This window comes from Hymenobacter sp. APR13 (assembly GCF_000737515.1).
In the GTDB taxonomy this organism is placed as follows: Bacteria; Bacteroidota; Bacteroidia; order Cytophagales; family Hymenobacteraceae; genus Hymenobacter.
The window spans coordinates 2,566,152-3,027,524 of record NZ_CP006587.1; the positions used below are offsets into that span (position 1 = coordinate 2,566,152).

Sequence of the window (461,373 nt, forward strand, 5' to 3'; positions counted from 1 at the left end):
AGCTCCTTCAGCACCAGGTCGCCTTTGAGGTAGAGCTCCAGCAGACGGCCCGGCGTGGCAATCAGAATATCGACGCCGGCGGCAATGGTTTCAATCTGGGTTTTCGGGCCCAGGCCGCCGTAGATGGCGAAAATGCGCAGGTCGGTGTAGACGGCCAGCTTCTTGAGGTGGGTTTCCAGCTGCATGGCCAGCTCGCGCGTGGGGGCCAGCACCAGGGCCCGCGGGTGGGTGCCCTGGGCGTATTTCACCTTCATCAGCAGCGGCAAACCGAAGGCGGCGGTTTTGCCGGTGCCGGTCTGGGCAATGCCCAGGATATCGTGGCCGGCGAGCAGCAGCGGAATGGTTTGCGCCTGCACAGGCGTGGGCTCCGTGAAGCCCGCCTCGGCTACGGCCGTGAGTAGCTGCTTGTTGAGCTTGAAATCGGAAAAGGCGGGCACCTGCGGCGTATCGGACATGTCAAAAGGGTGTTGCAAGCCGCAAAGGTACGGGGAATATAGGCGGCGTTTTTCCGTGAACCGATAATCCACGGTCATCCTGAGCCTGCGAAGGACCTTATCACGCCCGAATAATAGGTCTGACAACCGCTTGCTCATTCGTAATAAGGTCCTTCGCTCTGCTCAGGATGACAGCAGGTTATCGTGCCATCCAGAAAAAAACTGCCATCAAAGTTTGCAAATGCACTTTCGTGCACTACTTTTGTTGCTCCAAAACAAACACGGTAGATATAGCTCAGCTGGTTAGAGCGTCGGATTGTGATTCCGAAGGTCGTGGGTTCGAGCCCCATTATTTACCCACTGCAAAAGCCTCTGACATTGCGTCAGAGGCTTTTTCTTTGTCTAATCAGGTAGTTACGCCGGGTGGGCAGGCGGCCGTAGGTGCAATAAATTCGGCGGTAGTGCGGAAGGATTTGGATATTTGCGGCGTTGCAAGGCAGAAGTCTCTTGTATGAATCACTTTTTTCCTCTCTGAATATGAGTCTGGTCGTAATCGGTACGGTGGCGTTCGACGCCCTGGAAACGCCTTTTGGCAAAACCGACAAAATCATTGGTGGCGCGGCTACCTACATTTCGCTGTCGGCGAGCTACTCCGTGAAGCCGGTGAAGCTGGTGGCCGTAGTTGGCGACGACTTCCCGCAATCCGACATCGACCTGCTCCAGCAGCACGGCGCCGACACCACCGGCCTGCAGATCAAGCAGGGTGAGAAATCGTTCTTCTGGTCGGGCAAGTATGCCAACGACCTGAACTCGCGCGAAACGCTGGTGACGGAACTGAACGTGCTGGCCGATTTCGACCCCATCCTGCCCGATTCCTATCAGGACTGCAAATACCTGATGCTGGGCAACCTCACGCCCCAGATTCAGCGCCTCGTGATTCAGCGCCTCGTCAACCGGCCCAAGCTCATCGTGATGGACACGATGAACTTCTGGATGGATATTGCGCTCGACGAGCTGAAAACGACCATCGAAATGGTGGACGTGCTCAGCATCAACGACGAGGAAGCCCGCCAGCTTTCGGGCCAGCACTCGCTGGTGAAGGCCGCCAAGATCATCCTGGAAATGGGCCCCAAGTACCTCATCATCAAGAAAGGCGAGCACGGCGCGCTGCTCTTCGATAAGAAGCAGATTTTCTTCGCCCCGGCCCTGCCGCTGGAGGAAGTATTCGACCCAACCGGCGCCGGCGACACCTTCGCGGGCGGCTTCATCGGCCACCTCGCCGCCACCGACGACATCAGCTTCGAGAACATGAAGCGCGCCGTGATTCACGGTTCGGCCATGGCCTCGTTCTGCGTGGAGAAGTTCGGCACCGAGCGGCTGCTGCACCTCACGCAGGAAGAAATTGAAGCCCGCGAGCAGCAGTTTGCCGATCTGGTAGCCGTAGCCCCGGCCGCCACGGTGGCTTCGTAGAGTAAAACGTCATTCCGAGCAGCGCGAGGAATCTCGTCAGAGTAGTAATTATACCATACTAGCGAGATTCCTCGCGCTGCTCGGAATGACGTTCTACTAGCTAAAAGCCTCAGCCCACACCGGCTGAGGCTTTTTCGTGCCCGAATTTTGCGCAACCCCACGGCCAGCGGCAGGGTAGAAGGAGTATTCATCCACCCGTAACCCCCCCACGGCCATGAGCATGAGCAAAAAAGAAACCGACCTGACCAACGATAAAACGTCCGTCAACCCGGCTGCCAATACCAAGAAAAAAAGCACGCAGGTGCAAAGCCCCAACACCACCGACGTATCGGCCCACGGTAACACCACCGATGGCAATTCGGCCGGCGAAGGCGTGAACAACATCCGCAGCAACCCACAGGGCAACAAGCCCATGTCGGTAGACGGCGGCGGCAAAGGCCCCGGCCGCCAGGGCGACTAGGCTGGTAGCACGCAGCAATAAAAAATGAGAGGTGAGATTTTCGTTCTGAAACCCAATCGGGCCGGCAGAACGAAAGTCTCACCTCTCACTTTTTATTGCTGATTTCCAGCCTACGGCACCACGGTCAGGCGCACCACGCGGGTGTCCACGTCGCCGTTGTCGAAGAAGTCCTGCTCGAACAGGATGGTTTTGTTGTCGAGCCAGCGCGGCTGGGTGCAGCCCCATTCAGTCTGGCGCTCCCACAGCAGGCGCAGCGTGCTGCCCTCCACCGACCACAGCTGCAGGCCGCTGGGCTCGTAGCGGGCCAGCACGTCGGAGTTGCCGCACACAAAGTGGCGGCCGTCTGGCGCTACGGCTGGGGCACTCCAGACGCGGGTGCGGCGGCCGGTGCGCTGGTCGACCAGCATGGAGTAGCCGCCCTCGTAGAGGTGCACGGCCACCAGCCACTGCCGGATGGCGGGCAGCGTGGCCAAGTACTCGTAGCTGATGTTGGTGTCGGGGTTGTCGGCGGGGTTGTTGCGAAGCTGAAGCGCCTTGGCTGCGGTGGGGTAGAGCCACAGCGCTTTGCCCAGGCGGCGCACACTCTTGCCGGCCGTGCGCAGGCGGTTGCGCTCCTCGGCCTCAAAATCGAAAGCTTCTTCTTCCTCCGCCGAAGCGGGCGGCACGGGCAGCCGGATGGGCTGGGGCAGCCGCTCATAAGTTCCCCGCGACGCCTGATGGATGGGCAGCACCCGGCCCGGCACCTGCACCAGCGTGTCGAGGTGGCCGAGGCGGTAGATGCGCGGCGGAATGGGGCGGGGCAGCCGCGCCACGGGCGCCGTCACGGGCACGCCGGGCTGGGCACGTTCGGCCGGGCCACGAAAAGAGCAACTCAATACAAGCACTGCCAGCGGCAAAACCACTACTAGTGCGCGAAGCCGGAACATGAGTCAGGAATTAGAGCTTAGTTGTGGGTGCATAGGGCGCTTCAGGGTTGGGTGCCCGGTACTTGGGAAATAGGTGCTGGCGCTACGTGATACGGCAAGCGGAAAAGGTGTCAGCAGGAAACCAACGCAGGCTGCCCGGCTGACCCGTGAGCCTGACGCGCTAGAAATCCTGTTTCAGCCAGCTGCGGAAGCTGGCCTGCTGCTCTGCCGTGGCGGCCGGCAGCTTTTCGATGGTAATCTTCTGCCAGAACCGCTCCCCGCTGCGGGCCGCCAGCGGCACCGTGAGCAGGCGGTTTTGGCGGAATACGCTAACCTCGTACGGATGTTCGCTGTCGGCGGAAAGCAGGCTCTGCAGGTTCATGTCCACGCGGCGCCCGTTCACGGCCACCAGCTCATCATCGACGGTGAAAGCCGCCGCTGCCGGCGAGCCGGGCAGGATATCCGTGACTTCGGTGCGCTCGTTGCGGGTCACGGTCCGGAAGCCAAACAAGCCCTCAGAGGCCGACATATTCTCGGTGATGCGCAGCGTGCAGCCCACAAAGGCCAGGGCCTTGTCGAGCGGCTCTTCCAGCGGGGCCGTGCCGTAGATGAACTTGTCGAAATAGGCCGTCATGTCGCGCCCGGCCACGTCCGTCACGATGCGCACGTAGTCGTCTTCGGTGTAGCCGATGCCGGTTTTGCCGAATTCCTCGTAGAGGCGGCGCATCACGTCGTCGAGGCTGCGCTGGTGCTGGGAGAGGCGGCGTAGCGTGAGGTCGAGCAGCAGCGCCACCAGCGCGCCCTTGTGGTACACCGATACCTTGCGGTCCGGAATGCCGGGCTTGTAGCCGTCCAGCCACAGGTCCATGCTGGCGTCGGCCAGGGAGAGGTGGTAGCGGCCGTAGTCGTCGTAGTGCTTGCGCAGCACCGTGTTCAGCTCCGCGAAATACTGCTCGGCGGAGCGCACCTGGGCCCGGGCCAGCAGGTACTCGCCGTAGTACGTCGTGACACCCTCGGCAATGAAGCAGGTGCGGAAGTAGTTTTCCTTGCTGTAGTCGTACGGCTGCATTTCAGCCGGCCGGATGCTCTTGATGTTCCAGGCGTGGAACAGCTCGTGGCAGCTCACGCCCAGCAGCTCCTTGTACAGCCCTTCGGTCATCAGCAGCTCGGCTGGGCCCAGCGTAATGACGGTGGAGTTAAGGTGCTCGACGCCGTGGTAGTGCTTGTAGGGCAGAATCTGGTTGAGGAAATGGTAGTCCTGGGCCGGAAAGGCGCCGAACAGGGCCAGCTGCTCCTGGCTGAAGGCCCGGAAATCGGCCACCAGCCGCTGCCAGTCCACGGGGCACTCGCCCTGAATCCAGATGTAGAAGGGGAGGCCCTGCACCTCGTAGTTGCGGTATTGCAGCGTGGGGCTGGCAATAAAGGGCGAGTCGGCGAGGTGGTCGAAGCTCTGGGCCTGCAGCACGTTGGGGCCGCTTTGCGGGAGGCCACAGGCCAGCTGCCAGCCCTCGGGCAGGTGCAGCTGCACCTGGCAGGGCTCGTGCTGGCGGCCTTCCACGTACATGAAGCCCTGCACGGGGTTCATGTACAGCTGGCTTTCGTCGAGCCAGGAGCCGCCGGCGTCCATCTGGTGGGCGTAGAAATTGTAGCTCACCCGCACGGTGCGGCCGGCGGCTTCGCGCACTTCCCACCGGTCTTTGGTGAGCTTGCGCGTGGGCAGCAGCTCGTGGCTGGCAGCATCCGAAACCTCTACCTGCTGAATTTTCTGGGCGAAATTCTGCAGCTCGTAGCGGCCCGGGCGCCACGCCGGCAGCTGCAGCTCCACCGTAGCGGGGCCGTCGGTGGGTACCTCAAACGTCATGTGCAGTTGCACGTAAAAGGTCAGCGGGTTCTCAAACGAGACGGAGTAGTGAATCATGGGTGCGCGGGGCGGAAAGGGCTGAAAACCCAGTACAAAGGTAGGGCTATCCGGCCGAAATAAGCGGATAAATAACAGGGTTTTCGGCCCTGAAAACCAGCCTTCAGGACACGCCAAGGCTCTGAACGGCGGGCAGATGCCGGCAACCGGCTGCGGAAAAAGGCGGCCGAGGCTTTGTTGTTTCCAACTCAACCGCTTACCTTTGCCGGCCCTACCTGTAATTGAGTCACCAGACATACCATGAAACGTACTTTTCAGCCCTCGCAGCGTAAGCGCCGCAACAAGCACGGGTTCCGCACCCGCATGGAATCCGCTAACGGCCGCAGCGTGCTGGCCCGCCGCCGTGCCAAAGGCCGCAAGCGCCTGACCGTATCCGACGAAGGCCGTCACAAGCGCTAGGCTGCTGCCAACTGCTGTGGCTGAGCTCCTTACCCCGCACCCGTTGCCGGAGGAGCGCTCCTATTCGTTTTCGAAAGAAGAACACCTGTGCCGAAAAAAACTCATTGATGAGCTTTTCGCACAGGGTTCTTCTTTTGGTTTATACCCCCTGCGGCTGGTGTGGCGGCCCGCCGAAACGCCTACCGCTACGCCCCCGCAGGTGCTGGTGAGCGTGAGCAAGCGCAATTTCAAGCGCGCCGTCGACCGCAACTACCTCAAGCGCCTCATGCGCGAGGCTTACCGCCTCAATAAGCACCGCCTCACGGAGGCTGCGGGCGGCCACGGCGTCGGGCTGCTGGCCATTATCTACACCGGGAAGGAAAAAAAGCCTTTCGCGCTGGTGGAAAAAAAATTAATTTCAGGGCTGGAGCGTTTGCTGACTGACGCAACCCCGCACGGCGCGCAGGCGTCTGCTGTGTAGGGTTGTTTTTCTGCTCCTTCCCCTGTCTATGCGCAACAAGTCTATTGTGGCCGGTGCCCTCCTGAGCGGGGCCGCGCTGTTGGTTTCCTTCCGCTCCGACAACGAACGGTACTTCGAAATCGCCAAGAACCTCGACATCTTCGCCACCCTGTTCAAGGAGGTGAATACCTATTATGTCGACGAGGTGCCGCCGGCCAAGCTGGTGAAGACGGGCATCGACGCCATGCTCAAGTCGCTGGACCCCTATACTAACTACATTCCCGAAGACGACATTGAGGACTTCCGGACCCTGACCACCGGCCAGTACGGCGGGATTGGGGCGGTAGTGGTGAAGCGCAACGGCAAAACCATCGTGCAGGCTGCCTACGAAGGCTATCCGGCCCAGAAGGCGGGTCTGCTGCCCGGCGACGAGATTCTGACCATCAACGGTGTCAATGTTGAGAAGAAGAACAACTCCGACATCAGCAAGCTGCTGAAGGGGCAGGCCAACTCGCTGGTGAAGCTGATGGTGACCCGCTATGGCCAGGACGCGCCGGTGGAAATCAACATCACGCGCGACAAGATTCAGGTGGACAACGTGCCGTACTACGGCATGCTCACCAACGATATCGGTTATTTCCAGTTGTCGGGCTTCACGGTGGATGCCGGCAAGGAAGTGCGCATGGCCCTCACCAAGCTCAAGGAGCAGGGGGCCAAGAAAATCGTGTTCGATATCCGCGACAACCCCGGCGGTTTGCTCAACGAGTCGGTGAACATCTCCAACCTGTTTGTGGACAAAGGGCTGGACATCGTGAGCACCAAGGGCAAGGTTTCCGATTGGAACAAGACCTATAAGGCGCTGGACATGCCGCTGGACACCCAGATTCCGGTGGTTATCATCACAAGCAGCCGGTCGGCGTCGGCGTCGGAAATCGTGTCGGGCGTGCTGCAGGACTACGACCGCGCCGTGGTGGTAGGGGAGCGGACGTTTGGCAAGGGCCTCGTGCAGGCAACCCGGCCGCTGAGCTACAACTCGCAGTTGAAGGTGACGACCGCCAAATACTACATCCCGAGCGGCCGCTGCATCCAGGAAATCGATTATGCTCATCGGGCGGATGATGGCACGCTGGGCAAAGTGCCCGACTCGTTGCGCACAGCCTTCAAAACGCAGGCCGGCCGCACCGTGTACGACGGCGGCGGTGTGGCGCCTGACGTGGAAGTGCAGGACCGCGAAATTGCCGACATCACGCGGGTGCTGCTGCAGAAAAGCTACCTCTTCGACTACGCCACCCGCTACCGCGCCGAGCACGCCACCATTGCGCCGGCCCGGCAGTTCAAGCTCTCGGATGCCGACTATGCCAAGTTCACGGACTACCTCAAGGGCAAGGATATCAGCTACAGCACCGACGCCGAGAAGGCCATCAACGACCTCACCAAAAAGGTGAAGGAAGAGAAGCACTACGACGACGTGAAAACCGAGCTGGAGGCCATGCGCCGCAAGGTGAGCACCAACAAAGGCAACGACCTGACCCGCTTCAAGCCGGAAATCAAGGACTTGCTGGAGCAGGAGATCGTGTCGCGCTACTACTTCCAGAAGGGCCAGATTGAAGCCACCTTCGACGACGACCCCAACATCCTGATGGCCATGAGCGTGCTCAACGACCCCAACCGCTACGCCGCCCTGCTCCGCCCCAACGGCCGCGCCGCCAGCGCCACCAAAGGAGCCGGCACTGCGAAGTAGTCAAGATTTGTAAAAGCAAAAGAGCAGATTCCACCAAGAATCTGCTCTTTTGCTTTTCTATGAAACTACACCGACTGTGCTTTGCTATGCTGCTCATGGCTGTTATAGCTTGTCAAAAAACTGAGCCGATTGCCGAGAACTTAGCAACACCTGCTAATGCGTGGATTGACACTGTTCGTTTCAACACTGAATTGACTGATGAGCAGCGTCGCCAAGTCTTTTATGTTCGGAATCATGAGGAGGATTATCTTACGATTCGGGACACTTCCCGGATAATGCTTCGCTTCTTCTGGAGCCGCTCATTTCATCCTTTTACAGTGGTCAGGCTTGAGAACCGGCCGGAATTCTACGATTCTGCAGGAGTCGTGAAGAAATATGAAGAATGGTTCGCCACGTACAAGCAGGATATCCGGCGTATAAACCACGACTGCCCTACCAGAAAGGATGACCGCTGCTATGGTAAAGTTTTGCCTTTCGTGCATCGGCAAGGGGTTGAAATTCTACCAGTGAACCAACGCCCTCCATTACTGGCTCTTTTAGACTCCATTGGCTTCTGGCAAATGCGCCCTGTCTACTCTGCTGGTGCTCACACCGACGGTTCCAATTGGACGTTGCAGGTGTACTACAAAGGGAAATACCATGAAGTATCGACAGATTTGCAGCGGCATCCAATTAAGCTAGTGTGTCTGCGGCTGCTGAAGCTCAGTAAATACCCTGCTAAACCCGACGAAATCTATTAATGCCTAGCCTCATCCTCTCTCTCGAAACGTCTTCCGCTGTTTGTTCTGTGGCTTTGCACCAGCTGGACGATGGCCGGCTGGTAGGGCAGTCGGAGCTGCGGCTGGAGAAGTCGCACTCCTCGCACCTGAGCGTACTCATCAGCCAGCTGCTGGAAAACACGCTGCACACCCTGGCTGACGTAGCGGCCGTGGCCGTAAGCGACGGGCCGGGCTCCTACACGGGGCTGCGGATTGGGGCTGCTGCCGCCAAGGGGCTGTGCTACGCGCTGGATATTCCGCTGCTGGCCGTGAGCACCCTGGCGGCGCTGGCCCGGCAGGTGGCCGCTGCCACCGTGCCCACCGAAGACCAGCTGCTGTGTCCCATGCTGGACGCGCGCCGTATGGAAGTCTACACCGCCCTCTACCGCCCCGATGGGGCCGAAGTGCTGGCCCCCACGCCGCTCATCCTCGATGAAACCGCGCTAACCGAACAAACCACCCACCACCGCGTGTTGTGCTTCGGAAACGGCGCGGTGAAATTCCGGCCGCTCGCGGAAGGCAACCCGAACGTGGCGTTTCTGACCGGCATCGAGCCTTCGGCAGTGGCTGTGGGTGCGCTGGCGGTGGAAGCCTACGCCCGGCAGGAGTCCCGCGACGTGGCGTATTACGAGCCGTTTTACCTGAAAGAGGTGTACACCACTACCCCGAAAAGCTGAGCTGCGCCGGCGCTAGTGCCGATAGCCCTGCCAGGTGCCGCCGTAGCGGTAGCCGGGCAGTGGTTTGGCCTTCAGGCAGCAGCTTTCGCAGACGAAAATCCAGCTTTTGCCTTCGGCCGGCGTTTGGATGCGGTATAGCGTGGTTGCCTCGGTCTGACAATGGGCGCAGATTTTTGTTTTCATGGTGAGGAGTCTGACCGGTCAACAACTTTTTGTGGTCGTTGCTTTGTTTGAAGTTTTGTTTCGCTTGTTTATCCTGCCTTTCTCATGGAACCGTTATTCGTCAACCGCGTCGCCAGCAGTGCCCTTACGGCGCTGAACCTGGAGGAACTGCTGCACCCCGGCGAGCGGGTCGTGTACGACATCAAGGACAACCTGTTTCACGGCCTGATGCTGCGCGAAAAGGATTTGCGCGAGTTCGTGAAAACCCACGACTGGAGCCAGTACGACGGCCAGAACGTGGCCATCATCTGCTCGGCCGATGCCATTGTGCCCACCTGGGCCTACATGCTGCTGGCCAGCAAGCTGCAGGGCCATGCCCACCGCTACGTGTTCGGGAGCCTGGAGGCGCTGGAGCAGGAGCTGTTTCAGGAAGCCATTGCCGGCATCAATGCCGAAGACTACCGCGACGCCAAAGTGGTGGTGAAGGGCTGCGGCGAGAAGCCCGTGCCGACTTACGCCTACGTGGCTATCATGCAGAAGCTGCTGCCCGTGGTGAGCAGCGTGATGTACGGCGAGCCGTGCAGCACCGTGCCGCTGTATAAAAAGCCGAAGGTTAGTGTAGCATAGGTTTTAGCCTGTGCTGGACCTCACCCCCCCGGCCCCCTCTTCAGAAGAGAGGAGGAGCCTGACGATTTGGTGTCCTATTTGAAGCCCGGTAGCGTTGCTGCCGGGCTTTTGCTTTTGGGCTGGTAGCTTACGCAGCGGCAGCAGGGGTTTGTGCATCTTTGGCCCACAACTTCTGCTCCGTATGCCCCAAGCCAGCCCCTACAAAATCAGCGTTCTGACCGGCATTTCCATTGTGGTGGCCAATATGGTGGGCACCGGCGTGTTTACCAGCCTGGGGTTTCAGGTGACGGATATCAAGAGCGGGTTTGCGCTGCTGATGCTGTGGGCTGTGGGCGGGCTGGTGGCCTTATGCGGGGCGCTGAGCTACGGCGAGCTGGCCACGGCCCTGCCCCGCTCGGGCGGCGAGTACCACTACCTGTCGCGCATCTACCACCCGGCAGTGGGCTTTCTGTCGGGCTGGGTATCGAGTACAGTGGGGTTTGCGGCGCCTACGGCGCTGGCGGCCATGGCGCTGGGTAAGTACGCCGGCAGCGTGTGGCCGGGGCTGCCGCCGCTGCTGCTGCCGGTGGGCGTGGTGCTGGCCCTCACGGCGGTACACGCCAGCAGCCGCCGTGCCGGCAGCCGTCTGCAGCTCGTCGTGACGGCCGTGAAGGTGCTGGTGCTGGTGGCGTTTGTGGGCGTGGGGCTGGTGGTGGCCGTGCCGCAGGGACTGTCGTTTGCGCCGTCGGCCGAGGCAGGACGCGAGCTGCTGAGTCCGGCGTTTGCGGTAGCGCTGGTGTACGTGTCGTATGCCTACTCGGGCTGGAACGCGGCCGTGTACGCCACCGGCGAGGTGCAGGAGCCGCAACGCACGCTGCCGCGCATCCTGCTCACGGGCACGGCGCTGGTGCTGGCCCTGTATGTGGCCCTGAACTTCGTTTTCCTGTACTCCACGCCCATCAGCAAGCTGGCCGGGCAGGCCGAAGTCGGCTTTATTGCGGGCACGGAGCTGTTTGGGCCGCTGGGCGGGCGGCTGATGGGCGGGCTGATTGCGGCCCTGCTGGTGTCCACCATCAGCGCCATGATTTTTGCCGGGCCGCGCATTGTGCAGGTGATGGGGGAAGATCTGCCGCCGCTGCGGCCGCTGGCGCAGCTGAGTGCGGCTGGCATTCCGGTGCGGGCCATGCTGCTGCAAACCGCCCTCACGCTGTTGTTCATCGTCACAGCCACCTTCGAGCAGGTGCTGCTGTACGCGGGCTTCGTGCTCAACCTGTTCACGTTCCTGACGGTGCTGGGGCTATTTGTGCTGCGCTGGCGCGAGCCGAATCTGCCGCGGCCCTACCGCGCCTGGGGCTACCCGGTCACGCCGCTGCTGTTCCTGGCCCTCAGCGCCTGGACGCTCTGGTTCATCATCCACGACAAGCCCACCGAGTCGCTCTACGGCCTGCTGACCGTGCTGGCGGGGCTGGTGCCCTACGCGCTGAGCCGGCGACGGTAAGCCGGCCCGCTGCCGGTCGGCCTCGTCACATCAGAAACGCCTATTCCCTGCCTTACCACATGGACATCACCCTCGCCACCCGCTGGCACCAGCTCACGGCCCCGCTACTGCCCGATGAAGCCGCCCGCACCGCCATGCTCACGCAGCTGACCAAGGCCTACGAGGCCCCGGGCCGTCACTACCACACGCTCACCCACATTCAGGCGCTGCTCGATGCCACTGACCAAGCCGCCGCCCAGCTGCAAGATTCGGTAGTAGTGCAACTGGCCGTGTGGTTTCACGATGCCGTGTACGAGGCGCTGCGCTCCGACAACGAAGCGAAGAGCGCCGAGCTGGCTCGCGAATTTCTGACAATAACCTCCCTTTCCGCCGAACGCCAGGCGCGGGTGGCCTTCCTGATTGAGCGCACGCACGACCACACCCAGCCCCAGCCGCCCGACGACCCGGACCTGCTGTTTTTCCTGGATGCCGATCTGGCCATCCTGGGTGCTTCCGAAGCCCGCTACCAGGAATATGCCCGGCAGGTGCGGCAGGAGTACCGCCTGGTGCCGGGCCTGCTCTACCGCCGTGGCCGCCGCAAGGTGCTGCAGAAGCTGCTGGAGGCGCCGGTGCTCTACCACACGCCCGGTTTTCGGGAGCAGCTCGATGCCGCCGCCCGCCGCAATCTGGCGCAGGAGCTGCGGACGTTGTAGGGGCTAGCAGTAGCGTTGTGGCACGCTCATCGGGCTATCGACTGCCGAGCAGGTAGCTTAGCTGCGCCTGAAACACTGAGTTGCGCGGGCCTTGCCGGGTAATGCGCACCAAATCATGGGTGTAGCGCACGCCCAGGCCCAATCCCATCGGCAGTTGATATCCCACGCCGGCTACCCCACCCGCCTGTAGGCGGTTAGCGCCTTCTGTATCGGTGAAGGTGCCGGTAGGACCTTCGTTGCGGACAGCCACCAGGTAGCTAATCTGTGGTCCTACCTCGAAGAACAAACCGCCTGCATTGATTCTGGCCAAAATGGGCAAATCCAGGTAGTGAAATCGGTCGGTATACGTGCCACTAGCATAGGTGATTTTTGAGCCTTTCTGTGAGTACAGGAGCTCGGGCTGTAGCATCAGAAACCCGTCGGAAGATAGCGGCACCTGGGCGAATACTCCCACAGCGGGTGCCCAACGGCGTTGTGGCCCCTCGTAGTTGGGCGACGTGACACCAGCATAGTTAACGCCTGCTTTTATACCCAACCGGACGTTTTGCGCACTGGCGGATATAAAAACAGTGCTTAGTAGGAAGGTAGCACCGGATAGGAATAGGTTTTTCATGGGCGGAAGATAGGATTCAGGGCTGTTTCCCTCCAATAATGAAGCGCCGGCCAACAGTGGTTCTCACTGCATGGGGCTGGCAACGCTGCGTCTGCAATTGTGTCTCTACGGCAATCTTTCAATTCGAATTGTAGCTTTGATGATGCACCAACTACGCTTTTTAGGGCTGCTGCTGGCCGTGTCGGCCCCGGCTCTGGCCCAAACGCCCGCCACGCCTTCCGCCGGACTGGCCCCGCTTACCGTCGAGAAAATCATGCGCGACCAGGCGCAGTGGTTGGGCACCGCGCCCTCCAACGTGTACTGGGGCGAGGACGGCCGCACCATCTACTTCAGCTGGAACCCCGAGAAAAACCGCCGTGACTCGCTGTACCAGGTGGCCGCCGGCAGCGCCGGAGCCCCGCGTAAGGTGAGTCCGCGCGAGCAGCGGGAGTTGCCCGCCAGCACCGGCGAGTACGACCAGGCCTACACCCGCAAGGTGTATGAGAAGGAAGGTGATATCTACCTGCTCGACCTGAAAACCCGCAAAGTGCGCCGCGTCACGAACACCGCCGAGCGCGAAACCGACCCTGCGTTTGCCATGCGCGGCCGCATGGTGAGCTACGTGCGCGCCCAGAACCTCTACACCTGGGACCCTGCCACCGGCGAAACCACCCAGCGCACCGACTTCCGCAAGGGCAGCAAGCCAGCCAACGGCCAGCCCACCGACAAGTCGGAGCGGTTCCTGCGGGCCCAGCAGCTGGCGCTGTTCGACGTAATCCGGCAGAAAGACCAGGACCGCCTGGCCCGCGAGCGGCAGCAGAAGGCCCTGGCCCGTCTGCGCCCCAAAGCCATCTGGATTGGCCAGCAGGCCATCGACAACCTGCAGCTCAGCCCCGATGGCCGCTACGTGACCTACACGCTGGTGCAGGAGCCGGCCGCCGAAAAGGTGGCGCTGGTGCCCAGCTTCGTCACGGCTTCCGGCTTTACCGAAGACATCAGCACCCGCACCAAGGTGGGCGCGCCCCAGACGGCCTACGAACTGGGCGTCTACGACCTGGCCCGCGATACCACCTTCGTGCTCGGCTACCGCGAGCTAAAAGGCCTCGACGAGCAGCCCGCCTACCGCAAAGAGTACCAGCTGCCCGCCAAGGCCCCCATGCCCGCCGACTCGGCCAAGGCGGCCGCTACCAAAGCCAGCCAGCCCAAGCCCGCCACCGAGCTGCGCCGCGTGCAGCCGTTCGGGCCCTTCTGGTCGGAGGACGGGCAGCGGGCGTTTCTGGTGGTGCGCTCCGCCGACAACAAGGACCGCTGGATTGTGGCCCTGGATCCGGTCAGCCAGAAAATCAAGCTCCTGGACCGGCAGCGCGACGAAGCCTGGATAAACGGCCCTGGCATCGGGTACGGAGCCGGCAACGTGGGCTGGATGCCCGACAACCGCCGCATCTGGTTCCAGAGCGAAGAAACCGGCTACTCGCACCTCTACACCGTGGATGTGACTTCGGGCCAGAAAAAGGCCCTGACCAGCGGCAAGTTTGAGGTGCAGAAAGCCGAACTCAGCCGCGACAAAAAGACGTGGTACCTCACGGCCAATGCCACGCACCCCGGCGTGCAGCACTTCTACCACCTGCCGCTGGAAGGCGGCGCGCTCCGCCAAATCACCACCCGCGACGGCGCCAACGAGGCCACTGTTTCGCCGGATGGCCGGCAGCTGGCCGTGCGCCACAGCTACACCAACAAGCCCTGGGAGCTGTATCTGATGGACAACAAGCCCGGCGCCAAAATGCGCCAGCTCACCCACAGCACCACGGCCGAGTTCGAGAGCTACGCCTGGCGCGACCCCGAAATCATCACCATCAAGGCCCGCGACGGCGCCGACGTGTACGCCCGCCTCTACCGCCCCGCCAACCCCACCGCCCAGGGCCCGGCCGTGATATTCGTGCACGGCGCCGGTTACCTGCAGAACGCCCACAAGTGGTGGAGCCAATACTCACGCGAGTACATGTTCCACAATCTGCTGGTGGATAAAGGCTACACGGTGCTCGACATCGACTACCGCGGCTCGGCCGGCTACGGCCGCGACGTGCGCACCGGCATCTACCGCTACATGGGCGGCAAAGACCTCACCGACCACGTCGACGGGGCCAAATTACTAGCCGAGAAATATGGCGTTAGTGCCCAGCGCATCGGTATCTACGGCGGCAGCTACGGTGGCTTCATCACGCTCATGGCCATGTTCACCCAGCCCGACGTGTTCCGGGCCGGCGCCGCCCTACGTTCCGTCACGGACTGGGCCCACTACAACCATGGCTACACCGACAACATCCTCAACGAACCCTACAACGACTCCGTCGCCTACGCCCGCTCGTCGCCGATTTACTACGCTAACGGCCTGAAAGGTGCCCTGCTTATGTGCCATGGCATGGTCGACACCAACGTGCACTTCCAGGACATCGTGCGCCTCTCGCAGCGCCTCATCGAGCTGAAAAAGGAGAACTGGGAGCTGGCCGTGTACCCCGTCGAAGACCACGGCTTCGTGGAGCCCTCTTCCTGGACCGACGAATACAAGCGCATCCTGAAGCTATTCGAAACCAACCTGAAGCCCGGCAGCCCGGCCACAGGCGGCGCCAGTAGCGGCGGCAACTAAGCTGCTCGCCTGACAGCAAAAGGCCCTTGCCGCACCATGCGGCAAGGGCCTTTTGCTGAAGTATCGTGGTGTTTTTTGAACCGTCTACAGCCGCTTGGTCAACGACAAACCCGAATAGGAGTAGCCATTCACGTTGAGGCCCTGCACCGGGCTGATGCTGTATGAGTTGCCGGTTTTCTTGTGCAGTTGCGGCACCAGAATGCCCGCCGTGGCACCTACTGCCAGCCCCACAATATTGTCGGAGAGGAAGTGCTTGCCGGCTTCCAGACGCGTGTAGGCCTCTGCCACCGACACTACGCCAGCCGCCGTCCAGATGAACGGTCTGGCTTTTGAATCGGGGTGGAAGTCGTGGTAGACTTTGGCGGCGAAGAATGTAGCGGCGGCCGTGTGGGCCGTGTGGCCGGCAAAAAACGAGTTGGTGGCAATCTTGCTGTTGCGGCTGCCACCGCCTTCGGTGCCGTACAGAAACGGCCGGTAGCGCGTCACGTTGCCGATGGTCATGGTGAACGTGGCATCGGCCGCCAGCATGCTCTGGAAATACAGCCCCAGCACCTGTCCGTAGCGGCCGCGCACATCCTGGTCCAGGGCCAGCAAGCCCGGCGCAATCAGCAACGACGGATACACAATCAGGTCACCGGCCGTCTGGGCGGTTTCGCTGTAATAGCCCGCCGAAAACCGGTCGAACTTCGGAATATCGTTCTTATTGAGGGCCGCCAGCTGCTCATTGGTCAGGCCGTCTTTCTTTTGCACCAGCAGCAGCCCGGCCACGCTGAGGGCTGCCAAGCCGCCCGTGATGGGCGCGTCGACGGCAAAGCGGGTCTGGTATGGAGAGCGGGCTTTTTGGGCTTGCGCGTGTTGTGGCACGTTTACGGCGAGCAGGCTGGTGGCCAGTGCCAGAGAGGAGAGTTTCTTCATTGTAAAAGTGAATAGAGGAGAGTAGCGCTACAACGGAAAACGTATTGCCGAGGTTAGCCGGGCGGCCAGCAGCATCTGTATGAGTCTTGCCAATCGGATAGTCCTCAACTCCCAACTAAATAGTAGCTTTGTAGCCCTGCTCCAACCGCAGGGCAGGGGCTGCCGGCCCCTCGCGTACTCTACCCTACAAGCTGATGCCGTACCTGTTCACCTCCGAATCTGTTTCGGAAGGCCACCCCGATAAAGTAGCCGACCAGATTTCTGACGCTATTCTCGACGAGTATCTTCGCCAGGACCCTGCTTCCAAAGTAGCCTGCGAAACTTTGGTCACCACGGACTTCGCGCTGGTAGCCGGCGAAATCAAGTCGAAGGCCCACGTAGAGGCCGAGCCGATTGTTCGTGAGGTAATCCGCCGCATCGGCTACAACAAGCCGGAGTACCTGTTCAACGCCGACACCTGCGAGGTGATGAACCGCCTGCACGAGCAGTCGGCCGACATCAACCAGGGCGTAGAGCGCGCCAGCGACGAAGAGCAGGGCGCCGGCGACCAGGGCATGATGTTCGGGTATGCCACCAAGGAGACGCCCAACTACATGCCGCTGGCCCTCGACCTCTCGCACCGCCTGCTGCAGGAGCTGTCGAAAATCCGCCGCGAAGGCACGGAAATGACCTACCTGCGCCCCGATGCCAAAAGCCAGGTAACCATCCGCTACGCCGACGACAACACGCCCGAGGGCATCGAAACCATCGTGGTGAGCACCCAGCACGATGAGTTCGACCAGGACGAGCAAACCATGCTACGGCAGATCGAGCAGGACATCAAAACCATTCTGGTGCCCCGCGTGAAGGCCCAGCTCAGCCCCGAGGTGCAGAGCCTGTTCACCGACGCCATCATCTACCACATCAACCCCACCGGCAAGTTCGTTATCGGCGGGCCCCACGGCGACTCCGGCCTCACCGGCCGCAAGATCATCGTGGACACCTACGGCGGCAAAGGCGCCCATGGTGGCGGTGCCTTCTCGGGCAAGGACTCCAGCAAAGTAGACCGCTCGGCGGCCTACGCAGCGCGCCACATCGCCAAAAACCTGGTGGCGGCCGGCGTAGCCGACCAGGTGCTGGTGCAGGTAGCCTACGCCATCGGCGTAGCACAGCCCGTGGGCGTATTCGTGACCACCTACGGCACCACGCAGGCCAGCAACGGCCACGGCGAGAAGCTCACCGACGGCCAGATTGCCGAGAAAGTGCAGCGCCTCTTCGACCTGCGCCCCTACGCCATCGTGCAGCGCCTGGGCTTGCGCAACCCCATTTTCAGCGAGTCGGCCGCTTACGGCCACATGGGCCGCCAGCCCGGCACCAAAGAGGTGAAGGACGCCGCCGGCAACACCCGCACCGTGGAAACCTTCACCTGGGAAAAGCTCGACTACGTCGACAAAATCAAGGCCGAGTTCGGCCTGTAGCACTGGCTTCAGCCTGTGCCGTAAAACGCAAAAAGCCCCGTCTGAGGAATCAGACGGGGCTTTTTATTTGTAAATACGATACGCTTAGTGGGCCAAGATTTTCTCTTTGTGCTTGGTGATCTGGCGTTTCAGGCTTTCGGAGGCAGCATCAGCGGCGGCTTCAAACGAAGGCGCGTCTTCCTGCGAAAACAGCGTGGCGCCCGGTACGAGCAGCTTTATTTCCACGGTCTTGTTGGCAATACCGTCTTTGTTGTTCAGCTTCAGAATCACTTCACCTTCCGTGACGCGGTCATAGAAGGTTTCGAGCTTGTCGAGGCGTTTCTGGATGAAATCGAGCAGTTTTTGGTCGGCGTCGAAGTGCACCGAATGCATCTGTACTTTCATCGGTCGTAGGGTTTGGGAGGTAAGAAAAAGGAACACAACTCAGGCCTTTGGATGGGCCTGTTCAAAAACAGATTTCAGCTTGTCAATGGATAAGTGCGTGTATACCTGGGTGGCCGCCAGGTTGGCGTGGCCCAGCAATTCCTTGATGGCGTTCAGGTCAGCCCCTTTGTTGAGCAAGTGCGTGGCAAACGAATGCCGCAACACGTGCGGATGCTGCTGCGACGACGCCGTAGTAATCTGGCTCAAATAGTGCTTCACAGTCCGATACACCAGCTTTTCATACAACGGTTCGCCCTTATCCGTAACGAGGAGCGCGGAGTGGGCGTTGCCTTCTGCCCCAAACTCGCGTTGCCGGAACGCTATATAGCTGGTCAGTACGGTCACCAGCGTAGGGTTCAGCGGCACGAGGCGCTGCTTGTTGCCCTTGCCCGTCACGCGCACCGTGCGCGCCGCCAGGCTTACATCATCGGGCCGGATGCCCAGCAGCTCCGACAGCCGGATGCCGGTGCCGTACAGCAGCTCTAGAATCAGCTGGTCGCGCCGGCCAGCCAGCGTATCCTCAAACGCAAACGAGTTCAGCAAGCCGTTCAGGCTCTCCTCGGGCACGAAGTCGGGCAGCTTCTTGGCCATTTTGGGGGCCTTGATGCGCAGCATGGGGTTGCGCCCGATGACGCCCGTGGTCAGCAGAAACTTGTAGTAGGAGCGCAGGCAGGCAATTTTGCGGTTTACGGTGCGCGGGTCCAGGTCTTGCTGCATCAGCGTTACCACCCACGAGCGGATGAGCGTGTGGTCGGCCTGGGCCGGTTCTTCCAGCTCGTACGTCGCCCGCAGATACTCCGAGAACTGGCGCAAATCGGTCTGGTACGACAGCAGCGTGTTGGGGCTGTAGCGTCGTTCCGACCGCAGGTAGGCAAAAAACAAATCCATACATTAGAGAGCCGGCCGCTAGGGCCGGATAACCAATGTATGGATTTCAGGGGAAGAAAAAAATCCGGATTGTCAGGACGCGAAAAAAACCGGCTGACGCGCCACAAGTGGGCATCAGCCGGTTTTTAACCCGGGAAGCAGCAGAGTGCTAGGCGTTAGCCTCGTTGCCGTAGGTCACCTGCTTGTAGATGGCCTTCTGCTTCTGCTTACGGTTGGTGATCGACGGCTTCTGGAAGAAGGTGCGACGACGCAGCTCTTTCAGAACGCCCGTGCGCTCAAACTTCTTCTTGAAACGCTTGAGGGCGCGGTCAACCGACTCGTTTTCCTTGATTTGTACGATGATCATATGTCAGTGGGGTTGAAAACTCTTCTATGAAGGGCCGCAAAGATAATCAGAGAGTTGGAAGATTAAAAACGGATTCCACAAAATCCTGGACGCCGCTTCTTTTTCACTGATTTCACCGCCGGAAAAAACACGTACCCAAAAAGCACCTCCAGCACGAAGATGCCTTTCAGGTAGCGTAGTTGCCGAAAACGCTACGGGCCCTGTGCTGCTTACTTGAGCAGCGTGCGGGCAATAACGAGCTTCTGAATTTCGCTGGTGCCCTCGCCGATAGTGCACAGCTTGGCGTCGCGGTAATATTTTTCGGCCGGGTAATCCTTGGTGTAACCGTAGCCCCCAAAGATCTGCACGCCCTCATTCGCCACCCGTACCGATACCTCGGAAGCGTACAGCTTAGCCATAGCCGATTCGCGGTTCACGTTCAGGCCGCGGTCCTTCATATCGGCTGCGCGGTACGTGAGCAAGGAGGCCGCCTCGATTTCGGTAGCCATATCAGCCAGCTTGAAGGCAATGCCCTGGAAGCTGCTGATGGGCTGGTTGAACTGGTGACGCTCTTTGGAGTACTGCAGCGCTGCTTCGTAAGCGCCCTGCGCAATGCCGAGGCTCAGCGCCGCAATGCTGATGCGGCCGCCATCGAGCACCTTCAGCGACTGCACAAACCCGTCACCCACTTTGCCAATGACATTCTCTTTTGGCACGCGGCAGTCCGTGAAGATCAGCTCCGTGGTTTCCGAGGCGCGCATGCCCAGTTTGTCTTCCTTACGCCCGGCGGCGAAGCCCGGCGTGTTGCGCTCCACGATGAAAGCCGTCATGCCGTGCGAATCGCCCACTTCGCCGGTACGGGCAATCACCACGGCTACGTGGCCGGATTTGCCGTGGGTGATGAAATTCTTGGCGCCGTTGAGCACGTAATGGTCACCGTCTTCGATGGCCACGGTGCGCATGTTGCCGGCATCGGAGCCCGTGTTGGGTTCCGTCAGGCCCCAGGCCCCAATCCACTCACCGGAGGCCAGTTTCGGCAGGTATTTCTGCTTCTGCTCCTCGGAGGCATGCTGCAGGATATGGCCGGTACACAGCGAGTTGTGCGCCGCCATGCTCAGGCCGATGCTGCCGTCAATCTTGGCCAACTCGGCAATAGCCGTCACGTACTCGGTGTAGCCAAAGCCAGCCCCGCCGTACTGCTGCGGCACGAGCACGCCCATCAGGCCCATTTCGCCGAGCTTATGAAACACGTCAATTGGAAATTCCTGGCTTTCGTCCCACTTCATCATGTGGGGTTTGATATGCTGGGCGCCGAAGTCGCGCACCATCTGGGCAATCATTGTCTGGTTTTCGGTAGCAACCAATTCCATGGGTGGGAAAATGAAAGGTGGTGAGAAGTAGAGCTATAACCGGTAAAGCCCGGCTTTGGGTCCGCGAAAGTACGATTTTGCCTGCCCCAATCCGCGTGCAGAATTACGGGAGGCAGGGGCGATTTTGAAAGAGGCCGCCAAATCGGTTAACTTTGAAGGTTTTTCAGAGAAACCACTTTCTCTGGATGTTGCCTCGCCACGGCCCATCCGTTCACTTTTTCGGCTCCCTTAGCCTGCATGCGTCCATCTGTTTCTCGCCATCTCACGCTGTTCTGGCTGCTGTGCCTGCCCTTTCTGACTTTGATGTCGTCGTGTAGTGACAGACTATACAAACAGCGGGTAATGTTTCAGTTAAATAACGGAGAGAAAGGCTTGGACACTACCCGCATACGCCGGGTAATAAACCGTGTGAACAGGAACTACACCATCCAGAACAACGACCAACTATCGGTGCGGGTCTACACCAATGAGGGAGAGCGAATTATCGATCCGAACGGTGAATTACGCTTCGGTGCGCCGGCTGGTATGCTGTCTACTGGGGCCAATGGCAGCCGTACGCTGGGCAATGGCGGCCAGAGCGGAGGCGGCGCTCAAAGTGGAGGCGCGGCACAAAGCTCAGCCGGTGAATCGGAGTTCCTAGTGCAGACTGATGGTTACGTTCGGTTACCACTCGTAAACCGGGTGCGGGTTTCGGGTCTGACTTTGCTGCAGGCCGACAGTGTTCTGCAGATTAAGTATAGCGAATTCTACAAAGGCGTTTTCGTGACTACCCGCGTGACCAACAATCGGGTTATCGTGCTGGGCTCGCCAGGCGGTAGAATCGTACCCCTCGTGAACGATAACATGAACCTGCTGGAAGTGCTAGCGGCAGCGGGCGGTATTGACGGGAGCGGCGGTGGCGGCGGTACTAGTGGTCTATACCGGTCAGGTGGGAAGGCCTCCAATATTCGCATTATCCGGGGCAACCTGAAGAATCCGCAAATCGAGCAGGTAGACCTGACAACCATTGACGGGATGCGTCGCGCTAACCTGCAGGTGGAGCCTAATGACATTATCTATATTGAGCCCATCCGCCGGCCTTTCTACGATGCGTTGAACGATGCTGCACCAGTATTGGGTTTGTCATCTATCTTAATAACTACAATAAGCCTAATCATTTCTTTAACACGTTAACGTGTGACTGAAAGAGTTTGCTTCATTCCAATTTGCTGAACTTCTCATTCTTGTAGATGGCCGTTAATGAAAACGCCGAGCTGGAAAGCTTAATCCGAAATGCCACGGGTGGAGTAAGCGCTGTACCTGTAGAATCGGAGCCAGCAGATGACGGTGGCGGCTTGGATTTCGACACGCTACTAATGGTAGTGCGGCGGAGCTTGCTGTGGCTGCTACTGCTAATTGGTCTTGGCCTGACCGGATCTTGGTTGTTTCTCCGCTATACTAAGCCTGTATACAAATCTTCGTCTCTTCTAAAGATTGACGAAAAGACTGAGGCTGGCACACTGGGTTTGGGCGGAGCAATGAAGGAAGCGGAAGGCCGACAGAGCTTGAACAAGCTTTCTGGGGAAGTGGAACTGATCAAGTCCAATATTATCTACCGGCGCCTACGCGACTCTCTGGACTTGGACGTAAACTATTACGCCGAAGGGACCGTGCTGGAAAGTGAATTATATGGTACTTCGCCGTTTCGAGTTCAGTACGATGGGGAAGTCCTCTACAATACCAAGTTCAACCTTCGTTTCAAAGACGCTCAGTTCTTTCACCTCTCTTATCAGAAAGATGGACAAGAGCAAGGTGGCGATTACGCTTTGAACCAACCAATAAGGTTGGGCGGTATGACATTACGAATTCTGCCTGAAGGAAAGATAGATGCCTCGGTGATCGAGCGCAATTACTTCTTCACCATCAACGACGAGGCTGCCATCAATGCTTACTTGGATAGGAATCTGCTAGTTGAAATTGTTAATCCAGATGCTAATACTATTCAAATATCCTTTCAGGATTTCAGCCCCTCGAAAGCCCGTGCCATTGTTAACAAAATAGATACAGTATATCTACAAGAGAAGATTGCACAGAAGCAGACTGCCACTGCCCAGACGCTCCAGTTTCTGGATCAGCAACTCACGGAAAACCGGCAGAGTCTAGCGCAGGCAGAAGAGAATCTGCAGGACTTTGCCCGACAGAATAAAACGTACGATGTGCGGGCTAGCATCGGCGAAATCACAGCACGCTTAGAAAAGCAAGAAGAGGAGCGGCTGAAACTATCAGAAAAAATCCGTTTACTTAATGAAGTAGCGGATCTGGCTGAGCGAGGCACCATTACCTCGCGCGAAGACCTGACGGTAGAGCAGAGCATTCCGGCCCTGGCTACCCTGGAAAATAGCCAGCTTTCTCAGCAGTTAGGCGAATTGAATGATCTGCAGTGGAACCTACGTCGTCTGCTTCGCTCCTACAAAGAGACCACCGAAGCCGTACAACAGCAGCGGGAGCAACTCAATTTCGTGAAAGGTAATGTGCGCCGTACCATGCGCCAGAACCAGGAGCTGCTTCGCAGCCAACTGGCAGCGCTAGACCGGCAGCGGAACCTATTTAATTCCGAATTGCAAACACTGCCGCAGAAAGCCACTGAATTGGCCCGCCTGAACCGACCATTGGAACTGTATGAGAAATCATATCTGATGCTCATGGACAAAAAGGTGGAGTTCAATATCGCCAAAGCTGGCACTACTCCGGACTTCCAGATTCTGTCGCCGGCCAGCCTGCCGAGTGCGCCTATTTCGCCTGTTAAACTGATGGTGTATGCCATTGGATTAGCAAGCGGCATCATACTGGGCTTGGCGCTAATGGCGGTCCGCTACTTGATGCACAACACCGTTACGAATGTGCGGGAACTGGAACGGGCTACCAGTTCATCGGTGCTGGGCGTTATCCCTACCTACGACAAGGAGAAGATGAGCGTGTCGAAGCTGGTAGTGGATAAGAACCCGAAGTCAGCCATTTCTGAATCTATCCGATCTATCCGCACCAACCTGGACTTTATCAGCTCGGCCAAGAAAAAGCGGCTGATTTCCGTGACTTCCACCATTTCCGGCGAAGGCAAAACATTCGTGTCGGTGAACCTGGCAGGCATCATTGCCCTGTCGGAGCAGCGGGTAGTGCTTCTGGACCTCGACATGCGCAAGCCCAAGGTGAATCTGGCCTTCGGGGCGGAAAACGTTAAGGGCATCAGCACCATCCTCATCGACAAGCATTCCATTGCAGAGTGTATTCAGCATACGTCCATTCCAACGCTGGATTTTATTTCGGCCGGCCCGACACCGCCTAATCCGTCGGAGCTGATTCTCAGCAGCCGGTTTGACGAGTTGTTGGCTGAGCTACACAAGCTGTACGATGTTATTCTAATTGACACGCCGCCGGTAGGGCTGGTGACGGACGGCATTTTGATCATGCGCAAGGCCGACATTCCGATTTATATCGTGCGGGCCAATTACTCGAAAAAAGCTTTCCTGAAGAATATCAATAAGCTGGTGCGGGCCAATAATTTCACACGCTTAAGCGTCATCCTCAATGATGCCACTGCCAGTGGCTTGTATGGCTACGGCTACGGCTATGGTTATGGTTATGGTTATGGGCAGGGCTATTACGAAGAAACCAAGCCAGCCGACGGCAAGCTTACGCGCCTGCGCAAGCGTTTTTCTTAACTCCGGACAACGGCTATGGCATCCTTCTTTCAGAAGCTCTTTGGCAGTGCGGCTACTTTGCCGGCTTTGGCTGCCGATGGGCTTGCAGAATTGGGTGCCGACATGCACTCGCACGTGCTGCCCGGCCTTGATGACGGCGCCGAAAACCTAGACCAGTCGCTAGAGTTGCTGCGGGAGTTGCGCGCTTTGGGATATCGTAAGCTGATCATGACGCCCCATATCATGGGCGACTTTTACAAGAATACGCCTGACGGTATCCGAGGGGCGCTACGGGCGCTGCGGCAGGCGGCCAGCGCTGCCGGCCTGGAGGATATGACGCTGGAATGTGCTGCTGAGTATTACCTCGACGAATGGTTCGGGCCGCGGCTTGAGCGCGGCGACGAAATGCTGACCTTTGGGGGCGAGAAGCGCTACATTCTGGTGGAAACCAGCTATATCAATGAGCCGCTAAACCTCGCTGAAACCATCTTCCAGCTGCAAAGTATGAACTACCAGCCCGTGCTGGCCCACCCCGAGCGGTACACCTATTTCTATGGGCGGTTTGAGGACCTAGTGAAGGTGCGCGAAACCGGGGCCATGCTGCAGGTTAATCTGAACTCGCTGGCTGGCTACTACTCGGCTGGTGCGAAACGGGTGACGGAGAAGCTCATTGATGCCGGTTTGGTGGATATGGTCGGCACGGACGCGCACAACCTCAAGCACACCGCTACGCTGCGCGACAAGGTGTTGCCGGCTGAATACATGCGCAAATTGCTGGCGCTGCCGCTGCTCAACAACACGCTGTAACGGATTGAAGAACTGCATGATTTTCGTGACCGGCGGCAGCGGCCTTGTAGGAAGTTTTCTGATTCCGGCGCTGGTAGCCCGCGGCCTGCGGGTGCGCGCCCTCTACCGGCAGCAAATACCGGCTTTGGCTGGTGCCGAAGGAGTAGAATGGGTGGAAGGAGATCTGCGGGATACGACCTTGCTGACCACTGCGCTGGAGGGCATCACCCACGTATTTCATTGCGCCGGGCTGGTGTCCTACGCTCCGCAAGACGAGGAAGCGCTGCTGCAGGTGAACGTAGAGGGCACAGCGGCCATTGTGGATGCCTGCCTGCGCCAGCCGGGCGTGCGGCTCTGCCAGGTATCGTCGGTGGCGGCGTTGGGTGGTGGCGCTGCCGAGACGAGCGTGGTGCCTAGCATCCAGCCCCAGCTGCTGGATGAAAACACTAAGTGGGACCTGGGCGCCGAGCACGGAGCTTACGCCACGTCCAAATACCTGGCGGAGCTGGAGGTGTGGCGCGGCGTGGCCGAAGGGCTGCAGGCCGTAATCGTGTGCCCGTCGGTGATACTGGGGCCGGCCGACTGGGAGCGGAGCAGCACCCGGCTGTTTCGGTATGCCTGGCAGCAGCACCGCTTCTACACGCCGGGTAGCGTCAATTTTGTGGATGTGCGCGATGTGGTGGATTGTATGCTCTATCTCACGCTCGATACCCAGCTGACGGCGGAGCGCTACGTGCTGAGTGCTGGTAGCCTGCCGCTGCAGGAGTTTCTGGCCCGCGCGGCAGCCTGTTTCGGGCGCCGGCCGCCTACCGTGGCCGTCCCCGACTGGGCGGCGGAAGGCATCTGGCGGCTGGAGCATCTGCGCTCGGTGCTGACCGGCGCCCGGCCGCTCATCACCAAAGACACGGCCCGGGCTGGCCGCCGCCCCGTTCTGTACCGCGCCGAAAAGGTGCAGCAGGCCACCGGACGGCCCTTCCGGCCGCTGCAGGAAACCATAGCGTGGTGCTGCGAGCAACTGCAGCGCCGCCAGCAGCCAGCCCACACGCAGGGTAGCGGCCAGTAAACCGGCAGCCGCTGGCGACTATTTTTCACGTGGTATGACGCCATGCGAACCTGCCCGGCTCCGGTGCGGTTGTTGTATATTAGGCCTTAACCCGTACTGAAGCGGGTTTGGCCGGAGGGAAGCCCGCTGGGGCTGCCGTTTTGACGGATAACCGGCACTTGATTGTAGCTGCATGAGAATGAATGAAAATTATGAGGACCGGGACGAAGTATTGGACACCGTGCGCCGTTTCGAGCGGATGGTGGCCCAGAACGAGCCCGTCTTTTTCGACCTGGCCGATTTTGAGAACATCATCGACCATTATACCACCAACACGCAGTACGACAAGGCCTTGCAGGCCTGTGAGGCTGCCATTGCCCAATACCCATTCAGCACTGAACTTCTGATTGACCGCTCGCAGGTGCTGGCCATGAAAGGCGAGTACTTGGAAGCCAGCAGCCAGATTGAAAACGTAGCCCACCTCGACCCCGACAACCCGGACGTGGCGGTAACGCGCGGCATCATTGCCACCCAGAAAGGCGAATTCGCGGAGGCAGTGGCCTTCTTCCTGCAGGCCGCTGAGCGCGCGCCCGACCGCGACGACATCTTCTTCAACCTGGGCCTGGCTTATCAGAGCTGGCAGAAGTTCAAGAGTGCGGCCAAGTATTACAAGAAAAGCCTGCGCATCAACGCCGACAACGATGTGGCGGTGCAGGAGCTGCTGTACTGCCTGGAGGTGAGCGAGCGGCTGGAAGAAAACCTGCCGTTTTTCCAGCGCTTCACCGACGACGACCCCTACTCGGCCATTGCCTGGTACAACCTGGGGCAGGCGTACTACCGCTTGGAGCAGCTGGACAAGGCCGTGGCGGCCTTCGAATACGCCATCTTGGTTGATAGCAAGTTTCTGGAGGCGCACGCCTATCTGGCCAGCGTGTACGTCAGCCAGGAGCGCTACCGGGAGGCCATTGGGGAGTTTGAGCTGAGCTACCCTGAAGGCCAGCCGACGCCGGAGGCGCTCTGCAACATTGGCGAGTGCCACGAGAAGCTGCGCGAGTGGGACGCCGCCCGCCGCTTCTACCAGAAGTCCATCGACCTGGAGCCGGAGATGGATGAGGCCTGGTTTGGCATCGGCATCATCATGAACGAGCAGGAGCGCTACCTCGAGGCCACGCATTTCTTCCGGAAGGCCGTGGGAATCTACGCCGAAAGCGTGGAATACTGGATGGCGCTGGCGGCGGCCGAGTACCAGGTCGGCAACGTGGTGAGTGCGCTGGATGCCTACGAGAAGGCAGCCGAAGTGGCCCCCGACAGCAAAGACGTGTGGCTGAACTGGAGCATCATCCTCTACGAGCAAGGCAATTTTCAGGGCGCCATTGACCTGATGCGCAACGCCGTGGAAGTGCAGCCGCTGGAAGCCGAGCTGCACTACCGGCTGTGCGCCTACCAACTGGCGGCCGGCCGCTTCCGTGAAGCTTATGAAACGCTGGAAAACGCGCTGGTGCTGGATTTCGACAAGCACAAGCTGCTGTTTGAGTACTTCCCGGAGCTGGAGTCGCAGCAGGCGCTGGCCCGCCTGATCGACCAGTATCGGAAATAAATAAGCCGCAAGCCGGGTGCCGAAGGCCTGGGAAGAGGATGGGTTTGCGCTGCCGCCCGACGTCTTCTCAGGCCTTCTGTTATAAAATTCGGGCTTACTTTTGCCGCATTGCCTTCATCGGGCCGGGAGTGTTGCCTGCTGGTCAGGCCCTCAAACCCAATCTAACTAAGACCCTTCAGCATGAACTACAACCTCTCACAACTTCCTGAACGCACTGCCAAGCCCCGCGAGCAAGGCTTTACCATGGTAATGGACAAAGGCCTGAGTGTGCGCGAAGTAGAAGACTTTCTGGAAGTGGGCGCGCCCTACACCGACATCGTGAAACTGGGCTGGGCCACGTCCTTCGTGACGCCCAACCTTAAGCGCAAGCTGGCCGCCTACAAGGAAGCCGGTATTCCGGTGTATTTCGGGGGCACGCTGTTCGAGGCGTTCATCATCCGCAACCAGTTCGATGACTACCGCCGCCTACTGGAAGAGTACGGCATGGAATACGCCGAAGTATCGGACGGCTCCATTGACCTGGTGCACGACAAAAAGCTGGAGTACATCCGCACCCTGGCCCAGGATGTGCAGGTGCTGAGCGAAGTAGGCTCCAAGGATGCCGAGAAGATTATTCCGCCCTACAAGTGGATTTCGCAGATGAAAACGGAGCTGGAAGCCGGCGCCGTGAAGGTGATTGGCGAAGCCCGCGAGGCCGGCAACGTGGGTTTGTTCCGCAGCACTGGCGAGGTGCGCTCGGGCCTGGTTGAGGAAATCCTGACCCAGATTCCGTTCGAGAAAATCCTGTGGGAAGCTCCGCAGAAAGCGCAGCAGGTGTGGTTTATCAAACTGCTGGGTTCCAACGTAAACCTAGGCAACATTGCGCCCAACGAAATCGTGAGCCTGGAAACCATCCGCCTGGGCTTGCGCGGCGACACGTTCACCGACTTCCTCGACATGGACAACGTGGACGATATGTTCAAGCCCGAGGTGAAGCCGGTCGGCCGCCCCGGCACGTCGATGCCACGCGGCTAGGCGTTTTCGGGCTGCCCAACGCAACTTACAGGTGGCTGTTTCCGGCAACGGAGGCAGCCACCTGGCGTTTGGTGGCAATCGGGGCGGGGCTTGTGGTTATACTTGCGGCATGAATCTGCGCCTGTTAGTGCTGCTGCCGCTGTTGCGGCTGGCTTTTTCCTCCTCGGCCCAGCCCGCCACCCCTTCGCCGGCCCGGCTGGAGCAGCTTGGCCTAGTGACTTCCCGGTTTGTGCAGCCCCGCCGCGTGAGCGTGTGGCTGCCGCCCGGCTACGAGCAGGGCCGCCGCTACCCCGTGCTGTACATGCACGACGGCCAGAATCTCTTTGAGCGCGCCACGTCCTACGGCGGCACCGCCTGGGAAGTCGACAGCGTGCTTACGCAGTTGATTGGGGCCGGGCAGGCGCGGGCTTGCATTGTGGTGGGCGTCTGGAACACCGACCGCCGCTTCCGCGAGTACGCCCCGGCCAAGCCCTACGCCGCCATGCCCGAAGTCCGCCGCGCCCGGCTGGCGCAGGAGCGCCCCGGCACCCCGCTTTCCGACGACTACCTGAAGTTTCTGGTGCAGGAGCTGAAGCCGCGCATCGACAGCCAGTACCGCACCAGCCCGCGGCGGCCCGATACGTTTGTGGCCGGCAGCAGCATGGGCGGGCTGATTTCGCTGTACGCGGCTATGGAGTACCCGCAGGTGTTTGGCGGCGCGGCCTGCCTCTCCACGCACTGGCCCCTGAGCCTCAAGGAAAGCACGCCCGATTTCACCACGGCCATGCTGGCCTACCTGCAGCCCCGCCTCACCGGCCGGTTGCGCCCGCGCCTCTACTTCGACTACGGCACCACCACCCTCGATGCCTGGTACGAGCCCCACCAGCAGCGCGTAGACAGCCTGTTGCGGGCCATGCGCTACCCGCCCCGGCGCTGGCTGACCCGCAAGTATGCCGGCGCCGCCCACAACGAAGCCGCCTGGCAGCAGCGCGTGGCCGTGCCGCTGCGGTTTCTGCTGGGCCAGTAGCCGGCCGGCCAGCTCCCTATCCTAACGCCTACATCCTCGCCGAATGCCCGTTGCACAGCCCGAGCCCAAACAATACTTTCCGGCCCTGACGGGCCTGCGGGCCGTGGCGGCGGGGCTGGTGTTTGTGCACCACTTCAACCCGTTTTCGGCGGAGAAATTCGGCTGGACGGTGCATACGCTGGCCGCCGAACTGCACATCGGCGTCACCATTTTCTTTGTGCTCAGCGGCTTTCTAATTGGCTACCGCTACCTCGGGCAGGAGCGGCTGCAGCTGCGCACGTACTTCGCCAATCGCTTTGCCCGCATCTACCCGCTGTACTTTCTGCTCACGACGGCCACGTTCATTCTGTTCTACTATCTGGGGCGCGACACGGCCGACAACCTGCTGGAGCAGTACGTGCTCAACATCACGTTTCTGCGGGGCCTGTTCCAGCAATACCTCTACACCGGCATTGCGCAGGGCTGGTCGTTGACGACCGAGGAAATGTTCTACGTGTCGGCGCCGCTGGCTTTCTGGCTGGTGCGGCGCAGTGGGCACTGGCTGTGGGCGCTGCCGCTGGTGCTGCTGGCGGTGGGCGGGGCGCTGGTGCTGGCCGGGCGGCCGCAGCCCTGGCACGGCTTCTTCGATTCCTTCGATTTCCTGCTGCAGTTCGTGTACCTGGGCCGGGCCGCCGAGTTTTTCACGGGCGTGGCATTGGCTTGGTGGCTGCGGCAGCGCAGCGGGCAGCTGCCGTTCCGGGGCCTCACCTACGTGGGCCTGGCTGGCATGCTGGCCTGCGTGGCGGCCCTCAGCCGGCTGCACGGCCCCGAGGAGTATGCCTTTGGGGTGATGACCTGGCCGGGCATGTTTATCAACAATATTGTGCTGCCGCTGGTGGGCATCGGGCCGCTGCTGTCGGGGCTGGTGCAGGAAGATACCTGGCTGCGCCGGCTGCTGGGCAGCGGGCCGCTGGTGCTGCTGGGCAAAAGCTCCTACGCCTTCTACCTGATCCATATGGGCGTGTTTCAGCAACTGCTGTATGAAGTTGTTGGCAATCAACTAGTGTGCGTGCTGCTGCTGTATGCTGGCTCCGTGCTGCTGTACTGGCTGTTAGAAGAGCCACTCAATCGGTGGCTGCGCCGGGTATTGGAGCGTCCTGCACGCCTGGCGAAGGCTGCCCAAAACACTGCCGACGTAACTATATCAGCCTAAAGCAGGTAGAAACGGTTTCCGTATTCTATCCTGACATGAAACACCTGACTTTTCCGGGGCCGGTAGCGGCTCTGCTGCTGCTGGCATCCTGCAACCAGGGCCAGCCCGCCACCGATACCCCCGCCAACACGCCCGCCCAGACGGTAGCCACGCCCGATTCTGCCACCCAACCCGCTGCCACCGCGCCGGCTTTGCCCGAGCCCTACGCCACCAAATCGGCTACCAAGCGCAGCAAGGTGATTGGCTGGCCGGCCGGCAAAACGCCGGTAGTGCCCGCCGGCTTCGTGATTACGGAGTATGCCGGCAGCTTCAACAGCCCGCGCTGGGCCTATATCACGCCCAACGGCGACGTGCTGGTAGCCGAGTCCAACACGGTGCCGACTTCCTTCAAGAAGAAGGTGGCCGCCAAGCTGGAGCTGGATACCTCGAAATCTCTGAAGGAAACCAGCGCCAACCGCATTACGCTGCTGCGCGACACCAACAAGGATGGTAAGCCAGACGTGCGCGAAACCTTCCTGGCCAACCTCAATCAGCCGCTGGGCATGCTGGTGCTCGGCGACTATTTCTACGTGGCCAACACCGACGGCGTAGTGCGCTACGCCTACAAAGCCGGCCAGACGAAAATCACGGGTCCGGGCCAGAAAATATTGGAACTGCCCGCCGGCGGCTACAATAACCACTGGACCCGCAACCTGCTGGCCAACGCTGACGGTTCGAAAATCTACGTGAGTGTGGGCTCAGGCTCCAATGTGGCCGAGCATGGCATGGAAAACGAGCAGCGCCGCGCCAATATCTTGGAGATAAACCCCGATGGCAGCGGCGAGAAAATCTACGCTGCCGGCCTGCGCAACCCCGTGGGCATGGACTGGGCGCCCGGAACCAAAACGCTTTGGACGGCCGTGAATGAGCGCGACGAACTCGGCGACGACCTCGTGCCCGACTACCTGACCAGCGTGCAGCCCGGCGCCTTCTACGGCTGGCCCTATGCCTATTTCGGCCCCAAGGAAGACCCGCGCCGCAAAGGCGAGCGGCCCGATCTGGTGAAGAAGACGCTGGTGCCCGAAGTGGCGCTGGGGCCGCACACGGCTTCGCTGGGGCTGGCGTTCTACAAGGGCCAGACGTTCCCGACCCGCTACCAGCAGGGCGCTTTTGTGGGCCAGCACGGCTCCTGGAACCGCTCGGAGTTTACGGGCTACAAAGTGGTATTCGTGCCGTTTGCGGGCGGTAAGCCAGCCGGCAAGATGGAAGACTTCGTGACCGGCTTCATTGCCAACGCCGGCGAAAAGGAAGTGTACGGCCGCCCGGTAGGCGTCACGACGATGCCCGACGGCTCGCTGCTGGTGCTCGACGATGCCGGCAACAAAGTGTGGCGCGTGGCGGCCAGCAAAAGCTAGCCGGCCTGCGGCCGAAATCCGCGCGCTGAAAAAAAGAGGGGAGATGCTGTAATGAATGGCCCGGTTAGGCGATTCAGCCAGTATCTTCCCTCTCTTATTTTTCTCCTCATGCGTCTGTTTCGCAAAACCGCCTTCGCCGCTGCCCTGCTGCTGACTTCGCTCACTGCTTCGGCCCAGAAAAAAAACACCAAAGCGCCCGCCAAGGCCCAGCCTGCGGCTACGGCTGCCACGGCCAACTCGCTGCTGTGGGAAGTATCAGGCAAGGGCCTGAGCGCGCCTTCCTATGTGTTCGGCACCATCCACATGATTTGCCCGGCCGACATGCAGATGCCCGAAACGGTGAAGCAAGCAGTGAGCAGCAGCAAGCAAGTGGTGCTGGAAATGGACATGGACGACCCCACGATGGCCCAGCAGGCCCAGGCCGGCATGCTGATGAGCGGCGGCCAGACCCTGCAGACCCTCATGTCGCCGGCCGACTACGCCGCCTTTGGCACCTACCTGCAGGCCAAAGCCGGCTTGCCCATCGACAAGGTGGGAGCTATCAAGCCGTTTTTCCTAGGTTCGATGCTGATGCCGGCCGTGATGGGCTGCCAGCCTGCCAGCTACGAGGCCGCGTTCATGAAAATGGCCCAGGAGCAGAAAAAGGAAGTGCTGGGCCTGGAAACCATGCAGGACCAACTCGGCGTCTTCGACAAAATCCCGTACGCCGCCCAAAGCAAGATGCTGACCGATATGGTAACCCAGGAGGCTGCCATGAAGCAGGAAATGCAGCAGATGGTGGGCCTCTACAAAACGCAGCAGGTGGAAGCCCTGCGCGAAATGAGCAGCAAAAGCCTGTTCGGCTTCACCGAGTATAACGGCTTGCTGCTCGATGACCGCAACCAGCGCTGGATTGCCAGCATCGAGAAAATGGCAGCCAGCCAGCCCACGTTTTTTGCGGTAGGCGCAGCTCACCTCGGTGGCCCCAAAGGCGTGCTGGCGCTGCTTCGCCAGCAGGGCTACCAAGTGAAGGCCGTTCAGTAGGCAGCGTAGCCCTGGCCTGATAAGTCCGAGCCCCGGCAGGCAGCACAGACCCGTGCTGCCTGTCGGGGCTCGGACTTTTGTGCTTCCAGAGGTGGCCGGCTTACCTTGCGCCACCATGCTGACCTTCCTTCGCCGCTACCTGAGCTACCTGATTCCCCTGACCCGCATTACCACGTCGGCCATCAACGGGCCGCTGGAAGTGACGTGGTACCGGGGCCGCAAGCTGCTGGACACGCGCCACGCCAACTACTCCTACGGCTCGCTGCAGCGGGTGCTGCGCTACGGGCTGCTGTTTGTGGCGCCCGAAACGGCCCAGCAACTGCTGCTGCTGGGGCTGGGCGGCGGCTCCGTAGTGGAAACCCTGCGCAAGGAGCACCCCGCCGCCGGCCACCTCACCGCCGTCGAGCTCGACCCCACCATCATCCAGCTGGCTGATACGGAATTCGGTATCCGCCCGAGCCCCGACCTGGCCATCGTGTGCGCCGATGCCTTTGCCTGGGTGCGCACGGCCCCGGCCACCGCCTTCGACCTGATTATTATTGACCTGTTCATTGACCTCGACCTGCCCGCCGGCCTCCGCACCGAGGAGTTCTGGCAGCAGATCTGGCGGCTGCTCACGCCTGGCGGCCGGGTGCTGGCCAATACGCTTACGGCTGCGCACCTGCAGGTGGCGGGGCAGGAATTAGCCGAGTTTCTGCCGCAGCTGGGCTTTGGGGTGAAGGAAGTGGAAGTGGAGCTGCTGAACCGCTTATTGATTCTGGAAAAGCCGCTGGCGTAGCGACCAGGAAGGCGTCGTTGCCGTATCAGGCGCGGCGCCGTGGCCCGGCGGCCGGCCCAAAACCCGGGGCGGCCGCCGGGCCACGGCGATACTCCGGTGGCTTTCCGCTTTCTTTGTAGTTCTATTCTACCACCTCGCCCCTCCGCATGGAAATTCTGAAGCATCTGCTCGACTTCATTCTGCACCTCGATAAGCACTTGGCTGAAATCATTCAGGACTACGGCGCCTGGACGTATGCCATCCTGTTCCTCATCATCTTCGTGGAAACCGGCGTGGTGGTGCTGCCCTTCCTGCCCGGCGACTCGCTGCTGTTCGCGGCCGGCTCGCTGGCCGCGCTGCCTGGCTCGCCCCTGAACGTATGGGCCATGATGGGCCTGCTCATCGTGGCCGCCGTGCTTGGCGACACGCTCAACTATCACATCGGCGACTATCTGGGGCCGCGTGTGTTCCGCGAAAACTCCCGCTTCCTGAAACGTGAGCACTTGGAGCGCACCCAGGCGTTTTATCAGAAGCACGGGGCTAAAACCATCATTCTGGCCCGTTTCATCCCCATCATCCGCACGTTTGCGCCGTTTGTGGCGGGCGTGGGCACCATGAGCTACACCAAGTTTCTGAGCTACAACGTAGTGGGCGCGGTGCTGTGGGTGTCGCTCCTCACGCTGGCCGGCTACTTCTTCGGGCAGATGGAAATTGTGCAGAAAAACTTCTCGCTGGTGGTGCTGGCCATTATTGCGCTGTCGGTGCTGCCGGCCGTTATTGAGTTCTTCAAGTCGCGCCGGGCTGCTGCCTAGCACGGTTTCTTCGGATTCTCTGCGCTTTGCAGGATGCGCGCACCCCAAATGTCATTGGGTTCGTGCTAGCAAAAAACAGCGGCTTGCCACGTGGCAAGCCGCTGTTTTTGTTTGGCTGCCGTTGTTGTCGGCGATGCGTGGCAGCCAGATAATCCGGAAAAAAGCCGTGCTAATTCGGGTGCTTTTTTGTTGCTTACCGCCCTCAACTTATTCTTGCTAGTATGCCTGCCTTCGGACTCATCGGCCTGACCCTGAAGCATTCTTTCTCTCAAACCTATTTCAGTCAGAAATTCGCAAACCTCGATTTATCCGACCACCGCTACGAGCTGTTTGAGCTGCCGGCCATTACGGCTCTGCCGGCCCTGCTGGCCCGCGAGCCGGAGCTACGGGGGCTCAACGTCACGATTCCATACAAAGAGCAGGTATGGCCGTTTCTCAACGAGGTGGCGCCTTCAGCGGCGCGAGTGGGGGCCGTCAACGTCATCGAATTTGCCGCCGAAGGCCGCCTGATTGGCCACAACACCGACTACATCGGCTTCCGGGACTCGCTGCGTGGGTTTCTGCCGCGGCCAGTGCCGCCGGGGCTGCGGGCGTTGGTGTTGGGCAGTGGTGGGGCATCCAAAGCCGTGGAGGTGGCTCTGCGCGAGTTGGGCATCAGCTACTGGGTGGTGTCCAGAAATCCTATGGGCAGCGGCCTCACGTATCAGGAGTTGACCCCCACCGTGCTGGCCGACCATCCGCTCATCATCAACACCACTCCGCTGGGCACCTACCCCGATACCGAACAGTGCCCCCCGCTCAACTACGCGGCCCTCACGCCCCGCCACTACCTCTACGACCTCATTTACAACCCCAGTGAAACCGAGTTCATGAAGCGCGGTCAGGCGGCAGGAGCACACACCAAAAACGGCTTCGAAATGCTGTGCATTCAGGCCGAGGAAGCCTGGAAAATCTGGAACCGGTAAGTGTTGGGTTGCTGGATTGGCGGGTTGGTGGACTAGCGAGTTGGTGGCGTGACTGTCATGCAGAGGCGCAGCCGAAGCATCTCGCGTGCTGATGGTGCTTCACTAGCCCAGGGTTTAAACCCTGGGCTACGGAGCGGTTGCCGTTCCACGATCTGGCAACGTCAGCACGCAAGATGCTTCGGCTGCGCCTCTGCATGACAGTCACGCCACCAGCCCGCCAACCCGCCAACCCAACAAGCCACCTACTGCTGGCCGCCGCCTTCGCCTTGTTTGGCGTCGTCGTTCTGGATGCCTTTGCGGCGCTTGGGGGCCTGGGTGGATACTTTGCCGAAGCGGTAGTTGAAGGCCAGGCGCACCCCGCGCAGGTAGATGTAGTTGTTGCTTTCCTGCGTGAACTGCGGCGTTTCCAGGATGGTGTTCAGGTTGCGGGTGGCCTGCAGGAAGTTGTCGGCGTTCAGGGTGAGGTCGGCTTTGTCCTGGAGCAGGCTTTTGCGCAGGCCCATCGAGTAGAACGCCCAGGCCCGCTGCTGGCCCTGCAGCTGAATGCGCGGTGAGTTCAGACCCGCGTTGAGCTGAATGCTCAGGCCGCGCCGCCACGGCGTGGCGGTGTCGTCGCCGGTCTTGGCGAATTTGTAGCTGGAGTTGATATTGATGCTGTACATCAGGCCGCTGTTGCGGAAGGCCGTGCTGGTTACGTCCAGGGCCGGACTGTTGAGCGAGACGTAGTAGAAGTTCAGGTTGCCGCTCAAATCCCAGAGCGGCACCGGCTTAAACGAGCCGAACAGGCTGGCCCCGTAGGTGGCATTGCGCCCGATGTTGCGGAACGTCTGGTTTTGCACGCCCTGCTCATCCACAAACCGCACCGTTTCAATGGCGTTGCCGGTGCGCCGCGTGTACACCGAGCCGTTGAGCACCACGCCCTTCACGAACGTCGTGTAGTTGAGCTCGTAGCTGTCCGTGAATTCGGGATTGAGGCGCGGGTTGCCGTAGCTGATATTGAGCGAGTCGGAGGCGTTGATGAATGGGTTGAGGTAGAAAATCTGGGGCCGCTGGATGCGCCGCGAATATGCCAGCCGCACCGTCTGGCCGGGCTTGCCGGGCTGGTAGCTTAGGCTCACGTTGGGCAGCAGATTGGTGTAGTTTTGTGTGAAGCGGCTGGCTTCGCCCTGCGTGAAGCGGCCCGTAATGTCGGTGCGCTCCAGGCGGGCGCCCAGCCGGGAGGTCAGCTTCTTGCTCAAGCTGAAGCCGTAGGTGGCGTAGGCGGCCAGCACGTCCTGGTCGTAGTCGAAGGTGTTGGAGCGGGCGGCGCTGCGCACCAGCGGGCTGTTGCCGGTGGGGTCAATCTGGACATCGTACTGGCTGCTCACGCGGCGCAGAATGCCCTTGGCCCCGGCTTCCAGGGTGGCGGTTTCCGAAAACGGGTGTGTGTAGTCGGTCTGGAGCGTGGTTTCGAGGTTGCGGCTCAGGTTGTCGCTGCCTTCCCGGTAAGTCCGCTCGCCCTCGGTGGCCCGGCCCGGAAACTGGTCGAGGTCGTAGCGCTGGGTGTTGCGGTTGCGGGTGTGCTGCCCCAGCACGCTCCACTCGCGCTTGGGCTGCCCCTCGAAGGTGCGGGTGTAGGAGCCGCTGGCGTCGTAGCTCTGGGTGCGGAAGGCGCGGTCGGTGGCGCGGGTGAAGTCGGGCAGCGCGGCCGGCTGGTTGAACTGGTCGTAGTCGCCCTGGTTGCGGAACAGGTTGCCCTGCACGCTCAGGTTGAAATTGTGCTCCTTGCTGGGGTCGTAGTCGAAGCCCAACCGCCCGAAGCCGCCGCCGCCTATCGTGAAACCGTCGCCTTCCTGCCGCAGCGAGGGCACCAGCGTGCCCTGCGCGTCGCGCACGCTGCGCGTCAGGTCGTTGCGGTTGGGGCTGTAGAAGGCGAAGCCGCTGGCCGAGCTGTTAAGCCCGATTTTGCCCCGCCGCACGTTCAGCGAGGCGTTGGCGTTGGAGCTGCGCGTGCCGGCCGCCACGCCCACGCTGCCGTTGGTGCCTTCGAGGTTGTTTTTCTTGAGCGTGATGTTGATGATGCCGCCCGTGCCTTCGGCGTCGTACTTGGCGCCGGGCGTGGTAATCACCTCCACCGTCTTAATCTGGTCGGCCGGAATCTGCTTCATGGCATCGGCCACCGAGCCGGCCACGATGCCCGAGGGCTTGTTGTTGATGAGCACCCGCACGTTGGAGGTGCCGCGCAGCTCCACGTTGCCGTCGGGGTCCACGCTAATCAGGGGCACTTTGCGCAGCACGTCGGCAGCGGTGCCGCCGGTGTTGGTCAGGTCGCGGTCGGCGTTGTACACGAGGCGGTCGGGCTTGGTTTCCACCACGTCCCGCTCGCCGGTCACGGTCACCTCGCCCAGCTTCTGGGCCGTGGACGTCAGCAACAGACTGCCCAAATCCACGGGGCCGTCGGCCACCGTCACGTTCTCCACCCGCACGCCGTAGCCCAGAAAGCTCACCTGCACCCGGTAGGCGCCGGCCGCCAGGCCCTTCAGCACAAACCGGCCCCGCTCGTCGGCGGCGGTGCCGTCCAGGGGCCGTTCGCCGGTGGCGGGCAGCAGGGCCACGGTGGCAAACTCCACGGGCTTTTTGGTGGCGGCATCCAGCACGGTGCCCGTAATGCGGCCCGCGCCTTTGGGCGTTTCGGGCAACGCCAGGCGCGGCGCGGCGACGGGTGGGGTAGCACCGGCCGGGCGGTTGCCGGTAGGAGGGGCGGCCGGCGTCTGGGCCAGGGCCGGCGCGGCAAGCAGCGTGCTCAGCAGCAGGGCTAGTGCGTGTTTCATAGTGTAGGAAGAATATACCGACGGGTGTGTATAAGCAACAATGCCGCAAAGTCTGGCCTGGCCGCAGAAGGTTGCATCTGGTAGCTGCCTTGAAGAAATAGTAATCTGCCCCGACAGCAGATCAGGGAATAAAAAAAGCCAGCCGCTCATTTCGGAGCGGCCGGCTAATGTTGCAGAGGTGTGCGGAACAATTTCTGTTACAAACGTAACAAGAAAAAGTCTATTATTTCACGCTCAGCTTTTTGGCAATTTCGGCGGTGTGGCGGCCCTGGTAGCGGGCACCTTCCAACTCGTTGCCGCTGGGCTGCCGCTCGCCCTGGCCACCGGCCACAGTGCTGGCGCCATACGGCGTGCCGCCCGTCACTTCATGGTGGCCCATCTGGCCCTGCCACGCGTAGGGCAGCCCTACCAGCACAAAGCCGTGGTGCAGCTGCATGGTATGCACCGCCCGGATGGTGGTTTCCTGGCCTCCGTGCTGGGTAGCGGTGCTCACGAAGGCGCCGCCCACTTTGCCTACCAGCGCTCCTTTGGCCCAAAGTCCGCCCGTAGAATCCCAGAAGGCCTGCATCTGGCCGCACATGTTGCCATAGCGCGTGGGTACGCCCACCAGAATGGCGTCATAGTCGGCCAGTTCCTCGGGAGTAGCTACTTCGATATGGGCAAAGGCCTTCTGCGCCTCGGTGGCCCCAATCTGGTCCAGCAGTTCTTTCGGCAGCGTTTCCGGCACCTGCTTGATGACTACTTCGTTACCTTCCACTTCGCGGGCACCTTCGGCTATGGCTTCGGCGAGCTTGAACACGTGGCCATACGTGGAGTAGAACAGAATTAGGGTTTTCATGGGCAGTAGGGTTAAGAGAATGAAGTAAATTACGGGGGTAGAAGCAAGTAGAATGCAGTACACATGTAGCTACATGCGAGCAAGCTAGCCAGTATACTCGCTTCCGGAAAGCAAGGTTATCAGGCAGCGGGCAGAGGGCCAGTAACTTTTTTTACAGATATCTGCCCCAGTATGCAACCGCGCGGTGGCCCCGGTAACTCTTGTGTGTGTTGCGGCCCTGTGTTGCTGCTGGCTATCTTTCGATTCTCTGTTCCCGACTTATGCTCTCCTTATTTACCCAGCGTACGCTACCTCAGGGCCTGCTCGCTATCCACGGCACCGGCGCCGCTGGCCGGCAAAGCAAGTGAGGGCGCTATCGTCGGCGCTGCAGCCCATGAGCGGGCTGCGGAGTTTGCTGGCCGGTGCGCCGGCTTCGTCCCCTGAAGCTCTCACGCCTCCCCCCGCTGCCGTGCGCCCACTTATCCCGCCTGCCCAACTCAGCGAGGCTGAGCTGCTCGACGGCTGCCTGGCTGGCAGCCGGCTGATGCAGAAGTACCTCTACGAGCGATTCGCGGGCCGCATGATGGCCGTGTGCCTGCGCTACGCCCAGACCACGTTCGAGGCCGAGGACGTGCTGCAGGAAGGATTCATTACGGTATTCAAGAACCTGAGCAGCTTCCGCCGCGAGTGCCCGCTAGAGTTCTGGATCCGCCGCATTATGGTGAATGCCGCGCTGCGCCAGCACCGCCGCAACGCCCCGCTGGTAGCCGTCAGCGACGGCGACTACCCCGAGGAGCTGGCCGGCGAGGAGTTCACCCTCTCCAACTACGGGTTCGAAGACCTGCTGGCCATGGTGCAAGAGCTGGCCCCCCGCTACCGGATGGTGTTCAACCTGTTTGCCATCGAGGGCTACGGCCACAAGGAAATCGGCGAGATGCTGGGTATTTCCGAAGGCACCAGCAAGTCGCAGTACTCCCGCGCCCGGGCAATTTTGAAGTCTAAAGTCGAGCGTCTTGACGCGCAATCCAAGAATGGCACTTTCCGATCCTAACCACACCCCCGACCCACGCCCCACCGGCGACCTGGAGCACCTGTTCCGGCAGAAGTTTGCCGAGGCGGAGGTGACTCCGCGGGCCAGCCTCTGGGAGCAGCTCGACCACGAGCTGCTGGTGCAGCAGAATGATACCTACCGCCGCCGGCTGCTGGGTTACCGCTGGGCCGCGGCGGCCTCGCTGCTGCTGCTGGCTGGCGGTGGCACCTGGCTGACGCTGCAACCGAATGCTCCCGGCGTGGCTTCTGCTCCCGCCTCGGCGGCTTCCGACCTCCGCAACAGCGGCACCCCGGCTGGCACAGCCGGTGCCAGCCGTTCGTACGAGGCCGGCAGCTATGGTTTGCAGCCCAGTCTGGCTGGCGTGGCCGCCAACAGCTTCCGTCAGCCCACCGCCGACCCGGGTGCCGCCCCGGCCACTGGCGCCGCGTCGGCCACCGATTATACGCTGGCCAGCGCGTCGGCCGCTCCGCAGGCTGCCCCGGCAGCCGACCGTGCCAGCACCTACCTGCCTGCCTCCTTCGGGCAGCGTTTCGGGCTGTATGAGGGTCGGCAGCCCGCTGCCACCCTTTCGGGCTCCTCGCTGATGCAGGAAGCGGGCTACACGGTGGTTGTGGGTACTGCGCCCTGGTCGGCGGGGCGCAACATCGAGTCGGTACTGAGCCGGGCGGCGGGCTTTGGCAACACTACCGCCACTGGCTTCGGCCGCCCCGATATGCTGACTTCCATGGCCGCGGCGCCGGCGGCTTCCAGCATACTGCTGGCTGCCGCTGCACCCCGAAAGCAGGTTTCGCCGGCCCAGCAGCTAGAAGAAGAGCAGCCCGCGCCGGCCCGGCGGCGGCGCTGGAAGCTGAGTGCCGGCTATGCCGCTTCGGCCTTCAACCCCAACATCGACTATTCGCGGGCTTCCGCCATCAGTGCGTCTAATTCTGTAAGCTTTAGCCCGGCTACCTTCCAGGTGCAGGCCTACGAAATGGCGGCTTCTGAGTACCGCTCCACGCTGCAGTCTGGCCTAGGGCAGCAGGTGGCCGTGCTGGCCAGCTACCCGCTCAACAACAATTGGACCGTGGAAACCGGCCTGGCGGCTGGGCAGCAGGAGGCAACGGCGGCCAGCTCGTGGGCATTTCTGGACGGCAAATCCACGCTGGCCTCTACGCTCACCGCCGACCGTAACCAGAGCGGCGCCGTGCGGCCCAACGCCGACTTGTCGTTGCGCAACGTGCGCTACCGCTACCAGACGGCCAGCGTGCCGGTGAATGTGCGCTACGCCACCAACTCGAAAAAAGGTTGGGCACTGTACGCCAAAGTAGGGGCCGCCGTGAACGTGCTGCTGAAGTCCCGCACCGAGCTGGAGGGCGTGCCCGAAGCTACCACCACCTACACGCTGGCGTCCACCAACTCGCCTTACCGCAAGGTCATGGGCTCGGTGCAGAGCGGTGCCGGTGTCCGGTATCAGCCCGCCAACGCCACCTGGCGGCTGGCCCTGGGCCCGAAAGTGGAAGCCGGCCTCAACAGCCTGAATGACCGCCCAACCGGCAGCTTCACGCGCCGCAGCCGCCCGTATTCAGTGGGTCTGGAAGCCAGCGTGGAGTTCGGCAACACTACCTCTACAGCAGTTGCCCGCCGCTAACCTCAGGAGTAAGAACCATTCAATTTATGCTTGCTATGCGCTACCTCTACTTGCTTTTGTTGGCCGGGGCCGTGGCCTCGTGCAACCGCCAGGAACCCGTGGAGCCGGAAATTCCGATCTGCCCACCCCTGGAGTGCTCCGACGGCACGTATGTGGCCGGTGAGCTGCTGGTAGGCATGCACGAAACCACCACGCTTCCGCAGACTTTCCAGCTCTTCAACAGCAATAGGTTCGTCATTAAATCGGTGATGGGGCCGGTGTACATCTCCGCCCTGCCCGCCGACAGCATCGACTATATGGTGCGGGAGCTGAACCGCAAGCCCTACATCAACACCGGGCCCTGGAAAGCGGTGAAGGACGGCAACGTATATCTGCACTACCAGACCCGCGCCCTTACCGTCATTCCGCGCCTGATGGATATGACCGAAGCCAACCAGCAGGACTGGCTGGCCACCGTGCAGCGGCTGGCGCTGCAGGAGCAGCCAACTATGGTGAAATCGTGCCACCTGGGCGTGTCGCTCTGCGCCGAGAAGTTCTGGGCGCAGCAGCTGCCTCAGAACAGCCTGGTGAAGTGGGCCGAAATCAACAAAATTGTGCGGGTGCAGCCCGGCGGCTAGCCGCTGGTGCCGTATCATGTGAAAACCTGTTCGCCCGTCGGACAGGTTTTTTCGTTTGCCGGGAAACCTACACTTTGCTAACGCAGTTATGCTAGGCTGGCTTTCTGGCCGGCGGCCGGGCGTTCCGGTGTCCTCTTTTCCTGTTGCATGAAGTATCAACTCACCTCGGAATTCCAGCCCACCGGCGACCAGCCCAAAGCCATTGCCCAACTGGTGCAGGGCGTGAACAACGGCGAGCCGGCGCAGGTGCTGCTGGGCGCCACCGGCACGGGCAAAACCTTCACCATGGCCAACGTCATTGCCGAGACCGGCAAGCCGGCCCTGGTGCTGTGCCACAACAAAACCCTGGCCGCCCAGCTCTACGGCGAGTTCAAGCAGTTCTTCCCCAACAACGCCGTCGAGTACTACATCAGCTACTACGACTACTACCAGCCCGAAGCCTACATTGCCAGCTCCGACGTCTTCATCGAGAAGGACCTGGCCATCAACCAGGAAATCGAGAAGCTGCGGCTGCACACCACGTCCACGCTGCTCTCGGGCCGCCGCGACGTGATTGTAATTGCCTCGGTGTCGTGCATCTACGGCATCGGCAACCCCGAGGAGTTCAGCAAAAACGTCATTTATCTGGCTCCCGGCCTGAAATACTCGCGCAACAACCTGCTCTACCAGTTTGTGCAGATCCTGTACTCGCGCACCGAAATGGAGTTCACGCGCGGCACGTTCCGGGTGAAAGGCGACACCGTGGACGTGTATCCGGCCTACGCCGACCACGCCTACCGGCTGTTCTTCTTCGGCGACGAAATCGAGGCCATCCACAAAATTGACCCGCAGAGCGGCAAGAAGCTGGCCGACGAGAAATCGGTGACCTTGTACCCGGCCCAATTGTTCGTGACCGGCAAAGACACGCTCAACCAGGCCATCAAGGAAATCCAGTTCGACCTCGTGCAGCAGCACGCCTACTTCGAGAAGGAGGGCCGCGACTCCGAAGCCAAGCGCATCATGGAGCGCACCGAGTTCGACCTGGAGATGATTCGGGAGCTGGGCTACTGCTCGGGCATTGAGAACTACTCGCGTTACTTCGACGGCCGCCAGCCCGGCACCCGGCCCTTCTGCCTGCTCGACTACTTCCCCGACGACTTCCTGCTGGTAGTAGACGAAAGCCACGCCACCATGCCCCAGATCCGGGCCATGTGGGGCGGCGACCGGAGCCGCAAAACGGCCCTCATCGAGTACGGCTTTCGCCTGCCATCGGCTTTCGACAACCGTCCGCTTACGTTCAACGAGTTTGAGAGCATGTACCGGCAGGCGGTGTACGTGAGTGCCACGCCCGCCGACTACGAGCTCACCCAGGCCAATGGCGTGGTGGTGGAGCAGATCATCCGGCCCACCGGCCTGCTCGACCCCGAAATCGACCTGCGGCCCAGCGTCAACCAGATCGACGACCTGCTGGACGAGGTGGACAACCGCGTGAAGATGGGCGACCGGGTGCTGGTGACGACCCTTACTAAGCGCATGGCCGAGGAACTGCAGAAGTACATGGAGCGCCTGGGTATTAAGTCCAGCTACGTGCACTCTGATGTGAAAACCCTGGACCGGGTGGAAATCCTGCGCCAGCTGCGCCTCGGCGAAATCGACGTGCTCATCGGCGTGAACCTGCTCCGTGAAGGCCTCGACCTGCCCGAAGTGAGCCTGGTAGCCATCTTGGATGCCGATAAGGAAGGCTTCCTGCGCGACCAGCGCAGCCTGATCCAGACCATGGGCCGCGCCGCCCGAAACGACCGGGGTAAGGTGATTATGTACGCCGACCGCATGACCGGCTCTATGCAGCGCGCCATCGACGAAACCAACCGCCGCCGCGCCACCCAGCTGGCCTACAACCAGGAACACGGCATCACGCCGCGCACCGTGCGCAAGAGCCGCGAGGCCATCATGGAGCAGACTTCGCTGTCGGACTACCGCATTCAGGAGGGCACGGCCTACGTGGGTCCCGAGGCCGACGGCGGACTGGCCATTGCCGCCGAGCCGGTAGTAGCCATGATGGGCCGCACCGACCTGGAAAAGCTCATCAAGCAAACCGAAAAGCAAATGGAAGCCGCCGCTAAGGACCTGGACTTCCTCACCGCCGCCAAGCTTCGCGACGAGTTGGCCGCCCTCAAGCAGGTGCTCAAAACAAAGCGCGAATAAGCGCCGCGCTTCAGAAGGTTATAAAACAAAGCAGCCCCGTAGCAGAGATGCTACGGGGCTGCTTTGTGAATGAGCGAGAAACGAGGCCCGAACGCGCGACTCTCAGCTTATGAGGCGATAATCTTGGTTCGAAGGAAAAACAGGTAAAGAGAGTACAGCTCTGCCAGCAGCGGCGGCGGCAGTTCTCGCGGCAGCCGGCTAAGCATAAGCGGTAGGTTTTGCCTTGGTAGGCTAGGGGCAGCGCATTTTGGTCGGTCACCGTCACTTGGCAAACGGGGTACCGGTCGGCTTTTGTTTGTTGGGCCAGAACGGGGCAGGCAAAACCACCATCAACTTGTTTCTGGAGTTTCTGCAGCCCACGGCTGGCCAAGCGCTGCTGGGCGGGTTAAGCGTGGCCGAGCAGCCGCTCGAAACCCGGCGGCTGCCGCGCCTCAAGCAGAAAAGCCCCCTCGTTCCAACCGGCGGAACAAGGGGGCTTTTCTGCTTGAGGCGCGGTTTGTCAGGCCGCCTGAGGCCTAGTGGCCGTCTTCGCTGTCCACGTCGGCCCCGATGAGCGCCAGGCGCAGCGGCTGGCCAGCCACGCTGAAAGTCTGCTTGTCGGCTAGGTCTACCTTGCGCAGCATATGCACCTTGCCCTGCGGCGCGTTGGACACATACACGTAGCGGCGGCTGGCAGCCAGATACGGGGTGGCCGTTTTAGCATCGAGCACGCTGCTGAGCGAGCGGCTGGCCTTGCGCGTGCCGGTGGCCGCGTCGTAGAGGCTCAGGGTGCCGTCCTCGTCCAGAATCATCACGTTTTCGCCTTCCTCATCCAGCGCTACCCGAATAAACTTGGCGGTGCTGCCAACCTGCGTCATGGTGTTGCTGGCGGGGTCGATGCGGAACACGCCGTAGTTGTTGCGCGAGCCCAGGAAAGTGCGCGCCTTTTTGGCGTAGTAGATGGTCGAGAGCCAGTTGGAACCCGCCCCGGCCGGGTACGGAATCAGCCGCTGCTCGCCGGTCTGCCGGATGACCAGCACCCCGTCCGGCGCCCCGAACAGCGCCTGCTGCCCGTCGCCGGCGTCACCATGGATGCCTTGTGTGGCGATGGTGGGGGCGTTGACCACGGCGCCCTGCACATTCACGATTTTCACCTGCTCGGGCAGCGAGCCGGCCACCGTGTTGTTTTTGTGCGTCACGGCGTAGTTGCCGTTATCGAACAGAATCATGGCGCCGTGGTGGGCGGCCCCGGTAGCGAAGTTGGCCGGAGCCGGTAGCGTGTGCAGCTGGCCTTCCTCCACGTAGCTGATGGAGGCGTTGCCGTCGTTGAAGAGGCTGAACTTGTTGTGCGAGGCCAGCACGTGGCTGGGCGTGGGTGCCGTGGATTTGGTCAGGCCCCATTTGGGCGTGCCTTTCACGTGCACGTGCTCGTCGTGGCGCTCAATGCCGGTGTCGAAGAACTCCACCAGGCTGTTGGCGGTGCTGACCACTGCCGCCCAGCGCCCCGAAGACGAGGCGTACACGGCGCTGCCCCCGAACGAGGACGTAAAAGCGCTCTGCTCGTTTTTGGCGGGGTCGAGCAGGGTCACGGCCGTGCTGGTTTTGTCGGTGACGAGCACCCGGGCAAAGGCACTCTCGGTTTCCGGCTTGGCCGGCTCATCGTCCGACTTGTCGCAGGAGGTAAATGCGCCGGCCGAGAGAACGGCCAGCAAAGGGTAGAGCAGTTTGTGCTTCATAGCGCCGCAGCTGAAAGGATGAATGATGCTGCAAAACTATTAAACGAAACATTGTTGCAAAATATAAAACATGAAAATTAGTGTCTTTTTAAATTCAAGAGATGTTTATGCTCCTATTTTACTGATAGGTAATCGTCAGTTAAGTTAATTATATTGAAGCAATGTTTCAATATAAGAGTCGAGCATAAAAGCACCGCGCCGACTGCGGGCCGGCACAGGGTTATCTGGCACATATTGAAATGTTTACCGCCGGCTATTCACCGCGCGGCATCTGCCGCCGGCGGCCAGGTGGTTTAGGAAGGCTGGCACTCGCGGCAGGTGCCGGACAGCAGATAGTCGCGGGTCTGGGCCTCGAACTTGGCTGGCAGCGTCACGGCCGGAATGGCCACTTGGTTGAGGCAGAAGATGTGCTGGCAGGCCGTGCACTTGAAGTGCACGTGGTTGTCGAAGTGGGCCTGGGCGCTGCACTCAATGGAGCAGGAAGCATACCGGATGATGTCGGAAGCGTCAATCACGCGGTGAATCAGGCCGCTTTCCTCGAACGACTTCAGCGTCCGGTAGAGCGTGATACGGTCGGTATCGGGGGGCAGCAGCTGCTCGATTTCCCCGCCGGACAGCGCGTACGTAGCCTCCGAGAGCACCTGTAGCACCGCTTTGCGCACGGGGGTCTGGCGAAGGCCGTGTTTGCTTAACGTCTGGGCAAGGCGGTCGGGGGAGGTCATGGGCAGGGGCAGCGGAGGCAAAGAGGCGCAACGGTGCGCCCCGGTTACAACAGCGTAACCGCCACAAAAGTAACGAAGTTGGAACGGGCCGTATGCCGATGCAGCACGATAGGGTAGAACGCAGGCTGCAGATTAGTAGCAACTCTTGGCTTACGATTGTACCAGCAAAGCTGATTCTATTACCAGAGCAGCATACGTCACGCTGGTTAGCCCGACATTCCCGCAACGCAGCTGCATCATCGGCTCATTACACCAGCCAGCAAAACACGCTGCCTCCCCGGGGCTGGAAGGCAAAGTAGCATGTAGGTGCATTAGGCAACGGCTGCCGTAACAGCAGCTTTTCATCCGAATAACAATCCATCTGAGGCCAGCAATGATGAGGAGGCGGAAGTACACCCCGCTTTTCTCGCGCACGTTGTTCCTCCAGGCAGGTTGGAAGAGGCTGCTGTCGATGCTCACCCCCAGCAGTGCGGTGATGAGGGCTTGGTAAAAGAGGCGGGACGTTGCCTGACTAGCGGCTGGCACTTCCTAAGAACCATAGACGGATGTTGGCCATAAACTCGACAATATCCTTCCCGTCCAATTTCCAGTATAGCGCCCAACTACGGTTTTGCTATGCTCCCATCCAATACCCTTACGGCTACTGCCAACCCCTCTGTTGCCACGCTCATTCCTTTGCTGCACACGCTACGGGGAGAGTTGCTGCAACTGCTTCCATTGCATCCGTACCGGCTTGCCCGCCTGAACCGGATAGCGGACTAGCTAACGTACATCGTGGAAATGTGGCCGCCGGCGCAGTGGCCTGCCCGCTCTACCCGAGGTGACGTGGTGCCATCGGCAACGGAGTTGCTCACGTACTTGACAAAACTACCGGCCGAAGCGGGTGTTCGGCAGCAGGAATTGCGCCGGATCCTGACCTTGCTGCTCTAACCTTGCCCATTCTCGTGCACCACAAAATGGCGGCAATGAGATGAGGAATGTGCCCTATCCGGGTTATTGCGCACGATATGCTGGCTGCATTGCCCGTCGTGGAGAAGGCGCCTTACTCCCTGGCTCGCGCCATCCGCTGTCAAACAGCCTTTGCTACTTGCCATACAGCTACTTTTGGTGAAATTCATACTGCCCGTTGAACTCTCTGCCTGCCCTGGGGCTTTTCGCCAAAAATTGGTTTGGCAAGCTCCCTGCGCGGGCTGCTTGTTTCTGTCCATTCACCATTCGCGCTGTTCTTGGTGACGTATTCTCTACCTGACACTGTTTCTTCGGTCGACCTGCTTCGCGACGTACTGGCCGTCTCGTTGACTGGCATGAACCTGCTGCGGCCGCTCTACGGCCCTACGGGCGAGCTAGACGACTTCGCCCTGGAATACCTTAACCCGGCCGCGCAGCGCATGACCGGCCTGCCTGAGCAGCCCGGCGGCACGACCCGCACCCGCTTCCCCGACCTCTTCGTTAACGGCACATTTGAGTTTTACCGGCAGGTATTCGAGACGGGTGAGGCAGGTGTCTACCACTTCAACTACCAGGCCGACGGCTTCGACAACTACTTCCACGTGGCGGCCCGGCGCAGCGGGGAGATGCTGGTCGTCAGCTTCACCGACACGGCCGACCAATCCCGCAGCCCGGTGGAGCAGGCCTTGCGCGAAAGCCAGGCCGAGGCGCTGGCGGCCCGTGCCGAAGCCGAGCAGCAGCGCCAGCGCTTTTACGAGGTGCTGCAACAACTGCCCGCTCAGGTAGCAACCTACCACGGCCCCGAGCACGTGTATCACTTCGTTAATGCGGCCTACCAGCGTTATTTTTCCCAGCCGCCGCGGCTGCTGGGGCATCCTATTCGCCAGGTGTTGCCCGAGGCCGAGCAGCAGGGCATCCTGGCCCTGATGGACCAGGTGTACCAGACGGGTGAGCCCCACTACGCGCCCGAGCAGGAACTGTGGCTGGATTTCGCAGGCCAAGGGACACCCCCGCAACAAGTGTTTATTAACCTGCTGTATCATCCGTTGCGAGATGCCCACGGCCACGTCACCGGCCTGCTGGATTTTTCTACCGACGTAACAGAGCAGGTGCTGGCCCGCCGGCAGGTGGAGCAACTCAACCAGGAACTGGAGGCCCGCGTGCAGGCGCGCACCCAGCAGCTGGAACAAGCCCGCCTGGCCGCGGAGCGCCAGCGCCGGCAGGAGGAGCAGCTGCTCTGGCAGGCCCCGGCCGCCATCTGTATCTTCGACGGGCCGGAGTGGGTCTACCAGTTCGTCAATCCGGGCTACCAGGCCATATTTCCCGGCCAGCCGCTGCTGGGCCGGCCCTTGCTGGCGGTCTTTCCTGAGCTTGCAGACCAACCATTGCTCGACATTCTGCGCCGGGTATACGACACGGGGGAGCCGTTTCAGGGCACCGAAGTGCTGGTGCCGTTGGCCCGCACGGCCGATGGCTCCCTCGAAGACATCTATTTCGACCTGACCTACCTGCCCCGCCGAAACGAGCAGGGCGAGATTGACGGTTTCATCACCTATGCCTACGACGTAACGGAGCGGGTGCGCGCCCGCCAGCAGGCCGAAGCCGATGCCCAGCGGCTGCGCCTGCTCACCGACGCGCTGCCCGTGCTCATCGGCTACCTCGACCGGGAAGAGCGTTATCGGTTCACCAACGAGGCGTACCGCGCCTGGTTCAACCAAGACCCTCAAGCCCTGCTGGGGCACGCCGTGCGCGATATTGTCGGCGAGGCCGCGTATGCCAACGTCAAGCCCTACATTGACCGCGCCCTGGCCGGTGAGCGGCTCGATTTCGAGTCGCGCATGCCCTACCGGGAGGGCTTCGTCAAGTACATCCGCACCAGCTACGTGCCCGATGTGCAGGGCGGCGAATTGCGGGGCTTTTACACGCTGGTCACCGACATTACCGAGCAGGTGCTGGCCCGTCAGCAGGTCGAGCAGATCAACCAGGAGCTGGAAACCCACGTGCAGGTGCGCACCCAGGAAGCCCAGGAGGCCCGGGCCGCGGCTGAGCGCCAGCGTGGGGAGCTGGAGCGGGTCTTCGAGCAAGCCCCGGTCGCCATTGCCGTGTACCGGGGGCCGCGCTACGTCATTGAGCTGGCCAACGCCACAGTGGCCCGGCTCTGGGGGCGCACCCAGGAGCAGCTCATCGGCAAAGGTCTGTTTGAGGCCTTGCCTGAAGTAGCCGGGCTGGGCTACGAGCAACTGCTTGACGGGGTGATGGCCACCGGCGTGCCCTACGTTGCCCACGCCATGGAAGCCCAGCACGAGCGGGATGGACACCTGGATACCGTTTACTGGGACTTTGTTTACGTGCCCCTGTATGCGGCCGATGGTCGAATTGACGGGGCTATGGTGGTGGCCACCGAAGTTACGGACCAGGTGCTGGCCCGCCGGCAGATGGAGCAGCTCAACCAGGAGCTAGAGGCCCGCGTGTTGGCCCGCACCCAGGAGCTGGCCGACAACCAGCGGCTGCTCAACCAGATTTTGGCGCAAGTGCCCGCCGCCATTACCACGCTACAAGGGCCAGAGCACCGTTTCACGTTCGCCAATAACCGCTATCAGCAGCTGGTGGATGGCCGCGCCACCGTGGGCCGGACGGTGGCGGAAGTACTGCCCGAGGTGGCCGAACAAGGCTTCACCGAGCTGCTAGACAACGTGTACCACACCGCCCAGACATTTGAGGGCAAGGAAATAGCCGTGCTGCTGGCTCAGTCCGGCCAGCCGCCCGTGCAGCACTACCTCGACTTCACCTACCAGCCCATGCCCGACGAGCACGGCCAGACCCGGGGCCTGCTGGTATTTGCCGTGGATGTGACCGAGCAGGTGCGTACCCGTCGGCAGGCCGAGGCCATGCAGGCGCAATTGCTGGCCGTCGCCCAGCACCAGGCGGCCGAGCGCCTAGCCTTTTACCAGATATTTGAGCAAACCCCGGCGCTCGTGGCGTTGCTGCGCAGTCCCGGCCACCGCTTCGAATACGTCAACCCTGCCTACCAAGCGCTGTTTCCGGGCCGCCAACTGCTGGGCCGCGACCTGGCCGAGGCCGCACCCGAAGCCCAAGCGCAAGGCTTAGTCACCCGGCTGGACCACGTTTATGAAACGGGTGAAACCTACGATGTGAAGGATGTACCCTTCACCACGGCATCCGCCGATGGCCAGTCGGCACACACGGTCTACTTCACCTTCACCTACCAGGCCTACCGCGAAAACGGCCAGGTAGCGGGCATTTCCATCTTCGCCTTTGATGTCACGGCCCAGGTGCTGGCCCGGCAGCAGGTGCAGGCGCTCAACGAAGCGCTGGCCGCCAGCAACCAGGAAATGCAGGTAACCAACGAGGAGTTGCATGACGCCAACACCCAGCTCACGCGCACCAACGCCGACCTCGATACGTTTGTATACGCTGCCTCGCACGACTTGAAAGCGCCCATTGCCAACATTGAAGGCCTGCTCGATGCCTTGCGGGACTACCTGCCCTCGCACGAGCAGGAGCCGATGGTGCCGCGCTTGGTGGGCATGATGGAAGGGGCCATCCGGCGCTTTCAGCAGACGGTGGCCCACCTCACCGATGTGGCGCGCCTGCAGCACAGCACGGGGCCGATAACCGAGGAGGTGGACGTGGCCGACATTCTGGAAGATGTGCGCCTGGACCTGTGGGCCCTGCTGGAAAGCACGCATACCGAGCTGCACCTGCACGTGCCCGCCTGCCCCGGTGTGCGCGTGCCCGCTAAGCACCTGCGCAGCATTCTCTTCAATCTGCTCAGCAATGCAGTCAAGTACCGCGCCCCTGACCGCGTGCCGCACGTGCAGGTGCGGGCGCAGTGCGCGGCGGGCCGTTTCGTGCTCGCTGTGCAGGACAACGGCTTGGGCTTGAGCGCGCAGCAGCAGGGGCAGCTGTTCACCATGTTTCGGCGGCTGCACACGCACGTTGAAGGCTCGGGCGTGGGCCTCTACCTGATTAAGCGCATGATTGAGCTGGCCGGGGGCACCATTACTGTCGAGAGTCAGCCCGGCGTCGGTTCTACTTTCACCGTGACTCTGCCCGCAGCCTAGCGCCGGGCATTTCCTCTTCCTACTACTCTGCAAATGGAAAAACTACCGCACATCCTACTGGTTGATGACGACGAAACCACCAATTTTGTCAACGAAATCCTGCTCACTAAGCTGCAGGTAAGCACCCAGGTCCAAATCGCGACGAGCGGCGAACAGGCGCTGGCTCTACTCACACAGCCCCCGCCCTACGTGCCTACGCTGCTGCTGCTTGATGTGGCCATGCCTGGCATGGGCGGTATTGCGTTTCTGGAAGCCTACAGCAAGCTCCCACAAGCCCAGCAGGACGCCACGGTCATTGTGGTGCTGACCACCTCCATGGATTCGCACGACCTGAGCCGCATCAACGAGCTGCCCATTGCCGGACTTGTCAGCAAGCCCCTGAATCGGGACAAAATTGACACGCTGCTTCAGCTGCATTTTCAGCGCCAACTGCCAGAGGCCTAGCAACTGGTGGGACGGCCGTAACCTTCACATCTGGAGAGGTCCGAAGAACACAGAGTGAAATGCGCGTTCCTGCACAATAGCCTCAGCTAGCCAATACAAAGCTAAGTAGTCGGCTGCCCGGTGAGCATGAGGGTGGAGCACACCACGAAGCCAGGGCCGCCAAGACCACGGTGCACGGAAGCGCAGGCAAAGTTGCCACTAGGTAGTTGCAGCGCAGGCGGTAATGGTGGCGCCGTTCTTAGAATTTGCTTTAAGCGCCCTACTGCTTAAACCGAAAACAAAACAGCCACTCAGACTTGTGTCTAAGTGGCTGTTTTGCAATGAGCGAGAAACGAGGTTCGAACTCGCGACCCTCAGCTTGGGAAGCTGATGCTCTACCAACTGAGCTACTCTCGCTTGATGCTTGGTGAGGCAAAAATACGCGGCAGAAATCAAATTGCAACCGCTGGCCGTGGCCGCTGCTACGGCTGGCAAAGTGACTCAGGCCGGAAACGGCACTGAATCGGCACAGGCGCTGTTATTGTTCGGAATGCCGGTGCGGAATTCTTGTTTATCCAGTTTGATTCCGGCTGTTTATCTTCACTTTACCGCCCTGTAAATTGCCTATGCCTCCGTTGCCTCCCGTTACGCGCCGCATTGTGGGTATGATGACGGTGCTGGCTGGTTTTATGCTGCTGGTTGCGTTTTTCCTGCGAATGGGTATCACCTACTATGCCTACAAACAGGCCGGTACCGCCGCCATCTACAACCGTGAATTGCTGATGAGTATGCTGTTGCTGGTGGGCAGCGGACTGCTGCTGCGGTATGGCTGGCACACCTGGCGTCCGGAAAACGACAGGCAGGGCTAGCCCGCGGGGCCGGCTGGTAGCGGCCCGCAATTCCGGCCGGCGTACCTTTGCCGTCTTCCTGAATCCAGCCCGAATCCAGCCGCCATGTCTTCGCCGCTTACCATCACCGTTGCCAAACGCACTGCCGAGGCTGCCGCCCAGCTCGCCAGCCTGGGCCGCCAGACCTTCCACGACACCTTCGCCGCCGCCAACGACCCCGCCGATATGGCGTCTTACCTGGATGCTACCTTCAGCCCCGAGCTGCAGTTGGCCGAGCTGAACGACCCCGATACCATCTTCCTGCTGGCCCGCATGCAGCAGCAGCTGGTAGGCTATGCCAAGCTGCGCCTGCACTCCACGCTGGGGCAGGTGGAAGGCAAAGTGCCGGAAGAGCGCCTGGAGATTGAGCGCCTCTACGTGCTGGAAGACTGGACCGGCACCGGCCTGGGCGCCGCCCTGATGCGCCGCGCCATCGAGGAAGCCCGCGAGCAGAAGTGCCGCGCCGTGGTGCTGGGCGTGTGGGAAAAGAACGACCGGGCGCTGGAGTTCTACCGCCGTTTCGGCTTCAAGGCCGCCGGCCAGCACGAATTCCGGCTCGGTAACGACGTGCAGAACGACCTGATTCTGCGCAAAGGCCTGTAAACTGCGCGCTGCGCATTTGGCTGCCTGCCGGCAGAAAACAGGCCGGCAGCGCCTGCCGAAAACCGAATGCCGACGCTGCTCTACCTTTGCCTATCTGCTACTTAGTTGTTCGCGTGAACCTTCCTCTGCCAGCCACCGCTTCTTTCTGGTCCCGACTCCTGCTGTGGGCTGCTCCCGTGGCCCTGCTGGCGGGCTGCTCGTCGGATGCGGGCAGCGGGGCCGCCGTGGCCCTGCCCACCGGGCATTACGAGGGCACCGTGGCGTACCAGGGTACCGAGCTGGCGGCCGTGCTGGAGCTGCGCGAAACCGGTGCCGGCCAGCTGGAAGCCGATATGCGCTTTCCGCAGGAGGAAGGGCTGAGCTTTCCGGTGGAAACGGCGCGCTACGCGGAGCCCCAGCTGCTGTTTGAGCAGGATGGTACGCCCGGCGGCATGCAGGTGTCGGCGGTGCGGGAAGGCGATTTTCTGCGGGGCGTGTTCACGCTCGACAGCATCCGGACGGACTTTGTATGGGTGCGCCGCGGCAAAGCCCAGCCGCGCCCCTACCAGATGGATACGCTGCAGGTGCCCGCCAGTCGGCTCGCCCTGCTGGTGCTGGTGCCCACCGATACGCTAAGCAACCACCCCGCCATAGCCCTGTTCGCCGACGACACCCACCAGGCCGCTGCCCGCCTCCGCGCCGACCAGCTGGCCCGCCAGGGCTTCGTGACGACAGTAGTGGCCGTAGCCGCCGGCTCGCCGGCCGACTCAGTGGCGCTGCAGGCCGCCGCCGCTACCGTGCAGGCCCTACGCCGGCACCCGGCCGTGGATACGCTGCGGGTGGGCATGTGGGCCCGGGGCGCTGCCGCTGCCATCGCCGTGCCGGCCGCCACGCTGGCCAAGCCGCGGGCCGCCTTTTTGGTGCTGGAAAACGTGTCGGTGACGTCTGCCGACGAGGCCCGGCCGCTGCAGCAGCTCGGCCAGCGTCGGGTGCCGGTGCTGGGTCTCTACGCCGCCGCTGATACCTCTCTGAACGTGAAAGACAGTGCCCGCCGTCTGCGGAACGCCGTGGGCGGGCGCCGCGGTACCCAAGTGCGCATCTTCCCGAAAGCCAACGCCCGCTTCGTGCTGCCCGGCCGCACCAGCCCCGACGGCAAATGGACCTGGCCCGCCGCCGCCCCCGGCTACCTCACCGCTATTGAAGACTGGCTGAAATAGCCGGCCACACAGTAGCGCGAACTTTGTAGTTCGCGCCCCCACGCCGCTGGAACGGCCCTATTGATACGAAGACGCAACACGCAAGCCTGCAAATGGCGCGAGGACGCGAACTACAAAGTTCGCGCTACTACAGCACTAGCAGCCCCTTCTCGCGCAACGTCAGCCACGCCGCCGACTCCAGAAACCGCTCGAACGAGTGGCCGGCCGGGAAGCTCTGGGTTACTTCCTTTAGCAGCACTTTGGTGTCGTAGTCGGTGGTGAGACGGGTGAGCAGGGCGTGCAGCCAGGGGCCGAGGGCGGGCGGTACGGACACCTCGAAGTCTTCGGCCTGCTCGTAGAAGGTGAGCACCGCGCGCGGGCCTTTCTTGATGTTTTCCTGCCGCAGCTCCGGCGCGTTGCCCAGCCAGAACAGCCGCTGATTCTGCTTGGCGAAATCCGGCTTGCCGGGCTCCTGCAGTGCCTTCTGAATCAGCTGGCGCGGCACCGTGGACTTAGGCACCCGGAAATCAAACCAGAAGCTAAGCGGCTCGTGCAGGGCCACGCCGTGCAGGTAGTTGTAGAGCGCCTTGGCCAGGCCGGGGCCGAACTGCTCGTGGTCGGTGCCGGTGGGGTCGTCGTGCCAGAGGTCGTTCCAGGCGAAGGGGCCGGGCTCGGGGCCGGTGGCGGCCACCTGGTATTTCGCGGGGTTCTTGCCTACGGGCGAGTGCGCCGTCATCGAAAACCGGTGCCAGTAGCCGCTCTGCACAATGCCGGCCTCGAACAGCTGCCGCACCACTTCCAGGCTGTCCACGGTTTCCTGGGCGGTTTCCGTTGGGAAGCCATACATCAGGTAGGCGTGCACCATGATGCCGGCCTGCGTGAAGCCGTCCGTGACGCGGGCCACCTGCGCAATGGTGACGCCCTTTTCCATAAGGGCCAGCAGGCGGTCGGAAGCCACTTCCAGGCCGCCGCTCACCGCAATGCAACCCGAGGCGGCCAGCAGGCGGCACAGATCGGGCGTGAAGGTTTTCTCGAAGCGGATGTTGCCCCACCACGTAATGTTCACGCGGCGCTTGAGCAGCTCGATGGCCAAATCGCGCAAAGCCAGCGGCGGCGCGGCCTCATCCACGAAGTGGAAGCCGGTCTGGCCGGTTTGGGCAATGATCTGCTCGATTCTGTCCACCAGCAAGGCGCTGGGCGCAGTTTCGTAGCGCGAAATGTAGTCCAGCGTCACGTCGCAGAACGAGCAGCGCTTCCAGTAGCAGCCGTGCGCCACCGTGAGCTTGTTCCAGCGCCCGTCGCTCCAGAGCCGGTGCATGGGGTTCAGCACCTCAATCACCGACAGATACTCGCTTAGAGGCAAATCCGAATAGTCCGGCGTGCCCACCTCGGGGTGCGGAATATCCGGAAACGGCTGGTTGATGTACTCCACCTCGCCAGCCGCATTGCGCAGGAAGGTACGCTGGAAGGGTAGGGGATGGAACTCCGGAACGTCCGTCTGCTCTCTCGGACTGTCATGCTGAGCTTGCCGAAGCATCTCTACCGCTTCGTTGCCAAACGATAGATTAGCCAGCGGTAGAGATGCTTCGGCAAGCTCAGCATGACGTTCTTCTTTTCTGTTCAAATACTCCAGCAGCCGCAGCCACGGGCCTTCGCCGTCGTCAAGCGTCAGGTAGTCGATGTAGTCGAAGAAGCGCGGCTCCCGGATCTGGCGCAGCTCGGTGTTGGGGTAGCCGCCGCCCATCAGGGTGCGGGTGTGGGGGCTGAACTGCTTGATGCGGCCGGCCAGCCGCAGGGCGCCGTAGAGGTTGCCGGGGAAGGGCACCGTGAAGCCGGCCACATCAGGCTGCACCCGCGCCACCAACTCATCTACTAACTCCTGCAGCATCTGGTCGAGCAGGTTGGGCGGGGCCTGTAGCGCCTCGTGCAGCGCATCAAACGTGGTGGCCGACATGGCCAGCTTCTCGGCGTAGCGCGAAAAGCCGAACTGCGGCCCTACGGTTTCCTTGATCAGGTCGCCGAGGTCTTCGAGGTAGAGCGTGGCCAGGTGCCGGGCCTGGTCGGTGAGGCCCATGGTGCCGAAGGCCGTTTCCAGGTCGGCGATGTTGTCGAAGCGGCTGGCTTCGGGCAGGAAGCGGCTGTGGCAGATGCGGGGCGCGAGGGTGTTATCCTTGTTCTGCAGAAAGCGCACCACCGGCTCGATGGTGCTCAGGTAGCTCTGGCGCAGACGCAGCATCCGGCGGGCGTTGTCGGAAAGCGAAAATGAGCCGGCTGCAATGGCGTCGAACACCCGCGTCAGGCCCGGCTTCGAAAACAGCTTTAGCACCAGCTCCAGGCCCAGGTCGGCCTGCGTGACGCTGTAGCCGCGCGCGCCCAGAAACCCCTTGATATAGGCCGTGGCCGGGTAGGGGGTGTTGAGCTGCGTGAGCGGCGGCGTAATGAGCAGGATGCGGAGCGAAGAAGTAGGCACGGGAACAACAACCGCCAACCGGCAGCAAAGGTGCCCGCAAAGGTACGGCCCAATGCGTTGTGTTATTTTGCTGACCGACCCGCACTTTATGGCTCCCATATCTTCTCCAGACTTACTGCCGAAGCTCCCGGCTGCCGCCGCGCTTGAGTGGCTGCAGGCCGGGCGCCCGGTGCGTGGCTACCACATTGTGGGCACGCTGGCGCTATGCGAATATCAATACATCGACTATCCGGTGGAAATAGCAAACTGCTGGGTGGACGAGCTGTCCGGCCCCGCCATGAGCTACCGGCAGCCGGTGCGGCTGCTAAACTCCCGATTCGGGCGCTGCGAATTCCTGTTCGCCTACTTCCTGCAGGGCCTGACCATGGCAGACTGCACGTTCGATCATTACCTAGATTTCCATGCCGGAGGCCACAATAAACCTGGTTTTCAGGTATTGCTGCAAAACAACATCTTCAACGGCTTCGTCAATTTCTTCGACTGCTGGTATGAAGCCGAAGTGCAGGTGGAAGGCAACGACTTCCGCCAGGGAAGCAACCTGCTGGGAAGCCCGCAGGGCTACCCCGTTGAATTCGACGTTTCGCCCATCATTCAGAATAATACCGGCGACCTGACACGCAACGATGAAGGGGAAGCCGCTGAACCTACGCTCCAATAAACCGGGTCTGCATCTTCGGGACCAAACGGGCTGCTGCTCCGCACAAGCCACAAAAAAACCGGGGTATCGAACAGAAGCCTGTTCGATACCCCGGCTATAAAAGTCATGTAGCTATAAAGCCGCACCGCAACGGGGCGGCACGAGGCGCTAGGCCAGCTGGTCGAGGGCGATGCGCTTGGGCAGCAGCTCGCGGCGGAATTCGCTCACGGAGTAGCCGGTCACTTGGCGGAACTGGTTGCTCAGGTGCTGGCCGGAGCTGTAGCGCATGTGGTCGGCAATTTCGCTGAGCGTCATTTCGCCATAGCTCAGCATTTCCTTCACGCGCTCAATTTTCAGACGGATCAGGTACTTTTCAATCGTGAGGTTGGCCGTGCGCGAAAACACCTTGCTCAGGTGCGAATACGTGGCGGCAAACCGGTCGGTGAGGAAGGCAGAGGTGGTGAGGGGCATGCGCGCTGTGCGCAGATGCTCCAGGTACTCGCCCAGCGCGGCCTTGATTTGCTCGGTCATTTGTTCAGCCCGGCCCATCAGCACGTCGAAGCCAGCTTCGCGCAGCAAGGGAGCCACGGCGGCGAGGTCGGCCGGGGTGTCTTCTTCCAGCAGCGCCTGGCCCAGCGTAACTTCAGTAGGGTGGTAGCCGGCTTTTTCGAGCACGGTACGAACGGCTTCCACGCAACGTGGGCAAACCATGTTCTTGATATGAAGCAGCGTTGTTTTCACGGGTTATAAAGTTTTTTCTGACCGCGTTACTGTACGCGTAGGTTTACGAACGGTTGTCGAAGCCGGGGCGTTTCGGGGCTTGCGGCTGGCTTCTGCGGGCGGGGTGCCTTCCGGCGGCGCCAGCCACTTGGCCACGGCCCAACTCACAAAGGGAACTACTGCCAGAAAGGTTACGGACAGTAGCCAGAAAAATACGAAAAAAGCACGGAACAGGCGGCTGAAATAATCATCGTCGGCAAACCCGAACAGGTAGCCGACCAACGCCAGCGCCAGCCCGAAGCTCACACCAGCCATGATGCCGGCACGGCGCAACAACTGCGCGGAAAGAAGAGTGGAAAGCGAAGGTTGGGGCATAGTAAAGCGGCAGGAAAGCAAATATACCGTTTCCGGCTCTCACGCGCCAGCTGCAACGCGGGCCCATTGACGCCGTACCAACATTCGCTTACCTTGCATCCGAACCGCTACACCTTCATCCCGTCCTCTATGAAACGCCCTTCGCTCCCCGGCATGCTGGCCGCCGCCCTCCTGCTGGCCACCTCGCTCACTGCCTGCAACACCGGTACTTCCACCGGCGATACCAACGTGGAAACCGGTGCCTACAAAAAGAAAGACCCGGACCCCGGCCAGACAACGACCTCCGACTCGGCTACGGCCGGCCTGCAGCGCGACACCACCGCCAACCCCACCGGCCGCCAGCAGTATGAAAAAGCAGCCGACGCCGTAGACCGCGACAAAGACGGCATTGCTGACTAGCCTGTGCAACGATACACAGCCAAACGGCCGGCCCTGTTCAGGGCCGGCCGTTTACGTGAAAAACAGGCGGTTTATGTGCCGCTTATTTGAACAGGAAGCCGTTGGGCGCAATGCCCACCGCGAATGAATCAACAGGCGCGCCGGTGGCCGAGAAGCGCACCACCCGCCCGTCGGCCGAGAAGCTGCCCGTGCCGGCGTAGATGGTGTTGTCCTGCGGGTCGATGCCGAGGCCGTAGAAGCTGCGCCGGATGAGCGGCGTGGCGGGCAGGCTGGTGGCCGTGATGGGCAGCTGGTACACGCCCGTGGCCAAACCCACGTAGATTTTGTCGCCGGCGCCGTTCACGCGCAGGTTGCCGTTGCGGTAGTCTTCCGGAAACGTGATGCGGATTTGCTGGGTAGGCGTGCCCGGGCTGAAGCGCACCAGCGAAGCCAGCGGCTCGGTGTAGTCGTCGGAGAGTACCCACACGTTGCCGCTGGCGTCGGTGGTTACGTTTTTGGGGCCGGCCGGCACGGTAACGGTGCCTTCCACGGCATCGGTGGTGGGGTTGATGACGGTGAGCGTGTTGCCGTCGGAGTTAGCCACGTACACTTTGCCACCCGCCACGGTCAGCTGTTCGGGGTTGACGCCCACCGGAATGGTTTTCGTGACGGTGTTGGTGGTCAGATCCAGCACCGACACGCGGCCGGCCGTGTAGCCGCTTGTGAAGTTGCCCTGCCACTCCGTGAGGTAGGCCTTATTCGGCGCCACCTGCACCAGGTAGCGCGGCTGCGAGAGGCCCGTAATCTTCTTCACCGACTTGAAATCAGCCAGCGTCACAACTTCCACCCAGTTGCTGTTGTTGGCCACCAGGTAGGCGTTGTCGCCCACAATGGTCATCGACTGCAGCACGTTGCCCACACCGCGGCCATTGGCGGCCAGGAACGGGTCTTTCTGCACCGCTTTGGTGGCTTTGCTGAACACGCTCACCGAGCCGCTGCCGGTCAGGAAAGGGCCCTCGTTCACCACGTACACCGTCTGGGTAGTAACGGGCGGCGTAAAGGGCGTTACCTCGTCGTCCGGGTCGCAGGACGTAACGGCCAGAGTTAGGAAAGAGGCGGCGCCGAGCAGCGCGTAGCGGCGCGTAGCCATAGGAAAATGGAACATGGATAAGGGAAAAATGGAAGATGAAAACAATCGCAATCAGCGCCATGCCACGCGCAGGCTGGCCACCCACGAGCGGCCGGGCATGGCGCGGCTCTGGTAGCTCTGGTAGCGGAGGTTGCCGAGGTTGAAGCCCTGCACCAGCGGCGTCAGCCGGGCCCGCCCCACCCGAAACTCGTGGCCCAGCTGGGCATTGAGCAGCAGGTAGGAGGGCAGGAAATCGGTGCCGGAGGCGGTGGTGTAGCGGAAGCCCGTGAAGGTGAGGGCGCTGGTCAGCAGCCAGCCGCGCCAGCTGTGGTCGGTGCTGAAGGCGGCGGTGTGCAGCGGCACGTAGGCCAGCTGCTGGCCCACCGGGTCTTCGTCGAGCGCATAGCCGCGCACTTTGCGGGAGCTGGTGTAGGCGTAGGCGGCGCGGGCGGCCAGGGTGTAGCGGCCGGGCTTCCAGCTCAGCTCACTGCTGGCTTCGAGGCCTTGGGCCAGTACCTGCCGCAGGTTGTTGGGCGCGTAGCCTAAGTCGGTGGGCAGCCATTGCACCCAGTCGTCTACGCGCTGCCGGAAGGCGGTTAGCTCGGTCTGGAGCAGCAGGGTGGGAGTGGGGCGCACCTCGTGGCGCAGGCCGGCCTCGTAGCCCAGGCTGGTTTCGGGGCGCAGGTCGGGCTTGCCGGTGGGGTACCAGAACCGCTCGTTGAGGGTGGGGGCGCGGTAGCTGCGCGAGGCGCTGGCTTTCACGCTGAGTTGCTGGGTACCGCGCTGCCAGGCCAGCCATTCGGCGCCGGCTGTGGGCGTGAGCGGGGGCCGCCGGCCGCTGATGAAGGCCTGCCGCACGTTCAAACTGAGCTGCAGGCGCGGCAGCGGGTCGTAGTGCAGCAGCCCGAAGCTGCTGAACCGGTTTTCGGTCACGGTAGGCGCCTCGTAGCCATCCACGTGGGCCACGAAATGCTGTGCTTCGCCTCCCAGCCGCAAACTGAGCGTGGGCGCAAAGCGGAACGTGTGCTCGGCCTGCGCCTGGCTGGTCTGCACCCGCGAATCACTGCGCACGCCGTCGTCCTGGTAGTTGATGATGTCCTCAAACCAGGCGGCGCGCACGCTCGTTTCGTGGCGGCTGCTCACGTGGCGGTAGCCAGCCAGCAGGCGGCGGCTCTGGTCCCGCTCCCGGGCGTGGCGGTTCACCGAGCCCAGCGCGGCCTGAATCTGGCGGTCGGCATCCGTGAGCCAGACGGCGGCCGTGAGTTCTCCCTGCTCGCCTACCCGCAGCGTGGCATCCTGGGCCACACTCCACTGCCGCAGCGCGGCGTTTTGCTGGCGCTGCGTCGGGCCGTACACCAGCCGGCCGTTTTCGCGGCCCACCGGCTCGCGGTACGGGAAGTCGTTCTGGGCGGTGCGGTAAGAGGCGGCCGTCCGGATGGAAAGTTTCTGGTTGCTGAACGTAGCCTCGCCCGAGCCGGCGGCCAGCCCGAAGCTGCCGCCATCCAGCTGCACGCGGCTCTGCAGCCCCTGCCCCCAGCGCACCGGCGAAGTCAGTAGCACTGTGCCGCCAATGGCGCCGGTGCCATAGGTGGCGCCGGCCGGCCCGTGCTGCACCGCCACCTGCGTGGCACCGCTCACCGGCAGCAGCGCAAAGTCGGCTTCGCCCAAGGAAGGCAGGTTGATGTTGAAGCCCTGCCACAGCACGGCCGTATGCCGCGCCGAAGTGCCGCGCAGCGTGATGCTGGCCAGTTGGCCCGGGCCGTAGTTTTTCAGGTAAAGCGGCGTGCGCAACGACAGCGCATCGGCCAAAGTGCCGGCTCCGGCCTGCCGGAGCGCCAGCGTGTCGAGGGTGGTGCGGCGGGTGCCGGTAGCAAAGCGCGTGGCCGGCAGGCCTTGCACGCGCACCGCCGGCAGCATCTGCACCGAGTCGAGGGCGTACGGTGTCTGCTGGGCCGTGGCGGGCGTGGCCCAGCAGGCTGCGCCAAGCAGCAGAAAGGGCACTGGCCGGAGCCGTGCCGCAAAAGGAAGGTTGATTAGCTGAACCAAATTTTCGGACAAGGAAAATTCAGTTCAGAACTCCGACGCCAGCTTTCGTTGCCGAAAACCGGGCCGCAGCCGAGGCCGAAAACAGGAAAATCCGGCGGCCCGAAAGCCACCACTGCTATCATTCTCCGCCCTTCCACCGAGGGCGCTGAACATGGGGAAATGCAAAGGCAGGTCTCCTGGCTTGCTTCTGGCGCGCCGCCTTCCCATTTCTCCGGCAACTCCGGCTGGAGTTACCTTCTCAGAAACAGTGGCAGCTGAGGCGCGCCGATTCGTGAAGCGTACAGTTGCGGGGACAGCTCCGGCTTTGAACCGGATTCCCTTTTCAGCCTCGCCCCGCAATCGGGGTCCGGCCACCTCTACGCCCCAAAGGTAGCAGATTGTAGCATAGGCTTCAGCCTGTGCCCCCAGCCGGCCGCCACAATTCCCGCAGAAAACGTATCAGCTCAACCGTAAACCGAAACCACTCCTGCGCCGCTGCCGCCGCCCGACGCAGGCTGAATCCTATGCTACATCGAAATATGCTACATCCCAAACTCCCGCCCGACTTCTACCGCCGCCCCGACCCCGTGCAGATTGCCCGCGACCTGCTGGGCAAGCATTTGTTCAGCTGCCTCGACGGCGAGCTGACCGGTGGCCGCATCGTGGAAACCGAGGCCTACTCGCACCACGGCGACCAGTCGATGCAGCTGCACCTGAAGCGCCGCGGCCCGCACGGCCGCGCCCTGCACGAGCCCGGCGGCCGCGCCTACCTGTACCAGGTGTATCAGCGGCACACCCTGTTCAACATCAGCACCAACGACGCCGACAAGCCCGATACCGTCCTGATCCGCGCCATCGAGCCGCTGGTGGGGCTGGATATTATGCTTCGGCGGCGCGGGCTGGAATCGGTGTCGGCCAAGCTCACAGCCGGGCCCGGCCTGCTCACCCAGGCGCTGGGCGTCACGCCGGCCCTCTCCGGCACCGATTTGCAAGGCGAGACGCTCTGGATTGAAGACCACGCCGAACAGGTGCCGGAAGCCGACGTGCTCAGTAGCCCCCGCGTGGGCCTCGCCTACGCCGGCCCCGAAGCCGCCGGCCTGCCCTGGCGCTTCCGCATCAGCGGCAGCCCCTGGACTAGCAAGGCCAAGTGAAGCACGGATTACAGCGGATTAGCCGGATTTCACGGATGTTGTGAACGACTTTTAGCGCGTATCTAAAAGCCGTTGTGCTTCTCTGTTACCAGTACCATCAGCTTGCCTTCCAGATTGGTGGTGGCGAACAGGTACAGGTCGCCGCCTTCGCGGATGCCGGTGCGGTGGCGGAATTCGGCCACGGTGTCGGGGAAGTTGCGGGTCGTGACATGGGCGCGGACCTCGGGGCCGAGGTGGGCGCGCAGGGCCTGGGCGTCGTACTTCTCGGTAGCCCGGATGCGGAAGATGCGGCCCGGGAAATCGGGGTGCAGCGTGTCGGAGGTGTAGAGGTGGCTGTGCTGGTGCAGCTTCAGCAGCTCAAACGCCGTACCGATGCTGCGGAAGCCGCCCGCCTTCAGGATGGCCACGTTGGGCTCGTAGAGATATTGCTGCGGCTCGGCGTAGCGCGGGATGGCGCGGGCCTCGCGGGCCCGGTTCAGGCGGAAGTCCTGCTGCTGGCCGGTGCGGAGCAGGTTCACAGTGTGGCGCTCGGGGTCGACGGCCGGCTCGGGGCCCAACTCGTACAGCACTTCCTTGCACTCATTGTCCACGGCCACCACCCACAGCTGCCGCACCTGCCGCAGCTCCAGAATGGCCTGCTCGATATCGAGCATGGGCGAAGTTTTGAGCAGCACGCGGCGGCCTTTGTGCAGCAACAGCGGCATCAGGCGCAGAATATCCGGCTCGCAGTCCTGCAGCCGGAAAATCTTGCGGGCGGCCGTGTCGCGCCGGGCCGGGTCGAGGTAGATCCAGTCGAACGTGTCGGGCGTGTTGCGCAGAAACTGCACCGCGTCAGCCGTATGAAACTGCACGTTTTCGATGCCCAGGTGCGTGAGGTTGAAGCGCACCACATCGGCCAGGGCCGCGTTGCGCTCCACGTAGTGCACTTCGGGAATCCGTTCAGCAAAATACGACACGTCTACGCCGAAGCCGCCGGTGAGGTCGGCCAGGCGCTGCCCGCTCACCAGCGCCGCCTTGAAAGCGGCCGTGCGGGCAGACGAAGCCTGTTCCACCGACAGCGTCGGCGGGAAAACCAGGTCAGGGTTGTCGGCCCAGGCGGGCACTTTCAGGCGGGCTTTCTGGCGGGCCTGAATCTGGCGCACCAGCTCCGGAACGGGCAGGCCAGGGTGTTTGCGGGCTTGCAGCGCCAGCTGGGCGGGGTCGTCGTGCAGGTGCTTAGCCACATACTGACGCGACGCCGCGGGAAGCGGAAATTCCATGTGGTACTCCTACGAAACTAGTAAACAGGGGTTGGCCCACCGGGCCGGCACCTAGCGCAGCTGCCAGCGCAACGCCAGCAGCGGCTGGCCCGTGGCCGATGCCGCCACGCCCACGCCGGCCGGCGCCAGCCGCTGCCACACGCCAGTATGCCCTGCCGTCGACAGGCCGGCGTTGTTGGCTTCCACGGCGCGCACGAAATGCTCGTTGGTGTGGCGCGTAATGAAGATGTTGGCCAGCAGGCTGCCCGCCACCACGCCCAAGGTCACTTTCTGGGCGTTGTCGAAGTAGTGCTGGTCGCCGCTGCCGCTGAAGGTCTGGGAGCCATACACTGCCACCCCGCCCACAAATGTGAGGCGTTCGGCCAGGAAAATCCACTTCTGGCGGCGGTAGCGGTTGAGGTTGTCCAACGCTTCCTGATTGCCGGCCAGATAGGGGCGCAGGCGCTGCCCGAAGTACCCGGCGTTCTGGTAATCGTCGTCGGTGGGCTGCTCTTTGGTGGTGAAATAGAAGTTCTTCTGCACCCCGTTGCGGCCCCGCCCTTGGTCTTCCGGGCTCAGGCGCACTACCGTGCCCGACTGCCCAAAAGCATTGCCTGCCCACAGGCCTAAAAATAACACTAGAGAAGGGCGGAATACTCCAGCCAACGAAAGTTCGGAACGGTGCATGAAAGCAAATATAACAGTCTGCATCATAGCTATATCAACTATGTGCCGGGTGGTATTTCAGAGCCAACTCAACAAAAGCACTTGCCGATACGTTCTGTCCGCAGTGCAATTAGCTTTCACTCAACCCGAAACCGACTATGAAAACCGCTGTTCCTTCCCTGCGCCAGCTATTTTTAGCTTCTATGCTGCCGGCCGCGCTGGCTTTTTCTGCCTGTGGCAACGATGACGAAGACAGCACGCCCGCGCCTGAGCAAGGCAAGGTGCTGGTAGTACACGCAGCGGCTGTATCCAACGTGCCCATTACCGCCTTCGTAGCCGATCAGCAGGTGGCCCAGCTCAACTACGGCACCAACAGCTCTTACTTTACCGTAAATGCCGGCTCGCCTACTCTGCGCATCAACAGCGGCACTCAAGTGCTGACTTCGGCCCCACTTGCCGTTTCCAAAGACCAAAACTACTCGTCATTCGTCTTCTCGCCTACTGCTACCATCGGCTCCACGCCCACGGTACTCACCGTGCCCGACGACCTGACGGCTCCGGCCGCCGGCCAGGCAAAAGTGCGCATCGTACATCTGGCCCTGAATGCCCAGACGCCGGTTCGCCTCACGGTGCCTTCGGCTCTGCCCGGCACTGCCGGCACCGATGTCACAACGGATGTGCCTTTTGGGGCCGCCTCGGGCTTCATTGCCATCAATGCTGCCTCCCTGAACCTATCGGTGACGGCTGGCACGCCTCGTACGCAGGTAATTGCTGTCGGTGATGGTAGCGGAACGGGAACGGGCGTCAAGAACTATGAGTCAGGCAAAATCTACACCGTATTGGTGCGTGGCATTGCCGGATCCGGGGTGCCAACGCCGCAGCAGCAGCAGGCAGTTATCATTCAGCACAACTAATTCTGGCTGCTAGCCGCCTGATCTGCAACGCCTGCCCCATCGGGGCAGGCGTTGTTGTTGTATAGCGCCACTAACATTTTGGTTACCTTTGTAGTTGTCTAGCAAAAAAAATCAGCATCATGGTGGAGACCAAGACTACGGCCTACGTTCCGTACAAAGTAAAAGACATGAGCCTCGCTGAGTGGGGCCGCAAGGAAATCCGTCTGGCCGAGGCTGAAATGCCGGGTCTGATGGCTCTGCGCGAAGAATACGGTACCAGCCGGCCGCTGAAAGGCGCGCGTATCGCCGGTTGCTTGCACATGACCATCCAGACTGCCGTGCTTATCGAGACGCTGCAGGCCTTGGGCGCTGACGTGACGTGGTCGTCGTGCAACATCTTCTCCACCCAAGACCACGCCGCTGCTGCCATTGCGGCTGCTGGTACGCCGGTGTACGCCTGGAAAGGCCTCAACGAGGAGGAGTTCAACTGGTGCATCGAGCAGACGCTGTTCTTCGGTGAAGACCGTCAGCCCCTGAACATGATCCTCGACGACGGCGGTGACCTGACCAACATGGTGCTGAACCAGTACCCTGAGCTGGCCGCTGGCATCAAAGGCATTTCGGAAGAAACCACCACGGGCGTGCTGCGCCTGCTGGAGCGCGTGAAAAACGGCACCTTGCCGTTGCCTGCCTTCAACGTCAACGACTCGGTAACGAAGTCGAAGTTCGACAACAAGTACGGCTGCAAAGAGTCGGCCGTGGATGCTATCCGCCGCGCCACCGACACGATGATGGCTGGTAAAGTAGCCGTAGTAGCCGGCTACGGCGACGTAGGAAAAGGCACGGCCGCCTCGCTGGCTGGCGCTGGTGCCCGCGTTATCGTAACCGAAATCGACCCAATCTGCGCGCTGCAGGCGGCGATGGACGGCTTCGAGGTGAAGAAGATGGAAAACGCCATTCCACGCGCCGACATCGTCATCACCACCACCGGCAACTGCGACATCATCCGCGAAGAGCATTTCCGTGCCCTGCGCGACAAAGCTATTGTCTGCAACATTGGCCACTTCGACGATGAAATCGACATGGCCTGGCTGAACAAAAACTACGGCCACACCAAAGACACGGTGAAGCCGCAGGTTGACATCTACACCATCGAAGGCAAAGAGGTGATTATCCTCGCCGAAGGTCGCCTCGTGAACCTGGGCTGCGCCACCGGCCACCCTTCGTTCGTAATGTCGAACTCGTTCACCAACCAGACTCTGGCGCAACTGGAGCTGTGGCAGAACGCCGATAAGTACGAAAACCAGGTGTACACCCTGCCTAAGCACCTCGATGAGAAGGTGGCCCGCCTGCACCTCGCCAAAATCGGCGTGGAGCTGGACGAGCTGACGCCTAAGCAGGCCGACTACATCAAGGTGCCCGTAGAAGGCCCATTCAAGTCGGATCTGTACCGCTACTAAGCGGCTCCGGCTTCCTGAATAGAAAAACCCCGCCCGGCATTGCGCCGGGCGGGGTTTTTGTTGTGCTCAAGAGCGGCGAGTTATTTTGCAAGGGGCGCCATACCGGTGTATTCTTCGCTGCTTACATACAAGCCAATGCCCAGTAGCTTCCATTCGTGGCTAAGAATACCTCGTAGGAAACGCCCTGCTTCCTGGTATGCGCCATACCGGCCAGCGGTTTCCATTCGTGGCCCAGCATCAGGCCCGAAACGCCGCTGTACATTTCATGAACCCGTAAGGTGGAATCGGTGCGGATGCCCTCAAACCGCAGGTGCAACTCGTTGTTGGGGTTGAGCGGAACACTGGCGCTACTGCCCCAGTTGCCTATCGGATGCTCCAGACGCCCGTTTTCCAGCAGATTTCTGGCTCTGGTGTCCGATGTGGAGCTACTGCCTCTGAGCGTCAGACTCAACATGAACAACACTGCCAGCCCTAAGCCGATTTGCCGGCGCAGCACCCTGAGCACCCGGAACTAGGCGTATGCAATCAGCAGTAACAGGAAAATATTCAGACCAGTCCAGAGTAGCGAAAGCATAGCGTAAAGCAGGATATAAGTTGGTGTCAAATTAGCAGGAAAAGGCTGCCCGACCACGCGCGGTGTTAGCTACCAGTTGCCGCACGCCACCACACTCAACAAAAACGGCCAGCTCCGTAGGAACTGGCCGTTTACATATCGTGAAATTCAAGCGCTATTCCGCAAAGAACGGCTGCCCTACCATCTGCTCCGACTGCTGCCAGAGCTGCTGCACGTTTGCCGCGGTATTGAAGTCCGATTTCACGGGCTCCGGCTTCTTCTTGGCGAAGTAGCCGCCGCTGATGCTGGCTACTTCGGGCGAGGTGGCGAGGTAGATGCTGGTCTGGGCGCCGTCTTCGGAAGTCGTCATGAACGGCGCGGCGGCCTTGTAGAAGGCCCGCGTAAGCCACGTAGAGTTGCTGCCAAAATTGCTGGCTACCACGCCCGGGTGCAGGCTGTTGGTTGTGATGTTGGAGATGCCGCGCTGGCGCAGCTGCCGGGCCAGCTCCTGCGTGAACAGGATGTTGAACAGCTTGGAATTGGCGTAGGCCCGCATGGGCGAGTAGCTGCGGGTGGCGTCGAGGTCGGCCAGATCGGGCTTGGCGAACTTGTGGGCCATGGAAGCCACATTCACGATGCGGGCTGCCGGGCTTTGGCGCAGCTTCGGCAGCAGCAGGCTGGTAAGCAGAAACGGGCCGAGGTGGTTGGTGGCCAGCGTCATTTCGTGGCCATTGACCGATTCATCCCGCTCGGCCCCGAATACCAGGCCGGCATTATTCACCAGCACATCCAGCCGGGCGTAGCGCTGGTTGAACTCCTCGGCTGCCCGCCGCACTTGGCCCAAGTCCGACAGGTCGCAGAGCAGCACGTCTACGCGGGTGCCAGGGCTGGCGGTTTGCTGCAGCTGCTGGCGGGTGCGGGCGGCTTTTTCGGCGTTGCGGGCCAGCAGCACCACGTGGTAGCCCTGCCGGACCAGCTCGCGGGCGGTTACTTCACCGATGCCCGACGTGGCACCCGTAACAAGGGCAATTAGCTGCGGTACTTCGCTCATAAGAAAAGGGCTGAATGGCTGAGCGGCTATACGCAGGCCTGAAGGCGAAGTTGAAGCCGTAGCAGCTAGCGCGCCACCAGCAGCCGAAGTGTGGTCGGCCGGGCCTGCCTGGAGTCCTGCACGCGCACCAGATAGGTGCCATTGGGCAGGTCGGCCACCGGTAGAGCCAGCTGCGAAGCCGCAACCGTGTACGACTGTAGCAGCCGACCTTGCTCGTTGCAGAGCTGCACCTGCCGGGCGGCGGCTTCCCCGAAATCCACAGTAGCAGCCGCGGCCAGGTAACCCACAGCGGCCACCACCACGGCAAAACCCCGATATTTGCCAGCCTATGCCTGCCGTTCCGCTCTCCATCGTCATCATCACCTTCAACGAAGAAGCCAACATCGGCCGCTGCCTGGAAGCCGTGCGCGGCCTCTCCGACGATGTAGTGGTCGTGGACAGTTTCTCCACCGACGGGACCGTGGCCATTTGCCAGCAGCTGGGGGCCCGCGTGGTGCAGCATGCCTTTGAGGGCTACGTGCAGCAAAAAAACTACGCCACCGCTCAGGCCCGCCACGACTATGTGCTGCAACTCGACGCCGACGAAGTGCTGACCGAAGAGCTCCGCCAGAGCATCCGGCAGGCCACCGCCAACTGGCAGGGTGGCGGCTATACGCTGGCCCGCCTCACCAACTACTGCGGCAGCTGGGTGCGCCACGGCGGCTGGTACCCCGACCGTAAACTGCGCCTCTACGACCGGCGCCTGGGCCGCTGGGAAGGTTTATTGCTGCATGAGCGGTATGAAATGCAACCCGGGCAGCCAATTTCGGCTCTGCAGGGCGACGCCCTGCACTACTCCTACACCTCCGTCGAGCAGCACGTGCAGCAGCTCAACCGCTTCACCAGCATTGCCGCCGACGAGTTGTGGCTGCGCGGCCGGCGCCGGGTCACGCTGTTTCACCTGCTGTTCAAGCCTTGGTGGAAGTTTGTGCACGGCTATTTTTTTCGATTGGGCTTCCTCGATGGGTTTGCCGGCCTGAGCATTGCCATTATTTCGGCCTGGGGCGTATTTCTGAAGTTTGCCAAGCTGAAAACCAAAGCCGCCGCATGAGTCGCACCTTCCTTGTTAGCCGTACCGATGCCATCGGCGACGTGGTGCTCACGCTGCCGGTAGCGGGCCGCCTGAAACAGCTGTATCCGGGCTGCCGGGTGCTGCTGCTGGGCCGCACCTACACCCAGGCCGTAGCCGATGCCTGCCCCTGGCTCGACGGCTTCCTCAACCTCGATGAGTTGCTACAGCTGCCCGCCGCCGGCCAGGTAGCTGCCCTACGCGCCACCGCTGCCGACACCATTCTGCACGTCTTTCCCCACAAAACTATAGCCCGGCTGGCCCGCCAGGCCGGCATCCGGCACCGCGTCGGCACGCGCAGCCGCTGGTTTCACTGGCTCACCTGCAACCACCTGGTGGCCCTCAGCCGCCGCCACTCGCCGCTACACGAGGCCCAGCTAAACCTGCAGCTGCTACAGGTCCTGAAGACATCTGCTGCGCTCAGCCTGCCGGAAGTCGCACAATTAGTGCGGCTGCGGCCCGCTGTAGCGTTGCGTCCGGCTCTGCAGGAGTTGCTGGCGGTCCGTCAACCGGGCCAGCTCAACATCATTTTGCACCCGCGGAGCCGCGGTAGTGCCCGCGAGTGGGGCTTGGCGCACTTCGGCCAGCTGGCCCGGCTGCTGCACCAGGCCGGGCACCGGGTCTTCATTACCGGCACGGCTGCCGAAGGAGAGGAGTTGCGCGAGTGGCTACAGGAGCACCAGCCCTACCTCACGGCCGACCTCACCGGCCAGCTCCCGCTGCCCGAGTTTCTGGCCTTCATTGGCGCTGCTGATGGGCTGGTGGCCGGCAGCACCGGGCCTCTGCACCTGGCGGCCGCGCTGGGCCGGCATGCGTTAGGCCTTTACCCGCCCATCCGGCCGATGCATCCGGGCCGCTGGGCGCCGCTGGGACCCTTGGCCGAATACGCCGTGTTCGACCGGCCCGACTGCCAGGACTGCCGCCAACAGCCCGCTGCCTGCACCTGCATCAAGGCACTGGCCGCCGCCGAAGTGGCCGGCCGGATTCTTGCCTGGCAGCCGCTTATCTTGTCAAGCTGAGGGAGTGCTCTGCACTTCACTCATTTCATTGCTTATGACTGCAACCTCCATTCCACCCTTTTCATTGCGCCAGCTCTACGCTGATGGTCGTTTGTCGCAATACCTGTTGCTGCTGGGTAGCCTGGCCGCTGTTACGGGGCTGTTTGCGTCGCGGGCCCTCGTAGCGCTGAGTTCGGTGGTGGGGGTGCTGGCCGTGCTGGCCCAACCGCAGCTGCGCCAGCAGCTTCGGGCCTGCACCCGCCTGCAAACCGTGCTGGGCATGGCCCTGATGTACCTGTTCTGGCTATTGAGCGTGGTCTACACCTCCGAAACCGACATCTGGCGCCATGAGGTGTACCGCAAGCTGCCCTTGGTAATCGTGCCGCTAGCCTTTGCCGTGGCCGTGCCCCTAAGTCTGCGGCAGCGGTTTGGGGTCGGGCTCCTGTTCGTGGGGCTGGGCACGCTACTGGCGCTGGGCACGCTCGGCCGCTACCTGCTCGACCCGGAAACGGCCAACTACGAAATCAGCATCGGCCACAATGTGCCGGCCATTACCGGCGTCTTTCACATCCATTTCAGCATCATGCTGGCGCTGGCCTTCTTTTTTGCGCTCCTGATGCGGCGCAGCGGGCTGGCGCTGCCCGTCGTGCGTAAGGCGCTGCTGGCGTGCTCAGCTATCCTGTTCGTGGTGATGCACGTGCTGGCGTATCGGACCGGGCTGATGGTGCTCTACGGCATGCTGCTGCTCGATGTGGGCCTACTGATTGCGCTGCAGCGCCGTTATGTGCTGGGTGCCTTATTGCTGCTGGCGCTGGTGGGCGTGCCCCTGGTCACCTACTACACGCTGGAGCCCATCCAGCAGCGCGTCAACGTCACCCTCGACGACCTTGACCAGTACCGCACCGGCCGCGACATCAACGACTACTCCCTGGCCAAGCGCTTTGCCGCCTGGAAAACGGCTACCGTCATTATCGGCCAGCACCCGGTTGCGGGCGTGGCCCCCGCCGATGTGGACGCCGCCATGCTGGACCAGTACAGCTACCAGGACTACGGCCTGCTGCCCAAAAACTGGGTGATGACCCACAACCAATACCTGGAAGCACTGGTTGGCGGCGGTATTATCGGCCTGGTACTGTGGCTTTTCGTGCTATTCGGTCCATTTTTGCAACCTGCCATCCGCCAAAACGCGTACGTTGTACATTTCCTGTTGATGATGGGCATCGCCAATTTGGTCGATTCCTTGTTACAGATGCAGATCGGCTTCAGTATGTTCGTGTTCCTCTACGGCTTTTTGGTTGTAGCCACCGAGCGGCAGGCCCGCAATACGCTCCTGGCACAAGCTGCTTGAGCGAGATAGGATAATCAGTACATTTGTTTACATGGCGGATTTTTTTCACCCCCGCCGTACTTTGCCGCGCCCCCCTTATGAGCGACTCTCCCGAACGGGTTCCGAAGCTTAGTAAAGAAGAAAAAGACCGCCGGTTTCAGGCCGAATTAATGCCTGTAATCGACTCTCTGTACAATTTCGCGTTCCGTCTGACCCTCGACGAGGACGACGCCAACGACCTTGTGCAGGAGACCTATCTGAAGGCGTACCGCTTCTTCGAGTACTTCGAGCAGGGAACCAACGCCAAGGCATGGCTGTTTCGCATCCTGAAAAACTCGTTCATCAACGACTTCCGGAAGAAGAGTAAACAACCCGCCAAGGTCGACTACAGCGAAATTGAGGGCTACTACAATTCGGAAGACGTCGAGTCCGACAGCGACGCGGGTGGTACCTCGTCTGATATGCGGCAGCAAGCCGTGCGCGACCTCATCGGCGACGAAGTGGCTAGCGCACTCAACTCGCTACCCGTGGATTTTCGCACCGTCATTATCCTCTGCGACCTGGAAGGGTTCACCTATGAGGAAATGGCCAAAGTGCTGGACATCCCTATCGGTACGGTACGGTCCCGTTTGCACCGGGCCCGCAATTTCCTGAAGGACAAGCTTGAAAAGTACGCCCAATCGATGGGCTACGGTGCCGACTCCGGCAACACGGAGGCAGAGCCGGAGGACGATACCGACAATTACTAACCGCTAACCGCAACGGGTTGCATCATGGAAAACACCTCTACCCAATCCCCATCCTCCACCCAGCAGGCGTCCGCGCCCGTTGCTGACTGTGACCGTGTGAATACGATACTTGACCAGCTAGTTGTGGGCCAGCAGCCCACCGAAGCCGACGAGCAGTACATCGTGCACCACGCCGATGATTGCTCGCCCTGCTTCGATAGCATCGAAAAACAACGGGTGTTTATTGGGTTTCTCATGACCCATGTTGGCCGCAAAGGCGCCCCAAATTCGCTGCCGCAAACCATAATGTCTCGTTTGCAAACAGAAATGGCCTAATTTTGCCCGATGCAGGGTAAAATCATTGCCTTTTCAGCTCCTTCCGGAGCCGGCAAAACCACCATCGTCCACCGCCTGATGGCGGCCATTCCAGACCTGAGCTTCTCCATTTCGGCCTGCACGCGCGACAAGCGCGGCCGCACCGAAGCCAATGGAAAAGACTACCACTTCATCTCCGTCCAGGAATTCCAGGAGAAAATCCGTCACGACGAGTTCGTGGAGTGGGAGGAAGTGTACGAAGGCGCGTTCTATGGCACGCTGAAGTCGGAGATTGAGCGCATCTGGGAAAGCGGCAAGCACGCCGTGCTCGATGTAGATGTGAAAGGCGGCTTGAGCATCAAGGAGTTTTACAAAGACCGCGCTTTGGCCGTCTTCGTCAAGCCACCTTCCATTGAAGTACTGGAAGAGCGGTTGCGCCACCGCGCCACCGATTCGGCCTCCAGCATCTCAGCTCGGCTCTACAAAGCCAACTTCGAGCTGACGTTTGAGGACCGTTTTGACGTCACCGTCGTCAACGACGACCTCAACGAAGCCACCGCCCAGGCCGAGAAGCTGGTGCGCGACTTCATCACGGCCGAATCGGCTATCCTGTGAGTCTGAACGCGGGTGCTTCCGGCAAGATCGGGCTGCTGTTCGGCTCGTTCAACCCCATTCACGTCGGCCACCTGATTCTGGCGCAGCACATGGCCACGCATACCGATTTGTCGGCGGTGTGGCTGGTGGTGTCGCCGCAGAGCCCCTACAAGGTGGGCCAGGATCTGCTGCCGGAGCAGGACCGGCTGGCGCTGGCCCAGGCCGCCGTGGCCGACAACGACCTGCTGTCCGTCACGGATATCGAGTTGCGCCTGCCCAAGCCTAGCTACACCATCACCACTCTCGACGAAATCCGGCGGCTGCACCCCGGCCAGGAGTTTGTGCTGCTCATGGGCAGCGACAACCTGCTGGGGCTGGATGGCTGGCGCGACGCCGACCGTATCCGGCAGGAATTTGCCATTTACGTCTACCCGCGCCCCGGCCACCCGGTAGAGGCCATTACCGTAGCTGGCTCAACCATCAAAGTGGTGGAAGCGCCGTTGCTGGACATTTCGGCCACGTTTATCCGGCAGAGTTTGCGCCAGGGGCAGTCCATCCGGTATATGGTGCCCGATGCCGTGCAGCAGCTGATTGCCGCGAAAGGCTACTGGCAGTAGCCGCTAATCATCAAAAAAGGAAGCCTCCCATTCTGTCGCCACATTGGGCCAGCAGAACGGGAGGCTTCCCTTTTGATAAGCTACAGTACCGGATCAGATGGTCATGATTTCCGATTCCTTCTTGCTGGTCAGGCTGTCAATCTGCACGATGTAGCTGTCGGTGGCTTTCTGCACCTTGGCTTCGGCATCCTTGATGGCATCCTCGGCGGCGCCATCCTTCTGCAGCTTCCGCAACGACTCGTTCACGTCTTTGCGGATACCGCGGATGCGCACCTTGCCGCTTTCCGATTCCTGCTTCACCTGCTTCACCAGGTCGCGGCGGCGCTCTTCCGTCATGGGCGGAATGTTGAGGCGCACGCCCTCAGCATCCGACTGCGGATTCAGGCCCAGGTCGCTGTTTTTGATGGCTTTCACCACCTCAGCAATGATATTTTTCTCCCAAGGCTTGATGAACAGCGTGCGCGCATCCGGCGTCGAGACGTTGGCCACCTGCGAAATGGGGGTAGGCGTGCCGTAATAATCTACGCGCAGCGAGTCGAGCATTGCCGGCGAGGCCTTGCCAGCCCGAATACGGCTGAGTTCCAGGCCGGTGTGCTGCAGCGACTTTGCCATCGATTCCTCGGCTTCGCTCAGGTAAAACTGAATTTCTTCGTCCATGTGTGTGAGGGAATTAAGAATTGAGAAGTAAAACGTAAAAACGGCACGCGTGGCCAACGCAAAAGAGTGAGTTGAACGCGGCGGGTGTACTTTTTACTCCCGTTAAGCTTGTTCAGAAGGAGTGTCCAGAGAAGGCTGCAGGCCGCTGGTTTTGGCGTCGGCTTCCGTCGGGCGAGGGTGGTCCATCGTCACCAGCGTACCTACCGTTTCGCCCTCAATGAGGCGCTGCAGGTTGCCTTCCTTGTTCATATCAAAAACGATGATGGGCAGGTTGTTTTCCTTGCAGAGCGTGAAGGCCGTCATGTCCATCACGTTCAGGTTTTTGGCCATCACCTCATCGAACGTGATGGTAGGGTAGCGGACAGCGTTAGGGTCCTTCTCCGGATCAGCCGTGTAAATGCCGTCCACGCGGGTGCCTTTCAGCACCACGTCTGCTTCAATTTCGATAGCCCGCAACGATGCGGCCGAGTCGGTGGTGAAGTACGGCGAGCCGATACCGGCTCCGAAAATCACGACGCGGCCTTTCTCCAGGTGGCGCAAAGCACGCCGCCGGATGTAGGGCTCGCACACCCGCTGAATGGTAACGCCCGAGAGCAGACGCGTATTCACGTCGAGCTTTTCGAGGGCGCTCTGCAGGGCCATGGAGTTGATGACCGTGGCCAGCATTCCCATGTAGTCGCCCTGCACCCGGTCGAGGCCGAATGCTTCGGCCTGCACCCCGCGGAAGATGTTGCCGCCGCCAATTACTACCGCTACCTGCGTGCCGGTGGCAGCTACTTTCTTGATTTCCTCGGCGTACTGCATCAGCCGGGTGGCATCGATGCCGTATTGCTGTTGGCCCATCAGGGCTTCGCCGCTTAGCTTAAGCAGAATTCGGGTGTACTTCAACGTCGGAGGAATTAAGTGTAAAAACGATGTGAGGTGCGCCCGGCCAGCGGGCGCAAAACCCGGAGCCCAGCGCCGGCTAGCTGAACTGAATCAGGACCTGTCCTTTGGTTACGTTGTCGCGCAGGCCAATCTTGATGGCCCCTACGGTGCCGTCGCCGGGGGCTTTCAGGATGTTCTCCATTTTCATGGCCTCCAGCACCAGCAGCGGGTCGCCTTTCTGCACCTGCTGCCCCGGCGCCACCCGGATATCAACAATCAGGCCCGGCATGGGCGCTTTCAGCTCGTTCACTTTGCTGGCAGCAGCATTGCTCATGCCCAGCTTGTCGAGGAGCAGATCGAACCGGTCTTTGGCGCTCACCTCCACCAGCTGCCCGTTGAGCTTAAGCTGGAACGACTTGGTAGCGTAATCGGCGCTAACTACTTCGGCTACGTACGAGCGGCCCTCGTGCAACACGTGGAAGCGGCCCGGTTCTAGCTCCACCAGATCCCAGGCAAACGGCTGGCCGTCTAGGGTGATGGCGCCGGTGGCACGATAGTCTACGGCCCAAGTCTGGGTGGGGCTGGTGCTAACCTGTAGCATAGGGAAGGGGGAGGAGGGGGGCGGAAATGGGCTTAAAGATAGGCCAAATCTCAAATAATTTCGGAACTTGAGGACCCATATACCTATCGCATCAACGCATGAAATATTCGGTTCTCAGCATTCTGGGACTGGTCCTTGCGTGTCAGTTTCAAGCTCCTGCACAGGTTGTTAAGGTCACGAAGCCCGCAGGCAGCAAAGCAGCCACGCACAAGAAATCCGAATCGACTCCGGCCCCTGAAGCGGCACCGTCTATTCTTGTAGTACCCTCGTGGCTGCCTCCTACCAACCCGGTGCAGCCGGCCGCCACTATCCTCCACGACCTGCTCGATACCAAGCTTGACGTCCGTTTCGACTGGGCCAAACAATGGTTGCTGGGTACGGCTACGCTTACCGTAAAGCCCCATTTCTACCCCCAAACCCAGCTCGTGCTGGATGCCAAAGGCTTCGACATAAAAAGCGTGAAGCTGGTGAATGGCGGGAAAGAGAAGAACCTGACCTACACCTACGACAAGAAGAAGCTCACCATTACGCTGGACCGGACGTACGCGCGCACCGAGCCCTGCCAGGTGCGGATTCAGTACGTGGCCAAGCCCAACGAGCTGGAAGTGGGCGGCAGCGCCGCCATCACCCAGGACAAGGGCCTGTACTTCATCAATCCTCTGGGCACCGACAAAACCAAGCCCCGTCAGCTCTGGACCCAGGGCGAGACGGAAGGCAACTCCTGCTGGTTTCCGACCATCGACCGGCCCAACCAGCGCATGACGCAGGAAATCAGCCTTACGGTGGATTCGGAGCTGAAAACCCTTTCCAACGGCCTGCTGACCTCCTCGCGCAAAAACAGCGACGGTACTCGCACCGACACCTGGAAGCAGAGCCTGGCGCACGCGCCCTATCTCACCATGGTGGCCGTGGGCGACTTTGCCGTTATCAGCGACACCTGGCGGGGCAAGCCGGTAGACTACTACGTCGATCCGAAGTTCAGCAACACGGCCCGGGCCGTGTTCGGCAACACGCCTCAGATGCTGGATTACTTCTCCAAAAAGCTGGGAGTCGACTTCCCGTGGGAGAAATACACCCAGGTGGCCGTGCACGATTTCGTGTCGGGCGCGATGGAAAACACCACGGCCGTCACGTTCGAGCAAAGCTTGGTGCAGTTTGCGCCCCGTGAGCTGGCCGATGTCGGCTACGATGCCGAGTCTACGGTAGCGCACGAGCTATTTCACCACTGGTTCGGCGACTACGTAACCACCGAGTCGTGGGCCAACCTGCCACTCAACGAGTCCTTCGCCGACTATTCGGAACTGCTTTGGGCCGAGCACAAGTATGGCGCCGATGCAGCCGGCTTGGTGCAGCAGGAAAAGCTAAACCGCTACCTCGAAGAAGCCCAGAGCAAGCGCGAGCCGCTGATCCGCTACCGCTACGCCAAGCAGGAGGACATGTTCGACCGGCATTCCTACGACAAGGGTGGCCGCGTTCTGCATATGCTGCGCAATTACGTTGGCGACGACGCCTTCTTCGCGTCGTTGAACCGCTACCTCACCCAGAACAAGTTTTCCACCTCCGAAATAGCCAAGTTGCGCATCGCCTTCGAGGAAACGACCGGCGAAGACCTGATGTGGTTCTTCGACCAGTGGTTTATGCAGCGTGGCCATCCCGAGCTGAAAGTGACGCACAGCTTTGCCAATGGGCAAGTGAGCATGCGCGTGCAGCAGCTGCAGGACTCCACCTTCACGCCCATCTACCGGCTGCCCGTCACGGTTACGGTGTGGGCCAACAACCAGCCCACTGACCACCGCATCACCGTCACCAAAGCCGACCAGACCTTCCGGCTGCCTTCCTCCCAACGCCCCGGCCTAGTAAAATTCGACAGCCAAGCGCAACTGTTGGCTGAAATTGAAGAGGAGCGCACCCAAGACGAGCTGATGTACCAGTACACGCACGCTAAAAACTACCTGCAGCGCTACGAGGCCGTAACGCAGCTGAAGGCTAAGAGCGCCGAACTTTCGGTAAGCACGCTATTGCGCAACGTCCTCAACGACCCTTTCTGGGCCGTGCGTCAGGCCGCCGTGCAGGCCCTGCGCCGCTACAAAGGCCCCGAAGGCAATGCCGTGCGCCAGGATCTGCAGCAGGTAGCCATGAAAGACAAAAGCAGCCAAGTCCGCGCTACTGCCCTTAATGCGCTAGCCTCTTTCTCCAACGAAAACTACTCCAGCGCCTTCCTGACGGCCCTCAACGACAGTTCGTACAAAGTAGTCAGTGCCGGCATCCAGGCCCTGGCCAAGACGCCAACTGCCGACTCGCAGGAGAAGGTGGCAGCCATGCAGGAAAGCCAGAATGCAGAAGTCCTGACGTCCATCGCTACGTATTATTCGCTCAACGGCAGCAGTACCGAGCAGTACCAGTGGTTCATGCGGCGCCTGCCCGACGTCAGCGACGCCGACCTCTACCGCAGCTACCTGCCCGACTTTGCCACCTTCATGCTCCGCATGCCTCCCATCGAGCGGGATAAGGGCATTCAGCGCCTCGAAAGCCTCGCCCGCACTGCGCCCAGCACCTTTGTGCGGTTAGGCGCCTACCGGGGGCTGAGCATTCTGGCCTCCAGTATGCCCACCCTCAAGGCCACACTGCAGGACATCCGGAGCAAAGAGAAAGACGAGCAGGTGAAGGCCTACTACGCCATGATGCAGTAGCCACCGAAAAAAACGTGAAAATTTCTTCAGCTAGCGTGGCTGCCTGTTTCACAAAAGCAATCAGCAGGTTAGAGCCGGATTTGTCCGGATTTTCAGCGGCGGGCAGAAAAAATATTAAACGATTTTTGGGGCAGCGCTTGACTTGCATCAGAAAGCCCCTAATTTTGCAACTCAATTCGACACAGTAGCCAGCCAAGGCAGAAAGGTTGAAGCGAAAATTTCTTCGTAAACGACGATGAAATAACAATCGGGGGGGTTCCAGAGCGGCCAAATGGGACAGACTGTAACTCTGTTAGCGTAAGCTTTCGAAGGTTCGAATCCTTCTCCCCCCACGATTGCTGAATAGAGAAACCCGGAAGACAACAAGCGTATCGGCCGCTTACGGGTTTCTTTATTTACACTACGCGGGAGTAGCTCAGCTGGTAGAGCGGCAGCCTTCCAAGCTGCAGGTCGCGGGTTCGAACCTCGTCTCCCGCTCAACATTCGCAGAGCTGCGGAAAACAGATACAGCCGCAACGGCGATTGTACTTCTCCCGTCGTATCTTTGTTTCGAATTACAGTATCAGCCGTTTTAGCTCAGTGGTAGAGCACTTCCTTGGTAAGGAAGAGGTCATGGGTTCAAATCCCATAAATGGCTCACATTATACCGGCGGTGCAGCGCGGCTGCTCTGTTTGGGCCAGTCTGAAAAGAAAAGCGACGTGCAGTCCCCACTAAGCGGAGCTGCGTTTCGCTTTCTTTCAGTATAAGCAAGTCGCGTTTTCCTCCTCACAACACAGTTCTTTAATCTCACTTACAATGGCCAAAGAAAATTTTGATCGTTCCAAGCCGCACGTGAACATCGGTACGATCGGGCACGTCGACCACGGCAAAACCACCCTGACCGCTGCTATCACCATGGTACTGGCGAACAAAGGTTTGGCCGCCAAGCGTGACTTCTCGTCGATCGACAACGCTCCCGAAGAAAAAGAGCGTGGTATCACGATCAACACCTCGCACGTAGAATACGCTACCGAAAACCGTCACTATGCTCACGTTGACTGCCCCGGTCACGCTGACTATGTGAAGAACATGGTAACGGGTGCTGCCCAGATGGACGGTGCTATCCTCGTGGTAGCTGCTACCGACGGCCCAATGCCTCAGACGCGTGAGCACATCCTGCTCGCTCGCCAGGTAGGTGTTCCTCAGTTGGTAGTGTTCATGAACAAAGTAGACATGGTGGATGACCCCGAGCTCCTCGAGCTGGTGGAAATGGAAATCCGCGAGCTGCTTTCGTTCTACGACTTCGACGGCGACAACATCCCAGTTATTCAGGGCTCGGCTCTGGGTGGCCTGAACGGCGACGCTACTTGGGTTCCCAAGATCGAAGAGCTGATGGCTGCTGTAGATAGCTACATTCCAATCCCAGCTCGTCTGACCGACCTGCCCTTCCTGATGCCAGTAGAGGACGTATTCTCTATCACGGGTCGTGGTACGGTAGCAACCGGCCGTATCGAGCGTGGTATCATCAACTCGGGTGAGCAAGTTGAAATCCTCGGTATGGGTGCTGAGAACCTCAAGTCGACCGTAACGGGCGTTGAGATGTTCCGCAAAATCCTTGACCGTGGTGAAGCTGGCGACAACGTAGGTCTGCTGCTCCGCGGTATTGAGAAAGAAGCCATCCGTCGTGGCATGGTTATCTGCAAGCCAGGCTCAGTTAAGCCTCACACCAAGTTCAAAGCTGAGGTGTACGTGCTGTCGAAAGAAGAAGGTGGCCGTCACACGCCGTTCTTCAACAACTACCGTCCTCAGTTCTATTTCCGCACCACCGACGTAACCGGCATCATCACGCTGGGCGAAGGCGTGGAAATGGTAATGCCCGGCGACAACGTAACTATCTCGGTTGAGCTCATCAACTCGGTAGCTATGGAAAAAGGCCTGCGTTTCGCTATCCGTGAGGGTGGTCGTACGGTAGGTGCCGGTCAGGTAACCGAAATCACCGAGTAGTTTTCCTTAGATTTTAGGAAATCAATGCAATCCGCCTCTGATTTTTTCAGAGGCGGATTTGTTTTGTAAAGAGAGTTCCATACATTTGCAGTCCCAATCCAGTAGCAAGCTGGTGACGGACGTATACACGGGCGTAGTTCAAGGGTAGAATAGAGGTCTCCAAAACCTTTGATGGGAGTTCGAATCTCTCCGCCCGTGCATTGGATACAGGTTGCTAGGTCCGCAGCCTGCGAGTAATCAGAAGCCACTAACCAGGCGACGAGCAATGGACAAGAAACCGAATTACTTCCGCGACACCGTCGAGGAGATGCGCTACAAGGTAACGTGGCCTTCCTTCGAGGAACTCCAGAAGAGCGCTGGCCTGGTGCTCATCGGTTCGCTGGTATTCGCTGCTGTTGTTGGGTTGATGGACGTGGCTTTCAAAACTGGTCTGGAAGCGTTTTACAACTCATTCCGTTAATCGGCAGCGAAGATGGGAGAGTTGAAATGGTATGTGGTCCGCTCGGTGAGCGGACAGGAGAAAAAGGCCAAGACCTATCTCGAAACGGAAATCGGCCGGCACGGTCTTTCTGATCTGGTACCCCAGGTACTGATTCCGGCCGAGAAGGTGTACGAGATGCGCAACGGCAAGAAGCGCGTACGGGAACGGAATTTGTATCCCGGATACATCATCATCCACGCCGATCTGTCGCACGGTGAAGTTGACCACATCATCACCAGCACGCCTGGTGTATTGGGTTTCCTGAGCGACAAAGAGGGCAAGGCTGCCAACCAGAACACCAAGCCAATTCCGCTGCGTCTGTCGGAGGTAAACAATATCCTCGGCATTGTAGACGAAGCAGAAGAGCAGACGGCCACGCTCGAAACGCCATTCGTGGTAAACGAGCTGGTGAAAATCGTCGACGGTGGTTTCGCCGGCATGCTGGGTACTGTTTCGGAAGTATTCGAAGAGCGTAAGAAGCTCAACGTAATTGTGAAAATATTTGGCCGTAGCACGCCCATGGAGCTGAGCTACACGCAGGTCGAAAAAGAGTCATAGTAGATAGAGCGAACTTGAGCTAGGGACAGTTGGATGCCACGCTTCTGACTGTCTCTAGCTCAAGTTTCACCTACTGTCAAGCAAACGTCATCGGTTATCCGCTCCGGACCGGTGGTGCTTCCACTTCGGAGCAATCAAAAAACTGAGGGCAATGCGTGTTACGATGCAGCGCCCGAAGCCTTACAAACCAAATGGCCAAGGAAATTAGAGGTTATCTGAAGCTTCAGATAAAGGGAGGCGCCGCAAACCCTGCGCCGCCGGTTGGACCTGCACTTGGTAGCAAAGGCCTTAACATCATGGAATTCTGCAAGCAGTTCAATGCTCGCACCCAGGATAAGGCCGGCCAAGTTTGTCCTGTACTCATCACCATGTACACCGACAAGTCGTTTGACTTCGTTGTGAAGACCCCTCCGGTGCCGGTTCTCCTGATGGAGGCTGCCAAGCTCCAGAGCGGTTCGAAAGAGCCTAACCGTAACAAGGTAGGTTCCGTGTCGTGGGACCAGGTGCGCACCATCGCTGAAACGAAGATGCCAGACCTGAATGCTTTCAAAGTGGAGTCGGCAATGCTGCAGGTAGCCGGTACGGCTCGCAGCATGGGCATCACTGTGTCGGGCACTTCTCCTTTCGCTGAATAATCTAACGACGGAGTAGACATGGCACAAGTAAGCAAAAAGCGCAAGGAAGCCCTTGCTAAGCATGACCTGACCGAAGTTCGGAATCTGGTAGAAGCGGCCAAAGTGGTAAAGGACATCACCTATACCAAATTTGACGCCTCGGTAGATATCGACGTTCGTCTGGGCGTGGATCCCCGCAAAGCCGACCAAATGGTACGTGGCGTAGCTACGCTGCCCCACGGTACCGGCAAAACCGTTCGTGTTCTGGCCCTCGTTACGCCCGACAAAGAAGCCGAAGCTACTGCAGCTGGTGCTGACTACGTTGGTCTGGACGACTATATCGCCAAGATCGAAAAAGGCTGGACTGACATCGACGTTATCATCACCATGCCGGCCGTAATGGCTAAAGTGGGTCGTCTGGGCCGCGTGCTCGGTCCCCGTGGTCTGATGCCTAACCCGAAGTCGGGTACGGTAACGACGGACGTAGCCAAAGCGGTGCAGGAAGTGAAAGCTGGTAAAATCGACTTCAAAGTTGACAAAACCGGTATCATCCACTGCTCGGTTGGTAAAGTGTCGTTCGATGACCAGAAGCTGGCTGAAAACGCCATCGAAGTAATTCAGACCCTGATTCGTCTGAAGCCTTCGTCGGCCAAAGGCACGTACATCAAGAGCATCACGCTCTCGAGCACGATGTCGCCTGCTGTTCCGGTTGACACGTCGGTAACTTCCGCATAATTTAAATCAACACGACGATATGATCCGGGAAGAAAAACAAGCCCTCGTCGACGAGTTGAGCGAGAAGTTCCAATCGCACAACGCGTTCTACATTGCCGATGCTTCGGGAATGTCGGTGGCGAAAATCAACGAATTCCGTCGCCTGTGCTTCAACCGCGGCCTGGAGTTCAAAGTCTACAAGAACACGTTCATCCGCAAGGCACTCGACACCCTCGGTGGCGACACTTCGGAGATGGACGCGGCACTGGTTGGCCAGTCGGGCATCCTGTTCTCGAAAGAGTCGGGTAACGCTCCTGCCAAACTGCTGCAAGACTTCTACAAGGCGCAGAACTACGGTAAGAACGTAGAGCCTAAGCCCGCCTTCAAAGGTGCCTACATTGATGCTGGTGTGTACGTTGGCGCTAGCCAGTTGAGCACGCTGAGCACGCTGAAAGGCAAAAACGAGCTTATCGGTGACGTTATCGGTCTGCTCCAGTCGCCTGCCAAGAATGTTATTTCTGCTCTGTCGAGCGGCGGCAACAAACTGGCTGGCATCCTCAAAACGCTTTCCGAAAAAGAAGAGGTTGCAGGCTAACCGCTGCTCATCTTTTTCAACTTCAATTTCCTCCAACAACCCCCTTTTTAACAATCTACAGAAATGGCAGATTTGAAAGCATTCGCCGAGCAGCTCGTTAGCCTGACGGTAAAAGAAGTAAACGAACTGGCTACCATCCTGAAGGACGAGTACGGCATCGAGCCCGCTGCTGCTGCTCCCGTAATGATGGCCGGTGGTGGCGCTGCCGCTGCTGACGCTCCTGAGGAGAAAACCACGTTCGACGTGATCCTGAAAGCTGCCGGTGGCCAGAAACTGGCTGTTGTGAAGCTGGTGAAAGACCTGACCGGTCTGGGCCTGAAAGAAGCCAAAGAACTGGTTGACGGTGCTCCTAAGCCCCTGAAAGAAGGTGTTGCTAAGGATGAAGCTGAGTCGCTGAAGAAGCAACTGGAAGAAGCCGGCGCTGAAGTAGAAGTTAAGTAATTTCTGCTGCCTGCTCTTAAAACCAGCAAATATGGAGAGGCCTGGCAACTAAGCCAGGTCTTTTCCTGTTTGTAGGCAACAAACTAGCCGGAAGTTCGTTTGCACGCCGCTTTGCGGCTTTTCGTGCCTACGGACGCCACAAGCGCAAGGTTCTGCTTTGCGCTTTCGTGCGCCCGCAACTTTTGAAATTTTTCAAGGCCACTGCCCTGTGGTGGCCCTGTACCGGATTCTCCCAGTGTCCATTTCCTAACCCCACATACATTGGCTACACCGAAAGCACAGTCAGGTCTGCAAAAGCTGCAAGCTGCTGACGAGCGGATCAACTTCGCCAAGATTAAAAAGGTTATTGAGTATCCGGATTTCCTGGACGTGCAGGTTCGCTCGTTCATGGATTTCTTCCAGTTGGAAACGGCTGCCGAGAACCGTACCGATGAGGGCCTGTTCAAAGTATTCGCCGAGAACTTTCCGATTTCGGACTCGCGCGAAAACTTCGTGCTGACCTTCCTCGATTACCACGTTGACCCGCCCAAGTACTCGGTTGACGAGTGCATCGACCGCGGCCTCACGTACTCGGTTCCACTGAAAGCCAAGTTGCGCCTGGTCTGCAATGACTCGGACAACGAGGATTTCGAAACGATTGAGCAGGAAGTGTTCCTCGGGAACATTCCTTACATGACCGAAAAGGGCTCGTTCGTTATCAACGGCGCCGAGCGCGTTATCGTATCGCAGCTGCACCGCTCGCCGGGCGTATTCTTCGCCCAGAGCAAGCACACGAACGGTACCAAGCTGTACTCGGCCCGGATCATCCCGTTCAAAGGCTCGTGGATTGAGTTTGCCACGGACGTGAACAACGTGATGTACGCCTACATCGACCGGAAGAAGAAATTCCCGGTTACCACGCTGCTGCGCGCCATCGGTTACGGCACCGACAAAGACATCCTCGACCTGTTCGGGCTGTCGGAGGAAGTGAAGGCCGATAAAAAGAACCTCAAGAAAGCCGTCGGCCGCAAGCTGGCCGCCCGGGTGCTGCGCACTTGGACGGAAGACTTCGTGGACGAGGACACCGGCGAAGTGGTTTCCATCGACCGGAACGAGGTACTGCTGGAGCGCGACTCTACCATCGAGGAAGAGGACATCGACACGATCCTGAACGCCGGGGCCAAGTCGGTGATTCTGCACCGCGAGAACGTAAACATTGCCGACTACGCAATCATTTACAACACGCTACAGAAGGACAACTCCAACTCGGAGAAAGAAGCCGTGGAGCAAATCTATCGTCAGCTCCGGAACACGGAGGCTCCCGACGAAGAGACGGCCCGCGACATCATCCAAAAGCTATTCTTCTCGGATAAGCGCTACGACCTCGGGGACGTAGGCCGCTACCGTATCAATAAGAAACTGGGTATTGACACCGGTTGGGACGCCCGCGTACTGACCAATGAGGACATCGTCCTCATCGTGAAATACCTGATCGGTCTGATCAACTCGAAGGCCATTGTCGATGACATTGACCACTTGAGCAACCGCCGCGTGCGCACCGTGGGCGAGCAGCTCTACGCCCAGTTCGGCGTGGGCCTGGCCCGGATGGCGCGTACCATCAAGGAGCGCATGAACGTGCGTGACAACGAAGACTTCAAGCCGGTTGACCTGATCAACGCCCGGACGCTGTCTTCGGTTATCAACTCGTTCTTCGGCACCAACCAGTTGTCGCAATTCATGGACCAGACCAACCCGCTGGCCGAGGTGACGCATAAGCGTCGCGTATCGGCACTGGGGCCGGGAGGTCTGTCGCGCGAGCGGGCTGGTTTCGAAGTACGTGACGTTCACTACACGCACTATGGCCGCCTCTGCACCATCGAAACGCCGGAAGGCCCGAACATCGGTCTGATTTCGTCGCTTTGCGTGCATGCCCGGGTTAACTCGATGGGCTTCATCGAGACGCCTTACCGCACGGTAGAGAACGGCAAGGTGGATACCACCGAGCACGTGAAGTACCTGACCGCTGAGGAAGAAGACACCCACCACATCGCGCAGGCCAACGCCCGGATTGACGACGAAGGCAACTTCATCAACGATTTGGTAAAAGGCCGTTTCGAGGGTGACTTCCCCGTGGTTGGTCCGGACGAGTACAGCTACATGGACGTAGCCCCGAACCAGATTGTATCGGTGGCTGCTTCGCTGATTCCGTTCCTGGAGCACGACGATGCTAACCGGGCACTGATGGGCTCGAACATGCAGCGCCAGGCAGTTCCGCTGCTGAAAGCCGAGGCTCCGATTGTGGGCACCGGTCTGGAAGGCCGCGTAGCTACCGACTCGCGCACGCTGGTAGTAGCGGAAGGCAACGGCGTAATCGACTACGTGGACGCTAACCGTATCGTCGTGAAATACGACCTGACGGAAGACGATATCCTCGTAAGCTTCGACGCTGAGAAGATTTCCTACGACCTGATCAAATTCCGTCGTACCAACCAGGATACCTGCATCAACCTGACGCCGCTCGTGAAGAACGGCGAGCGGGTGGTGAAAGGCCAGGTGCTGTGCGAAGGCTACGGCACCAACAAAGGTGAACTGGCCCTGGGCCGGAACATGCAGGTGGCGTTCATGCCGTGGCAGGGCTACAACTTCGAGGATGCCATTGTCATCTCGGAGAAAGTAGTGCGCGACGACATCTTCACCTCGATTCACATCGAGGAGTTTGAGTTGGAAGTGCGCGAAACCAAGCGTGGCGAAGAAGAGCTGACCTCGGAAATTCCGAACGTGAGCGAGGAAGCCGTGCGCAACCTCGACGACAACGGTATCATCCGTCTGGGCGCTGAGGTGCGGGAAGGCGACATCCTGATCGGTAAGATTACGCCGAAAGGCGAAACCGACCCGACTCCGGAAGAGAAGCTGCTCCGCGCCATCTTCGGCGACAAAGCCGGCGACGTGAAGGATGCCTCCCTTAAGGCGCCACCGTCCCTGCAAGGGGTAGTTATCGGTACTAAGCTGTTCTCGCGTCCGAAGAAAGACAAAAACCTGCGGGCCAAGTCGAAGAAGGAAGTGGAAGAGCTGAAAGACTCGTACGCCAAGGAGCTCCGCGGCATCAAGTCTATTATGATTGAGAAGCTGATTCAGCTCCTGGAAGGCAAAACCTCCCAGGGTATCAAGCATAAGTTCGGCGACGAAATCCTGACCAAGGGCGTGAAATTCGGGAAGAAGAACATCACGGAAGCACTGTTCCCCGAGAAGAACCCCTACAAGGACGAGAGCAACTACGCCGTGCCCGAGGAGGTGAACATGTTCAAAGACCTCGTGCTGGAAGGCTGGACTGCCGATGCCCGTGTGAACACCATGGTAGCGCAGCTGGTGAAAAACTACGCCAAGAAGCGCAACACCATCACGGCCCGCTTCAAGCGTGACCGGTTTACGCTGGAGGTTGGCGACGAGCTGCCCGCCGGTATCGTACAGCTGGCCAAAGTGTACATCGCCAAGAAGCGCAAGCTGAAGGTGGGTGATAAGATGGCTGGTCGCCACGGTAACAAAGGGGTAGTAGCCCGCATCGTGCGCGATGAGGACATGCCTTTCCTGCCCGATGGCACCCCGATGGACATCGTGCTCAACCCGCTGGGTGTACCGAGCCGGATGAACATCGGTCAGATTTACGAGACGGTACTGGGTTGGGCCGGCCTGAAGCTGGGCCGCACCTACGCTACCCCGATTTTCGACGGTGCTACCGAAGCGGAAGTATCAGCCGAGCTGACGGAAGCCGGGCTGCCGACCTTCGGCCGCGCGTACCTGCACGACGGCCTCACCGGCCAGCGTTTCGACCAGCCGGTAACGGTGGGTGTTATCTACATGCTGAAACTGGGTCACTTGGTAGATGACAAGATGCACGCCCGTTCTATCGGACCGTACTCGCTCATCACGCAGCAGCCGCTGGGTGGTAAGGCTCAGTTCGGTGGTCAGCGCTTCGGTGAAATGGAAGTGTGGGCACTGGAGGCCTTTGGTGCTTCCAACGTGCTGCAGGAAATCCTCACCGTGAAGTCGGATGACGTGGTAGGCCGCGCCAAAGCGTACGAAGCCATTGTAAAAGGCGACGTTCTGCCCAAGCCGAATATCCCCGAGTCGTTCAACGTACTCATCCATGAGCTACGTGGTCTGGCCCTGGAAATCACGCTTGACTAAGGTTTGAAAGAGGTGGCTGCTGATGCGCAAGTATCGGCAGCCACTTTTCAAGTCTTGTATATATAGAGTACCCGCGGTTCGGGCAACCGATAACAGCCGCTGCCGGCGTCGTTCCGAGATATGGTCAGAACGGCATCAACCTCCGGCGGCAACTGGCCGCATCCTGATTCAGCTTGCTGAGTCGCCCGATTACCAGACCTGGCGAAGAACTACTGCGCGGCGTACCTATCCGACCCGCAGAGCACTTTTCGCAGAGTCGAACTGTTACGTTCTTTCCGATCCCTCTTAAGATGGGCGGAACCAACGAACAGAAAAAAGCCACCAGCTAACAACAGCTACCCTACATGGCGTTTGCAAAAAACAAGAAACTGGTACAGGACTTCTCGAAAGTCACCATTTCGCTGGCCTCGCCCGAATCCATCCTGGAGCGGTCGAACGGTGAGGTTGTGAAACCCGAGACGATCAACTACCGGACGTACAAGCCCGAGATGGGCGGCCTGTTTTGCGAGCGGATTTTCGGTCCCGTGAAGGACTGGGAATGCCACTGCGGCAAATACAAGCGGATTCGCTACAAAGGCATCATCTGCGACCGGTGCGGCGTGGAGGTGACCGAGAAGAAAGTACGCCGGGAGCGGATGGGCCACATCGAACTGGTGGTGCCCGTTGCGCACATCTGGTACTTCAAGTCCCTGCCCAATAAAATCGGCTATCTGCTGGGCCTGCCCACCAAGAAGCTTGATCAGATTATCTATTACGAGCGGTACGTAGTCGTTCAGCCCGGCGTATTGGGCGACGAAGGCGTGCAGCAGCTCGACTTCCTCACCGAAGACGAATACCTCGACATCATCGACAAGCTCCCCCGGGAGAACCAGATGCTGCCGAACGAGGACCCCAACAAGTTCATCGCCCGCATGGGTGCTGATGCCCTGCAACTCCTGTTGGAGCGCATCAATCTGGACGAGCTGAGCTACTCGCTGCGTGACTCTGCCGCCCACGAAACCTCGCAGCAGCGTAAAGCTGAGGCGTTGAAGCGTCTGCGTGTAGTAGAAGCGTTCCGCGACGCCTCGACCCGCATTGAGAACAAGCCTGAGTGGATGGTAATCCGCATGGTGCCGGTGATTCCACCGGAGCTGCGCCCACTCGTTCCACTGGACGGTGGCCGTTTCGCTACCTCCGACCTGAACGACCTGTACCGTCGCGTCATCATCCGCAACAACCGCCTCAAGCGCCTGATCGAAATCAAGGCTCCGGAAGTGATTCTGCGGAACGAGAAGCGTATGCTGCAGGAAGCTGTGGATTCGCTGTTCGACAACTCGCGTAAGGTGAATGCCGTGCGCGCCGAAGGCAACCGCGCCCTGAAGTCGCTGTCCGATATGCTGAAAGGCAAGCAGGGCCGCTTCCGTCAGAACCTGCTCGGTAAGCGTGTCGACTACTCGGGTCGTTCGGTAATTGTGGTAGGTCCTGAGCTGAAACTGCACGAGTGCGGTCTGCCCAAGAACATGGCGGCCGAGCTGTTCAAGCCGTTCATCATCCGCAAGCTCATCGAGCGCGGCATCGTGAAAACGGTGAAGTCGGCCAAGAAAATCGTGGACCGCAAGGACGCTGTTGTTTGGGACATCTTGGAGAACGTGCTGAAAGGCCACCCAGTGCTTCTGAACCGGGCTCCTACGCTTCACCGTCTGGGTATCCAGGCCTTCCAGCCGCGCCTCATAGAGGGCAAGGCTATCCAGCTGCACCCGCTTGTTTGTACGGCCTTCAACGCTGACTTTGACGGTGACCAGATGGCTGTGCACGTTCCCCTGGGACCGGCCGCTATCCTGGAAGCCTCCATGCTCATGCTGGCGTCGCACAACATCCTGAACCCCGCCAACGGCGCGCCGATTGCGGTACCGTCGCAGGACATGGTTCTGGGTCTGTACTACGTGACCAAAGGCAAGCGCAGCACCGACGACGAGAAGATCCAGGGCGAAGGCCGCATCTTCTACTCCGACGAAGAGGTGGTGATTGCCATCAACGAAGGTCAGCTGTCGAAGCACGCCTACATCAAGGTGCGCACGCAGGTTCGCGACGAGGACGATAACCTCGTAACGAAGATCATCGAGACGGTAGCCGGCCGCGTGCTGTTCAACCAGCTCGTACCAACCGAAGTAGGTTTCGTGGATGAGCTGCTGACCAAGAAAAAGCTGCAGCAGATCATTTCGATGGTGTTCAAGCGGACCGGCATGGCCCGCACCGCACAGTTCCTCGACGACATCAAGACGCTGGGCTTCCAGTCGGCTTACAAAGGTGGTCTGTCGATGGGTCTGGGCGACATCCAGATTCCGAAAGAGAAGGATGCCCTGGTTCTGCAAGCGCAGAACGACGTGAAGGCCGTTACTCAGAACTACCAGATGGGTCTGATTACCGACAACGAGCGTTACAACCAGGTTATCGACATCTGGACCCGCATCAACAACCAAATCACCGAAACCCTCATGGGTCGTCTTGAAAAAGAAGACCAGGGCTTCAACTCGATTTACATGATGATGCACTCCGGTGCCCGTGGTTCGCGTGAGCAGATTCGTCAGCTCGGCGGTATGCGGGGTCTGATGGCCAAGCCACAGAAGTCGCTGCAGGGTTCGGTAGGTGAGATTATCGAAAACCCGATTCTGTCTAACTTCAAAGAAGGCCTCGATGTAATCGAGTACTTCATCTCGACCCACGGTGCCCGTAAGGGTCTGGCCGACACCGCGCTGAAGACGGCTGACGCCGGCTACCTGACGCGTCGTCTGGTAGACGTATCGCAGGACGTAATCGTAAACGAAAACGACTGCGGCACGCTGCGGGGCATCGAAACCTTCGCGTTGAAAGACAACGAGGACGTGGTAGAGCCGCTGGCAGAGCGTATCTTGGGCCGCGTAGCTGTTCACGACATCGTGGATCCGCTGACCGACGAAGTAATTCTGACGGCCGGTACGGAAATCACCGAGGACATCACCCGTCGCATTGATGCTACGGCTATCGAGTCGGTGGAAATCCGTTCGGTACTGACTTGCGAAAGCAAGCGCGGTATCTGCGCCAAGTGCTACGGCCGCAACCTGTCGTCAGGCCGCATGGTGCAGAAAGGTGAGGCTGTTGGCGTAATTGCTGCGCAGTCCATCGGCGAGCCTGGTACCCAGCTCACGCTGCGTACCTTCCACGTAGGTGGTACGGCTTCCAACATTGCCGTTGAAGCCAGCCTGAAAGCCAAGTTCGCCGGCGTAATCGAGTTCGAAGACATCCGTACCGTGGAAACCGCCAACGCCGACGGCGAGATGGTGAAAGTGGTAATGGGTCGTTCGGGCGAGATTCGCATCGTGGAGAAAGGCACTGGCAAGGTGTTCATCTCCAACCACGTTCCGTACGGCTCGTTCCTGCTCGTGGACGAAGGCCAGGAGGTGGAGAAAGGCGCCGAGCTGAACAACTGGGACCCCTACAACGCCGTTATTCTGGCCGAGTTTGATGGTACCATTCAGTACGATGCCATCACCGAGGGTATCACCTACCGCGAGGAGTCGGACGAACAGACCGGTCACCGCGAGAAAGTGATTATCGAATCGAAGGCTAAGGATCAGAACCCGGCCATCATCGTTCGTCCCGGCAAAAAAGGGGATGTGGAAGGCCAGAAAGCATACAGCATTCCGGTAGGCTCCCACCTCAACGTCGAGAACGGCGAGAAAATCAAGGCTGGTCAGATTCTGGCCAAGATTCCGCGTGCCGTGGGCAAAACCCGCGACATCACCGGTGGTCTGCCCCGCGTTACGGAGCTCTTCGAAGCCCGTAACCCTTCGAACCCGGCTGTAGTAGCTGAAATCGACGGCGTAGTAACCTATGGTACCGTGAAGCGTGGCAACCGCGAAATCTTCGTGGAGTCGAAAGACGGTGTTAAGAAGAAGTACATGGTGCCGCTGTCGAAGCACATTCTGGTGCAGGACAACGACTTCATCCGCGCTGGCTCGCCGCTGTCGGATGGCGCCATCACGCCTTCCGACATCCTGAGCATTCAGGGCCCCGGCGCCGTGCAGGAATACCTCGTGAACGAGATTCAGGAAGTATACCGCTTGCAGGGTGTGAAAATCAACGATAAGCACATCGAGGTGGTCGTTCGCCAGATGATGCAGAAAGTTGTGATTCTCGACGCCGGCGACACGACGTTCCTGGAGCACCAGGTAATCGACAAAATCGTGTTCATGGAGGAAAACGATACCATCATCGACATGAAGGTGGTAACGAACTCCGGCGACTCGACCAACCTGAAGCCCGGCCAGATTGTAACGGCTCGTCGCCTGCGCGACGAGAACAGCAGCCTGCGCCGCCGCGACCTAGCCCTAGTGGAAGTGCGCGACGCACAGCCTTCGGTATCCCGTCCAACGCTGCAGGGTATCACCCAGGCGTCGCTGGGCACCCAGTCGTTCATCTCGGCTGCCTCCTTCCAGGAGACGACCAAGGTGCTGTCGGAAGCCGCCATCCGTGGCAAGGCCGACGAACTGCTGGGCCTGAAGGAGAACGTAATCGTAGGTCACCTCATTCCGGCCGGTACCGGTCTGCGCGAATACACGCGTCAGATCGTGGGCTCGAAAGAGGAGTTGGAGGCCCAACAGGCCGCCAAAGCCGACGAGACGCCTGCGCCTACCAAGCGCCCCGCCCGTGCCTCGCGCCGCGAGTCCGTTTCGGAGTAAGTTCGTAGTTGCTTAAGTAAGAGAAGCCGGCCGGAGAAATCCGGCCGGCTTTTTCTTTTTCGGTAGTTTTAACCATTCGGCCCACTAACACGGCAGCCGTTCCCGTAAACTCTTCCAATGAACCAACCCAACCACCCCGACGCCGACGCGGCCCAGCCGCAAGACCCCAACGCCATCAACATCGAGCTGTCGGAAGACATTGCCGAGGGCGAGTACGCCAACCTGGCCATGATTGCGCACAGCAGCAGCGAATTCGTCATCGACTTCATCCGGCTGATGCCGGGCGTGCCGAAGGCCAGAGTGAAGGCGCGCATCATCCTCACGCCCGAGCACGCCAAGCGCCTGCAGGCCGCTTTGGCCGAAAACCTGGAGCGCTACGAGCAGGCCAACGGCCCCATCAAGCAGCAAAACGACTCGCCGATGTACCCGATGGGCTTCGGTGGGAAGATAGGGGAGGCGTAATAATTCGAATAGTACCACGTAGGTCAGGGCTTTTATCGGGAAGATAGAAGCCCTGGCTTTTTTAGGTGCAATTGGTACGCCGTGGAATCCGACGGACAACGGGAATCCACGACTGGCAGCGGCTGTTGGCGTAGGAAGGTGAATTTTGGGCTTGCAGGGCGCTTAAAACCGCACCGGACGATTACCTAAAACAAACTATTCCAACTCGTTTGCTATTTCACCCTGACTTTTCTACCTTTGCAAGCCTAATTTTTGGGAGAGAACCCTCCTTGACAAAACATTCCGTAGATGCCTACCATCAACCAGTTAGTACGAAAAGGCCGCGAGAAGCTGACGACGAAGTCGAAGTCGCCGGCTCTTGACTCGTGCCCGCAGCGCCGTGGCGTTTGCACCCGTGTGTACACCACCACGCCTAAGAAGCCGAACTCGGCTATGCGTAAAGTGGCCCGTGTGCGCCTCACCAACGGCAAAGAAGTTAACGCCTACATTCCCGGTGAAGGCCACAACCTGCAGGAGCACAGCATCGTGCTGATTCGTGGTGGTCGTGTGAAAGACCTTCCCGGTGTGCGTTACCACATCATCCGTGGTGCTCTTGACACCGCTGGTGTTAACGGCCGTACGCAGCGCCGCTCGAAGTACGGTGCCAAGCGTCCGAAGCCAGGCCAGGCTGCTCCAGCCGGCAAAGGCGCTCCTGCTAAGAAGAAAAAGTAATTGAAACCGAGTGAGGTAGCGCGCAGTGCTGGATAGCACATGGTTCTTATCCCACTTGCCCGCTGCCTCAGCTCATTTCTACACCCATGAGAAAGTCAAAACCAAAGAAGCGCATCCTCCTGCCCGACCCCAAGTTCAAGGAGACGCTGGTTACCCGTTTCGTCAACTACATGATGTACGACGGGAAGAAAAACCTTGCCTACACCATTTTCTACGATGCCTGCGAGCTTGTTGAGCAGCGCACCAAGGAAAGCGGCGTGGAGATGTGGCGCAAAGCCCTCAACAACGTAATGCCGACCGTAGAAGTGAAGAGCCGCCGCGTAGGTGGTGCTACCTTCCAGGTTCCGATCGAAGTACGTCCTGACCGTCGTATTGCTGTTGGCTCGAAGTGGCTGATTCAGTACGCTCGTCGTCGTGGCGAAAAGACCATGAAGGACAAGCTGGCTGGCGAAATCATCGCCGCTGCGAAAGGTGAAGGTGCTGCCGTGAAGAAAAAAGACGACACGCACCGGATGGCTGAAGCCAACAAGGCCTTCTCGCACTTCCGCTTCTAAATAAATGAGTGCCTAAGTGAATGGGCCGCCCCTTGATTTGGTTAACTCCACACCTCGGTAGCTGCCTGTTCACCAAACACACATTCACTCATTCAACTAGACATGGCTGTTAATAAAGATCTGCAATACCTCCGGAACATCGGGATTATGGCGCACATCGATGCTGGTAAAACCACCACGTCGGAGCGCATTCTCTACTATACCGGTAAGACCCATAAAATCGGGGAAGTGCACGAAGGTGCCGCCACGATGGACTGGATGGAGCAGGAGCAGGAGCGTGGTATCACCATCACGTCGGCTGCTACTACCACCTTCTGGAACTACCCCACCGATGCCCAGGGTGATCCGACTGCTGACACCAAGCAGTACAAGATCAACCTCATCGACACCCCCGGCCACGTTGACTTCACGGTAGAAGTAGAACGTTCGCTGCGTGTGCTCGACGGCGCTGTGGCCCTGTTCTGCGCCGTATCCGGCGTAGAGCCCCAGTCGGAAACCGTATGGCGTCAGGCTGACAAGTACAAGGTGCCCCGCATCTGCTTCGTCAACAAGATGGACCGTGCCGGTGCTGACTTCTTCAAAGCTGTAAACGAAATCAAAGAGAAGCTGGGCGCTAACCCCGTTCCTCTGCAGATTCCAATCGGCGCTGAAGACACGTTCAAAGGCGTAGTTGACCTGCTCACTGGCAAAGCCATTGTGTGGGACGACGCTACCCAGGGCAAATCGTACCACGAAATCCCGGTTCCCGAGGATCTGGTGGATACCGTAGCCGAGTGGCGCGAGAAGCTGGTTGAAAGCGTAGCTGAGTACGACGATACGTTGATGGAGAAATTCTTCGACGATCCGGACTCCATCACCCGCGAAGAAATGATGGTCGTAATCCGCAAAGCGGTTATCGACATGAAGTTCTCGCCCGTAATGTGCGGCTCGGCCTTCAAAAACAAAGGTGTACAGTCGATGCTGGACGGCGTAATGGCCTACCTGCCGTCGCCGCTGGACATGCCCCCCATCATCGGTACCGACCCCGACACGGGCGCAGAAATCGAGCGTCACCCCGACAACTCGGAGCCTTTCACGGCCCTGGCGTTCAAAATTGCTACCGACCCCTTCGTGGGCCGTCTGTGCTTCTTCCGCTGCTACAGCGGCGTGCTGGACGCTGGCTCGTACGTGCACAACAACCGCACGAACAAGAAAGAGCGTATCTCGCGTCTCATGCAGATGCACTCCAACAAGCAGAACCCGATTGACAAAATCCAGGCGGGTGACATTGCTGCGGGTGTAGGCTTCAAAGACATCAAAACCGGTGACACGCTGACCGACGAGAAGTCGCGCGTAGTACTGGAATCGATGAGCTTCCCTGAGCCGGTAATCGGTTACGCCATCGAGCCTAAGACCCAGGCCGACATGGACAAGATGGGTATGGCTATTGCCAAACTCGTTGAGGAAGACCCAACGCTGGTAGTACAGACCGACCCCGAGACGGGCCAGACCGTACTGAAAGGCATGGGCGAGCTTCACCTCGAAATCATCATCGACCGGATGCGTCGGGAGTTCAAGGTGGAAATCAACCAGGGTGCTCCTCAGGTAGCCTACAAAGAGATTCTGACCAAGTCGGTAGAGCACCGCGAAACCTACAAGAAGCAGACCGGTGGTCGCGGTAAGTTTGGCGACATCGTGTTCGAACTCGGTCCGAAACTGACCGACCCAGAGAAACCAGGTCTGGAGTTCGTAAACGATATCACCGGTGGTGTTATCCCACGCGAATTCATCGCACCAGTTCAGAAAGGCTTCGAAGAAGCTATGAAGAACGGTCCGTTGGCTGGCTTCCCCATCGAAGGCATGCGTGTGCGTCTGTTCTACGGTTCTTACCACGATGTTGACTCGGACGCCCTGTCGTTCGAACTCGCTGCCCGTGGTGGTTTCCGTGAGGCTGGCAAGCAAGCTGGTCCGAAACTGCTCGAGCCAATTATGGCAGTAGAAGTAGTTTCGCCCGACGAGTACACGGGTTCGGTAACCGGTGACCTGAACCGTCGCCGCGGCATCATGAAAGGCATGGACACCAAAGGTGGCGCCAACGTAATCAAGGCTGACGTTCCGCTGTCGGAGCTGTTCGGCTACGTAACTACGCTGCGTACCATCTCGTCGGGTCGGGCTTCGGCTTCGCTGACCTTCTCGCACTACGACCAGGTACCAACCAACCTTGCTGAAGGCATCATTGCCAAGCAGAAGGGCAACGCCATTCGCTAACACCGCTTTCATTCAATAGACATGAACCAGAAGATTCGCATCAAACTCAAATCCTACGACCACAATCTGGTGGACAAATCGTCGGAGAAGATTGTGAAGGCGGTGAAGGCTACGGGCGCTATCGTAAGCGGTCCGATTCCCTTGCCGACCATCAAGGAAAAATTCACCGTGCTCCGTTCGCCCCACGTGAACAAGAAGAGCCGGGAGCAATTCCAGCTCTGCACCTACAAGCGTCTCGTTGACATCTACTCGACTTCGTCGAAAACCGTAGATGCACTAATGAAGCTGGAGCTGCCAAGCGGCGTTGACGTTGAAATCAAAGTCTGAGGACTGATTTAGTCAGCTCATTACCGAAACACCCCACTGGTTCTGCGCAGCCGGTGGGGTGTTTCACTTTATGGCGGATGCCGGAAATGGTAAAAGCCAATTTCTGCCGCGCGGGTATCGGGTAGGAGAGGGGGTAACAAGGGCTAAAGCGGTGACACTGAAAATATTTCAGAAGGTAGCTATTATATAACATAACAATTTCCTAGCTTTGCACTCCCATTCCGAAAACGCCACTCGGGCGTTTTCGTGTGCGTCTTTTACTAAACCCAAACAGAATGCCTGGCATCATCGGTAAAAAAATCGGTATGACAAGCCTCTTCACTCCGGACGGGAAGAACATTCCCTGCACGCTCATCGAAGCAGGTCCGTGTGTGGTGACGCAGGTTAAGACCATCGAAACGGACGGCTACACGGCCATCCAGCTCGGTTACGGCGAGAAAAAAGCAAAGAACACCACCAAAGCACTGGCGGGTCATTTTGCCAAAGCCGGAACTACTCCCAAACGCAAACTCGTTGAGTTCCGCACGGATGAAGTAGCCAACTTCGCTGCTGGCAGCGAAGTAAACACTTCCCTCTTCGAGGAAGGTGAATTTGTTGACGTAGTTGGTACGTCGAAAGGCAAAGGTTTCCAGGGCGTTGTGAAGCGTTACAACTTCGCCGGTGTTGGTGGCCAGACTCACGGTCAGCACAACCGCGGCCGTCACCCCGGTTCTATCGGTGCCTGCTCGTGGCCTTCGCGCGTATTCAAAGGAATGCGCATGGGTGGCCGCATGGGCAACGACCGGGTGAAAGTGCAGAACCTGAAGGTGATGCGCATTGTAGCCGACAAAAACCTCATCGTGGTGAGCGGCTCGATTCCCGGTGCCAAGAACTCTTTCGTGGTCCTGGAAAAATAACCTTGAAGATGGAACTGTCAGTATATAACATCAAAGGCGAAGACACCGGCCGCAAGGTTACGCTGTCTGACGCCATCTTCGGTCTGGAGCCGAACGAGCACGTGATGTACCTCGACGTGAAGCAGTACCTGGCCAACCAGCGCCAGGGTACGCACAAGTCGAAGCAGCGCAACGAAGTGCACGGCACCACCAAGAAACTGAAGAAGCAGAAAGGCACGGGCGGCGCCCGCGCTGGCTCGATGAAATCGGGTGTGTTCGTAGGTGGTGGCCGGATTTTCGGTCCTGAGCCCCGCGACTACGGCTTCAAGCTCAACAAAAAGACCAAGCGTCTCGCTCGTCTGTCGGCTCTCTCGACGCTGGCGAAAGACGGCAAAGTAGCCCTGGTGGAGAATATCTCCCTGTCGGCTCCTAAGACCAAAGACTTCCTCTCCATCCTCGCAGGTCTGAAGCTGAACAACGGCAAGAAGACTCTGCTGGTGACCGGCGAAGTAGACAAGAACGTGGTTCTGTCGGCCCGCAACATCCAGAAGGTAAAAGTGTCGACGCCCGTAGCGCTCAACACCCACGACCTGCTGAACACCGACACGCTGCTGCTGTCGGAAGCTGGCCTGACGGCATTGGAACAACTCTATACCACTGCTGAATAATGAGCACGCTGAAAAAACCCATCGTGACCGAGAAGGCCACGGGCCTGAACGAGCAAGGCAAATACGTTTTCGAAGTAGAGCGTAGCGCCAACAAAGTTCAGATCAAAAAGGACATCGAGCAGTTCTATGGCGTGACGGTAACGGGCATCAGCACGATCCGCACCAATGGAAAAGTGAAGTCCAAGTTCACCAAAGGTGGTTCGGTATCGGGCCGCCGCGCACATGGCAAGAAAGCCATCGTGACGGTGAAGGAAGGCGAGGTTATCGACTTTTACAGCGGCATCTAAGCTGCGCCCTTTTCTGCATAAGAGCATTTCCTAAGCAAGAGTAATGGCACTCAAAAAACTAAGACCAACATCACCGGGTCAGCGCTTCCGCATTGCACCGGCCTTCGACGAGATTACGACGTCGACGCCGGAGAAGTCGCTGTTGGCACCCATGAAAAACTCCGGTGGCCGCAACAACTCGGGCAAAATGTCCAACCGCTACATCGGCGGTGGGCACAAAGCCAAGTATCGTATCATCGACTTCAAGCGTGACAAGGCCTCGGTGCCAGCCACGGTGAAGACGATTGAGTACGATCCGAACCGTACGGCCCGTATCGCCCTGCTTCAGTACGCCGATGGCGAGAAGCGTTACATCATCGCCCCAGCCGGCGTTGAGGTAGGTGCTACGGTCGTGTCGGGTTCGGGTGTAGCCCCCGAAGTAGGCAACGCCCTGCCGCTGCGCGAAATCCCGCTCGGTACCATCGTCCACAACATCGAGCTGATGCCCGGTAACGGTGCCGCTATGGCTCGTTCGGCTGGCACCTACGCTCAGCTGGTGGCCCGCGAAGACAAGTACGCCACGCTGAAATTGCCTTCCGGCGAGATGCGCATGGTGCTTGTTACGTGCATGGCCACGGTAGGCACGGTATCCAACGGCGACCACATGAACGTTCGTCTGGGTAAAGCCGGCCGCAACCGCTGGTTGGGTCGTCGCCCACGTGTTCGTGGTGTAGCCATGAACCCTGTCGATCACCCAATGGGTGGTGGCGAAGGCAAATCGTCGGGTGGTCACCCACGTAGCCGTAACGGTATCTTCGCGAAAGGTCAGAAGACCCGTAACAAGAACAAGTACTCCGAGCAGCTCATCGTTAACCGCAAAGGCAAGAAGTAAGCAATGGCACGTTCACTAAAAAAAGGGCCGTACATTGACTTCCGGCTCGAGAAGAAAGTAACGGCAATGGATGAGTCCGGCAAAAAGTCGGTGGTGAAGACCTGGTCGCGCCGCTCGATGATTTCGCCTGATTTCGTTGGCCACACCTTCGCCGTTCACAACGGCAATAAGTTCATCCCGGTATATGTTACGGAGAACATGGTAGGACACAAGCTCGGTGAGTTTGCTCCAACCCGCAACTTCCGTGGACACATTGCCAAGAAAGATAAAGGCAAGCGCTAATCATGGAAGCAACCGCTAAACTCCGCAACGTTCCCACCTCGCCGCGCAAGATGCGCCTGGTGGCCGACATGGTTCGTGGTCAGAAAGTGACCCGTGCGCTGGGCCTGCTGAAATTCGAAGCCAACTCGGGCGCTGCCCGTGTTGAAAAGCTCCTCCTCTCGGCTCTTGCCAACTGGCAGCAGCACAACGAGGATGAGCGCATCGAAGACGCTAACCTCTACATCAAAGAGATTTTCGTGGATGAAGGCCGTCAGCTGAAGCGTCTGCGCCCCGCCCCTCAGGGCCGTGGCCACCGCATCCGCAAGCGCAGCAACCACGTGACGCTGGTGATTGACACGAAAGTAGAGCGTCTGGGCAGCAAAGCTGCTACCCAGAAAGCTGCTGAAACGAAGACCACCGAAGCCAACGCTGAAGCCAAGCCAAAGACCACGCGTCGTAGCTCGGCTAAGAAATCCACTGAAACCAAGGCAGAAGCCACCGCATAAGCACTATGGGACAGAAAGTAAATCCGGTTGGCTTCCGTCTGGGCGTCATTAAAGGATGGGACTCGAACTGGTACGGCGGCAAGGACTTTGCCGACAAACTGGTGGAGGACGAAAAAATCCGCAAATACATCATGGCTCGTATCCCGAAAGGTGGCATTAGCCGCATCGTGATTGAGCGTACGCTGAAGCGCATCACCATTACCATCAACACGGCTCGTCCGGGTGTGGTAATCGGTAAGGGTGGCGCTGAAGTGGATAAGATCAAAGACGAACTGAAGCAGATCACCAGCAAGGACGTTCAGATCAACATCTTCGAAATTAAGCGTCCGGAACTCGACGCCAAGCTGGTAGGTGAGAGCATTGCTCAGCAGCTGCAGGCTCGTATCTCGTTCCGCCGTGCCATGAAGATGAGCATTCAGGCTGCTATCCGTGTTGGTGCCGAAGGCATCAAGATCCAGTGCGGTGGCCGTCTGGGCGGTGCTGAAATTGCCCGTTCCGAGCAGTACAAAGAGGGCCGTACGCCGCTGCACACGCTGCGCGCCGATATCGACTACGCTTTGTCGGAAGCTCAGACCGTGTATGGCAAAATCGGTATCAAGGTATGGATCATGCGTGGTGAAGTGTTCGGCAAGCCCGACCTGTCGCCTAACCAGGTTCCTGCCAACCAAGGCAACGACACCCGTGGTGGCGACCGTGGCCCACGCGGCGAGCGTGGCGACCGTGGTGGTGACCGTGGCCCGCGCCGCGACCGTAACGACCGTGGTGGTGACAACCGTGGCGGTGCAGGTGCCGCCGGTGGTGGCCAGCGCCGTGGCGGTGGTGCCCCAGGTGGTGCCAACCGTGGTGGTCAGGGCAGTGGCGCTCCGCGTCGCTAGTCGTTTCTTTTCTTCAGAAATTCAATTTCAATAAATCATGTTACAACCGAAAAGGACCAAGTATCGCAAGATGCAAAAGGGTCGCGTATCAGGCCTCGCCTACCGCGGCAGCTCCATTGACTTCGGTTCTTTCGCTATTAAGTCGTTGGAAGTGGCTTGGATTACGGCTCGCCAGATTGAGGCAGCCCGTATCGCCATGACCCGCGCCATGAAACGCGAAGGGCAAGTTTGGATCCGCATTTTCCCTGACAAGCCGATCACCAAGAAGCCGGCTGAAGTGCGGATGGGTAAAGGCAAAGGCTCGCCCGAGTATTGGGTAGCCTGCGTGAAGCCCGGCACTATCATGTTCGAGTCAGACGGCGTTTCGCTGGAAGTGGCGCAGGAGTCGCTGCGCCTGGCAGCCCAGAAGCTGCCGGTTCGGACTCAGTTTGTTGTTCGTCGCGACTACGTAGAAAGCAAGTAAGATGAAGAACGCCGATATCCGCGCCCTTTCGCTGGAAGAACTGAACCAGCAAGTAAAGACCGAAAAAGCCAATGGCCAGACGCTGCGCTTCGCGCACGCCATCTCGCCCCTGGAAAACCCGATTCGCCTGAAGCAAAGCCGCAAGAACGTCGCCCGTCTGTTGACCGAGCTGACCCGTCGCGAGAACGAGCAGGCTAATAACACTGCTAACTAACGATGGCAAGCAACGAAGAACAGCAGGCTACCTCCGCTACGGAAGAGCGGAACCTGCGGAAAGAAATCATCGGGCGCGTTTCCTCCTCCAAAATGGACAAGTCCATCACGGTGATTGTGGAAAGCAAAATGAAGCACCCGATCTACGGCAAGTTCGTTACCAAGTCGACCAAATTCATGGCCCACGACGAGAACAACGAATGCGGCGAAGGCGACACGGTACGCATCATGAGCACGCGTCCGCTGAGCAAGAACAAACGCTGGAGACTGGTAGAAATCGTAGAACGCGCCAAGTAAGATGATACAGCAAGAATCCCGTCTGACCGTCGCTGATAACAGCGGCGCCAAAGAAGTTCTTTGCATTCGTGTCCTCGGTGGCACGGGCAAGAAATACGCCAGCGTAGGCGACAAGATTGTAGTAGCCATCAAATCGGCTATTCCTTCCGGCAACGCTAAAAAAGGCACTGTATCGAAAGCAGTGGTTGTTCGCACGAAGAAAGAAGTACGTCGCAAGGACGGTTCTTACATTCGTTTCGACGACAATGCTGCCGTACTGCTCAACAATAACGACGAGCCCCGCGGTACCCGCATCTTCGGCCCCGTGGCCCGTGAACTGCGCGAGAAGCAGTTCATGAAGATCGTTTCGCTGGCTCCTGAAGTTCTCTAAGCAATGGCAACGAAAACGAAAGCAGCACCCGCGAAACTGCATGTGAAAACCGGCGACACCGTACAGGTGATTGCTGGCGACGAAAAAGGCAAAACCGGCGTTATCAAGTCGGTGAACCGCTCGACGCAGCGTGTTATCGTGGAAGGCCTGAACCTGGTGACCAAGCACAACAAACCCAGTGCGAAGAACCCCCAGGGCGGCATTACCAAAATCGAAGCGGGTATTCACGTGAGCAACGTGAAAGCTATTGCCTCGACAAACGCCTAACCCGGTACGACGACAATGGCTCGATTCAAAGAGAAATATCAGAAAGAAGTGGTGCCGCTGCTCCAGGAGAAATTCCAGTTCAAGAGCATCATGCAGGTTCCACGCATCACCAAGATCTGCATCAACCGCGGTATTGGTGCGGCTGTAGCCGACAAGAAGCTGGTGGATAACGGCGTAGACGAGCTGACGACCATCGCTGGTCAGAAAGCTGTGGCTACCATCGCCAAGCGTTCGGTTTCGAACTTCAAGCTGCGCGAGGGCATGCCAATCGGCGCCCGCGTAACGCTGCGTGGCGAGCGGATGTACGAGTTTATGGACCGTCTGCTGTCCATCGCTCTGCCCCGCGTTCGTGACTTCAAAGGCATCAACGACAAAGGCTTTGACGGCCGCGGTAACTATACCCTGGGCGTTAAGGAGCAAATCATCTTCCCCGAAATTTCGATCGACAAGATCAAGTCGATTTCGGGCATGGATATTACCTTCGTAACGACGGCCGAAAACGACGAGCAGAGCTATGAGCTTCTCAAGGCTTTCGGTATGCCGTTCGCTAACGCCAAGAAACAAAACGACTAATGGCTAAGGAATCCGCGAAAGCAAGAGCGCGCAAGCGCATCGCTACGGTTGCCCGCTATGCTGAGAAGCGCAAAGCGCTGAAAGCCGCCGGTGACTACGAAGGTCTGGACAAGCTGCCGAAAGATGCTTCGCCCGTGCGCCTGCACAACCGGGACATGATTGACGGCCGCCCCCGTGGTTACATGCGTAAGTTCGGCATCAGCCGGGTACGTTTCCGCGAAATGGCGCTGGCTGGCAAAATCCCCGGCGTAACCAAGTCGAGCTGGTAGTTCGACCCGTTGCCAGATAGCCTCGGCTGTTGACGCAACATTACTTGGCAGGTTGCCGAGAGAAACCATTGGCCGAATTCGAGTCAAGAAGTCTTAACCGAAAATTTCGCTGCCGCATTTCTGCGGCGGCGAAATTTTCATATCTTTGCGGCTCCCTAAAAAAGGGTGGCGCTTTTACTAAGTCACATGAACACAGATCCAATTGCTGACTACCTGACCCGGGTACGCAATGCCATCAAGGCAAATCACCGGGTAGTGGAAATCCCGGCCAGCAACATCAAAAAGGAAATCACGAAGGTGCTCTACAAAAAGGGCTACATTCAGAGCTACCGTTTTGATGATGCCGCAGTACAAGGCACGATTAAAATCGCGCTCAAGTACAACCCGGTAACCAAACAACCCGCCATCACCAAGCTGCAGCGTGTAAGCACGCCCGGTTTGCGTCAGTACGCCCACGTGGAGAACCTGCCGCGTGTACTGAGTGGTCTGGGTGTCGCCATCCTGTCGACTTCGAAAGGGGTGATGACGGAGAAAGAGGCGAAAGCTGAAAACGTGGGCGGCGAAGTGCTGTGCTACGTCTACTAATCTGAAAGGAAAACGAGACTATGTCACGCATTGGTAAACTGCCCATCAGCCTGCCCGCCAACGTGCAGATTGAAGTGAGCAACGAAAACACGGTAACCGTGAAGGGCCCAAAAGGCACTTTGGTGGTTCCGGTTGACCGCGACATTACCGTAGCGACCGAAGACGGCCAGCTGGTAGTGACCCGCCCAACCGAACAGAAGCGTCATAAAGCCATGCACGGCCTCTACCGCTCCCTGCTCAACAACGCTGTAAGCGGCGTGAGCAACGGTCTGGAAGAGAAGCTGGAGTTGGTAGGTGTAGGTTACAAAGCCGCTATGGCTGGTACCACGCTGGAACTGTCGCTGGGCTACTCGCACAACATCTTCCTGGCGCTGCCGAAGGAAGTAACTGCTACGGCTGTAACCGAGAAAGGTAAAAACCCTATCGTTACGCTGACCAGCATTGACAAGCAACTGCTGGGCCAGGTGGCCGCTAAAATTCGCTCGTTGCGCAAAGTTGAGCCATACAAAGGCAAAGGCGTGCGCTTCGTGGGTGAGCAGATTCGTCGTAAGGCTGGTAAAACAGCTTCGAAATAACATCACACCATGGCTTTCGATAAAGCAACTAGAAGAAAACGGATCCAGCGCATCATCCGCACTAAGGTGGCTGGCACGTCCGAGCGTCCACGTTTGTCGGTGTTCCGCAGCAATACGGGCATTTATGCTCAGATTATTGACGACACGACCGGTCACACGCTGGCGTCTGCTTCCTCGAAGCACGTATCGGTGGAAGGGGGCAACGGAGTCGCCCTCGCTGCCGCAGTCGGCAAAGAACTTGCTGCCCGTGCTACAGGAAAAGGAATTTCGAAAGTGGTATTTGACCGTTCCGGTTACCTCTACCACGGCCGCGTAAAATCATTGGCAGAAGGAGCCCGCGAAGGCGGCCTCAATTTCTAAATCATCATGGCAGAATTTAACAACGGCCCTCGTGGTGGTAGCGGCGATAACCGCGGCGGTGGCAATGACCGTCGTGGTGGTGGCAATGACCGTCGCGGCAATGACCGGAAAGAAGAGTCTCGCACCGGCGATTCCGATCTGAAAGAAAAAGTGGTTGCTATCAACCGCGTAGCCAAAGTAGTGAAAGGCGGTCGTCGCTTCAGCTTCTCGGCCATCGTGGTAGTAGGTGACGGCAACGGCACCGTAGGCTACGGCCTCGGCAAAGCCAACGAAGTAACCGACGCCATTGCCAAAGGCATTGACGACGCGAAGAAAAACCTGGTAAAGGTGCCGCTGTACAAGCACACCGTTCCCCACATCATGGAAGGCAAATACTCGGGCGGCTTCGTGCTGGTTCAGCCAGCTGCCGCTGGTACGGGTGTAATTGCTGGTGGTGCTATGCGTGCCGTGTTCGAAAGCGCCGGCATCAAAGACGTACTCGCCAAGTCGAAAGGTTCGTCGAACCCCCACAACGTGGTTAAGGCTACCTTCGACGCCCTGCTGAAAATGCGCGACCCTATGCAGATTGCACAGGCTCGTGGCATCACCCTCGCTCAAGTTTTTAACGGTTAAGAGACGATGGCGCAGATCCAAATCAAACTCGTAAAAAGCGTTATTGACCGCCCCGAGCGTCAGAAGCGTACCGTGCAGGCCCTGGGCCTCGGCAAAATGGGTAGCACCAAGAGCGTGGAAAACACGCCCCAGGTTGCTGGCATGATCAAAGCCGTTCAGCACCTGTTGGAAGTAACCGAACTCTAGGAATCTCCCGAAAATGAATCTCAGCAATCTCAAACCTGCCGTAGGCTCTACCCGCAATGTCAAGCGCATTGGTCGTGGTACGGGTTCCGGCCGTGGCGGCACCTCGACGCGTGGCCACAAAGGTGCCAAGTCCCGTTCGGGTTACTCCAAGAAGTCGGGCTTTGAAGGTGGCCAAATGCCCCTGCAGCGCCGCGTACCAAAGTTCGGTTTCAAGAACATCAACCGTGTAGAGTACAAAGCCATTAACCTGGACGTACTTGCCGGCTTGACCGAAGGTGGTGCTACGACGTTCGACAATGCCTTCTTCGTGCAGGCTGGTCTGGCTTCGAAAAACGCCAAAATCAAAGTTCTGGGCCGTGGTGAACTCACCACTGCTGTAGAAGTTCATGCTCATGCATTCTCCAAGTCGGCTGTTGAAGCCATTGAGAAAGCAGGTGGCAAAGCCGTGACGCTGTAAGTTCTTGTGGCGATGAAAAAGTTTATCGAAACGATAAAGAACATTTTTGCGATTGAAGATCTGCGTATGCGGATCTTCAATACGCTGTTTTTCATTGCCATCTACCGGTTAGGCTCTTTCGTGGTGCTGCCGGGCGTCGACGCTACTCGTCTGAAAAGTGGTGGAGCTTCGGGGGTGTTTGGTATTCTGGATACGCTGCTTGGCGGCGCGTTCAGCAATGCTTCCATCTTCGCACTCGGTATCATGCCGTACATCTCGGCTTCTATCGTGTTGCAGCTACTTACCATTGCAGTTCCTTATTTCCAGAAGCTGCAGAAAGAAGGAGAGTCGGGCCGCAAGAAAATCAACCAGTACACGCGTATCCTTACAATTCCGATTGTAATGGCGCAGTCGGTCGGTTTCATTGCCACCATCAGCGCTGACGCAATCCTGGAGCCTGGTACGTTCTTTACCATCTCCACCATGCTCATCATCACGGCCGGAACGCTGTTTTGCATGTGGCTGGGAGAGAAAATTACGGATAAGGGTATCGGCAACGGTATTTCCATGATCATCATGATCGGGATTGTGTCGCGCCTGCCCGGTGCCATTATCGGTGAGGCTGCTGCCAAAGGCATGCGTGGCTCGCTGATCTTCCTGATTGAGCTGGTAGTGCTGTTCCTCGTGGTAATGGCAGTTATCGTGCTGACGCAGGCTGTTCGCCGGATTCCGGTGCAGTATGCCAAGCAGGTAGGCAGCACCGCCCAGCTGAATGCCCAACGGCAGTTCATCCCGATGAAAGTGAATGCGGCCGGCGTAATGCCGATCATCTTCGCTCAGTCGCTGATGTTCGTGCCCGCTATCGTGGCTTCGGTTTGGCAGAATGACAGCGACCTGGCCAGCTACATTGGCGTGAAGTTCTCGGACTACACGTCGTGGCAGTACAACGTGGTGTTCGCAACGCTCATCATTGTCTTCACCTACTTCTACACAGCCATCAGTGTCAACCCCAACCAGATTGCGGATGACCTGAAGCGTAGCGGTGGTTTCGTACCCGGGGTGAAGCCTGGCCGCGATACGTCGGAGCACATTGACGAGATTCTGACCCGCATTACCTTGCCCGGTGCCGTGGCACTGGCGCTGATTGCCATCTTCCCGGCGCTTGCGCTGCTAGGTGGTGTTACGCGGCCTTTCTCGGCCTTCTATGGCGGTACTTCCCTCATCATTATGGTAGGGGTAGTACTGGATACGCTGAATCAGGTGGAAAGCTACCTGCTGATGCGCCACTACGATGGCATGATGAAAACTGGTAAAGTGCGTGGCCGTTCGCAGAACATTGCTCTGGCTTCGTAAGCACTCATGATTGTTTACAAGACCGAAGAAGAAATAGAGTTCATGCGGGCCAGCGCGAAGGTGCTGGCTCAGGCCCACGGAGAAGTGGCCGGCATGATCCGGGAAGGAATTACAACGCGAGAGCTGGATCAGCGCGCTGAGGAGTTCATCCGGGACCATGGCGGAAGCCCTTCCTTCAAGGGGTACAATGGATTCGAATACAGCCTCTGCATCTCGCCCAACTCGGTAGTGGTGCACGGTTTTCCGGGCGACTACACGCTGAAAAGCGGCGACATCGTTTCGGTGGACTGCGGAGTGCTACTCAACGGCTACCACGCCGACAGTGCCTACACCTACCCGATTGGGGAAGTGGCACCCGAGGTGTTGCAGCTGCTGGAAGAAACCAAGAAGTCGCTGTATCTCGGTATCGAGCAGGCAGTGGCGGGCAATCGGATGGGCGACGTCAGCTTTGCCATTCAGAACCATGTTGAGAAGCAGGGTTACGGAGTGGTTCGGGAATTGGTCGGCCACGGGATTGGAAAGAAGCTGCACGAGCGGCCGGAAGTACCGAACTACGGTAAGCGTGGCTCGGGACTGAAGCTGCAGACCGGCCTCACACTGGCTATCGAGCCGATGGTGAATCTGGGTACGAAGAGCGTGATACAGGAGAAGGACGGCTGGACCATCCGGACCAAAGACTTCAAGCCTTCCGCGCACTTCGAGCATACGGTAGTAGTACGAAAAGACAAGGCGGAAATACTCACCTCCTTCGAATACATAGAAAAAGCCTTACAGTAGCCTTATGGCCAAACAAACTTCCATTGAGCAGGACGGAGTCATTCTGGAAGCCCTTTCCAACGCCATGTTCCGCGTGGAGCTGGAGAACGGTCACCAGCTGATTGCCCACATCTCGGGCAAGATGCGGATGCACTACATCAAGATTCTGCCGGGAGATAAGGTAAAGTTGGAAATGTCGCCCTACGATTTGTCGAAGGGCCGAATTGTGTACCGTTACAAATAACCCGACGACATGAAAGTCAAAACCTCGGTTAAGAAGCGTAGTGTTGACTGCAAGCTGGTCCGCCGCAACGGCAAGCTCTACGTTATCAACAAAAAGAACCCCCGCTACAAACAGCGTCAGGGCTAGACAACTGGAAGTTGGGGACTCGGGTCCTGAGGACTTGGTTTTTGAAGGAAAACTGTCCTAACCGAAACCAGGTCCCCAAGACCCTAACTCGCCAAAAACCCAAACTCAACACATGGCTCGTATTGCAGGGGTAGACATCCCAGACAACAAGCGCGGTGAAATCGCGCTGACCTACATTTTCGGCATTGGCCGTCCATCTGCACAGCAGATCCTTACCAAAGCAGGTGTAGACCTGAACAAGAAGGTGAAAGACTGGACGGAAGCGGAAGCCGGTGAAATCCGTAGCGTAATTGCTGCCGAATTCAAAACCGAAGGTGTGCTGCGCTCCGAAGTGCAGCTCAACATCAAGCGCCTCATGGACATCGGTTGCTACCGGGGTCTGCGTCACCGCAAAGGTCTGCCAGTTCGTGGTCAGCGTACCAAGAACAACTCGCGTACCCGCAAGGGCAAGCGTAAGACCGTTGCCGGTAAGAAAAAGGCTACTAAATAACCCGTAGCGGGAATCGTTGCCTGCTCTGATACGTTCGGGGCAGGCAACAACACCTCCCGCGTATTTTTGCGATAACCAAATGGCACAAAAGAGAAAAGACAAAGCCAAGAAGCGCGTTGTCGTTGTAGAACCAGTAGGCCAGGTACACATCAAGGCTTCGTTCAACAACATCATCATCTCCATCACCAACAACAACGGTCAGGTTATCTCCTGGGCTTCAGCTGGTAAGATGGGTTTCCGCGGTTCCAAGAAGAACACGCCTTACGCCGCTCAGATGGCTGCTACCGACTGCGGTAAAGTAGCTCATGACTTGGGTATGCGCAAAGCTGAGGTGTTCGTGAAGGGCCCGGGCGCTGGCCGCGAGTCGGCTATTCGTACGCTGGGTAACGTGGGTATTGAGGTAACGACCATCAAGGACGTGACGCCGCTGCCCCATAACGGCTGCCGTCCTCCCAAACGTCGTCGCGTTTAGTTTATTGAACAGGCTGGCGCTGCCAGCCACCGGTGTCGGGTTTCTGATGCGCCTTTTCACCTCTGCAAGGTGCGCCTCCGAGGCCCGACACGCGCGGTTCAACCCCCTCAACACTCAACAACCCCGAAATGGCACGTTATACTGGTCCTAAAACCAAGATTGCCCGTCGCTTTAATGAGCCGATCTTCGGCCCAAGCAAGGCACTCACCAAGAAAGCATACCCTCCCGGCCAGCATGGTCGTGGCCGTCGTAAGAAGCAGAGCGAGTACGCTGTCCAGCTGATGGAGAAGCAGAAAGTGAAGTACATGTACGGCGTACTGGAAAAGCAGTTCGAGAACCTGTTCCACAAAGCGGCTACGCTGCCCGGCATCACCGGTGACAACCTGCTGGCTCTGCTGGAATCGCGCCTCGACAACACGGTTTACCGTCTGGGCATTGCTCCTACGCGCCGTGCTGCTCGTCAGCTCGTTCTGCACAAGCACATCACCGTTAACGGTGACGTAGTAAACATTGCTTCGTACAAACTCCGCGCTGGTGACGTTGTTGCCGTACGTGAGAAGTCGAAGTCGCTGGAAGCTATTACCACGAGCCTGAGCGCCCGCAACGCGCGTGCTTTCTCGTGGCTGGAGTGGGACGGCAAAGACATGGTGGGCAAGTTCCTCAACGCCCCGCCCGTGAGCTGATACCGGAGAAGATCACCGAGCAGCTCATCGTCGAACTGTACTCGAAGTAATTCTTGGAACGGCCCGGACGCCCGGGCCGTTTCCTTGCTTCGACCTTTTTAATTGGATTCAGGTATTGGGTAATGGGTATCAAGACGCTCTGAGAGGTCTTTTTACTCACTACCCATTACTCAATACTAAAAACCGCCCCACTTATGTCAATCTTAGCTTTTCAAATGCCGGAGAAGGTGGTGATGGAGAAATCCGACGACTTCTACGGAACGTTTGAATTCAAACCGCTGGAGAAAGGCTACGGCGTCACGATCGGCAACGCTCTGCGCCGCATCCTGCTGTCGTCGCTGGAGGGCTATGCCATCACGTCGGTTCGCACCAGCAGCGTACTGCACGAGTTCATGACCATCGAAGGCGTGATTGAGGATATGTCCGAAATCATCCTCAACCTGAAGCAGGTTCGCTTCAAGAAGGTGAGCGACGCCATCGAGGACAAGATAACGGTGCGCATCAAAGGCCAGGAAACCTTCACGGCCGGCGACATCAGCAAGTTCACCAACGGCTTCCAGGTGCTGAACCCGGATCTGGTGATCTGCCACGTGGACGCCAGCACCGAGCTGGAATTTGAATTCACGATCCAGAAAGGCCGCGGCTACGTTCCTGCAGAGGAAAACAAGCCGGCCGATCAGGTTTTCGGTCAGATTGCCATTGATGCCATCTTCACGCCCATCAAAAACGTGAAGTACAGCATCGAAAACACCCGCGTTGAGCAGAAGACCGACTATGAGAAGCTCCTCATCGAGATTCACACGGACGGCTCTATCCACCCGGAGGATGCGCTGAAAGGCGCCGCCAACATCCTGATTCAACACTTCATGCTGTTCTCCGACAGCACCATGACCTTCGAAACTGCTAAAGCCGAAGAGGAGGAGACGGTAGACGAGGAGACGCTGCACATGCGCAAAGTTCTGAAGACGCCGCTGGCGGATATGGACCTGAGCGTACGTGCTTACAACTGCCTGAAAGCCGCCGACATCAAAACCCTCGGCGACCTGGTGCAGCTGGACATGGCCGACATGATGAAGTTCCGCAACTTCGGTAAGAAGTCGCTGACCGAGCTGGAAAACCTTGTAGAAGAGAAAGGCCTGAACTTCGGCATGGATCTGAGCAAGTACAAGCTCGACGAAGAATAGACAGCAAACAGGAAATGTGCTGAATGTGGTTGATGTGCTGGTCACATATTCCACTTCAGCACATTTTTTATGCCTGTACATTCCGTACCTTTGCACTCCATTTTCACACTTTCATAACCAGTGAGCCCGAAGGGGCGACGGTTCTAATGAGAAAGGTGCCTCACAGCAGCTTTTCCGCCGTGGTCGTCGTCCGCAAGCTTACACATCTCTTTTTTTATGCGTCACGGTAAAACCATCAACCACCTCGGCCGCACGGCCTCGCACCGCAACGCCATGCTTTCGAACATGGCCTCGTCGCTGATCCTGCACAAGCGCATCACCACGACCGTTGCCAAAGCCAAAGCCCTGCGCAAGTTTGTAGAGCCCCTGCTGACCAAAGCCAAGAACGACACGACGCACTCGCGCCGCCTCGTATTTGCTGTTCTGGAGCAGAAGGACGTGCTGAAAGAGCTGTTCGGCGACGTAGCAGCTAAAATTGCTACCCGTCCCGGCGGCTACACCCGCATCATCAAGCTGAGCGAAACCCGTCTGGGTGACAACTCGCAGATGTGCATCATCGAGCTGGTTGACTACAACGAAACCCTGCTGGAAGCCAAAACCGCTGGTGAGGCTAAAACCACTACCCGTCGTTCACGCGGCAAGAAAAAGGCTACCACGGCTGGCGAAGGCGAGTCTTCGGCTGAAGTAGTAGCTGAGAAGCCCGCCAAGAAGGCCAAGGCTGCCACCACGGAGGTTTCGGCCCCCGAGGATACGGCTACCGAAACCCTGAAAGACGGCGAAACCCGCGAGGAGAAAGCCGCCGAGTAGTCGGACCGGAAGTATAATAGTGAAAAGGGACGCTCCAGCCGGGGCGTCCCTTTTCTTTTGGGAACAGGGTAGTAGGCCGCCGATTTAGTTCGCGGGCGGTTTTGTGGGCTTCATCGGAATTTTGCCGGGCTTCGGGAAATAGGGCCTGCGTTGGCGGCTTTGTTGGGCGTGTTTTGGGTGTTCGTTTCACTTCAGCACTCTGATACCATGAAAGCTTTTTTCTCCTGCCTGTTGCTACTACTCGCGCTGACAGCCGCCAGCCAACAACCAACGGCCACCGTGAGCGGACGGGTGGTAGACGCCAAGGGGCAGGCAGTGCCCTTCGCGTCGGTGCTGCTGCGGCAGCTGGCCGATTCGGTGGTGGTACAGGCCACGCAGGCTTCAGAAGCAGGGCGCTACCAACTGGCGGGCGTGCCGGTGGGGCGGTACCGGGTGGTGGTATCGGCGGTGGGATACGGCAGTGGGCGGAGCGCGGTGGTAGAAGTGGCAGGCCGGGCCGTGGCGGTGCCGGATGTGCGGCTGGCAGCGGCGGCGCTGGCGCTGAAGGAAGTGCAGGTGGTGGGGCAGAAGCCGCTGCTGGAAATGACGGCTGGCAAGCTGGTGGTGAATGTGGCGGGCAGCCTCACGGCCGGCACTACGGCGCTGGAGGTGCTGGAAAAGGTGCCGGGCCTGATGGTACTCAACAACCGCCTGAGTCTGGCCGGGCAGGAGGGCGTGCTGATTGAGATTGACGGCCGCACCACGCAATACATGGATGTGGTGAGCGTGCTGAAGGACTTTCCAAGCAGCACCATTGAGCGGATTGAGGTGCTGACGCAGCCCGGCGCCACGCACGATGCCGCCGGTACGGCGGGCATCATCAACATCATCCTGAAGAAAAATACCACCCTGGGCACCAACGGCACGCTGACGACCAACGCGGCGTATGGGCGCTTTGCCAAAACCGGTGTCCTGCTCGACCTCAACCACCGGGCCGGGGCCCTGAACGTGTTCGGCACTACCAGCTACAACTACCGCCACACCTACGAGCAGCTCAATACCGGCCGCCTGGACACCAGAACCGGCATCCGGTACGCGCAGCAGAGCTACCAGCCGCGGATGGCGCACGTGCCCACGTTTCGCGGCGGGGCCGACTACAGCCTGCCGCACCGCCAGACGCTGGGTGTGCTGGTGAACGGGTACCTCAACCGGACGCAGCTCAACGCGCAAAGCAGCACCGAAGCCAGTAACGGCGTGAACGTCCTGACGGCAAACGATACGCGCCGCCGCACCAAGTCGTACGCCGCTAACCTTAACTACAAAGTGCTGCTCGACACGCTGGGCCGCGAGCTGACCGCCGACGTGGACTACTCGCGCTATGCGGCCGGCAGCTTGGGGCTGCTGACCAACCTAGTGCGGATTGGCGACACCGAGCAGCCACAAATCCTGCGCAACGACCAGCAGACGCGCATCGGGCTGACTTCGGCCAAAGTGGATTACCGGCAGCCGCTCACGGTTACCACTACGCTGCTGCTGGGCGCCAAGCTCAGCCGGGCCGATATCGAGAGCCAGCTGGACCTGACGGGCGGGGCCGCCGACCGGGCCGACCGGTTCGGCTACACGGAAAGCATCCGGGCCGGCTATGTGCAGGCTGAGGGCACCCAGTTGGGCGTGACGTGGCAGGCCGGCCTGCGCGGCGAATACACGGTGGCCGAAGGCCGGGCCGCTGCTAGCATCCGCCGGCGGTATGGGCAGCTGTTTCCGAGCGTGAGCCTGGACAAGCCCCTGACCAAAGTGCTGGGCGCGAATTTGGCCTACAGCCGCCGCATTGGCCGGCCCAGCTACCAGGACCTCAACCCCAATCTGGTGTACCTCGACCCGTACACGTCGCAGCGCGGCAATCCGCTGCTGACGCCGCAGTTCACCGGCACCTACAAGCTGGCGTTGACTTACCAGAAGCAGCCGTTTTTTGTGCTGGGCTACAGCCGCACCCGCGACGCCATCAGCCTTGTAACGGCCACCGAGGACAGCGCCATCTACTCCACATCGGCCAACCTCGACAACCTGCGTAGCTACAACGCCACCCTGAACCTGCCGCTCACCTACCGCAAGCTGCTGACCGGCTACGCCGGCGTGACGGTGTTCTACAACGAGTACCTGAGCAGCTACCTGGGCAGCACCTATCGGGCGGGCCGCACGGCGGCCACTTTCTACGGCCAGGCCAACGTGCAGCTGCCGCAGAATGTCAAGCTGGAGGCCTCGGGCTTCTACCAGACCGCGGGTATCAATGGCCTGATTAACTTCCGGGGCTTTGGCGCGCTGAACCTGGGGCTGCAGAAAACGATGTGGCAGGACCGGGCCACCCTGCGGCTGGGCCTGAACGACGTGCTGTTTTCGAACCGGCAGCGGGGCACCGTGCGCTACCAGGATCTGGACGTGCAGTTCCGCAGCTACGGCGAGAGCCGGCAGGCGCGGCTGAGCCTGAGCTGGAAGCTGGGCAACCAACAACTGCAGGCGGCCCGCAAGCGCAGCACGGGGTTGGAAGAGGAGCGCGGCCGCGTGAAAACCGACAAAGAATAGCATCTTTCCATCCTGTCATACCGAGCGGAGCAAGGAATCTGGGATGCATCGTCGAATGCCTTCACTCAGATTCCTCGCTCTGCTCGGAATGACACTCCCTACGCCACTCGCCATGCCGTTCACCTTCCAACGCCCCAGCCGTTCCGACCTGCTTCTGGTACTGGTGTACTGGCTGCTGGCCGCGCCCATCATTTTCTTTAGCTACCTGCAACAGTTCGGGCTGGGGCGCGCGGCGCCTACTATTCTCTACACCATCGGACTCGATACGCTGGCCGTGTACCTGCTTGTGTTTGGGCTGCTGCCGCTTGCGCTGGCCCGCCGCAGTGCCTGGGTGGTACTGGCGGCGCTGGTGGTGTTTGTGGTGCTCGATGCTCACCTGTACTGGCTGGGTTATGGGTTGCTGCTCGATGAGAAACCCCTGCACTGGAACGCCGGCAGTATCCTTTCCACCATCATGCGGCATACCCAGAGCTACGGCATGCTGGGCATTCTGATGGCGGGCAAGCGCTATTTCGATGTGCAGAAGCGCCTGCTGCAAACCCAGCAGGCCCAGACCGAAAGCGAGCTACGCAACCTCAAGGCCCAACTCGACCCGCACTTCCTGTTCAACAACCTCAACGTGCTGCGCGGCCTCATCCAACACGACCCCACCGAGGCCAACGAGTACCTGAGCCGCTTCGCCAACCTCTACCGCTTCCTGATCCGGCACAAAGACGACGACTTCGTGACCCTGGCGGAAGAGCTGCAGTTTGTGGATGAGTATGTGTATTTGCTGCGCCACCGCTTCGGGGCGGCCTATGCGTTCCGGCAGACGCTGCCTGAGGCCGCCGCATTGCACCAGCTGCTGGTGGTGCCCGGCACGCTGCAGCTGCTGGTCGAAAACGCCATCAAGCACAACGCCGGCGACGAGGATGCTCCGCTGCTGATTGAGATTCAGGCGTCCGACACCGAGCTGAGCGTGCAGCACCTGCGCCGGCCCAAGCTCACGCCCGTCGATTCTACCGGCCTGGGACTGGCCAACCTGCGCGAGCGGTACCGGCTGTTGTTTGGCCGGGAAATCAAAGTGGAAGCTACAGCGGCGCAGTTTCGGGTGGTGGTGCCGGTGCTGCGGCAGGCGCGGGCATGGTCGGCGGCGTAGCGCGTCATGCTGAGCGAGGCCGAAGCCCAAAGAACGTCATGCAGAGCGGAGCGAAGCATCTCGCGTGCTGACGTTGCTATAGCAAGTACCACACTGGCGAGATGCTTCGCTCCGCTCTGCATGACGTTCTTTGGGCTTCGGACTGTCCGACTTTCTTTATCCGTGAAATCCCCGCTATGAACATTCTGATTCTGGAAGACGAAGAGTTGGCGGCGCGTCAGACGGTGCAGTTTCTGCAGCAGGCTGGACTGGCCGCCGAGGCCCCGCCCGTGCTGCGCAGCGTGGAGAAGGCCCTGGCCTGGCTCCAGACTCACCCCATGCCCGACCTGCTGTTCTCCGACATTGAGCTGCTCGACGGCAACGTGTTCAGCCTCTACGAGCGGTTTCAGGTGAATTGCCCCATCATCTTCACCACCGCCTACGACCAGTACCTGCTGCCGGCGTTTCGGGGCAACGGCATTGCCTACCTGCTTAAGCCCTTCAGCTACGAGCAGTTTCGGGAGGCGCTGGATAAGTACCAGTTTTTGCGCGGCAGCTTTGCCGGCGCGGCGGCCGCTCCGGCGCCTGGTCTGAGCGCCGAAGTGCTGCATGAGCTGCACCAGGCGCTGCGCCAGAACAGTCAGCCGCAGTATAAGCAGCGCTTTTCGGTGCGGATGCGCAACGGCCTCTACGTGCTGCAGGTGGATGATGTGGCCTACATGCAGGCCGATGAAGGCGTGACCTTTGCCGTCGACGCGGCCGGCACGCGCTACCCGCTCAGCGGCACGCTCACGGAGCTGGAGCGCCAGCTCGACCCCGCCCGCTTCGGCCGCCTGAACCGTTCGGAGCTGGTGAACATTGCGTTTGTGGAGCGCGTGGAGCCGTACTTCAACAACCGGCTGGCCGTGCGGCTGCGCGGCAAGCCCGACCTCACCCTGACCACCAGCGCCGCCCAGACGCCGGAGTTCCGCCGGTGGCTGGAAGGGTAGGGGCCAGACTGTTGCGGCATGTGCTTTTTCCGGTGCTGCCTTTGCATCTGTGGGGCGGGAGCTGGCCTAAAAGTACCGATTGAGTACCTTGCCACCGCAATACCGCTCCGGGCCCAATCGGCCGGCTCCGGGGTGGTCACCCTGTACTTTTCCTCAACCCCATACTTTTCCTCATGAGCATTATCACCGAAATCCACGCCCGGCAGATTTTCGATTCGCGCGGCAACCCGACCATTGAGGTAGACGTGACCACCGAAAGCGGCACCGTAGGCCGTGCGGCGGTTCCTTCGGGCGCCAGCACCGGCAAGCACGAAGCCGTGGAGCTGCGCGACAACGACAAGAGCAAGTACATGGGCAAAGGCGTGCTGCAGGCCGTGGACAACGTGAACAGCAAGATTGCCGAAGAGCTGGTAGGCTTCTCGGTGTTCGAGCAGGGCTTGCTCGACAAGATCATGCTGGAGATGGACGGCACGCCCAATAAAGCCAACCTGGGCGCCAACGCCATTCTGGGCGCTTCGCTGGCCATTGCCCGCGCCGCCGCGCAGGAAGCCGGCATGCCGCTCTACCGCTACGTGGGCGGCGTAAACGCCACTACGCTGCCCGTGCCGATGATGAACATCCTCAACGGCGGCTCGCACGCCGACAACAGCATCGACTTCCAGGAGTTCATGATCATGCCCGTGGGCGCTCCGTCGTTCTCAGAGGCGCTGCGCTGGGGCACCGAAATCTTCCACCACCTCAAGGAAGTGCTCAAGAAGCAGGGCTTCAGCACCAACGTGGGTGATGAAGGCGGCTTTGCTCCGAACATCAAGAGCAACGAAGACGCCATCAAGATTGTGCTGCAGGCCATCGAGAAGGCCGGCTACAAGCCCGGCGACGACGTGATGATTGCCATGGATGCCGCGGCTTCCGAGTTCTACTCCGACGGCCACTACCACTTCAAGAAGAGCACCGGCGACAAGCTGACCTCGTCGGAGATGGTGAACTACTGGACCGACTGGACCAAGAAGTACCCCATCATCAGCATCGAGGATGGCATGGACGAGGACGACTGGAGCGGCTGGAAGGCCCTCACCGACAGCATCGGCAGCACCACCCAGCTCGTGGGCGACGACCTGTTTGTGACCAACGTGAACCGCCTGCAGCGCGGTATCGATGAGCAGATTGCCAACGCCATCCTCATCAAGGTAAACCAGATTGGTACGCTCTCCGAAACGATTGACGCCATCAACCTGGGCCGCCGCAACGGCTACAAGAGCATCATGAGCCACCGCTCCGGCGAAACCGAGGACAACACCATCGCCGACCTGGCTGTGGCCCTTAACACCGGCCAGATCAAGACCGGCTCGGCCTCTCGCTCCGACCGGATGTCGAAGTACAACCAGTTGCTCCGCATCGAGGAAGAGCTGGGCGAAGTAGCCTACTTCCCCGGCCGCAAGATGTAAGCTGACTTCTGGTTAAAACGATTGCAAAGGCCCGTCTGAGATTTCTTAGGCGGGCTTTTTGTGGTCTAAGGCCCAGCAACTAAGGCAGCGGTGCTCGGCCCGGCTTCCGGAAAAAGAGGCGTGGGGCTGGTTTTCACCGCAGAATTTTGTCGGATATTTACCCTGACAGTTAGCCTGCTTATCCCAGTTACCCATGCAAAAACTTCTACTATTCCTGTGCCTGCTGCTGAGCGGACTGTATGCACCACTGCACGCCCAGAACCGGCCCGATTTGGTGGTGGTGGCGCCCTTTTCGCTGCCGAATGCGGTGCAGGCCGGCGGCCTTTATCCGATGTCGGCCAATATTCGGGTCAATGGCAATCCGGGCGCGGGCGCGCAGTTCAACTGCGTGGGATACTACCTGTCGGCCAATAGTACCTGGGATGCCACCGATGCCTACCTGGGCGCCAGCTGCCAGGGCCTGCTAATGGCTGGGCAGTCGGGCCCGACGTCCATTACGGCCACCATTCCACCTCTTACTACGCCGGGCAGCTACTACCTCGTGCTGGTGGCCGATCCGCTGAATGCCGAGCAGGAGTCTGATGAAACCAACAACGTACTAACGTTTCCGGTACGAGTAGAGCCGGGCACGCCACCCCTACCCGATATGGAGCTGTGGCGGCCGTCGATTTCCTTTAGTGTGGTGCCTGCTGGGGGGAATACGGGAGCATTTTCGTTTGTCTTCAACCGGGGAGCCGGCGCTGTTGGGGCCTGTGAAGTGGGATTTTACCTGTCTGCGGATACCGTGTTTTCGGCCAGTACGGACGTGTTTATGGGGCAGATTACGAGCGGTAATCTAGCTGGGGCCGGCAATGGTTCCCCGGGTACCATCTTCTCAGCACCTTTGCTGCCGGTTCCTGCCTCTACAACTCCCGGCTCCTACTACCTGCTGCTGGTCATAGACCCACGCAATCTGGTGGCCGAATCCAACGAAAGCAACAACTCCCGGGCGCTGCGGCTGGTAGTGTCCGGTCCGTTGGCCACTGCCGCTGCTACGGCATCCGAGACCTTGCAGGCATACCCCAACCCCGTGGCCAGCGGCAACAACCTAGCCGTGCACATCAGCGCGACCGGCAAGCCGGGCCGGCTGACGCTGGTAGACCATACGGGCCGGCTGGTGGCGCAGCAGCAGTTGCGCCCGGCGCAGACAGAAGCCAGTTTCACTACCGATGCCCTGCCGGCCGGCATCTATCTGCTGCGGCTGGCGCTGCCGGGGAAGGAGGCGATACGCCGCGTGGTTTTGCACTAGAGCTCAAGGCTTCAGCCATGCAATACAAGCCCGCCCGATGCTGCATCGGGCGGGCTTTGTTTTTGCCGCCGCGCCCGGCCCGCACGAAAGCCTGCGCTACGTTTTCTATCTTTGGCTATGCAATTCTCGGATCTGACGGCGCGCGTGCCGCGCTTTCTGCGCAGCTTCTACTTCTACACCGGGCTGGGATTTCTGGTCTGGATGTTCGTGTTTGATGCCAACGACCTGCTGAAGCAGTACGACATGTACGCCAAGCTGCAGGAGCTCCAGACCGAGAAGCAGTACTACCTCGACAATATTGAGGTAGTGAAGCGCGAGCGGGCCGAGCTGCTGAGCAGCCCCGAGCTGCTGGAGAAATTTGCGCGCGAGAAATACATCATGAAGCGTCCCGGCGAAGACGTGTTCGTGCTCGTGCCGCAGGAAGAAGAATAGCCCACGGCCGCTACGGCACAGCCTTTGCCGTATGCGGGGTATGAAGAATCGTCGGTTTCGTTGGTTTTGCTGCGTTTTGAGTGCCCTGATGGCAGCCGCTGGCCCGCTGGCGGCGCAGCAGCCAGTGCCGGCCGTGGCCGCGGAGCCCGTGGCCGTATCGTCGCAGATTCAGGTGGCGCGGCAGTTTCTGCTGGCCGTGCTGGCCGGCAACTACCCGGCCGCCTACGCCCTGCTCGCGCCCGAAGTCAGCCGCAATGTGCCGCTGGCGCGCTTTCAGGCCACCGCCGAGCCGCTCTACCAACAAGGGCAGCGCTACCAGCCCACCATCGACCTCTACAAGCTGGGCTTCCGCATCAGCGCCGATAACAGCACCCGCGCCTTCGTGGCCTTCATGTTCCGCAGCGATACGCTGGCCCCGCGCCCCCACCTGCAGCTCGACGTCACGTTCCGCGACACCACCGCCCGGCAGGTTCTCAGCTTCGGCCTCGTGCCGTTGGGAGAGATGAACAGGTGATGGGGTTAATCTGGATTGGAAAAGAACGTCATTCCGAGCGGAGCGAGGAATCTCGCTAGTGTGGTAGAATCATTTACCACACTGGCGAGATTCCTCGCAAGCTCGGAATGACGTTCTTTTTGTTTCTTCCTTATCCCTTCACCCCATCACCCCATCACCCCATCACCCCATCACTCCATCACCTCATCACCTCATCACCAAAAATCACCCCGGCAGCGAAATCTTGCCCATGCTGACGGCGGGCACGCGCTGGCGGCCGGCGCCGATTGACACGGGCTGGCCGGCTACGGCCTCGTTGGCCAGCACGGCAAACAGAATGGCTTCCTTGGCATCGGGCAGCACGCCCAGCTCCTCGGTGGTGGCGAAGCGGCAGGAGGGGAGGTAGCGCTGCAGAGCGGCCTGCAGTGCCGGATTGTGGGCGCCGCCGCCGCTGCAGTACACAGCCAGTGCCGGCTGCTCGCCAAACACCTGCTGCGCGGCGCGGGCCACACCGGCCGCACTCAGCTCCACCAGCGTGGCCAGCAGGTCTTCGGTGCCTAGCTGCTCAGTGCCGGTGCGCTGCTGGGCCTGTTGCAGATATTCGGGGCCGAACAGCTCCGGGCCGGTGGTTTTGGGTAGCGACGCCCCAAAAAACGGATGCTCCAATAGGGCCTGCAGCAGCGGCGCGTGGATGCGGCCGGCCAGCGCTAGGCGCCCATCCTCATCGTAGGGCAGTCCACAGCGGGCCCGCACGGTGGCGTCGAGCAGGGTGTTGCCGGGGCCGGTGTCGGTGCTGAAGGCGGCGCTGGCATCGTGGCCGGTGCGGGGCAGGTAGGTGAAGTTGGCAATGCCGCCCAGGTTGAGCAGCAGCCGCTCCTCGGTGGGGCTGCTGAGCAGCAGATAATCGCCGTAGGCCGCCAGGGGGGCACCTTCGCCGCCGGCCGCAATGTGCTTCTGCCGGAAGTCGCTGAGCGTGATGATGCCGGTGCGCACCGCTACCTGGTCGCCGTCGCCGAGCTGTAGGGTGGCGTTGAGGCCCGTGAAATCGGGGTGGTGGTGCTGGTGGGCTGGGACGTGGTAGACGGTCTGGCCGTGGCTGGCTATCAGGTCCACTTCCGTGGGGGCCAGCTGCCACTCGCGCAGGCAGGCCAGCACCATATCGGCGTGCAGGGCGCCCAGCCAGGGGTTGAGCAGCGTCAGGTGTTCCAGGCTGATCTGGCCGGTGGGGCCGCCCGCAAACACCGCTCGGATGCGGCGGCGCACGTCGTCGGAGTAGGGCACGGTGCTGAACTGCTCCAGCTCCAGGCGGGTGGCCGGGCCGTGGCCGTGCAGCCGGCACAGCGCCACATCCAGCCCATCCAGCGAAGTGCCCGACATCAGGCCGATGATGCGCCGGCTGGGCTGCTGCGCCAGTTGGCACAGGCGATGGAGGTGTACGTTCATAAGAGTTTTGTGCCGTTTACTACCGCCGAGAAGACGCGCGGAGATGCTGAAACATTTTTTGTACCGTTTAGTACCAATGGGGCATTTAAGGCCAGTCAGATCATCGAATGCAAAGAAAGCAGAAATGCCCTTGCTGTAATCAACAAGGGCATTTTCAAGAGATTATCTATTTGAGCAAACAACATCAGCATGCGGCGACCGGCCCGACGGCTGGAAAAAGCCGCCGGACCGGGGCGTGCTTACTTCTACTCGATTTTTTTGCCGGTCATGGCCTGCTTGATGGAGATGTTCATCACCCGCTCGGCGTAGGGGCTGGTGAGGGCTTCGAGCTCGTCCACCGCTTTTAGAATGGTGTCTTTGTCGCGGGTGTCCAGTGACTCGCGCAGGCGCTGGGTGGCGGCGGCCGTCTGCGTGATTTCGTCTTCGGAGAGGTGCAGCTGGTTTTTCTCCACGAACCGCTCGACCTGGTACAGCATCTGCTCGGCTACGGTGCGGGCCTCAATCATCATGCGGGCGGCCACGTCTTCGCGGGCGTGGGTCAGCGAGTCCATCAGCATCTGCTCCACCTGCTCGTCGGTGAGGCCGTACTGGGGCTTGATTTCTACGGCCTGGCGCGTGTTGGAGCGCAGCTCGATGGCCTCCACCTTCAGAATGCCGTCGGCGTTCAGGATGAAGTTCACATCCACCTTAGGCAGGCCGGCAGGCATGGCCGGGATGCCGCGCAAATCGAACTCAGCCAGCTTGCGGTTTTCCTGCACCAGATCCCGCTCGCCCTGGTACACTGAAATTTTCAGGTTTACCTGCCCATCCACGCTGGTGGTGTACTGGCGGCCGGCCTTGGTCGGGATTTTGGAGTTGCGCGGGATGATGGGGTCCATCAGGCCACCCAGGGTTTCAATGCCGAGGGTGAGCGGCGTCACGTCGAGCAGCAGCACGTCGCGGCGGTTGCCGGCCAGGATGTCGGCCTGGATGGCTGCGCCCAGCGCTACCACCTCGTCGGGGTTGAGCGAGTTGTTGGCGGGCTGCTGGAAAAACTCGGAAACCGAATCGTAGACCAGCGGCACCCGCGTGGAGCCGCCTACCAGCAGCACCGCGTCGAGGTCCGGGGGCGTGAGGCTGGCATCGGTGAGGGCCTGCCGGCAGGAGGTGATGGTACGGTCCACGAGGGGCTGCACCAGCTGGTTGAACTCAGATTTGCTGAGTCGTACCACCACGTCGTCGCCGAGGTTACCGGCGAAGTCGTCGTGCTGGCTCAGGTACCGCTTGGCCGATTCAGCCAGCAGCCGCAACTCCTGCTGCAGCGAGCCATTATTATGCAGTTGGTCGGCGAGGCTGTAGGTGGCGGTCCAGTGGTCGGAAATGGCGCGGTCCAGGTCGTCGCCGCCCAGATAGGTGTCGCCGTTGGTGCTCAGCACCTCGAAAATGCCCTGCTGAATGCGCAGGATGCTAACGTCGAAGGTGCCGCCGCCGAGGTCGTACACGGCCACGGTCTTTTCGTCGTCGGGGCTCAGGCCGATGCCGTAGGCCAGCGCGGCCGCCGTGGGCTCATTCACGATGCGCAGCACCTCAAGGCCTGCCAGGCGGCCGGCGTCGCGGGTGGCCTGGCGCTGCGAGTCGTTGAAGTAGGCAGGCACCGTAATCACGGCCTTGTTGACGGGCGTTTTGAGGGCGTGTTCGGCGCGGGCGCGCAGTTCGCGCAGAATCTCGGCCGACAGCTCGATGGGAGAGTAGAACTTGTCGCCGACCCGGATTTTCACTAGGCCTTCCGAGTTGTCGTCGATGACCTTGTAGCCTAGCTCGCGGGCGTGCTCGCCAAGGTCTTTGTAGCTTTTGCCCAGCAGGCGCTTCACCGAATAAATCGTGTTTTCAGAGTCGGTGAGCAGGTATTGCTTGGCGTCGGTGCCCACGATGGGCGTTTCGCCGCCCTGTGGGAAGTGCACCACCGACGGCACGATGGTGCCGCGGCCCTGGTCGTTGATGGCGCGGGGCTGGCGGGTGTCGGGCTGGATGTAAGCCACCAGCGAGTTGGTGGTGCCCAGGTCGATGCCGACGATGATTTCTTCCTGCTGTATGCTCCCGGTGGAGAGGTTGATTGCGACTTTGGCCATGCGGATAAAGACAGCGCGCCCGGGGGCGCGCACGGTGAGGCAAAACGGGCGTGAGCGAGAACAACCGGCCCGGCGCGTAAAGGGCCCAAAAGTACGGAAGAAAACCCGCCCACGCCGTGTTGCACCCCGGCCGCCCAGGTGGGGCCGCGAAGGGTTTCATAAAAGATGTACATAATTGCCGCCTTTGCCAAACCGCTTATATAGCTACTCACGTAGGGCTCTATATAATTAGAAGTCAATACTGTCGGACCTTATCCTTCCCGGCAGAATTACCACAGTCCCGCCGGCTTCCGGCCTGCCTGTTCTCGCTCTATATCCCGCTCCGCACACCGCGCGTTTGGCTTTGCTTTTTGCCACCATCGGCTTGTTGCCGCTGGTGTGTTGCGTTTCCTCATCCTTACCCTTTCCAACCCCCTTATCCATCATGGCAAAAAACATTACGCGTCCCATTCTGCTGCTGGCCGCCGCTACCACCGCTGTAGTAGGTGCCGTCGCCTGGAGTGGCCAGGGCACCCGCCTGGAAGCTTCCAGCCACCGCGAAGCCCCGCTTATTGCCGACGACCCGTTGGCCGATAACACCGACCTGTATGCCTTCCGGAGCCCCGACGCTGCGGAAACCGTGACCATCATCGCCAACTACATTCCGCTGGAACTGCCCCAGGGCGGCCCCAACTACAACACGTTCGGCGAAAACGTGCGCTACGAGATTCACGTGAAGAACAGCGCCACCACCACCGGCGACGACATCACCTACCGTTTCACGTTCTCGCGCACCAACCAGGACCCCACCACGTTCTTCAACATCCGGCTGGGGCAGCAGAACCTGAAAACCACCTATACCCTCGAAGCCATCCGGGGCGGGGCCACCACCACGCTGGTCACCAACGGCATCGTGCCGCCTACCAACGTAGGTCCGCGCTCCATCACCAGCGCCGCCGGCCTCAACACCACGTATGAGGCTCTGATGACCGGCGCCATCCAGACGGCGGCCAACGGCGTGAAAGTGTTCTGCGGCCCGACCGACGACCCATTCTTCGCGGATTTGGGCGGTATTTTTGATTTGGGCGGTATCCGCACGGCCAGCGCCCGCGACGGCCTGGCCCGCAAGAACACCCACGCCATTGCTTTGCAGATTCCGATTTCGCTGCTGCAGAAAGACGGCAAAACGGCTGCCCAGGCCGCCAACATCCTGGACCCTGACTTCGTGATTGGCGTGTGGGCTTCGGCCAGCCGCCCGGCCCTGCGCACGCTCAACGCCGACGGCACGCAGGCGCACTCCGGCAACTGGATTCAGGTGTCGCGCATTGGCATGCCGCTCACCAACGAAGTAATCGTGCCCATCGGCGGCAAAGACCGCTGGAACTCGCGCACGCCTTACACCGAGGACGCCACCACCGACGACTACCTCTCCAACCCCGAGCTCGGCCTGTACATGGCCGAAGGCACAGCCAACGGCACCACCTACTACGGCACAGCCGTACCCGGTCTGGCCCCGTTGCGCATCCAGAGCAACTCGCTGCAGGCATTCGACTTCCGCAACGGCGCCAATGGCGTATCGGGCCTGACGGCCACCCAGCGCGCCGGTACCGTATTTGCTGATGCCACGTTTGGCCCCTATCTGCTGCGCGCCGGCAAACCGCGTTCCGTGGATATCCTACCGATCTTCCACACGGGCGTGCCCAACCTGCCGCCCTACCAGCTGGCCACGGGCAAGCCAGCCCGCAACCCGCTGGCGGCCGGCAAGCCGTTCATCAACAACTTCCTGCCCGTACTTGGCGACATGCTGCGCCTGAACATGGCCGTGCCTGCTACGCCGCGCAACTCGGCTGATTTCAGCTCCGAAGGCTTGCTGCAGGCTGCCGTGCTGGGCCTCACCGACCCGCGCTACAACGCCAATGCCACGCTGCAGAACATTCCGAACATGGACGGCTTCCCGAACGGCCGCCGTCTGGAGGATGACGTGACGCGTATCGAACTGCAAGCCGTAGGTGGTGCCGTACTGGCCGCCATTGGCCTGTTTTATGATGATTACACGGCTACCACGGCCAGCCCGGTTACGCCGCAGCTGCTGAGCGTAGTAGGGTTCCGCACCGGCATTGAAGCCAACGACACCACGTTCAAAGCCGGCTTCCCGTACGCCCAGACGCCCTGGAGCGGCACCAAAGCCCAGCGCGTAGCCCTGTCGCAGCGCAATGCCACTGGCGGCCTCGGCCTGCAGCCCAACACCGTGGATAACTTCGTGGCCTACCCGAATCCTGTAGTCGACCAGACCACGTTCCGCTACGAAGTAGGCGTGAAGTCGGACCTGACGCTGCGCATCACCGACCTGAACGGTCGCGTAATTGCCACGCCGATGAAAGGCAAAGCCCACAAGCCCGGCGCGTTTGAGTACGCGTGGCGCATGCCGTCCGGCACGGCCGCCGGCATCTATGTAGCCACCCTCTCGAACGGCTCGACGGTGCTGCAAACCATCCGGATTGCGCACCAGCGCTAGTCTGCTCTGTTCTGGCGCAGCATCCGGCCTTGGCCGGGTGCTCTGCCTGCCAGCCGAATGAAAAGTTAGCCGGGCCCGGATGAGCCCGGCTAACTTTTGGGCGGTAGCCAACGCAACCAGCGGCCCTATCGCCCTATCTTTCCTCCCGAACTCTCAACTCCCGTTTCTGTGCGAAAATATCTTTACCCGATCTTACTGCTGAGCTTTATGGCGGCGGTGGCGGCGCTGGTTTTCTTCCGGAAGCCCGAGCCCGTTCCCGCCCTCAAGCCCCGGCACGGCGACCTGGCCCTGGGCGGCGAGTGGGTGAACACCCAGCAAGCCGTGGGCGGCCTGCTGGCCCGCCTGCGCTCAACGCCCGACGACACCAAGGCCCAGCTGCTGCTGGCCCAGGCCTACATGCAGGAAGGCCGCGTAACGGGCGACCATCCGTATTACGACATGGCCGCCGTGAAGCTGCTCGACGAGATTCTGCGCCGGGAGCCCGAAAACTTTGAGGCGCTGTGCTGCAAAGCCTCGCTCAGCCTCACCCAGCACCACTTCACCGAAGGGCTGGCCCTGGCCGAGCAAGCCGTGCAGCTCAACCCCAACAACGCCTTCGTGTACGGGCTGCTCTGCGACGCCAACGTAGAGCTGGGCCGCTACCCCGAAGCCGTGCGCATGGCCGACAAGATGAACACCGTGCGCCCCGACTTGCGGGCCTACGCCCGGGTATCATACCTGCGCGAAATCCACGGCGACGTGCCCGGCGCCATCGAGGCCATGGACATGGCCACCAAGGCGGGCGTGGGTGGCCTGGAGCAAACCGAATGGTCGCGCATCACGCTGGGCCACCTCTACGAAACCACCGGCGACCTGACCCGCGCCGAGCAGCAGTACCAGACGGCGCTGGCGGCTCGCCCCGGCTACGCCTACGCCCTGGCCGGCCTCGGCCGCGTGGCCAAAGCCCGCCACGACTATCCGGCGGCCATTGCGCACTTCCTGAAAGCCCGCGCCACGGTAAAGGACTATGCCTTTGCCGACGAGCTGACCGACCTCTACCGCCTCAACCACGAGCCGGCCAAAGCCAACGCCATGGCCCGCGAGGCCATCAAAATGCTGGCTACCGATGCCAAGGAGGCCGACGACAACGAGCAGATGGGCCACTACGCCGACCGGGAGCTGGCCTACGCCTACCTCAAAACCAACGAGCCCGACAAAGCCCTGGAGCACGCCAAAGCCGAGTATGAGCGCCGCCCCGACAACATCGACGTGCAGGAAACGCTGGCCTGGGTGCACTACAAGCGCGGCGAATACGCAGCGGCCCGCAAGCTCATAACGCAGGCCCGCCGCACCAACTCCCAAAACCCCACGCTGCTGTGCCGCGCCGGCCTGATTGCCACTAAATCCGGCCACGCCGCCGAGGGCCAGGCCCTGATTCGGCAGGCCTTGGCCATCAACCCCTACCTGAGCATGGAGCTGGCCGAGGAAGGCAAACAGCTGCTGGCTGGTCTGTAGCATAGGCTTTAGCCTGTGCCGTCCTGGCAGCTTCAAGCAACATTGTATATGAGTATAGAGAAAAGCTTGCAGCTTCTGGTCCGGCACAGGCTGAAGCCTGTGCTACATTTTCGGTTGCTGCTGCCATTGCTGCTGCTGGCTCCGGCCGCCGCCCGCGCCCACGCCCTGGACGGCGTAGACGTCAGCAAACTTTCCCAGGCCGATGCCATCTGGATTTATCTGAAGCTGGGCTTCGAGCACATCCTGCCGCTGGGCCTCGACCATATTCTGTTCGTGCTGAGCATTGCGCTGCTGGAGCCGCGCCTGAAGTCGGTGCTGGTGCAGGCCACGGCCTTTACGGTGGCGCATTCCATCACGCTGGGGCTGGCCATGTACGGGCTGATTTCGCCGCCGCCGGGCATCATTGAGCCCATTATTGCGCTGTCGATTCTGTTTGTGGCGCTGGAAAACATCCTCGTCAGCAAGCTGAATCCGTGGCGGGTGGTGGTGGTGTTCGGCTTTGGGCTGGTGCACGGCATGGGCTTCGCCAGCGTCCTGACCGGGCTGGGGCTGCCGCGGCGGCTGTTTCTGGAGTCGTTGCTGGCGTTTAATGTGGGCGTGGAGCTGGGCCAGGTGGCCGTGATTCTGCTGGCCTGGGGGCTGGTAGGCTACTGGTTCAGTGGCAAGCCCTGGTACAAGCAGCGCGTGGTGGTGCCGGCGTCCATCGTCATCGGCCTCATTGCCGCTTATTGGACGGTGGAGCGGGTGTTTTTCGCCTGATAATAGCTGTCATTCCGACCGCAGGGAGGAATCCGAGGAAACACACCAAGCAAACTCAGATTCCTCGCGCTGCTCGGAATGACAGCCAAACAACAAACCCCAAACAACGAATATGCTCCGTTCCGTCCTCATCTGGCTGCTGCTGCTCAACTACCTGCTGGTAGTTGGCGCGGGCCTTGTGGGGCGGCCGGAACCCGTGCCGCAGCGCGCCACCGCCTACGTGCACAGCGCCGACTGCCAGCAAAAGCACTACCTGCAAATCGACTGCTTCGACCACTGCAACGGCGAGCAGTACGCCACCCGCAAACCCGGCGCCTCCGAAACGCCGCTGCACTTCCTGCGCACCCTCAAAGGTCTGGACGTGCATTGCCTCACTGCCACTGAACCAGTTCTGGTCGTGGTTTCAATCTACGCCCCGAAACCGCAGGCGCCGCGCCTGCGTCCGGCCGAACCGGCTGGTTTCGGGCAGACGCTCTACGCGCCGCCGCGCCACGGATAAGAAGTGCTGCGGGCCTCCCTATGCCCGCTTTTTCGGTTTGCCAGGCAAGCCGGATTCTGTCAACTTCTTATCACCCGACGCGCCTTCTGCCCGCCTCCCGTGCGGCATAAGGCTTGTCATGGCTGTGGCACTATGCACCTCTACTTTTTACGACTTTACCTGCTTGGGCTGGCGCTGCTGGCCCTGAGCAGCCGTCCGGCGTACGCGCAATCCAGCGCCCTGGCCACGTTGCGCGGCACCATCACCGATTCTCTTTCCGGACAGCCGCTACCGGGCACTGGCCTGCAGCTAACGGGCCCAGCCGGCACCACCGGCACAGCTACCGATGCTTTAGGCCATTTCCGGCTCGGCGGCCTGGCCGCCGGCACCTACACGCTGCAAGCCACCGGCCTTGGCTACGGCACCCGCCGCCAGACGCTCACGCTGGCCGCCGGCGAAACCCAGACCCTCACGCTGGCCCTGCCTGCCGTGGCCCTCAATCTGCGCGAAGTAACCGTGGCTCAGCCCCGCGACCCCAACCAAAGCCTAGCCGCCATCACTCGCATCGACCAGGTGCTGCGGCCCGTGAATTCGGCGCAGGACCTGCTGCCGCTGGTGCCGGGCCTGGTGATTGCCCAGCACGCTGGCGGCGGCAAGGCCGAGCAGATCTTCATCCGCGGCTTCGATGTTGACCACGGCACCGATTTCAACGTGAGCATCGATGGGTTGCCGGTGAACATGGTCAGCCACGCCCACGGCCAGGGCTACGCCGACATGCACTTTGTGATACCCGAAACCGTAGACGCGCTGCGCGTGTACAAAGGGCCCTACACGGCCCGTTTCGGCGATTTTGCCACGGCCGGCTCCGGCGAGTTCAGCACCAAAACCAGCCTGGAAAGCAGCCTGGCCAAAGTGGAAATCGGGCGGTTTGATACGCGCCGGGCGGTGGCTTTGCTGGATGTGCTGCCCGCCGGCAAGCACCTGCTCTCCAACCAGACCGAAAGCGCCTACCTGGCCTCCGAATACACCTTTACCAACGCCTATTTCGACAGCCCGCAGCACTTCCGGCGCTTCAACGGCCTGGGCAAATACACCGGCATTCTCTCCGACCGCACCTCGTTGATGCTGCTGGGCTCGCACTTCACCTCGCGCTGGGATGCCTCGGGGCAGGTGCCGGAGCGGGCCGTGCGCGACAGCCGGATTTCGCGCTTCGGCTCCATCGACGACACCGAGGGCGGCAGCACCAGCCGCACCAACGCCACGGCCGTGCTCACCACCGCCCTGCCCCACGACGCCGTGCTGCGCCAGCAGGCGTACTACTCGCGCTACGATTTCAACCTTTACTCAAACTTCACCTTCTTCCTCGAAAACCCCGACCAGGGCGACCAGATCCGGCAAACCGACGGCCGCAACATCTACGGCTACACCGGCACCTATGAGCACGCCGGCCAGCTGGGCCGCCGGGCCCTGCGCTCCACCTTCGGCCTCGGCACCCGCATCGACGACGTGGACGTGGCCCTGCGCAACTCCGTGAAGCGGCAGGTGACCGGGACCATCGTGGCCGGCCGGGTGTTCGAGCAGAACCTGAACGCCTACCTCGACGAGACGCTCACGCTCACCGAGCAGCTCACGCTCAACGCCGCGCTACGGGCCGACTACTTCGTATTTCGCTACCGCGATGCGCAGGATACCGAAACCTCGGGCCGGGCCACCAAGGCGCGCATCAGCCCCAAGCTGAACATCTATTACGACCTCACGCCGAACACCCAGCTGTTTGTGCGCTCGGGCGTGGGCTTTCATTCCAACGATGCCCGCGCCGTAGTCGTGAACCGCAACGACTCGTTGCCAGCGCTGCCCCGCGCCATCGGCTACGAGGTGGGCAGCACCTTCAAGCCACTGCCGGCGCTGGTGGTGAATGCCGCCTTCTGGGTCCTGCACCTGCAGGACGAGTTGGTGTACGTCGGCGACGGCGGCTTCACGGAAAGCGCCGGCCGCACCCGCCGCTTCGGCGCCGATGTGGCGCTGCGCTACCAACTCAGCCGTGTGCTCTTTGCTGATGTAGACCTGAACTATGCCCACGGCCGGCTGGTAGGCGTGCCGAAAGGGGAGAATTACATTCCGCTGGCGCCCAGCTTCACCACCGTAGGCGGGCTCACGCTCAAGCAGCCGCGCGGTCTGAGCGCCAGCCTGCGCTACCGTCACCTCAACACCCGTCCGGCCAACGAAGCCAACACGGTGCAGGCGCAAGGCTACTTTCTGCTCGACGCCGTGGCCAGCTACGCCGTGGGCCGCTTCGTGCTCGGAGCTACCGCCGAAAACCTGCTGAACGTGGAGTGGAACCAGGCCCAGTTCGACACGCTGAGCCGCCTGCCCGGCGAGCCCGTCGAGGGCGTTTCGGAGCTACACTACACGCCCGGCACGCCGTTTTTCGTGAAAGGCAGCGTGAGCGTGCTGTTTTAGGGCCGCCTTAAGCAGCCCGTTCCGATGCCGCGGGTGCTAGAGCAGAAAGGCTGCTATTCTTTCCCAACCGTCAATGTTTTCGCTATGTATTCTTTCAGTAAAGCTGTGGCTTCTGCCGACGCTGTTTCGGCTGTTTTTTCTTCGCATTCTTCTTCCCCTTTGGTGGCGGTTGCCGCGCCCAAAGTTCCGCCCTTGCCTGGCTGGCCGCCTCAGCGGATGGTCCCGGAAATGGCGAGCCATACCCAGGGCCGCCTTCGGGCGCGCTCAGTGCCCTACCGGTCGGGTAAGCGCTGGTAGGTCTGTGCTGATAGCAAAAAGCCTCTTCTGGATTCCAGAAGAGGCTTTTTGCTGCTTTAAAGACGGTTTATTTTTCTTCAGGCCTTTCCTCAGCTGCTGTAGTGTGCCTACCTTGCCGACATGCGTACGGAGCCTGGATTTTGGGGGAAGAAGTGGCGGCAGCTAGCCGTAGCAGCAGTGGGGTTGGGGCTGGCCGGCTGCAACGTGTCGGCCTCCGAAAACAACGCTGCCGCGCCGAATGCCAGCCAGTTGGGGCCAGCTCCCACCGATACGGCTGCCCCCACAGCTACCCCGCTGCCCGATTCGCTGGCCCTCACGCCCGTGGCGCCGCTGCCCGCCCTGCCCGATTCGGTGCGCCAGGCGGTGCGGCTGCTGCACAAGCAGCTAGGCCCCGAGGCCGCCGCGCTGCGGCCCGAAGTGATGGAACGCGCCTGCGTCGGCTACCTCGCGCTGCGCCACGAGGGCCGCATCCAGCAGGGCGGCGTGCTGGCCGTGGCCGACATGGATTTGCCTTCTTCGGAAAAGCGCCTGTGGGTGCTGGATCTGCGCCGCGGGCAGGTGCTGCACCACAGCCACGTCGCGCACGGCCGGGGCTCGGGCAAGCTGCGGGCCCGGCGTTTCTCCAACACCATCAAGTCGGCGTGCACGGCGCTGGGCTTCTACCGCACCCAGGATACCTACGGCGGCAAGCACGGCCTCTCGCGCCGCCTGCGCGGCCTCGACGCGCGCCAGAACGACAACGCCTTGCGCCGCTACGTCGTCCTCCACGCCGCCGACTACGTCAGCCGCCAGCATCTGCAGCGCCACGGCCAGGCCGGCTACAGCCGCGGCTGCCCCGCTCTGCCTCCGGATCAGTACCGCGCCATCATCAACAGCATGCCGGAAGGCGCCTGCCTGCTGCTGGCCGGCCCCGGCCTGGAATCGAAGTGGCTGGACGGTGCCGCTGCCGCCCGGCAGCTGGCGACGCGGGGCTGGCGGTAGGGCATGCCCTGTGCTGGGGCCAGAAGATGTAACGCGAAGTTCCACTTCGCGACACCTGGCGAAACCAAGTGCTACTTGTTCTGGCGCTCCGCGAAGTACAACTTCGCGTTACATCTTCTTGCTTCAATGTAAAACCGTACAGCATAAAAAAGCGCCTCCGAAAATTCCGGAGGCGCTTTTTTAAAACACTAAGCCTGTTTTTATTGCACCGCAACTTTGCGGCTCAGGCCCAGTTCCGGCACGTTCAGCTGGTAGACACCGGCCGGCAATGCTCGCTCGATGCGCAGGCGCTGCTCCGTGGAGCCGGGGTAGAGGCGCACTTTCTGCTCGTGCACGAGGCGGCCCATGAGGTCGGTCAGGCGCAGCGTAGCCGTCACGTCCGTCGGCGACTGCAGCACCACGTCGATGCGGTTGGCGGCGGTGGGGTTGGGGTACACCGTCAGGTCGGCGCCGGCCAGCGGCGTGCGGGCGTTGGCCGTGGCCAGTACGCCGGTTTCGCGCAGAGCCGTGGTGCTCAGCACGGCCGGGGCGGTGTAGGTGGCCTTGATGAAGGCGCGCTGGGCCGGGTTGGCCGTAGAGGCGTTTTTGGCGCGCAGCGTCAGCCAGCCGGTGGCCGTGGGCGTGTAGGTGCCCGTGAGGGTGCCGGTGCCGGTTTTGCTGCTCACGATGGTGCTCGTGCCGCTCACTAGCTCCACTGCCAGGCTACGCGTAGCATCCGTGGGGAACAGCGTGTAGGTGACGGTTTTGCCTGATTGCACGTAAATGCGGCCCGCCGTGCGGTACGCCGTGGACGAAGCCGGCAGCTGTCCGCCCTGCCGCAGGGAGCGGCTGTCACTGTCGCCCAGGTCGTCGGCCAGCTCCCATTCCTGGGTGGTAGCCATGGCGGCGCGCACGTAGTTGGTGTTGATGCCCACGGGCGCCCACACCGAGTAGCCGCGGCGGCCGCCAGTGGCTGTGCCGTTGCAAGGCGGCGTGTTGATGCTCACCGTCTGCGAGCCGCTTACCGTGACGGTAGCCGTGCCGTTGGCGCCGGAGTAGTCCTTGAGCACGGTACCGGGCGCGAAATCACACGAAACCGTGCTGTTCTGCCAGGTCGAGAAGTTGTCGTTGATGCCGATGATGGCCTTGGTGCTCCGCTCGATGACGAGGTGGTCCTGGGCCTGCCAGCGCACTTTGTAAGCGCCGTCCTTAAAGCGCAGGTTCTGGTGGCACCAGATTAAGTTTTCGATGTCGGAGCGCTGGGGCAGGTCCACGGTGCTGGTGGGCTGGTGCGAGTAGCGCTTACCAGTACTGCCGATGTTGAACAGGTCCTCGAAGAAGATCTGCGGCGAGCCATCCACGGCCAGCGCGGCGGCGTAGGCGGCCGACAGGCGCGGGTCGAACGGGTCGATGTGCGGGGCCAGCTCCGAGCCGGTGTTCCAGCCGGTATAGTTGCCGGTGGCACTCACCTGGGGCCGGAACGTGTCGTGGTTGTTCACAAACGGTACTGTGCGGTGCACATACTGCCCGTTGATCTGCACCACCCGCGTGCCCTGCTGGTAATTCGGCAACGAGCCGATGTCGAAGTTGCCGCCCCCGCTCACAATGCTGTACAGCGCGTTGCGCAGCGAGAAATCGAAGGTGCCGGCGCGGTTCTGCACGCCCGCCACCCAGCTGTCCATCTGGCCGCTGCCGCCCACCCATTCGCCCACGGCGTACATGGTTGCGCCGCCGTTGGCCCAGCCGGCGTTGCTTTGCATGTTGTAGAGGAAATCCTCCATGGCAAACTCCGGGAAGTGCTTCACGGCATCCAGGCGCACACCATCAAAGCCTTCCTGCTTTTTGTACCACACCAGCCAGTTGCGCTGGTTGGTGCGCATGTAGTCGGCACCTTGGGCCGGGTTGAAGGTGGCGTTGGAGCTCTGACCGTAGGAGCCGCTGTAGTAGCTGATATCGGGCCCGAACAGAATCTGGTTCTGGTCGCCGGAGGTGGAGTTGTTGCCGGGGTTGGGGTTGAAGTTCTGCCAGTTTTTGGGGAAGCGGCCGTTGCGGGCCAAGTAGTTGGCAGCCGTTTCGTCGGTGGCGGGCTTGCTGTAGCTCACGTACCGGAAGTTCTTGTACTTGCTGGTCGAGCCGTCTTCCCAGGCGGCCGGGTCCTGGCCACCGCCGCCGGTCTGGGAGCCGGCGCCGTCGTTGTGGTTGAGCACGATGTCCTGCACCACCTCGATGCCGTTGGCGTGCAGCACGGCCACGGCGCGCAGCAGCTCATCCTTGTTGCCCATGCGGGTGGCCGTGAAGCCTTTCTGGTACTTGTCGCCCAGGTCGTAGTTGTCGAAGGGCGAGTAGCCGTTGCCCTGGTTGCCGTTTTTGATGGTGGGCGGGAGCCACACGGCATCAATGCCCATGGCTTTCAGGCGCGGGGCCAGCAGGGCAATGTAGTTGGCCCAGCCGTTGGGGTAGTTGGTGTTCCAGTAGTCCCACCAGTAGCCCTGCAGGACCACTTTCTGGGCTTTAGCGGGTTGGCCACTCAGCACTAATAAGGCAGCGGCGGCCAGGGTGAGCTTGCGCCACCAGGCATTTGTACAATTGAGCATATGGGTTTGGGGAATTGGTTGGTGATGCGGGTCGGAAGCGGCGAAAATTCGCCCATGTCGGCGTTATTTGAAAAAGCCGGGCTTTAAAATAAATGATAAAATTCCGTTGTTAGGTCGTTAGCCAAAATATTGATAGCGCCGCTGTTGTCACGTTGCTCCACCACCCTGCTGGCGGCCATCGGGAATTAATCGTACTAGCGCTATGTTGTGTCTATTCCGGTGTCAATGGCGGCAGTGCAGTCATCCGGCGCCGGGCTATTTGCGTATAGCCCTAACAGGATGTCTTTCTGAGCACGAAGGGCATCTTTTCTACAACCGAAACCGAAGTGTGTCGATGGAAAATCAGAGTGTAGTTCGTCGTCAGCGGCTGAAGCGCCGGGCCCGCCGGGTGGCGCGCCGGGTACTACCGTTCGTGGCTGCCCTGTTCATGGCTACTCCACTGGCTGGCCCGGTAATGGGCAGCGCCAACAAGGTAAAAGCCCAGGGGATGGAAGCGAAGCTGCCATCAGCCAAAAGCCTGCAGACCGCTTTCTTCAACCAGCGCCTGCACGACCTGTACCGCGACCTGAATGTGGAAAGCCAGGGTCTGCGCTACAACGTGTTCGAGAAAGCCATGACCGGCTACCTCAACCTGCAGCACAACGGCCAACTCTCCGACGACAAGCAGTTGCTGACGGTAGTGGACTTCGAGCTGCCCAGCACCGAAAAGCGCCTTTGGGTGCTCGATCTGGAAGCCAAGCAGGTGAAATTCCACACGCTGGTAGCGCACGGCCACAACTCCGGCGAGAACATGGCGACCAACTTCTCCAACGAGAATGAGTCAAACATGAGCAGCCTGGGCTTCTATGTGACTGAAGGCGAGTACATCGGCAAGCACGGCCGCAGCCTCAAGCTGCAGGGCCTCGATGAAGGCTACAACACCAACGCCCTGGCCCGCTCCGTGGTGATGCACGGCGCCGACTACGTGAGCGAGGACTTCATCCGGCAATATGGCCGCCTGGGCCGCAGCCTCGGCTGCCCCGCCCTGCCGATGGACCAGAAAGACGAAATTATTGAAGCCGTTAATGGCCGGACTTGCCTGTTTCTCAACGGCCCCGACCAGTCGTACTCCTCGAAATACCTGAACGAGGATGTGGCGATGAACGCCTTGTTGTCGGCCAATAGCTAAGCCATAACGATGCTCAACAAAAAGCCCCGCTGACATTGCGTCAGCGGGGCTTTTTGTTGTATGAGCAACGCCAAAACGGCGTTTATAGCTTCACGCCGAACTTGCTACCCACCGTTTCCAAGTCCCGGATAACGGGCTCCAGCAGCGGAATGCCTTCCAGCAGCCGTACAGCCGACGTTTCACGTTCCGGGTCGCCGGGGATGAGCACGTGCCGGCTTTCCACGGCCTGCGCCTGGCGGAAGGTGGTAATCCAGTTGTCCATGTGGGTCTTGAACTCGTCGGCGGGGCGGAAGGCATCCACGCGCATTGCCCCGAAGAAGTGGCCCAGGCCCTGGCCCACGGGGTTGGCTGAGGGCTGCAGAAACGCCACGAACGGCGGCACCCAGGGCCCGTAGTTAGCCCCGCTCAGTACGGCCGAGAAAATATCGACCACCGCGCCCAGGCCGTAGCCTTTGTGCGAGCCGGTCGTGCCACCCAGCGGCAGCAAGGCCCCGCCGTTCTTCACGGCGTTGGCATCGGTGGAACCCACGCCGGCCGCATCCTGGGCCCAGCCATCCGGAATGGGCAGGTTTTTGCGCTGCGCGATTTCCAGCTTGCCGTTGGCGGCCGTGGTGGTGGCCATGTCCAGCACGAAATCGGGCTGCTCGCCGGCGGGCACGGCTACGGCAATGGGGTTGGTGCCTAGCAGCCGCTCCAGCGAGTAGGTGGGCGCCACCAGCGGCGAGGCGTTGGTCATAGCCACCCCAATCATGTCGTGGGCCAGCGCCAGCATGGCGTGGTAGCCGGCAATGCCGAAGTGGTTGGAGTTCTTCACCGACACCCAGCCGGTGCCCACCTGCCGGGCCTTGTCCATGGCTACCTGCATGGCGCGCGGCCCCACTACCAAGCCCAGGCCTCCGTCGCCGTCCACCACGGCCGTGCTGGGCGTTTCGTAGGTGACGCCCACGCGGGGCGTGGCGTTGATGCGGCCGGCTTCCCAGAGGCGCACGTAGCCGATGAGCCGGGCCACCCCGTGCGAGTCTACGCCGCGCAGATCAGCGGAGAGCAGGGTTTCGGTGGCCAGGGTGGCGTCGGCGTCGGGGCAGCCCATACCGCTGAAAACGGCCTCGGCAAACGTGAAGAGCTGGTTGTAGGAGAGGGTAGTAGTCATTAGCAGAAGGGCGGCCCGTATGGCCCAGGGCGGAAGCCATGGGCTACGGAGTGGGGCAGATAAGCGTAGTTGGGGAAGAGAACCTCACTAGCCCAGGGCTTCAGCCCTGGGGCACGGCGCGCGGCTGGAACGGCCCGCGCTACAATGCCAGCATTTCGGCCAGCAGGCCTTCCTTGAGGGCATAGGCCGAGGTGCGCAGGTGCGTGATGCCGGTCAGCTCCAGCACGTAGTCGATCAGCACCACGGCCACCACCAGCATATCGGCGCGCATGGGCAGAATGCCGGGCAGGGCCTTGCGCTGCTCGTGCGGGAGGCTTAGCAGCTGCTGCTGGCTGCGGTGTAAGCTCTCCAGCGGCAGGTCCGTGGACGGCGGCAGGTCGGCCTCGGCGCGCAGACGGCCCAGGTGCATGTCGGCCAGGCTGTCGAACGAGCCGGACGCGCCCACCAGGCCCACCGGCCGGAACTCGGCCACGGCAGCCGCCAGCGGCGCCAGTACCTGCTGGAAATAGGCTTTTTCGGCCGCCACGGCTTCGGGGGGGAATACGCCGCTGGGGTCCGGGAAAAACTTGTCGAGCAGGCGCTGGGCCCCGATTTCAAAGCTTTGCTTCCAGAAGATCCGGCTTTCATCAGCAATGATAAACTCCACCGAGCCGCCGCCGATATCCATAAGCAGGTGCTTTTCCGGGCCGAGCGGCACGGCACGGCGCACGCCGGCGCAGATCAGCTCGGCCTCCCGGTCGCCGGCAATGACTTCCACCTGAATGCCGGTCTGCTCGAAGATGTCCTTCACCAGCTCGGGGCCGTTGCTGGTCACGCGCATGGCGCTGGTGGCCGTGGCGCGCACGTCCGTTACCTGGTGCAGCTCCATTTCCTCCTTGAAGCCGGCCAGCGTGTGCAAAGCCCGCGCATAGGGCTCGGGCGCAATCTGGCCCTTGCTGATGCCGCCTTCGCCCAGCCGCACGCCCACCTTGGTGCGCAGCAGCGTAACGGGCTGCGCGTGGCGCGCCTCGGGCAGCTCCACAATCAGCAGGTGGAAGGTGTTGGTGCCCATGTCTATGAGGGCCAGCCGGCGGTGCAGAGAAGGAGGATGTGACACTGACTAGGAGGATGAGGTCATGAAGGAATAGAAGGGTAGGGGCGGGCTGTCTTTCCAAGCTGGCTTAGACGCGGGCGTGCTGACACTGGAGCCCCTTGGTTTCCACACGAGCGAGATTCCTCGCAAGCTCGGAATGACGTTCTGGCTCGCGGCCCCAATCCCGGCTAACTTACGTCGCGAACCGGCAGAACGTGCCCAGCGGCAGCTTGCGGGCGGCGGCATCGTGCAGGTAGATTTCCCCGATTTCGCGCTTGTCGCGCATATCCGGGAAGATTTCGCCCACCAGATTGTCGAGAATCAAAGCCGAGAAGCCCAGCGAGTACAGGTTCACGAGGAAGAAGTGGTCCTGCGGATCGAGCAGCTCTTTGCAGAGCTTGAGCATCTCGTTGAGCTCGTCTTCCAGCTGCCATTTCTCGCCGTTGGGGCCACGGCCGTAGGCAGGTGGGTCGAGGATGAGGCCCTGGTACTTGCTGCCGCGCTTCACCTCGCGCCGCACGTATTTCATGGCGTCTTCCACCAGCCAGCGCACGCCGTCGAGGTTGGAGGCTTCCATGTTGTCGCGGGCCCAGAAGTTCACCTGCTTCACCGAGTCGAGGTGCGTGACGTCGGCGCCGGCGGCGCGGGCAGCCAGGGTGGCAGCCCCGGTGTAGGCAAACAGGTTGAGCACGCGCGGTACGGCGGCCTTGCGCTTGCGGGTCTGCTGGTAGATGAACTGCCAGTTGGGGTCCTGCTCCGGAAACAGCCCCACGTGCTTAAACGACGACATGCCCAGCCGAAACCGCAGCTTCAGGCCGTCGGGTCGCTCGTAGCCGATCAGCCACTGCTCGGGCGTACCGGGCTTGATTTTCCACTGTCCGCGCTCCTGGCTGCCTTTTTCGCGGGTGAAGGTGGCGCTGGCGCGCTGCCACTCCGAAGCGGGCAGGTGTGGGTCCCAGATGGCCTGGGGCTCGGGCCGGGCCAGAATGTGCTGGCCAAAACGCTCCAGTTTCTCGAAGTTGCCGGCGTCAATCAGCTCGTAGTCGGCCCAGGGGCTCGTGGTCAGGAAGGTGTACATGCCCGCAAAGGTACGAAGGGGGTAATGAGGTGATGAAGTGAATCGTGATGAGGTGATAGGGTGAATCGTGATGAGGTGATGGAGTGAATCGTGATGAGGTGATGAGACGAAAAGTAAAAGGTCGTCATTCCGAGTGGAGCGAGGAATCTCGCCAGTATGGAAATCACCAGAAAGCAGGCTCACCGAAAAAGCTCGTCAGGCTCCCCCTCTCCACCGGAGAGGGGGTCGGGGGTGAGGCCAACGTCAGCACGCGAGATTCCTCGCAAGCCCGGAATGACGTTCTTCCTTTACCTGTCACCTGTCACCTGTCACCCCCTTCGTACCTTTGCCCCATGAGCACCACGCTGCACTTCCACAAATACCAGGGCACCGGCAACGACTTCGTGATGCTGGACGACCGCGCCGAAACCTTTAATGCCGCCGACCACGCGCTGGTGCGCAACCTCTGCGACCGGCGCCGCGGCATCGGCGCCGACGGCCTGATTCTGCTGCGCAACCACCCGGAGTACGATTTCGAGATGGTGTATTTCAACGCCGATGGCCACCTGGGCTCGATGTGCGGCAACGGCGGGCGCTGCACCGTGGCCTTTGCCCGGCAGCTGGGCGTCATCGAAACCGAAACCCGTTTCCTGGCCGCCGACGGCCCCCACGAGGCCCGCATCGACGCCGACGGCACCGTGCATCTGCGCATGCAGGACGTGGCCGGGCAGCAGCCGCTGGAAGGGCTGGGCGTGTTCCTCGATACCGGCTCGCCGCACGTGGTGCGCCTGCAGGCGGCCGGTACGCTGGCCGAGCTGAACGTGTTTGCCGAAGGCCGCGCCATCCGCTACGGCGAGCTGTTCCGCGAAAAAGGCACCAACATCAACTTCGTGGAGGCGCCCGCCACGCCCGAACAGCCCTGGCAGGTGCGCACCTACGAGCGGGGCGTGGAAGACGAAACCCTGAGCTGCGGCACCGGCGTCACGGCCGTGGCGCTGGCCGCCTCGCAGCACGGCGCCACCAGCCCCGTGCACCTGCGCACCCCCGGCGGCGACCTGCGCGTAACCTTCCAGACCCAGCCCGACGGCTCGTTCCAGCACGTCTACCTCATTGGCCCCGCCACGCGGGTGTTTGAGGGGAAAATAGAGGTAGCATAGGCTTCAGCCTGTGCCGGACCTCACCCTCTAGCCCCCTCTCCAAAAGAGAAGGGGAAATAGCTTTAATATTCTTTCTTTTACCAACATCCGTTGCCCGGCCTTGCAGAGGGAGAGAAGCTAATTCTCTCTGTCTTATAGAAATGGGCTAGAGATGAACCATTCGTTATGCTCCGTTCCGACCTCGTATTTCTGCGCCCCCTTGAAGCCGACGACCTCGACTTCCTGTACGCGCTGGAAAACGACCCCGCGGTCTGGAGCGTGTCCGACACGCTGGCGCCCGTGTCGCGCTACACCCTGCGCCAGTACCTCGACAGCGCCGCCGCCGACTTCCACGAGGTGCGGCAACTGCGGCTGGTGCTATGCGGCACCGCCACCGGCGCGGCTGTGGGCACCGTGGATATTTTCGGGTTTGAGCCCCTGCACCAGCGGGCGGGGGTAGGCATAGTGGTGCTGCCCGAGCACCGTCGCCACGGCTACGCGCAGGCCGCGCTGGCCCTGTTGCTGCCCTATGCCCGGCAGGTGCTACAGCTGCACCAACTGCACTGCACCATCGCCGCCGACAATGCGGCCAGCCTGGAGCTGTTTGCGGCGGCTGGTTTCCGCACGGTAGGCACCCGGCAGCAGTGGCTGCGACGGCCTGGCGGTTGGCAGGATGCTGTAGAAATGCAGCAATTGCTCTGATGCTATTGTTGAGCTACTGGCTTTAGTTGAACTATGCCAAATAATTTAGCGTTAGCTCAACGATATCCTTTTAAATAATCGGGCGTATAGTCGATAGGGGCCGGCAGGCCGTTGAGGCGGAATCTTCCAGTAAGAGGCCTGTGCCCCCGATTACTCATTCTCGTTTTCTCGCTTATGCCGCTGACCACACCAGCGGAGTTGGACGCCCATGCTTCCGCCTCTGCCGCTGCTACCGCCACTACGTCTACTATTGCCCCGGTTTCCTATTTTCTGCCCGATTTAGTTTGCTTTGCACACCTGCATTGGGATTTCGTGTGGCAGCGCCCGCAGCACCTGCTCTCACGCTTTGCCCAGCACGGCCGCGTTTTCTACGTGGAAGAAGCCTTCTATCACGCCGACGACCTCATTGAGCCGCACCTGGAAGTGAAGGAGCGCCAGCAGGGCCTCAAGGTGCTGGTGGTGCATCTGCCGCACAAGCTGCGCGCCGACGAAGCCGTGGCCGACCAAACCCAGTTTGAGGTGCTGAGCCGCTACTTCGACGAGCAGGGCGTGGACAAGTACGTGTTCTGGTACTACACGCCGATGGCCCTGGGCAAGTCGCGCTTCTTCAAGCCGCTACTGACCGTCTATGACTGCATGGACGAACTGGCCGCCTTCAAGTTTGCGCCGCCGGAGCTGCGCGAGCGGGAGCGGGAGCTGTTCGAGAAGGCCGATCTGGTGTTCACGGGCGGCCACACGCTCTACGAAGCCAAGCGCCAGCAGCACCGCGACGCGCATCCCTTCCCCAGCAGCATCGACAAAGCCCACTTCGGCCAGGCCCGCCAGCCCATGCCTGAGCCCGCCGACCAGGCCGGCATTGCGCATCCGCGCGTCGGGTTCTTCGGCGTGGTGGATGAGCGGCTGGATATTGAACTGTTGGGCCAGTTGGCCGACGCGCACCCCGAGTGGCAGTTTGTCATCATCGGGCCTGTGGTGAAGATTGACCCGGCCACCCTGCCGCGGCAGGCCAATGTGCACTACCTCGGCGGCAAAGACTACCAGGAGTTGCCCGCCTACCTGCAGGGCTGGGACGTGGCCACGCTGCTCTTCGCCGACAACGAAAGCACCAAGTTCATTTCGCCTACCAAAACCCCCGAGTACCTGGCTGCCGGCCGCCCCGTGGTCAGCACGCCCATCCGCGACGTGGTGCGCCCCTACGGCGAGCTGAACCTCGTGCAGATTGCCGATAACGCCGCTGATTTCGGCCAGGCCATCGAAAAGGCTCTGACGCAAACCCAGGATGCCGACTGGCGCCAGCGCACCGACGACTACCTCGCCACCATTTCCTGGGACCAGACCTGGCAGCAGATGCTGGACCTGATGCAGGACCGCCTGCACGCCAAAGTACCCGTTGCCCCGCTCGCTACTACCTGAAAATTCCCTTTCCGAATCCCCCTACCAACCACATCACCCCGTACGCTATGTTCGATTACCTCATTGTTGGGGCCGGTTTTGCCGGCAGCGTGCTGGCCGAGCGGCTGGCCACCCGCTCAAATAAAAAAGTGCTGATTGTAGACAAACGCAGCCACATTGCCGGCAATGCCTACGACCATTACAACGAAGACGGTATCCTGGTCCACAAATACGGCCCGCATATCTTCCACACCAATTCCAAGGACGTTTTCGAGTACCTGTCGAACTTCACCGACTGGCGCCCCTACGAGCACCGCGTGCTGGCTTCCGTGGATGGCCAGATGGTGCCCATGCCCATCAACCTCGATACCATCAACAAGCTCTACGGCCTGTCGCTGAACAGCTTTGAGGTAGAGCAGTTCTTCGAGTCGGTAGCCGAGGACGTGCCCGTTATCCGGACTTCCGAGGACGTGGTGGTCAGCAAAGTGGGCCGCGAGCTGTACGAGAAGTTCTTCAAGAACTACACCCGCAAGCAGTGGGGCATGGACCCCTCGGAGCTGGACAAGTCCGTGACGAGCCGGGTGCCTACCCGCACCAACCGCGACGACCGGTACTTCACCGATACCTACCAGGCCATGCCGCTGCACGGCTACACCCGCATGTTCGAGCGGATGCTAGACCACCCCAACATCAAGGTGATGCTCAACACCGACTACCACGACATCATCGACTTCATTCCTTTCAAGGAAATGATTTTTACGGGGCCGGTAGATGAGTATTTCGACTTCAAATACGGCAAGCTGCCCTACCGCTCGCTGGAGTTTAAGCACGAAACCCTGAACGTGGAGCAGCACTTGGCCGCGCCGGTGGTGAACTACCCCAACGACAACCTGTACACGCGCATTACGGAGTTTAAGGCTCTCACTGGCCAGAAACACCCCAAAACCGCGCTGGTCTACGAGTATCCCAAAGCCGAGGGCGACCCATACTACCCCGTGCCGCGCCTCGAAAACGCCGACCTGTACAACCAGTACAAGAAGCTGGCCGACCAGACCCCGAACGTACACTTTGTGGGCCGCCTCGCTACCTACAAGTACTACAACATGGACCAGGTAGTGGCCCAGGCTCTCACGCTCTACAAGCGCCTCACGGAGAAGAGCGAAGAAGCCCAGAAGGCCCAGAAACCGGCCATTCTCGGCTCCACGTCCATCATGGAGAAGCTGGTGCCCCGCGACCCGGCCAAGCAGTAAAGTGCCGCTTAAACGTCAGGCATAGCGTAGCGAAGCATGACGTTCTAATCCGGCTGACGGACCTGACAAGTTCGCCGATCAAACAAACCCCGCACACTCTTTGAGGATGCGGGGTTTGTCGTTTTGGGGTCCGGGGCGGCGCGTTTACGGTATTTGACCGGGAGAATCCCGGAAAACACTGTAAATTTGAGGTACGCCCCGGCGTTTCAGTTTAAAAATAACAGCATGTTTGACTTTCTAGGGAAAACCGTCGCCAAGATTTTCGGAACGAAATCGGACCGGGACTTGAAGGAGATTATCCCCTATGTGGCGCTCGTAAACGCCGAATATGCCAAACTGGCACAACTCTCCGACGACCAGCTGCGCGAGCACACCAACGAGGTGCGCGCCCGCATCGACGCCCATCTGAAGCCGCTCGACGACCAGCTGGCCGCGTTGCACGCCCGCGTCAACGACGACGCCAGCCTCGACATCATGGCCAAGGAGAAGCTCTTCGACCAGATTGACGAGCTGGAAAAACAGCGCAATAAAGACCTGGAAGTGGTGCTGATGCAGGTGCTGCCCGCCGCCTTTGCCACGGTGAAGGAAACGGCCCGCCGCTACACCGAAAACGGCCAGCTGGTGGTAACCGCCACCGACTACGACCGCCAGTACGCGCAGCGCAAAAAGAACGTCACGATTCAGGGCGACAAAGCCATCTGGAGCAACAAGTGGCTGGCGGCCGGCGCCGAAATCACCTGGGACATGATTCACTACGACGTCCAGATCATCGGGGGCGTGGTGCTGCACCAGGGCAAGATTTCGGAAATGGCGACCGGCGAGGGCAAAACCCTCGTGTCGACGCTGCCGGCGTTCCTGAACGCGCTCAGCAAGCGCGGCGTGCATCTGGTAACCGTCAACGACTACCTGGCCAAGCGTGACTCGGAGTGGAATGCGCCGCTGTTCGAGTTCCACGGCATCACCGTGGACTGCATCGATAAGCACCAGCCCAACACCGATGCCCGCCGCGCCGCCTACGCCGCCGACATCACCTACGGCACCAACAACGAATTCGGCTTCGACTACCTGCGCGACAACATGGCGCGCGAAACCGGCGAGCTGGTGCAGCGCAAGCACCACTACGCCATGGTCGACGAAGTGGACTCCGTGCTGATTGACGATGCCCGGACGCCGCTCATCATCTCGGGCCCCGTGCCCCGCGGCGACGTGCACGAGTTCTACCAGCTCAAGCCCCGCATCCAGCGCCTCGTAGACGAGCAGAAAAAGCTCGTGCAGCAGTACCTAGTGGAAGCTCGCAAAGGCATCAAAGAAGGCAAAGACGGCTACAAGGAAGGCGAAGCCGGCCTGGCTTTGTTTCGCGCCTACCGTGGCCTGCCCAAGAGCAAGCCGCTGATCAAGTTCCTGAGCGAAACCGGCATGCGCGCCGTGCTGCAGAAAGTGGAAAACCACTACCTGCAGGACAACGCCCGCCAGATGCCGCAGGCCGATATGCCGCTGTTCTTTACGATTGACGAAAAGAACAACCAGATCGAGCTGACCGAAAAAGGCATCGACCTGATTACAGCCCAGGGTGAAGATCCGCACCTGTTCATCATGCCCGACATTGGGTCGGAAATCGCCAACCTCGAGAAAAACAACAGCCTCAAGGACGACGAAAAGCTGCACCAGAAGGAACGGCTGATGCAGGACTACCAGGAGAAGAGCGAGCGGGTTCACACCGTAAACCAGCTCCTGAAGGCCTACACGCTGTTCGAGAAAGACGACCAGTACATCCTGACCGACGACGGCAAGGTGAAGATCGTGGACGAGCAGACCGGCCGCGTAATGGAAGGCCGCCGCTACTCCGACGGCCTGCACCAGGCCATTGAGGCCAAGGAAAACGTGCGCGTGGAAGACGCCACCCAGACCTACGCTACGGTTACGCTGCAGAACTACTTCCGCATGTACCACAAGCTGGGCGGCATGACGGGTACGGCCGAAACCGAAGCCGGCGAGCTGTGGGACATCTATAAGCTCGACGTAGTGGTGATTCCGACCAATCGCGGCATCCAGCGCAAAGACGAGCACGATAAGGTCTACAAGACCGTTCGTGAGAAGTACAACGCCGTGGCCGAGGAAATCCAAACGCTGGTGCAGGCCGGCCGCCCAGTGCTGGTAGGTACCACGAGCGTGGAAATCTCGGAGCTGGTGAGCCGCATGCTGAAGCTGCGCGGCATCCAGCACCAGGTGCTCAACGCCAAGCAAAACCAGCGCGAAGCCGAGATTGTGGCCGCCGCCGGCTACCCCGGCACCGTGACCATTGCCACCAACATGGCCGGCCGCGGTACCGACATCAAGCTCAAGGAAACCTCCAAAGCTGCGGGTGGCCTGGCCATCATCGGTACGGAGCGCCACGAAAGCCGCCGCGTAGACCGCCAGCTGCGGGGCCGCGCCGGCCGCCAGGGCGACCCGGGCTCTTCGCAGTTCTTCGTGAGCCTCGAAGACAACCTAATGCGCCTGTTCGGCTCCGACCGAATTGCCAAGCTCATGGACCGTATGGGCCTGGAAGAAGGCGAGGTAATCCAGCACTCGATGATTACCAGCTCGATTGAGCGCGCCCAGAAGAAGGTTGAAGAAAACAACTTCGGCCAGCGCAAGCGCCTGCTCGAGTACGACGACGTGATGAACGCCCAGCGCGAAGTGGTGTACAAGCGCCGCCGCAACGCCCTGTTCGGCGAGCGTCTGGAGCTGGACGTGTGGAACATGATCTACGACGTGGCTGAGGACATCGTGGCCGCCCACAAAATCTCGGGCGACTACGAGGACTTCAAGCTGGCCATCATCCGCGTGTACGGCTACGATACCTACATCACGGAAGCCGAAATGAAGGGCATGGCCGCCGGCACCCTGTCGCAGAAGCTCTACGACGAGGCCTTGGGCTACTACCACAGCAAGAACGACCACATTGCCGGCAACGCCATGCCGCTCGTGAATAGCCTGCTGGAGCAGAACGCCCCGTTCGAAAACGTGGCAGTGCCCTTCACAGACGGCCGCAAGCAGGTTTCGGCGGTAGCTAACCTGCGCCGCTCGCAGGCCACGGGCGGCCACGAAATCATTCGGAGCATGGAGAAATCCGTGGTGCTGTCGACCATCGACACTGCCTGGACCCAGCACCTGCGCCAGATGGACGACCTGAAGCAGGTGGTGCAGAACGCCGTGTACGAGCAGAAAGACCCGCTGCTGGTGTACAAGTTCGAGAGCTTCGAGCTGTTCAAAGGCATGATCGGCAAGGTCAACGAAGACACCCTGTCGTTCCTGTTCCGCGCCGATATTCCGGTGCAGGGCGGCGCCCAGGGCACCGACGAGGCCGAGTTCTACATCGAAGACGAGCTGCCCACGCCCGCCCCGATGCCCAAGCTGACGGCCGAGAAGGAAGTATCGTCGGTTTCGCTGGGTGCCGGCCCCGAGGACATGGGCCCCGACGACGCGCAGATTCTGGAAAAGCAGATGCCGGCCCGCTCGCAGAAAGTGGCCAACCGCAACGAGAAAGTGACCGTGCAGTACATGGACGGACGCATCGTGAGCGACGTGAAATACAAGACCGTGGAAGACGACCTGCTCAACAACCGCTGCGTGCTGGTTGACGAGGCATAAGGCCGCCACAAGCCACAGAACGGGCCGCGTTTCCAGCAGGAAGCGCGGCCCGTTTGTTGTAAGGTGCCGATCCGTTTCGCGCTATACCTTCTACCTTTGCCTGCTCTATGAACCTCGCTCCCTACATCGACCATACGCTGCTGCGGCCCGATGCCACGCCCGCCCAGATCCGGCAGCTGTGCCAGGAGGCCGTCGCGCAGCAGTTTGCCAGCGTGTGCGTGCCGCCCTGCTACGTGCGCCTGGCCACCGAGGCGCTGCACGGCAGCGGCGTGCCGGTGTGCACCGTTATCGGGTTTCCGCTGGGCTACGCGCTGGCGAAAGTGAAGTTCTTTGAAGCCCATCTGGCTTTGGCCGACGGAGCGACGGAGCTGGATATGGTCATCAACGTGGGCGCCCTCAAGGCCGGCGAGCTGGCCGAAGTGGAAGAGGAAATCGGGCAGCTGGTCGAGCTGTGCCACTTCCGCGGTGCCATTCTGAAGGTGATTATCGAAACGGCGCTGCTGACCGAGGAGGAAATCGTGACGGCCTGCCGGCTGTGCGCCGAGGCCGGGGCCGACTTCGTGAAGACCTCCACCGGCTTTGCCAGCCGCGGCGCCTCGGTGGCCGATATTGAACTGATGCGGCAATCGTTGCCGGACACTATCCGTATCAAGGCCTCCGGCGGCATCCGGGCCCGGGCGTTTGCGCTGGCGCTGGTTGCGGCCGGCGCCGACCGGCTGGGCTCCTCTAACAGCCTGGCTTTGCTTGATGACCATGATGAAACCCCTACTGCGTAACGTGCTGCTGCTTCCCGCATTCTTGGCCCTGGGCGCCTGCGCCGCCACCGCGCCCGCCACCACCGGCCCCGCCGCCCCCGCCGATACCACCAAAACCCGCGCCGCCCAGGCCGCACCGGCCGTGCCCGCCGAAGACCTGAGCCGCTACCGGCCCGTGTTCAGCGCACCCAAGGAAATGGCTGTGCCGGCTGCCACGCGCACCCCGGTAACGCCTACCAACCAGGTGAATGCCCAGATTGAGCAGCGCCTGCGCGACCAGGCCTTCACCAACCAGAACGTGAAGTATGCCCAGGGTTTCCGCATTCTGGCCTACGTGGGGCTGGAGCGCGAGCAGGCCATGAGCATCCGCCGCGCCGTTATCAGCCGCTACCCCGACGAAACCGACTACCTGACCTTCAAGCAGCCCGTGTTCCGCCTCTATATCGGCGACTACCTCACGCGCCTCGAAGCCGAGCAGGCCATGCTCCGCATCCGGCCGCTGGCCCCCAAAGCCGAGCTGGAATCGGCGCAGGTGGTGCTCAACAAAGCAGCGTACTAGCCATGGCCACCCTCCGCGAGCTGCAATGGGAGGAGCTGGATTTGCTGCAGGGCCTGGAAACCGTGCCCGTAGAAAACGAGCACGGCGGTGTGGAGTGCTGCGTAGACCAACACGACTTACGGCTGCTGCTTACGCTCTGGCCCCATAGCGGCGTGGTGGACCTGACGCTGGTGGCCCGCCAGAGCCAACATATTCTGCTGGATTTCACGGTGGCCGTGCGCGGGCGCATCCGCTTCAACAACGACAAGCGCGGCCAGTACCTGGAGTTTGCCGACTGCGTGCTCGTGGGCCGGGTCACCTCCTCGGCCGAGCAGTACGAGGCGGCCTTCAGTCCTAACACCTTCGGCCGGCCCATGCTGGTAGCCATTCATCTGTATCTGGGCGTGCTGTTTGAGTAGCCGCTTTCCCTGGTTTTATCTGCCTTATGAACCACCTGCTTTCCCGCATCAAAGCGCTGGCCACCGAGCACGCCGCCGATACCATTGCCGTGCGTCACCATTTGCACGCCCACCCCGAGCTGTCGTTTGAGGAGTACAACACCGTGGCCTTCGTGACCGAGCAACTGCGGCAGCTGGGCTTGCAGCCCCAGCCCATTGCTAAAACCGGCGTGGTGGCCCTCATTGAAGGCCGCAACCCAGCCTCCCGCACCGTGGCCCTGCGCGCCGACATGGACGCGCTGCCCATCACGGAGCAGAACGAGGTGCCCTACAAATCCCAGAACCCCGGCGTGATGCACGCCTGCGGCCACGACGTGCACACGTCGTCGCTGCTGGGCGCGGCCCGCATTCTGGTGGCGCTGAAGGACGAGTTTGAGGGCACTGTGAAGCTGATGTTTCAGCCCGGTGAAGAACGGCTGCCGGGTGGCGCCAACCTGATGATTCAGGAAGGCGTGCTCGAAAACCCCAAGCCCGCCAGCGTGCTGGGCCAGCACGTTTTCCCGATGCTGCCCGCCGGCCAGATCGGCATCCGGCCCGGCCGCTACATGGCCAGCACCGACGAGCTCTACCTGACCGTGCGCGGTAAAGGCGGCCACGGCGCCATGCCCGAAATGAACCTCGACCCCGTGCTGGTGGCCGCCCACATCATCGTGGCGGCACAGCAAATTGTGAGCCGCCGCGCCAACCCCAAGCTGCCTTCCGTGCTGTCGTTCGGCAAAGTCATTGCCAACGGCGCCACCAACGTCATTCCCAACGAGGTCTACATTGAAGGCACCTTCCGGACGCTGAACGAGGAGTGGCGCGACGAGGCCCACGGCCACCTGCGCCGCCTCTGCGAAGGCCTGGCCGACTCCATGGGTGCCACCTGCGAGCTGGAAATCCGGCGCGGCTACCCGTACCTGGAAAACGAGCCCAAGCTCACGGCCCGTGTGCGCGCCGCCGCCGAGCAATATCTGGGGGCGGAAAACGTGATTGAGCTGGACCAGTGGATGGCCGCTGAGGACTTCGCCTACTTCTCGCAGGCCGCCGATGCCTGTTTCTACCGCCTCGGCACCCGCGCCGAAGACGGCCGCTTTGCCTCCAGCGTGCACACGCCCACCTTCGATATCGAGCCCAAAGCCCTGGAAACCGGCCCCGGCCTGATGGCCTGGCTCACGCTCTGCGAGCTAAATGTAGCATAGGCTTCAGCCTGTGCCCGCTCGTAGAGCTGAGGTGACTACCATAGTGTAGCGCGAGCTGCGTAGTTCGCGCTACACTAGGTTGTACTGACTATCGTTTCGTAACACGAACTGCGTTATTCGCGCTACTGGCCTCATCATCACCTGAACGGAGGCACTGCGCAACAGCCGCGCAATAATATTCGCTAACGGGCACAGGCTGAAGCCTATGCTACATCTGCTTTTTCTATGCGTCACCAATTTCTACTGCTTACCGCCTGCCTGCTTGCCACCGCCGCCACGGCCCAGCGCCGGAGCGTCGGCAGCACGCTGCTGCTGCCCGAGGTACAGACCGAGCTGGCCCTGACCGGCGACGACTATGCGCTGCTAGGCGTGCGCGGGCCCATCAGCACCGGCACCTTTCAGGGCACTACCCTGGAACAGGTGGGCCTGAACCTGGGCTACGAGCGGTTCTGGAACGAGAAGTGGAGCGGCGGCGCTACGCTGCGTAGCGATTTTTATAAGGTTGAGCGGGATGGCGGCAGCCGCAACGGGCTCTACACCAACCTGACGCCCGAACTGTTCGTGCGGCACTGGAACACGCTGGGCGGCTTCAATTTCCGGCAGCGGCTGGGCGTAGAGGTTTTCGTGCCAACCGAGGAGGGAGCCGAAAGCCGCGGCATCACCCGCCTACGCCTCGACCTGGACCGGGTGTTTCCGCTGGGCACCAGCCTGGCCCTGCGCCCGCGCATCTCCTACGAAGCTGCCGCCTATCTGCGCCTGCAGCGCGACGAGTTGGAGGAGAAAGAGCGGGTAATCGACTTCGGCAGCCTGCGCGGCGAAATCGGCGTGCGGGTGTCGCCGCATTTCGATTTCACGCCCTGGGTGGCGTCGCAGACCACCTACATCAACGCGTTGGTGCAGACCGATGCCAACGGCAACGTCACCGGTGGCGGCCGCACCAACCTCATCACGCCCGTTGTGGGCCTGGATCTGCGTTTCACCTTCTTCAAAGGCGGCTCCGTGTTCGAGCGCCGGCAGCTTCCAACGCAGCACTAAGTTGATTTGTGACTTTTTGTCGTGAGTTGGATTGGGGTTAAAGGAGGCTTGATGGATTGTATGGCCGGTATTTTTTGAAATATGAATAGGGCTGAAATTCGCCGAATATGCTTTTAATGTCTTTTTGTCATTAAAAGTCGACTGGTATGGATTTTATAGAGTAAGGGTGTGCCCGACGGCACAGATTCAACTTCTGACTCAACTACATCATCTCATACCATGGCAACTCTGCTGTATAACAACCGCCCTGCTCTTCGTCCTTCGCGTGCCTTCAATGCCGTGCTCAGCGACATGCTGCGCGACACGCTGCCGGCCGTGAACCAACCCTCCAAATCCTTCGCGCCGGCCGCCGACGTGCTGGAAACCGAAGCCGGCTTCGAGCTGCACCTGGCGCTGCCGGGCGTAGCGAAAGACGCCGTCAGCATTGACTTCCAGGAAGGCCAGCTCGTCATCAGCGGCGAGCGGAAGGCGCTGGAGGCCGCCGAAAACGCCCCGAAGTTCCACCGCACCGAAACCGGCTACGGCAGCTTCACCCGCAGCTTCCGCCTGCCCGACACCGTCGACGTAACGGCCATCAACGCCGAGCTGACCGATGGCATTCTGCGCGTGCAGCTGCCTTTTGACAGCAAAAAAGTGACGAAACATCACATCGAAGTGCGCTAGGCACTGCGAGTTCTGCAAAAAAGGCATCCAGACGGGTGCCTTTTTTGTTGGCCCGCGTGTTGCTAGAGTAGACAGCGGAAAGTGGCAGACACCGTGGGTAGTTTTGTCGACTAAAAGCCCCGGCTCGGCTGCCAGATGCAACCTCATACTGTCGGGCGCGCATCTTTCGTTGCATAAGCCCGCTTCGTTGTTGGTTCACGCACACTTTCCTAAATTCGGTTCTCCTCTTTTTCCCTTCTTTCACTGTTCTTACCCATGCAAGCAAAACAAATGATGCTCGGTCTGCTCGGTTCCGCTGTACTTGGCGGGGGCGTGGCAGTGGGTGGGTACAAGCTGCTGGAGCCAGAGCGCACCAACGCGCCCCAGGCTATTGCGGCTGACCCCAATGTTCGGTACACGAGTGAGCTGCGCAGCAGCAACTACGTGGTGCCCGAAGGCCTCAACTTCACGGCGGCCGCGGCGTCCGTGACGCCGGCCGTGGTGCACGTAATGACGGAATACGCGCCCAAAGCGGGCCAGGGCGGCGGCAGTGCCCGCATGGACCCCTTCCTGCGCCAGTTCTTCGGCGACGAGTTTGAGCAGTACCAGCAGCCCCAGCGCGGGCCGCAGCAGGGCTCCGGCTCGGGCGTAATCATCGCCGCCAACGGCTACATCGTCACCAACAACCACGTGATTGATAAGGCCGACAAGATTGAGGTGGTGATGGACGACAAGCGCAAGTTCGAGGCCGAGCTGGTGGGCACCGACCCTACCACCGACCTGGCCCTGCTAAAGGTGAAAGCCGATAACCTGCCTTTCATCCGCTACGGCAACTCCGACCAGGTGAAGGTAGGGGAGTGGGTACTGGCCGTGGGCAACCCCTTCAACCTGAACTCCACCGTCACGGCCGGCATCATCTCGGCCAAGGGCCGCAACATCAACATCCTGCGCGACCAGCAGGGCATGGGCATCGAGAGCTTCCTGCAAACCGATGCTGTGGTGAACCCCGGCAACTCGGGCGGCGCGCTCGTGAACCTCAACGGCGACCTGATCGGCATCAACTCGGCCATTGCCTCGCAGACGGGCTCGTTTGTGGGCTACTCCTTCGCCGTGCCTAGCTCCATCGTGAGCAAGGTGATTGATGACCTGCTGAAGTATAAAGTGGTGCAGCGCGCCCTGCTGGGCGTGCAGATCCGGGAGGTAGACGCGCAGCTGGCTTCTGAGAAGAAGCTCAACACGCTGAGCGGCGTGTACGTGATGGGCCTGAGCAAAAACAGCTCAGCCGCTGACGCTGGCCTGAAGGAAGGTGACATCATCACCGAAATCAACGGTGCCAAGGTGAACACCTCGTCGCAGCTGCAGGAGCAGGTAGCCCGCTTCCGCCCCGGCGACAAAATCAAGGTGACCTACCTGCGTGGCTCCGACACGCGCACGGCCTCGGCCACGCTGCGCAACTCCACCGGCACCACCGACATCATCCGGGAAGAGCTGGCCAAGGCCATCAAGTATGAAGGCGCCACACTGGCTCCGGTAAGCAAGCAGGAAATGAACAAGCTGGGCCTGGAAGGTGGCGCGAAAATCAGCGGCATCCAGGGCTCTAACTTCCGCGAAACCGGCATTGCCGACGGCTTCATCATCACCCGCATCGACAAGAACAAGGTGAGCAAGCCCCAGGATGTGGCCCAGTACCTGGAAGCCGCCAAGGAAAGCCAGGGCGCGCTGGTAGAAGGCGTGTACCCCGACGGCCGCAAAGCCTACTACCCCATCGGGCAGGCCGAGTAGCCCTCATTCCGAGCGACGCGCGGAATCCAAGGATTCCAGCGGCCGGAAATATCTGCAAAGCTCCTGCTACACCCGTAGCAGGAGCTTTTTTGCGTTGAAACCTGGCAACGCGGGACACGGTAAATAGCAGCCCCCGCGCCAATTCATTAGATTTGCTGAATACCAATCCGCATTTCCCACCCAACCTTTCTCATGAAACAAGCCCTCGAAGAAGCTACCGCCACCGGCACCGACGTGCAGGACCACGACCACCACGGCATCCGGCAGGTGCTGCGCGAGCTGGGCGTAGAAGCCACCAACGCCGCCTGGAGCACCGGCCTAGTGTGGGGCGGCCAGGACAATGCCCAGGCCCGCGCCATCCACTCGCCCACCGACGGCAAGCTCATCGGCAGCGTGGCCTTTGCCACTGTAGAAGACTACGAGCAGGTGGTGCAGAAGGCCCAGGAAGCCTTCCTGACCTGGCGCACCGTGCCGGCGCCCAAGCGCGGCGAAATCGTGCGCCAGATTGGCAACAAACTGCGCGAGTTCAAGGAGCCGCTGGGCAAGCTGGTGAGCTACGAGATGGGCAAAATCCTGCAGGAAGGCCTCGGCGAAGTGCAGGAGATGATTGACATCTGCGACTTCGCGGTTGGCCTCTCGCGCCAGTTGCACGGCTTTACGATGCACTCGGAGCGCCCGGCGCACCGCATGTATGAGCAGTACCACCCGCTGGGCGTGGTGGGCATCATCTCGGCCTTCAACTTCCCGGTGGCCGTGTGGAGCTGGAACGCCATGCTGGCCGCCGTCTGCGGCGACGTGTGTATCTGGAAGCCCTCGGAGAAGACGCCGCTGGTAGCCGTGGCCGTGCAGCACATCATCCAGGACGTGCTACGCGAAAACGAGCTGCCCGAAGGCATCTTCAACCTGGTTATCGGCGACGCCGAGATTGGGGCGGCCATGGCCGCCGACGGCCGCGTGCCGCTGGTGTCGGCCACGGGCAGCACCCGCATGGGCAAGAAGGTAGGCGAAGTGGTGGGCGCCCGCCTGGGCCGCGCGCTGCTGGAACTGGGCGGCAACAACGCCATCATCCTCACCCAGCACGCCGACCTGGAAATTGCCATTCGCGCCATCGTGTTCGGGGCTGTGGGTACGGCCGGGCAGCGCTGCACCACCACCCGCCGCGTCATCATCCACGAATCCATTTTCGAGGATGTGAAGGCCCGCCTGCTGAAAATCTACCCCAACCTGCCCATCGGCCACCCGCTGCAGGACGGCAAGCTGGTGGGTCCGCTCATCGACACAGACGCCGTGCAGGCCTTCACCAAGGCCCTGGAAGCGGTGCAAAAGGAAGGCGGCAAGCTGCTCATCGGCGGTGAGGTGCTGAGCGGCGCCGGCTACGAAACCGGCACCTACGTGACGCCCGCGCTGGTGGAAGCCGACAACGCCTACCACACCGTGCAGGAAGAAACCTTTGCGCCCATCCTGTACCTGATCCGGTACAGCGGCGACGTGGAAAACGCCATTGCCATCCAGAACGGCGTGCGTCAGGGCCTCTCGTCGAGCATCTTCACGCTGAATATGCGCGAGGCTGAAGCCTTCCTGGCCCACACCGGCTCCGACTGCGGCATTGCCAACGTGAACATCGGCACGAGCGGCGCCGAAATCGGTGGCGCGTTCGGCGGCGAGAAGGAAACCGGCGGCGGCCGCGAGTCGGGCTCCGACGCGTGGCGCGTGTACATGCGCCGCCAGACCAACACCATCAACTACAGCACCCAGCTCCCGCTGGCCCAGGGCATCAAGTTCGATTTCTAGCTGAATGTAGCATAGGCTTCAGCCTGTGCCGGACTGCGTAGTTACACAAAGCAAAAGGCCGCCATCAACCAGATGGCGGCCTTTTGCTTTTACTCGAAGTGCAAGTCGGCACAGGCTGAAGCCTATGCTACATGCCGACTTTGAGGTCGCCGTGGCCTTTGTAGTATAGCGCTGAGCCGTTGCGCATCACGTAGTAGAGCCGGTAGAGCCTGCCTTGCTGGAAATTGCTGCCGCTGACGTCAAGCAAAACCGTCTGGCCCGTGCTGGCTGTAGTAGAAGTGGATCGATTCAGTACCGCCTGGTAGTTGGCGTCCACTACCACAAAGCTGCACGTCACGGCCACGGGGGCCTCGTACTGGAAGGCGGCTTGCACCGTAGCCGGATTGGGATAGAAGCTGAGGCGCGACACTGTACCGTTGGCAGGCGCATTCAGATCCAGTCCCAAATCCTTGAATAGATCCTGCTCCTGCTGATTCCAGGTGCCGTCCAGCGTCCAGTCAGTAGGGTCGGTGGCGCCGGTGGGGCGGTTGCTCACATCGCGCACGGTGATGCCGCCGTTGGGCCCGAAGTCGATGGTGGGGGCGTCGTTGTCCTTTTCACAGGCGACGAGGGCGGTAACGGCAAAAAACAGGAATGGAAGAAACTTCATACGGGCAGAATAGCTTAACGGAAAGAATAGCAGACAAGGCAGTTGCAAAAATACTGCGCCGTGCGGCAATGTTGGCGGACAGGTGCAACCCTGGCGCCACGCGGCTGTCTTTCACCTGCTTGCCCCCCAGCATGTAGCAGCTTCGCTTGGAAAGTCGGATATTCGCTGACTTTCGCCTGTTTCACCTTCCGCTTTTCGCTTATGGAAGCTTTTGCTTATACCGATATCAACGCCCCGCTGGTAGAGCGGTGCCGCCTGGGCGACCGGCGGGCCCAGGCTGAGATATACAAGCGCTATTCCAAGGCCATGTTCAACGCCTCGTTGCGCATCACCGGCAACTACGCCGAGGCCGAAGATGTGCTGCAGGAAGCCTTCCTGAGTGCGTTTCGGGAGCTGCACAGCTACAAAGGTGACTCGTCGTTTGGCTCCTGGCTGAAGCGCATCGTCATCAACAAAAGCATCAACTGCCTGCGCAACCGGCGCCTGCAGCTGGTGCCGCTGGGCGAGCAGCACGATGCCGCCGCCGGCCCCGAACCGTCTGACTACGCCGCCGACAGCGACGAAACCCACTGGCGCGCCGACGTGGTGCGCCGCTGCGTGCAGGAGCTGCCCGACGGCTACCGCGTGGTGCTGACCCTGTACCTGCTCGAAGGCTACGACCACGCCGAAATAGCCGGCATTCTGGGCATCACGGAGTCTACGTCGAAGTCGCAGTACAGCCGGGCCCGCAAGAAACTGCTGGAGCTGGCCAGCCAGCGCGGCCTCACGGCCTGATACCACCCCGCTTTGCTTTTCCCCTCTGACAATGCCCTTGGGCAGCTGCAGAACCCCATAGTGCCCCTAGTACCACCCCGAACATGAACGACAAAGAAACCGGACTGGAAAATTTCGTTGAGCGGCACCGCGCCGACTTCGACGTGTTTGAGCCGCGCCCGGACTTGTGGGACGCCATTGAGGCGCAGCTGGCGGATTCCGCCGCTGCCCCTGCTACCGCCATGCCCGACGAGGAGCCCGCTCCGCTGCGGGTGGTGCGTATGCATCCGGCTGCCGAAGCCCCTGCCACTCCTGCCTCCGCCGCCCGCCGCGCCACCTGGCTGCCGCGCCCGGCCATGGCTGCCGCCACCGCCGCCCTGCTGCTGGCCGGCCTCGGCGCCATCTGGAGCAACAACACCAGCCACTCCGGCGCCTGGACCGCCACCACGGCCGCCGTGGCTCCGCCTGCCACTGCGGCGGCGGCTGAAAGCCCAGCGGGCCTGTCTTTTGGCTTTGAAGCCGAGCCGGTAGCAGAGGCGACCTCCGCCTCGCCGGCCCAGCGCCTCACGCAGGAAGTGCGCCGTATGGAAAGCTACTTTGCCGTGCAGATTGAAGAGCGCCAAGCCCAGCTGCAGAAGCTGGAAGCCACCATGCCGGCCGGCGCCGCCGCCGACTGGCAGCGCGAGCTGGCCGGCCTCGACTCGACGTACCGGCAGCTCAAGCAGGAGCTCTACCGCAACCCCGAGCCCACTGTGGTGCTCGATGCCATGAACCGCAACCTGCAGATCCGCCTCGACATCCTCAACCAGCAAACCCGCACCCGGGAGCAGATGCAGGAGTATCAGGCGCAGGGCACGCCGGCCACCACCAATCAGCCCCAGCCATGAGCCAGCCTCTACGCCAGCTTCTGAACCAGGCGGTGCTGCTGGGTGGCCTAGTGCTAGCCGGCTGCAGCGCCGTGCGTGCGCAGTCGGTGGAAGCCCACTTCTACCAGGCCGGCCCCGAGGCCGCGCCGCTGCCGCTGCAGGGCGGCCCGGCCGAAGGGCAGGGCGTGCAAGGACCCCAGGGCCCGCAGGATGAAGCCACGCCGGCCCCGGCCGTGGAGAAGACGCGCCGCCTGATCCGCACGTTCAGCGCCGCCAACGGCAAGCCGTTCGCCCTCAATACCCGCTACGGCCGCGTGCTCGTGAACGTGTGGAACCGCCCGGAAATCCGCACCGACGTGGACATCATCACGCGGGCCGAAACCGAAACCCAGGCCCAGCAGCTCCAGGACATGATTCAGGTGCAGCTGCTCGAAAATGACCCTTCCACGGGCGGTATTTCGGTTAATTCGCGCTTCGGCACTATGCCCCACGGCTGCTGGAGCCGCACCAAACTATACGAAGTGAACTACACGGTGTGGGTGCCGCGCAACACGCCGCTGCACGTGTTCAGCACCTTCGGCGACGTGAGCATTAACGGTGACCTGACCGGCGCCACCGAGCTGGCTGTGGAGTACGGCACGCTGCGCACCGGCCGCCTCGATGGCCCGCAGAACCTGCTGCGCGTCGGCAACGGCCAGGCCTCGGTGGTGTATGCCAAGCGCGCCAGCATTGATGCCTCGTACTCGCGGCTGCGTCTGGACGCCGGCCTGCTGGTGGATCTGCGCAACAACTACTCGGATATCGACATTGGGACGGTGCAGGACCTGACCGTGCACAGCAAGTACGGCGACGTGGCCCTGGGCACGGTGCAGAACCTGCGCGGCACCTCCGGCTACTCCCGCTTCAGCATCGACAAGCTCTCCGACCGCCTCGACATGACGGTGCAGTACTGCCCCAACTTCGAGGTGCGCAACACCGGCAAAAACTTCCGCGTCATCAACCTCGACGGCGGCTACAGCACCATCCTGCTCAACTTCGCCGACGATGCCGGCTTCAACTTCGACGTGAACACCCAGCACGGCAAGCTGCTCGTGGACAAGAAGCTGGTGCGGGTGGAGGCCGAGGAAAGCGGCCCGGCGTCCAGCGACATGCAGGGCACCTTCGGCGTGGCCAGCCGCAGCCGCTCAGCCGCCAGCAACGTCAACATCAAAGTGCGCTACGGCAACGTCCGCTTTAATCGGTAAGTGATGAGGTGATGTGATGGGGTGATGAAGTGATGGGGTTATGAGGTAATGAAGAAATAAAGTCAGCCCATCCGTCATGCAGAGGCGCAGCCGAAGCATCTCGCCAGTGTGGTAAAGCCACTACACTCGCCAGATGCTTCGGCTGCGCCTCTATCGTGACACCTCATCACCTCATCACCCAACAACTGCCGTTCTTTGTGGTATGCGTACTCGTTTCTGCGGTTTGTTCCTTTCCTTGCTGCTAGCCGGGCCGACCGCGCCGCTGCTGGCCCAAACTCCTGCTGCCATGTCCGCTACCAAGCCTGCTGCCCCGGCTCCTGCCGCGTTGCCTTCTGCCATGCGCACCTACTCGCTGCGCCTGACGCCCGGCCAGGACCTGCGCCAGCAGCTCAACGCCTTTGTGGAGCAGCAGCAGATAAAGGCCGGCGCCCTCGTGACGTGCGTGGGCAGCCTCACCCAAGCTACTTTGCGGCTGGCCAACCAAGAAGGCCCCAGCGTGTACCGCGGCCACTTCGAAATCGTGAGCCTGGTGGGCACGCTTTCCACCAACGGCAGCCACCTGCACCTGGCCGTGTCTGACTCCACGGGGCGCACGCTGGGCGGGCATCTGCTCGATGGCAACCTAATCTACACCACCGCCGAGCTGGTGCTGGGCGTGCTCGAAGACGTGGAGTTCCGGCGCGAGCCCGACCCCACGTTCGGCTACCGCGAGCTGACCGTGTATCCGGCCCCGCGGAACCGGAGGCGGCATAAAAAATAATCTTATACAGAATGGCTATAATATTAATTGCTATTTATATTTTGAACGGATGTTTTAATTTCTTGTGATTTGCATTCCTTGTCTGTAGCAGGGCATGAAGCAACGACTATTAGCCTATACTCTAAATAATTGTTTACACTTATGGCTCAGGGAAGAATTGGTGTCGTTCTGACTATGGCATTATTGGCTCATCAGCCTTTATTGGCACAACGTAATATATCTTTTCTGGCAATAGCCCAAGGCCAGGTGTCTAAACCCTATTTCGCTACGGATGACGTAGTCAGCTCACGGCTCTCACTGCGCCTGAAGCCCGACCGGACCCTGGGGATAGGAGTGCAATACAACATCACGCCCATCTGGGGGATAAAAGCTACTGCCGCCGTGCTGGATTATGGGCTGGAGTTTGCCGACCAATCGGACTATGTACGCAACAGGTGGCAGAGCAAAGGCAAAACCGGTCTGACAGTAAATGCACGGGAGTATTCGCTGCAGGCTGTGGCTGCTAAGCCACTGCGCAAAAAACCCCGGCGCCATTGGCTGGCCGAGGCCGGGATTGATGTACTGGATGCCCGATTTGGTATTGCTATCAGCGAATTCATGTATGGGTTTGGTTCCGGCGACCCTTCCACCGGTTTGGGTCAGGGAGGGACACTCACGGCCCGTCCGCTCAAATACAACCCGTACCGGGTAGGTCTGAGGGCAGCGGCTGGGCAGCAGTGGTCGTTTGGTGCCCATAGCTCGCTGGCCCTGCAACTGGTCGGAAGTATAGGGCTGAGCGAACTGGAGCGTTGGCAATTAGATTACACCGTGTGGGACATTTCCGCTACCGTTGATCCGGTATCATACCGCAATGTGATTGGCAAAAGATTAAGCTATGTAGGGTTGCGGTCAACCTACCGCTTCCAGCTATAGCGCCCCACTTCCAGCTCAGCAGGCTGGTGGTTGAAAATTTCTTTATGTCCGGCGGCCGGCCTGTTTTAGGCCGGCCGTTCCGTGCGTATACTTGTAGGAATATCTGCCGGCTCCGCGCGGGTCGCGGCTATGCATTGCCTTCTTTATCTATTCTTTTTGATGCGACTACCTTCTTATGGTGCGGTGCTGGCCTTGCTGGCCGCCGCGCCCCTGGCCGCGCAGGGCCAGAAAGCGGCCGTACGCCCCGCTGCTACCACTTCTGCTACTACGGCCGCGGCCACCCTGCCGCCCCTCGTCGATTCGCGGCAGGCCGTAAACCAGGGCATTGAACTGCACGACCAGGGCGACTACGCCGGGGCCATTGCCCTGTACAGCAGCATCACGCCCGGCGACACGCTGTATGCCGCCGCCCAGAGCGAGCTGGCCACCAGCTACGTGGCGCTGGAAAAATACCAGGAAGCCGTAGACGCCGCCACCCGCGCCCTGGCCCAGCACTTCCACGACCCGCAGCCCTACGTGGCGCTGTCGTGGGCCGAGGAGGAGCTCAAGCACCCCGAAAAGGCCCAGGCCGCCTACGATACCGGCCTCAAGCACTTCCCCTACAATCAGAATCTGTGGTTCAACCAGGGCGTGTTTCAGGTGGCCACCAAGCAGTTTGCCCCAGGCTTTGCCAGCCTGCAGCGTGGGGTGTCCCTGAAGCCCACCCACGCCAACAGTCATTATCAGCTGGCCTACCTGGCCAGCCGGCAGGGCCACACCAGCCACGCCATGCTCAGCATGCTCACGTACCTGCTGCTGCAGCCTGCGGCCAGCAGCCACAACATGCTGGTGGCCCTGGAAGAGCAGGCCACCCGCACGGCGGTGGTGGAAGAAGCTGATAAAATTGCCCCGTTCACGCCCAACGCTGCTTTCACGGAGCTCGATGCCCTGCTCGATTCCAAGATTGCGCTGCGCAAGGACTATGTGTCGAAGGTGAAATTTGATGCGGCGCTGGTGAAGCAGCTACAGCTGCTGGTGGAGAAGTTTCCGGCCCCGGCTGCTGCCTCTACCGACGACTTCTGGCTGCGCCTCTACGGCCCGCTGGTAACCCAGCTCCGCCTCAACGACAACCTGACCACTGCCACCTACCTCGCCCTGGCCTCCGCCGACGACCAGAAGGCCGCCCAGTGGATCAAGGGCAACAAGAGCCGCATCGAGAAATTCTACACGGCCATTTCGCCGGCGCTGCTGCAGATTCGGGAGCAGCAGTCATTTATGCACGACGGCAAATCCGTGCAGGCCAAAGGCTGGTTTGATGATAAGGGCGTGCTCAACGGCATCGGCGAAGGCACGGTGGAAGGGGAGGAGCGCCGCTTTACGGGGCCGTGGCTGTTCACGGACGAGAGCGGCACCGTTCGGCAGCAGGGCCTCTACGGCCCTGATTTCAAGCGCACCGGCCCCTGGCGCATCTACTACGCCACCGGCGTGCTGGAGCGCACCGCCACTTACCGCAATGGCGAGCTGGACGGCCTCGTGCGCGACTACCACGACAACGGCCAGCCCGCCAGCGAGGCCACGTACGTCAACGGCAAGACCGAGGGCGTGCTGAAGGTGTTCAGCTACTGCGGCGAGCTGGAAGGCACCCGCACCTTCCGGGCCGGCGACCTGAGCGGCCCTTACCGGGAGCTGTACCCCGACGGCAAAACCAAGATGCAGGTGGAAGTGCGCGCCGACAAGCAGGAGGGCGCCCAAACCCACTTCTACCCCGACGGCACCAAGGAGTACGAGTACAACTACGTGGGCGGCAAAAAGCAGGGCCCTTTCCTGGTGAACTACGCCGACAACCAGCCCGAAAAGCGCGGCACCTACGACCAGGACGAGCTGCACGGCCCCTACACCGACTACTTCTCCAACGGCCAGCTGCAGAACACCGGCACCTACACCCGCGGCAAGCAGACCGGCGTGTGGAAAAGCTACTTCGCCGACGGCCGCCCCAGCGACGAGAAAAGCTTCGACGAGGCCGGCGAGCTGCACGGCCCCTTCCGCGACTACACCTACCAGGGCAAGCTCTACGCCGAAGTGGAGTACGAGCACGGCCGCATCACGCGGCAGCGCTACTTCGACCCCGCCACCGGCAGCCGTCTGCAGGATACGCCCGTGCCCAAAAAGGGCCGCGTGGCCGTGCAGATCTACGGCGCCGAAACCGGCGTGACCGGCACTGGCACCTACATCGACGGCTTCATGGAAGGCGAGTGGCGCTGGAGCTACGCCAACGGCCTGCTGCAGCAAATCCGGCACTATAAGCTGGGCCAGCTGCAGGGCCCGGCCCTCGACTACCACGCCAACGGCCAGCTCAAGCAGCGCACCAGCTACGACGGCGGCCAGCTGGAGGGCAGCTTCGAGAGCTTCCTGCGCGACGGCCAGCGCTACCAGACCGGCTACTACCGCGCCGGCCAGCAGCAGGGCCCCTGGCGCGAGTTCTACGCCGACGGCCAGGTGAGCGAGGAGTACGAAATGCACCAGGGCCAGAAAAACGGCCCCACCCGCAGCTTCGCCCCCAACGGCAAGCTCACCGAGTCGCGCCTCTACGGCTTCGGGCGCAAGCTGCAGCTGACCACCTACGACACCCTGGGCCGCACCGTCAGCCACGTGGCGCTCCGCCCCGATACCAAGGAGTTCACCTTCACCTTCCCCGGCGGCCAGCCCCACTACCGCACCCAGGTGGCTTGCTACGAAAACCGCGGCCCGGCCCGCTGGTACCATCCCAATGGCCAGCCGGAAGTGGAGTTCAGCTACGAAGCCGACCAGCGCCACGGGCCCTACAAGTCCTACTACAGCAACGGCAAGCCGCTCTATGAAGGCCGCTACGTCAACGGCGAGCGGCATGGCGAGTGGAAGGAGTATTACCCCTCGGGCCAGCTGCATTCGGTGGTGAACTACCGCTACGGCAGCTGGGTGGGCGAAACCAAGTTCTACTTCCCCAACGGTAAGCTCGAAACCGTGCAGACCTACCTCTACGGCACCGCCGAAGGCCCGTCGCGCTACTACAACCCGGCCGGCGAGCTGATGGAGGAGCGCATGTATGAGCACGGCAACCTCACGGCGTTCCGCAACGGCACCAACCCCGCCGAGCCCTGGCAGCGCATCGAGAAGCTGGCCGGTCCGCTCAAAACCACCTTCGCCAACGGCAAGCCCGCCGCCGACGAAACCGTGAAGGGCGGCATCATGGACGGGCTCCGCACCACCTACTACAGCTCGGGGCAGGTGTTCCGCCGCATGACCTACCAGAACGGCCTGCTGACCGGCCCGCTCACCGGGTTCTACGCCGACGGCAAGCCTATGGAAGAGGAAGCCTACCTGCATGGCGAGCTGCACGGCCGCTGCCGCTACTTCCGCCCCGACGGCACCCTGGAGCGCACCGAATCCTACCGCAGTGGCGAAAAGCTCGGCCCTACGGTATATTACGATGCCCAAGGCAAGCTCACCAAAACCGAAGTGTACTGGAACCAATACGTGTATGAAGGCAAATAACCGGTTTGGTGGCGCCCTGGCGCTGCTTTTGGGCGCCGCCACGCTGGTGGCCGCGCCGCACATGGCCCACGCCCAGCAGCCCACCCAGCTGGTGGCCGAAATGCAGGCCAAGTTTCCGGGCGAGAAGGCCGTGTACCTCGACTACCGCACCGACCTCACCTTCGCGGTGCAGGGCGACTCGGTGGTGGTGCTGGCCCGCCACCACCAGGACATGCTGCACCTCGACGCGCAGTCGGCCATGTACGCCAACGACAAGGTGTTCAACTCCCACTTCAGCCGCGTGCAGAAGCTGGACGCCCGCACCCTGGTGCCCGCCGGCAACAGCTACAAAACGGTGAAGGTGACCGACTACAAGGAGAAGTTCGAGGTGCAGTCGGGCATTTTCTACGACGACACCCGCTCCACCACCTGGAGCTTCCCGGCCGTGACGCCCGGCGCCCGCACCGTGACCGACTACACCGTGCGCCACCCCGACCCGCGGTTTCTGCTGCCGTTCTACTTCGGCTCCTACGTGCCCGTGCGCCACGCCGAGCTGACCATCACGGCGCCCAAAAACGTGAAAATCAGCCACCGTATGTTTCATGTCGAGGGCCTGAAAATCAACTTCAGCAAGCAGGAGAAAGGCAGCACCGTTACGTACCGCTGGAGCGCCGACGACCTGCCCAGCCCCCCGCGCGACGACGACGGCCCCGAGGCGGCCTACTACCTGCCGCACCTCGTGTATTTCGTGGAGGAAGTGCCCTCCGCCGACGGGCAGGCCCGCCGTATGCTGGCCGGCGTGCCCGAGCTCTACAGTCTGTATTCGGGCTTCGTGAGCAAGCTCGACCCGCAGGAAAGCCCCGCCCTGCGCCGCGTGGTTGACTCGCTGGCCGTGGGCGCCAAAACCGAGCAGGAAAAGGTGCAGCGCGTGTACTATTGGGTGCAGGACAACATCCGCTACGTGGCCTTCGAAAACGGCATGGGCGGCTTCATTCCGCGCGACGCCGGCGCGGTGTACGCCAAGCGCTACGGCGACTGCAAGGACATGGCCAACCTCACCCGCGAAATGCTGCGCATGGCCGGCATCAAGTCCTACCTCACCTGGATTGGCACCCGCGACCTGCCCTACCGCTACTCCGAGCTGGCCACGCCCGGCGTCGACAACCACATGATAACCACCTACGAGGCCAGCCCCGGCCAGTACGTGTTCCTCGATGCCACCAACAAGTACATGCCCTTCGGCATGCCCTCGGCCTTCATTCAAGGCAAAGAGGCGCTGCTGGCCATCGATGGCAAGAACTGCAAAGTGGTGCCGGTGCCGGTGATGAGCCAGGAGCGCAGCCCCGTTTCGGACGTGTCGCAGCTGGTGCTGGATGAGAAGGGTGGTTTGCGCGGCAAGGGCAGCCTGCAGCTGCTGGGCTACCCCAAAGTGATGCAGAGCTACGCCCTCGACGGCCTCGACCAGACCGAGGAAACCAAGTACGTGAAGGCGCTGCTGGAGCGCGGTAACAACAAGTTCTTTGTCGACAAATACAGCGTCAGCCACCTCGACACCCGCGAAAAGCCACTCACTATCGACTACGAGTACCGCCTGCAGGACTACGTGCAGAAGCTCGACGACGAAATCTACGTGAACCTGAACCTGGAGCAGCCCTACGCCCACGACAAGATTGACGCCGCCAAGCGCCGCCTACCCCGCGTAAACGAGTACGCCAGCCAGAACCACACCCGCACCGAGCTGGAAATTCCGGCCGGCTACGACGTAGAGTATCTGCCGCCCGTCGCCGAAATGCGCGACCCGGTATTCGGCTTCAAGGTGAAATACGAGCGCCAGGGCAACAAAATCGTGCAGGACAAGGAAGTCTACATCAACTACCTGCTGCTCCAGCCCCAGCAGTTCGGCCAGTGGAACGCCGTGGTCGACAAGCTCAACGCCGCCTACCGCGAAACCGTCATTTTCAAGCGCCGGAAGGTCTGAGCACGGCTGCGCAGGTGTCCCAGGGCTGAAGCCCTGGGCTACGCAGTGCCCATTGTCCACCGCTGACTAGCCCAGGGCTTCAGCCCTGGGACGCCCGCGCCGATTACTAACCCAGCCCGTTTTATCCATCGGGAAATCCCGCGCCATTGGGCGCCTGTTTTATCTTACTATGACCCTACTTTCCGTTGCCCGCGCCACTGCGGCTTCCCTGCTGCTGCTCACGGCGGCCGCGCCGCTCCACGCCCAACAGGCGCCCAAAACCCTGCAGTACGCCACCTATACCTGGGACGCCAAGCGCACCAAGCGCCTGCCCGTGACGGAGGCCGAAGCCAAGCTGCCGGCCCTGATTCTGCGCGACTTCACGGCCCACGAGTTCAGCGCCGGCGACAAGGAGCTGCAGATCTACTCCACCGAGCACCGGATTCTGCGCGTCAACACCTCCGACGGCATCGAGCAGTTCAACAAAATCTACATCCCGCAGGACGGCGGCCGGCTGGTGTACCTGAAGGCCCGCACCATCAGCCCGCGCGGCGAGGTGGTGGAGGTGAGCGAAAGCAACATGAAGGAGCTCAAGGACCAGGACGGCGGCCGCGGCTTCAAGATTTTTGCGGTGGAAGGCGTGGAGAAAGGCTCGGAAATCGAGTACGTGTTCTTGCGCGAGCGGCCGGCCAAGTTCTTCGGGCGCGAGTACCTGCAAAGCGGCCTACCGGCCCACGACGTGTCGTTTGAGCTGATTTCGCCGGAGGCTCTCACCTTCGAAGCGCGCGTGTACCACGGCCCCGCTGCCCGCCCCGATACCGTGGTGGCCGGCAAGCGCATCATCCGCCTGCGCCTGCCCGACGTGGCCGCTGCCCGCGAGGAAGCCTTTGCCGCCGGCAACGCCGAGCGCATGCGCCTGGAGTACAAGCTGGCCTACACCGCCCAGCGCGGCCGCACCCGCCTCTTCACTTGGGCCGACGCCAGCCAGTACCTGCACGGCACCGTGTACTCGCTCAGCAAAGACGAAACCAAGGCCGTGGATAAGGTGCTGAAAGACGCCAGGCTGCCCGCCAGCGGCGACACGGAAACCCGCGTGAAGGCGCTGGAAAACTACCTCAAAACCAGCTTCAACCTGGCCGAGGACGGCGAAAGCAACATCCAGCGCATTGCGGCCACCAAAAACGCCTCCGAGCTGGGCCTGACCCGCCTGTTTGCCGCGCTGCTGCGCCGCCAGGGCATCGAGCACGAGCTGGTGATAACCTCCGACCGCTCCGACGCCGTGTTCGACGACACCTTCGACACTTGGAACTACCTCGACAACTACGCCTTCTACTTCCCCGAAACCAAGCAGCTGCTGGCTCCGTCGCGGCCCGATTTCCGCTACGGCATGCTGCCCCCCGGCTGGACCGCCAACAAGGGCCTGTTCGTGCGCACCGTGAAGCTGGGCTCCACCGAGTCGGCCGTGGGCACCGTGCGTGACATCCCGACCCTGACCGCCGAGCAAAGCCCCAACGACCTCGACATCAGCGTGAAGTTCACGCCCGAGCTCGACAAGGCCCTCGTGAACGTGCACCAGGTGCTGGGCGGCTACCACGCCCAGGTGATTCAGCCGTTTTTCTCGCTGATTCCGGAAGAGAAGCGCACCGAGGTGTTGCAGGAGTTGGTGAAAGGCAGCGTGCCCGACGCCACCTTCCAGAGCCTGAAAGCCACCAACGGTGAAGCCGGTCTGAGCCCGCTCAGCAAGCCGTTTCTGGTAGATGCCAGCGTGGAATCGTCGTCGTTGCTCAACAAGGCTGGCCAGCGCTACCTGTTCAAAGTCGGGGAGCTGCTGGGGCCGCAGTCGGAGCTGTACCAGACCGAAGCCCGGCAGTACGACGTGGAAAACGACTTCAACCGCCGCTACAACCGTACCATCACGCTGGAGCTGCCAGCAGGATACCAGATCCGCAACCTCCAGGACCTGAACGCCAACGTGCAGGCCGGCCCCGACGCCAAAGACCCGCTCTACTACTTCACCTCGAAGTACGCCGTGCAGGGCCAGACCGTCACGGTCACCATCACGGAAGCCTACCGCCAGATCCGCTGGCCCAAGAAGGACTTCGAAGCCTTCCGCGACGTGGTAAACGCCGCCGCCAACTTCAACAAAGTGGTGCTGGTGCTGGAAAAGAAAGGCTGATTTCAGGCTTGCAGACCGTCATGCAGAGGCGCAGCCGAAGCATCTCGCGTGCTGATGCAGGAGTAGTAACTCAACGTCAGCACGCGAGATGCTTCGCTGCGCTCTGCATGACGAGTTGTTGATGCGTTGATCAGGACCTTCTCCTCAGATGCACCAGCCGGGCCGCCATTGTTCGGCATGCCGAATATTTTCTGTTCTTTGTAGTGCTTCGCCTTCAGCCTGCTACTACCATGCACACCCTCCCCGACACGCCCGCGGCCGCCGCTTTCCGCCGCACCATTTCCAGTCCGTTGAAGCTGCGCCTGTTCATGCTGCGCAGTTTGCCGATGGCGTATCTGGCGGGGCTGCGGCTGCGCGAAATCACGCCGGAGCGGGCCGTCATTACGGTGCCGTTCAAATACCTCACTCAAAATCCGTTTCGCAGCATCTACTTTGCCTGCCTGAGCATGGCCGCCGAAATGGCCAGCGGCATGCTGGCCATGATGCACATTCAGGGCCAGGGCCGCGTCTCGATGCTGGTGGTGGGACTGGAAGCGGAGTTCACCAAAAAGGCTGTGGGGTTGATTGCCTTCACCTCCGAAGACGGCCCGCGCATCGCCCAAACCATTGCCGACAGCCGCGCCAGCGGCGAAGGTCGCACCGTGGTCTGCACCAGCACCGGCGTCGACCAGGCCGGCGACGTGGTGGCTACCTTCCGGATTACGTGGTCGTTTCGGGCGAAGTAGAAAGTGCCTCAATCCATGTATAGCACATTGTAAAAATGTCCCAGTAGTACTATATGAATAAGTACGCTTTACTTTGCCTGATTTCAGGTGTTTTAACCGTGTATTGCTCGGCTAATGCGCAGTCTGTCAAATCTGTAGCGGCGACTCAAGAAGCCGGCGCTGCTCCAAGTCAAGCCTATTCGCAAGTGGCAGGTGAAATAGCCGACTTGATGCGAAGAGCTACTGCTCTATCTGACGATAAAGCGCTGATGTTGCTACGGAAGGAAAGTCCTGCGCTGATAGCACGAGCCGGAAGAGTGAAACCACTCTATGTTCGCTGGCTGAAGACTCTGTCTCCAGATGAAATAAAAGTGGAAGAAAGAAGATTGGCTACCTCCTCCTGGGGGAAATACTTTACCAATCTTGAAAACAGTTTAGAAGCTGCACCTATTGGAGCGAAGGTGAGTCGTAATCGTGCTATTGCAGAGCAGGTTATGAACCTCATGACTATTTTTGATGGGGTATAATTTGCAGGCTAAAAGCGCGTCATGCAACGCATAGCAGCTTGCCAAATAGAGGCTTGGATTGCAGCAACAATCTTTACCACTCCAAGATCCTAACCGGTAGTTATGCGTCTTATCATTATAGCTTCGCTGTTATTAGGGGTTTCTGCCTCCGGCCAGGCCCGGCCGCTAGTGCGGGTGCAGCTAAAACTGGAGCCGGCTACGCACCGCTTCACCTGCCACTACACGTTCCGGCTGCCGGCCTCTGACACCAGCTCCGTACTAAAGCTCAACCTCAACCGGCAGTTTCAGCTGCAGCAGGTGCGCAGCACCGGCGCCGCGCGCCCGCGCACCGCGCGGCTGTTCTACCCGTTTTTCGGGGATACGCTGCAGCAGGTGACGGTGCGCTTCGGCAACGGACCGGCCCGCCGTCAGGTGGAGTTGACGTACGTGGGCACCCTAGGCAAGGGCAATTTCACTGCCGACGTAAACGTGTTGAGTGGCCACAGCAACTGGCTGCCGTTCCGGCCCTACGCCGAGTATGAGGTGGTGGACTACGAGCTGGCCGTGCGGGTGCCGACCGGCTATCAGGTATTGAGCACCACCGCGCCGCGCCGAGAGCGGGCCGGCAGCTACGCTTTCCGCGGCAGCACCAGCGCCACCGAGCTGACGGCTATCGTGGCGCGGCAGTTCGGGCAGCTGGTGGCCGGCAGTGCGCCGCGCATCACGGTGGTGAAAGCCGCCGCTGCGCCGGGGCGGGCGGATTCGGTGCTGCTGCAGAAAACCCAGGACATCGTGGCGTTTTACAACCGCAGCATCGGCCGCCAGGATGCGGTTGCGCAGTTCACGGTGTTCCTGCCCGGCACCAACCACGAAGCCTACGGTCTGCTCGACAACGCCACCGTCATCACATACACTGATTTCGACGTGGCCAAGCGGGGGGATTTGCTGATTCTGGACCACGAGATAAGCCACAAATGGTGGGCCTACGGCTCGTACCACGACGACAGCGCGTGGCTGAACGAAGCCTTCGCCACCTACTCCAGCCTGCTGTACCTGCAAGCAAGCGGGGATGCCGAGGGCTACCGGCAGGAGCTGGCGAAGCTGGCCACCTCGGCCGCCGGTGCACCGCCAATCCTGGGCTTCAACCGCTACCAGCACGAGCCGGCCGTTTTCCGCCGGGTGGTGTACAACAAAGGCACGGTAATCCTCGCGGCCCTGCACGACCGGTTGGGAACCGAATCATTCAACGCCGTGCTGGCCGCCACGGCCGCCCGCCAAGTGTCCACCACGGCCGGCTTTCTGGAAGTAGTGGCCCAGCTTTCCGGCCAGCCCACCCGCGACTGGCTGCTGGCTGAGTTAAGCCGGTAGGTTGGTTTGAAGCCGTTTCAAAAATTGAATACAAAGCCCGGCAAAGGCTTTAAGCGTTTTGCTGCGTTACGCCCCCTAAAACGCTAGCTATCAAGCGAAACGAGCGTACCTAAGCTGTTGTACAATATTCTGTGATATGAGTTACGATTTGATGATTTTCAGCTCAGAAGCTGCTCCAAAAACACGGGCTGATTTCATGCTTTGGTACGCCCGGCAGACGGCATGGACAGAGGGGCACAGCTACCAGAACCCCACCATCACGACTCCTGGGCTACGCTCTTGGTATTTGGATATGATGCAAACCTTTCCGGACATGAATGGACCAGAGGCGACGGATGACCACACCAGTGAGTATGAGACGGACTATACCATCGGCAGAGCAGTAATCTATGCTGCCTTCAGCTGGCGCCTTGCTGAAGAGGCAAACACCACAGCTCGCCAGCTAGCCCAAAAGCATCAGGTCGGCTTGTACGACCCTAGTTTTAATGGGCCTATTCTGGTTCCTCATAACGGGCAGTTGAAACCAATGGAAGGTGTCAATACACGAATACAGGATGTAAGGAAGCCATGGTGGAAAGTGTGGTAAAGCTGCCTTAGCAAATTTTACGTGCTGTAATTCCTGTTCATTGAGTGTCCTCAATGCGTAAATCACTTAATCACGGTCACCTCATGAAAACGATTCTGCTAGCCGTGCTGCTCCTTGCCTTCCACATATCCACGGCACAAGCCTGTTCCTGTATCAGCGGCGCCCGCGTTTCCGAGAAACAGCAGATTGCGGCTGCTTACCAGCGCGACGCCCTGATATTCGTGGGCAAGGTGGTGAGCGTGGAAACCGTCGTGACGACTGATTCCGTGCGGGTGGCGGACACCGGGCCGGTGCAAAAGCAGTTCCAGCTTGTCCGGCGCGAAACGTTGCGCTACACCTTTGCCGTGGCGCAGCAGTTGAAAGGGGCAGCTACGGGCCCGACGGTGTGGATAGCCAGTGAAACGTCCAGTTCAATGTGCGGCAAGCAGTTCAAAGTAGGCTCCGAGCAACTGGTGTATGCTTACCTCGTGAGCCAGAAAGAGTCGCCCTACGGCGGGGAATTACGAAATATCACGCCCTACTACGAAACCAGCCTGTGCAACCGCAGCCAGGAGCTGAACCAGGTGAAGCCAGCTGAGCTAAAGCAGCTGCGGAAGCTCGCGGAGGCCGGCTAGCCATTCCACGCTGCGGAGAACAAGAGCTAAAAAGCTAGTTCCCCTCCTTGGAAAGGAGGGGCTAGGGGTGGTTGACAATCGTTGAACGGCTTTAGAGTTAGCTCTAATCATCGTTCTGACAGTATCAACCACCCCTAGCTCCTCCTTTCCAAGGAGGGGAGCTAGCTCTCTAGCTGTGGCATCGTAGTCCGCAGCATTTCATGGCTAGCGCCACCTCAATCCTCCTCGCCGAGCCGTTCTTTGGTGATGACGTTCACCATGCCGTCTTCGCTTACCACGATGGCCAGGCACGGATACGGCGAGGTTTCGACGTAGCGGATGGCTGAGTTGTAGCGGGCGCCGCGGGTGCTGGTGCCGCGGCCCGAGGCCTTGCCGTCCAGAATCACGCCGATGGAGTAGCAGTAGCTGTCGGGGTCGAGGAGCACGGCGCCGTCGATGCTGGTGACGAGGCGGGTGATGAGCGGCGTGAGCGGCACCGGCTCGATGAGCGTGCATTGCAGCTTGAGGCGGTCGGCTTCGGCCAGCGCCTCGGTGGTGATGACCAGCAGTGTGCCGTGCTTCTGGCGGCTGGCTTCCAGCACCACGTCCCAGAGGCGCTCAATTTTGGCCGGGTCGGTGAGCTGGAACGTGCGCTTGAGGTCTTTGCGGAAGCGGCTGCGGTTCACGCGGAAGCGCGGCAGGCTCGGCTGGCTGTAAATCGTGCGCATCAGCACCTTGCCATCGTGCTGAAACTCCCAGGCGTAGTGGTTGATGAAGTTGATGACGAACACGTCTTCGCGGGCGGGGTCGTAGGTGCCCACCAGGCGGCCCAGCGCGTACACGTTTTCGCTGTCGGCCAGCAGACTCACGTCGGGCGTGGTCATCTCCAGGAGCTTGCGCACGGCGCGGTAGTCGGTGAGCGGGGTGGGGCAGGTGAGGGCGAATACCTCCTCCAGATTCGGGTGGTGCCGCCGCGCCAGAATGACTTTGCCCACGCCCTCGGCTCCTTCGTAGCGGAGGCTGGAAATGGTGTTGAGCGTGTGAAACAGCCGCGCCGCGCCCGGCTCGGCGCCGAGGGCCTGGGCGGGCGTGTCGAGCAGGCTTTTGCCGGCGGCGCGCAGCAGCTCCTCGGTTTCGCGGGGGCGCACCAGCAGGCCCGAGCCGGGCTCCGGCTCGCTGAGCAGCTTCACGCATTCCTCGTGGAAGCGCTGCATGGCCGAAGTCAGCAACGAGGGCATCAGGGGCCGGCCATCGGTATAGAAGCGGTTGGCGCGCAGCGAAGGATAGCCGCGCAGGGGCTTGCGCTGCACCCGCAGCACCGTCATCACGAAGAAGCCGTGAATCTCGATGGGCCAGCCGGCCACGTGCTGGTGCTGGGTGTGCTCGTCGAGCTTGTCGAGGACGGCCTGCACGGCTTTGCGCACGCCCAGGCCTTCGTGGCGGCGGCGCACCATTTCGGGGCTCACGTCGTCGCGGCCGGCAAAGGGCGGGGCGGTCTGGCTTTGCAGGATACGGCCCTCCGCTACCACGTTCTCAAACTGCCGCGCATCGAGGCCGCACAGGGCGGGCTCCAGGCAGGCCGCGGGTGCGGCCGAACCGGGCTGCGCGGGCAGGGCCAGCAGCAGCACGTAGGGCTCCAGATCTTCATCAAGCGCGCTGAACAGGCCGTCGGCCAGCACCTGCGCCACCTGCCGGAACCGGGCCTGGTGGGGCCACACCCGGAACGCATCGGATACGGGGGCTTCGTAAGTGGGCGCTACGGGAGGCGCGGAAAGCAGCGGGAGCGGGGAAAGCATGCGAGTACGGTAGGAAAAGCGGGGCCGGTAGCAAGCACCACCGCCCGGCAACGAGGCCGGGGCTGTCTGGATAGACGCATAACCCCGGCAAGTATTTTAAAAAGCATTCAGTGGCGCGAAAATTCGTTCCGCGACGAGCAGTACGAGTGTCCGACGACTACTGCCGCGTGGGAACTCGCGGTGCTTGTCGTGAAACAGATTTTCGCGCCACTGTACGGAAGGCTACAGCTGAAACAGAACAGGCAACACCATTTTTTGTCGGACCGGTTCGCCTTTGTAGGTGGCGGCGGTCCACTTGGGTGCGGCTTTGATGAGGCGTAGCGCCTCCTGGTCGAGGCCCGAGCCGAGTGGCTTGAGGACTTTGGCGTCGGTGAGTGAGCCATCCTTCTGGATGATGAACTCCACCATCACGCGGCCCTCAATCTTGCGCTGGCGGGCCAGCGCCGGGTATTTCTGGTTTAACTGAATCCACTCGAAAAACGCTTCCGTGCCGCCCACCGGCCGCGCCGGCTGGTCGGCCTTGACGGTGGTGGTGCCGCCGCTTGGGGCGCCCGGAGCCACGAAAGCTGTGCCGGTAACGGCCGCGTCGTCGGTGCCGGCCGGAATCTGGAACGTGATGGGCACCGTCACGCGCTGGCGCACCTTGCCGCCTTTGTGCATGGCCGGCGTCCAGCGCGGGCCGGCCTTGATGAGGCGCAGGGCCTCGGCATCCAGCTCCGGGTCGAGGGGCGCGGCCACTTCGGCACTAGATACGGCCCCGCTTTTCTCCACCACGAACGTAACCGTGACGGTGCCGGCCGCGCCGCGCTGCAGCGCCGCCGTGGGGTACTGCTGCTTGTCGGCCAGGTACTGCGCGTAGGCATCGAGGCCACCAACGGGCACGGCGGGCTGCGCTACGGCGTCGTAGATCTGGTCGGCGGGCGGGGCCTTGGGGTACTTGAGCTTCTGCTGGGCCTGCCCGGCGGCCGGCAGGGCCAGGGCAGCAGCCAGCACCAGGCAGCGGAGAGTGGAATGCATAGCGGCGACGAAAAAACCAGGGAAACAGCGGGCCCGGAACGGCGGGGCGTTTCTCAACAACCGCACCAGGGGCCGCCCGGGTTCAGCCTCTACGCAGCAAGCCCGAAAATCGGCTATTTTTACCGTATGGCACCTGACACTCCTTCCGCATCGGCCGGCACTCCGGCCACCCCGTCGTCTTCGTCGGCGGCGCACAACTCCAGCCGCGCGCCCGAGCCGGTGGGGCTGTACCCGCACGCCCGGCGCGCCGGCAACCTGCTGTTTCTGTCGGGCGTGGGGCCGCGCCAGCGGGGCCAGAAGCACGTGCCCGGCGTGGAGCTGGACGAGGACGGCAACATCCTGCAGTATGACTTCGAGAGCCAGTGCCACGCCGTGTTCCAGAACGTGCGCTACATTCTGGAGGAAGCCGGCGCCCGCTGGGAAGACCTCGTGGACGTAACCGTGTTCCTGACCAACATGCAGGACGACTTTCCCGCCTACAACCGTCTCTACGCCGAGTATTTCGCCACCAACCAGCCCTGCCGCACCACGGTGGAAGTCAACCGCCTGCCCACGCCCATTGCCATCGAGCTGAAGTGTATTGCAGTGATGGCTGGGTAGCGTTGAAGTGCTTATTACCAGTCACTATACTTATTGAGGTGAAAAACTATTACGTGGCAGGCTTGCTGGCTTTGATGCTGTCGGCCGGAACAGGTGCGGCTCAGCCAGGTGCCAAAGCAAAGCCGGTGCTAAAAGCAGCAACTCAGGCCGCTGCGGTAGTGGTAGGTGATTATGCAGGCACGCTGGATGGCAAGTATGCGCTTCGGCTAACAGTTTCGGCAGTGCAGGCCAACGGACAGGTAATGGGCTGCTATTATTATCTGAGTCAGCAAAAGCCCATTTGGCTGGAAGGCTACGTGACGCCCGCCGGCGACTTGTGGCTGGGTGAGAGAGACCTGGAGCAGCCCCAACTGACCTATCGTTGGGATGGAAGCCGCCAGCCCCGCCAGCCGTTTGCGTATTTCCGCTTGCGCCAAACCGCTACGGGCACGCTGGCAGGCACCTGGCGGGCGGCCAAATCTGAGCGGCAATTGTCAGCCCAGCTGACGAGCTACCGCAGCCCTGGCGTTGCCGATAAGGCCCATGTAGGAGAAGCAACGCATTTCGGCGAGTTCCCGGCCCCAGTCTTTACCGTGCCGGATTTTCGTGTGTCGGAAAAGCTGTGGGCGGCTTTTGAGGTAGAAAAGCTGGCTGATATGAGCTGGGAAGAGCTGGCGGAGTTGGCCAAAGCCCGCAAGAGCGGTGAGCGGCAGGGCTATCAAGGTACCGACGCTACCGTAGCCTACAACGACCGGGGGCTGCTGAGTGTGTGGCTGCGCAGTGAGCAGGTGTATGGGCAGCTATCGGCCCGGATGTGGTCGGTGGTGCTGGATTTGCAGACCGGTGAGCACCTTGAGGAGGAAATAGATCCCGCGCAGCGCCCCGCATTTCTGGCGGCAAGCGAGCGGAAGCTGCAGCAGCAAATTGGCCGCTACCTGCACGAACACCCGGACGCCGACGCCGTTGACGTCGCCGGAATCAGTAGTCAACACGTAGATGCGGCACATCTGCCCACCGACCTGCACGTAATGGCCGACAGCGTGACATTTCATCACGCGGTAGACTATGAAGGCATGACCCACTTCGTGAGAAGAGACATGGAGTATGATTTTCGGCTGGCGTTCAGCTTCGCCGAGCTGATGCCTTTTCTGACGCCCGGCAGCCCGTTGCGCCGGTTGGTTAAGCAGTAGTGTAGCCTCCTGCCGGACCTGCGTACCTTCGCAGCATCATCCATTGCTGCTGCTGTGCCCGTTTCTGCTGATTTTCGCCCGATTACCGTTCTGCCCGCCGAGGTCTTTGCGGAGAACCTGACCACGCACGCCGCGCAGGAGCAGCACTACGCCCGGCGGCATCAGCTGGGCGGCTGGCTGCGGGTGCTGCTGTTTGGGGGCGGCGCGGCCGGGGCATGGTGGCTGTTCAGTAGCGGGTTTGTGCTGCCGGGGCTGGCGTTTGTGGTGGGCGTGCTGCTGGCCTTCTGGGGCATGGTGCGCTGGCACGCGGCCGTGGGCTACCAGCGCGAGCATCACCGGCTGCTAACCCAGCTGAATCAGCAGGAGCTGGACCGCCTCGCCGGCAAGCTCGGCGGCTTCGATGCCGGCCAGCGCTACCTCGACGCCCAGCACCCCTACGCCGCCGACCTCGACGTATTCGGGCCCCACTCGCTGTTTCAGCTGCTCAACCGCGCTTCCACCCGCCTCGGCCACGACTGGCTGGCGGGCTGGCTGCTACGCCCGGCCCTCGCCGACGAGGTGCGCGCCCGCCAGCAGGCCGCCGCCGCCCTGGCCCCCGACCTCAACTGGACCCAGGAGTGGCAGGCCCGCGCCCGCCACTTCCCGCGCCAGCACGAAGCCGACCCGCGCGAGTTCAGCGCCTGGCTGGCCCGCCCCGATTTCTTCCAAAACAAAGCCTGGCTGAAGCCGCTGCTGGTGCTGCTGCCGCTGCTGGTGCTGGCCAGCGCCGCCGCCTGGGCGTTGGGGCAGGGCTACTTCTGGCTGATTGGCGCGCAGGTGGTGGTGAGCCTGCTCAACGGCCGCCTCGCTGAAGCCCGCAACGAATACGCCGCCCAGGCCCTGGCCATGCACGATGCCCTGCGCGCCACTCAGGCCCAGCTGGCGTTGTTTGAGGATGAAGCCGCGCCTGACTGGCAGGCGCCGCGCCTGCGCGAGCTGCGCGCCACGTTGCGCGCCGCCAGCCACGGCACCGCCGCCACGCGCCGCCTGGGCCAGCTCACCACCGTGGCGGGCCTGTTTCGGGGGCGCGAGCATCCGCTGGGGGCGCTGCTGCTGAACAACTTTCTGCTCTGGGATTTGCACGCCATGTGGCAGCTGGAGCGCTGGAAGCGTGATTTGGGCCCGGAGCTGACCACCGTGCTGGAAGTGCAGGCCGAGCTGGAGGCGCTGGTGAGCCTGGCCGGCTGGCAGTTCGCCAACCCCACCTACACCACGCCCGAACTGAGCGTCGGCCCGCTGGAAGTGGCCGCCGAAGCTCTGGGCCACCCGCTCATCTTCGCGGCCCAGCGCATCACCAACGACTACCAGACCATCGGCTACGGGCAGACGGCCGTCATTACGGGCTCCAACATGGCCGGCAAAAGCACGTTTCTGCGCACCGTAGGTTTGAATATGGCGCTGGCGCTGGCCGGCGGCGTGGTGTGCGCCCGGCGTCTGCGCCTGAGCCCGGCACAGCTGTTCTCGGCCATGCGCACCCAAGACAACCTCGCCGAAAGTACGTCCTCGTTCTACGCCGAACTCAAGCGCCTCAAGCTGCTGCTGGACATGTCTTCTTCTGAATCAAAAATTCAACAGGAAGAATTGAAAATGACGCGCGAGCCCGCCGGCGCCAGCTTTTCGGCCCCAAGCAACCAGCCAAAATCGAACTACGAACAACCAACAACGAACAACGAACTCCCCGTTTTCTACCTGCTCGACGAGATTCTGAAGGGCACCAACTCGCTGGACCGGCACCGCGGGGCGCGGGCGCTGCTGCGGCAGCTGCACCAGCGCCGCGCCGCCGGCCTCATCAGCACCCACGACCTGGAACTGGCCGCCCTGGAAGGCGAGTGGCCCGGGCAGGTGCGCAACTTCAGCTTCAATAGCACGTTCAGCGAGGGCGAAATCCACTTCGACTACCACCTCACGCCCGGCCCTTGCCAGGCCTTCAACGCCAGCCAGCTCATGCAGTTGATGGGCATTGAAATTTAATGGGGGATGGCTGAAGGGCTGAATGGTTGACTCTTCAACGGGTTGACTGAACGGCCATTCATCAGTTCAGCCATGTAACAATTCAACAGTTCACTCAATGTACGTTCGGAATAATCTGCGCTGGCGCGTCATCTGGAAATTCTCCTGGAAAGGGCTGCTGGTATTCACGCTGTATTCGCTACTGATCTGCCTGGTGTATGGGCCGGTGGGATTCCATTCGCTGTCGATTCCGTGGCAGCCGGTGGCTACGCTGGGCATTGCGGTGTCGTTCTATATCGGTTTCAAAAACAACGGCTCCTACGACCGTTTCTGGGAGGGCCGGCAGCTGTGGGGCGGCATCGTGAACTACAGCCGCACCTGGGCTATTCAGGCGCTGGAATACGTGACGTCGGTGGTGGATGCGCCGGGCGTGGAGGCGCCGGCGGCCTCGCACGCCGAGTTGAGCTTGCGCCACCGCCGCCTCGTGTACCGCCAGATAGCCTGGGCCAACGCCCTGCGCCTGCAACTGCGCCGCCAGATAGACCAGTGGGACACCCAGGTGGCCCCGTTTCTGGACCCTGCCGAGTCGCGGGAGATGCAGCGCAAGCAGAACCCCTCAGCGCACCTGCTGCGCCAGCAGGCCGCCGACCTGCGGGTGCTGCGCGAGGAGCGCGGCCTGCTCAACGACTTCCAGCACGTGAACATGATGACCAGCATCGAGCAGTTCAACAACCTGCAGGGCGGCTGCGAGCGAATCAAGAACACGCCGTTTCCGCGCCAGTATGCCTTCTACAGCTTCATGTTTGTGTGGATTTTTGCGGCGCTGCTGCCGCTGGGCCTCATCGGCGAGTTTGTGAAGATGGGTCCCGACCACATCTGGCTGACCGTGCCGTTTTCGGTGCTGGTGTCGTGGGTGTTCTACATCATCGAGATGGTGGGCCACAGCAGCGAGAATCCGTTTGAAAACGAGATGAACGACGTGCCGATGACGGCCATCTGCCGCACCATCGAAATCGACCTGCGCGAAATGCTGGGCGAAACCCACCTGCCGCCCAAGCTGGCCCCCATCGACGATATTCTGTATTAAGTATGGAGTCGTGAGCAGCTGGCAAGCGGCTGGTGGCAGTTCAAGCAAACGACTGTGATGCAGTGTTTTAAGTTATTAAATACTCATTACTAAACACTCAATACTCTCAGATTCCACCCCTGCATGAACGCCCAAGCCCGCAAGGTTCGCTACTTCTTCTTCAGCCAGGATTTTTCCGACGCGCTGCGCATCACGCTGGCCGTGCTGCTGCCGGGCGTAGTGCTGGGCTGGCTGGGGCAGTTGGGCACCGGCGTGGAAGTGGCGCTGGGCGCGCTCTGCATCAGCATCACCGACTCGCCGGGGCCGGTGGTGCACCGCCGCAACGGCATGCTGGCGGGTATTCTGCTGCTGCCGGGGCTGGCCTTGCTCACGGGCCTGCTGCAGCCCTACATCTGGCTGCAGGGGCTGGAAATTGGGGTGCTGAGCTTTGTGTTCACGCTGTTTCTGGCCTACGGCAACCGGGCAGCTTCCGTCGGCTCGGCCGGGCTGCTGCTTGTTATTCTGATGATGGACCGAAGCCTCACGCTGCGCCAGCTGGTAGAATACGCCCTGCAGGTGACGGCCGGCGGCGTGTGGTATCTGCTGGTAAGCTTGCTCTGGTACCAGATCCGGCCCTACCGCCCGGCCCAGCAGGCGCTGGGCGAGTGTGTGCAGGCCATTGCCGGCTTCCTGCGCCTCAAGGCCGAATTCTACCGCACCGGCACTAAGCTCGACGACGACTTCCGCCGCCTGATGGCCCAGCAGGTGACCGTGAGCGAAAAGCAGGACGCCGTGCGCGAACTGCTGTTCAAAACCCGCCAGATGGTGAAGGAATCCACCGGCACGGGCCGCCGGCTGGTGCTCACCTTCGTGGATGCCGTGGACCTTTACGAGCACATCACGGTATCGTATTTCGACTACGCAGCCCTGCACGCCCGCTTCGAGGCCACCGGCGTGCTCGACGCCATTGCCGGGCTGGTAGAGCAAATGGCCGCCGAGCTGGAAAGCATCGGGCTGGCCATCGAAGCCAACCACGGCCACACGGCCCGCGTGAACCTCACGGCCGGCCTGGAGCAGCTCAAGGCCCGCATCGACGCCCTCGAAAACCCCACCCAGCCCGGCCACACGCTGGTGCTGAAGAAGATTCTGGTGAACCTGCGCAACCTCACCCAGCGCCTGCAGGACATCCTGGCCTACTTCGATGCCCAGGCGCCGGCCGCGCCCACTGTTACGGGGCGGGAACTGGAGTTCGGCAAGTTTGTAGGCCACCAGCAGTTCGGGCTGGCTCAGCTCCGCGACCATCTCACGCTCAGCTCCGGGGTGTTCCGGCACGCCGTACGCATGATGCTGGCCTGCCTGGCGGGCTTCGTGGTGGCCAAAGTGCTGCTGCCCGGCCACCACAGCTACTGGATCATCATGACCATCACCTACATGCTCAAGCCGGCGTTCAGCCTCACCAAAAAGCGCAACATCAACCGCGTGTTGGGGACGCTGCTGGGCGGCGTGATTGGCGGGCTGGTGCTTTGGCTGATTGACGACCGGATGGTGCTGGTGGCGCTGCTGGGCGTGTTTATGCTGATTTCGTTCAGCTTCACGCGCAGCAACTACATCGTGGCCGTCACGTTCATGACGCCCTTCGTGCTGATCCTGTTCAACTTCATGGGCCTGGGCTACCTGCAGGTGGTGGAGGAGCGCGTGCTCGACACCATAATGGGCTGCCTGCTGGCGTTTGCGGCCAGCTACCTGCTGTTTCCACGCTGGGAATCCGACCAGCTGCAGGACTACATGCGGGCCGTGCTGCGCGCCAACCTGCGCTACCTCCAGACGCTGCAGGAAAGCCTGCTGGGCTCGCCCGTGGCCGTGCTCGACTACAAGCTGGCCCGCAAAGACGTGTACGTCAGCTCGGCCAACCTCGCGGCAGCGTTCCAGCGCATGATGTCGGAGCCGCGCGGCAAGCAGCACCGCCCCACCGAGGTGCACGAGTTTGTGGTGCTCAACCACATTCTGTCGTCGAATGTGGCCTCCATTACGTCGGGGCTGCTGGCTGGCAGCACCCGCCCGGAGCAGCCCGGCGTGCTGCTGCGGCCCTTGCGGCAGGCCCGGCAGGCCCTGCACCGCAGCCTGCGCCGCCTCGACCCCGCCGAACCCGCCGCCACCCCCGATGCCACCACTATCGACCCCATCCCGCGCCGCCCCGACCCCGCTTCCCCCGACGCCCAGCTCACCGAGCAGCTGGAGTTTATCCAGAAAGTCAGCGGCGACATCAGCAAGCTCACCGAGGAAGTGCTGGAGTAGGGCAGTGGCCGGGCGGGTGCAGCAGGGCCGCTGTCAGGCTGGCGCGGAATGTAGAGACACAATATTTTGTGTCTCGTCGTTGCTGATGTTGATGCACTGGCGCACATCCGGCAACGCACGTTCATTGGCGCACTTCCGGCAACGACGAGACGCAAAATATTGCGTCTCTACCTCGCTAACTCAACCTCCAGAGAAACGCCATAACGCACAACTGCCCGCCTGGCGCAAGCCAAGCGGGCAGTTGTGTTAGGAGTTGATTTTGTCTTACAGCTTCACGCCGAATGAGGCAAACCAGGTGCGGCCGTCGGCGGGCAGCAGGCCGGGGCCGGGGTAGCCGCCGGAGCGGCGCGTGAAGTAGTTTTTGTCGAACACGTTGTTGAGGCCGCCGCGCACCGTGAAGCGCTTGGCAAAGCGGTAGGTGGCCGACACGTCGGTGACCGAGTAGCCGGGCACGCGGCCGGTGGTGGCGGCGGCGTTAGGCTCCACCGTGTTGGTGGCATCCGTGAACACCTCCGATACGCGGGTCAGCTGCGCCGTGGTGGAGAAGCCTTTGTGCGCAAACGTGGCCCCGAAGCGGTGCGTGTACTTGGGCGCATACTCCACGCGGTTGTTTTTCAGGTCGCCTTCCTGCAGGTTGCTGCCGCTGAGCGTGGCCGTGCGCAGCTGGGTGTAGCGGGCATCCACGAAGGACGAAGACGCAAACACATCAAAGTGCGGCAGGTCGAAATTCTGGGTGAGGGCGTGCACCAGATCCAGCTCCACGTAGGCTTCCACGCCCTTGTGCACGCTGGTGCCGATGTTGGTGCGGAACTGCTGGGTGGCGGTGGTGCTGCCCGGCACAAAGCGGCGGATGGTGCCAATCCGGTCGTCGTAGCGCAGCCAGAAGCCGTCCACGTCGAAGGTGAGGATGTTTTTCCAGCTGCCACGGTAGCCCAGCTCGGCATTGAAGCCGCGGGCGTCCTGCAGGTTGGGGTCGATAACGTCGGAAGTGGCCGGGGGCGTCAGGTCGCCGAACGTAACGGGGCGGAAGGCGCGCGAGTAGTTGGCGTAGAAGCTGGTCTGGCCGGTGGCGCGCAACTCGGCGCCGGCGCCGTAGAGCAGCACCTTGCGGCGCGAGTCCTGGCGGATCTGGTTCTCCGAGCCGTCGGCGTTCAGGCTGAGGTAGCCGCGGCCCTGGTTGTCAATCACCTCCAGGCGCACGCCCGGCGTGAAGGTCAGGCGCGAGCCCACCCGGAAGATGTTCTCCACGAAGGCGGCATAGTTGCGGGTCCGGAAGCTCAGGTCGCGGCCGTAGCGGGCGGCCTGCAGGTCGAGGTTGAAGTCGGAGCCGGTGTCGCCTTTGCCCTGCTGGCGGCGGCCCAGGTTGGCGGCGGCCACGCGCAGGCCGGCGGCCAGCGTGTGCTGCTGGCCCAGCAGGTCGTAGTCGGTGAGCAGGCGCAGCTCCGAGCCCAGGTTGCGGTACCGGTCCCGGTCGAGCTGGCGCGCAGCGGCCTGGCCGGTGGCGGGGTTCTCGTTGTCGGGCAGGGCCACGCTCACGCTGCTGGGCAGCCCGATGGAATTCCGCTCGCCAATCAAACCAAAGGTTTTCAGGCTCAGGCGCGTGCGCTCCGAAAACTGGTAGTCGGCCGTGAAGGCCGGGATGGTCCAAGGCGTGCTGAACCAGTTGCGGCCGCGGCTGCTCTTGCGCACGTCGCCGTTGTAGAACTGCTCGTCCGTGAGGCCGCCGGGTTGCTGAATCTCGTAACCGAGGTGGCTGATTTCGGCACCCAGCCGCAGCTTGTCGGTGGCCTGAAACTGCACGTTGCCGTGGAAGTTGCGGATGTTGAACTCCGAGTTGTCGCGCCAGCCGCCGCCCACGCGCTGCTGGTAGTAGCCGAAGTAGCTCACCTTGCCCACGGTGCCGCCCAGGGAGTTGTAGGTGCCCAGCAGGCCGTTGTTGCCCACGCTGTTGCTGGTCTCAAACTGAATCTTTTTGTCTTTGGGGCCGCGCTTCAGCTCGTAGTTCAGCAGGCCGCCAAACTGCGGGCCGTACTGCAACGAGCCGCCGCCGCGCACAATCTGGATGCGCTCCACGGCTTCCAGCGGCGGATTGTAGTAGGCCTCCGGGTAGCCCATGGGGTCGGAGCTGATGTCCATGCCGTTCTGGCGGGTGTTGAACTCCCAGCTGCGGTTGGGCGAGAGGCCACGGGTGGCCACGTTGATCTGCTGGCCCGAGCCGTCGCTTTCCCACACGGTCACGCCGGGCACTTTGGCAAACACCTGGCGGGCGCTGTTCACCACCAGGTTGGCGTCGAGCTTGTCCAGCTCCACCACCTCGTTTTTCTTGCCCGCGGTGATGGTGTTGCCATCCACTTCGGGCGCGAAACGCAGGCTTTTGGCCGCCACCGTCACGCCGGCCAGCTGCTGCACGGCCTCTTCAATCGTAAGCTTGAGCGCCAGCGGCTGCCCGCTCTGCAGCGTCACGGTCTGGCTGATGGGCCGGATGCTCAGGCCGCTCACCGTTATGGTAGCTTCGCCCACGGGCAGCCCGTAGAGGCGAAATGCGCCGCGCGCGTCCGTCACGGCCGTGCGCTCCCCAACGGCTACCAGCACGCCTTCCACGGCTTTGCCGGCCGGGTCGAGCACGGTGCCGGTGAGCGTGGCGCCCTTGCCGGGCTCGTCGTGGCGGAGGTGAAGCGGGCTGGCTACGGCGGCCACTGGAGTGGCCGTGGTGCCGGCCGCAAGCAGCAGGGAAGAAAGGAGCAGGGAAGAACGACGCATGAGCAGCAGGGTTATCAGCCGGAGGTTGGCTGAATTCTGCCGCAAAGGTAAGTCTGTTTAGAATATATTTAAATAGTTGATTGGAAAATATCTAAATAGCGAACGGCGCAGTATCGCGAACTACAAAGTTCGTGCTACCTCGCCGTTCAAGGCACTGTGGGACAGTATGGTTCGGAATGGCGGCAGTAGCGCGAACTTTGTAGTTCGCGCCCCCGCGCCGTTCGGGCTCTTGTAGGATGGTGTCGTTGTGATGGCGTGGGGACGCGAACTACAAAGTTCGCGCTACTGCCGGCGAGGCTGCGGGTGCTAGCGCTCCAGCTTGAAGCCCGGCTCGCGGGCCGGGGGCTCGGTGCGGTTGGACACGGCCCAGCCGGTGCGGTACATCCACTGGGTCATGCGCAGCAGCTTGCCGTAGTCGATGCGGCTGGCTTCGTCTTTGGGCGTGTGGTAGTCGGCGTGGAGCAGGGAGGTGTACATGATGGCCGGAATGCCCAGGCGGGCGTAGGGCAGGTGGTCGGAGCGGAAGTACCAGCCCTCGGGGTGGGTGGCCTTGTCCCACTCGGTGTCCAGCTTGAACTTCGGGCCTTCCTGGTTGGCTGCCAGGGCGGTTTTAACCAGATCCGACGAATTCAGGTGGGGCGGCGTGGAGCCCAGCAGGGCCGCGGAGTCGGCAGCGTTGCGGCCCATCATTTCGGCGTTCAGCACCGCCACGATGGACTCTTTCGGCACAGTGGGCTTGTCGGAGAAATAGCGTGAGCCCAGCAGGCCGCGCTCCTCGGCCCCATGGAATACAAACAGCGCCGAGCGGCGGGCGGGCTCCTGCTTATAGGCCCGCATGAGGGCCAGCAGCGCCGCGCAGCCAGTGGCGTTGTCGTCGGCGCCGTTGTAGATGGAGTCGCCGGCCATGGGGGCGCGGGCGCCGTCGTGGTCCTGGTGAGTGCTGAAGAGCACGTACTCGTTTTTGAGCTGGGCATCGGTGCCGGGCATCTTGGCCACAATGTTCACCGACGGATACGCGAAGCTCTCCACCTTCAGCTCGGCGCTGAACTGCTGGCCGGCCTGCTTGGCCCAACTCAGGGCCTCGGCGGGCAGCCACACCACCGGCGGCTGGTTCACCACGGCCGTGTTGGGGTCGCCGGGCAGGCCGTAGCGGCCCCGCTCGTAGATGTGGCTCCAGTGCTCGTAAATGGCCTGCGCCTTGTCATCAGACACAAACACCACGGCCACGGCGCCGGCCTTGAACAGCTCGGCGGCCTGGTCGCGGAGCTTCCCGAACAGGTAGCGCCGGTAGCTGATGCCGTCGGTGGGCGCGCCCGAAACCTGGAGCGCCACGGCCTTGCCCTTCAGGTCCACTTTGGCCAGCTCGGCCGGGGTGGCCAGGCCCACGAACACCAGCGGCGCGTTCACGCTGGCATTGGTGGGCGCCACCACCATGGCGTCGTGGTTGGGCTTGAGCTGGCGCGTGCCGATGCGGAGCGTGCTGGCTTTGGTGAGGCGCGTGCGCTGCAGATTGAACCACTGGAAGTAAGTGCCGTCGTCGCCGGCGGGCTCCATGCCGGTGGCCCGAATCTGCTCGGCCAGCCAGGCAGAGGCGCGCAGCTCGTCGAGGGTGCCGCCCTCCCGGCCGCGGTACTTGTCGTCGGCCATCGCAAACAGGTCACGCTTGAGGTCGGCTTCCTTGATGGCAGCAAGGCCGCTACCGGCTTTAGACGTTTTGGTGGCTTTGGCGGGTTTCTGCTGGGTGAAGCCGGCCAGTGGAGTAGTAAGAGCAAGGCCGGCCAGCAGCAGGCGCAGCGTAGTATGGCGGAAGTGGTTCATGGCAGGAAGTAGCGTGAAAGAGGAAAGCTACACGAAAAAGCCCCGCCCACCAATGGTGGAGCGGGGCCATAAGAGTGTAATGCGCAGTTCTACTTCGTGCGAGGCGTCAGGGCCACGAAACGAAATTCACGGAGAGCAACGTCCGTGCGCCTCGCGAAGTGGAACTTCGCGTTACACTCTGGGGGCTCATCTAATAAGTTGCTACAAGCGCAAATCCTGGAAAAAGTATGCTACGGGCTACTTCGCCGCTTCCGGCTTGAGCGTGCGGCCCAGCCACTCAAAGAACACCCGGTTCCAGAGCACCGCGTTCTGGGGTTTGGAAATCCAGTGGCCCTCGTTGGGGAAGTACAGGAAGCGGCTCGGGATGCCGCGCAGCTGCGCCGTACCGAAGGCCTCCATGCCCTGGCCCTCGGGCACCCGGAAATCCTTGCCGCCGTGAATCACCAGGATAGGCGTATCCCAGTTTTTGGCAAACTGCTGGGGGTTGAAATCAGTGTAGCTCTTGTGCAGCGGGGTTTCCCAGGGCGCGGCCCCGATGTCGTGCTTGGCGAAGAACATTTCCTCGGTGCTGGGGTACCAGCTGGTGAGGTTGTAGAGGCCGCAGTGGGCAATGAACGTCTTGAAGCGGCCCTCGTGCTTGCCGGCCAGCAGGTATACCGAGTAGCCCCCGTAGGAGGCGCCCACGCAGCCCAGACGGGCCTTGTCCACGTAGGGCTCGGCACTCACGTTGTCAATAGCCGAGAGGTAGTCCTGGATGGGCTGGCCGCCCCAGTCGCCCGAGATGCTGTTGTTCCACTCGGTGCCGAAGCCAGGCAGGCCGCGGCGGTTGGGGGCCACCACAATGTAGCCCTGGGCCGCCAGCAGCTGGAAGTTCCAGCGGTAGGAGAAGCTTTGCGTAATCGGGCTCTGCGGGCCGCCCTGGCAGTACAGCAACGCCGGGTACTTCTTGGCGGGGTCGAAGTCGGGCGGGTAGATGACGTACACCTGCATCTGCTTGCCGTCGGTGGTGCGCACCATGCGGGCCTCGGTTTTGCCGGTTTTCACGCCGGCCAGCTCCTGCGCGTTGATGGTGGTGAGGGCGGTTTCGCGGCCGGTTTTGAGGTCCACGCGCACCAGGTCGGCGGGGCTGGCCTGGGTGGTTTTGCTGACGATGGCCACGCCGGGACCGGCCAGCTCGAAGCTGTTGTAGTTGAACGCGCCCTTGCTGAGCTGCTGCACCTTGCCGCCCTTGGCCGGTACGCTGAACAGCTGCTCGGTGCCTTCCAGCGGGCTCACAAAGTACAGCGTCTTGCCATCGAGGCTCCAGCGCAGGTTGGCGGCGCTCTGCTCCGAGCCCTTGGTCACGTCCTCGCGCTTCTTGGTGTTGAAATCGTACACTACCACGCCGTTGCGGTCCGACTCAAAGCCCGGCATGGCCATGCTTAGCCAGGCTACCTTCGAGCCATCGGGCGAAAACACCGGCTCGGTGTCGTAGCCGCCCAGGCCCTCGCTCAGGTTTTGGGTCTGGCCCGAGCGCACGTCGTAGAGGTAGATGTCGGAGTTGGTGCTTTCGGCCTCGGCCTTGCCCGTGAGCTTGCGCGAGGTGTAAACCAGTCGGTAGCCGTCGGGCGCGAAATTGAGCTGCTCGGAGCCGCCCAGCGGCTGCAGCGGCGAGTCGAACTTCTCGCCGGCCATTACATCCTTGCCGTAGCCGGTGGGCTTGCCATCGGCCCCCACGGGCTGGAAGAACACGTGTGAGGCCTTGTAGTCGTCCCACACGTTCCAGTGGCGGTAGTTCAGGTCGTCGATAATCTTGGCGTCGGCCTTGGGTAGGTCGGGGTACCAGTCCTGCACCGATTTGCCGGTTTTCACGTCCTGGGTGTAGAGCACGAAGTTGGCTTTGGGGGCCAGCTTCAGGTTGCTCAGGCCCTCATCGGGGAACTCACTCAGCAGCTGCTTGCCCGAGCCGTCAGGGCTCATCACGTACAGCTGGTCGGTGCCGCTTTCTCCGCTCAGGAAGGTCAGCTTGCCGTCGGGCCGCCAGTTCAGGGTGTTTTCCGATACGGTGGGCGTGTTGGTGAGCTGCTTGGCCGGGCCGCCGGCCACGGGCACCAGCCAGATGTCGGACTGGCCCTTGTTATCGGCCAGGGTGTAGCGCGTGACGGTGTAGGCCACCGTTTTTTTGTCTGGCGACACCTGCATTTCGCCCAGGCGGCCCAGCTTCATCAGCAGCTCGGGCGTGTAGGTGGTTTGTTGGGCGGCGGCGGCCAGCGGCAGCAGGAGCAGGGAAAGCAGGGGCGCGTTGCGCGCGCCCGTTCGGCGAAGAAAAGACATGATAGAAGGGCGGGATTAGAGAAAATGACGCCGAAGATACTGAACGTAGTGAGCTGTTTTCGTACTTCGCACCTCCGCTCTACCATCCATTACCACCACGGTGCGTGCGTTGCCCGCGCCCCAACCATCCACGCCGCCCCGATCCGGCGGGCGCGTACAACGCGCCCCTACACCGTTCAGCAACGGCGGGCACGTGCAACGCGCCCCTACCATGCCCGATTTTCGCCTTCGTGTTTTCCAGGCCGTGGCCCGGCACCTGAGCTTCACCAAAGCCGCCCAGGAGCTGTACATCAGCCAGCCGGCCATCACCAAGCACATCCGGGAGCTGGAGCGCAGCTACGGGCAGCGTCTGTTTGAGCGGCGCGGCAGCCGCATCAGCCTCACCGAGGCCGGCCAGCTGCTGCTCCAGCACGCCGATGCCGTGGAGCTGCTGCACCAGCAGCTAACCACCCAGCTGCAGGACCTGCACGGCGAAGCGGCCGGCCGCCTGCGCCTGGGGGCTAGCACCACCCTGGCCCAATACGAGCTGCCGGCGCTGCTGCCCGGCTTCCAGCAGCGCTACCCACACACCGAGCTGACGCTGCTCAACGGCAACTCCGAGCAGATTGCCGAAGCCATCCTCAGCGGCCAGCTCGACCTGGGTTTCGTGGAAGGCCGCACCAAAAGCCGCGACCTGCACTACGAGCCGCTGCTGGCCGATGAGCTGGTAGCCGTGCGCCGGGCCACGGCCGCCGGCCCGCCGGCCGTGCCCCTGCCGCTGGCCGAGGCGCTGGCTCACCCGCTGGTGCTGCGCGAGCGAGGCTCCGGCACGCTGGAAGTGCTGGAATTTGCCCTGCGGGAGCAGAAAATCAAGTTGGCCGCTTTGCGCGTGGCCTTCTACTTCGACAACACCGAGGCCATCAAAACCTACCTCGAAGCTGCGCCGGAAGCGCTGGGCTTTGTGTCGCGGCGGGCCCTGACACGGGAGCTGGCAGCGGGGCTGCTGGAAGAGGTGCCGGTGGCCGGCCTGCGCCTGCCCCGGCAGTTTGAGGCGCTGTGGGTGCAGGGCCAGCCGCTCACGCGCGCCGCCGAGCGGTTCCTGCGCTACGTTCGTCAGCAGTATAACCTCAGGTAATAGCCGATAACTATTTGGGATTATCGGCAGGGGAGGGGGCTGCGTATTTTTGGGCTCCGATTTCCGCCCCTAATTATGCCTGCTCCCACCTTATCTGCTGCTCCCAACCCAACTCTTACTGCGGCCGCGCCGCGCCCGGCCTGGTTGCCGCGCGTGTTGTTCGGGCTGGTGCTGGTGCTGTGTTTCACGCCCTGGCTTTCGCCGCCGGTGGCGTTGGCGCTGGGGTTGGTGCTGGCCCAGACGGTGGGCAACCCGTTTCTGGCTTTCACCAAAAAGTACACCGCCAAGCTGCTGCAGTTCTCGGTTATCGGGCTGGGCTTTGGCATGAACGCCCACGCGGCGGTGCAGGCCGGGCGGCAGGGCATCCTGTTCACGGTGGCCTCTATTGCGGGCACGCTGGCGCTGGGCTACGTGGCCGGCCGCTGGCTGAAGCTGGGCCGCCCCGTCGCGCACCTGATTTCCTGCGGCACTGCTATCTGCGGCGGCAGCGCTATTGCGGCCGTAGGGCCGGTGCTGCGGGCCAAGGAAGAGGAAATGTCGGTGGCGCTGGCCACGGTGTTCGTGCTCAACGCCATTGCCCTGTTCGCGTTTCCGCCCATCGGGCACGCGCTGGCTCTCACGCAGCAGCAGTTCGGCCTCTGGTGCGCCATTGCCATCCACGACACGTCGTCGGTGGTGGGGGCGGCGGCGGCGTATGGGCCCGAGGCGCTGGGCGTGGCCACCACCATCAAGCTGGCCCGGGCCCTCTGGATTATCCCGGTGGCGCTGGGCACGGCGCTGGTGTTTCGGCAGAAAGAAGTGCAGGTGAAATTTCCGTGGTTTATTTTGGGCTTTGTAGGCGCCATGCTGCTCAATACCTACTTGCCGGCCACGCAACTGGTAGGGCCCTGGCTGGTGCGGGCGGCGCACGTGGGCCTCACCGTCACGCTGTTTTTCATCGGCGCTGGCCTGTCGTTGAAAGCCGTGCGGGCCGTGGGGCCGCGCCCGTTCGTGCTGGGCGTGCTGCTGTGGGTGGTGGTTTCCTGCGTGTCGCTGTATGTGATTGTGTTGGGATGATGAGGTGATGGGGGGATGAGGTGATGAGGGGTTAGGTAAGGCGAACCAAACAGAACGTCATTCCGAGCGGAGCGAGGAATCTCGCCAGTGTGGTAAATGATTCTACCACGGTGGCGAGATTCCTCGCTCCGCTCGGAATGACGTTCTTTCTTTACCTGTCACCTCATCACCTCATCACCTCATCACCAAAAATCACATCACCCCAGTTACCGTATCTTCGCCCATTCTAAGCTCACTTCCCCTGCTATGCGCCAGCTCGCCGATATTCCGCACCCTGAGGCCAAAATCACGCTTTTCTCCTGGAACGGGAAGTACCTGATCAAGCTGGAGAAGGGGCCGCTGGAGCAGACTTACAAAGTGAGCGAGCTAGACGTTACCAGCGACGACGACGTGCGAGCCCTGCTCGACAGCGAGTTTCTGCAGGCGGCGCTGGCCCGCTTCACCGACATGCGCAACGACCTGCAAGCCGCCTTCGACCGGCACGACCTGTAGTTGAGCGAAGCTGCTGCCGCCGCGTTTCTTTCAGTGCTTACTTCGCCTTCGATATGAAAAACTCCTTTGCTTTCCTGCTGCTGCTGGCCACGCTGCTGGCCGGCCCGGCCGCCACGGCCCAACTCTACGAAGTGCGCCAAAGCACCGTCAACCACGACAAGCGCGAGCGTTCGGCGCTGAAAGTGCAGATTGATGGCACACCCGAATGGACGCGCGACTTCTGGCAATCCTGGCTGAAGGATACCTACAACATCAAGGTGAAAGGCAACGGCACGTTTGGCGTGGGCAAACGCGACATTCTGGTGGCCAAGCAGGTGCCGGCGTCCAGCATTTCAGGCAAGCTGATTGACCTCTACGGCATCGTAACGGCGCCTTCCGATTCCACCACCGAGCTGGCGGTGTTCGCTGCCTTTAATGCCGATACCTATTTCGACGCCGATAAAACGCCCAGCGAGTACGCCGCGCTGCGCAACATCGTCACGAACTTTGCCAGCGCCGCCCGCCTGAAAGCCTACCGGGAGCAGATTGCGGCCGCCGAAAAAGAGCTGCGCGAAACCGAGAAGGAAAAGGAGCGGCTTGAAAAGGAGCGCGTCAGCCTGAGCAACAACACCCAGAACAACCTCGATAAAATCGAGTCGCTCAAAAAGCAGAACATCGAGAACAAGCTCAAATCCAGCCAGGATTCGGCCCAGCTTGTGGTGAATGCCCAGCAGATGGAGCTTCGCAAAATCCGGCTGCAACGCCGCCGCGACCGGCTTTCCACCCTCGACAAGAAGTAGGCTGACCTGCCTTGGCTCATCGTTGCTGCAGCGTTGCGCACGTTTGGCCGTAGAAGGCACTCCGCACCGACCGCCGATGCGGCTCATCTCCTGCTTGCTCTCCCCTCATGGAAAAAGACACTTCGACGTTTGAAACGCTCCGGCAGCTGAAAGAATGGCTTGACGCCGGCATCATCACGCCTCAGGAATTCACCACCCTAAAGCAAAAGCTGCTATCTGGCGAAAGTGCTGCTACCCCACCCGAGGCTCCGCAGCCGTCGGCTGCGCCCGCCTTCGAGCCTACTACCGTCTCACCGGTGGAAGACCTGATGCTGCCCCCCATTACGCACCATACGCCTCTGGAACCCGTAGCGCCGATGCCTCCCATGCCGGCTTCGCCAGCCGAGCCGCTGAGCCGGCCCATCGTAGCGGGTAGGCCCGAGGCCTCGCCTTCTGTACCGGCCGCCACGCAGTATAGCGTTCCTGCGCCCGGCTACGAGCCGGAGCAGGTGGAAGACGTGGAGGATATGCCCTACGTGGCCCCAACCAAAAGCCCGCTCAGCACCATCCTCATCGTGGGCGGCATTCTGGCCCTGCTGGCGCTAGTGGCCTACCTGATGCTGGGCAACCAGGAGTCGGAGCGGCTAACCAGCACCTCGCGCACCGCCGCCGACTCGCTGGCCGTTACGCCCGAGGAAGGCCCGCAGGCCGAGCAGATTGACCTGCCCCCGGTGGCCGTACCCGAAACCGTGCGGGTAGCACCGGCCCTGCCGCCCGCGGCCACCCCTGCCAATCCCGATACGGCCGAAGAGGCCGAAGAAGCCCCCGCCGAAATGCCCGCCGAAACCACCCCGGCCTTGTCGGATAACGCCGCTACGGCCCGGGCCCAACAGGTGCTGGAGTCGTATTACGCCGATATGCAGGCCGCACCGTTCAGCGCCGCGCAGCACTTCGCGCCTACCGTCGAGCGGTTCTACACGCTTTCCGGCACTACGCCCGCAGCTATTGAGGCCGAGCTGAACCGCACGCACTTCCCCGAGTTTACGGAGGCCGAAACTCAGATTGAGCCCGGCAGCCTGCAGATAAGCCCCGCCGTTAGCGACGGCTCGCGCGTGGTAACGTACCGGGAGCGGAGCAAGGCGTTCCGGCAGTCGATGCAGAAGCACCAGCAAACCGCCGCCCAAGTGCGGGTACGCCTCGACAAGAACTTCAAAATCATCTATCTGCGGCAGGAAAAGCTGCTCGAAAACACGTTCACCGACTAAGGTGCCTTACCTTTGCGCCCGCTTGCCGGATGCGCGCTGCCGTGGCCCGGCAGCGCGCATTTTTGTTTGCCCGATACTCTCTATGGCTTTGCAACTATCTTTTTCCCGGTTAATAGGGCTTGGGCGAGTGAGTATGCTGTGGCTGCTGCCGCTGCTGCTCGGCTCCTGCATCAAGCTCATCAAGCCGCACCACGAATTCGCGGCCGATAAGGAGCCGCCTGTACCCGACTACGCGCTACCCGCTAACTGGGCGGCCCTGCCCACCACTCGCGACTCAGCCGACGCTGTACCGCTCCACACCGGCCTGCGCGACCAGCAGGCCACCGCGCCGGCCGACGTGTTCTTCCTGCACCTCACCACCCGCATTCTGCCCAAAGGCTGGAACGCCGACCCCGCCGACGCCGACCTCAACCAGTTTACCGAGAAGTTCAGCATCATGCGGCAGGCGTCGGTGTTCAACGCCGCCGGCCGTATCTACGCGCCGCACTACCGGCAGGCCACGCTCTACGCCTTCTTCGACAGCACTGCCAACGGCTCCAAAGCGCTGGAATTAGCGTATCAGGATGTGAAGGCGTCGTTCCGTTATTACCTGGAGCACTACAACCAGGGGCGGCCCATCATCTTGGCCGGACACAGCCAGGGGGCGTACCATGCCCGCCGCCTACTGCAGGAGTTTTTCGATAACGATCCTAAGCTGCGCCGCCAACTGGTAGCCGCTTACCTGGTGGGCTTCGAGGTGCGACCCGAGCGGTACAAGGTGCTGCGACCCTGCGAGGATTCGCTGCAGACGGGCTGCTACGTGAGCTGGAACACGGCCGAGTGGGGCTACGACTATCCGCCCTACCATGGTGCCCTCGCCACAAACCCGCTCACCTGGAAAACCGACACCATCACGGCCCCCGCGGCCCTCAACAGTGGCAGCGTCCCGGCCAGCTTTGACCGGATTGACACCACGCTCACCGACGCTAAAGTGCACAACGGCGTGCTGTGGGTGCACCCGCCCAAAGCCAGCGGCTACCCCCGCTTCCTGCTGCCCGGCCGCCCCGAGCTGCGCCACTCCTTCCACCTCGCCGATTATGGCCTGTTCTACCTGAATGTGCGCCGCAACGCCGTAGCGCGGGTGCAATCCTTCACCAAACAGCCCTTACGCCCTTAAACTGCCCTATGAAAAAGATTAACTGGCCCCGCGTCCTGATTGGGCTGCTGGTGCTGATACTGCTGGCGGTAATGGCTAAAAACCTGATAGGAGGGTTCAGCCGCAAGAGCAGCAAAGCCACTACGACAGTCCAGCTGTCAGGAAGTAAGCCCGCACTCAGCTAAACAGCACTCAGGTGCTCCACAGCCATGCATGCAACGTATGCGTGCTTTCCGGTATCAACCTTATATGATGAAAAAACTGCTGGTTGCGCTGCTGCTGTATCTGCCCGTAGGCGCTTGCGCCCAAGGTGGTGCCATCTTGTATCCGAAGCTGAGCAAGACGCTGGATAGTCTGGCTTACGTGGACCAGTGGCCCATGCAACGCCTCATGGAGCAGCAGCCCGACAGCGCCGGCCGCGACTTATACAAGGTGCAGAAAGACAACTTTGCCCGCCATCAACCCATACTGGAAGCCATTGTAAAACGGTATGGCTACCCGGGTTTTCGGCAGGTTGGTGAGCAAAGCGCCAACAACTTCTGGCTGCTCGTGCAGCACGCTGACGCCCACCCAGAGTTTCAGCAGCGGATTCTAAAGCTCATGAAGGAGGAAGTAAAAAAGAAGAATGCCAGTCATCGCAACTATGCTTACCTCACCGACCGTGTAGCCGAAGCTTCAGGCCAGCCTCAGGAATACGGTACACAGGTAGTCTATAAAGGTGCAGGAATTGGCAAGGCGGAGCCCAAGTCTTTGCGCGACCCACAGAATGTGAATAAACGTCGCGCTGCCATTGGCATGGAAACGCTGGAGGAGTATCTGGAGATGAATAACAAGATGCACGAGCAGATGAATGCACCCAAGCCGGCGAGCTTGTAATCAGTAAGCAACAAAAAAAGCCCCGCCGGCACAATGCCGGCGGGGCTTTTTTAAAGCAGCTAAGCAGGTAGCTTAGGCACCAATAGCAACGCGCTTGAAGTCCGTTACCGTCATGCCTTTCGACGTTTTGTCGAGCAGCTGGGCAATGGTCATCGAGCTGTCTTTCACGAACTCCTGGTTGAGCAGGGTGTTCTCTTTGAAGAACTTGTTCAGCTTGCCCTGAGCGATTTTCTCCAGCATAGCCTCGGGCTTGCCTTCGGCACGCGCCTGCTCTTTGCCGATTTCGATTTCGCGCTCAGCAACAGCCGAGTCCACACCGTCTTTGTCAACGGCTACGGGCTTCATGGCTACGATCTGCATGGCTACGTCGCGGCCTACGGCGGCGGTGTCAGCATCACCCACGTTTTTCAGGCCTACGAGTACGCCTTTCTTGTTGTCGGAGTGAATGTAGGAAGCTACTTTCTCAGCCGTCAGCGTGGCGTAAGTCAGGTCCAGCTTCTCGCCGATTTTGCCCATCAGGTCGGTGATGTGCTCCTGAATGGTCAGGCCATCTTCTTCCTTGGCGGCCAGCACTTCCTCTTTCGAGGTAGCGTTGATGCGCACAGCGGCGTCGAGGATGCGCTGTACCAGCTCGCGGAAGTTAGCCACTTTGGCTACCGACTCCGTTTCGCAGGCCAAGGCCACCAGCTTGCCGGTGGTGCCATCTTCGCTCACGGCTACGGCCACAAAGCCTTCCGACGTTTCGTTGTCCGAACGCTTGTCAGCAATCTTCTGGCCCTGCTTGCGGAGAATGTCGCGAGCGGCCTCGAAGTCGCCATCGGCTTCGGTCAGCGCTTTTTTGCAATCCATCATGCCCGCACCGGTCATGGTGCGCAGCTTGTTCACGTCTGCGGCGGTAATTGCTGCCATTGTTGTGAGTATGTGGGGGTTGAGAGGTTTTATTGGAGGGGTGTTGCAAGGGCTGTCATTCCGACGAAGGAGGAATCTGGATTATTCTGTTGGAGGATAACTCAGATTCCTCCTTCGTCGGAATGACAGCACTCTGCTGCAACAAAAGAAAAGGGAACACCGGAGCCGAGTGCTTCGCATGTTCCCTTTTCAATGGAGGGGCATGAGCCTATTCGTCGGCGTTCTGCTTCTCCTGGATGCCTTCGTCTTCAGCCTGCTTCTTGTCGGCGTCTTCCTTGTCGACTTTGCGCTCCGACAGGCCTTCTTCGATAGCCTTGCCCATCACGCTCACGATGAGCTGGATCGACTTCGAGGCATCGTCGTTGGCAGGAATCGGGAACTGCACCAGCTCGGGGTTGGAGTTGGTGTCGCACATGGCGAATACCGGAATACCCAGTTTCTGGGCTTCTTTCACGGCAATGTGCTCACGCTTCACGTCAATCACGAACAGAGCAGCGGGCAGGCGGCTCAGGTCGGCAACGCCACCGAGTACACGCTCCAGCTTCTCCCGCTCGCGCGACATCATCAGTTTCTCACGCTTGGCCAGAGCCGCGTAAGCCGTATTTTCCTTCACCATCTTGTCGATGGTGCTCATTTTCTTCAGCGACTTGCGCACCGTAGCGAAGTTGGTGAGCATACCGCCCAACCAACGGTCGGTCACGAACGGCATCTTCAGGCGGGTAGCCTCGTCCGTTACGATTTCCTGCGCCTGCTTCTTGGTGGCCACGAACATGATCTTGCGGCCGCTCTTGGCGATGTTGCGGATAGCCGCAGCAGCCTGGTCGAGCGAAACCAGCGTCTTGTTCAGGTCAATGATATGGATGCCGTTCTTCTCCATGAAGATGTACGGCGCCATTTTCGGATCCCACTTGCGCGTAAGGTGACCAAAGTGGGCACCGGCGTCGAGCAGCTCTTTATAGGTGGTGGACTGAGCCATGATAAGTTTCCTCTGGGATTAGCGTTTCGAGAACTGGAACGAGCGACGAGCTTTGCGCTTGCCGAATTTCTTGCGTTCCACCATGCGCGGGTCACGGGTCAGGAAGCCTTCTTTCTTGAGGGCCGGACGAACTTCCGAGTTGTCGCCTACAAGGGCTTTCGAGATGGCCAGACGGATGGCTTCAGCCTGGGCCGAGATGCCACCACCGCGCACGTTCACCTTGATGTCGTACTGGCCGACTTGCTCGACCGTCGCCAGAGGCTGGTTCACGATGTTTTCCAGGAGTTCGTTGGCGAAGTACGCCTTCATTTCCCGGCCGTTGATAGTGATATTCCCTTGCCCGGCCTGCATGTAGATGCGGGCCACCGAGGTTTTTCTTCTACCAGAGGTATTGGAGATTTCCATTAAGTGGAGGGATTAAAGAAAAAAGACGCCGAAATCGGCTTAGAGGTTAGTCAGTTCAACAGCTTTCGGCTGCTGGGCTTCGTGGGGGTGCTGGTCGCCCTTGTACACATACAGGTTGCGGAACTGCTCGGCACCGAGCTTGTTGCCCTGCAGCATGCCTTTTACGGCGTGCTCAATCACGCGGGTCGAATCCTTGGCTTTCTTGTCGCGCAGGTTGATGCGCTTCTGACCGCCGGGGTAGCCCGAGTGGGTGATGTAGATTTTGTCGGTCAGCTTCTTGCCCGTAACGTAGAGCTTGTCAGCGTTCAGAACAATAACGTTGTCGCCGCAGTCGGAGTTCGGCGTGAACGAGGGCTTGTGCTTGCCACGCAGCATGTTGGCAATCTGGCTAGCCAGACGGCCCAGCGGCGCAACACTGGCATCAACCACGACCCAGGCCTTATCGGCGTTGGCTTTGTTGACGGATACCGTCTTGAAGCTCAGATGATCCATTGGGGAGGAGGGTAAGCGTTTGGAAATGAGGAGAAACCGGCACACGGTCCGGGAAAAACGGACACAAAGTTACCGCCTTTCGCGGTATTTGCAAGGCCTCGGTTACTATTTGTGCCTGAAATAGAACGGGTAATGAAGTGACGAAGTGAATCGTGATGAGGTAAAAAAGCAAATGGTGATGAGAGAACAGGCATCAAATGACACGATTCACTTCATCACCAATCACCTCATCACCTAGCTTACTGGTACTGCCGTAGCGTCTCGACCAGCACCCGGAAATCCTTGGGGTAGGGGGCTTCCACCATCACGGTTTCGCCATCCAGCTTCGCGAAGGTGAGGTTGGCGGCGTGCAAGGCAAAGCGCTTGATAAAGGGCTGCTCTTCCTGGCCTTCCTTCATGTTGAATTTCTTCTTCAGCGACGACAGGTAGAAATCCTCGCCGCCGTACATCTGGTCGCCGATGATGGGAGCCTGCAGGTAGGCCAAGTGCAGCCGGATCTGGTGCATGCGGCCCGTAATGGGCTGGCACTCCAGCAGCGTATGCTTGGCAAAGGCCTCCAGCGTGCGCACCAGCGTCACGGCAGGCTTGCCTTTGTAGGCTAGGCGGGCCTTGCCTTTGGTGGTGGTTTCGATGCTGCGGTCTACGCGCAGGCCGTCGTAGTCGTGCACGCCCCAGGCGGCGGCGTGGTACACTTTTTTCACCTTGCGGTCCTCGAACTGCATGGCCAGGTGGCGGTAGGCTGCCGGATTTTTGGCCAGGGCCAGCGAGCCGCTGGTTTCTTTGTCGAGGCGGTGGCAGGCCTGCACGTCGTCGTACTGCTCGCGGGCCAGGCGCAGGATGTTGGGCGCGCCGCCAAACCGTTCGTCGAGCGTGGCCAGGAACGGGGGCTTGTTGATGACGACGTAGTCGTCGTCTTCGAACAGAATCAGGTCTTGGAAATTGGGTAGCTTCATAAGGCGGCCGCAAAGGTACGAAACCCCGCTGCAACGCCTTCCGCAAAAGCAAGCCTGCCGGCCAGGTGGCGGCTAGGCCTCGCTGCCGGGTAGGGGCTGGGCTAGCACGTGGTGGGAGGGCGGGGCCGGGTTTTTGGGCTTGGGCAGCTTGAACTCCAGGGTGGTGCCCTGCCCGATTTCGCTGCGCACCCGGATGGCGGAGCGGTGGGCTTCCACGATGTGCTTGCTGATGGCCAAGCCCAGACCCGAGCCGCCGGAGTCGCGGGAGCGGCTCTTGTCGATGCGGTAGAAACGCTCGAAAATGCGGTTGAGGTGTTGCTTCGGGATGCCGGCGCCGTCGTCGCGCACGCTGATGCGCACGCCCTTGCCGCTTTCCACGAGGCTCACCACCACGCGGCCGTTTTCGCGGCCGTACTTGATGGCGTTGTCGATGAGGTTGATGAGTACCTGCCGGATGCGGTTGCGGTCGGCCAGCACGCGCAAACTGCCGGCTGACAGCGCGGGCGGGAATAGCTCCAGTTGCACTTGCCGCAGGGCGGCCTTGCGCTCCAGCTGCTCAAATATCTCGTGCACCAGCGTCACGATGTCAAACCCCTGGCGGCGCATGCGCACCACGCCCTTTTCCAGCTGCGAGATGGTCACGAGGTCCTGCACCAGCGCATCGAGGGCGTCGAGACTGTTGGCGGCTTTCTGCAGAAACTTCTGGCGGGTGAAGTCATCCACATCATCGTCGTCGAGGACGGTATGCAGGAAGCCCTGGGCCGCGAAGATGGGCGTTTTGAGCTCGTGCGACACGTCGGCCAGAAACTCGCGGCGCAGAGCCTGCAGGCGTTTCAGCTCGTCGATTTCCTGCTGCTTACGCTGGGCCATGTCCAGGATTTCGTCGCGCATGCGCTTGAGCGGCTCCGGCCGGAACAGAAACTTGCTGGACATGCGCCGCAGCTCCTTGCGCTTGATGTGCTCCAGCCCGGCGTAGATGTTGTTGATTTCGCGAAAAATCAGCGCCTCAAACATCAGATACAGCAGCAGAAAGCACGCCGCCACCGTAATGCCCGCCGCCAGCACGCCCTGCTGCAGCTCCATGGTGGGGCCCACCCAGGCCAGCGTGGTGAGCACGCACGCCACCAGCAACGACAGCAGAATGGCAATGGAGCGGGAGGAAATGTTGAGGCGCATTGGGGAAAGGTTAAAGTCTTCAAAGAGGACGTCATGCAGAGCGGAGCGAAGCATCTCGCCAGAGTAGTAAATTACTACTCTGGCGAGATGCTTCGCTCCGCTCTGCATGACGTCCCGAAGTTGTGCGGCTTAATTATCGGTGTTGAACTTGTAGCCGACGCCTTTGATGGTCTGGATGTGGTGGTCGCCGACTTTCTCGCGCACCTTGCGCACGTGCACGTCCACGGTGCGGGCCAGCACGAATACGTCGTTGCCCCAGATGTTCTGCAGCAGCTCTTCGCGCCCGAACACCTTGTGCGGCGTGGCGGCCAGAAACGCCAGCAGCTCGAACTCCTTCTTGGGCAGCGTGATTTTGCGGCCTTCCTGGTACACCGAAAACGCGGTGCGGTCAATCTTGAGGCCGTTGATTTCGATGGTGTCCTGGGTGCTCTGCGGGTCCCGGTCGCGGCGCACAAAGGCCCCGAGGCGGCTGAGCAGGGCACGGGGCTTGATGGGCTTGGCAATGAAGTCGTCGGCGCCGGCCTCGAAGGCTGCCACTTCTGAAAACTCTTCGGAGCGGGCCGTCAGGAAGATGATGTAGGTGTCCTTGAACTTGGGCTGCTCGCGCAATTGCCGGCAGGTGGCAATGCCGTCGAGGTGGGGCATCATCACGTCGAGCACAATGATGTCGGGCCCGAACTGGGGAGCCACTTCCAGCGCCTTGCGTCCGTCCGGGGCCGAAGCCACCGTGTAGCCTTCTTTGCGCAGGTTGTATTCCAGCAGCTCCACGATGTCGGGGTCATCATCGACAACAAGGATCTTGTAGGCGTTGGGGTTGGTGGGTGCTTGCACGGGGCGGGGCGTTTAAGATGAAACTGACTACGCTGCCGCAAAAGTACCGCCGGGCGGCACCTTCGGCATGTTACGTTTTCGTTAACCTGCGCTACAACGCAAAACGGCTCCCGCTACGGGAGCCGCCACGGACGCTACTGGTTGCGGGCCACTAGGTTGAGCCGACTTTTGAGGCCTTTGTACTTGTACATATCCACTTTCACGGCCCCCAGCATCAGCTCGGCCTGAATGAGTACCGGCACTTTGTTGCGGTCATCAGAAAGATACACCGACACGGCGTTTTCGCCTTTAAAGAGCTTGTTGCTGGGCATTTTGGGCACCAGCTTAATGGCCCGAATGGTGCCGGCCTTGGTTTGCACGGTTTCACGGCCCCGGTACATCACCTCCATGGCAAACACTTCCTCATCGAAGAAGCCCTGCACCCGAATAACCTCGCCCATGCGGCGCTGGTCATAGTTGAGCGTGCGCAGGTAGTAGAAGGCACTCACCAAGTCCTGCACGTTGTCGGGCACTTTGTAGGTGCCGCGCTTTACGTCGTCTTTGTCTTTGCCGCGCTTTTCCACTTCGGCCACATCCCGCACGTGGTCGAAATCCACGGTTTCCTTTTTGCGGTAGTGGTTTTCCTCGATGTTGCGGAAAAACTTCTGGGGCAGGATGCTGGTCGTGTCGATGTAGGAGCGCCACGTGTCGCGGATGCGCAGAAAGAAGTCGAAGGAGCCGGTGGTACGGCCCGTGACGGTGGCCTTGTAGCAGGGCCGCTCGTTGACGCGGTGCAGGTCGTCGGCTACTTCAATGGTAGCCTCAGCGGCGTTGATGAGGCCGTAGTGCACTTTATACTGCAATACCTCGCCCGACTGGAAGCTGGTGTTGGGTACTTTGCGCAGCGTATCAGCAGAGGGGCCAAAGGCCTGCAACACCAGCGCCGGCAGCAATAGGAGAGGAAAAAGAAGCCAGCGGCGGTTCATAAAGCGACTAAAACGGGAAGTATTCCCGAAACTCCAGACAAAAGCGGTGCCAGCAAATATACTGCGAATGCACCGGAGGAAGACTATACGAAGCTGGGCACGAAAAAGCCTTCCCGGTGTACCGGGAAGGCTTTCATGCAGCAGGTGCTGCTTCGCTTACAGCGCTTCGTCAGCGTCGTCGTCGTCATCGTCGTCGGTGGAGCGGTCCTCCGGGATGGCAGCCAGGGCTGCATCCGGTTCGCCTTTCACCATCGCCCGGATTTTGGCTTCGATCTGGTCGGCCAGCTCGGGGTTGTCCTGCAGGATGGTTTTCACGCCTTCGCGGCCCTGGCCGAGCCGGTCGCCGTTGTAGCTGAACCACGAGCCCGACTTGGCGATAATGCCCATGTCCACGCCCAGGTCGAGGATTTCGCCCACCTTACTGATGCCTTCGTTGTAGATGATGTCGAACTCAATCACCTTGAAGGGCGGCGCCACCTTGTTTTTCACCACCTTCACCTTGGTGCGGTTGCCGGTCACGTTGTCCTTGTCTTCCTTGATCTGGCCGATGCGGCGGATATCGAGGCGTACGGAGGCGTAGAACTTGAGGGCGTTACCACCGGTGGTAGTTTCGGGCGAGCCGAACATCACGCCGATTTTTTCGCGCAGCTGGTTGATGAAGATGCAGCAGCAGCCGGTTTTGTTGATGGTGCCGGTGAGCTTGCGCAGGGCCTGGCTCATGAGGCGGGCGTGCAAGCCCACTTTCGAGTCGCCCATGTCGCCTTCCAGCTCGCCTTTCGGCACCAGCGCGGCCACGGAGTCAATTACGATGATGTCGATGGCACCGCTGGAAATCAACTGGTCGGCAATTTCGAGGGCCTGCTCGCCGTTGTCGGGCTGCGCAATCAGCAGGTTTTCGGTGTCGATGCCGAGCTTCTTGGCGTACAGCGGGTCGAAGGCGTGTTCGGCGTCGATGAAGGCCGCTACACCGCCGCGCTTCTGCGCTTCGGCAATGCAGTGCATGGTGAGCGTGGTCTTACCTGACGATTCCGGGCCGTAGATTTCAACGACACGGCCTTTCGGCAGGCCGCCTACCCCCAGCGCAATATCAAGGCCCAGCGAACCGGTGCTGATGACTTCGACGTCCATCACCTTGTTGTCGCTGAGTTTCATGACGGTGCCCTTGCCGTATGCTTTGTCGAGCTTGTCCAGCGTGAGCTGAAGCGCTTTCATTTTCTCGGCACTGGCGTTACCGAGCGTCATGCCTTTGCTTGCTTTTTCGGCTTTGTCCGCTTTTTCAGCCTTGTCTGTGGTGCTTGCAGCCATTGGGAAGGGTTGTTAGGAAATGCTTAGGTTTGGTGAATGTAGGCGTTTTCAGTGGGCCGCGCAAACCGTAGCGGGGCGTCTGAAAACGGGGTTGCCAGCTGTTTTCGGGCCGGCTAGTGGTAACGTAGCGCACCTATATTTTGTGCCCGCAATGCTAAAAAAATTCGTTGAATCTGAGCTGCCTTTTCTGTGCTAAAATATTTGGCAAATATACGACTTTCTACCACTCTGATACTGATGCTGGTAGGTGGGCTTCTGCTGCCGCGCGCCACCCAAGCTCAGCTCGACAACCGCGCTTTTTTGCACCCGCTGCCGGTGGGCCCGCAGTATGCGCGGCAGCTGCGGCTGGATGTGCAGGCCTTCCTGTTCAATAAAGACAACGAGTATTTCAACAAGATTGAAGACGGCCGCACCTACTTCGGCGCGCACCTACTGCCGCGGCTGGTGTACTTTCCCAGCGCCAACCTGCGGGTGGAGGCCGGCATTTTTCTGTGGAAGGACTACGGCACGCCCCGCCTGCGGCAGGTGCGGCCGCTGCTGACGGTGAAATACCAGAACGGCCCGCACAGCATCCTGTTCGGCAACATTGAGGGCAACCTGCACCACGGCTACATCGAGCCGATGTTTGACTTCGAGCGGGTGATAACGCGCCGCCTGGAAGAAGGCGTGCAGTACAAGCTGCAGAAGCCGCGTCTGAACCTGGATGCCTGGGTGGACTGGCAGCGCCAGCAGTACCGGTTCAGCAACTTCCAGGAGGAGGTGGCCGGCGGGCTGGCCCTGGAGCAGACCGTGCTCGGCGACTCCAGCAGCTGGTGGCTGCGGGTTCCGTTTCAGTTCACGGGTACGCACCGCGGCGGCCAGATTGATACCGTGGCCACGCCGCTCCAGACGCTGTTCAACCTGGCCAGCGGCGTGCGGGTGCGCAAGCCGCTGGCGTCGCGGTTTTTCCAGGCCGTGCACGCCGACCTCTACGCCACCTACTTCCACGACTACTCCTTTACCTACCAACTACCTTATAAGCGGGGCACCGGCCTGTATCTGAACGCCGGCGTGGACACGCGCCTTTCCAACGTGCAGGTGGCCTACTGGCGCGGTAACGGCTACATCTCGCCGCTCGGGGGCACACTCTACCGCTCCATCTCCAATTCCGTCAGCGACCCGCAATACCTGGAAAAAGACCGGCAGCTGGTCATCGTGCGCTTCCTGAAGGATTACCGCCTGCCCGGCAACCTGATTATGACCACCCGCCTCGAACCCTTGTACAACCTCAACACCAGCGAGTTCGACTTTTCCTTCGCGCTGTACTTCAACTTCAACCAGAGCTTCCTGCTGACTACGCTTCGCGGGGAATAGCGCCGGGCCGCTCCAGGCGGAAGTGAACAATGTCGGAGGCGCCGCGCAACGACCACAGGCGGCGGCGCGCCACTACCGCCCGGAAGCCCACGTGCTCGGCTACGGCCATGCTGCGCGGGTTGGTGGGGCGGCAGCGCAACGTTAGGCTCTGGGCCTGCACCGGCGCGCCAAACCCAAACTGCACGGCCTCGGCCAGCGCCTCGCGGGCGTAACCGTGCCCTTCCGCCGCCGCCGCCAGATAATAGCCGATTTCGGCGCTGACCGGGGCGCTCCAGGAGGGGCGCAGGCTGATGTCGCCGAGGTAGGTGCCGGAGGTGGTGTGCCAGATGCCGAACACGTAGAGGCGGCCCTGCTGCCAGTCCTGGCGGAACTGCCGGAGCACCCGGCCGGCGTCGGGCAGGGCCTGCACGGCGGCCACACGCGCCGGGAAAGCCGACTGCAACCGGCTGCGGTTTTCGTCGAGGACCGCAAAAAACGCCGCCTCATCGGTGGGCTGGTAGGGGCGGAGTGTGAGGCGGGCCGTGTGGCGAGGCGTGATGGAAGGAGCGGCAGGCAGCACAGGCGCGGCGTACATGATTTGGGGGAAACGGATGCCGCTAATTACGCACAGAGGCTAATGTGAGGCTGAAAAACGCAGCCAACGAAGCTGCCAAGGCCAAGCCCGGCCATAACTCTCCGTATTCAGCCACGTTTGTTTTCGAGCTATATGGCGCTCTGCACGTGTTGCTGCGTCTAGCACTGTATGGCTATACCCGCTCTCAGTTGGCAGGTTCCCACTCTCTAAAACTCTGTATCATGAAAAGAAGACTGGAAGGCAAAGTTGCCATCGTAACGGGTGGCGGTTCCGGCATCGGCGAAGCCATTAGCAAGAGATTTGCGGCCGAAGGGGCTGCCGTGGTTGTGTGCGGCCTCGACAGCGACCCGGTGCGCAAAGTAGTGGACGAAATCCTGCAGAGCGGCGGCCGAGCCGTCGGCTACCTCGGCGACGTGTCGGTGGAGGAGCAGGCCGAGGACTGCGTGCAGCTGGCCATCGACGATTTCGGCAAGCTCGACATCCTCATCAACAACGCCGGCGTGTTTCCGGCCACCGCCGAGCTAGACAAGTACCCGGTGGAGGCGTTCGAGTACATGATCAAGAACAACATCTACACGGCCTTCATGATGACGCGGGCCGCGCTGCCGCACCTGCAGAAATCCAAAGGCAACATTGTGTCGGCCGGTTCAGAAGCGGGCCAGATGGGTTCCCCGATGATTACACCCTACGGCGGCACCAAAGCCTGGGTGATGACCTTCAGCAAAGGTCTGGCCGTGGAGCAAGCCAAGCACGGCGTGCGCGTCAACTGCGTCGGTCCCGGCCCGATTGACACGGCCTGGACCCACAAGGAAACCGGCCCCATGGACAGCAAGATGGAGAAGAACACCGTGAACGGGGTGCCCATGGGCCGCCGCGGCACGCCCGAGGAAGTTGCCAACGTGTACCTATTCCTAGCCTCCGACGAAGCCAGCTACGTCACCGGCGCCACCTACTTCGTGGATGGCGGCGTGACGCTCTCCAAGAGCCTGCCCGGCGAGGAAGTCCCGAGCCACCTCAAGCAGCAGCCCGCGCCCAGCCTGCCGCTCAAACACGGCAAAGACGGCCACGCCGAAATCCGCCAGGAAGTTGCCGGCACGATGAATCACGGATTGTAGCGGATTTTCCGGATTAATCGGATTTTGTGGACGTTGCCCGACTGGCGCGGATTTCACAATCCTCAAAACAAAAAGCGGCGTGCCACCTGGCACGCCGCTTTTTGTTGGACGTCAATCATCCACCAAATCCAGCTATATAATCCAAAACGAAAAGAGGCGTGCCAGCTGGCACGCCTCTTTTCGTTGAACGTCAATCGTCCACAAAATCCGATTAATCCGGAAAATCTGCAGTAATCCGTGATTAGCCTTTCTGCAGCTCGGCGCCGATGCCGGACTTGCGCTGGTTGGGGCTGCCCAGGGACTGTTGGTTGCGCATCACGTTCACCTGGCGGGCGGCTTCGTTGAAGTACTCCAGGCGCCGAATCAGCATCTCCTTGGTCAGTACGCGGCCTTCGGGGTGCGCATGCTGGAGCGCTGGTCGTCCAGCAGGCGGCGCATGATGGCGTCGGTTTCGGCTTTGCGGGCCACAAACTGGGTCTGGAATTCCTGCACGCGGGCCAGGCCTTCGGTGCTGAGGCGGAACTGGGCGCCGCCCTGGTTCAGCACCTCGCTCAACACGTAAATTTCCAGCGGCAACGACGTTTCGAGGGCCGTAGTGCGCAGGTTCAGGCCTGCCTGCAGGGCATCCAGCACAATATCGAGGTTGCGCTCAAACTGCTGATAGTAGCCGGGGACTTCCATGGGAGGTAGTAGAGAAATTGTCAGTTCAGGAACCGGGAGAAATTTGCCCGCCTTGGCCTGACATCTTGGGTTAAATGTTGATTACAACAACTCTTTGATGATTTGCTCGACCGTAATGCCTTCGGCTTCGGCCTTGAAGTTGCGCACCAGGCGGTGGCGCAGAATGGGCAAAGCCACCGCCTTCACGTCCTCAATATCGGGCGAGTATTTGCCGTGGAGCAGGGCGTTGCACTTGGCGCCCACAATCAGGTGCTGCGAGGCGCGCGGGCCGGCGCCCCATTCCAGCAGCTGGCTGGCCCGGGCGGCGCCTCGGGCGGTGTTGGGTCGGGTTTTGTGCACGAGGCCTACGGCGTACTCCACCACGTTATCGGCCACGGGCACGCGGCGCACCAGGTGCTGGAACGCCTGAATCTCGTCGGCGTGCAGCACTTTGTTCACGGTGGGCTTGGTGTCGGACGTGGTGTTCTTCACGATTTGCAGCTCGGCCTCGTAGCTGGGGTATCCCAACTCGATGTTGAACATGAAGCGGTCCAGCTGGGCTTCGGGCAGCGGGTAGGTGCCTTCCTGCTCGATGGGGTTCTGGGTGGCCAGCACGAAGAACGGCCGCTCCAGCGGGTAGCGCTTGCCGGCAACCGTCACGGCGTATTCCTGCATGGCTTCCAGCAGCGCCGCCTGCGTTTTGGGCGGCGTCCGGTTGATTTCGTCGGCCAGCACGATGTTGGCGAAGATGGGGCCGGGCACAAACTGGAAGTCGCGCTGCTGGGTGAGCGTCTCGGAGCCCACGATGTCGGAGGGCATCAGGTCGGGCGTGAACTGCACCCGGTTGAACGACAAATCCAGCGAGTCGGCAATGGTTTGGATGAGCAGCGTCTTGGCCAGGCCGGGCACACCCACCAGCAGGCAGTGGCCCTGCGAAAACACGGCCGTCAGCACCAGCTGCACTACATCGTCCTGCCCGATAATGACCTTGCCGATTTCCTGGCGCAGCACCTGATACGCCCGCGCCAGCGCGTCGGCGGCTTCCTTGTCGGAAGAGAATTTGATAACAGACATGCAGACAGAGACAGAAGAAGAGAAGTATAGCTGCGCCAGGCAGGCAGCCGGCGCAGGCCAGTATACGGAAACGGACGGCGCCGGCGGTGGAATCCGGGAACCGGTCAGCTCACTTCTGCGCTAATTGGTGGCGTCGAGCAGGTTGCAACCGGAGTACTGCGGGTCTACTTCGATGTAGACGCTGCCGCGGTTTTCGCGGAACCAGCCATCCAGCGCCTTGTTTTTCTTCTCGGTCAGGGCCGCCTGCGACAGTTTCTGGTAGTCGTCCTTGAAGTTGGCCTGGTGCGGGGCCGTGTTCGACTTCAGCCAGATGATGCGTACAGCGTCCTTGCCGTCGTCGGTGCGGTAAGGCATGGGCGGCGTGATGTGGCCCACCTTCATCGTGTCGATGGTGAAGAAGATGGCGGGGTCCAGCTTGTCGAGGGGCAGGTAGCTGCTGCCGTCTTCGCGGTTGGAAATCAGGCCGCCGTTGGCGCCGCTGGTTTTGTCGTCGGAGTTGTCTTTGGCGGCTTTGGCGAAGGTGATGCTGTCGGCCAGAATGCGGCGACGGAGCTTGGCCAGGTCCAGCGACGCCTCGTTGGCATCGGTGGTGCCGGTGGCGGGCTTGAGCAGGATGTGGCGCGTGCTGTACTGCTCGCCCTTGCGCTCAATCAGCTGAATCAGGTGAAAGCCGAACTGCGACTCCACTACCGGCGACAATCCGCCCGGCTCCAGGCGGAGCGCAGCGGCCTCGTACTCGGGCACCAGCTCCTTGCGCTTGAAGAAGCCCAGGTAGCCGCCCTGCGCCCCCGAGCCGGGGTCTTCGGAGTACTTTTTGGCCAGCTCCTCGAAACTCTCGCCGGCCAGAATGCGGGCGCGCAGCTCGTTGAGCTTGGCCTGTGTGGCCTGCTTCGCCGACGAATTAACCTTGGCGTACTTGATGATCTGGCCCACTTCCACCTCGGTGGAGTAGTAGGGCAGGCTGTCCTTGGGAATGCGGCTGAAGTACTGGCGCACCTCGCGGGGCGTCACGGTCACTTTGCCCGCAATCTGCTCCTGCATTTTCTGCTGCGTGAGCTGCTCGCGCACCTGCGGGCGCAGGTCTTCCTTGAGCTGCTTGATGGGCTTGTTGTAGTACTCTTCTAGCTTTTTCTCCGAGCCAATCTGCTGGGCGAAGTAGTTCATGCGGCGGTCCAGCTCGCTTTTCACCTGGGCATCTTCCACCACCACCGAGTCGGTTTCGGCTTTGGCCAGCAGCAGCTTGTTGAGGGCCAGGCTCTGCATGATGCGGCACTGCAGGTCGGGCGGCAGCGGCTTGCCATCGGCCCGGGCTACTTCCTGGGCGTAGATGGCCTCCAGGTCGGAGCGCAGCACAATCTGGTTGTCGATTTTGGCGATGATGCCGTCAACGACCTGGCGGCCGGCTGGCCGGCCGATGCCGAGCTGGGCAAAACCCGAGGTGATGGTGCCCGCCAGCAGCATGGCAGTCAGCAGGGCAGCCCGCTTGGGCAAGGAAAAGAACTGAATCATGGAAGCAATAATAGGTATGGCCCGCGCGCAAGCCCGGGCCCCGGTAGTTGGCTGAACGCACAAAACCGCCGGTAAATTTCAACATAAATCCCTTCTCCGGCAAAAACAACCCCCGCCGGCCAGGCCACACGCTACAGAGCCGCAAACCAGGCCGGAAGTTGCACGCGCCCGGCCGTAGCCCGGACTCCAGCCCGGAGCCCTTCTATACTGCGCTGGCGGCCCGGTGCCGCCGGGTGCCGGCCGGAAATCCGGGCCACAAAAAAAGCCCGGCCGGGGCCGGGCTTTTTCCTTATTTCGTGACCAGCTTGTCTACTTCGGCCTGGTTGATCTGCACCGGGTTCTTGGCTTTGAGCTGGGCTATCCACTCTTTCTCCAGGTAGTTCTGGTAGTCGGAGGTAGCCTGGCCGCGGGCCTCGGCCAGCGTTTTGGGGCCGGCAGGCAGCACTTTGTCGATCATGACGGAGTAGAAGCGGCCGTCTTTCTGCACGTCGTAGGAGCCGGGGCCGCGGCCCATCAGCTCGTCTACCACTTTATTGTCGCCTTTGGCAAACGCCTTCTGCGTGATTTGCACCGACAGCGGGTTCTGCGCGTTCAGCTGCTCTTCCAGCGCCGAGGTGCTGGTGCTGGACATCACCTGCAGCGTGGCAATATCGGTAGACGGCTTGGCTTGGGCTACCTGCCGGATGCGGCCGGCGGCCACGCCTTTTTCGGTGAGGTAGGTGGCTACAGCGGCGGCGCGGCGGCGGGCCAGGCCGGCGGCTTCGCCTTTGCGGGCGCGGCCGGTCAGGGTTACGCTCAGGCTGGTATCAGCTTGCAGCACGCTCACCAGTCGGTCGAGGTTGAGCTTGGCGCCTTTCAGCAGCTTATCGGTGCCGGGCGTGTAGCCGGCGGGCTGCAGCGTGAGGCGGGTCAGCTCGTAGCGGCCGGTGGCCAGCTGCTGCTTGGCCTTGGCCAGCAGCTCCGGCGAGGCTGCGCTGATAACCGTGCCCTGCACGCGGGCATCCCACTGGTACTTGCTCTGGTTTTCGGTGAAGAACTTCTGCAAACCCACCGTGTCCTCGATGGCCTTGCTCCACACTTTCTCGTCCATGAGCTGGAACAGCAGAATCCCGTCGCGGTACTCTTTCACGAGCATGCGGTAGTCCTCGTACTTGGTTTCCAGGTTGTCGCGCTCGTAGTTGGTCAGGCTCTGCTCCACGTACTGGTCGTAGAGTTGCTGGGTCACGAAGCGGGGCTCGGCACCGGGGCGCGGGCGCTGGTTCTGCTGGGCGTAGGTGAAGAAATCGGCGGCCGTGTAGGGCTTGCCTTTGATGCTGAACAGCGTCTGGGCGTCGCCCTCGGCTTTCTTGCTGGCTTTGCCGGTGGCGGCGGGCGCGGCGGGGGCCGTGTACTTGAAGCGGCCGTTCACTAGCGCAGTGTCGGCTTTGCCCAGCACGTAGTCTTTGGCGGCCTGGTTTTCCACGAACTGGTTTTCCTGGCGCACGCGCTTAAGGAAAGCCGCCTTGTTGAGTTCCGAGCGGGAGTCTTTGGCCACCTTGCTTTTCAGGGAAGGCTCCATGGCCTCGAACGTAGGCACCGGCTGCTTTTCAATCAGCTTGATGATGTGCCAGCCGTAGGGCGTCTGCACCGGCTTCGACAGCTCGCCGGGCGTGCTCATCTTGAAGGCCACTTCCTCGAAGCTCGGAATCATGCGGCCCGTGCCGAAGGGCGGCAGCTCGCCACCGTTGGCGGCCGAGCCGGCGTCTTCCGAAAACTGCGCTACCAGCTTCTCCCAGGGCTCTTTGCGCTGGGTGAGGCGGCTGTACAGCTCGTCGATTTTCTTTTTGGCCGTCACCGAGTCGGCTTTGGGCATGCCGGGCGTGGAGCGGATCATCAGGTGGGCCACCTTGATTTCGCCCTGCGCCGGCCGGATGTCGTTGACCTTGATCAGGTGGTAGCCGAAGCGGGTGCGCACCGGCTGCGACACCTGGCCGACCGGCGTTTTGAACGCGGCCGACTCAAACGGATACACCATCTGCATGGCCGTGAAGTAGCCCAGCTTGCCGCCATTTTCGCGGGCCGAAGGGTCTTCACTTACTTCGCGCGCTACCTGCTCGAAGTTTTCGCCGCCGCTCACGCGCTGGCGCAAGGCCACGATCTTCTGGTACGCGGCCAGTGTGTCCTTGGGCTCGGCATCGGGGGCGAGGCGCAACAGGATGTGCGAGGCGTTGATTTCCTTGCCCATCCGCTCGTAGGCCTCGAGCACCAGCTGGTCGGTCACGCTTTTCTCGGTGAGGTAGGGTTGGGCCAGCTGCTGCTTATAGCCGTCCAGCTCGCGCTTGAAGGCCTGGGTGGTGTCGAGGCCGCGCTGTTCGGCCTCCAGCACTTTCAGCTTGAAGTTGGTGTACAGATCCAGGTACTCCTGGACGCTGGGGCGGGTGCCGTACTCGGGCGCCGTGCCGTTGTTTTTGCGGTACACGTAGGCAAACTCACCGGCCGGAACCGGCGTGGTGCCCAGCGTTTCGATAACGGGTTGCTTGGAAGCGGTGGTAGGCTTGGTGGCCTGGCACGCGGCCAGTAGCCCGACGGCAGCAGTGCCGGCGTACAAAATGCGTTTGTGCATACGAGATAGTAGAAACTGCAATGCGCGGCAAATACTGCCGACGAGGCGGAACCTGGCAATCTGCCTGTTGCAATTTTACGGATTTTTTTCGGGGGAAAGCACTTTCATAGCCAACGTCGCCTGCCACGGAAGTATTGCTGGCAAAGTGGCTACCAACACAAACGCCTCCCGTACTGCAGGCAGTAGAGGAGGCGCTTCGTAATCAGGCAGTAAGGGTGCGGGGCCTGTTGCGGCGGCCCGCTCAGATGGCAATTCGTTTGAAGAGCCGACACACGTTGTGGTTGCCGCTGGTGGTGAACTCCACCCGGTCCATGATGCGGTTGACCAGCGTCATGCCCATACCGCCCTTTTTGCCCTGCCGGATGAATTCCTGCAGGTCGGGTTCCTGGTAGCTGGAAGGCTTGTATGACTGGGTGGCCTGGTCCAGAATCTCAATGCCGAACATTTCGCCCTCAACCCGCAGCGCCAGATCCAGGTGCTGCGATTCGTCTTCGGCATTGGCGTGGATGATCAGGTTGGCAACTACCTCGTCTACGGCCAGCACAATCTGGTTGAGCTGCAGATCGGCTAAATGATAGGCGGCGAGGTAATCCGTCACGAAGTCACGAACAACCTTGAGGTTGTTGCGACTACAGCTGATACGGAGGGCGTTTTTCATCCTGTGGGCCTATCGAAATACGGGGCAGCTTAAATAGCTGTGGCTTCGGCTTCTGAGGGTACGATGGTCATCAGCGCATCCAGTCCCAGAATTTCGAATACGTTGTGCACTTTGTCCTGCATGTTGAAGAATACCAGCTTCACGCCGGCATCCTGAAACTGCTGCAAGTGGGAGATAAACACGCCCAGACCCGCCGAAGAGATATAATTCAGCTTTTGGCAATCAATCAGAACCTTCTGGAATTGCAGGGTTTCGGGCTTGGCCAGCTCCGTATCCAGCAAAACAGATGAACTGGCGTCCAACTCACCGTCCAGGCTTAGGGTAAGGGTAGTGGCAGAAGAGTGTTGGGTTATTTTCATACGTCGGGCTTACGTCAGTTGTGGGGGGCAGGTTGGGCGGCTTTGAACTTCACCACCAGCAGCGTCTGATCGTCGTGCATAGGCTGGCCGTGGCTGAAAGCGGCCAGGTCTGCCAGAATTCGTTTTTTGATGTCGTCGGCGTCCAGGAAGTAGGTCTGCTCCAGCATCTGCTGCAGGCGCTCCTCGCCGTACTCGTCCTGGGCAGCGTTGCGGGCTTCCACGATGCCGTCGGTGTAAATCACCATCACGTCGCCGGGATTGTAGTCGTAGAACTGGTTTTTGATGTGCTTCTCGTACGACTCGTTGCGGATGATGCCCAAACCCAGCCCGGCCGTCTGGAAGTACGACACTTCCTCCTTGATGGAGTGGTAGTAGAGCGTGTGGCAGTGCCCGGCGCGCGCAAACATGAAGCCGCCGTTCTCATAATCGATGATGTAGAGCGAAGCCGTGATGAACGCCGACTTCTCCATGCAGCGCGCCAGAGCGTTGTTGGCCTGGGCCATAAACTTGCTGGGCAGCGGAAACTTGTCGCGCTCATTGCGGGCCAGCGGGTTTTCCTGCATCAAGGCGTGGAAAATACCCTTCATCTGGGCCACGTGGAAAGCGGCCGTCACACCCTTGCCGCTCACGTCGCCGATAAGGATGGCTAGGCGGCGGCCCGGCAGGTGCAGGAAGTCGTAGAAGTCGCCGCCCACTTCCTTGGCCGAGGCCGCGTAGGAGCTGATGGCAAACCAGCTGTCGATGGGCAGATTTTTCGGAATCAAGCTGTCCTGAACGAGCGAGGCGATTTTCAGCTCTTCCTGCACGCGCTGGTTTTCCAGCGACACGCTCATCAGGCGCAGGTTCTCGATGCTGAGTACCGTCTGGCTGGCGAAGGTTTGCAGGATGCTCAGGTTTTCGCGGTCGAAGCCCTGGCGGCTTTTCTTGAGCATGTAGATGGCGCCGTAGCGGCGCTTGGCCGAGCGCAGCGGCATGGCAATCAGCGAGCCGTAGGGAATGCCCAGGCTGCGGAACCCGTTGGAGTTGGGCAGGTCGTTGTTGAGGTACTCAATCAGGTGCAGGTTGTATTCCTGCAGCAGCTGGTAGACCTGCGTCATCTGCTCGGGAGCAATCTGGAAGCTCTGGGCTACCTGCGGGCTGGCGTCGTCGCTTTCCAGCATAATCCAGGCGGCGTCGGCGTCCACGGTCTGCACTGCTGAGTCGAGCAGCATCCGGTAAATCTCTTCTTCGCTTTGGCCTTTCTGGATCAGCTGCGTGAGGCGCTGCAAACTCAGGATTTCCTCGCGCTTCTGCTCAAACACGCCCGCCGTGGGCAGGTTGAACAGCGTCACGAGCAGGCCCATGAAGGCATAGAAGGTGGAGAAGAAGACCGTGAGCAGCAGAAACGCGTGCTGCGGCGCCGGGGCCACCAGCTTGGGGTCCTGGGCAATGCGCACGAAGTACGACACGAACACGGCCATCGAGAGCAGCATAGCCACCTGCAGCAGCACGGCCTCCAACTTCTGGCGGCGGTTGAGGTAAGCCACCCACTGCTGGTTGCCGCTCAGGTACACGCCAAATGCTCCCAGGCCACCAATAATAATGTAGTCGAAGGGATGCGGCGGCACCCAGTCGAAGAGCCGGAACAACAGCGTGGCGCCCAGTAGCACTTCAAACCACACCCACTCGCGCTGGATGCGGGGGCTGGCCCGGAACAGCACCAGGCTGCGCCAGGAGTAGTTGGTTTTGGCCAGGAAGAACACAAACAACGCCAGGTTGATGGTGTAAATCAAGGCAAACAGGGTCCGGTCGTTGGTAGGCAGCTGGTACTGGATGACGCGCTCCAACAGGTGCAGCCCCACACACAGGGTGGCCAGCAGGCCCGGGCCCAGTACCAGCCGCCGCAGCAAACCTACGAAGTCGTTGCCGCGCAACGGGTCGGGCAGCTCGCGCTGGTGCATAAACATACCGGCCGCAAAGCAGGCCTGCGACACCAGCGTCACCCATTCCGGCCACGGCCCACCCAGCCAGATGGCGGCTTTGCCCTGCGTGTTGCTGAGAGTACTGAGCAGCAACAGTACCCAACTGAGAATAGTCAGCGGATACACAGCAGATTGCAAGCGGTGGCGAAGGGGCATAGAGGCGGAATAGTGTTCCCCGTGATCCGCAGAATTTTTAAGACGCGGGGGCAAAACGGACCGCTAAGATAAGACGGCTTTTCTATGTGGGAAACAGCGGCTTCAATATGAAAAAAAGCCGGGAGGCCAGCCGGAGGGCTACGGCTGAGCTTACCTCCGACCCGGCTTCCCGGCTTTCTGCAAAAGGGGCCGCAGCCCCGGTCTTATTTACTGCTGTAGTTGGGTGCCTCCCGCGTGATCTGCACGTCGTGGGGGTGCGACTCGCGCAGGCCGGCTCCGGTGATGCGCACGAAGCGGGCGTTTTGCAGAGCCTCTACAGTGGCGGCGCCGCAGTAGCCCATGCCGGCGCGCAGGCCGCCGGCCAGCTGAAACAGCACCTCAGCCGCCAAGCCTTTGTACGGCACGCGGCCCACAATGCCCTCGGGCACCAGCTTCTTCACGTCGTCTTCGGCATCCTGGAAGTAGCGGTCCTTGGAGCCGTCTTCCATGGCTTCCACCGAGCCCATGCCGCGGTAGCTCTTGAACTTGCGGCCCTCAAACAAGGTCACTTCGCCGGGCGCTTCCTCGGTGCCGGCCAGCAATGAGCCCACCATGATGGTGGAGGCCCCGGCCGCCAGCGCCTTCACAATGTCGCCGGAGAACTTGATGCCGCCGTCGGCAATCAGCGGCACGCCGGTGCCTTCGAGGCCGCGGGCAGCCTCCAGCACCGCCGACAGCTGCGGTACGCCAATGCCGGCAATGATGCGCGTGGTGCAGATCGAGCCGGGTCCTACGCCCACTTTCACGGCGTCGGCACCGGCGTCGGCCAGGGCGCGGGCGCCTTCGGCGGTGGCCACGTTGCCGGCTATTACTTCCAGGTTGGGATACTGCTGCTTGAGGTTGCGCACGGCGTCGAGCACGCCTTTGCTGTGGCCGTGGGCGGTATCTACGCTCACCACATCCACGCCGGCTTCCACGAGGGCGGCCACGCGGTCCAGCAAATCGGGCGTTACGCCCACGGCGGCGCCCACGCGCAGGCGGCCCAGCTCGTCTTTGCAGGCGTTGGGCGTGCGGCGGCGCTTGCGGATGTCTTTATAGGTGATGAGGCCCACGAGGCGGCCTTCGGGGTCTACCACCGGCAGCTTCTCCACCTTCGAGTCCTGCAGAATGTCCTCGGCGTCGGCCAGCTCGGTGCCGGCCTGGGCCGTCACGAGGGGCGCGGCTGTCATTACGGCCGTTACGGGGCGGCTCATGTCCTTCTCAAAGCGCAGGTCGCGGTTGGTGAGGATGCCTTTGAGGCGGTTTTGCCCGTCCACAATCGGAATGCCGCCGATGTTGTTGGTGCGCATCAGCTTCTTGGCGTCGGCGAGGGTGGCGGTTTCTTCCAGCGTAAACGGGTCGAGGATCATGCCGCTCTCGGAGCGCTTCACGCGGCGCACGAGCTCGGCCTGCGCCCGGATGCTCATGTTCTTGTGGATGATGCCGATGCCACCTTCCTGGGCCATGGCAATGGCCATGTCGGCTTCGGTCACGGTGTCCATGGCCGCCGAAACGAAGGGCAGTTTGAGCCGGATGTTGCGGGTGAGCTGAGCGCTCGGGTCGGCGTCGCGGGGCAGTACTTCCGAATAACCGGGCAGTAGCAGGACGTCGTCGTAGGTCAGCGCCTCGAAGGCAATTTTGGCAGCGTAGTCGGCCATGGCAACAAGGAAGTTAGGTGGTGCTTGTTGCCGGACAAAGCTACGGCGGAAAGTTGGGTTCTGTATTATGTAATGATTGTATTTGTGCCCCGGCCGCGAAAGTGCGGGGCCGCCGGCAGCCTCCGCCCGCAGGCCCCGCCCACAAAAGCCCGGCCGCTGCCGGCGGTTCTGCCGGGCCAGGCGGCCCTTCCTGAAAACCCGCGCCGCCATTCGGGAGTTATACCTCCCAGGCCGCCCGCAGAAGGGCCGGTTCGTTCATCATTCCTTTCGAAAAAATCCATGTCAACCACCAAAAACTGGTTTATCACCGGCGTCAGCACCGGATTTGGCGCCTCGCTGGCCGAGCTGCTGCTGGCCAAAGGCGACAAAGTAGCGGCCACGTTCCGCAAGCAGGAGCAGGCCGACGCCTTCACAAAGAAAGCCGGCGAAAACGGCCACGGCTTCGTGGTGGAAGTAACCGACGAAGCCCAGGTGAAGCGGGGCGTGCAGGACGCCATTGCGCGCTTCGGCCACCTCGATGTTATTGTGAACAATGCCGGCTACGGCTCGCTGGGCAGCATCGAGGAGATTGATGCCGCCGAGGTGCACCGTCAGTTCGACGTGAACGTGTTCGGGCCGCTGCACGTGCTGCGGGCCGTGCTGCCCCACCTGCGCGAGCGGAAAAGCGGCCACGTACTCAACATCACCAGCATCGGCGGTCTGAAAACCTTCCCCGGCGTGGGCGTCTACAATGCCAGCAAATTTGCCCTGGAGGCCATCGGCGAGAGCCTGGCCCAGCAGGTGAAGCCGCTCGGCATCAAGGTCACCAACATCGAGCCCAGCGGCTTCCGCACCGAGTGGGCCGGCAGCTCGGCCACCTTCGCCGACACCCAGATTGAGGACTACCGCGCCACCGTGGGCGAGAACCTGAAGGGCATCCAGAGCTACAGCGGCCGCCAGCCCGGCGACCCCGACCGCGCCGCCCAGATCATGTACGACCTCGTGCGCCAGGAAAACCCACCGCTGCACCTGCCCCTCGGCAAGGCCGCCGTGAAAGGCGCCCGCGAGAAGTTCACGGCCCTGCTGGAGGAGCTGGCCGCCGTAGCCGAAACCGGCGACTCCGCCGACTTCCCGGCCGGCGAATAAGGCATCCGACAAAAAACGCCTGTCATCCTTCGCAAGCGCAGGATGACAGGCGTTTTTCGTTAGGAGCCCGGCCTGCCGTGCTTATCTTGCCCGGGCCTGCCATTTTCCGCCTCAAAACCTGCTGCCGTGCCGCACTCCACCAACGATGTCGAAGTAACTTCCTGGGCTGATTTGCAGCAGGCGCTGTTTCAGGAAACCTGGGACGGCCGCATCGGGCGGTTCCGCTCGCCGTTTGTGTACCGCGGGCTGCGCACCCAAAGCTGGCCCCTGACCACCAGCCTGCAGCGCCTCGGCGGCGAGTACCAGCTGCTGGAAAACCACCTGCTGCGCAACTTCCGCAAGTACGCCCGCGACTCAGCGCTGCCCGGCGCTTCGGTGTGGAACTGGCTGGCCCTGGCCCAGCACCACGGCCTGCCCACCCGCCTGCTCGACTGGACCTACTCGCCCTACGTGGCCCTGCACTTCGCCACCGACGACCTGGAAGCCTACGACCAGCCGGGCGTTATCTGGGCCATCAACTACGTGAAAACGGCCGAATTCCTGCCGCCCAGTCTGCGCGAGGCCCTGCGCAACGAAGGCTCCAACGTGTTTACGCCCGAGCTACTGGAGCCACTCTGCACCAACCTGCGCGAGCTGGAGCTGCTGCAGCGGGAGCCGTTTCTGCTGTTTCTGGAGCCGCCCTCGCTGGATGCCCGCATCGTGCACCAGTACGCCCTGTTTTCGCTGATAAACACGGCCCAGGATACGCTGCACGGCTGGCTGGAGCAGCATCCGGAGCTGTATTTCCGCATCATCATTCCGGCCCGGCTGAAGTGGGAAATCCGGGACAAGCTCGACCAGGCCGGCATTACGGAGCGGGTGCTGTTTCCGGGCCTCGGGGGCCTGAGCCGCTGGCTGCACCGCCACTACACGCCCACACCCGGCCAAACCGCCCAGGACCTGCTCGACGACCAGATTCCGGGGTGAGAAGCCGGGCGGCATTGCGCACTGAAACGCGGCTGGCCTTGGCCTTACAGCGCCGAGGCCAGCGCCAGGCCGCGCCGTAAGTCGGGCTGGAAGCTGAGGGCCAGTTGCAACGTGTGGTGGTACTGCAGGGCGTAGCCGGCGGCGGGCTGCACCATCTGATGCTGATAGCCGGCTTCTATGGCCACCGCCCGGGTGAACTGGTAGCCGAATGCCAGATACGCCCGGTTCTGCTCGAAGAAATTGCGGCCCGCACTGGCCCCAAAGCCCAGAAAAAGCTCGTCGGCGCCGGCCAGGTAGGGTGTGCCCGGCTCCAGTTTGCCTTTGTGGCCGAGCGGCACCACTAGGCGCAGCTGGTAGCGCATGCGGTTGAGGTAGGTGGCGCGGGCGTCGCCGGGGCGGCGCACCCAGCGCTGCTCCAGGCGGTAGCGGTGCTGGGTGTGCACCCGGCCGGAGTCTTCGCGCAGCAGCACCTGCTGGTAGAGGCGGTGCTCGGGCAGCGGGCTGGCTGAGGCGTAGTCGTTGTAGAAGTAAGACGAGGCGCGGGCGTAGCCGGCCGTGAGCTGCAAAGCCGGCGCCACATGGTAGTTGATACCGATGCGGGCCAGCTGCTGCGGCTGGTAGGCGTCTTTGGCGCGGCGCAGCTGCCCGTCGAGGTGCAGGCCCCAGCGCTGGCTGAGGCGGGCGTCGCTGAGGAACGTGAGCCACGTGTTGGCGCCGGCAGGGGCGGCAATGGGCGAGGAAACGGGGCGCTGGGCGTAGCCGACCGTACCTGCTGCCAGGGTCAGGGCCAGCACCGCCAGCATCTGCTTCCAGGACAGGACAGGTAGAAGTGGGGTCATAGACCCATATTACCAAATTATTACGCTTGTTACGCCAATGTTACTAACTATATTTTTGCAACTGCAAGTAGCTGTGTGAAAGATGAATGGCTTATCGGCTATTGGTTCGCCTCGAAGCGCTTTTTGGTGAGCTTGGTGGGCACGTGCTCCATGGGCTTGTCGGGCCAGGGGTGCTTGGGGTAGCGGCCCTTCAGGTCTTTGCGCACCTCGAAATAGCCTTTCTCCCAGAAGCTGCGCAGGTCGCGGGTGACCTGGGCGGGGCGGCCGCCGGGTGAGAGCAGGTGCAGCAGCAGTGGCACCCGGCCCCCGGCCACGGTGGGCGTTTCGATGAGGCCAAACAGCTCCTGTAGCTTCACGGCCAGCACCGGCGTGGTGGGGTCGGCGTAGTCGAGGGCGACGTGGGAGCCACTGGGTACTTCCAGATGGGCAGGGGCGAGGCGGTCCAGCTCCTGGCGCTGGGCCCAGCCGCCGGGCAGGCGCTGCAGCAGCAGCTCCAGCCAGTCGAGGCGGCTCACGTCGTTTAGGCTTTTAAGACCAGCCAGGTGCGGGGCCAGCCACTCCTCCAGCTCCGCTGCCAGCGTTTCATCCGACACGTCGGGCCAGGTTTCGGGAAAGTGCGTGTGCAGGAACATCAGCCGCTGCCGCAGCGCCGTGGCGGCTTCGCTCCAGGGCAGGCGCGCTACGCCCGCCGTGCGCAGGGCCTCCAGCAGGGCGGCTGCTAATAAGGTGGCGTCGGGTTGGGGCAGGGCGGCATCGGAGAGCAGCAGTGCGCCCAGGCGACGCTGGCGGCGGGCCTGCACGCGGCCGGTGGCGGCATCCCAGCGCACTTCGTCCACCTGTTCAATCTGCTCCGCAAACAGCTCTTCCAGCTCCTGGCGGCTGACGGGCGCGGCCAGGGCGGCGCGCAGCTGGTGCGGCGGGCCATCGAGGTAGGCCACGGCCAGAAACTGGTCGTCGCGGCCGAAGTGCTCGGCGGGCAGGGCCACGCGCTGGCCGGTGGCGAGGCGCACCCGGTCCGGGGTTTCGCGCTGGGCCAGGCGGTCGGGGTAGGCCAGGGCCGTGAGCAGGCCGGCCGCGTCGGCATCGGCGGAGGTGGCCGCGTCGCGGATGCCGGCGCGCTGGCGCAGGTTGCGGGCCGCATCCCGGACGCGGTGCAGGGTGTTGTGCTGCACCAGCAAGCCCGGCAGCGGGGCCCGCCCGCTGGCAATAGCCTCAAACCGCAGCCGCAGATCGGGTGGGGTAGGGTGGGCGTCGGCGGCCCGCAGCACATCACGCTCCGACAGCAAAGCCGCCAGCGCGGCGGCGGCGGGGCCGTGGCCCAGCTCGTGCCCACGCACCACCAGATGGCCCAGCCGCGGCGCCAGCCCCAGCCGCGCCAGCGCCCGGCCGTGCGGCGTGGGTTTCAGTAGTGGGTTGGTGGATGGTGGATTGGTGGGTTGGGCTGATGATATGGATAGGGGCAATTCGGGGGCATTCCCGCTTACTTCATTTTCATTCGCCCCATCATTAACAACAGCTCCCAGGCGGCACAGCAGGTCGTGGGCGAGGGCCAGGGCGGGGCGGGGGGGGCATCGAGCCAGCGCAGGCTTTGCGGGGCGGCGCCCCAGAGGGCCAGCTCCAGGGCCAGGCCGCTGAGGTCGGCGGTGAGGATTTCAGGGGGTAGGTAGGCCGGCAGGGCGTCGTGCTCGGCGGTGGTCCAGAGGCGGTAGCAGCTGCCGGGTCCGAGGCGGCCGGCGCGGCCCCGGCGCTGGTCGGCGGCGGCTTGGCTGACGGGCACGGTTTCGAGGGTGCTGAAGCCGGTGCGGGCCTGGAAGCGCGGCACCCGGGCAAAGCCGCCGTCAACCACCACCGTTACGCCCTCAATGGTGAGGCTGGTTTCTGAAATAGCCGTGCTGAGCACCACTTTGCGCTGCCCGGCCGGCACCGGACGCAGGGCCGCATCCTGCTCGGCCAGGGGCAGCTCGCCGTGGAGCAGGTGCAGCTGCACGGCGTCGGGCAGGGCGGGCTGTAGCTTGTCGGCCACGCGGCGCAGGTCGGCGAGGCCGGGCAGAAACACCAGCACGTCGCCGGTGGGGTGCTGGCGCAGGGCTTCGCGCACGGCCGTGGGCACCAGCGTCGCCAGCCGCTCGGCGGGGCGGCTGCCGCCGGCGGCGGCCTGGCGCGGGCTCAGGTAGTGCGTCTCGACGGGGAACAAAAAACCCGCGCTGCTCACCACCGGGGCCTGCAGCCAAGCGCCCATGCGCTCGGCTTCCAGCGTGGCGCTCATCACCAGAATGCGCAGCTCGGGCCGCAATACCGCTTGGGCATCGAGGGCCAGCGCCAAGCCCAGGTCGGCGCGCAGGCTGCGCTCGTGAAACTCGTCGAAGATGACAGCCGCTACGCCTTCCAGCGCCGGGTCGTCCTGAATGAGGCGCGTCAGGATGCCTTCGGTGATGACCTCGATGCGGGTGCGGCTGGAAACCTTGCTTTCCAGCCGGACGCGGTAGCCCACGGTTTCGCCTACGGGCTCGTGCAGCAGCTTGGCCAGGCGGGTGGCGGCGGCGCGGGCGGCCAGCTGCCGGGGCTCCAGCATCAGAATCCTGCCTCCGTCGCGCCAGGCGGCCTCCAGCAGCGCCAGCGGCACCACGGTGGTTTTGCCGGCGCCGGGCGGGGCCTGCAGCACCACCCGCTCGTGCTGGCTGAGCGCCGCAAGCAGGTCGGGCAAGGCTTGGACTATCGGGAGGTCGGGGAATTGCATAGGGAGGTTCTGATGGATGTAGCCCGCAGAGGGCGCGGCAGAAAGCGCAGAGGACGCAGAACGTTCTGCGCCTTCTGCGCTTTCTGCCGCGCCCTCTGCGGAAACCGACGCAAGGGTTAGTACACCGCCACCGACGGGTCCACGCGCGTGCTCCAGGCGTGGATGCCGCCGCGCAGGTTCAGCAGGTTGGTCAGCTCGTGGCGGTGCTGCAGGTAGGCCAGGGCCTGCATGGAGCGCACGCCGTGGTGGCAGATGAGCACCACGGGCCGGGTGTCGTCGATTTCGTCGGCGCGGCGGGCCAGCTCGCCCAGCGGAATCAGCACGCTGCCTTCGATGCGGCAGTAGGCGTATTCCTCGGGCTGGCGCACATCCACGAGCTGCAGGTTTTCGCCGGTGGCGAGGCGGGCGTGCAGGTCTTCGGGCGTGAGTTCGGGCAGCATGGCAGCAGAGCAGGTGAGGGGAAAGCGCAAAATTAGTCGGTGGCTGGTTAGCTTTGGCCCCGGCCTTTGCGGGCTGCCCGCCCGAGCCCCTCCCTTCTCACCTGTTACCTGTCACCTTTGACGCAGACGTTGTACGAGTTCTGGACCGCCGCCGCCGGGCCCGGCCCTTTGGAGTGGATTGCGGTGCTTACTGGCTTTGCCTGCGTGTGGCTGGCCGCCCGCGAGTCGTTGTGGAATTTCCCGGTGGCCCTGGTCAGCTGCGCGCTCTACATCGTGGTGTACTACCGCGCCGGCCTCTATTCCGACTCGCTGCTGCAAATCATGTTCATCGTGCTGAGTTTGTACGGCTGGTACGAGTGGCTGTACGGCGGACGCAGCAAAACCGAGCTGCCGGTGTCGCGCACGCGGCGCTGGGAGTGGCTGGCTACGCTGGCGTTTGTGGGCGTGTTCACGGCCGGCTTCGGCTACTACCTCAGCACCCGCACCGACGCCGCCCTGCCGCACTGGGACAGTTTCACGACGGCCGGCAGCCTGGCGGCGCAGTTTCTGCTCATGCGCAAGCGTCTGGAAAACTGGTGGCTCTGGATTCTGGTGGATATCATCTACGTGCCCATCCTGTGGTACAAGCAGCTCTACCCCACCAGCGTGCTGTACGCGCTGTACCTGGGGTTGGCCGTGTACGGCTACTGGGAGTGGCGCCGGTCGATGCTTAAAGAGCAGGCCGCTGCTGCGCAATCCGGCTTGAGCGCCTAAGCCGTAACATGCTCTGCTGACGCTGTTGGCGCCGCCTTTCCTTGCTTATTCCTTGTTGCCCCTACCCATGCTGCGCGTAGCTCTCACCGGCCCCGAATCGACGGGCAAAACCACCCTCAGCCGCCAGCTGGCCGCCCACTACCAAACCAGCTGGGCCCCCGAGTATGCCCGGGAGTATCTGGAAAAGCGCGGGGCCAGCTACCGCTACACCCTCGCCGATCTGGAAGATATTGCCCACGGCCAGCTGCGGGCCGAGGCCGAAGCCGAAATCCAGGCCATCCAGCAGGACCGGCCGCTGTTCTTCTGCGACACCGACCTGCTGGTGATTAAAATCTGGTCGGAGCACGCGTTTGGGCACTGCCCCGAGTGGATTCTGGAGCAGATTGAGCAGCAGCAGTATCATCTGGTGTTGCTGCTGAACGTGGATTTGCCCTGGGCGCCCGACCCGCTGCGGGAGCACCCGCACCTGCGGCAGCAGTTCTACCGCCTCTACCACCACACGCTGCAGGAGCAGCTTTCGCACTTCGCCGAAATCAGCGGCCCGCCATCCCAACGCTTCGAGCAGGCCTGCTACCACGTAGACGAGCTGCTGCTGGGATAAGCCGTGTGGTCAGAAAGCCAAAAGAACGTCATGCTGAGCGCAGCGAAGCATCTCGCGTGCTGACACAGGATTACTATGACAAAGTCAGCACGCGAGATGCTTCGCTGCGCTCAGCATGACGTGCTGTAGAGCAGTAGAAAAGCCAACCGTCCACTGCACGGTGCCGAAACGCGAACTACAAAGTTCGCGCTACAGTATACGCCGTATCACCATTCCACCGCACCGGCTTTGGGCCGATGCGTAGTATGCTTCCTATGACCTATACCCTCGAAAACGAGCTGTGCCGCGTGCAGGTGCAAACCCACGGCGCCGAGCTGAGCAGCTTTGTGCGCAAAGACCTCGACAACCTGGAGTACATCTGGGAGGCCGACCCGGCTGTGTGGGGCCGCCACGCGCCGGTACTGTTCCCGATAGTTGGCCGCCTGCCCCAGGATGCCTACCAGCACCAGGGCCAGGTCTACCAGCTGTCCCAGCACGGTTTCGCCCGCGACCAGGAGTTTCGGCTGGTGCGCCAGACGGCGGCCGAGCTGGTGCTGGAGCTGCAGGCCAGCGACGCCACCCGCGCCGTGTTTCCGTTCGGGTTCAGTTTGCAGATTTCGTATCGTCTGGCCGGCTCGCAGCTCACCATCGGCTGGGACGTACGCAACGTGGACACCACAGAACTGCTGTTCAGCATCGGGGCGCACCCGGCGTTCCGGTGCCCGCTGCTGCCCGGCGAGACGTTCGAGGACTACGAGTTCGTGTTCGACCACCCGGTCAGCTTCGAACGGTACCTGCTGGACGGCGGCCTGCTCACCGGCCAGACCGAGCCCGTAATGAAGCAGCAAACCACTCTGCCGCTCAGCTACGAGCTGTTTGCGCAGGATGCGCTGGTGCTGAAACACTTCGACTTCACGCACCTCACGCTGCGCAGCCGCCAATCCGGCCGGGCGGTGCGGGTGCGCTTCGATGGGTTTCCCTACCTCGGCCTCTGGACCAAAGGCCCCGGCGCGCCCTTCGTGTGCATCGAACCCTGGCACGGCATTGCCGGCAGCGTGGGCGTCCCGGGCGAGCTGGCCGACAAGGAAGGCATCCTGGCGCTGGAACCCGGCCAGCAGTTCAGCACGTCCTACAGCATCACCGTAGAGTAAGCATGGCCGCCGAACCCGCCATCTGGGCCATTGCGCCCAGCCACACCTACCTGCTGCGCCACGAGGTGCTCTGGCCCGATAAGCCGCTGGCCTACGTGCAGCTGCCCGAAGATGCCACCGGCTACCACTACGGCGCCTTCCAGGACGACCAATTGGTAGGAGTTGTTTCCCTTTTCGTGGACGGCGACGAGGCGCGGTTCCGCAAATTTGCCGTCATGCCCGCCTACCAGCGCCAAGGCATCGGCAGCGCGCTGCTACGCTACGTGGTGGCCGAAGCGCGCCGCCTGGGTGCCCGCCGCCTCTGGTGCGACGCCCGCCAGGACAGCGCCGCCTTCTACGCCCGCTTCCACCTGCAGCCTGAGGGCGCAGTGTTTTACAAGGGCGACGTTCCGTACGTGCGGATGGAAATGGAGCTGTAGATAGCAGGTCTGAAGAATGCAAAGGCCGTCATGCTGAGCTTGCCGAAGCATCCCTACCGCAGTGCTAATCAAAGAAGTTAGCCAGAGGTAGAGATGCTTCGGCAAGCTCAGCATGACGGCCTTTTCTTGATGCAATGATCAACCCATCCGCCTCATACCATCAGCGGCTCGGTGGGGCGCACGGGCGTTTGGGGGCGGCGGTTGTAGTCGGGCTCCCAGTCGTTGATGGGGCGCGTGATGCCGGGGGGCAGGTCCAGGTCGGGCAGGCCGTCGTCGAGTGGTTCGCCGCCTTCGTCGTCGTTGTCGGGGTGAGGCGGACTGGGGAAGCGGCGTCGTGGAATCACGACGAAATAGATGGCCAGAGCCAGAAACAGCAGCAGGTAGACAAGGGGAGTCATGGCTGGGAGAGCTGAAAAACGAACGGGCGGCCTCGCTGGGTACCGCCTACTAAGTAACGGGGCGTGCGGGGCGGTTGTTTTAGAAAATGCGGGGATTTTGGCGGCAGATGGTCTTTCTAAGTTAACTGATAATCAATCAAAACGAAAGTACCCGACCCGTGCCCGCCATGTGCCCTGGCGGTGGCGCCCGGGAGCGGGAGCAGCGGCCGAAACCGCGAAAAATGTCCGGTATTGCTGCAAAAGCCGAATGCCCGCGTACCTTTGCGCCATAGTTTAGGGGTGCCCCGTACCGGGAGTGGTGCGCGGCTGAGATCATACCCATTGAACCTGTCCGGGTAATGCCGGCGAAGGGAACAAACGATCCGCGAGCGACAAGCCGAAGGCCCCGACCCCTGGGGCCCGGTCCGTTCCACTTTTTCCAGTTTTCACTGTTGAAAAATTTTCTACCCACCGGCGTGGCGCTTCTGGCGCTGTCCGGTCCGGCATGGGCGCAAGGCCCCGTGTCCGGCACGCTTACCGATGCCCAGACGGGCACGCCGCTGCCCGGCGCCACCATCCTGCTCGACGGCGCGGCCAGCGCCGCCACCGACGCGGCGGGCACCTTCACTATCCCGGCCGTGGCAGCCGGCGCGCACGAGCTGCGCATCACGTTTGTGGGCTACGAGCCGCTGGTGCGGCCGCTGCAGGGCCAGGCCGAGGCCCAGCGCCTGGCGGCCGCGCTGCAGCCCGGCGGCGTGCTCACCGGCGAGGCCCTCGTGACGGCCAGCCGCGCCAACGAGCGCACGGCCACGGCCTACACCAACCTCAGCAAGGAAGACCTGGCCAAGCGCAATTTCGGCCAGGACCTACCCTACCTGCTCGACCAGACGCCTTCCGTGGTGGTGACCTCCGACGCCGGCGCGGGCGTGGGCTACACCGACATCCGCATCCGGGGCACGAGCACCACGGGCATCAACATGACCATCAACGGGGTGCCGCTGAACGATGCCGAGTCGCGCGGTGCGTTTCTGGTGAACCTGCCGGATCTGGCCTCGTCGGTGAGCAGCCTGCAGGTGCAGCGCGGCGTGGGCACCAGCCAGAACGGCGGCGCGGCCTTTGGGGCCAGCGTGAACATCAGCACCCTCGACAACCGCCGCGAGGCCTATGGCGAAACCCAGAACAGCGTCGGCTCCTTCGGCACGGTGAAAAACACGGTGCAGTTCGGCACCGGGCTGGTGAGCGGGCATTTCACGCTGGACGGCCGGTTGTCGCGCATCAAGTCCGATGGCTACATGAACCGGGCGTCGTCGGATCTGAAGTCGTACTACTTTTCGGCCGGCTACCAGCAGGCTAATACGCTGGTTAAGTTCATCACCTTCTCGGGCCGCGAGAAAACATACCAGGCCTGGAACGGCGTGCCCGAGCCGGCCATCACCGGCGACCAAACGCTGCTGCAGAACTACATCGACAACGGCGAGCTGAGCGAGGTCGATGCCGAGCGGGTGCGCCGCGAAGGCCGCCGCTACAGCTACTACACCTACGACAACCAGACCGACAACTACCAGCAGAACCACTACCAGCTGCACCTCTCGCAGGGCCTGGGCCAGGACTGGAACCTGGGCGGGGCTCTGCACCTGACGCGCGGCCTCGGCTACTACGAAAGCTACCGGGCCCGCCGCAAATTCGTGGATTACGGCCTGCAGAACGTCATTATCGGGGGCGACACGCTCACCCGCACCAACCTGGTGGACCGCAAGTGGCTGGACAACTACTTCTACGGCGGCACCTTCGCCCTCAACTACCAGCCCAAGGCCAACGACCGGCTGCAGGCCACGCTGGGCGGCGCCTGGAACCGCTACGACGGCGACCATTACGGCGAAGTAATCTGGGCCCAGTACGCCTCCAACAGCACCCTCGGCCAGCGCTACTACTTCAACAACGCCGTCAAGACCGACTACAACGGCTACGCCCGCGTTACGTGGCAGGCACTGTCGCGGCTGGGTGTCTATGCCGATTTGCAGCTGCGCCGCATCCGCTACACGATTGATGGCGTGGAAGACGACCAGAACGACGTGCGCACCCGCGCCCGCTACACGTTCTTCAACCCTAAAGCCGGCGCCACCTTCACGCTGGCCGAGGGCCGGCAGCTCTACGCCAGCCTGGGCGTGGGCCGGCGCGAGCCGGTGCGCGCCGACTTCACCGACCGGCTTGCCAACGACCCCACCCCCCAGGCCGAGCGCCTGGTGGATGTGGAAGGCGGCTACCGCCTCAATTTGCCCGAGGCCAGCGTGCTGGGCACCCGGGCCGTGGCGCGGCTGGAGGCCAACTTCTTCTACATGAACTACCGCAACCAGCTGGTGTCCATTGGGCAGCTGAACGACGTGGGCACGCCGCTGCGCACCAACGTGGCCCGCAGCTACCGCCGCGGCGCCGAGCTGACCGGCTTCTTGTCGGCCAACGACAAAATCAGCCTTAGCAGCACGCTCACGCTCAGCCAGAACCGCATCCTGGGCTTCCGCGACGTGACCTACGACAAGGACTTCAACCCCGTGCTGGGGGAGGCCCGCACCAGCACCATTTCCTACTCGCCCGGCGCGGTGTCGGCGCACACGCTGGAAGGGCAGCCGCTGAACGGGCTGCGCCTGGCGCTGCTCTACAAAACCGTGAGCCGCCAGTACCTCGACAACTCCGAGAGCCTCAACCGCAGCATCAAGCCCTACCAGGTGCTCGATTTTCGGGTGCGCTACGCCCTCCGGCCGCAGTTTGTGAAGGAGATTGAGCTGGGTTTGCTGGTGAATAACGTGCTCAACCGCGAGTACGTGGCCAACGGCTACACCTACAGCTACCCCGGCGCCAGCGGCGGCCTCGATACCTTCAACTGGTACTACCCGCAGGCCACGCGCAACTTCCTGGTGTCGGTGGGCGTGAAGCTGTAGGGTGTTATCGGGTAATTGCCTGTTGTCCTGAGCAGAGCGAAGGACCTTGCCACGCCAGAACATGTTGCAGTGGCATCGGTTGTTCAACCGCCATAAGGTCCTTGGCTTCGCTCAGGATGACAGACGGTTTTCGTCGGCCAACCTGGCAGATTCTGTATCTTTGAATCTGATTCCCACCCAATCCTTACCTCATGTCTTCGCAAGCTGACGTTCTCTCGCCCCAGGCCAAAGCGGCCAAAGCGCACGGCTCCACCAACGCCGCCGGCTTCACCGATTATTTCGACCTCGACGGCCTGCTGACCGAGGAGCACAAGCTCATCCGCCAAAGCATCCGCGACTTCGTCAAGAAGGAAATCAGCCCCAGCATCGAGAAGTGGGCGCAGGACGCGCACTTCCCGTCGGAAATCGTGCGCAAGTTCGGCGACGTGGGCGCGTTCGGGCCCACCATCCCCACCGAGTACGGCGGCGGCGGCCTCGACTACATCAGCTACGGCCTGATTATGCAGGAAATTGAGCGCGGCGACTCCGGTATGCGCTCCACGGCCTCGGTGCAGGGCTCGTTGGTGATGTTCCCGATTTACGCCTACGGCTCGGAAGAGCAGCGCAAGAAGTTCCTGCCCAAGCTGGCTTCCGGCGAGTGGCTGGGCTGCTTCGGCCTCACGGAGCCCGACCACGGCTCCAACCCCGGTGGCATGACCACCAACATCAAGGACATGGGCGACTACTACCTGCTGAACGGGGCCAAGCTCTGGATTAGCAACTCGCCCGAGTGCCAGGTAGCGGTGGTGTGGGCCAAAGACGAAAACGGCCGCATCAAGGGCGTTATCGTGGAGCGCGGTATGGAAGGCTTCACTACCCCCGAAATCCACAACAAGTGGAGCCTGCGCGCCAGCACCACCGGCGAGCTGGTGTTCGACAACGTGAAAATCCCGAAGGAAAACCTGCTGCCCAACATCGACGGCCTCCGCGGCCCGCTATCCTGCCTCGACTCGGCCCGCTTCGGCATTGCCTGGGGCGCCATCGGGGCCGCCATCGACTGCTACGAGTCGGCGCTGAAGTACTCGCTGGAGCGTGAGCAGTTCGGCAAGCCGATTGGCGGCTTCCAGCTGCAGCAGAAGAAGCTGGCCGAAATGCTCACCGAAATCACCAAGGCCCAGCTGCTGGTGTGGCGTCTCGGGGTGCTCAAAAACGAAGGCAAGGCCACTTCGGCCCAGATTTCGATGGCCAAGCGCAACTCCGTGGAAATTGCCCTGCACATTGCCCGCGAAGCCCGCCAGATTCACGGCGGCATGGGCATCACCGGCGAATACCCCATCATGCGCCACATGATGAACCTGGAGTCGGTGGTGACCTACGAAGGCACCCACGACATCCACCTGCTCATCACCGGCGCCGACATTACCGGCATTCAGGCGTTCAAGTAAGCGCCTGTCCGCGTATCTTCAAACGGCCGTCCTGGAAGCAGGGCGGCCGTTTTTTATTTGTTATCTACTCGACTATGCAAGCCGATTCCCGTCGTTTCTTTGGTGCCACCCTGTTGCTGGGGGCCGTGTTCTGCGCGGTGTATCTGCGGGTGGCGTATCCGCCGCTGCCGGAGCCAGAGCGGCAGTGGGGGGCGCCGCGCCTGCTGGTGTCCGACAGCGTGCTGTACGGGTTTGTGCGGGAGCTGCTGGCGCAGTCCAGCTCCGATATGTCGCCCGAAGGCATGGCTGGTGCCGACTTCTATATCAGCCGCGTGCTGTTGGAACATGGCATGTATTCCATGACAACTAAGCGCCTGATTCGGTATGCTGCTCCGGAACGAGGCTGGACACTGCAGGAGCTATGTAGCCGCCGTCTGTTGTCGCCGGCTGACACGGCTTATATGCGGCTCCAAATGAATTATTCCTCAGGGTTTGGGCTCGAACAACGTTTTTTACCCGGCCATCAGGTTGTTTCGGCCGACACAGTTCGGGCAATAGTAAATCGATCAGAAGAGCCATTTATTTTTTTAAGTACGCTGGAACAACGCTACAAAACGCATGACTATTCATACCTGACGTCCCCTCTTTTCTCTCGTGACGGCAAGACCGTAATCGTGGAAATCTCCACTACCTGTGGCGGCCTGTGCGGCAGTGGCGAAACGTGGGTGCTGAAGCGTCGCCAAGGCAAGTGGCGTAAAGTGCGGCTGCTGAATAGCTGGGTGAGTTAGTAATCAGACAGTCATTATGGGCCTCGATACCGTTGAACTTGTCGTTGCTTTTGAGGAGCATTTCCAACTGGCCATCCCGAACCAGGTGGCGGAAACAATCGGCACCGTGGAACAGGCGGCGGCGGCCATCGCCTACCTGAAAGGCCTGCCCGCCGACCCGGCGCGCACGGCAGTGTACTACCAGTTGCTCGCGCGTCTGCTGGCGTGCCTGCCTTCGCGCCATCCGGCCCCCACCGAGGCCACACTGCTTGTGCAGCTGGAGCTGCTGGGCGCCAACAAAGCGCGAACCCAGGAGCTGGCCGCCTGCCTGCAGCTGCAAATGCCCGATTTGCCCCAGGCCGGCTGGCAGCCCCGTCTGCCGGGCTGGTGGCAGCGCCTGTTCGGGACTACGGCAGTGGCACCCACGCCGCCGCCACTTTCGCCCAACTGGGCCCGAAGTACCGTCGCCGACCTCACGGAGTGGCTGCTGGCCCAGAACTACCAGCTGCTGCTGCCACAGCCCACTACGCTCTACGAGGTGCAGCGGGCCGTCGTCGGCCTCACCAGCGACCGGTGCGGCGTGCCGGTGCCCGAAATCTGGCTCACCGACAGCTTCACCAACGACCTGGGCATGGATTGAGGCCGCCCGTGCTAGGGCCGGTGCCTGCTCCACGGCAAGCCTTGCTTACCGCAACTCGTCGAAGGCATACTGCCCGGTGCTCCAGAACTCGTCCAGGGCAATCAGGCGGGGCTTGAAGAACGAAATCAGGGCGGGCCAGTCGTCGCGGCTGAATAGGTTGACGGGCGTCAGCTCGGTGAACACGCGGCTCAGGGGCTGGCCGTTGGCATCGGTGATGTCGGCTTCCCAGCGCCAGGGCTCACCCACGGCCTCCTGCAGCATGGTTTTCAGCTCCCGCAGCTGCTCGAAGAACAGTTCCCGCACCCCGGCGTCCGGGTGCGTCAGCTCGATGGCTATGGTGGCGTGGCGGGCGTCGGCGTGCAGGCGGAAGTGCACGTGCTTGAGGCCGGTTTTGTAGTTGATCCAGTTGGTGGGCACGCCCTCGGCGGAAGGCACGGGCGCCATATACTGGCCGAAAGTGGTCCAGAAAGCCTGGCGGAGCTGAGTTACTTCAGTTTTACTATACATGGGCCACAAAAATAACGCTTCTGATAGGGGAATGATGCCCGGGCCGCGCCGGCGGGGTAGCGGCCAGCCAGGCAGGGCGTCGGCGTCGGCACCTCGCGCGCCGGGCAGGATTCTACGCGCAGGACAGGCGGACAGGCACAGTCGGGCACGCGCCGCGCGGTGGCGATAAGCCCGGTGAGCAGCGCCCGAATTGTCGACCTGACGGCGTAAAACTATTTTGCTGTGTATTTTACTGCCTCATTACGGCTCTCCTCCATGCCCAAAACCTCCGATTCCCTGATTCTGCTTGAATGCCTGGTGGCCGGCACCACCCACCGCCCCGGCCTGCGCGAGTTCGAGCCCCAGCTGAAAGCCGGCCAGCGCCTGGCCCTACAGCGCGAAGCCGACAGCGCCTACGACGACTGGGCCGTGAAAGTGCTGACCGAAGGCGCCGAGCCGTTCTGGCTGGGCTACCTGCCCGAAGGCCACAACGAAACCGTCGCCCGCATGCTTGACGCCGGCTTCCCGCTAACCGGCCGCCTCACCCACAAAGCCTGGGAAGACGAGTGGCTGCACCTGGAAATCGAAGTGCTGATGCCGCGGTAGATGGTTGTTAGGGATTAGGGATTAGGGCCTGGGGAGTAGGGATTGCACGCTGTAGAGACGCAATATTTTGCGTCTCATCGTTGCTGATGTTGACCCTGGTGCCAGTTGCCCAACGACGAGACGCAAAATATTGCGTCTCTACAGCGTGCAGGCCAATTCTTGTTAAGACTGCCTAAGCCCCCAGCCCCAATCCCTAATCCCTAAAGAGAATCGGCCAGGGCAAGCACCTGCTCGCGGGCCTTGTGCAACGCCGGCTCCTGCGGGAACGTGTGCTGCACCCAGCGCGTGAAGCCGCTCACCATCTCGCCCACGGCCTGCCGGCCGCTGGGTTCGGTGGTGGCCGGCGCGGAGGCGGCCACTTCTTCGGGCGTCACGGTGGGGAATACGCTGCCCAGGCCCACTTTTTCCAGCACCTCGCTCACGAACACCATGCCGCACACCTGCATGGCTTGGTAGAGCTGCACTAACTCTGGCATGCTCAGCGCCAATTCTTCGCCGGGCTCCAGCGTGCTCAGGCGCGTTATCATCGGCTCCAGCGCGGCCGGGCGCAGGTCTTCCAAGTCGGCTACGGCGGTCAGGAACGGATGCTCGCCGGCTTCGGGCAGCGAGTGCACCAGCAGCAGGGCCAGCCGCATCATCTGCAACTGCGGCTCCGAGAAGCGCACCGTGGCCGCCGGCGGCGCCGGGGCCGGGTGGGCGGCCAGGTAGTGCGCAAATACTTCCTCCACGCTCAGTCGGTGCAGCCCCAGCGAAGGCGTGGCCGGCAGGTGTTCTTCCAGCAGCGCCAGAAAAGCGCCGCTCAGCTCCAGGCAATAGGTTTTCAGCGCCTGCACCTGCTCGGGTTCAATGGCCATCTGGCGCTGCACATACTGCAGCACGGGCGTGGCCAGGCTGGTATCGAGGGTGAGGCGGCCCAGCAGCAGCAGGTCGTAGAGGGCGCGGGGCTGCTGCTTTAGCGCCTGCAGCAGCTGCTCGTGGCTGGCAATGGCGTTCAGCTCGGCCACGCGCAGGGTGTTGAGGCCGGTGAGGGCCGTCAGCTGCAGCAGCGGCGCATCCTGCGGGCGGCTCAGCAGCTCGGCGCAGGCCATGCCGTGCAGGGAAAGGGAGTGCGCCAGCTGGTCGTAGAAGTCGGCGGGAATGGCGTGCAGCCAGTCGTGGGGGGCAGAAGGCGTGGGCATAGGGCAGCAGCGTGCGGAAGAACGCAAAGGTAGGCAGCACGCCGCGCAGATGCCGGCCGCCCGGCCTCGGGCCGCCGCTAGAGGTGGGGGTTTGCTAGTGGGATTAGTAAATAATAGCGCCGGACTATTTTTTTGCTAAAAAGGGCACAATCTGCCCGGTGCCGGTGTTACCTTGCTGCTATCAACTTTCACTTTCCGCCCTATGCGCGAACCATTTCTCACCGGCGGCGCCGACCACATGGACGCCACCGAAAAAGACATTGACAAGGCGCTGCGGCCGCTTTCCTTCGACGACTTCGCGGGCCAGGATAAGGTGGTCGACAACCTGAAGGTGTTTGTGGCCGCCGCCCGCCGCCGCGGCGACGCCCTCGACCACGTGCTGCTGCACGGCCCTCCCGGCCTCGGCAAAACTACGCTCTCGCACATCATCGCCAACGAGCTGCAGGCTGGCATCAAAATGACCAGCGGCCCGGTGCTCGACAAGCCCTCCGACCTGGCCGGCCTGCTCACCAACCTGGAGCCGCACGACGTGCTGTTCATCGACGAGATTCACCGCCTCAACCCCGTGGTGGAAGAGTACCTGTACTCGGCCATGGAAGACTACCGCATCGACATCATGCTCGATTCGGGCCCGAATGCGCGGTCGGTGCAGATTTCGTTGTCGCCGTTTACGCTGATTGGCGCGACCACCCGCTCGGGCATGCTCACCTCGCCGCTGCGGGCCCGCTTCGGCATCAGCTCCCGCCTCGAATACTACGATTCCAAGCTGCTGACCAGCATTGTGCAGCGCTCGGCCGAAATTCTGGGCACCCCGATTTACGAGGACGCGGCCTACGAAATTGCGCGCCGCTCGCGCGGTACGCCGCGTATCGCCAACAATCTGCTGCGTCGCACCCGCGACTTTGCTCAGGTGAAAGGCGACGGCAGCATCACGATGGACATTGCCCAGTTTGCCCTCAACGCTCTCGACGTAGACGCCCGCGGCCTCGACGACATGGACAAGCGCATCCTGACCACCATCATCGACAAGTTCAAAGGTGGGCCGGTGGGCATCAGCACCATTGCCACGGCTTGCGGCGAGGAAGGCGAAACTATTGAGGAAGTGTACGAGCCGTTCCTGATTCAGGAAGGCTACATCAAGCGCACCAGCCGCGGCCGCGAGGCCACGGAAGCGGCCTACCTGCACCTGGGCCGTGCCATGCCGCAGCACCTGCGCGGCAATACCGGCACCACCGGCGAGCTGTTCTCGTAGCCGAAAAACCTCCTGTCATCCTGAGCGAAGCGAAGGATCTGATTACACCGGAACAAGTAGGTTCTAATGTAATCAGATCCTTCGCTTCGCTCAGGATGACGTATTTTTACGGCTTATCTACCTGTCCTCCGTGCTGCCTACCGCCCATTACACTGCTTTCGTCAAGCGCCGCGCGGCGGAGCTGGGCTTTATGTACTGCGGGATTTCCGAGGCCGGGTTTCTGGAGGAAGAGGCGCCGCGCCTCGAGAGCTGGCTGAACCAGAATATGCACGGCCGGATGGCCTACATGGCCAACCACTTCGATAAGCGCCTCGACCCGCGTCTGCTCGTGGACGGGGCCAAATCGGTGATTTCGCTGCTGCTCAACTACTACCCGCCCGAGGAAACCCAGCAGCCCGACGACACGCTCCAGATCAGCAAATACGCCTACGGCCGCGACTACCACTTCGTCATCAAAGACAGGCTGAAGACGCTGCTGGCCGATATGCAGGAGGAAATCGGCGAAATCGGGGGGCGCTGCTTTGTCGATTCGGCGCCGGTGATGGACAAGGCCTGGGCCAGGAAGAGCGGGCTGGGCTGGGTAGGTAAGAACGCCAACCTGATAAGGCCTGGCACCGGCAGCTTCTTCTTCATTGCCGAGCTGATTGTGGACGTGCCGCTGGACTACGACGGCCCCATCCGGGACTACTGCGGCACCTGCACCAAGTGCGTGGATGCCTGCCCCACGCAGGCCATTACGGAGCCCTACGTGGTGGATGGCAGCAAGTGCATCAGCTACTTTACCATCGAGCTGAAAGACCAGATTCCGCGCGAAGTGGACGGCAAATTCGGCAACTGGGTGTTCGGCTGCGACATCTGCCAGGACGTGTGCCCCTGGAACCGGTTCAGCAAGCCCCACCAGGAGCCCCAGTTCAACCCGCACCCCGGCCTGAAAGACCTCACCCGCGGCGACTGGCAGGAAATCACGCACGAGCTGTTTTCGGAGCTGTTCCGGCAGTCGGCCGTGAAGCGCACCGGCTACGCGGGGCTGCAGCGCAACATCCGCTTCGTAACCGGCGACGAGTAACTGAGGCGCAAAAAACCGGCCCCGGCCACCAGCGCAATGCTGGCAGCCGGGGCCGGTGGGTTTCTGGCAGTCCGGGCGCTTTAGGCGAGGGTAGCCTGCGTGAAAACGCGGTTCAGGATGCGGCGGTAGAGCTTGGAGAATTGCTCGTAGCACCACGCCTTGAGCTGGAGAAGCTCGTCGGGGAGCATAGTGCGCAGGGCTTTGCGCAGCTCTTTCTCGAAGAGAATCTTATCGAAGCTAACTTTTAGCAGGATGGTTTTAGCGTACTCGAGCATTGGGGTAAGGCTTGTTTTCTGGGTGGGGTAGGGGGCGAACAGGACGATTGCAGGAGGACTATACGGAACCGGGAAAAAACAGTCGATTCCGTGCCGGGAGTGTCACGCTATTTTATTGAAAATTACAAAACAAAACCCGTTAGGTTCAAACAGCATTATGGCCAAAACCGCCTATACGTATTGTAAAAGCAGAGTATTCAACAAAAAAGGAACGACTGAGGTCGTTCCTTTCAGGTGGTGTGGCGGGCAGTAGAAGATGCCTGACCTTTAGTAGGTAAACAGTTCCATAATCGTGCTGGCCTGTGCCGTAGAGAGTGGCTCATCAAACGCCTCTGGTACGCCCTGAGTGAGAATGTTGGTGCCGGGGAAACCGATGGGCAATAGTCGGAACGGTACCGGCCGGTAGCCGGGCACCAATTGCTCCAGCGCATTCTCTCCGCTGTATACAATGTCCGTTTTGCCCGCTACCGTAATGGAAGCATCCGCCGGGCTCGGCCAGGGCTTTACCACGGCCGCGCGCTTCTGCCGGATAATGCGGATGCGGGCGGCGTGGCGGGCTTCAGTAGCATGTATTTGCAGGGCAGTCTGCAGGATGAAGTCGTTGCTGATCAGGGATTGCACCTGGCCCTTATAGGCTCGTACGCCGGCATCCTCGAGCAGCTGTGCGAGCCGCAGGAAATCATCGAAGTTGCTGAATACGGAGGCGAAAAAGGCTGGCTGCGTATTGTTGCGGCTGCCCGTGAAATCGTAGTTGGGCTGCGCTGGGACCGTGCCGCCCGAGTTGGTGATGGCGTCGGAGAGCAGCGTGATGTGCTGCTGCTGGTGGCGCTGCATCGTGACGATGGAAGCGCGAATGGTGGCGTCGGCGGGGAAGAAGCCGGCGGGAGCGGCCAGCGCCCGCGCATACAAGGCTTCCTGCAGGCGTTCCAGCTGCAGCGCCAGCGTCAGCGAGTCGAGGATAGTGGTGGTGCCGGCCTGCGTGGGCAAGGCTGCCAAACCCAGCGGCAGCGCGGCCGCCAGCGTTTTGGCGCTGAACCGGCCCAGGCTTTCCAGCGCAGCGCGGCGTGGGGCCGACTGCTCCAGCTGGGTGGAATCGGTGGCGGCCAGTTCGGCCAGAAGCTTCAGAAGATACATAGCAAGCGGTGCCTTAGGTGGTCGGCAGGTTTGCCGTGGAAATGACTACTGGTACGAACGGCTGAATCAGGGCTACAACCTGCGCCGGGGATTTGGCGTCGTCGAGGCCTGTGGTGCCTATGTTATCGGCGAAGGTGCCGGGCTGCAGCACCTCACGGGCCAGAGCTGCGTGCCGGGCTTCCACCGAGACAATCTTGCCCAGGGCGTTTAGGTGCTCAGCCGAGGTCAGGTATTTGGCGGCCCCATTGTAAGCCGCCACCCCAATTTCCTCCAGCTGCCGCGCCGCCGTCCAGACGCCGGTGCGGGTGGTGAGCGTGAAGGTGGAGAAGTCGAAAACCAGCGGTGCGGAAAGCGTATTATCGTAGGCCGACGTTCCCAACGCATACTTCAGGTACTCCCGATGGATCAGCTCATGGTCGCGCAGGTCGGTGAGGTAAGCCAGCTCGCCCGGAAGCAAGTCAGAGGGTGGGGTAGTAACTACTTTATCGTAGAAGGCAGCCTCAATCTGCTCAAGCAGGTAGGCGTAATTGAGCACTGTAATGTTAGGGTCGCTGGCACTGGTAGACGATGACACGAAGTTGCCCAGCGTCAGGGTAGGATTACCCGCAACCGGATCTGGATCGTCGTCTTTGCCGCAGCCAGCCAGAACAAGTGCCGAAACTGCCGCACCGGCCCCGGCTACACGAAAGAAGGAGCGGCGGGCAAGCATCCGCGCCGGAGAAGAAGGAGTGTGCATAAGAAAAGGTTGGGCGGTACCAGAACAGAAAACAGCTCGGTTCCAACTCAACAAAGATAGCCTGTTATGCTGGGATGCTCTAACGCGAAAAATGGTTGCACAAAAAAGGGCGCCCCGTTGTAGGGCGCCCTTTTTTTATGATAGGCTAAGCAGCTTAGAATGTAGCGGCCGAACGGGCAATAGCTACTACCGTCGTGTTGTCAAGACCTTCGTCGAAGGCTTCGCTCACTTCAGCGGCTGTGTAGGTGTTGCCACCTACCGAGGTCAGCGTGAGACCGGCCTGCACCAAGTTGCTCTCTGCTGGGAACGTGGTAGCGGGGTTGCCGGCACCATATACAGCAGCCGGAGCGCCGTTGGCTTCAGCGTTGGTGATCCAGCCCAACTGGTTGATGCCACCGGCAGCAGCGGCGCGGCGCATTACTCGGATGTGCGAAGCGTGACGAGCTTCTACCGAGTGAATCTGCAGCGCGGTCTGCAGGTAGTTGTTGGGGTTACCGGCTGCTTTGATTTTGGTAGCCTGGCCTTTGTAGGCGCGTACACCGGTGTCTTCGAAGGCCTGAGCGAACGTCAGGAACGAGGCGTAGGTAGCGAAGGCAGCACCGAAGTTGAAGCTGGCCGGACGTGGGTTGGCATTAGAACCAAGAGCGGTCTTCAGCAGCGTTACGTGGGCCGTTTCGTGGTTCTTGATGGTCTGGATGGCGTTGCGGGCAGCGCTACCGTTGGTGAGCGTAGCAGCCAGAGTTGGTGCTGCCAAAGCCTGCACATAGAAGTCTTCTTCCAGGTACTCGAGCAGCAGCGCGAAGTTGAACACGTCATTGACAGAGTTCAGCGTCTGCTGGCCCATGGCCTTGTTGAAGGCCGAGCCGATGGCGATAGGCGCCGCAGCCAGCGCAAATTTCTTGCTGATGTCGCCGAGCAAGGTAAGGGCGCTGCGGCGATGGGTGAGGCGATCCACAATTTCAGGATCTACCTTCTCTATCTCGGAAATGATTTGAAACAGGTTCATACGGTTCGAAAGTCAGAAGTAAGGGAGAGAAGGTTATTTGCCGACGTTGTCGCCGTTGAGCTTTTCCTTGATGAAAGGCTGTGCGGCGGCCAGTACCTGGGCCACAGTCATGGCACCATCGAGGCCGTTGGCGTCTACGGCCGTGCTGTCAGCAAACGTGCCGTTGCTGATCATGTCGCGGATAGCGGCTGCGTGGCGAGCTTCTACCGAAACAATTTTGCCAGCCAGCAGCAGGTAGTCGTCGGACTTGATGAGGGAGCCGGCACCGTTGTAGGCAGCTACACCCAGGTCTTCGAACGTTTTAGCCGTGCTCAGAACCGACGTGCGGTCAGAGAAAGTAACCTTGCTGAAGTCAGGGGTCAGGGCTGGGATTACGCTGGCTGCTGGAATGGCCGCTTTCAGGAAGTCACGGTGAATGGCTTCATGCTTGGCAATGGCCGTCAAAGCTGTGCGCTCATCGGCCGTGACGCCGGTGTAGAAATTAGCTACTACTTGGGCATAGAAAGCGGCTTCCAACTGCTCCAGCGCATAAGCGTAGTTCAGTACACCCACGTCGCCCGAACCCAGGCTTACCGTGCCAGCGGGGGTGGTAGAGTTGTCATCATCATCGTCGCAGCCCGAAAGCAGCAGGGCGGTAGCACCAGCAGTGGCACCAGCATACATGAAGAACGAACGGCGCTGAATCGGAACGTGAAGCGGCTTAGTGAAATCAGCCTCTTCGCCACCTTTTTTGAGGTTGTTGGACATGGGGGTAGAAGATTTAGTAAGGAAAGGTTTCGGCAATAGAATACCTGCCAGCCTGCAAAGCCGCTTTTTACTAAAAGAGGAAATAAAGGAGGGGTGGGTATTTGACAGCACTTACGGGGGCTCTCGGAGCAGGGATTGTCTGAAGCCATAATTTTGTACCTAATGGATGAAGGCTAGTACAGAAAAAATACAGGAATAGGCTGATAGCCAGCTGTGAAAAGGGAGAGAATCAGCTCATTAGCACGATGCAGCCTTTTTGGCGTAATTTTGAAGCTCATGCTACTCCTATGATGCGGTTTCTGGGCTGGATGCTCTTGGTATTGTGTGTTGTTGCCGGACCGCGGAGCCAAGCTCAACAGCCTGTACGCCCGCCCGCTACCACGTCAGCAACCCGGGTGGAGCTGGAGCTGGGCCGCGCCACTTTTCCGGTGACGGAATACTTCACCATCAGCTTTAGGCTGAGTGGAGCGCCGCTGGAGCGGTATTCGGCCTTCCCCGACCTAGAGGGTTTCAAGAAAAGCGGCAAGTCCAGCACCACCACCACGCGCATTGTGGAGGGCCGCACCACCACCGAGCTGACCATCACGCAGCGCTACGCCGCCTACGCCGAGGGCGAGTACACCATCAGGCCGTTTTCGATGACTGTGAACGGGCAGGTGGCGCGTTCGGCCGGCGCCACGCTCACGGTGGGCCCAGCCCCAACGGCCGCCACGGCCCCGCCACCCGCCGGCAGCGCGCCGCAGGGCATCGGCTTAATGGATCTGCTGTTTGGCAAGCCCAAGCCGCAGGAGTACGTGGAGCCCAAAGACAACGCCTTTCTGGCCCTGGTGCCCGACAAAACCAGCGTCTACGTAGGCGAGGGCGTGCACGTGGGGCTGTACTTCTACCTCACGCCTTCTGACCAGGGGCTGCTGGATTTCTACAACTTTCCGGGACAGCTGCCGGGCATTCTGCGCCAGCTCCGGCAGCGCACGGCCTGGGAGGAGTCGTTCAACGAGCAGGAGATTGTGCCGGAGCCGGTGACGATGGGCGGCAAGCCGTTTCTGCGCTATCGGCTCTACGAAGCCGAGTATTATCCGCTGAACAGCGAGCCGCTGATTTTTGGAGAAGTAGCGCTGCAGATGGTGAAGTACCGCCTGGCCAAAAAGCCGGCTGAGGGCCTCGATAACCGGATGGAAGGCTACAAAACCTACCGCACCGCCGCCCGCACCATTGCCGTGAAGCCGCTGCCGCCGCACCCGCTGCGCGACCAGGTGGCGGTGGGCAGCTACCAACTGCGCGAGGCCATCGACCGGACTGCGTTCCGGACCGGGCAGGCCTTCACCTACACGTTTGGGGTGGAAGGCGAAGGCAACCTGGCCGCCCTCAATGCGCCGGTGGTGCAGCCCCGGACCGGCCTGGAAGTGTACGGCCCCGACGTGCAGCAGGAGCTGACCCGGCAGGCCGGTCGGGTAGGGGGGCGCAAGGTGTTCCGCTACCGGCTGGTGGCGCGCCAGCCGGGTGTGCTGCCGCTGGACAGCCTGCTGCAGCTGGTGTATTTCGACCCCGAAACCGGCCGCTACGATACGCTGCAGCCGGAGCTGCGGCCCACCGTGCGCGGCGCAGTCCGAACTGAGCTGCCCTTCCGCGCCCGCACCGACGACCCATATTACCAGGCCGTGCTCTTCGAGGCAAGCAACCGCCTGCAGCCGCTGGACGCCTACCGCGACGTGCGCCGCTACGCCACCTACATCCTGGCCGGGTTGCTGGTGGTGGCCAGCTGGGGCTGGTGGCAGGCTAAGAGGTGATGAGGTGATGAAGTGACAGGTGACAGGTGGTATGAGGTGAAAGTTGATTCTGAACCTTTGGAACTTCTTGTCACGCCAGAAATCCTGTCAACCTTTCTGTTCATGCGTGCTGACGTACTGTGCGGGCTCAGCATGACAGCTACCTTTGTCACCTGTCACCTGTCACCCCATCACCCCATCACCTCATCACGATTCACCTCATCACCCCAAACCATATGAATTCTTTCGGCTCACTGTTTCGCATTACCACGTTTGGAGAATCGCACGGGCCGGGCATTGGGGTGGTGATTGATGGCTGTCCGGCCGGGCTGGCGGTGGCTACCGACGACATTCAGGCGGCGCTGGACCGGCGCCGCCCCGGCCAGAGCGACCTGACCACCCCGCGCCAGGAAGCCGACCGGGTGGAAGTGCAGTCGGGCATTTTCCAGGGGCAGACCACGGGCACGCCTATCAGCCTCTACATCCGCAACCAGGACCAGGCCAGCCACGATTACTCGCACATCGAGCACGCCTACCGCCCTTCGCACGCCGACTACACCTACGACCAGAAGTACGGCCGGCGCGACTACCGCGGTGGCGGCCGCAGCTCGGCCCGCGAAACGGCCGCCCGCGTGGCCGCCGGGGCCGTGGCGCAGCAGTTTCTGAATCAGCACGGCATTCGGGTGCAGAGCTACGTGTCGCAGGTGGGGGCGGTGGCCGTGCCGGTGGGCTACGAGCAGCTGGACCTGAGCCTCATCGACTCCAACCCGGTGCGCTGCCCACACCCCGAAACCGCCGAGCGCATGACCGAGCTGATCCGCCAGACCCGCGACCGGCACGACACGGTAGGCGGCCTCGTGACGGGCGTGCTGACGGGCGTGCCGGCCGGCCTCGGCGAGCCGGTGTTCGACAAGCTGCATTCCGAGCTGGGCCGTGCTATGCTGGGCATCAACGCCGTAAAGGGCTTCGAGTACGGCTCCGGCTTTGCCGGCACGCTGCTGTTCGGCTCCGAGCACAACGACCCGTTCTACACCGACGAAACCGGCCAGGTGCGGACCCGCACCAACCATTCGGGCGGAATTCAGGGCGGCATCTCCAACGGGCAGGATATCTACTTCCGCGTAGCCTTCAAGCCCGTGGCCACCATTCTGCAGCCCCAGGCCACCATCAACGACCAGGGCGAGGCCATCAGCCTGGCCGGCCGCGGCCGCCACGACCCCTGCGTGCTGCCCCGCGCCGTGCCCATCGTGGATGCCATGTCCAGCCTCGTGCTGGCCGATATGCTGCTGCGCGCCCGCGCCAACCGGGTGTAGGTAACAGCTGTTATACTCAACGATATTTAAGGGCCCGGTTGCAATCCACGCTGAAGCCGCAACCGGGCTCGGTATTTTCCTGCATTGCCGGCGCAGTCATTTTTGGCCGCTTCGGAAGCTTTTGCATTGCTCATTGCCTATGGCTGTTCCTCAACTTGTGCGTCCGCTGGTGCGGCCTTTTACGGAGTTTTTTCGGCGCGAAGCTGCCGGCGGCATCATGCTGATGGCCAGCGCCGTGCTGGCGTTGCTGCTGGCCAATACCAGCTGGGGACCGGCCGCCTACTTTCCGCAGATCTGGGAAAAGCACCTGAAACTCTCGCTCAACGGTGTGGTACTCGACATGAGCTTGGCGCACTGGATCAACGACGGGCTGATGAGCGTGTTTTTCCTGATTGTGGGGCTGGAAATCAAGCGCGAGGTGATGGAAGGCGAGCTATCCGAATGGCGGCAGGCGGCCCTGCCGATTGCGGGGGCGCTGGGCGGCATGCTGCTGCCGGCGCTGCTCTACTTCCTGGTAAACCGCGGCCTGCCCACCCAGAACGGCTGGGGCATCCCGATGGCCACCGATATTGCCTTTGCGCTGGCCGTGCTGCAACTGCTGGGGCCGCGCGTGCCGCTGGGCCTCAAGGTGTTCCTCACGGCTCTGGCCATCGTCGATGATTTGGGCGCGGTGCTGGTTATTGCCGGCTTCTACACCACCAACCTCGACCTGACCTACCTGCTGCTGGCGCTGGGCACGTGGGCACTGTTGCTGAATCTGAATTTCCTGGGCGCGCGCAGTCTGGCTATTTACCTGCCGCTGGGCGTGCTGCTCTGGTTTTTCATGCACCAGTCGGGCATTCATGCCACGCTGGCGGGCGTGCTGCTGGCGCTGGCCATTCCGGCCCGCATTGGGAAGGGGCGCCCCGAAATCCTGCTGATGCTGAACGACCGGCTGGGCATGCTGCAGCACGAGGTGCACGGGGCCGAGGCCAATCCGCGCATCATCAGCGAGGAGCTGGAGTACCTCTCGGACGCCATCAGCTCGCCGGCCCAGAAGCTGGAGCAGCGCCTGCACTCGGTGGTGGCGTTTGGCATCATTCCGCTGTTTGCCTTCGCCAACACCAGCCTCATCATTGATGCCGGTGTGTTCGGGCAGCTGCTTTCGCCGCTGGGGCTGGGCATTCTGCTGGGGCTGGTGGTGGGCAAGCCGCTAGGAATCGGGGCGCTGTCGTGGCTGAGCGTGCGGCTAGGCTGGGCCTCGCTGCCGGCCGGCGTTACGTGGCGGCACCTGTGGGGCGCCGGCGTGCTGGGTGGCATTGGCTTCACGATGTCGTTGTTTATTACGCTGCTGGCGCTGGGCGAGCATTCGGCCGGCGAGCCGGTGGCCAAAGTGGCCATTTTGAGCGCCTCCTTTATATCGGGCACCGTGGGCTTCCTGCTGTTGCGCAGCGCGCCGGCCGCTCCCGGCGCCTGACGCTGACGGAGGCCCACAGCCCACATCCTCCATTTCCTAGCTACCTTTGCAACTATTGCCGCCCCGCGCGGTTTTACGTGTCAGGCCGAACAGATTCGGCCGACTTTCTCCCGCTTGTCTCCAAGTCTTTCAAACATGGCTGAACAACTCACTGCCCCCGCCGGCCCGGTTTCCATCTACGCCGAAGCCTCGCCCAATCCCGAATCCATGAAGTTCGTGCTCAACGCCCAGCTGCTGGCTGATGGCGTAAGCGTGGACTACCCCAACCTCGAAGCCGCGGCCAACTCGCCGCTGGCCCAGGAGCTTTTCAACTTCGATTATGTGGGCCGCGTGTTCATCGCCCAGAACTTCGTTACGGTCACCAAAACCACCGACCACCAGTGGGCCCAGCTCATTCCCGAGCTGCGCACCTTCCTGAAGTCGTACGTGGAAGCCAGCGGCCCGATCTTCACCGTCGACCCCGCTGCCGAGCAGAAAGCCGCCCAGCAGGCCGCCGCCAGCGGCTCGGCCAACTCGTCGGAAGCCGACCAGCAGACCAGCCAGAAAATCATCGACCTGCTCGATAACTACGTGCGCCCCGCCGTGGAGCAGGATGGTGGCAACATCACTTTCAAAAGCTACCACGAAGGCATCGTGACCGTGAACCTGCAGGGTTCGTGCTCGGGCTGCCCTTCGGCCACCGTCACGCTGAAGTCGGGTATCGAGAACCTGCTCAAGCGCATGGTGCCCGAGGTGAAAGAGGTAGTAGCCGAAGGTATTACGGCCCAGCACTAAGCTGCTTCAACCTGAAGAAATCAAAAGCCCCGAGCCGGTTGGTTCGGGGCTTTTGCGTTGATAAATGGCTGCCTCCAGCCCGGTCAGGACGTCTGCACCCTGACCGGGCCCCACGAGCGGCGCAACGGAGCCGTCGGGCAGTCCTGGCTTCCTCTCCGAGCAGGACTGGGGAGCCATACCCCGCTACAGACGGGGTTTGAGCGTGAAGTTGCGGGCCACGTTGAAGCCGAAGTAAATGTCGCCGTCGAAGAAGTTGCCGGTGGTCTGGGTCAGGAAATGCCGCTCAATCATGCCTTGCGAGTTCGTAACGTGTAGCTGGAACACGTGCCCGCCGGTTTCGATATCGAAGCCCGCGGCCAGCGCGTTGCGGGTGCTGGGGTCGGCGGACGTGGGCAGGCGGTAGTAGTATTCCAGCATCAGGGCGGTGCGCTTGCTGAGCTTTTGGCGGCCCGACATGCCCAGCGCGTACACATCGTTGTGCTGCTGGCGCGTGTCTACCAGGTTGCGGTGCACCACGGTGGGGCTCAACTGCACCGACAGGCTGGGGCTGAACCGGCGCGCCACCAGCGCCTGCACCGTGTAAGTGAGTCGGCGCGGCAGCGTGTGGTCGAGGCCATCGAAGTAGCGCAAGGAGGTGAGGGCCGAGCTACCAAACAGCGTGACACTGACCGGCATGGCGTGCAAGCCGGTGGTTTGGCGCAGCGCCCGGTATTTCAGGAAACCATCGTAGGTTTTGTCCAGCGAACTGCGGCCGATGCCCACCGTCAGGCGGTCGGTGGCGCCGTATTCCAGCCCCAGCCGGATGGTGGCTTGGTCGAGGCCGAAGAAGTTGTAAGCCCCGCTGTTGAGCGTGCCGAACCGGTGCGAAATCAGGAACACCAGTGTGCCGCCGCCCGGCGTTTCCACCGAGTGCCCGTTGATGATGCGTGTGCCCTTAAACGTGGCCGCCACCAGCTCGCGCCGCAGCGTGTCGGTGGTTTGGCGCTCCAGGTCGCCGAGCAGGTCAGGTGGGGGCGGGGTATTCTGGGCCTGCAGGTGGGTGGCGGGCAGCCAGCCGGCCAGCAGCAGCCAGCCCAGGCAAAAGCAGAAGCGGGAGAGGAGTGGCATAAGCGCAACAGCAGACAGAGGAGCAAATCAGGGACGGGCCGAAGGAACCGGCGCTCCGGCCGTGGCCGCTACGGCCTCGCAGCTCAGGTCCAGGCGAACCTGCACCACCTTGGCAATATGGTCGCGCACCAGCGCCGGAATGTCAATCTGGTAGTCGGCCGGGGCTACATTGAAGGTGGCCAGCACCCGTAGGCGGCCGTTTTGCAGCTCCAGCGTACCGGGCACCTGCACATGCCGCGTTACTCCGTGGATGGTAAGGTCGCCTTCAGCCGTCACGGGCCGGGCGCCGCCGGCCCGGAGGGCTTCCTCGTCCAGCGCCAGCAGGCGGCCCGCAAACGTGGCCCGCGGGTAGCGGTCCGATTCCAGGTAGTTTTCATTGAAGTGCTCCTGCATCAGGGTGCGCCGAAACTGAAACGACTTCACCGGAAGCGAAAAGGCTACCTGCCGGGTGTTCAGGTCGAGCACGGCTGCGGTTTGCTGCGAGCGGGCCTCAATGTCTTCGAGTGGGCTGGCCGAAAAGAAGGACAGCAGGCCAGTCCGCGTCTGGAAGCGGGCCTGGCCGGCAGCCAGGTGCGGCAGCAGCCCCAGAAACAGCAGGAGCGCCGGCCCCCAACGACCGGCAATACTTGGCAGGCAGTTTGGCATGAGCAGGAGGTGCGTTAGTTGTTGAGGGCTCCGGCATCCACCCAGCGCCGGATATGGTCGATTTCACAGTCGCTGAGCTTGGGGCCACCCTGCGGCATGGTCTTGTAGCCGGGCGCGTGGCTCACCACCCCCACCAGCAGGCCGTTGCGGGCCACGGCCTGCACCTGGGCATGGGTTTCCAGGCTGACATTGCCTTCCCGCGCGACGTTGTTGTGGCAGACCACACAGCGCTGCTGCAACAGCGGGGCTACCACGGCCGCGTAGGTATTGGCCGCCGGGTCGCAGGCGGGGGTGGGCGGGACGTTGCCGAGCAGGTCTTCGGTGTTTTCGGAGGCGCAGGCCGCCAGCACCAGAAGCCCCAGCATCAGCCACCGCCCCGGCAGAGCAGCGCGCACGGGTTGCTTGGTTTTCATCGTTGTCGGGAGGAAAAGAAAGACCGGAAGAGAGGAGCCGCTGGCTAGGCCAGCCGACGGGGCAGTTGCGGCAAAGACGTTTCAGCAGGCCCTTGGTGGGCCGCTATTCGTGTAGTTCGATGATGGTCAGTTGCGCTCCGCTTCAGGGCCGGGCGGCCAGCAGCCCATACTTGAGGCCCACTGCCAGGCCGGCGCTCCGCAGCTGAATGCGCCCAAAGCCCACGCCTCCCAGCGGCAGCTTCACAAACGGCTCGGCCTGCGCTGCCCAGCGCCCGCCCAGTGCCCGCTCACAGCCTACCGACAGATTGAGCACGCTCAGCACATGGTTGCTGCCGCGCGCCAAACTCCAGGTGCGCTCCAGATACTGCCCGTTGAGGCTGTAGTCGTAAGTGTATTGCTCGTTGCGCATAAGGAATGACGAAAGGCCGGCGCTGGCAAACAGCGAGTACGTGGGTTGGGGCCGCACTTCGTAGCGCACATCCAGCGGAATCTCCACGATGCGGCAGTCGGCCTCTATTCGGTCAACGGGGATGCGCCAGGTCCAGTAGGAGGCGGGGGGGCGGTAGTCGGAGCCCCGGGCCTCGTATCGTTTCATGCTATACAGCACGCCGCTACGCACCCGCCAGCGCGGCGTCAGCCGGTACTCGGCCACCAGCCCGGCCGTCAGGCTGGGCCCGGCCAGCTGCCGGGGCCTGACGGCCGCCAGCTCCGGAGCTACTGCCACCCCCAGTAGCAGCCGGTACACAGGTTTCGCCGTGATAGAACGAGGCTGGATGGAATCGGCCGCAACAGCGGAAGCGGGTGGCAAGGCCGCCACCGGCTGCATCCGGCCGGAGTCCTGTGCGGCTATTAGTGGGGTAGCTTGTGTCGCGGTCGGTGAGTCAGAAAGCACAGTAACCGCAGGCTCTGCCACCGTCGTAGGTTGCCGCGCCCCGGCCTGGCTACTGGGTTGATCCTCCCGCTTGGTGGCCTGCCAAGTCATACTATACGGCCGGCCGGCTGCCAGATATTGCAACGGCAACTGCCGGCGTGTGGCAGGCTGCTGTGGCTGGCCGGCAGAAGCTGCGCGGGGCAGAGCCAGGGCAGAATGGCTATTGCGGCCAAGCATTTCCGCCGCTGCTGCCGGCAACCGGGAAACTGCCGCGGCAACTGGCTCCAAGCGGCCGGAGCGCCGGGCCACAGATTTCGCCTGCTGCTTACCCAGCACAGAAACCGGCACGGAGGCTGGTATTGCAGCCAGAGGTTCCGGCCGCGCCGGACGCCGTTTTTGCAGCAGCTGCTGGCTTTGCCAGCCGATCATCAGAAAGCCTAGCAGCAGTATTTCCAGCAAAAAAAGCTCGGCTACCCGATGCCGGACCTGCTGCTGCACCTGCCGCTGCTGGGCGGCGGCAACCAGCTGGTTTTCCAGCTGCTGCCACGCACCAAGCGGCAGCTCGTCGGGGTACGCCGCGGCGCTGCGCCGGGCCAGCGCGTCCAGCTCTTCATCCGACATGAGTGGCGTACGCATGGTGGTGGCTTCTTTTGAGCGAGGCACGCAGGTGGGCCCGCGCCTTTGACAGATTGGATTTAGACGCGCCCACCGAAATGCCCAGCTGCTCGGCTATTTCCTCGTGGGAGTAGCCATCGATGGCGAACATATTGAACACGGCCCGGTAAGCCGGTGTCAGCTGCCCTACCACGGCCAGCAGCTCCTCAAAGGAGAGGGTATCGAGCGGGGAGTGGCTGTCGTCGGGGTAGAAGGGCGCTACGGTTTCCAGGTCGGTCTGGAAAGCGTGGCGCATGCCGGCCCGAAACCGGTCGATGGCCGTGCGCACTAGGATGCGCCGCATCCAGCCGCGCCAGGAGCCGGCCAGGTCGGGGTAGCGGGCAGCATCGAAGCGCGGCAGCTCCTGGAAAATCTTGAGGAAGCCGTCATTTACGGCTTCCAGGGCAGTGTCCCGGTCGTGCAGGTAGCGCAGGCACACGCTCAGCGCGTAGCCGTAGTATTGCACGTATAGCTGGCGCTGGCAGCTGCGCTCCTGCCGCTGGCAGCCTGCCAGCAGGGGCATAAGTAGCGCAGAATCCAGGTCAGGACGAGCCACGGCAGAGAGAGGAAGTACACCAGCCCACTCGGCCGGCCTCTTGGAAAGGTTGCCTGAGCTTCAGGAATTTACACAAAAAAAGTCCGGCCAGAGGGCCGGACTTTTCAAGCAAATGGGAAGTGGCATGGGGCACGCACTGCGTGCTCCCGGTGGCTTATACCTGCGCCGTCGAGAGTTTCGGGGCGTCGGTGCCGTCGCCGATGTGCGTCGACATATCGGTGCCCCGCTCACGGGCCTCTTTGCGGCCGTAGGTGTCGAGGATGATCGGCGTGGCAATGAACAGCGACGAGTACGTACCGAAGATCATGCCCACGAGCATGGCAAACGAGAACGAGCGTAGCGTTTCACCCCCGAAGATGTAGAGTACGGCCACCACCAGGAATACCGTGGTGAACGTAATCATGGTACGCGAGAACGTGGAGTTCAGGGCCGGGTTGGCTACCTGCGCAAACGTCAGCTTCGGGTTTTCCCGCAGGTACTCGCGGATCCGGTCGTAAATAACCACGGTGTCGTTCATCGAGAAGCCGATTACGGTAAGCACGGCGGCCACGAAAATCTGGTCCATCTCGTAGTTGAGGCCGAACAGACGGGCAATCGGGTAGCAGGCAATTACCAGCAGCGCATCGTGGAAGAGCGCCACTACGGCGGCCATCGAGTACTGCCACTTCTCGAAGCGGAACAGTACGTAGATGAAGATGCCGAGCAGCGTCAGGCCCAGGCTCAGGACCGAAGTACGCTTGATGTCGTCGGCGATGGTGGCACCTACTTTCGAGGTCGACTTAATAACCGGGGCATCGGCGGCGAAGTCTTTGGTGAGCTCCGAAACCATGGCAGCTTCCACTTTTTTGTCGGCAACTACCGATTCGTCATCGGCCAGGTAGCCGGTGGTGATGCGCAGACGGTTTGGGGCGCCGAAGGTTTTTACCTCTGTACCAGCCCCCTGGAAAGCCCGCTCCACCAGGGCGTCGTGCACCTTGGAAGCGTCCATGTCCTTATTGAAGTCCACCACGTAGGCACGGCCGCCGCGGAAGTCAACGCCCAGGTTCGGGCCGCCCTGAATGGCCATCAGCACGAAGCCTACTACAATAACGATGGTCGAGAAGGCGTAGGCCCACTTGCGCTTGCCCACGATGTCGAAGTTGACACCCTTGAACAGCTTGCGCGACAGGAAGGTCGAGAAGGTCATGCTGCTCTTCTCCTTGCCTTTCACCAGCCACTCGATGATGAGGCGCGAGATGAACACGGCCGACAGGAACGAGGTGAAAATACCGATGAGCAGCGTTACGGCGAAGTTCTGCACCGGACCCGTACCGAAGATGAACAGAATCAGGGCGATGATGAGCGTAGTAACGTTGGAGTCGAAAATGGCCGAGAAAGCGCGCGAGTAACCTTTGTTGATGGCGTCGTGCAGGCTCAGGCCGTGGTCCAACTCTTCCCGGATCCGTTCGAAGATCAGTACGTTGGCATCCACCGACGAGGCAAACACCAGGATCAGACCGGCAATGCCGGGCAGCGTAAGGGCGAAGGAGAACTGGGCCAGTACGCCCAGAATCAGGAAGCCGTTGAACAGCAGGGCAGCATCGGCCACCAGACCGGCGCGGCCGTAGTACAGTGCCATGAAGGCCATGATGATGATCAGACCGGCCAGCGACGAGTAAAGACCCTGGTTGATAGCCTCCTGGCCCAGCGACGGACCTACTACGGCTTCTTCCACGATGCGCGTCGGGGCGGGCAGCTTACCAGCTTTCAGTACGTTGGAAAGGTCCTGGGCTTCTTCGATGGAGAAGTTGCCCGAAATGCTGGTGTTGCCACCGGCAATTTCCGACTGCACCACTGGGTCCGAGTACACGTAGTCGTCGAGCACGATACCCACCTGACGGCCGATGTTGGCGCCGGTCAGTTTCTGCCATTTCTTGGCGCCCGAGGGGTTCATGGCCATGCTCACTTCGGGGCGGCCGCCCTGGTCGTAGTCCTGGCGGGCATCAGCCACCACTTCACCACCCAGCGGAGCCTCTGTGCCGGGCTGCTTGCGGATGGCGTTCAGCTTCAGGTATTCCTTGCCTTCGATGGTCTCCGGCTTCACGCTCCACAGGAACGTCAGGTTAGGCGGCAGAATGGCGCGGGCTTCGTCGGAACGCAGGATGGTGTTCATGCGGGCCGTGTCCTGCACGTTTACGCCCAGTTGGCCGGGCACCGGCATCGTGAACAGGCGGGCCAGTACCGAACCCTGCTGCGCCGTGGCGGCGGTATCGGTCTTAGCGGCCGTAGCGGCGTTTTTCTTGGCCAGCTGGCTGGCCAGCGAGGTCGAGTCGCCGGTGGCGGCGGCCGTAGCAGTATCGGTGGCGGCGGCTACGGTGGCGGGCTTGGCGGTGGTAGCGGTTTTCTCTTTGGCAATCAGAGCCTGGTCGAGTTGCTGCAGGTAGGGGCCGAACTCATCCTGGCGCCATACTTCCCAGAACTCCAGCTTGGCCTGGCCTTGCAGCAGTTTGCGCACACGGTCGGGGTTATCCACGCCGGGCAGCTCCACCTGAATGCGGCCCGTGCCTTTCACGCGCTGAATGCTGGGCTGGCTGGTGCCGAACTTGTCGATACGGGTCCGCAGGATGTTGAACGAGCGGTCAATGGCTTCTTCCACTTCCTTGTTGATGGCACCGATTACCTTCTCGTTAGTCGAGTTGATGTCGATGCCGCGGCTCTTGTTGGTGGTGTTAGCGAAGATGCGGGCCAGGTTCTGGCCGGGAGCGGCCGTCTGGTACGCCTGCGCGAAGAGGGTCGTGAACGGCGTCGAAGGGTTGGCCTTCTGGGCTTCCTGCGCCTGCTCCATGGCCTGGTTGAACTTGGGGTCTTTGGAGTTGCCGCTCATGGCGCGCACAATCTCCACCGGCGACACTTCCAGCGTCACGTGCATGCCGCCTTTCAGGTCAAGGCCGAGGCCCAGCTCCGACGAGCGCACGTCGCGGTAGGTATAGTCAACGCCGAGCAGGCTGGTTACGGGCGCGCGCCACACCGAGTCGAGGTAGCGCTGGCGCAGTTTCTGGTCAACCTGGCCGCCTTTGGTGGCATACACCACGGCGTCGTTCTGCACCCGCCGCGAAATGAACGTGAAGGTCAGAAAGTAGATACACAGCGCCGACACAATGATGGTCAGCGCAATGATGAGTCCTTTATTACGCATGTTTAATGAATTGATGAGCTGCTTCTGGATGTGCTGATGTGCCCGGAGTCTGCTGTGGCTATAGGTGGCGAGGAAATGTCCGGCAACTGCCGGCAAAGCACGGATGCGCTTGCGGTATGGCTGGCCCGCATCAGCTCCGGGAACACAGCACCACCGCTCACCAACCTATCAGCGTCGCCGCTAGGGAGCCTGCGGCGAAAGCGACGCCACCAAAAGGCGGGCACGGAACACGGCCGCCGGCCGGATGCCCGCCAGGGGGCGCGGCACGGCCAGCGCCCGGCGCACGGCCGGCAGCCAGCTTTGCGGAGCGGGCCAGGGCAGCCACGCGGCCAGCTCGGGCGCCGTGTGCAGCACCAAAGGGCCGGTGGCTTCCAGCGTTACTTTCTGCTTCACCACCGACACGCGCAGCGGCTGCCCGATGCGCGTGGTTTTGCCGGCCGGCACCCGGAAGGTGGCCACGGCCTGGTGGTTCAGCGACAGCACAAACAGCACGGTGGCTGTGAGCAGCGCAAAACGCACGCGGGGCAAAAAGTGGGAGAAAAAGGGGAGCATGAAAAACCTAAGAGCTACAAATATAGCCAAACCGGCCGGGCGAGGCAACGGCCGCCGGGTATTCAGGCAGGCCGGCATCCTGGGGCGCCAAAAAAAGAGCCCTGCCGTGTGGCAGGGCTCTTCTATGTCAGGCTATGTCAGGCCGGAAGGGCGTTAGCCGTTGATGGCGGCTTTGCTTTTCAGGAACGACACCAGCACATCCAGGCCCCGGTCGAAGTGCCGGTTGTTGGGAATCACGATGTCGGCGTCCTGCTTGAAGGGCTTGATGTATTTCTCGTAGGTGGGCGCCACGTGGTTGGTGTAGCGGTAGAGCACGTCCTCCAGGTCGTAGCCGCGCTCGTCCCGGTCGCGCACGATGCGGCGCTGCAGCTTCACATGCTCCCGCGCATCAATGTAGACCTTCAGGTCGAGCAGCTTGGCCACTTCCTCGAAGTAGAACACGAAGATGCCTTCCACTACTACAATAGGAGCCGGCTTGAACACCAGCTCCTGCGGCACCACGCCGGGGTTGTTGAACGTGTACTCGGGGCGGCGCACCTCCAGGCCCTGGCTGATGCGCAGCACGTCGGCGGCGTAAGCGGCCGAGTCGATGCTGGATGGCAGGTCGAAGTTGGTAACGCCCTGGGCATCCACCGACTGGTTTTCGCGCGGGTGGTAGTAGTTGTCCTGCGAAATCAGGCAAATTTCTTCTTCGGGAAACGAAGCCAGCAGCCGGCGCAGGAAGGTGGTCTTGCCGGAGGCGCTGCCGCCCGTGATACCGACGATGAAAGGATGTTGCATGGTGTGGGAAAACGGCCCGTACTGGCAGGGCCAACCCTGCAAAAGTAAGAAATTAGGTGATGAGGTGATGAGGTAAGTGGTAAGTAAATGGTGACAAGCGACAGATGCCAGTGAAGAGTATACGGCAACACGTAGCGCTTTTCAGCACCTGTTACCTGTCACTTGCCACCTGTTCCCTTGTTCAAAAACGCCACCAGGCCGGCCACGGCCCGCGCCCGGTGGCTAATCTGGTTTTTCTCGGTGGTGGTCATTTCGGCAAACGTGCGGCCGTCGCCCTCGGTGGGCTGGAACACCGGGTCGTAGCCGAAGCCACCGGTGCCGCTGAGCTGCTCGGTAATGCGGCCTTCCACGGCACCTTCAAACTCGTGCACCACGCCGCCGGGCAGCACAAGCGCCACCACTGTCCGGAACCGGGCCGAGCGGTCGGCGTGGCTGCGCAGCTCCGTCAGCAGCTTCTGCACGTTGTCTTCGGCCGAGCGCTGGGGCCCGGCATAACGCGCCGAGTACACGCCGGGCGCGCCGCCCAGCGCCGTTACCTCCAGCCCCGTGTCGTCGGCGAAGCAGGCCACGCCATAGTGTTCCCACACGTATTCGGCCTTCTGGCGGGCGTTGCCGGCCAGCGTGTCGTGGGTTTCGGGCAGCTCCTCGTGGCAGCCGATGTCGGCCAGACTCAGCAGCTCGGTGCCGGCGGGCAGCAGCGGCCGGATTTCATCGAGCTTGTGAGCATTATTGGAAGCAAAGCAAAGGCGCATGGGGGGAATGGCTTAATTGTTTGATGGGTAAATGGCTTGATGGCTGAACACCTGGCCACGGTCCGGCGCAAAGGAAAAAGAAACAACACAAAAAAAGCCGGACCAGCCGGCTACAAGCAATTTTAAACAATTCAACTATTAACCCACTCACCGAAACATCGACTTGATGCTGCCCCAGGAGCGCTGGACGGCGCTGGGCGTCTGGCCGAGGGTGCTGGTGTACTGCTGGTCGCCGGTGGTGGTGCGCACGTTCAGGCGGTAGATGAACGGTCCGCCGCCCTGCGCGCCGCGGTACACGTCGGTGTCGAGGTACTGATAGCGGCCCTGTCCGGTGGGGGCGAGGGTGGTGAGGCGGTTGAAGCCGGGGTCGGCGTTGGTTTTGCGGTACAGCTCGTAGCTCTGCACGCCGCTTTCACTGGCCACTTCCCAGGTCACGCGCACATTATTGCTGTCAAATACGGCCTGAAAGAGCGTAATGGTAGCACCCATCGCCAGCGTAGTGCACAGGAGCAGGAACAGCAGCAACAGCCGCGTAGCTTTGTGGGGAAGCATGGGGGAGAGTGTAATAGGTAGGCTGATAACAGATAGGTAAGGCAGGGCTTCAAAAATAAACAAATTCCGGTAGCTGAGGCAGCCGGATACCGGAATTGCAGAAAAGAGCCGGATAAGCTTTTGAAAGTTGCGCGTAACATGTACTTTTGCAGTCCCTTCCGCAAAATCGGCAGGCAACTAGGCACAAACGGTATTCCGACCATGAAAAAAGACATCCACCCCGAGTACCGCGAAGTGGTATTCCAGGACAGCTCCAGCGGTTTCAAATTCGTTACCCGCTCGACGATGAACTCCAACGAGACCATCACAATGGAAGACGGTAAGACGTATCCCGTCGTGAAAGTGGAAGTTAGCTCGGAGTCGCACCCCTTCTACACCGGCAAAAACGTTCTGCTCGACACGGCTGGCCGCGTAGAGAAGTTCATGACCCGCTACAAGAAGAAGTAGTTTTCTGAGTGCCTGGTGCTTAGTGCCTGGTGCTTCGTACAACTGATTTTCTAAAAACTCCTGCCGGCTCGCCTGGCAGGAGTTTTTTCTTTTCTGCCCACCTTTGCAGCTTGTTACTCGCTGCGCCTGGAACGCTGGCTTAAGCCAAGCACCAGGCACCAGGCACTAAGCACTAAGTTTCCATGCACGTTCTGCTCTTCGACGATCCGGCCATCCGGCCCCATCTGCTGCCCTTCACGTTTACGCGCCCGGTGGCGGCGCTGCGCTGCGGCATCCTGACGCTGGCCGAAAAGTGGCAGATACGGCTCGGTGGGCAGCCCGTGGGCTACCTCACCGAGCCGTATCTGCAGGCCAAGTACCCAGCCGGCGCCACTGCGGGCCCGGCGCTGGTCATCAATGGCGCCATCTGCCCCGATGACGTGCTAGTGCAGCAGGTGCAGGCTCTGGCCGCCGGCGAGGCGCTGTTCTGCGACGAAACGCTGGTTGCGGCCCACCTCGCCGATGCCACCCAGGTAGCCGAGCTGATTCAGGAAGGCTTCCAGAAAACCCGCGACGTAGTCGAGCCCATTACCATTATCCGGGAAGTGTGGCACCTGTTTCTGCGCAACGGCGCCGAAATCCGCCGCGACTTCGACCTGCTGACCAAAGGCCGCGAGTCGGCACCCGTCGGCGACGCGCATACCATTGTGTACGCGCCGGAAAACGTGTTCATCGAGCCCGGTGTGAAGATTCGCGCTGCCATTCTCAACGCCGAAAACGGCCCGATTTACCTCGGCAAAAACTCGCAGGTGCACGAAGGCGCCATCATCAGCGGGCCGCTGGCGCTCTGCGAAGGCAGCCACATCAATGCCGGCGCCAAAATGCGCGGCGACAACACCGTGGGCCCGTTCAGCAAGGTGGGCGGCGAAGTCGGCAACAGCATCCTGCTCGGCTATAGCAACAAAGGCCACGACGGCTACCTCGGCAACTCGGTGATTGGCGAGTGGTGCAACCTGGGCGCCGACACCAACACCAGCAACCTCAAAAACAACTACGCGCCCGTCAAAATCTGGAGCCACTCGGCGGGCCGCTTCGTGAACACCGGCCAGACTTTCTGCGGCCTGATGATGGGCGACCACAGCAAGTGCGGCATCAACACCATGTTCAACACCGGCACGGTGGTGGGCGTGGGCGCCAACATCTTCGGGGCCGGCTTTCCGCGCACTTTCATTCCAAGCTTCAGCTGGGGCGGTGCCGCCGGCTTCGAAACCTTCCGGCTGCCCAAAGTGGCTGAGGTTGCGGAGCGCGTGATGGCCCGCCGCAGCCTGGCCTACGACCAGGTGGAGCAGGACATCATGCGCCACGTGTACGAGCAAACCGTGAAAGACCGGGTGTGGGAGCGGACTGCCCCCGCCGCGCCGGTTGGCGGCACGGAGCTGTAGTCAGGCCCGGCCCGCGTGGCGCACGATGGTGCCATGCGGGCCGCCGCCGTTCCAATCAACCAAGCCCACCGCGCCCCCCCCCAGTTCCATGCGTTTCTCCGACATTCCTGGCCAGCAACAGGTGAAGCAGCTGCTCGTGCGCAGCGTGCAGCAAAACCACGTGGCGCACGCCCAGCTGTTTCGCGGGGCCGAGGGCTCGGCGGCGCTGCCGCTGGCGCTGGCCTTCGCGGCTTTTCTGAACTGCGAGAGCCGCACGCCCGACGCCGACGATTCCTGCGGCCTGTGCCCGAGCTGCCAGAAAATCGACAAGCTCATCCATCCCGACCTGAACTTCATCGTGCCCGTCACGACCACCAAGGCCGTGGCCAAGGACGCTACCAGCAGCAAGTTCATGGCCGACTGGCGCACCTTCGTGCTCGACAGCCCCTACCAGGGCCTCAACGACTGGATGCAGCACATCGGGGCCGAGAACAAGCAGGGCAGCATTTCCAAGGAAGAAAGCCTGCAGCTGCTGCGGCTTGTGAGCCTCAAGGCCTTTGAGGCGCAGTACAAGCTGGTGGTGATCTGGCAGCCCGAGCTGATGCACCCGGCCGCGGCCAACGCCGTGCTCAAGCTGCTGGAAGAGCCGCCCGCGGCCACGGTGTTTCTGCTGGTCAGCCACGCGCCCGAGCAGCTGCTGCCCACCATCATCAGCCGGGTGCAGCCCGTGGTGGTGCGCCCGCTCTCCGAGCAGGACCTCACCAACTGGCTGCGCGACGAGCACCAGGTGCCCGAAGTGAAGGCCCGGCAGCTGGCCCAGCTCGCGGAAGGCAACCCCGGCGCCGCCCTGGCCGCCCACCACGCCGCCGCCACCGACCACGACTACTTTGCGCTGTTTGCGGGCTGGATGCGCACCTGCTTCAGCAACAAAGTGAGCGAGATGCTGGAGCGGAGCGACGAATTCCAGAAGCTAGGCCGCGAAAACCAGAAGGAGTTTCTGCAGTACGCCCTCACGCTGCTGCGCAAGGTGCTGCTCTTCGGCCTCGATCCGCAGCTGGTGCCGCACCTGTCCACGCAAGAGCAGCCGTTTGTGCAGGGCTTCAGCCGCTTCGTCACGCCCCTCAACGCCGACCCCATCACCCGCGAGCTGAACGAAGCGCACTACCACATCGAGCGCAACGCCAACCCCCGCATGGTGTTCGTGGATGTGTCGCTTCGGATGGCTACGCTACTGAAAATGGCCACCTAGAGCGAATAGAGGCGGAAAATACAGTTTGCTAAAAAGGTATAGCTGCCGCTAAAACCGCTATAGCCACCCGCCCAAACCAGCCGCACCGTACCTTTGCCAGACCTGCCGACGGGCCGGCGTCAATGTCGGCGCAGAACCGGACATAAAGCTGCTGCGCATCGCAAGCTTACACGTTTACTTTCTAATTCAGAATTCTTACTTGAAAAAGCCCATTCGCATTGGCACCCGGGGCAGCAAGCTGGCGCTGTGGCAGGCCCACCACGTAGCGGCTTGCCTGGAGCAGGCCGGCCTGGCTTCCGAAATCGTCATCATCACCACCAAAGGCGACGTGGTGCTGGACCGCTCCCTGGATAAAATCGGGGCCAAAGGCGTGTTCACCGAAGAGCTGGAAGTGGGCTTGCGCACCGGCCACATCGATATTGCCGTGCACAGCGCCAAAGACGTGCAAAGCACCATCCCCGACGACCTGGAGCTGCTGGCGTTCATGGAGCGCGAGCAGGTCAACGACGTGGTGGTGAGCTTCCAGCCCGATCTGGATCTGCGCAAGCCGGGCCTCGTGCTGGGCACCAGCAGCACTCGCCGCAAGGCTATGCTGCGCCGTTTTTTGCCCAACGCCAGCACCGCCGAAGCCCGTGGCAACCTCCAGACGCGCCTGCGCAAGCTCGAAGAAGGCCAGTACGACGCGCTGGTGCTGGCCTACGCCGGCGTGCACCGCATGGAATACGACCACCTGATCCGGCACGTGCTGCCCGAAACGCAGTTTGTGCCCGCCACCGGGCAGGGCAGCGTGGCCATTGAGTGCGCCCGCACCCTGGAGCCGGCCCTCAAAACCGAGCTGCACCGCATCCTAGACCACCCGGCTACCCACGTGTGCCTGGCCGCCGAGCGGGCCTTCCTGCGCACCATGGAAGGCGGCTGCAGCATCCCCAGCTTCGCGCTGGCCACCCTCAGCTCCGATGGCGCTGTGGTGCACTTGCACGGCGGCCTCATCAGCCTCGATGGCGGCAAACTGCTGGAAGAAGCCCAGACCGCCGACGCCAGCCAAGCCGAAGCGCTGGGAATTCGCATTGCCGAAAGCGTACTGGCCCGCGGCGGCCAGCAGATTCTCGACGAAATCCGCCGCGAAAGAGACGCGTAGGCACTGCTTTCACGAATCTGTACTACATAAAAAAAAGGCCTCGTTTCTGCACAGAAACGAGGCCTTTTTGCTGAATAAGTATCGGCAGGCGCTAGGCGGCCTCGCGGCGGCCCCGGCCAAAGAGTGCGTACAGAATCAGCGCGAAAATGGCGCCGCTGGTATCGGCCAGCATGTCCTTCTGCGCATCCCAGATGTCGCCCTGGCTGCCCAGGAAGGCGGCACCGGCGTTGCCGCCGGCCACTTCGGCGTACACCCACTCAATCAGCTCGTAGGCCATGGCCACGGTGCCGATGACGCACAGCGGAAACAGGTAGCTGATGGTGCGGTTGCGGATGGTGCCGTAACTGTCCGTCAGCTCGATGATGGCGTAGGCGTAGAAGCCCACCGAGAAGTGCGCCACCCGGTCGTACATGTTGCGCTTGAAGCCAAACAGGTTGTTGAACCAGTCGAACGGCACTTTCTCGAAGGTGTAGTGGCCGCCCACGGTGTGCATGAACAGCAACACGCTCATCAGGGCGTAGGCCAGGTTGGAGAAGCGCGTGCCGCGCACGTACAGCACCGCCAGGGCTAGCACAATCAGGAAAATCGGCACGTTTTCGGCCCACCAGGTGCCGCGCTCGGCCGGGTTGATGCCCAGCGCCACAAACTCAATCAGGTAGATGGCCAGCAGCAATTTCGGAAACCAGTGGGGCGGCGGCGGCGCGAGGCTGGGGGTAGCGGTAGGGGGTAAGGCAGTCGTCATGAAAAAAGAGTGAGAGGGAAACTGGCGCCTCATACGCCATTGGCGGCATTAGGGAGGATATTCGCGGAAAAATATATTCGGGGTGTGCCCACAGACGGGCGGCCTGCAAACCGGGCGGCTCTGCGTCAAACCCCTTACTTTCGCCTTCTCAATTTCATATCCTTCCTGTTTATGCGTTTCGCTTCCCGTTTTTCGGTTTTGCTTGGGGTGTTTTTGTTGCTGCTGGCGCCGGCCCTCTACGCGGCCAAATTCCCCAAGACCAGCAAGAAAGATCAGCTCGTCACCATCAGCACCTCGCTCGGTGATATCAAGGTGGTGCTCTTCGATGCCACACCCAAGCACAAAGCCAACTTCCTGAAGCTGGCCGAAAGCGGCTTCTATAACGGCACTACCTTCCACCGCATCATCTCCGACTTCATGGTGCAGGGCGGCGACCCCGGCAGCAAAGACGCCGACCCCACCAACGATGGCCAGGGCCAACCCAACGAAGGCACCATCCCGGCCGAAATCCGGCCCGAATTCACCCATAAGTTCGGCGCGCTGGCCGCCGCCCGCCAGGCCGACTTCGTGAACCCCGAGCGGGCCAGCAGTGCCTCGCAGTTTTATCTGGTGCAGAACCACCGCGGCACGCCGCACCTCAACGGCCAGTATACCGTCTACGGCCAGGTTGTGAGCGGCCTCGACATCATCGACAAAATTGCCGCCCAGCCCAAAGACGGCCGCGACCGGCCCCTGACCGACATCAAAATGACGATGAAGGTGGAGAAGCTGAAGAAAAAGAAAATCACGGAGCTCTACGGCTACACCTATTAAGGCCCGTTCTGCGTCCTGTTCCACATTCAGTTGGTAGAGCTATGCGTATTCTCGTCACGGGTTCCAATGGCTTGCTGGGGCAAAAGCTGGTGGCCCTGCTCCGCACCCAGCCCGGCCTAACGCTCATTGCCACTTCGCGCGGGCCCAACAAGTTGGCCACGCTCTACCCCGAGGTGCGCTTCGTGCCGCTGGATGTTACAGATGGCGCCCAGGTGGCGGCGGTGCTGGCGCAGGAGCAGCCCACGCACCTCATCCACACGGCCGCCATGACCAACGTGGATGAGTGCGAGCTAAACCAGGAAGCCTGCTGGCTCCAAAACGTAACGGCCGTCGGGCATCTGGTAGCTGCCTGCGAAACGCACCAGATCCACTTCACCCACCTCAGTACCGACTTCGTTTTTAGTGGCGAAGCTGGCCCGCTGGCTGAGGACGCCGTTCCGGCTCCGGGGAATTTCTACGGAGCCAGCAAGGTAGCTGCCGAACGGCTGGTGCAGGCCTGCCGTGCACCGTGGGCCATTGTGCGCACGGTGCTGGTGTATGGGGTGGCGCACGAGTACGGCCGCACCAACATCGTGCTCTGGGTGCGCGACTCGCTACGGGCAAAAAAGCCCATTAAGGTGGTGAACGACCAGTTCCGGACGCCCACCCTGGCCGAGGATCTGGCCCAGGGCTGCTGGCTGGTGGCCCGGCACCACGCCACTGGCCTCTACCACATCAGCAGCGACGAAATGCTGACCCCGTATCAGATGGCACTCCGGGTGGCCGCCTATTTCCAGCTGGATGATGCTCTGATTGAAAAAGTGGATGCCAGTGTATTCTCGCAGCCCGCCCAACGGCCGTTGCGCACCGGCTTTATCATTGAAAAAGCACGCCGGGAGCTAGGCTACCGGCCCCATTCCTTCGAAGAAGGGATTGCCGAAGTGGCGCGCCAGACGGCGGCCGACTGAGTGGCTGGCCGCCATACAATCATCCTGCCAGCCAGGGCCAGCTAGTGATAAACGCAAAAACCCCGCGGGCAGAACCGGCGGGGTTTTTACACACCTATTGCAACATTGTTCACTGGATGGAATGCTACTAGAGCACCGCCAGCCTGAATACTAACATAAAATCTATTTGAATCAGTAATTGTCGAATTGAGGCAAAACTGTTCCTACCAGCAGCCCGCCAATCAGCACCGCAGTGCCCGACCGGATGGCCTGTTCTCCTGCGATATAAGACACCATTTCTCCATCAATCGTCTGGAAACCGGCGAGCGTAGTAGCAGCGCGCTGGTGAGTTGCCATTTCCAGAAGCAAGTAGCGCAATGCGTGTCCTTGCCGGCGTTTGAGAAGTAAGGAGGCCATAGATAGCCAGTAGAGAACAGCCTGTAGAAATGCTGAGAGAACTATCTAGAACCTTTAGCACATTACAAAACTACATGCCATGCCAAGGGCTGTAAAGGACAGTTGCTGTGTATTTGTGACTATGCTTTTTTGGCGCTATAATGGATCTAAGACCGACGCGAGTTAACGTGCTGTATATATTATAAATAATACATATTTTTTATAATCAGATCATTATAAATTATCGTGGCATTGAATCGAAGCTGGTTGTGCCCCATGATTTGTCTGAAATAAGCTCATATGTGACATTGGAAAGTCAGCTTCTTCGCTTTAATTGCTCTGGGCTTTGGTGGCTGGGAGCAATTGGCGTAAAGCAAGCGCAGTAAGCAACAGAGCTACTACAGGAAACACGATGAGCCACCAGTTCGTCGGAGCTAAACGGCTGGCTGCCAGTAGGCGTCCCCAGCTCGGTAGCTCCGGAGGCAGGCCCACTCCTAGAAAGGATAAGGTGGTTTCCAGGCCTATCAGGACCGCCAGATTCATGGGTAAGGATGCGCGTATTACTCGCCAACTGTTAGGGAGAATATGGCGCAGTAGCACGCTGTAAGTAGGCAGCCCAAGTGCCCGGGCAGCTTCCAGGTAAGGCAACAGCCGAATTCTGCGGGTTTCGGCGCGCATCAGCCGGGCTGGTGTGGGCCACGAAACCACAACAAGAAGGGCGGTTATGGAACCTGCACTCGGCTCGATGGAGGCAGCTACTATCAGCACCACTACTAGGCGTGGTAAGGAGGCCAGTGCTACAATAGCCATAGAAAACCACGTGTCAATGGGCAGTGCTATGGGACGCTTCAACCACTGGCGGCGCTCCAGAATTTTAGCCCCTACTGCACCAACACTCAGCAACCCTACAGGCCACCAGATAGCTGAGTAGCCGCTGGCGGGGGCCTGTAGCAGCAGGTACAGCAGCCCGATTATGCCACCAGTAAGCAGGACCGCAAAGGGCAGGCGCAGGCCGGCATTGCCCCAAAAGCCAGCTGCTCCTCCCAAAACTACACCCAGCAACGTGGCGAGCAGCGTAGCCGGTACACTCATTAGCAGCACCGTGCGGGCGCCATACACCAGGCTAACCAGTACATCATGGCCCTGAGGGTCGGTGCCCAGCGGGTGGCCGGGGGTGAGGGGAGGCGCACTTGTGTGCAGCAAGTCCGGAAAGGCAGATAGAGGTAGGAAGTCGGCGAGCAAGGCTGCTGCCAGCAGTAGCAGTAGCCAGCTCCAACTCAGGCCCTGGCCCCAGCGGTAGAAAAGTGGGAAGTGTGTCACGCAGCAGCCGGGCTAAGGCGTGGGTCGAGCAGGTAGTGCAGGCCATCTGCCACCCAGAGCGACAGTTGCCGCAACACTACAAGCAGCAGCACACCGCCTAACAATACCGGATAGTCGCGGGCGGTAGCGGCTTCGGCGAGCAGCCGTCCTACTCCCGGCAGGGCAAAAATAAGCTCCACCACCACCGAGCCAGCCAGGAGGTTAGGCAGCAGATCGGTCAGGAGCACAAGGCTGGGTAGAGCGGCATTGCGCAGGGTATGGCGCCAGAGTACCTGCCGCTCCGACAGCCCTTTAGCGCGTGCAGCCAGTGCGTACGGCTGTTGCAACTCATGGCGTAACGCAGACGCCAGCTGCACCGTCGGCTCGGCAATACCAGTCAGCACCAAGCTGGCTACCGGCAGCACCAGGTAGCTCAGATACGTCAAAGAACTCTCGGAATCAGTTTCTTCTGCCAGGCCATAGGCTGGAAAAAGCGCAAGAAAATCGGGGTTAGCTAACAGGAGCAGCAGCAACGATGCCACGGCAAACAGCGGGAGCGTATCCAACGCAAACAGCACCGTTACAAGCGGCCCCGGTCGCCGGGCTTGGGCCAGCCCGATTGCAAGTGTCCCGCTAAGCACCAGCAGCAGCAGTAGCGCCAGCAGCGTAAGCGGCACAGTGGTGTATAATGCCTGGGTCAGCAGTGGCCCTACCGGTTCCTGGGTTTGGTAGGAGTTGCCTAACTCTCCGCACCAAAGCCCCACCAGCCATTGATGGTATTGGTTATGGCGGCCTTCCCATTGCCACCGTAGTGCCAGAAACTGCGTGGAAGGAGCGCTGAGCCGGGAAAAGTAGAACAGCGGATTGTCGAGCCCCAGCCGGTGGCGGGCCTGCTGTTGGGCCGCCTGAATCTGGCCGACGCTTGGAGCTGCGCCCGTAGGGATGCCGCCGAAACGGGCCAACAGTTGCTGCTCGTCGGGTAGCGTCCGGGTTAGTAGAAACAACAACGTGAGAATGCTCCACATCACCAGTAGCTGCCGGCCCAGCCGGATACCCAAGCGCCCGATCATAGGTTTACCGGGCCGGAAGCGCAGCCAGCTTCAGCTGGAGAGCATTGTAGCCGGGCCGCACGCTGGTGGCCTGCACCGGCTGCAGCCGGCGGGAAGCTACCACCCGGTTGCGCGAAAAGTATAGCACTGTGAGCGGAGCCTGCTGCTGCAGGAGTCGCTGAAAACGGCGCAGCAGCTTATTGCGCATCTCTAGGCGGTTTGCCGTAGCTATAGCCTCTATCAAGTGGTCGGCGTCTGGCGAGCTAAACCGGGTGAAATTGAAGAGGCCGATACCCTGTGAGTGTAGGATAGGCTTGAAATTGTACGTAAACGGATTGCCTGATATCGTCCGAACGAACACCTCGACTTCGCCGGCAACGAGTTGCTGCTGGAGCAAACTGTTTTCGGTCGGACGTAGCTGCACCTTGATGCCTAGTCCGGTAGCCGCCTCGCGGAACTGCAGGGCCACTGTTTCGTGGGCCGCGGCTTCGCTGCGGTAGCTGATGCTGAGCGCCAATGGGCCCGTGCGGCCTCTCCACCAGGTTCCGTCGGGGTGTTTCTGCCAGCCCGCCTGTTGCAGCAAAGCAGCAGCCTGCGTGGGAGAAAATTGGGGAACTGCCAGGCTGTCGTTGAAAGCCTGCTTATCCCGGGGTGAAATCATACTTGGGCTTCGGTAAGCAAGCCCGGGTTGGGTAGCTTGAATCAGACGTGGAGCATCAAACAGCAACGTAAGTGCGCGGCGCGTAACGGCATCGTGCAAAAAAGCATGCTGCGTATTAAAGCCCGCCATCGTCGACTCGTAGGTGTCGGCTGTAGCGAAGGTCAGGCGGCTGCTGTCGGCCGAGTTCTTCAATTGCGTAAATATGCGGGCCGAAGGCATCGGGTACAAGTCCAGATTTCCTCTCCGTAAGGCCAGCGTAGCAGTACCATCATCCGGGATGACGCGGAATTCGAGTTGTGCTGCCTGTGCCTGAAGCCAGCTGGCTGGCCGGACAAGGCGGTTGGCCCACCAATTGGGTTTGCGCTGAAGACGCAAATACTGATTCGGGCGCCAAGCGGCTACTGTATAAGGTCCGCAGCCTGGCAGGCGCTCTGGGTGCTGGCCGAGCTGTGCCTGGCGGTAACGGGCCGCAAAAGCCAAGATAGCCGGATATTGCCGGATGGCCGCAGCGGTATCCGTTTTCAGCAATGAAAAAGGCACAGCGCGTAGTTGCCCGGCCGGATCCAGCGCGTATTCCGGCAGGATGGAATAGTCGCCGGAGGACAGCACCATATCCAGCGAAGAGCCGGCGCGTACCAGCGTGAAGCGCCGCGGATCTGATGCATCTAGCCGGATGTCGAGAATGTCACCGTACTGGAGGCGGGAAAACTCGGTTGGGAGCCCAGGACAATTCAGCAGACGGAGCGTGAAGGCCACGTCCTGTGCCAATACGGGCGTGCCATTATCCCAGGTAGCCTCTGGCCGAAGGCGGTAGTGTAGCAGCGTAAGTGGCCCCTGTTGCTCGATGCGTGGCAGCGAGTCGGCTAGCCACGGTACTATCTGCTGCTTGTCGGGCTCGCCCATAAGCAAGCTGCAGTGCAAGAGGTTGATAACTTCCGTGGCCTGTGGGGTAAGAGCCGTCAGCAGGTCGAGCGAGCGTGGATCGTCGGCCCAGCGAATACGAATGGCCGCCGATGGCTTGGCTGCCGAGTTGCAGCCTACCAATCCGTACCAGCCTGTAAGCAATAGCAATACCCCGGACAGTAAAGACTTCATGTGCGCATCGCAGGCAAAGTTTCCCGGCAGGCAAGTTAGCCAGGAAATTTGTGGCAGCGACTACCGCACACGCACAGGCTTGGCTGCAGCCTAGCGGCCCGTCCAGCCACCAGCACCATGTTCAGCATCGATACCCGTCCAGCCACCAGCACCGTGGTCAGCATCGATACCAGTCCATCCGCCGGCACCGTGGTCAGCATCAATACCAGTCCAGCCGCCGGCACCATGTTCTGCATCAACACCTGTCCAGCCACCGGCACCGTGGTCGGCAGCCATCGTCATTGTAGGAGAATCAGTGGAACGGATGCCGCCGGAGAAGTCAGCGGTGAAGCTCGAAAACTGGAGCAGGGCGAGGGCGATTAATTCTAGCATGGCGCTTGGCTTTTGTGTGTTTCAAGTGATTGACTGACACAAAGGTGGGCGCTGGAGCAAGCCACGTAAAGGACACTATTAGCGTAAAAGTGATTGGTATAATATTTATAAAAAATATGTTTAATTACATTAAATTTCCTGTCATAAGCCTGCTGCATTGTGATTAGCAAGCTTGAGCGGGCTGAAATCTGTGCCTAAACTCAGGTGGAGTGTGACATTTTACGATTAAAAAAACATATTTCACCACTACAAATGTCCAACAGGATAGTAGTGACAGTAAAGGAAAAACTGTGTTGTTTTGTGACAGGAATTTTATGACAAGCCCAATCTCAAAAACAACGATAATAGCCTGTATAGGGCGTTTTGCTAATGGATGAACTGATAAATTTAGCTCGTATTGTGACAGACAGGAAGCTGAAAGTGCTTCCGTTGCTTGACTTTACGGCCCGTCATTCCTCCAATAAAGAAATGCAGCTGGTGCAACAATTGGTTGATGGACAGCCAAAGTCACAGCAGCAAATTGTTAAAACCTTATACGGTAAAGCTGATCGGACGCGGTACGCAGCGTTTCGGAAACTGAAGTCGAGGGTGCAGCAGAAGCTGCTGAATCATCTGTATTTCCTGGATGAGACGGACACGCGCCATCTGGTGTCCCGCCGTTACGAATATCAGGTGCTGAACCTCTACATGCAGGTGAGCGTGCTGTATTCAGAAGGGGAACTGAAGGCTGCCGAATCGTTGAGTAGAAAGGGGCAGCGTTTGGCGCAAACCCATGAAATGACGCAATATGTGGTGCTGTTTGGCCAACTGCTACGTGGCATATATGCAGATATTCGAATGCCGGCCCGCTACCAGGCCAATAAGCTGCTATTGGAGAAAAGCCAAAAGACGCTGGCAATAGAAGAAGAAGCGTCCCAATTGTATTGGGACGTAAAAGGAACAGTTGCTTACAATGTGCGCACCCGTCGTTCCATTCTGGATAAGATGGACGGGGTGGTACAGAAACTGGCAGAGTTCTACAAATCCGCGGGCACATTCATTACTTTCCATTACCACTACCGAGTACAGCTTATTCAGCAGGAGTTGCTGGGAAATTACCAGGAGATAATCAGGATTACCGGGGCCACGGCTCGGCTGCTGGAGCAAGGCAAAATCAACAATAAGCGTTTTGACAAGCGCTTTAATGCGTATATGAGTGTATACGCACACTTTCGCAGCCGGAAAGTAGAGAATGGCTTACGGCTGGCAGAGCTACACGCTAAAGAGTTTCACCATTCCTCGGTGAACTGGCTGTATTACTTGGAAATCTATCTGCTGCTGGCGATTCATGCCGGGCAGTATGGCGAGGCACTGGAACTGCTGGCTACTGCCCGCAAAAACGTGTATTTCGATAAGCAGCAGGCTGTGGCTCAGCAGCGCTGGGACCTGTACATGGTGTATCTGCAGTTTGTGCGGCCGGAACTGTCGCCGGTGCGCATGCGCAACTTCACCACGTTCGTGCAAACCGTACCTGACCACAGCCGCGACAAGCAGGGCTACAACGTTGCGGTGCTGATTCTGCAGTTTCTGCACTTCCTGCGCCAGCGCGACCTAGAAAACATTCTTACTCGACTCGAAAGCCTACGCAAATATCAGCAGCGGTATTTGCGGGAAACCGGCAACGTGCGAAGCCAACTGTTTTTCCGGCTGCTAGCAATCGTCGTTAAGGAAGAATTCAACCCAACAACCAGCCGCAAAAAGGGAGAAGCGGTACTGAAGAAGCTACAGGCCTCGCCGCCACCCGGTGAGGCCTTCGCTGAAATCGAAATTGTGCCTTACGAACAGCTGTGGCAGATTACGCTGGATATTCTGCAAACCACGGCGCTCTACAACGCCGAGCAAGACAAAAAGCTGGTGTAGCTTAATACGGCCTCTGCAACTGCGTAGAAACAAACAAAAACGAGTAGGGAGTGTAGCGAGCTACACTCCCTACTCGTGTGGTAGGCAGCAGGGTGGAGTAGGTTATTTTGGCGAGGCTGAAGAAGCCTTAAGTGCAGTCGCCGTGTGCCGTGCCGCGGGAGCAGTCCCGGCAGCTACCAGCGCCTGATACCGATCAAACTGCACAGAGGTTAGGAGGTCCTTGAGCTTTGCTGTGTACTCTTCCTCCACTACGCGCAATTTGTTCTGGCGCATTGCCGGATCGTCGCCGTACATGGTTGTAATCTGGCTTTCCTGGACTAGGCGGTCGTACGTCAGTTGGCGGACTCGTACGGAGCGGGCGTCATCCAGCGCAATCCGATTGGCCAGCAACCGAGTGTCTTCCATGGCTTCGGCCCGAAGCCGGTCAGAGGCTTGCTGAGCCTGAGCGGAGAGCGACGCAGTGGCAAGGCTGCCAGCCAGCAGCAGGGCAAATAGGCTTTTCATAGTAGGCATGTAAGTGCAAACAGAAGGTGTAAGCTGTTCGTGTTCGCAAATAAAGCAATTGTTTATTAGATAAATGCAGTAAACAAATTATATTATTGAAATATACTATTACTCAATAGGAACGGCGCTAGCTCGCTAGTAACAGGCAAAGGGGGTAAAGTTTACTTATAAGCTGTTCGAAACAGCCATTTATGGCTCAACAGTGATACTCACCTGCCGGGTTACACAGTGGCTGTCGGGGCAGGTGTCGGGGCCGTTGCCGCGTAAAGCCATCCGTACGATATAGTTGCCGGGGCGGCGGAAGGTGTGTTTTACGCTACGGCCGTTGGCCACTACGCCGTCGCGAAAATCCCAGAGTACTACTACATTCTCGCAGAGCGGTAACTGTGAGTCAAGGGCATCGAATGCTATTGGCTGGCCAACGCGTGCGTTAGCAGGCGAAGCCTCGAAATTGAGGACGATTTCCTGGGTGAAATCAACGGGAATGAGCTTTTCGGCAACCCGTACTTCGCCGGTTTTCTCGTCTACCACGTCTAGTTGCACAGTGTAGCGGCGGCGTTCGGTGTAGCAGTGCGCCACGGTAGGGCCCGTGAGGGTGGTGCCGTCGCCCATCAGCCAGCGGTAGCTAAGCGGCCCGGCGGCCGAATCGACGGAAGCGCGGGCGTCCAGTTCTACGCATAGCTCTACAAGACGCGCCGGAGGACACTCTACGCTGATCGTGTCGCCGGCCGTTTGGGCATAAGTAACCTGTGGCAGGGCCGCTACCAAGGCTGTTAGCAGAAGCAGAGCAAAGAAACGGCAGATGTGCACGGCTGGCCAAACCAAGTACGGTGAACAGAAGCGGCGCTAGAATTTGTTGAGCCGCTGAAATACGTCGCGCGTGTAAGTCTGGCCGATGGGAATATGTTTGCCATCAATGAGGATGGAGTTGTCCTCGATGGCCTGAACGCGTTTCAGATTGACGATAAATGAGCGGTGTACCCGCACGAAAAGGCCCGCAGGAAATTTCTCTTCCACGGCCTTCATGGTGCTGTACACGATGAGTTTGCTCTGGCCTGTTACCACGTGTACGTAGTCGCCAAGGGCTTCCACGTAGCGCACCTCGTCAAAGATGACTTTCACCAGCTTGGTATCCACCTTCATGAAGGTAAAATCGGCGGTTTCGGGGGGCGTAGCGGGCTCAGGGCGGGCAGTCGCCAGCTCTAGGGCGCGCTGTGAGGCTTTCAGGAACCGGGCATAGCTGATGGGCTTTACCAGATAGTCGACCACATCGTGCTCGAAGGCCTCGACGGCGTACTGCTGGCTGCTGGTAATGAGCACTACCAGGGGTGGGTTCTGCAGCGTGCGGAGCAGGTCGAGGCCCGACATGAGGGGCATTTCCACGTCCAGAAACAGCAAATCCACGGACTGGGTGCGCAGAACTTCCGCCGCCTGGACGGCACTGGTGCAGGAGCCGGCTGAGGTCAGAAAGTCGGTGCTGGCAATACAGTTTTCAACAATCTGAATGGAAAGCGGGTCATCGTCGATAACCAAGCAGCGGAGCGGGGAGAGGTGCGGCATATACTCAAAGGTAAACTATCCCCTGAAAAAACCACACCGCATCCACCAAGCTTCAACTGACCATAATACGGGCCTGAATAAGCGGATACAAGTCGGCCAGCTGCAGCTCCAGATACTCTAGGCTGGCGGCCAGCTGGTCGGGGGGGGCGTGCTGCCGGGCCTGCTGCTCGAGCTGCTCCAGCGTGCCGTGGAGCGCTGGCACCCCGAAATACGCCACCTGGCCTTTCAGCTTGTGCGCCGTGCGGGCCAGGGCGTCGGGGCTGGCGGCCTCAAACGCCTGGCAGAGCTGCTGCTGGAGCTGCGGCCCCTGGCTGAGAAACGTCCGGATGATTTGGCCGATAAAGGCTTCGTTGCCGCTCGCCAGCTCTTCCAGCAACGTCCAGTCGAGGGCGGCGGCCGCAGTAGCAGGCGCCAGTTCGGCTGGTGCGGCTGCCGGTGCTTCGGCCGGGGCGGTGGCTTCGGTGGTAGGGCGGCGGGTGTGCTGGGCGAGCCGGGCGAAAAGCACGGCCGGGTCGAAGGGCTTGGCCAGCGTGTCGTTCATGCCGGCTTCCAGGGCCAGGGCGCGGTCTTCAGGCAGCGCCGATGCCGTGAGGCCGATAATCGGGAACTGGTCGGCATCGGGAAAGAGCATGCGCAGTTGCCGGGAAGCCTCGTAGCCGTCCATTTCGGGCATCTGCACGTCCATGAGCACGGCATCGAAAGCCTGAGTGGCGGCGGCTTCCACGGCCAGGCGGCCGTTGGCGGCTATGGTTACCTGCACGTTCCAGGCTTCGAGAGTTTTGCGGGCTACCAGCTGGTTGAGCTCGTTGTCTTCGGCCACCAGCACATGCAGCGCCGGCTCGAAGCGGCCGACGGCCAGGCTGGCTTCGGCGGGCACGGTGGCGGGGTCGGCGGCTTCGTAGGAGATGCTGAAGTGGAAGGTGGAGCCCACGCCGTCCTGGCTTTCCACGCCCAGCTGGCCGCCGTGCAGCTCCACGAGGTTGCGGGCGATGCTCAGCCCCAGTCCGGTGCCGCCGAACTGGCGCGTGGTGCTGGTGTTGGCTTGGGAGAAATCCTCGAAAATGGCATCCAGCTTATCGGCCGGAATGCCGATGCCGGTGTCCTGCACCGCGAAATGCACCGCGGGCCGGGCCGTACCGGTGGCTTCTTCCGGCGCCGATACGCGCAGCGTGACGCCGCCGCGGGTGGTGAACTTGATGGCATTGCCGACCAAGTTGACCAGCACCTGATTAAGCCGCACCGGGTCGCCGAAGACGGCGGCGGGCACGCCGGGCCCGATTTCCAGCCGGAAGTAGAGCTGCTTGCTTTCGGTGGCGAAGCGGAACATACTGGCCACGCGCCGCAGCAACTCCGGCAGCCGGAAGGCGGTGTGCTCCAGCGTCATCTTGCCGGCTTCAATCTTGGAGCTGTCGAGGATGTCGTTGATGATGACCAGCAGGTTCTGCGACGACGACTGCACGGCTTCCAGGTACTCGCTCTGCTCGCCGGTGAGGGGCGTCTGGCGCAGCAGGTGCGAGAGGCCGATTACGGCATTCATGGGCGTGCGGATTTCGTGGCTCATGTTGGCCAGAAACTGGGCTTTGGCTTTGCGCGAGGCCTCAGCCACGTCGCGGGCCACGGTCAGCTCGGCGTTCATCTCCTCGATGTGGGCGTTCTGGTGGCGCAGCTCCTGGGTTCGTTCGCGCACGGTAGTTTCCAGCTGCAGCTTCTGCTGCCGCAGTACCGCCTCGCGCCCCCGCACAAACGCCCAGATGCCGGCCCCGGCCGCCAGCACGCTCAGGGCCGCAAACCACCACGTGCGCCAGAACGGCGTGGCCACTTCAAAGCGCACAACCACCGGCGCACTCCACGCGCCCTGCTCGCCGCGCCGGGCGCGCGCCTCAAACTGGTAGGCACCAGCGCCCAGGCGGCTGAATCGCGCTTCGGTAACGCCGGACGGCTTGCTCCACACCGAATCGTAGCCGCGCAGGCGGTACTGGTACTGCACGGCAGCGGCTTGCGACAGGCTGATGCCCCGGAACCGGAACGCCAGCCGGTGCTCCGTGGCCGAGAGCTGGCCCAACGAGTCGGTGGCTGCGGGGGCGCCATCTACCTCGGTCTGCACCACCAGCACGGCCGGCGGAGGCAGCTCGGGCTGCCACTGGCGGGTGCTTACGCCCACGGTCACCATACCGGTGCGGGTAAGCACCAGCAGCTGGTTGGAAGCGAATAGAGCCGTGGCCTGGGGCAGGCAGTCGCGCACCCACGGGTTGTCGGGCGCTGCCAGCGGATAGACGCGGCCGGTGGCGGGGTGGAAGGCGCTGAGCTGGTTGCGGTGCACGAGCAGCAGGTAGTCGGGGCCGTGCTCGTAGCCGGAGTACATGTGATGGCGGCCCCATATGCTCTGAAACGAGGTCAGCGCGTAGCAATAGTCGGAGGCCAGGCCTTGGGCGGTGGTGTATTGCCGGAACCGGCCGTTTTCGTAGCAGAACAGCCCGCTGCCTTCCGTGCCAATCCAGACGCGGCCGGCCGGGTCAGTGGCCAGGGCGGTGGCGTTGAGGCCGCCCGGCACCAGCCGGAAATGCCGGAACCGGCCCTGTTCCCACACGGCCAGCCCGGTGCCGTGCGTGGCCACCCAGACCCGCCCGGCGGCGTCGCAGAGCAAGGCGTAGATGGTGTTGTGCAGCAGGCCGTTGGCCGTGGTGTAGTGCGTGGTGGGCTGGGCGGGGTCGGCGGGGCGCCGATACACGCCGTCCGATTCGGTGCCCACCCACAAGGTGCCGTCGGGGGCGCGGGCCAGGGCCGTGACGCGTAGCGTGCTGGGCAGGCCAGCCACCGGCTGCAGCAGCTGGCCGCGGTGCTGCCATACGCCCCGCCCGCGGGTGCCCAGCCAGCTTTTGATAGAATCACGAGAGTCTTTACCGATGGCTAGTGGCTCTTCGACTACCACGGTAATCGGGACCTTGAGGGCCGGCAGACGGAGTGCTTTCAGCCACTCAGTAGAGTAGGGCTGCGTCAGTCGGCCGTCGGCGGTGCCCGACAAGCCCAGCACTGGCCCGCCCGCCGCCGACCAGGTGGTGCCGGCTGGTTGCGGATAGGCTTTGATATGACGGTCGGTGAAGCGCCACAGGCCGTGGCCGGCGGTGCCCAGCCACAAATTGCCTTCCCGGTCGATTTCCGTGCAGCGGATGACAGCCCCGGCCGGCAGCTGCGCCTGGTACTGGCGTTGCAGATCGGCTATCCACGCAGAATCGGGCGGAATCTTTTCGCCCTTCTCTTTCGGAAAGATGCGTGTGAAACCTTTCGGGGTTAGCATCGATTGTTCGCCCTGGTAGTGCAACACAACCAGTGGACTCGCGCTGTCGTCGGTTTTGAGGCCCACCACAAAATCCTCGGCCAACCCGTCTTTGGTGGTGTAGGTTTTGAACTCCGTGCCATCGTAGCGCACGAGGCCCTCGGCGGTGCCAATCCAGAGGTAGCCCTGCCGGTCCTGCACCACAGTGTAGATGAAGGGCTGCGGCAACCCCTCAGCGGCTCCGAAGTGCTTAACGAATTGCTGGCCTGCTGACTGTCCCGGCTGCGCCCAACTGCGTGGCGCGCTCAACAGCAGCACCAGCATCAGCCCCAGACGAAACAGCAGAAGAAACGGGCGCAACACAGGCAGCTGGCAGAGAAAGTAGACAATCGGGAAGGAAGTGGCTGGCAAGGTAGCGGCTGGCGGGCAGCCTGCCGCGGGCATCCTGGGAACCGGGTAGTTTCCTCGTTGAATATAGGACCACGCTGGTTAACCGGGATAGGCCCCAACAGATACTGCCCCCGCCTACCGGAAGTACCGGCAGGCAGGGGCAGCGCATAATCGGCTGGGAACGTTACTTGCCGGTCACCTTGAACTCGGTGCGGCGGTTTTGCTGGCGGCCGGCCTTGGTGGTGTTCGGAGCCACGGGCTGCGTGTCGCCGTAGCCGGCGAAGGTGAGGCGGTCTTTGGCCACGCCTTTGGCCACGAGGTAATCTACCACGGCTTTGGCGCGGCGCTGGCTCAGGTCTTTGTTGTAGGCGGCGTTGCCCACGTTGTCGGTGTGGCCCGAGATTTCCAGGCGCAGGGCGGGCGTTTCAGTCAGCAGCTTCTGCAGGCGCTCCAGCTCGCCGGTGCTTTCCTTGCGCAGCGTGGCCTTGTCGAAGTCGAAGAAGATGTTGTTGAGCACCACCTTCACGCCCACGTCCAGCTTCCGGAGCTGGATGTCCTTCACCACCTCCGAATAGGCCGCGCCGGCCGGCAGATCGAAGTTTTCGGAGTGGAACAGGTAGCCGTCCTGACGCACCACAATACCGTAATTCACGCCCGAGGGCAAGCTCACTAGGTAGCGGCCCGACTGCGCGTTGGCCTTAAACGAGGCAATGTTCTCGTTGCGCGAGTTGTCAATCACGTCGATGGTGGCTTCCAGCGGCTGCTTGCTGACGGCGTCGGTGATGGTGCCTTTCAGGATGGTGACCTGGGCAGTGGCCACGGGCACGGCCGGGGCCAGCTGGGTTTCCTTCACGGGTTGCACGCGGGAAGCCAGCAGCTGGTCTTCCTGGCTGAGGGCCGGGGTCTTTTCGGCGCCCAGAAACGTAATCTGGTAGATGTCCTTGGAGCCCAGGCCGTCGTCGCGGAACGAGGAGTAGTAGCCGTGCCGGCCCGAGGCGGAAATCACGAAGAACACGTCGTCGTCAGGGGTGTTGATGGGCCAGCCCAGGTTTTCGGGCGTGCTCCACTTGCCGTTTTCGTAGGTGGAGCGGAAGATGTCGTAGCCGCCCATGGAGTTGTGGCCTTCCGATGAGAAGTACATCGTCTTGCCATCGGGGTGCAGAAACACGCCTTCCTCGCCGTAGGGCGTGTTGATGGTGGGGCCGAGGTTCACGGCCGGGCCGCGCCCTTCCATTTCCACCTTGTAGATGTCGCGCGAACCCAGCCCGCCGGGCTTGTCGCTCACAAACAGCAGACTGCGCCCATCCGGCGTGTAGGCCGCCGATGACTCATGCGCCTTGCTGTTGATGCGTGAGCCCAGCTGCTTGGGCTTGCTCCACTCGGCGCCGCGCAGGTTGCTTTCGTGCAGGTCGCCGCCGTTGTCTTCCATGTACACCAGTAGGCGCTGGGCGTCGGGGGCGAGGCCCACGGTGGCGTCGTGGCCGGCGGTGTTCACGGTTTCGCCGAGGCTGCGGGCGGCGCCCCAGGCGTCGCCGGTGCGGGCGCTCTGGTACACGTCCTCGAAGAAGCCGCCCGACTCGGGGTCCTTCTCGCCGCCGGTAGAGCCCTGGCGGCGCGAGGTAAACAGCATCACCGACTCATCAGCTGAAATAACCGGGCCGTAGTCGGGGTAGGGCGAGTTCACGCCCGGCCCGGCGTTGTCCACGAACACCCGGATGGGCTTGGCTTCCAGCAGGCGGCCATTTTCACACTCCTTGATTTTCTTCTGGATGTCCTGGGTGAAGCCGGCTGTGTTTTTGGTGCCGGTGGCGGGCGTGGCCTGCTTGTACTCGGCAATGGCTGCGGCCCACTTGCCGTTCAGGTGCAGCCCGCGCCCCAGCAGGTAGTGAATGCGCGGATCGACGCCCGAGTTGAGCTGGTAGGCTTTCTGCAGATACGCCAGCGCCCGCGGCTTAAACCCCGAATGCAGGTAACAGTCCCCAATTTTCAGGTTCAGCTCGGCGTTTTCGGCGTTGAACTTCTGGGCTTCCAGGTAGTGCGTCAGGGCCTGCTCGTAGCGGGGCGGGTCGGCCAGGTACCACTCGTCGCCAAGCTTGATTTCCTTGAGGGCCGCCCGCAGCCCGTCCTTGTCGTTGCCGAACCGGTCTTTGCTGAACTCCACACTTTGGGCCTGCGCGGCCGAGGAAAGCAGGAGCAGGGCGAGTAGGTATTTATACATAGTGGTAGATGTCTGAAAAAGAACGTCATGCTGAGCTTGCCGAAGCATCTCGCGTGCTGACGTTGAGTTACTGGTGCGGTAGAGATGCTTCGGCAAGCTCAGCATGACGTTCTTTTATCGTCTGAAAGCACGCACCTACTCGCCGCAACCGGAGTTGGCGGCGTAGCTGGTGCCAATTTCCAGGCCTAGCTCGGCGGCTTTGCGCCAGTCCTGGCAGGCGCCGTCGGGGTTGCGCAGCATCTCGCGGGCGTGGCCGCGATTGAGGTAGGCCTCGGCGTACTGCGGGTTGAGGGCAATGGCTTTGCTGGCGTCAGCTTCGGCCTTTTTGTAGTCTTCCAGCTTGAGGAAGGCGGCGGCGCGGTTGTTCCAGGCAAAGGCGTAGGCACCGTCCAGCTCAATGGCGCGCCCGAAGTCTTCGGCGGCGCCTTTGTAATCGGCGGCTTCGTAGCGGGCGGCGCCGCGGTTGGTGTAGGCGATGGGATTGTCCTGCTTTTTCTGCAGATACTGGGTGTAGTCCTGCAGGGCGCCTTTCAGGTCGCCGGCGCGGCGCTTGGTGCCGGCGCGGTTCAGCAGGGCCGGCAGTAGCTCCGGCTGCAGCGTGAGGGCGCGGGTGTAGCTCTGGATGGCGGCCGGATACTCCTGCAGCTGGCGCTCGGCGCTGGCCCGGTCGTGCCAGGCGTAGGCGTAGGTGGGGTCGGCTTTGGTGGCCTGCTCGAAATCGGCCTTGGCCGCTTTGTACTCGCCTCTCTCGAAGCGTAGCGCGCCACGGTAGTACCAAGCCGGGGCGTAGGCGGGGTTGGTTTCCACGGCTTTGGAATAGTCCTGCTCGGCCTCGGCGGGCTGCTTCAGCGCCTCCCGCGCCTGGCCGCGTCCGAAGTAGGCGGTGCCGCTGGCCGGGTCCAGCTTGAGGGCGGCGTCGTAGTCCTGCACGGCCGGCTGGTATTCCTGCAGCTCGTAGCGGACGGCGGCGCGGTTGTAGTAGGCCTTGGCGAAGTCGGGCTTGGCCGCCAGCGCCCGGTCGAAATCCTGCAGGGCGGCGCGGTAGCTTTTCTGGTTGAACTTGGCCACGCCGCTGTTGTAGAGCTTTTCGGCCTGCTGGGCGGGCGGCAGGGTGGAGGCACGCACAGTATCTACCTGGGCCGTGGCCACCAGTGGCAGCAGGCTGCCGGCCGCCAGCAAGAGTATGGGTTTTAACATAGCATCCGGCCGTTTAGCTTCGGCCGGATAAATGTAATTTTAATTGCGCAAACCACGCAAAAGGGTTTCGATTTTTGTTTCGTAGTAGAACTATGGCAAGAACCAGTAGCAGCCACGAGCCACTTCCGCTAAGGCAGCTGCGTCCGGACCAGCTGCTCCCACTCGGTCCGGACATTGCCCGCAAACACCGGCCGGCCGGCGTGGCGGTACCAGTAGGCCGCGTTGCCGGCGTCGCCTTCCTGGCGGTGAAGCAGCGCGTGCAGCCAATCGAAGAGCGGGTCGCCTTCGTGCTGCTGGGCGATGTCGTGGGCGCGGCTCCATTCGTCGCGGCCGGCGTACCATAGGGCCTGCAGCAGCGGCGTGAGGCCGGCCGGGGCCGTGTGCTGGGTGAGCGAGGTAGAAAATTCAGCGTAGGTCATGGCGGTGGCAGAAAAAGGAAGAGGGAATGCAGGCAGTCGATGGCGCCTTCGCAAACTTCTCAGGGCGCATTTGGGTTGAATACGCCAGCTGCCGGATGACCGCCGTTTATTGCGTAATTTTGCGGCAGCGGTGGCCGTCCGTCACCCATCATTTTTCCCTTAACGCCTAGCTTTTACCTATGGCTACGTACCCCGAATACATGGTTGCCCCCATCCGCCAGGACCTCACCGAGGCTGGTTTCGAGCAACTGATGACCCCCGAAGAAGTGGACGCCGTCCTCAACGAGCAGAGCGGTACCGTGCTGGTAGCCGTTAACTCGGTGTGCGGCTGCGCGGCTTCCAAAGCCCGCCCGGCCCTGAAAATGGCCGTGTCCAGCTCCGACAAGAAGCCCGCCAAGCTCGTGACGGTATTTGCCGGCATGGAAACCGACGCCGTAGCCAAGGTGCGCGAGCACCTGCTGCCGTATCCGCCCAGCAGCCCCAGCATTGCCCTGTTCAAAGACGGCGAGCTGGTGCACATGATTGAGCGCTACCACATCGAGGGCAACGACCTGATGCGCATCGTAAACAACCTGCAAGGCGCGTTTGAGGAGTACTGCTAATCACGGATTTTTTCGGATTGGGCGGATTAGTCGGATTTTGTAGACGAGTATCCGTACTGTTTCCGAGTTCATCCAAGCAAAAAGGCTTGCCATATGGCAAGCCTTTTCTGTTTTCTGGCAAGCGCCAGCCCGCTTAGCCCCGGATAGCGGGCTTTTTGCTGGTGAGCATGGCTACGGCGCACACAATGCCCAGCCCGAGCACGATCCAGCGGGTGTAGGGGTTGGCAGGTCTGAAGCTGCCGTCGATTACTTCCTGGTCGTCGAGCACGTAGTAGGGAGAGGCCAGCGTGAGGCCCTGGCGGGTGTAGTCCTGCGCTACGTAGGTGGGCAGTGCGTCAGGGGCCAGGGTGCCGTCGTAGGCCACGGGGAAGCGCGCATCCTGGTCGAAGAGGTACACTTTCTGCTGCAGCGAGTCGTAGTAGGCGGCCTGCAGGGTTTTCAGTACAAACGTTACCGGCTGGCCCGGCTGCCAGCTGGCCGGCACCAGTGGCACGTAGCGTGTGCGGTTCACAGTCTCACCGGCCCGCTGCTTTTCCAGCACAAACTGATGCTCGGCCGCCAACTCGCCCTTGATGCGGGCCAGCCCGCCGCCGGTGCCGGTAGCGCCCGGTCGGTTCAGGTTGATCTGGCTGACCGGGCTTGCTGCTCCTGCCTGCTCCCGGCTGGACATCACCCAGAAAATCACCCCGGAAACAACCAGAAAAATCAGGGCCATTACGCGCTTCATTTTCTGCTCCTGCATGGGCTGCGGGGCCGTGCCGCTCATGTCGGGCACGTAGCCTTCGCGCTGGTTGAGGCGCATCAGCAGCCAGAACAGCGGCGCGATGCCCGCCACAAACACCACCAGATTGCCCAGCATCGTGACGTTGCGGCGCGTGGCGTCCAGGTAGCGCAGCTGCCAGTCGATCAGCCAGCCGCTCACGCCGGTTTCTGTCACGAAGCCATATATCAGGTAGCCGCCCACCCCCAGCAGGTAGGCAAACAGCAACACAGTGAGAATAAGCCGGGCCGGCGTCAGGCGGGGAGCTGCCATAGGGAGTAAAGGGATAAAGACGAAAAGAATACAATACGGCCGGCAAGAAAGCAAAAAAGTCCTGACCACCCGCAGGCAGCCAGGACTTCTGGGCCGGAAAAGCCGCCAACAGACTAGTTGGCCACCTCGCTCAGGAACTTGATGCGCATCAGGCGCAGGTCTTCCTCGGTGTATTCGTCGGTGCCGAGCTCCTTGAGGGCCACGGCAATGTTGTCGGTGCTGGCCGACATGAAGTAGTCGTAGATTTCCTCCTGGCGGTCTTCGTCCAGCACGCCGTCGATGTAGTAGTCGAGGTTGAGCTTGGTGCCAGAGTAGCAGATGTGCTCGATTTCCTCCATCAGCTCGCGCATATCGATGCCTTTTGAGGACGCAATTTCCTCCAGATCCATCTTCTTGTCGATCTGCTGAATGATGTAGATCTTGATTTTCGACTTGTTGACGGCCGATTTCACCACCACGTCGGTGGCGGTTTCGATGTCGTTGTCGTCGACGTACTTCTTGATCAACGCCAGAAACGGCGTGCCGAACTTGGTGGCCTTGCCCTGCCCCACGCCGCCCACGTGGGCGAGGTCGTCCATCTTGAGCGGGAAGGTGGTGGCCATTTCCTTCAGGCTTGGGTCCTGGAAGAGCACGTACGGCGGCAGGTTTTTCTCCTTGGCCATCTTCTTGCGCAAATCCTTGAGCATCTGGAACAGCGTTTCGTCGTGGCCGGCGGCCTGCTGCACCTCTTCCTGCTCCAGCTCCTCCTTCACCTCCTCGTCGTAGTCGTGGTCTTTGGTGAGCTTGATCGAATGGGGATTGTCGATGAATTCCATACCCTTGTCGGTGATTTTTACAACGCCAAAGCTTTCAATATCCTTCTCCAATAAACCGAAAATCAAGCACTGGCGCAGCAGCGAGTGCCAGAACTGCGCGTCTTTGTGCTTGCCCTGGCCGTAGATCGGCAGGCCATTGTGGCCGTAGCTCTCCACGTGCGCGTTGTTCATGCCCATCAATACGGTGCCGATGTGGTCGAGGCCGAAGCGCTGCTCGGTTTGCACCACGGCCTTCAGGGCCATAGCTACCTCATCCTTGGCCTCAAACCGCTCCTTGGGGTGTTTGCAGTTGTCGCAGAAGCCGCAGTCGGTCGGGTAGGTTTCGCCGAAATAGTGCAGCAGCTGCTTGCGGCGGCACACGGCCGAGTCGGCGTAGTTGGCCATTTCCTGGAGCAGCAGCTTGCTGTTGTCGCGCTCCGTCACGGGCTTGTCCTTGTTGAACTTCTCCAGCTTCACGATGTCGTCGTAGCTGTAGAACATCAGGCAGTCGCCGTCGAGGCCGTCGCGGCCGCCACGGCCGGTTTCCTGGTAGTAGCCCTCGATGCTCTTGGGCGTGTCGTAGTGAATCACGAAGCGCACGTCGGGCTTGTCGATGCCCATGCCGAAGGCAATGGTGGCCACAATCACGTCGGCGTCTTCATTCAGGAAGGCGTCCTGGTTGGCCATGCGTACGTGCGGGTCGAGACCGGCGTGGTAGGGCAGGGCCCGCACGTCGTTCACCTTCAGCAGCTCGGCAATTTCTTCTACTTTCTTGCGGCTCAGGCAATATATGATGCCGGCCAGGCCCTTGCGCTGCTTCACGTACTGAATCAGCTGCTTTTTGGTGTTGTGCTTGGGCCGCACCTCATAGTAAAGGTTGGTACGGTTGAAGCTGGTCTTGAACACCGAGGCGTCGTCCATCTGCAGGTTTTTCTGGATGTCCAGCTGCACTTTGGGCGTGGCCGTGGCCGTGAGAGCAATGATAGGCACCTGCCCGATGTTGTCGATGATGCCCCGGATGCGGCGGTACTCGGGCCGGAAGTCGTGGCCCCACTCCGAGATGCAGTGGGCCTCATCAATGGCCACGAAGCTGATGGTGGCCTTCTGCAGAAACTCGATGGTCTCGTCTTTGGTAAGGCTCTCGGGCGCTACGTATAGTAGCTTCACCTCGCCGCTGATAACGTCCTTCTTCACCCGGTTCATCTCCGCCTTGGTGAGCGTAGAGTTCAGAAACTGAGCATTCACGCCGAAGGCGTTGAGCTGATCAACCTGGTTTTTCATCAGGGCAATCAGGGGCGAAATAACGATGGCCGTGCCGGGCAGCACCAGCGCGGGCAGCTGATAGCAAAGGCTCTTGCCGGCGCCGGTGGGCATAATTACGAAGGTGTTGTGGCCTTCAATGACGTTCTGGATAATGGCTTCCTGCGTACCACGGAACTGCCCGTACCCAAAAACTTCCTTTAATTTGCCCTTCAAATCAGGTGTTGAACTGACTGCGGTATTCACGGCTGGCATCGGCATCCTCACTTACTCGGTTGGGAAATTCAGACAGGACTTCGACGCGTAGCGCGGGTTGCCTATCTCAATCTAAGTATTTTTGAAGTATTCGGTAATGGGTAGCGGGTAAAAAGACAAAACCTTGTTTCGCCGGTAGACCTCAACACGCAATACTTAATCAAATTTAGATTGAAAGCACAGAACGAGCTTCATTCCATCGCAAAAAAAGTGCTTCTGCAGGAAGCAGAAGCCATCCAGGGGGTAGCCGACGCCATTGCCCTGACACCGGATTTTGCATTATGCGTAGAGGCGATTTTGTCTTTGCGAGGACGGGTGGTGGTAACCGGCATTGGTAAGAGCGCCCACATTGCCGGGAAAATAGTGGCCACGCTCAACTCTACGGGCACCCCGGCGCTGTTTATGCACGCCGCCGACGCCATCCACGGCGACCTGGGCATGATCCAGCCCGACGACTTTGTGGTGGCCATCAGCAAGAGCGGCGACACGCCCGAAATAAAAGTGCTGGTGCCGCTGCTCAAGCGCAAAGGCGTGCCGCTGGCGGCGCTCGTCAGCAACGCCGACTCCTACCTGGCCCAGCAGGCCACCTACGTGCTGCATGCGCCCGTCACACGTGAGGCTTGCCCCCACAACCTGGCGCCCACCACCAGCACCACCGCCGCCCTGGCCCTGGGCGACGCGCTGGCCGTGTGCCTGCTCGAAAGCCGCGACTTCTCGCGCCAGGATTTTGCCCGTCTGCACCCCGGTGGCACGCTCGGCAAGCAGCTCTACCTGAAAGTCGGGGACCTGAGCCGCCAGAACCAGCAGCCCCAGGTGCAGGACGACGCCCTGCTCAAGGACATCATCCTGGAGATATCCGGCAAGCGCCTCGGCGCCACCGCCGTGCTCGACGCCACCGGCCAGCTGCAGGGCATCATCACCGACGGCGACCTGCGCCGCATGCTCAGCACCTTCGCCGGCCGCCTGGAAGACGTGCGCGCCCGCGACATTCTCACGCCCCAGCCCATGAGCGTGGACATCGACGATTTTGCGGTAGAGGCCCTGGCCCGCATGCAGCAGCGCAACATCACCCAGCTCATCGTGACGGAGCAGGGCCGTTTCAGCGGCTTCATCCACCTGCACGATCTGCTGCGGGAAGGGTTGGTGTAGTAGAAACTTAAACTTCGGTTATCGAACCTTAACGGAAACTGTTCCCGGGTAAAGTCAGATATTTGTGCATCCGTAACTCTTAGCCTGCGCCATTTAAGGCGCAGCAGGCATATTCGGGTTTGCACTATGAATCAACACACGTACCTCGTCGTCATGGCGGGCGGCATCGGGAGCCGTTTCTGGCCTTTCAGCCGCACCAATCATCCCAAACAATTCCATGACGTGCTAGGCGTCGGAAGGTCAATGCTGCAGCTGACCGTTGACCGTTTCGCCGGAATATGCCCCGCCGAGAATGTATTTGTGGTGACCAATCGTGATTATAAAGAACTGGTACAGCAGCATTTGCCTGCTATGCCGGTTAGCCAGATTTTAGGTGAACCCATCGGCCGGAACACAGCGCCATGCATTGCTTATGCCAGCTACCGCATTGCACAACAGGATCCACAAGCGGTTATTATTGTGACCCCCGCAGATCATGCTGTGCAACGAGAAGAGGAGTTTCGGCGGGTGATTTCACTTGCAGTGGATGCGGCCCGCACGCACGAAGTACTTATTACCCTAGGAATTCAGCCTTCACGCCCGGATACGGGATACGGCTATATTCAATATATGGAGGACGCCGACATCGGATTGCCGAATGGCTTGCGGAAGGTGAAAACCTTTACGGAAAAGCCCAATCTAGAGCTAGCAAATATGTTCCTTTCCAGCGGGGACTTCCTGTGGAACTCAGGGCTGTTCGTGTGGCGGGCTGATGTGATTCTAAAAGCGTTCCACAACTACCTAAGCGACATTGCAGAGGTATTTGAAGAAGGAACAGCTCAACTAGGAACGGTGCAGGAGGAAGAATTCATTTTAGAAGCCTATTCCCGCTGCCGCAACATCAGCATCGACTACGGGGTGATGGAAAAGGCTGATAACGTATATGTGCTGCCTGCTGACTTCGGCTGGAGCGACCTGGGCACCTGGGACTCGCTGCACCGTATGGGCCGTCGTGACGAAAACAATAACGTTATTGATGGCGACGCCATACTTTACGACACACAGGAATGCGTCATCAAGACGCCGGCCGAGCGTTTGGTGGTAGTGCAAGGGCTGGATGGCTACATCATTGCGGAGTATGACAACGTGCTGCTGATCTGCAAGCGCACGGAAGAACAGCGCGTGAAGGATTTTGTGGCCGATGTGAAGGCCAAGAAGGGCTTAGGGTACAACTAACCCGCATCCACAAAGAAGCCGGCCCATTCTCTCAGTTGAGAGAATGGGCCGGCTTCTTTGTGGATGCGGGTTATTTACCTGAGGTGAGGCGCTGGCGCAGCACTTCAAACAGCATGATGCCGCTGGCCACCGACACGTTGAGCGAGCCAATCTGGCCGGTCATCGGGATGCGGAGGCGGTGATCGGCGAGCTGCAGGTACTCGGGGCTGATGCCGTCTTCCTCGCTGCCCATGAGCACGGCCACGGGGCCGGTCATGTCGACAGTGGCGGCTTCCAGGCTGGCGTCGGATTTCTCGGTGCAGGCCACAATCTGCACGCCGGACTGGCGCAGGAAATTGAGGCTGTCGCGCAGGTTGGCTTCGCGGCACACCGGAATCAGGTTCAGGGCGCCGGCCGAGGTTTTCACGGCGTCGCCGTTGATCTGGGCGGCGCCGCGGGCGGGCACCACAATGGCGTGCACGCCCATACACTCGGCGTTGCGGGCAATGGCGCCGAAGTTACGCACATCGGTTACGCGGTCCAGAATCAGCAGGAAAGGCACTTTGCCTTCTTCGTAGAGCCCGGCCAGAATGCTGTCCAGCGGCATGTAGTCGATGGGCGACACGAAGGCTACCGCGCCCTGGTGGTTTTTGCGGGTGAGGCCGTCGAGTTTTTCGGTGGGCACCATCGAAACGGGTGTGCCCCGCTCACGGGCCAGGTCGTTGATTTCCTGGGTGATGCTGTTCTTGGTGCCCCGCAGCAGGAAAATCTTCTCCAGCGTGCGGCCGGCGTGCAGCGCTTCCAGGATGGGGCGCAGGCCGAAGAGCATGTCAATGTTGTGGTCGGCAGCCGGGCGGTGCGAGTAAAAGGGCTTGTCGCCGCCGGCGGAGGGGCGGTTGGCATTGCCACGTGGACCGTCGAAGCGCTGGTTGCCGCGGCTATCAGGACGGCTGACGGGGCGGTTGTCGTCGCGGCCTTCAGGGCGGGCGTCGGGGCGGCGGTAGCCACCGGGTGAGTCGTCGCCGAAGTCGCGGCGCGGGGTGCGCGGCACAGGGCGGTTTTCCGAGTCAAAGAATGTGCGGCGCGGTTTTAGCGGCCGGGGGCGGTCGTCGTTGCTTTTCTCCATTGCTCCACGGCGGCATACCAGAGACGTTCTTGCTCGGGATGGCGCACCAGTTCATAGTGTTCGGGGGCAAAGGTACTCGGTTTGGGCCGGAACGTATACGTGGCGGAAGAGCCGTCGTCGGAACCGTGGTAAACCCAGCGCTCCTCCTGCGCGGTGCGGTACACGGCATCGGGGGCACCCAGCACCATGTAGAGCATGCCCCGGTCGGTCATCCAGCCGGCTTTGTGGGCCGCAAACAGCTCGTTGGCCACGGCAGCCCGGCCGTAATAGGTGCGAATGGCCTGCCGGGCCAGCGTCTGCTGGCCAGCCGTAGCGGCCAGCCAGAACTCGTCGACGGCCCGCTTGGGGTTGGGGGCGGCGTACAGCTTTGCCCGCTCCGTGGAGGTCGTTAAGTAAATCAGCGGCTGAATGAGCGCGTCGGCGGAAGTCAGGTTGGGGTAGTTGCTATCCGTGACCAGCAAACCCAGCGTGCTAGGCTCGCCGGGCAGCCGCAGCGTGTAGAGGCCAGGCTCCGGCAGGGCCAACGCCGCCCCGGCGCGGGCAAACAGAGAATCCAGCACCGGCAGCCGGGGCGGGGCAGCCGACTGCCGGGTGGGGTCGGCGTGGGGCGGCAGGGCGGCCACGAATGGGCTGGCGTAGCGGCGTAGGTTCACGGGCTGGTCGGGGCCGTAGCGGTCCACAAAAAAACGGCTCGTTGGCGCGCACCATGGCCCGCAGTAGGGGCGCGCCCAGGCTGTCGGTGAGCACGAAAGGGCGCGCCAGCCGGGCCGGCGTGAGCAGCAGCCAGGCCGCATCGCCGGACGAGGCTTCGGCGGCGGGGCCGCTGGCTATGCTGAGCACCGTGCCGGCCTGGAGCCGGGCCAGGGGCAGGCAGAACTCCAGGCGGGCGGCCTCTCCGTCGGGCCGGATGCGGCGGGCCAGGTGCCGCACCGTATCGGTCCAGAGCGGGCGTTTGGCATCGTAGGAAGCCCAGGCCATCACGCGCAGCGGCTGGCCCTGCCGCAGGACATTGGCATCCGAAAAAAGCAGATAGATTCGCAGGCTGTCGCCTTCCCGGCGCGAGTCGGCCAGCAGCTGGCGGCTGGGGCGGTACTGGCCGGCAAAGTCGCGGCGCTGGGCCTGGGTGAGCGGGGCCAGCAGCAGGCCGCAGCAGAGCAGAAGCAGACGAATGAAAAAGCGCACAGACATAGGATAGGGAATAACAGCAAGATGGGACTATAAACCAATACCCGGGCAGCGAATGCCGTGCCGAAACGAAAAACGCCAGCCCCGCAGGGCTGGCGTTTTTGCGAATTGGGGTGCTTCGGCGCTGCTACTGACGCGGATAATACTGCTGCAGCAGCTCCAGGGCCTTGGTAGCGCGGGCCTGGTCGCCCACCTGCTCGGCGGCGCGGTACACGCCCTGCAGGCCCATGAGGTAGGTCTGGCTTTCGATGTCGAACAGGGCCGGGTTATGGGTCTGGTAGTAGGCCAGGGCCACCTGGGCGCGGCCGGTCATCTTGTCCATGATGTCCTGGGCGCGGGCCTGGTCGCCCACGGTCACCAGGGCCGGCACAAGCTGCGGCGAGTAGTAGTCGTAGGGAATCGTGGCGTCGGGCATCACCTCGAAGGCTTTGTCGAGCACCTGCTTGGCCTTGGCTTTGTCGCCGGCGGCCAGGTAGGCGTTGGCCAGGCGCGCGAACTTGTCGCGGTAGTTGGCGGGGAAGCGCAGGTTGTTTTCGTCGTAGAAGATGCCGGGCTTGTTGAGGTTGCGGAAGGCGAACTTCTTCATCATGTTCTCAAACATGAGGTCTTTGTTCACATAGCCCTCATCCGACGAGCGGGGCTCGTAGTTGGGGTCTTTGAGCGGCAGCACGCGGTAGGCCATGCCTTCGAGCTGGAAGTACGGCTGCAGGTTCATGAAATCGGAGCCGGCCACGGTGCTGGAGAAATAGATGGGGCGTTTCCAGTTGTTGGTGGCCAGCATGTCCAGAATCACCAGGTTTTTCTTCTCGATGGCGCCTTTGCCCATGTCCCACTCCATGCGGCTTACCAGCTGCTTGCGGCGGTCGGCCGGAATCAGGCCCAGCTTTTCCACCGCCGCCGTGTCCACGTCGAGGTAGAACTTGCGGGTCGGGAACGACATCATGGAGGGCTGGCCTTCGCCGTAGGATACCTTCAGCAGGTCGCTGTTCTGCTTCACCAAATCCACAAACTGCTTGAGGTTCACTTCCTGCACGGCCGGGTTTTCGGCGTAGGGCAGGTAGTCGTTGGTGCCTTGCTTGTAGCGGTCGGCCGGCATGGAAATCGGCAGCGGCTGCGACTCGTAGGCGCGGCGGCGCATCTGCTCGATGTACCAGTCGGTGTTGAGGTAGCTAAGCACGGCCACGCGCACGTCGGTGCGCACGCCTTCCACCTCCTGGGCGTACCAGAGCGGGAAGGTGTCGTTGTCGCCGTTGGTGAATACAATGGCGTTCGGCTGCAGCGAGTTCAGCAGGTTTTTGGCCGAATCCACGGAGTTGTAGCGGTCCGAACGGTCGTGGTCGTTCCAGCCCTGCGCCACCAGAATGGCCGGGGCCAGCAAACCGATGGCACTGGCGGCAATGGCGCGGGCGGTATCAGCCTGCAGCACTTTGCGCAGCAGCTCGGCAATGCCCAGCACGCTCAGGCCAATCCAGATGGCAAAGGCGTAGGTAGCACCCGTGAAGGTGTAGTCCCGCTCGCGGGGCTCGATGGGCGGCTGGTTGAGGTACACCACAATGGCCAGACCCGTGAACACGAATAGCAAGCCCACGATGAAGGCGTTGCGCGAGTCGCGGCGGGCGTGGAAAAACAGGCCAATCAAACCCAGAATCAGCGGAATGGCGAAGAAATTGTTGCGGGCCGGGCTTTCAGCCACGCGCTCCGGCAGGCCGGCTTTGCCGGCGTTCCACGGCCACAGGCCACCCGACTGCTGAATGTCGCTTTCGCGGCCCACATAGTTCCAGAGGAAGTAGCGCCAGAACTGGTGGCCCATCTGGTAGCGGAACAGGAACGAGAGGTTCTGGCCCATGGTCGGCTTCACGCCTTCGCGCACGTCCACCCATTTCTGGTAGTTGTAGAGGTGCTCAGGCTGGGGGCTGTAGATGCGCGGCAGCAGCATCTTGTCGGCATCGTCGTACACGATGTTCTGGCGCTTCTCGGCCACCACGTACTTGTCGCCTTCACGCACGTAGCGCGGGGCGCCGTCCTCGTAGCGGATGGGGCGGGCGTTGAACTGCGGGCCATAGAGCAGGGGCCGGTCGCCGTACTGCTCACGCTTGAGGTAGCTCACGAAGCTGAGCACATCCTCGGGGTTGTTTTCGTTGATGGTTGGGTGGTAGCTGCTCCGGATCGGGATGATGAGGTAGCTGGTGTAGCCAATCAGGATAAACACCAGACTCAGCATGGCCGTGTTGACGAGGCGGCTCTTTTTGCTGAACGAGTAGCGGAAGCCAAACCACAGCAACCCAATGAACAGCACCAGGAAAATGATGATGCCCGAGTTGAAGGGCAGGCCCGCGATATTCACGAAGAACACCTCGAAGCTGCCGGCCAGCGTGGGCAGGCCCGGGATGATGCCGGCCAGAATCAGGCCCACAATCACAAGGCTCACGGCCAGCGTAATCACGCCGCCCATAGTGGTAGGGTTCTGCGTGCGGCGGTAGTAGTAGATGAAGGCCAGCGCCGGCACGGCCAGCAGGTTCAGCAGATGGACCCCGATGCTGAGGCCGATGACGTAGGCAATCAGAATCAGCCATTTGTCGGAATCGACCTCGTGGGCGCGGTTTTCCCACTTCAGCATGATCCACACCACCGCCGCCGTGCACAACGACGACATGGCGTATACCTCGCCTTCCACGGCATTAAACCAGAACGAGTCGGAGAAGGCGAAGCTCAGCGCACCAACTACGCCGGCGCCCAGAATCAGCAGCGTCTGGCCCTGGGTGGGCTCGGGCGTGCCGGGCACCGTGTGGCCCGCTACCGGGCGGTGCAGCACTAGCTTCTTGGCCAGCATGGTGATACTCCAGAACAGAAACAGCACCGTAAACGAGCTGCTCAGCGCCGACAGCGCATTCACCAGCACCGACACCTTGGTGACGTCGCCGAAGGAGAACAGCGAGAAGATGCGGCCCAGCAGCAGGAACGTGGGTGCCCCGGGAGGGTGCGGCACCAGCAGCTTGTAGGAGCAGGCAATGAACTCGCCACAGTCCCAGAACGAGGCCGTGGGTTCGAGCGTGAGCAGATAGGTGAGGGTGGCAATGGCAAAAACCAGCCAGCCCACTACGTCATTCAGGCTTTTGTAGGAGCGCATACGTCTTGGGGTAGGGCGGGGCAAGCCCCGTCCGCCGGGCGTGACCCGATGGGATTAAAGTGATGCAGAAAGTAGAGAATGCCAAAAGTAGAGAATTAATCCGGCCGCGCCGCACCCGTCCAAACGCCCAAAAGCCCGGCTGGCATGCAAGGCGCACAAAAAAAGCAGCCGGAGCAGTCGGCCGCTTTCTTCGGAAAGGAACAAAAGGAATCAGGTTAGTTCTGCAGTACCAGCCGCTTGGTGGCCACCACCTTGTCGTGCAGCAACAGGCTGTACACGTACATACCGGCGGGCAGGTCGGAGAGGTTCAGGGGCATGCCGTTGGTGGCCGCTTCGGGGCGCAGCGTGAACGTGCGCACTTCCCGCCCGATGATGTTGCTCAGGCGCAGCTTGTACTCAGCGCCGGGTTTCTGATTCACTGTCAGCATCACCATGCCCTTGCTGGGGTTGGGGTAGAGGCTGAGGCCCACGCCGGCCGCTTTCGAGTCGAGCGTGGCTAGCGGCGCGTTGCTGACGGTGATGCTACCTATCATGCCCTGCCACGGCCCGCCCGGCGTAGCCTGGAAGGCGTGCGGCTGGCAGTGGTAGGTGATGGTGCCCAGCGCCGTGAACGGCCCGCGCGTGGCCGGTGCATTGGCCGCCACATTGAAAGCGGCAAACGACACGCCGTCATCGGCCACCGAAGGATGGAAGCCCGATACCCACTCCCAGCGCACCTGGTCGCCGGGGCGGATGGTGACGTTCTGGGGCGAGAAGACGTTGGAGCCGTCGGCGCCACCCACCTGCACCACCACCGTGGCCGCGTAGCCCGTGAGTGAGGCCAGCAGCAAGCTTACCATCCCAAAAAAACGTGTAGAAATTCTCATGACATTCAGGGTTGAGGAACAGCGAGCTGGCAGCAGGCCATTCCAAATATAGTGTTTTTGCACTTAAGAAAACGGCCAGGCCTCAGGAGGCCGAGGCCAGCGCTGCCGCCCGTAAATCAAGCACCATGCCTAATTGCCGGCCGCGCACCGAAAGCACAGATGCCAATTGGAGGTAAACGGTTGCGTTGGGTTTAACGCCTGCCTGGCTACTCGGGTAAATACGCGGATGGGTTGCCTGATGATCAATAAAATACGGGCATTTCCCGGGTGCCGCCCCGGCCTGCTGAACTGTCAGAGCAAATACCGGATTTCTTTCAGGTCGAAGTGCCGGAGCTGGTCCTGCACCCGAAGCGCCAGCCGGCCGGCATCGTCGACGCCCACAATCTCGCCGGTGATTTGCTGGCCGCCCACTTCAAAGGAATGCGGCTCCTGGTAGCGGTACAGCACGTGCAGGTAGTCGTAGCGCAGGGCCGCAATGCGGCCGGCCCGCAACTGCAGGTAGCGCCGCTCCAGGCACTCCAGCAGCCGCGAGGCCAGCGGCGCCAGGGCATAAGCGCGCCCGGTCAGCAGCCCCAGCGACGTAGCCGTGGGCACCCCAAACTCCTGCTGGTTCACGTTCAGCCCAATCCCGACCACACTATGCTGAATCATTGTGCCGTTGAGCGTGTTTTCTATCAGGATGCCGCCAAACTTCTGGTTGCCATACAGCAGGTCGTTGGGCCACTTCACCCGCAGGGCGTTCCCGAAGCCCAGCAGCGTGCCGGCCCAGTCGTGCACGCCCAGCGCCACGGCCTGGCTGAGCAAGAACTGGTCCTGGGCCGCCAGGAAGGCCGGCCGCCAGATGACCGAAAGCGTCAGGTTTTCGCCGGGCTGGGCCTCCCAGCTGTTGCCCCGCTGACCTTTTCCGGCCGTCTGTTTGTCGGTAATTACCACGCAGCCGTCGGTGGCGCGGTTTTCGCCAAGCAATTGCTGTGCTTCGCTGTTTGTGGAGGCACATTCGGGCAACCAATGCACTTGGCGGCCCGTGAAGAGAGTATGCGGGGAAAGAGGCTCCACTTGATTTTCGTACTTTGTGACGTTCAAACCTAATAATACCCCATGAAAAGTACCCTGGTTCGACAGGATTCGGACAAGTTGGCAGATGTAGTCGTGCGCGGCATGCAGGAAAAGAAGGCGCTCGACATCGTGGTGCTCAATCTTAAAGAACTTAAAAACGCTGTAGCGGATTATTTCATCATCTGCTCGGCTTCCTCCGATACTCAAATCGACGCTATTGCGCGCTCGGTGGAAGAAGAAGTGGAAAAGCTCACCGGCCAGAGCCCCTGGCAGACCGAAGGGCGCACCAACCGTGAGTGGGTGCTGCTCGACTACGTGGACGTGGTGGTGCACGTGTTCCTGCGCGACCGACGCCAGTTTTACGCGCTGGAAGAGTTGTGGGGCGATGCCGAAATCCGGTACGTAGAGGAAGAGACGGTGCCGGCCCGGTAAGGTAAAAGCCGGCGGATTGCGTCTGCTTCCAGGAACAAACGTTCGGGTGGGGTGTTCCGCCTTTGTTTTGTGCTTTAGCTAACCTTATTCATGTCTGATAACACGCCCAAAAAGAAAAAGCCAATGCTGCCCACGCCTGCGCCCAAACCTGGGATGCAGCTGTGGCTGCTGGCGGGGTTGGTGCTGTTTCTGTGCGCTTGGTTGTTTTTCAACCAGAGCGGCAGCACGGTAGAAATCAACCAGCAAAAATTCGAGCAGATGTACGCCGCCGGCGATGTGCGCGACGTGAAACTTCTCACCGACCGCCGCGTGGTGGAGGTGGCGTTGCGCAACGAAGCCATCAAGTCGGGTCGCTACAACCAGCTGCTCAGTCGCCGTGGCCCGCTCACGCTGGATACCAGCCCGCAGTTTGGTTTCCAAGTGGTCGACGGTAAAACCTTTAAAGAAGACTTCGAGAAGCTGCAGGCCAACGTGCCGCTGGACAAGCGCATCGGCCTGAGCTTTGACACGCGCACCGGCTACGGGGACTTTATTGCTACCTGGGGCCTATCCATCCTGCTTTTAGTAGGCTTCTTTTTCCTGATGCGCCGCATGAGCGGTGGGGCAGGGGCCGGCGGCCAGATCTTCAACATCGGCAAGAGCCGCGCGGCGCTGTTTGACGGCGGCGACAAGGTGAAAATTACGTTCAAGGACGTGGCCGGTCTGGAAGAAGCTAAAGAGGAAGTGCAGGAGATTGTGGAGTTCCTCAAGAACCCCAGCAAGTTCACCGTACTTGGCGGCAAAATCCCGAAAGGCGCGCTGCTGGTAGGCCCTCCTGGTACCGGTAAAACCCTGCTGGCCAAGGCTGTAGCCGGCGAAGCAGACGTACCGTTCTTCTCGCTGTCGGGCTCCGACTTCGTGGAGATGTTCGTAGGTGTGGGCGCGGCCCGGGTTCGGGACCTGTTCAAGCAGGCCAAAGCTAAGGCACCCTGCATCATCTTTATTGATGAGATTGACGCCATCGGCCGCAGCCGTAGCCGCGGCAACGTGCCCGGCGGCAACGACGAGCGCGAAAACACGCTCAACTCGCTGCTGGTGGAAATGGACGGCTTTGGCACCGACTCCGGGGTTATCATCCTGGCCGCCACCAACCGTCCTGATACGCTGGACTCTGCCCTGCTGCGTCCCGGTCGCTTCGACCGTCAGATCAGCATCGACAAGCCCGACATCAACGGCCGCACCGAGATTTTCCAGGTGCACCTGAAGCCGATTACGCTCGGCACCGACGTGGAAGCCCGCAAGCTGGCGGCCATGACGCCCGGTTTCGCCGGCGCCGAAATTGCCAACGTCTGCAACGAAGCCGCCCTCATTGCCGCCCGCCGCGACAAGAAGATGGTAACCATGCAGGACTTCACCGACGCCGTTGACCGCGTAATCGGGGGCTTGGAGAAGAAAAACAAGATCATCAGCCCCGACGAGAAGCGAATTGTGGCCTACCACGAAGCCGGCCACGCCATTGCTGGCTGGTTCCTAGAGCACGCCGACCCGTTGGTGAAGGTGAGCATCGTGCCCCGTGGGGTGGCGGCGCTGGGCTACGCGCAGTATCTGCCGCGGGAGCAGTTCCTCTACAACACCGAGCAGCTCACCGACGAAATGTGCATGACCCTGGGTGGCCGTGCCGCCGAGGAGCTGGTGTTCGGCAAGATTTCCACTGGTGCGCTGTCTGATCTGGAGCGCATCACCAAGATGGCCTACAGCATCGTGACGATGTATGGCATGAACGCCAAGCTGGGCAACATTTCCTTCTATGACTCGAAGGGGCAAAATGAGTACGGTTTTTCGAAGCCGTATTCGGAGGCTACTTCGCAGATGATTGACGAGGAAGTGCGCACCATCATCGAAAACGCCTACATCCGTACCAAGGAACTGCTGACCGAGCGTCGGCACGAGCTGGAAGTGGTGGCCAAGGAGCTGCTGGAGAAGGAAGTGCTGCTGCAGGATGATTTGGAGCGCCTCGTGGGCAAACGCCCGCACGGCGTGCAAACCAACTACCAGGCCCACATGGCCGGCACCGACCGCTCGGAAACCCTGAGCGAGCGGAAGCAGGAGCACCCTGGCGTGCCTCTCAGCAACGACTTGCCCGACCTTAACCTGCCCGGCGTCGACGCCGACCGCCCCGGTTCAACCGGCGCTACTTCCGAACCTAGCGGTTCGGCCGTGACGCCCATGTAAGCCGGAACGCTGTTCCTACAAACAAAGAAGCCAGCCCTGAGGGGCTGGCTTCTTTGTTTGTGAACTGTGCTGAAACTAGATCGTTTGTCTGCCGCCTGTGCGGTAGACGAAGGTTCTGCTTTGTGTCGTCGTATCAGGTATGGTTGCTAGATGAGGCTTGGCGCTGCTTATCTGGCTAAGTGCTAAGCAGAGGCTTTGCGTTATGAGCCTGTAACCGGCGCTACTGCCGGGCCTTTCCTTTGCCTTCCTGCGACGCCTGCGGCCTGGCGTTGGCCTTCGGCTGGCGCTTGAAGCCGGCCGAGTATTCGGTGTTCTGGCGCGTGCCGGAATCGGCTTTCAGGTTGCGGCGGTTTTTCAGGTAGTCGCGTGCTTCGGTGTAGATGTCGGATTTGCGCTCGGCTTTATCCATCACCACCTGATAGTAGCGGCGTGCGGCGGCGACGTTGTGCTCTTCGTCGGCAATGCGGGCAAGGTTGTAGTTGGCATGCACGTAATAGCCCGGGCCCATCTGGTCGGTTACTTCTGAGAAGACAATACAGCGCTGGAAATACTCCTTTGCCTTAGTGTTGTTCTTGTATTTGTTGCGGTTCAGCCAGCCCAGATAATAGGTAGCGTAGCGGCCGCCGAAGCCCTCATAGCCGGGCATACCGCGGTTGAGCTTGTCCAGAATGTCGAGGCTGATTTGCTCACACTTGCGGAACTCGCCATTGTTGAAGCTGAGCATGGCGTAGCACCGCTCGAAGTAGCCATTGTCGGGATAGGCGGTGTTGAGCTGACGGGCTACTTGTAGCGCGGCAGCGGGGTTATTTTCCCGCTCGCTGCTCAGGATTTTCAGCAGGAAAAACCGCGCCTCAGGGCCAGTGTAAAAGCCGTTGGCCGCCACACTGCGAATCTGCTGAAGGCCCAGCTGGCGGTTGCCCTTGGGAAACAGCAGCAGAATCGGCCGCAGCCACGGATGCTCCTCGGAAATCCAGGCAGCATAATAGTTGAACATACCCTGGCCCAACAGGAACTCCGGGCTCAGGCCGTTGGCTTCCTTGCTGCGCTCCAGATAATCGAGGGCGCGCTTGCTGCTGACGGTGGCCTTGCGCAGGTTGTGGCGCTCGGCGTTCAGGCGGGCATCGAAGCCGTAAGCGGCAGCCAGGAAAAAGCAGGCCTCGTAGTTCTTCTTGTCAAGTTCATACAGCCGCTCCCCCTTGGTGATGGCAGTATCCATGTACGCAAAGAAAATCTTGTCGTGCAGCGGGTTGGTGGCGTTGCTGGGCATGATCTTCCACCACGCGCTCAGCCCCATCAGGAAATAGGGCATCGGATGCTGTGGGTAGCGGCGGCGCAACGAGCGAAACTGCTTCTCGGCTTGGTCGTGCTTGGAGTTGTAGAGATTGGTAACCGCCCCGTCCAGTTCAGTCTGAATATCCTTGTCGAGCAGCAGCCAGCCTTTGGTATCGACGGCGGCCGGTGCCACGTCGATATTTTCCAGCGAGATATTGCGCATACCATCTACCAGCGCACTATCCGGCGTCTGACCAAAGGTGCGCAGGCTCAGTAGGATGAAAGCCATTAGCAGCCCCGCCCCCGCCACGAGCGTGCGGAAGTTGTGATACTAGACAATACCTGTATAAAATAGTAATTTTTATCCATAGACAGAGTCGGTGAAAGGCAAAATTAAGTCTATTTGGCTGATTTTAGGTGTTCTAAGCGTTAAGAAATATAGGATATAATTCAGCGACATGAAAATGAGACCGGCCAGAATATCAGGGCCATACAGCAAAATGTCGCTGAAACCCTATCTGATACTATTCCAATACCCTGAATTTGTCGGCCAGCACCGGATCTGCTGTTTTAGCCGGCGTTTTTGCGGGCTTCGCACTTCCCAAAATGGGCCAGATAATCAGGCCGTTTTGGGCAGTGCGAAGTCCGCAAAAATGCCGGCAAAGCTGCAGGTCCGGGCGGGCCTGCTATCTTTGGGCTATGCCCGAATCGTCCCGCGATATTGTTCTGCGCCGCATCCGCGAAGCGCTCCGGCAGCCTACGCCGCCCAAGCCCGCGCCCGACTTCACGGCTCCGCTCCACCCGGCGGCGGCCGACGACCTGGCTGTGGCCTTTGCCGAGAGCTTCGTACGTGTGGGCGGGCAGCTATATTTCTGCGAGTCGGAAGAACACTTCTACGACCAGCTTTTTGCCTACAAGAAGGAAAAAGAGCTCGATAACCTCTACGTGTGGGAGCCGGAGTTGAAGAAGCTGCTGCACGCGGGCGGCCTCGTGTTCCGGCAAGACGAAACCGACTTTCTGGCTCACGCCGATGCCGGCCTGACCACCTGTGAGGCCTTGGTGGCCCGCACCGGCAGCGTGCTGGTGAGCGCCGCCACAGGCAGCGGCCGCCGCCTCAGTATCTACCCCGATCAGCACTTGGTGTTTGCCCGCACCTCGCAGGTAGTGGCCGACATCGGCGACGCGCTGCAGCGCCTGCAAACCCACTACGGCCCCGACCATCTGCCGTCGATGATTTCGCTCACGACCGGCCCCAGCCGCACGGCCGACATTGAAAAGACCCTTGTGCTCGGTGCCCACGGCCCGCGCAGCCTCGCCCTGTTTTTGCTGGATGACGAAACCGACCCCGCCACCCCGCCTGCCTGATCTGGCGCTGCCGCCCGGCCGCCGCATCTATTTCGCTTCCGATTTCCATTTGGGTGCCCCCGATGCCGCCAGCTCGCTGGCCCGGGAGCGACGCATTGTGCGCTGGCTGGACGAGGCCGCTAAAGACGCCGCCGCCATCTACCTGCTCGGCGACATCTTCGACTTCTGGTTTGAGTACCGGCATGCCATTCCGCGGGGCTTTATCCGGCTGCAGGGTAAACTAGCCGAGCTAACCGACACCGGCCTGCCTATCATCTTCTTCACCGGCAACCACGATATGTGGATGTTCGACTACTTCACCAAGGAGCTGGGCATCCCGATTCTGCGGCACCCGGTGAGCCAGCAGATTGGCGGGCGCGAGTTCCACATCGGCCACGGCGACGGCCTGGGCCCCAAGGACTACACCTATAAGATGCTGAAGCGCGTGTTTGCCTCGCCGATGTCGCAGTGGCTGTTTGCGCGGCTACACCCCAACCTGGGTATCGGCATTGCCAACCGCTGGAGCCGCCGCAGCCGCATTCAGAACGCCGCCGCTGATGCGCAGTATTTCGGCGAGGACGAGTGGCTGCTGATATATTGCCGGGAGCTGGAAAAGCGTTTCCACCACGACTATTACGTGTTCGGCCACCGCCATCTGCCGCTCGACGTATCGGTAGCCGCCGGCAGCCGCTACGTCAACCTCGGCGAGTGGGTCAATTATTGCTCCTATGGCGTCTATGATGGTACGGACCTGGCACTGCAGCATTTCGAGAAGGCCTGATTTAGCGCTGCCTGCGCGTAATGAGCCACGCAAGTGGCTGCGGCAGATGATGCTTTCCGGCCTGCTGGCTACGCAGTGCGGGCTTGCTGCTGCCCAAACCACGGCGCCCACGCCGGCCTCGGTGGCGCCGCCCGGCAAGCCCGCGCCGGCTGCCGCTGCCCCGGCCGGGGCGCCGCGCCCGGCCGCCACGCCCGGCAGCACCTGGCAGCTGGTGCGCACTGTTGCGCTGCCCCAGCCCGGCGTGGCGTCGCTGGACCGGCGCGGCAACCTTTACGTGGCCGACTCGCGCGACAACATCCACCAGTACGGCCCCGACGGGCAGGCCCTGAACGTGTATTCGGCGCCCCAGCCTGGGCACGTGGCGCAGCTCGAAGCCTGGAACACCACCAAGATTCTGGTTTTTTACGACGACCGCCAGCAGCTGCTGCTGCTCGACCGTTTTGCGGCACCGCTGGGCGAGTTCAACCTGCTCGACCTGCTCGACGGCACCGCCCGGGCCGCTACCCTGGCGCCTGATGACCGGCTCTGGCTGCTCAACGAGTCGGACCTGACGCTGCGGCAGTTTGATGCCGCCACCCGGCGCTTCACCGTGTCCACGCCGCTCGACCTGCTGATTGGCCGCTCCCGGCCCGATTTCCGGTTTCTGCGCGAGTACCAGAACAACCTCTACCTGGTAGACCGGGTGAACGGCATTTACGTGTTCGACAACCTGGGGAACTACCGCAAAAAGCTGCCGTTTGCGGGCCTCAGCACGATAGGTTTCCGCGCCGATGAGCTGTATTTCCTGGCCGATGGCGCCGTGCAGCTCTTGCAGCTCTATACGCTGGCGCAGCGTACGGTGCCCCTGCCCACTGGCGTGCCGGCCGCAGAAGTGCGCCAGGTGCTGCTGGGCGAGAACTACGCTTATCTGTTCACGAAGGCAGGCCTGCAGGTATATAAGTTATAGGGTGAGCAGCGGGAAAGCAGCTTTCGTTGGCGAAGCTGGGCAATAACTCTGGCAGAAGTAGGCCGTTAGGAAGAAAGAGTGGCTGCGTTGGATGCGTGGCTCTTATCTTTTCTTCCTTTCTATTTCGCTGCTTATGAAAGCTCTCGTGTATCATGGAATGAGGGATGTCCGCGTAGACACCGTGGATGATCCGAAGATTGAAGACGCCCGCGACGCCATTATTCGGGTAACCAGTACGGCTATCTGTGGGTCCGATCTGCACATCTACAACGGGAGCATTCCGCAGCCCCGGCCCATGGTGCTGGGGCACGAGTTCATGGGAATTGTAGAGGAGGTTGGCAAAGGCGTCGGTGGCAAGCTGAAAGTGGGCGACCGGGTGGTAGTGCCGTTCCCGATTGCCTGCGGTACCTGCTACTTCTGCAACCACGAGCTGCCCGGACACTGCGAGAACTCCAACCCCGACCACTACGGCCCCGAAGGCGGACTGCTAACCGAAAAAGGCGGCGCCCTGTTCGGCTACACCGACCTCTACGGCGGCTACAACGGCGGCCAGGCCGAGTATGTGCGTGTGCCCTACGCCGACTTTGGTCCCCGCGTCATTCCCGATTCACTGACCGACGAGCAGGCGCTGTTCCTGACGGATATCTTCCCAACGGGGTACTCGGGCATCGACTGGGCCGACGTGAAGGGCGGCGAGTTCGTGGCCATTTTCGGAGCCGGGCCAGTGGGCATCATGGCTGCCAAGTCGGCATGGCTGCGTGGGGCCGGCCGGGTCGTCATCGTCGATACCCAGCAGTACCGGCTGGACCTAGCGAAGAAGTCGGCCCAGGCCGAAACCATCCTCTGGGACAACGCCAAAGACGTCATCGAGCAGATCCGGGCCATGAGCGAGGGACGTGGCGCCGACGTGTGCGTGGAATGCGTAGGCTTCGAGCCTGACCGTGACCTGCTGGACCGCGCCAAGGCCGTGCTCAACCTCGAAAAAGGCTCTCCCAAAGTACTGGAGGCCTGTATGAGCGCCGTGCGCCGGGGCGGCATCGTGACGGTGCTGGGCGTGTACGCCACGCCGTTCGACAATTTCCCCATCGGCCAGTTTTTCGACAAAGGCATCACCCTGCGCGGCGGCCAGGCTCCCGCCCAGAAGCATATCGACAAGCTGCTGCAGTATGTGATAGAAGGCAAAGTGGTGCTCGACGACATTATCTCGCACCGCCTGCCGCTGTCGGAAGCCGCCCACGGCTACGACATCTTCCGCAACAAGAAAGACAACTGCACCAAAGTGGTGCTGAAGCCCTAGGACTGGCATAGCTGGTTGCCGCTTCTGCAAAAGAGCCTACCCCGCTGGTAGGCTCTTTTTTTGAGCTAACCGGCCGTTGAACCGACGGTTTTGGTGTGCTGTTACACCAGCCGGACTGGCAGATTTCTGCCTACATTTGGATAGAACGACGCTGGTTGTTCTTTACCGTCCTGTTTGCTCTGCCACAACCATTTCTCCGTCATGTCTGCTGCTCTTTTCCGCCGAATCAGGTTCCGTTTATTCATGGGAATACTGGCGGCCGGAGCAGGCCTGAGCACCGGGCAGGCCCAGCAGCAAAACCGGCCCGAAGGCCGGCTGGCGCCCGGCCTCGCCGAAGCCCGCGCCCCGCGCCTGCTGCGCGTGAGCGTAACCGATGCTGCTGCGTTCTGGGAGTGGCTGGCGCGCACGTACCCGGCCGCCACCGTGCAGCCCGAGCCGCGCCAGCCCCGGCTGCTGCGCGTGCGCGGCGTGGCTGCTCCCGCGCTGGCCGCCTGCCCTTGGGTGAGCTTCGTGCAGGCCGCTGACCGGGAGGCCCGGCCCGAGCGGCTGGTCAACGGAACCGACTTCACGGCCAATAAGGTCACGGCCGTGCACGCCCGCTACCCCCAGCTTACCGGGCAGGGCCTCACGGTTTCGGTGAAGGAAGCCCCCCTCGACCTCAACGACCTCGACTTCCGGGGCCGCCTCGTAAACCCTGATCCGCAGGCCGCGCTGCTGAACTCGCACGCCACCACCATGGCCACCCTGATTGCGGGCGGCGGCAACTCCAGCCCCAATGGCAAAGGCGCCGCCTGGCAGGCCCGCATTGCCCAGTCCAGCTACGCCAACCTGCTGCCCGACGACGGCCCCGGCCTGGCGGCGCAGGGCGTGTCGGTGCAGAACCATTCCTACGGGGTGAGCGTGGAGAACTTCTACGGCCAGGAGGCCCGCGCCTACGACGAGCAGGCCGCGCAGTATCCGACGCTGCTGCACGTATTCTCGGCCGGCAACTCCGGCAACCGGCCCGCGCCGGCCGGCCCCTACGCCGGGCTGGCGGCCACCGCCAACCTCACCGGGGAGTTCAAAAACGCCAAAAACACCCTGAGCGTGGGCGCTACCGATGCCTTGGGCCAGGTGGCCCCGCTCAGCTCCCGCGGCCCCGCCGCCGACGGCCGCGTGAAGCCCGAATTGGTGGCCTTCGGCGAGGGCGGCAGCTCCGATGCGGCGGCGCTGGTGTCGGGCGTGAGCTTGCTGGCCCAGCACGCGCATCGGCAGCGCAGCGGCGCGTTGCCCTCGGCGGCGCTGCTGCGGGCCGTGCTGCTGAACACGGCCGATGACACCGGCCGGCCCAACGTCGATTTTGTGGCCGGCTACGGCCAGGTAGATGCCTTGGGCGCCGTGCAGACCATGCTCGACGGCCGGTTTCGGGGCGGCAGTGTAGCGGCCGGGCAGGAGCAGGTGTTCACGCTGACGGTGCCGGCCGGCGTGCACCGGCTCAAGGCCACCCTGTGCTGGACCGACCCCGCTGCCGCTGCCAACGCCGCCACCCCGCTGCTCAACGACCTGGATCTGACCCTGGTGCGCCCCACTGACGGCCAGCGCTGGCTGCCCTGGACGCTGAGCGCCTATCCGCACCCCGATTCGCTGGCCCGCCCCGCCCGCCGCCGCCCCAACCACCGCGACAACGCCGAGCAAATCACCCTCGACCTGCCCGCCGCCGGCACCTACGAGCTGCGCGTGCGGGGCTACCAGCTAGCGCAGGGCCCCCAGGCCTACAGCCTGGCCTTCGAGCTGGAATCGGGGCTGACGTGGGTGCACCCGACTTCGGCCCGCAACCTGCGGGCGGCGGAGGCGGCGCTGCTGCGCTGGCAGTGGGCCGGCCCGGCCACTACCGCCCGGCTGGAGTTTCAGCCGGTGGGCCAGACCGCCTGGAGTTTGGTGAGTAACACAGATCTGGCCCCGCAGACGCTGCGCTGGACCACCCCCGCCACGCCCACGCTGGGCCGGCTGCGGCTGCAGTCGGGCTCAGAAACGGTGGCGTCGGATACGTTTTTTGTGGCCGCGCCTCCAACTCTGCAGGTGCTCTACAGCTGCCCCGAGGAAACCCGGCTGGCCTGGAGCCGCGTGCCCGGCGCCACCCAGTACCAGCTGTACCGCCTCGGCGCCACCCACCTCGAGCCCTTCCGCCTGCTCACAGATACTACCCTGACCCTGCTGCCCGCCGATGCCGCCGCCCGCTACTTCGCCGTGGCGCCCCGCGTTGGCGGCCGGCTGCGCGAGCAAAGCCTGACCGTGGATGCCGGGCCCGCCAATAACGGCTGCTATATCCGCTCGTTTCTGCCAGTGCAGCCCGTAGCCGACACCGTGCGTTTCCGGCTGCTGCTGAGCAGCACCTACCAGCTGCGGCAGGTGGCCCTGGAGCGCCGCGCCTCCGATGGCAGCTTCGGGCCGGTGCAAACCGTCAGCCCCGTGCCTGGCCTAACCCTGCTCCTGACCGACCCCAACCCCGCGCCCGGGCGCGCCGAGTACCGGGCCCGGCTGGAGCTCGACAACGGCCGCGTGTACTACAGCGCGGTGGAAGCCGCCTTCTTCCTGCGCGCCCCGGCCGATGTGCTGGTGTATCCGGTGCCGGTGACGGCCGGCGAGCCCCTCACCATCGTCGGGCCCCGCGACCAGGCCCTACGCATCCGGCTGTTCGACCTGACCGGCCGCCTGCGCCTCGACCTGACCACCGAAAACACCGCCCAGCAGACTCTCGACACCCGGGGCCTGGAGCCGGGCACGTTCCTGCTGCGCATCGGCGCCCTAGGCGGCCGCGAGGTCACGCGCCGCATTGTGGTGCTGTAAGCCGGCCGCCGAAGCGCCCCAGCCAACGCCCCTGCCGGGCTCCGGGCTACTTCGCCATGCGTTGGGCCCGGGGCGCGCACAAGCCGCGTAGTGGCACCCGGGCATGGCCACCTATAAACGAATGCAGGCCGGATATCGGCGCCAGGGCTGCGTAGCCCCGGCGCCGATATCCGGCCTTTTTTTCGGAGCGCGGCGTGGGCTTTGCTGGTACCCGGCGCCACCGGCGGCATGTGCGCCGCCGGGAGGGCTGCACCCAGAAGGGCTGGCCAAAGGGCGGTGGCACGCGGTGAGGGCAGGCAGCGGGGCGGCCAGTGTGCGCCGCGTGTGTCCCACAAAAAACGGCCCCGGTTCTTGGTAGAACCGGGGCCGTTTTAGGTCAGGCTATGCCTGAATTAGCGCTTAGTACACGTAGTTGAGGGCAGTTACGTCGTTCGCATTGAACGGACGGTTTACGCCGTTGCCTACGCAGGCCAGCATCCACGAGCTTGGATCGGGGCCCGAAGGGGTGCCGGGGATGTAGACAGCACCTACCGTGCTGGCGCCTTCGTTCACAGCCGTACCACCGCAGCTGTAAGCACGGTTCATGTAGTCGGTGTGGCGGAAGCCGATGGCGTGCCCGATTTCGTGCGCCATGATGGTGGCGATGTAGTTCACGTTGGTGCTGTTGATGGCCGTAGGCGACAGTTTGAAGCCAGGCGCAGGGTTGCCACCCGAGGGGAAGCCACCCGACTGACCCAATACACCGGCACCCAGGTAGGCCGACGTAATTGGCAGGTTGGCCGTGCCCGAGGTGATGCGTACGAAACGAAGACGCAGGTTTCTGGCGTTGTAGCGACGGATGGCTTCGTCAGCCGCCGACACATAAGCCGAAGGGAAAGAGCCTTCCAGCTTCACGGTGAGGGTGCGGGGCAGGCCGGTCACCAGGTTGGTGGTGCGGTACTGCTCGTCTTCGCCCACGCGCATAAACTGGCTCTCTGGCTTGCTGGCCAGCATTTCGTTGGTCAGCAGAATGTCGCCTTCCACCACTACGCCGTCTTCCACTTTGCGGGCATCCGAAGTACCAAAGCCGAGGGCCCGAATCTGGCCGATAGTTTCTTCGGATAATTCATTTTTGGCAAGTACTTCCTGTTTCTTTTCGCAAGAGGAAAGAGACATGGCGGCGCCGATCATCAGGGCCAAAGGAGTCAGTAAACGGGGTGCTTTCATGGAAATGGTTTAGTTGGTTGTGGGAGTGAAAGAACGAATTGCGCTGAAAACTTACGAACTTATTGATGATATCACAAAATATGTTTGATATGATTGACAGAATTATACACATAGGGCCTTTTTATTATTCTTTCTGTGATATCCCAAAAAGCTGGCTTTCCGTGCGTTGCTGAAGGAATGATAAATATTGAGGCGGAATAAGTATTTCATTATTCTGACTACTCTGCATACCGTGCCGTCTCATTGGTTTTGCCCTATCGATGTGAGGCCTGGCGGAGGCCGGCGTGGTGGGCCTCACACCAGGCACGGCCATCCGTAGCTGTTTTCTGTATCTTTGTCTGAAACCGATTTTTCGCGGCGCACCGCGCCGCTTCACTATATAGATACCTCACCAGTGGCCTGTTCTACTTGCTCATCCGGCTCATCCGGTGGAGGCTGCTCTACCAATTCTGCCTCGGGCTGCGGCTCGAAAGGCAGCTGTAGCAGCGGCTGTACGCGTCTCAATGTCTTCGACTGGCTCCAGGATTTAGATACCCCCAGTGACTTCAAGGGCTTCGACCTGGTCGAAATCCGCTTTAAAGGCGGCCGAAAGGACTTCTACCGCAACGCCAGCCATCTGCCCCTCATCACCGGCGACGCCGTGGTGATTGAGGCCGGCGGCAGCGGCTGGCATCTGGGCCACGTCTCGCTCAAGGGCGAGCTGGTGCGCCTGCAGATGAAAAAGAAGAAGGTGCCCACCGACTCCAAGGACATCCGCAACATTCTGCGGGTGGCTACCGAGCAGGACGTGGAGCGCTGGAACGCCGTGCGCGACCTGGAAACCGGCACCATGTTCCGGGCCCGCACCGTGGTAGACGAGCTGCGCCTGAAAATGAAGCTCTCCGACGTGGAGTATCAGGCCGACCGCACCCGCGCTACGTTCTTCTACTCGGCCGAAGACCGGGTGGACTTCCGCGACCTGATCAAGCGCCTCGCCGACGAGTTTCGGGTGCGCGTGGAGATGCGCCAGATTTCGTTGCGCCACGAGGCCGGCCGCCTGGGCGGTATCGGGGTGTGCGGGCGCGAGCTGTGCTGCTCTACCTGGCTCACCGACTTTAAGAGCGTGAGCACCACCGCGGCCCGCTACCAGAACCTGAGCCTCAACCCGGCCAAGCTCTCGGGCCAATGCGGCCGCCTTAAGTGCTGCCTCAACTACGAGCTCGACACCTACCTCGACGCCCTCAAGGACATCCCGCAGGTGCAGCGCCCGCTCATCACCAGCAAGGGCGAGTACGTGCTGCAGAAAACCGACATCTTCCGCCGTAAAATGTGGTTTGCCGTGCGCGGCGACAACAACTGGGTGGTGCTGACCACTGACCGGGTGCGCGAGGTGCAGGACATGAACAAGCGCGGCGAAGTGGTGGATACGCTGCTGGTAGCCCTGCGCGAAGAAGAAAAGGCGCCCGACGTGACGGCCATCGTGGAAGGCTCATTGGAGCGCCTCGATGACAAGATCAAAGCGGGCAAGCGCCTGAAGCGCACCAAGAAGAAAGGCCGCTCCGAGGCACCTGCCGAGGAGCGCCCAGCCGCCGCCCCACGCGGCAGCGGCCGGCCGCGCCCGGCCGCCACGGCCGTGCCAGCCTCTTCCGATGCCGACGGCCCTGCCGCCACGCCCGCAGCTGAAGGCGCCGCCGAAGAAACGCGCCGGCCGCGCGGGGCAGCTGCCCGCCCTCTAAACCGCCGCAACAACCGCAACCGTGGCGGCAACAGCGCCGAAGGCAGCCCCCGCGACGACGCCAGCCGTGGCGAAGGCCGCGAGGGCCGTGAAAGCCGCCGCAATGCCGACGGCAGTGCCGCCGAGCCCCGCCAGGGCCGGAGCGGCAGTGAGCGGCGCGGTGGCCGGGGCAACTCGGGCACTCCGGCCTCCGGTGATGCCAGCACCCGCCCAACTCCGCCCGAAGGCAGCGCAGGCAGCCCCGAGCGGCCCGCCCGCGAAGGCCGCGAAGGTGGCCGCGGCCGCCGCGGCGGCCGCCGGGGTGAAGGCGGTAACCGCGGCGAAAACCGAGGCCCGGCCGCTACTCCGCCCAGCGCTTCCTAGAGTCAGTTGTTGATGTCTATGCTCAAGCTATTTCGTTTGCTGCCCTTGTTGGCTTTGGTATCGGGTCTGACGGCCTGCGACCAAAGCCAGCTCTATGAAAAGAACGTCGATTTTGAAGGCTACACCTGGTCGGTGCGGCAGAAGCCGGCTTTCACGTTCGACATTGCCGACACCACCCAGCGGTACGACGTGTACTTCAACGTGCGCAATGCCTCCGCCTACGGCTACTACAACCTGTACCTGAAGCATACGCTCACGGCCCCCGACGGCAAGCCCGTGTCGCAGCTGCTGCACCAGATGCTGCTCATGGACCCGCAAACCGGCGAGCCCCGCGGCCGCGGCACCGGCGACATCTACGACCACCAGTTTCTGGCCCTGCCCAACCAGCGGTTCCGGCAGACGGGCACCTACAAGCTGGTGCTGGAGCAGTACATGCGCCAAGACCAGCTGCCTGGTCTGATGGCTGTAGGGGTGCGGGTGGCGCAGGCAGTTGCGCGCAAGCCGTAGCTGCCCCCCCCCAATAAAAAAAAGGCCGCCGCACTTACACTCTATAGGAGTTGGTGCGGCGGCCTTTTTTATGCGGCAGGGCGTAGCCTTATTACCTGCTGTTATGCCGGGGCAGTAGCGCGAGCTTTGTAGTTCGCGGCCCCGCGCCGTCCGGGCGATTGTCGTTCTGGGGCGCGAACTACAAAGTTCGCGCTACTGCCCCGGCGCCACTGAGGCCAATGCTCTGCGTGACGCTAGGTAGTAAAACAAGAAGCTCCGACCCTGAGGCCGGAGCTTTTGCAGATAGCCAACGGAAGACGGTATTACACGGCGGCAATACGCTCTACTTTCACGGCATTGAGGCCTTTCTTACCTTCAATTACCTCAAAGGAAACCCGGTCGTTTTCACGGATTTCGTGAATCAGACCCGTTTGGTGCACGAAAATATCCTGCTCGTTTTCGTCCTGGATGATAAAACCGAAGCCCTTCGATTCGTTGAAGAACTTCACTTTGCCTGTTTTCATAGAAGAACCTGCTTGTAGTGGAAGTGTGGAAAAGACGCCGGTAAATCTAATAGCTATTTCGAATAATCGGGCACGAAGGGACAGTGGCGCCGGGTGCGCCCTCCCCGCTGCTGCCGCTGGCGGCCCGGCGTAAGGCGGCTGGCCCAGGCGACCGGGGGCTTGCCAGTCAGCACGAACCATGCGGGAAATGGCCCCGTATAGCACGGTAGCTGCCGCACTTATTCCCGCCAACATGGCAGCCCCGCTCATGGAAAACGACGAAAAAAAACCGCATAACACCGCCCCCGATTCGGCCGCGCCAGCTGCCGCCGACAACAGCAACTCCACCGTAGGGAGCGAAGGCAGCCGCTACGACAACAGCAGCACGCAGGCCAGCTTCCAGGACCCCGACCGGCTCGAAAACCAGCAAAGCAGCCCCGATCGGGGCGAATTTGGCGCCCACGGCCACCTCGGCCACACGCACGGCGGCTACGGCAACCAGGTGCGTAACCTCACGCCGGAGCCCGCTCGCGAGGCCGCCCCGCCCTCCGATACCACTGCCCACCACGACGGCTACCAGGCCCGGCAAGGCAACGGTGACAACGGCCAGGGCATGGGAGGAGCCACCAGCCAGCAAAACGACAACGGCTCGGACGTAAGCCGTGGCGAAGGCTACAGCGCCGACTACGGCAACACCTCCGGCGGCAGCCCGCTGCAAGCCGAAGCACCCAGCTCGGCACAGGGCGCCCGCAACCAGCGCGAAGACGACCACTCGTCCCGCGGCGGCTACGACAACCAAGGCCACCCCGACGACAGCAACTACCGCCAGCCCACCCCCGGTGCCGCCGCTGCCTCTGGCACGGCCAGCGCCCAGGACGAAGCCGGCCGCCCCGCTGCCATGCCTGAAGAAGCCAACGCCGGCGCCGGCAGCAGCTACAGCGGCAGCACCCAGGACGGCCACGGCTCGCGCGGCGGCTCCTACAACGACGAATACGACGCCGCCAACGACAACAGCCAGGCCGGCTCGCCCGCCCGCGGCGACTACGACAGCCAGGACCAGAGCCAGAACTACGGGCAGCAAAGCCGCCAGGAAAACCGCCCGGCCGGCGGAAAGGATACCGACTATGGCGCCACCCCCAAGCGCACCGGCACCCAGGAATAAGACGTAATCGGCTGCCTCGGCACCAAGCAAAACGGCCCGCTACCTCAGGTAGCGGGCCGTTTTGCTGTAAAGGTGTTACCTGGCTTTGCGGGTGGCGCGGTAGATGCGGCCCTTCTCGTTGCTGACCATGAAGTCGGTGTTGTTGAGGAAGGCCAGCGCCTCGGCCTGCCCGGTGGTGGGCAGCGCCAGGCAGGACTTGGGGCCATCGAACAGGCGGCGGCCGGGCTGGCGCTCCAGCAGATACACGTGGCCGTAGCCGAGCAGCGCCACCGTGCGGCCGTCGGGGCTGATGTCGGCGGCCGTAACCCAGGTGTTGATGCGGAGGCTGTCGAGCAGATTGGCTACGTGGGTGCCGGGGCGGGCGGGCAAGGAGTAGAGCTTTACATAGTGGCCCTTGCTCCGGTTTTTGGTGAACAGATAGAGGCTGTCCTGATGATAATAAAAAGCTTCGCAGTCGAAGTTGCGGGCGGCTTTGCGGGGCGGAAACTGGCGCTGGTCGGAGTAGCGGAACCGGATGGTGTCTACCTGATCGAGCTTGGGGCCGCTGAGGCGGTAGATGGCTAGGTTGCGCCGCTTGTTCTGGTTGTTGCCGAAGTCGCCGATGTAGAAGCGGCCGGCGTTGTCGCGGGCCAGGTCTTCCCAGTCGATGTTGGTGAGTGGAGCCAGGTTCAGGGTTTGCAGCACGTCGCCCTGGGGCGTCACCCGGAACAGCGACTGCGCGCTGCCGCCGTCGCCGTGGGTCCACAGGTCTTCCTGCACCCCGGCCAAGGCAAAGCCCGAGCTTTCCTTCACCAGTGGCTGGCGCATGCGGCCCGTTTGCTCTACTTTATAGTTTGTGTTGACCTTGACAAACTCGCCCCGGCCATCCTGGGGGCCACAGCCACATACCACCGACTGCAGGAAAACGAGAACAGGAAACAGCTTGTCGCGCAGCAAAAACAGCATGAAAATCAAGAAAGGTTAGCCGTTTAACTCCCGGCAGGCCCGGAGGGTTGGGCCCGCAAAGCTACTGCGCTGGCTGAAGCGGCCTCATTTAATCAGCAGATAGGGCAGCAGCTTCTCGTAGGTGGCCTCGTCGAGGATGCGGATCTGGCGCAGGTCGCCCGGCTGCCGGAACGGGCCGTGCTGCTGGCGGAAGGCCACCACCACCCGGGCCAGGCGCTTGCCCACGTAGGGGTGGCTCTGTAGCACTTCAAACGGCGCATTGTTGATATCCACACCCTCCGGCACGAAACCAGGCCGCACGAACGTGTACTTGCGCAGGCTGTCCACCAGATCGGGCGCGTCGCGCAAGCTGTAGAGCTCCGCCAGTTGACCGGCCTCGCGGAAGCCGCCCAGCCGCTGCCGGTAGTCTACCACCCGCGCCGAAAGCCCCCGCCCGATGCCCCGGATCTGCATCAGCTGGGTGGTATCGGCCGTGTTCAGGTCGAAGGGCTGCAGGTTGCGGGGCTTGCGAGGGTAGGCACTGGCGGCGGCCGGCCCGCCGGCCCCGAAGCGGCGGCTGGCCGGGTCGGTGGCGCGGTCAGGGTAGGGGCGGGCGGCGTAGGTGTGCGGCTCGCGCGGCGGCAGAGCCTCGGGTAGCTGGATGTAGGGCGCGAGACGGGCGTAGGTGGTGTCGGAGAGGCCGTAGGCGCGCCGGAGCTGCTCTTTGGCCCGGAAGCCGCCCACGGCGTCGCGGTATTTCACCAGCCGCTCGCCCAGCCAGGCCGGCAGCCCGCGCGCCTGCCAGTCGAGGCTGGAAAACTGGTTGGGGTCGAAGGGAGCCAGAGCCACCTGCGGCACGCGGGGCCGACGTGGGTAGGCGCGGCGCGGGTAGCGGCTGCCGGTGCCCGCATATGCCGGCCGGGGCTGGCGTTTGGCGGCCAGCTCGGTGGCCCACTGGTTGAGCTGGCGCTGGTCGGCGGCGGGATTATAGGAGGGCAGGTGCGGCCGCAGCAGCAAAGGCGCCACCAGCAGCCCCAAAAGCAGCGTCAGGAGCACCGCAAAACCGGTGGTTTCGCGGCGCGAAAACCCGAAGTAGCGCCGCCGTGCCACCCGAAAACGGGCCCTAAAACCAGTAGCGGGCGCCTGGGCCCTGGTGGGGGGAGGAGAAGATAGCGGCATACCGGGTAAGCATAGGATATTGGTACAGAATAAGCTGCAATCAATATAGCAAGCAGCCTATTCATCCCCAAGCCCGGCCGGCGGCTACTTCCGGATTTTCACGTCCACGTCGTAGCGGTAGCGCGGCGGCCCGCCCAGCGGAATGGCGAAAAACGGCAGCGCCACGTCGTACTGGTCCGTGACGTAGAACACCAGGTCGTTGCCTTCCTTGGTGAGCGAGGTCAGGCGCATGTCCAGCGAGAGGCCGTGCTCTTTGCTGCTGATGGGGTGCTGGCTGCGGGCCCACACGTTGTCCTGGCTCACGCTGGCCGGGTGGCCGTTTTTAGCCACGCTGAAGATCTTGATGGTCACGTCGCCGTCGAGGTCGAAGTTGCTTTGCGTGATGCTTACCACCCGGTCGTTGACGTAGGGGTAGAGGTGCGTAATGGCGCGCCGCGTGGGCACCAGCCGGAAGGCGTATTCGTAGGTGAAGGCGTTGCCGCCCTCCACGGCCACGTTCTGGGTGGGGCTGGTGCTGAAAAAGTAGCGGTACAGGTTGCCGTCGTCGCCGGCTTTGCCCTGCGTAATCACCTTGAATACGTAGCCATCAAACTCCGGCACGTACTCGCCCTCCAGCGGGTTGAGCGGCCCGAACGTGTACCACTGGCCGTCGTATTTCGCGTCGGCCCCGAACTTCACCTGCTTGAGCAAGGTGCCGGAGCGAAAGTTGCCGCCGGGCTTGGGCTTGCGGGCGTCGGGGGCGGAGTGGGTGCCGGGGCCGCCGTAGAGGCTGAACTCGGTGGTGGTGTTCCAGGTGAAGCGCTTTTCGTCGAGCTGGCCGCCGCAGTCGGGGTCGAAGACCCGGATGTACACCGGCTGGCGGTTTTGCTTGGGCACCAGAAAGAAAAAGGTCTGGGTGAAGTCGTCGTCGCCCCAGCTGGGGTCGGCCTGGGCCCCGAACGTGACGAGCGACGCAATATTTTCGCCGGGGTTGGGTACGGCCTGGGCTCTGGCCAAAAACCCGGTCATAGTCAGCAGAAACAGGCCAGCTAAAAATCGGAACATAGTACCAAGGTATCAGAAAAAGGCGTGAATCTTCCGGATTCGCGGCTGCGTAATTGCCGATGCCGCCCCGGGCCCGTATCATTACGCGCCGTTCGGCTGTTTTTCCTCCTGTTTGCCCCCGTGATGAGTCAGTCCCCCACCCGCACCACTGCCTTCTTCGATGGCCTGACGGCCGAGCTCACCGCCCTGCGTGACGTGACGCAGCAGCGTTTCCGGCCCCTGACCGACGACCAGCTCAACCGCCGCCCCTCGCCCGACACCTGGAGCGTGGGCCAGTGCCTGGAGCACCTCAACATCATCGGCGGCTTCTACCTGCCCACCATCACGCGCAAGCTCAAGCAGGCCCAGGAGCGCGGCAGCACCCCCGCCGAATCCGTGAAGCACGGTTACATCGGCCAGAAAATGACGGCCGCCCTGAAGGCGCCGCCTGCGGAAAAAGCCATGAAAACGCCCCAGCAGTACGCGCCCAGCGGCTCGCGGCTGCCGCGCACCGTGGTGGAAGTGTTCGGCCGCCAGCTTGAGGAGCTGCTGCAGCTGCTGGAGCAGGCCCGCCGCGTCAATGCCAACGCCGTGCGCATCCCCAACCCCATCATTCCGCTGCTCTGGCCCCGCCTGCCCGACGTGCTGGAAATGCTGGTGGTGCACATCCGCCGTCACGTAACGCAGGCCGAGCGGGTGCTGCAGGGCCACGGCGTGGTGGCCTGAGCGGCGCAGTACCAAAGTGGTAAAATCCATCACAAAAAGAGCTTCCGGTCGTACCCGGAAGCTCTTTTTTTGTGCAGAAAGTACTTCTTACTCGGCCCCGAAAAAATAGGTGAGGCTGAGTTGGAGGTTGCGGTTGCGGATTTTGTCTCTGGGCTCGTCGTTATTTCGGTCGTTGGGGGCAATGTTGCTGATACCCATGGCATAGCCGAGCTGTGCCTGCATTGGGTCAACCTTGTAGCCCACGCCAAATGTGGCGCCCAGGTCGAGGCGGCGGTAATAAGCTTTTGAATTGTCGGTACCGGCCTGCTCAGCGAATTCTACGTCGTATTTCCCTTCAAGAATATCGTTAAGGCTGCCAGTAGTATACTTCAGCTCCTCTTTGCCCTTGCCACTCAGTGCCAGCCCGAAGTATGGACCAGCAAATACTTGCAAGCCTGTGGCTCCGTTAGCGGTATACACCACATTCAGGGGTACTTCCAGATAGTTGAGGCGTAGTTCTTCCTGATGAGACGAGAACCTGTTAGGGCTGGAATCTTCCAAATCAACCCGGTAGCCCTTTTGGCTGTAGAGCAACGCCGGCTGGAAGGCAAAATTGCCGAAGCCAATGTTGGCCGCTACGCCAGCCTGCGCACCAAGGCGCATTTGCGAGTTTAGAACATACGACGCTTGAGTGTGGTATCTGAAATCGGCGAAATTAGCCCCGATGCGCGGGCCAAAGCTGATTTGAGCCTCAGCGGCAGGAGTAGCCAGGGTTACAGTTGCCATACCCAGTAGGGCGGTGAATAGGGACTTCATAAAAAAGAGGAAAATAGGGGGTAAGTGAACCTGTGTGGTTGTATTCAGCGCGAATATAGACTGCTTCGCTACGGGCTTTCCTTCCGACGCAGGAGCTAGCCGCCAACTTTCTGCCAGAGTGAATATGGAATTGCTCAGGAACAGGCATCTGGATTTTACCAACTTGCCGTTTCCCGTCGTTTCCATCCTATGCGTTCCTTCCTCTTTAGTTTGCTGGCCCTGCTGATGCTGCTCCCTGGCTCCTCCCAAAACCCTCCGGCGGGTGCCGGCCCCGGTACCCCCGCCGCCTGGAAGAAAATCGACCAGCTGCTGGCCAAAGACCAGACCGCCTCGGCCGGGAAGCTGGTAGATGCCCTCTACCAGCAGGCCCGCCAGCGCCAGGATACGCCCGAGTACTTGCGCGCCCTGCTCTACAAGCTGCGCCTGCTGGATGAGCGCGAAGAAGAGTCCGACGAAAAGGCCATTGCCCTGGTGGAGGCCGACCTGAAAACGGCCCGGTTTCCGGCCCGGCCCATCCTGCACAGCCTGCTGGCCCAACTCTACGCCAACTACTACCAGCAGCACCGCTACCAACTCTACGACCGGACCCGCGCCGCCGCGCCCGACCCCGCCGATGCCAGCCAAGCTGATATCCGCACCTGGGATGCCGCCCGCCTGGGCAGCGCCGTGCTGCAGCACTACCGCGCCTCTTTGCTCGATGAGCCCCAACGCCAGCAGCAGCTGAAGCTGGCCGCCCTGGGCTACGCCATAACCGGCGGCGACGCCGAAAGCCGCGCCCTTGCGCCCACGCTCTACGACCTGCTGGCCCGCCGCGCCATCGAGGGCCTCGGCAACGATGAGTTCTACGTCACGAAGCCCGCTGAGCAGTTTGAGTTGACTGATCCGGCCCTGTTCGGCCCCGTCGCTGAGTTTGTGCAGCTAAAGCTGACTGCGCCGCCGGCTGACTCGCTGAACGGGCAGCTGCAGGTGTTGCGGGTGCTGCAGCAGCTCACCGCCTTCCGCCTCCGGGAAGCCGCCGCCAACCCCGCCGCCCTGGCCGACGTGGACCTGGCCCGCCTGCGCTTCGTGCGCGAGCACGCAACCCTGCCCGACGAGGACGCGCTGTACCGCGCCGCCTTGCTGCGCGCCATCGACACCTACAAAGCCTTGCCGATTGCCAGCCGGTTTATGTTCGAGCAAGCCAACAGCCTGCAAGAAACCGACCCCGCCCAGGCGAGGGAGCTGGCCCTGGCCGCCGAAAAAGCCTGGCCGAAGTCGCAGGGTGCTCAGCAGGCCCGCAACCTGCGGCTGGGAATCGAGGCCCTGGAGCTGCGCTTCACTACCGAAGAAGTGGTGCTGCCCGCCCAGCCCTGGCTGTTGAAGCTGACCGTGCGCAACGTGCCGAAGCTGTACGCCAAGGCTTACCGCATCAGCACGGCCCGGCAGCTGCGGGAGCTGGAAAAGCCAACTCCCTACGACGAAAACCGCTTTCAGAAGCGCTACGCCCGCGTGCTGGCCGGCAAGCCTGCCGCCGCCTGGGCGCTGGAGCTGCCCGGCCCCGCCGACTACCGCCCCCACACCGTGCAGCACGCCGGCCCGGCGCTGCCGCTGGGCCACTACCTCATCGTGCTGAGCACCGCTGAGGAAGCGGCTACCAAAGAAAAGCCTGGCGTGGCTACTGCCTACGCCGAGCTGAGCGTGAGCGAGCTGAGCGAATTGCGCCGCAACGCCGCCGCTCAGGAAGGACCCGAGGTGCTGGTACTGCACCGCCAGACCGGCATCCCCCAGGCCGGCGTGCAGGTGCTGCCCTTCTTTCAGTATTACGACCAGAAGGCGGACCAATACAAGCAGCGGCGCGGCCCCGCGCAAACTACCACCGCCGAGGGCCTGACCCAGATTGCGCTGGGTACCGCCACCGGCCAGAACACCCAGCTCCGGGCCCTGCTGCTCACCCAGGGCCGCGACTCGCTGCTGACCACGCAAAGCGGCTACTACGGTCCGCGCCGGGGCCCGCGGGATCTGGAGCAGCCCCAGCGCCGCACCTTCCTCTACACCGACCGCGCCATCTACCGGCCCGGCCAGACGCTGTACTTCAAAGGCATCTTCACCGAAACCCGCGCCGGCAAGTCGCAGCTGCTCACCAAACAGGCTGTGTCGGTGCGGCTCGTGGACGTGAACGGCCAGACCATACAGACGCTGCCCTTCACCACGTCGGATTTCGGCTCTTTCCACGGCTCTGTGGTGCTGCCTACCGGGTTGCTTAATGGTGAAATGAGCTTGCAGACCGATGCCGGCAGCGTCAGCTTTGCCGTCGAGGACTACAAGCGGCCCACGTTTCAGGTGACGTTTGAGCCGGTGGCGGGCACGCCCGTGCTGGGCCAATCCGTGACGGTGCGCGGCAAGGCTACCGCCTACGCCGGCCAGCCCATCGATGGCGCCACGGTGCAGTATCGTGTGGTGCGGCGCACGTTCTGGCCTTTCTTCGGCCGGGGCTTCTACGGCGGCGACCAGCCCGAGCTGGAAATCCTCAGCGGCACAACCCGGACCGACTCGGCCGGCGGTTTCGTCGTGACGTTTGTGGCGAAAGGGGAAACCGCGGCCGGCCCCGGCAAGCGCGGCTGGGGCCCCGGCTACGCGTTTGAGGTGACGGCCGACGTGACCGACGCGGCCGGCGAAACCCGCACCGGCCAGCAGCGCGTGAGCCTCGGCACCAGCGCCCTCACGCTCCGCCTCGACGCGCCCGAGCAGCTCAACCGCGAGCAGCTGCCGCCGTTGCAGCTCCTGAGCACCAACGCGGCCGGCGAGCCGCGCCCGGCCCGGAGCACCCTGCGCCTCTACCGCCTCACGCCGCCCACCCGCGCCCTGCGCCCCCGCGTCTGGGAGCAGCCCGAGTACGAAGCCCTGACGCAGGAAGAGTTCCGCCGCCTGTTCCCGCTGGATGCCTACGCCCGCGACGACAACGACAGCACCTGGGCCCGCACCCTCGTGCTCACCCAGGAATTCGACACCGACAAAACACCGCTGCTGCCCAACCTGCGCGCCGCGCTGGCCACCCAGGAGCCCGGCCGCTACCTGCTGGAAGCCACCGCGCCGGCCGCCACCGCCACCGAGCCGGAGGCGAAAGTCGAGCAGCGCTTCACGCTCTTTTCGGCCACCGCCGCCACGCTGCCTGTGCCCACCTTCGACTGGTTTGTGGCCCTGCAGGACAGCGTACTGCCCGGCCAGCCAGCCCGCTTCCTGGTAGGCAGCGCCGCCGGCGCGCGGGTGCTGCTGGAAGTGGAAGCCAAGGGCGAAACCCTGCGCCATGAGTGGCTCACCTTGGCCGCCAACGAGCAGCGCGTGGTGGAAATCCCGACCACCGCCGCCCTCGACGGCGCGCAGCTACACTTGCACCTCACGCAGATCCGCGACAACCGCCTCTACCGCCATGAAGCCACCGTGCAGGTAGCCACGCCGTCCGCGCCACTAACCCTCAGCATCGCCACCTTCCGCGACAAGCTGCAGCCCGGCCAACAGGAAACCTGGCGCGTCACCATCCGCCAGGCCAACGGCCAGCCCGCCGCGGCCGAGCTACTGGCCTCGCTCTACGATAAGTCGCTGGACGTTTTCCGGCCGCACTCCTTCGCGGAGCTGGAGTTTGCCCGGCCATACTATCCCGCCGTGCTGGCCTGGAACGGCCGGTTCGGCGTGGAGGAATCCACGGAGCTGTTTGACGGCAACCCCGTGACCGGGACAGTCTGGAGCCTCGTCTACCCGCACCTCAATATGTGGGGCTTTATGGGCGAGGACGAAATTCCGGACCAGACAGAGCTTGCTGATAAAGTGGTGTCAACCCGAGTGGTAAGAGGCAATGCGCCTATGGAAGAACGGCTTGAGTCTGCTGCTATGGCGGCAGCTCCAGGCAGTGCGAATAAGGTCCAAATGCGTATGGTTCCGCCTCCTCCTCCGCCACCCAATGCCCCACCACGCCCCGGAGAGACAGACGATATTCCAGATATGGCTCAGTTGGTTGACAAGCCTAGTGCCGACCTCAGCAACGTGCAGGCCCGCACCGACTTCCGCGAAACGGCTTTGTGGGCGCCGGCCGTGCGCACCAACGCCCAGGGCGAAACCGTGCTGGAGTTCCAGATGCCCGAGGCCGTAACCCGCTGGCAGCTGCTCACCCTAGCCCACGACCAGCAGCTGCACTCCGGCATGCTGCAGCGCGAGCTGGTGACCCAGAAAAGCCTGCAGGTGACGCCCAACGCCCCGCGTTTCTTCCGCGAAGGCGACCAGCTCACCTTCTCGGCCAAGCTCAGCAACCTCACCGATGCGCCCATCAGCGGCCGCACCCAGCTGCTGCTGCTCGATGCCCGCACTCAGCATCCCATTGAGGCGAAAGTGCTGCAAAGCCCCGCCCAGCTGGCGTTCAATCTGCCCGCCCGCCAAAGCCAGGCCGTGAGCTGGAGCCTCACCATCCCCGAAACCGCCGAAGGTCAGCTGCCCATCGAAGCCATAACCTACAAGGTGGTGGCGTCGGGAGAGTTGTCAGCTGTCGGTTCTCAGTTGTCAGGGACAGATAAGAAAGCGCAGAAAAAGGCCCGCCGCCAGAACAAACCGGCAACTGATAACCAACAACTAACAACCATCGAAGACGGCGAGCAGAACACGCTGCCGGTGCTGCCCAACCGCCTGCTGGTCACCGAAAGCCTGCCGCTGCCCATCGTGGGGCCGGCCACCCGGGAGTTTGAGCTGCAGAAGCTGACCAGCACCACCTCGCCCACCCGGCGCAACTACTCGCTCACGCTGGAAATGACCGAAAACCCGGCCTGGTACGCCGTGCAGGCGCTGCCCTACCTGATGGAGTACCCCTACGAGTGCTCCGAGCAGGTGTTCAGCCGCCTCTACGCCAACCTGCTGGCCGCCAAAATCCTGCAAAGCAATCCGCGCTTCAAGGCCATGCTGGCCGAGTGGCAGCGCGCTGCCCAAAGCGGCGACAAAACCTCCCTCACCAGCAAGCTCGACCAGAACCCCGAACTGAAAGCCCTGCTGCTGCAGGAAACGCCCTGGGTGCGCGACGCCCAGAGTGAAACCGAGCGGATGCGCCGCCTTACCGAGCTGTTCGATGAGCCCCGCCTGAAGGCCGAAACCGCCCGCGCCCTCACCAAGCTGGCCGCCATGCAGCAGCCTAACGGCGCGTTTCCGTGGTTTGAGAAGATGCCCGCTGACCGCTACATCACCCAGCTCATCGTGGCCGGCTTCGGCAAGCTGCGCAAGCTCGGCGCCTTCGATGCCAGCCAGGACGAGCGCGCCGCCCCCATCCTGCGCCAGGCCCTGGCCTACCTCGATGGCGAGCTGCAGCGTGACTACGCCGACCTGCGCAAACAAAAGGGCGTAAATCTGAAGCAGGACCATCTTTCCGATCTGCAGATTCAGGCGCTGTATGCCCGCAGCTTCTGGGTTGCGCCGGCCGTAGCCAAGGCCACGCAGCCCGCCTTGGCCTACTATCAGAAGCAGGCCGCCGCCTTCTGGCCCGCCCGCACCCGCTACCTGCAGGCCCAGATGGCCTTGGCCCTGCACCGCCAGCAGCAACCCGCCGCGCCCCGCGCCATCCTCACGGCCCTCACCGAAAATGCCCTGCACTCGCCCGAGCTGGGCATGTACTGGAAGGAAGTGCGCGGCGGCTACTACTGGCGCGAAGCCCCCACCGAAACCCAAGCCACCCTCATCGAGGCCTTCGACGAGGTGCAGAACGACCAGAAAGCCGTGGATGAAATGAAGCTCTGGCTGCTCAAGCAGAAGCAGACCCAGAGCTGGCCCAGCACCCGTGCCACCGCCGACGCCTGCTACGCTCTGCTGCTGCGTGGCTCCGACTGGCTGCAGCCCACCCAGCCCCTGCGCGTGACGGTGGGAGGGAAGCCCGTGGCGCCTACCACCCAGCAGGCCGGCACTGGCTACTACAAAGTCAGCTGGCCCGCCGCCGAAGTGCAGCCCGCGCAGGGCCGCGTATCGGTGCAGAAAACCGATGCGGGCGTGGCCTGGGGTGCGCTCTATTGGCAGTATTTCGAGCAGCTGGATAAGATAACGCCCGCCGCCACCGGCCTGCAGCTGGAGCGCCAGCTCTACCGCGAGCAGCGCACCACCGGCGGCCCCGTGCTGGAGCGCCTCACCGCCGCCAGCCCCCTGCGCGTCGGCGACGTGCTGGTGGTGCGCCTAGTGCTGCGCGCCGACCGCGACCTGGAATACGTGCACCTCAAAGACCAGCGCGCCGCTGGCCTGGAGCTCATCGGCCAGACCTCCGGCTACCGCTACCAGGGCGGCCTGGGCTACTACGAGAGCCCCCGCGACGCGGCCACCAACTTCTTCATCGGCTTTTTCCCCAAAGGCACCCACACCTTCGAGTACCGGCTGCGGGCGGCGCAGGCCGGCAACTTCTCGGGTGGCCTGAGCCAGCTGCAGTGCCTGTACGCGCCGGAGTTCACAACCCACTCGGCTGGCACGCGGGTGCAGATTGCGGGGCAGCCGTAGCGGCTATAGCTACCGGCTGCTATATAGTGGCGGTCGGTAGCTTTTTTGCCGGTGAAATCGCGCGTCAGCTCGACCAAAATGGCTTTCTGCCAGCATGGTACGTGGTCGGCTTTGGATTTTGTGGCCGGGGGGTGGTAATTTTGAAGTTCCGTTTAGCCCCTGTTGGAACAATGAAGAGACTGATTGTGATGATAACCGGCCTGCTGCTGAGCAGCACGGCCCTGATGGCCCAAAGCGAAAAGAAGACCACCTCCGTAACCCCTACCGCGCTGCCCGGCGAAGAGAAACTGACTCCCCGCGAGCGGGCCGAGCGCGATTTCCTGATGCCCGCCCGCCGCAAGCAGGATGCCGTGCTGAAGGCCGCCGCCCGCGAAGAAGCCGCCGCCCAAGCCGACACCGAAGCTTCAGCTTACCACGCCGAAGCCGCCCCGGAGCCGAAAGCCCCGGAAGCTGCCCCAAATGCCAGCGCTCCGGCTGCCGCCCCGCGTCATGTGGCTTCGCGCAGCCGCCACCGCTCCACCAGCAGCAAAAAGAAAGTGGTTCATAAGTCGTCGGCTGGCAAGCGCAAGACGGCCACCAAAAGCAGCCGCTCGCGCCGGCGCTAACCACAATCCTTGATCTTACCCCAAAAAAGAAGCGGCACCCGTTCTGGTTGCCGCTTCTTTTTTGGAATGAAATCCGGTGGTAGTTTTCTGGGCTGAACCCTCCGGCTGCTACATGGTGGAGGTGGTGGGGCGGCGCAGCCAGAACACTACCAGCAACAGCACTAGCAGCGCAATGGCCGGTACGCCATTGGCCAACCCGCCCGGAATTTTGGTGGCGTGCATCACCACCGCGCCCACCATGATGATTATCAGTCCCAGCGCGGCCGGCCGCACAAAGCGCGGTATCAGCAGCCCGATGCCGCCCAGCAGCTCGCCACCAGCTACCAAATAGGCCACCACGGCGGGCATGCCCATACTGCCGAACATGGCCACCGTGCCCGGCAGATCCATGAGTTTTCGGCCGCCGGATGCAATAAAGGCCAGGCCCAGCAGGCCCTGCAGAATCCAGGCAATGATGTTGCGGGTAGAAGCTGTCATACGAAAAGTGGGTTGGTGGAAGTGAGAGAAACTCGGAGCCCGTTTTGAACTGAGCTGCTGCACAATATGGCGGATTCAGGCAATAATTCATACCACCGACCTCTTTGCTCCAATCAATCTAACGGGCCGCCGTTCTGTTAGCGTCACTGGCGTGCTACTCGGTTTCCGGCGTCGTGTCCGGGTCGGTATCGTCGGGGTCGAGGCTGTAGCGGGGGGGTGGGTTGCGGCGGGTGGCACCAGCCAGCTGGCCCAGGCGTAGGCCGTAGCCGAGCTGCACCGTGGCGTAAGAGCCCCGGCTGACGATCGTCAGGCTGCCCTGCTGCACGGTGCCGTTGTCATCAATGTATTCCAGCCGAGTGGAGTTGATTTCCTCGAGCGGACTCAGCCCTCGCTGGTAGGTGGCCGTGAGCAGCAGCATGTGGCGTAGCCCCAGTTCGTAGCGCAACAGTCCCTCCACGCCCACCATGGCCGTGCCCCGTCCGCCGACGTTGCGCACCAGCACCAGCGGATTGCCGGGCTGAGGGAGTTGAGAAATGTCGCTATACCAGAGTGGACCTTCGTAGGCGTAGCGGCCGCCGTAAGTCCACGTATAGGAGCCAGTTAGTGCCAGATCAAGTCCCCAGTGTGGCCCTGGGCTCCACACATCGTAGAGCCGCAAGCTTATCCCCGAGTGATGTATCGTCTGATCCCCAATGCCCTTGCTAAAGCCGTTGCCCCGGGTACCGTAGCGCACACTTTGGGGCAGCCCCGTAACGCGCTCCTCCACACCTATACCCAGCCGCTCAGTCAGCGGCACCACTAGGCGCAGAGCGGCCCCGGTATTGAAGCTGCCGACCGTCCGGAACTGCCTGGTTATGTTCTGCCGCTCCATAGTGGGGTGAGCCAGCGTTACGCCGCCACTGATGTTCAGCTCCACTTCTCGTTGCGCCCACGCGCTACCGCTGGAACCAAGCAATAAAAAACCGCAGCCCAGCAGGCCGCGGTACAGGATATCAAAAGTAAAAGTAGTTGTAGCCATCGGCAGCCTAACGCCGCCGGCCGGCCGCAAATTGCGGCTGGCAGCCTACGTATTTTGCGGCATCAGGCGCAGCACCAGGCCGTCGAGGCGCTCGGTGAGGCGGATCTGGCAGGAGAGGCGGCTGCCCTGGCTCATCACCGGCAGGCTTTCCAGCATGGCCAGCTCGTCGTCGGAGGGCTCGTCGAGGGCAGGGCCGGCCAGCACCTCAATGTGGCAGGTGCCGCACAGCGCCATGCCGCCGCAGGTGGCCTGAATGTCGTAGCCGCTGGCCTTGAGCAGCTCCATAAGGCTCAGGCCCATGTCGGTGGGGCCGCTTACTTCGGTGCGCTGGCCGGGCGCTTCCTCCACGTATACGCGTACGTCTTCGGTCATTGAGTGCGTGATGAAGTGATGGGGTAATAGCGTGATGAAGTGATGAGGTGATGGAGTGATGAGGGAAGAACGTCATTCCCTCATCACTCCATCACTTCATATCCTCATCACCAATTACAGCGTCGGAACGCCGTTGACGGTGGTGTACTTGAGGGTGTATTTCTTCTCGGGGAAGATGTGCTTGAAGGCGCCCTGGCACATGAGGGCCGCTTCGTGGAAGCCGCACAGAATCAGCTTCAGCTTACCCGGATACGTGTTGATGTCGCCGATGGCGAAGATGCCGGGCTCCGAGGTGGAGTAGTCCAGCGTGTTCACCTTCACGGCGTTGTCTTCCAGCTCCAGGCCCCAGTCCTCAATCGGGCCGAGCTTGGGCGTGAGGCCGAACAGCGGAATGAACGAGTCCACGGGCAGCTCGGTGGCGGTGCCGTCGTTGGCCGTGATGGTCACGGCGTGCAGCTGGCCGTTGCCGTGCACGTGCGTCACGTTGCTGCTCAGCACCAGGTTCACCTTGCCAGCCTCGTGCAGGTGTTTCACTTTCTCGGCCGAGTCGGCGGCGCCGCGGAAGGTGGTGCCGCGGTGCACGAGCGTCACTTCCTTGGCTACGTTAGCCAGGAAAATAGTCCAGTCGAGGGCCGAGTCGCCGCCGCCGGCAATGACGAGGCGCTGGTCGCGGAAGGTTTCGGGGTCGCGCACCATGTAGTACACGCCCTTGCCCTGCTCGAAGCTCTCCAGCTGCTCGATGGCCGGTTTGCGGGGCTCAAATGAGCCCAGACCGCCGGCAATGGCAATGGCTTTGCAGTTGATTTCGGTGCCGTCGATGGTGGTCACCACAAACGAGCCGTCGTCGAGCTTGCGGTAGCCTTCCACCCGCTCGCCCAGCGTGAAGGTGGGGTGGAAAGGTTCGATCTGGCGCATCAGGTTGTTGACCAGGTCACCGGCCAGAATATCCGGGAAGCCTGGGATGTCGTAGATGGGCTTCTTGGGGTAAATCTCGGACAGCTGCCCGCCTACCTGAGGCAGAGCGTCTACTACATGGCAGCGCAGCTTCAGCAGCCCGGCTTCAAATACAGCAAACAGCCCCACCGGGCCGGCCCCGATGATGCAGATATCGGTCGAAATAGAATTCATCAGTGAAGGGTGAGTTCAAACAAATGGCCAACAGGGCCCTGGGCATAACAGCCAACTAGGCCAAATCGTTGGCCCGGCCTGACAATACCGCCGCAAAGATAGGCACCCGGCTCCAACCCGCACTTTCGCTGCGGTACTTTCGCCCCCGACCTGGTATCAGGAAGGTTGCTGCGCCCAGAACTGCTGCAGGAAGGCGTCAGCTTCGTTCCTGTCAGTAAAGATATAGGTCGGGATTTCCTCCGACTGGGCCCGCACCTGCTGCATGAACTTGGGCACGCTGGCTGAAGGCGGGTGTACTTCCACCACCAAGCCCACCCCGGAAGCCTGCAGCATCTGGCGCACCTGCCGGAACACGGGCAGCATATGAAGATTGGGCCCCAAAGTGCGCCGCAGATCCGACAGCACCGTGAAACCTGGCTTCACCAGCTTCAGGGCCCGTTCGATATCAGCCACATAGTGCGGCAGCTCCGTGGCCAGCGTCATTTCTTCCAGACGCTCATAAACGATATGGTTGCCGGCCGTATGCAGGTAAATCCGGTACTGTGGGCGGTAGGCAATAAGGTCCATAAACGGCGTGTGAATAACGGAATATCGATAAGTGGCGGAGAGGATAGTGGCCGGCTAACGTCGTAAATATCGGTACTATTCCGGGCGCACAACATTAGTGCCTTTTCTGCTATATGCTTTAGCTGGCCTATAAACTATACATGCTCCGCAAACATTGTTCGCGGAGCATGCAGCAGAAGCAATAATGTTGGGCAGGCCCTATCTTGGGGCACCTGTTATCGGCAATCAGGCCCCGTATGCACTCAGAAAACGCCCAACATCCTCAGCAGGCCGCCGCCGCTGACCCGGACAGCAAAAGAAATGTTGCCTCGGCCATGCTGCGCCGGCGTCGGCAGCGGCTGGAAGGCACTGTGGTATCCACGGCCACCCAACTGCTGCCGCTGCTGAAGCTGCTCGATGCCATCAAGCCCCACGCGGCCAACGAGTCGGTTTTTCGGACGCGGCGCAAAAAAATCAATGTACAGCTAGCCCTGGCTTACGCCCAGCTGAAGCAGGAGCGTCCGAAGCGCGAAACGCTCGTGCTGGCTTTACAGACGATAGGCGAGTTGGTGCGCGAAGAGGCGCACGACATCAGTAAGGATGAGTTAAAGGAAGCCGCCCGGGAGTTTGTGCTGGCTACGCTCAAAAATGCGCCGGCCATCATCAACGCGGCCCACCAAGCGAAGCTGCTCTCGTAGCGGCAGCAGGGCTAGGCCTGCCGGTCGCTGTATTCGCTGAGCTGGCTGAATTGCGCAAAGTTGGCGTCGTCCTGCCAATAGGCGCGGCATTCGGTTCGCAGGTTTTTCAGGAAGTCTTCCTGGCGGCGCAGGTCGCGCCATTCGCCCAGGCCCAGCTGCTCGCAGAGCTTGTAGAAGGTGTCGCCCTGGCCTTTGTGGCCCGCCACGGTTACCAGGCAGCTCAGGATGGGCCGCCCGGCCGCATACTCCGCTTCCGAAATTTCGGCCAGAACTTCTTTCAGGCGTTTTTTCTCGTGGGTGTTGTCGAGGTTGAAACCCAGATCGGCTTCCTGTACAAGATTCAGGTAGCTGGTGGTGCCTACCTGCTGTCGGGCGAAGAGGATGAGGTGTTTTCTAATTCGATCCAGCATGTTGGTTGTTAGGGGTTGGGACAAAACGGTGAATAGGAACTGTACTGCTCTTGCGAGCAGTGCGTGCCGAAATCCCAAAACCTTGCCAATCTGGCCCTGTGAAATTTTAAGTTCTGATGGTGAACTATTTATCGGGTTTCAAATCTGGAAACAAGGCCTGTTGAGTTGCTGATAAAGCGCAGCCTTAAGGCCGGTCGCCGCTGGGCCCAGAAACCGGACTTCGCGTGGTGCCCGGAGGAAAAATGCATAAAAAAAGCCCCTCAGCAGGCTGCTGAGGGGCTTTGTTCGTGGTCGTGTAAGGAGTCGAACCTTAAACCTTCTGATTCGTAGTCAGATGCTCTATCCAATTGAGCTACACAACCATTTTTACCGTTTGGCGGATCGTTTATCCGTTTTGGTTGTGCAAAGATAGCAGGGAAAATTCCGGCGGTGCAAGCCGGGTCCCGCATTTTGCTTGGTTTTTTTTCGCGAAAGACTGCAAGATGCTGAATTTCAGTTGAATTTTTTTACTCGATTTTCGTGCCCTGGCGCAGGGTTCGCTGCATGGCGCGGTTGAAAAGGTAGTACAGGCCAAAAAACGACACCGCCACCAGCACCGCTACCAGTACCTTGCCGGTGTTGCCAGTGCCCGGGTCGCGGAGCAGCAGCATAATATCCTGGGCTTTGGTGCCGAGCCAGTAGAAAAACAGGCTGCGCGGCAGCATGCCCACGATGGAAGCCAGCAGAAACCGGCGCCGGTCCACGCCCATCACGGCCAGAATGAACGTCATCAGGGCAAACGGCGTGACCGGGGAGATGCGCAGCAGAAACACCAGCTTCCAGCTGTCGGTCTTCATTTCCTGCATCACGGCGGCGGCTTTGGGGAAGCGCTGCAGAAACGCCAGCATCTTGCCGTGGTCGAGGCTGGAGGCTACCTGGTAGCCGGTGAGGGCCGCCAGTGTGTAGGCGATGAGCATACCCGGGAAGCCCGCCCAGCCGAAGTAAAACCCGGTGATGAGCACGGCCAGCGTGGTGTGCAGCAGCGAAAACGCCATGGCCACCCCGATAACCACGAAGTACAGCACCGCCTGCAGCAGCGTGGGGTGCTGCAGCAGCTCCTGGTTGCGGTAGAGCAGGAATCCCAGCGACGAGCTGCCCACAAACGGCAAACCCGCCAGCAGTACCATGGAAAGGAAAGTAGAGGCGTTTTTTTGAAAAAGCTCCCGGAGAAAAGCCATAGACTGCAAGTGAAAAACAAACGGGCCGGCGTGAAGGCGCCGGCCCGAAGGTAGAACGTAAGAACGGGGCAGAAGGCTACATAGCGTGGCCGGCCCGCCTACTCGTCGGAGGAGCTGCCGCCGAAGAACCGGCGGATGGTAGCCCAGCCGCCGGCCACCACCGCCAGAATCACCTTCCAGAACTTGGCCAGCAGCGCAAAGGCGCCCACCTTGGCCAGCACCTTGCCCGCCACTAGCCCGCCGATGCCGTAGGCGGCCACCTCGTCGATTTTGGGGTCGAAGTCGGCGTATTGCTGGCCTTGGGCAAACTCCACGCTCTTGATCATCTGCGGGATGCTGCGCCGGATTTCCGGCAGCTGGCCCATGTCGCCGATGGCGTTGAGGTTGAGCACGCCTTTGCGGCCGAGCACGCGCACGTTGTAGTTGAGCGTGTTGTAGTCGGTGCCGGCAAAGCGCAGCTCCTTGGCCCAGTGCAGCACGTTGAGCTTGGCATCGTAGAAGGGCTTGGAAGCCCAGCCGATGAGCATGATGCGGCCGAAGCCGGCTTCCTCGCGCTCGGCGTTGCTTTCCTCGGTTGCCTCCTTCATGTCCTCCAGCAGGTCGTCGTAGTCGATTTCGGCGGCGTCGGTGTCTTCCACGTAGCCCGAAGGGTCGTACTCGACGGCGAAGGCCCAGTTGTTTTCATCGAGTGGGCCGCGGTCGGCCGGGAACAGCATGCCCAGCGACTCGCCATCGGGATTGCCCCAGAGCTTGGTCAGCACGTATTCGCTCTGCTTGGCATCGAGGTAGCGGAAGCCGGTCGGCACCGTAATGGAGCCCAGCCCGTCGGGCAGCGTAATCAGGCCGGTCTGGTAGTGCAGGGTGGCCTGCACCGAGTCGATGTAGTGCCGCTCACTGTCGATGGAGTCGGCGGGGGCGGGTGGGGTGGGGGCGGCCAGGGCAGCGGCGGCGGGCAGGCCCAGCAGGGCCCATAGGAGTAGGAGTGTTTTCAAGCGGATAAAAAAAGTGTGAATAGAATTTTGCCAACAAGATAGAACGCCGTCCGGAGGATTTGGCCACCGCAGCCGGCAAAATTCTGATTTTCAGGATTCGGCTTTCCGCCGGCCGGCCGAGGGCGCACCGGGCAATGCTACCGGCGCGTGGTTACCTTTGCGGGCCCAACCCCAGTTCCCCAGAAACTTAGTCGTACCAGATGAAATTCGGAACCAAAGCCATCCATGCCGGCGTGCACCCCGACCCCGAAACCGGGGCCATCATGACGCCCATCTACCAGACCTCGACCTACGTGCAACGCTCGCCCGGCGACCACAAGGGCTACGAGTACTCGCGCACGCACAACCCCACCCGCACCCAGCTCCAGGACGCGCTGGCGGCGCTGGAAAACGGCCAGCACGGCCTGGCTTTCGCCTCGGGCATGGCCGCTATCGACTGCATCATCAAGCTGCTGCAGCCCGGCGACGAGGTCATCAGCACCAACGACCTGTACGGCGGTTCCTACCGCATCTTCACCAAGGTATTCGCCAACTACGGCATCAAGTTTCACTTCGTGCCGATGCACGACATGGCGGCTGTAGAGGAGAAAGTGACGGCCAATACCAAGCTGATTTGGGTGGAAACGCCTACGAATCCGCTGCTCAACGTCATCGATATTGAAGCCGCCGCCGCCGTGGCCAAAAAGGCCGGCGCGCTGCTGGTAGTGGACAATACCTTCTCGACGCCGTACCTGCAGACGCCCCTGGACCTGGGCGCCGACATGGTGATGCACTCGCTGACCAAGTACATGGGCGGCCACTCCGACGTGGTGATGGGCGCCGTGATTGTGAAGGACGACGAGCTGCACGAGCGGCTGCGTTTCCTGCAGAACGCCTGCGGCGGCACGCCCGGCCCGCAGGACTGCTTTCTGGTGCTGCGCGGCCTGAAAACCCTGCACCTGCGTATGCAGCGCCACTGCGAAAACGGCCGCGCCGTAGCCGAGTACCTCAAGAGCCACCCCAAAGTGGAGAAAGTGTTCTGGCCTGGCTTCGCGGAGCACCCCAACCACGCCGTGGCGGCCAAGCAGATGCGCGACTTCGGCGGCATGATTTCCTTCGTGCTCAAAGGCGACCGGAAAGAGGACGCCGTGGCCGTGCTGGAGAAGTTCGAGCTGTTTTCGCTGGCCGAAAGCCTGGGCGGCGTGGAAAGCCTCTCGGGCCACCCCGCCACCATGACGCACGCCAGCATTCCGGCCGAGGAGCGCCGCAAGGCCGGCCTCTCCGACTCGCTGATTCGGCTGAGCGTGGGCATCGAGGACGTGGAAGATTTGATTGAAGATTTGAAGCAAGCCATCGGCTAGCGTAGCGCAGCTGGCTGCCGGGGCGCTGCTGCGCCGGGGCTGGCTGTGGATTCTGTGAAAAAAGCGCCGTCCGATAGTTTCCGGGCGGCGCTTTTTTGTGAGGTGATATGCCGGGCAATCTGGCGGCGCGGTGGGGCCGTACGTTGGCCTCACGTAGTTGCGCCGCTGCCCATGTCCCGCTTGCTTGTTCTGCTTTCCGTCTGGCTGTTCACGTTGGGTTGTGGGGCCGAAACACCAGCGCCGGCCGCGCTGCCACCTGCGGCAGATCCGGTATCGGCGCCGGCGGGCACCCGGCGGTTTCTGGCCCTCGGCGACTCCTACACCATCGGGCAGGGCGTGCCGGCCGCCGACCGCTGGGGCGTGCAGCTGGCACGGCTGGCCCAGGCCGAGGGCCTGCGGAAGCCCGACATCATTGCCCGCACCGGCTGGACCACCGGGCAGCTCCGCGAAGCCATCATCGCCGCCAATCCGCCTGCGTCTTACGAGCTGGTGTCGTTGATGATTGGGGTGAACAACCAGTTTCAGGGGTTGCCGCTGGCAGAGTACCGCACCGACTTTCGGGAGCTGCTGCACACGGCCATCCGGCTGGCGGGCGGGCGGCCCGGGCGCGTGCTGGTGCTGTCCATTCCCGACTGGGGCCAGTCGCGGATGGGCCGCAGCTACCCGCAGGCCGCCATCAGCCAGGAAATAAACCAGTTCAACGCCGCCGCCCGGCAGGAGTGCGCGGCGGCCGGCGTGGCCTTCCTCGACATCACCGACCTGACCCGCGCCACCAGCTACGACCCCGCCCAGTTCGCGCCCGACGGCCTGCACTACTCCGGCCTGCATATGCAGCAGTGGGCCACCCGCGCCCTGCCGCTGGTGCGCCGTCTGGTGCAGTAGGCGTGGCGCGCTGACAGTGGTTTTTTTCCGTTCGCGAAACATTCGGCGCCGTAAGCGGTAGTGCAGGGGTTGTTTTGGCGCGCGGTTGTGCGCCGGCACCTTGGTTTCTGTTTGCCCGCCTGATGTACTTGCTCAACCTGCCCGCTTTCTCCCCGATGCCGATTTGCCGGCCTGCTTCCGCAGGTGTGGCGGCGGGGTGCTGTTGCTGTTGTTGAGGCTGCGCCGGCCCGCGCCAACCGCCCGCGCGGTAGTGCGTACATAGAGCTGCGCTGATATTATTTCTTTTTCCGGATTGTGCTGAACGGACCCCGCCGCGGGCGGTGCGTCGGATGTGTGAACGGCACGGCCGCCCCGCAGGGCGCGGCCGGCCCCTGGCTTGTTTTCCTTTTTCTTTCTGACATGAATACTCTATCCGCAACGCGGCTGGGCCTGGTCACGGCTTTGTCGGTGGCCAGCTACGCCGCCTTTGCCCAAACCGTGCCCGTGACGGGCCGCGTAACCAGCAGCACCGGTCAGGGCCAGCCCGGCGTGACGGTGCTGGAACAAGGCACCAGCAACGGCACCAGCACCGACGCCGACGGCCGCTACCGCCTGAGCGTGCAGCCCAACGCCACGCTGGTGGTGTCGGCCATTGGCTCCGTGACGCAGCAGGTGCAACTCAACGGCCGCACCACGCTGGACGTGCGCCTGACCGACAACCAAACCGCCCTCAACGAGGTGGTCGTAACCGGCTCGCGGGCTACCGAAGGCCGCTCCAATATCCTGACCACGGCCCCGGTGGACGTTATTTCGGCCCGCGAAATCAAGGCCTACGCCCAGACCGACGTCACGCAGATCCTGACTTACATCGCGCCTTCGTTTCAGAGCACGCGCCAGACCGTGACCGACGGTACCGACTTCGTGGACCCCGCCTCGCTGCGCGGCCTCGGGCCCGACCAGGTGCTGGTGCTCGTGAACGGCAAGCGGCGGCACAGCTCGGCGCTGGTGAACATCAACGGCACGCCCGGCCGCGGCTCGGTGGGCACGGATATGAACGTTATTCCGCCGGCCGCCATCAAGCGGATTGAGGTGCTGCGCGACGGGGCGGCGGCCCAGTACGGCTCCGACGCCATTGCCGGCGTCATCAACATTCAGCTCAAAGACGACACCACCGGCGTGAACGTAAGCAGCACCGCCGGCCAAACCACCGAGAGCGACGGACAGCTGTTTCAGGCCGACGCCAACGCCGGTTTCGGGCTCAATAAGCGGGGCTTCGTGAACGTGAGCGGGCAGTTCAGCAACCGCAGCTACTTCGACCGCAGTGGCGCCGACACGGCCCCGCTCATCTACAAAGGCACCAGCGCCGGCAACTACCCCGGCGGCCTCACCAACGACCAGAAGCTGGCCCTCAAGGCCCAGGACGATGCGCTGGTTGCCCAGAACGGCTTCAACCGCCGCGACATCCGGGTAGGCGCTTCCGACACGCGCACCTACGGCGGCTTCCTGAACGCGGCTTACACGCTGCTGCCGGCCCAGGAGATGGAAGCCTACGTGGCCGGCGGCCTCACGCGCCGCACCGGCCGCGGCGGCGCCCTCTACCGCTTGCCCACCCAAACCACCCAAATCGACCTGGGCCTCTACCCGAACGGCTACCTGCCGTTCATCAACAGCACCGTGGATGACGCCTCGCTGATTACGGGCGTGCGGGGCCGGGTGCTGGGTTTCCAGGCCGACCTGAGCAACACCTACGGCCGCAACAGCCTGCGCTACGACATCAGCAATACGCTCAACGCCTCGCTGCCGCTGGGCACCAGCCCCACCGAGTTCTACGCCGGCGAGCTGCTGTTTCAGCAGAATACCGTGAACCTGGGCTTCTCGCGCAAGTTCCTGGATATGCCGGTGCTGAGCACTCTCAACGTGGCCTTCGGGGGCGAATTCCGGGTGGATAACTTCCAGATTGAAGCCGGCGAGCTGGGCTCCTACGCCAACGGCCTCAATGAGCAGGGCCGCATCATCACGCCGGCGTCGGGCAACACGGCCGCTACGTACGCGGCGGCGGGTTCGCAGGGCTTTGCCGGCTACCGCCCGCAGGATGCCACGGACCGCTCGCGCACCAACGTGGCCGGCTACCTCGACCTGGAAAGCGACATCACCGAAAAGCTGCTGGTGAGCGTGGCCGGCCGCGCCGAGCGCTACTCCGATTTTGGGGGCAACGTGAGCGGCAAGCTGGCCGCCCGCTACAGCGTGCTGCCCGATGTGGCCGTGCGCGGCGCCATCAGCAACGGCTTCCGGGCGCCTTCGCTGCAGCAGCGCTACTTCACCAACTCCAGCACCCAGTTCAACAGCGGCGAGCTGCGCGAAGTGCTGACCACCAACAACGACAGCCCGCTCACGCGCGCCTTCGGTATTGGCTCCCTGAAGCAGGAAAAATCCACGAACTACAGCCTGGGCCTGACGGCGCGGGTGCTGCGCACCATTACGCTTACCGTGGATGCCTACCAGATTGACATCCGGGACCGAATCGTGCTCAGCAGCCAGTACAACCGCGGCAACGCGGCTGTAGCTCAGATTCTGGGCACGCTGCCGGTGCAGGGCATCCAGTTCTTTGCCAACGCCGTGAACACCCGCACCCGCGGCCTCGACGTGGTGGCCAACGAGCGCCTGACCCTGGGCACCGACAGCCGCCTGACTTTGACGGCCGCCGCCAACTTCAACGCCACTACGGTGCGCAGCTTCAACAGCTCCGGCTTCATCGATGCCAACCCCACGCTGCAGAACACGCTGTTTGACCGGGCCCAGCGGACGCGCCTCGAAAACGGCCAGCCGCGCAGCAAAATCAACCTGAGCGCCGACTACGGCTACAAAATCTTTGCGGTGAACCTGCGCACCGTGCGCTTCGGCGAGGTGCAGACCAAGGACGCCAACCCCGACCGCGCCTTCATCGACCAGACGTTTTCGGCCAAGTGGATTACCGACTTCGTGCTCAGCGCCCAGGTGCTGAAGAACGTGGGCGTGAGCGTGGGCGTCAACAACCTGTTCGATGTGTACCCCGACCGCCTCTACCAGGACCCCAACAACAACCCGCAAAGCCTGGCCTACTCCACCCTCGACGCCACCAACCGGGGCCGGTTCCTGTACAGCTCCAACCAGTTCGGCTACAGCGGTGCCTTCTACTTCTGCCGCTTGAACCTGACTTTGTAGTCATCTGGAAGCAGGCCCGTTAGGTTCTGCTGCCGAATATCCCACGACCCGGAATAGGCCTTGTGCTTATTCCGGGTCGTATTTTTTCAGGACCAGCGGGAAGATGACCAGCTCGCCGTAGAAGGCGCCGGCCACGGCAATGGCTGTGAGCAGGCCGAACAGCTGCACGGTTTTCAGCGAGCCCAGCGTCATGACGGCGTAGCCCAGAAACAGCACCACGCTGGTCAGGACGATGGTGGGGCCGACGTGCGCAATGGTGGTGAGGCGGGCCTGGGCGGGTGTGAAGCCGTGGCGGCGGTGCTGCTGGTAGCTGTACACGAAATGGATGGTGTCATCGACGCACAAGCTGAGCACGATGGAGGCAATGCTGGCCGTGGCCGTGTCGAGCGGGATGCCCAGCCAGCCCATGGCGCCCAGCAGCACCAGCACCGGAAACAGGTTGGGAATGACGGTGAGCAGCGCCAGCCGGAAGCTGCGGATAAACGCCCACGTCAGGGCAAACACCAGCACAAAGGACAGCAGCAGGCTGTTGGTCTGCGACTCGGTGACGTAGGCCACAATGCCGGCGTAGAGCGGCTGGTAGCCGGCCGGCCGCACCGTGGCCACCCGCCCCAGCGTGGCCTGCGCAATCAGCAGCAGCGTATCTACCTTGGCCGTGAGCTGCCGCGCCGACAGCATCCGGCCTGAAACCGTGACGCGGCCGGTGCCGGAAGGCGCGTGCACAAACTGCGCCAGCAGCGCCGGAAACTCCAGCCCCAGCTGCCGCTCCACGGCGTGTAGCGCGCCCTGGCTGGCCCGCAAACGGGTGGCTTTGTCCCCAACCTGGGCTTCGAGGCCGGCCTGATACAAAGAGTGAAACCCCGTAACCTGGCCTACGCCGCTGAGCTGCCGCACGGAGTCGGCGAAGGCGAAGGCGGCCTGCACCACGGCCACGTCTGATAGGGTGTGGCCGGGGCGGGGCTCCACCAGCAGCTCCAGCGGCATGTAAGGGCCCCAGTTGGCTTCAATGGCCTTGTGGTCCGTAACGACGCGGTGGTTGTCGGGCAGGTAGCCGAGCGTGTAGGTGTCGGAGCGGAGGCGGGGCAAGCCGGCGGCCAGCGCCAGCGTGAGCAGCACCGAGAGCGTAGCGAAAAAGCGCGGCCGGGCCAGCAGATACTGGTAAAACGCCACCATGCGGCTGGCGGCCGAGTACGTGGCGGCGGCGGTGCGGGCCGGGGCTTTGGCCAGCGGCAGCAGCAGCACACCCAGCACAAACGTGAACACCAGGCACAGCGCAATGCCCAGCGCCGCAAACACCCCGAAGTTGCGCAGAATGGCCATCGGGCACGACAGCAGCGCCAGGAAGCCGGCCACGGTGGTGAGCATGGTGAACAGGCAGGGCGCAAACACGTTGCGCAGGGCCTGCAGCGCGTCGTGGCGGGCGGGGCTGGTGGGTGTGCGCAGGCGGTTGCGCTCGTTGATGACGTGCATAGAATCCATGATGCCCAGCAGAATCAGCACGATGGGCAGCAGCACCGTCATCAGGTTTACGCGGTAGCCCAGCGCCCCGTACACGCCAAACGTGACGTAGGTGGCCAGCCCTACGATGCCCAGCGTGTACACGAGCAGCAGCAGGTTGCGGTAGATGAGCAGCAGCACCCCAAACATCAGCAGGTAGCCCAGCCCCAGGAATAGCCCGAAATCGTGCTGCGACAGCGCATTGAGGCCTGCGTACACGATGCCCACGCCGCCCAGGTGGGCCTGCTCTGGCCGGAAGTGCCGGTTCACCACCTGTTGCACCTGCGCCAGAATCTCGCCGCGCCGGTCGTCGAAATCAGGCATTTGCCGCAGCCGGATAATAAAGCGCGCGGTGCGGTAATCATTGGAAAACAGGCTCTGGCGCAGCGTGGGCAGCGGCTGCAGCGCTTGCCTCACTTCGGCGGCCGTGGTGCCGGACGCCAGCAGCGGCCGCGAGGAGCCAGCCAGGCCCCGGCCGGGCAGCCGGGTGTTGCCGGGTCCGTTCACACCTGCCACGGCGTGCAGGGCTTCCAGCTCGCGGGTGAGGCCCCGGAAGGCGGCCAGATACCCGGGCGAAAGCACCGGCTGCGCATCGTGCACGGCCAGAATCACCACCTCGTCGTTGCCGAAGCGCTGTTGGAAGGCGTGGTATTCGCGCAAAGCCGGGTCGCCGGATAGAAACCAGGTGGAAAGGCTGTTATCGACTACCATGGCGGCCTGCACGCTTGGCCACAGCGCCACGCAGGCTGCCACAATCAGCAGCAAGAGCAGGTAGCGGAGTTTGTGTAGATACAGCATAATGGGAATAGAGGATCTGTCATTCCGACGCAGGAGGAATCTCACCTGAGTGGTAATTCTGTTGCCTTATTCAGTCCCCTGGCGAGATTCTTCGCTCAGCTCGAAATGACAGCTTTAGGCTACCTGGCATGAAAGCTCACGTCAGCGCCAGCTCATACAGCGCGTAACGGGCGGTTTCGGCGGGCAGGCCGTCGGTGAAGTGCAGGGAGAAATTGTCGGAGCGCATCAGGCAGAAGATGGCCTCGTCGTACAGCTCGCGGAAGGCCAGCATACCGTAGGCGCCCAGGTAGCTCATCAGCTGCTGGTTGCGAAAATCAGGGTGCACGCCGATGGTTTTGGCCAGTAGGGTTTTGCGCGGCAGGCGCGGGTAGTCGCGCTGGAAGCTGGGCGGCGCGGAACCCAGCTGCAAAGGCGCGTAGTTTGGGTGGCAGAGGCTGAGCGCCACCAGGCGGCCGTGCGCTTTTTCGCGCAGCAGCACCGAGGTGTGCGGGCAGAGCCGGGCGGCATACTGGGTGTTGTAGAGCTGCCGGAACTGGCTTTCCGGAATGGGCTGGTAGGCCGGGTTGGCGCTGAATACCTGGTGTACCAGCTCAAACAGCGCGGCCTCATGCTCCGGCCAGGTTTCCGGCGTGAGCGGCAGAAACTCGTAGGGCAGGCTCCGGACGGCAGCCAGCAGCGCCGCTTTGTCGTGGTACACGGCCGGCACCGTGGCGGGCGCAATCAGGCGGCTCTCGAAGGTGAGTACGGGCGCGAAGCCCAGCTGCTCCAGCAGTCCGGGGTAGTAGGTGGGGTTGACCGGCTCCCGGTCGAACTGCTGCCAGGAAGGCGCGCTGCCCAGGCGTAGGCGGTAGGAGTGGTAGGTGCTGAAGTTGAGCGGGCCCTGCAGGTGGGTGTAGCCGCGCTGCCGCGCCGCCTGCTGCAGCTGCGCAAAGGCCGCCGCGTTCAGGGCCACGTCGTCCACGGTTTCCCAGAACCCGAAGTAGGCAGTACGGCCGTTCTTGGGGAAGATACCTGCCAGCCGCAGCTGCGCGTGGTCGGTAAACAGCACGATGTCGTTGCGCTCCAGTTCCTGCCGAAACAGCTGCCGCACGGCCGCCGCGTCTTCCTGCGGCTGGTAGGGCAGCGCCGCGTACAGCGGGCCGGGAATCTGAAAGAACGAATCCGGCAAAGTGCCCTCAAAAAGCAGCTGGTGAATGGGGCTCATAGGAGGAGTGTGGCTGATGCCTGCCGGTCCGGCGGCTGTTGAAGCCGTCAGGCCGGTCGTCGTAAGCTGATGTTGTTTATTATGAGTGTAGAGACGCGACACTTCGCGTCTCATCGTTGGTCATCGGGCGCAGTTTTGGTCGTTCAAATAGCAGACGCGAAGTGTCGCGTCTCTACACTGTTCTGGTAGCGGCTATGCCGTCCGGACAGCTACCGTACCGGATCCGTTCGAGCGTCACTCCACCACCTCAATCCGGCCGGATTCGCCGTTCAAGCGCACTTGCTGGCCGGTGCGCAGGCGCTGCGTAACGTGCGGCACGTTGATGATAGTGGGAATGCCCAGCTCGCGCAGCAGAATCACGGAGTGCGACAACGACGAGCCTTTCTCGATGATGACGCCGCGGCACATCGGGAACAGGGCCGCCCAGCCGGGGTCGGTGCGCAGGGCACACACGATTTTACCGCTCACGTTCAGGTCGCCGCCTGGGTCGGTGATGACGATTACCTCGCCCTCGGCCACGCCGGGGTAGCAGCCGGTGCCGGCTAGAGCGCCTGCAGGCAGGGGCGGGGCGGCAGCGGGGCGGGCGGGCAACGTCACGCGGGCCGGTACGTCTTCCCGGGTGTACTGCCGGAACTCTTGGCGACGCTCGGCTACCAGCGGCAGCAGGGGAGTGGCGCCGTCGGCCAGGGCGGCCAGCAGCTCCGGCTCCGTCAGCCAGAATACGTCTTCGGGAGCTGCCAGCTGGCCGCGCTCCGTGAGCTGGGCGCCCATGGCCCGGTAGAGCGCCCGGTACATGCCAAACAGCCGGGTGCGCTCCAGCCGCAGCGCCTCACGGTACCGGATGGCCTGCTGCAGCTGTCGGAGGCTGCGCTCCAGCCGCCACTTAAACCAGCGGCTGCGGCCGGCCAGCTTATCGGCCAGCTCCTGCCGGGCCTGCTGTTGCAGAGGGCTGCCAGCCTCAGTTTCCGGGGCGGGAGGCGCCAGCAGGAAGTTGCGCAGGTACTGGTAGAACACGGCGGGCTCCACGCGCATAGTGGCCGTTTCCAGCTTCAGCTCGCCCACCGTCCGGTCGCCGTACTGCCCGATAAACTCTTCTACGGCCCGGTGAAAATCCGGCGCCAGTTGGGCCACCTGGGCGTGCAGATCGGGCGGGGCGGCCAGCACCAGCTCGCGCAGGGCGGCCTGGGGCCACGCGGCGCGGGCCAGGGCCTGCAGCTGGCGCGTGGGCTGGGTGCTGGCCACCTGCTGGTCGCCGGACAAATACCGGCTCAGGAACTCGTCGGGCTGCGCAATACCGGCCCGCTGCAAACCCCGGTTCACGCGGCCGTTGGTGGTCATCACGAAGAAGTCGTTGATGATGGGCGTGGTCCATTTTTGCAGCAGCTGCGCATCCAGCAGGTCCTTTTGCTGCCGCAGCTCCGCGCCGCTGAGCGTGGCCAGCGGCAGGGAATAGAACCGCTGGTAGTGCGCCCGAAAGTGGGCGTGAAAGGCCGGCACGCGTTTCTTCAGCTGCCCGAAGGCCCGCAGCAGCCGCAGCAGATTCAAACCCAGGCCAGGCAGCAGCCGGAGCGTGGCGCCCAGCGTTTTGCGCTGGCTCACCACGAAATCCACGGGCTCTTCCAGGCCCATCATGCGCTCCATGTCGGCCTTGTTTTGGCGAAAGGAGGGCAGCAGCTGCAGGCCGCGGTACCAGTTGTTGATGTTGTAGTAGATGCGCCCCTTCACCAGCCCCAGCAGCTGCGTGACGGTGCTTTCGTGGGCCTGAATGCGGGCCGGCGGCAGCCCCAGCACGTGCATGGTCTGGCGGTACACGGTGGCGTAGGCACGCTGCGCGAAGCTGAACGTGAGCGGCGTGGTGACCCCGCAGTAGCTTTCCTGAATGTTGGAGTTGTCGTAGACCACGACCTCCGGAATGGGCTGGGTGATAGGCCGGGCCTGCACCAGCCACGGCTGGCCGGCTTCCACCACAAACTCCAGGTCTTGGGGATGCCCGAACTGCTGCTCCAGCTGCGTGGCCGCCGCGAACAGCGTGGCCAGCTGGGCATCGGTGAGGCAGGCGGCGTGCTGCTGGCCGGCCGGCACGGCGGTTTGCCGGAGCCCATCGGCGCCGGCAGCGGGCTGAAACTGGGTTTCCTTGGCGGCCAGCTGGGTGTGGCGGAGCGCGCCGGTAAGCTTGTTGAGGTAAAACTCGTCGGGCTGTAGCTGCCCGCCTACCAGACCCTCGCCGAAGCCCCAAACGGCGTGCACGGCCATTTCCTGCGGATACTCCGGAAACGTGGAAAACACTACGCCGCTGGTTTCGGCGGCCAGCTGCCGCTGAATGATGACGGCCGGCCGCGCCGCCAGCGGCAGCTGTTTCTGGCGGCGGTAAGCCAGGGCCCGCTCGGAATAGGCGCTGGCCGCGCACTGGCCCACCGCCGCCCACACCGCCGCCTCCGACGTCAGGTTCAGAAACGAATCCATAAGCCCCGCAAACGAGGCGCCTGCGCCGTCCTCATCAGCCACCGATGAGCGCACCACCACCGGTTGCGCCGGAAACCCCCAGCCGGCCAGCACCTGCCGGATGGCCTGCTGGTCGGCGGCGGGCAGCTGGAACGCCTGCAGCAACTGCCGCTGCTGCGCCGCATTCGGTGCGGCCAGCAGCAGCGCATCGAAGGTTTCGGCGGGCAGCACCAGAAAATCCGGCACGCGCATGCCCGCTGCCTGTAGCCGGAACAGCCCGAGCGCCTTGTGGCCGATGGTGTACTGAGCAGACGGCGTGGAACCGTGAAGTATCATGTGGGTAGTGAAATGGAACTGTGCTTTGGTACTCGTGCTGCCGGGCGCCTCACCCCCCGGCCCTCTCCAAAGAGAGGGGAGCCGAACGATTGTTGAGCAAGCCATGGTCATCAATCGGACTCTGTTGGAATCCTGCAACGGCTAAAAGATTCTGGTTTTGGCAGGCGGCGCGGACGACGAGACGCGAATACGCGTCTCTACAGCAGAATAAGGCCGATGAGGGCCAGGTAGCTGGTCAGCATGAACACCGATACCAGCAACTCGGCGGTGCGCAGCAGCTTTTCCTGGGGCTTGGCCGCCGCCCGGCCGTACACCAGCAGCGCCAGCCCAAACAGCCCCACCAGCAGCCCAAACGCCCACGCGCCGGCCTGCAGCTGCCGCAGCAGCACACCCTGCACCGCCATGCCGCCCAGCAGCACCAGCAGCACCGCCACAATGGCCCCGCGGTAGCTCAGCGTGCGGGAGTAGGAGTCGATGCCGGGGCGCTCGGCGGCGGGGGCGTGGGTTTTGCGGGCCAGCTCGAACGCAAAGCCGCCCAGCAAGCTCAGGGCCGCCAGCAGCCAGAACCGCGGCGGCATGGCGCCATCGGGCTGAAACAGCTGGTACGCCTGCCACAGCCAATACACGACGAGCGGCATAATCAGCATGTGGCTGAAGGCGTACAGCACCAGCCGGCGCTTCAGAAACGCACTCACGCCGAACTCGTAGCGCATCAGCACACTGTAGCCCAGCGCCAGCACCCAGCCGCCCAGCGCCGCCCGCCCCATCTGCGCCGACCACGCCAGCTCGCCCGCCGCGCCCAGCCACGCCAGTTGCTGCAGCTGCGGCAGCGTCACGAGGCCGCGCTGCAGCACGCGGTGGGGGTGGTTGATGGCGTCGGCGGCGTAGTCCTTTAGCTCATCGAACACCCGCAGGCGAAAGAAGAAAGAGATGGTAGCCAGCCCGCCGCCCACCTCCAGCCACCGGAACCGGCCCGGTCCCTGGCCTCCCGCATCCAGCGTCGCCACGGCCCATACCGTCAGGAACAGAATGGCGAACAGGCCCATGTTGACGGGTGGAAACCGCTGATTTAGGTACGCGGTCAGGTGGCGAATATTCATCGGGAGAGTTGAGCGGCAGGAAGGAGTGGGCGGCTGTTTTTGCGGCACCTGTTAAGCTATTTGAGTTATCATCGAACGCTGTAGAGACGCAATATTTTGCGTCTCGTCGTTGGGCGACCGGAACCGTGCTGCCCAAACAACATCAGCAACGACGAGACGCAATATTTTGCGTCTCTACATCGCACTGACAGCTTCCGCAGCTCACGCAAACAGGTTTTAAGCAATGTGTGAGGCAATAGCGGCAGGTGCGGTGTTTTCAGTGGGCACCGTCTGGGTTAACGTATCGAAGAAGCTCTCAACCACACGGGGCAGGAAAGGGTAGGGTCCCACGGAATGCGCCATCAGGTACATGCCCAGGCGGTGCAAACCGAAATCGAGGGTGGCGTAGTGGGTTTCCCGGCGGAAGGCAACTGGGTCGGGGTAGCGGCCGGTGAGAGCGTGCAGGGTGTGGCGGTAGTGCTCCAGATAAGCGGGGCGCAGGTGGTAGCGGTCGGCATCGAGCACGAAGCAGAGCAGCTCCACGGCATCATACACCGGCACGTGGTAGGTGGCCAGCTCCCAGTCGTAGGCGCAGAGCTGCAGGCTGGCCCCGGCGCCCCGGAAACAGGTATTGCGCGGGTTCAGGTCGTTGTGGATGAGCGTGCGCGGCCGGGTGTCCAGCCAGGCCTTGCGCTGCGGAATCTGTTGGATGGCGGCTTGTAGCTGTGCCGTACGCTGGGCCCCGAACAACTCCGGGAAGCGCGGCGCGGCGTTGTGGAGCAGCGCCGTCCAGAGCGGGGCCAGCTCCTGCATGTAGGCGCCGGTGGGCAGGTCGGGCCAGGCGGGCGCGGCAAAGCCGGGCGGCAGCAGGTGGCGGGCGTGCCAGGCGGCCAGCTGCGTTAGCGCCGTGCGGATGTGGTGGTCGGTCCAAACGGCGGGCGTCTGCACCGAGTTGAGCAGCGTCACGTCCTGCAGATATTCCATCAGCACGCAGTAGAGGCCGGTTTGCTCGTCGGTGTGCGTGCCCCAGATGCGCGGCATCAGGCCGGGCGCGGCGTGCTCGTACACGGCCAGTTCGCGCTGGTGGGTGTGCTGGAAGCCGGTGCGCTCGGCAAAGGCCGGGTACACCGCGGCCAGCTCGCCGCCGCACAAGCCAGCCAGCCCGGCCAGCATGCTGGATATTTCGCTGCCGTGGGGCTTCACCTTGAGCACCAGATGATGGGTCGTGGGCGGCCGGCCGGCTTCTTCCAACGTCACGGCTAGCCCGAAGTGCCCGATGGGGCGGGCGCTCTGGCCCGCCGTGAGCGTCACCAGAATACTGGCGGAGTTGTCGAGCGGCAGGGGCTCTACGGCCAGCACTTTATAGGCGGAATTGGGGGCGTGGGCGCGCAGCATTTCTTCCAGAAAAGCCGGGCTCACCAGGTCGAGGATGGCGGTATCAGGCACAGTCAGCGAGGAAAGAAGGTGTGGCAGAAGAAGCGGCGGCGCAAATCTGGCGCGAGTCGAGCACGCGCACGTTGCGGAAGTAGAAGCAGGCCTCCTGCTGCGACAACCGCTCGGAAACGGCCGTGGCAAGGGGCAGTGGCGCGGCGCCCGAATCGGTGTCGGCGCCTTGGTCGAGCAGCAGGTTCCAGTACACCACCCGCAGTGGCCGGTTGCCCGCAAACAGCGCCTGCATAGTCCGCTGGAACTCGGCCGGACTGGTGTACTCAAAGATGTTGGACAGGCTGGCTTTGCTGATAGACTGGCCCGCCGCGCTGCGCAGATAGTCCACGGCCTCGCCTTCTACCAGCGTGAGCTTGGGCAGCTGCTGGCGCAATAGCGCGTGGTGGCGGCGCTGGTAGCAAGGCGGCAGAATGGCACAGGGCAGGTTTTCGGGTCCGAAGAAGAAGAACCGCAGAAAGAAATTGTCGCGCATCAGCTCGGTGTGCAGCGTGTCGCGCAGGCGGCTGTAAAAGGCCTCCCCGCCCGACTCGGCGGCGTAGCGGAACAGGCGCGGGTCGCGGCCCTTGCTCAGGTTTGCCTCGTCGAAGTAGGCCACAAACAGAGCCGGAAACGCCGAGCTGGCCAGAGTAGCCTCAAAGTAGGCGGCCTGCTCAGCCACCGTATCAAATCCCAGCAACTGCCGCAGGTGGGCCTGCAGTGCAGGAGTCAGCGTCGGCAGAAAGCCCGTGACGTAGCTTTCCAGCCGCCCCGCCGTGAGAATCCCGGCCGGATGGCTCTCGAAAAACGAGGCCCAGTAGCCGTGCTCGGCGGCCGGCAGCGTGGGCGCCACCGTTTGCCAGGCCGCCGCCACGGCCGCCGGCCCGGCCAGCCCCAGCAGGCCGCGCAGCACCGCGTGCTCGTGGTGCCGGATGACATGCAGCTTCAGGCGCAACAGCTGCAATTGCACCGGATTCAGGTCGATGGCCGTGACGTGGCGCGGGTTCTTGAGCAGCGCATTGAGCACGTTGCAGCCCGCCGAGGCTATTACCAGCACGTGGTCGGTGGGCTGAATAGTGAGGGCGCCGTAGAGCGTGCGGCTGTCTTCCCACACCAGCGAATAGCGCAGGCGGTCCAGCGCCACATTGTAGAACTCGGATTCCATAGCTAGCGCAATTGAGAGTAAAGGATTTTGGAATGATGCCGCGCGTCCACGGGCAGCGTGGTCCGCATATGGATGGCCAGCACCGGTACTTGCGGCAGGTTTTGGGCCAGTAGTTGGGCTACGCTTGCGGGCTTTACGGTGCCCTGTACGAACACCGTAAAGCCGGCGGCATCGGCGCGGGCGGCGGCGCGCTCCACACCGGGCAGGTGATAGAGCAGGTGCTCCAGCTGATAGTGCTGCACGCCGTGGTGCAGCCGCTCGTTGCCCTGGCGGCCCGTGAGGTAGAGCTGACCATCGGCCACGTAGCCGTAGTCGCCGGTGCGCAGCCACTCGCCGGACGGGGCGGCTACGTGCGCGCCCCGCACCCACAGCTCGCCCACTGGTTGGCCCGGCGTGGCGCGGCCCTGCAGCACGCCCAGCACCTCAAACCGCCATTCCAGCCCATCTTGGATAGGGCCCACGCAGTAGCCGGCCCGCGGGTCGGGCACTTCGTCGGTCACCTGCCGCACGGCAATGGGCTCGGCCTCCGATGAGCCGTAGATGATGTGCACCGCCGCCTGCCCGAACGCCTGCCGCAGCTGCTGCGCCAGCGGCTCCGGCACCGACGAGCCGCCCACGCCCACGGCCACCACGTAAGGCAGCGCAACCGGCTGCTGCTGCAGGTGCGCCAGCAAAGCGGCGAAGTAGGCCACGTTGCCGGTCAGGGTCTGGACCTGCTCTGTTTGCAGCTGCGCTACAATCCGGGCCGGGTTGAGCTGCCGCAGGTTGTGCCAGGGCACGGCCGGCAGCGCGCTCACCACGCCCGCCGCCAGGTTGTGCAGCAGCACATTCGGAAACAGCGGGAAGTCGCGCTGCCCCTGCCACGGCGGAAACGCGGCCTTGATGGCCGCGTGCTGGGCCTGCAGCACCGCGTGGCTGCGCCGGATGGCCTTGGGTTGCCCCGTAGAGCCGGAGCTGTGCGACACCAGCGCCGGCTGCTGCGCCGGAACCGGCCAGGCTTCCCAGCCCTCAACAGCCGCGGCCAGCGGCCCACCTACTGCCGCCAGCAGCTGCACACCGCACAGCATGGCCGCCAGCCGGACCAGAGGCGAAGCAGCGGGGCCGGTCAGTATCGTCCGGATGCCCAGGCGGCGCGTCAACTGCAGCAGCTGCCACGCCGAAGCCCCGGCCGGCGGCAGCACCGGCACGGCTCCCAGCGCCTGCACGGCCAGCAAACCCGCAATCAGCTCCACACTTACGGGCACGGCCAGCAGCACGGAGTGGCCGGGCTGCACGCCCGCGGCGAGCAGCTGTTGCCGGTGGGTCGCAATGCGCTGCAGCAGGTCGTAGGCGGTATGCCGGCGGGTGGTGCCATCGGGGGCGGGCCACACCAGGCACGGCTGGGCCGGATGGCGCCGGAGCTGCGCCAGAATAAGGCGGGCGTAGTTGGTTTCGGGGCTTACCGGGGCCGGCGCTGCCGGGCGACGGTGGGCACCGGTGCCCGGTCGGGCTAGGAGACCGGGTACGGCAGAAGCGGAAATCTGGGTGAGTGGCTGCATGACGTTGGAAAGGTGCCGTGCTGCTCACATATAGCCTAACCATCCTTTGTGTAATTCAGACTTTGTAATGGGTGTTATTTTTAGGTGTAAAATATTGTATAACAATTTATTATAAATGTTATTTACTGACTTTAAAGCATGCGCTTATGGCGATAAAGAACAGGGTTTTACTGCTGAATACACCGGGTTTTCAGCCTCTGCCAGCAACAAAAAGGCAGCCCATGTGCAGGGCTGCCTTTCTGGGTAAGATGTATGTACTGGCCACTTGCTACTCCCGCAGCAGCCGGAATACTGCTTCGCCCGAAACCGGCCGGGCAAAATAGGCGCCCGGAGCTACGCTGGCCGCCGGCGCCCAGGCCACGGTGCCATCGGGGCGGCTTTGCAGAGTGGCCACCAGCCGGCCCAGCCCATCGGTAACGTACACCGGCTGCACGCCGGGCGTGGGGAGCTGAAACTGCACCTGGCTGCGGAACGGCATCGGGTAGGCCGCCAGCACCCGGGTCCGGGCGCCCGCGGTACCCAAAGTTGGCGCCGAAACCCGGAAATTGATAGTCCGCACTTCCGAACCATTGGTCGGGCAGTTGTTGTCGGCCACCGTAACGGTGAAGGAGTAGCGGCCTGCCGGCAGCGTGGCCGGTACTTGCCAGCTCAGCACGGCCTGGCTGGTGCCCTGCAGCTGGAAAGAAGCCCCGGGAATAACGGCGGCCACGTCGCTGCTGATCTGCACGGCCTGGCCCGCGTCGGGGTCGGCGGCCGTGAGCGTCAGCGCAATCTGCTGGCCGCGCTGCACCACGATGGTCTGGTCGAGGGGCTGGCTGGTGCCGCCAATCTGCAGGCCCGTGAAGCCGGGGTTGCGGTTGCCGCCCGCATCAAACACGGAGTACACTACGTCGCGCATTACGCTGCCGATGCGCCCCCAGGTGCCATTCACGCGGCGGTACTCGTCTACCTGCACGGCCACGGTATTGAAGCCACGTACCGTTACGGGGGTGGTTTGCAGGTCGCCGTTGGCTGCGTTCAGCTCGAACTGCGGCACGGCCACCCCATTGACTGCCCGAAACGACAGCAGCGGAAACCCCACCGTGAACTGCCCGGCCGGGTACGTCGCCGTCTGCCCGCTGACAGGGTCCTGAAACTGCCCGGCGCTGTAGCTGGTGTAAGGAATGGTATTGCCGCAGCCCTGTTCTATTAGGGTGCTGGACAGCGGCTGTACGGAGCGGTACACCAGCGAGTCGCCGTCGGGCTCGAAGGTGCTGAAACTGTAGCGGTTGGGCTGGCTGCCGCACACGTAGGGCATCGTAAAGGAGGTGAAGCGCGGCGAGTTGTTGGTCAGGCCGCTGGAGTTGTCGAGGTAGGCCGTTATGTAAAAGCCCTGGGTGCCGCTATCAAGCAGGTTCAGCATGCCACCTGAGCGTAGCTCCTCGATGGCCTTGAGCGTCCATTGGCCCGGCGGCAGCGTCACGGTGGCCTCATACTGGCTGATGTTGTAGCTGCGCCCGTTCACGGCACACCCCAGTGCCCGGCGCGTGAGCTGCATGCGTGGCACCTGAAACTGGAAGTTGCCAGCCGACGTGCTGGCACACCCATTTTGCGAACCGAACAAAGACAAGTTCCTGGGGTCAGGAAACGTAGCGCCACCATCGGCTGGGTTGCTGTACAGCCGGGCCGTAATGCGGTACTGCGAAGCCGAGCCAGGAATGTAGCTGTAGTCAAGGTCGCCGCCCAGCACGTGGCTCGCGTGGGCGCCCGGCGTACTGGCCAGCAGGAAGATGCTCAGCAGGATAAAGCAAATGCGGAAACGTGTGCGCATAACGAAGAGGGGATAAGGATGAAAAACAATAAAGGGCAGCCGCTGACGGCTGCCCTTTGAAAGTAGTTGATAGAGTGCGGAATAGAAAACAACCCCGCCGGTATTTATTTGCCGCCCGTCGTCGAGTTCGAGTCCAGAATCTTCAGCAGCTCGTTGAGCTTGGGCGTCAGGATGATTTCGGTGCGGCGGTTGAGGGCCTTGTTCTGGGGCGAGTCGTTGGCGGCGACGGGCACATACTGGCTGCGGCCCGAGGCCGTAACGCGCTGCGGCGGCACGCCGCCCGCGGCCAGTAGCCGCGCAATTTCGGTGGCCCGCAACACGCTCAAATCCCAGTTGTCTTGCATGGCGCCGGCTGGGCGGCTGAACGGCACGTTGTCGGTGTGGCCTTCCACCACCACGTTCACGTCGGGTTGCTGCTGCAGCACGGTGGCCAGCTGCTTGAGCGCCTCCTGGCCCTTGGGGTCCACCTTCGTCGAGCCTGACTTGAACAGCAGCTGTTCCGACAGCGACACGTACACCTTGCCGTCCTTCATCTGCACCTGCAAATCGGTGCCCTGAAAGCCCCGCAGCGCATTCGTGACGCTGGCGCGCAGGTCGTTCACGGCTTTGTCTTTTTCGGCTAGGGCTTTCTGCAGCTCCGCCAATCGGGCTTCGCGGGTTTTCAGGTCGGCGTTGAGTTTGTCGATGTCAGCGCGGCTGCGGCGCAGGCCGGCGTCCAGTTCGCCTAGCTCGGCCTCGCGGCGCGCCAGGTCCTGGGCCACCTTGTTGTAGTCCGACGACTTGTTGGCCAGCTCCCGATCGGAGTTTTTCAGTAGCTTGTCGTAGCTGTCGGTGAGCTGGGTGTAGAGCTGGCGGGTGCGGCGCAGGGCGTTGCCGGTCTGGGTGGAGTCGTCGGTGAGGCGTTTGGTTTGCAGGCGCATTTCGGCCAGCTCGTCGGTGGCTTTGCGCAGCTCGGCTACGGCCGTGCGCTGCTGGCGCTCGGCTTCGGCCTTGCCCTGCTCCGTGGAAGCCTGGCGGGCCTTCAGATCGTCATATTTTTTGGAGGCCACGCAGCCGGGCAGTGCCAGGGCCGCCACTAGGGCCAACGCAGGAAGCAGAGAAACAGAGTTGTTCACGAAACACACAGGTTGAAAAGCCAGAATTGGGCGGCCGGGCTCCTGGCCCGCACCATCCCGCGGCAAGGTACTCAGGGGCTGCTGCATGTTGCAATGCCGCCCCGCAATCAACCGATTTTCAACCTATATTTGGCGGCTGATTTCAGCGGCTCCTTCCTTCTCCTTCTGCCATGGCATCTCCTACTGCTTCCCTGAGCGCCGAAACCGAGGCGCTGCTCCAGCACGAGTGCAAAACCATCCGCAAAGACCTGCTGCATCAGCCCGGCCCCGACTTTCTGGACCGCTGCTTTGTGCCCGGCAACCGCACGCCGCAGGTGCTGCGCAGCCTGGGCCAGCTGTACAACCATGGGCGGCTGGGCGGCACCGGCTACCTCAGCATCCTGCCCGTCGACCAGGGCATCGAGCACACGGCCGGCTCCGCCTTCGGGCCCAACCCGATGTACTTCGACCCCGAAAACATCATCCGGCTGGCCGTGGAAGGCGGCTGCAATGCCGTAGCTACCACCTTCGGCACGTTCGGGACGGTGGCCCGCAAGTACGCCCACAAAATCCCGTTCCTGGTTAAAATCAACCACAACGAGCTGCTGACCTACCCCAATAAGTTCGACCAGATCATGTTTGGCTCGGTGAAGGAGGCCTGGAACCTGGGCGCCACGGCGGTGGGGGCCACCATCTATTTCGGCTCCGAGGAATCGGGCCGGCAGCTGCAGGAAGTGAGTGAGGCGTTTGCGCTGGCCCACGAGCTGGGCTTGGCCACGGTGCTCTGGTGCTACACCCGCAACAACGCCTTCAAAACCGCTGACAAAGACTTTCACGTGTCGGCCGACCTCACGGGCCAGGCCAACCACCTCGGCGTAACTATTCAGGCCGACATCATCAAGCAGAAGCTGCCCGAAAACAACGGTGGCTTCAGCACGCTCAAGTTCGGCAAGACCTTCCCGGCCATGTACGACCAGTTGGCCTCCGACAACCCCATCGACCTGACCCGCTACCAAGTAGCCAACTGCTACATGGGCCGCATCGGCCTCATCAACTCTGGCGGCGAAAGCAAAGGCGCCACCGACCAGGCCGACGCCGTGCGCACGGCCATCATCAACAAGCGCGCCGGTGGCCAGGGCCTGATTTCGGGCCGCAAAGCCTTTCAGCGCCCTTTTGCCGAAGGCGTACATCTCCTCAACGCCATCCAGGACGTATACCTGGACCCGGCCATCACGCTGGCGTAGATTTTTTGAATTAGTAATGAGTAATTAGTAATGAGCAACTACCTGAAATTTTTGCTCGAGCTGATTCCTTTTTTTGAAGCAGATAACTTGCTCATTACTAATTATTCATTACTAATTAACCTGAAAGAATGTCTTGGTTTAAGCGCGTAGAAAAGGGCATCGTCACGCCAACGGAGCAAAAGAAGGAGACGCCGGACGGGCTGTGGTATAAGTGCCCCGAGTGCAAAACCGTGGCCACCATGGCCGAGCACAAGCGCCTGCTCTCCACCTGCGGCAACTGCAACCACCACGACCGGATTGACGCGGCCGAATACTTCGAGTTCCTCTTCGACGACGGGCAGTTTACGGAGCTGGATGCCGATATGCACTCCGGCGACCCGCTGCACTTCGTAGACACCAAAGCCTATCCGCAGCGCCTGGTAGCTACTGAAAAGACGACCGGCCTGCGCGACGCCGTCCGGACGGCGCACGGCCTCTCCAACGGCCAGGGCTTGGTGGTTGCCGCCATGGACTTCCGCTTCATCGGCGGCTCCATGGGTTCGGTGGTGGGCGAGAAGATTGCCCGCGCCATCGATTACGCCCGCCAGCAGCGCCTGCCCTTCCTGATGATTTCGCGCTCCGGCGGCGCCCGCATGATGGAAGCCGGTTTCTCGCTGATGCAGATGGCCAAAACCTCGGCCAAGCTGGCGCTGCTTTCCGAAGCCGGCGTGCCTTACATATCGCTGCTCACCGACCCTACCACCGGTGGCGTAACGGCCTCGTTCGCCATGCTCGGCGACTTCAATATTGCCGAGCCAGGTGCCCTCATCGGGTTTGCCGGGCCGCGTGTTATCAAGGAAACCATCGGCAAGGATTTGCCGAAGGGCTTCCAGAGCGCCGAGTTTGTGCTGGAGCACGGCTTCCTCGATTTTATTGTCGACCGCAAGCAGCTCAAGCAGCAACTGTCTGATTTGCTGGGCATGCTGCGCCCTACCGAGGCGGCTGAGCCGGTTGGAGCCAAGCTAGGCCAGCGCACCCGCTAACTTTCGGCACACTTGTTGAAAATGCCCGGTCTGTGCGGATTTGCTGCATGGGTCGGGCATTTTGCCACATGGTTTTTTTCTGCCTGAGCCATTGGTTGATATAGATGCAAGTCTATATTCGGCCAACTTTTTAGCGGTAATTCCAGTAAAGCACGACCAACCTCACTTGATTTTTCTCACTCCCTAGTTCACTTCAATGAAAGCTCCTAATTCGCTGCTCTCGTTCTTTATGGCCCTCACGCTGCTGCTGGGCTCATGCGCTACTTCTCAGCCTCGCAACCCCAACATTCCGGATGCTCCCGACACCAATGGCACCGGCCCCCGCAAGACGGGCATGAGCAAAACGGCTAAAGGCGGCCTCATCGGCGCTGGCGGCGGTGCTGCAGCCGGCGCTATTTTGGGCCGTGTGATTGGCGGCAAAAACGGCACAGCTGCCGGCGCCATCATTGGTGCAGCAGTAGGCGGCACCGGTGGGGCCCTGATCGGCCGCAAAATGGACAAGCAGGCTGAAGACCTGCAGCGCGACATGCAGAACGCCAAAGTAGAGCGTGTAGGCGAAGGCATCAAAATCACCTTCGACTCGGGCATCCTCTTCGACACCAACAAGAGCGACCTGCGCGCTGCCTCGATGACCGAAATCCAAAAGATGGCCGCCATCCTGCAGAAATACCCCGACACCAACGTACTGGTAGAAGGCCACACCGATGCCTCGGGCTCGGACGCCATCAACCAGCCGCTGTCGGAGCGCCGGGCGCAGGCTGTAGCCAACTACACGGTTTCGCAGGGTGTTGACGCGGCCCGCGTAACCACCAAAGGCCTCGGCTCCTCGGACCCAATTGCCGACAACACTACCGAAGCCGGCAAACAAGCTAACCGCCGTGTGGAAATTGCCATCTTCGCCAACGAAAAGATGAAGAAGGCAGCCGAAAACGGCACGCTCTAAGTAGCCGGGTATCCGCTGATCAAAAAAGGCCGCACGCGATGTGCGGCCTTTTTTTTGTGTAGGTTGAGGCCTCTTGCAGTGTGTTGTGCAGTTTTAATACCGATGAAGGCGGCGACAATACCGCAGGAACTATTGCGGGCTAAAAGGCAAGTGCTCAGCCTTATTTGCAAATAAATTCGGCTGATAAAAACAGCTTGCGTTAGCTGAAAACTAACTTTTCAGCAATTTTAGTCACCTAAGCACGTTTTTGGCAAGGTGGTTGCAAATTGCCTGACCACAACGCCACTCAGTGGCTACACTTTTCTGTTCTTTTCTTCACCAACTCCGAAACCCCTTAACCTCTTTTTTACTCATGAAAAATCTTCGTTCGCTTTTCGCTTTGATGATGGCCGTGCTGCTGTTTGGCACCAGCACGGTGCAGGCCCAGGACGCCGGCACAACTACCACCAAGAAGCCGTGGAGCAAAACCGCTAAAGGTGCCGTAATCGGTGGCCTGGGTGGCGCGGCCGGTGGTGCCGTACTGGGCCGCGTAATTGGCGGTAAGTCGGGCACGGCTAAAGGTGCCATTATTGGAGCTGCTGTGGGCGGTGCCGGTGGTGCTCTGATTGGCCGCCGCATGGACAAGCAGGCGGCTGAGCTGAAAAAGGAAATGGCCGGCGCCAAAGTGGAGCGCGTAGGGGAAGGCATCAAAATCACCTTCGACTCGGGCTTGCTGTTCGCTAAGAACTCGTCGGCTCTGACCTCGGCTGCTCAGGCCAACATCCAAGACCTGGCTAAAACCCTCATCAAGTACGGCGACACCAACGTCATCGTGGAAGGCCACACCGACACCAGCGGCTCGGACGCCATCAACGACCCATTGTCGCAGCGCCGGGCTCAGGCCGTGGCCAACTACACGCAGCAGCAGGGTGTAGACGCTTCGCGCTTCACCGTGACGGGCTATGGCTCCAAGCAGCCTGTGGCTGACAACTCCACTGAGGCCGGCCGCATTGCCAACCGCCGCGTGGAAATTGCCATCTTCGCCAACGAGAAGCTGAAGAAGGCTGCCGAAAAAGGCACCATCTAAGCTGGCTGGATAGTCCGCTAAAGCACTAGTCTGAAAAACGGCAGCTTCCGTACGGAGCTGCCGTTTTTTTATGTCCGGCTGCCTGCGCCATCGTCTGTGAGGCAGGGGAGTTGGGCGCCGGGCGCAACCCCGGGCCCGGCCGGCCGGTACAAGCAGACATGCCCACTCCCGCCACCTACGCCTCGCCGGCTGCCGACAAGACCCGCGAAAACCACCGGCTGCTGAACGAGTTTTACCCTCCGCTCTCGCTGGATACGCCGCGCCGCTCGCCTATGCGGGAGCTGATTTCCACAGTCCTTTCCCACCGCACCACCCACGCCGACGAGGAACTGGCCTACGACCGAATGCTGGAAGCCTTGGGCGACTGGGCCGGGGTGCTGGCGGCGCCCACCGCCGAGCTGGCCCATGCCATCCGTACCACCCGCTGGCCCGACACGCAGGCGCCCCGCATCCAAGAGATTCTGCGCCGGATCTGGGCCGAGCGCGGGGCGTTTGAGCTGGATTTTCTGGCCGACTGGCCCACAGAAAAGGGCATGGGGTGGCTGAACGACATGCCCGGCATCGGCCTGAAAACGGCCTCGCTGGTGCTGCTGTTCAACTTCGGCAAGCCCGTGCTGCCCGTCGATACGCACGTGCACCGCATCGCGCAGCGCGTGGGCATGATCGGGCCCAAAGCCTCCGCCGACAAGGCCCACCAGGTGTTACTGGAGCAGCTGCCAAAGGATGCGCTGGCGCTGCTCAATTTCCACAAGCACAACTACTGGCACGGCCAGAAGGTGTGTTTCTTCACCAGGCCCGATTGCGCCCGGTGCCCACTCAAGGGCTTCTGCAACTACTACCTGGAGCACCACGGCCCCGCCACCCCCGAGGCCCTGGCCGCCACGCCCACCCACTGGAACACCGCCTGGGGCGCGCTGGCGCATTAGCCGTTGTTCGTTTTTCGGAGTTCGTTGTTCGTTCTTTGCGGATAGTTTGTCGAGCAGCCTGAAACGAACGACGAACAACACCTCACGAAAAACGACATCATGCGCTTAGTTCGTCATCCGGTTTTGTGCAATTACTACGTCACGTACCGGTGCAATGCCAAGTGCTCGTTTTGCGACATCTGGGAGAAACCCTCGCCCTACATCACGCTGGAGGATGTGGAGCGCAACCTGCGCGACCTGAAGCGCCTGGGCGTGTCGGTGGTGGACTTCACGGGCGGCGAGCCGCTGCTGCACCGCCAAATTCATGAGTTTGTGGGTCTGGCGCATGATATGGGCTTCATCACCACGCTCACCACCAACTGCCTGCTTTACCCCAAATACGCCGAGAAGCTGCGCGGCAAAGTGGACATGCTGCACTTCTCCCTCGACTCGTCGGAGAAGGAAGTGCACGACAAAGGCCGGGGCGTGGCCTGCTACGATTTCGTGCTGGAAAGCATCCGCGTAGCCCGGGAGCTGGGCGAGCGGCCCGATATCCTGTTCACGGTGTTCCGCGAAAACCTGCACGAGCTGGAAGCCGTGTACCGCGACATCACCCAGCCCAACGGCCTGGTGCTGATTCTGAACCCGGCCTTCGAGTATAACACCGTGGAAACCGGCGGGCTGCTGACGCCGGCCGAGCTGGACTACCTGTCGGCCTTTGGCAAGCGCAAGGGCGTGTACCTCAACGAGGCCTTCATTGAGCTCCGGCGCGACGGTGGCAACCACGTGGCGGCGCCCGTGTGCCGGGCGGCCAGCACCACACTGGTTATTTCGCCCTCCAACGAGCTGGTGCTGCCCTGCTACCACCTCGGCGAGCAGAAATTTCCCATCAACGGCCAGCTCTACGACCTCTACCACGCGCCCGAAGTGGGCCGCCTGGTGGCGCTGGAAGGCCGCCTGCCGCAGTGCGAGGGCTGCACCATCAATTGCTACATGCAGCCCAGCTTTGCCGTCGAAACCAGCAAGTATTTCTGGCAGGCCCTGCCCAGCACTATCAAATACAACTGGACCAAAGGCACCTGGAAACGCATGCTGGCGCGGTAGGCCCAGGCAAGCAGAAAGTAGCCACAGCCCGGCCGCCAGCGAGTAGCTTTGCGCATCACTCACTAGCTGCCCACTTCTATGCCTGCCCTCATTCTGCCCGTCCAGAGCAAACACCCGCAAATCCCCGCCGACTGCTACGTAGCCGATAACGCCACCATCGTCGGCGACGTGACGTTCGGCGCGCAGTGCACCGTGTGGTTCAACGCCGTCATCCGCGGCGACGTCAACGCCATCCGCATCGGCGACAAAACCAACGTGCAGGACGGCGCCGTGCTGCACTGCACCTACCAGAAGGCCGCTACCACCATCGGAGCACGTGTGAGCATCGGGCACAAGGCCATTGTGCACGGCTGCACTGTGGAGGACGACGTGCTGATTGGGATGGGCGCCATTGTGATGGACCACGCCGTGGTGGGGGCGGGCTGCATTGTGGCAGCCGGGGCCGTGGTGCTGGAAAACACGCAGTGCGAGCCAGGCTACCTCTACGCCGGCGTGCCCGCCCGCCGCATCAAGCCCGTGACCGAGGAGCAGCGCGCCAATATGCTCCGCACCGCCGACAACTACGTGCTGTATGCCAGCTGGTTTCAGCAGCAAAACGCCTGAACCACCTGCTAAGTAAGCTGTTGCTGAACGTGAAAAGGGCCTTCCGCTACCAGCGGAAGGCCCTTTTCGATATTGCTTCAGGCAAACGCCGGACGCCGCTTACAGCGCCTGCAGGCCTTCGTCTTCCTGCTCTTCGCGCTCAGCTTCGGTCGTGACGCGCAGCTGCACCAGCTCCACCGAGCGGCGGGAGCGTTTCAGCACCCGGAACTCGTAGTTGTCGAGTACGGCCACGTCGCCGACCTCCGGAATGTTGCCGTAGATGACGTTCAGTAGGCCGCCGACCGTTTCGTAGTCTTCGCCTTCGGGCAGCGGGAAGGGCAGGTACTCGTTGGCGTCGGAGATGGAGGTGGAGGTGTTCACGCGGAACTCCACGGCCGATACCCGCTCCACTACCGGCACCTCGTTGTCGTACTCGTCTTGGATTTCGCCTACCAGCTCCTCCATGATGTCCTCAATCGTTACGATGCCCGACACGCCGCCGAACTCGTCGGACACAATCGCCATGTGCATGTGCTTGCGCTGGAACTGGCGCAGCAGGCGGTTGATTTTCTTGGTTTCGGGCACGAAGTAGGCCGGCCGCATGATCTTGGGCAGCTCGATGGGCTCGTTGCGGCGGATGATCTGCAGCAGGTCCTTCACGTAAAGCACACCTACGATGTTATCTATATTGCCTTCGAACACCGGAATGCGCGAGTAGCCCTCGTTGTAAACCATTTCCAGGATGCCATCCTGGGGCGTGTTCACGTCGATGGCGGCCAGCTTGGTTCGGGGCACCATAATCTGCTTCACCATCCGGTCGTTGAACTCAAACACGTTTTCCAGCAGCTCATGCTCCGATTCCTGGATTTCGCCGCTTTGCTTGCTCTGGTCGAGCAGCAGGCGCAGCTCTTCCGAGGTGTGTACTTCCGAGCCGTGGCTGGCGTTGCCGCCAAACAGGCCGGCCACCAGGTTCGACAGCCGGTCGAGCACCCAGATGAGCGGGAAGGTGATGAAGGCAAACGCCCGCAGCGGAATGGCTACGGCCATGGAGGTAGTTTCGGGCTTCTGAATGGCCAGCACCTTCGGGGCCTGCTCACCCAGCACAATGTGCATCACGGTGATGAGCGTGAAGGAGGTAGCAATGGCAATCTGGTGAACCAGCGTAGGGCTGAGCGTGATGTCCAGCTGGTCGATGATGGCCATTACCACGGCCGCCACTACACTTTCGCCTACCCAACCCAGGGCCAGCGAGGCTACCGTAATACCCAGCTGCGTAGCCGACAGGTAATAGTTTAGGTCCTGCATCATGCCCTGCACGAGCTTGGCCAGCCGGTTGCCGCTCTGGGCCTTGATGTCGATCTGCGACGGACGAACTTTGACGAAGGCAAACTCAGCTGCCACAAAAAATCCGTTCAGCAATACCAGCAGAACGGTGAGAACGATATTTAGGATCATAGGTGCGGCAACTCGGGCTCACGCGGCTCAGTTGCCTTTATGAAACAAAAGTACGTGATTCCGGCCAAGCAGTTGGCTTACCGTCGGGGTTTGCTACTATTCCCTAGCAACCTCCCGCTAAAAAACCGGTAAACCCGCCTGCCTGTTAGGGTTTCTGCCGACCTTTGTCGGCCTGCATTTTCGCTGTTTTCCATTTCGCTGATGTTCTTCCGAAAGTATTTTCTGCTGCCGTTGCTGCTTGTGCTCTGCCTGGCCGGCGCAGCCACCGCCCAAATTCTGAAGCCTACCAAGCTAAGCGTGGCCCTGAGCCAGCCCACGGCCAAGGTGGGAGAGGAGGTGGACCTCATCGTCAATGCCCGCATCGACGACAAGTGGCACCTCTACGCCACCGACTTCGACCCCGACCTCGGCCCCACGGTGTTCACGTTCAGCTTCACCAAAAGCCCCGCCTACGAGCTGGTAGGCAAGCCCAAATCCATCAGCTCTAAAAAGAAGTACGACGACGTTTTCAAGGGCGACATTACGTACTTCGAAAAAACCGGCCAGATGCGCCAGCGCATCCGGCTGCTGCAGCCCGGCGCCCTCACGGTGCAGGCCGACGTGGAGTACCAGACCTGCACCGACATTGATGGCCGCTGCATTCCGGGCGAGGAAACCCTGAGCTTCGGCCCGCTGCCCGTCACGGGCACGGCCATTGCCGCCACACCCGCTACGCCTGCGGCGGCTACTATAGCTGCTGCCACTGCTACGGCAGCAACCACGCCGGCCGCCGGCGAGGCCGCCGCTGCCGCAGCTCCTGTGGCTTCTGCCGATACCGCGGCTGCAGTAACAGCTGCTGCCGCCACGCCTGCCACCTCCGACACTGCCACGGCCGCCGCCAGCGCGCCGCCGGTAGCGGCCGCCGCCGCTGCGCCCGTAGCCAATGGCGCCGTTTCGGCCGATTCAGGGCTGCTGTCCTTGGCTATTGTGGCGTTTCTGTCGGGGCTGAGCGGGCTGCTTACGCCGTGCGTGTTCCCGCTGATTCCCATGACGGTGTCTATCTTCACCAAGGGCTCGGCCAACCGCCGCCAGGGCATCCTGAAGGCCTTGTTCTACGGTTTCAGCATCATCTTCATCTACGTGGTGCTGGGGCTGCTGACTACCGTGCTGCTCGGGGCCGATGGCTTGAACCTGATCAGCACGCACTGGCTGCCCAACCTGATTTTCTTTGCCGTGTTCGTGGTATTCGGCCTGTCCTTCCTGGGTTTGTTTGAAATCACGCTGCCCAACGGCATGGTCAACAAGATTGACGAGCAGGCCGATAAAGGCGGCTGGGCCGGGGTGTTCTTCATGGCCCTCACGCTGGTGGTGGTGTCGTTTAGCTGCACCGGGCCCATCGTGGGTACCATCCTGGCCATGGCGGCCCACGGCGGCGGCATTCAGCCGGTAGTGGGCATGTTTGGCTTCTCGCTGGCGTTTGCGCTGCCGTTTATGTTGTTTGCCTTGTTCCCGGCGTGGCTGAAAAGCCTGCCCAGCTCCGGTGGCTGGCTGAACACCGTGAAGGTGGTGCTGGGCTTCGTGGAACTGATGCTGGCCCTCAAGTTCCTGAGCATGGCCGATCTGGCCTACCACTGGAACCTGCTCCCCCGTGACCTGTACCTGGTGCTCTGGATTACGCTCTCGGGCCTGCTGGGCCTGTACCTGCTGGGCCGCTTCAAACTCTCCCACGACTCCGACCTCGCGCACCTGAGCGTAGGGCGCCTGCTGATGGCGGTGCTGGCCTTTGGCTTCATGACTTACCTGATACCGGGCCTGTTTGGGGCGCCGCTGCCTCTGCTGGCCGGCTACCTGCCCCCGCAGAGTCGCAATGACTTCTCCATAGCCACTGGCGGCACTGCCGCTGCCACCTCGGCCACGCCCCTCAACGCCGCCTGCGAAGCCCCGCGCTACGACGACTTCCTGGAGCTGCCCCACGGCCTGCGCGGCTACTTCGACCTGGCCCAGGCCCAGCGCTGCGCCAAGGCCCTGAACAAGCCGCTGTTCATTGACTTCACCGGCCACGCCTGCGTGAACTGCCGCAAGATGGAGGCCTCCGTCTGGAGCGACCCGCGGGTGCTCCAGCGCCTGCGCGAAGATTTTGTGGTGGTGGCGCTCTACGTGGACGACAAGGCCGAGCTGCCCCAGAACGAGTGGTACACCTCCACCTACGACAACAAGCAGAAAACCACGCTGGGCAAGAAAAACGCCGACCTGCAGCTTTCGGGCTTCAACGTAAACGCCCAGCCCTTCTACGTGCTCCTCGACCCCACCGCGCCCGCCGACCTGGCCCACACCCTGGCGACGCCCGTAGCTTACGAGCCCAGCGCCGAGGCTTTCGTGAAGTTTCTGGATGCCGGCCTGGCCCGTTACCGCCAGCAGAATCCGTAGCGGCCTGCCCGGTTTCGGCCGGTAGAAAACCACCGATAAGCCCCGCCCCGACGAGAGTCCGGGGCGGGGCTTTATCTTACTGCCGCTTTCCGGTTTCATCGTCCATCCCAACTACTCTGCTGCTATGTCGCTTCGTACTCACCTGCTGGCCCTGCTGCTGGCCGCGCCCCTGACCCTGCCCTTGGCGGCGCAGGCGCAATCTGCTGCCCCGGTAGCGGCCCTCGCGCCCGATCCTTCGCGCATCACGCTCGTCATTCATGGCGGCGCCGGCACCATCACCCGCGCCAACATGACGCCCGAGAAGGAGCAGGCCTACAACGCCGCCCTCGACCAGGCCCTGCAGGCCGGCTACGCCGTGCTCAAGCGTGGCGGCACCTCAATGGACGCCGTGGAGGCCTCCGTGCGCGTGATGGAAGACTCGCCGCTGTTCAATGCCGGTAAAGGCGCTGTTTTCACCCACGAAGGCCGCAATGAGATGGACGCCGCCATCATGAACGGCCAGAACCTGGCCGCCGGTGCCGTGGCGGGCGTCACGGTGGTGCGCAACCCCATTGCGGCCGCCCGCGCCGTGATGGAGAAGTCGGAGCACGTGATGATGACCGGCCCGGGCGCCGAGCAGTTTGCCCGCGAAAAGGGCCTGACCATCGTCGAGCCGGCCTATTTCTTCACCCAGGCCCGCTACGACCAACTGCAGAAGGCGCTGGCCGAAGACCGCGCCGCCGGTACCCCCGACCAGCTGAATGCGCCCACCAAAGCCACCCCAGCCGCGGCGCCGACTAAAGTGAAGATGAAAACCAAAGCCGGCAAGCCCACCAGCGTCGTCACCGACCCGGCCCAGGATGCGCGCCTGATTTTCACGGAAGGCAAGAAATACGGCACCGTCGGCGCCGTGGCCCTCGACCAGTACGGCAACCTGGCCGCCGCCACCAGCACCGGCGGCATGACCAACAAGCGCTACGGCCGCGTCGGCGATGCACCCATCATCGGCTGCGGCACCTACGCCGACAACCAGTCGTGCGCTGTGTCGTGCACGGGTTGGGGCGAATACTTTATCCGGGCCACAGTGGCCCGCGACGTGGCCGCGCGCGTGGAGTTCCAGCAGCAGCCCGTGGCCCAGGCTGCTCAGGCCACCATCGATAAAGTAGCCAAGCTGGGCGGCGACGGCGGCCTGATTGCGCTGGACCGCCAGGGCAACCTGGCTATGCCTTTCAACTCGGAAGGCATGTACCGCGGCTTTATTAAAGCCGATGGCAAAAGCCAGATTCAGATTTACAAGTAGCCGGCTACCAGCCGCCCAGGCTCAAATAAAAAGCCCGATTTGTGAGTTATACCACAAATCGGGCTTTTGTTTGGGACGGTGGTACTATGGCCTCTCTTATTTTACGTTCTTTGCACCCGATTTGAAATAGTGTGGGTGAAACGCTTCCTAGAATGGAATGTAAAGCGACAGGACAGGACAAAAAGAAGGCGGCACCCACCCAGATGCCGCCTCTTGGAAAGGAACGCACCCACCCAGATACGTTCCATTTTTTTCCTCCTCACATTATCCACCCAGTCAGCTGTAGAAGAAGGAGTCGAACCTCCACGGTGTGGTTAGCCGGCCGCCGGACCAGTTTTTCCCGAATCACCACCCCCGAGAGAGGAGGGCATGTCTGCCAGTTTCATCATTCTACAAGGACAATCCCTCGCCGTTTGCGTAGGATTACAACAAATGTAGATGTTTGCCTTGAATTGTAAAATTTTGACAGTGCATTGTCTGAAAATTTACAATATTTCTGAAAAATGCCGTTCCTAATTTGAATATATATAATCACACACCTTCAAAATGGCTAAGAATTACGAACTTGACGACACCGACCGCAAGATTCTGGATCTGCTGATCCACGATGCGAAGATGCCCTACACCGAAATTGCCCGTAAAGTGCATGTTTCCGGCGGCACGGTGCACGTGCGGATGGCCCGTCTGGAGGAACTGGGCATCGTGAAAGGCGCTACCCTGGAGATTGACTACCAGAAGTTGGGCTACGGCGTAGATGCTTTTCTGGGGATTTATCTGCTGAAAAGCTCGGTGTATGCCAGTGTAGCTGCCCAGCTGCGCGAAATCCCGGAGGTGGTTAGCATCCATTTCACTACGGGCGCCTACGGCATTTTTGCCCGCATCCGGTGCCGCGACACGCAGCATCTGCGCGAGGTGCTGCACGGGCAGATGCAGCTCATCGAAGGCATCGAGCGTACCGAAACCCTGATTTCGCTGGAAGAGTCGCTCAACCGCCCCATCCAGCTGCTGTAAAATCCTACCTCAATACAATAAGGCCGTACCCTGCATCAGGTACGGCCTTTTTGCGTTGGAAACCCATGCCTCGGCTTTAGGGCCGCCCAGTGGTTTTGGTGGTAGTGGTGCGGGTAGTTTTGTTGGCCTTGTAGCGCATATCGGCCGAGCCGTCCTTGCGGACAGGACCAGTTACGGTAGTGGTTTTGGCCACCTTGTTTTCCTTGTAGCGCATGTCTGGCGAGCCGTCGGCCTTGGTGCGGGCCGTAGTGGTCGTGCTGGTTTGCATGGTAGCCGTGCTGCGGGTAGCCGGGCGGGCGGGGGTGGCCGGGGTGGCCTTCTGCACGCGGGCGTCGGGCGTCTGCGCAAACCCTGCCGTAGTCAGCAAACCCAGCAGAAACAGGTAGGAGAGGAAGCGGAACATAGGAAGAAAATAAGATGAAAAAGTAACACCCCGGACCATCCGCGGCAGCTAATAGGAATGTATAAATATTTTTGTGAACAATTCAGGAAGTGCTTGGCTAGCAGCTTGGTAGATGGTATATTTCCTGAACTCACCTCTGCAGTTTCCATTTCATGAAAGCACTTTTAGCCGCGTTGAGTATCTGCCTGCTGGCCTGTGCAGAACCCGCCCGGGCGCAGAGTATGCCGGCCGTGTATCTCAATAGCCGTGATGAGGCTACAGTGCCAGATAGCGCCACCCACTACCGGGTGATTGACCGCAAAAATGAACTGCTGGGCACGTATGCCATGCGCGAGTTCTCGCTGACTGGCACGCTGCTGCTGCGCGGCACGCTCAGCTCCATCGACCCCATCGTGCGCACCGGCCTGCTGACCTGGTATCACCCCAACGGTGCAAAGGCCGCCCAGGTGCACTACCGCACCGATGAGGCTGAGGGCGTGTATGTGGCTTGGGACGAAGACGGCCACGTGCGCCAGCGCGGCGAGTACCTCAACGGCCAGCGCACCGGCACCTGGATCAGCGTGCACCGCAATGGCCAGAAACGCTCTAAGGGCACCTACGCCGCCGGCCGGGCCGTGGGCGAGTGGCGCTACTACTACGATACGGGGCAGCTGAGCGCGCTGGAACTGCTCGGCCGCGATAAAGGCCCGGCGCTGGCGTTTTTCAACGAGGATGGCTCGCCGTACGTGGGCAAGCTGCAGAAGCGGGAGCTGCCGCAGTTTCCGGGCGGCGAAGGGGCGCTGCTCAGCTATGTGGCCCGCAACACCGATTACCCGCGCAACTCACGCCGCAAGGGCATCACGGGCAAGGTCTACGTGCGTTATACTGTAGACGAGCAGGGCCGCGTGGGGCAGGTGCAGGTGGTTCAGGGCCTGTCGCCGGAAACCGACCAAGAGGCGCGGCGCGTGGTGGCCAGCCTGCCCGCGTTCCGGCCCGGCCGCGAATACAACGTGCCCACCGCCATGACCTTCACGGTGCCCATTCATTTCTCCCCCAGCTTCTCATTATTCAATGGTACCCGGCCGCCGCAGGTGCCGCCCACGGAGGCCCGGGCCGCCCGCCCCGAAGAAATGTATTGAGCCGGCATTAAACCTGTCGCTGCTTCGGCTTTCCAAGAGCCGTACAACATTTCACCCCCTCACTTTCCCCGATCATGAAAATCACTGCTATCTTCTGCGGCGCGGCCCTGAGTGTGCTGGCCACCACCGCTTCCTTCGCCCAGACCGTCCGCCCCCGCGCCAACGACCAGGCCCGCATCCGGCAGGGCGTGCAGTCGGGGCAGCTGACGCGCGCCGAAGCCGCCCGCGCCCAGGCCCAGCAGGCCGACGCCCGCCAGGCCCGCCAGGGCGCCCGCGCCGATGGCGTGGTAACCACCGAAGAACGCCAGGGCATCCGCAAGGAAGAGCGCCAGGCCGACCGGGTGCTCTACCGCCAGAAGCGCGACGCCCAGACCCGGCCCCGCCGCTAAGGCGCCTCACGTTGGGCGTCTGAAACGCAAAAAGCCCGGACCTGCTCAGCAGGTCCGGCTTTTTTGCGTTTGCCAAAAGACAAACAGGAACGCTTAGGCAGTTACCTGGGCGTCGAGTTTCTGAGCCAGTACGTGCTTCGGAACGGCACCTACCTGCTTGTCAACTACCTGGCCGTTCTTGAACACGAGCAGCGTAGGAATGCTGCGGATGCCAAACTTGGCCGACGTCTGCGGGTTGGCGTCTACGTCGACTTTACCGATAATGACTTTGCCTTCATATTCGCCGGCCAGCTCTTCCACTACCGGACCCACCATGCGGCAGGGGCCGCACCATTCGGCCCAGAAGTCCACCAGCACGGGCTTATCGGAGTTGATGATCTGATCGAAGTTAGCATCGGTAATTTCGATGGCTTTATGTCCCATGACAGAAGGGGGTTTGTGTGACGTTGAAAATTGCTTCTTACGATTCTTGGGGGCGCAAGGTAGCAGATTGCGTTTCAACAAGGCTGCGTCGGGAAAGTTCACTTCGACCAATACCGGGCATCGGCCGCCAAACCAGGCAAAGTGCCGGATAGCCTTCTGCCGGCCGGCAAAGTGCCGTCTGGCTTGGCCTGGGGCTATTTCTCGGGCTTGTTCACCACAAAGTTCAGGGCGTTGGTATAGTCCTGAGCGCGGCTGCGGAGCTTGTAGAATACATACAGATTGAAGAAGTGCATGCCGCCCAGAATCAGGATAATCGTTCCGATTTTGATGCTGAGCTCTTCCACGCTCTGCTGGTAGCTCCCGATTTCGTCGGTGCTGCGCAGCATCAGGGTGGCGTAGCCGATGTTGATGAGGTAGAAGCCGGTGATGAGCAGCTTGTTCACGGAATCGGCCAGGGGCTCGTTGCCGTGGAAGATGTCGACCAGGAAGGTGCGGCCGTTGGTGAAGAGCGTGCGGGCTACCCATACGGTGAGCAGCACCGTGACAGGCAGATAAATTCCGTAAACCAGCAGATAGTAATTCATGGCGTTTGAGGGTTGAAAGGTGATGAAGTGATGAGGTGAAATGTGATGAGGTGAATGGGTGAGCGGGGCCGGCTGAGTGGCTAGGGCAGCTGGGGCAGCAGGTCGGCCAGGGCTGGCGCGCAGGTGGGGTAGCGGAACCGGAAACCGGCTTCCAGCAGCCGCTGCGGCACCACTTTGCGGCTTTTCAGGAGTAGCTCGGTTTCGGTGCGGAGCATGAAGGCCCCGATTTCGAGCAGCCAGCGGGGCTGCGGCAGGTGCCAGCGGGGGCGGTAGTGGGCATCCAGCAGCGCCATCAGGGCGGCGTTGGGCAGGGGCTCGGGGGCGCACAGGTTGAAGGCACCCGCCAGCGCTGGATGCGCCACCAGAAACTCCACGGCCCGGCAGAAATCCTCGATGTGCAGCCAGCTGACCCACTGCTGCCCGCTGCCGTGCGGGGTGCTGAGGCCCCGGCGCGCCAGCCGGGCCAGGGTGGGCAGTGCGCCGCCATCGGCTCCCAGCACAATGGCCGTGCGCAGGGCCACGCGGCGGGTACGCGGCAGAACGCCCAGGTTGAACTCAGCTTCCCACTGTTGCGCCACCATCTCCGAAAACCCGCGCCCGATCCGGCCGGTAGCCTCCGCATTGGCCGGCGCCGCGCCGGTGGTGTCCTCATAGATGGTAGCCGTAGAGGAGTTCAGCCACAAAGCCGGCGGGTTGCGGCAGGCCGCTATGGCCTCGCCCAGCACCCGGGTGCTGTCGGTGCGGCTGCGCACGATGGCGTAGCGGTTGACGGCGTGGTAGCGGCAGTCGACGGAGCGGCCGGCCAGGTTGAGCACTACCGCGGCGCCTTCCAGGGCCGCGGCCCAGGGCCCGAGGGTGCGGCCGTCCCAGGCGAGGTCGTCGGGGTGGCGGGGGCGGCGGCTAAGCGTCCGGACCTGGTAACCGGCCCGGGTGAAGTAGCGCCGCAGGTGCTGGCCCAGAAAGCCCGTGCCGCCGGCCAGAATAAGAAGTGGAGGTTCCATACAACACGCTGAAAAGGGAAGAAGAGAGAAACTTCGCCGGCGAATAAGGAATCGTGTATATCAAACTTTTAATAATTATTGAAATATAGAAGGCAAAAAAAGGCCTGCCGAGGCGCTACGGCCCCGGCCGCATCAGCTTCATAAACGTGCTCAGAAACCAGTTTTCATCGGCTTTGATAAGGGTGGAGGCGGCGCGGTCGGCGAAGTTGGCGAAGCTCTGGATGCTGCCAATCATCTGGGTGAAGGCGGCGGTTTCCTCGGGCGTGGCGGTGGAGGAAGGCTCTACCTCGCTGATTTCGCCCAGCACGCGCATGATGGGCTGCAGCTCGCGCTTGCGGCGCTCCTGCAGAATGAGCGTGGCTACCCGGTGGATGTCTTTTTCGCCCGAGAAGAACTCGCGCCGCTCGCCGGGGCGCAGCTCCTTGCGCACGATGCCCCAGTCCATGAGGGCGCGCACGTTCAGGTTCACGTTGCCCCGCGAAATCTGCAGCTGCTCCATGATGTCCTCGGTGCTCAGCGCGCCCGGCGACACCAGCAGCAGCGCGTGTACCTGCGCCATTGTGCGGCTCACGCCCCAGGCCGAGCCCAGGGTGCCCCAGCCTTCAATGAATTTGCGCTTGGCTTCGTCGAGTTGCATGGTTCAAATGTAGTGGAGTATTTCAAACTTTCAATAAAAATTGAAAGTTTATTTTCATGGTACTGATTAGACCTAAAAAGAACGTCATGCTGAGCTTGCCGAAGCATCTCTACCGCAGTGCTAACTTCAGTGATTAGCTCCACTAGAGCTGCTTCGGCAAGATTTCATTTCTGCTTCTTCAGTCTATTCTCCCGGAAACGCGCTAATTGTTTAGGGGTCGGTGCCTTACGATAAGTTAGGTCTACCAACAGTTTTTCAAGTTCATCCAAATCCTCTCCGTCAGCCAGTTCTCCGTTGTATTTGCTGAACAGCATGCTGCGTACCTGGGCGGCTTCGTCCACCAACTTGGGCGTAAACATATACAGTAATGCCCAAGCCAATTCTTCATCATTATCATGATAACGTCTCCCAAGGCTTCCCAAGCCTACAACGAGCTTTTCCATGAAAGCAACTGTCTGATACGCTTCCTCTTCGGATAGTTCTCTCATGAAAAATTCGTTTTAAGGAGTGTTAGTGAACAAATTCCAGCGAAGCGGTAGAGATACTTCGGCAAGCTCAACATGACGGTTACTTTGGCAACGTCAGCACGCGAGATTCCTCGCGCTGCTCGGAATGACGTGCTGATGGCTTGGGCCAATTAAATCAGCTGGCAGGCGTCGATTTCCATTTCGCGCATTTTGCGGATGAACTCTTTGGGCTCGATGCGGTAGCGGCGGGAGTAGGTGTCCACGGCCAGGTGCTCGTGGGGCTCGGCAAACTTGATTTCTAGCTTCTTGGAGCCCGAGCAGCCTTCCACGGCTTCCATGAAGCGGTCCATGAAGGGTTCTGTGATGGTGCGTAGGTCCAGCTGCACGCGCACGCCGTTGGCCAGCTTTTCGGCCACGTTGAACAGCGGCTCCATGGTCATGATCTTGAACTCGAACTGGTCGGAGTCGCGGAAGCGCTGGGCGTATTTGCCGCGGATGAACATGGGCGGCACCTGCTCCTTATCGTAGTTGCGGGGGTTGATGAGGGCCGAGAATTTGGAGTAGTCGTCGCGGAACAAAGCCAGGTTGAGGCTGCTTTCGTAGTCTTCCACGTTGAAGCTCACGAAGGGCTGGCCGGTTTTGGTGGTCTTGAACTGCACGTTGGAAATCAGGCCGGCTACCGTCACGTCGCGGTTTTTGTAGCTCTCAATCTTATCCAGCCCGCAGGTGCAGTAGGAATCGATTTCCAGCTTGAAGTCATCGAGCGGGTGGCCCGAGAGGTAGAAACCCACGATTTCCTTTTCGCGGCGCAGCTTCTCGGTGGGGCTCCAGGGCTCCAGGTCCTGGATTTTGGGCATCGGGATGGCCATTTCGCCGCCCCCGCCGCCAAACAGGCTCTGCTGGGCCGATTCTTTGGCGGCCTGGTGCTGCTGGCCCACCTTCATGGCCTTCTCGATGAGATTCTGGTCGTTGCCGGGAGCCTCCAGGAACTGGCGGCGGTGGTAGCGCTCAAACGAGTCGAAGGCGCCGGCCTGGGCCATGCTCTCGAAGGTTTTCTTGTTCACGGCTCGCAGGTTCACGCGGCGCGCAAAGTCGAAAATGTCCTGGTAGGGGCCGTTTTTGTCGCGCTCCTGCACAATGTCCTCCACGGCGGCCTCGCCCGAGCCCTTCATGGCGGCCATGCCGAAGCGGATCTGGCCCTGGGCGTTGACGTTGAACTTCAGGATGGATTCGTTCACGTCGGGGCCGAGCACGGCCACGCCCTGCTTGCGGGCTTCCTCGATGAAGAACGTCACCTTCTTAATGTCGCCCATGTTGTTGGTGAGCACGGCGGCCATGTACTCGGCCGGGTAGTGGGCCTTGAGGTAGCCGGTCTGGTAGGCCACCACCGAGTAGGCGGCGGAGTGGGAGCGGTTGAAGCCGTAGGCCGCAAACTTCTCCATCACGTCGAATACCTCGTTGGCCTTTTTGGCCTTGATGCCGTGCAGCTTCTCGGCGCCCTCGCAGAACTTCTCCCGCTCCAGGGCCATCTTCTTCATGTCCTTTTTCCCCATGGCCCGGCGCAGCAAATCGGCGCCGCCGAGGGAGTAGCCGGCCAGAATCTGGGCCGTCTGCATGATCTGCTCCTGGTACACCATGATGCCCTGGGAGTAGTTCAGGATGGGTTCCAGCAGCTCGTGTGGGTAGTCCACCTCCTCGCGGCCGTGCTTGCGGTTGATGAAGTTCGGGATGAACTGCATCGGGCCCGGCCGGTACAGGGCGTTCATGGCAATCAGGTCCTCGATGTTGGTGGGCTTGAGGTCCTTGAGGTACATGCGCATGCCCTCGCTCTCGAACTGGAACGTGCCGATGGTGTCGCCGCGCTGGTAGAGCTCGTAGGTTTTCTGGTCGTCAATCGGGATTTCGTCGATGTCGATTTTGACGCCGTGGTTTTTCTCGATCAGGTTGATGGCATCGACGATGATGGTCAGGGTTTTGAGGCCCAGAAAGTCCATCTTCAGCATGCCGGCACTCTCAATCACCTTGCCATCGAACTGCGTGATCAGCAGGTCCGAGTCCTTAGAGGTGGAAACGGGAATGTACTTGGTGATGTCGTCGGGGGCGATGATGACGCCGGCGGCGTGGATGCCGGTGTTGCGCACCGAGCCTTCCAGCTTGTGGGCTAGGCGCAGAATCTGGCCGCGCAGGTTGTCGGGGGCGTCGTCGCGTAGGATGTAGTCCAGCTCGGGGTTTTCGGCGAAGGCCTTGGCCAGGGTGGTGCCCACTTGGTCGGGCACCATCTTCACCAGGTCGTTGGCCACCGGCAGCGGCAGCTCCATGGCCCGCGACACGTCCTTGATGCTGGATTTGGCGGCCATCGTACCGAAGGTGATAATCTGGGCCACCTGAGTTTTGCCGTACTTGTCCACCACGTAGTCGATGACGCGCTGGCGGTTCACGTCGTCGAAGTCGATGTCAATATCAGGCATCGACACGCGCTCCGGGTTCAGGAAACGCTCGAACAGCAACGAGTACTTAATCGGGTCGATGTTGGTGATGCCGATGCAGTAGGCCACGGCCGAGCCCGCCGCCGAGCCCCGGCCCGGCCCCACGGCCACCCCAATGCTGCGGCCGTGGTTGATGAAGTCCTGGGTGATGAGGAAGTAGCCGGCAAAGCCCATCGTCTCAATCACGCGCAGCTCGTAGTCGAGGCGCTCCTCAATTTCGGGCAGGCGCTCCGAGTAGCGGGCTTTCGGACCCTCGAAAGCGCCCTTGAAGGTGAGGTGGCGCAGGAAGGCGTCGGCAGTGGGGTGCTCGGGGGGCAGGGGGAAATTGGGGAGCAGAATGTCGCGCTGCAGCTTAGGCGGCGTGATTTTGTCCACGATTTCGTTGGTGTTGTCCACGCTTTCGGGCACGTCGGCGAACAGCGCGTTCATCTCGGCCTGGTTCTTAAAGTAGAACTGGTCGTTGGCGAAGCCGAAGCGGGCCCGGGGCCGGGGGCTCTGCGCTTCCTCATCGATGCGCTGGAGCTGGCGGCGGATGTGGGCATCCTGGCCGGAAAGATGCCGCAGGTTGTCGAGGTGGTCGTAATGAACCTTGTTGTCCTGGGAAATCAGGCGGAAATACTGGGTCTGGAAGTCGCCGACCGGGATGCTGTGCTCCTCGCCGGTGTTCACGCACAGCAGAATATCGTGGGGGGCGAAGTCGGTCTGCTCCACGTAGTGCGAGTCGTTGGTGCAGATGACCTTCACGTTGTACTTCTTGGCCAGGCCCAGCAGCACTTGGTTCACGTCTTCCTGGCTTTTGCCGGTGCCGTCGAAGTTCATCAGCCCGTGGCGCTGAATCTCGATGTAGTAGTCGTCCTCGAACACGTCGAGCCACCACTTGAGCAGCTCCTCGGCCTTGGCCTCGCTCTGGAACAGGATGGCCTGCGGAATCTCGGCCCCGATGCAGCAGCTGGTGGCAATCAGGCCCTTGTGGTACTTGAGTAGCAGCTCCTTATCAATACGCGGGAACTTGCTGTACACGCCCTCGATGAAGCTCATGGAGCAGAGCTTGCTCAGGTTGTGGTAGCCGTCCTGGTCCTTGGCCAGCAGCAACTGGTGGTAGCGCTTGTCCCGCTCGCCCTTCTCGCGGCTGAAGGTTTTCTTGTGGCGGTCCTCCACCATGTAGAACTCGCAGCCCACAATCGGCTTCACGTTGTACTTGTTGGCCTCGGCCACGAAGTTGAACGCCCCGAACATATTGCCGTGGTCGGTGAGGGCCACGGCCGGCATGCCGTCGGCCTGGGCCTTCTTCATCAGGGCCGAAATGCTGGCCTGACCGTCGAGCAGGGAATATTGGGTGTGCGAGTGGAGGTGCGAGAAAACGGGCATGCTGCTGAATTAAGAATTAAAAATTAAGAATTAAGAATGCGTGGAGAAGCTGCATTCCGACTTCTTAATCCGGCCGTTGAGTACAGTAAAGTTACCCACGAATCAGCGGCCGGGAAAGATTGCGCGGCAACGGATTTTGGCGTATCACCAGAGAGCGTGCATTCATCCGGTCGGCTCCGGTGGCTGCCCGCCCGGGTTGGCCGGCCGGCACGAAAGCCCGTATCTTCCCGCAGCGTCCGCAATTATTCTGCCGCGGACGGAGTTAGGGTAGAGCAGCCGGCGCATGGCTGGGCTGCGTTTAGTGGGGCTTCGCCTTCGATATACAGTTAGCGGCACGGCTGGCCCGTTGCCGGAATTATTGAGAGTGCCAACTATCTACATTGTCTGTCTTCTGTGGCCGTGCATCCCGGCCAATATCACGCATGAAATATCTGGCTACCTCCACCGACCCGGTTTATGACCCGGCCGCTCCTGTTTCGCGCGTTGGCGCGTTTCTGCAGCAGTTCATTCAGGACAAGCGCGACCTGCCGTTTGTGTACCTGATCCTGGAAATCTCGCTCACCATTCTGCCCCTGGTGGCGCTGCTCTACGTGCCGGGCCTCGACCGGGGCCTGTGGTGGGCGGTGTTTGGGGTGTTTCTGGGGCTGACCACGTTTTTCTTCAAGGGGCCGTTCGGGCTGATGCTGCACTGCACCAGCCACCGCATCCTGTTCAAAAAGAAGTACGGCTACCTCAACCACTACATTCCGTGGGTGATTGGGCCGTTTTTCGGGCAGACGCCGGAGACGTACTTCACCCACCACATGGGCATGCACCACCCCGAAAACAACCTGCCCGACGACGGCAGCTCCACCATGTACTACCAGCGCGACTCGCTGGCCAGCTTCGGCCGCTACCTCGCCGATTTTTTCGTGCTGGGCATTCCGAAGTTGGTGCAGTACCTGGGCCGCACCAACAAGCGCACCTTCCGGGCGCGGCTGCTGCGCGGCGAAGTGGTGTATCTGGTGGCCTGCGTGGTACTGGGCTTCGTGAATTTGCCCGCCACGCTGGCCGTGCTGGTGATGCCCGTGCTGGTCACGCGCACCATCATGATGCTGGGCAACTGGAGCCAGCACGCCTTCATTGATGCCGCCGACCCCGCTAACTGCTACACCAACAGCGTGACCTGCATCAATACCCGCTACAACCACAAGTGCTGGAACGACGGCTACCACATCAGCCACCACCTCAAGCCGGCCCTGCACTGGAGCGAACATCCGGCCCACTTCCGCAAAAACGTGGCCCACTACGCGCAGAACAAGGCCATCGTGTTCGACGGCATCCACTTCCTGCACATCTTCGCCTACCTGATGACGCGCCGCTACGATTTGCTGGCCCGCAACTTCGTGAACCTGGAAGGCCAGTTTCGCTCCGAAGCCGAGGTGGTGGCGCTGCTCCGCCACCGCACCCGCCTTATTGCGCGCGTGCCCCAGGCAGTGCCGGAGCTGGCGCTGGCCTAATCACGCCTCCGCCTCCCACAAAACAAAAGGCCGCCTGATAAGGCGGCCTTTTGCGTGGTAAGTGGTGTTGCGTGTGGTTTACGGCCGGCTATTCGGGCGTCTGGATGGTAAGGACTTCGCCGATTTTCACGCTGTTGTCGGGTTTGGCGTTCCAGCTCTGGAGCTGGTCGGGCTTCACGCCGTATTGGCGGGCAATGGCAAACAGGGTTTCGCCTTTGACTACCGTGTGGTGCCGCACGGCTTTGGGAGTTGCCGCTTTGGCCGGGGCCGCCAGCGTGAGGGCCGGCGCCAAAGGCTTGGCCTTGGCTGCTACCAGGGCGTTGCCGGGCAGGGCGGCAGGCGCGGAGCTTGGGGCTGCTTTGGCTGGAACGGTCAGGGGCTTGGTGGCGGGAGTGGCGGCTACGGCCTTGTCGGGAATGGGGGCGGCGGGGGCCTTGGCGGTGCTGGTGGCCGCTGGTTTGGCTGCTTGCGTCCTGGTGCCCAGGAAGCCCGTGGCGGCCAGGCGGTCGGAGGCGGCTTTGAGGCTGGGGCTGCGGGCCGTGCGGGTGTTGAAGTCTTTGTACTGGGGGCTGCGCAGCAGGGTCTGGAGCTCAATCTGCCAGGGCTGCTGGCGCAGGCGCTGGGCCAACAGCTGCTGCTGCTCGCGTGGCAAGCTGGCGGTGTAGGTGCTCAGGCGTTGGTTGTAGGCTGGAATCTGGAGCAGCGCGGTTTCCACGAGCTGGGTGGCGCGGGCATCGTCTGGCTCGTAGTAGATGGCACGCAGCTGCCGTACGCTGGCCTGCACCAGCCCCGACATCACCCGCACCGAGTCTTCGGACAGCGCCACGGCGGGCGCCGGGGCAGCCGGAGCGGCCGGAACCGTCTGCTGGGCCTGCGCGGCCAACGAAAACAGCAGCAGGCTGCTGAAAGGTAAAATCCGGGAAAGAAAATGCATTGCGGTAAAGAGAATAAAGAAATTCGGAAAGAGCCGCCGCTGCCCGCAGCCGAGTATCCGGCCGGGCAGCGCGGAATGGGCTGCCGCCACCGCACTACGGATGCGCGCTCAGCGGCAGGAGCTTACTTGGCTGGCTGCACCAGCAGCACTTCGCCGGGCTTCACATTGAAGTCGGCCTTGTTGTTCCACTCCATGATTTGCTTGATGGTGACGCCGTATTTGCGCGAAATGGCATACATCGACTCGCCGCCGGCTACCGTGTGGCGCACCATAGCCGCCGCCGGAGCGGCCGTCGGGTTTGACGCTGCTGGCGCCACCAAGGGTGCCGGCGTGCCGCCAGCCGGCGCCGCTACCCGCAGCACCTGGCCCAGCCGCAACGACGGATTCTGCGGCAGGTTGTTCCAGACAATCAGGTCGGCGGGGCGCAGGTTGTAGCGGCGGGCCACTGCGTAGAGCGTTTCCTTGGGCTGCACCGTGTGCAGGCCGTTGGCCGGCACCGGCTCCACCGGGCTACTCGCGGCCGGCAGGGTAGGGGGCAGGGGCCGGGGCGCGGCTACTGGCGTGGCAACAGGCGCCACCGCCGGTTTGGCAGCTGGCGCCGCCGCTGGCGCGGCGGCCGCTACGGGTTTGGGGGCTGGCCGGGGCGCGGCTACCGGCGCGGCCGGCTCGTCGTCGGTGGTGGGCTCGTCGCCGACGGGCGTGGAGGCGGGCAGGGGCTTGCGGGCCGGCGGCGTGGCAGCTGTCGGGCGCGGCGTAGCCGGAGCAGTTGGTGCAACTACCGGCGCCGGGGGTAGCGGCTGGCTTGGGGGCCGGGGCCACGGCGGGAGCAGCCGGCTTCGGGGCGGGCGCCGCTACGGGTGGGGCGGCGGGCTCGGCGCCCAGCTCGTTCAGGTTTTCGGTGGTGGCGTCGGTGGCGGAATCGGGCTGGGTGACCGTGCCGGAAGGGGCGGGGGCGTCGTCGGCTTCAACGGCGTCTTCCAGCTCCCGGATGGCGCTGGCCGTGTTGCCGCGGTACGGCTCAGTTTCATCGATGCGGCGCTTCTTCGCGGCTGGGTCGGCCGAGGCCGGCGTCGCGGCTGGGGCTGCTGGGGCGGCTTTGGGTGCCGAGGCCGCCGAAGGCCGCTCGAAAGCCGCCAGCGCCTTTTCGTTTTTGCTGTCGGCGTACTCGATGGCGACGTCTTTGGGGCGAGTGTGCTTCAGCCACAGAATGCGGCCGGGGCGCAGCTCCTCATTGCGCGGCATGCGGTTCTTGGCCCAGATGGCCTTGGCCCGGATGCCGTACTTCTGCGACACCGTTGCCACGCTCTCGCCGGGCTGGGCCACGTGGTATTCCACCTCGCTCTTGTCGCGCTTTTTCTGCACGAAGTAAGGCTGGCCCACCACAATGTTATCGAAGGCAAACAGGTCGTTGTACTGCATGAACTTGCGCACCTTCAGGTTGGCGCGCTTGGCCATGCTTTCCTTGGTTTCGCCGGGCAGCGCCACCAGCGCCCGGATGCCGTTCACGCGCACGTAGTCGGCGTTTTGCGGGTCGGGTTTGGGCTGGTTGAGCAGCTGGCCGGCGGTGGCGCTTTTCTGCTGCGCCGCCAGGGCCGTCTGCTGAATCGGGTCGGTGATGGGCACCAGCATCGTGTAGATGCGGTCGGTGGGCACGGTGGGCGTGAGCAGCCAGCGGTTGTGGCGGGCGGTTTCGGCGGGGTCGGTTTGCAGGCTCTGGGCAATGCCGGCCATGGAGAGGCCGGGCGGCGCCGGAAACTCCTGCAGCTGCAGCAGCGGCTTGGGGTTGTGGCCGACTGCGGGCTCATAGGCCAGCTTGTGGGCCAGCATCGTGAGGATGTACGCGTGGGTTTGCTCGGAAATCGGCATTTCCGTGGCGTTGTAGTCGGTGGGCAGGGTGTAGGGCTTCACGCCGCCCGAGCCCAGGTTGTAGCTGAGCAGCGTGTTCAGCCAGTTGTGCAAAGCCTGGTTGTTGCGCTTGAGGTACTTGGCAGCGGCCCGGCTGGAGGCCACAATGTGCTTGCGCTCATCCACCACGTCGTTCATCACCACGCCAAAGTCGGCGGCGGTTTCGCGCTTGAACTGCCAGTAGCCCACGGCATCGTGGATGCTTTGCGCATCGCCCTGCAGGCCGCTTTCCTGAATCACCAGAAAGCGGAAGTCGAGCGGCAGCGCTTCTTCCTGAAACACCCGCTCGATAAGGGGGAAGTAGGCGTCGGCCAGGTTCACGCGGGCCTGAAACGAGGCCGGGTGGCTGCGCAGCGCGTCTACTTTCTGCTGCACGGCGCGGCGGCCGCCTTCGGTGAGGCGCAGGTGCAGGCCGGCAAAATCGAAGGTGGCCGGAACGGATACGCTCTGGGCGGCGGCCAGCAGCGGTAGCCAGCAAAGCAGTACGAGTACAATTCTTTTCATGACAGGCAACAAGCGCAGCTCTGGCTTCGCGACTTGTGCTCACCAGACTCCGACGCTTACAAAGTAGAGGAAAAAAACGCGGGAATTGACATAATTAGCCCGGTCATGTGGCATCAGCCCCGACAATACCCGCAAACCTGCAGGCGCTTTTACCTCTGAAAAGATTGGGTTGCACACTGCCCGGAATTCAATTCCGACCCAGCCTCGATTCAGCCAAGCCGCGGCCGGCCTATCTGCTGACCTCCCGGAAATGCAAAAAGCGCCGGCCCGGCCGACGCTTTTGCTCTTGAATCAGACTACATACCGCCACCGGGCGGCGGGCCATCGGGGCGCCCAAAGCCGCCCGGGCCGCGCCGGCCGCCGGGGGCGCCGGAGCCGGGCAGGGCATCGGCGGGGCCGGCGCCGGCAAAGCTGCGGATGTTGTAGGTGAACATCAGCATGAAGTAGCGCTGGAGGATGTTGGTTTGCACGTCCTCGGTGTAGGCGGCCGTGTTGTTGACCTGAATGCTGTTGTTCTGGCCCAGCAAATCGAAGGCGTAGAGCTTGATTTCGGCCTGCTGCTTGGCGCCCAGCTTCTTGCCCACCGAGCCGTTCCAGAGCACAAAGTTCTGGTTGAAGCCCGCCGACAAACCCTGGTTGAGCTGGTGCGTCACATCAGACTGCACCGTCACGCCCTTCGCGATAATCCAGGAAAAGCGCAGGCTGGTGTTCTGGCGGAAGTACTGCCGGTCTACCTGGCCGGGCAACGAGTTGCGCACGTAGCTCTGGCTGGAATTCGAGGACAGCGTGAAATCCAGCTCGGGGCTGATGTTGCTGCTCAGCACCGCGCCCAGCCCAAACGACGGCGTGCGGCTGTAGTTCAGCTCGCTGAACACCAGGCCCGGCGTTTGGGAGTAGGTGGCGTTGGCGTTCAGGTTGAGGTTGGACTTCACTAAGCTAAGTGGCAAGCTGTAGTTCAGGAAGGAGCGGAGCGTGTATTGCTGATCGACGTTGACGGGCCGCGTGAGCTGGCCGCCCACCGGAATGACGATGCCGCCTTCCGTCACGGGTGAGGTGCCGGCGTAGATGGTGTTGTTGGTGATGTAGTTGTTGGTGTAGGAGCCGCCGATCAGAGCAAAAAACGAGGTGGACTTCTCCGGTACCGCCGACGAATACCGCAGAAACAGGTTGTGGCGGTATTCCTGGCGCAGATTGGGGTTGCCGGTGGTGAGCTGCAGCGGGTTGGCGTTGTTCACCACTTCCTGCAGCTGGCTGATGCTGGGGGCGTTGGTGTTGGTGCGGTAGTTGAGCCGCAGGTTCTGCTGCTTCGAGAAGTTGTAGCGCACCGTGGCGTTGGGCAGCACGTTCAGGAAGCTGCGCTCGGTGAGGGCTGCGCGCGGAAACTCCTGGTCGGAGCGCAGCTGGGCGTTCTGCACGGCCGTGCCCACGGTCCACTGGAAGTCCTTGTTTTGGTAGCGGTAGGTCAGCTCGCCCGAGTTGGTGAGGTAGCGGCTCTGAAATACGCTGCTGAGCGTGTCATTGAGCAACGAAAACGCCTGCTCGCCCGGCGAGAAGTCAAAGGTGCGCTTATCGGACTCGTTGGGCGTGTACGACACGCGGTACTCGGCCTGCAGCTGGCTGAACTGGCTGATGGGCTCAGTGTAGTTGACGTTGCCGGTCCAGGCCCAGCCCTGCTGCGTGAGTTCCGAAAACTGGTTGAGCAGCGTGGTGCGCCCGCCCACCGCCGAGGTCGACGAGAGCAGGTTGTTGTCGCCTTCTTTGTCGTTATACGTCGTGTTCAGCCCCACCGAAACCGTGCGGCCGCGCTTGGCAAAACGGTGCCGGTACTGCAGCTGGTTGGCCGCCGTGATGCCCGTCAGAGCCGAGCGGTAGGTGCTGGTGTTGGCGCCCTGCGTTTCGCCGGCTACGTCGCCGGTGCTCAGGAACGTGCGCCCGTCGAGGCCGCTGTTGCCGGTGTTGCGCTGCACCGAGAGGCTGGGCCGCCAAATCAGCGAGTTCACCGAATCGAACTTGTGCTCCAGCCGCAGATTGAAGCGGTTGTTGATGTTGCGGCTCGCGTTCTGCGACAGTACATTGTAGCGCAGATCATCGGTGGAGCCCTGCGGCGCCACGTAGCGGCGTAGCAGGTTGGTGCGGGCCGTGTTGTCGGAGAGGTTGAAGAAGTAGCTGCCCTGCACGTCGGTTTTGGTGCCCCAGGTGTCGGAGTAGTTGAGGCCCAGCGCGTGGGTCTTGCTGATACCGCCCTGCTGGTTCACCAGAAAGTCGCCGGAGTTGTTGCCGCCGCCACCCTGGCCGCCACCGCCGGGCCGCCCGCCCTGGCCACCCCCGCGCCCACCCCGCGCCCCGCCGCCCCCGCCCGACGAGGTACCCACCACGCCGAGCAAGTCTTCGGTGCCGAAGTTTTGCTCGTTCACGTTGTTGCTCTGGGCCACCACGCTCAGGCGCTGCTTGCCTTTGAACTGGTTGAGGTTGCCGCTCAGTCGGTACCGGTCGTCCTGGGGGCCGTAGCCGGCCAGCACCCGCCCAAACTTGCCGTTGCGGAACTGCGGCTTGGTTACGATGTTAATGGTTTTCTGCTGGTTGCCGTCGTCGAAGCCCGTAAACTGGCTTTGGTCGGAGGCGCGGTCATACACCTGAATCTTGTCGATGACCTCGGCCGGAATGTTCTTGAGCACCGCGTCGGGGTCGTTGCCGAAAAACTCCTTGCCATCCACCAGCACCCGCTGCACTTGCTCGCCCTGGGCCTGCACTTTGCCGTTGGTCGGGTCCACGGTCACGCCGGGCATCTTGGTGATGAGGTCCTGGGCGCTGGCGTCGGGGTTGGTCTTGAACGAGCCGGCGTTGAACTGGGCCGTGTCGCCTTTTTGGATGGCGGCGGCCGCTTTGCCCACTACTTCCACGCCTTTCAAGGCCACGCCGCCGGTGGCCAGCGTGAGGTTGCCCAGGGCCAGCGGCTGCCCGCTCAGCGTCAGCTGCCGCTGCAGCGTCTGGTAGCCCAGAAACGAAATCGTGAGCTGGTAGCGGCCGTTGGGCAGGTTGGTTATCGTGAAGTTGCCGTCGGCGTCGGCCGCCGCGCCGTTCTTCACCGAGTCGGCCGACAGGCCCCGCACCAGCACGTTGGCCCCAATCAGCGGCGACTGGTCGGTGCCGTCCACAATGCGGCCACTGAGCGAGGATTGGGCGTGGGCCGCCAGCGTGGTAGCCAGTAGTAGGATAACCGTAAGGAAGTGTCTGAGCATTAGCGAAAAGTCGGCGGATAGATACGTCACCAGGAGCAATAGACGCAATTGCGGCCCCCGCGTTTACTCTTCGCCGAAAAAAGCCCGCCCGCCGCTACCGTTTCCGCACCAGCAGCAGGCCGTCGCGCAGGGGCAGAAACACGTTTTCCACCCGCTCATCGGCCTGCACCTTGTCGTTGAAAGCCCGCACGGCGTGGGTGTCCTTGTCGGAGGGCTTCACCACGTAGGAATCCACCACCTTGCCGCCCCACAGCACGTTGTCGATGAGCAGGAAACCGCCGGGGCGCACCTGCGGCAGCACCAGCTCGTAGTAGGCGTCGTTGTTGATTTTGTCGGCGTCGATGAACACCAAATCCCAGGTTTCGGTTAGCGTCGGCACCACGTCGGCCGCCCGCCCGATGTGCAGGTGCAGCCGCTCAGTGAGGCCGGCCTCGGCCACGTAGCGCCGGATGCGGCTTTCCAGCTCGGGGTTGAATTCCACGGTGTGCAGCTCGCCATCGGGGGCCAGCCCCTCCGCCAGGCACAGGGCCGCGTAGCCCGTGAAGGTGCCCAGCTCCAGCACCCGCCGGGGCTGCACCATGTGGCTGATCATGCTCAACAGCCGGCCCTGGGCGTGCCCGCTCAGCATACGCGGCATCAGCGTCTGGACGTGGGTTTCGCGGTTAAGGCGCGCCAGCAACGGCGGCTCGGGTGTGGTGTGGTGGTCGGCGTAGCGGAAAAAGTCTTCGGAATTCATGCGGCAAAGGTAGAGCCGCCGGCGTTGGGCTACGGTGCCAGCGGTACCAACCTGAACAGCAACACTTGAAATCCGGCCGCGCCACGCGCAAACTCGTGGCTGATGAGGCGGTACAGGCCTTCGTAGCGGATTGCCTCCCGGCCTTCATGCGTCACGCGCTGGAATACCCGCACCGGCAGGCCGGTTTCCTGGCTGCGGCGCAGGGCCAGATTGCGGCCGGTCATTTCCTGATTGGTGGTCTGGCGTCCTGACTTCATGTCGCGGCCGCCGCTGCCGGAATAGATGATTTCGTCTTCCCCGAACAGGTCGTCTTCGTAAGCTCCGGCTAGCACAATAGAATCGGCGCCTTCCGCTTGGCTGCCACTTACGCCCGCCCGGCGCGGCCGGTGCAGCCCGCGCAAGCTCAACTCCAGCCGATTATCGAACAGGTCGCCGGGCCGGTACGTGCCGATGTGGCCGAATATGCGCATAGTGTGAGGGGAGGATGAGTGAGTGAAGGAGTGAACCCGTCATGCAGAGGCGCAGCCGAAGCATCTCGCCAAGATGGTGACTTTACCACACTGGCGAGATGCTTCGGCTGCGCCTATGCATGACGGGTTTATTTACTCCGGCACGTACTGCAGCACGCTCAGATTATCATCCGTGAGCACCTCGTTGGCCATTTCCAGCAGCTCGGAGGACGTAATGGCGCGTATCCGGTCGAAGATTTCGTTGATGGACTCCACGCGGCCCAGGTCGAGGGTGCTTTTGGCCAGCAGCTGCATCATGCCGCCGTTGCTTTCCTCGGCCATGGCCATCTGGCCCATCAGCTGCTCTTTGGTGGTGTGCAGCTGCGCCGTGCCCAGCGCCTGCTCGCGCAGCCGCTTCAGCTCCTTCTGCACCAGCGAAACGGTACGGTTCACCTGCTTCTTCTCGGTGCCGAAGTAGATGCCGAACAGGCCCGTGTCGGTGTAAGGCGAGTAGGTGGAGTCGATGGTGTAGACCAGGCCGTACTTCTCGCGCACCGCCAGATTGAGGCGGGAGTTCATGCCGGGGCCGCCCAGCAGGTTATTGAGCAGGAAAAACGGAATCCGGCGCGGGTCTTCGATGGCGTAGGCGGGCCCGCCAATAAGGCAGTGGGCCTGCGTGATGGGCTTGCGCTCCAGCTGGTTTACGCGCTGGTAGCCGCTGAACGGCGTGCGGGGCCGGGCGCCCAGCTGCGCCGGCAGCGGCGCCAGGTACTTGTCGGCCAGGCGCTTCACTTCCGAAAACGGCAGGTTGCTGACGGTGCTGAACACCAGCCGGTCGGTGCGCACGTTCTCTTTCAGAAACTGCTGGAAATCGGCCTGCTGGAAGCTGCTGACACTCTCGCGGGTGCCCAGGATGTTGTGGCCCAGCGCGTGCTTGGCGAATACCACGTCGTCGAAGTCGTCGATGATGGCGTCTTCGGGGGCGTCCTGGTACATGCTCATTTCCTCCAGAATCACGCCGCGCTCCTTCTCAATCTCCTTTTCCGGAAACACCGAGTTGAACGTCAGGTCGGTCAGCAACTCGAAGGCCCGCTCGAAGTGGGTGCTGAGCAGGGAGGCGTAGAAGCAGATTTTCTCCTTGGTGGTGTAGGCGTTCAGCTCGCCGCCCACGGTTTCGAGGCGGTTGAGGATGTGGAAGCTTTTGCGCTTCTCGGTGCCTTTGAAGGCCATATGCTCCCAGAAGTGCGCCAGGCCCTGCTGGGCCGGCTTCTCGTCGCGGGAGCCAATGTCGAGCAGAAAGCCCAGGTGCGCTATTTTGGTGTGTACTACTTGTTTATGCAAAACCCGGATGCCGTTCGGCAACTCGTACAGGTCGTAATCAGACATTGCGTAGGGGCTTGGGGTAGGGGGCGCCGGAACTGAAATAGTGTGCCCCGGCCCTGTATAACCACGCCAGAGCGTAGCTGGTTGCAAAGGTACGACAGGCAACAGGCAGGACCGCCATGCCAAGGGGACGCTGATGCATTTGGCGGGCTGACGTTCAGAATACCAGTACCACTCCAGCATCAGCACGCGAGATGCTTAGGCTGCGCCTCTGCATGACGTCCTTTTACCTCATCACCTCATCACCTCATCACCAGGAATCACCCTTTCCCCACCTGCTCCGCCTCAGCCAGGGCCCCTAACAGCTGCCGCGTCTCGATGCCGTAGGCACATTGGAAGTGGCCCAGCGGGCACTTGGCGTAGCCGTGCAGGCCACAGGGGCGGCAGTCCAGGTCGCCCTCAATTTCCACCACCCGCGAAAATGGGCTGAGCGGCCCGAACCCGAAAAACGGCACCGTGGAGCAATACACGGCGCAGGTAGGCGCGCCCACCGCCGAGCACAGATGCATGGGCGCCGAGTCGTTGACGTAGTTGAGCACGGCCCCACGCATGAGGGCCGCCGAGGCCAGCAAGCTCAGCTTTCCGGCCAGGTTCAGCGTTTTTTCGCGGCCGCTGGCGGCCAGCAGGGCCTCGCAGGCGGCCACGTCGGGCGGGCCGCCGAGCAGGTACACCGTGTAGTGCGCCGGCAGGGCCGCCAGCAGCTTCAGCCACTGCTCCTGCGGAAACTGCTTGGTAAACCACACCGACGTAGGCGCAATGCACAGATAAGGACCCACGGCCGCAAATGGGGCGGCGGCGGCTTCAGCGGCGGCGGTAGGGTAGAGGCGTGGGGCCGGAACGGGGCCATCATAGGCGGGGTCGAGCAGGTGCAGGTTGCGCGACACCTCGTGCACCCCGGCCCCGATGATGTGCGGCACGGCCCGCGTGAAGCCCCGGGCCAGCGGGTTCTTGTCGAAGCCGATGCGTTCCGGCGCGCCGGAGAAGGCCGTCAGGAAACCGGTGGAGGCAAAGCGCTGCAGCGTGATGACGCGGCCGTAGTTGCCTGCCCGAATCTGCTGCAGCAGGCGCCATAGGCCGCGGTACTTGTCCTGCTTCTTGTCCCAGACCAGCACCTGCCGCACGTGCGGATGGTGCTGCACCAGGCCCTCGTTGCCCTTGCGCACCAGAAAGTCTACGGGCGTGCCGGGCTCCGTGCGGTGCAGGTGCTCCAGCAGCGCCGTGGCCAGAATTACGTCGCCGATGAAGGCGGTTTGGATGAGCAGCAGGGGCCGGGGCAGGGCTTCGGGCATCAGGGCAGCAGGAGGCATGCGAGGAAAGTGGGTTGCAATGATACGCAACTGCCCGGTGGTCTGGATCTGAAAAGTCCTGGCCCGATGGCCCGAGCCAGCTCCCGGCATTCTCCTAACTTGCAGCCGGCGCGCCCCGGCCGCGTCCTTCTGTCTTTACCACCCAAGCCCCGCCCCATGCGCTACGGTTCCATTGCCCCCGAGCTGTTCATCGAAAACCGCCGCCGTTTCCGCGAGCTGCTGCCGCCGGCCTCGCTGGCCATCTTCCACTCCAACGACGTGATGCCGACCAACGCCGACGGCACCATGGCTTTCCGCCAGAACAACGACCTGTTCTACTTGGCCGGCGTCGATCAGGAGGAAAGCATCCTCGTTATTTTCCCCGATGCGGTGCTGCCGCAGTACCGCGAAATCCTGTTTCTGAAGGAAACCTCCGAGCACATTCTGGTGTGGGAAGGCTACAAGCTGACCAAGGAGCAGGCCCGCGAACAAACCGGCGTGCGCACCATCATGTGGCTCGACTCCTTTAAGAGTGTGCTACCGGCCCTCATGAACGAGGCCGAAAACGTGTACCTCAACTCCAACGAGCACATCCGGGCCACGGTGGAGGTGCAAACCCGCGACGCCCGCTTCATTAAGGAGTTGCGCGAGGCCTACCCGCTGCACCAGTACCGCCGCGCCGCCCGCCTGCTGCACCAGCTGCGCGCCATTAAGAGCCCCGAGGAAATCCGGCTGATGCAAAAGGCCGCCGACATCACCGGCGACGCCTTCCGCCGCCTGCTCGGCTTCGTGAAGCCCGGCGTGATGGAATATGAGATTGAAGCTGAAATCTTCCACGAATTTCTACGCCAGGGCTCGCGCGGGCCGGCTTACGGCAGCATCATCGCCTCGGGCGCCAACGCCTGCATCCTGCATTACGTCTCGAACGACCGGGAATGCAAGGATGGCGACGTCATGCTGCTCGACTTCGGGGCCGAGTACGCCAACTACGCCGCCGACCTCTCGCGCAGCATCCCCATCAACGGCACCTTCACCAAGCGCCAGCGCGACGTGTACGAAGCCGTGCTGCGGGTAATGAAGTTTGCCACCAGCCGTCTGGTGCCGGGCGGCAACATTGAAGAGTACCACGCCGCCGTGGGCCAGTTTATGGAGGAGCAGTTGATCGGGCTAGACCTGCTGAACGCCTCCGACGTGAAGAACCAGGACCCCGGCGCACCGCTCTACAAAAAGTACTTTATGCACGGCACCAGCCACTATCTCGGCCTTGACGTGCACGACGTGGGCTTCAAGTACCGCACCTTCGAGCCGGGCATGGTCTACACCTGCGAGCCGGGCATCTACATCCGCGAGGAAGGCCTCGGTATCCGCCTCGAAAACGACATTCTCATCACCAAAACCGGCAACGACGACCTGATGAAGAATATTCCGCTGGAGTTAGCCGATATCGAGCGCCTGATGGCCGCCGCCCGGTAGAAATCCTGGTGAACTCACTGCTTGCTGAAAAGCCGCCTGCTGAAATCAGGCGGCTTTTTTTTGCACTCAGGCAGGAAGTTGCACTGGCGGGCCGGTAGCCAAGCAGCAGCCGGTGGCCAAAACGGGGAGCGGTGGAAATCAGGCGGTAACCCGGCCGGGAGGCGTTCTGCTAACCCGGTATTGTGCAGTGCGCGGTACCAGCCAGGGCCGCGCATACAGCAACTTTCCGAGGCGGCTGTATGTATAGAACTCTATTCCTGAAGGGTGCCGGGCTATATAGCCGGGGCTTTTTCGGGGCGATTCTGTTCACCAAATGCTTTGGCTATGAGAAACTTCTTAACCCCCTCCCTGGCGTTGGGACTCACGCTGCTGGCAGCGGCTCCCCGGACGCAGGCCCAAACAGCCGACCGCAAAACGGCCATCAGCCTATATGGCAGCGCCTACCAGTATAAGGGCAATTTCGGCTCTAACTTCTGGAAGTGGTCTGACAACAATTACGGCCCCGGCATCACCTTCAGCCGCTACCTCACCCCCGGCCTCGACCTGGGCCTGAGCGGTGCCTATGTGGAGCTGAAGAGCACGCCTGAACAAAGCGCCGCCCGCTTCGGCTCCAATTTCAACACCAACGTGGTGAACGTGAATCTGGCCTTGAAGCTGAAGTTGAACAACGGCTGGGCGCTGAAAGAGGACGCCGTAATTCAGCCCTACCTGTTGGTGGCACCGGGCTGGGTTTTCACCAGCCGCGAAGGAACCTTCAATGGCAATGGTACCAGCACCAATTTGGCCGAAGACAAGAGCTATTTCGACGCCTTTGGGGCAGCCGGTATTAACTTCCGTCTTTCTGACGCCGTGGGCCTGTTCATCCAGACCGGCCAGCACATTCCGCTGAAGGCCAACATCGATGGTGACCCTATCCGCGACGACAACAGCATTGATGACCGCTACCTGCAGCATACCGCGGGCCTGACGGTGGCGCTGGGCAAAGCCAAGGATGAGGACATGGACGGCGTACCCGACCGCAAAGACAAATGCCCCGCTACCCCGTCGGGCGTAGCGGTGGACGCCAACGGCTGCCCGCTTGATGGCGACGGCGACGGCGTTCCGGATTATCAGGATAAGTGCCCCACCGAGAAAGGCACCGCCGCCCTTGAAGGCTGCCCCGACCGTGACAACGACGGCGTGCGCGACTCCGAAGACGACTGCCCCGACGAGGCCGGCACGGCCGCGCTGCGTGGTTGCCCCGATGCTGACGGCGACGGTGTAGCCGACAAAAATGACAAGTGCCCCGGCACGCCCGCCGGCACCCAGGTAGATGCCAACGGCTGCCCACTCGTACTTGATTCCGACAACGACGGGGTGAAGGACGATATGGATAAGTGCCCCAACACGCCTGCCGGTGCGCGGGTAGATGCCAATGGCTGCCCCATGACCATTGACCCAGCCGTGAAGGCCCTGGAGAAACCCGTCCGCTTCAATACTAATAGCACGGTTATCACCACGTCGTCGTACCCCACGCTGAACAAGATGGTGCAGGCCCTCAAAGACCACCCCGAGTACAGCCTGCGCGTTATCGGCCACGCCGATAGCCGTGGTACCGACGAGTACAACCAGGGCCTGTCGGAGCGTCGTGCCAACTCGGTGAAGCGCTACTTCACCGGCAAGCAGCTCGATCCGGCCCGCATCGTGACGGAAGGCCGCGGCGAAAGCCAGCCAGCCGCGCCAAACACGTCGTCGAAAAATATGAGCCAGAACCGTCGCGTAGAATTCAATTTTGAGTTCTTCGTGCCCGGCGCACCGCAGCCATAAGCGTTGCGTGCTACAGCCAGCCAAAGCGGCGGACCCTCTGGGTTCGCCGCTTTTCTGTTTTTGCGGCCTGCTATCAAGTCATGCAGCAATGCATAATAGACAAAGTATATATCAATAAAAGTCTGTCTAACAGCGGGTAAAATGGTTGGCTGCGAAATAGAATCTTGATTAAGCACAACCTTGGGGCAATGGTGAAAGTATAGGACGGTAAATTGCGGGCAACTAATAGGGCAATGCTCTATTGTCCTGTATTTCCACCACATTTTTCTCACCATGAAAAAACTCCTTACCACCAGCGCCGCGCTGGGTTTGTCGCTGTTGGCGGCGGCACCTAGCGTGTTTGCTCAAACCGCAGACCAGCGAACGGCTATCAGTCTGTCGGCCAACACGCTTCAGTATAAAGGCAACTTTGGCTCGCAGTACTGGAACAATGAAGACAACTGGAAGCTGGGCGGCGGCATTTCTTTCAGCCGCTACCTCACTTCCGGCGTCGACCTGGGCCTGCACCTTAACTATGGTAAGGTAAACTACGATGCCGTACAGGGCGCGCCGCAGTTCGGCAGCTTCTTCGAGGCCAACATCGTGAATGCCAACCTGGGCCTCAAGCTGAAGCTCAACAACGGCTGGGCGCTGAAGGAAACGGCGTTCATCCAGCCCTACCTGCTGATTGCTCCTGGTGCAGCGTTCATTAGCTCCGACGGCGTTATCAACCGCAACGGCACCACCCGCGCCTTCGACGGCAGCGACACGTATTTTGACGTGCACGGCGCCGCCGGTATCACGTTCCGCGTGAGCGAGTCGGTGGGCCTGTTTGTGCAGACCGGCCAGCATTTTCCGCTGAGCGCCAACATCGACATGGACCCAGTCCGCGACGATAACAGCTTCGACGACCGGTATCTGCAGCACTCCGCCGGCCTCACCATTGCCCTCGGCAAAAAGGCTGACGAAGACAACGATGGCGTTTCCGACCGCAAAGACAAGTGCCCCGGCACGCCAGCCGGCGTGGCAGTAGACGTCAACGGTTGCCCGCTTGACGGCGACGGCGACGGCGTTCCGGATTACCAGGACAAGTGCCCCACCGAAAAAGGCCTGGCGGCCCTCGAAGGCTGCCCCGACCGTGACGGTGACGGCGTGCGCGACTCGGAAGACAAGTGCCCCGATACCCCCGGCAAAGCCGAGCTGCAGGGCTGCCCCGACGCTGACGGCGACGGTGTAACTGATGCCAGCGATAAGTGCCCCAACACGCCAGCCGGCGTAGCAGTAGATGCTACCGGTTGCCCACTCGATAAAGACGGCGACGGTGTTCCAGATTACCAGGACCGCTGCCCGAACCGCCCCGGTCCGGCCTCCAACAAAGGCTGCCCAGAAATGAAGGTAGAAGAGAAGAAGAAGCTGCAGGAAGCCACGAAGTTCATCCAGTTTGACTTCGATAAGGCTACGCTGAAGCCTATTTCTTTCCCAACGCTCAACGGTCTGGTGCAGATCCTCAACGACTACCCAGACTATAGCCTCGGTATCTCGGCCCACGCCGACAACAAAGGCGACGACGCTTACAACCTGCGTCTGTCGGATGAGCGTGCTGCTTCGGCCCGCACGTACATGCTGAGCAAAGGCATTGCTGCTGACCGTATCGTGTCGCATGGCTACGGCGAAACCAAGCCGATTGCCGACAACGCTACCGAAGCCGGCCGTGCCATCAACCGCCGCGTAGAGTTCGACGTGTACCTGCCCGGTGACCCGAACCCAGCTGAAACCAAGTACGGTGTAGCTCCGGAAATTCCGGCCGCCGCTCCGAAAGCAGCTCCCAAGGCTCCGGTGAAAAAGGCTCCGGCCCGTAAGCCAGCGCCGCGCCGCAAGTAATCGGCCGGCTCATACCCCAACCAACTGCCAAAAGCGGCCAGCTCCCTGAGCTGGCCGCTTTTTTTGTGCGTATCCGTAACCAACCTCCGGCCGCAGGCAGGGCGAGTTGATTGCCAATGGAGCTGATTTGCGTTGGCACTATCTGGTGCACCAATCTGAAAGACGCTGTAAATAGTAAATAACCTCAGCTGCGGAGAGGCCGCGTATCGGCGGCAGGTGTCACTGCCTGCCGAAGACCTGCAAGCCACGCAGCGGCGACACATTCGCCTACAAACCTGGCGCCGCTACGCGGCTTGTTTTGGGTGTTATCCAAGCTGCTCCATGCCTAAGCCGTTACGCGGCTCCTCTGCGGCTTCGGTTAGCCAGGAGATTCCCTTGCTGGCGGGAGTCGGTATAGTGACTCGGGAACCTGCACCGCCGCAAATGCCGCAGACTGAAGAGGCGGTTGGCGCCTGCGCAAAGCCAAAAAAAAGGCTGCCTCGTGAGAAGCAGCCTTTTCAGGAATACGGGCAGTCAGATCTTACTTGCTCATGTCGGCCACGTTAGGCAGAATCTTGAGCAGCTGGTCGAGTTGCTCACGTGTGAAGTTGCCGCCGATGGACATCAGCAGAAACGAGTCGGGCGCGCCTGAAACGCTGCTGGTGGTAACCAGTTCCGTCACCCGGTCGCCTTGCATGCGGGTGGCGTAGCGCATGTTGCCGCCAGTGGTGGTGAGGGGCGTATACCGCTCGTTGGCCAGCAGGCCGTTCACTTCCTGCACCAGCCCATCGGCTACCAGTTTCTGTGCGCTGTTGCTGGTGGGGGCGAAGGTGAGCACCTTAAAGCTGCGTACCGACGAAAGCGCCTGCGTCAGGTCGGAGCCGCCGCCAAGGCTGCCCAAGCGGCCCAGCAGCAGCCGAGTAGTGAGGCCCGCCGACCAGTCGGTGGCCTTGAAGCCGGAGCGGTTTTCGTACTTGTTGAAGAATTCGGCTACCGTGCGGGCCGGACGCTCGGGCCCGGCGGCGCGGCAGCCTGCCAGCATCAGTAAGGCCACCAGCGGCAGCCACAGAAATGCGCGTTTGTTCATAAAAAAGGAGAGAAAGTGAGAGAAAGATGAACGCAAGATGCAGGTTTCAACTGAGCCGCTGCCAACCGATTCGCCAGCGGAAAGCAAGCATTTTCACAATCAGTAGCTTACGGGTCAACTACCCTGCCAGCGTACCTGCTGCGTCTTAAACGACGATTCCAGCCCTACGGCTGGACCTTTCTCCACTATTATCTTCTATCGCCGATGCAATATGGCTATCCGGCATTCTTGGCCCAGCGCTTACTCGAAGCTGATGGTATTCAGAAAGAATACGTCCCGGTCGGGGCCGCGCTCGGCGCGTACGTGCTGGAAGCCGTAGGCCAGCAGCCGGTTGCCGTACCAGGTTACTAGGCCTTCCTGTGTGGTATTGGTGGCCTTTTCGCGGGCAGAAGGCAGGGCCGAGGTAGTCAGGTTGACGCTCAGGTCGTTGGGGGAAGGCGAGGCCCGGTCAATCACCTTATAGTACAGCTTGTCGTTCTGCAGGTAGGAGGCGGCCAGGCGGCCATCGGGGAGCTGACGCAGGCGTACGGTTTCGGTGAGCGTGCGCAGCTCCACATTTTTCATCACCAGCGTATTATCCCAGAGCAAATTGCCGCGCTTATCAAAGCCGCAAATCAGGGCGTGCGTGATGCGGTAGCCGTCGAAGTTGCGGTTGCCGTTGGCCCAACTGGCCCGGTCGTAGGCCGAGTAGTAGGGGTTGTACACCAGGCTCGGGCCGTAGGAGTTGTAGCGGTAATGCGGGAAATACACTTCGGCCACCATCACGTAGCCATCCTCGAATGGCACCAGGTCGTGCATGAGGGTGCGGTATCGCAGGCGCAGCACCCGGTCGGCGGCGCGCATTTTTTCGCTTTTCTGCCGCAGCCGGCTGGCCCGGTTGGGGCTCATGAAGTCGAAGAAGTGCTTGAGGTTGGCAAAGTCATAGAACCGCAGTGAGCGGCGCGAGCCCGACGGCGTGACGCCTGCCGTAAGGTCGGCCGCGAACAGGCCCTGCGAGTAGCGCGGGTCGCGCAGGGTGTAGGTGCCGGCTAGCAGGCGGCCCTCAGCCGAGTCGGTGGCCGGGCTGATTTGGGCCGAAATCAGGCCCCGCTCGCTCTCGGCCTGCACAAACTCCGAGGTAAGTAGCGTGCCGCCCGCCGACAGGTGCTTGAGCTGCAGCCGGTTTTTGAAGCCGTTACTCTGGCTAAGCACAAACTCGGCCCGCTGCGCCGCCGAATCAGCCAGAAACGACAGCTGGGCCGGCAGCGGCTCGTACACCGAGGGCAGAAACTGGTGCTTGCCCGTGGCCAGGTCCAGCAGCAGAATGGTGAGGTGATTATCCACCAGTACCGTCACGAAGAGGTTGCCGGCCAATGCTTTCAGGTCGTAGACGTCGCGCGTGAGCTTGGTGTCGAACTGCACGGTGCGCACTTGGCCGGTGCTGCCATCCACGGCCGCCACCATCAGGCGGTGCTCCACATAACCCGACTGAAACAGCGCGTAGGCCATAGCGCCTTCGGCACAGAACCGCTGAAACTGAAACTCGCCTGCCAGATCCACCTTGCTGTTCCAGCCGGGCTGCAGGCGGTGGTCGTACTTCTGGAGCGTGTAGGTGTCGTTGCGGATGCCGGGCTCGTCCTGCTTTACCAGCAGCAGCACACTGCTGTCCTGCAGCATGGGCTGCACTTCCACCTCGGCAGAATATTCCTGCAAATCCAGCTCCAGGCGGCCGTTTTGGGCGGGTGTGTAGGGCGCCGGCGGAGCCGGCTGCGCCCCGGCGGAGCCGGCCGCAACCAACCAGATACTGAGCAGAAACGGGAAGAGGTGCTTCATGGCCGGGGCTGGCTGCCTGAGCGGAGCCGGAGAGTAGGGAAGATACGCGACAGACGCCGCAAAGTCATGCCCGACCCCGCAAAAATGCGGCCGGACCCCGGTATCAGGCCCCCAGCTCCAGAATCGTGTCGAATTCGGCGGCCTTGAGCGGCATCACCGACAGGCGCGACTGGCGCAGCAGCCCGATCTGGCTGAGGCGCTCCTCCTGCTTGATGCGGGCCAACGACACCGGGCGGGCCAGCGGCTGCTGCGGCTGCAGGTGCACGGCCACCCAGGGGCTGCCGGCTTCGGCGGTGGCGTCGGGGGCGGCGGCGGCGGTTACCTGGGCTACGCCTACCACCTGCTTGTCGCTCACGCTGTGGTAGTAGAGCACCAGGTCGCCGGGCTGCATCTGCTGCAGGAAGTTGCGGGCCTGGTAGTTGCGCACGCCGGTCCAGTCGGTGCCGCCGTCGCGCACAAACGTGTCCCAGGAGTAGGCTTCGGGTTCCGATTTTACGAGCCAGTAGTTCAAATTGCAGGAAAAGAAAAAAGGTGAGGTTGCTGTTTCGGGCCGCAAGTTGGGCAGCCGCAACAGGAATCTCACCTTTTTTTATCCGGTTGTTTTGCCGGGTCCGGTAGCCAGCGCAGCTAGTTTTCCCGGGCGCGCAGCGTTTCGGCGTCCAGCAGCTCCAGCGTGAGCAGGAAGGCCGGCTGGCCGTTGCGGAGGCTGATGCGGTACTTGCCCGGGCCTTCGGATTTCCAGGTGCCGGGCACGTCCAGCGCGGCATCGTCGGGGCCCTGGGTGTGGCGCACAAACGAGCCGTCGGTTTCCAGGCGGAAGCCGTCGATGCCCATGCCGCCCTTCGGCTCGAAGGTGCCCGCAAGCTTGTAGGTCAGCAAACCTTTTTCTTCGGGCAGGTGGGCATAAAACCAGTCTTTGCCGGCAATACCGGCCGGCACCCCGGCATCGGCGCGGTCCTGGCAGCCGCCCAGAACCAGCAGCAGCAGCAAAACGAGTGGGGCAAACAACAAACGGCGCATAGGGAGAGAAAGTAAGTGGAAGGGAGAGATACGGAACGCAGTGGGGCAGGGGGCCAGAATCGTGCCGGAGGGCTATTTTTCCAGCCGCCGCACCTTCAGCACGTCGTTTTCCAGCGACACGATTTCCAGCCGGTAGTCGGGGTCTTTCTTGTCGTCGAGGGAGATGAGCAGGGTCTGGGCGTTTTCGGCTTTCCAGGTGCCTTTGCGGCCTTCCAGCCCGTCGGTGGGGGCAATGTCGAACTGCGTGAACAGGCCGTTTTGCTCGAAGGCAAAGCCCGTACGGCCGCGCGAGGGCGGAAAGGCGTAGGTGTTGGGCCGGTACACGCGCACGTCGCCCTGGTCTTCTTCGTGGGCGTGCAGCCAGGTGTGCTCCAGCTTGCGGAGCGGCGACGAGGCCGAGGTGCCGGGCTGGCAGGTGGCGGCCAGCAGCAAAACGCTCAGCGCGGCCAGAACAGTGAACAGACGCATAAAAGGCAGAGGGGTTAGAGGTGATGGAGGCAGGACAGGCGCCGTGGCAGGTGTATACGGCGCCGCCTCACAACGAATGTAAAGAAATCGGGCGGCCACGGGGCGGCATACCGTAAACTACCCCGCACAAACTACCTTTGTTTGCTATGGATAACCGCGCCCTGATTCGTGCTTTTCGCCTGACCGCCCAGCTCATGGAGCTGCACGAGGAAAATCCGTTCAAGATCCGGGCCTACGAAGGCACCGCCAATGCCCTGGAGCAGCTGACGGTGCCCGTGGCCGACCTCGACCGCACGGGCCTGCCCGACCGCACCGGCCTGAGCAAAACCGCCGCCGCCAAAGTGGCCGAAATGCTCGATACCGGCTCGTTTGAGGAACTGACCCGCCTGCTGGCCGCCACCCCGCCCGGCGTGGTAGAGCTGCTGAAGATTAAAGGCATCGGGCCCAAGAAAATCCGCAGCCTGTGGAAGGAGCTGGGCATTGAAGGCGCCGAGCAGCTGCGTGAAGCTGCCCAGAACGACGAGGTGAGCAAGCTCAAGGGCTTCGGCCAGAAAACCCAGCAGGGCATCCTCGAAGCCCTCGACTTCACCGACCAGAGCCGCGGCAAGCTGCTCTACCCGCAGGCCGAAGAGCTGGCCCACGACCTGCTGACCCGCCTGCAGGCCACCGCCGGCATAGCCGAAGCCGCCGTGGCCGGCGAGGTGCGCCGCCGCCTCGAAACCGTGGAAACCGTGGGGCTGGTGGCTGCCACCGCTGATCCGGCCGCCGCCCACACCACCCTCAATTCCCTGGACGGCCTCACGCCAGACCCGCGCCGCAGCGGCCCGTTTGCCTGGCGCGGCACGGCCACGGCCTCGGGCGTGAAGGTGGAAGTGCTGCTGGTGGCGCCGGCTGCCTTCACCAACCAGCTGCTGCTGAGCACCGCCGCCGAAAACCATCTGGCCGAAGCGCTGCACGAAACCCCGCAGCCCGGCCAGCCCGCCACGCTGCGCCAGTGGCTGAAGCGCGAGCAGTTCGCCACCGAACCCGCTCTTTACGAGCGCGCCGGCCTGCAGTACGTGGAGCCCGAGCTGCGCGAAGGCCTCGGCGAGCTGGCCCTGGCCCGCGAAAACAAGCTGCCCACGCTGCTCGAAGACGCCGACCTGCGCGGCTCGCTGCACAACCACAGCACCTACTCCGACGGCAGCCACAGCCTCCGCGAGATGGCCACTTTCCTGCAGGGCCAGGGCTACGAGTACCTCGGCATCTGCGACCATTCGCAGGCGGCGCACTACGCCAACGGCCTGCCGCCGGAGCGCGTGCGCCAGCAGCACCGCGAAATCGACGAGCTCAACCAGGAGCTGGCGCCGTTCCGCATCTTCAAGGGCATCGAGTCGGATATTCTGTCGGATGGCTCTTTAGACTACCCGCCCACGGTGCTGGAAACCTTTGATTTCATCGTGGCTTCGGTGCACTCCAACCTGAAGATGGACGAGCGCAAGGCCACCACGCGGGTGCTGCGGGCCATCGAAAACCCGTATACCACCATGCTGGGCCACCCCACGGGCCGGCTGCTGCTGCGCCGCGAAGGCTACCCGCTCGACCACAAAGCCGTCATCGACGCCTGCGCCAAGCACAACGTCATCATCGAAATCAACGCCAACCCCTACCGCCTCGACCTGGACTGGCGCTGGGTGCGCTACGCGCTGGACCAGGGCGTGCAACTCAGCATCAACCCCGACGCGCACCATACCAACGGCTACGCCGACATGCGCTACGGCGTGTTCATGGGCCGCAAAGGTGGCCTGACCAAGGACATGACCTTCAATGCCAAGTCGGCGGCGGAAGTGGCCGAGTACTTCGCCAAGCGCAAAGCCGGCATCAAGCCCCCGCTGGAGTTCAAGGATTCGTTGTTTGGGTGAGAAAGTGATGAGGGGATGAGGTAAAAGGTGATGAGGTGAAAAAAACGTCATGCCTTATTACCTCATCACCTTTTACTTCATCACCTCATTACTCTCCCATGAAAATCCTGATTCTGCGCTTTTCTTCCATCGGCGATATTGTGCTGACTACACCCGTTATCCGGGCCGTGAAGCAGCAGGTGCCGGGGGCCGTGGTGCACTTCTGCACCAAGCCCGGCTACCGCGGCATCGTGGCCAATAACCCCTACGTGGACAAGGTGCACTGCCTCACCGGCTCGCTCGCGGAGCTGGTGGCGGAGCTGAAAGCCGAACGGTTTGATTTTGTGGTAGACCTGCACCACAACCTGCGCACCACGCTGCTCAAAACCCGGCTGGGCGTGCGCTCGGCCAGCTTCGACAAGCTGAACTGGCGCAAGTGGCTGCTCGTGAACCTGAAGCTGCACACTATGCCGCGCGTGCACATCGTGGACCGCTACCTAGCCGCCGCGGCCTCGCTCGGCGTGAAGAACGACGGCCGGGGGCTGGACTATTTCATCCCGGAAGCCGACGAAGTGGACATAGCGCAGGCGCTGCCGCCGGTGTTCGGGCGCGGCTACGTGGCGTTTGCCATCGGGGCGCAGCACGCCACCAAGCGGCTGCCCGTGGAGCGCATCATCGAACTGTGTGGCCTGCTGCGCCGCCCGGTGGTGCTACTCGGCGGCCCCGAAGACGAAACCACCGGCCACGTGGTAGAGCTGGCCTTCGACGCGGGCGCCGCCGTTTCGCCCGCGCCCGCGCCGCTCATCCCCGACAGCCCGTACTACTTCCCCAAACAACGAAACACAGAGAATCAACAACGAACAACGATTTACAACGCCTGCGGCAAGTTCAGCCTCAACCAGTCGGCCTCGCTGGTGCGGCAGGCCAGCCTGGTGGTCAGCCACGATACTGGCTTGATGCACATTGCGGCGGCTTTCCGTAAGGAGATTTTTAGCGTGTGGGGCAACACCGTGCCCGAGTTCGGCATGTATCCCTACCGCACCGAATTCCGGGTGCTGGAAGTGCCCAATCTGAGCTGCCGGCCCTGCTCGAAGATCGGCTACGAAAAGTGCCCCCAAGGCCACTTTCGCTGCATGCGCGACATCCAGTTCAACCTGGAGCTGCCACCAACGCAGGATGGGCGCTAACGGGAAAGCCGGGCGAAATGCGTACTTTCTGTTTCCGCTAACCCATTTCGCCCATGTCTGATACGCCCGATAAATCCGTGCTGGTAACCGTGGGCCCTGAGGCGCTGCTGGCCGATGTACAGGCCGGCCGCCACACCTACTTCGTGGATGAGCCCGCCGAAGCAGGCGGCCAGGACCGCGGCCCCACGCCCTACGATTTGCTGCTGTCGGCGCTGGGCGCCTGCACGGCCATCACGCTGCGCCTCTACGCCACCCAGAAAAAGTGGCCGCTCGAAGGCATCGAGGTGCGCCTGCGCCACCAGCGCGTGCACGCCGCCGACTGCGAAAAGTGTGAGCAGCCCGGCGAAATGCTGGATCAGGTGGGAAAGGAGCTGCGCCTGCTGGGCCCGCTCTCCGACGAGCAGCGCCAGCGCCTGCACGTCATCTCGCAAAAGTGCCCGGTGCAGAAAACCCTGATGCGCGGCCTGCATATCGTGACGGTGCTGGCCGCGGTTTAAGTAGCAAGACGTAAGTATCGAGAAGGCAACTCAAGCGGCGGAGTCACTGCGTAGCCCCAGCGGGGCGTTATGTCGGTAGAAGTATAGCCGTAAAATTGCCGCAAGCCCCGGCGGGGCGACACCTCGACCGCCCGGTTCAGGTATCGCCCCGCCGGGGTTCTATTCTGTTTATCGACCAAGAGTGCTATCAATATTCTGCCCCTCTGGAGCTACTCAGCAACTTAGGCTACTGCCGCAACGCAGGGCGTTGGTTGCAGTGGCGTTAGGGCAGTAGCGCGAGCTTTGTAGTTCGCCCCCCAGAACGACAATCGCCCGGACGGCGCGGAGACGCGAACTACAAAGCTCGCGCTGCTACCGCTCTATAACAGCAGGTGGGCTAGTTAGCCTGGTGCAGCGCCCCAACCGGCCGCCGACCTTCGGCAATTGCAGCCAGCTGGGTTGGCTCATAGGGCATAGAAAAAACCTGCGGCTCGGTGTGGAAAGCCCGGAATAAAGCAAACACGTAGCGCATCCGCTCTTTAATACGGGTCCAGTCGTGGGCGGTGGTGCTGGCAAATGCAGAACTGCCGGCAGTGGCCGTACCGCTGCCTGTTCGTAGCAGCGCCAGGGCCGCCTGCATGTGGGACGAGGGCGCAACGTCCAGCTCAGTAGGCAGGGGCGGGGCCGGCACATCCCGGGCTACGGCCAGGCGGAGAGTGCCAATGTCGAACTGCAGCAGCCGCGCCGTTACGCAGCGGCGGATGATAAGCGGCATAGCGCCCTGAATGTAGGGCTCAAGCCGTACATGCTCATGCCAGACCGCAAAGCAGTTGCCCAAATAAGCAGCCTGCTGCTTTTCGGCGGCGTTGTTGGTGGTCCGGGCAATGTAATACTGTGAAAAAGCCTGCCGCAGCAGCTCCTGGTTTTGCTGCCCCACGGGGCCAGGGCGGAGGTTGGCCAGGAAGTCGGCAATAGCAGCCGGGTGCGTAGGTGCTGCCTGGGCCAGCCAGCGCAGAAACCGAACGGTTTGCAGGCCAATGTCTTCCAATACGGTCCGGTTGCCCGCCAGAATCAGTCTGGCTGAGTGCCGCCGGCTGTGGCTGATAATCAGCCGCCCCGCCACAATACCGCACCCGGCCCCCAGCAATGCGCCGGCCGGCAGCCAGGCAGGTGCCCAGCCCAGCAGCCACCCACACCCGATACCTACCAAACCGCCCACTATGCCTCCTACAATGGTGCCATCGCGCCGGGCGTCATCTAAATCTTCCTGCCGAATGGTTACTCCAGCCTTGCGCGAGCCCCACACCGCCCAGCTATGAAAGTTGGCCCCGGCACCCGCTCCCAGCGCAACCTGCAGCGCCTCTGACAAAAGATAATGGCAGCGCGTAATCAGCAGGTTGGCCAGTATCGGGTCGGGCTCCCGCAGCGCCGTCTCGATTTCCTGTTGCAGGTAGGCAGCATCCGGAGCGTCGGCAGTAGTCATGGCAGGAAACGGATTAGGGTAAAACCGGGAAGTAAGATAAGGCAAAGCCAGTAGGTGAAGCCCAGTGCGGCTAGGAGCTTCGTTTTGCGGAAAACAACGCGGACACCAACCCTACGCAAAACGGCCCGGACAACGCAGGTTGTCCGGGCCGTTTTCATCTGATCAAGGTTTGATTACCCGATTTTCTCGAAGCCGCAGTAGCTGTGCAGTACTTTGGGCAGCTGGATGCCGTCGGGCGTCTGGTTGTTTTCGAGCAGGGCGGCCACGATGCGGGGCAGCGCCAGCGCCGAGCCGTTGAGCGTGTGCAGCAGCTGCGTTTTGTTGCCCTCGCCGCGGTAGCGCAGCTTGAGGCGGTTGGCCTGGTAGGTTTCGAAGTTCGAAGCCGACGACACTTCCAGCCAACGGCCCTGTGCGGCGCTCCACACCTCCAGGTCGAAAGTGAGGGCCGAGGTGAAGCCCATGTCGCCGCCGCAGAGGCGCAGGATGCGGTAGGGCAGCTCCAGCTTCTGCAGCAGCCCTTCGATGTGGGCCACCATGCCGTCGAGGGCGGCGTAGCTGTTTTCGGGCTGCGTAATCTGCACGATTTCCACCTTGTCGAACTGGTGCAGGCGGTTGAGGCCGCGCACGTCGGCGCCCCAACTGCCGGCTTCGCGGCGGAAGCAGGGCGTGTAGCCGGTGTTGCGGATGGGCAGCTGCTCCACCGGCACAATCTCGTCGCGGTAGAGGTTGGTAATCGGCACCTCCGAGGTCGGAATCAGGTAGAGGTTGTCCTTGGCGTCGTGGTACATCTGGCCCTCCTTGTCGGGGAGCTGACCGGTGCCGTAGCCGCTGGCCTCGTTCACCAGAATCGGGGGCTGCACCTCGTCGTAGCCGGCGTCGCGGGCTTCGTCCAGGAAAAAGTTGATGAGGGCCCGCTGGAGGCGAGCTCCCTGTTTTTTATAGACCGGGAAGCCCGCGCCGGAAATCTTGTTGCCCAGCTCGAAGTCGATGATGTCGTACTTCCTGATAAGGTCCCAGTGGGGGAGGGCGTCGGCGGGCAGCTCGGGCTTCTGGCCGCCTTCGCGCACCACCTCGTTGTCCTGGGCGGCGCGGCCTTCGGGCACGCTGCTGTGGGGCAGGTTGGGCAGCTTGTAGAGCGTCTGCTGGAGGGCGTCTTCCACCTGCGTCAACTCGTCGTCGGCCGCTTTGGTGTGCTGCTTGAGCTCGGCGGTGCGGGCTTTCAGGGTTTCGGCCCCGGCTTTGTCGCCGGCTTTCATCAGCCCCCCGATCTGGCGGGCCAGCTCGTTGGCCTCGGCCTGGGCTGAGTCGCGGGTGGTCTGGAGCTCCTTGCGGCGCTGGTCCAGCGTCAGAATAGCCTGCACGTCGGCCTCAGCCGTTTTGTAGTGCTTTTTAGTTAGCCCGGCCAGTACGGCCTCGGTGTGCTCTCTCAGGACGGAAACTTGTAGCATAAGGGCAGAAAACGCGGAAGAGGATGCTGCAAAAGTAGCCGAATGATTCCGCAGATTCTACGGCCGGCCTATATAAGGCTGGCGCGGGCGGCGGCATCAACCTGAACCTAACCGGGCAAAGTCCCGTTCCAGAGGCAGCGCCATCCCCGCCATTCGTTGAGCTAACCGCGTAGGCTGCAGCCAAAAGCGCTGCCGAAAGCAGCAGCACGCAGGAATCCCGCAAAATGTAGCCGGGGGTTTGGCAGTTCGGCGGGTTTGCGCTAACATTGCGTTAACAAGCCGGCTGCTGATGCCGGGCCCGTCGTTGCTTTTACTGACGTCCGGTCCGTGGATATTTCCAGCGCCACCGCCTACCACCATCCCCCTCTGTTCCTTTTCGAACACCCCCCCCGTGCTGAACGCCGCGCCTGCGGCTCCCGGACATTGCCTGAGTCTGAGGTAATGTTCCGCTGTTGGATGGGCCCCGCCAGAATTTTCTCCCCTCATTGCCTCTATGTATACTATTGAAGAGTTGAAAGACCGTCTTCTTTCCGAGTTGAAGGAAATTGCGGAAGAGCTCAACGTCGGCAACTTTAAAAAGCTCAGCAAACAGGATCTGATTTATAAGATTCTCGATCAGCAGGCCATCCTGCCCGCCGACAAGCTGCCCGTAAAAGTGAAACCAGCCGCCAAATCCCGCGCTACCGCGCCGGAAGCCGCCCCGGCCCCCGCCGCTGTAGCCGAAGCCCCGGCTGACGCGCCGGCCGCGGCCGCCCCCGCTGCCCGGCCAGCCGCCGCACGCAGCCGCGCTGCCAAAGCACCCGCCGCGCCGGCTGCCCGCCCCGTAGCTGCCGCCGTGGCCCCGGAGCCAGCCGCTGCCCCGATTGCGGAAGCTCCCGCGCCGGCCGCCATGCCTGCCGATGAGGTAGCTGCCGCGCCAGTTCCGGAAGTTGGCGCCGAGCGCCCTGTGAAAGTGTACCAGCGGCCTGAGCGCCGCTCCCGCGAGTCTGCCGGCCGCAACGGCCAGGTAGTGGCCGCCGGTCAGTCGGATGTAGCACCGGTAGCCGCAGTGGCGCCGGCCGCCACCGGCGTAGCCTTCAGCGAAGTGGCCGCTGCCCCGGCCGTAGCTGCCGCGCCAGCGGTAGCTGATGTGCCGGCTGCTGTGGCCGAGGGTACCTCAGATGTAGCACCGACCCCGGCGCCGCGCATCTTCCGCCCCGAGCGGGCCGATGGTGTAGCGCGCCCCCTGCGCGACCAGCCCCGCGAGCGGGAGCAGGTGCGCGACGGCCGCGAGTTGCGCAACGGCAGCAGCGACGTAGCCCGCATTGCCGACGCCCCGCGCGAATTCCGCAACGACGTAGCCGGCCGCCCCGACCGCGACCAGCGTGACCCGAACCGTGCCCTGCGCGACTCCAGCCGCGCCGACCGCCTCGACCGTGACGTGCAGCGCTCGGAGCGTGGCGATGCCGCCCGCGCCGACGGCGCCGGCCGCCCCGACCGGGAGCAGCGCCGCGAGGAGCGCTACGCCGCCCGCGAGCTGCAGCGCCAGCAGCGGCAGGAAGGCCGCCAGGAGGGTCGCCAGGACGGTGGCCGCCAGGAAGGCGCGGCCGGCGCCCAGCAGCAGCAGCGCCAGCGCAACGACTTTGACATTGTGGTGCCCGGCGAAGGCACGCTGGAAATGATGCCCGACGGCGGCTATGGCTTCCTGCGCAGCCCGTTCTACAACTATTTGTCGTCGCCCGACGACATTTACGTGGCCCCGCAGCAGGTGAAGCTGTTCAGCCTGAAAGCCGGCGACACGGTGAAATGCACCATCCGGCCGCCGCGCGAAGGCGAGAAGTACTACGCGCTGGTTGGGGTGGATACCATCAACGGCCGGGCCGTGGAAGACGCCCGCGACCGGGTGCCGTTCAGCAGCCTCACGCCGCTGTTTGCCGAGGAGCGCCTCAAGCTCTCCACCAAATCCACGCAGTACAGCACCCGCATTCTGGATCTGTTTGCTCCCATCGGCAAAGGCCAGCGCGGCCTGATTGTGGCCCAGCCCAAAACCGGTAAAACGGTGCTGCTGCAGGAAATTGCCAACGCCATCAGCGAAAACCACCCCGAGGTGTACCTGATGATTCTGCTCATCGACGAGCGCCCGGAAGAAGTGACGGACATGGCCCGCTCGGTAAAAGCCGAGGTGCTTAGCTCCACCTTCGACGAAACGGCCGACCGCCATGTGAAAATCGCCAGCATTGCCCTCGACAAGGCCAAGCGCCTCGTGGAGTGCGGCCACGACGTGGTGATTCTGCTCGACTCGATTACGCGTCTGGCCCGGGCCTACAACACCGTGCAGCCCGCTTCCGGCAAGATTCTGTCGGGTGGTGTGGATGCCAACGCCCTGCACAAGCCCAAGCGCTTCTTCGGCGCGGCCCGCAACGTGGAAAACGGCGGCTCGCTCACCATCATTGCCACGGCCCTTATTGAAACCGGCTCGAAGATGGATGAAGTAATCTTCGAAGAATTCAAAGGTACCGGCAACATGGAATTGCAGCTGGACCGCAAGCTGGCCAACAAGCGCATCTTCCCGGCCATCGACGTGCCGGCTTCCGGCACCCGCCGCGAAGACCTGCTCATGAGCCGCGAGGAGCTGAGCCGCATCTGGGTGCTGCGCAAGTTCATGGCCGACATGACGCCCGCCGAGGCCATGGAATTCCTGAAGGACCGCATGAAAGGCACCAAGGACAACAGCGAATTCCTGCTGGCCATGAACGGCTAGAAGGCGCTTAAAAACGTAGAACGTCATTCCGAGCGGAGCGAAGAACATCGCCAGTGTAGTACTTCTACCACACTGGCGATATTCTTCGCTCCGCTCGGAATGACGTTCTGGTTTTACGTGTTTCCAACTCTCTTTACCCTAATCAATTCATCCGCATGCCCCCCATCCAACCAACCCCCGACCTTCCCGAGTTGCTCTACCTTTTCGACCCGCTGTGCGGCTGGTGCTACGGCATGAGCCCTGTGATTCAGCGGGTGCGGGAGGAGTTTGCGGGCCGCGTGGAGGTGTCGGTGCTGTGCGGCGGCATGGTGACGGGCGAGCAGGTGGGCCCTATTCGCGACGATTGGGACTACATCAGCGGGGCGCTGGCGCAGGTGGAGCGCGTGACGGGCGTGCAGTTTGGGGAGGCCTTTCGGGCCGTGGGCGCCGAGGGCAGCCGCGTACAGGACTCGGCGCCGCCGAGCTGGGCCATCAGCGCCTTCCGCCACTTCAATCAGCCCGACACCGCCCGCTTCGCCCACGACGTGCAGGTGGCCTACTTCCGCGACGGCGCCGACCTCAACGAGCCTAAAACCTACCTACCCCTGGCCACCGCCTACGGCCTCGATGGGGCAGAGTTCCTGCGTCGGCTGGCCCTGCCCGAAACGGCGCAGGCCACCCAACAGGAGTTTGCGGCCGTGGCCAAAATCGGAGTGCAGGGCTTCCCAACCACCATTCTGCGGGTCGGTAGCCAAGGCTACGTACTGGCGCGCGGCTACCAGCCCTACGAGACGTTTGCCGACGGCCTCACGCAGGCGCTGGAGCAGGCCGGGTAGTCATTCTTGTAAGCTATAAACAAGCAGTAGCGCGAACTTTGTAGTTCGCGTCCCCGCACCGTTCGGAATTGTTGAAACGGCGCGGGGACGCGAACTGCAAAGTTCGCGCTACTGCGTTGATGGCAATCGGAATGGCAGGTTAGCTGCCGAGGCCGGGCAGTTGCACTACCTGCTTGGCGCCGGGCGCATAGGCAATACGGCGGCGGTCTTCCTTGCCCACCAGATACACGAAGCCCACGGCATCGGGGCGCTTCTGCAGCTCGGTCCAGGTGGGGCGGTCGGCGCCGCCTTCCTGGTAGGCGTCTTTGGCGGTGAGGGCCGGCTGGCGGAAGTTTTTGTCGGCGAAAAACTCGTCCATGCGGCGGCGGATGTAGGCTTCGCGCTCGGCGGGCGTGGCGGTGGGCGTCTTCATCTCATACACCATGCTGGCTTCCAGGTCGGCGGGCGTGAGCATTTCGCGGAAGATAACCTGGCCGCTGGCGTCGGTGATGGTGAACGTAATCTGGCCGGTGAGTACGTCCTGGCCGCGTAGCGTCAGCTTGAACTCGTCGGGGGAGGCTGGGGCGGAGAAGACGTGGCGGCGGCGCACCGTTTTGAGCGTGTCTGCCTGTGGAGTGGCGGTGCTGGCCCGGGCCGTATCCATGGGTTCGAGGCGGGCAGAAGAGTCTGCCGCGGGAGAAGTGGTTGCGGACGACTGGCTGGCGTCGGGTGTGGAGCAGGCGGCCAGCAAACCAATAGCGGGCAAAAACAGCGCAATTCGCATAGCAGAAAGTCTGAGGTGAATCAGGGCTGCATACGCGGTTAGGGAGTGCTCCGTTCAGAAAACCGCTACCAGAGCAGCATCAGAATAAACGCCGCACTCATGCACAGCGACGACACCTGGTTCATGCGCATGGTGTGCTCGAAGTCGGCGGCGGCGGGGTTGCGCCACACGGCCCGGGCCCAGTTGCCAAACAGCAGCACCACCGGGCCGGTGGCCGCCAGGAACACCAGCAGATGGCGCGTTTCCTGGCGCACCCAGAGGGCATAGGCCAGCACGGCCGCCCCAGCCAGCAGCCCGCCGGCCGCAAACACAAACGTACCCCGGATGCCCAGCCGCAAGCTGAGCGTCCGGTCGCCGCGGCGGGCGTCTTCCTGGTGCTGGTACACCTGCGTGAGCGGGTAGGAGCCGCACAGAAACAGGCTGCTCACCAGCGCCAGCAGCAGGTTGGTAGGCTCGGTGAGCTGCGCATAGCCAGCACCGGCGCCCACCTGCGTCATCAGAAAAGTATAGGCGCCTTGGAACACCACCACCACCGCCGTGCTCAGCAGCGGGTACTTTTTCAGCCGGATGCCTTCGTAGCTGTAGGCCTTCGAAACCAGCAGATACACCACCACCAGCACTCCAAACCACACATTCAGCAGCAGGCCGCCCAGCACCGCCAGCGCATCGAAGGCATACACCAGATGTAGCAGCTCTTCCGATACTTTGGGCGGGCTTTTCAGGCCGCCGATGCTGCCTTCGTCCCGGTCGTAGTAGGAGTTGTAGCCGTTGGAGGCGGGGTAGGCCAGCAGGTGCAGCACCACAAACACGCCCGCCGCCCGCCACGCGCTGAACGGCTCCCGCAACGCGCTCAGCCCAAACCAGAACACCGGCATCAGGTACACCGAAAACGGAATCCGAAGCAGCGGCAGCGCCTTTTTGTAATTAGTAATCAGCAATTAGTAATGAGGAATTGGGGGATGAAGCCCGGTTCAGGGACAAAGCAGGCCAAGCAACCGGTTGGAATTTGCTAACGCCCTGCCTCGCGCCAAAGAAGCGCCAATTACTCATTACTAATTATCAATTACTAATTGTCAGCCGGTACGCCAATAAGATACGTGACCTGCGGGCCCCACCAGTGGCGCACTTTGCCGGCCTGCCACCGGAACCTGCCCTGCGGATCGGCGCGGTGGGCCAGGGCCAGCAGCTGCGCGGGCGGGTACATGCGCAGGATGCTCACGGTGCCGTCCCAGAGGGTGAACAGCGGAATGAGCGGCACGACGTAGGTGAGCAGCAGCCGGCTCAGCCGGAACGGCCGGATGAAGGGCGTAACGAGTAGCTGCGCCACGGGCAGCACCGTCCAGGCCAGTAGAATTTCCAGCCAGTGCTTGCCGGCGCCTTCGAAGACGCCAATGCCGGCGCCCTGCCGAACGGCATCGGCCAGCAGCGCCTCGGCCAGCGGCGGCGGGAAGTGGTGGAAGGCCGAAAATACGGTGCGGAACCCCGGCAGCCCGGGCGGCACGGCGGTGGCATCAACGGCGGCGGGGGCGTAGCTCAAGCCCGGGGTGCGGGCCGCCAGCAGCTGCCAGGCCGCCGGCTGTGGGTATAGGTCGGTGAGGGTGACCTGGGCAGCGGGCAGGCCGGTGGCCTGCAGGGTGCGCAGCACGCCTTCGGTGCCGCCGCCGGCCCCGGCGCACAGCTCCAGCAGCTGGGTCTGGTGAGTGGCGTGCAGGGCGTCGCGCAGCAGCGGCACGATGGGCTGGTAGGTGCCCAGCGTGGAAATCATGAAGCGCAGGTAGTCCATCATGCCGGCCCGCACTACCCGCGGAAACCAGGGCAGGTCTTCGAACTCAAATAACTGAAGGCGTAATTTCACGCCGGAACATACGCAGAACCGCGTTAGCCTGGGCCCGCGCCCAGCGCACCCACAGCTGGCGGCTGGTGCGCTGCTGGCCTTCGGGGCTGTAGAGCCAGAAAACGGTAGCCCAGGCGGCCACCAGATACGGGGCCGTCATTTCCAGCAAGCTCACCGACGACAGGAACGGCAGCAGCAGCACCAGCAGCTGGTGGGCCAGTACAAAGAACAGCGTCACGCCCAGCGCGGCCATCGAGCGGCGCGACCAGTTGGGCTGCAGCCGGCTCAATAAAGCCAGAAACGGCACCGCAAGGGGAACCAGCGGTGCCGTAACAATGAGGGCCAGCATTCCTGTGATTAGGGCAATGGAAGCATCTTCGAACCGGCCGGAAGCCAGAATAGCACCCAGCAGCAGGGTGCCGCCCAGGTTGCTCATAATCCACAAAATCAGTGCGCGTAAAACCGTAGAGGAAATCAGGGAAGTAAAAGAACGCATAACAGAAAGGGTAAGAAGGTAGGCAATAGCTAGAATCCCGTTGTCCTGGTTGCTGCATACCTACGCACCGAAAAACATGCCCAGATTCCCTGAAAATGGACTTGTTTGGGAATCTGCAAACCCAATTTGAGCTATGCCTTACGGCTTATTCTCTATTTGGGCCGGCTGGCTGCTGCCGGCCGCGTCACCCACCAAGCCGTTGCCCCCGACGACAGCAGCCACGGCAGACTCAGGCCAAAAAATGCCGGGACAGTGCTTTGCAGATGCTGAGGTGGCAGGATTTTAAAGGCAAGTGGCTCGGTGCAGAAGATGAGCAGCTCCCATAGCACCCAGCATAACAGCGCGAATCCTTCAAATACCAGCGCGGTGCGTAGTAACAAGCGTGCTGGTGAAGTAGTGCTGCTGAATACACGCCGCATAAACGGCCGCCGTACCAGCGCCCCCAGCAACGCTGGAACTCCCAGAAACAACATGGTGCCCAATACGCCTAAGGCCAGATTCCCGCTAACGTAACGCAAAATGGAAATCAGGCCCTCAGAAGCGGATATCTTTTTTTCGACCCAAAATAGTAGCCACCCCACCACCGCAATCCACACCAGTCCCACACCCCACCACCAGGAAAGCCACATATGGCGGTGCGCCAGCGCGCGAGAATCTGTCTGCATAAAAAATAAGTTAGGGTTGTTGCTTGCAAAGAAGCAATGCTTTGCTGTGCTTTGCAATACAAAGTGCTTTTAGCTATGATGAAGCCTGCCGTAGATCCGTTAGCCCAACTCACCGAGATTCGCGCCATCATGGAGCGCTCGTCGCGCTTTATCTCGCTTAGCGGCCTGAGTGGGGTGGGGGCCGGCGTGGTAGCGCTGGCCGGCGCCGGCGCCGGGCATTGGTTTCTGCGCCGCGAGTACGGCGCCACCGGCTACCTGCGCCTGTTGGAAAGCACCACGGCCGAGCGGCTGCTGGTGCTGCCCTACCTGGTAGGCCTGGCCGCCGCCATGATTGGGGCGGCGCTGCTGGTGGCCACGTTCTTTACCTTGCGCCGCGCCCGGCAGGCAGGATTGCCGCTGTGGAACTCGCTGGGGCGGCGGCTGGCCCTCAGCCTGGCTATTCCGCTGGTGGCGGGCGGGCTGTTTTGCCTGGCGCTGTTTGTGCGCGGCGCCGTGAGTTTGGTGGTGCCGGGGTTGCTGCTGTTCTACGGGCTGGCTTTGCTGAACGCCAGCAAGTACACGCTGGAAGAAATTCGGTGGCTGGGCCTCACGCAGATAGCGCTGGGGCTGCTGGCCGTGTTGCTGCCCGGGGCCGGATTGCTGTTCTTTGCGCTGGGTTTCGGCCTGGGCCACATCGGCTACGGCCTGCTCATGTACAACCGCTACGAACGGTGAGTAATAGTGCGTAGTGCTTGGTGCATAGTGCTTAGGCCGTTCGAAATTCATGATCTATCAGTCTCAAAATATATACACAGCAACTAAGCACCAGTCATTACGCTCTAAAATCGAAGCACGAAGCACTAACAACGAAGCACAAACTTGAAACACGTCATCCACACGCTCAATAAAGCCTTTGACCACCGTGTGCGGCTGGGCGTGATGGCCGTGCTGATGGCCAACGACGCGGTGAGCTTCAACGACCTCAAGGAAACCCTGGAGCTGACCGATGGCAACCTGGCCAGCCATGTGGCGGCGCTGGAGAAGGCGGGCTACGTGCAGGTCAGCAAGCAGTTTGTGGGCAAGAAGCCCAACACCACCTACACCGCCTCCGCCGACGGCAAAACGGCCTTTCAGGAGCATCTGGCGGCGCTGGAAAAACTGTTGCGGGGGTAACGGCTCTTTTTTTTGCCTCTAAACTTTGAAATACAAAGTTCTTTTAAAAAGCCGAAGCGCGGCAGTAGCGGACCTGCAACTCAGGCGCTGCTGCACCATTCGGCCTGCTTTTTCACTTCATCCTCTTTTCCTATGAACCATTCGCTGTCTGTTTCTGCTGCCGATTTTTCCGGCCCCGCGCCGGCGCCGCGCCTCACGCTTAGCACCCTGCAAAAAGTGGCGCTGCCGGTGGGCGCCATCGTCTTCGATCTGCTGTTCTGGCACGAGCGGGCCGGCCTGAATATGCTGCTCTACACGCTGCTGGTGGTGGGCGCGACGGTGGCCGGGCTGCCGCGGCACGCGCCACAGTGGCGTTCCGGCGGGTTTCGGCTGGCGCTGGCGGGCACGCTGCTGAGTGCGGCCATGGTGGCCTGGTACGGCTCGGGGGCGGCGCTGCTGGCCTGCGTGGCGTCGTTGGCGGTGTGGCTGGGCTTCGTGAACCAGCCCCACCTGCGTCTGGTGGCGTATGCGCTGGCGACGGCGCTGGCCAGCGCCTGGCAGGTGGTGCCGCGCCTGCTGACGCTGCTGCGCCTGCCCGGCGACCTGGGCAGCCGCTTCGGCCGCAGCTGGTACTATGGGCGGCTGCTGGGCGTGCCGCTGCTGGCGCTGGGCGTGTTTCACGTGTTATTTCTGATTGCCAATCCGCGCTACGAGGCCGCGGCCAGCCAGGTGCTCGACTGGGCAGGGGAGTGGCTGGCGGCGCTTTTTGCTAACTTCTCGGTGCCGCACCTGCTGTTTTTCGGGCTGGGCTGGCTGCTGACCGGGGCCGCGCTGGTGCTGGTGCCGGTGCACTACTTCGCCGATACTGAGTCGCGCTTCGGCGAGTTCATCCGGCGGCAGCGCAACCGGGTGGCCTCGTTCGGCGTGCGCCAGCCCGATTTCCGGGAGAAGCGCTTCCGGGCCCTCGACCTGCGCAAGGAATACTTAGTGGCGCTCAGTTTGCTGGTGCTCGTAAATGTGCTGCTGCTGGTCGTCAACGCCATTGACATCAACTGGCTGTGGTTTGGCTTCGAGCCGGCTCCCGGCTTCGACCTCACGCAGTTTGTGCACGAAGGCACCTATGTGCTGATCCTGAGCATTCTGGTGGCCATGGGTATCGTGCTGTGGTTTTTCCGCCGCAACCTGAACTTCTATAAGCCCGGCCTGCCGGTGCTGCGCAGTTTGGCCACGGTGTGGGTGCTGCAGAACGCGGTGCTGGCCGTGTCGGTGGGCTTGCGCAACTACTACTACATCCTGCACACGGGCCTGGCCTACAAGCGCATTGGGGTGTACGGGTTTCTGCTGCTGACCTTTTTCGGGCTGGTTACGGTGCTGCTCAAGATCTGGCAGCGCCGCTCGGCCTACTCGCTGGTGCGCCTCAATGCGCTGGCCGCCTATCTGCTGCTGCTGGGCTTTGCGGTCGGCAACTGGGAAATCTGGATTGCGCGCTACAACCTGCGCCCCCAACTCCACACCCTCGACTACGGCTTCCTGCTGGAGATGCCCGACCGGGTGCTGCCCGAACTGGCCGCCCATGCAGACGTGCTCACCCGCCGCCACCTCGTGCACGAAGCCTACAACGGCACCTGGACCAGCCTTAGCCCTGAAGAAGCCCAGCGCCGCCTACGCCAGCGGCTGCAGGAATTCCGCGCCCTGCAGGAGGCCCGTCACTGGCCCAGCTATACCGCCGCCGACTGGCAGGCCTACCAGACCATCAGCCAGTAAAACCCACCAATCCACCACCCCACAAACCCACCACGTCATGCTGCTGCAATTCTCCCTTACCGTCGTCGCGCTGCTGATTTGTGCCGGCGCCGTAGCGGCGCTGGCCGGCCTGCTGGCCTGGCAGGAGCGCGCCGCCGACCCCGATTCGCGCCGCCTGCGCCTGGTGCGGGCCGTGCTGCCCGTCACTAGCGTGCTGCTCCTGCTGCTGCTGGGCGCGGTGTTTTCGCTGATGATGCTTTGGTCGCCGCAGGGGGCGGCGGCGCTGGCCAGCCTCTAACGCCATGACGACCATGCGCATCCTGCCCGACGACCTCCCAAAATCCGGCTACCAACCCCAGCTGGCAACTCCACCTTCCGCCGGCCGAGCCCTGAGCGTGCTGATTGCCGTGTGTGCCGTGCTGTGGATATGGCTGATGCTGCCTCAATGGTGGCTGGCTAATGGTGTAGCGCGGCAGAACCAGGTGAGCCACATCGTATTTCATGAAATTGTGGTTTGGCTTATAATCAGCAGCGTCAACATCATTCTTCTTCAGTATGCTACCCGACCGATGTGGCTTGGTGAAAGAGCTAGCCTGCTGGAAGAAGCAAAAAGAGGTTTTGTGCTACTGCTATGCCTGATGTTTCACCTAATCACGCCTGCGTTTGCTCTCTTTCTGTTGATGGCTCTTGCAATGGATTGAAGTAAGGTTTCAACATGACTAATCTCCAACTCTTCGCCGCCCGCGCCCTGTGGCAGCTGCCCACCGCCCTGTGGTGGGTGCTGGGCCTGTTCGCAGGGGCCATCTTCAGCATCCAGCTGGAAAAAGAGCTTTTCCCGAATACACCGGCCGCAGTGCGAGTGGCGCATGTAGTCTGGAAGCTATGCGCGTTGCTGGTTCCCTTCCTGACGATGCTGTGGCTGTGGCGCATCACCCTGCTGATAGAGCACCCTGGCTGGCGGCTGGTGTGGTGTATTGGGTCCGGCGTAGCCACAGTAGCCATGGCAGGGCTGGCCTTGATGTTGGTGGTGATACTGCTGCTGGCCTGAGCGGAAGCAGATTGGCCGCCGGCCGCGCAGCCCGCCAAGCGCAGGGCGGCCACGATGTTTGGTGCTTTTCGCACGGCCGGGGCCGTACCTATCTGGTATATTTGTGGTTCCTTTGGCGGCTGCTCCGCCAGCCTGCCGCCCTAACTGCCCCGCATGTCCGCTCCGCAAGCTCCGAAGACAAACCCCGCTCCCCGGCCGCGCCGGCCCTGGTCGAACCGCCTGTCACGGGCTGCCTGGGCCGTGTTTGTGGTGGGCGTGGGCTTTTTTCTGCTCTATCCCATCCTGGTCAGCATGAACTTCCTGTTCCTGTTCGGCAAGTCGCCGAGCCTGGAAGAGCTGGAAGACCCCAAGGTGGAGCAGCCGTCCGAAATCTACACCGCCGACGGCGTGCTCATCGGCAAATACTTCCGCGAAAACCGCGTGCCGGTGCCGCTGAGCAAGATGTCGCCGCTGCTGATAAAGGCCCTGGTAGCCACCGAAGACGTGCGCTACTACGAGCATTCCGGCATCGACCTGACGGCGCTGGCCCGCGCCGCGTCGGGCGTCGTGACGGGCAACCGCAGCGGCGGCGGCTCCACCATCACCCAGCAGCTGGCCAAAAACCTCTACAACACCCGCCGCGGCGAAACCCGGGGCGGCCTGGGCTACATTCCGGTGGTAAGCACGCTGGTCAGCAAAACCAAGGAGTGGCTGACGGCCGTGGAGCTGGAGCGGCGCTACACCAAGGAGGAAATCCTGCGGATGTATTTCAACACCGTGGAATACGGCTCCAAGGCTTACGGCATCAAGGTGGCCGCCAAAACCTTCTACAGCACCTCGCCCGACAGCCTCACCGCCGACCAGGCCGCTATGCTGGTGGGCATGCTCAACAACCCCACCGCCTACAACCCGCGCTTCCACCCCGAGGCCGCCCGCAAGCGCCGCAACCTGGTGCTCACGCGCATGGGCCAGGCCGGCATGCTGCCCGCCGCCGAGGTGGCCGCGCTGCAACAGCAGCCCATTGCCCTGAAATACCAGGTGGAAAAGCACATCGACGGCCCGCCCACCTACTTCCGCGGCGCCGTGAGCCAGTTCGTGAATGAGTGGTGCGAGAATAACGGCTACGATATGTACCGCGACGGCCTCAAAATCTACACCACCATCGACTCGCGGATGCAGCAGTACGCCGAGGAATCGGTGCAGGAGCGCATGAAGCGGCTGCAGCAGCAGTTCGACCGGTTCTGGAAAAACCGTGACTCCAATCCCTGGGTGGATGAGGAAGGCAATGAGATTCCCGGCTTCATTGAAACCCAGATGAAGCGCACCGAGCAGTACAAGGAGCTGGCCGCCCGCTACAAAGGCCGCCCCGACCTGCTGGAGCAGGCTCTCAACACCAAGCGCCCCACTAAAGTCTTTACTTGGAAAGGCGACGGCGACACCACGCTGCTGCTCTCGCCCCTCGACTCGCTGGCCTACTACAAGCACTTTCTGCACGCTGGCATGATGAGTATGGACCCCTTCACGGGCCAGATCAAGGCCTGGGTGGGCGGCCTCGACTACCAGTTTTTCCAGTACGACCACGTGAAGCAGGGCAAGCGCCAGGCCGGATCCACCTTCAAGCCCTTCGTCTACCTCACGGCCCTCGACAACGGCTACGCGCCCTGCGACCGAATCCGGGATGAGCGGGTGACCATCAACTACGTGGAAAACGGTGAGCCCATGGAGTGGAAGCCCGACAACGTGACCCGCGAGTACACCGGCATCAACATGACGCTGCGCCACGCCATGGCCCGCTCCGTAAACTCCGTAACGGCCCAGCTCACGGAGCGCGTAGGCTGGGAAAACGTAGCCAAATACGCGCACAAAGTGGGCATCAAGAGCCCGCTGCTGTCGGTACCCAGTATCGGCCTGGGCTCGGGTGGCGACGTGAGCGTGTACGAGATGGTGAATGCCTACAGCACCTTCGTCAACCAGGGCTTCCAGAGTGAGCCGATGATTGTGACCCGCATCGAGGACCGCAACGGCAACGTGATAAAGCAGTTTGACCCCAAGCAGCGGCGCGCCATTCCGTCGGAAACGGCGTGGCTGATGCTTTACATGCTGCGCGGCGGCATGGACGAGCCCGGCGGCACCTCGCAGGCGCTGTGGGAGTACGAGCTGTGGAAGAAAGACAACCAGATCGGGGGCAAAACCGGCACCACCTCCAACTACTCCGACGGCTGGTACATGGGCGTCAGCAAAGACCTCGTGACCGGCGTGTGGGTGGGCGGCGAAGACCGCAGCATCCACTTCCAGAACTCGCAGCAGGGCGAAGGCGGCCGCACGGCGCTGCCCATCTTCGGCAAGTACATGGAGAAGGTCTACGAAGACGAGGACCTGGGTATCACCATGGGTCCGTTCCCGAAATACCAGGGCAAAATCTCCCGCAAGTACATCTGCGTGAGCGAGTCGGAGCCGCGCCGCCGCCGTGCAGAACCCGTGGACACCATCGTGGCCGACAACCTGCTGGAGCAGCTCAACAACGCCGAAACCCCGCTGGCCGTGCCGGACAGCCTGTAAGCTTGCATCCCGAATGGCTATTACACAGCAGCGCCCGGTCTTGAGAAAGGCCGGGCGCTGCTGTGTGTTGTATGCCGTGAAACTGCTTATTCCTCGCCGTAGAACGATTCCAGTGCGGGCTTCAGGTTCGGATACTCAAACGTGAAACCCTGGCGCAGTACCTTCTCGGCACTCACGCGCTGCGAGGCCAGCACGATTTCGCTCATCTCGCCCATCATCAGGTTCAGGGCAAATTCCGGCACTTTAGGCAGCACCAGCGGGCGGTGCAGCACGTCAGCCAACACTTTGGTGAACTCCTCGTTCGTGACCGGGTGCGGGGCCACGGCGTTGTAGGTGCCTTCCCATTTGGGCTCCTCCAGCATCTGAATGAACAGGCGGCAGAGGTCGTCGAGGTGAATCCAGGACATAAACTGCCGGCCCGAGCCCAGCGGGGCGCCGGCCATCAGCTTCACGGTGCGGGCCAGCGGCACCAGCGCCCCACCCTCGGGACTGAGCACAATGCCGATGCGGCTGATTACGGTGCGGATGCCCAGCTTCTCCACGTCCTGCGCCGCCAGCTCCCACTGCCGCGACACGTCGGCCAGGAAGTCGTCGGCAGATGCGGCAGGCGTTTCCTCGTTCACCACCCGGTCAGCGCTGTCGCCATAGATGCCGATGGCCGAGGCCGACACGAAGGCCCGGACGTGGTGGCCGGGCTTGGCCAGCTCGCGGGCTAGCAGCGCCGTGCCGCCCAGGCGGCTGGTCATGATGTCGCGCTTGCGCTCATCGGTCCACTTGCCGTCCGACACGCTGGAACCGGCCAGGTTCACCACGTAGTCGGCGTAAGGAATGGCGGCCTCGTCGATGGTGCCGGCGCGCGGGTCCCAGCGGAAACTGCGGTAGTGGCTGTTGGCAGGCTGCCGGCTGAGCAGCGCCACTTCGTAGCCGGCATCAATGAGCATCTCGGCAAGGCGGGTACCAATCATGCCGGTACCGCCGCTGATGAGAACTTTTCGGGACATTGTGGGGAGGTTCTGGTGCGTGTGCCGTTTTTCTGCGTGCCGGGCGCGCCGTTGGCGAAACCGGCCGGGCCGCTGGTGGCAGCCGCGGCAGCGGGTTCGTCAAAGCTAGAGACAAGTAAGCAGAAAGCCGGAACTCATTTACCGAGCAGGCGGAGAAATTCGGCGCGGAGCGTGGCGTCTTCCTGGAAGGCACCGCTGTACTCGGCCGTGATGGTGGAGCTGCTGGTGTCGTTGACGCCACGGCTCATCACGCACAGGTGGTCGGCCTCGATGAGCACGGCCACGTTGTCGGTGTGCAGGGTCTGCTTGAGCTCCTCGGCAATCTGGCGCGTGAGGCGCTCCTGCACCTGCGGGCGGCGGGCATAATACTGCACCACCCGGTTGAGCTTGCTAAGCCCCACCACGTTGTCGCCGGGCAGGTAGGCCACGTGCGCCTTCCCGATGATGGGCACGAAGTGGTGCTCGCAGCACGAAAACAGCGTGATGTCGCGCTCCAGCAGCAGTTGCGAGTACTGGTAGCGGTTCTCAAACAGACGTACTTCGGGGCGGTGCTCGGGGTTGAGGCCCCGGAACCACTCCTGCACGTACATCTTGGCCACCCGGCGCGGGGTGCCCGCTAGGCTGTCGTCGGTCAGGTCGAGGCCCAGCAGCTGCATGATTTCGCGGAAGTGCTCCGTGATACCGGCAATCTTTTCGTCGTCGCTCAGCGCGAAGGCATCGGGGCGGAGGGGGGTATGCAAATCGGAGGGCAGGTGCGCGTCGGTGGTGAGGCGTAGGTCGCCGTCCGGCGCGGGCACAGAATTAGCCATGATATTCTACAAAGTTGCGCTCGGTTTCATACAGGGTAACCGAGAGGGCCAGCCGGGATTCAATATGGGTCCGCAGCCGGTTCCAGATGACTACTGCCATGTTCTCGGCAGTGGGATTTAAGTGACGGAATTCTTCGGTGTCGAGGTTGAGGTTCCGGTGGTCAAAGGTATCCAGAATCTCGCGCTTGATGAGGTCACTCAGGCGCTTCATATCGTACACGTAGCCCGTATCCGGGTCGATTTCGCCGGTCAGGCGCACAATCAGCTCGTAATTGTGGCCATGGTAGCTGGGGTTGTTGCACTTGCCGAACACCTGCTGGTTTTGCTCCGGGCTCCAGGCCGGGTTGTGCAGACGGTGGGCGGCGTTGAAATGTTCTTTGCGGCAGACGGTTACGGACATAGTTGGGCAAACCAGGAAAAAATGCTTTTGTTCAGCATACGCATCAGGCAATATATCAGACAAGCGGGTAATGGTGCATATAAATAGTATTTTTAGTAGTTAAACAGTATTCAGTATAATCTATTTAATAAAAGTGTATTTCAACCGAAAAAAAGCCCAGAGCCCATAGGCAGATGTAATAGCAGTGGTTAAATTTGGTGAGCCGGAATAGGAAAACCGGACATAATTGAGAATCCCCCTCTTCTTAACTACTTCATACACATGAAAAAAGGCGTACTCCTCTCTCTGCTGATGTTGGTGCTGTCGGTGACTGGCTACGCGCAGAAATCCCCCGTCGACGAAACGGATATGGCCATCAAAGGCATTCCGCGCAAAGGCCAACGGGTGACAATTCAGCTGGACAGCAAGCGGGTTGACGATTCCTGGAAAAAGCAGCTCGACACGCAGTTCGGCAGCAAAGTAAAGGCCGATAAAGGCGTTTACTCCATGGACGGTGTGGTGATTGAAGACATTTCCAAAACCCCCATCCGCGTAATCAGCAAGGTGGATGCCACCCCAACCGGTACGTCGGTATGGTGGTCTATCGACCTAGGCAACGCCTACCTGGGCAAGGATGCCACGCCTGTGCAGTGGAAGTCGGCCGAGAAATACCTCAAGGATTTCGCCCGCATGCTCTACCGCGAAGACTTGGCCGTGCAGGTAGCCGAAGCCGAACGCTCGCTCGTGTCGTCGCAGAACAACCACATGGCGGTTATCCAGAAGTCGGATGCCATCAAGAAGGACATCGAAAAGAACAAACTGCGCAAGTCGGAAATCCAGCAGCAGCTGGCCCAGAACGCCGCTGAGCTGCTGCAGTACAACAACCTGATCGACCTGAACCTGAAAGAGCAGGAAGCTGCCCGCGCCGACATTGTGAACATGCGCGTAGCGCTGGAAGCCGTGAAGGAGCGCATGACCAAAATCGAGTAATCGCTGATTCTCGCTGATTGAGGTGATTTCGCTGATTCTTCAGTTCGTGAAATCACCAACGAAAACAAAAAGCCGCCCCTGCAGGGCGGCTTTTTTTGTGATGTGCTGTCTGGAGTTGTAGTGTGCAGCCTGGAGTTGTGGTGTGCTAGCTGGAGTATCCGGTCAGGTTTCGGGCGTGGTAACAGCGCTACGTACTTCCCAGTCAAAAAAGATCAGCGAAATCACCTCAATCAGCGCAAATCAGCGATTCTAGTTCATGGCCTTGCGCACCTGCTGCTCGGCGGCTTTCTCGTCATTCCAGCTCACGATGCGCACTTCGCCGGGCCGGCCCTGGTGCTGAAACCACTGCCGCAGCACCTCCCGCGCGCCGGGGTAGCGCGAAGTCAGGTCCTGCCAGCTGACCACGGCCGGCAGAATCTGCTGGCTGGGCCGGGCCGGCACGGCCAGCACGATGGGGCGCATGAGGCCGTTGTCGTCGAGCGTGACGAGGCCGATGGGCAGCACCTCCAGCACGGTGCCGGCTGGCTGGGTTTCGGCCAGCACCAGCGCCGCCAAGGGCCGGGCCGAGGGTGCGTCGGTGGTTGTGCCCGGGATGAAGCCGCTGTTGCCGGGGCAGGGCAGAAACTCCACCACGTGGTCGAGGCCGGCGCGACGCTCGGGCACAAACTGGTGCTGGGTGGCGTCGTAGCGCTGGGCGCGGTTGGTGCCGGCCGGCATTTCCACCACCACCTGCAGCAGCTTGCGCTCCGGCGAGAAGGTCGGCAGGTCGTCGGGGCGGGTCTGGCAGCCGGTGAGCGGGGCGGCGGCCAGCGCGGCGAGGGTCAGCAAAGCGGAAAGGCGCATACGCTAGCGGTTACTGGGCCAGCTGCTCGTCCAGCAGCCGGAAGGGGCTGAGCTGGTCGAGGCGCAGCACAAAGCGGAGCTGGTCGGTGAGGGCGCGGCGGCTGCCGGGCAGGCCGTTTTCGTACTGCGAGCCGGCCAGCGGCAGGTAGAAGCTCAGCAGCTTGTTGAACAGCGGCAACGACAGGCCGGCATCGTAGTAGGCCCGTTGCGGGCTGCGGCCGGCGGCTACCTGGTTCTGCTCCTTGGTCATCCCGAAGTCAGCAAACACCCCGAACGGCGTCACGGGCAGATCGGCCTGCAGGTTGAGCGTGGTGAGCCAGCGGCTGCTGCTGGCGGGCAGATAGGCCTTGAAAGCGCCGTCGCGGCCATCAAACTGGTGCTGCTGGGCTGCCAGGCTGGGCGAAATCTGCTGCCGGTCCAGGAACACAGTCTGGCGGCGGTAGTCGGGGCTGCCGCTCAGCCCGATGACGAAAGGCGCGTCGTTGGCTTTGTTGAGGAAGGCGCCGCCGAACACGCGCACCGAAAAGGTCTTCTTGGGCGAGTAGTAGCGCAGGTAGCTGGCCTCGGCCCGTAGCAGAGCCGCATCGGCGCGCAAGTTGTCGTTGGCCAGGTCGGGGGTGAGGTAGTTGAGCTCGGCGTGGGCATCCCAGCGGTAGAGGGCATTGCCGGCCCGGAAAGCGTACTCCAGCGACTGAATGCTGCTGGTGGTACCGGCGTCCTGGTTTTCAATGGCCGTATTGGCTAGCTTCACGGTGTGCTGCGGCGCGTTGAAGGCCGAGTGCGGGAACGACAGCGTCAGGCTGGGCTCGACCTTCTGGTAGCGCTCAAAACGCTGAAACTGCACGCCCACCACGGCCCGGCGCGTGATGCGCTCCGGCAGGATGTTGAGGTTCAGCATCCCGATGCCGTTCAGCTCTTTCTGGTTGAAGCTGTACATGGGCATCGCCAGGTAGCTGAACTTCTTGACGTTGAGCGGGCTGTTGTAGAAAGCCGCGCCCAGCATAAACTTATCCGACGTGTTGGCGCCCACCACCGGCAGCCAGTTGATGGCGGCCTGGTCCCAGCGCTCGGGGCTCAGGATGGGCCGCAGCCGGATGCGCTCCAGCGCCCGGAACGAGCCGGTCGTTTTCAGGCGGTCGTCGCGGCGGTTGAGCTGGGGCGTGAGGTAGTCAGGGTCGACCACCAGGCTGGCTACGTTCTCGTCGCGGAAGCGCAGCACGGCGTCGTCCGACTCGTCAGTGCGGGCGAAAGGCTTGGTCCACTGGGTTTCCAGCACCCGGCCACTGGCATCGAGGCTGGCCACCGGAAACGGAAACGGCGCCGGCGAGTCGTTGCGGACCAGCACCTTGCGCTGGCCCTTCTCCAGCTTCGACTTCGACAGCACGGCGTTGTAGCGGTTCTGGCCGTTGAGCATGTCGTTGAAAAACCAGCCCAGCTTCTGGCCTGCCACTTCCTCGAACACGGCCTGCATGTCCTCGGGGTAGGGGTGGCGGAACTGCCAGCGGGCGTAGTAGGCCTGCATGGCCTCATCAAACTTGGCCTGGCCCAGATAGGCCGCCAGGTACTGCAGCAGCGAGGCCGTTTTGCCGTACACGATGATGCCGTAGTTGAGCTTGCCGTAGTCGGCGGAGGCGAAGTTGGTGACGGGCTGGTCGAGGCTGCGGCTGGCCACGGCCTGGTACGGAATGTAGTTGAGGGCGGCTTCGGGCAGGCCGTTGAGAGTGAGGGCAGTGGCTGCGGCGCCTTTGGTGGGCAAGCCCAGCAGGCCGCCGGCCTGTTCGCCGCTGCGGGCAGCCACGCGGTTTTCCACGTAGGAGTTTACGCCCTCATCCATCCAAGCAAAGTCCCGCTCGTTGGTGCCCAGGATGCCGTAGAACCAGTTGTGGCCCACCTCGTGCACAATGGCCGAAGGCTGCGTGACGGTCACCATCGGGTACTCCATGCCCGAGCCGGCGCTCAGGGCGCCATCTACGGCCGTGGCGGCGCTATATGGGTACTCGCCCACCCAGCGCGAGTAGTATACCACCGCCGAATCCACGTCCTGCAGGCCTTTCACCCACTTCTCAGCTTCCTTGTTCGTGAACATCACCCACGTATCCACCACGCGGCCCGAGGGCAGCGTGACGGCGCTTTTGCGCACGTTGAAGCGCTTGTCGGCAAACCAGGCGAAGTCGTGGACCCGGTCCTGCACGTAGCGCAGGGTTTTGGTTTCGGCCACCGAAACCGGGAACGTCAGGTCGGGCTCGGCTTTCATGGACTGGGGAGGCGTGCTGGAATTTCCGTTTATAGGAAGTTCTGCTGCTGCCAGCTGCCGCAGGCGCTGCTGCTCCTCGGGGTTCTGGAGTACGCCCGTGGCGCCTACCGTGTAGTTGGCCGGCAGCGTGATACGCACGTCAAACGAGCCGAACTCCGAGTAGAACTCGCCCTGGTCGAGGTAGGGCATGGCGTGCCAGCCGCGCCGGTCGTACACGGCCGGCTTGGGGTACCACTGCGTAATCTGGTAGCTCTGCTCGACGTGGCCGAAGCGCGAGAAAGAATCGGGAATCTTCACCCGAAACGGCGTGCTGATGGTGGCGCTGGCCCCGGGCGCCAGCCGCTGCGGCAGCAGCAGCTTGGCCATGTCAGGGTTTTCAGGGTCCAGCTCCAGCTTGGCCGGCTGGCCGTTCACCTGGAAGTCGAGCTGGTCGATGTAGCCGCGCTGCTCTGGGGTGGCGAAGTGAAACTTGCGGCTGCCGTTGCGCAGCTGCTGCCGGGCGAAGGCCGTGTTGTCGTCGCGGTAGGCATTCGGCCACAGATGAAACCAGATGAAGGGCAGCGCGTCGGGCGAGTTATTGGTGTACACCAGCTCCTCCCGGCCTGTCAGCTGGTGCTGCTTGTCGTCGAGCGTGACGTCGATGGAGTAGCTAACCTGCTGCTGCCAGTAGGGGGCCGCGCTTCGGGCCGGCGCTGAGGGCTGCGCCGCAGCGCAAAGGGGCAGGAGCAACAGGCCATAGCCAACCAGGAATTTTTTCATACAAAGCAGCAACAAACGAGACGACAACCAGGAAACGAAAGTAAGGGTCTGCTGCGTATTGCGGCCCGGCCGCGGCATAACCTTTCCTTAACCCCTTGCGTTTGTTGGCCCATACGTTTCACCCTGCCGCCTAGTGCCGGCAGCCAAATTTCTCCGACATGTCATTCCATAAGCAGCCCAAAGACGACACCCAGCACCAGAACCACCTCGACGGCGCCGTAAAAATCCTCGGCAGCGACCTGCAGGAAGAAGCTGACCGTTCCGGTATCGACAACCACTTCCAGCGCTGGATTGAAGATCTGAAGGATGTCAACAACCCCGAGCTGCACCAGATTGTAGTAGACCTGCAGGACCTGAAGGCCCACTTCAACGGTGGCGGTATCGACAAGGACCTGGTAGGCAAGCTGCTGGCCCGCCTCGGCACCAATACCACCAAATCGGCCGTATTCGCCGAAAACCCCAACACCGCTGAGCGCGTGACCAAGCTGGGCGAAGCCCTGAGCGCCGCCGCCAAGCAGATGTCGGGCGCCCAGCCGGCCGAGTAAGCGCAAGCTGGCTGCTTGATAGCTAAAAAGGCGCTTCCGAAAGGAAGCGCCTTTTTTTGTGCCTAAAAAGGCATTCAGAACACGATAGAACGTCATGCAGAGCGCAGCGAAGCATCTCGCATGCTGACGTTGCAATAATACTCTTGTATCAGCATGCGAGATGCTTCGCTGCGCTCTGCATGACGTTCTAGTCTATTGTATAGCTTCCTGAATGGCTTCCCAGCCAGAGACGAGCACACCAACGGTAGGCAACAAAAAAGCAACGGCCGGCTTCTCCTGGGAGAAGCCGGCCGTTGCCGGTATAGGAAAGTCGAAAGACTTAAGCGGCAACCACCGTGCGACGCTTCTCCTTGATACGAGCTGCTTTGCCCGACAGGCCACGCAGGTAGAACAGACGGGCACGACGTACTTTACCGCGACGGATTACTTCCACTTTGTCGATGTTAGGCGACAGCAGGGGGAAGATACGCTCGGTACCGATCTGGTTGGAAATCTTACGAACGGTGAAGGTTTCGCCGTTGGAGTTGCTGTTTTTGCGCTGAATTACAACGCCCTGGAACTGCTGAATGCGCTCCTTGTTGCCCTCGCGAATCTTAACGTGTACGTTAACGGTGTCGCCGGCAGCAAAGGCGGGGAAGCTGGCGCGGCGCTCCTGGGATTCCTGCTGAATAAAATCGAGTAGTACGCTCATGGCTGAAAAAACTGTGAAGGACGGCCGCGCCGTCTGGGGTTTCGGGTAAAGAGGTGCAAATATAGCCCTCTGTTTTTAGGATTGCAAGCTGAAATATTGAATGGGTAAATACCTGAATGCTTGGCCGTTCAAGGGGCAGGCAACTGGGTAACTAGTCAACCATTCAATTCAGCTAGCCATTTAGCAGGTCTGGGCGGCGGTGCTGGGTTCTTTCCAGCGCCTGGTCGTGCCGCCAGACGTCAATCTTGGGGGTATTGCCGGAGAGCAGGATTTCCGGAACCGGCAGCCCGCGCCACTCCGCCGGGCGGGTGTACACAGGCGGCGCCAGCAGGTTGTCCTGAAACGAGTCGCTGAGCGCCGATTCTTCGTTGCCCAGTACGCCCGGCAACAGCCGCACCACCGCATCCACGAGCACCGCCGCGCCCATCTCGCCCCCGCTCAGCACGTAGTCGCCGATGCTGATTTCGTGGGTGATGTAGGCTTGCCGGATCCGCTCATCTACGCCCTTGTAGTGCCCGCACAGCAGCAGCAGGTTGCCCGCCAGAGAGAGGCGGTTGGCCAGAGGCTGCCGCAGGGTTTCCCCGTCGGGCGTGAGGTAGATGATGGCGTCGTAGCTGCGTTCGGCCAGCAGGGCATCGAAGCAGGCCGCAATGGGCTCTACCCGCAATACCATGCCGGCGCCGCCGCCAAACACATAGTCGTCAATCTGGCCGTGCTTGTTGATGGCATAGCGGCGCAGATCGTGCAGATGGATTTCCACCAGCCCTTTGTCCTGCGCGCGTTTCACGATGGAGTGCGCGAAGGGGCTGATCAGCAAATCCGGCTGGCACGTGACGATGTCGATGCGCATGATGGCCGGAACTAGGCTTCTTCGGTTTCGTCGGGCTCGTCCTGCTCGCGCGAGGAAGGCAGCAGATACACGTCCAGCAGCCCTTCGGGCAGCGTGACGTGCAGCGTCTTGGTGGCCTGGTCGGCGTGCGACACCAACTCGTCCACCACCGGAATCAGCACTTCTTGGCCCTGGTAGCGCATGGCCAGCACGTCCTGCTGGGGCAGCTCGTAGAAGGTTTCTACGATGCCCAGCGTGCCCAACTTCGCGTCGAGCACCGTGTAGCCGATGACGTCGTGAAAGTAGAACTGGTCGGCGGCCAGCGCCGGCAGCTCCTGCAGGGGGCGGTAGAGCTTGGCGTTGCGCAGGGGCTCGGCTTCCTCAATCCGGTCGATGCCTTTGAGCTTGAGCAGGGCCCGCTCGTTGGCTTGCGGCTGCAGCTTCTCCACATCATATGACACCAGCTTGCCGGGTGCCGTGGGCATCTCCAGCAATACCGACTTCAGCTTGCGGTAAGCCTGCAGGTCGTCCACGTCGAGGAAGGCCACCACAAACCCTTTCAGGCCGTGTGGCTTCCCAATGGAGCCCAGCTGATAATAGTCGTCGAGTGTCATGGAGAGGTGGTTAAGCAAGTAAGGAATTAGGTGATTAAGTGGTAAAAGACCCCAGCCAGGCCGGCTGAAGAACTCCTAATCACTTAATCACCTAATACCTTATTCACCAGAAAACTAAGCGCCGGCTTCGTCCGTGGTTTCGGCCGTAACTTCTGCCTCGGTGGTTTCGCCTTCAGCAGCCGGAGCTTCCGTTGGGGCGGGCGTGTTTTTCTTGCGGATAGCCTCAGCACGGGCTTCCTTCACTTTGGTCTCAGCAGCCAGGGCAGCTTTGCGAGCTTCCTCCTTGGCGGTGCCGAGGTTGGTGCGCTTGCCTTCGATTTTAGCGTCTTTCTGCTCTTTCCAGTCGTTGTAGCGCTGGTCGGCTACGTCCTGCGAAATAGCGCCTTTGATAACACCCAGTTGCAGGTGCTTGCGGTAGAGCACACCGCGGTAAGAGAGCATAGCACGTACCGTGTCGGTAGGCTGGGCACCTTTCATGATCCAGTCAAACGCCTTCTCGCCATCGAAGTTGATGGAAGCAGGATTGGTGTTGGGGTCGTAGGTACCGATTTTCTCGATGAAACGGCCATCACGCGGAGCGCGCGAATCGGCAACAACGATGTCGAACTGAGCGGCCTTTTTGCGGCCGCGACGGGCGAGGCGGATTTTAACTGCCATAAACCGGGTTGGTTAAGCGACGCAACTCGTGCGTCTGGTTGAAAATGAGGTGCAAAGGTAATCACAGATTTTGCAGATTGAAAGGATTACACAGATTCAACCAGTGCCTGCCCGTTCGGGGCATCCTTGCCTAGCAACAGAAAAGGCTGTTGCCGGTCAGCAACAGCCTTTTCAGGGCAAACAAAATATCTGGAGTTAAGCGGCCATCGGCACCGATTCCTGCCACTTGCGCTTCACCTTCACGATGCGCGCCTTATCGAGCAGCCAGATAACCGAGTAGGTGGGGTCCAGCTCCCACTTCTTCACGCCGAAGTTGACGCGCATGGGCAGTTTGTGGTGGTTGTTCTGGAACAGCTCGCCGAAAGCCAGGAAGTCGAAGGGCAGCGTGTTGCGCGACTTGTCGTGGTTGTCGAAGTTCTGGTAGCCGTACTTGTGGCCGCCCCAGTTCACGATGGCGCCGTGAATTGGGCCCATCAGGAAGTGCACCGGCAGCAGCAGGTACTGCCACCAAGCTGTGGCGAAGTTGATGTAGAACAGCACGTAGGCTGTGCCCCAGCCCAGGCGGGAATACACGGTGCCGCCGAACTTGTCGAGCCAGCTCCACTCGGGCGTGTCGCCTTCAAAGCGCTTGGCGGCGTCGTGCTTGTCGAGCACTACTTCGTTGTAAATCACCTTGGTCTTCCACATCATCGAAAAAGCATTCGAGGAAAAGTGAGGCGAGTGGGGGTCCATCTCGGTGTCGGAGTAGGCGTGGTGCATGCGGTGCAACAGCGCGTACGCCCGCGGCGACAGGAACGAGGAGCCCTGGCAGATGTAGGTGAACAGGAAGAAGAACTTCTCCCAGAACTTGTTCATCGTGAACATCTTGTGCGCCGCGTAGCGGTGCAGGTAGAATGTCTGCGTGAACAGCGAGAGGTAGTAGTGGGCAATGAAGAAAACGAGAATTGCCATGGGCCGAAAGGGATTAGAAGCAGTGCAGGGACGGCTGTAGTGTCTGAGCGCAAAAACCCGAACATCACGGTTTAGTTCAGAAGCCGTTTTACAAAACTACGGCCACACCCGGCGGCAGCGCAATTTTGCTATATAAAAGGCCAAAATGTTGTTGGATTGGCGCTGATGAAAGGTCAGCCTATAAGAAGTGAGAGGTGAGCTCTTCGTGCTGTTGGACCACTTGGACTACAGAACGAAAGGCTCACCTCTCACTTTTTACAATCGGACCTCTAGTAGTAGGCCTGCGCCGCTTCCCAGTGCGGCATGTCGGGTAGGGGCGCTACCAGCACCATGTTTTCCTTCGTGACGGGGTGCTGCAGCTCCAGTTGGCGGGCGTGCAGGGCGATGCTCACGTCGGGCAGCGGAGCAATGAAGCCGTACTTCACGTCGCCGACGATGGGCGTACCCAGGCCAGTGCTCAGCTGCACCCGGATCTGGTGCGGGCGGCCCGTGATGGGGTTCACCTGCAGCAGCCAGCGGTTGCCGGCCTGCCCCAGTACCTGGTAGTCCAGCTCCGATTTCAGGCCCTGGCCGTGGCGCTCGGGGTAGGCTTTGGTGGTGTTGCGGATGGGGTCCTTGACCAGCCAGTGCGTAAGGTGGCCGCTGAGCGGGTTGGGGCACATACCGGTCAGGGCCCAGTAGGTCTTGTGCATTTTGTTGTCGCGGAACATTTCGTTGAGGCGGCTCAGGGCTTTGCTGGTTTTGGCCATCACCACAATGCCGCTCACGGGCCTATCGATGCGGTGCGCCACGCCCACGAAGGCGGCGCCGGGCTTCTTGTACTTGAAGCGCAGGTATTCCTCGGCCTTGGCCGAAAGGGGCTCGTCGCCGGTGGCGTCGCCCTGCACGAGCAGGCCGGCGGGCTTGTTGATGACGAGCAGATGGTTGTCTTCGAACAGAATTTCCTTCTGTTCCGACCACAGATTCGGACGATTCACTTGGGGAGAATTAATAATTAATAATTAGTAATTAAGAATTGCTCGAAAGTGCCTTTTCCTGCATCACAGCGCAGAAACGATACGTAGGAGTAGCCCTAATTGCTAATTATTAATTACTCATTACTAATTAATTTAATACGCTTCTTCCTGGGTGGGGAAGTCGCGGCTTTTTACGTCCTGAATGTAGCGCTGCACAGCTTCGTGCATGATGTCGCCCAGGTCGGCGTAGCGGCGCAGGAAGCGCGGCTTGAACTCTTTGGTGATGCCCAGCATGTCGTGCACTACCAGCACCTGCCCGTCTACGTCGGGGCCGGCGCCGATGCCGATGACCGGAATGGTGAGCTTCTCGGCTACCTGCTTGGCCAGTGAGGACGGGATTTTCTCCAGCACCAGGGCAAAGCAGCCGATTTCTTCCAGCAGCAGGGCATCTTCGATGAGCTTCTGCGCCTCGGCTTCCTCTTTGGCCCGCACGGTGTAGGTGCCAAATTTATAAATACTTTGGGGAGTGAGGCCCAGGTGGCCCATCACCGGAATGCCGGCCGTGAGGATGCGGGTGATGCTGTCCTTGATTTCGGCGCCACCTTCCAGCTTGATGCCGTGCCCGCCCGACTCCTTCATAATGCGGATGGCCGACTGCAGCGCCACCGACGAATTGCCCTGGTAGGAGCCAAACGGCATATCCACCACCACAAAGGCGCGCTTCACGGCCCGCACCACGCTCTGGGCGTGGTAGATCATCTGGTCGAGGGTGATGGGCAGGGTGGTTTCGTGGCCGGCCATGACGTTGGAGGCCGAGTCGCCGACGAGCAGCACGTCGATGCCGGCACCGTCGAGAATGGTGGCCATCGAGAAATCGTAGGCGGTGAGCATGGAAATCTTCTCCCCGCGCTGCTTCATGGCCAGCAACTGATGGGTGGTCACGAGCTTGACTTCTTTGTGCTGAGACATGGTTGTGAGGGTATTAGGAGCGTGGGGAGGTGCAAACAGAAAAGTACCGGCCGGAGCCGCAGGTCAAAGCTGCGGATTTTTCAGAAATAAGCCGGCCAAACGCAGCCGCTACGCACGCCCAGGGCTGGCACAGCAGTAGCGCGAACTTTGCAGTTCGCGCCCCCACGCCGTTCGAACGATTCCAACGGCTCGGGGACGCGAACTATCAAGTTCGCGCTACTGCGTGCTACGTTAGTAGTTCAGGAACGTGCGGTTGCGGTTCAGCTTCAGATCCTGCAGCAGCGACGACTTGGCGGCAATGGTCACGAAGTAGCCCTGGCCGTAGCCGCTGAACGGGCGCCAGTTGGCCGTAATCTGCCAGCAGTGTAGGTCGCGGAAGATGTCCAGCGAGGTGAAGGCCGGCGTTTTGTTGATGAAGTCGTAGTTGGTGGTGTAGCCGACGCGGGTGTTGCTGGTCAGCTTTACGGAGCCGCTCAGGTTGAGGGCGGCCGTGGTGAAGGCGCGGGTGCGCACATAGGTGCCACGCGAAGGCCGCACGCCCGGGTCGACGTAGAGGATGGAGAAGCCGGTGGTCATTTCCCAGGGCAGCTCGAAATCCACGTAGTCCTCGTAGGGGTTGATGGGGTTGGGGTTGCCGAGCGTAGGGTCGTTGACGGGGGCTACGGCACGGGGCACGTTGCTTTTCTTGTTCGGGTTCTGGGCCGGGTTGAACTGGTAGTTCATCTGCAGCGAGGCCGACGTGAGGCGCGCCAAGCGGCGGCTCTGCTGATCGAAGAGGTACTTGTTGATGGTGCGTCCGGCCGTGTCGCGCTGGTAAGGATCAAGGGAAGCAGTAATGTTGATGCTAAGCTTCTTCGCCACTTGTGTCCGGAACGTGGCGCTGAGCGGCTGCAGACGTAAAGAATCGGCCAGGAAGTTGTAGCCGGTGTTGAAGTCGAGGCCGTCAATCAAACTGACTTTGTTGAACGGCGTGGTGCCGGTGGTGTCGTTCTTGTTGCGCACCTTCATTTCCACGGCGTTCTGCAGCGAGAAGCTCACCTGGCTCTGGCGCTGCCCAGCGGGCGTGCCGTACAGGAAGCCTTCGTAGCGCGAGAAGATGCGCGAATCCACCAGGCGGCCCTGCCCGTCGAGGCTGGTGCCCAGCGGCAGGTTGAGGCTCTGGCGGTAGTCAGGGTTGGCGTTGGGCGCGTACTGGTAGCTGATGTTGGGCGTGACTTTGTGGCGGATTGCCTGGATTTTGCGCGTGCCCTTGCGTACCAGCGTGCCGTAGAAGTTGGTGCCCAGGTTGACGCCCATTGATACCGTGTAGAGGCGGTTGAAGCTGGTGGTGGTATCTACCCTAATGGCCTGAGCCACGGGGTTGAAGCTGTAGTCGAGGCGCTTGAAATACCAGACCTCGTTGTAGCTGACGGCCGGGCTGACGTTGATGTGCTTGAGCACGTTGTAGCTGCCCAGCTGAATCTGGAAGTCGTGGCGCAGGCCAGTCTGGGAGTTGCGCAGCAGAGTCGCAATATTTTCGAGCTTGATAGGGATGACGCTGCCGGCGTTGGTGCCACCCAGCAGCGGCACACCCGACAGCTGCCGCGCCGCCTGGGTATTTGTAACCTTGTTTTGGCCCGTGAGCGAGTAGGAGAAGGACAGCTGCTCGTAGAATTTGCCGCTCGGTGAAATGCCCAGCCACTGGTACGGATACTGCCGCGCCACCTGCACCGTGGCGTCGGGCAGCACGAAGCTCATTTCGCCGGTTTGTGTGTTCTGGGTCTGGCTCAGGTTCAGCGAATAGTTGATGGGCGCGTTGCGCAACTGCTTGCTGTAGCTGATGGTGGAGGAGAAGGCCGGCGTCAGGAAGCGGCGCGGCTCAAACGAGTTCTGCTGGTTGAAGTCGGAGCTGCCGGCCTGCACGCTGGCCGAAAACCGGCCGCCGCCGGGACGCGGGGTAGGCGAGTGGCTCCAGCGCAACCACAATGTTTTGGGGCTGCGAGGCTGCCGAAACACCGCGCCTGAGGCCGTCACGCCGTCTTCCTGTAGCAGCCGCTCGGCGGGCCTTGACGAAAACTCGAAGCTCAGCAGGCCATTGTAGCGGTAGCGCTTGATGTACTGCATCTCGGCTTGGCCGCGCCAACCACCGAACTGCTGGCCCGCGCCCGAGTAGACGTCGCCGGTGAATCGCACGCCGATGTTGTCGTTGGCAGCCCAGTAGTAGCCGCCATTGCGCAGGAAGAAGCCGCGGTCCGTGGACTGCCCGAACGTAGGGATAATCAGGCCTGAGGCGCGGGTGGAGCTGGGCGAGGGGAAGTAGCCGAACGGCAGCCCCAGCGGCGTGGGGATGCCGCCAATCACCAGGTTGAAGGGGCCGGTCACCACTTTCTGGCCCGGAATCACCTTCATCTTGCTGGCGTTGATGTAGAAGTGCGGGTGCTCGAGGTTGCAGGTGGTGTAGCGCCCGTTGCGGCCGTAGATTTCGTTGAACTGGTTTTTCTTGATGGTTTCGGCGTGCAGGTAGCCTTCGCCCTGTTGGGTTACGGCGTCGGCAATCTTGCCTTTCTTGCTCTTGAAATTGTAGTTGATGCGGCCGGCCTGGTAGGTTTCGGCGCCGTTCTTGAATACGGGGCGGCCGCGGGTTTTACCGGTGGAGTCCTGGGTGCCTTCGGCCGTGAGCAGGTTGTTGCTGTAGTCGACGGTAATGCGGTTAGCCTTGAGGTCCATCTCGCCGTAGTTCACGCTGGCGGCATCATACAGGATGGCCTTTTTTTCGCCCACCACAAACCGGATGGAGTCTTTGGCGGCATATTTCACCGTGGTTTCCACGCCGCCTTTGCGGGCGCCGGCGGCCACATTCAGCGAGTCAGGCGTGCTGCCGCGGCGCACCAGGCCGCTGGTGTCGGCAGCGGTGCCGGAGCGGGGGCGCTGCAGCCCCGAGCGGGTGGTGTCGGCGCGCAGAATCTGAGCGGGGCGGCGCACGTCGGCGGGGACCGAGGTGGCCTGCTGCCGGCGCGGGGTAGGGGCCTGCGCCCGGGCCGTGAAATTCAATAGTCCGAGTGCCGCCAGCAGGCACAACACAGCTGGCCCGGTAGCCCGTAGGCTCCGCAGAATAAATCCGCGCATAAAAATAATCGTATCGGTCGGCAAGGGCTCGGGTACGGCCACGTAGTTTTATTCGTTTATTTTGTGGCGGTTTGCAAAGGTAGCGCGTCGCTGCTCTTCACTAACGAAGTCTGTGCGGAATATTGTCACGTTGTGTTTGCTGGGGTTACTCTGTTTTTCTGGTGCTCCGGCGGCGGTAGCGCCGGAAGGCCCGACCCCACGTCCTGTTCTTTCAACTAAGCCGCAGGGCTACCGCCTGCGGACCGTGGTGCTCGATGCCGGCCACGGCGGCAAAGACCGCGGCTGCGCCGGCGTGAAAGCCCGCGAAGCCGACGTGGCCCTGAAAATCATTCTGGCCTTGGGCCGGCAGATAGAGGATTCCATGCCGGGCGTAAAGGTTGTATATACCCGCAAAACCGACGTGTTTGTAGAGCTGGCCGACCGCGCAGGCATTGCCAACAAACACAATGCCGACCTTTTCATCTCGGTGCACTGCAATGCCGCGGCCCCTGGTGCCTACGGTACCGAAGTTTGGACCATGGGCCCGCACAAGACCGACGCCAACCTGTCGGTGGCCAAGCGCGAAAACGCCGTAATTCTGCAGGAAGACAACTATAAGGAACGCTACAACGGCTTCGACCCGACTTCGCCGCAGAGCCACATCCTGTTTTCGCTCTACCAGAGTGCCCATATCGTCAACAGTATCCGGTTTGCCCAAAAAGTGGATAAGCAGTTCCGCACGACCGTAAAGCGCACCTCGCGCGGGGTGAAGCAGGCCGGTTTTCTGGTGCTCTGGAAATCCACCATGCCAGCCGTGCTCATCGAATCCGGCTTCCTGACCAACCGCCAGGAAGAAGCCTACCTGAACGATAAGACCAATCAGTCGTATATGGCCTCGGGTATCTTCCGGGCCTTCCGCGACTATAAAAACGAGTTGGAGGCCATGAATGGGGAATAACCTGCCAGACCATGCGTTGCAGCGGTCTTCTCTCGCCTCTCACTAACCCTTGACCACCGTGTCGAAAGAAATCAAAGTAGCCCTGTTGGGCATCGTGGCCCTGGTAGCGTTGTACCTGGGCTTTAATTTCCTGAAGGGTAGCAACCTGCTTTCCTCGGACCACACGTACTATGCCCGCTACGACAATGTGGACGGCCTCACAGTGGGCAACCCCGTGATTCTGAACGGCGTGAAAGTGGGCCAGGTGAAGGAAATGCGCCTGCTGCCGGAAGAAGGCAATAAGGTGAAGGTGGCCGTGGAGCTGCAAAAGGATGTGGTGGTCGGCGACTCGACGGTGGCCAGCCTGAGCGGCTCGCTGCTGGGCTCGAAAACCATTACGCTGTTTCTGGGCCGCAACTCCAAAATATATGATGGGGGCGAGGAACTGAAGTCCTACACCGTGGCCAGCATCACCGACGCCTTCCAGGCTAAAGCGCTACCCGTGCTGGGCACCGTCGACTCGACGCTGACTAAGGTGAACGGCTTCCTGAGCAAAGAGGCGAAAGTAAGCCTGCAGGCCACGCTGCTTAACGCCCAAGGCAGCACCGAGGCCCTGAAGAATCTGCTGATCATGAACCAGCGCAACATCAACCAGATTACCACCAACATGGCCCGTCTGACCTCGGAGCTAAATAAAACCAGCGCCAAGTTCGACCGGATTGCCAGCAACTTCTCCACCCTCAGCGACTCGCTGAAGAATGCCCCCGTGGGCCCGGCCATGCGCAAGCTCAACGCTACCATGACGGAGGCGCAAGGCACCATGACCACGCTCAACCGCTCGCTGTCGGATCAGAAAGGTTCGTTGGGTAAGCTGATGAACGATACCACGCTCTACAACAACCTCAACGCCACGGCTGCCAGCACCAACACGCTGCTCACCGATTTCCAGGCTAATCCCAAGCGCTACGTGCATTTCTCGGTATTTGGCGGTGGCAAGGACAAAGCCAAGAAAGAGGTGGAAACCACGACCGTGAAGCCCAACGGCACCACGACGGAAACCGAAACCAAAACGACTATCAAGTAGGTATCTGCCGCAAACGGCATTCCTCTTACCTTTGAATCCGCCCCGCAAGGGGCGGATTTTTTGTTGCTCCATCATCTATGCTTGGCTATTCTGTCCTAATTCAGGATAGCCAAACAACCCCACCCATTCCCACCCCCAATGAACCTCGAATTCAACAAAAACGAAGACAGCATCAAACAACTCAACTTCCAGCTGAAAATGCGGCTGGAGAAAGTGGCCCTTGGCGGCGGCGAGAAGCGTATTGCCGCGCACAAGGCCAAAGGCAAGCTCACGGCTCGGGAGCGAATCGAGTATTTGCTCGATAAGGATTCGGAAACCGTGGAAATCGGGGCGTTTGCGGGGGAGGGGATGTATAAGGAGGAAGGCGGCTGCCCCTCGGGCGGCGTGGTGGTAGTCATTGGCTGGGTGCAGGGCCGGCAGTGCGTGATAGTGGCCAACGACGCCACCGTGAAGGCCGGGGCCTGGTTCCCGATTACGGCCAAGAAAAACCTGCGGGCCCAGGAAATCAGCATCGAAAACAAGCTGCCCATCATCTACCTCGTCGATTCGGCGGGCGTGTACCTGCCCATGCAGGACGAAATCTTCCCCGATAAGGAGCACTTCGGCCGCATCTTCCGCAACAACGCCGTGATGAGCAGCATGGGCATCGTGCAGCTGGCCGCTATCATGGGCCCGTGCGTGGCCGGCGGGGCCTATCTGCCGATTATGAGCGACGAGGCCATGATTGTGGACGGCACCGGCTCGGTGTTCCTGGCGGGCTCCTACCTGGTGAAGTCGGCCATCGGCGAGTCCATCGACAACGAGACGCTGGGCGGCGCTACTACCCACTCCGAAATTTCGGGTGTGACGGACTACAAGTTCAGCACCGACGAGGAGTGCCTGGACCACATCCGCAACATCTTCGACAAGCTGGGCGGCCACGCTACGGCCGGCTTCTCGCGCAAAACGCCCGCCGCCCCCAAGGAAAACCCCGCTGAAATCCTGGGTTTGTTGCCCGCCGACCGTGCCAAGCCCTACGACATGATGGACATCATCAACCGGCTGGTCGATGATTCGGAGTTCGAGCCCTACAAGGACCTCTATGGCCAGACGCTGCTCTGCGGCCTCGCCCGCATTGATGGCTGGGCCGTGGGCATCGTGGCCAACCAGCGCAAAATCGTGAAGACCAAAAAAGGCGCCATGCAAATGGGCGGCGTCATCTACTCCGACTCGGCCGATAAGGCGGCGCGCTTCATCATGAACTGCAACCAGAAGCGCATCCCGCTGGTGTTCCTGCACGACGTGTCGGGCTTCATGGTGGGCTCGCAGAGTGAGCACGGTGGCATCATCAAGGACGGCGCCAAGATGGTGAATGCCATGGCCAACTCCGTGGTGCCCAAGTTCTCGGTGGTCATCGGCAACAGCTACGGCGCCGGCAACTACGCCATGTGCGGCAAAGCCTACGACCCGCGCCTCATCGTCGCCTGGCCCACGGCCCAGCTGGCCGTGATGAGCGGCGCCGCCGCCGCCAACACGCTCCTGCAGATTCAGGTAGCGTCCTTGAAAGCCAAAGGCGAAGTCATCACGCCCGAAGCCGAGAAGGAGCTGCTGGACCGCATCAAAGCCCGCTACGACGAGCAGCTCTCGCCCTACTACGCCGCCGCGCGCCTCTGGGTGGATGCCATCATCGACCCGCTGGAAACCCGCAAAGTCATTTCCCAGGGTATCAGCATGGCCAACCACGCGCCGATTGAAAAGGCGTACAATGTGGGCGTGATTCAGGTGTGAGCCTAAATGCGTGAAATGGTAACTGATTGTATGTAATTACACTTGGTATGCCGCTTTCAAAATTGAGTATGTACAACTAGAATGAGCACAGCCAGCATCATCAGCGTAATTGTTGGCTACGGCTATGTACTTTATATGTGCAATGGTTTTTTCGAGCTAGACCCATCTGCGAAGCCGTACAACTCTTTGCGTAAGGCATACGTTTTTCTGAGCCACCTAATAATGGCATCGGTTTTAATCTTTGTAGGACTTCGAGCGACTGGTACTTTTGAAGCTAGAAGTAGCTTTGGTTTATTTGCACCACTTTGTTTTCTGCTAGCCTTCTTGGTGTTGAATACAGTCGTTCGGATACTGACCGGCCGCCACCTGATTGTGGCCGATAGATGGGATACAAAGCCACCTGAGTTCTGTTGGTACGTGGACGGAATAGTTAGCATTATGCTGCTAAGTATTTCCCTTTGCGCGCCAATTGTACTAGCGGCAATACTGGCTAATGGGCAATAGGGGAATTGTCATTTTCAGGGTTTAGACTACTGTAACTACATTCGGCCCGCCCGCTTCCCTCGAAGCGGCGGGCCGTTACTGTTATGGGTAGCTCATTGACTGGTTGATGATGAGGACTCTCGACCTCCTATGAGGCTGAAACGGCGCAGGCTATACTCCAGGCAGCCGGGCGCGGCTGCCGAAACTCTGCGACGCCACTTCCCAGGGTGTCAACGCCGATAACCACGCGTCTGTTGGAAAAGAAATATACTGGTAGCATGATTCGAGTGTAAAGGATGACAGCCATGCGGGTATTCAACACGGTGCAACTTATCGGCTTGTGGCTGCTGGTGCCAGCGGTGGCGTTCAGTCAGCGCCGGCTAGTGACAGACGCGGAAGCAAACGCGTCGGGCGCCAGCCAGCTGACCTTCTCCAGCGCCGACTGTAGTAGGGCCGCCTCGTTGGCTGCGGCAGATATTGCCAACCACTTGCCGTTTCTGATTTTGCAGAGTGGGTTTGCCCCGCAATCCTTTGCAGCAGACACTGTATTTGAAAATTCCTACGGCGTATTCTACCGCGAAGAAGGCTGTACAGGGTCGGTGAAGGAATGCGTGGTGTTGTACAACCAGCAGGTGTTCCACTACCTGACGGAAAAATATGGCCGCCAATGGCTGAGAACAGTCCGCAAAGATGTAGTTGGCCTCAGGGAATGGAAGAAAGCGCAACGGTAAGCCCGCGGCTGCAGCCCGACATGCCCGCCGGGCCCATATCTGCACTCGTCGTTTCAACAGTGTCTTCAGAACCCGCCCGCTTCAGCCGACATGATGGGCCTTGTTCCACTCAGGTATATTCAGAATGGCTGTATGGCTGAACCGGTAAGCTTGTTGTTGCGCGCTGAACCACCCCGCTGGGTGAAGGCCGTGCATTACACGGGGATTTTTCTGCTGGGCGCATTTGCTATGGCGGCCTTTGGAGCCCGGGTGATGGGCGAGCGGGCCGCTACCACCGGTACCCGCGGCTTGTCTGGCCCATTGCAGGCACTGCTGTGGGCAGCGGGCGCAGCGTCGGCCGCCTGGCTATTGGTTGTGGCGCTGCTCTACCTGCTGAAAGCTGCGCGGGTAATTCGGTGGGGCCGCGGCAGGCGCCGGGCACCATCCAACTGAGCCAGGACCTGGTGCTGTTGGCCAACCAGACTATTGCGGTCCGGGACCTGAAAAGCATTGTCGTGACGTCGGACCAGTATGCTGGCGCGGTGCGGGGGCGCGGCGTAAGCTCGGGCGCTGGCAACATTGTGCTGACCTACAAGAGCGCGGCGCGGGAAGCGGCGTTTCCGGTCGTGATTCAGTCGGCCCAGGAGCTGCAGCTGCTGCGGGACCTGTCGGCGTACTGGCGAAGTCAGCAGGTAACGGCCTTGGTCATGGACTAAGGCCGGCCGTTGGGGCCATCTGTTATCCGGCTCAGCTGCTTACACTGAGGGCCGGAAAATTATCTATCTATGTGATGTAATCACCGGAGTCGGCCGGTTTCGGCTCCTACCTGTATGTTTTGTTTATCTATCGCACTATGAAAATACCTATACTGCTTCCTGCATTTCTCGCGCTTCGCGCCACCAGCTTCGCCCAGTCGGCGCCGCCCGCCGAGGTGATGATGGTGGGCTCCGACCACCTGAGCCAGCTCTACCGCAAAGACAGCCCCAACACCGATGTTCTTACGGCGCCGGGCCAGCGCGATGCGGCCCGCTTCGTGGCGGCTCTGGCCAAATACCGGCCCGATATGGTGGTGGTGGAACGTCTGCCCGAAGAGCAGCCCCGCCTCGACAGCCTCTACGCGCTGTACCGGCAGGACAAGCTGGACCTGACCACGCTGCCCGATGGCCGGAGCGAAGTGTACCAGCTGGCGTTCCGGCTGGGCCGGCAGCTGCAGCTGCCCCGGATTTACTGCGCAAATGCGCCGGGCGGCACGTCGCAGGGCATTTTGCGCACCGGCCAGAACATTGAGCTGTACCAGGCAGCCGGCGCGGAGCTCAGCAAAGTATCGGGCGAGAAGAAAGCCGCGCTGCAAAACGGCCAGCTTTCCCTGCACGACTACCTCGTAGCCCTCAACCAGCCGCAGGTATACAACCTGGCGTACCGGCTGCGCTACATCACGCCGGCGCGGGTCGTGAATGGGCGCTTCACCAACCCCGACGCCATGGTGGACACGGCTTTCGTCAACCCGAAATACATCGGGGCCGAGCTGATATCGGTGTTCAAAAACCGCGACTATAAAATCTACTCCAACATCGTGACGCAGGCTATGCAGGTTCGCCCGAAGCGGGTGCTGGCCCTGTTTGGGGCGGCGCACATCGGCTCCCTGAACAGCATCTTCGCCGACGACCCCGAGTTTCGGGTGGTGGCGTCGCGGAAGTACCTGAAGAAGTAGCCCGGCTTGTCGTCCTTCACCGCCTGCAATCATGGATACCGACTACCTCACCAGCGTCCGCAAGCAGTTTGAGTACTACAAGCTGCTCGGCGACCAGACGTTTGCCCAACTGCCCGACGAGGCCCTGTTCTGGCAGCCCAACGCCGAAAGCAACAGCGTGGCCACCATCGTGAAGCACCTGTGGGGCAATATGCTCTCCCGCTGGACCGATTTTCTGACCACCGACGGCGAGAAGCCCTGGCGGCAGCGCGAGGCCGAATTCGATAACGACTTGGGCACCCGGACCGAGGTGCTGGCGCGCTGGGAAGCAGGCTGGAGCTGCCTGCTGGCCGCCCTCGACTCGCTCACGCCCGACAACTGGGACCAGCCGGTGTACATCCGCAACCAGGGGCACACCGTCACGGAGGCCATCAACCGGCAGCTGGCGCACTACCCGTACCACGTGGGGCAAATCGTGTTTATCGGGAAGCTGGTGCGGGCGGGGCAGTGGCAGTCGTTGTCGATTCCGCGCGGCACGTCGGCGGCGTACAACGCCGATAAGTTTGCGCAGGAGCCGCACCGGGCGCATTTCACCGACGAGTACCTGGGCCGCAAACCCGAATAAGCCAGCCCCATAACTGGCCCGTTCGCACAATCTGCCGTATAGCCTTCGAACCCAATTCTGAAGACTATGGCGAAGAAAACCGTCTCTGAAATACTGGTAGATACCCTGCTGGCCGCCGGCGTGACCCGCGTGTATGGCGTGGTGGGCGACTCGCTCAACGGCATCACCGAAGAAATCCGCAAGCGCGACGGCATCGAGTGGATACACGTCCGCAACGAGGAAGCCGGCGCGTTTGCGGCTGGCGCCGAAGCCCACCTTACGGGCGCGCTGGCCGTGTGCGCCGGCAGCTGCGGCCCCGGCAACACCCACCTGCTCAACGGCCTCTACGACTGCCACCGCAGCCGCGTGCCGGTGCTGGCCCTGGCCGCCCAGATTCCGAGCGCGGAAATCGGCAGTCAGTATTTCCAAGAAACCCACCCCGAAAACACGTTCAAAGAGTGCAGCGCCTATTGTGAGCTGATTGCCCACCCCGACCAGGCCGTGCGCTGCATCGAAATCGGGATTCAGACGGCCCTCACGCAGCGCGGTGTGGCCGTGCTGGTGATTCCCGGCGACATCAGCCACGAAAAAACCGAGGCTCCGGAGCCACGCCTGCCCATACTGCGCAACCGGGCCCGGCTGGTGCCCGACTTGGAGGATTTGCGTGCCGCCGCCGATTTGCTCAACACCTGCAGCCGTGTGACCATTATGGCTGGGGCCGGCTGCGCCGAGGCCCACGCCGAGCTGCTGCAAACCGCCGAAGCCCTGGGTGCGCCGGTGGTGCACGCGCTGCGCGGCAAGGAATACGTGGAGCCCCACAACCCCTACGACGTGGGCATGAGCGGCCTGCTGGGCTTCACCTCCGGCTACCACGCCCTCATGGACGCCGACGCGCTGCTCATGCTCGGCACCGACTTCCCATACCAGCAGTTTCTGCCCCAGGATGCTCGCACCGTGCAGATTGATTTGCGCGGTGAGCATATCGGGCGGCGGGCACGGGTGGAAGTGGGGCTGGTGGGCGACGTGGCGGCTACGCTGCAAGCTCTGCTGCCGCTACTCAACCACAAGCGCGACCGGGCGCATTTAGAGAAAGCCCAGGAAAACTACCGCGAGGCCCGCCAAGACCTCGACGACCTGGCCACCGGCGAGGCCGGCGACACCAGTTTGCACCCGCAATACGTGGCGCGCTTGCTGAACGAGCAGGCCGCCGCAGACGCCATTTTCACCTGCGACGTGGGCACGCCCACCATCTGGGCGGCGCGCTATCTGCGCTTCAACGGCCAGCGGCGGCTCATTGGCTCCTTCAATCACGGTAGTATGGCCAACGCCATGCCGCAGGCGCTGGGCGCCCAGCTTACGTACCCCGGCCGGCAGGTAATTGCGCTGGCTGGCGACGGGGGCTTCGCCATGCTGATGGGCGAGCTGCTGACGCTGAAACAGCTGAAAACGCCGGTCAAAATCGTCATCTTCAACAACAACAGCCTGGGCTTCGTGGAGCTGGAAATGAAGGCGGCCGGCATTCTGGAATACGGCACCGAGCTGGAAAACCCCAACTTCGCGGCCCTGGCCGAAGCCGCCGGCGTGCGCGGTATCCGCGTTTCAGCCCCTGCCGAGCTGCCCGCCGCCATTGCCGCCATGCTGGCTCACCCTGGCCCCGTAATTCTGGATGCCGTGGTGAAGCGCGCCGAGCTTTCCATGCCGCCTACCATCGAGGCGGCTCAAGTGAAAGGATTTAGCCTCTACACCCTTAAAGCCATCATGAGCGGCCGCGGCGACGAAATACTGGAACTGGCCAAAGCCAATCTGTTTCGGTAAGCACTCAGCCGCACTGCGGCAGAACACTATGCCGCAGTGCGGGATATGGCAGATGCAACGGCCCAACTGGCCCGACGGCCGGAATCCGTCGGGCCAGTTGGCGTAGGCTGATGTTGCCGCAACCTTGGTACAAAAGAACTGAACGGCTGCCTGCGTGGCTAAAACTGCTGCCAACTGAACAAATCGGCCCGGGCTGGCTGTTATTTCCGGATAGCCACGTGCGGCACTCACGCGCCGGATGCGTTTCTTTGCTCTTTCTGACTTCTGCCGCCCCGCTGCCGCTGCTCCCGCCGCTCCATGACCAATAAAGAAATCAAAGCCCTCATCTCCCTGCTCGACGATCCGGAAATTGCCCCGCAGATTCAGGAGAAAATCCAGAGCCTGGGCGAAACCATCATTCCGTTTCTGGAAGAAAGCTGGGAAGAAACCCTCGACTCGCAGCAGCAGCAGCGCCTCGAAGATTTGATCCACCATTTGCAGTTTGAAGGCCTGCAGCAGCGCCTGCGCGTGTGGCGCGACTCGGGCGGCGAAAACCTGCTGGAAGGCATGTGGCTGCTGAATTCCTACCAATACCCCGACGCCGACCTGCAGAGCCTCAACAAGGCCATCGAGCAGTTGCGCTTCGAGGTCTGGACCCTGCTGCGGCCCGATATGCTGCCTACTGAGCAGGTGCAGGCGCTCAACCACGTGCTGTTTCGGGTGCATAAGTTTGCGGCCAATACTCAGAACTTCCACTCGCCGGCCAACTCCATGCTGCACCGCGTGCTGGAAACCCGGCGCGGCAACCCGCTCACGCTGTGCGTGATTTATCTGCTGGTGGCCCAGCGCCTGGAGCTGCCGGTGTTCGGTGTGAACCTGCCCAACTTGTTCGTGCTCACCTTCCGCCCCGAAACGCCCCTTATCGAGCCGTTCTACATCAACTGCTACAACCGGGGCCTGATCCTGACCCGCACCGACATCGAGCACTACATCGTGCAGCTCAACCTCACGTCCAACGACATCTTCTACGAGCCCTGCTCGCACCTCGATATCGTGCGGCGCGCGCTACGCAACCTGCAGCTCAGCTTCGAGAAGCTGCAGGAGCCGGCCAAGGCCACCGAAGTGGCCCAGCTGCTTACCATCCTCACCGACGAGCCGGCCACACCGCCGGACGCGCCCGAGGAAGAAGAGTAGCCCCGGCTGCTTACTCAATTGCCGGTCAGGCCTCCGAATCTACGGTTCGGAGGCTTTTTCGTGCGCTTCAGTGGAATTCGCCGGCGTATATTGAGGTGCGCCTATATCTTGCTCCCATCAACCAGACTTCCTCTGTGCCATGGGTTTCTCTTCTCGCTTTTTGAGTGTATTGCTGAGCGGCTTTGGCATCGCCGCCCCCGCCCTTGCCCAGCAGGCCGCACCTGTTTCGGCCCTTACCCGCCAGTTTGCCCCCGCCCAGCTCCGCCACGACCTGGAGGTGCTGCACCAAACCGTGAAGGCCGGCCACCTGGGCGCCCGCACCTATCATTCGCCCGCCTACCTCGACTCCTGCGCGGCCGCAGTGCAGGCTCAGCTCACGCAGCCCCTCACCGAGCGGGAGTTTCGGGCGCTGCTGCGGCCCTACGTAGCGGCGCTGGGCTGCGGCCATACCGCGGTTCAGGCCTCGGAAGCCTCGCAGGCAGCGGCCAAGCGCGCTACGCCGTTTGTGCTGCCGCTGCAGCTGGCACCGGTAGCGGGGCGCCTGGTGGTGGTAGCCACGCCCGGCCTGCGCCCCGGCCTGCTGCAGCCCGGCGACGAAGTGCTGGCCCTCAACCAGCGCCCGGCGCCCGAGGTGCTGCAGGGCATGCTCCGCCAGGTGCCCTCCGATGGCCTCAACCAGACGCACGCCCTCAATGCCGTGCGCCGCAACACTTACGCCTACTACGCCAACGCCTTCGGGCTGCCCGAGGAACACGTGCTGCAGGTGCGTGCCGCCAACGGCACCGAGCGGACGCTCCGCCTGACGGCAGCCGACGTGGACACCGCCCAGGCCAACCTGCAGGCGCGGGCCGCCCGCCAGCCCGCGCCCGGCCGGCTGCTGCAGCGCCACGGCAGCAACAGCCTGCGCCTGCTACCCCAGGACTCATCGGTGGCGGTACTGGACCTGAACACGCTCAGCGGCTCGCAGAAGTCGTTTTACAAAGCCGCCTTCCGGGCGCTGCAGCAACGGCCGGTGCGCGCCCTGGTGCTCGACCTGCGCGACAACGGCGGCGGCCAGGCGTTCGGGGGCAATGCGCTGCTGCGTTACCTGCTGCCGGCCCCGTTTCAGTTTGTGTTTGAAACCGGCCCCGAGCAGCGCCGGGTGCGCCGGCAGCTGGCAATGGGCTTCTGGGAGCGGGCCACGCCGGGCCTGATGAGCACCAACCCGCTCCAGACCTGGCAGCGGGGCCGCCACCAGTTTGTGTTCCGGTTCCGGCCGAGCCGCCAGCTGCACTACAACGGGCCGGTATACGTCCTCACCAATGGTGGTACGTTCTCGATGGCCAGCTACGTGGCCGCCTACCTCAAGCACCGCGCCGGCGCTACGGTGGTAGGCGAGGAAACCGGGGGCGGCGAGGCCGGCTCCAACGCCATGCTCTCGGGGCGGCTACAGCTGCCCGAAACCGGGCAGCTCGTCCAATTCCCGGTGTATCGGGTGGTGCACCAGGTGCCCGCCGGCCCCGATACCGGCCGGGGCGTACTGCCTACCGTGCCCGTCACGTACTCCGCCGCCGACCTCGTGCAGGGCCACGACCGGGACCTGGCCACCGTGCTGGAGCTGATTGCGGCCCGGGCGGCCAAGTAAGCACTAGCTTACAGCGGAAACGCTGTTTTCAGCACCCAGTAAACGAAAACGGGCCGGTTGCGCCACTGATATTCAGTGGCGCGACCGGCCCGTTAGGCTATTGTAGGAGGGGCAGCTAGTTGCGCTTGATCAGGCAGCCGGCGCCGCGCTTGTCGGCTACGCCCACGGGGCGGCCGGCCAGCAGGTTGGTGAGGGCCTGCTGCACGTAGCGCTCCTGCACGTCGCTTTCCACCAGCGGGTTGTCGTCGATGGCACCTTTGTAGCGCACGGCAAACCCGTCGCCTACGGGCTGCAGCACCACCACTTCGGGCGTTTTGGTGGCTCCCAGCAGGGCGCTGACCTTCTGGCCTTCGTCGGTGAGCAGGGGCAGGTCGGCGGTGGCTTTGATTTTCAGCTTCTCAGCCTCGGCTATGTCGGCGCTGGCTTCGAGGTTGATGGGGGCATTGATGAACAGGAACTGCACGCCCCGGCCGCTGAACTGCGTGTTTAGGGCAGCAAGCCGGTTTTGGTAGAGCTTGGAGTAGGCGCAGTTCGGGTTGAGGAACACCACCACCACGGCCTTGCTGCCGGCGTAGCTTTTCAGGGCTACTTCGGTGTTGGTGGCGCTGCGTAGGCTGAAGTCGCTGACGGTGCGCCCGCCCTGGGCCCGGGCCACCCCAACAGCCGCAACCGTGCAAAACAGGAGCGTGGCGGCAGCCAGGATGGAAATTCGGCGAATGGACATGGGAGAGAGTAACTGAGTAAAGGAGTAGCTGAGTAGCGAGTAACTGAGTAGTGGAGTAGCTGAGTAATTTGTTGGCTCTAAGAACAAATTACTCAGCTACTCCACTACTCAGTTACTCCACGCAGTAAGTTAGTACGTAATCGGGAGCCGGGCGCTGATAGTGGATCTGGTGTTGGCTGCGGGAGTTTTCGAGGAGCAGGTGTCCCGTCAACACACCTGCCTCCCGCAGCCTGAACGGGTCGAGCAACAATTGCTCCTTGAACACCAGACCCCGGCGGCTATGCAGCTTATACAGTGTTTCCTTGGCACTCCAGTACACACTATGCTTGGCGGCGTCGCTGCCGGCGTCGGCCCGTTCGGCTTCCGATAGAAACCGCGGCGCCAACTTCAGGGCTTTGGGGCGTTCCAATTCAATATCTATGCCAACTGCGGCGTCGCGGGCCACCACCGCCGCCACCCACTCGCCAGAGTGCGACAACGACACGCCCCAGGCGGGCAGCTCGGCAAAGAACGGGCGGCCGTTGGCGTCGTTGTGCAGGGTGGCGGGGGCGTCGGTCAGTTCGCGTAGCAACTGGTGGGCCAGCACCCGGCCCGCCAGCCACTGCCGCGCCCGGTCTTCGTGGCGGCCCTGCGGGAAGCGGGCCGTGTAGTGCAGCGGCTGCGGCAGCAGCGGCCAAAGCGCCTCCGGCGGCTCGGTGAGCTGCCACAAGCCCAGCAGCGCCTGGCCGGATAGGGGAGTGAGGGAGTGAAGCGGCATGGGGCAAAGGTAGGCATGTAGCATAGGCTTTAGCCTGTGCCGATCTGGGAGGACAGACTTTAGCTGGAGCTACCTGGGCCGGCACAGGCTAAAGCCTATGCTACATGAAAGCCTGGGCTACCTGCCTACCTTTGTCCGCTTCTTCTATCCGCTTATGCCGTTTCTCCACCGTCCGCAGGCCCACAAGCTCACGGCCCTCACCGGCCACCTCGACTGCGTTTATACCCTGGCCGGCACTCCCGGCTCCGACACGTTCTACTCGGCCGGCGCCGATGGCCTGGTGGCCGCCTGGCGCGCCGCGGAGGATGCGCAGGACGGCGAGCTGGTGGCGAAGGTGGAAAACTCGGTGTACGCCCTGCTGCACCTGCCGCAGTTGGATCTGCTGCTCATCGGCCATAATTTCCAGGGCGTGCAGGGCATTAGTCTGAGCGAGAAGAAGCTGGCATTTGCCACGGCCCTGCCGCCGGCGGCCATCTTCGATATGGTGTATTCCGAAGTCCGGCAGCGGCTGTACGTGGCCCTCGGCGACGGTACTCTGGCCGTGCTGCGCGCCCCCGACTGGCGCGTGGAAACCCTTCTCCGCCTCTCCGACAAAAGCCTGCGCTGCCTGGCCCTGAATGAGGAGCGCAACGAGCTGGCCGTAGGCGGCTCCGACTGGCAGCTGCGCCTGCTCGACGCCGACTCGCTGGCCGTGCGGCGGCAGTGGGAGGGCGGCACCAATTCCATCTTCACGGCCGCCTACTCGCCCGATGGCCGCTACCTGCTCACGGCCGGCCGCGATGCCCACCTGCGCCGCTGGGACCTGGCCGCCGACTGCGCCGAGCAGCTCAGCATTGTGGCCCACCTGTTCACCATCAACCACCTCGCCTTCAGCCCCGACGGCTCGCTGCTGGCCACCTGCAGCATGGACAAAAGCATCAAGCTCTGGGACGCCGAAACGCTGCAGCTGCTGCGCGTGCTGGACAAAGCGCGGCACGCCGGCCACGGCACCTCCGTCAACAAGTTGTTTTGGCCGGGAAGGCAGAATAGGCTAGTTTCGTGTAGCGACGACCGCAGCCTGGCCGTGTGGCAGCTGAGCAGCGGAAGCTAACCGCCAGCACGGTTGTCACTCCGGTCCCGGTCCGAAAGCAGCTGTCTGCCGGTTGTTATATGCTGATGTTGGCACATCGTCGTTTAGATGGCGCAACCGGCCACCGGTCCGACGGCTGTTGCCGTTAGGCCGCGGCGGGTGCCTGCTGGCAGAATCCATCTGGCCGGCCCACTTCTACTCCCCACTCCTATGAAAATTACGGCCCTCGATATCCGTCAGAAAACCTTTGAAAAAGCCTTCCGGGGCCTTGATAAGGACGAAGTGCAGGCGTTTCTGCTCACCCTTTCGCAGCAGTGGGAGCGGATGGGCGACGAAAACCGCGAGCTGCGCGTGAAGCTCGACCACGCCACCCAGGACGTGAGCAAGATGCGCGAGGTGGAAACCAGCCTCTACCGCACCCTCAAAACGGCCGAAGACACCGGCAACAGCATCACCGAGCAGGCCCAGCGCGACGCCGAGCTGCGCATCCGCGAAGCCCAGCTGAAAGCCGAGCAGCTGCTGGCCGACGCCCGCCAGAAAGCCCGCCTCCTGGTGGAAGACGCCTATCAGCAGGCCGAGAAAACAGTGGCCGAGATGCAGAAGGAAGTGAGTGGCTTGGGCCAGGAGTGCCAGCGCCTCGAAGCCCAGCTCGACAGCCTCGTGCGCGACCTGCACCACCTGGCCTCCGATGCGCTGGACAAGGTGGAAAAAGCCAAGGCCCGGCCCAAAGCCAGCACGGCGGCCATCCTTTCGCGGGCAGCCAGCGTAAAAGTGACCCGGACCTCGTCCGATTCACCTGAAAACTCTGCCCCCATGTTCGTTTCCACTGCTTCTACTTCGTCGGCCGCGGCTGTGGCCGGCGGTTCTGCTGCTTCGTTTGGCGGCTCGGCCCCGGCTTTTCCGGCGGCCCGTCCCACGGCCCAGCCCGGCGCCTACAACCCCAAGCCCGGCCAGCAGCCCGAGCCCGGCCAGCCGGAAAAACCCGAGCAGCCCAGCCAGCCTAATAAGCCCAACCAGCCCGACCCCGAAATTGAGCGTCCCGGCTCCCCGGTGCCCGGCGCCCCCAACCCCGATGTGCAGCCCGACGTGCGGCCCGGCCGCACCGAGCAGCCGGAGATTCCGCAGCCGGTACAGCCCATGCACCCCGGCCAGACCGACCAGCCGGTGATGCAAGCCGCGGCCGTAACGGCCGAGAAATCGTTTTTCGACGAAATCTAGAACGCTGCTGCAGAATCACTGATTTTGCGGAGTAGTCGGATTTCACGGATTTTGTAGCCGACCTTGCGCAGCCTTTCCTTTGGAGAGGCTGCGTTTTTTTTGGCCGGCTTCGGCGGCGCGCTGTGGCAGCATTCGGCAGCAACGCTGCCTCGGCAGGCCGCTTGTTGGAGCATACGGCACACATTCACCCTCTCAACTTATACCACATGGGCCAGATTGCACTGGAAGGCATGGAGTTTTTCGCGTTTCACGGCTACTACGATGAGGAGCAGAAAATCGGCAACAAGTACGGCGTCGACCTCTACATCCGCACCGACCTGCACGCCGCCGGCGCCTCCGACAAGCTCCACGAAACCGTGAACTACGAAGTGCTCTACCGCGTGGTGGCCGAGGAAATGCTGGCCCCGGCGCGTTTGCTGGAGCACGTCGGGCACCGCGTGCTGGACCGCGTGCTGCTGGAGTTTCCGCACGTGCGCTCCGTGAAGGTCAGCGTGTCGAAGTTCAACCCGCCGCTGGGCGGCATCTGTCACCGGGCCCGCGTCACGCTCACGCGCCGCCGGGGTGAGGCGCATGGGCGGTAGTGGTCTGACAGGTGCTTGTTGAATAGAGAGTTAGTGCGCGAAAAGCCGGCTATTACAGCCGGCTTTTTTGTTGCTTTATAGATATTACGAAAAAAATCGTAGATTAAGTTTGTATCTACGACATCATTCGTATATGTTTGAAGTACGAACATCATCGTAGAACCTCAAACGCCTGTACTCATGAGTGAAAAACCCATTCCCAAGCCCACCGATTCGGAGCTGGAGATACTGCAGGTGCTGTGGCAGCACGGCCCCAGCACGGTCCGGTTCGTAAACGACCAGCTGAGCCAGAAGCGCGAAGTTGGCTACACTACCACGCTCAAGATCCTGCAGCTGATGCTGGACAAGGTGCTGGTGCTGCGCGAAGACGACAGCAAAACCCACGTATACCGGGCCGCCGTGCGCGAGGAGGAAACCCAGGGCCTGCTCCTCGACCGGTTCGTGGACGCCGCCTTCGGAGGCTCGGCCATGAAGCTGGTGATGCAGGCGCTGGGCACGCGCTCCACCTCTTCCGACGAGTTGGCCCAGATCCGGGGCCTGCTCAATGAAATCGAACAACAGCGTCGTTCCACCTCCAACGATTCCTCCGATGAGCCTGCTTGAACAATTTGGTTCTCCGGCGCTGATGCGCGCCCTGGGCTGGACGCTGCTGCACTCGTTGTGGCAGGGCGCATTGGTGGCACTGGCCGCCGCCGCGCTGCTGATGCTGCTGCACCGCCACGCCGCCGCCTTGCGCTACAAGGTGGCCGCCGCCGCCCTGCTCACGCTGCTGCTGCTGAGCGGCATCACGCTGGGCTATTACTACAGCACGTTCCGCGCCGCCCCGGCTACGGAGGCGCCGTATTCCGCCAGCATTGCAACCGATGAGCTGCCGGGCGTGGCCGCGGCCAGCCTGAGCGCCGATGAAGCTGCCGTAGTTTCTGAAACGGGAGAAACTGCCGCGCCGGCTCCCGGCCGGCTGCGCCAGCTGCTGACCACGGGCCAGCTCTATCTGGAGCGCAATATGCCGGTGGTGGTGGTGGCTTGGCTGCTGGGCATGCTGGCCATGACGCTCCGCTTTCTGAGCGGCCTGGCCTACGTGCAGCGGCTGCGGCGCTACCGGGTAGCTGCGCTGCCCGCCGAGTGGCAAACCCGCCTCGATGCGCTGGTGGCCCGCACGGCCCTGCGCCAGCCGGTGCGCATTCTGGCCTCGGGCCTGGTGCCCGGGCCACTGGTGGTGGGCTGGCTGAAACCCGTGATTCTGCTGCCCATGAGTGCCGCTTCGGGCATGTCGGGGGCGGAGCTGGAGGCTATTCTGGCCCACGAGCTGGCCCACGTGCTGCGCCGCGACTACCTGTTCAATCTGCTGCAGTCGGTGGCCGAAATCCTGTTCTTCTACCATCCGGCCGTGTGGTTCCTATCGAACTGCCTGCGCACCGAGCGCGAAAACTGCTGCGACGACATGGCCACCGAGCTTTGCGGCGACTCGCTGGTGCTGGCCCAGGCCCTGGCCTCGTTGGCTACGTTGCAACACGCCCCAACCCGCCCGGCTCTCACGCCGCGGCTGGCTATGGCGGCCGCCGGCCAGCCCGGCTCGCTGCTGGGGCGGGTGCGCCGCCTGGTGCAGCACCGCGCCACGGCGCCCACGTTCTCGGATGGGTTCTGGGCGGCCTGCGTGGTGCTGCTGAGCGTGGGCGTGCTCACGACCAGCACCGTGCTGTCGTTGAGCGCGGCCTCATTTAGCACGGCCGTGGTAAACAAGGGCGCGGAAGCGCTGCGGGCCCAGTTTGCTGACGGCCACGATGAAGAGGATGCAGAAAATCAGGCGCAAGCAGAGGTCCAGGCCGAAGCACAGGCGCAGGAGCAAACCAGCCCTGACGAGAATCCGGAAGGCGAGGCCCTGACGGTCAACTACCGCGGCAATGAGCTGAAGCCAGGCTCCGATGACACGGTGGTGGTGTACAGCCAGGCCAATCCCAAGCTGTCCACCAAATCCGGCCGGGCCCGCCTCAACGAAATCAAGGGGCTGACGGTGGTGGTGAAAAACGAGCAGGGCGCTATTTCGGAGGTGTACGTAGATGGCAAGAAGGTGCCGGCCAGCGAGCTGCCCGCCTACCAGCAGGCCCTGGCCAAAACCCAGCAGCCCAACCGTGGCAACACCCTCGCCGACCGCCGCCAGGCCACCCGCGAGCGGATGGCGCAGCTTTCGCAGCGCATGAGCAGCGCCGCGCTGGCCGGCCGCGCCCCCACCGACGCCGACGCCGAGGAACTCTCGCGCCTGGCCATGGCTGAGGCCGGCGAGGCTATGCGGGATGCCCGGATGCAGGTTCCTGATATGTCGCAGTACATCGAGCAGCAGTTTGCCAGCGCTGAGAAAGACCTCAATGAGCAGCTGCGCAGTGGCAAGCTGAATGCCGAGCAGCAGCAGGAGGTGCGCGAAGAGCTGCAAAACCTGCGCGAGCAGAAAGCGGAGCAGATTCAGGAAGCCCGACAGGAGCGGGAGCAAACCCTGCGCGACGTGGCTCAGGCCCGCCGCGACGCCCAGCAGGCTCGCCTCGATGCCCAACAAGCCGTGCGCGACGCGCAGCAGGCAGTGCGTGACCAGGAGCAGGCCCGCCGCGACCGGGAACAGGCCCGCCGCGACGCCGAAGATGAGCGCTGGCGCCAGGCGCTGGTGAGCGAGCTGAAGCGCGACGGCCTGATCCGGAACACCGACACCTACAGCTTATCGCTCAGCGCCACCAGCCTCACCGTGAACGGCAAAAAGCAGCCCGACGCTCTGCAGCAGAAGTACCGCAAGCTCTACGAAGACCGCACCGGCCGTAAGCTTAGTTCTACCGGCTCCATTAATATCCAGCAGCAGAGCAACGTGAGCGGCCGCCGCTACAGCCTGCCGGCGCCGCCCAGCCCACCCAGCGCACCCGCTGCGCCATCAGTGTCGTCGGTGCCTTCAGTACCGGCAGTTCCGGCACCCCCGCGCATCAATTCCGACCAGATCCGGGAAAAGCTGCGCCAGGACGGGCTGATTGAGAAAGACGCCAAAAGCTTCATGTTTCAGCTCAACGACAAGGGGCTGGTGGTGAACGGCGAGCCGCAGTCGGCCGCTATGGCCGACAAGTACCGCAAGCTGCTGGGTAATCCGGCCAAAGGCCAGCCATCAAATACCAGTATCAATATTTCTGTGAGTGAATAATGCGTGCCCATGAGCCGGCTCCGGCCGCCGCTGCAACGGCGGCCGGAGCTACCGGCCCGACTCCCTTAAAACTTAATATAGCGCTCAAGCAACGGTTTAAGAACGGGCCGCATCTATAGCCCAAACCAGCCTCAACTACTGCCCGGCTGGCTCCCGTTCCTATTTATGTGTGCGCCCTACGGGCCGCGCCGCGCCCCGTGCGTTGTCCCTCGATTTCCACCGTTTGATTCACTTCTCCTCCCGTCGATCTGCCGTGATGCGCATTCGTATGCCCTTTTTTTTCTTCCTGCTGAGCCTTTTGTGCCTGGTTGGGAAGGCAACGGCCCAGCAGCAACCCGCCGCGGCTGCCTCACCAGCCGCCGCCACGCTGGCTCCTAAAAAGCAGATGCAGGCTATCCGCATCACGGACGCCATCAAGCTCGATGGCCTGCTGGACGAGGCCGTGTGGCAGCAGGCCCCGGTGGCCACGCAGTTCATCCAGAACCGCCCCAACCCCGGCCCGCCTGAAAAGCACCCCACCGAAGTGCGCATCCTCTACGACGACGCCAACCTCTACATTGGGGCGGTGATGCACGACGTGAGTGCCGACTCGATTCTGCGGGAGCTGACGCCGCGCGACAATTTCGGCAACACCGATTTCTTCGGCATCTTCCTCGATACCTACCAAGATAAGCTCAACGGCTACGGCTTTTTCGTTACGACGGGCGGCGTGCAGATGGATGCCCGCTACTCGCCGGCCGGGGGCGAAGATTTCAACTGGAACGCCGTTTGGGACTCGCGCACCAGTATCCGGGGCACCGACTGGATTGCGGAGATGCGGATTCCGTACTCGGCCATCCGCTTCAGCAGCCTGCCCGAGCAGCAGTGGGGTCTGAACTTCATGCGGCAGCGCAAAAAGGAAAACCAGGCTTTCTTCTGGAATGAGGTGAAGCCCGCCGTGGATGGCTTCGTAAACCAGTGGGGCACGCTCACAGGCGTGCGCGACGTGAAGCCGCCGCTGCGCCTTTCGCTCACGCCCTACATTTCCAGCTACGTCAACCACAACCCGCTCAGCGAAGACGGCACGCGCCCTACCACTACCAGCTTCAACGGCGGCGCCGACATCAAGTGGGGCATCAATGAGAGCTTTACGCTGGACGCCACACTCGTGCCCGATTTCGGGCAGGTGCAGAGCGACAACCAGGTGCTCAACCTCTCGCCTTTTGAGGTACAGTTCAACGAAAACCGCCAGTTTTTTACGGAAGGCACCGAGCTGTTTACCAAAGGCAACCTGTTCTACTCGCGCCGGGTGGGCGCCACGCCCATTGGATTTTACGATGTGGCCGTGGGCGACAAGGAAAAGCTGGTGAAGAACCCGTCGGAGACGCGGCTGCTGAACGCCACCAAGGTGTCGGGGCGCACTAGTAAAGGGCTGGGTATCGGCGTGTTCAACGCCCTCAGCAACGACGTGTACGCCACCGTGCGCAATACCGAGAGCGGCGAGGAGCGCGAGGTCCTGACGCAGCCGTTCAGCAACTACAGCATTCTGGTGCTCGACCAGAGCCTGAAAAACAACTCCTACGTCTCGCTCATCAACACCAACGTCACGCGCGCCGGCCGCACCTACGATGCCAACGTGACCGGCGGCCTGTTTCGGCTGGCCAACAAGAAGAACTCCTACGCCGTGACGGGCCAGGTGAACTACTCGCGGCGGCGCGGCAACGTCTTTGGTTCCGACACGGTGCAGATCGACAACCGCGACGGCTACAAGTACCGGCTGGACGTGAGCAAAATCAGCGGCAACTTCACCTACGGCGTAGCCCACGGCATCGAGTCGAACACCTACGACCCCAACGACCTGGGCATTCTGTTCAGCAACAATGCTATTTCGCAGGAAGTCTACGGCAATTACAACATCTACAAGCCCTTCTGGAAGGTGAACCGGCTCAATACCTATTTCGGGGTAAGCCACAGCCTGCTGTATCGGCCCACGCTCTTTCAGAGTGCCAACTTCTACAGCGGCGCGAATACCACCTTCACCAAGAGCTTCCTCAGCACTGGGTTCAACCTCAATATTGATCCGCGCAACAACGACTATTTCGAGCCGCGCAAGGAGCCGTTGGGCGAATATTATGTACGGGTGCCCGGCAGCGTCAACGTGGGTGGCTACATCTCCACCGATTACCGCAAGAAGCTGGCGTTCGACGTGAATGCCGGCATCCGCACCTACTCCCGCGACGAGCGGCTGCCGGCGCGGCCCCGCCGCATGGGCTACGGCCTGACCATCTCGCCGCGCTACCGCGTCAACAACAAGCTCAATTTCCGTTACGAGGCCGACTGGAACCTGCGTCAGAACCAGATCGGCTTCGTCAACGGCGGCCTCGACAGCGAAGAGCCGCTCGATTCGGCCATGATTCGGCAGCTAGGCGGCAGTGTGCCGCTGGGTCTGGCGCCGAAAGACGTGCTGCTGGGCCGTCGGCAGGTAGTCACGGTGTCTAATGTGCTGTCGGTGGGCTATACGTTCACCAACCGCATGTCCCTGACGGTGCGCACGCGCCACTACACCAGCACCGTGCGCTACCAGGATTTTGCCCGCCTGCACCCCGGTGGCGAGGAAACGCCCGCTGACTACCGCCGCAACCGCGACAATACCTACAACGCCTTCAACGTGGACGCTGTGTACTCGTGGTGGTTTGCGCCCGGCTCGCAGGTGAGCATCGTCTGGAAAAACGCCGGTACCAACTTCCTACAGGCCAACGAAGCCACCCCGCTCTACTTCGACAACCTGAGCAACACCATCAACACGCCGCACAACAACAACGTCAGCATCAAAATCCTGTACTACCTCGATTACCTGGCCTTGCGGCCCCGGCGCGGGTAGTCGGCAGCGGCCGGCTAGTCGGCTGGCCGCTGCTAGCCTGGCTGGCCCCCGGCGCATTCCTTTTATTAATTCCAGTACACACTTCTGGCAACGGCCGTAGCTGCTGCCTGGGCGTGGCGTGTCCGGGCCCCAGAGCTTACTTCTGCTATTGCTCGATGAAAAAATACGCCATTATTCTGCTGGTTTTGCTCCTGAGCCTGGCGGCGGCACAAGCCCAGCAATTCCGGGTTTCTTACCCGGCATCCGCCCACGCAGGTCCTTTCACCGGCAACGTGCTGCTGTATCTGTCGCAGAAGCAGGCGCAACCCAAAGACCAGCCCGGCTGGCCGTGCTACCGGCTGGCGGTGCGCAACGTGCAGCCCGGCGAAACCATCGTCTTCTCCGATTCGGCGCTGTCGTATCCCACGCTGCTCTCGCGCCTGCCGCGCGGCGACTACTACGTGCAGGCCGTGTGGGATTTGAACCGCGGCGGGCGCGTAATCGGGCAAAGCACCGGCAACCCTTACAGCGCGGCCCGCAAGGTTTCGCTGCAGGCTGCCAATGAAATATTCACGCTGGACTGCAGCCATATGGTGCCCGCGCCGGTGTTTGTCGCCACGAAATTATGCAAGGAAATCAAGGCGCCCTCAGCGCTGCTCAGTCGGTTCCACCGCAAGCCCATGTTGTTGGATGGGGCCGTGATTCTGCCCGCCGACTATTACCGGCACCCGCAACGGCGCTATCCGGTGCTGTTCACGGTGGGCGGCTTCGGCGCCGACTACCACCACTACTCGCGCTCCGAAAGCACCGACACGCTGCCCGCCACGCCCATTGATACCATTGCCTGCATCCGGGTGTATCTGGATGGAGCCAGCGCACTGGGGCACACCGTGTACGCTAACAGCGCCAACAACGGCCCCGTCGGCGACGCCTTTGCCACCGAGTTTCTGCCGCTGCTCGACCGGCAGTACCGCACCAACGGCGGGCGCGTGCTGCGCGGCCACAGCAGCGGCGGCTACACGGTGGTGTATCTGATGACGCACTATCCAAAGCTGTTTGCCGGCGCTAACGCCAGTTCCCCCGACCCGGTGGATTTTCACCGTTTTGAGCAAACCAACCTTTACGCCGACGACAAATGGGTGGATTTCGTGGATTCGCTGACCTACGGCGAGGTGCTGCCCGTCGCCGAGGCCTACGACCGGCCGAACATCATGCATCGGCTGGAAGACATCATCTATCGGGGCGAGCAGGAAGTGTCGTTTGACGCAGTATTCAGTCCCAAAGGGCGCAACGGCCTGCCCAAGCCGCTGTTCAACTCTACTACCAACGCGCTGGACCGGCAGGTGTTCCGCCACTGGAAACGCTACGACCTGACGCAGTATGTGCGCCAGAACTGGCGCCGCCTCAAGCCTGACCTGAACGGCAAGCTGCGCCTCGCCACCGGCAACCAGGATACCTACTTCCTGAACCAGTCGGTGATGCTCATGGAGCAGGAAATGAAGAAACTGGGCGCCGACATGCCCTTTGCCTATTACCCCGGTGACCATTTTTCAGTGGTGACGCCGGAATACAAAAGGGCTGAAACCCAATGGCTGAAAAACACCTACCAGCAGTGGCTGGCTCAGCACCCGCAATAGCCCGACACGAAACGGATTTTCGCTTTATAGTCCCAGCAGCTCTTCCGCGGCGCCGAAGGCGGATTTTCGGCCATCCATCACCTGCTGCTGCATGTCGCCGAGGCGGCGGGCCACCTCAGGGCGCTGGTAGAAGCGGGTTTCCAGGGTTTCACGGATGGTTTCGTGCAGCCAGTGCAGGTTTTGCTCCTGGCGGCGGCGCTGGAAGTAGCCGCTTGCCTGCGTCTGCTGCACGTAGCGCTGCACCACCTCCCACACCTCCGGCACGCCCTGCCCCGTCACGGCCGAGCTTGTTGTGACGACGGGGCTCCACTGGCTGGGCGCGAGCGGGTAGAGGTGCAGCGCGTTCTGGTACTCGGCGCGGGCGCGGCGGGCGGCCAGCTCGTTGCCGCCATCGGCCTTGGTGATGGTCACGGCGTCGGCCATTTCCATGATGCCTTTTTTGATGCCTTGCAGTTCGTCGCCGGCGCCAGCCAGCATCAGCAGCAGAAAGAAGTCCACCATGCCGTGCACGGCCGTTTCGCTTTGGCCCACGCCCACAGTTTCCACGAAGATGACGTCGTGGCCGGCGGCTTCGCAGAGTACCAGCGCCTCGCGGGTGCTCTTGGTGACGCCGCCCAGGCTGCGGCCCGCCGGCGAGGGCCGGATGTAGGCCTGCGGGTGCGCGGCCAGTTCGTTCATGCGGGTTTTGTCGCCGAGGATGCTGCCGCCGCCGCGCTGGCTGCTGGGGTCCACGGCCAGCACCGCGAGCCGCTTGCCCTGCTCGCGCACCAGATGCAGCCCCAGCGCCTCGATAAACGTGCTTTTGCCCACGCCCGGCACCCCCGTAATGCCCATCCGCACCGAGCGGCCGGCGTGAGGCAGCACCACGTCCAGCACCTGCTGGGCCAGGGCCTGGTCGGTGGGCAGGGTGCTTTCCACCAGCGTGATGGCCCGACTGAGCATGACGCGGTTGCCGGAGAGGATGCCGTCGGCGTATTCGGAAACAGAGAAGCGCTTGGCCATCGGGGCAGAAACGGAGTTGGCCGCGGAAAACGGCCCACTGGTATAGTAAACTAGGCGCAAACTACCCTATAATGGTACATTTGACCAACTTTTGCCCTCCACTTGCGGCGGGTGTCAAGTGTTGGCCTTCTAAACTGCTTTGCCCGTGAACCGGAACTCTACTTCTTTCCTGACCGCGGCGCTGCTGACGCTGGCCGCCGCCGCGCCGCTGCATGCCCAGAACGAGCTCAGTAACTTCACGGCCACCGGCCGCGGCGGCGTCAGCACCACCTTCGCCACCGACTACCAGGCCATCGGCATCAATCCGGCCAACCTGGGCCGGGTGGGCGGCTCACGGGTAGCCTTCACCATCGGCGAGGCCGGGGTGGGCGTCAGCTCCCAGTCGCTCACGCGCGACCAGCTGCGCAAGTTCATTTACAACACCAACGACGAGCTGACGCCGGCCGAAAAGCGCAGCTTCGCCCAGGCCTTCACCTCCGACAACGCCGCCAACCTCAACGCCGACATTACCACCGTGGGGCTGGCCGTGCAGCTGCCCGGGCTGGGCGGCATTGCCGTGAGCCACCGCCTGCGCACCGCCGGCCACGTCGGCCTCAACCAGAACGCCGCCGAGCTGCTGTTTCTGGGCAAGGACGCGCCCATCTACGCCAACGCCAGCGCCAGCAACATTCCGCTGGTGTCGGAGGCGCTGGCGGGTACCGACATGCAGTTCGCGGCCACCAGCGAGTTCAACGTGGCCTTTGGCCAGCGCCTGATTGATCTGCCGCTTTTTCAGCTGTCGGCGGGGGCGGGCTACCGCTACATCCAGGGCATCGGGATTCTGGATGTGCGCGTGCAGCCCGGCAACCTGCAGGGCTACAGTTCGTTGTCGCCGGTGTTCGATATCGACTACGGCAATCTGACCACCAACCCCAGCTTCAACTTTATGGCCCGCACCAGCGGCCTGCAGCCGGTGGGCAAGGGCAACGGCTTCGATGTGGGCGTGGCAGCCGAAGTAGGCAAGTCGCTGCGCCTGGGTCTGGCCGTGACGGACCTGGGCAGCATGACCTGGGACGGCAACCTGCTCACGGCCAACGACCAGAAGCTCAAGCGGCTGAAATCGGCCGGCATCGGCAGCTACAACTTCATCAAGGAAGCCACCGAAATCTTCGCATCCGGCACCGATAGCCTGTTTCAGTACCAGACCGGGCTGGAGCGCAAAGCCAGCCTGCCCGCCAAGCTGCGCGCCGGGGTCGGCTTCCGCGTGAGCGAGTTCTTCGAAACCGGCCTCGACGTGACCCTGCCGCTCAACGAAGTGGCCGGCAACCTCACCTCGCCCTTCGTAGGCGTGGGCGTCGACTACAAGCCGCTGAGCTGGCTGCGCCTGAGCAGCGGCGTCACGGGCGGCGCCGGCTACGGCCTGAGCCTACCGCTGGGCTTCACCATTGCCACCTCGGTCTACGAAGCCGGCATCAGCACCCGCGACGTGGTGGGTTTGCTGGCGTCGGAAAACCCGTATATCTCCGTCGCGACGGGTTTCCTGCGGTTTAAATTCGGGAAGATTCAATAGGCTGTCATTGCGAGGACGAAGGACGAAGCAATCCTTCCTCTCGTGGCAGACACAGCCCTTACAGCAAAGCCCTCCGGCAGTAGATTACTAATCTAACGCCGGAGGGCTTGCTGCTTGGGAAGGTTTGGCTCAGGTGAGAGGAAGGATTGCTTCGTCCTTCGTCCTCGCAATGACAGAAAGCTACTTCCCGGGCTCGGTGATGAAGTTGGGCAGGCCCAGCTTGCTGCGGCGGCCGCCTAATTTCAGGCCGTCGTCCATGTATTTGGCGGCGTCGGAGTTGGGGTTCTGGATGATGCCCAGGAACTGGTTGTCTTCGCGGGCCACGTAGATGTTGCCGTCGGGGGCACGCTGCAGGGAGCCCACTTTGCGGTTCGCCGATTTGCCGATGACGGTGGCTTTGCCAGTTTTCAGGTCGAACTGGAAGATCTGGGCCTGACCGCCGCCTTCGCCGTTGCTAGAGCCGTAGAGCTTGCTGCCATCCGGCGAAAATTCCACACCGTAGGCTTCGGGGTAGGGCGCGAAGGCCTTCACGTTTTTCACCAGCCCGGTGCTGCGGTCGAAGTCGAACACTTCGTACTTGTTGGCCTCGCGCCACAAAGCCACGGCCAGCTTGCGGCCGTCGGGCGAGAACTTCAGGGCCCCAATGGCGTTGCGGCCGGGGCCGGCGTGCATGCTGCCCACGTTGCTCATGATGGGCTTGCTCTGCACGCCGTCGGCCGTTACCAGAAAGCTCACGAAGGCGCTGGAGTTCCAGCGGTGCGCCACAATCCAGACGTCGCGGCCGTTGGCGTGGCGCACGGCGGCCAGCTTCTCGGCCACCGGCGTGATGAGCAGGGCGTTGGAGCGGGGCACGTCGCCGAGGCCGTTGTCGCGGGTCATGTCGACGATGGAGTAGCGCAGGCCGTTGGGGCCGCCCTGGGCGCCCACCGTAAACACGTAGAACACGTTGCCGGAGCCGGGGTCGGGCACGATGAGGGCGCTCTGGGTGCTGGAATTGGAGCCCATCAGCTTGCGGCCGTTGGGCATCACCTGGTGCTGGCGGTTGAACACAAACTCGCCGTTGGTGTAGAACAGCAGCTGGCCCTGGGCATTGGTGGCCACCGCCGAGCCTTCGTAGGTGGTCATTTTGCTGGTGAGCAGCGGGGTAGGAGCGCCGCCATCGGCCGGGAACGTGAGGCCGGCCTGCTGGCCAAACAGCCAGATGGACTGTTCGCGCTGGGCCTGCGCCGTGCCTGAGCACAGCAGCGCCAGTAGCGGGAGAAGCAGAAGACGTTTCATGAAAGTGGGAGTCATATGATGCTGCAAACGCAATTTCGTGCCAGAATGAGGTGGGGGTGATGAGGTGATGGAGTGATGAGGGGAGAAGGTGAAAAAGAAGAACGTCATTCCGAGCGGAGCGAGGAATCTCGCGTGCTGACGTGCGCCTCACCTTCCCGGCTCATGCGCTGGGCGCGGTCTGCGCCGACGAAGTCGGCAGGACCGCTGCCCACCAAACTGGGCCGGTCTCCTGACCGGCGTGAGCCGACGTCGGCACGTAAGGTTCGTTGGCGCGGAGCAGCATGGCCGCTTCGCGGCCGCCGGTCGGGAGACCGGCCCGGTTTGGTGGGCAACGGTCTTGCCGACTTCGTCGGCACAGACCGCGCCCAGCACTGTCACCTCATCACCCCAAACCCAAAAATCAAATATCCCATTCGCCGGCGAGCAGGCGGGGGAGCAGGGGCTGCAGGATGCGGTAGCTGGCGCCCCAGAGCGGCACGGCGCTATCCACGCGGTAGAACGGGACGCGGCGCGGGCCGGGCCAGCCGGCCAGCTGCCACGTTTCCTCGGCGTGGTTGGCGGTATCGGCCAGGTGCAGCAGCGGAATTTCCAGCACCTCCTCTACCTCGCGGGGCTGCCACTGCCAGGTTTCGGGCCGCCTGATGCCTCCCAGAAATGGCGTGATGCGGAAGCCGGTAGGCACCGCAATCGGCGGCAGCTCGGCCAGGATTTCAATGTCGGCGGCCTGCAGGCCCACTTCTTCCTCGGCCTCACGCAGGGCCGTATTCAGCAGCGACCCATCGGTGGGCTCGGGCTTGCCGCCCGGGAAGGCCAGCTGCCCGCCATGCACGCCGAAGCTGCTGCGGCGCACCATCACGAGCTGCAACTGGCCGGCGGCGTCGCGGAACACGGGCACCAGCACGGCGGAATCACGCAGGGTTTTCGGAATCGGGAAATCAGGCATAACGCAACAGCGCCGACGCGGGTAAGTCCGCGTCGGCGCTGGCAAGATACGGCCCCCGCCGGGATGGCGAGGGAACGGCGGGGCTTAGTAAATGTAGTTGAGGGCCGTGCGGTCGTTGGCGTTGAACGGGCGGTCCTGGCCGCTGCCGATGCAGGCCAGCATCCACGAGTTGGGGTCAGCCGCGGCGGGCGTGCCGGGAATCAGCACCGCGCCTACGGTGCTGGCGCCTTCGTTGGAAACGGCACCGCCGCAGCTGTAGCTCCGGTCCATGTAGTCGGTGTGGCGGAAGCCGATGCAGTGGCCGATTTCGTGAGCCAGGATGGTGGCGATGTAGGTAGTGGGGTTGGCCGTGCCAATGGCCCGCGAATTAACCTTCACCTGGTTGAATGGCTCGCCGGCGCTGGTGGGGAAGCCCGCCGACGCCAGGTAGCTGCCGCTGGCCCGCACGATGCTGATGTTGCCGCCGGAGCTCACCCGCGCAAAAGTGATGCGCAGGTTTTCGGCGTTGAAGCGGCGCACCACCTCGTCGATGGCCGTGATGTAGGCGCTGGGCAGCTGGTTGGACACGCTGATGGTGATGGTGCGGGTGCCGCTCACGGTGTTGGTGGTGCGGTACTGCTCTTCCTGGCCCACGCGCAGCAGCTGCACGTTTGCCTGGTTGCTCAGGTCGGCCGCCGACAGCAGGATGTCACCTTCTACGATATAGTTGCCGGCTTCATCGCGCTGCACATTTTCAGCACTAAAACCGAGCTGGCGGATTTGCGTCAGCGCATCAGCGCTGATGTCTTGCACCGGGTTTACGGCGGCCTCTTTGTCGGCGCAGCCGCTCAGCAGCATGGCCGTGGCCAGCGTGGTCAGAAATAGGGGTGCCTTCATACAGTTGAGTTGGGTTGGTTGTGGAACAATGGGAGTAATTTAAACAATTACTCGATATAGCAGAACACCAGAGCATTAAAGTGGGGTAAGCAGGCTTTCGAATGGGTTACCGTGCTGGTGCACCGCGTAGGTGCCCTGCGCGTCTACGCCCACTTGGGGCAGCTGGTGCGTGTCCTCGAACTGCTGGTAGCCGGCGGCCAGGCTTTGCCAGAAGGCCA

409 protein-coding genes, 7 tRNA genes, 2 pseudogenes and 2 riboswitches (2 of these 420 running past the window's edge) are annotated in these 461,373 nt (G+C 61.7%); of the genes and pseudogenes, 244 read left to right on the plus strand and 174 right to left on the minus strand.

The genetic code is table 11. The features are described from left to right. Positions 1-455, minus strand: the beginning of a protein-coding gene (locus tag N008_RS10685; RefSeq protein ID WP_044015878.1) for a DEAD/DEAH box helicase. Its footprint begins 973 nt before the window's first position; the window shows 455 of its 1,428 coding nt (coding positions 1-455); its start codon is at positions 453-455; its stop codon lies beyond the left edge, outside the window. A gap of 263 nt (positions 456-718) precedes the next feature. Between N008_RS10685 and N008_RS10690 the strand changes: the two genes are divergently transcribed. The 3 genes from N008_RS10690 (at position 719) to N008_RS10700 (ending at position 2,364) form a co-directional block, all read left to right on the plus strand. Beyond that, a tRNA-His gene (locus N008_RS10690) sits at positions 719-792 on the plus strand. 179 nt (positions 793-971) lie between these two features. After that, positions 972-1,904, plus strand: a complete 933-nt coding sequence (locus N008_RS10695) for a PfkB family carbohydrate kinase (RefSeq protein WP_044015880.1) — start codon at positions 972-974, stop codon at positions 1,902-1,904. A 220-nt stretch (positions 1,905-2,124) separates the two neighbouring features. Beyond that, positions 2,125-2,364: a hypothetical protein gene (locus N008_RS10700; RefSeq protein WP_044015882.1), complete on the plus strand. Its 240-nt coding sequence runs from the start codon at positions 2,125-2,127 to the stop codon at positions 2,362-2,364. A 110-nt stretch (positions 2,365-2,474) separates the two neighbouring features. Here the strand turns inward: N008_RS10700 and N008_RS10705 are convergent, their stop codons facing one another. After that, the gene (locus tag N008_RS10705) at positions 2,475-3,248 is read right to left on the minus strand and encodes a hypothetical protein (RefSeq protein WP_156109225.1); all 774 of its coding nucleotides are present in this window, start codon (positions 3,246-3,248) and stop codon (positions 2,475-2,477) included. A gap of 202 nt (positions 3,249-3,450) precedes the next feature. Next, on the minus strand, positions 3,451-5,187 hold the full coding sequence (locus N008_RS10710; RefSeq protein ID WP_044015886.1) for a M61 family metallopeptidase: 1,737 nt from the start codon (positions 5,185-5,187) through the stop codon (positions 3,451-3,453). Between the two features lie 240 nt (positions 5,188-5,427). On the opposite strand from N008_RS10710, the gene rpmH reads away from it, so the two are divergent. Genes rpmH through tsaB form a run of 5 tightly spaced genes read left to right on the plus strand, consistent with a single transcriptional unit; the run spans position 5,428 to position 9,201 of the window. Beyond that, the gene (rpmH, locus tag N008_RS10715) at positions 5,428-5,586 is read left to right on the plus strand and encodes a 50S ribosomal protein L34 (RefSeq protein ID WP_044015888.1); all 159 of its coding nucleotides are present in this window, start codon (positions 5,428-5,430) and stop codon (positions 5,584-5,586) included. A gap of 16 nt (positions 5,587-5,602) precedes the next feature. Continuing rightward, entirely contained in the window at positions 5,603-6,046 is a 444-nt protein-coding gene (rnpA, locus tag N008_RS10720; RefSeq protein ID WP_231569683.1) for a ribonuclease P protein component, read from the plus strand. A gap of 28 nt (positions 6,047-6,074) precedes the next feature. Further along, complete coding sequence (locus N008_RS10725) at positions 6,075-7,766, plus strand: S41 family peptidase (protein ID WP_052381434.1); 1,692 nt, start codon at positions 6,075-6,077, stop codon at positions 7,764-7,766. 59 nt (positions 7,767-7,825) lie between these two features. Continuing rightward, positions 7,826-8,506 (plus strand): hypothetical protein, encoded by a 681-nt coding sequence (locus N008_RS10730; protein WP_156109227.1) that lies wholly within the window; start codon positions 7,826-7,828, stop codon positions 8,504-8,506. Further along, positions 8,506-9,201, plus strand: a complete 696-nt coding sequence (gene tsaB, locus N008_RS10735) for a tRNA (adenosine(37)-N6)-threonylcarbamoyltransferase complex dimerization subunit type 1 TsaB (RefSeq protein WP_044015894.1) — start codon at positions 8,506-8,508, stop codon at positions 9,199-9,201. The genes N008_RS10730 and tsaB overlap by 1 nt, the downstream gene beginning before the upstream one ends. Before the next feature lie 12 nt (positions 9,202-9,213). Here the strand turns inward: tsaB and N008_RS23565 are convergent, their stop codons facing one another. Then, positions 9,214-9,384 (minus strand): hypothetical protein, encoded by a 171-nt coding sequence (locus N008_RS23565; RefSeq protein WP_197062837.1) that lies wholly within the window; start codon positions 9,382-9,384, stop codon positions 9,214-9,216. 84 nt (positions 9,385-9,468) lie between these two features. Here N008_RS23565 and N008_RS10740 point away from each other — a divergent pair, with 84 nt between their 5' ends. The 3 genes from N008_RS10740 (at position 9,469) to N008_RS10750 (ending at position 12,159) form a co-directional block, all read left to right on the plus strand. After that, positions 9,469-9,990 (plus strand): DUF2480 family protein, encoded by a 522-nt coding sequence (locus N008_RS10740; protein ID WP_044015897.1) that lies wholly within the window; start codon positions 9,469-9,471, stop codon positions 9,988-9,990. A gap of 181 nt (positions 9,991-10,171) precedes the next feature. Next, positions 10,172-11,467, plus strand: a complete 1,296-nt coding sequence (locus N008_RS10745) for an APC family permease (protein WP_044015899.1) — start codon at positions 10,172-10,174, stop codon at positions 11,465-11,467. 59 nt (positions 11,468-11,526) lie between these two features. Next, complete coding sequence (locus N008_RS10750; RefSeq protein WP_044015901.1) at positions 11,527-12,159, plus strand: hypothetical protein; 633 nt, start codon at positions 11,527-11,529, stop codon at positions 12,157-12,159. Between the two features lie 34 nt (positions 12,160-12,193). On the opposite strand, the gene N008_RS10755 is transcribed toward N008_RS10750, so the two are convergent. Next, entirely contained in the window at positions 12,194-12,772 is a 579-nt protein-coding gene (locus N008_RS10755; protein ID WP_052381435.1) for a porin family protein, read from the minus strand. A gap of 142 nt (positions 12,773-12,914) precedes the next feature. On the opposite strand from N008_RS10755, the gene N008_RS10760 reads away from it, so the two are divergent. Beyond that, a complete protein-coding gene (locus tag N008_RS10760) occupies positions 12,915-15,395 on the plus strand; it encodes a prolyl oligopeptidase family serine peptidase (protein ID WP_052381864.1) in 2,481 nt (826 codons plus the stop codon). A gap of 84 nt (positions 15,396-15,479) precedes the next feature. Here N008_RS10760 and N008_RS10765 read toward each other — a convergent pair whose 3' ends face one another. Further along, positions 15,480-16,310 carry a phosphatase PAP2 family protein gene (locus tag N008_RS10765; RefSeq protein WP_044015905.1) on the minus strand — a complete coding sequence of 277 codons (831 nt, stop codon included), beginning with the start codon at positions 16,308-16,310 and terminating at the stop codon, positions 15,480-15,482. 194 nt (positions 16,311-16,504) lie between these two features. On the opposite strand from N008_RS10765, the gene metK reads away from it, so the two are divergent. Next, entirely contained in the window at positions 16,505-17,767 is a 1,263-nt protein-coding gene (gene metK / locus N008_RS10770; protein ID WP_044015907.1) for a methionine adenosyltransferase, read from the plus strand. Between the two features lie 84 nt (positions 17,768-17,851). On the opposite strand, the gene hpf is transcribed toward metK, so the two are convergent. The 4 genes from hpf to N008_RS10790 all read right to left on the minus strand — a co-directional run bounded on the left by hpf (position 17,852) and on the right by N008_RS10790 (position 20,773). Next, the gene (gene hpf, locus N008_RS10775; protein WP_044015909.1) at positions 17,852-18,151 is read right to left on the minus strand and encodes a ribosome hibernation-promoting factor, HPF/YfiA family; all 300 of its coding nucleotides are present in this window, start codon (positions 18,149-18,151) and stop codon (positions 17,852-17,854) included. 39 nt (positions 18,152-18,190) lie between these two features. Next, positions 18,191-19,078, minus strand: a complete 888-nt coding sequence (locus N008_RS10780) for a tyrosine-type recombinase/integrase (protein WP_044015911.1) — start codon at positions 19,076-19,078, stop codon at positions 18,191-18,193. A 148-nt stretch (positions 19,079-19,226) separates the two neighbouring features. Then, on the minus strand, positions 19,227-19,424 hold the full coding sequence (gene rpsU, locus N008_RS10785) for a 30S ribosomal protein S21 (RefSeq protein WP_044015913.1): 198 nt from the start codon (positions 19,422-19,424) through the stop codon (positions 19,227-19,229). A 209-nt stretch (positions 19,425-19,633) separates the two neighbouring features. Further along, complete coding sequence (locus N008_RS10790; protein WP_044015915.1) at positions 19,634-20,773, minus strand: acyl-CoA dehydrogenase family protein; 1,140 nt, start codon at positions 20,771-20,773, stop codon at positions 19,634-19,636. A 237-nt stretch (positions 20,774-21,010) separates the two neighbouring features. On the opposite strand from N008_RS10790, the gene N008_RS10795 reads away from it, so the two are divergent. From N008_RS10795 to N008_RS10855, 13 genes are all read left to right on the plus strand, one after another. After that, positions 21,011-21,946, plus strand: a complete 936-nt coding sequence (locus tag N008_RS10795) for a polysaccharide biosynthesis/export family protein (RefSeq protein ID WP_044015917.1) — start codon at positions 21,011-21,013, stop codon at positions 21,944-21,946. Between the two features lie 56 nt (positions 21,947-22,002). Further along, positions 22,003-24,471: a GumC family protein gene (locus N008_RS10800; protein ID WP_052381437.1), complete on the plus strand. Its 2,469-nt coding sequence runs from the start codon at positions 22,003-22,005 to the stop codon at positions 24,469-24,471. A 15-nt stretch (positions 24,472-24,486) separates the two neighbouring features. Further along, complete coding sequence (locus N008_RS10805; protein WP_044015920.1) at positions 24,487-25,257, plus strand: tyrosine-protein phosphatase; 771 nt, start codon at positions 24,487-24,489, stop codon at positions 25,255-25,257. Positions 25,258-25,273: 16 nt separating this feature from the next. Beyond that, the gene (locus N008_RS10810; RefSeq protein ID WP_044015922.1) at positions 25,274-26,299 is read left to right on the plus strand and encodes an NAD-dependent epimerase/dehydratase family protein; all 1,026 of its coding nucleotides are present in this window, start codon (positions 25,274-25,276) and stop codon (positions 26,297-26,299) included. Positions 26,300-26,477: 178 nt separating this feature from the next. Next, positions 26,478-27,875 (plus strand): tetratricopeptide repeat protein, encoded by a 1,398-nt coding sequence (locus N008_RS10815; protein ID WP_044015924.1) that lies wholly within the window; start codon positions 26,478-26,480, stop codon positions 27,873-27,875. 180 nt (positions 27,876-28,055) lie between these two features. Beyond that, positions 28,056-28,889, plus strand: coding sequence for a phosphosulfolactate synthase (locus N008_RS10820; protein WP_044015926.1), 834 nt, complete (start codon positions 28,056-28,058; stop codon positions 28,887-28,889). 109 nt (positions 28,890-28,998) lie between these two features. Continuing rightward, positions 28,999-29,895, plus strand: coding sequence for an alpha/beta hydrolase (locus N008_RS10825; protein ID WP_081910744.1), 897 nt, complete (start codon positions 28,999-29,001; stop codon positions 29,893-29,895). A gap of 43 nt (positions 29,896-29,938) precedes the next feature. Beyond that, positions 29,939-31,087 carry an acyltransferase family protein gene (locus tag N008_RS10830; protein ID WP_052381438.1) on the plus strand — a complete coding sequence of 383 codons (1,149 nt, stop codon included), beginning with the start codon at positions 29,939-29,941 and terminating at the stop codon, positions 31,085-31,087. 35 nt (positions 31,088-31,122) lie between these two features. After that, entirely contained in the window at positions 31,123-32,481 is a 1,359-nt protein-coding gene (locus N008_RS10835) for a PQQ-dependent sugar dehydrogenase (RefSeq protein WP_044015928.1), read from the plus strand. Positions 32,482-32,589: 108 nt separating this feature from the next. Next, positions 32,590-33,504 (plus strand): TraB/GumN family protein, encoded by a 915-nt coding sequence (locus tag N008_RS10840; RefSeq protein ID WP_052381439.1) that lies wholly within the window; start codon positions 32,590-32,592, stop codon positions 33,502-33,504. Between the two features lie 115 nt (positions 33,505-33,619). After that, positions 33,620-34,282, plus strand: a complete 663-nt coding sequence (locus N008_RS10845) for a spermidine synthase (RefSeq protein WP_044015930.1) — start codon at positions 33,620-33,622, stop codon at positions 34,280-34,282. 146 nt (positions 34,283-34,428) lie between these two features. Further along, complete coding sequence (locus tag N008_RS10850) at positions 34,429-35,073, plus strand: DedA family protein (RefSeq protein ID WP_044015932.1); 645 nt, start codon at positions 34,429-34,431, stop codon at positions 35,071-35,073. Between the two features lie 221 nt (positions 35,074-35,294). Continuing rightward, on the plus strand, positions 35,295-36,038 hold the full coding sequence (locus tag N008_RS10855) for a shikimate dehydrogenase family protein (RefSeq protein WP_044015934.1): 744 nt from the start codon (positions 35,295-35,297) through the stop codon (positions 36,036-36,038). Positions 36,039-36,280: 242 nt separating this feature from the next. On the opposite strand, the gene N008_RS10860 is transcribed toward N008_RS10855, so the two are convergent. Together N008_RS10860 and wrbA are read right to left on the minus strand one after the other, a co-directional pair. Next, positions 36,281-38,848: an outer membrane beta-barrel family protein gene (locus tag N008_RS10860; RefSeq protein ID WP_044015936.1), complete on the minus strand. Its 2,568-nt coding sequence runs from the start codon at positions 38,846-38,848 to the stop codon at positions 36,281-36,283. 223 nt (positions 38,849-39,071) lie between these two features. Continuing rightward, positions 39,072-39,686: an NAD(P)H:quinone oxidoreductase gene (gene wrbA, locus N008_RS10865; RefSeq protein WP_044015938.1), complete on the minus strand. Its 615-nt coding sequence runs from the start codon at positions 39,684-39,686 to the stop codon at positions 39,072-39,074. A 448-nt stretch (positions 39,687-40,134) separates the two neighbouring features. Here wrbA and N008_RS10870 point away from each other — a divergent pair, with 448 nt between their 5' ends. The 4 genes from N008_RS10870 to uvrB all read left to right on the plus strand — a co-directional run bounded on the left by N008_RS10870 (position 40,135) and on the right by uvrB (position 45,144). Then, entirely contained in the window at positions 40,135-40,716 is a 582-nt protein-coding gene (locus N008_RS10870) for an RNA polymerase sigma factor (protein ID WP_231569684.1), read from the plus strand. Next, positions 40,697-42,343 (plus strand): outer membrane beta-barrel protein, encoded by a 1,647-nt coding sequence (locus N008_RS10875; protein ID WP_044015940.1) that lies wholly within the window; start codon positions 40,697-40,699, stop codon positions 42,341-42,343. The genes N008_RS10870 and N008_RS10875 overlap by 20 nt, the downstream gene beginning before the upstream one ends. 35 nt (positions 42,344-42,378) lie before the next feature. Next, entirely contained in the window at positions 42,379-42,960 is a 582-nt protein-coding gene (locus tag N008_RS10880) for a hypothetical protein (RefSeq protein ID WP_044015942.1), read from the plus strand. A gap of 147 nt (positions 42,961-43,107) precedes the next feature. After that, on the plus strand, positions 43,108-45,144 hold the full coding sequence (gene uvrB / locus N008_RS10885) for an excinuclease ABC subunit UvrB (RefSeq protein WP_044015944.1): 2,037 nt from the start codon (positions 43,108-43,110) through the stop codon (positions 45,142-45,144). A 515-nt stretch (positions 45,145-45,659) separates the two neighbouring features. Here the strand turns inward: uvrB and N008_RS10890 are convergent. Then, positions 45,660-46,859, minus strand: coding sequence for a hypothetical protein (locus N008_RS10890; protein WP_044015946.1), 1,200 nt, complete (start codon positions 46,857-46,859; stop codon positions 45,660-45,662). A gap of 293 nt (positions 46,860-47,152) precedes the next feature. Further along, entirely contained in the window at positions 47,153-47,581 is a 429-nt protein-coding gene (locus tag N008_RS10895; protein WP_044015948.1) for a Fur family transcriptional regulator, read from the minus strand. A 1,229-nt stretch (positions 47,582-48,810) separates the two neighbouring features. On the opposite strand from N008_RS10895, the gene N008_RS21600 reads away from it, so the two are divergent. After that, entirely contained in the window at positions 48,811-52,614 is a 3,804-nt protein-coding gene (locus tag N008_RS21600; RefSeq protein ID WP_156109229.1) for a PAS domain-containing protein, read from the plus strand. 33 nt (positions 52,615-52,647) lie between these two features. Next, a complete protein-coding gene (locus N008_RS10910; protein ID WP_044015950.1) occupies positions 52,648-53,058 on the plus strand; it encodes a response regulator in 411 nt (136 codons plus the stop codon). A gap of 323 nt (positions 53,059-53,381) precedes the next feature. Here N008_RS10910 and N008_RS10915 read toward each other — a convergent pair. Beyond that, positions 53,382-53,454: transfer RNA gene (locus tag N008_RS10915), tRNA-Gly, on the minus strand. Between the two features lie 209 nt (positions 53,455-53,663). Between N008_RS10915 and N008_RS10920 the strand changes: the two genes are divergently transcribed. The 3 genes from N008_RS10920 to N008_RS10930 all read left to right on the plus strand — a co-directional run bounded on the left by N008_RS10920 (position 53,664) and on the right by N008_RS10930 (position 55,723). Further along, complete coding sequence (locus N008_RS10920) at positions 53,664-53,906, plus strand: hypothetical protein (protein ID WP_156109232.1); 243 nt, start codon at positions 53,664-53,666, stop codon at positions 53,904-53,906. Positions 53,907-53,990: 84 nt separating this feature from the next. Further along, on the plus strand, positions 53,991-54,527 hold the full coding sequence (locus N008_RS10925) for a GNAT family N-acetyltransferase (protein WP_052381441.1): 537 nt from the start codon (positions 53,991-53,993) through the stop codon (positions 54,525-54,527). Between the two features lie 113 nt (positions 54,528-54,640). Then, complete coding sequence (locus tag N008_RS10930; RefSeq protein WP_156109234.1) at positions 54,641-55,723, plus strand: hypothetical protein; 1,083 nt, start codon at positions 54,641-54,643, stop codon at positions 55,721-55,723. Positions 55,724-55,850: 127 nt separating this feature from the next. On the opposite strand, the gene N008_RS10935 is transcribed toward N008_RS10930, so the two are convergent. Next, complete coding sequence (locus tag N008_RS10935; protein ID WP_044015956.1) at positions 55,851-58,172, minus strand: B12-binding domain-containing radical SAM protein; 2,322 nt, start codon at positions 58,170-58,172, stop codon at positions 55,851-55,853. A 67-nt stretch (positions 58,173-58,239) separates the two neighbouring features. On the opposite strand from N008_RS10935, the gene N008_RS10940 reads away from it, so the two are divergent. After that, positions 58,240-58,830: a hypothetical protein gene (locus tag N008_RS10940; RefSeq protein WP_156109238.1), complete on the plus strand. Its 591-nt coding sequence runs from the start codon at positions 58,240-58,242 to the stop codon at positions 58,828-58,830. 147 nt (positions 58,831-58,977) lie between these two features. Here N008_RS10940 and N008_RS10945 read toward each other — a convergent pair whose 3' ends face one another. After that, positions 58,978-59,502 carry a helix-turn-helix domain-containing protein gene (locus N008_RS10945; RefSeq protein WP_052381442.1) on the minus strand — a complete coding sequence of 175 codons (525 nt, stop codon included), beginning with the start codon at positions 59,500-59,502 and terminating at the stop codon, positions 58,978-58,980. A 51-nt stretch (positions 59,503-59,553) separates the two neighbouring features. Next, a complete protein-coding gene (locus N008_RS10950) occupies positions 59,554-59,904 on the minus strand; it encodes a hypothetical protein (protein ID WP_156109241.1) in 351 nt (116 codons plus the stop codon). Between the two features lie 129 nt (positions 59,905-60,033). Between N008_RS10950 and N008_RS10955 the strand changes: the two genes are divergently transcribed. Continuing rightward, on the plus strand, positions 60,034-60,303 hold the full coding sequence (locus N008_RS10955) for a hypothetical protein (protein WP_044015964.1): 270 nt from the start codon (positions 60,034-60,036) through the stop codon (positions 60,301-60,303). 82 nt (positions 60,304-60,385) lie between these two features. On the opposite strand, the gene N008_RS10960 is transcribed toward N008_RS10955, so the two are convergent. Together N008_RS10960 and N008_RS10965 are read right to left on the minus strand one after the other, a co-directional pair. Continuing rightward, positions 60,386-61,447, minus strand: coding sequence for a YncE family protein (locus N008_RS10960; RefSeq protein WP_052381443.1), 1,062 nt, complete (start codon positions 61,445-61,447; stop codon positions 60,386-60,388). Positions 61,448-61,483: 36 nt separating this feature from the next. Then, complete coding sequence (locus N008_RS10965) at positions 61,484-63,412, minus strand: TonB-dependent receptor plug domain-containing protein (RefSeq protein WP_156109242.1); 1,929 nt, start codon at positions 63,410-63,412, stop codon at positions 61,484-61,486. A 193-nt stretch (positions 63,413-63,605) separates the two neighbouring features. Next, positions 63,606-63,830: riboswitch (cobalamin riboswitch) on the minus strand. A 145-nt stretch (positions 63,831-63,975) separates the two neighbouring features. Between N008_RS10965 and N008_RS10970 the strand changes: the two genes are divergently transcribed. Beyond that, entirely contained in the window at positions 63,976-64,587 is a 612-nt protein-coding gene (locus tag N008_RS10970) for a DNA-3-methyladenine glycosylase (protein WP_044015968.1), read from the plus strand. Positions 64,588-64,649: 62 nt separating this feature from the next. Here N008_RS10970 and N008_RS10975 read toward each other — a convergent pair whose 3' ends face one another. Then, positions 64,650-65,846, minus strand: coding sequence for a class I SAM-dependent methyltransferase (locus N008_RS10975; protein ID WP_044015970.1), 1,197 nt, complete (start codon positions 65,844-65,846; stop codon positions 64,650-64,652). Positions 65,847-65,897: 51 nt separating this feature from the next. After that, positions 65,898-66,464, minus strand: coding sequence for a hypothetical protein (locus tag N008_RS10980; RefSeq protein WP_044015972.1), 567 nt, complete (start codon positions 66,462-66,464; stop codon positions 65,898-65,900). 185 nt (positions 66,465-66,649) lie between these two features. Here N008_RS10980 and N008_RS10985 point away from each other — a divergent pair, with 185 nt between their 5' ends. Both N008_RS10985 and ahcY read left to right on the plus strand, forming a co-directional pair. After that, the gene (locus tag N008_RS10985) at positions 66,650-67,405 is read left to right on the plus strand and encodes a DUF4397 domain-containing protein (RefSeq protein ID WP_081910748.1); all 756 of its coding nucleotides are present in this window, start codon (positions 66,650-66,652) and stop codon (positions 67,403-67,405) included. A gap of 119 nt (positions 67,406-67,524) precedes the next feature. After that, the gene (gene ahcY, locus N008_RS10990; RefSeq protein WP_156109243.1) at positions 67,525-68,844 is read left to right on the plus strand and encodes an adenosylhomocysteinase; all 1,320 of its coding nucleotides are present in this window, start codon (positions 67,525-67,527) and stop codon (positions 68,842-68,844) included. A gap of 121 nt (positions 68,845-68,965) precedes the next feature. Here ahcY and N008_RS10995 read toward each other — a convergent pair whose 3' ends face one another. From N008_RS10995 to N008_RS21605, 3 genes are all read right to left on the minus strand, one after another. Continuing rightward, a complete protein-coding gene (locus tag N008_RS10995; protein WP_156109245.1) occupies positions 68,966-69,298 on the minus strand; it encodes a hypothetical protein in 333 nt (110 codons plus the stop codon). Positions 69,299-69,572: 274 nt separating this feature from the next. Beyond that, entirely contained in the window at positions 69,573-70,448 is an 876-nt protein-coding gene (locus N008_RS11000) for an SDR family oxidoreductase (RefSeq protein WP_044015979.1), read from the minus strand. Positions 70,449-70,513: 65 nt separating this feature from the next. Next, positions 70,514-70,750 (minus strand): T9SS type A sorting domain-containing protein, encoded by a 237-nt coding sequence (locus N008_RS21605; protein ID WP_052381444.1) that lies wholly within the window; start codon positions 70,748-70,750, stop codon positions 70,514-70,516. Between the two features lie 26 nt (positions 70,751-70,776). Between N008_RS21605 and N008_RS11005 the strand changes: the two genes are divergently transcribed. From N008_RS11005 to nadD, 7 genes are all read left to right on the plus strand, one after another. Continuing rightward, on the plus strand, positions 70,777-71,538 hold the full coding sequence (locus N008_RS11005; RefSeq protein WP_044015981.1) for a glycosyltransferase family 2 protein: 762 nt from the start codon (positions 70,777-70,779) through the stop codon (positions 71,536-71,538). Next, positions 71,535-72,575, plus strand: a complete 1,041-nt coding sequence (locus tag N008_RS11010; protein ID WP_052381445.1) for a glycosyltransferase family 9 protein — start codon at positions 71,535-71,537, stop codon at positions 72,573-72,575. The genes N008_RS11005 and N008_RS11010 overlap by 4 nt, the downstream gene beginning before the upstream one ends. A 34-nt stretch (positions 72,576-72,609) precedes the next feature. Continuing rightward, entirely contained in the window at positions 72,610-73,902 is a 1,293-nt protein-coding gene (locus N008_RS11015; RefSeq protein ID WP_081910749.1) for an O-antigen ligase family protein, read from the plus strand. Positions 73,903-73,979: 77 nt separating this feature from the next. Next, positions 73,980-74,630, plus strand: a complete 651-nt coding sequence (locus N008_RS11020) for a sigma-70 family RNA polymerase sigma factor (protein WP_044015985.1) — start codon at positions 73,980-73,982, stop codon at positions 74,628-74,630. Between the two features lie 24 nt (positions 74,631-74,654). Beyond that, positions 74,655-74,945, plus strand: coding sequence for a hypothetical protein (locus tag N008_RS11025; RefSeq protein WP_044015987.1), 291 nt, complete (start codon positions 74,655-74,657; stop codon positions 74,943-74,945). Between the two features lie 9 nt (positions 74,946-74,954). Continuing rightward, positions 74,955-75,539: a guanylate kinase gene (gmk, locus tag N008_RS11030; RefSeq protein ID WP_044015989.1), complete on the plus strand. Its 585-nt coding sequence runs from the start codon at positions 74,955-74,957 to the stop codon at positions 75,537-75,539. Continuing rightward, complete coding sequence (gene nadD, locus N008_RS11035; RefSeq protein WP_231569686.1) at positions 75,536-76,135, plus strand: nicotinate (nicotinamide) nucleotide adenylyltransferase; 600 nt, start codon at positions 75,536-75,538, stop codon at positions 76,133-76,135. Before gmk ends, nadD begins: the two co-directional genes overlap by 4 nt. Before the next feature lie 93 nt (positions 76,136-76,228). On the opposite strand, the gene frr is transcribed toward nadD, so the two are convergent. The 3 genes from frr to N008_RS11050 form a co-directional block, all read right to left on the minus strand. Beyond that, positions 76,229-76,792 carry a ribosome recycling factor gene (gene frr / locus N008_RS11040; protein ID WP_044015991.1) on the minus strand — a complete coding sequence of 188 codons (564 nt, stop codon included), beginning with the start codon at positions 76,790-76,792 and terminating at the stop codon, positions 76,229-76,231. Positions 76,793-76,894: 102 nt separating this feature from the next. Further along, on the minus strand, positions 76,895-77,680 hold the full coding sequence (gene pyrH / locus N008_RS11045) for a UMP kinase (RefSeq protein WP_044015993.1): 786 nt from the start codon (positions 77,678-77,680) through the stop codon (positions 76,895-76,897). A 76-nt stretch (positions 77,681-77,756) separates the two neighbouring features. Continuing rightward, on the minus strand, positions 77,757-78,260 hold the full coding sequence (locus N008_RS11050) for a biotin/lipoyl-containing protein (protein ID WP_044015995.1): 504 nt from the start codon (positions 78,258-78,260) through the stop codon (positions 77,757-77,759). Positions 78,261-78,358: 98 nt separating this feature from the next. Between N008_RS11050 and N008_RS11055 the strand changes: the two genes are divergently transcribed. The 55 genes and pseudogenes from N008_RS11055 to N008_RS11325 all read left to right on the plus strand — a co-directional run bounded on the left by N008_RS11055 (position 78,359) and on the right by N008_RS11325 (position 123,507). Then, on the plus strand, positions 78,359-80,950 hold the full coding sequence (locus N008_RS11055; protein ID WP_044015997.1) for a M1 family metallopeptidase: 2,592 nt from the start codon (positions 78,359-78,361) through the stop codon (positions 80,948-80,950). A gap of 249 nt (positions 80,951-81,199) precedes the next feature. Next, positions 81,200-81,282, plus strand: a tRNA-Tyr gene (locus tag N008_RS11060). Between the two features lie 72 nt (positions 81,283-81,354). Further along, a tRNA-Gly gene (locus tag N008_RS11065) sits at positions 81,355-81,427 on the plus strand. A gap of 88 nt (positions 81,428-81,515) precedes the next feature. Next, positions 81,516-81,587 (plus strand) — tRNA-Thr (locus tag N008_RS11070). 159 nt (positions 81,588-81,746) lie between these two features. Continuing rightward, positions 81,747-82,934, plus strand: coding sequence for an elongation factor Tu (tuf, locus tag N008_RS11075; protein ID WP_044015999.1), 1,188 nt, complete (start codon positions 81,747-81,749; stop codon positions 82,932-82,934). A gap of 127 nt (positions 82,935-83,061) precedes the next feature. After that, positions 83,062-83,132, plus strand: a tRNA-Trp gene (locus N008_RS11080). 67 nt (positions 83,133-83,199) lie between these two features. Continuing rightward, positions 83,200-83,394 carry a preprotein translocase subunit SecE gene (secE, locus tag N008_RS11085; protein ID WP_044016001.1) on the plus strand — a complete coding sequence of 65 codons (195 nt, stop codon included), beginning with the start codon at positions 83,200-83,202 and terminating at the stop codon, positions 83,392-83,394. A 12-nt stretch (positions 83,395-83,406) separates the two neighbouring features. Continuing rightward, positions 83,407-83,973 (plus strand): transcription termination/antitermination protein NusG, encoded by a 567-nt coding sequence (nusG, locus tag N008_RS11090; RefSeq protein ID WP_044016002.1) that lies wholly within the window; start codon positions 83,407-83,409, stop codon positions 83,971-83,973. 191 nt (positions 83,974-84,164) lie between these two features. Beyond that, positions 84,165-84,608: a 50S ribosomal protein L11 gene (rplK, locus tag N008_RS11095; RefSeq protein ID WP_022822113.1), complete on the plus strand. Its 444-nt coding sequence runs from the start codon at positions 84,165-84,167 to the stop codon at positions 84,606-84,608. An 18-nt stretch (positions 84,609-84,626) separates the two neighbouring features. Then, a complete protein-coding gene (gene rplA / locus N008_RS11100; RefSeq protein ID WP_044016005.1) occupies positions 84,627-85,322 on the plus strand; it encodes a 50S ribosomal protein L1 in 696 nt (231 codons plus the stop codon). A 19-nt stretch (positions 85,323-85,341) separates the two neighbouring features. Beyond that, a complete protein-coding gene (gene rplJ, locus N008_RS11105; protein WP_044016007.1) occupies positions 85,342-85,896 on the plus strand; it encodes a 50S ribosomal protein L10 in 555 nt (184 codons plus the stop codon). A 63-nt stretch (positions 85,897-85,959) separates the two neighbouring features. After that, positions 85,960-86,337 carry a 50S ribosomal protein L7/L12 gene (gene rplL, locus N008_RS11110; RefSeq protein WP_044016009.1) on the plus strand — a complete coding sequence of 126 codons (378 nt, stop codon included), beginning with the start codon at positions 85,960-85,962 and terminating at the stop codon, positions 86,335-86,337. Between the two features lie 288 nt (positions 86,338-86,625). Then, positions 86,626-90,501 (plus strand): DNA-directed RNA polymerase subunit beta, encoded by a 3,876-nt coding sequence (rpoB, locus tag N008_RS11115; protein WP_197062995.1) that lies wholly within the window; start codon positions 86,626-86,628, stop codon positions 90,499-90,501. A gap of 344 nt (positions 90,502-90,845) precedes the next feature. Then, a complete protein-coding gene (gene rpoC, locus N008_RS11120) occupies positions 90,846-95,198 on the plus strand; it encodes a DNA-directed RNA polymerase subunit beta' (RefSeq protein ID WP_044016011.1) in 4,353 nt (1,450 codons plus the stop codon). A gap of 117 nt (positions 95,199-95,315) precedes the next feature. Continuing rightward, entirely contained in the window at positions 95,316-95,660 is a 345-nt protein-coding gene (locus N008_RS11125; protein WP_044016013.1) for a DUF3467 domain-containing protein, read from the plus strand. A gap of 288 nt (positions 95,661-95,948) precedes the next feature. Then, positions 95,949-96,371 (plus strand): 30S ribosomal protein S12, encoded by a 423-nt coding sequence (gene rpsL / locus N008_RS11130; RefSeq protein WP_044003259.1) that lies wholly within the window; start codon positions 95,949-95,951, stop codon positions 96,369-96,371. Positions 96,372-96,457: 86 nt separating this feature from the next. Then, the gene (gene rpsG, locus N008_RS11135) at positions 96,458-96,925 is read left to right on the plus strand and encodes a 30S ribosomal protein S7 (RefSeq protein WP_044016015.1); all 468 of its coding nucleotides are present in this window, start codon (positions 96,458-96,460) and stop codon (positions 96,923-96,925) included. Positions 96,926-97,027: 102 nt separating this feature from the next. Continuing rightward, entirely contained in the window at positions 97,028-99,172 is a 2,145-nt protein-coding gene (gene fusA / locus N008_RS11140) for an elongation factor G (protein ID WP_044016017.1), read from the plus strand. A gap of 21 nt (positions 99,173-99,193) precedes the next feature. Then, entirely contained in the window at positions 99,194-99,499 is a 306-nt protein-coding gene (gene rpsJ / locus N008_RS11145) for a 30S ribosomal protein S10 (RefSeq protein ID WP_044016018.1), read from the plus strand. A 275-nt stretch (positions 99,500-99,774) separates the two neighbouring features. After that, positions 99,775-100,395 (plus strand): 50S ribosomal protein L3, encoded by a 621-nt coding sequence (rplC, locus tag N008_RS11150; protein ID WP_044016020.1) that lies wholly within the window; start codon positions 99,775-99,777, stop codon positions 100,393-100,395. 8 nt (positions 100,396-100,403) lie between these two features. After that, entirely contained in the window at positions 100,404-101,042 is a 639-nt protein-coding gene (gene rplD, locus N008_RS11155; RefSeq protein ID WP_044018638.1) for a 50S ribosomal protein L4, read from the plus strand. Next, positions 101,042-101,329 carry a 50S ribosomal protein L23 gene (gene rplW, locus N008_RS11160; protein WP_044016022.1) on the plus strand — a complete coding sequence of 96 codons (288 nt, stop codon included), beginning with the start codon at positions 101,042-101,044 and terminating at the stop codon, positions 101,327-101,329. The genes rplD and rplW overlap by 1 nt, the downstream gene beginning before the upstream one ends. A 43-nt stretch (positions 101,330-101,372) precedes the next feature. Further along, positions 101,373-102,200, plus strand: coding sequence for a 50S ribosomal protein L2 (rplB, locus tag N008_RS11165; RefSeq protein WP_044016024.1), 828 nt, complete (start codon positions 101,373-101,375; stop codon positions 102,198-102,200). Between the two features lie 3 nt (positions 102,201-102,203). Further along, complete coding sequence (rpsS, locus tag N008_RS11170) at positions 102,204-102,482, plus strand: 30S ribosomal protein S19 (RefSeq protein WP_044003251.1); 279 nt, start codon at positions 102,204-102,206, stop codon at positions 102,480-102,482. Positions 102,483-102,484: 2 nt separating this feature from the next. Next, a complete protein-coding gene (rplV, locus tag N008_RS11175) occupies positions 102,485-102,967 on the plus strand; it encodes a 50S ribosomal protein L22 (protein WP_044016026.1) in 483 nt (160 codons plus the stop codon). Positions 102,968-102,972: 5 nt separating this feature from the next. Continuing rightward, a complete protein-coding gene (gene rpsC, locus N008_RS11180; RefSeq protein WP_044016028.1) occupies positions 102,973-103,842 on the plus strand; it encodes a 30S ribosomal protein S3 in 870 nt (289 codons plus the stop codon). Between the two features lie 37 nt (positions 103,843-103,879). Then, positions 103,880-104,305 (plus strand): 50S ribosomal protein L16, encoded by a 426-nt coding sequence (gene rplP / locus N008_RS11185; RefSeq protein ID WP_044016030.1) that lies wholly within the window; start codon positions 103,880-103,882, stop codon positions 104,303-104,305. Between the two features lies 1 nt (position 104,306). Beyond that, positions 104,307-104,519, plus strand: coding sequence for a 50S ribosomal protein L29 (rpmC, locus tag N008_RS11190; RefSeq protein ID WP_044016032.1), 213 nt, complete (start codon positions 104,307-104,309; stop codon positions 104,517-104,519). Positions 104,520-104,521: 2 nt separating this feature from the next. Continuing rightward, complete coding sequence (gene rpsQ, locus N008_RS11195) at positions 104,522-104,815, plus strand: 30S ribosomal protein S17 (protein ID WP_052381446.1); 294 nt, start codon at positions 104,522-104,524, stop codon at positions 104,813-104,815. A 1-nt stretch (position 104,816) separates the two neighbouring features. Next, complete coding sequence (gene rplN, locus N008_RS11200) at positions 104,817-105,185, plus strand: 50S ribosomal protein L14 (RefSeq protein ID WP_044003245.1); 369 nt, start codon at positions 104,817-104,819, stop codon at positions 105,183-105,185. Positions 105,186-105,188: 3 nt separating this feature from the next. Then, positions 105,189-105,434 (plus strand): annotated as a pseudogene (rplX, locus tag N008_RS11205) (50S ribosomal protein L24); the annotation flags it as partial. Between the two features lie 33 nt (positions 105,435-105,467). Continuing rightward, positions 105,468-106,025, plus strand: coding sequence for a 50S ribosomal protein L5 (gene rplE, locus N008_RS11210; RefSeq protein ID WP_044016036.1), 558 nt, complete (start codon positions 105,468-105,470; stop codon positions 106,023-106,025). Continuing rightward, a complete protein-coding gene (rpsN, locus tag N008_RS11215; protein WP_044016038.1) occupies positions 106,025-106,294 on the plus strand; it encodes a 30S ribosomal protein S14 in 270 nt (89 codons plus the stop codon). Before rplE ends, rpsN begins: the two co-directional genes overlap by 1 nt. 186 nt (positions 106,295-106,480) lie before the next feature. After that, positions 106,481-106,879: a 30S ribosomal protein S8 gene (gene rpsH / locus N008_RS11220; RefSeq protein WP_044016040.1), complete on the plus strand. Its 399-nt coding sequence runs from the start codon at positions 106,481-106,483 to the stop codon at positions 106,877-106,879. A gap of 20 nt (positions 106,880-106,899) precedes the next feature. Continuing rightward, positions 106,900-107,454: a 50S ribosomal protein L6 gene (gene rplF, locus N008_RS11225; RefSeq protein WP_044016042.1), complete on the plus strand. Its 555-nt coding sequence runs from the start codon at positions 106,900-106,902 to the stop codon at positions 107,452-107,454. 9 nt (positions 107,455-107,463) lie between these two features. Further along, complete coding sequence (gene rplR, locus N008_RS11230) at positions 107,464-107,814, plus strand: 50S ribosomal protein L18 (RefSeq protein ID WP_044003239.1); 351 nt, start codon at positions 107,464-107,466, stop codon at positions 107,812-107,814. Positions 107,815-107,820: 6 nt separating this feature from the next. Continuing rightward, positions 107,821-108,426 carry a 30S ribosomal protein S5 gene (gene rpsE, locus N008_RS11235; RefSeq protein ID WP_044016044.1) on the plus strand — a complete coding sequence of 202 codons (606 nt, stop codon included), beginning with the start codon at positions 107,821-107,823 and terminating at the stop codon, positions 108,424-108,426. A gap of 6 nt (positions 108,427-108,432) precedes the next feature. Then, positions 108,433-108,612: a 50S ribosomal protein L30 gene (gene rpmD, locus N008_RS11240; RefSeq protein WP_044016046.1), complete on the plus strand. Its 180-nt coding sequence runs from the start codon at positions 108,433-108,435 to the stop codon at positions 108,610-108,612. Positions 108,613-108,625: 13 nt separating this feature from the next. Further along, a complete protein-coding gene (gene rplO, locus N008_RS11245; RefSeq protein ID WP_044016047.1) occupies positions 108,626-109,069 on the plus strand; it encodes a 50S ribosomal protein L15 in 444 nt (147 codons plus the stop codon). A 12-nt stretch (positions 109,070-109,081) separates the two neighbouring features. After that, positions 109,082-110,401, plus strand: coding sequence for a preprotein translocase subunit SecY (secY, locus tag N008_RS11250; RefSeq protein WP_044016049.1), 1,320 nt, complete (start codon positions 109,082-109,084; stop codon positions 110,399-110,401). Positions 110,402-110,407: 6 nt separating this feature from the next. Then, the gene (map, locus tag N008_RS11255) at positions 110,408-111,178 is read left to right on the plus strand and encodes a type I methionyl aminopeptidase (protein ID WP_044016051.1); all 771 of its coding nucleotides are present in this window, start codon (positions 110,408-110,410) and stop codon (positions 111,176-111,178) included. A 4-nt stretch (positions 111,179-111,182) separates the two neighbouring features. After that, positions 111,183-111,401 carry a translation initiation factor IF-1 gene (gene infA, locus N008_RS11260; protein ID WP_022822146.1) on the plus strand — a complete coding sequence of 73 codons (219 nt, stop codon included), beginning with the start codon at positions 111,183-111,185 and terminating at the stop codon, positions 111,399-111,401. 9 nt (positions 111,402-111,410) lie between these two features. Then, positions 111,411-111,527: a 50S ribosomal protein L36 gene (rpmJ, locus tag N008_RS11265; protein WP_044016053.1), complete on the plus strand. Its 117-nt coding sequence runs from the start codon at positions 111,411-111,413 to the stop codon at positions 111,525-111,527. A 112-nt stretch (positions 111,528-111,639) separates the two neighbouring features. Continuing rightward, positions 111,640-112,017: a 30S ribosomal protein S13 gene (rpsM, locus tag N008_RS11270; protein WP_044016055.1), complete on the plus strand. Its 378-nt coding sequence runs from the start codon at positions 111,640-111,642 to the stop codon at positions 112,015-112,017. A 79-nt stretch (positions 112,018-112,096) separates the two neighbouring features. Continuing rightward, positions 112,097-112,489 (plus strand): 30S ribosomal protein S11, encoded by a 393-nt coding sequence (gene rpsK, locus N008_RS11275; protein WP_022822149.1) that lies wholly within the window; start codon positions 112,097-112,099, stop codon positions 112,487-112,489. 128 nt (positions 112,490-112,617) lie between these two features. Then, positions 112,618-113,222: pseudogene (gene rpsD, locus N008_RS11280) on the plus strand (30S ribosomal protein S4). Positions 113,223-113,366: 144 nt separating this feature from the next. Continuing rightward, a complete protein-coding gene (locus N008_RS11285; protein WP_044016060.1) occupies positions 113,367-114,356 on the plus strand; it encodes a DNA-directed RNA polymerase subunit alpha in 990 nt (329 codons plus the stop codon). A gap of 216 nt (positions 114,357-114,572) precedes the next feature. Next, positions 114,573-115,163, plus strand: a complete 591-nt coding sequence (gene rplQ, locus N008_RS11290; protein ID WP_044016062.1) for a 50S ribosomal protein L17 — start codon at positions 114,573-114,575, stop codon at positions 115,161-115,163. 207 nt (positions 115,164-115,370) lie between these two features. Next, positions 115,371-117,722, plus strand: coding sequence for an outer membrane beta-barrel family protein (locus N008_RS11295; RefSeq protein WP_044016064.1), 2,352 nt, complete (start codon positions 115,371-115,373; stop codon positions 117,720-117,722). 112 nt (positions 117,723-117,834) lie between these two features. Further along, positions 117,835-118,860 (plus strand): sensor histidine kinase, encoded by a 1,026-nt coding sequence (locus N008_RS21610; RefSeq protein WP_052381448.1) that lies wholly within the window; start codon positions 117,835-117,837, stop codon positions 118,858-118,860. Between the two features lie 176 nt (positions 118,861-119,036). Beyond that, on the plus strand, positions 119,037-119,828 hold the full coding sequence (locus N008_RS11305; RefSeq protein ID WP_044016066.1) for a LytR/AlgR family response regulator transcription factor: 792 nt from the start codon (positions 119,037-119,039) through the stop codon (positions 119,826-119,828). Between the two features lie 173 nt (positions 119,829-120,001). Next, the gene (gene eno / locus N008_RS11310; protein ID WP_044016068.1) at positions 120,002-121,273 is read left to right on the plus strand and encodes a phosphopyruvate hydratase; all 1,272 of its coding nucleotides are present in this window, start codon (positions 120,002-120,004) and stop codon (positions 121,271-121,273) included. Between the two features lie 193 nt (positions 121,274-121,466). Continuing rightward, complete coding sequence (locus N008_RS11315) at positions 121,467-122,561, plus strand: CARDB domain-containing protein (protein ID WP_044016070.1); 1,095 nt, start codon at positions 121,467-121,469, stop codon at positions 122,559-122,561. 117 nt (positions 122,562-122,678) lie between these two features. Beyond that, a complete protein-coding gene (locus N008_RS11320) occupies positions 122,679-122,993 on the plus strand; it encodes an FtsB family cell division protein (protein ID WP_044016072.1) in 315 nt (104 codons plus the stop codon). A 76-nt stretch (positions 122,994-123,069) separates the two neighbouring features. Continuing rightward, positions 123,070-123,507, plus strand: a complete 438-nt coding sequence (locus N008_RS11325; protein WP_197062839.1) for a hypothetical protein — start codon at positions 123,070-123,072, stop codon at positions 123,505-123,507. A 204-nt stretch (positions 123,508-123,711) separates the two neighbouring features. Here the strand turns inward: N008_RS11325 and N008_RS11330 are convergent, their stop codons facing one another. Both N008_RS11330 and hscA read right to left on the minus strand, forming a co-directional pair. Further along, the gene (locus N008_RS11330; protein ID WP_044016076.1) at positions 123,712-124,929 is read right to left on the minus strand and encodes an anhydro-N-acetylmuramic acid kinase; all 1,218 of its coding nucleotides are present in this window, start codon (positions 124,927-124,929) and stop codon (positions 123,712-123,714) included. A 245-nt stretch (positions 124,930-125,174) separates the two neighbouring features. Beyond that, complete coding sequence (gene hscA / locus N008_RS11335; RefSeq protein ID WP_044016079.1) at positions 125,175-127,037, minus strand: Fe-S protein assembly chaperone HscA; 1,863 nt, start codon at positions 127,035-127,037, stop codon at positions 125,175-125,177. A 424-nt stretch (positions 127,038-127,461) separates the two neighbouring features. Between hscA and N008_RS11345 the strand changes: the two genes are divergently transcribed. From N008_RS11345 to N008_RS11370, 6 genes are all read left to right on the plus strand, one after another. Beyond that, a complete protein-coding gene (locus N008_RS11345) occupies positions 127,462-129,531 on the plus strand; it encodes a DUF4331 family protein (protein ID WP_052381449.1) in 2,070 nt (689 codons plus the stop codon). Positions 129,532-129,699: 168 nt separating this feature from the next. Further along, a complete protein-coding gene (locus N008_RS11350) occupies positions 129,700-131,025 on the plus strand; it encodes a tetratricopeptide repeat protein (RefSeq protein ID WP_156109249.1) in 1,326 nt (441 codons plus the stop codon). A 99-nt stretch (positions 131,026-131,124) separates the two neighbouring features. Continuing rightward, positions 131,125-131,784: a HupE/UreJ family protein gene (locus N008_RS11355; protein WP_231569687.1), complete on the plus strand. Its 660-nt coding sequence runs from the start codon at positions 131,125-131,127 to the stop codon at positions 131,782-131,784. A 112-nt stretch (positions 131,785-131,896) separates the two neighbouring features. Then, positions 131,897-132,283: a hypothetical protein gene (locus N008_RS11360; protein WP_044016083.1), complete on the plus strand. Its 387-nt coding sequence runs from the start codon at positions 131,897-131,899 to the stop codon at positions 132,281-132,283. A gap of 132 nt (positions 132,284-132,415) precedes the next feature. Beyond that, entirely contained in the window at positions 132,416-134,722 is a 2,307-nt protein-coding gene (locus N008_RS11365; protein WP_044016085.1) for a TonB-dependent receptor, read from the plus strand. Positions 134,723-135,139: 417 nt separating this feature from the next. Beyond that, positions 135,140-136,000: a murein L,D-transpeptidase catalytic domain family protein gene (locus tag N008_RS11370; protein WP_081910752.1), complete on the plus strand. Its 861-nt coding sequence runs from the start codon at positions 135,140-135,142 to the stop codon at positions 135,998-136,000. Between the two features lie 200 nt (positions 136,001-136,200). Here the strand turns inward: N008_RS11370 and N008_RS11375 are convergent, their stop codons facing one another. Then, positions 136,201-138,573 (minus strand): alpha-amylase family glycosyl hydrolase, encoded by a 2,373-nt coding sequence (locus N008_RS11375; protein WP_044016087.1) that lies wholly within the window; start codon positions 138,571-138,573, stop codon positions 136,201-136,203. A 334-nt stretch (positions 138,574-138,907) separates the two neighbouring features. Between N008_RS11375 and N008_RS11380 the strand changes: the two genes are divergently transcribed. After that, entirely contained in the window at positions 138,908-139,741 is an 834-nt protein-coding gene (locus N008_RS11380) for a murein L,D-transpeptidase catalytic domain family protein (protein WP_044016089.1), read from the plus strand. 82 nt (positions 139,742-139,823) lie between these two features. Here N008_RS11380 and N008_RS11385 read toward each other — a convergent pair whose 3' ends face one another. The 3 genes from N008_RS11385 to N008_RS11395 all read right to left on the minus strand — a co-directional run bounded on the left by N008_RS11385 (position 139,824) and on the right by N008_RS11395 (position 143,041). Continuing rightward, entirely contained in the window at positions 139,824-140,891 is a 1,068-nt protein-coding gene (locus N008_RS11385; protein ID WP_044016091.1) for an Ldh family oxidoreductase, read from the minus strand. 139 nt (positions 140,892-141,030) lie between these two features. Next, entirely contained in the window at positions 141,031-141,987 is a 957-nt protein-coding gene (locus N008_RS11390; protein ID WP_231569689.1) for a phosphatase, read from the minus strand. Positions 141,988-142,156: 169 nt separating this feature from the next. After that, the gene (locus N008_RS11395) at positions 142,157-143,041 is read right to left on the minus strand and encodes a class I SAM-dependent methyltransferase (protein WP_044016095.1); all 885 of its coding nucleotides are present in this window, start codon (positions 143,039-143,041) and stop codon (positions 142,157-142,159) included. Between the two features lie 332 nt (positions 143,042-143,373). Between N008_RS11395 and dapF the strand changes: the two genes are divergently transcribed. From dapF to N008_RS11460, 13 genes are all read left to right on the plus strand, one after another. Next, on the plus strand, positions 143,374-144,177 hold the full coding sequence (gene dapF / locus N008_RS11400) for a diaminopimelate epimerase (protein ID WP_044016097.1): 804 nt from the start codon (positions 143,374-143,376) through the stop codon (positions 144,175-144,177). 165 nt (positions 144,178-144,342) lie between these two features. After that, a complete protein-coding gene (locus N008_RS11405) occupies positions 144,343-144,858 on the plus strand; it encodes a GNAT family N-acetyltransferase (RefSeq protein WP_044016099.1) in 516 nt (171 codons plus the stop codon). A 174-nt stretch (positions 144,859-145,032) separates the two neighbouring features. Then, positions 145,033-146,271 (plus strand): glycosyltransferase family 1 protein, encoded by a 1,239-nt coding sequence (locus N008_RS11410; RefSeq protein ID WP_081910753.1) that lies wholly within the window; start codon positions 145,033-145,035, stop codon positions 146,269-146,271. Positions 146,272-146,318: 47 nt separating this feature from the next. Then, positions 146,319-147,500 carry a UDP-galactopyranose mutase gene (gene glf, locus N008_RS11415; RefSeq protein WP_044016101.1) on the plus strand — a complete coding sequence of 394 codons (1,182 nt, stop codon included), beginning with the start codon at positions 146,319-146,321 and terminating at the stop codon, positions 147,498-147,500. Between the two features lie 225 nt (positions 147,501-147,725). Beyond that, the gene (gene secA, locus N008_RS11420) at positions 147,726-151,133 is read left to right on the plus strand and encodes a preprotein translocase subunit SecA (protein WP_044016102.1); all 3,408 of its coding nucleotides are present in this window, start codon (positions 147,726-147,728) and stop codon (positions 151,131-151,133) included. Positions 151,134-151,240: 107 nt separating this feature from the next. Further along, positions 151,241-151,909: a deoxyribose-phosphate aldolase gene (gene deoC, locus N008_RS11425; RefSeq protein ID WP_044016104.1), complete on the plus strand. Its 669-nt coding sequence runs from the start codon at positions 151,241-151,243 to the stop codon at positions 151,907-151,909. Continuing rightward, positions 151,887-152,447: a hypothetical protein gene (locus N008_RS11430; protein WP_044018646.1), complete on the plus strand. Its 561-nt coding sequence runs from the start codon at positions 151,887-151,889 to the stop codon at positions 152,445-152,447. Before deoC ends, N008_RS11430 begins: the two co-directional genes overlap by 23 nt. Positions 152,448-152,449: 2 nt before the next feature. After that, the gene (locus N008_RS11435) at positions 152,450-152,845 is read left to right on the plus strand and encodes a hypothetical protein (RefSeq protein WP_044016105.1); all 396 of its coding nucleotides are present in this window, start codon (positions 152,450-152,452) and stop codon (positions 152,843-152,845) included. 26 nt (positions 152,846-152,871) lie between these two features. Continuing rightward, on the plus strand, positions 152,872-154,065 hold the full coding sequence (locus tag N008_RS11440; protein ID WP_044016107.1) for a M20 family metallopeptidase: 1,194 nt from the start codon (positions 152,872-152,874) through the stop codon (positions 154,063-154,065). A 225-nt stretch (positions 154,066-154,290) separates the two neighbouring features. Next, positions 154,291-155,100, plus strand: a complete 810-nt coding sequence (locus N008_RS11445; RefSeq protein WP_044016109.1) for a hypothetical protein — start codon at positions 154,291-154,293, stop codon at positions 155,098-155,100. A gap of 219 nt (positions 155,101-155,319) precedes the next feature. Then, complete coding sequence (locus N008_RS11450) at positions 155,320-155,763, plus strand: Hsp20/alpha crystallin family protein (protein ID WP_044016111.1); 444 nt, start codon at positions 155,320-155,322, stop codon at positions 155,761-155,763. 255 nt (positions 155,764-156,018) lie between these two features. Then, positions 156,019-157,524, plus strand: coding sequence for a Do family serine endopeptidase (locus N008_RS11455; protein WP_044016113.1), 1,506 nt, complete (start codon positions 156,019-156,021; stop codon positions 157,522-157,524). 192 nt (positions 157,525-157,716) lie between these two features. Further along, on the plus strand, positions 157,717-159,315 hold the full coding sequence (locus N008_RS11460) for an aldehyde dehydrogenase family protein (protein ID WP_081910754.1): 1,599 nt from the start codon (positions 157,717-157,719) through the stop codon (positions 159,313-159,315). A 127-nt stretch (positions 159,316-159,442) separates the two neighbouring features. Here N008_RS11460 and N008_RS11465 read toward each other — a convergent pair whose 3' ends face one another. Beyond that, complete coding sequence (locus N008_RS11465; protein ID WP_044016115.1) at positions 159,443-159,964, minus strand: hypothetical protein; 522 nt, start codon at positions 159,962-159,964, stop codon at positions 159,443-159,445. Positions 159,965-160,165: 201 nt separating this feature from the next. Here N008_RS11465 and N008_RS11470 point away from each other — a divergent pair, with 201 nt between their 5' ends. From N008_RS11470 to N008_RS11530, 13 genes are all read left to right on the plus strand, one after another. Further along, positions 160,166-160,738, plus strand: coding sequence for an RNA polymerase sigma factor (locus N008_RS11470; RefSeq protein WP_044016117.1), 573 nt, complete (start codon positions 160,166-160,168; stop codon positions 160,736-160,738). Between the two features lie 83 nt (positions 160,739-160,821). Beyond that, the gene (locus N008_RS21615) at positions 160,822-161,604 is read left to right on the plus strand and encodes a hypothetical protein (RefSeq protein ID WP_052381453.1); all 783 of its coding nucleotides are present in this window, start codon (positions 160,822-160,824) and stop codon (positions 161,602-161,604) included. Beyond that, positions 161,601-162,827: a hypothetical protein gene (locus tag N008_RS11485; RefSeq protein WP_044016122.1), complete on the plus strand. Its 1,227-nt coding sequence runs from the start codon at positions 161,601-161,603 to the stop codon at positions 162,825-162,827. The genes N008_RS21615 and N008_RS11485 overlap by 4 nt, the downstream gene beginning before the upstream one ends. 202 nt (positions 162,828-163,029) lie before the next feature. Next, on the plus strand, positions 163,030-163,587 hold the full coding sequence (locus N008_RS11490) for a DNA-binding protein (RefSeq protein WP_316963288.1): 558 nt from the start codon (positions 163,030-163,032) through the stop codon (positions 163,585-163,587). Positions 163,588-163,728: 141 nt separating this feature from the next. Next, positions 163,729-164,499 (plus strand): hypothetical protein, encoded by a 771-nt coding sequence (locus N008_RS11495; RefSeq protein ID WP_156109251.1) that lies wholly within the window; start codon positions 163,729-163,731, stop codon positions 164,497-164,499. 159 nt (positions 164,500-164,658) lie between these two features. Continuing rightward, the gene (locus N008_RS11500) at positions 164,659-168,009 is read left to right on the plus strand and encodes a toxin-antitoxin system YwqK family antitoxin (RefSeq protein WP_197062840.1); all 3,351 of its coding nucleotides are present in this window, start codon (positions 164,659-164,661) and stop codon (positions 168,007-168,009) included. Next, positions 167,996-169,966, plus strand: a complete 1,971-nt coding sequence (locus tag N008_RS11505) for a DUF3857 domain-containing protein (RefSeq protein WP_197062841.1) — start codon at positions 167,996-167,998, stop codon at positions 169,964-169,966. The genes N008_RS11500 and N008_RS11505 overlap by 14 nt, the downstream gene beginning before the upstream one ends. A 169-nt stretch (positions 169,967-170,135) precedes the next feature. Further along, positions 170,136-172,121 carry a DUF3857 domain-containing protein gene (locus N008_RS11510; RefSeq protein WP_044016132.1) on the plus strand — a complete coding sequence of 662 codons (1,986 nt, stop codon included), beginning with the start codon at positions 170,136-170,138 and terminating at the stop codon, positions 172,119-172,121. A gap of 230 nt (positions 172,122-172,351) precedes the next feature. Beyond that, a complete protein-coding gene (locus N008_RS11515) occupies positions 172,352-172,846 on the plus strand; it encodes a DUF4442 domain-containing protein (protein WP_052381454.1) in 495 nt (164 codons plus the stop codon). A 53-nt stretch (positions 172,847-172,899) separates the two neighbouring features. Continuing rightward, complete coding sequence (locus N008_RS23155; RefSeq protein ID WP_156109253.1) at positions 172,900-173,352, plus strand: hypothetical protein; 453 nt, start codon at positions 172,900-172,902, stop codon at positions 173,350-173,352. Positions 173,353-173,454: 102 nt separating this feature from the next. Then, positions 173,455-174,699 carry a M1 family aminopeptidase gene (locus N008_RS11520; RefSeq protein ID WP_156109255.1) on the plus strand — a complete coding sequence of 415 codons (1,245 nt, stop codon included), beginning with the start codon at positions 173,455-173,457 and terminating at the stop codon, positions 174,697-174,699. Between the two features lie 136 nt (positions 174,700-174,835). Then, positions 174,836-175,285 carry a hypothetical protein gene (locus N008_RS11525; RefSeq protein ID WP_052381455.1) on the plus strand — a complete coding sequence of 150 codons (450 nt, stop codon included), beginning with the start codon at positions 174,836-174,838 and terminating at the stop codon, positions 175,283-175,285. A gap of 83 nt (positions 175,286-175,368) precedes the next feature. Continuing rightward, the gene (locus tag N008_RS11530; RefSeq protein ID WP_044016136.1) at positions 175,369-175,899 is read left to right on the plus strand and encodes a hypothetical protein; all 531 of its coding nucleotides are present in this window, start codon (positions 175,369-175,371) and stop codon (positions 175,897-175,899) included. 215 nt (positions 175,900-176,114) lie between these two features. On the opposite strand, the gene N008_RS21620 is transcribed toward N008_RS11530, so the two are convergent. Continuing rightward, positions 176,115-177,674 carry a DNA integrity scanning protein DisA nucleotide-binding domain protein gene (locus N008_RS21620; RefSeq protein ID WP_052381456.1) on the minus strand — a complete coding sequence of 520 codons (1,560 nt, stop codon included), beginning with the start codon at positions 177,672-177,674 and terminating at the stop codon, positions 176,115-176,117. Positions 177,675-177,896: 222 nt separating this feature from the next. Next, positions 177,897-178,691, minus strand: a complete 795-nt coding sequence (locus tag N008_RS11540; RefSeq protein WP_044016138.1) for an energy transducer TonB — start codon at positions 178,689-178,691, stop codon at positions 177,897-177,899. A 126-nt stretch (positions 178,692-178,817) separates the two neighbouring features. Between N008_RS11540 and N008_RS11545 the strand changes: the two genes are divergently transcribed. The 5 genes from N008_RS11545 to N008_RS11565 all read left to right on the plus strand — a co-directional run bounded on the left by N008_RS11545 (position 178,818) and on the right by N008_RS11565 (position 185,810). Continuing rightward, on the plus strand, positions 178,818-179,291 hold the full coding sequence (locus N008_RS11545) for a RidA family protein (protein ID WP_052381457.1): 474 nt from the start codon (positions 178,818-178,820) through the stop codon (positions 179,289-179,291). A 38-nt stretch (positions 179,292-179,329) separates the two neighbouring features. Beyond that, positions 179,330-180,460, plus strand: a complete 1,131-nt coding sequence (locus tag N008_RS11550; RefSeq protein WP_156109257.1) for a hypothetical protein — start codon at positions 179,330-179,332, stop codon at positions 180,458-180,460. A 54-nt stretch (positions 180,461-180,514) separates the two neighbouring features. Then, a complete protein-coding gene (locus tag N008_RS23800) occupies positions 180,515-182,470 on the plus strand; it encodes a MutS-related protein (RefSeq protein WP_071884523.1) in 1,956 nt (651 codons plus the stop codon). Between the two features lie 97 nt (positions 182,471-182,567). Further along, positions 182,568-183,536, plus strand: a complete 969-nt coding sequence (locus N008_RS11560) for a bestrophin family protein (protein ID WP_044016141.1) — start codon at positions 182,568-182,570, stop codon at positions 183,534-183,536. A 123-nt stretch (positions 183,537-183,659) separates the two neighbouring features. After that, positions 183,660-185,810 carry an FUSC family membrane protein gene (locus tag N008_RS11565; RefSeq protein WP_044016143.1) on the plus strand — a complete coding sequence of 717 codons (2,151 nt, stop codon included), beginning with the start codon at positions 183,660-183,662 and terminating at the stop codon, positions 185,808-185,810. 264 nt (positions 185,811-186,074) lie between these two features. Here N008_RS11565 and N008_RS11570 read toward each other — a convergent pair whose 3' ends face one another. The 3 genes from N008_RS11570 to N008_RS11580 form a co-directional block, all read right to left on the minus strand. Then, complete coding sequence (locus tag N008_RS11570; protein ID WP_231569691.1) at positions 186,075-188,570, minus strand: TonB-dependent receptor domain-containing protein; 2,496 nt, start codon at positions 188,568-188,570, stop codon at positions 186,075-186,077. Positions 188,571-188,876: 306 nt separating this feature from the next. Beyond that, entirely contained in the window at positions 188,877-190,388 is a 1,512-nt protein-coding gene (locus N008_RS11575; protein ID WP_044016145.1) for a M28 family peptidase, read from the minus strand. Between the two features lie 237 nt (positions 190,389-190,625). Next, entirely contained in the window at positions 190,626-192,701 is a 2,076-nt protein-coding gene (locus tag N008_RS11580) for an alpha/beta hydrolase family protein (RefSeq protein WP_052381458.1), read from the minus strand. 211 nt (positions 192,702-192,912) lie between these two features. On the opposite strand from N008_RS11580, the gene N008_RS11585 reads away from it, so the two are divergent. From N008_RS11585 to N008_RS11615, 8 genes are all read left to right on the plus strand, one after another. After that, complete coding sequence (locus N008_RS11585; RefSeq protein WP_044016147.1) at positions 192,913-193,815, plus strand: LysR substrate-binding domain-containing protein; 903 nt, start codon at positions 192,913-192,915, stop codon at positions 193,813-193,815. 75 nt (positions 193,816-193,890) lie between these two features. Continuing rightward, positions 193,891-194,871 carry a YeiH family protein gene (locus tag N008_RS11590; protein WP_081910757.1) on the plus strand — a complete coding sequence of 327 codons (981 nt, stop codon included), beginning with the start codon at positions 193,891-193,893 and terminating at the stop codon, positions 194,869-194,871. 246 nt (positions 194,872-195,117) lie between these two features. Next, positions 195,118-195,363: a hypothetical protein gene (locus N008_RS11595; RefSeq protein WP_044016151.1), complete on the plus strand. Its 246-nt coding sequence runs from the start codon at positions 195,118-195,120 to the stop codon at positions 195,361-195,363. A 53-nt stretch (positions 195,364-195,416) separates the two neighbouring features. Next, on the plus strand, positions 195,417-196,142 hold the full coding sequence (locus N008_RS11600) for a hypothetical protein (protein ID WP_044016153.1): 726 nt from the start codon (positions 195,417-195,419) through the stop codon (positions 196,140-196,142). 107 nt (positions 196,143-196,249) lie between these two features. Then, positions 196,250-197,386: an SHOCT domain-containing protein gene (locus tag N008_RS11605; protein WP_044016155.1), complete on the plus strand. Its 1,137-nt coding sequence runs from the start codon at positions 196,250-196,252 to the stop codon at positions 197,384-197,386. Between the two features lie 133 nt (positions 197,387-197,519). Further along, on the plus strand, positions 197,520-198,542 hold the full coding sequence (locus N008_RS11610; RefSeq protein ID WP_052381459.1) for a DUF3089 domain-containing protein: 1,023 nt from the start codon (positions 197,520-197,522) through the stop codon (positions 198,540-198,542). A gap of 8 nt (positions 198,543-198,550) precedes the next feature. Beyond that, positions 198,551-198,706 (plus strand): hypothetical protein, encoded by a 156-nt coding sequence (locus N008_RS23160; protein ID WP_156109258.1) that lies wholly within the window; start codon positions 198,551-198,553, stop codon positions 198,704-198,706. A gap of 64 nt (positions 198,707-198,770) precedes the next feature. Then, positions 198,771-199,397: a DUF6624 domain-containing protein gene (locus N008_RS11615; RefSeq protein ID WP_052381460.1), complete on the plus strand. Its 627-nt coding sequence runs from the start codon at positions 198,771-198,773 to the stop codon at positions 199,395-199,397. 72 nt (positions 199,398-199,469) lie between these two features. On the opposite strand, the gene tsf is transcribed toward N008_RS11615, so the two are convergent. The 9 genes from tsf to recA all read right to left on the minus strand — a co-directional run bounded on the left by tsf (position 199,470) and on the right by recA (position 207,346). Continuing rightward, complete coding sequence (gene tsf / locus N008_RS11620) at positions 199,470-200,306, minus strand: translation elongation factor Ts (protein WP_044016158.1); 837 nt, start codon at positions 200,304-200,306, stop codon at positions 199,470-199,472. Positions 200,307-200,514: 208 nt separating this feature from the next. Continuing rightward, positions 200,515-201,282 (minus strand): 30S ribosomal protein S2, encoded by a 768-nt coding sequence (rpsB, locus tag N008_RS11625; RefSeq protein ID WP_044016161.1) that lies wholly within the window; start codon positions 201,280-201,282, stop codon positions 200,515-200,517. An 18-nt stretch (positions 201,283-201,300) separates the two neighbouring features. Beyond that, on the minus strand, positions 201,301-201,687 hold the full coding sequence (gene rpsI, locus N008_RS22695; protein ID WP_044016163.1) for a 30S ribosomal protein S9: 387 nt from the start codon (positions 201,685-201,687) through the stop codon (positions 201,301-201,303). Positions 201,688-201,726: 39 nt separating this feature from the next. Then, the gene (gene rplM, locus N008_RS22700) at positions 201,727-202,179 is read right to left on the minus strand and encodes a 50S ribosomal protein L13 (RefSeq protein ID WP_044016164.1); all 453 of its coding nucleotides are present in this window, start codon (positions 202,177-202,179) and stop codon (positions 201,727-201,729) included. Positions 202,180-202,418: 239 nt separating this feature from the next. Beyond that, on the minus strand, positions 202,419-203,132 hold the full coding sequence (locus N008_RS11640; RefSeq protein WP_044016167.1) for an RluA family pseudouridine synthase: 714 nt from the start codon (positions 203,130-203,132) through the stop codon (positions 202,419-202,421). A 72-nt stretch (positions 203,133-203,204) separates the two neighbouring features. Next, positions 203,205-204,308, minus strand: a complete 1,104-nt coding sequence (locus N008_RS11645) for a sensor histidine kinase (protein ID WP_052381461.1) — start codon at positions 204,306-204,308, stop codon at positions 203,205-203,207. A gap of 129 nt (positions 204,309-204,437) precedes the next feature. Next, the gene (locus N008_RS11650; RefSeq protein WP_044016169.1) at positions 204,438-205,139 is read right to left on the minus strand and encodes a response regulator transcription factor; all 702 of its coding nucleotides are present in this window, start codon (positions 205,137-205,139) and stop codon (positions 204,438-204,440) included. Between the two features lie 134 nt (positions 205,140-205,273). Further along, a complete protein-coding gene (locus tag N008_RS11655) occupies positions 205,274-206,104 on the minus strand; it encodes a DUF3108 domain-containing protein (RefSeq protein ID WP_044016172.1) in 831 nt (276 codons plus the stop codon). A 156-nt stretch (positions 206,105-206,260) separates the two neighbouring features. Continuing rightward, positions 206,261-207,346 (minus strand): recombinase RecA, encoded by a 1,086-nt coding sequence (gene recA, locus N008_RS11660; protein WP_044018659.1) that lies wholly within the window; start codon positions 207,344-207,346, stop codon positions 206,261-206,263. A gap of 264 nt (positions 207,347-207,610) precedes the next feature. Here recA and N008_RS11665 point away from each other — a divergent pair, with 264 nt between their 5' ends. Further along, positions 207,611-208,762 (plus strand): hypothetical protein, encoded by a 1,152-nt coding sequence (locus N008_RS11665; RefSeq protein ID WP_156109260.1) that lies wholly within the window; start codon positions 207,611-207,613, stop codon positions 208,760-208,762. Here the strand turns inward: N008_RS11665 and N008_RS21625 are convergent. Continuing rightward, positions 208,743-209,336, minus strand: coding sequence for a GNAT family N-acetyltransferase (locus tag N008_RS21625; RefSeq protein WP_052381463.1), 594 nt, complete (start codon positions 209,334-209,336; stop codon positions 208,743-208,745). The genes N008_RS11665 and N008_RS21625 overlap by 20 nt on opposite strands. A gap of 221 nt (positions 209,337-209,557) precedes the next feature. Between N008_RS21625 and N008_RS11675 the strand changes: the two genes are divergently transcribed. Beyond that, positions 209,558-210,451 (plus strand): SDR family NAD(P)-dependent oxidoreductase, encoded by an 894-nt coding sequence (locus N008_RS11675; RefSeq protein ID WP_044016174.1) that lies wholly within the window; start codon positions 209,558-209,560, stop codon positions 210,449-210,451. Between the two features lie 241 nt (positions 210,452-210,692). On the opposite strand, the gene N008_RS24050 is transcribed toward N008_RS11675, so the two are convergent. From N008_RS24050 to guaB, 9 genes are all read right to left on the minus strand, one after another. Then, positions 210,693-210,821 carry a hypothetical protein gene (locus N008_RS24050; RefSeq protein ID WP_262489692.1) on the minus strand — a complete coding sequence of 43 codons (129 nt, stop codon included), beginning with the start codon at positions 210,819-210,821 and terminating at the stop codon, positions 210,693-210,695. A gap of 8 nt (positions 210,822-210,829) precedes the next feature. Next, positions 210,830-211,132: a hypothetical protein gene (locus tag N008_RS11680; protein ID WP_044016176.1), complete on the minus strand. Its 303-nt coding sequence runs from the start codon at positions 211,130-211,132 to the stop codon at positions 210,830-210,832. Positions 211,133-211,213: 81 nt separating this feature from the next. After that, the gene (locus N008_RS11685) at positions 211,214-212,185 is read right to left on the minus strand and encodes an AAA family ATPase (protein ID WP_410471191.1); all 972 of its coding nucleotides are present in this window, start codon (positions 212,183-212,185) and stop codon (positions 211,214-211,216) included. A gap of 120 nt (positions 212,186-212,305) precedes the next feature. Continuing rightward, positions 212,306-213,694 (minus strand): peptidylprolyl isomerase, encoded by a 1,389-nt coding sequence (locus N008_RS11690; protein WP_071884525.1) that lies wholly within the window; start codon positions 213,692-213,694, stop codon positions 212,306-212,308. A gap of 289 nt (positions 213,695-213,983) precedes the next feature. Continuing rightward, the gene (locus N008_RS11695) at positions 213,984-216,296 is read right to left on the minus strand and encodes a peptidylprolyl isomerase (RefSeq protein ID WP_044016177.1); all 2,313 of its coding nucleotides are present in this window, start codon (positions 216,294-216,296) and stop codon (positions 213,984-213,986) included. A 241-nt stretch (positions 216,297-216,537) separates the two neighbouring features. Beyond that, positions 216,538-216,954 carry an ATP-binding protein gene (locus N008_RS11700; RefSeq protein ID WP_044016179.1) on the minus strand — a complete coding sequence of 139 codons (417 nt, stop codon included), beginning with the start codon at positions 216,952-216,954 and terminating at the stop codon, positions 216,538-216,540. Positions 216,955-216,983: 29 nt separating this feature from the next. Next, on the minus strand, positions 216,984-217,313 hold the full coding sequence (locus N008_RS11705) for an STAS domain-containing protein (protein ID WP_044016181.1): 330 nt from the start codon (positions 217,311-217,313) through the stop codon (positions 216,984-216,986). Positions 217,314-217,327: 14 nt separating this feature from the next. Further along, complete coding sequence (locus N008_RS11710; protein ID WP_081910758.1) at positions 217,328-219,430, minus strand: PP2C family protein-serine/threonine phosphatase; 2,103 nt, start codon at positions 219,428-219,430, stop codon at positions 217,328-217,330. A gap of 203 nt (positions 219,431-219,633) precedes the next feature. Then, positions 219,634-221,106, minus strand: coding sequence for an IMP dehydrogenase (guaB, locus tag N008_RS11715; protein ID WP_044016183.1), 1,473 nt, complete (start codon positions 221,104-221,106; stop codon positions 219,634-219,636). A 279-nt stretch (positions 221,107-221,385) separates the two neighbouring features. Between guaB and N008_RS11720 the strand changes: the two genes are divergently transcribed. Together N008_RS11720 and N008_RS11725 are read left to right on the plus strand one after the other, a co-directional pair. Then, the gene (locus N008_RS11720) at positions 221,386-222,231 is read left to right on the plus strand and encodes an oxidoreductase (protein ID WP_044016184.1); all 846 of its coding nucleotides are present in this window, start codon (positions 221,386-221,388) and stop codon (positions 222,229-222,231) included. A 126-nt stretch (positions 222,232-222,357) separates the two neighbouring features. Continuing rightward, positions 222,358-223,197: an FRG domain-containing protein gene (locus tag N008_RS11725; RefSeq protein ID WP_044016186.1), complete on the plus strand. Its 840-nt coding sequence runs from the start codon at positions 222,358-222,360 to the stop codon at positions 223,195-223,197. A 44-nt stretch (positions 223,198-223,241) separates the two neighbouring features. Here N008_RS11725 and N008_RS11730 read toward each other — a convergent pair whose 3' ends face one another. From N008_RS11730 to N008_RS11740, 4 genes are all read right to left on the minus strand, one after another. Beyond that, positions 223,242-224,036 carry a DUF2490 domain-containing protein gene (locus N008_RS11730; protein WP_081910759.1) on the minus strand — a complete coding sequence of 265 codons (795 nt, stop codon included), beginning with the start codon at positions 224,034-224,036 and terminating at the stop codon, positions 223,242-223,244. Positions 224,037-224,134: 98 nt separating this feature from the next. Further along, the gene (locus N008_RS23575) at positions 224,135-225,499 is read right to left on the minus strand and encodes an ATP-dependent helicase C-terminal domain-containing protein (RefSeq protein WP_197062844.1); all 1,365 of its coding nucleotides are present in this window, start codon (positions 225,497-225,499) and stop codon (positions 224,135-224,137) included. A gap of 17 nt (positions 225,500-225,516) precedes the next feature. Beyond that, positions 225,517-226,740 (minus strand): DEAD/DEAH box helicase, encoded by a 1,224-nt coding sequence (locus N008_RS23580; RefSeq protein WP_262489693.1) that lies wholly within the window; start codon positions 226,738-226,740, stop codon positions 225,517-225,519. 149 nt (positions 226,741-226,889) lie between these two features. Beyond that, on the minus strand, positions 226,890-227,213 hold the full coding sequence (locus N008_RS11740) for a rhodanese-like domain-containing protein (RefSeq protein WP_044016188.1): 324 nt from the start codon (positions 227,211-227,213) through the stop codon (positions 226,890-226,892). 117 nt (positions 227,214-227,330) lie between these two features. Between N008_RS11740 and pnuC the strand changes: the two genes are divergently transcribed. The 4 genes from pnuC (at position 227,331) to N008_RS11760 (ending at position 230,116) form a co-directional block, all read left to right on the plus strand. Then, a complete protein-coding gene (gene pnuC / locus N008_RS11745; protein ID WP_052381466.1) occupies positions 227,331-227,966 on the plus strand; it encodes a nicotinamide riboside transporter PnuC in 636 nt (211 codons plus the stop codon). A gap of 67 nt (positions 227,967-228,033) precedes the next feature. After that, positions 228,034-228,567: an AAA family ATPase gene (locus N008_RS11750; RefSeq protein WP_044016190.1), complete on the plus strand. Its 534-nt coding sequence runs from the start codon at positions 228,034-228,036 to the stop codon at positions 228,565-228,567. 254 nt (positions 228,568-228,821) lie between these two features. Beyond that, positions 228,822-229,697 carry an aldose 1-epimerase family protein gene (locus N008_RS11755; protein ID WP_044016192.1) on the plus strand — a complete coding sequence of 292 codons (876 nt, stop codon included), beginning with the start codon at positions 228,822-228,824 and terminating at the stop codon, positions 229,695-229,697. A gap of 2 nt (positions 229,698-229,699) precedes the next feature. Next, positions 229,700-230,116, plus strand: coding sequence for a GNAT family N-acetyltransferase (locus tag N008_RS11760; protein ID WP_052381467.1), 417 nt, complete (start codon positions 229,700-229,702; stop codon positions 230,114-230,116). A 152-nt stretch (positions 230,117-230,268) separates the two neighbouring features. On the opposite strand, the gene N008_RS11765 is transcribed toward N008_RS11760, so the two are convergent. After that, the gene (locus tag N008_RS11765) at positions 230,269-230,514 is read right to left on the minus strand and encodes a hypothetical protein (protein WP_044016194.1); all 246 of its coding nucleotides are present in this window, start codon (positions 230,512-230,514) and stop codon (positions 230,269-230,271) included. Positions 230,515-230,779: 265 nt separating this feature from the next. Next, positions 230,780-230,886, plus strand: a riboswitch (TPP riboswitch). 59 nt (positions 230,887-230,945) lie between these two features. Between N008_RS11765 and N008_RS11770 the strand changes: the two genes are divergently transcribed. The 4 genes from N008_RS11770 (at position 230,946) to N008_RS11785 (ending at position 236,239) form a co-directional block, all read left to right on the plus strand. Then, entirely contained in the window at positions 230,946-233,429 is a 2,484-nt protein-coding gene (locus N008_RS11770) for a TonB-dependent receptor (protein WP_044016196.1), read from the plus strand. Between the two features lie 191 nt (positions 233,430-233,620). Beyond that, entirely contained in the window at positions 233,621-234,853 is a 1,233-nt protein-coding gene (locus N008_RS11775) for an acyl-CoA dehydrogenase family protein (protein ID WP_044016198.1), read from the plus strand. Positions 234,854-234,927: 74 nt separating this feature from the next. Then, entirely contained in the window at positions 234,928-235,620 is a 693-nt protein-coding gene (locus tag N008_RS11780) for a hypothetical protein (protein WP_044016200.1), read from the plus strand. A 16-nt stretch (positions 235,621-235,636) separates the two neighbouring features. Further along, entirely contained in the window at positions 235,637-236,239 is a 603-nt protein-coding gene (locus N008_RS11785) for a hypothetical protein (RefSeq protein WP_044016202.1), read from the plus strand. Between the two features lie 45 nt (positions 236,240-236,284). Here the strand turns inward: N008_RS11785 and N008_RS11790 are convergent, their stop codons facing one another. Beyond that, complete coding sequence (locus N008_RS11790; RefSeq protein ID WP_052381468.1) at positions 236,285-236,746, minus strand: DUF4268 domain-containing protein; 462 nt, start codon at positions 236,744-236,746, stop codon at positions 236,285-236,287. Positions 236,747-237,001: 255 nt separating this feature from the next. Between N008_RS11790 and N008_RS11795 the strand changes: the two genes are divergently transcribed. Beyond that, positions 237,002-237,331 (plus strand): HIRAN domain-containing protein, encoded by a 330-nt coding sequence (locus N008_RS11795; protein ID WP_044016206.1) that lies wholly within the window; start codon positions 237,002-237,004, stop codon positions 237,329-237,331. Positions 237,332-237,531: 200 nt separating this feature from the next. Here N008_RS11795 and N008_RS11800 read toward each other — a convergent pair whose 3' ends face one another. Then, a complete protein-coding gene (locus N008_RS11800) occupies positions 237,532-238,509 on the minus strand; it encodes a hypothetical protein (protein ID WP_044016208.1) in 978 nt (325 codons plus the stop codon). Between the two features lie 202 nt (positions 238,510-238,711). On the opposite strand from N008_RS11800, the gene ruvB reads away from it, so the two are divergent. Together ruvB and queG are read left to right on the plus strand one after the other, a co-directional pair. Further along, positions 238,712-239,761, plus strand: a complete 1,050-nt coding sequence (ruvB, locus tag N008_RS11805) for a Holliday junction branch migration DNA helicase RuvB (RefSeq protein ID WP_044016210.1) — start codon at positions 238,712-238,714, stop codon at positions 239,759-239,761. 130 nt (positions 239,762-239,891) lie between these two features. Then, positions 239,892-240,827 (plus strand): tRNA epoxyqueuosine(34) reductase QueG, encoded by a 936-nt coding sequence (gene queG, locus N008_RS11810; RefSeq protein WP_044016213.1) that lies wholly within the window; start codon positions 239,892-239,894, stop codon positions 240,825-240,827. Positions 240,828-240,907: 80 nt separating this feature from the next. Here queG and N008_RS11815 read toward each other — a convergent pair whose 3' ends face one another. From N008_RS11815 to N008_RS11835, 5 genes are all read right to left on the minus strand, one after another. Further along, positions 240,908-241,102 (minus strand): hypothetical protein, encoded by a 195-nt coding sequence (locus N008_RS11815; RefSeq protein ID WP_044016216.1) that lies wholly within the window; start codon positions 241,100-241,102, stop codon positions 240,908-240,910. 267 nt (positions 241,103-241,369) lie between these two features. After that, complete coding sequence (locus N008_RS21630; RefSeq protein WP_052381469.1) at positions 241,370-242,236, minus strand: ferritin-like domain-containing protein; 867 nt, start codon at positions 242,234-242,236, stop codon at positions 241,370-241,372. 13 nt (positions 242,237-242,249) lie between these two features. After that, the gene (locus N008_RS11825) at positions 242,250-242,972 is read right to left on the minus strand and encodes a ferritin-like domain-containing protein (RefSeq protein ID WP_044016218.1); all 723 of its coding nucleotides are present in this window, start codon (positions 242,970-242,972) and stop codon (positions 242,250-242,252) included. A gap of 154 nt (positions 242,973-243,126) precedes the next feature. Beyond that, positions 243,127-243,978, minus strand: a complete 852-nt coding sequence (locus N008_RS11830; RefSeq protein WP_044016220.1) for a ferritin-like domain-containing protein — start codon at positions 243,976-243,978, stop codon at positions 243,127-243,129. 33 nt (positions 243,979-244,011) lie between these two features. Beyond that, positions 244,012-244,725: a ferritin-like domain-containing protein gene (locus tag N008_RS11835; protein WP_044016222.1), complete on the minus strand. Its 714-nt coding sequence runs from the start codon at positions 244,723-244,725 to the stop codon at positions 244,012-244,014. A 395-nt stretch (positions 244,726-245,120) separates the two neighbouring features. On the opposite strand from N008_RS11835, the gene N008_RS11840 reads away from it, so the two are divergent. The 4 genes from N008_RS11840 to N008_RS11855 all read left to right on the plus strand — a co-directional run bounded on the left by N008_RS11840 (position 245,121) and on the right by N008_RS11855 (position 250,034). Continuing rightward, complete coding sequence (locus N008_RS11840; protein ID WP_052381471.1) at positions 245,121-246,512, plus strand: BatD family protein; 1,392 nt, start codon at positions 245,121-245,123, stop codon at positions 246,510-246,512. 215 nt (positions 246,513-246,727) lie between these two features. Next, positions 246,728-247,804, plus strand: a complete 1,077-nt coding sequence (aroC, locus tag N008_RS11845; RefSeq protein WP_044016224.1) for a chorismate synthase — start codon at positions 246,728-246,730, stop codon at positions 247,802-247,804. A gap of 139 nt (positions 247,805-247,943) precedes the next feature. Further along, positions 247,944-249,260 (plus strand): Na+/H+ antiporter NhaA, encoded by a 1,317-nt coding sequence (nhaA, locus tag N008_RS11850; protein ID WP_044016226.1) that lies wholly within the window; start codon positions 247,944-247,946, stop codon positions 249,258-249,260. A gap of 135 nt (positions 249,261-249,395) precedes the next feature. Continuing rightward, on the plus strand, positions 249,396-250,034 hold the full coding sequence (locus N008_RS11855) for a NifU family protein (protein ID WP_044016228.1): 639 nt from the start codon (positions 249,396-249,398) through the stop codon (positions 250,032-250,034). A gap of 183 nt (positions 250,035-250,217) precedes the next feature. Here N008_RS11855 and N008_RS11860 read toward each other — a convergent pair whose 3' ends face one another. The 10 genes from N008_RS11860 to N008_RS11905 all read right to left on the minus strand — a co-directional run bounded on the left by N008_RS11860 (position 250,218) and on the right by N008_RS11905 (position 260,091). Next, positions 250,218-251,141, minus strand: a complete 924-nt coding sequence (locus tag N008_RS11860; protein WP_231569693.1) for a DUF5777 family beta-barrel protein — start codon at positions 251,139-251,141, stop codon at positions 250,218-250,220. A 27-nt stretch (positions 251,142-251,168) separates the two neighbouring features. Continuing rightward, entirely contained in the window at positions 251,169-251,786 is a 618-nt protein-coding gene (locus tag N008_RS11865; protein ID WP_052381472.1) for a YceI family protein, read from the minus strand. A 14-nt stretch (positions 251,787-251,800) separates the two neighbouring features. Next, positions 251,801-252,199, minus strand: coding sequence for a hypothetical protein (locus N008_RS11870; RefSeq protein ID WP_044016230.1), 399 nt, complete (start codon positions 252,197-252,199; stop codon positions 251,801-251,803). 142 nt (positions 252,200-252,341) lie between these two features. Continuing rightward, complete coding sequence (locus tag N008_RS23170; RefSeq protein WP_156109262.1) at positions 252,342-253,706, minus strand: outer membrane beta-barrel protein; 1,365 nt, start codon at positions 253,704-253,706, stop codon at positions 252,342-252,344. Beyond that, complete coding sequence (locus N008_RS11880) at positions 253,681-254,247, minus strand: RNA polymerase sigma factor (RefSeq protein ID WP_044016234.1); 567 nt, start codon at positions 254,245-254,247, stop codon at positions 253,681-253,683. Before N008_RS11880 ends, N008_RS23170 begins: the two co-directional genes overlap by 26 nt. Positions 254,248-254,434: 187 nt before the next feature. After that, the gene (secDF, locus tag N008_RS11885; RefSeq protein WP_071884526.1) at positions 254,435-257,455 is read right to left on the minus strand and encodes a protein translocase subunit SecDF; all 3,021 of its coding nucleotides are present in this window, start codon (positions 257,453-257,455) and stop codon (positions 254,435-254,437) included. 180 nt (positions 257,456-257,635) lie between these two features. Beyond that, the gene (locus tag N008_RS11890) at positions 257,636-258,007 is read right to left on the minus strand and encodes a hypothetical protein (protein WP_044016236.1); all 372 of its coding nucleotides are present in this window, start codon (positions 258,005-258,007) and stop codon (positions 257,636-257,638) included. A gap of 153 nt (positions 258,008-258,160) precedes the next feature. Beyond that, on the minus strand, positions 258,161-258,787 hold the full coding sequence (locus N008_RS11895) for a uridine kinase (RefSeq protein ID WP_044016239.1): 627 nt from the start codon (positions 258,785-258,787) through the stop codon (positions 258,161-258,163). Positions 258,788-258,945: 158 nt separating this feature from the next. Beyond that, entirely contained in the window at positions 258,946-259,539 is a 594-nt protein-coding gene (gene rdgB / locus N008_RS11900; protein WP_044016240.1) for an RdgB/HAM1 family non-canonical purine NTP pyrophosphatase, read from the minus strand. A 147-nt stretch (positions 259,540-259,686) separates the two neighbouring features. Further along, on the minus strand, positions 259,687-260,091 hold the full coding sequence (locus N008_RS11905; protein WP_044016242.1) for a hypothetical protein: 405 nt from the start codon (positions 260,089-260,091) through the stop codon (positions 259,687-259,689). Between the two features lie 201 nt (positions 260,092-260,292). On the opposite strand from N008_RS11905, the gene N008_RS11910 reads away from it, so the two are divergent. From N008_RS11910 to hemC, 4 genes are all read left to right on the plus strand, one after another. Further along, positions 260,293-260,538 carry a type B 50S ribosomal protein L31 gene (locus N008_RS11910; RefSeq protein WP_044016244.1) on the plus strand — a complete coding sequence of 82 codons (246 nt, stop codon included), beginning with the start codon at positions 260,293-260,295 and terminating at the stop codon, positions 260,536-260,538. 182 nt (positions 260,539-260,720) lie between these two features. Beyond that, positions 260,721-261,959 (plus strand): GlmU family protein, encoded by a 1,239-nt coding sequence (locus N008_RS11915; RefSeq protein ID WP_044016246.1) that lies wholly within the window; start codon positions 260,721-260,723, stop codon positions 261,957-261,959. Between the two features lie 88 nt (positions 261,960-262,047). Next, complete coding sequence (locus tag N008_RS11920) at positions 262,048-263,187, plus strand: ATP-binding protein (protein WP_044016248.1); 1,140 nt, start codon at positions 262,048-262,050, stop codon at positions 263,185-263,187. Positions 263,188-263,386: 199 nt separating this feature from the next. Continuing rightward, the gene (gene hemC / locus N008_RS11925; RefSeq protein WP_231569695.1) at positions 263,387-264,325 is read left to right on the plus strand and encodes a hydroxymethylbilane synthase; all 939 of its coding nucleotides are present in this window, start codon (positions 263,387-263,389) and stop codon (positions 264,323-264,325) included. A 91-nt stretch (positions 264,326-264,416) separates the two neighbouring features. On the opposite strand, the gene N008_RS11930 is transcribed toward hemC, so the two are convergent. Next, positions 264,417-265,067 (minus strand): DUF2238 domain-containing protein, encoded by a 651-nt coding sequence (locus tag N008_RS11930; protein WP_052381473.1) that lies wholly within the window; start codon positions 265,065-265,067, stop codon positions 264,417-264,419. 171 nt (positions 265,068-265,238) lie between these two features. Between N008_RS11930 and N008_RS11935 the strand changes: the two genes are divergently transcribed. Beyond that, on the plus strand, positions 265,239-265,880 hold the full coding sequence (locus N008_RS11935; protein WP_044016253.1) for a peptidylprolyl isomerase: 642 nt from the start codon (positions 265,239-265,241) through the stop codon (positions 265,878-265,880). 41 nt (positions 265,881-265,921) lie between these two features. Beyond that, a complete protein-coding gene (locus N008_RS11940; RefSeq protein WP_044016254.1) occupies positions 265,922-266,827 on the plus strand; it encodes an SDR family oxidoreductase in 906 nt (301 codons plus the stop codon). Positions 266,828-266,998: 171 nt separating this feature from the next. Here the strand turns inward: N008_RS11940 and N008_RS11945 are convergent, their stop codons facing one another. The 4 genes from N008_RS11945 to N008_RS11960 all read right to left on the minus strand — a co-directional run bounded on the left by N008_RS11945 (position 266,999) and on the right by N008_RS11960 (position 271,306). Beyond that, positions 266,999-267,223 (minus strand): hypothetical protein, encoded by a 225-nt coding sequence (locus N008_RS11945; RefSeq protein WP_044016256.1) that lies wholly within the window; start codon positions 267,221-267,223, stop codon positions 266,999-267,001. Positions 267,224-267,532: 309 nt separating this feature from the next. Further along, positions 267,533-268,522, minus strand: a complete 990-nt coding sequence (locus N008_RS11950; protein WP_044016258.1) for an ABC transporter permease — start codon at positions 268,520-268,522, stop codon at positions 267,533-267,535. After that, complete coding sequence (locus N008_RS11955) at positions 268,519-269,571, minus strand: ABC transporter permease (RefSeq protein ID WP_044016260.1); 1,053 nt, start codon at positions 269,569-269,571, stop codon at positions 268,519-268,521. Before N008_RS11955 ends, N008_RS11950 begins: the two co-directional genes overlap by 4 nt. A 4-nt stretch (positions 269,572-269,575) precedes the next feature. Next, the gene (locus N008_RS11960) at positions 269,576-271,306 is read right to left on the minus strand and encodes an ABC transporter substrate-binding protein (protein WP_044016262.1); all 1,731 of its coding nucleotides are present in this window, start codon (positions 271,304-271,306) and stop codon (positions 269,576-269,578) included. 117 nt (positions 271,307-271,423) lie between these two features. Between N008_RS11960 and N008_RS23175 the strand changes: the two genes are divergently transcribed. Both N008_RS23175 and N008_RS11970 read left to right on the plus strand, forming a co-directional pair. Next, positions 271,424-271,669, plus strand: a complete 246-nt coding sequence (locus N008_RS23175) for a hypothetical protein (RefSeq protein ID WP_156109266.1) — start codon at positions 271,424-271,426, stop codon at positions 271,667-271,669. 378 nt (positions 271,670-272,047) lie between these two features. Continuing rightward, positions 272,048-273,577: a hypothetical protein gene (locus N008_RS11970; protein ID WP_156109268.1), complete on the plus strand. Its 1,530-nt coding sequence runs from the start codon at positions 272,048-272,050 to the stop codon at positions 273,575-273,577. Between the two features lie 102 nt (positions 273,578-273,679). On the opposite strand, the gene N008_RS11975 is transcribed toward N008_RS11970, so the two are convergent. From N008_RS11975 to N008_RS12005, 7 genes are all read right to left on the minus strand, one after another. Next, the gene (locus N008_RS11975) at positions 273,680-274,081 is read right to left on the minus strand and encodes a hypothetical protein (RefSeq protein WP_044016269.1); all 402 of its coding nucleotides are present in this window, start codon (positions 274,079-274,081) and stop codon (positions 273,680-273,682) included. A 189-nt stretch (positions 274,082-274,270) separates the two neighbouring features. Next, complete coding sequence (locus N008_RS11980; RefSeq protein ID WP_071884527.1) at positions 274,271-274,849, minus strand: PKD domain-containing protein; 579 nt, start codon at positions 274,847-274,849, stop codon at positions 274,271-274,273. 78 nt (positions 274,850-274,927) lie between these two features. Beyond that, positions 274,928-275,641: a LytR/AlgR family response regulator transcription factor gene (locus N008_RS11985; RefSeq protein WP_044016273.1), complete on the minus strand. Its 714-nt coding sequence runs from the start codon at positions 275,639-275,641 to the stop codon at positions 274,928-274,930. Positions 275,642-275,693: 52 nt separating this feature from the next. After that, complete coding sequence (locus tag N008_RS21635) at positions 275,694-279,275, minus strand: hybrid sensor histidine kinase/response regulator (protein ID WP_052381474.1); 3,582 nt, start codon at positions 279,273-279,275, stop codon at positions 275,694-275,696. Positions 279,276-279,489: 214 nt separating this feature from the next. Then, positions 279,490-281,523 carry an OmpA family protein gene (locus N008_RS11995; protein WP_052381475.1) on the minus strand — a complete coding sequence of 678 codons (2,034 nt, stop codon included), beginning with the start codon at positions 281,521-281,523 and terminating at the stop codon, positions 279,490-279,492. Positions 281,524-281,658: 135 nt separating this feature from the next. Then, entirely contained in the window at positions 281,659-282,720 is a 1,062-nt protein-coding gene (locus tag N008_RS12000; protein WP_081910765.1) for a tetratricopeptide repeat protein, read from the minus strand. 128 nt (positions 282,721-282,848) lie between these two features. Continuing rightward, positions 282,849-283,139 (minus strand): hypothetical protein, encoded by a 291-nt coding sequence (locus tag N008_RS12005; RefSeq protein WP_044016275.1) that lies wholly within the window; start codon positions 283,137-283,139, stop codon positions 282,849-282,851. A 179-nt stretch (positions 283,140-283,318) separates the two neighbouring features. Between N008_RS12005 and N008_RS12010 the strand changes: the two genes are divergently transcribed. After that, a complete protein-coding gene (locus N008_RS12010) occupies positions 283,319-283,741 on the plus strand; it encodes a BrxA/BrxB family bacilliredoxin (protein ID WP_044016277.1) in 423 nt (140 codons plus the stop codon). A 133-nt stretch (positions 283,742-283,874) separates the two neighbouring features. On the opposite strand, the gene N008_RS12015 is transcribed toward N008_RS12010, so the two are convergent. Both N008_RS12015 and recQ read right to left on the minus strand, forming a co-directional pair. Further along, the gene (locus tag N008_RS12015; RefSeq protein WP_044016279.1) at positions 283,875-284,774 is read right to left on the minus strand and encodes a hypothetical protein; all 900 of its coding nucleotides are present in this window, start codon (positions 284,772-284,774) and stop codon (positions 283,875-283,877) included. Between the two features lie 113 nt (positions 284,775-284,887). Then, positions 284,888-287,083, minus strand: coding sequence for a DNA helicase RecQ (recQ, locus tag N008_RS12020; RefSeq protein WP_044016281.1), 2,196 nt, complete (start codon positions 287,081-287,083; stop codon positions 284,888-284,890). Positions 287,084-287,254: 171 nt separating this feature from the next. On the opposite strand from recQ, the gene N008_RS12025 reads away from it, so the two are divergent. Together N008_RS12025 and N008_RS12030 are read left to right on the plus strand one after the other, a co-directional pair. Continuing rightward, complete coding sequence (locus N008_RS12025; protein ID WP_044016283.1) at positions 287,255-288,232, plus strand: KpsF/GutQ family sugar-phosphate isomerase; 978 nt, start codon at positions 287,255-287,257, stop codon at positions 288,230-288,232. Positions 288,233-288,358: 126 nt separating this feature from the next. Beyond that, a complete protein-coding gene (locus N008_RS12030; protein ID WP_044016285.1) occupies positions 288,359-289,447 on the plus strand; it encodes a mannose-1-phosphate guanylyltransferase in 1,089 nt (362 codons plus the stop codon). A 70-nt stretch (positions 289,448-289,517) separates the two neighbouring features. Here the strand turns inward: N008_RS12030 and rlmB are convergent, their stop codons facing one another. The 6 genes from rlmB to N008_RS12060 form a co-directional block, all read right to left on the minus strand. Next, positions 289,518-290,552: a 23S rRNA (guanosine(2251)-2'-O)-methyltransferase RlmB gene (rlmB, locus tag N008_RS12035; RefSeq protein WP_081910766.1), complete on the minus strand. Its 1,035-nt coding sequence runs from the start codon at positions 290,550-290,552 to the stop codon at positions 289,518-289,520. Further along, the gene (locus N008_RS12040) at positions 290,516-291,112 is read right to left on the minus strand and encodes a GWxTD domain-containing protein (protein WP_197062847.1); all 597 of its coding nucleotides are present in this window, start codon (positions 291,110-291,112) and stop codon (positions 290,516-290,518) included. The genes rlmB and N008_RS12040 overlap by 37 nt, the downstream gene beginning before the upstream one ends. Further along, complete coding sequence (locus N008_RS23585) at positions 291,024-291,734, minus strand: hypothetical protein (protein ID WP_197062848.1); 711 nt, start codon at positions 291,732-291,734, stop codon at positions 291,024-291,026. The genes N008_RS12040 and N008_RS23585 overlap by 89 nt, the downstream gene beginning before the upstream one ends. A 130-nt stretch (positions 291,735-291,864) precedes the next feature. Further along, entirely contained in the window at positions 291,865-294,864 is a 3,000-nt protein-coding gene (locus N008_RS12050) for a DUF2723 domain-containing protein (RefSeq protein ID WP_044016288.1), read from the minus strand. A gap of 215 nt (positions 294,865-295,079) precedes the next feature. Beyond that, positions 295,080-295,730 carry a T9SS type A sorting domain-containing protein gene (locus tag N008_RS21640; RefSeq protein ID WP_081910769.1) on the minus strand — a complete coding sequence of 217 codons (651 nt, stop codon included), beginning with the start codon at positions 295,728-295,730 and terminating at the stop codon, positions 295,080-295,082. Between the two features lie 291 nt (positions 295,731-296,021). Continuing rightward, complete coding sequence (locus N008_RS12060; RefSeq protein ID WP_044018681.1) at positions 296,022-296,786, minus strand: biotin--[acetyl-CoA-carboxylase] ligase; 765 nt, start codon at positions 296,784-296,786, stop codon at positions 296,022-296,024. 42 nt (positions 296,787-296,828) lie between these two features. On the opposite strand from N008_RS12060, the gene rsfS reads away from it, so the two are divergent. Together rsfS and ftsH are read left to right on the plus strand one after the other, a co-directional pair. Further along, positions 296,829-297,218: a ribosome silencing factor gene (rsfS, locus tag N008_RS12065; RefSeq protein WP_044016290.1), complete on the plus strand. Its 390-nt coding sequence runs from the start codon at positions 296,829-296,831 to the stop codon at positions 297,216-297,218. A gap of 90 nt (positions 297,219-297,308) precedes the next feature. After that, complete coding sequence (ftsH, locus tag N008_RS12070; RefSeq protein WP_044016292.1) at positions 297,309-299,429, plus strand: ATP-dependent zinc metalloprotease FtsH; 2,121 nt, start codon at positions 297,309-297,311, stop codon at positions 299,427-299,429. Positions 299,430-299,649: 220 nt separating this feature from the next. Here the strand turns inward: ftsH and N008_RS12075 are convergent, their stop codons facing one another. Further along, positions 299,650-300,990 (minus strand): tetratricopeptide repeat protein, encoded by a 1,341-nt coding sequence (locus N008_RS12075; RefSeq protein WP_052381480.1) that lies wholly within the window; start codon positions 300,988-300,990, stop codon positions 299,650-299,652. Positions 300,991-301,400: 410 nt separating this feature from the next. Here N008_RS12075 and N008_RS12080 point away from each other — a divergent pair, with 410 nt between their 5' ends. The 5 genes from N008_RS12080 to N008_RS12100 all read left to right on the plus strand — a co-directional run bounded on the left by N008_RS12080 (position 301,401) and on the right by N008_RS12100 (position 307,895). Beyond that, positions 301,401-302,066, plus strand: a complete 666-nt coding sequence (locus N008_RS12080) for a lactate utilization protein C (protein ID WP_044016294.1) — start codon at positions 301,401-301,403, stop codon at positions 302,064-302,066. Continuing rightward, a complete protein-coding gene (locus tag N008_RS12085) occupies positions 302,032-302,826 on the plus strand; it encodes a UDP-2,3-diacylglucosamine diphosphatase (protein WP_052381481.1) in 795 nt (264 codons plus the stop codon). Before N008_RS12080 ends, N008_RS12085 begins: the two co-directional genes overlap by 35 nt. Before the next feature lie 46 nt (positions 302,827-302,872). Continuing rightward, complete coding sequence (locus tag N008_RS12090) at positions 302,873-303,772, plus strand: hypothetical protein (protein ID WP_052381482.1); 900 nt, start codon at positions 302,873-302,875, stop codon at positions 303,770-303,772. 133 nt (positions 303,773-303,905) lie between these two features. Then, a complete protein-coding gene (locus N008_RS12095; RefSeq protein ID WP_044016297.1) occupies positions 303,906-305,069 on the plus strand; it encodes a zinc-dependent alcohol dehydrogenase in 1,164 nt (387 codons plus the stop codon). A 243-nt stretch (positions 305,070-305,312) separates the two neighbouring features. Continuing rightward, entirely contained in the window at positions 305,313-307,895 is a 2,583-nt protein-coding gene (locus tag N008_RS12100; protein ID WP_044016298.1) for a S8 family serine peptidase, read from the plus strand. Positions 307,896-308,294: 399 nt separating this feature from the next. Here N008_RS12100 and N008_RS12105 read toward each other — a convergent pair whose 3' ends face one another. Continuing rightward, positions 308,295-309,101, minus strand: a complete 807-nt coding sequence (locus N008_RS12105) for a M57 family metalloprotease (protein WP_044016301.1) — start codon at positions 309,099-309,101, stop codon at positions 308,295-308,297. Positions 309,102-309,435: 334 nt separating this feature from the next. Here N008_RS12105 and N008_RS12110 point away from each other — a divergent pair, with 334 nt between their 5' ends. Both N008_RS12110 and N008_RS12115 read left to right on the plus strand, forming a co-directional pair. Next, a complete protein-coding gene (locus tag N008_RS12110; RefSeq protein ID WP_231569697.1) occupies positions 309,436-311,178 on the plus strand; it encodes a stage 0 sporulation family protein in 1,743 nt (580 codons plus the stop codon). A gap of 18 nt (positions 311,179-311,196) precedes the next feature. After that, positions 311,197-311,685: a gliding motility lipoprotein GldH gene (locus N008_RS12115; RefSeq protein ID WP_044016304.1), complete on the plus strand. Its 489-nt coding sequence runs from the start codon at positions 311,197-311,199 to the stop codon at positions 311,683-311,685. Between the two features lie 302 nt (positions 311,686-311,987). Here N008_RS12115 and N008_RS12120 read toward each other — a convergent pair whose 3' ends face one another. After that, positions 311,988-312,188, minus strand: a complete 201-nt coding sequence (locus tag N008_RS12120; RefSeq protein ID WP_044016307.1) for a cold-shock protein — start codon at positions 312,186-312,188, stop codon at positions 311,988-311,990. Between the two features lie 232 nt (positions 312,189-312,420). On the opposite strand from N008_RS12120, the gene N008_RS12125 reads away from it, so the two are divergent. Next, the gene (locus N008_RS12125) at positions 312,421-313,329 is read left to right on the plus strand and encodes a hypothetical protein (RefSeq protein ID WP_156109270.1); all 909 of its coding nucleotides are present in this window, start codon (positions 312,421-312,423) and stop codon (positions 313,327-313,329) included. 75 nt (positions 313,330-313,404) lie between these two features. On the opposite strand, the gene N008_RS12130 is transcribed toward N008_RS12125, so the two are convergent. The 3 genes from N008_RS12130 to N008_RS12140 all read right to left on the minus strand — a co-directional run bounded on the left by N008_RS12130 (position 313,405) and on the right by N008_RS12140 (position 316,476). Beyond that, complete coding sequence (locus tag N008_RS12130) at positions 313,405-314,274, minus strand: hypothetical protein (protein ID WP_044016310.1); 870 nt, start codon at positions 314,272-314,274, stop codon at positions 313,405-313,407. Positions 314,275-314,358: 84 nt separating this feature from the next. Then, positions 314,359-315,432 (minus strand): ComEA family DNA-binding protein, encoded by a 1,074-nt coding sequence (locus N008_RS12135; protein WP_081910771.1) that lies wholly within the window; start codon positions 315,430-315,432, stop codon positions 314,359-314,361. A gap of 84 nt (positions 315,433-315,516) precedes the next feature. Next, positions 315,517-316,476: a hypothetical protein gene (locus N008_RS12140; RefSeq protein ID WP_044016315.1), complete on the minus strand. Its 960-nt coding sequence runs from the start codon at positions 316,474-316,476 to the stop codon at positions 315,517-315,519. A gap of 123 nt (positions 316,477-316,599) precedes the next feature. Here N008_RS12140 and N008_RS12145 point away from each other — a divergent pair, with 123 nt between their 5' ends. After that, positions 316,600-317,181: a DinB family protein gene (locus N008_RS12145; RefSeq protein ID WP_044016316.1), complete on the plus strand. Its 582-nt coding sequence runs from the start codon at positions 316,600-316,602 to the stop codon at positions 317,179-317,181. A gap of 87 nt (positions 317,182-317,268) precedes the next feature. On the opposite strand, the gene N008_RS12150 is transcribed toward N008_RS12145, so the two are convergent. Further along, complete coding sequence (locus tag N008_RS12150; protein WP_044016318.1) at positions 317,269-317,976, minus strand: porin family protein; 708 nt, start codon at positions 317,974-317,976, stop codon at positions 317,269-317,271. 189 nt (positions 317,977-318,165) lie between these two features. Here N008_RS12150 and N008_RS12155 point away from each other — a divergent pair, with 189 nt between their 5' ends. Together N008_RS12155 and N008_RS12160 are read left to right on the plus strand one after the other, a co-directional pair. After that, complete coding sequence (locus N008_RS12155) at positions 318,166-324,462, plus strand: alpha-2-macroglobulin family protein (RefSeq protein ID WP_156109272.1); 6,297 nt, start codon at positions 318,166-318,168, stop codon at positions 324,460-324,462. Between the two features lie 170 nt (positions 324,463-324,632). Next, complete coding sequence (locus N008_RS12160) at positions 324,633-325,067, plus strand: hypothetical protein (protein WP_156109275.1); 435 nt, start codon at positions 324,633-324,635, stop codon at positions 325,065-325,067. A gap of 108 nt (positions 325,068-325,175) precedes the next feature. On the opposite strand, the gene N008_RS12165 is transcribed toward N008_RS12160, so the two are convergent. The 5 genes from N008_RS12165 to N008_RS12185 all read right to left on the minus strand — a co-directional run bounded on the left by N008_RS12165 (position 325,176) and on the right by N008_RS12185 (position 328,629). After that, positions 325,176-325,544 (minus strand): DoxX family protein, encoded by a 369-nt coding sequence (locus N008_RS12165; RefSeq protein ID WP_044016323.1) that lies wholly within the window; start codon positions 325,542-325,544, stop codon positions 325,176-325,178. Positions 325,545-325,698: 154 nt separating this feature from the next. Further along, positions 325,699-326,562: a hypothetical protein gene (locus N008_RS23180; RefSeq protein WP_156109277.1), complete on the minus strand. Its 864-nt coding sequence runs from the start codon at positions 326,560-326,562 to the stop codon at positions 325,699-325,701. Between the two features lie 45 nt (positions 326,563-326,607). Then, the gene (locus N008_RS12175) at positions 326,608-326,934 is read right to left on the minus strand and encodes a 2Fe-2S iron-sulfur cluster-binding protein (protein ID WP_044016326.1); all 327 of its coding nucleotides are present in this window, start codon (positions 326,932-326,934) and stop codon (positions 326,608-326,610) included. A 114-nt stretch (positions 326,935-327,048) separates the two neighbouring features. After that, positions 327,049-328,062 carry an NAD(P)/FAD-dependent oxidoreductase gene (locus N008_RS12180; protein WP_044016328.1) on the minus strand — a complete coding sequence of 338 codons (1,014 nt, stop codon included), beginning with the start codon at positions 328,060-328,062 and terminating at the stop codon, positions 327,049-327,051. 156 nt (positions 328,063-328,218) lie between these two features. After that, positions 328,219-328,629, minus strand: coding sequence for a hypothetical protein (locus N008_RS12185; protein WP_044016330.1), 411 nt, complete (start codon positions 328,627-328,629; stop codon positions 328,219-328,221). Between the two features lie 314 nt (positions 328,630-328,943). On the opposite strand from N008_RS12185, the gene N008_RS12190 reads away from it, so the two are divergent. Beyond that, positions 328,944-329,306: a hypothetical protein gene (locus N008_RS12190; RefSeq protein ID WP_044016332.1), complete on the plus strand. Its 363-nt coding sequence runs from the start codon at positions 328,944-328,946 to the stop codon at positions 329,304-329,306. 11 nt (positions 329,307-329,317) lie between these two features. Here N008_RS12190 and N008_RS12195 read toward each other — a convergent pair whose 3' ends face one another. The 4 genes from N008_RS12195 to N008_RS12210 all read right to left on the minus strand — a co-directional run bounded on the left by N008_RS12195 (position 329,318) and on the right by N008_RS12210 (position 331,925). Beyond that, positions 329,318-329,716, minus strand: a complete 399-nt coding sequence (locus N008_RS12195) for a hypothetical protein (RefSeq protein ID WP_044016334.1) — start codon at positions 329,714-329,716, stop codon at positions 329,318-329,320. A gap of 288 nt (positions 329,717-330,004) precedes the next feature. Beyond that, positions 330,005-330,078, minus strand: a tRNA-Arg gene (locus tag N008_RS12200). Positions 330,079-330,222: 144 nt separating this feature from the next. Beyond that, positions 330,223-330,882, minus strand: a complete 660-nt coding sequence (locus N008_RS12205; protein ID WP_231569699.1) for a TVP38/TMEM64 family protein — start codon at positions 330,880-330,882, stop codon at positions 330,223-330,225. 149 nt (positions 330,883-331,031) lie between these two features. Continuing rightward, on the minus strand, positions 331,032-331,925 hold the full coding sequence (locus N008_RS12210) for a DUF2167 domain-containing protein (protein ID WP_197062849.1): 894 nt from the start codon (positions 331,923-331,925) through the stop codon (positions 331,032-331,034). Positions 331,926-332,125: 200 nt separating this feature from the next. Here N008_RS12210 and N008_RS12215 point away from each other — a divergent pair, with 200 nt between their 5' ends. The 3 genes from N008_RS12215 (at position 332,126) to N008_RS12225 (ending at position 337,327) form a co-directional block, all read left to right on the plus strand. Further along, a complete protein-coding gene (locus N008_RS12215; protein WP_044016341.1) occupies positions 332,126-333,265 on the plus strand; it encodes a cystathionine gamma-synthase in 1,140 nt (379 codons plus the stop codon). A 171-nt stretch (positions 333,266-333,436) separates the two neighbouring features. Continuing rightward, entirely contained in the window at positions 333,437-334,147 is a 711-nt protein-coding gene (locus N008_RS12220) for an SGNH/GDSL hydrolase family protein (RefSeq protein ID WP_081910773.1), read from the plus strand. A gap of 399 nt (positions 334,148-334,546) precedes the next feature. Then, positions 334,547-337,327, plus strand: coding sequence for a TonB-dependent receptor (locus N008_RS12225; protein ID WP_052381484.1), 2,781 nt, complete (start codon positions 334,547-334,549; stop codon positions 337,325-337,327). 66 nt (positions 337,328-337,393) lie between these two features. On the opposite strand, the gene N008_RS12230 is transcribed toward N008_RS12225, so the two are convergent. The 9 genes from N008_RS12230 to N008_RS12270 all read right to left on the minus strand — a co-directional run bounded on the left by N008_RS12230 (position 337,394) and on the right by N008_RS12270 (position 351,733). Next, positions 337,394-339,622: an efflux RND transporter permease subunit gene (locus N008_RS12230; protein ID WP_044016342.1), complete on the minus strand. Its 2,229-nt coding sequence runs from the start codon at positions 339,620-339,622 to the stop codon at positions 337,394-337,396. Positions 339,623-339,758: 136 nt separating this feature from the next. Continuing rightward, positions 339,759-340,826: a hypothetical protein gene (locus tag N008_RS12235; RefSeq protein ID WP_044016344.1), complete on the minus strand. Its 1,068-nt coding sequence runs from the start codon at positions 340,824-340,826 to the stop codon at positions 339,759-339,761. Between the two features lie 234 nt (positions 340,827-341,060). Beyond that, on the minus strand, positions 341,061-343,604 hold the full coding sequence (locus tag N008_RS12240) for a PEP/pyruvate-binding domain-containing protein (RefSeq protein WP_052381485.1): 2,544 nt from the start codon (positions 343,602-343,604) through the stop codon (positions 341,061-341,063). Between the two features lie 197 nt (positions 343,605-343,801). After that, a complete protein-coding gene (locus N008_RS12245; RefSeq protein ID WP_156109284.1) occupies positions 343,802-344,704 on the minus strand; it encodes a hypothetical protein in 903 nt (300 codons plus the stop codon). A 216-nt stretch (positions 344,705-344,920) separates the two neighbouring features. Beyond that, complete coding sequence (locus N008_RS12250) at positions 344,921-346,129, minus strand: aminoglycoside phosphotransferase family protein (RefSeq protein WP_044016347.1); 1,209 nt, start codon at positions 346,127-346,129, stop codon at positions 344,921-344,923. Continuing rightward, entirely contained in the window at positions 346,122-347,270 is a 1,149-nt protein-coding gene (locus tag N008_RS12255) for a DUF3419 family protein (protein WP_044016349.1), read from the minus strand. Before N008_RS12255 ends, N008_RS12250 begins: the two co-directional genes overlap by 8 nt. A gap of 2 nt (positions 347,271-347,272) precedes the next feature. Beyond that, on the minus strand, positions 347,273-348,808 hold the full coding sequence (locus N008_RS12260) for an AMP-binding protein (RefSeq protein WP_044016352.1): 1,536 nt from the start codon (positions 348,806-348,808) through the stop codon (positions 347,273-347,275). A 268-nt stretch (positions 348,809-349,076) separates the two neighbouring features. Further along, entirely contained in the window at positions 349,077-350,618 is a 1,542-nt protein-coding gene (locus tag N008_RS12265) for a hypothetical protein (protein WP_044016355.1), read from the minus strand. A 104-nt stretch (positions 350,619-350,722) separates the two neighbouring features. After that, positions 350,723-351,733 (minus strand): OmpA family protein, encoded by a 1,011-nt coding sequence (locus N008_RS12270; RefSeq protein WP_231569700.1) that lies wholly within the window; start codon positions 351,731-351,733, stop codon positions 350,723-350,725. Positions 351,734-351,903: 170 nt separating this feature from the next. Between N008_RS12270 and N008_RS12275 the strand changes: the two genes are divergently transcribed. From N008_RS12275 to N008_RS12305, 7 genes are all read left to right on the plus strand, one after another. After that, on the plus strand, positions 351,904-352,956 hold the full coding sequence (locus N008_RS12275) for a class I fructose-bisphosphate aldolase (protein ID WP_044016357.1): 1,053 nt from the start codon (positions 351,904-351,906) through the stop codon (positions 352,954-352,956). Positions 352,957-353,084: 128 nt separating this feature from the next. Then, the gene (gene accD, locus N008_RS12280) at positions 353,085-353,978 is read left to right on the plus strand and encodes an acetyl-CoA carboxylase, carboxyltransferase subunit beta (protein ID WP_044016359.1); all 894 of its coding nucleotides are present in this window, start codon (positions 353,085-353,087) and stop codon (positions 353,976-353,978) included. Positions 353,979-354,174: 196 nt separating this feature from the next. Then, a complete protein-coding gene (locus N008_RS12285) occupies positions 354,175-354,921 on the plus strand; it encodes an OmpA family protein (RefSeq protein WP_231569701.1) in 747 nt (248 codons plus the stop codon). A 352-nt stretch (positions 354,922-355,273) separates the two neighbouring features. Beyond that, entirely contained in the window at positions 355,274-355,987 is a 714-nt protein-coding gene (locus tag N008_RS12290; protein ID WP_071884528.1) for an OmpA family protein, read from the plus strand. A gap of 158 nt (positions 355,988-356,145) precedes the next feature. Next, the gene (locus N008_RS12295; protein ID WP_044018691.1) at positions 356,146-356,913 is read left to right on the plus strand and encodes an endonuclease III domain-containing protein; all 768 of its coding nucleotides are present in this window, start codon (positions 356,146-356,148) and stop codon (positions 356,911-356,913) included. Between the two features lie 99 nt (positions 356,914-357,012). After that, positions 357,013-357,996, plus strand: coding sequence for a radical SAM protein (locus tag N008_RS12300; protein ID WP_044016364.1), 984 nt, complete (start codon positions 357,013-357,015; stop codon positions 357,994-357,996). A gap of 78 nt (positions 357,997-358,074) precedes the next feature. Further along, positions 358,075-358,599, plus strand: coding sequence for a gamma carbonic anhydrase family protein (locus N008_RS12305; RefSeq protein ID WP_044016366.1), 525 nt, complete (start codon positions 358,075-358,077; stop codon positions 358,597-358,599). Between the two features lie 99 nt (positions 358,600-358,698). On the opposite strand, the gene N008_RS12310 is transcribed toward N008_RS12305, so the two are convergent. Next, positions 358,699-360,033 carry a hemolysin family protein gene (locus N008_RS12310; RefSeq protein ID WP_044016369.1) on the minus strand — a complete coding sequence of 445 codons (1,335 nt, stop codon included), beginning with the start codon at positions 360,031-360,033 and terminating at the stop codon, positions 358,699-358,701. A gap of 201 nt (positions 360,034-360,234) precedes the next feature. Here N008_RS12310 and N008_RS12315 point away from each other — a divergent pair, with 201 nt between their 5' ends. From N008_RS12315 to N008_RS12325, 3 genes are all read left to right on the plus strand, one after another. Next, positions 360,235-362,439 (plus strand): protein-disulfide reductase DsbD family protein, encoded by a 2,205-nt coding sequence (locus N008_RS12315; RefSeq protein ID WP_044016371.1) that lies wholly within the window; start codon positions 360,235-360,237, stop codon positions 362,437-362,439. Between the two features lie 124 nt (positions 362,440-362,563). Continuing rightward, entirely contained in the window at positions 362,564-363,718 is a 1,155-nt protein-coding gene (locus tag N008_RS12320) for an isoaspartyl peptidase/L-asparaginase family protein (RefSeq protein ID WP_044016373.1), read from the plus strand. Positions 363,719-364,264: 546 nt separating this feature from the next. After that, on the plus strand, positions 364,265-364,729 hold the full coding sequence (locus tag N008_RS12325) for an Lrp/AsnC ligand binding domain-containing protein (RefSeq protein ID WP_044016376.1): 465 nt from the start codon (positions 364,265-364,267) through the stop codon (positions 364,727-364,729). Positions 364,730-364,805: 76 nt separating this feature from the next. On the opposite strand, the gene N008_RS12330 is transcribed toward N008_RS12325, so the two are convergent. Continuing rightward, positions 364,806-365,132, minus strand: a complete 327-nt coding sequence (locus N008_RS12330; protein WP_044016378.1) for a hypothetical protein — start codon at positions 365,130-365,132, stop codon at positions 364,806-364,808. A gap of 152 nt (positions 365,133-365,284) precedes the next feature. Between N008_RS12330 and N008_RS12335 the strand changes: the two genes are divergently transcribed. Together N008_RS12335 and N008_RS12340 are read left to right on the plus strand one after the other, a co-directional pair. Further along, on the plus strand, positions 365,285-366,250 hold the full coding sequence (locus N008_RS12335; RefSeq protein ID WP_081910775.1) for an energy transducer TonB: 966 nt from the start codon (positions 365,285-365,287) through the stop codon (positions 366,248-366,250). 74 nt (positions 366,251-366,324) lie between these two features. Further along, positions 366,325-366,639, plus strand: a complete 315-nt coding sequence (locus N008_RS12340; protein ID WP_052381487.1) for a hypothetical protein — start codon at positions 366,325-366,327, stop codon at positions 366,637-366,639. Between the two features lie 93 nt (positions 366,640-366,732). Here N008_RS12340 and trxA read toward each other — a convergent pair whose 3' ends face one another. From trxA to dnaE, 6 genes are all read right to left on the minus strand, one after another. Beyond that, positions 366,733-367,062, minus strand: a complete 330-nt coding sequence (trxA, locus tag N008_RS12345) for a thioredoxin (RefSeq protein ID WP_044016382.1) — start codon at positions 367,060-367,062, stop codon at positions 366,733-366,735. Positions 367,063-367,256: 194 nt separating this feature from the next. Further along, positions 367,257-367,646, minus strand: a complete 390-nt coding sequence (locus N008_RS12350; RefSeq protein ID WP_052381488.1) for a hypothetical protein — start codon at positions 367,644-367,646, stop codon at positions 367,257-367,259. An 80-nt stretch (positions 367,647-367,726) separates the two neighbouring features. Then, a complete protein-coding gene (locus N008_RS12355) occupies positions 367,727-368,647 on the minus strand; it encodes a TIGR01777 family oxidoreductase (protein WP_044016385.1) in 921 nt (306 codons plus the stop codon). 115 nt (positions 368,648-368,762) lie between these two features. Continuing rightward, positions 368,763-369,284 (minus strand): GbsR/MarR family transcriptional regulator, encoded by a 522-nt coding sequence (locus N008_RS12360; protein WP_044016387.1) that lies wholly within the window; start codon positions 369,282-369,284, stop codon positions 368,763-368,765. A gap of 164 nt (positions 369,285-369,448) precedes the next feature. After that, a complete protein-coding gene (locus N008_RS12365; protein WP_044016389.1) occupies positions 369,449-369,772 on the minus strand; it encodes a hypothetical protein in 324 nt (107 codons plus the stop codon). A 149-nt stretch (positions 369,773-369,921) separates the two neighbouring features. Next, positions 369,922-373,605, minus strand: coding sequence for a DNA polymerase III subunit alpha (dnaE, locus tag N008_RS12370; protein WP_044016391.1), 3,684 nt, complete (start codon positions 373,603-373,605; stop codon positions 369,922-369,924). A gap of 422 nt (positions 373,606-374,027) precedes the next feature. Between dnaE and N008_RS12375 the strand changes: the two genes are divergently transcribed. Further along, positions 374,028-375,104 carry a fatty acid desaturase family protein gene (locus N008_RS12375; RefSeq protein ID WP_044016393.1) on the plus strand — a complete coding sequence of 359 codons (1,077 nt, stop codon included), beginning with the start codon at positions 374,028-374,030 and terminating at the stop codon, positions 375,102-375,104. Positions 375,105-375,192: 88 nt separating this feature from the next. Here the strand turns inward: N008_RS12375 and N008_RS24055 are convergent, their stop codons facing one another. The 8 genes from N008_RS24055 to N008_RS12415 form a co-directional block, all read right to left on the minus strand. After that, a complete protein-coding gene (locus N008_RS24055; RefSeq protein WP_052381489.1) occupies positions 375,193-376,038 on the minus strand; it encodes a LysM peptidoglycan-binding domain-containing protein in 846 nt (281 codons plus the stop codon). Positions 376,039-376,160: 122 nt separating this feature from the next. Then, complete coding sequence (locus N008_RS12385; protein WP_081910776.1) at positions 376,161-376,616, minus strand: LysM peptidoglycan-binding domain-containing protein; 456 nt, start codon at positions 376,614-376,616, stop codon at positions 376,161-376,163. After that, positions 376,549-378,447 (minus strand): lytic transglycosylase domain-containing protein, encoded by a 1,899-nt coding sequence (locus tag N008_RS12390; protein ID WP_044016394.1) that lies wholly within the window; start codon positions 378,445-378,447, stop codon positions 376,549-376,551. Before N008_RS12390 ends, N008_RS12385 begins: the two co-directional genes overlap by 68 nt. A 296-nt stretch (positions 378,448-378,743) precedes the next feature. Beyond that, positions 378,744-381,686, minus strand: coding sequence for a TonB-dependent receptor (locus N008_RS12395; protein ID WP_044016396.1), 2,943 nt, complete (start codon positions 381,684-381,686; stop codon positions 378,744-378,746). Positions 381,687-381,780: 94 nt separating this feature from the next. Continuing rightward, positions 381,781-382,422, minus strand: a complete 642-nt coding sequence (locus N008_RS12400) for an O-methyltransferase (protein WP_044016398.1) — start codon at positions 382,420-382,422, stop codon at positions 381,781-381,783. Positions 382,423-382,451: 29 nt separating this feature from the next. Beyond that, on the minus strand, positions 382,452-382,892 hold the full coding sequence (locus tag N008_RS12405) for a YDG/SRA domain-containing protein (protein ID WP_044016400.1): 441 nt from the start codon (positions 382,890-382,892) through the stop codon (positions 382,452-382,454). 132 nt (positions 382,893-383,024) lie between these two features. Further along, positions 383,025-384,257, minus strand: coding sequence for a M16 family metallopeptidase (locus N008_RS12410; protein WP_044016402.1), 1,233 nt, complete (start codon positions 384,255-384,257; stop codon positions 383,025-383,027). A gap of 257 nt (positions 384,258-384,514) precedes the next feature. Continuing rightward, positions 384,515-385,561 (minus strand): glycosyltransferase family 9 protein, encoded by a 1,047-nt coding sequence (locus N008_RS12415; RefSeq protein WP_231569702.1) that lies wholly within the window; start codon positions 385,559-385,561, stop codon positions 384,515-384,517. A 156-nt stretch (positions 385,562-385,717) separates the two neighbouring features. On the opposite strand from N008_RS12415, the gene N008_RS12420 reads away from it, so the two are divergent. From N008_RS12420 to N008_RS24150, 3 genes are all read left to right on the plus strand, one after another. Continuing rightward, the gene (locus N008_RS12420) at positions 385,718-387,013 is read left to right on the plus strand and encodes an aminopeptidase P N-terminal domain-containing protein (protein ID WP_044016406.1); all 1,296 of its coding nucleotides are present in this window, start codon (positions 385,718-385,720) and stop codon (positions 387,011-387,013) included. 324 nt (positions 387,014-387,337) lie between these two features. Then, on the plus strand, positions 387,338-388,819 hold the full coding sequence (locus tag N008_RS24145; RefSeq protein WP_081910777.1) for an OmpA family protein: 1,482 nt from the start codon (positions 387,338-387,340) through the stop codon (positions 388,817-388,819). Between the two features lie 273 nt (positions 388,820-389,092). Then, a complete protein-coding gene (locus N008_RS24150) occupies positions 389,093-390,679 on the plus strand; it encodes an OmpA family protein (RefSeq protein WP_052381492.1) in 1,587 nt (528 codons plus the stop codon). Positions 390,680-391,199: 520 nt separating this feature from the next. Here the strand turns inward: N008_RS24150 and N008_RS12435 are convergent. The 5 genes from N008_RS12435 to N008_RS12455 form a co-directional block, all read right to left on the minus strand. Further along, positions 391,200-391,745, minus strand: a complete 546-nt coding sequence (locus N008_RS12435) for a DUF4252 domain-containing protein (RefSeq protein WP_044016408.1) — start codon at positions 391,743-391,745, stop codon at positions 391,200-391,202. A 240-nt stretch (positions 391,746-391,985) separates the two neighbouring features. Beyond that, a complete protein-coding gene (locus N008_RS12440; protein ID WP_044016410.1) occupies positions 391,986-393,557 on the minus strand; it encodes a hypothetical protein in 1,572 nt (523 codons plus the stop codon). 103 nt (positions 393,558-393,660) lie between these two features. Further along, entirely contained in the window at positions 393,661-394,068 is a 408-nt protein-coding gene (locus N008_RS12445; RefSeq protein ID WP_044016412.1) for an EVE domain-containing protein, read from the minus strand. A 116-nt stretch (positions 394,069-394,184) separates the two neighbouring features. Next, complete coding sequence (locus N008_RS12450) at positions 394,185-394,577, minus strand: hypothetical protein (RefSeq protein WP_156109286.1); 393 nt, start codon at positions 394,575-394,577, stop codon at positions 394,185-394,187. 72 nt (positions 394,578-394,649) lie between these two features. Continuing rightward, on the minus strand, positions 394,650-395,045 hold the full coding sequence (locus tag N008_RS12455; protein WP_044016415.1) for a hypothetical protein: 396 nt from the start codon (positions 395,043-395,045) through the stop codon (positions 394,650-394,652). Positions 395,046-395,191: 146 nt separating this feature from the next. Here N008_RS12455 and N008_RS12460 point away from each other — a divergent pair, with 146 nt between their 5' ends. From N008_RS12460 to N008_RS12470, 3 genes are all read left to right on the plus strand, one after another. Next, positions 395,192-396,946 (plus strand): helix-hairpin-helix domain-containing protein, encoded by a 1,755-nt coding sequence (locus N008_RS12460; protein WP_044016417.1) that lies wholly within the window; start codon positions 395,192-395,194, stop codon positions 396,944-396,946. 98 nt (positions 396,947-397,044) lie between these two features. Continuing rightward, positions 397,045-398,112 carry a glycosyltransferase family 9 protein gene (locus N008_RS12465; protein ID WP_044016419.1) on the plus strand — a complete coding sequence of 356 codons (1,068 nt, stop codon included), beginning with the start codon at positions 397,045-397,047 and terminating at the stop codon, positions 398,110-398,112. A gap of 53 nt (positions 398,113-398,165) precedes the next feature. After that, positions 398,166-398,609 (plus strand): OsmC family protein, encoded by a 444-nt coding sequence (locus tag N008_RS12470; RefSeq protein WP_044016421.1) that lies wholly within the window; start codon positions 398,166-398,168, stop codon positions 398,607-398,609. Positions 398,610-398,985: 376 nt separating this feature from the next. Here N008_RS12470 and N008_RS12475 read toward each other — a convergent pair whose 3' ends face one another. After that, positions 398,986-400,071, minus strand: a complete 1,086-nt coding sequence (locus N008_RS12475) for a hypothetical protein (protein ID WP_044016423.1) — start codon at positions 400,069-400,071, stop codon at positions 398,986-398,988. A 173-nt stretch (positions 400,072-400,244) separates the two neighbouring features. Next, entirely contained in the window at positions 400,245-401,519 is a 1,275-nt protein-coding gene (gene serS, locus N008_RS12480) for a serine--tRNA ligase (protein WP_044016425.1), read from the minus strand. A gap of 493 nt (positions 401,520-402,012) precedes the next feature. On the opposite strand from serS, the gene rho reads away from it, so the two are divergent. Together rho and N008_RS12490 are read left to right on the plus strand one after the other, a co-directional pair. Then, positions 402,013-404,259: a transcription termination factor Rho gene (rho, locus tag N008_RS22380; RefSeq protein ID WP_044016427.1), complete on the plus strand. Its 2,247-nt coding sequence runs from the start codon at positions 402,013-402,015 to the stop codon at positions 404,257-404,259. A gap of 155 nt (positions 404,260-404,414) precedes the next feature. Further along, positions 404,415-405,074: a DsbA family protein gene (locus tag N008_RS12490; protein WP_052381493.1), complete on the plus strand. Its 660-nt coding sequence runs from the start codon at positions 404,415-404,417 to the stop codon at positions 405,072-405,074. A 139-nt stretch (positions 405,075-405,213) separates the two neighbouring features. Here N008_RS12490 and N008_RS12495 read toward each other — a convergent pair whose 3' ends face one another. The 5 genes from N008_RS12495 to N008_RS12515 all read right to left on the minus strand — a co-directional run bounded on the left by N008_RS12495 (position 405,214) and on the right by N008_RS12515 (position 408,832). Then, the gene (locus N008_RS12495) at positions 405,214-405,837 is read right to left on the minus strand and encodes a hypothetical protein (RefSeq protein ID WP_156109288.1); all 624 of its coding nucleotides are present in this window, start codon (positions 405,835-405,837) and stop codon (positions 405,214-405,216) included. A 65-nt stretch (positions 405,838-405,902) separates the two neighbouring features. After that, the gene (locus N008_RS12500; protein WP_052381494.1) at positions 405,903-406,775 is read right to left on the minus strand and encodes a UbiA family prenyltransferase; all 873 of its coding nucleotides are present in this window, start codon (positions 406,773-406,775) and stop codon (positions 405,903-405,905) included. Positions 406,776-406,903: 128 nt separating this feature from the next. Continuing rightward, the gene (locus tag N008_RS12505; RefSeq protein WP_044016430.1) at positions 406,904-407,692 is read right to left on the minus strand and encodes a hypothetical protein; all 789 of its coding nucleotides are present in this window, start codon (positions 407,690-407,692) and stop codon (positions 406,904-406,906) included. Continuing rightward, entirely contained in the window at positions 407,667-408,167 is a 501-nt protein-coding gene (locus N008_RS12510) for a hypothetical protein (RefSeq protein ID WP_156109290.1), read from the minus strand. Before N008_RS12510 ends, N008_RS12505 begins: the two co-directional genes overlap by 26 nt. A gap of 152 nt (positions 408,168-408,319) precedes the next feature. Continuing rightward, on the minus strand, positions 408,320-408,832 hold the full coding sequence (locus N008_RS12515) for a hypothetical protein (RefSeq protein WP_044016435.1): 513 nt from the start codon (positions 408,830-408,832) through the stop codon (positions 408,320-408,322). A gap of 75 nt (positions 408,833-408,907) precedes the next feature. On the opposite strand from N008_RS12515, the gene N008_RS12520 reads away from it, so the two are divergent. From N008_RS12520 to N008_RS12550, 7 genes are all read left to right on the plus strand, one after another. Next, entirely contained in the window at positions 408,908-409,546 is a 639-nt protein-coding gene (locus N008_RS12520; RefSeq protein WP_231569703.1) for a hypothetical protein, read from the plus strand. A gap of 144 nt (positions 409,547-409,690) precedes the next feature. Further along, complete coding sequence (locus tag N008_RS12525) at positions 409,691-409,984, plus strand: winged helix-turn-helix domain-containing protein (RefSeq protein WP_044016437.1); 294 nt, start codon at positions 409,691-409,693, stop codon at positions 409,982-409,984. A 132-nt stretch (positions 409,985-410,116) separates the two neighbouring features. Further along, positions 410,117-411,727 carry a DUF4173 domain-containing protein gene (locus N008_RS12530; protein ID WP_044016438.1) on the plus strand — a complete coding sequence of 537 codons (1,611 nt, stop codon included), beginning with the start codon at positions 410,117-410,119 and terminating at the stop codon, positions 411,725-411,727. A gap of 37 nt (positions 411,728-411,764) precedes the next feature. Continuing rightward, positions 411,765-412,004, plus strand: a complete 240-nt coding sequence (locus N008_RS12535; protein ID WP_044016440.1) for a hypothetical protein — start codon at positions 411,765-411,767, stop codon at positions 412,002-412,004. A gap of 4 nt (positions 412,005-412,008) precedes the next feature. Beyond that, positions 412,009-412,407, plus strand: coding sequence for a hypothetical protein (locus N008_RS12540; protein ID WP_044016443.1), 399 nt, complete (start codon positions 412,009-412,011; stop codon positions 412,405-412,407). 14 nt (positions 412,408-412,421) lie between these two features. Further along, positions 412,422-412,754, plus strand: a complete 333-nt coding sequence (locus tag N008_RS12545) for a hypothetical protein (RefSeq protein WP_044016445.1) — start codon at positions 412,422-412,424, stop codon at positions 412,752-412,754. Positions 412,755-412,907: 153 nt separating this feature from the next. Then, the gene (locus N008_RS12550; protein WP_231569704.1) at positions 412,908-415,292 is read left to right on the plus strand and encodes a transglycosylase domain-containing protein; all 2,385 of its coding nucleotides are present in this window, start codon (positions 412,908-412,910) and stop codon (positions 415,290-415,292) included. An 86-nt stretch (positions 415,293-415,378) separates the two neighbouring features. Here N008_RS12550 and N008_RS12555 read toward each other — a convergent pair whose 3' ends face one another. The 3 genes from N008_RS12555 to N008_RS12565 form a co-directional block, all read right to left on the minus strand. Next, complete coding sequence (locus N008_RS12555; RefSeq protein WP_044016446.1) at positions 415,379-416,293, minus strand: TIGR01777 family oxidoreductase; 915 nt, start codon at positions 416,291-416,293, stop codon at positions 415,379-415,381. Between the two features lie 134 nt (positions 416,294-416,427). Beyond that, positions 416,428-417,102 (minus strand): GTP cyclohydrolase I FolE, encoded by a 675-nt coding sequence (folE, locus tag N008_RS12560; RefSeq protein ID WP_044016448.1) that lies wholly within the window; start codon positions 417,100-417,102, stop codon positions 416,428-416,430. Next, complete coding sequence (locus N008_RS12565; protein ID WP_044016451.1) at positions 417,095-417,502, minus strand: 6-pyruvoyl trahydropterin synthase family protein; 408 nt, start codon at positions 417,500-417,502, stop codon at positions 417,095-417,097. Before N008_RS12565 ends, folE begins: the two co-directional genes overlap by 8 nt. 261 nt (positions 417,503-417,763) lie before the next feature. Here N008_RS12565 and N008_RS12570 point away from each other — a divergent pair, with 261 nt between their 5' ends. Continuing rightward, the gene (locus N008_RS12570) at positions 417,764-418,471 is read left to right on the plus strand and encodes a hypothetical protein (RefSeq protein ID WP_052381496.1); all 708 of its coding nucleotides are present in this window, start codon (positions 417,764-417,766) and stop codon (positions 418,469-418,471) included. 249 nt (positions 418,472-418,720) lie between these two features. Here the strand turns inward: N008_RS12570 and N008_RS12575 are convergent, their stop codons facing one another. After that, the gene (locus N008_RS12575; RefSeq protein ID WP_052381497.1) at positions 418,721-419,314 is read right to left on the minus strand and encodes an inorganic diphosphatase; all 594 of its coding nucleotides are present in this window, start codon (positions 419,312-419,314) and stop codon (positions 418,721-418,723) included. Between the two features lie 10 nt (positions 419,315-419,324). After that, positions 419,325-422,327 (minus strand): M1 family metallopeptidase, encoded by a 3,003-nt coding sequence (locus tag N008_RS21655; RefSeq protein WP_052381498.1) that lies wholly within the window; start codon positions 422,325-422,327, stop codon positions 419,325-419,327. 158 nt (positions 422,328-422,485) lie between these two features. On the opposite strand from N008_RS21655, the gene N008_RS12585 reads away from it, so the two are divergent. Further along, positions 422,486-422,872 (plus strand): hypothetical protein, encoded by a 387-nt coding sequence (locus N008_RS12585; RefSeq protein WP_044016453.1) that lies wholly within the window; start codon positions 422,486-422,488, stop codon positions 422,870-422,872. A 319-nt stretch (positions 422,873-423,191) separates the two neighbouring features. Here N008_RS12585 and rplS read toward each other — a convergent pair whose 3' ends face one another. From rplS to N008_RS12625, 8 genes are all read right to left on the minus strand, one after another. Then, a complete protein-coding gene (gene rplS, locus N008_RS12590) occupies positions 423,192-423,563 on the minus strand; it encodes a 50S ribosomal protein L19 (RefSeq protein WP_044016455.1) in 372 nt (123 codons plus the stop codon). A gap of 172 nt (positions 423,564-423,735) precedes the next feature. Further along, positions 423,736-424,413, minus strand: coding sequence for a tRNA (guanosine(37)-N1)-methyltransferase TrmD (gene trmD, locus N008_RS12595; RefSeq protein WP_044016457.1), 678 nt, complete (start codon positions 424,411-424,413; stop codon positions 423,736-423,738). Between the two features lie 11 nt (positions 424,414-424,424). Beyond that, positions 424,425-425,006 (minus strand): ribosome maturation factor RimM, encoded by a 582-nt coding sequence (rimM, locus tag N008_RS12600; RefSeq protein WP_044016459.1) that lies wholly within the window; start codon positions 425,004-425,006, stop codon positions 424,425-424,427. 114 nt (positions 425,007-425,120) lie between these two features. After that, positions 425,121-425,663 carry a 30S ribosomal protein S16 gene (locus tag N008_RS12605; RefSeq protein ID WP_044016460.1) on the minus strand — a complete coding sequence of 181 codons (543 nt, stop codon included), beginning with the start codon at positions 425,661-425,663 and terminating at the stop codon, positions 425,121-425,123. 195 nt (positions 425,664-425,858) lie between these two features. Beyond that, a complete protein-coding gene (locus N008_RS12610; protein ID WP_044016462.1) occupies positions 425,859-426,614 on the minus strand; it encodes an acyl-CoA desaturase in 756 nt (251 codons plus the stop codon). A 269-nt stretch (positions 426,615-426,883) separates the two neighbouring features. Next, positions 426,884-427,591: an RluA family pseudouridine synthase gene (locus N008_RS12615; RefSeq protein WP_052381499.1), complete on the minus strand. Its 708-nt coding sequence runs from the start codon at positions 427,589-427,591 to the stop codon at positions 426,884-426,886. A gap of 132 nt (positions 427,592-427,723) precedes the next feature. Then, positions 427,724-428,539, minus strand: a complete 816-nt coding sequence (gene panB / locus N008_RS12620) for a 3-methyl-2-oxobutanoate hydroxymethyltransferase (RefSeq protein ID WP_044016464.1) — start codon at positions 428,537-428,539, stop codon at positions 427,724-427,726. A gap of 231 nt (positions 428,540-428,770) precedes the next feature. Next, positions 428,771-431,599, minus strand: coding sequence for a putative LPS assembly protein LptD (locus tag N008_RS12625; RefSeq protein ID WP_156109292.1), 2,829 nt, complete (start codon positions 431,597-431,599; stop codon positions 428,771-428,773). A 157-nt stretch (positions 431,600-431,756) separates the two neighbouring features. Between N008_RS12625 and N008_RS12630 the strand changes: the two genes are divergently transcribed. The 11 genes from N008_RS12630 (at position 431,757) to N008_RS12680 (ending at position 443,510) form a co-directional block, all read left to right on the plus strand. Then, a complete protein-coding gene (locus N008_RS12630) occupies positions 431,757-432,581 on the plus strand; it encodes an N-acetylmuramoyl-L-alanine amidase family protein (RefSeq protein WP_410471192.1) in 825 nt (274 codons plus the stop codon). Positions 432,582-432,639: 58 nt separating this feature from the next. After that, on the plus strand, positions 432,640-433,644 hold the full coding sequence (locus N008_RS12635; RefSeq protein WP_071884617.1) for an MlaD family protein: 1,005 nt from the start codon (positions 432,640-432,642) through the stop codon (positions 433,642-433,644). A gap of 138 nt (positions 433,645-433,782) precedes the next feature. After that, a complete protein-coding gene (locus N008_RS12640; protein WP_044016467.1) occupies positions 433,783-435,411 on the plus strand; it encodes an acyl-CoA carboxylase subunit beta in 1,629 nt (542 codons plus the stop codon). Between the two features lie 788 nt (positions 435,412-436,199). Then, positions 436,200-436,625 (plus strand): hypothetical protein, encoded by a 426-nt coding sequence (locus N008_RS12645; RefSeq protein ID WP_156109293.1) that lies wholly within the window; start codon positions 436,200-436,202, stop codon positions 436,623-436,625. Between the two features lie 132 nt (positions 436,626-436,757). Then, positions 436,758-437,057 carry a hypothetical protein gene (locus tag N008_RS12650; protein ID WP_156109295.1) on the plus strand — a complete coding sequence of 100 codons (300 nt, stop codon included), beginning with the start codon at positions 436,758-436,760 and terminating at the stop codon, positions 437,055-437,057. A gap of 17 nt (positions 437,058-437,074) precedes the next feature. Beyond that, a complete protein-coding gene (locus N008_RS12655; protein ID WP_156109297.1) occupies positions 437,075-437,320 on the plus strand; it encodes a hypothetical protein in 246 nt (81 codons plus the stop codon). Between the two features lie 137 nt (positions 437,321-437,457). Next, positions 437,458-438,315, plus strand: coding sequence for a DUF5694 domain-containing protein (locus tag N008_RS12660; RefSeq protein WP_052381501.1), 858 nt, complete (start codon positions 437,458-437,460; stop codon positions 438,313-438,315). A gap of 31 nt (positions 438,316-438,346) precedes the next feature. Beyond that, a complete protein-coding gene (locus N008_RS12665) occupies positions 438,347-438,919 on the plus strand; it encodes a DUF1572 domain-containing protein (RefSeq protein ID WP_044016476.1) in 573 nt (190 codons plus the stop codon). 66 nt (positions 438,920-438,985) lie between these two features. After that, the gene (poxB, locus tag N008_RS12670) at positions 438,986-440,713 is read left to right on the plus strand and encodes a ubiquinone-dependent pyruvate dehydrogenase (protein WP_044016477.1); all 1,728 of its coding nucleotides are present in this window, start codon (positions 438,986-438,988) and stop codon (positions 440,711-440,713) included. Positions 440,714-441,010: 297 nt separating this feature from the next. Beyond that, positions 441,011-441,886 (plus strand): transglutaminase-like domain-containing protein, encoded by an 876-nt coding sequence (locus N008_RS12675; protein WP_044016480.1) that lies wholly within the window; start codon positions 441,011-441,013, stop codon positions 441,884-441,886. A gap of 139 nt (positions 441,887-442,025) precedes the next feature. After that, positions 442,026-443,510, plus strand: coding sequence for a S41 family peptidase (locus N008_RS12680; protein WP_081910778.1), 1,485 nt, complete (start codon positions 442,026-442,028; stop codon positions 443,508-443,510). Positions 443,511-443,625: 115 nt separating this feature from the next. On the opposite strand, the gene N008_RS12685 is transcribed toward N008_RS12680, so the two are convergent. Continuing rightward, entirely contained in the window at positions 443,626-444,234 is a 609-nt protein-coding gene (locus N008_RS12685) for a redoxin domain-containing protein (protein WP_052381502.1), read from the minus strand. 112 nt (positions 444,235-444,346) lie between these two features. Next, positions 444,347-444,991, minus strand: coding sequence for a 4'-phosphopantetheinyl transferase superfamily protein (locus N008_RS12690; protein WP_044016484.1), 645 nt, complete (start codon positions 444,989-444,991; stop codon positions 444,347-444,349). A gap of 154 nt (positions 444,992-445,145) precedes the next feature. On the opposite strand from N008_RS12690, the gene N008_RS12695 reads away from it, so the two are divergent. The 7 genes from N008_RS12695 to N008_RS12725 all read left to right on the plus strand — a co-directional run bounded on the left by N008_RS12695 (position 445,146) and on the right by N008_RS12725 (position 455,507). Beyond that, on the plus strand, positions 445,146-446,081 hold the full coding sequence (locus N008_RS12695; RefSeq protein WP_044018712.1) for a WD40 repeat domain-containing protein: 936 nt from the start codon (positions 445,146-445,148) through the stop codon (positions 446,079-446,081). Between the two features lie 189 nt (positions 446,082-446,270). Beyond that, a complete protein-coding gene (locus tag N008_RS21660; protein WP_052381503.1) occupies positions 446,271-447,278 on the plus strand; it encodes a DivIVA domain-containing protein in 1,008 nt (335 codons plus the stop codon). 206 nt (positions 447,279-447,484) lie between these two features. After that, positions 447,485-447,859, plus strand: a complete 375-nt coding sequence (gene folB, locus N008_RS12705) for a dihydroneopterin aldolase (RefSeq protein ID WP_044016486.1) — start codon at positions 447,485-447,487, stop codon at positions 447,857-447,859. 180 nt (positions 447,860-448,039) lie between these two features. Beyond that, a complete protein-coding gene (locus N008_RS12710; protein ID WP_044016488.1) occupies positions 448,040-448,462 on the plus strand; it encodes a BlaI/MecI/CopY family transcriptional regulator in 423 nt (140 codons plus the stop codon). Continuing rightward, entirely contained in the window at positions 448,449-451,031 is a 2,583-nt protein-coding gene (locus tag N008_RS21665) for a M56 family metallopeptidase (RefSeq protein ID WP_197062850.1), read from the plus strand. The genes N008_RS12710 and N008_RS21665 overlap by 14 nt, the downstream gene beginning before the upstream one ends. 268 nt (positions 451,032-451,299) lie before the next feature. Then, positions 451,300-453,891: a DUF5916 domain-containing protein gene (locus tag N008_RS12720; RefSeq protein WP_197062851.1), complete on the plus strand. Its 2,592-nt coding sequence runs from the start codon at positions 451,300-451,302 to the stop codon at positions 453,889-453,891. 155 nt (positions 453,892-454,046) lie between these two features. Continuing rightward, the gene (locus N008_RS12725; protein WP_044016490.1) at positions 454,047-455,507 is read left to right on the plus strand and encodes an alpha/beta hydrolase-fold protein; all 1,461 of its coding nucleotides are present in this window, start codon (positions 454,047-454,049) and stop codon (positions 455,505-455,507) included. A 24-nt stretch (positions 455,508-455,531) separates the two neighbouring features. Here the strand turns inward: N008_RS12725 and meaB are convergent, their stop codons facing one another. After that, positions 455,532-456,509 carry a methylmalonyl Co-A mutase-associated GTPase MeaB gene (gene meaB / locus N008_RS12730; RefSeq protein ID WP_044016491.1) on the minus strand — a complete coding sequence of 326 codons (978 nt, stop codon included), beginning with the start codon at positions 456,507-456,509 and terminating at the stop codon, positions 455,532-455,534. Positions 456,510-456,654: 145 nt separating this feature from the next. Between meaB and N008_RS12735 the strand changes: the two genes are divergently transcribed. Then, entirely contained in the window at positions 456,655-458,058 is a 1,404-nt protein-coding gene (locus N008_RS12735) for a DUF5723 family protein (RefSeq protein ID WP_156109302.1), read from the plus strand. Between the two features lie 180 nt (positions 458,059-458,238). Here N008_RS12735 and N008_RS12740 read toward each other — a convergent pair whose 3' ends face one another. From N008_RS12740 to N008_RS12755, 4 genes are all read right to left on the minus strand, one after another. Next, on the minus strand, positions 458,239-459,336 hold the full coding sequence (locus tag N008_RS12740; protein ID WP_197062852.1) for a TolB family protein: 1,098 nt from the start codon (positions 459,334-459,336) through the stop codon (positions 458,239-458,241). A 400-nt stretch (positions 459,337-459,736) separates the two neighbouring features. Next, positions 459,737-460,279, minus strand: a complete 543-nt coding sequence (locus tag N008_RS12745) for an NUDIX hydrolase (RefSeq protein ID WP_052381506.1) — start codon at positions 460,277-460,279, stop codon at positions 459,737-459,739. An 84-nt stretch (positions 460,280-460,363) separates the two neighbouring features. Further along, complete coding sequence (locus N008_RS12750; protein WP_044016498.1) at positions 460,364-461,155, minus strand: M57 family metalloprotease; 792 nt, start codon at positions 461,153-461,155, stop codon at positions 460,364-460,366. 75 nt (positions 461,156-461,230) lie between these two features. After that, positions 461,231-461,373: the final stretch of a murein L,D-transpeptidase family protein gene (locus N008_RS12755; protein WP_071884529.1), read on the minus strand. 646 nt of this gene lie beyond the right edge of the window; the window shows 143 of its 789 coding nt (coding positions 647-789); its start codon lies off the right edge, out of view; the stop codon is at positions 461,231-461,233.

Coding starts and splice junctions, on each gene's coding strand:
- N008_RS10695 (WP_044015880.1), top strand. CDS start 972: ATGAGTCTGGTCGTAATCGGTACGGTGGCGTTCGACGCCCTGGAAACG.
- N008_RS10700 (WP_044015882.1), top strand. CDS start 2,125: ATGAGCAAAAAAGAAACCGACCTGACCAACGATAAAACGTCCGTCAAC.
- N008_RS10710 (WP_044015886.1), bottom strand. CDS start 5,187: ATGATTCACTACTCCGTCTCGTTTGAGAACCCGCTGACCTTTTACGTG.
- rpmH (WP_044015888.1), top strand. CDS start 5,428: ATGAAACGTACTTTTCAGCCCTCGCAGCGTAAGCGCCGCAACAAGCAC.
- N008_RS10725 (WP_052381434.1), top strand. CDS start 6,075: ATGCGCAACAAGTCTATTGTGGCCGGTGCCCTCCTGAGCGGGGCCGCG.
- N008_RS10730 (WP_156109227.1), top strand. CDS start 7,826: ATGAAACTACACCGACTGTGCTTTGCTATGCTGCTCATGGCTGTTATA.
- tsaB (WP_044015894.1), top strand. CDS start 8,506: ATGCCTAGCCTCATCCTCTCTCTCGAAACGTCTTCCGCTGTTTGTTCT.
- N008_RS23565 (WP_197062837.1), bottom strand. CDS start 9,384: ATGAAAACAAAAATCTGCGCCCATTGTCAGACCGAGGCAACCACGCTA.
- N008_RS10740 (WP_044015897.1), top strand. CDS start 9,469: ATGGAACCGTTATTCGTCAACCGCGTCGCCAGCAGTGCCCTTACGGCG.
- N008_RS10745 (WP_044015899.1), top strand. CDS start 10,172: ATGCCCCAAGCCAGCCCCTACAAAATCAGCGTTCTGACCGGCATTTCC.
- N008_RS10750 (WP_044015901.1), top strand. CDS start 11,527: ATGGACATCACCCTCGCCACCCGCTGGCACCAGCTCACGGCCCCGCTA.
- N008_RS10755 (WP_052381435.1), bottom strand. CDS start 12,772: ATGAAAAACCTATTCCTATCCGGTGCTACCTTCCTACTAAGCACTGTT.
- N008_RS10760 (WP_052381864.1), top strand. CDS start 12,915: ATGCACCAACTACGCTTTTTAGGGCTGCTGCTGGCCGTGTCGGCCCCG.
- N008_RS10765 (WP_044015905.1), bottom strand. CDS start 16,310: ATGAAGAAACTCTCCTCTCTGGCACTGGCCACCAGCCTGCTCGCCGTA.
- metK (WP_044015907.1), top strand. CDS start 16,505: ATGCCGTACCTGTTCACCTCCGAATCTGTTTCGGAAGGCCACCCCGAT.
- hpf (WP_044015909.1), bottom strand. CDS start 18,151: ATGAAAGTACAGATGCATTCGGTGCACTTCGACGCCGACCAAAAACTG.
- N008_RS10780 (WP_044015911.1), bottom strand. CDS start 19,078: ATGGATTTGTTTTTTGCCTACCTGCGGTCGGAACGACGCTACAGCCCC.
- rpsU (WP_044015913.1), bottom strand. CDS start 19,424: ATGATCATCGTACAAATCAAGGAAAACGAGTCGGTTGACCGCGCCCTC.
- N008_RS10790 (WP_044015915.1), bottom strand. CDS start 20,773: ATGGAATTGGTTGCTACCGAAAACCAGACAATGATTGCCCAGATGGTG.
- N008_RS10795 (WP_044015917.1), top strand. CDS start 21,011: ATGCGTCCATCTGTTTCTCGCCATCTCACGCTGTTCTGGCTGCTGTGC.
- N008_RS10800 (WP_052381437.1), top strand. CDS start 22,003: ATGGCCGTTAATGAAAACGCCGAGCTGGAAAGCTTAATCCGAAATGCC.
- N008_RS10805 (WP_044015920.1), top strand. CDS start 24,487: ATGGCATCCTTCTTTCAGAAGCTCTTTGGCAGTGCGGCTACTTTGCCG.
- N008_RS10810 (WP_044015922.1), top strand. CDS start 25,274: ATGATTTTCGTGACCGGCGGCAGCGGCCTTGTAGGAAGTTTTCTGATT.
- N008_RS10815 (WP_044015924.1), top strand. CDS start 26,478: ATGAATGAAAATTATGAGGACCGGGACGAAGTATTGGACACCGTGCGC.
- N008_RS10820 (WP_044015926.1), top strand. CDS start 28,056: ATGAACTACAACCTCTCACAACTTCCTGAACGCACTGCCAAGCCCCGC.
- N008_RS10825 (WP_081910744.1), top strand. CDS start 28,999: ATGAATCTGCGCCTGTTAGTGCTGCTGCCGCTGTTGCGGCTGGCTTTT.
- N008_RS10830 (WP_052381438.1), top strand. CDS start 29,939: ATGCCCGTTGCACAGCCCGAGCCCAAACAATACTTTCCGGCCCTGACG.
- N008_RS10835 (WP_044015928.1), top strand. CDS start 31,123: ATGAAACACCTGACTTTTCCGGGGCCGGTAGCGGCTCTGCTGCTGCTG.
- N008_RS10840 (WP_052381439.1), top strand. CDS start 32,590: ATGCGTCTGTTTCGCAAAACCGCCTTCGCCGCTGCCCTGCTGCTGACT.
- N008_RS10845 (WP_044015930.1), top strand. CDS start 33,620: ATGCTGACCTTCCTTCGCCGCTACCTGAGCTACCTGATTCCCCTGACC.
- N008_RS10850 (WP_044015932.1), top strand. CDS start 34,429: ATGGAAATTCTGAAGCATCTGCTCGACTTCATTCTGCACCTCGATAAG.
- N008_RS10855 (WP_044015934.1), top strand. CDS start 35,295: ATGCCTGCCTTCGGACTCATCGGCCTGACCCTGAAGCATTCTTTCTCT.
- N008_RS10860 (WP_044015936.1), bottom strand. CDS start 38,848: ATGAAACACGCACTAGCCCTGCTGCTGAGCACGCTGCTTGCCGCGCCG.
- wrbA (WP_044015938.1), bottom strand. CDS start 39,686: ATGAAAACCCTAATTCTGTTCTACTCCACGTATGGCCACGTGTTCAAG.
- N008_RS10875 (WP_044015940.1), top strand. CDS start 40,697: ATGGCACTTTCCGATCCTAACCACACCCCCGACCCACGCCCCACCGGC.
- N008_RS10880 (WP_044015942.1), top strand. CDS start 42,379: ATGCGCTACCTCTACTTGCTTTTGTTGGCCGGGGCCGTGGCCTCGTGC.
- uvrB (WP_044015944.1), top strand. CDS start 43,108: ATGAAGTATCAACTCACCTCGGAATTCCAGCCCACCGGCGACCAGCCC.
- N008_RS10890 (WP_044015946.1), bottom strand. CDS start 46,859: ATGAAGCACAAACTGCTCTACCCTTTGCTGGCCGTTCTCTCGGCCGGC.
- N008_RS10895 (WP_044015948.1), bottom strand. CDS start 47,581: ATGACCTCCCCCGACCGCCTTGCCCAGACGTTAAGCAAACACGGCCTT.
- N008_RS10910 (WP_044015950.1), top strand. CDS start 52,648: ATGGAAAAACTACCGCACATCCTACTGGTTGATGACGACGAAACCACC.
- N008_RS10920 (WP_156109232.1), top strand. CDS start 53,664: ATGCCTCCGTTGCCTCCCGTTACGCGCCGCATTGTGGGTATGATGACG.
- N008_RS10925 (WP_052381441.1), top strand. CDS start 53,991: ATGTCTTCGCCGCTTACCATCACCGTTGCCAAACGCACTGCCGAGGCT.
- N008_RS10950 (WP_156109241.1), bottom strand. CDS start 59,904: ATGCCCCAACCTTCGCTTTCCACTCTTCTTTCCGCGCAGTTGTTGCGC.
- N008_RS10955 (WP_044015964.1), top strand. CDS start 60,034: ATGAAACGCCCTTCGCTCCCCGGCATGCTGGCCGCCGCCCTCCTGCTG.
- N008_RS10960 (WP_052381443.1), bottom strand. CDS start 61,447: ATGTTCCATTTTCCTATGGCTACGCGCCGCTACGCGCTGCTCGGCGCC.
- N008_RS10970 (WP_044015968.1), top strand. CDS start 63,976: ATGCTACATCCCAAACTCCCGCCCGACTTCTACCGCCGCCCCGACCCC.
- N008_RS10975 (WP_044015970.1), bottom strand. CDS start 65,846: ATGGAATTTCCGCTTCCCGCGGCGTCGCGTCAGTATGTGGCTAAGCAC.
- N008_RS10985 (WP_081910748.1), top strand. CDS start 66,650: ATGAAAACCGCTGTTCCTTCCCTGCGCCAGCTATTTTTAGCTTCTATG.
- ahcY (WP_156109243.1), top strand. CDS start 67,525: ATGGTGGAGACCAAGACTACGGCCTACGTTCCGTACAAAGTAAAAGAC.
- N008_RS10995 (WP_156109245.1), bottom strand. CDS start 69,298: ATGTTGAGTCTGACGCTCAGAGGCAGTAGCTCCACATCGGACACCAGA.
- N008_RS11000 (WP_044015979.1), bottom strand. CDS start 70,448: ATGAGCGAAGTACCGCAGCTAATTGCCCTTGTTACGGGTGCCACGTCG.
- N008_RS11005 (WP_044015981.1), top strand. CDS start 70,777: ATGCCTGCCGTTCCGCTCTCCATCGTCATCATCACCTTCAACGAAGAA.
- N008_RS11010 (WP_052381445.1), top strand. CDS start 71,535: ATGAGTCGCACCTTCCTTGTTAGCCGTACCGATGCCATCGGCGACGTG.
- N008_RS11015 (WP_081910749.1), top strand. CDS start 72,610: ATGACTGCAACCTCCATTCCACCCTTTTCATTGCGCCAGCTCTACGCT.
- N008_RS11020 (WP_044015985.1), top strand. CDS start 73,980: ATGAGCGACTCTCCCGAACGGGTTCCGAAGCTTAGTAAAGAAGAAAAA.
- N008_RS11025 (WP_044015987.1), top strand. CDS start 74,655: ATGGAAAACACCTCTACCCAATCCCCATCCTCCACCCAGCAGGCGTCC.
- gmk (WP_044015989.1), top strand. CDS start 74,955: ATGCAGGGTAAAATCATTGCCTTTTCAGCTCCTTCCGGAGCCGGCAAA.
- frr (WP_044015991.1), bottom strand. CDS start 76,792: ATGGACGAAGAAATTCAGTTTTACCTGAGCGAAGCCGAGGAATCGATG.
- N008_RS11050 (WP_044015995.1), bottom strand. CDS start 78,260: ATGCTACAGGTTAGCACCAGCCCCACCCAGACTTGGGCCGTAGACTAT.
- N008_RS11055 (WP_044015997.1), top strand. CDS start 78,359: ATGAAATATTCGGTTCTCAGCATTCTGGGACTGGTCCTTGCGTGTCAG.
- tuf (WP_044015999.1), top strand. CDS start 81,747: ATGGCCAAAGAAAATTTTGATCGTTCCAAGCCGCACGTGAACATCGGT.
- secE (WP_044016001.1), top strand. CDS start 83,200: ATGGACAAGAAACCGAATTACTTCCGCGACACCGTCGAGGAGATGCGC.
- nusG (WP_044016002.1), top strand. CDS start 83,407: ATGGGAGAGTTGAAATGGTATGTGGTCCGCTCGGTGAGCGGACAGGAG.
- rplK (WP_022822113.1), top strand. CDS start 84,165: ATGGCCAAGGAAATTAGAGGTTATCTGAAGCTTCAGATAAAGGGAGGC.
- rplA (WP_044016005.1), top strand. CDS start 84,627: ATGGCACAAGTAAGCAAAAAGCGCAAGGAAGCCCTTGCTAAGCATGAC.
- rplJ (WP_044016007.1), top strand. CDS start 85,342: ATGATCCGGGAAGAAAAACAAGCCCTCGTCGACGAGTTGAGCGAGAAG.
- rplL (WP_044016009.1), top strand. CDS start 85,960: ATGGCAGATTTGAAAGCATTCGCCGAGCAGCTCGTTAGCCTGACGGTA.
- rpoC (WP_044016011.1), top strand. CDS start 90,846: ATGGCGTTTGCAAAAAACAAGAAACTGGTACAGGACTTCTCGAAAGTC.
- N008_RS11125 (WP_044016013.1), top strand. CDS start 95,316: ATGAACCAACCCAACCACCCCGACGCCGACGCGGCCCAGCCGCAAGAC.
- rpsL (WP_044003259.1), top strand. CDS start 95,949: ATGCCTACCATCAACCAGTTAGTACGAAAAGGCCGCGAGAAGCTGACG.
- rpsG (WP_044016015.1), top strand. CDS start 96,458: ATGAGAAAGTCAAAACCAAAGAAGCGCATCCTCCTGCCCGACCCCAAG.
- fusA (WP_044016017.1), top strand. CDS start 97,028: ATGGCTGTTAATAAAGATCTGCAATACCTCCGGAACATCGGGATTATG.
- rpsJ (WP_044016018.1), top strand. CDS start 99,194: ATGAACCAGAAGATTCGCATCAAACTCAAATCCTACGACCACAATCTG.
- rplC (WP_044016020.1), top strand. CDS start 99,775: ATGCCTGGCATCATCGGTAAAAAAATCGGTATGACAAGCCTCTTCACT.
- rplD (WP_044018638.1), top strand. CDS start 100,404: ATGGAACTGTCAGTATATAACATCAAAGGCGAAGACACCGGCCGCAAG.
- rplW (WP_044016022.1), top strand. CDS start 101,042: ATGAGCACGCTGAAAAAACCCATCGTGACCGAGAAGGCCACGGGCCTG.
- rplB (WP_044016024.1), top strand. CDS start 101,373: ATGGCACTCAAAAAACTAAGACCAACATCACCGGGTCAGCGCTTCCGC.
- rpsS (WP_044003251.1), top strand. CDS start 102,204: ATGGCACGTTCACTAAAAAAAGGGCCGTACATTGACTTCCGGCTCGAG.
- rplV (WP_044016026.1), top strand. CDS start 102,485: ATGGAAGCAACCGCTAAACTCCGCAACGTTCCCACCTCGCCGCGCAAG.
- rpsC (WP_044016028.1), top strand. CDS start 102,973: ATGGGACAGAAAGTAAATCCGGTTGGCTTCCGTCTGGGCGTCATTAAA.
- rplP (WP_044016030.1), top strand. CDS start 103,880: ATGTTACAACCGAAAAGGACCAAGTATCGCAAGATGCAAAAGGGTCGC.
- rpmC (WP_044016032.1), top strand. CDS start 104,307: ATGAAGAACGCCGATATCCGCGCCCTTTCGCTGGAAGAACTGAACCAG.
- rpsQ (WP_052381446.1), top strand. CDS start 104,522: ATGGCAAGCAACGAAGAACAGCAGGCTACCTCCGCTACGGAAGAGCGG.
- rplN (WP_044003245.1), top strand. CDS start 104,817: ATGATACAGCAAGAATCCCGTCTGACCGTCGCTGATAACAGCGGCGCC.
- rplE (WP_044016036.1), top strand. CDS start 105,468: ATGGCTCGATTCAAAGAGAAATATCAGAAAGAAGTGGTGCCGCTGCTC.
- rpsN (WP_044016038.1), top strand. CDS start 106,025: ATGGCTAAGGAATCCGCGAAAGCAAGAGCGCGCAAGCGCATCGCTACG.
- rpsH (WP_044016040.1), top strand. CDS start 106,481: ATGAACACAGATCCAATTGCTGACTACCTGACCCGGGTACGCAATGCC.
- rplF (WP_044016042.1), top strand. CDS start 106,900: ATGTCACGCATTGGTAAACTGCCCATCAGCCTGCCCGCCAACGTGCAG.
- rplR (WP_044003239.1), top strand. CDS start 107,464: ATGGCTTTCGATAAAGCAACTAGAAGAAAACGGATCCAGCGCATCATC.
- rpsE (WP_044016044.1), top strand. CDS start 107,821: ATGGCAGAATTTAACAACGGCCCTCGTGGTGGTAGCGGCGATAACCGC.
- rpmD (WP_044016046.1), top strand. CDS start 108,433: ATGGCGCAGATCCAAATCAAACTCGTAAAAAGCGTTATTGACCGCCCC.
- rplO (WP_044016047.1), top strand. CDS start 108,626: ATGAATCTCAGCAATCTCAAACCTGCCGTAGGCTCTACCCGCAATGTC.
- secY (WP_044016049.1), top strand. CDS start 109,082: ATGAAAAAGTTTATCGAAACGATAAAGAACATTTTTGCGATTGAAGAT.
- map (WP_044016051.1), top strand. CDS start 110,408: ATGATTGTTTACAAGACCGAAGAAGAAATAGAGTTCATGCGGGCCAGC.
- infA (WP_022822146.1), top strand. CDS start 111,183: ATGGCCAAACAAACTTCCATTGAGCAGGACGGAGTCATTCTGGAAGCC.
- rpmJ (WP_044016053.1), top strand. CDS start 111,411: ATGAAAGTCAAAACCTCGGTTAAGAAGCGTAGTGTTGACTGCAAGCTG.
- rpsM (WP_044016055.1), top strand. CDS start 111,640: ATGGCTCGTATTGCAGGGGTAGACATCCCAGACAACAAGCGCGGTGAA.
- rpsK (WP_022822149.1), top strand. CDS start 112,097: ATGGCACAAAAGAGAAAAGACAAAGCCAAGAAGCGCGTTGTCGTTGTA.
- N008_RS11285 (WP_044016060.1), top strand. CDS start 113,367: ATGTCAATCTTAGCTTTTCAAATGCCGGAGAAGGTGGTGATGGAGAAA.
- rplQ (WP_044016062.1), top strand. CDS start 114,573: ATGCGTCACGGTAAAACCATCAACCACCTCGGCCGCACGGCCTCGCAC.
- N008_RS11295 (WP_044016064.1), top strand. CDS start 115,371: ATGAAAGCTTTTTTCTCCTGCCTGTTGCTACTACTCGCGCTGACAGCC.
- N008_RS21610 (WP_052381448.1), top strand. CDS start 117,835: ATGCCGTTCACCTTCCAACGCCCCAGCCGTTCCGACCTGCTTCTGGTA.
- N008_RS11305 (WP_044016066.1), top strand. CDS start 119,037: ATGAACATTCTGATTCTGGAAGACGAAGAGTTGGCGGCGCGTCAGACG.
- eno (WP_044016068.1), top strand. CDS start 120,002: ATGAGCATTATCACCGAAATCCACGCCCGGCAGATTTTCGATTCGCGC.
- N008_RS11315 (WP_044016070.1), top strand. CDS start 121,467: ATGCAAAAACTTCTACTATTCCTGTGCCTGCTGCTGAGCGGACTGTAT.
- N008_RS11320 (WP_044016072.1), top strand. CDS start 122,679: ATGCAATTCTCGGATCTGACGGCGCGCGTGCCGCGCTTTCTGCGCAGC.
- N008_RS11330 (WP_044016076.1), bottom strand. CDS start 124,929: ATGAACGTACACCTCCATCGCCTGTGCCAACTGGCGCAGCAGCCCAGC.
- hscA (WP_044016079.1), bottom strand. CDS start 127,037: ATGGCCAAAGTCGCAATCAACCTCTCCACCGGGAGCATACAGCAGGAA.
- N008_RS11345 (WP_052381449.1), top strand. CDS start 127,462: ATGGCAAAAAACATTACGCGTCCCATTCTGCTGCTGGCCGCCGCTACC.
- N008_RS11360 (WP_044016083.1), top strand. CDS start 131,897: ATGCTCCGTTCCGTCCTCATCTGGCTGCTGCTGCTCAACTACCTGCTG.
- N008_RS11365 (WP_044016085.1), top strand. CDS start 132,416: ATGCACCTCTACTTTTTACGACTTTACCTGCTTGGGCTGGCGCTGCTG.
- N008_RS11370 (WP_081910752.1), top strand. CDS start 135,140: ATGCGTACGGAGCCTGGATTTTGGGGGAAGAAGTGGCGGCAGCTAGCC.
- N008_RS11375 (WP_044016087.1), bottom strand. CDS start 138,573: ATGCTCAATTGTACAAATGCCTGGTGGCGCAAGCTCACCCTGGCCGCC.
- N008_RS11380 (WP_044016089.1), top strand. CDS start 138,908: ATGGAAAATCAGAGTGTAGTTCGTCGTCAGCGGCTGAAGCGCCGGGCC.
- N008_RS11385 (WP_044016091.1), bottom strand. CDS start 140,891: ATGACTACTACCCTCTCCTACAACCAGCTCTTCACGTTTGCCGAGGCC.
- N008_RS11395 (WP_044016095.1), bottom strand. CDS start 143,041: ATGTACACCTTCCTGACCACGAGCCCCTGGGCCGACTACGAGCTGATT.
- dapF (WP_044016097.1), top strand. CDS start 143,374: ATGAGCACCACGCTGCACTTCCACAAATACCAGGGCACCGGCAACGAC.
- N008_RS11405 (WP_044016099.1), top strand. CDS start 144,343: ATGCTCCGTTCCGACCTCGTATTTCTGCGCCCCCTTGAAGCCGACGAC.
- N008_RS11410 (WP_081910753.1), top strand. CDS start 145,033: ATGCCGCTGACCACACCAGCGGAGTTGGACGCCCATGCTTCCGCCTCT.
- glf (WP_044016101.1), top strand. CDS start 146,319: ATGTTCGATTACCTCATTGTTGGGGCCGGTTTTGCCGGCAGCGTGCTG.
- secA (WP_044016102.1), top strand. CDS start 147,726: ATGTTTGACTTTCTAGGGAAAACCGTCGCCAAGATTTTCGGAACGAAA.
- deoC (WP_044016104.1), top strand. CDS start 151,241: ATGAACCTCGCTCCCTACATCGACCATACGCTGCTGCGGCCCGATGCC.
- N008_RS11430 (WP_044018646.1), top strand. CDS start 151,887: ATGATGAAACCCCTACTGCGTAACGTGCTGCTGCTTCCCGCATTCTTG.
- N008_RS11435 (WP_044016105.1), top strand. CDS start 152,450: ATGGCCACCCTCCGCGAGCTGCAATGGGAGGAGCTGGATTTGCTGCAG.
- N008_RS11440 (WP_044016107.1), top strand. CDS start 152,872: ATGAACCACCTGCTTTCCCGCATCAAAGCGCTGGCCACCGAGCACGCC.
- N008_RS11445 (WP_044016109.1), top strand. CDS start 154,291: ATGCGTCACCAATTTCTACTGCTTACCGCCTGCCTGCTTGCCACCGCC.
- N008_RS11450 (WP_044016111.1), top strand. CDS start 155,320: ATGGCAACTCTGCTGTATAACAACCGCCCTGCTCTTCGTCCTTCGCGT.
- N008_RS11455 (WP_044016113.1), top strand. CDS start 156,019: ATGCAAGCAAAACAAATGATGCTCGGTCTGCTCGGTTCCGCTGTACTT.
- N008_RS11460 (WP_081910754.1), top strand. CDS start 157,717: ATGAAACAAGCCCTCGAAGAAGCTACCGCCACCGGCACCGACGTGCAG.
- N008_RS11465 (WP_044016115.1), bottom strand. CDS start 159,964: ATGAAGTTTCTTCCATTCCTGTTTTTTGCCGTTACCGCCCTCGTCGCC.
- N008_RS11470 (WP_044016117.1), top strand. CDS start 160,166: ATGGAAGCTTTTGCTTATACCGATATCAACGCCCCGCTGGTAGAGCGG.
- N008_RS21615 (WP_052381453.1), top strand. CDS start 160,822: ATGAACGACAAAGAAACCGGACTGGAAAATTTCGTTGAGCGGCACCGC.
- N008_RS11485 (WP_044016122.1), top strand. CDS start 161,601: ATGAGCCAGCCTCTACGCCAGCTTCTGAACCAGGCGGTGCTGCTGGGT.
- N008_RS11490 (WP_316963288.1), top strand. CDS start 163,030: ATGCGTACTCGTTTCTGCGGTTTGTTCCTTTCCTTGCTGCTAGCCGGG.
- N008_RS11495 (WP_156109251.1), top strand. CDS start 163,729: ATGGCTCAGGGAAGAATTGGTGTCGTTCTGACTATGGCATTATTGGCT.
- N008_RS11500 (WP_197062840.1), top strand. CDS start 164,659: ATGCGACTACCTTCTTATGGTGCGGTGCTGGCCTTGCTGGCCGCCGCG.
- N008_RS11505 (WP_197062841.1), top strand. CDS start 167,996: ATGAAGGCAAATAACCGGTTTGGTGGCGCCCTGGCGCTGCTTTTGGGC.
- N008_RS11510 (WP_044016132.1), top strand. CDS start 170,136: ATGACCCTACTTTCCGTTGCCCGCGCCACTGCGGCTTCCCTGCTGCTG.
- N008_RS11515 (WP_052381454.1), top strand. CDS start 172,352: ATGCACACCCTCCCCGACACGCCCGCGGCCGCCGCTTTCCGCCGCACC.
- N008_RS23155 (WP_156109253.1), top strand. CDS start 172,900: ATGAATAAGTACGCTTTACTTTGCCTGATTTCAGGTGTTTTAACCGTG.
- N008_RS11520 (WP_156109255.1), top strand. CDS start 173,455: ATGCGTCTTATCATTATAGCTTCGCTGTTATTAGGGGTTTCTGCCTCC.
- N008_RS11525 (WP_052381455.1), top strand. CDS start 174,836: ATGAGTTACGATTTGATGATTTTCAGCTCAGAAGCTGCTCCAAAAACA.
- N008_RS11530 (WP_044016136.1), top strand. CDS start 175,369: ATGAAAACGATTCTGCTAGCCGTGCTGCTCCTTGCCTTCCACATATCC.
- N008_RS21620 (WP_052381456.1), bottom strand. CDS start 177,674: ATGCTTTCCCCGCTCCCGCTGCTTTCCGCGCCTCCCGTAGCGCCCACT.
- N008_RS11540 (WP_044016138.1), bottom strand. CDS start 178,691: ATGCATTCCACTCTCCGCTGCCTGGTGCTGGCTGCTGCCCTGGCCCTG.
- N008_RS11545 (WP_052381457.1), top strand. CDS start 178,818: ATGGCACCTGACACTCCTTCCGCATCGGCCGGCACTCCGGCCACCCCG.
- N008_RS11560 (WP_044016141.1), top strand. CDS start 182,568: ATGTACGTTCGGAATAATCTGCGCTGGCGCGTCATCTGGAAATTCTCC.
- N008_RS11565 (WP_044016143.1), top strand. CDS start 183,660: ATGAACGCCCAAGCCCGCAAGGTTCGCTACTTCTTCTTCAGCCAGGAT.
- N008_RS11570 (WP_231569691.1), bottom strand. CDS start 188,570: ATGCGTCGTTCTTCCCTGCTCCTTTCTTCCCTGCTGCTTGCGGCCGGC.
- N008_RS11575 (WP_044016145.1), bottom strand. CDS start 190,388: ATGAACCACTTCCGCCATACTACGCTGCGCCTGCTGCTGGCCGGCCTT.
- N008_RS11580 (WP_052381458.1), bottom strand. CDS start 192,701: ATGTCTTTTCTTCGCCGAACGGGCGCGCGCAACGCGCCCCTGCTTTCC.
- N008_RS11585 (WP_044016147.1), top strand. CDS start 192,913: ATGCCCGATTTTCGCCTTCGTGTTTTCCAGGCCGTGGCCCGGCACCTG.
- N008_RS11590 (WP_081910757.1), top strand. CDS start 193,891: ATGCCTGCTCCCACCTTATCTGCTGCTCCCAACCCAACTCTTACTGCG.
- N008_RS11595 (WP_044016151.1), top strand. CDS start 195,118: ATGCGCCAGCTCGCCGATATTCCGCACCCTGAGGCCAAAATCACGCTT.
- N008_RS11600 (WP_044016153.1), top strand. CDS start 195,417: ATGAAAAACTCCTTTGCTTTCCTGCTGCTGCTGGCCACGCTGCTGGCC.
- N008_RS11605 (WP_044016155.1), top strand. CDS start 196,250: ATGGAAAAAGACACTTCGACGTTTGAAACGCTCCGGCAGCTGAAAGAA.
- N008_RS11610 (WP_052381459.1), top strand. CDS start 197,520: ATGCTGTGGCTGCTGCCGCTGCTGCTCGGCTCCTGCATCAAGCTCATC.
- N008_RS23160 (WP_156109258.1), top strand. CDS start 198,551: ATGAAAAAGATTAACTGGCCCCGCGTCCTGATTGGGCTGCTGGTGCTG.
- N008_RS11615 (WP_052381460.1), top strand. CDS start 198,771: ATGATGAAAAAACTGCTGGTTGCGCTGCTGCTGTATCTGCCCGTAGGC.
- tsf (WP_044016158.1), bottom strand. CDS start 200,306: ATGGCAGCAATTACCGCCGCAGACGTGAACAAGCTGCGCACCATGACC.
- rpsB (WP_044016161.1), bottom strand. CDS start 201,282: ATGGCTCAGTCCACCACCTATAAAGAGCTGCTCGACGCCGGTGCCCAC.
- rpsI (WP_044016163.1), bottom strand. CDS start 201,687: ATGGAAATCTCCAATACCTCTGGTAGAAGAAAAACCTCGGTGGCCCGC.
- rplM (WP_044016164.1), bottom strand. CDS start 202,179: ATGGATCATCTGAGCTTCAAGACGGTATCCGTCAACAAAGCCAACGCC.
- N008_RS11640 (WP_044016167.1), bottom strand. CDS start 203,132: ATGAAGCTACCCAATTTCCAAGACCTGATTCTGTTCGAAGACGACGAC.
- N008_RS11645 (WP_052381461.1), bottom strand. CDS start 204,308: ATGCGCCTCAACATTTCCTCCCGCTCCATTGCCATTCTGCTGTCGTTG.
- N008_RS11655 (WP_044016172.1), bottom strand. CDS start 206,104: ATGAACCGCCGCTGGCTTCTTTTTCCTCTCCTATTGCTGCCGGCGCTG.
- recA (WP_044018659.1), bottom strand. CDS start 207,346: ATGACGCTCGGTAACGCCAGTGCCGAGAAAATGAAAGCGCTTCAGCTC.
- N008_RS21625 (WP_052381463.1), bottom strand. CDS start 209,336: ATGTACGCCGCGCCTGTGCTGCCTGCCGCTCCTTCCATCACGCCTCGC.
- N008_RS11675 (WP_044016174.1), top strand. CDS start 209,558: ATGAAAAGAAGACTGGAAGGCAAAGTTGCCATCGTAACGGGTGGCGGT.
- N008_RS24050 (WP_262489692.1), bottom strand. CDS start 210,821: ATGCTGATTCGGCGCCTGGAGTACTTCAACGAAGCCGCCCGCCAGGTG.
- N008_RS11680 (WP_044016176.1), bottom strand. CDS start 211,132: ATGGAAGTCCCCGGCTACTATCAGCAGTTTGAGCGCAACCTCGATATT.
- N008_RS11685 (WP_410471191.1), bottom strand. CDS start 212,185: ATGTCTGTTATCAAATTCTCTTCCGACAAGGAAGCCGCCGACGCGCTG.
- N008_RS11690 (WP_071884525.1), bottom strand. CDS start 213,694: ATGATTCAGTTCTTTTCCTTGCCCAAGCGGGCTGCCCTGCTGACTGCC.
- N008_RS11695 (WP_044016177.1), bottom strand. CDS start 216,296: ATGCACAAACGCATTTTGTACGCCGGCACTGCTGCCGTCGGGCTACTG.
- N008_RS11700 (WP_044016179.1), bottom strand. CDS start 216,954: ATGAAAAACGCCCTCCGTATCAGCTGTAGTCGCAACAACCTCAAGGTT.
- N008_RS11705 (WP_044016181.1), bottom strand. CDS start 217,313: ATGAAAATAACCCAACACTCTTCTGCCACTACCCTTACCCTAAGCCTG.
- N008_RS11710 (WP_081910758.1), bottom strand. CDS start 219,430: ATGCCCCTTCGCCACCGCTTGCAATCTGCTGTGTATCCGCTGACTATT.
- guaB (WP_044016183.1), bottom strand. CDS start 221,106: ATGGCCGACTACGCTGCCAAAATTGCCTTCGAGGCGCTGACCTACGAC.
- N008_RS11720 (WP_044016184.1), top strand. CDS start 221,386: ATGTCAACCACCAAAAACTGGTTTATCACCGGCGTCAGCACCGGATTT.
- N008_RS11730 (WP_081910759.1), bottom strand. CDS start 224,036: ATGACCCCACTTCTACCTGTCCTGTCCTGGAAGCAGATGCTGGCGGTG.
- N008_RS11740 (WP_044016188.1), bottom strand. CDS start 227,213: ATGCTGCCCGAACTCACGCCCGAAGACCTGCACGCCCGCCTCGCCACC.
- N008_RS11750 (WP_044016190.1), top strand. CDS start 228,034: ATGCTGCGCGTAGCTCTCACCGGCCCCGAATCGACGGGCAAAACCACC.
- N008_RS11755 (WP_044016192.1), top strand. CDS start 228,822: ATGACCTATACCCTCGAAAACGAGCTGTGCCGCGTGCAGGTGCAAACC.
- N008_RS11760 (WP_052381467.1), top strand. CDS start 229,700: ATGGCCGCCGAACCCGCCATCTGGGCCATTGCGCCCAGCCACACCTAC.
- N008_RS11765 (WP_044016194.1), bottom strand. CDS start 230,514: ATGACTCCCCTTGTCTACCTGCTGCTGTTTCTGGCTCTGGCCATCTAT.
- N008_RS11775 (WP_044016198.1), top strand. CDS start 233,621: ATGTCTTCGCAAGCTGACGTTCTCTCGCCCCAGGCCAAAGCGGCCAAA.
- N008_RS11780 (WP_044016200.1), top strand. CDS start 234,928: ATGCAAGCCGATTCCCGTCGTTTCTTTGGTGCCACCCTGTTGCTGGGG.
- N008_RS11785 (WP_044016202.1), top strand. CDS start 235,637: ATGGGCCTCGATACCGTTGAACTTGTCGTTGCTTTTGAGGAGCATTTC.
- N008_RS11790 (WP_052381468.1), bottom strand. CDS start 236,746: ATGTATAGTAAAACTGAAGTAACTCAGCTCCGCCAGGCTTTCTGGACC.
- N008_RS11795 (WP_044016206.1), top strand. CDS start 237,002: ATGCCCAAAACCTCCGATTCCCTGATTCTGCTTGAATGCCTGGTGGCC.
- N008_RS11800 (WP_044016208.1), bottom strand. CDS start 238,509: ATGCCCACGCCTTCTGCCCCCCACGACTGGCTGCACGCCATTCCCGCC.
- ruvB (WP_044016210.1), top strand. CDS start 238,712: ATGCGCGAACCATTTCTCACCGGCGGCGCCGACCACATGGACGCCACC.
- N008_RS11815 (WP_044016216.1), bottom strand. CDS start 241,102: ATGCTCGAGTACGCTAAAACCATCCTGCTAAAAGTTAGCTTCGATAAG.
- N008_RS21630 (WP_052381469.1), bottom strand. CDS start 242,236: ATGTATCTTCTGAAGCTTCTGGCCGAACTGGCCGCCACCGATTCCACC.
- N008_RS11825 (WP_044016218.1), bottom strand. CDS start 242,972: ATGCACACTCCTTCTTCTCCGGCGCGGATGCTTGCCCGCCGCTCCTTC.
- N008_RS11830 (WP_044016220.1), bottom strand. CDS start 243,978: ATGAACCTGTTTCAAATCATTTCCGAGATAGAGAAGGTAGATCCTGAA.
- N008_RS11835 (WP_044016222.1), bottom strand. CDS start 244,725: ATGTCCAACAACCTCAAAAAAGGTGGCGAAGAGGCTGATTTCACTAAG.
- aroC (WP_044016224.1), top strand. CDS start 246,728: ATGAATTCTTTCGGCTCACTGTTTCGCATTACCACGTTTGGAGAATCG.
- nhaA (WP_044016226.1), top strand. CDS start 247,944: ATGGCTGTTCCTCAACTTGTGCGTCCGCTGGTGCGGCCTTTTACGGAG.
- N008_RS11855 (WP_044016228.1), top strand. CDS start 249,396: ATGGCTGAACAACTCACTGCCCCCGCCGGCCCGGTTTCCATCTACGCC.
- N008_RS11860 (WP_231569693.1), bottom strand. CDS start 251,141: ATGCCACTCCTCTCCCGCTTCTGCTTTTGCCTGGGCTGGCTGCTGCTG.
- N008_RS11865 (WP_052381472.1), bottom strand. CDS start 251,786: ATGCCAAACTGCCTGCCAAGTATTGCCGGTCGTTGGGGGCCGGCGCTC.
- N008_RS11870 (WP_044016230.1), bottom strand. CDS start 252,199: ATGAAAACCAAGCAACCCGTGCGCGCTGCTCTGCCGGGGCGGTGGCTG.
- N008_RS23170 (WP_156109262.1), bottom strand. CDS start 253,706: ATGCGTACGCCACTCATGTCGGATGAAGAGCTGGACGCGCTGGCCCGG.
- N008_RS11880 (WP_044016234.1), bottom strand. CDS start 254,247: ATGCCCCTGCTGGCAGGCTGCCAGCGGCAGGAGCGCAGCTGCCAGCGC.
- secDF (WP_071884526.1), bottom strand. CDS start 257,455: ATGCGTAATAAAGGACTCATCATTGCGCTGACCATCATTGTGTCGGCG.
- N008_RS11890 (WP_044016236.1), bottom strand. CDS start 258,007: ATGCTCCCCTTTTTCTCCCACTTTTTGCCCCGCGTGCGTTTTGCGCTG.
- N008_RS11895 (WP_044016239.1), bottom strand. CDS start 258,787: ATGCAACATCCTTTCATCGTCGGTATCACGGGCGGCAGCGCCTCCGGC.
- rdgB (WP_044016240.1), bottom strand. CDS start 259,539: ATGCGCCTTTGCTTTGCTTCCAATAATGCTCACAAGCTCGATGAAATC.
- N008_RS11905 (WP_044016242.1), bottom strand. CDS start 260,091: ATGCTTCCCCACAAAGCTACGCGGCTGTTGCTGCTGTTCCTGCTCCTG.
- N008_RS11910 (WP_044016244.1), top strand. CDS start 260,293: ATGAAAAAAGACATCCACCCCGAGTACCGCGAAGTGGTATTCCAGGAC.
- N008_RS11915 (WP_044016246.1), top strand. CDS start 260,721: ATGCACGTTCTGCTCTTCGACGATCCGGCCATCCGGCCCCATCTGCTG.
- N008_RS11920 (WP_044016248.1), top strand. CDS start 262,048: ATGCGTTTCTCCGACATTCCTGGCCAGCAACAGGTGAAGCAGCTGCTC.
- N008_RS11930 (WP_052381473.1), bottom strand. CDS start 265,067: ATGACGACTGCCTTACCCCCTACCGCTACCCCCAGCCTCGCGCCGCCG.
- N008_RS11935 (WP_044016253.1), top strand. CDS start 265,239: ATGCGTTTCGCTTCCCGTTTTTCGGTTTTGCTTGGGGTGTTTTTGTTG.
- N008_RS11940 (WP_044016254.1), top strand. CDS start 265,922: ATGCGTATTCTCGTCACGGGTTCCAATGGCTTGCTGGGGCAAAAGCTG.
- N008_RS11945 (WP_044016256.1), bottom strand. CDS start 267,223: ATGGCCTCCTTACTTCTCAAACGCCGGCAAGGACACGCATTGCGCTAC.
- N008_RS11955 (WP_044016260.1), bottom strand. CDS start 269,571: ATGATCGGGCGCTTGGGTATCCGGCTGGGCCGGCAGCTACTGGTGATG.
- N008_RS11960 (WP_044016262.1), bottom strand. CDS start 271,306: ATGAAGTCTTTACTGTCCGGGGTATTGCTATTGCTTACAGGCTGGTAC.
- N008_RS23175 (WP_156109266.1), top strand. CDS start 271,424: ATGTTCAGCATCGATACCCGTCCAGCCACCAGCACCGTGGTCAGCATC.
- N008_RS11970 (WP_156109268.1), top strand. CDS start 272,048: ATGGATGAACTGATAAATTTAGCTCGTATTGTGACAGACAGGAAGCTG.
- N008_RS11975 (WP_044016269.1), bottom strand. CDS start 274,081: ATGAAAAGCCTATTTGCCCTGCTGCTGGCTGGCAGCCTTGCCACTGCG.
- N008_RS11985 (WP_044016273.1), bottom strand. CDS start 275,641: ATGCCGCACCTCTCCCCGCTCCGCTGCTTGGTTATCGACGATGACCCG.
- N008_RS11995 (WP_052381475.1), bottom strand. CDS start 281,523: ATGTATAAATACCTACTCGCCCTGCTCCTGCTTTCCTCGGCCGCGCAG.
- N008_RS12000 (WP_081910765.1), bottom strand. CDS start 282,720: ATGTTAAAACCCATACTCTTGCTGGCGGCCGGCAGCCTGCTGCCACTG.
- N008_RS12005 (WP_044016275.1), bottom strand. CDS start 283,139: ATGACCTACGCTGAATTTTCTACCTCGCTCACCCAGCACACGGCCCCG.
- N008_RS12010 (WP_044016277.1), top strand. CDS start 283,319: ATGGCTACGTACCCCGAATACATGGTTGCCCCCATCCGCCAGGACCTC.
- N008_RS12015 (WP_044016279.1), bottom strand. CDS start 284,774: ATGGCAGCTCCCCGCCTGACGCCGGCCCGGCTTATTCTCACTGTGTTG.
- recQ (WP_044016281.1), bottom strand. CDS start 287,083: ATGCCAGCCGTGAATACCGCAGTCAGTTCAACACCTGATTTGAAGGGC.
- N008_RS12030 (WP_044016285.1), top strand. CDS start 288,359: ATGAATCAACACACGTACCTCGTCGTCATGGCGGGCGGCATCGGGAGC.
- rlmB (WP_081910766.1), bottom strand. CDS start 290,552: ATGGAGAAAAGCAACGACGACCGCCCCCGGCCGCTAAAACCGCGCCGC.
- N008_RS12050 (WP_044016288.1), bottom strand. CDS start 294,864: ATGCGCTCCTACAAAAGCCTGAATGACGTAGTGGGCTGGCTGGTTTTT.
- N008_RS21640 (WP_081910769.1), bottom strand. CDS start 295,730: ATGAGAATTTCTACACGTTTTTTTGGGATGGTAAGCTTGCTGCTGGCC.
- rsfS (WP_044016290.1), top strand. CDS start 296,829: ATGAAAAGTACCCTGGTTCGACAGGATTCGGACAAGTTGGCAGATGTA.
- ftsH (WP_044016292.1), top strand. CDS start 297,309: ATGTCTGATAACACGCCCAAAAAGAAAAAGCCAATGCTGCCCACGCCT.
- N008_RS12075 (WP_052381480.1), bottom strand. CDS start 300,990: ATGGCTTTCATCCTACTGAGCCTGCGCACCTTTGGTCAGACGCCGGAT.
- N008_RS12080 (WP_044016294.1), top strand. CDS start 301,401: ATGCCCGAATCGTCCCGCGATATTGTTCTGCGCCGCATCCGCGAAGCG.
- N008_RS12085 (WP_052381481.1), top strand. CDS start 302,032: ATGACGAAACCGACCCCGCCACCCCGCCTGCCTGATCTGGCGCTGCCG.
- N008_RS12090 (WP_052381482.1), top strand. CDS start 302,873: ATGATGCTTTCCGGCCTGCTGGCTACGCAGTGCGGGCTTGCTGCTGCC.
- N008_RS12095 (WP_044016297.1), top strand. CDS start 303,906: ATGAAAGCTCTCGTGTATCATGGAATGAGGGATGTCCGCGTAGACACC.
- N008_RS12100 (WP_044016298.1), top strand. CDS start 305,313: ATGGGAATACTGGCGGCCGGAGCAGGCCTGAGCACCGGGCAGGCCCAG.
- N008_RS12105 (WP_044016301.1), bottom strand. CDS start 309,101: ATGAAAGCACCCCGTTTACTGACTCCTTTGGCCCTGATGATCGGCGCC.
- N008_RS12115 (WP_044016304.1), top strand. CDS start 311,197: ATGCTCAAGCTATTTCGTTTGCTGCCCTTGTTGGCTTTGGTATCGGGT.
- N008_RS12120 (WP_044016307.1), bottom strand. CDS start 312,188: ATGAAAACAGGCAAAGTGAAGTTCTTCAACGAATCGAAGGGCTTCGGT.
- N008_RS12125 (WP_156109270.1), top strand. CDS start 312,421: ATGGCAGCCCCGCTCATGGAAAACGACGAAAAAAAACCGCATAACACC.
- N008_RS12130 (WP_044016310.1), bottom strand. CDS start 314,274: ATGCTGTTTTTGCTGCGCGACAAGCTGTTTCCTGTTCTCGTTTTCCTG.
- N008_RS12135 (WP_081910771.1), bottom strand. CDS start 315,432: ATGCCGCTATCTTCTCCTCCCCCCACCAGGGCCCAGGCGCCCGCTACT.
- N008_RS12140 (WP_044016315.1), bottom strand. CDS start 316,476: ATGTTCCGATTTTTAGCTGGCCTGTTTCTGCTGACTATGACCGGGTTT.
- N008_RS12145 (WP_044016316.1), top strand. CDS start 316,600: ATGAGTCAGTCCCCCACCCGCACCACTGCCTTCTTCGATGGCCTGACG.
- N008_RS12150 (WP_044016318.1), bottom strand. CDS start 317,976: ATGAAGTCCCTATTCACCGCCCTACTGGGTATGGCAACTGTAACCCTG.
- N008_RS12155 (WP_156109272.1), top strand. CDS start 318,166: ATGCGTTCCTTCCTCTTTAGTTTGCTGGCCCTGCTGATGCTGCTCCCT.
- N008_RS12160 (WP_156109275.1), top strand. CDS start 324,633: ATGAAGAGACTGATTGTGATGATAACCGGCCTGCTGCTGAGCAGCACG.
- N008_RS12165 (WP_044016323.1), bottom strand. CDS start 325,544: ATGACAGCTTCTACCCGCAACATCATTGCCTGGATTCTGCAGGGCCTG.
- N008_RS23180 (WP_156109277.1), bottom strand. CDS start 326,562: ATGGCTACAACTACTTTTACTTTTGATATCCTGTACCGCGGCCTGCTG.
- N008_RS12175 (WP_044016326.1), bottom strand. CDS start 326,934: ATGACCGAAGACGTACGCGTATACGTGGAGGAAGCGCCCGGCCAGCGC.
- N008_RS12180 (WP_044016328.1), bottom strand. CDS start 328,062: ATGAATTCTATTTCGACCGATATCTGCATCATCGGGGCCGGCCCGGTG.
- N008_RS12185 (WP_044016330.1), bottom strand. CDS start 328,629: ATGGACCTTATTGCCTACCGCCCACAGTACCGGATTTACCTGCATACG.
- N008_RS12190 (WP_044016332.1), top strand. CDS start 328,944: ATGCTGCGCCGGCGTCGGCAGCGGCTGGAAGGCACTGTGGTATCCACG.
- N008_RS12195 (WP_044016334.1), bottom strand. CDS start 329,716: ATGCTGGATCGAATTAGAAAACACCTCATCCTCTTCGCCCGACAGCAG.
- N008_RS12205 (WP_231569699.1), bottom strand. CDS start 330,882: ATGGTACTGCTGGCGGGTTTGCCGTTTGTGGGCAGCTCGTCGCTGGGA.
- N008_RS12215 (WP_044016341.1), top strand. CDS start 332,126: ATGAAATTCGGAACCAAAGCCATCCATGCCGGCGTGCACCCCGACCCC.
- N008_RS12220 (WP_081910773.1), top strand. CDS start 333,437: ATGTCCCGCTTGCTTGTTCTGCTTTCCGTCTGGCTGTTCACGTTGGGT.
- N008_RS12225 (WP_052381484.1), top strand. CDS start 334,547: ATGAATACTCTATCCGCAACGCGGCTGGGCCTGGTCACGGCTTTGTCG.
- N008_RS12230 (WP_044016342.1), bottom strand. CDS start 339,622: ATGCTGTATCTACACAAACTCCGCTACCTGCTCTTGCTGCTGATTGTG.
- N008_RS12235 (WP_044016344.1), bottom strand. CDS start 340,826: ATGAGCCCCATTCACCAGCTGCTTTTTGAGGGCACTTTGCCGGATTCG.
- N008_RS12240 (WP_052381485.1), bottom strand. CDS start 343,604: ATGATACTTCACGGTTCCACGCCGTCTGCTCAGTACACCATCGGCCAC.
- N008_RS12245 (WP_156109284.1), bottom strand. CDS start 344,704: ATGAATATTCGCCACCTGACCGCGTACCTAAATCAGCGGTTTCCACCC.
- N008_RS12255 (WP_044016349.1), bottom strand. CDS start 347,270: ATGGAATCCGAGTTCTACAATGTGGCGCTGGACCGCCTGCGCTATTCG.
- N008_RS12260 (WP_044016352.1), bottom strand. CDS start 348,808: ATGCAGCCACTCACCCAGATTTCCGCTTCTGCCGTACCCGGTCTCCTA.
- N008_RS12265 (WP_044016355.1), bottom strand. CDS start 350,618: ATGCGCACACGTTTCCGCATTTGCTTTATCCTGCTGAGCATCTTCCTG.
- N008_RS12275 (WP_044016357.1), top strand. CDS start 351,904: ATGGCATCTCCTACTGCTTCCCTGAGCGCCGAAACCGAGGCGCTGCTC.
- accD (WP_044016359.1), top strand. CDS start 353,085: ATGTCTTGGTTTAAGCGCGTAGAAAAGGGCATCGTCACGCCAACGGAG.
- N008_RS12285 (WP_231569701.1), top strand. CDS start 354,175: ATGAAAGCTCCTAATTCGCTGCTCTCGTTCTTTATGGCCCTCACGCTG.
- N008_RS12290 (WP_071884528.1), top strand. CDS start 355,274: ATGAAAAATCTTCGTTCGCTTTTCGCTTTGATGATGGCCGTGCTGCTG.
- N008_RS12295 (WP_044018691.1), top strand. CDS start 356,146: ATGCCCACTCCCGCCACCTACGCCTCGCCGGCTGCCGACAAGACCCGC.
- N008_RS12300 (WP_044016364.1), top strand. CDS start 357,013: ATGCGCTTAGTTCGTCATCCGGTTTTGTGCAATTACTACGTCACGTAC.
- N008_RS12305 (WP_044016366.1), top strand. CDS start 358,075: ATGCCTGCCCTCATTCTGCCCGTCCAGAGCAAACACCCGCAAATCCCC.
- N008_RS12310 (WP_044016369.1), bottom strand. CDS start 360,033: ATGATCCTAAATATCGTTCTCACCGTTCTGCTGGTATTGCTGAACGGA.
- N008_RS12315 (WP_044016371.1), top strand. CDS start 360,235: ATGTTCTTCCGAAAGTATTTTCTGCTGCCGTTGCTGCTTGTGCTCTGC.
- N008_RS12320 (WP_044016373.1), top strand. CDS start 362,564: ATGTCGCTTCGTACTCACCTGCTGGCCCTGCTGCTGGCCGCGCCCCTG.
- N008_RS12325 (WP_044016376.1), top strand. CDS start 364,265: ATGGCTAAGAATTACGAACTTGACGACACCGACCGCAAGATTCTGGAT.
- N008_RS12330 (WP_044016378.1), bottom strand. CDS start 365,132: ATGTTCCGCTTCCTCTCCTACCTGTTTCTGCTGGGTTTGCTGACTACG.
- N008_RS12335 (WP_081910775.1), top strand. CDS start 365,285: ATGAAAGCACTTTTAGCCGCGTTGAGTATCTGCCTGCTGGCCTGTGCA.
- N008_RS12340 (WP_052381487.1), top strand. CDS start 366,325: ATGAAAATCACTGCTATCTTCTGCGGCGCGGCCCTGAGTGTGCTGGCC.
- trxA (WP_044016382.1), bottom strand. CDS start 367,062: ATGGGACATAAAGCCATCGAAATTACCGATGCTAACTTCGATCAGATC.
- N008_RS12350 (WP_052381488.1), bottom strand. CDS start 367,646: ATGAATTACTATCTGCTGGTTTACGGAATTTATCTGCCTGTCACGGTG.
- N008_RS12355 (WP_044016385.1), bottom strand. CDS start 368,647: ATGGAACCTCCACTTCTTATTCTGGCCGGCGGCACGGGCTTTCTGGGC.
- N008_RS12360 (WP_044016387.1), bottom strand. CDS start 369,284: ATGCAACTCGACGAAGCCAAGCGCAAATTCATTGAAGGCTGGGGCACC.
- N008_RS12365 (WP_044016389.1), bottom strand. CDS start 369,772: ATGAGAGAACTATCCGAAGAGGAAGCGTATCAGACAGTTGCTTTCATG.
- dnaE (WP_044016391.1), bottom strand. CDS start 373,605: ATGCCCGTTTTCTCGCACCTCCACTCGCACACCCAATATTCCCTGCTC.
- N008_RS12375 (WP_044016393.1), top strand. CDS start 374,028: ATGAAATATCTGGCTACCTCCACCGACCCGGTTTATGACCCGGCCGCT.
- N008_RS24055 (WP_052381489.1), bottom strand. CDS start 376,038: ATGCATTTTCTTTCCCGGATTTTACCTTTCAGCAGCCTGCTGCTGTTT.
- N008_RS12390 (WP_044016394.1), bottom strand. CDS start 378,447: ATGAAAAGAATTGTACTCGTACTGCTTTGCTGGCTACCGCTGCTGGCC.
- N008_RS12395 (WP_044016396.1), bottom strand. CDS start 381,686: ATGCTCAGACACTTCCTTACGGTTATCCTACTACTGGCTACCACGCTG.
- N008_RS12400 (WP_044016398.1), bottom strand. CDS start 382,422: ATGAATTCCGAAGACTTTTTCCGCTACGCCGACCACCACACCACACCC.
- N008_RS12405 (WP_044016400.1), bottom strand. CDS start 382,892: ATGCGCATATTCGGCCACATCGGCACGTACCGGCCCGGCGACCTGTTC.
- N008_RS12410 (WP_044016402.1), bottom strand. CDS start 384,257: ATGTCTGATTACGACCTGTACGAGTTGCCGAACGGCATCCGGGTTTTG.
- N008_RS12415 (WP_231569702.1), bottom strand. CDS start 385,561: ATGCCTCCTGCTGCCCTGATGCCCGAAGCCCTGCCCCGGCCCCTGCTG.
- N008_RS12420 (WP_044016406.1), top strand. CDS start 385,718: ATGCGCTACGGTTCCATTGCCCCCGAGCTGTTCATCGAAAACCGCCGC.
- N008_RS24145 (WP_081910777.1), top strand. CDS start 387,338: ATGAGAAACTTCTTAACCCCCTCCCTGGCGTTGGGACTCACGCTGCTG.
- N008_RS24150 (WP_052381492.1), top strand. CDS start 389,093: ATGAAAAAACTCCTTACCACCAGCGCCGCGCTGGGTTTGTCGCTGTTG.
- N008_RS12435 (WP_044016408.1), bottom strand. CDS start 391,745: ATGAACAAACGCGCATTTCTGTGGCTGCCGCTGGTGGCCTTACTGATG.
- N008_RS12440 (WP_044016410.1), bottom strand. CDS start 393,557: ATGAAGCACCTCTTCCCGTTTCTGCTCAGTATCTGGTTGGTTGCGGCC.
- N008_RS12450 (WP_156109286.1), bottom strand. CDS start 394,577: ATGCGCCGTTTGTTGTTTGCCCCACTCGTTTTGCTGCTGCTGCTGGTT.
- N008_RS12455 (WP_044016415.1), bottom strand. CDS start 395,045: ATGCGTCTGTTCACTGTTCTGGCCGCGCTGAGCGTTTTGCTGCTGGCC.
- N008_RS12460 (WP_044016417.1), top strand. CDS start 395,192: ATGGATAACCGCGCCCTGATTCGTGCTTTTCGCCTGACCGCCCAGCTC.
- N008_RS12465 (WP_044016419.1), top strand. CDS start 397,045: ATGAAAATCCTGATTCTGCGCTTTTCTTCCATCGGCGATATTGTGCTG.
- N008_RS12470 (WP_044016421.1), top strand. CDS start 398,166: ATGTCTGATACGCCCGATAAATCCGTGCTGGTAACCGTGGGCCCTGAG.
- N008_RS12475 (WP_044016423.1), bottom strand. CDS start 400,071: ATGACTACTGCCGACGCTCCGGATGCTGCCTACCTGCAACAGGAAATC.
- serS (WP_044016425.1), bottom strand. CDS start 401,519: ATGCTACAAGTTTCCGTCCTGAGAGAGCACACCGAGGCCGTACTGGCC.
- rho (WP_044016427.1), top strand. CDS start 402,013: ATGTATACTATTGAAGAGTTGAAAGACCGTCTTCTTTCCGAGTTGAAG.
- N008_RS12490 (WP_052381493.1), top strand. CDS start 404,415: ATGCCCCCCATCCAACCAACCCCCGACCTTCCCGAGTTGCTCTACCTT.
- N008_RS12495 (WP_156109288.1), bottom strand. CDS start 405,837: ATGCGAATTGCGCTGTTTTTGCCCGCTATTGGTTTGCTGGCCGCCTGC.
- N008_RS12510 (WP_156109290.1), bottom strand. CDS start 408,167: ATGCGTTCTTTTACTTCCCTGATTTCCTCTACGGTTTTACGCGCACTG.
- N008_RS12515 (WP_044016435.1), bottom strand. CDS start 408,832: ATGCAGACAGATTCTCGCGCGCTGGCGCACCGCCATATGTGGCTTTCC.
- N008_RS12520 (WP_231569703.1), top strand. CDS start 408,908: ATGATGAAGCCTGCCGTAGATCCGTTAGCCCAACTCACCGAGATTCGC.
- N008_RS12530 (WP_044016438.1), top strand. CDS start 410,117: ATGAACCATTCGCTGTCTGTTTCTGCTGCCGATTTTTCCGGCCCCGCG.
- N008_RS12535 (WP_044016440.1), top strand. CDS start 411,765: ATGCTGCTGCAATTCTCCCTTACCGTCGTCGCGCTGCTGATTTGTGCC.
- N008_RS12540 (WP_044016443.1), top strand. CDS start 412,009: ATGACGACCATGCGCATCCTGCCCGACGACCTCCCAAAATCCGGCTAC.
- N008_RS12545 (WP_044016445.1), top strand. CDS start 412,422: ATGACTAATCTCCAACTCTTCGCCGCCCGCGCCCTGTGGCAGCTGCCC.
- N008_RS12550 (WP_231569704.1), top strand. CDS start 412,908: ATGTCCGCTCCGCAAGCTCCGAAGACAAACCCCGCTCCCCGGCCGCGC.
- N008_RS12555 (WP_044016446.1), bottom strand. CDS start 416,293: ATGTCCCGAAAAGTTCTCATCAGCGGCGGTACCGGCATGATTGGTACC.
- folE (WP_044016448.1), bottom strand. CDS start 417,102: ATGGCTAATTCTGTGCCCGCGCCGGACGGCGACCTACGCCTCACCACC.
- N008_RS12565 (WP_044016451.1), bottom strand. CDS start 417,502: ATGTCCGTAACCGTCTGCCGCAAAGAACATTTCAACGCCGCCCACCGT.
- N008_RS12570 (WP_052381496.1), top strand. CDS start 417,764: ATGAAAAAAGGCGTACTCCTCTCTCTGCTGATGTTGGTGCTGTCGGTG.
- N008_RS12575 (WP_052381497.1), bottom strand. CDS start 419,314: ATGCGCCTTTCCGCTTTGCTGACCCTCGCCGCGCTGGCCGCCGCCCCG.
- N008_RS21655 (WP_052381498.1), bottom strand. CDS start 422,327: ATGAAAAAATTCCTGGTTGGCTATGGCCTGTTGCTCCTGCCCCTTTGC.
- N008_RS12585 (WP_044016453.1), top strand. CDS start 422,486: ATGTCATTCCATAAGCAGCCCAAAGACGACACCCAGCACCAGAACCAC.
- rplS (WP_044016455.1), bottom strand. CDS start 423,563: ATGAGCGTACTACTCGATTTTATTCAGCAGGAATCCCAGGAGCGCCGC.
- trmD (WP_044016457.1), bottom strand. CDS start 424,413: ATGCGCATCGACATCGTCACGTGCCAGCCGGATTTGCTGATCAGCCCC.
- rimM (WP_044016459.1), bottom strand. CDS start 425,006: ATGACACTCGACGACTATTATCAGCTGGGCTCCATTGGGAAGCCACAC.
- N008_RS12605 (WP_044016460.1), bottom strand. CDS start 425,663: ATGGCAGTTAAAATCCGCCTCGCCCGTCGCGGCCGCAAAAAGGCCGCT.
- N008_RS12610 (WP_044016462.1), bottom strand. CDS start 426,614: ATGGCAATTCTCGTTTTCTTCATTGCCCACTACTACCTCTCGCTGTTC.
- panB (WP_044016464.1), bottom strand. CDS start 428,539: ATGTCTCAGCACAAAGAAGTCAAGCTCGTGACCACCCATCAGTTGCTG.
- N008_RS12640 (WP_044016467.1), top strand. CDS start 433,783: ATGAACCTCGAATTCAACAAAAACGAAGACAGCATCAAACAACTCAAC.
- N008_RS12645 (WP_156109293.1), top strand. CDS start 436,200: ATGCGGGTATTCAACACGGTGCAACTTATCGGCTTGTGGCTGCTGGTG.
- N008_RS12650 (WP_156109295.1), top strand. CDS start 436,758: ATGGCTGAACCGGTAAGCTTGTTGTTGCGCGCTGAACCACCCCGCTGG.
- N008_RS12660 (WP_052381501.1), top strand. CDS start 437,458: ATGAAAATACCTATACTGCTTCCTGCATTTCTCGCGCTTCGCGCCACC.
- N008_RS12665 (WP_044016476.1), top strand. CDS start 438,347: ATGGATACCGACTACCTCACCAGCGTCCGCAAGCAGTTTGAGTACTAC.
- poxB (WP_044016477.1), top strand. CDS start 438,986: ATGGCGAAGAAAACCGTCTCTGAAATACTGGTAGATACCCTGCTGGCC.
- N008_RS12675 (WP_044016480.1), top strand. CDS start 441,011: ATGACCAATAAAGAAATCAAAGCCCTCATCTCCCTGCTCGACGATCCG.
- N008_RS12680 (WP_081910778.1), top strand. CDS start 442,026: ATGGGTTTCTCTTCTCGCTTTTTGAGTGTATTGCTGAGCGGCTTTGGC.
- N008_RS12685 (WP_052381502.1), bottom strand. CDS start 444,234: ATGTCCATTCGCCGAATTTCCATCCTGGCTGCCGCCACGCTCCTGTTT.
- N008_RS12690 (WP_044016484.1), bottom strand. CDS start 444,991: ATGCCGCTTCACTCCCTCACTCCCCTATCCGGCCAGGCGCTGCTGGGC.
- N008_RS12695 (WP_044018712.1), top strand. CDS start 445,146: ATGCCGTTTCTCCACCGTCCGCAGGCCCACAAGCTCACGGCCCTCACC.
- N008_RS21660 (WP_052381503.1), top strand. CDS start 446,271: ATGAAAATTACGGCCCTCGATATCCGTCAGAAAACCTTTGAAAAAGCC.
- folB (WP_044016486.1), top strand. CDS start 447,485: ATGGGCCAGATTGCACTGGAAGGCATGGAGTTTTTCGCGTTTCACGGC.
- N008_RS12710 (WP_044016488.1), top strand. CDS start 448,040: ATGAGTGAAAAACCCATTCCCAAGCCCACCGATTCGGAGCTGGAGATA.
- N008_RS21665 (WP_197062850.1), top strand. CDS start 448,449: ATGAGCCTGCTTGAACAATTTGGTTCTCCGGCGCTGATGCGCGCCCTG.
- N008_RS12720 (WP_197062851.1), top strand. CDS start 451,300: ATGCCCTTTTTTTTCTTCCTGCTGAGCCTTTTGTGCCTGGTTGGGAAG.
- N008_RS12725 (WP_044016490.1), top strand. CDS start 454,047: ATGAAAAAATACGCCATTATTCTGCTGGTTTTGCTCCTGAGCCTGGCG.
- meaB (WP_044016491.1), bottom strand. CDS start 456,509: ATGGCCAAGCGCTTCTCTGTTTCCGAATACGCCGACGGCATCCTCTCC.
- N008_RS12740 (WP_197062852.1), bottom strand. CDS start 459,336: ATGAAACGTCTTCTGCTTCTCCCGCTACTGGCGCTGCTGTGCTCAGGC.
- N008_RS12745 (WP_052381506.1), bottom strand. CDS start 460,279: ATGCCTGATTTCCCGATTCCGAAAACCCTGCGTGATTCCGCCGTGCTG.
- N008_RS12750 (WP_044016498.1), bottom strand. CDS start 461,155: ATGAAGGCACCCCTATTTCTGACCACGCTGGCCACGGCCATGCTGCTG.